The sequence below is a fragment of the Massilia sp. Dwa41.01b genome (assembly GCF_014171775.1).
GTDB lineage: Bacteria > Pseudomonadota > Gammaproteobacteria > Burkholderiales > Burkholderiaceae_D > Telluria.
The window spans coordinates 4,499,684-4,955,310 of the sequence record NZ_CP050454.1; the positions used below are offsets into that span (position 1 = coordinate 4,499,684).

At 65.2% G+C, this 455,627-nt stretch carries 400 protein-coding genes, 4 tRNA genes and 52 pseudogenes (2 of these 456 running past the window's edge); 209 read left to right on the plus strand and 247 right to left on the minus strand.

From position 1 onward, the window contains the following. Together G4G28_RS20700 and G4G28_RS20705 are read left to right on the plus strand one after the other, a co-directional pair. Window positions 1–352: the 3' end of a hypothetical protein gene (locus G4G28_RS20700; protein ID WP_183107780.1), read on the plus strand. 899 nt of this gene lie to the left of the window's left edge; only the last 352 of its 1,251 coding nucleotides appear in the window; the start codon falls outside the window, past its left edge; it ends in the stop codon at window positions 350–352. A 10-nt stretch (window positions 353–362) separates the two neighbouring features. Next, window positions 363–1,343, plus strand: coding sequence for a hypothetical protein (locus tag G4G28_RS20705; protein ID WP_183107781.1), 981 nt, complete (start codon window positions 363–365; stop codon window positions 1,341–1,343). Here G4G28_RS20705 and dnaE read toward each other — a convergent pair. Next, window positions 1,306–4,803, minus strand: coding sequence for a DNA polymerase III subunit alpha (gene dnaE, locus G4G28_RS20710; protein WP_182989744.1), 3,498 nt, complete (start codon window positions 4,801–4,803; stop codon window positions 1,306–1,308). The two genes, G4G28_RS20705 and dnaE, sit on opposite strands and share 38 nt — an antisense overlap. Window positions 4,804–4,994: 191 nt before the next feature. Between dnaE and G4G28_RS20715 the strand changes: the two genes are divergently transcribed. The 6 genes from G4G28_RS20715 (at window position 4,995) to G4G28_RS20740 (ending at window position 12,878) form a co-directional block, all read left to right on the plus strand. Beyond that, complete coding sequence (locus G4G28_RS20715) at window positions 4,995–5,873, plus strand: sulfurtransferase (protein WP_182989745.1); 879 nt, start codon at window positions 4,995–4,997, stop codon at window positions 5,871–5,873. Window positions 5,874–6,121: 248 nt separating this feature from the next. After that, window positions 6,122–6,922, plus strand: coding sequence for an ABC transporter permease (locus G4G28_RS20720; protein WP_182989746.1), 801 nt, complete (start codon window positions 6,122–6,124; stop codon window positions 6,920–6,922). A gap of 11 nt (window positions 6,923–6,933) precedes the next feature. Next, window positions 6,934–8,154 (plus strand): ABC transporter ATP-binding protein, encoded by a 1,221-nt coding sequence (locus tag G4G28_RS20725; RefSeq protein ID WP_182991912.1) that lies wholly within the window; start codon window positions 6,934–6,936, stop codon window positions 8,152–8,154. Continuing rightward, window positions 8,151–9,668 (plus strand): bifunctional 2-polyprenyl-6-hydroxyphenol methylase/3-demethylubiquinol 3-O-methyltransferase UbiG, encoded by a 1,518-nt coding sequence (locus G4G28_RS20730; RefSeq protein ID WP_183107782.1) that lies wholly within the window; start codon window positions 8,151–8,153, stop codon window positions 9,666–9,668. Before G4G28_RS20725 ends, G4G28_RS20730 begins: the two co-directional genes overlap by 4 nt. A gap of 149 nt (window positions 9,669–9,817) precedes the next feature. Further along, a complete protein-coding gene (locus G4G28_RS20735) occupies window positions 9,818–12,316 on the plus strand; it encodes a glycosyltransferase (RefSeq protein ID WP_183107783.1) in 2,499 nt (832 codons plus the stop codon). Further along, on the plus strand, window positions 12,198–12,878 hold the full coding sequence (locus G4G28_RS20740; RefSeq protein WP_374039747.1) for a glycosyltransferase: 681 nt from the start codon (window positions 12,198–12,200) through the stop codon (window positions 12,876–12,878). The genes G4G28_RS20735 and G4G28_RS20740 overlap by 119 nt, the downstream gene beginning before the upstream one ends. A 184-nt stretch (window positions 12,879–13,062) precedes the next feature. Here the strand turns inward: G4G28_RS20740 and G4G28_RS20745 are convergent, their stop codons facing one another. Genes G4G28_RS20745 through G4G28_RS26895 form a run of 3 tightly spaced genes read right to left on the minus strand, consistent with a single transcriptional unit; the run spans window position 13,063 to window position 16,316 of the window. Continuing rightward, window positions 13,063–15,357: a sugar translocase gene (locus G4G28_RS20745; protein ID WP_202033861.1), complete on the minus strand. Its 2,295-nt coding sequence runs from the start codon at window positions 15,355–15,357 to the stop codon at window positions 13,063–13,065. After that, a complete protein-coding gene (locus G4G28_RS20750; RefSeq protein ID WP_182991913.1) occupies window positions 15,344–15,775 on the minus strand; it encodes a GtrA family protein in 432 nt (143 codons plus the stop codon). Before G4G28_RS20750 ends, G4G28_RS20745 begins: the two co-directional genes overlap by 14 nt. Before the next feature lie 19 nt (window positions 15,776–15,794). Further along, window positions 15,795–16,316 (minus strand): FdtA/QdtA family cupin domain-containing protein, encoded by a 522-nt coding sequence (locus G4G28_RS26895; protein ID WP_229507754.1) that lies wholly within the window; start codon window positions 16,314–16,316, stop codon window positions 15,795–15,797. Between the two features lie 31 nt (window positions 16,317–16,347). Here G4G28_RS26895 and G4G28_RS28605 point away from each other — a divergent pair, with 31 nt between their 5' ends. Continuing rightward, window positions 16,348–16,698, plus strand: a complete 351-nt coding sequence (locus tag G4G28_RS28605; RefSeq protein ID WP_308601186.1) for a hypothetical protein — start codon at window positions 16,348–16,350, stop codon at window positions 16,696–16,698. Between the two features lie 117 nt (window positions 16,699–16,815). Here G4G28_RS28605 and G4G28_RS20760 read toward each other — a convergent pair whose 3' ends face one another. From G4G28_RS20760 to rfbB, 4 genes are all read right to left on the minus strand, one after another. After that, complete coding sequence (locus tag G4G28_RS20760) at window positions 16,816–17,751, minus strand: glycosyltransferase family 2 protein (protein WP_183107785.1); 936 nt, start codon at window positions 17,749–17,751, stop codon at window positions 16,816–16,818. Then, window positions 17,748–18,845, minus strand: coding sequence for a DegT/DnrJ/EryC1/StrS aminotransferase family protein (locus G4G28_RS20765; RefSeq protein ID WP_183107786.1), 1,098 nt, complete (start codon window positions 18,843–18,845; stop codon window positions 17,748–17,750). The genes G4G28_RS20760 and G4G28_RS20765 overlap by 4 nt, the downstream gene beginning before the upstream one ends. A gap of 256 nt (window positions 18,846–19,101) precedes the next feature. Further along, the gene (gene rfbA / locus G4G28_RS20770; RefSeq protein WP_182989751.1) at window positions 19,102–19,995 is read right to left on the minus strand and encodes a glucose-1-phosphate thymidylyltransferase RfbA; all 894 of its coding nucleotides are present in this window, start codon (window positions 19,993–19,995) and stop codon (window positions 19,102–19,104) included. Beyond that, complete coding sequence (rfbB, locus tag G4G28_RS20775; protein ID WP_182989752.1) at window positions 19,992–21,074, minus strand: dTDP-glucose 4,6-dehydratase; 1,083 nt, start codon at window positions 21,072–21,074, stop codon at window positions 19,992–19,994. Before rfbB ends, rfbA begins: the two co-directional genes overlap by 4 nt. 433 nt (window positions 21,075–21,507) lie before the next feature. Here rfbB and G4G28_RS20780 point away from each other — a divergent pair, with 433 nt between their 5' ends. Next, complete coding sequence (locus tag G4G28_RS20780; protein ID WP_182989753.1) at window positions 21,508–23,205, plus strand: histidine kinase famiy protein; 1,698 nt, start codon at window positions 21,508–21,510, stop codon at window positions 23,203–23,205. A 42-nt stretch (window positions 23,206–23,247) separates the two neighbouring features. Here the strand turns inward: G4G28_RS20780 and G4G28_RS20785 are convergent, their stop codons facing one another. Beyond that, window positions 23,248–24,795: a DEAD/DEAH box helicase gene (locus tag G4G28_RS20785; RefSeq protein ID WP_183107787.1), complete on the minus strand. Its 1,548-nt coding sequence runs from the start codon at window positions 24,793–24,795 to the stop codon at window positions 23,248–23,250. 353 nt (window positions 24,796–25,148) lie between these two features. Then, entirely contained in the window at window positions 25,149–25,496 is a 348-nt protein-coding gene (locus tag G4G28_RS26905) for a hypothetical protein (protein WP_229507755.1), read from the minus strand. Here G4G28_RS26905 and G4G28_RS26910 point away from each other — a divergent pair. Next, a complete protein-coding gene (locus tag G4G28_RS26910; protein WP_229507756.1) occupies window positions 25,481–25,753 on the plus strand; it encodes a hypothetical protein in 273 nt (90 codons plus the stop codon). The genes G4G28_RS26905 and G4G28_RS26910 overlap by 16 nt on opposite strands. 150 nt (window positions 25,754–25,903) lie before the next feature. Here G4G28_RS26910 and G4G28_RS20795 read toward each other — a convergent pair whose 3' ends face one another. The 3 genes from G4G28_RS20795 to G4G28_RS20805 form a co-directional block, all read right to left on the minus strand. Next, window positions 25,904–26,524: an LON peptidase substrate-binding domain-containing protein gene (locus tag G4G28_RS20795; protein WP_182989754.1), complete on the minus strand. Its 621-nt coding sequence runs from the start codon at window positions 26,522–26,524 to the stop codon at window positions 25,904–25,906. A gap of 362 nt (window positions 26,525–26,886) precedes the next feature. Further along, window positions 26,887–27,771 carry an acyltransferase gene (locus tag G4G28_RS20800; protein ID WP_229425231.1) on the minus strand — a complete coding sequence of 295 codons (885 nt, stop codon included), beginning with the start codon at window positions 27,769–27,771 and terminating at the stop codon, window positions 26,887–26,889. Between the two features lie 224 nt (window positions 27,772–27,995). After that, window positions 27,996–28,367: a hypothetical protein gene (locus G4G28_RS20805; protein WP_229507757.1), complete on the minus strand. Its 372-nt coding sequence runs from the start codon at window positions 28,365–28,367 to the stop codon at window positions 27,996–27,998. 676 nt (window positions 28,368–29,043) lie between these two features. Here G4G28_RS20805 and G4G28_RS26915 point away from each other — a divergent pair. Both G4G28_RS26915 and G4G28_RS26920 read left to right on the plus strand, forming a co-directional pair. After that, window positions 29,044–29,559: pseudogene (locus G4G28_RS26915) on the plus strand (CHASE domain-containing protein); the annotation flags it as partial. Window positions 29,560–29,993: 434 nt separating this feature from the next. Continuing rightward, window positions 29,994–31,073: a nitrogen regulation protein NR(II) gene (locus G4G28_RS26920; RefSeq protein WP_229507758.1), complete on the plus strand. Its 1,080-nt coding sequence runs from the start codon at window positions 29,994–29,996 to the stop codon at window positions 31,071–31,073. A gap of 78 nt (window positions 31,074–31,151) precedes the next feature. Here the strand turns inward: G4G28_RS26920 and G4G28_RS26925 are convergent, their stop codons facing one another. Beyond that, window positions 31,152–31,649, minus strand: a complete 498-nt coding sequence (locus tag G4G28_RS26925) for a homocysteine S-methyltransferase family protein (RefSeq protein WP_229508109.1) — start codon at window positions 31,647–31,649, stop codon at window positions 31,152–31,154. Then, a pseudogene (locus G4G28_RS26930) lies at window positions 31,600–32,205 on the minus strand (homocysteine S-methyltransferase family protein); the annotation flags it as partial. The pseudogene G4G28_RS26930 and the gene G4G28_RS26925, both read right to left, overlap by 50 nt. 513 nt (window positions 32,206–32,718) lie before the next feature. Between G4G28_RS26930 and G4G28_RS20820 the strand changes: the two are divergent. Beyond that, window positions 32,719–33,705 carry a cytochrome P450 gene (locus G4G28_RS20820; protein ID WP_229507759.1) on the plus strand — a complete coding sequence of 329 codons (987 nt, stop codon included), beginning with the start codon at window positions 32,719–32,721 and terminating at the stop codon, window positions 33,703–33,705. On the opposite strand, the gene G4G28_RS20825 is transcribed toward G4G28_RS20820, so the two are convergent. Further along, window positions 33,600–34,319, minus strand: a complete 720-nt coding sequence (locus G4G28_RS20825; protein WP_183107788.1) for a GGDEF domain-containing protein — start codon at window positions 34,317–34,319, stop codon at window positions 33,600–33,602. The genes G4G28_RS20820 and G4G28_RS20825 overlap by 106 nt on opposite strands. Continuing rightward, window positions 34,250–35,671, minus strand: a complete 1,422-nt coding sequence (locus G4G28_RS20830; protein WP_183107789.1) for a cache domain-containing protein — start codon at window positions 35,669–35,671, stop codon at window positions 34,250–34,252. The genes G4G28_RS20825 and G4G28_RS20830 overlap by 70 nt, the downstream gene beginning before the upstream one ends. 285 nt (window positions 35,672–35,956) lie before the next feature. Between G4G28_RS20830 and G4G28_RS20835 the strand changes: the two genes are divergently transcribed. Both G4G28_RS20835 and G4G28_RS20840 read left to right on the plus strand, forming a co-directional pair. Continuing rightward, window positions 35,957–36,925 carry a ribonuclease Z gene (locus tag G4G28_RS20835; RefSeq protein ID WP_183107790.1) on the plus strand — a complete coding sequence of 323 codons (969 nt, stop codon included), beginning with the start codon at window positions 35,957–35,959 and terminating at the stop codon, window positions 36,923–36,925. Window positions 36,926–37,128: 203 nt separating this feature from the next. Beyond that, window positions 37,129–37,629 carry a hypothetical protein gene (locus G4G28_RS20840; protein ID WP_182989760.1) on the plus strand — a complete coding sequence of 167 codons (501 nt, stop codon included), beginning with the start codon at window positions 37,129–37,131 and terminating at the stop codon, window positions 37,627–37,629. 77 nt (window positions 37,630–37,706) lie between these two features. Here the strand turns inward: G4G28_RS20840 and G4G28_RS20845 are convergent, their stop codons facing one another. From G4G28_RS20845 to G4G28_RS20860, 4 genes are all read right to left on the minus strand, one after another. Beyond that, complete coding sequence (locus tag G4G28_RS20845; RefSeq protein WP_183107791.1) at window positions 37,707–38,690, minus strand: hypothetical protein; 984 nt, start codon at window positions 38,688–38,690, stop codon at window positions 37,707–37,709. Window positions 38,691–38,763: 73 nt separating this feature from the next. Continuing rightward, on the minus strand, window positions 38,764–39,471 hold the full coding sequence (locus G4G28_RS20850; protein ID WP_182989762.1) for an alpha/beta fold hydrolase: 708 nt from the start codon (window positions 39,469–39,471) through the stop codon (window positions 38,764–38,766). A gap of 179 nt (window positions 39,472–39,650) precedes the next feature. Further along, window positions 39,651–40,412, minus strand: a complete 762-nt coding sequence (locus tag G4G28_RS20855; RefSeq protein WP_182989763.1) for a helix-turn-helix transcriptional regulator — start codon at window positions 40,410–40,412, stop codon at window positions 39,651–39,653. A gap of 259 nt (window positions 40,413–40,671) precedes the next feature. After that, window positions 40,672–41,838, minus strand: a complete 1,167-nt coding sequence (locus tag G4G28_RS20860; RefSeq protein ID WP_183107792.1) for a diguanylate cyclase — start codon at window positions 41,836–41,838, stop codon at window positions 40,672–40,674. A gap of 404 nt (window positions 41,839–42,242) precedes the next feature. Here G4G28_RS20860 and G4G28_RS20865 point away from each other — a divergent pair, with 404 nt between their 5' ends. From G4G28_RS20865 to G4G28_RS20890, 7 genes are all read left to right on the plus strand, one after another. After that, window positions 42,243–43,391 carry an HAF repeat-containing protein gene (locus G4G28_RS20865; RefSeq protein WP_182989765.1) on the plus strand — a complete coding sequence of 383 codons (1,149 nt, stop codon included), beginning with the start codon at window positions 42,243–42,245 and terminating at the stop codon, window positions 43,389–43,391. Window positions 43,392–43,662: 271 nt separating this feature from the next. After that, on the plus strand, window positions 43,663–44,763 hold the full coding sequence (locus G4G28_RS20870) for a DUF3466 family protein (RefSeq protein WP_229507760.1): 1,101 nt from the start codon (window positions 43,663–43,665) through the stop codon (window positions 44,761–44,763). Between the two features lie 693 nt (window positions 44,764–45,456). Beyond that, window positions 45,457–46,272, plus strand: a complete 816-nt coding sequence (locus G4G28_RS20875) for an HAF repeat-containing protein (protein WP_183107793.1) — start codon at window positions 45,457–45,459, stop codon at window positions 46,270–46,272. A 268-nt stretch (window positions 46,273–46,540) separates the two neighbouring features. Further along, on the plus strand, window positions 46,541–47,011 hold the full coding sequence (locus G4G28_RS20880) for a PAAR domain-containing protein (protein ID WP_229425233.1): 471 nt from the start codon (window positions 46,541–46,543) through the stop codon (window positions 47,009–47,011). A gap of 8 nt (window positions 47,012–47,019) precedes the next feature. Then, window positions 47,020–47,391 (plus strand): hypothetical protein, encoded by a 372-nt coding sequence (locus G4G28_RS26935; RefSeq protein ID WP_229425234.1) that lies wholly within the window; start codon window positions 47,020–47,022, stop codon window positions 47,389–47,391. Then, window positions 47,382–47,624, plus strand: coding sequence for a hypothetical protein (locus G4G28_RS26940; protein WP_229425235.1), 243 nt, complete (start codon window positions 47,382–47,384; stop codon window positions 47,622–47,624). Before G4G28_RS26935 ends, G4G28_RS26940 begins: the two co-directional genes overlap by 10 nt. Then, on the plus strand, window positions 47,621–48,037 hold the full coding sequence (locus G4G28_RS20890; RefSeq protein ID WP_182989769.1) for a hypothetical protein: 417 nt from the start codon (window positions 47,621–47,623) through the stop codon (window positions 48,035–48,037). The genes G4G28_RS26940 and G4G28_RS20890 overlap by 4 nt, the downstream gene beginning before the upstream one ends. 206 nt (window positions 48,038–48,243) lie before the next feature. Here G4G28_RS20890 and G4G28_RS20895 read toward each other — a convergent pair. The 12 genes and pseudogenes from G4G28_RS20895 to ybiB all read right to left on the minus strand — a co-directional run bounded on the left by G4G28_RS20895 (window position 48,244) and on the right by ybiB (window position 61,488). Next, a tRNA-Ile gene (locus G4G28_RS20895) sits at window positions 48,244–48,322 on the minus strand. 180 nt (window positions 48,323–48,502) lie between these two features. Next, a complete protein-coding gene (gene rpoD, locus G4G28_RS20900; RefSeq protein WP_182989770.1) occupies window positions 48,503–50,758 on the minus strand; it encodes an RNA polymerase sigma factor RpoD in 2,256 nt (751 codons plus the stop codon). Window positions 50,759–50,987: 229 nt separating this feature from the next. After that, window positions 50,988–52,784, minus strand: coding sequence for a DNA primase (gene dnaG / locus G4G28_RS20905; protein WP_182989771.1), 1,797 nt, complete (start codon window positions 52,782–52,784; stop codon window positions 50,988–50,990). Window positions 52,785–53,096: 312 nt separating this feature from the next. After that, window positions 53,097–53,546 carry a GatB/YqeY domain-containing protein gene (locus G4G28_RS20910; protein ID WP_182989772.1) on the minus strand — a complete coding sequence of 150 codons (450 nt, stop codon included), beginning with the start codon at window positions 53,544–53,546 and terminating at the stop codon, window positions 53,097–53,099. Window positions 53,547–53,707: 161 nt separating this feature from the next. Further along, window positions 53,708–53,920: a 30S ribosomal protein S21 gene (gene rpsU, locus G4G28_RS20915; protein WP_005665410.1), complete on the minus strand. Its 213-nt coding sequence runs from the start codon at window positions 53,918–53,920 to the stop codon at window positions 53,708–53,710. Window positions 53,921–54,131: 211 nt separating this feature from the next. Further along, window positions 54,132–55,340 (minus strand): NAD(P)/FAD-dependent oxidoreductase, encoded by a 1,209-nt coding sequence (locus G4G28_RS20920; RefSeq protein ID WP_229507761.1) that lies wholly within the window; start codon window positions 55,338–55,340, stop codon window positions 54,132–54,134. 121 nt (window positions 55,341–55,461) lie between these two features. Beyond that, complete coding sequence (locus G4G28_RS20925) at window positions 55,462–57,201, minus strand: collagen binding domain-containing protein (RefSeq protein ID WP_183107795.1); 1,740 nt, start codon at window positions 57,199–57,201, stop codon at window positions 55,462–55,464. A 998-nt stretch (window positions 57,202–58,199) separates the two neighbouring features. Then, entirely contained in the window at window positions 58,200–59,048 is an 849-nt protein-coding gene (locus G4G28_RS20930; RefSeq protein WP_182989777.1) for a molecular chaperone, read from the minus strand. Between the two features lie 41 nt (window positions 59,049–59,089). After that, a complete protein-coding gene (locus G4G28_RS27655; protein ID WP_267875288.1) occupies window positions 59,090–59,296 on the minus strand; it encodes a DUF4402 domain-containing protein in 207 nt (68 codons plus the stop codon). Between the two features lie 38 nt (window positions 59,297–59,334). Next, the gene (locus tag G4G28_RS27660; RefSeq protein WP_183107796.1) at window positions 59,335–59,577 is read right to left on the minus strand and encodes a DUF4402 domain-containing protein; all 243 of its coding nucleotides are present in this window, start codon (window positions 59,575–59,577) and stop codon (window positions 59,335–59,337) included. Between the two features lie 25 nt (window positions 59,578–59,602). Next, a complete protein-coding gene (locus tag G4G28_RS20945; RefSeq protein ID WP_183107797.1) occupies window positions 59,603–60,133 on the minus strand; it encodes a DUF4402 domain-containing protein in 531 nt (176 codons plus the stop codon). Between the two features lie 424 nt (window positions 60,134–60,557). Then, a pseudogene (gene ybiB, locus G4G28_RS20950) lies at window positions 60,558–61,488 on the minus strand (DNA-binding protein YbiB). Between the two features lie 110 nt (window positions 61,489–61,598). Here ybiB and G4G28_RS20955 point away from each other — a divergent pair. From G4G28_RS20955 to G4G28_RS20965, 3 genes are all read left to right on the plus strand, one after another. Continuing rightward, entirely contained in the window at window positions 61,599–62,660 is a 1,062-nt protein-coding gene (locus G4G28_RS20955; RefSeq protein WP_182989780.1) for a 3-deoxy-7-phosphoheptulonate synthase, read from the plus strand. A gap of 332 nt (window positions 62,661–62,992) precedes the next feature. Beyond that, window positions 62,993–64,033, plus strand: a complete 1,041-nt coding sequence (tsaD, locus tag G4G28_RS20960) for a tRNA (adenosine(37)-N6)-threonylcarbamoyltransferase complex transferase subunit TsaD (protein ID WP_182989781.1) — start codon at window positions 62,993–62,995, stop codon at window positions 64,031–64,033. 119 nt (window positions 64,034–64,152) lie between these two features. After that, window positions 64,153–65,013 (plus strand): endonuclease/exonuclease/phosphatase family protein, encoded by an 861-nt coding sequence (locus tag G4G28_RS20965; protein ID WP_182989782.1) that lies wholly within the window; start codon window positions 64,153–64,155, stop codon window positions 65,011–65,013. Window positions 65,014–65,239: 226 nt separating this feature from the next. Here the strand turns inward: G4G28_RS20965 and G4G28_RS20970 are convergent, their stop codons facing one another. The 3 genes from G4G28_RS20970 to G4G28_RS20980 form a co-directional block, all read right to left on the minus strand. Then, entirely contained in the window at window positions 65,240–65,923 is a 684-nt protein-coding gene (locus tag G4G28_RS20970) for a DsbA family oxidoreductase (RefSeq protein WP_182989783.1), read from the minus strand. Window positions 65,924–66,140: 217 nt separating this feature from the next. Continuing rightward, window positions 66,141–66,761: a glycerol-3-phosphate 1-O-acyltransferase PlsY gene (gene plsY / locus G4G28_RS20975; RefSeq protein WP_182989784.1), complete on the minus strand. Its 621-nt coding sequence runs from the start codon at window positions 66,759–66,761 to the stop codon at window positions 66,141–66,143. Window positions 66,762–66,838: 77 nt separating this feature from the next. Next, window positions 66,839–67,330, minus strand: a complete 492-nt coding sequence (locus G4G28_RS20980) for an aminoacyl-tRNA deacylase (RefSeq protein ID WP_182989785.1) — start codon at window positions 67,328–67,330, stop codon at window positions 66,839–66,841. 38 nt (window positions 67,331–67,368) lie between these two features. On the opposite strand from G4G28_RS20980, the pseudogene G4G28_RS20985 reads away from it, so the two are divergent. The 3 genes and pseudogenes from G4G28_RS20985 (at window position 67,369) to G4G28_RS20995 (ending at window position 73,007) form a co-directional block, all read left to right on the plus strand. Further along, window positions 67,369–68,344: pseudogene (locus G4G28_RS20985) on the plus strand (endonuclease/exonuclease/phosphatase family protein). Window positions 68,345–68,640: 296 nt separating this feature from the next. Then, a pseudogene (locus G4G28_RS20990) lies at window positions 68,641–69,881 on the plus strand (efflux RND transporter periplasmic adaptor subunit). A gap of 3 nt (window positions 69,882–69,884) precedes the next feature. Continuing rightward, window positions 69,885–73,007: an efflux RND transporter permease subunit gene (locus G4G28_RS20995; protein WP_182989786.1), complete on the plus strand. Its 3,123-nt coding sequence runs from the start codon at window positions 69,885–69,887 to the stop codon at window positions 73,005–73,007. A 189-nt stretch (window positions 73,008–73,196) separates the two neighbouring features. On the opposite strand, the gene G4G28_RS21000 is transcribed toward G4G28_RS20995, so the two are convergent. The 3 genes from G4G28_RS21000 to G4G28_RS21010 all read right to left on the minus strand — a co-directional run bounded on the left by G4G28_RS21000 (window position 73,197) and on the right by G4G28_RS21010 (window position 74,861). After that, entirely contained in the window at window positions 73,197–73,391 is a 195-nt protein-coding gene (locus tag G4G28_RS21000; protein WP_182989787.1) for a hypothetical protein, read from the minus strand. 70 nt (window positions 73,392–73,461) lie between these two features. After that, on the minus strand, window positions 73,462–74,364 hold the full coding sequence (gene xerD, locus G4G28_RS21005; RefSeq protein ID WP_183107798.1) for a site-specific tyrosine recombinase XerD: 903 nt from the start codon (window positions 74,362–74,364) through the stop codon (window positions 73,462–73,464). After that, window positions 74,337–74,861: a methylated-DNA--[protein]-cysteine S-methyltransferase gene (locus G4G28_RS21010; RefSeq protein WP_183107799.1), complete on the minus strand. Its 525-nt coding sequence runs from the start codon at window positions 74,859–74,861 to the stop codon at window positions 74,337–74,339. The genes xerD and G4G28_RS21010 overlap by 28 nt, the downstream gene beginning before the upstream one ends. A gap of 348 nt (window positions 74,862–75,209) precedes the next feature. On the opposite strand from G4G28_RS21010, the pseudogene G4G28_RS26950 reads away from it, so the two are divergent. The 4 pseudogenes from G4G28_RS26950 to G4G28_RS29465 form a co-directional block, all read left to right on the plus strand. After that, a pseudogene (locus G4G28_RS26950) lies at window positions 75,210–76,034 on the plus strand (substrate-binding periplasmic protein); the annotation flags it as partial. A 15-nt stretch (window positions 76,035–76,049) separates the two neighbouring features. Continuing rightward, window positions 76,050–76,241, plus strand: a pseudogene (locus tag G4G28_RS29460) (hypothetical protein); the annotation flags it as partial. Window positions 76,242–76,501: 260 nt separating this feature from the next. Next, a pseudogene (locus tag G4G28_RS26955) lies at window positions 76,502–76,597 on the plus strand (hypothetical protein); the annotation flags it as partial. A gap of 161 nt (window positions 76,598–76,758) precedes the next feature. Then, window positions 76,759–77,980: pseudogene (locus G4G28_RS29465) on the plus strand (putative bifunctional diguanylate cyclase/phosphodiesterase). A 422-nt stretch (window positions 77,981–78,402) separates the two neighbouring features. On the opposite strand, the gene G4G28_RS21020 reads toward G4G28_RS29465, so the two are convergent. The 3 genes from G4G28_RS21020 to G4G28_RS21030 all read right to left on the minus strand — a co-directional run bounded on the left by G4G28_RS21020 (window position 78,403) and on the right by G4G28_RS21030 (window position 81,366). Then, complete coding sequence (locus G4G28_RS21020) at window positions 78,403–79,683, minus strand: TRAP transporter large permease (protein WP_182989788.1); 1,281 nt, start codon at window positions 79,681–79,683, stop codon at window positions 78,403–78,405. Further along, window positions 79,680–80,258 (minus strand): TRAP transporter small permease, encoded by a 579-nt coding sequence (locus G4G28_RS21025; RefSeq protein ID WP_182989789.1) that lies wholly within the window; start codon window positions 80,256–80,258, stop codon window positions 79,680–79,682. The genes G4G28_RS21020 and G4G28_RS21025 overlap by 4 nt, the downstream gene beginning before the upstream one ends. A 115-nt stretch (window positions 80,259–80,373) precedes the next feature. After that, a complete protein-coding gene (locus tag G4G28_RS21030; protein ID WP_182989790.1) occupies window positions 80,374–81,366 on the minus strand; it encodes a TRAP transporter substrate-binding protein in 993 nt (330 codons plus the stop codon). Between the two features lie 156 nt (window positions 81,367–81,522). Here G4G28_RS21030 and G4G28_RS21035 point away from each other — a divergent pair, with 156 nt between their 5' ends. From G4G28_RS21035 to G4G28_RS21045, 3 genes are all read left to right on the plus strand, one after another. After that, window positions 81,523–83,514, plus strand: a complete 1,992-nt coding sequence (locus G4G28_RS21035) for a sensor histidine kinase (protein WP_183107800.1) — start codon at window positions 81,523–81,525, stop codon at window positions 83,512–83,514. Window positions 83,515–83,532: 18 nt separating this feature from the next. Further along, window positions 83,533–84,114 (plus strand): response regulator transcription factor, encoded by a 582-nt coding sequence (locus tag G4G28_RS21040; RefSeq protein ID WP_182989791.1) that lies wholly within the window; start codon window positions 83,533–83,535, stop codon window positions 84,112–84,114. A 453-nt stretch (window positions 84,115–84,567) separates the two neighbouring features. After that, window positions 84,568–84,948, plus strand: coding sequence for a DUF3052 family protein (locus tag G4G28_RS21045; protein WP_182989792.1), 381 nt, complete (start codon window positions 84,568–84,570; stop codon window positions 84,946–84,948). A gap of 44 nt (window positions 84,949–84,992) precedes the next feature. Here the strand turns inward: G4G28_RS21045 and queG are convergent. Then, a pseudogene (gene queG, locus G4G28_RS21050) lies at window positions 84,993–85,928 on the minus strand (tRNA epoxyqueuosine(34) reductase QueG). 6 nt (window positions 85,929–85,934) lie between these two features. Here queG and G4G28_RS26970 point away from each other — a divergent pair. The 3 genes from G4G28_RS26970 to G4G28_RS21060 are packed head-to-tail and all read left to right on the plus strand — an operon-like array spanning window position 85,935 to window position 88,012. Further along, window positions 85,935–86,150, plus strand: coding sequence for a hypothetical protein (locus tag G4G28_RS26970; RefSeq protein ID WP_229425706.1), 216 nt, complete (start codon window positions 85,935–85,937; stop codon window positions 86,148–86,150). A gap of 3 nt (window positions 86,151–86,153) precedes the next feature. Continuing rightward, entirely contained in the window at window positions 86,154–86,639 is a 486-nt protein-coding gene (gene tsaE / locus G4G28_RS21055; protein WP_182989793.1) for a tRNA (adenosine(37)-N6)-threonylcarbamoyltransferase complex ATPase subunit type 1 TsaE, read from the plus strand. Beyond that, a complete protein-coding gene (locus G4G28_RS21060) occupies window positions 86,603–88,012 on the plus strand; it encodes an N-acetylmuramoyl-L-alanine amidase (protein WP_182989794.1) in 1,410 nt (469 codons plus the stop codon). Before tsaE ends, G4G28_RS21060 begins: the two co-directional genes overlap by 37 nt. Before the next feature lie 46 nt (window positions 88,013–88,058). Here the strand turns inward: G4G28_RS21060 and G4G28_RS21065 are convergent, their stop codons facing one another. Then, window positions 88,059–88,826: a DUF4184 family protein gene (locus tag G4G28_RS21065; RefSeq protein ID WP_183107801.1), complete on the minus strand. Its 768-nt coding sequence runs from the start codon at window positions 88,824–88,826 to the stop codon at window positions 88,059–88,061. A gap of 151 nt (window positions 88,827–88,977) precedes the next feature. Between G4G28_RS21065 and G4G28_RS21070 the strand changes: the two genes are divergently transcribed. Then, window positions 88,978–89,820: a D-hexose-6-phosphate mutarotase gene (locus tag G4G28_RS21070; RefSeq protein ID WP_229507762.1), complete on the plus strand. Its 843-nt coding sequence runs from the start codon at window positions 88,978–88,980 to the stop codon at window positions 89,818–89,820. A 93-nt stretch (window positions 89,821–89,913) separates the two neighbouring features. On the opposite strand, the gene G4G28_RS24850 is transcribed toward G4G28_RS21070, so the two are convergent. Next, window positions 89,914–90,525, minus strand: coding sequence for a PEP-CTERM sorting domain-containing protein (locus G4G28_RS24850; RefSeq protein ID WP_202033692.1), 612 nt, complete (start codon window positions 90,523–90,525; stop codon window positions 89,914–89,916). Window positions 90,526–90,604: 79 nt separating this feature from the next. On the opposite strand from G4G28_RS24850, the gene G4G28_RS21080 reads away from it, so the two are divergent. Next, window positions 90,605–90,799 carry a hypothetical protein gene (locus G4G28_RS21080; protein ID WP_182989796.1) on the plus strand — a complete coding sequence of 65 codons (195 nt, stop codon included), beginning with the start codon at window positions 90,605–90,607 and terminating at the stop codon, window positions 90,797–90,799. A gap of 3 nt (window positions 90,800–90,802) precedes the next feature. On the opposite strand, the gene G4G28_RS21085 is transcribed toward G4G28_RS21080, so the two are convergent. Then, window positions 90,803–91,960, minus strand: a complete 1,158-nt coding sequence (locus G4G28_RS21085; protein ID WP_308601222.1) for a carbonic anhydrase family protein — start codon at window positions 91,958–91,960, stop codon at window positions 90,803–90,805. A gap of 160 nt (window positions 91,961–92,120) precedes the next feature. Continuing rightward, the gene (locus tag G4G28_RS21090) at window positions 92,121–92,765 is read right to left on the minus strand and encodes a VTT domain-containing protein (protein ID WP_182989797.1); all 645 of its coding nucleotides are present in this window, start codon (window positions 92,763–92,765) and stop codon (window positions 92,121–92,123) included. 160 nt (window positions 92,766–92,925) lie between these two features. On the opposite strand from G4G28_RS21090, the gene G4G28_RS21095 reads away from it, so the two are divergent. The 5 genes and pseudogenes from G4G28_RS21095 to G4G28_RS21115 all read left to right on the plus strand — a co-directional run bounded on the left by G4G28_RS21095 (window position 92,926) and on the right by G4G28_RS21115 (window position 97,249). Then, window positions 92,926–93,840 (plus strand): peptidylprolyl isomerase, encoded by a 915-nt coding sequence (locus G4G28_RS21095; RefSeq protein WP_182989798.1) that lies wholly within the window; start codon window positions 92,926–92,928, stop codon window positions 93,838–93,840. 256 nt (window positions 93,841–94,096) lie between these two features. Beyond that, window positions 94,097–95,992 (plus strand): annotated as a pseudogene (gene mutL / locus G4G28_RS21100) (DNA mismatch repair endonuclease MutL). 1 nt (window position 95,993) lies between these two features. Beyond that, window positions 95,994–96,954: pseudogene (gene miaA / locus G4G28_RS21105) on the plus strand (tRNA (adenosine(37)-N6)-dimethylallyltransferase MiaA). An 81-nt stretch (window positions 96,955–97,035) separates the two neighbouring features. After that, window positions 97,036–97,112 (plus strand) — tRNA-Met (locus G4G28_RS21110). Between the two features lie 60 nt (window positions 97,113–97,172). Continuing rightward, window positions 97,173–97,249: transfer RNA gene (locus G4G28_RS21115), tRNA-Met, on the plus strand. A 62-nt stretch (window positions 97,250–97,311) separates the two neighbouring features. Here G4G28_RS21115 and G4G28_RS21120 read toward each other — a convergent pair. The 5 genes and pseudogenes from G4G28_RS21120 to G4G28_RS21140 form a co-directional block, all read right to left on the minus strand. Beyond that, window positions 97,312–97,635, minus strand: a complete 324-nt coding sequence (locus G4G28_RS21120; RefSeq protein WP_182989800.1) for a putative signal transducing protein — start codon at window positions 97,633–97,635, stop codon at window positions 97,312–97,314. Window positions 97,636–97,703: 68 nt separating this feature from the next. Then, window positions 97,704–98,972, minus strand: coding sequence for a DUF445 domain-containing protein (locus tag G4G28_RS21125; RefSeq protein ID WP_182989801.1), 1,269 nt, complete (start codon window positions 98,970–98,972; stop codon window positions 97,704–97,706). Between the two features lie 34 nt (window positions 98,973–99,006). Next, complete coding sequence (locus G4G28_RS21130) at window positions 99,007–100,158, minus strand: CaiB/BaiF CoA-transferase family protein (RefSeq protein WP_183107802.1); 1,152 nt, start codon at window positions 100,156–100,158, stop codon at window positions 99,007–99,009. Window positions 100,159–100,291: 133 nt separating this feature from the next. After that, window positions 100,292–101,458 (minus strand): acyl-CoA dehydrogenase family protein, encoded by a 1,167-nt coding sequence (locus G4G28_RS21135; protein ID WP_229507763.1) that lies wholly within the window; start codon window positions 101,456–101,458, stop codon window positions 100,292–100,294. A gap of 9 nt (window positions 101,459–101,467) precedes the next feature. Then, window positions 101,468–102,653 (minus strand): annotated as a pseudogene (locus G4G28_RS21140) (lipid-transfer protein). A 165-nt stretch (window positions 102,654–102,818) separates the two neighbouring features. On the opposite strand from G4G28_RS21140, the pseudogene ybaL reads away from it, so the two are divergent. Beyond that, window positions 102,819–104,519, plus strand: a pseudogene (gene ybaL, locus G4G28_RS21145) (YbaL family putative K(+) efflux transporter). Window positions 104,520–104,746: 227 nt separating this feature from the next. Here ybaL and G4G28_RS21150 read toward each other — a convergent pair. Next, the gene (locus G4G28_RS21150) at window positions 104,747–106,705 is read right to left on the minus strand and encodes an AAA family ATPase (protein ID WP_182989805.1); all 1,959 of its coding nucleotides are present in this window, start codon (window positions 106,703–106,705) and stop codon (window positions 104,747–104,749) included. Window positions 106,706–107,276: 571 nt separating this feature from the next. On the opposite strand from G4G28_RS21150, the gene G4G28_RS21155 reads away from it, so the two are divergent. Beyond that, window positions 107,277–107,564 carry a PEP-CTERM sorting domain-containing protein gene (locus tag G4G28_RS21155; protein WP_182989806.1) on the plus strand — a complete coding sequence of 96 codons (288 nt, stop codon included), beginning with the start codon at window positions 107,277–107,279 and terminating at the stop codon, window positions 107,562–107,564. Between the two features lie 26 nt (window positions 107,565–107,590). On the opposite strand, the gene G4G28_RS21160 is transcribed toward G4G28_RS21155, so the two are convergent. The 3 genes from G4G28_RS21160 to G4G28_RS21170 form a co-directional block, all read right to left on the minus strand. Continuing rightward, the gene (locus G4G28_RS21160; protein ID WP_182989807.1) at window positions 107,591–108,157 is read right to left on the minus strand and encodes a DUF1697 domain-containing protein; all 567 of its coding nucleotides are present in this window, start codon (window positions 108,155–108,157) and stop codon (window positions 107,591–107,593) included. A 40-nt stretch (window positions 108,158–108,197) separates the two neighbouring features. Beyond that, window positions 108,198–108,803, minus strand: a complete 606-nt coding sequence (gene gstA / locus G4G28_RS21165; RefSeq protein WP_182989808.1) for a glutathione transferase GstA — start codon at window positions 108,801–108,803, stop codon at window positions 108,198–108,200. A gap of 321 nt (window positions 108,804–109,124) precedes the next feature. Beyond that, window positions 109,125–109,514: a hypothetical protein gene (locus tag G4G28_RS21170; RefSeq protein WP_182989809.1), complete on the minus strand. Its 390-nt coding sequence runs from the start codon at window positions 109,512–109,514 to the stop codon at window positions 109,125–109,127. 614 nt (window positions 109,515–110,128) lie between these two features. Between G4G28_RS21170 and miaB the strand changes: the two genes are divergently transcribed. The 4 genes and pseudogenes from miaB to G4G28_RS21190 all read left to right on the plus strand — a co-directional run bounded on the left by miaB (window position 110,129) and on the right by G4G28_RS21190 (window position 113,437). After that, a complete protein-coding gene (gene miaB, locus G4G28_RS21175) occupies window positions 110,129–111,490 on the plus strand; it encodes a tRNA (N6-isopentenyl adenosine(37)-C2)-methylthiotransferase MiaB (RefSeq protein ID WP_182989810.1) in 1,362 nt (453 codons plus the stop codon). Beyond that, window positions 111,487–112,589: pseudogene (locus G4G28_RS21180) on the plus strand (PhoH family protein). Before miaB ends, G4G28_RS21180 begins: the two are co-directional and overlap by 4 nt. Next, on the plus strand, window positions 112,570–113,043 hold the full coding sequence (gene ybeY, locus G4G28_RS21185) for an rRNA maturation RNase YbeY (RefSeq protein WP_182989812.1): 474 nt from the start codon (window positions 112,570–112,572) through the stop codon (window positions 113,041–113,043). Before G4G28_RS21180 ends, ybeY begins: the two are co-directional and overlap by 20 nt. 67 nt (window positions 113,044–113,110) lie before the next feature. Beyond that, the gene (locus G4G28_RS21190; RefSeq protein ID WP_182989813.1) at window positions 113,111–113,437 is read left to right on the plus strand and encodes a hypothetical protein; all 327 of its coding nucleotides are present in this window, start codon (window positions 113,111–113,113) and stop codon (window positions 113,435–113,437) included. Between the two features lie 180 nt (window positions 113,438–113,617). On the opposite strand, the gene G4G28_RS21195 is transcribed toward G4G28_RS21190, so the two are convergent. Next, entirely contained in the window at window positions 113,618–115,849 is a 2,232-nt protein-coding gene (locus G4G28_RS21195) for a xanthine dehydrogenase family protein molybdopterin-binding subunit (protein ID WP_183107803.1), read from the minus strand. A 9-nt stretch (window positions 115,850–115,858) separates the two neighbouring features. After that, the gene (locus G4G28_RS21200; protein ID WP_182989815.1) at window positions 115,859–116,311 is read right to left on the minus strand and encodes a (2Fe-2S)-binding protein; all 453 of its coding nucleotides are present in this window, start codon (window positions 116,309–116,311) and stop codon (window positions 115,859–115,861) included. A gap of 150 nt (window positions 116,312–116,461) precedes the next feature. On the opposite strand from G4G28_RS21200, the gene G4G28_RS21205 reads away from it, so the two are divergent. The 8 genes from G4G28_RS21205 to G4G28_RS28615 all read left to right on the plus strand — a co-directional run bounded on the left by G4G28_RS21205 (window position 116,462) and on the right by G4G28_RS28615 (window position 124,360). After that, complete coding sequence (locus G4G28_RS21205; RefSeq protein WP_182989816.1) at window positions 116,462–117,349, plus strand: HlyC/CorC family transporter; 888 nt, start codon at window positions 116,462–116,464, stop codon at window positions 117,347–117,349. A 153-nt stretch (window positions 117,350–117,502) separates the two neighbouring features. Continuing rightward, entirely contained in the window at window positions 117,503–118,942 is a 1,440-nt protein-coding gene (gene lnt / locus G4G28_RS21210; RefSeq protein WP_229508111.1) for an apolipoprotein N-acyltransferase, read from the plus strand. Window positions 118,943–119,041: 99 nt separating this feature from the next. Continuing rightward, the gene (gene glyQ / locus G4G28_RS21215; protein ID WP_182989817.1) at window positions 119,042–119,965 is read left to right on the plus strand and encodes a glycine--tRNA ligase subunit alpha; all 924 of its coding nucleotides are present in this window, start codon (window positions 119,042–119,044) and stop codon (window positions 119,963–119,965) included. 29 nt (window positions 119,966–119,994) lie between these two features. Then, complete coding sequence (gene glyS, locus G4G28_RS21220) at window positions 119,995–122,082, plus strand: glycine--tRNA ligase subunit beta (RefSeq protein WP_183107804.1); 2,088 nt, start codon at window positions 119,995–119,997, stop codon at window positions 122,080–122,082. A gap of 9 nt (window positions 122,083–122,091) precedes the next feature. Next, window positions 122,092–122,649: a D-glycero-beta-D-manno-heptose 1,7-bisphosphate 7-phosphatase gene (gene gmhB / locus G4G28_RS21225; RefSeq protein WP_182989819.1), complete on the plus strand. Its 558-nt coding sequence runs from the start codon at window positions 122,092–122,094 to the stop codon at window positions 122,647–122,649. Window positions 122,650–122,718: 69 nt separating this feature from the next. After that, entirely contained in the window at window positions 122,719–123,411 is a 693-nt protein-coding gene (locus G4G28_RS21230) for a 1-acyl-sn-glycerol-3-phosphate acyltransferase (RefSeq protein WP_182991623.1), read from the plus strand. Window positions 123,412–123,455: 44 nt separating this feature from the next. Continuing rightward, window positions 123,456–123,980, plus strand: a complete 525-nt coding sequence (locus G4G28_RS28610; protein ID WP_308601232.1) for a hypothetical protein — start codon at window positions 123,456–123,458, stop codon at window positions 123,978–123,980. Further along, entirely contained in the window at window positions 123,905–124,360 is a 456-nt protein-coding gene (locus G4G28_RS28615) for a M48 family metallopeptidase (protein ID WP_308601234.1), read from the plus strand. The genes G4G28_RS28610 and G4G28_RS28615 overlap by 76 nt, the downstream gene beginning before the upstream one ends. A gap of 620 nt (window positions 124,361–124,980) precedes the next feature. Here the strand turns inward: G4G28_RS28615 and G4G28_RS21240 are convergent. From G4G28_RS21240 to G4G28_RS21270, 7 genes and pseudogenes are all read right to left on the minus strand, one after another. Continuing rightward, a complete protein-coding gene (locus G4G28_RS21240) occupies window positions 124,981–125,526 on the minus strand; it encodes a YcxB family protein (RefSeq protein WP_229425243.1) in 546 nt (181 codons plus the stop codon). A gap of 47 nt (window positions 125,527–125,573) precedes the next feature. Next, window positions 125,574–126,857: pseudogene (gene waaA, locus G4G28_RS21245) on the minus strand (lipid IV(A) 3-deoxy-D-manno-octulosonic acid transferase). Next, window positions 126,854–127,775 (minus strand): annotated as a pseudogene (gene waaC / locus G4G28_RS21250) (lipopolysaccharide heptosyltransferase I). The pseudogenes waaA and waaC overlap by 4 nt, the downstream one beginning before the upstream one ends. Before the next feature lie 82 nt (window positions 127,776–127,857). Then, window positions 127,858–129,243, minus strand: a complete 1,386-nt coding sequence (locus G4G28_RS21255) for a phosphomannomutase/phosphoglucomutase (RefSeq protein ID WP_182989823.1) — start codon at window positions 129,241–129,243, stop codon at window positions 127,858–127,860. After that, the gene (locus G4G28_RS21260) at window positions 129,206–129,556 is read right to left on the minus strand and encodes a hypothetical protein (protein ID WP_182989824.1); all 351 of its coding nucleotides are present in this window, start codon (window positions 129,554–129,556) and stop codon (window positions 129,206–129,208) included. The genes G4G28_RS21255 and G4G28_RS21260 overlap by 38 nt, the downstream gene beginning before the upstream one ends. A gap of 49 nt (window positions 129,557–129,605) precedes the next feature. After that, complete coding sequence (locus tag G4G28_RS21265; protein WP_182989825.1) at window positions 129,606–129,917, minus strand: H-NS family nucleoid-associated regulatory protein; 312 nt, start codon at window positions 129,915–129,917, stop codon at window positions 129,606–129,608. Between the two features lie 205 nt (window positions 129,918–130,122). Next, window positions 130,123–131,223, minus strand: coding sequence for a glycosyltransferase (locus G4G28_RS21270; RefSeq protein ID WP_182989826.1), 1,101 nt, complete (start codon window positions 131,221–131,223; stop codon window positions 130,123–130,125). A 975-nt stretch (window positions 131,224–132,198) separates the two neighbouring features. Here G4G28_RS21270 and G4G28_RS21275 point away from each other — a divergent pair. Continuing rightward, a complete protein-coding gene (locus tag G4G28_RS21275; protein WP_182989827.1) occupies window positions 132,199–133,047 on the plus strand; it encodes a symmetrical bis(5'-nucleosyl)-tetraphosphatase in 849 nt (282 codons plus the stop codon). Window positions 133,048–133,065: 18 nt separating this feature from the next. On the opposite strand, the gene G4G28_RS28620 is transcribed toward G4G28_RS21275, so the two are convergent. From G4G28_RS28620 to G4G28_RS21305, 7 genes are read right to left on the minus strand one after another with little or no spacing between them, the layout of a single operon-like run. Continuing rightward, entirely contained in the window at window positions 133,066–133,386 is a 321-nt protein-coding gene (locus G4G28_RS28620; protein WP_308601238.1) for a hypothetical protein, read from the minus strand. Then, on the minus strand, window positions 133,335–133,853 hold the full coding sequence (locus tag G4G28_RS28625; RefSeq protein ID WP_308601239.1) for a lysophospholipid acyltransferase family protein: 519 nt from the start codon (window positions 133,851–133,853) through the stop codon (window positions 133,335–133,337). The genes G4G28_RS28620 and G4G28_RS28625 overlap by 52 nt, the downstream gene beginning before the upstream one ends. A 52-nt stretch (window positions 133,854–133,905) precedes the next feature. Then, window positions 133,906–135,207: a dihydroorotase gene (locus G4G28_RS21285; protein ID WP_183107805.1), complete on the minus strand. Its 1,302-nt coding sequence runs from the start codon at window positions 135,205–135,207 to the stop codon at window positions 133,906–133,908. Window positions 135,208–135,218: 11 nt separating this feature from the next. Next, window positions 135,219–136,196 carry an aspartate carbamoyltransferase catalytic subunit gene (locus G4G28_RS21290; RefSeq protein WP_182989828.1) on the minus strand — a complete coding sequence of 326 codons (978 nt, stop codon included), beginning with the start codon at window positions 136,194–136,196 and terminating at the stop codon, window positions 135,219–135,221. Next, window positions 136,177–136,707, minus strand: a complete 531-nt coding sequence (gene pyrR / locus G4G28_RS21295; protein ID WP_182989829.1) for a bifunctional pyr operon transcriptional regulator/uracil phosphoribosyltransferase PyrR — start codon at window positions 136,705–136,707, stop codon at window positions 136,177–136,179. Before pyrR ends, G4G28_RS21290 begins: the two co-directional genes overlap by 20 nt. Then, window positions 136,694–137,086, minus strand: a complete 393-nt coding sequence (gene ruvX, locus G4G28_RS21300; RefSeq protein WP_182989830.1) for a Holliday junction resolvase RuvX — start codon at window positions 137,084–137,086, stop codon at window positions 136,694–136,696. Before ruvX ends, pyrR begins: the two co-directional genes overlap by 14 nt. Window positions 137,087–137,088: 2 nt before the next feature. Beyond that, entirely contained in the window at window positions 137,089–137,619 is a 531-nt protein-coding gene (locus G4G28_RS21305) for a YqgE/AlgH family protein (protein ID WP_308601243.1), read from the minus strand. A gap of 365 nt (window positions 137,620–137,984) precedes the next feature. Between G4G28_RS21305 and G4G28_RS21310 the strand changes: the two are divergent. Continuing rightward, window positions 137,985–139,440: pseudogene (locus G4G28_RS21310) on the plus strand (deoxyribodipyrimidine photo-lyase). A gap of 28 nt (window positions 139,441–139,468) precedes the next feature. Here G4G28_RS21310 and G4G28_RS26980 read toward each other — a convergent pair. The 10 genes and pseudogenes from G4G28_RS26980 to G4G28_RS21345 form a co-directional block, all read right to left on the minus strand. Continuing rightward, a complete protein-coding gene (locus G4G28_RS26980) occupies window positions 139,469–141,265 on the minus strand; it encodes a response regulator (protein WP_229507764.1) in 1,797 nt (598 codons plus the stop codon). A 241-nt stretch (window positions 141,266–141,506) separates the two neighbouring features. Beyond that, window positions 141,507–142,787: pseudogene (locus G4G28_RS28630) on the minus strand (Hpt domain-containing protein); the annotation flags it as partial. Beyond that, window positions 142,751–144,829 carry an Hpt domain-containing protein gene (locus G4G28_RS28635; protein WP_308602551.1) on the minus strand — a complete coding sequence of 693 codons (2,079 nt, stop codon included), beginning with the start codon at window positions 144,827–144,829 and terminating at the stop codon, window positions 142,751–142,753. The pseudogene G4G28_RS28630 and the gene G4G28_RS28635, both read right to left, overlap by 37 nt. 221 nt (window positions 144,830–145,050) lie before the next feature. Beyond that, entirely contained in the window at window positions 145,051–145,983 is a 933-nt protein-coding gene (locus tag G4G28_RS26995; RefSeq protein ID WP_229507765.1) for an Hpt domain-containing protein, read from the minus strand. Window positions 145,984–146,009: 26 nt separating this feature from the next. Next, window positions 146,010–148,364, minus strand: a complete 2,355-nt coding sequence (locus tag G4G28_RS21330) for a methyl-accepting chemotaxis protein (RefSeq protein WP_183107806.1) — start codon at window positions 148,362–148,364, stop codon at window positions 146,010–146,012. A gap of 36 nt (window positions 148,365–148,400) precedes the next feature. Further along, the gene (locus G4G28_RS27665; protein ID WP_267875256.1) at window positions 148,401–148,529 is read right to left on the minus strand and encodes a hypothetical protein; all 129 of its coding nucleotides are present in this window, start codon (window positions 148,527–148,529) and stop codon (window positions 148,401–148,403) included. Then, window positions 148,526–148,687, minus strand: coding sequence for a hypothetical protein (locus G4G28_RS27000; protein WP_229507767.1), 162 nt, complete (start codon window positions 148,685–148,687; stop codon window positions 148,526–148,528). Before G4G28_RS27000 ends, G4G28_RS27665 begins: the two co-directional genes overlap by 4 nt. Further along, window positions 148,663–148,803 carry a hypothetical protein gene (locus G4G28_RS27005; protein ID WP_229507768.1) on the minus strand — a complete coding sequence of 47 codons (141 nt, stop codon included), beginning with the start codon at window positions 148,801–148,803 and terminating at the stop codon, window positions 148,663–148,665. Before G4G28_RS27005 ends, G4G28_RS27000 begins: the two co-directional genes overlap by 25 nt. A gap of 137 nt (window positions 148,804–148,940) precedes the next feature. Continuing rightward, window positions 148,941–149,309 (minus strand): PleD family two-component system response regulator, encoded by a 369-nt coding sequence (locus tag G4G28_RS21340; protein ID WP_275944328.1) that lies wholly within the window; start codon window positions 149,307–149,309, stop codon window positions 148,941–148,943. Window positions 149,310–149,331: 22 nt separating this feature from the next. Next, on the minus strand, window positions 149,332–149,727 hold the full coding sequence (locus G4G28_RS21345; RefSeq protein WP_182989832.1) for a PleD family two-component system response regulator: 396 nt from the start codon (window positions 149,725–149,727) through the stop codon (window positions 149,332–149,334). Window positions 149,728–149,744: 17 nt separating this feature from the next. On the opposite strand from G4G28_RS21345, the gene G4G28_RS21350 reads away from it, so the two are divergent. Next, window positions 149,745–149,903, plus strand: coding sequence for a hypothetical protein (locus tag G4G28_RS21350; RefSeq protein WP_182989833.1), 159 nt, complete (start codon window positions 149,745–149,747; stop codon window positions 149,901–149,903). Window positions 149,904–150,057: 154 nt separating this feature from the next. On the opposite strand, the gene G4G28_RS21355 is transcribed toward G4G28_RS21350, so the two are convergent. Continuing rightward, window positions 150,058–150,237: a rubredoxin gene (locus G4G28_RS21355; RefSeq protein WP_182991627.1), complete on the minus strand. Its 180-nt coding sequence runs from the start codon at window positions 150,235–150,237 to the stop codon at window positions 150,058–150,060. 68 nt (window positions 150,238–150,305) lie between these two features. Between G4G28_RS21355 and G4G28_RS21360 the strand changes: the two genes are divergently transcribed. The 4 genes from G4G28_RS21360 to G4G28_RS21375 all read left to right on the plus strand — a co-directional run bounded on the left by G4G28_RS21360 (window position 150,306) and on the right by G4G28_RS21375 (window position 153,787). Further along, the gene (locus G4G28_RS21360; protein WP_183107807.1) at window positions 150,306–151,145 is read left to right on the plus strand and encodes a hydroxymethylpyrimidine/phosphomethylpyrimidine kinase; all 840 of its coding nucleotides are present in this window, start codon (window positions 150,306–150,308) and stop codon (window positions 151,143–151,145) included. Then, entirely contained in the window at window positions 151,142–152,440 is a 1,299-nt protein-coding gene (hemL, locus tag G4G28_RS21365) for a glutamate-1-semialdehyde 2,1-aminomutase (protein WP_183107808.1), read from the plus strand. Before G4G28_RS21360 ends, hemL begins: the two co-directional genes overlap by 4 nt. A gap of 173 nt (window positions 152,441–152,613) precedes the next feature. Further along, entirely contained in the window at window positions 152,614–153,324 is a 711-nt protein-coding gene (locus G4G28_RS21370; RefSeq protein ID WP_202033862.1) for a glycoside hydrolase family 19 protein, read from the plus strand. 19 nt (window positions 153,325–153,343) lie between these two features. After that, entirely contained in the window at window positions 153,344–153,787 is a 444-nt protein-coding gene (locus tag G4G28_RS21375; protein WP_182989835.1) for a hypothetical protein, read from the plus strand. Between the two features lie 91 nt (window positions 153,788–153,878). Here the strand turns inward: G4G28_RS21375 and corA are convergent, their stop codons facing one another. The 8 genes from corA to mpl form a co-directional block, all read right to left on the minus strand. Next, the gene (gene corA / locus G4G28_RS21380) at window positions 153,879–154,850 is read right to left on the minus strand and encodes a magnesium/cobalt transporter CorA (RefSeq protein WP_182989836.1); all 972 of its coding nucleotides are present in this window, start codon (window positions 154,848–154,850) and stop codon (window positions 153,879–153,881) included. A 140-nt stretch (window positions 154,851–154,990) separates the two neighbouring features. After that, on the minus strand, window positions 154,991–155,713 hold the full coding sequence (gene mtgA / locus G4G28_RS21385; protein WP_182989837.1) for a monofunctional biosynthetic peptidoglycan transglycosylase: 723 nt from the start codon (window positions 155,711–155,713) through the stop codon (window positions 154,991–154,993). A gap of 31 nt (window positions 155,714–155,744) precedes the next feature. Beyond that, window positions 155,745–156,566 carry a shikimate dehydrogenase gene (gene aroE, locus G4G28_RS21390; protein ID WP_182989838.1) on the minus strand — a complete coding sequence of 274 codons (822 nt, stop codon included), beginning with the start codon at window positions 156,564–156,566 and terminating at the stop codon, window positions 155,745–155,747. Further along, a complete protein-coding gene (locus G4G28_RS21395; RefSeq protein ID WP_182991628.1) occupies window positions 156,563–157,414 on the minus strand; it encodes an energy transducer TonB in 852 nt (283 codons plus the stop codon). The genes aroE and G4G28_RS21395 overlap by 4 nt, the downstream gene beginning before the upstream one ends. 373 nt (window positions 157,415–157,787) lie before the next feature. Then, window positions 157,788–159,839 carry a ribonuclease catalytic domain-containing protein gene (locus G4G28_RS21400; RefSeq protein ID WP_183107809.1) on the minus strand — a complete coding sequence of 684 codons (2,052 nt, stop codon included), beginning with the start codon at window positions 159,837–159,839 and terminating at the stop codon, window positions 157,788–157,790. Between the two features lie 69 nt (window positions 159,840–159,908). Further along, on the minus strand, window positions 159,909–160,445 hold the full coding sequence (locus tag G4G28_RS21405) for a chorismate lyase (RefSeq protein WP_308601249.1): 537 nt from the start codon (window positions 160,443–160,445) through the stop codon (window positions 159,909–159,911). Continuing rightward, a complete protein-coding gene (locus G4G28_RS21410; RefSeq protein WP_182989841.1) occupies window positions 160,442–161,050 on the minus strand; it encodes a YqiA/YcfP family alpha/beta fold hydrolase in 609 nt (202 codons plus the stop codon). The genes G4G28_RS21405 and G4G28_RS21410 overlap by 4 nt, the downstream gene beginning before the upstream one ends. Next, window positions 161,050–162,405 carry a UDP-N-acetylmuramate:L-alanyl-gamma-D-glutamyl-meso-diaminopimelate ligase gene (mpl, locus tag G4G28_RS21415; RefSeq protein ID WP_229508113.1) on the minus strand — a complete coding sequence of 452 codons (1,356 nt, stop codon included), beginning with the start codon at window positions 162,403–162,405 and terminating at the stop codon, window positions 161,050–161,052. The genes G4G28_RS21410 and mpl overlap by 1 nt, the downstream gene beginning before the upstream one ends. 112 nt (window positions 162,406–162,517) lie before the next feature. Between mpl and G4G28_RS21420 the strand changes: the two genes are divergently transcribed. The 10 genes and pseudogenes from G4G28_RS21420 to G4G28_RS21465 all read left to right on the plus strand — a co-directional run bounded on the left by G4G28_RS21420 (window position 162,518) and on the right by G4G28_RS21465 (window position 170,229). Beyond that, complete coding sequence (locus G4G28_RS21420; protein ID WP_182989843.1) at window positions 162,518–163,150, plus strand: hypothetical protein; 633 nt, start codon at window positions 162,518–162,520, stop codon at window positions 163,148–163,150. After that, complete coding sequence (locus G4G28_RS21425) at window positions 163,147–163,713, plus strand: TlpA disulfide reductase family protein (RefSeq protein WP_182989844.1); 567 nt, start codon at window positions 163,147–163,149, stop codon at window positions 163,711–163,713. Before G4G28_RS21420 ends, G4G28_RS21425 begins: the two co-directional genes overlap by 4 nt. Before the next feature lie 128 nt (window positions 163,714–163,841). Further along, window positions 163,842–164,273 carry a type II 3-dehydroquinate dehydratase gene (gene aroQ, locus G4G28_RS21430; protein WP_182989845.1) on the plus strand — a complete coding sequence of 144 codons (432 nt, stop codon included), beginning with the start codon at window positions 163,842–163,844 and terminating at the stop codon, window positions 164,271–164,273. Between the two features lie 99 nt (window positions 164,274–164,372). Then, window positions 164,373–164,845 (plus strand): annotated as a pseudogene (accB, locus tag G4G28_RS21435) (acetyl-CoA carboxylase biotin carboxyl carrier protein). A 111-nt stretch (window positions 164,846–164,956) separates the two neighbouring features. Next, on the plus strand, window positions 164,957–166,345 hold the full coding sequence (gene accC / locus G4G28_RS21440) for an acetyl-CoA carboxylase biotin carboxylase subunit (RefSeq protein WP_182989847.1): 1,389 nt from the start codon (window positions 164,957–164,959) through the stop codon (window positions 166,343–166,345). Continuing rightward, window positions 166,342–167,298 (plus strand): 50S ribosomal protein L11 methyltransferase, encoded by a 957-nt coding sequence (gene prmA, locus G4G28_RS21445; protein ID WP_182989848.1) that lies wholly within the window; start codon window positions 166,342–166,344, stop codon window positions 167,296–167,298. The genes accC and prmA overlap by 4 nt, the downstream gene beginning before the upstream one ends. Before the next feature lie 40 nt (window positions 167,299–167,338). Then, window positions 167,339–167,854: a zinc-ribbon domain-containing protein gene (locus tag G4G28_RS28640; protein ID WP_308602554.1), complete on the plus strand. Its 516-nt coding sequence runs from the start codon at window positions 167,339–167,341 to the stop codon at window positions 167,852–167,854. 90 nt (window positions 167,855–167,944) lie between these two features. Next, window positions 167,945–168,367: a hypothetical protein gene (locus G4G28_RS21455; RefSeq protein WP_210283271.1), complete on the plus strand. Its 423-nt coding sequence runs from the start codon at window positions 167,945–167,947 to the stop codon at window positions 168,365–168,367. 458 nt (window positions 168,368–168,825) lie between these two features. After that, a pseudogene (locus G4G28_RS27015) lies at window positions 168,826–169,280 on the plus strand (DUF3426 domain-containing protein). A gap of 7 nt (window positions 169,281–169,287) precedes the next feature. Continuing rightward, window positions 169,288–170,229, plus strand: a complete 942-nt coding sequence (locus G4G28_RS21465) for a carbohydrate kinase family protein (protein WP_183107813.1) — start codon at window positions 169,288–169,290, stop codon at window positions 170,227–170,229. A 169-nt stretch (window positions 170,230–170,398) separates the two neighbouring features. On the opposite strand, the gene G4G28_RS21470 is transcribed toward G4G28_RS21465, so the two are convergent. The 13 genes and pseudogenes from G4G28_RS21470 to G4G28_RS21530 form a co-directional block, all read right to left on the minus strand. Continuing rightward, window positions 170,399–170,926 carry a YggT family protein gene (locus G4G28_RS21470; RefSeq protein ID WP_229425248.1) on the minus strand — a complete coding sequence of 176 codons (528 nt, stop codon included), beginning with the start codon at window positions 170,924–170,926 and terminating at the stop codon, window positions 170,399–170,401. An 81-nt stretch (window positions 170,927–171,007) separates the two neighbouring features. Next, window positions 171,008–172,648, minus strand: a complete 1,641-nt coding sequence (locus G4G28_RS21475) for a hypothetical protein (protein ID WP_183107814.1) — start codon at window positions 172,646–172,648, stop codon at window positions 171,008–171,010. Between the two features lie 719 nt (window positions 172,649–173,367). Further along, on the minus strand, window positions 173,368–174,339 hold the full coding sequence (locus G4G28_RS21480) for a hypothetical protein (RefSeq protein ID WP_183107815.1): 972 nt from the start codon (window positions 174,337–174,339) through the stop codon (window positions 173,368–173,370). 138 nt (window positions 174,340–174,477) lie between these two features. Further along, the gene (locus G4G28_RS21485; RefSeq protein ID WP_182989851.1) at window positions 174,478–175,584 is read right to left on the minus strand and encodes a ribonucleotide-diphosphate reductase subunit beta; all 1,107 of its coding nucleotides are present in this window, start codon (window positions 175,582–175,584) and stop codon (window positions 174,478–174,480) included. A 71-nt stretch (window positions 175,585–175,655) separates the two neighbouring features. Then, window positions 175,656–178,418 (minus strand): ribonucleoside-diphosphate reductase subunit alpha, encoded by a 2,763-nt coding sequence (locus G4G28_RS21490; RefSeq protein WP_374039749.1) that lies wholly within the window; start codon window positions 178,416–178,418, stop codon window positions 175,656–175,658. Window positions 178,419–179,117: 699 nt separating this feature from the next. Then, entirely contained in the window at window positions 179,118–179,288 is a 171-nt protein-coding gene (locus G4G28_RS29470; protein WP_182989853.1) for a hypothetical protein, read from the minus strand. Next, window positions 179,289–180,750 (minus strand): annotated as a pseudogene (locus tag G4G28_RS21500) (sigma-54-dependent transcriptional regulator). It abuts the gene before it with no gap. Next, window positions 180,747–182,546: a PAS domain-containing sensor histidine kinase gene (locus tag G4G28_RS21505; protein WP_229507769.1), complete on the minus strand. Its 1,800-nt coding sequence runs from the start codon at window positions 182,544–182,546 to the stop codon at window positions 180,747–180,749. The pseudogene G4G28_RS21500 and the gene G4G28_RS21505 overlap by 4 nt, the downstream one beginning before the upstream one ends. Before the next feature lie 3 nt (window positions 182,547–182,549). Next, entirely contained in the window at window positions 182,550–182,801 is a 252-nt protein-coding gene (locus G4G28_RS21510) for a PP0621 family protein (protein ID WP_182989854.1), read from the minus strand. Further along, complete coding sequence (locus G4G28_RS21515; protein ID WP_183107816.1) at window positions 182,798–183,607, minus strand: inner membrane protein YpjD; 810 nt, start codon at window positions 183,605–183,607, stop codon at window positions 182,798–182,800. Before G4G28_RS21515 ends, G4G28_RS21510 begins: the two co-directional genes overlap by 4 nt. A 66-nt stretch (window positions 183,608–183,673) precedes the next feature. Further along, window positions 183,674–184,477 (minus strand): ABC transporter ATP-binding protein, encoded by an 804-nt coding sequence (locus G4G28_RS21520; protein ID WP_182989855.1) that lies wholly within the window; start codon window positions 184,475–184,477, stop codon window positions 183,674–183,676. A gap of 1 nt (window position 184,478) precedes the next feature. Continuing rightward, complete coding sequence (locus tag G4G28_RS21525) at window positions 184,479–185,303, minus strand: ABC transporter permease (RefSeq protein ID WP_182989856.1); 825 nt, start codon at window positions 185,301–185,303, stop codon at window positions 184,479–184,481. A gap of 15 nt (window positions 185,304–185,318) precedes the next feature. Next, window positions 185,319–186,290, minus strand: coding sequence for an ABC transporter substrate-binding protein (locus tag G4G28_RS21530; RefSeq protein WP_182989857.1), 972 nt, complete (start codon window positions 186,288–186,290; stop codon window positions 185,319–185,321). Between the two features lie 283 nt (window positions 186,291–186,573). Between G4G28_RS21530 and ffh the strand changes: the two genes are divergently transcribed. Together ffh and G4G28_RS21540 are read left to right on the plus strand one after the other, a co-directional pair. Beyond that, the gene (gene ffh, locus G4G28_RS21535; protein WP_182989858.1) at window positions 186,574–187,941 is read left to right on the plus strand and encodes a signal recognition particle protein; all 1,368 of its coding nucleotides are present in this window, start codon (window positions 186,574–186,576) and stop codon (window positions 187,939–187,941) included. 267 nt (window positions 187,942–188,208) lie between these two features. Further along, entirely contained in the window at window positions 188,209–188,613 is a 405-nt protein-coding gene (locus G4G28_RS21540; protein ID WP_182989859.1) for an SWIB/MDM2 domain-containing protein, read from the plus strand. 260 nt (window positions 188,614–188,873) lie between these two features. On the opposite strand, the gene G4G28_RS21545 is transcribed toward G4G28_RS21540, so the two are convergent. From G4G28_RS21545 to G4G28_RS21560, 4 genes are all read right to left on the minus strand, one after another. Beyond that, on the minus strand, window positions 188,874–190,256 hold the full coding sequence (locus G4G28_RS21545) for an alkaline phosphatase (RefSeq protein ID WP_182989860.1): 1,383 nt from the start codon (window positions 190,254–190,256) through the stop codon (window positions 188,874–188,876). 20 nt (window positions 190,257–190,276) lie between these two features. Beyond that, a complete protein-coding gene (locus G4G28_RS21550; RefSeq protein WP_182989861.1) occupies window positions 190,277–191,722 on the minus strand; it encodes an alkaline phosphatase in 1,446 nt (481 codons plus the stop codon). A 239-nt stretch (window positions 191,723–191,961) separates the two neighbouring features. Continuing rightward, entirely contained in the window at window positions 191,962–192,498 is a 537-nt protein-coding gene (locus tag G4G28_RS21555; protein WP_229425672.1) for a lytic transglycosylase domain-containing protein, read from the minus strand. Between the two features lie 110 nt (window positions 192,499–192,608). After that, entirely contained in the window at window positions 192,609–194,351 is a 1,743-nt protein-coding gene (locus G4G28_RS21560) for a proline--tRNA ligase (protein WP_182989863.1), read from the minus strand. Between the two features lie 204 nt (window positions 194,352–194,555). On the opposite strand from G4G28_RS21560, the gene G4G28_RS21565 reads away from it, so the two are divergent. The 4 genes from G4G28_RS21565 to G4G28_RS21580 all read left to right on the plus strand — a co-directional run bounded on the left by G4G28_RS21565 (window position 194,556) and on the right by G4G28_RS21580 (window position 199,083). After that, on the plus strand, window positions 194,556–195,194 hold the full coding sequence (locus tag G4G28_RS21565; protein WP_229425252.1) for an RNA pyrophosphohydrolase: 639 nt from the start codon (window positions 194,556–194,558) through the stop codon (window positions 195,192–195,194). A gap of 169 nt (window positions 195,195–195,363) precedes the next feature. Then, window positions 195,364–196,941 (plus strand): retroviral-like aspartic protease family protein, encoded by a 1,578-nt coding sequence (locus G4G28_RS21570; RefSeq protein ID WP_183107817.1) that lies wholly within the window; start codon window positions 195,364–195,366, stop codon window positions 196,939–196,941. 126 nt (window positions 196,942–197,067) lie between these two features. Then, on the plus strand, window positions 197,068–198,588 hold the full coding sequence (locus G4G28_RS21575) for an aspartyl protease family protein (protein WP_183107818.1): 1,521 nt from the start codon (window positions 197,068–197,070) through the stop codon (window positions 198,586–198,588). A 66-nt stretch (window positions 198,589–198,654) separates the two neighbouring features. Further along, the gene (locus G4G28_RS21580) at window positions 198,655–199,083 is read left to right on the plus strand and encodes a DUF1841 family protein (protein WP_182989867.1); all 429 of its coding nucleotides are present in this window, start codon (window positions 198,655–198,657) and stop codon (window positions 199,081–199,083) included. 57 nt (window positions 199,084–199,140) lie between these two features. On the opposite strand, the gene G4G28_RS21585 is transcribed toward G4G28_RS21580, so the two are convergent. The 3 genes from G4G28_RS21585 to G4G28_RS21595 all read right to left on the minus strand — a co-directional run bounded on the left by G4G28_RS21585 (window position 199,141) and on the right by G4G28_RS21595 (window position 201,431). After that, the gene (locus tag G4G28_RS21585; RefSeq protein ID WP_182989868.1) at window positions 199,141–200,646 is read right to left on the minus strand and encodes a SulP family inorganic anion transporter; all 1,506 of its coding nucleotides are present in this window, start codon (window positions 200,644–200,646) and stop codon (window positions 199,141–199,143) included. 93 nt (window positions 200,647–200,739) lie between these two features. After that, window positions 200,740–201,081, minus strand: coding sequence for a cytochrome c (locus G4G28_RS21590; RefSeq protein WP_182989869.1), 342 nt, complete (start codon window positions 201,079–201,081; stop codon window positions 200,740–200,742). A gap of 14 nt (window positions 201,082–201,095) precedes the next feature. Then, entirely contained in the window at window positions 201,096–201,431 is a 336-nt protein-coding gene (locus G4G28_RS21595) for a cytochrome c (RefSeq protein WP_182989870.1), read from the minus strand. Between the two features lie 199 nt (window positions 201,432–201,630). On the opposite strand from G4G28_RS21595, the gene G4G28_RS21600 reads away from it, so the two are divergent. Genes G4G28_RS21600 through G4G28_RS21610 form a run of 3 tightly spaced genes read left to right on the plus strand, consistent with a single transcriptional unit; the run spans window position 201,631 to window position 204,264 of the window. Next, window positions 201,631–202,485, plus strand: a complete 855-nt coding sequence (locus tag G4G28_RS21600) for a MoxR family ATPase (protein WP_182989871.1) — start codon at window positions 201,631–201,633, stop codon at window positions 202,483–202,485. Further along, a complete protein-coding gene (locus tag G4G28_RS21605; RefSeq protein ID WP_182989872.1) occupies window positions 202,482–203,090 on the plus strand; it encodes a GNAT family N-acetyltransferase in 609 nt (202 codons plus the stop codon). The genes G4G28_RS21600 and G4G28_RS21605 overlap by 4 nt, the downstream gene beginning before the upstream one ends. A 1-nt stretch (window position 203,091) precedes the next feature. Further along, window positions 203,092–204,264 (plus strand): VWA domain-containing protein, encoded by a 1,173-nt coding sequence (locus G4G28_RS21610; RefSeq protein ID WP_182989873.1) that lies wholly within the window; start codon window positions 203,092–203,094, stop codon window positions 204,262–204,264. 328 nt (window positions 204,265–204,592) lie between these two features. Here G4G28_RS21610 and G4G28_RS21615 read toward each other — a convergent pair whose 3' ends face one another. From G4G28_RS21615 to G4G28_RS21630, 4 genes are all read right to left on the minus strand, one after another. Next, window positions 204,593–205,117 carry a hypothetical protein gene (locus tag G4G28_RS21615; protein ID WP_182989874.1) on the minus strand — a complete coding sequence of 175 codons (525 nt, stop codon included), beginning with the start codon at window positions 205,115–205,117 and terminating at the stop codon, window positions 204,593–204,595. A 295-nt stretch (window positions 205,118–205,412) separates the two neighbouring features. Continuing rightward, a complete protein-coding gene (locus G4G28_RS21620) occupies window positions 205,413–206,147 on the minus strand; it encodes an NYN domain-containing protein (protein ID WP_182989875.1) in 735 nt (244 codons plus the stop codon). A 191-nt stretch (window positions 206,148–206,338) separates the two neighbouring features. After that, window positions 206,339–207,043 carry a hypothetical protein gene (locus G4G28_RS21625; protein WP_182989876.1) on the minus strand — a complete coding sequence of 235 codons (705 nt, stop codon included), beginning with the start codon at window positions 207,041–207,043 and terminating at the stop codon, window positions 206,339–206,341. A 229-nt stretch (window positions 207,044–207,272) separates the two neighbouring features. After that, window positions 207,273–207,845 (minus strand): hypothetical protein, encoded by a 573-nt coding sequence (locus tag G4G28_RS21630; RefSeq protein WP_182989877.1) that lies wholly within the window; start codon window positions 207,843–207,845, stop codon window positions 207,273–207,275. A 167-nt stretch (window positions 207,846–208,012) separates the two neighbouring features. On the opposite strand from G4G28_RS21630, the gene G4G28_RS21635 reads away from it, so the two are divergent. Further along, entirely contained in the window at window positions 208,013–208,342 is a 330-nt protein-coding gene (locus G4G28_RS21635) for a hypothetical protein (RefSeq protein WP_182989878.1), read from the plus strand. Here G4G28_RS21635 and G4G28_RS21640 read toward each other — a convergent pair. Continuing rightward, window positions 208,334–208,972 (minus strand): NUDIX hydrolase, encoded by a 639-nt coding sequence (locus G4G28_RS21640; protein ID WP_183107819.1) that lies wholly within the window; start codon window positions 208,970–208,972, stop codon window positions 208,334–208,336. The two genes, G4G28_RS21635 and G4G28_RS21640, sit on opposite strands and share 9 nt — an antisense overlap. Window positions 208,973–209,116: 144 nt before the next feature. Then, window positions 209,117–209,743 carry a CPBP family intramembrane glutamic endopeptidase gene (locus G4G28_RS21645; protein WP_183107820.1) on the minus strand — a complete coding sequence of 209 codons (627 nt, stop codon included), beginning with the start codon at window positions 209,741–209,743 and terminating at the stop codon, window positions 209,117–209,119. A 254-nt stretch (window positions 209,744–209,997) separates the two neighbouring features. On the opposite strand from G4G28_RS21645, the gene G4G28_RS21650 reads away from it, so the two are divergent. Then, window positions 209,998–211,188, plus strand: a complete 1,191-nt coding sequence (locus G4G28_RS21650; RefSeq protein WP_182989881.1) for a cation:proton antiporter — start codon at window positions 209,998–210,000, stop codon at window positions 211,186–211,188. Next, a complete protein-coding gene (locus G4G28_RS21655; protein ID WP_183107821.1) occupies window positions 211,178–212,329 on the plus strand; it encodes a YbdK family carboxylate-amine ligase in 1,152 nt (383 codons plus the stop codon). The genes G4G28_RS21650 and G4G28_RS21655 overlap by 11 nt, the downstream gene beginning before the upstream one ends. A gap of 478 nt (window positions 212,330–212,807) precedes the next feature. On the opposite strand, the gene G4G28_RS21660 is transcribed toward G4G28_RS21655, so the two are convergent. From G4G28_RS21660 to G4G28_RS21675, 4 genes are all read right to left on the minus strand, one after another. Next, window positions 212,808–213,131 (minus strand): hypothetical protein, encoded by a 324-nt coding sequence (locus G4G28_RS21660; RefSeq protein ID WP_182989883.1) that lies wholly within the window; start codon window positions 213,129–213,131, stop codon window positions 212,808–212,810. Window positions 213,132–213,225: 94 nt separating this feature from the next. Further along, window positions 213,226–214,194 (minus strand): gamma-glutamyl-gamma-aminobutyrate hydrolase family protein, encoded by a 969-nt coding sequence (locus tag G4G28_RS21665; RefSeq protein WP_183107822.1) that lies wholly within the window; start codon window positions 214,192–214,194, stop codon window positions 213,226–213,228. Window positions 214,195–214,312: 118 nt separating this feature from the next. Next, on the minus strand, window positions 214,313–214,573 hold the full coding sequence (locus G4G28_RS21670) for a hypothetical protein (RefSeq protein ID WP_182989885.1): 261 nt from the start codon (window positions 214,571–214,573) through the stop codon (window positions 214,313–214,315). Then, complete coding sequence (locus G4G28_RS21675; protein ID WP_183107823.1) at window positions 214,504–214,836, minus strand: hypothetical protein; 333 nt, start codon at window positions 214,834–214,836, stop codon at window positions 214,504–214,506. The genes G4G28_RS21670 and G4G28_RS21675 overlap by 70 nt, the downstream gene beginning before the upstream one ends. A 560-nt stretch (window positions 214,837–215,396) precedes the next feature. Between G4G28_RS21675 and G4G28_RS21680 the strand changes: the two genes are divergently transcribed. From G4G28_RS21680 to G4G28_RS21705, 6 genes are all read left to right on the plus strand, one after another. Continuing rightward, entirely contained in the window at window positions 215,397–217,391 is a 1,995-nt protein-coding gene (locus G4G28_RS21680) for a DNA topoisomerase IV subunit B (protein WP_182989887.1), read from the plus strand. Window positions 217,392–217,564: 173 nt separating this feature from the next. Next, the gene (gene parC, locus G4G28_RS21685; protein ID WP_182989888.1) at window positions 217,565–219,892 is read left to right on the plus strand and encodes a DNA topoisomerase IV subunit A; all 2,328 of its coding nucleotides are present in this window, start codon (window positions 217,565–217,567) and stop codon (window positions 219,890–219,892) included. 270 nt (window positions 219,893–220,162) lie between these two features. Continuing rightward, the gene (locus G4G28_RS21690; protein ID WP_182989889.1) at window positions 220,163–220,495 is read left to right on the plus strand and encodes a winged helix-turn-helix domain-containing protein; all 333 of its coding nucleotides are present in this window, start codon (window positions 220,163–220,165) and stop codon (window positions 220,493–220,495) included. A gap of 20 nt (window positions 220,496–220,515) precedes the next feature. After that, window positions 220,516–220,761: a hypothetical protein gene (locus G4G28_RS21695; protein ID WP_202033696.1), complete on the plus strand. Its 246-nt coding sequence runs from the start codon at window positions 220,516–220,518 to the stop codon at window positions 220,759–220,761. 46 nt (window positions 220,762–220,807) lie between these two features. Beyond that, on the plus strand, window positions 220,808–221,230 hold the full coding sequence (locus G4G28_RS21700; protein WP_182989891.1) for a hypothetical protein: 423 nt from the start codon (window positions 220,808–220,810) through the stop codon (window positions 221,228–221,230). A 26-nt stretch (window positions 221,231–221,256) separates the two neighbouring features. Further along, window positions 221,257–221,991 carry a DUF4386 domain-containing protein gene (locus G4G28_RS21705; RefSeq protein ID WP_229425253.1) on the plus strand — a complete coding sequence of 245 codons (735 nt, stop codon included), beginning with the start codon at window positions 221,257–221,259 and terminating at the stop codon, window positions 221,989–221,991. A gap of 61 nt (window positions 221,992–222,052) precedes the next feature. Here the strand turns inward: G4G28_RS21705 and G4G28_RS21710 are convergent, their stop codons facing one another. Next, window positions 222,053–222,562 carry a hypothetical protein gene (locus tag G4G28_RS21710; RefSeq protein WP_182989892.1) on the minus strand — a complete coding sequence of 170 codons (510 nt, stop codon included), beginning with the start codon at window positions 222,560–222,562 and terminating at the stop codon, window positions 222,053–222,055. Window positions 222,563–222,736: 174 nt separating this feature from the next. Then, window positions 222,737–224,152 carry an IgA Peptidase M64 gene (locus tag G4G28_RS21715; RefSeq protein ID WP_182989893.1) on the minus strand — a complete coding sequence of 472 codons (1,416 nt, stop codon included), beginning with the start codon at window positions 224,150–224,152 and terminating at the stop codon, window positions 222,737–222,739. Between the two features lie 149 nt (window positions 224,153–224,301). Between G4G28_RS21715 and G4G28_RS21720 the strand changes: the two genes are divergently transcribed. Beyond that, on the plus strand, window positions 224,302–225,348 hold the full coding sequence (locus G4G28_RS21720) for an alpha/beta fold hydrolase (RefSeq protein WP_182989894.1): 1,047 nt from the start codon (window positions 224,302–224,304) through the stop codon (window positions 225,346–225,348). A 10-nt stretch (window positions 225,349–225,358) separates the two neighbouring features. On the opposite strand, the gene G4G28_RS21725 is transcribed toward G4G28_RS21720, so the two are convergent. Continuing rightward, the gene (locus G4G28_RS21725; RefSeq protein WP_229507770.1) at window positions 225,359–225,763 is read right to left on the minus strand and encodes a rhodanese-like domain-containing protein; all 405 of its coding nucleotides are present in this window, start codon (window positions 225,761–225,763) and stop codon (window positions 225,359–225,361) included. Between the two features lie 90 nt (window positions 225,764–225,853). On the opposite strand from G4G28_RS21725, the pseudogene ftrA reads away from it, so the two are divergent. The 3 genes and pseudogenes from ftrA (at window position 225,854) to G4G28_RS21740 (ending at window position 228,547) form a co-directional block, all read left to right on the plus strand. After that, window positions 225,854–226,815: pseudogene (gene ftrA / locus G4G28_RS21730) on the plus strand (transcriptional regulator FtrA). A 197-nt stretch (window positions 226,816–227,012) separates the two neighbouring features. After that, on the plus strand, window positions 227,013–227,339 hold the full coding sequence (locus G4G28_RS21735; protein WP_183108503.1) for an excalibur calcium-binding domain-containing protein: 327 nt from the start codon (window positions 227,013–227,015) through the stop codon (window positions 227,337–227,339). 284 nt (window positions 227,340–227,623) lie between these two features. Beyond that, complete coding sequence (locus tag G4G28_RS21740; protein ID WP_182989897.1) at window positions 227,624–228,547, plus strand: ABC transporter ATP-binding protein; 924 nt, start codon at window positions 227,624–227,626, stop codon at window positions 228,545–228,547. Here G4G28_RS21740 and G4G28_RS28645 read toward each other — a convergent pair. From G4G28_RS28645 to G4G28_RS28655, 3 genes are all read right to left on the minus strand, one after another. After that, on the minus strand, window positions 228,544–228,825 hold the full coding sequence (locus G4G28_RS28645) for a hypothetical protein (protein ID WP_229425255.1): 282 nt from the start codon (window positions 228,823–228,825) through the stop codon (window positions 228,544–228,546). The two genes, G4G28_RS21740 and G4G28_RS28645, sit on opposite strands and share 4 nt — an antisense overlap. Before the next feature lie 165 nt (window positions 228,826–228,990). After that, complete coding sequence (locus tag G4G28_RS28650) at window positions 228,991–229,143, minus strand: hypothetical protein (protein WP_229425256.1); 153 nt, start codon at window positions 229,141–229,143, stop codon at window positions 228,991–228,993. Window positions 229,144–229,266: 123 nt separating this feature from the next. Continuing rightward, complete coding sequence (locus G4G28_RS28655; protein ID WP_308601276.1) at window positions 229,267–229,599, minus strand: hypothetical protein; 333 nt, start codon at window positions 229,597–229,599, stop codon at window positions 229,267–229,269. Here G4G28_RS28655 and G4G28_RS29475 point away from each other — a divergent pair. The 3 genes and pseudogenes from G4G28_RS29475 to G4G28_RS21750 form a co-directional block, all read left to right on the plus strand. Continuing rightward, window positions 229,580–229,927: pseudogene (locus G4G28_RS29475) on the plus strand (ABC transporter permease); the annotation flags it as partial. The gene G4G28_RS28655 and the pseudogene G4G28_RS29475 overlap by 20 nt on opposite strands. Window positions 229,928–230,216: 289 nt before the next feature. After that, a complete protein-coding gene (locus G4G28_RS28665; protein WP_308601279.1) occupies window positions 230,217–232,136 on the plus strand; it encodes a M1 family aminopeptidase in 1,920 nt (639 codons plus the stop codon). 83 nt (window positions 232,137–232,219) lie between these two features. Further along, a complete protein-coding gene (locus tag G4G28_RS21750) occupies window positions 232,220–232,690 on the plus strand; it encodes a hypothetical protein (RefSeq protein ID WP_182989898.1) in 471 nt (156 codons plus the stop codon). Window positions 232,691–232,715: 25 nt separating this feature from the next. Here G4G28_RS21750 and G4G28_RS21755 read toward each other — a convergent pair whose 3' ends face one another. The 3 genes from G4G28_RS21755 to G4G28_RS21765 form a co-directional block, all read right to left on the minus strand. Then, window positions 232,716–233,939 (minus strand): cyanophycinase, encoded by a 1,224-nt coding sequence (locus G4G28_RS21755; RefSeq protein ID WP_183107825.1) that lies wholly within the window; start codon window positions 233,937–233,939, stop codon window positions 232,716–232,718. Between the two features lie 69 nt (window positions 233,940–234,008). Continuing rightward, window positions 234,009–234,446, minus strand: coding sequence for a GNAT family N-acetyltransferase (locus tag G4G28_RS21760; RefSeq protein WP_182989900.1), 438 nt, complete (start codon window positions 234,444–234,446; stop codon window positions 234,009–234,011). Between the two features lie 77 nt (window positions 234,447–234,523). Continuing rightward, the gene (locus G4G28_RS21765; protein ID WP_229425258.1) at window positions 234,524–235,126 is read right to left on the minus strand and encodes a hypothetical protein; all 603 of its coding nucleotides are present in this window, start codon (window positions 235,124–235,126) and stop codon (window positions 234,524–234,526) included. 134 nt (window positions 235,127–235,260) lie between these two features. Here G4G28_RS21765 and argH point away from each other — a divergent pair, with 134 nt between their 5' ends. Next, entirely contained in the window at window positions 235,261–236,658 is a 1,398-nt protein-coding gene (gene argH / locus G4G28_RS21770; RefSeq protein WP_183107826.1) for an argininosuccinate lyase, read from the plus strand. A 63-nt stretch (window positions 236,659–236,721) separates the two neighbouring features. Here the strand turns inward: argH and rsgA are convergent, their stop codons facing one another. After that, entirely contained in the window at window positions 236,722–237,756 is a 1,035-nt protein-coding gene (gene rsgA, locus G4G28_RS21775; RefSeq protein ID WP_182989901.1) for a ribosome small subunit-dependent GTPase A, read from the minus strand. 300 nt (window positions 237,757–238,056) lie between these two features. Beyond that, on the minus strand, window positions 238,057–238,620 hold the full coding sequence (locus G4G28_RS21780; RefSeq protein ID WP_182989902.1) for a hypothetical protein: 564 nt from the start codon (window positions 238,618–238,620) through the stop codon (window positions 238,057–238,059). A gap of 210 nt (window positions 238,621–238,830) precedes the next feature. Here G4G28_RS21780 and G4G28_RS21785 point away from each other — a divergent pair. The 4 genes and pseudogenes from G4G28_RS21785 to G4G28_RS21800 all read left to right on the plus strand — a co-directional run bounded on the left by G4G28_RS21785 (window position 238,831) and on the right by G4G28_RS21800 (window position 241,506). Beyond that, window positions 238,831–239,632 (plus strand): annotated as a pseudogene (locus tag G4G28_RS21785) (lipid II flippase Amj family protein). A gap of 182 nt (window positions 239,633–239,814) precedes the next feature. Continuing rightward, the gene (locus G4G28_RS21790; RefSeq protein ID WP_182989903.1) at window positions 239,815–240,453 is read left to right on the plus strand and encodes a PEP-CTERM sorting domain-containing protein; all 639 of its coding nucleotides are present in this window, start codon (window positions 239,815–239,817) and stop codon (window positions 240,451–240,453) included. 151 nt (window positions 240,454–240,604) lie between these two features. After that, a complete protein-coding gene (locus tag G4G28_RS21795) occupies window positions 240,605–240,832 on the plus strand; it encodes a hypothetical protein (RefSeq protein ID WP_182989904.1) in 228 nt (75 codons plus the stop codon). Between the two features lie 8 nt (window positions 240,833–240,840). After that, the gene (locus G4G28_RS21800; RefSeq protein WP_182989905.1) at window positions 240,841–241,506 is read left to right on the plus strand and encodes an HAD-IA family hydrolase; all 666 of its coding nucleotides are present in this window, start codon (window positions 240,841–240,843) and stop codon (window positions 241,504–241,506) included. A gap of 8 nt (window positions 241,507–241,514) precedes the next feature. Here G4G28_RS21800 and G4G28_RS21805 read toward each other — a convergent pair whose 3' ends face one another. The 14 genes and pseudogenes from G4G28_RS21805 to paaA form a co-directional block, all read right to left on the minus strand. Beyond that, on the minus strand, window positions 241,515–242,060 hold the full coding sequence (locus tag G4G28_RS21805) for a cupin domain-containing protein (RefSeq protein WP_183107827.1): 546 nt from the start codon (window positions 242,058–242,060) through the stop codon (window positions 241,515–241,517). A 134-nt stretch (window positions 242,061–242,194) separates the two neighbouring features. Then, the gene (locus tag G4G28_RS21810) at window positions 242,195–242,920 is read right to left on the minus strand and encodes an NF038122 family metalloprotease (protein WP_229508115.1); all 726 of its coding nucleotides are present in this window, start codon (window positions 242,918–242,920) and stop codon (window positions 242,195–242,197) included. Beyond that, entirely contained in the window at window positions 242,887–243,243 is a 357-nt protein-coding gene (locus tag G4G28_RS27025; protein WP_183107829.1) for a hypothetical protein, read from the minus strand. The genes G4G28_RS21810 and G4G28_RS27025 overlap by 34 nt, the downstream gene beginning before the upstream one ends. 357 nt (window positions 243,244–243,600) lie before the next feature. Then, window positions 243,601–245,654, minus strand: a pseudogene (gene paaZ, locus G4G28_RS21820) (phenylacetic acid degradation bifunctional protein PaaZ). Window positions 245,655–245,764: 110 nt separating this feature from the next. Further along, window positions 245,765–246,367, minus strand: a complete 603-nt coding sequence (locus tag G4G28_RS21825; RefSeq protein ID WP_183107830.1) for a phenylacetic acid degradation protein PaaY — start codon at window positions 246,365–246,367, stop codon at window positions 245,765–245,767. Between the two features lie 2 nt (window positions 246,368–246,369). Then, a pseudogene (gene pcaF, locus G4G28_RS21830) lies at window positions 246,370–247,572 on the minus strand (3-oxoadipyl-CoA thiolase). A gap of 15 nt (window positions 247,573–247,587) precedes the next feature. Further along, window positions 247,588–248,900 (minus strand): annotated as a pseudogene (gene paaK / locus G4G28_RS21835) (phenylacetate--CoA ligase PaaK). Between the two features lie 44 nt (window positions 248,901–248,944). Then, entirely contained in the window at window positions 248,945–250,951 is a 2,007-nt protein-coding gene (gene paaI, locus G4G28_RS21845) for a hydroxyphenylacetyl-CoA thioesterase PaaI (RefSeq protein WP_374039750.1), read from the minus strand. Continuing rightward, a complete protein-coding gene (gene paaG / locus G4G28_RS21850; protein WP_183107831.1) occupies window positions 250,951–251,742 on the minus strand; it encodes a 2-(1,2-epoxy-1,2-dihydrophenyl)acetyl-CoA isomerase PaaG in 792 nt (263 codons plus the stop codon). The genes paaI and paaG overlap by 1 nt, the downstream gene beginning before the upstream one ends. A 21-nt stretch (window positions 251,743–251,763) precedes the next feature. After that, the gene (gene paaE, locus G4G28_RS21855) at window positions 251,764–252,840 is read right to left on the minus strand and encodes a 1,2-phenylacetyl-CoA epoxidase subunit PaaE (RefSeq protein ID WP_182989914.1); all 1,077 of its coding nucleotides are present in this window, start codon (window positions 252,838–252,840) and stop codon (window positions 251,764–251,766) included. Window positions 252,841–252,859: 19 nt separating this feature from the next. Beyond that, window positions 252,860–253,378 (minus strand): 1,2-phenylacetyl-CoA epoxidase subunit PaaD, encoded by a 519-nt coding sequence (paaD, locus tag G4G28_RS21860; protein WP_182989915.1) that lies wholly within the window; start codon window positions 253,376–253,378, stop codon window positions 252,860–252,862. Window positions 253,379–253,387: 9 nt separating this feature from the next. Continuing rightward, complete coding sequence (gene paaC, locus G4G28_RS21865; protein WP_182989916.1) at window positions 253,388–254,140, minus strand: 1,2-phenylacetyl-CoA epoxidase subunit PaaC; 753 nt, start codon at window positions 254,138–254,140, stop codon at window positions 253,388–253,390. Between the two features lie 23 nt (window positions 254,141–254,163). Beyond that, window positions 254,164–254,448 carry a 1,2-phenylacetyl-CoA epoxidase subunit PaaB gene (gene paaB, locus G4G28_RS21870; protein WP_159701094.1) on the minus strand — a complete coding sequence of 95 codons (285 nt, stop codon included), beginning with the start codon at window positions 254,446–254,448 and terminating at the stop codon, window positions 254,164–254,166. A gap of 128 nt (window positions 254,449–254,576) precedes the next feature. Further along, on the minus strand, window positions 254,577–255,566 hold the full coding sequence (paaA, locus tag G4G28_RS21875) for a 1,2-phenylacetyl-CoA epoxidase subunit PaaA (RefSeq protein WP_182989917.1): 990 nt from the start codon (window positions 255,564–255,566) through the stop codon (window positions 254,577–254,579). A 106-nt stretch (window positions 255,567–255,672) separates the two neighbouring features. On the opposite strand from paaA, the gene G4G28_RS27035 reads away from it, so the two are divergent. The 7 genes from G4G28_RS27035 (at window position 255,673) to G4G28_RS21900 (ending at window position 261,625) form a co-directional block, all read left to right on the plus strand. After that, entirely contained in the window at window positions 255,673–256,146 is a 474-nt protein-coding gene (locus tag G4G28_RS27035; RefSeq protein ID WP_229507771.1) for a hypothetical protein, read from the plus strand. Continuing rightward, window positions 256,046–256,258, plus strand: coding sequence for a hypothetical protein (locus G4G28_RS29480; RefSeq protein WP_374039808.1), 213 nt, complete (start codon window positions 256,046–256,048; stop codon window positions 256,256–256,258). The genes G4G28_RS27035 and G4G28_RS29480 overlap by 101 nt, the downstream gene beginning before the upstream one ends. Beyond that, window positions 256,177–256,596, plus strand: coding sequence for a PaaX family transcriptional regulator C-terminal domain-containing protein (locus G4G28_RS27040; protein WP_229507772.1), 420 nt, complete (start codon window positions 256,177–256,179; stop codon window positions 256,594–256,596). The genes G4G28_RS29480 and G4G28_RS27040 overlap by 82 nt, the downstream gene beginning before the upstream one ends. Before the next feature lie 232 nt (window positions 256,597–256,828). After that, window positions 256,829–257,962 carry a carboxypeptidase family protein gene (locus G4G28_RS21885; RefSeq protein ID WP_182989918.1) on the plus strand — a complete coding sequence of 378 codons (1,134 nt, stop codon included), beginning with the start codon at window positions 256,829–256,831 and terminating at the stop codon, window positions 257,960–257,962. A 49-nt stretch (window positions 257,963–258,011) separates the two neighbouring features. Then, the gene (locus G4G28_RS21890; protein ID WP_182989919.1) at window positions 258,012–258,245 is read left to right on the plus strand and encodes a hypothetical protein; all 234 of its coding nucleotides are present in this window, start codon (window positions 258,012–258,014) and stop codon (window positions 258,243–258,245) included. A gap of 172 nt (window positions 258,246–258,417) precedes the next feature. Continuing rightward, entirely contained in the window at window positions 258,418–259,932 is a 1,515-nt protein-coding gene (locus tag G4G28_RS21895; protein WP_182989920.1) for an ATPase domain-containing protein, read from the plus strand. Further along, window positions 259,919–261,625, plus strand: a complete 1,707-nt coding sequence (locus G4G28_RS21900; RefSeq protein WP_229507773.1) for a response regulator — start codon at window positions 259,919–259,921, stop codon at window positions 261,623–261,625. Before G4G28_RS21895 ends, G4G28_RS21900 begins: the two co-directional genes overlap by 14 nt. Before the next feature lie 247 nt (window positions 261,626–261,872). Here the strand turns inward: G4G28_RS21900 and G4G28_RS21905 are convergent, their stop codons facing one another. After that, window positions 261,873–262,112 carry a hypothetical protein gene (locus tag G4G28_RS21905; RefSeq protein WP_182989921.1) on the minus strand — a complete coding sequence of 80 codons (240 nt, stop codon included), beginning with the start codon at window positions 262,110–262,112 and terminating at the stop codon, window positions 261,873–261,875. Window positions 262,113–262,142: 30 nt separating this feature from the next. Further along, the gene (gene pmbA / locus G4G28_RS21910; RefSeq protein WP_182989922.1) at window positions 262,143–263,495 is read right to left on the minus strand and encodes a metalloprotease PmbA; all 1,353 of its coding nucleotides are present in this window, start codon (window positions 263,493–263,495) and stop codon (window positions 262,143–262,145) included. A 93-nt stretch (window positions 263,496–263,588) separates the two neighbouring features. On the opposite strand from pmbA, the gene yjgA reads away from it, so the two are divergent. From yjgA to G4G28_RS21935, 5 genes are read left to right on the plus strand one after another with little or no spacing between them, the layout of a single operon-like run. After that, complete coding sequence (gene yjgA / locus G4G28_RS21915) at window positions 263,589–264,197, plus strand: ribosome biogenesis factor YjgA (protein ID WP_182989923.1); 609 nt, start codon at window positions 263,589–263,591, stop codon at window positions 264,195–264,197. Further along, entirely contained in the window at window positions 264,160–264,816 is a 657-nt protein-coding gene (mog, locus tag G4G28_RS21920) for a molybdopterin adenylyltransferase (protein WP_182989924.1), read from the plus strand. The genes yjgA and mog overlap by 38 nt, the downstream gene beginning before the upstream one ends. Beyond that, window positions 264,813–265,481 carry an alpha/beta hydrolase gene (locus G4G28_RS21925; protein ID WP_182989925.1) on the plus strand — a complete coding sequence of 223 codons (669 nt, stop codon included), beginning with the start codon at window positions 264,813–264,815 and terminating at the stop codon, window positions 265,479–265,481. The genes mog and G4G28_RS21925 overlap by 4 nt, the downstream gene beginning before the upstream one ends. A gap of 49 nt (window positions 265,482–265,530) precedes the next feature. Then, window positions 265,531–265,728, plus strand: a complete 198-nt coding sequence (locus G4G28_RS21930) for a hypothetical protein (RefSeq protein WP_182989926.1) — start codon at window positions 265,531–265,533, stop codon at window positions 265,726–265,728. Then, window positions 265,728–266,159, plus strand: coding sequence for a hypothetical protein (locus tag G4G28_RS21935; protein WP_182989927.1), 432 nt, complete (start codon window positions 265,728–265,730; stop codon window positions 266,157–266,159). Before G4G28_RS21930 ends, G4G28_RS21935 begins: the two co-directional genes overlap by 1 nt. A 67-nt stretch (window positions 266,160–266,226) precedes the next feature. Here the strand turns inward: G4G28_RS21935 and pepA are convergent, their stop codons facing one another. Together pepA and G4G28_RS21945 are read right to left on the minus strand one after the other, a co-directional pair. Next, complete coding sequence (gene pepA, locus G4G28_RS21940) at window positions 266,227–267,084, minus strand: flocculation-associated PEP-CTERM protein PepA (RefSeq protein WP_182989928.1); 858 nt, start codon at window positions 267,082–267,084, stop codon at window positions 266,227–266,229. Window positions 267,085–267,398: 314 nt separating this feature from the next. Next, on the minus strand, window positions 267,399–267,953 hold the full coding sequence (locus G4G28_RS21945) for a carboxymuconolactone decarboxylase family protein (protein ID WP_182989929.1): 555 nt from the start codon (window positions 267,951–267,953) through the stop codon (window positions 267,399–267,401). A gap of 144 nt (window positions 267,954–268,097) precedes the next feature. Here G4G28_RS21945 and G4G28_RS21950 point away from each other — a divergent pair. After that, a pseudogene (locus G4G28_RS21950) lies at window positions 268,098–269,422 on the plus strand (aspartate aminotransferase family protein). A gap of 229 nt (window positions 269,423–269,651) precedes the next feature. On the opposite strand, the gene G4G28_RS21955 reads toward G4G28_RS21950, so the two are convergent. The 4 genes and pseudogenes from G4G28_RS21955 to G4G28_RS21970 form a co-directional block, all read right to left on the minus strand. Continuing rightward, complete coding sequence (locus G4G28_RS21955) at window positions 269,652–270,500, minus strand: fumarylacetoacetate hydrolase family protein (protein WP_182989930.1); 849 nt, start codon at window positions 270,498–270,500, stop codon at window positions 269,652–269,654. A gap of 49 nt (window positions 270,501–270,549) precedes the next feature. After that, window positions 270,550–271,876: pseudogene (locus G4G28_RS21960) on the minus strand (sorbosone dehydrogenase family protein). A gap of 103 nt (window positions 271,877–271,979) precedes the next feature. Next, entirely contained in the window at window positions 271,980–273,290 is a 1,311-nt protein-coding gene (locus tag G4G28_RS21965) for an MFS transporter (RefSeq protein WP_182989932.1), read from the minus strand. A gap of 9 nt (window positions 273,291–273,299) precedes the next feature. After that, window positions 273,300–274,709, minus strand: a complete 1,410-nt coding sequence (locus tag G4G28_RS21970) for a KamA family radical SAM protein (RefSeq protein ID WP_182989933.1) — start codon at window positions 274,707–274,709, stop codon at window positions 273,300–273,302. A gap of 300 nt (window positions 274,710–275,009) precedes the next feature. On the opposite strand from G4G28_RS21970, the gene G4G28_RS21975 reads away from it, so the two are divergent. Next, on the plus strand, window positions 275,010–275,465 hold the full coding sequence (locus tag G4G28_RS21975; protein ID WP_182989934.1) for a cache domain-containing protein: 456 nt from the start codon (window positions 275,010–275,012) through the stop codon (window positions 275,463–275,465). 60 nt (window positions 275,466–275,525) lie between these two features. Next, complete coding sequence (locus G4G28_RS21980; RefSeq protein WP_183107832.1) at window positions 275,526–277,253, plus strand: methyl-accepting chemotaxis protein; 1,728 nt, start codon at window positions 275,526–275,528, stop codon at window positions 277,251–277,253. On the opposite strand, the pseudogene G4G28_RS21985 reads toward G4G28_RS21980, so the two are convergent. Continuing rightward, a pseudogene (locus G4G28_RS21985) lies at window positions 277,234–277,805 on the minus strand (DNA-3-methyladenine glycosylase). The gene G4G28_RS21980 and the pseudogene G4G28_RS21985 overlap by 20 nt on opposite strands. 205 nt (window positions 277,806–278,010) lie before the next feature. On the opposite strand from G4G28_RS21985, the gene G4G28_RS21990 reads away from it, so the two are divergent. From G4G28_RS21990 to G4G28_RS22005, 5 genes are all read left to right on the plus strand, one after another. After that, window positions 278,011–278,670, plus strand: coding sequence for an HDOD domain-containing protein (locus G4G28_RS21990; RefSeq protein ID WP_308601304.1), 660 nt, complete (start codon window positions 278,011–278,013; stop codon window positions 278,668–278,670). After that, on the plus strand, window positions 278,667–278,879 hold the full coding sequence (locus tag G4G28_RS28670) for a hypothetical protein (protein WP_308601306.1): 213 nt from the start codon (window positions 278,667–278,669) through the stop codon (window positions 278,877–278,879). Before G4G28_RS21990 ends, G4G28_RS28670 begins: the two co-directional genes overlap by 4 nt. 95 nt (window positions 278,880–278,974) lie before the next feature. Continuing rightward, window positions 278,975–280,153, plus strand: coding sequence for a tetratricopeptide repeat protein (locus G4G28_RS21995; protein WP_229507774.1), 1,179 nt, complete (start codon window positions 278,975–278,977; stop codon window positions 280,151–280,153). 99 nt (window positions 280,154–280,252) lie between these two features. Next, the gene (locus G4G28_RS22000) at window positions 280,253–280,573 is read left to right on the plus strand and encodes a helix-turn-helix transcriptional regulator (protein WP_182989937.1); all 321 of its coding nucleotides are present in this window, start codon (window positions 280,253–280,255) and stop codon (window positions 280,571–280,573) included. An 11-nt stretch (window positions 280,574–280,584) separates the two neighbouring features. Beyond that, a complete protein-coding gene (locus G4G28_RS22005; RefSeq protein ID WP_183107834.1) occupies window positions 280,585–281,757 on the plus strand; it encodes an acyl-CoA desaturase in 1,173 nt (390 codons plus the stop codon). Window positions 281,758–281,865: 108 nt separating this feature from the next. On the opposite strand, the gene infA is transcribed toward G4G28_RS22005, so the two are convergent. From infA to G4G28_RS22040, 7 genes and pseudogenes are all read right to left on the minus strand, one after another. Beyond that, entirely contained in the window at window positions 281,866–282,135 is a 270-nt protein-coding gene (gene infA / locus G4G28_RS22010) for a translation initiation factor IF-1 (protein WP_182989939.1), read from the minus strand. Window positions 282,136–282,654: 519 nt separating this feature from the next. After that, complete coding sequence (locus tag G4G28_RS22015; protein WP_182989940.1) at window positions 282,655–283,206, minus strand: DNA-deoxyinosine glycosylase; 552 nt, start codon at window positions 283,204–283,206, stop codon at window positions 282,655–282,657. Window positions 283,207–283,324: 118 nt separating this feature from the next. After that, window positions 283,325–284,813, minus strand: a pseudogene (locus G4G28_RS22020) (efflux transporter outer membrane subunit). Then, window positions 284,810–287,992 (minus strand): efflux RND transporter permease subunit, encoded by a 3,183-nt coding sequence (locus tag G4G28_RS22025; RefSeq protein WP_182989941.1) that lies wholly within the window; start codon window positions 287,990–287,992, stop codon window positions 284,810–284,812. Before G4G28_RS22025 ends, G4G28_RS22020 begins: the two are co-directional and overlap by 4 nt. Before the next feature lie 3 nt (window positions 287,993–287,995). Further along, the gene (locus tag G4G28_RS22030) at window positions 287,996–289,186 is read right to left on the minus strand and encodes an efflux RND transporter periplasmic adaptor subunit (RefSeq protein ID WP_182989942.1); all 1,191 of its coding nucleotides are present in this window, start codon (window positions 289,184–289,186) and stop codon (window positions 287,996–287,998) included. Window positions 289,187–289,331: 145 nt separating this feature from the next. After that, a complete protein-coding gene (locus G4G28_RS22035) occupies window positions 289,332–290,189 on the minus strand; it encodes an alpha/beta hydrolase (protein ID WP_182989943.1) in 858 nt (285 codons plus the stop codon). After that, entirely contained in the window at window positions 290,186–290,383 is a 198-nt protein-coding gene (locus tag G4G28_RS22040) for a hypothetical protein (RefSeq protein ID WP_182989944.1), read from the minus strand. The genes G4G28_RS22035 and G4G28_RS22040 overlap by 4 nt, the downstream gene beginning before the upstream one ends. Window positions 290,384–290,564: 181 nt before the next feature. Here G4G28_RS22040 and G4G28_RS22045 point away from each other — a divergent pair, with 181 nt between their 5' ends. From G4G28_RS22045 to G4G28_RS22070, 6 genes are all read left to right on the plus strand, one after another. Further along, complete coding sequence (locus G4G28_RS22045; RefSeq protein WP_182989945.1) at window positions 290,565–291,515, plus strand: LysR family transcriptional regulator; 951 nt, start codon at window positions 290,565–290,567, stop codon at window positions 291,513–291,515. Window positions 291,516–291,575: 60 nt separating this feature from the next. Beyond that, a complete protein-coding gene (locus G4G28_RS22050) occupies window positions 291,576–292,022 on the plus strand; it encodes a DUF962 domain-containing protein (RefSeq protein ID WP_182989946.1) in 447 nt (148 codons plus the stop codon). 102 nt (window positions 292,023–292,124) lie between these two features. Next, a complete protein-coding gene (locus G4G28_RS22055; protein WP_182989947.1) occupies window positions 292,125–292,532 on the plus strand; it encodes a glycine zipper 2TM domain-containing protein in 408 nt (135 codons plus the stop codon). A gap of 195 nt (window positions 292,533–292,727) precedes the next feature. Further along, entirely contained in the window at window positions 292,728–293,666 is a 939-nt protein-coding gene (locus G4G28_RS22060) for a DMT family transporter (RefSeq protein ID WP_182989948.1), read from the plus strand. Continuing rightward, window positions 293,663–294,160, plus strand: a complete 498-nt coding sequence (locus tag G4G28_RS22065; RefSeq protein WP_182989949.1) for a GNAT family N-acetyltransferase — start codon at window positions 293,663–293,665, stop codon at window positions 294,158–294,160. The genes G4G28_RS22060 and G4G28_RS22065 overlap by 4 nt, the downstream gene beginning before the upstream one ends. Before the next feature lie 410 nt (window positions 294,161–294,570). Beyond that, on the plus strand, window positions 294,571–294,750 hold the full coding sequence (locus G4G28_RS22070; RefSeq protein WP_182989950.1) for a hypothetical protein: 180 nt from the start codon (window positions 294,571–294,573) through the stop codon (window positions 294,748–294,750). A gap of 259 nt (window positions 294,751–295,009) precedes the next feature. Here the strand turns inward: G4G28_RS22070 and hutI are convergent. The 7 genes and pseudogenes from hutI to G4G28_RS22105 all read right to left on the minus strand — a co-directional run bounded on the left by hutI (window position 295,010) and on the right by G4G28_RS22105 (window position 304,218). Continuing rightward, window positions 295,010–296,249: pseudogene (gene hutI / locus G4G28_RS22075) on the minus strand (imidazolonepropionase). Continuing rightward, window positions 296,242–296,847, minus strand: coding sequence for a HutD family protein (locus G4G28_RS22080; RefSeq protein ID WP_182989951.1), 606 nt, complete (start codon window positions 296,845–296,847; stop codon window positions 296,242–296,244). Before G4G28_RS22080 ends, hutI begins: the two are co-directional and overlap by 8 nt. Beyond that, window positions 296,844–298,212, minus strand: a pseudogene (locus G4G28_RS22085) (formimidoylglutamate deiminase). The gene G4G28_RS22080 and the pseudogene G4G28_RS22085 overlap by 4 nt, the downstream one beginning before the upstream one ends. Beyond that, window positions 298,209–298,997: an N-formylglutamate deformylase gene (gene hutG, locus G4G28_RS22090; protein WP_182989953.1), complete on the minus strand. Its 789-nt coding sequence runs from the start codon at window positions 298,995–298,997 to the stop codon at window positions 298,209–298,211. Before hutG ends, G4G28_RS22085 begins: the two are co-directional and overlap by 4 nt. A 24-nt stretch (window positions 298,998–299,021) precedes the next feature. Next, window positions 299,022–300,571, minus strand: a pseudogene (hutH, locus tag G4G28_RS22095) (histidine ammonia-lyase). A 36-nt stretch (window positions 300,572–300,607) separates the two neighbouring features. After that, the gene (gene hutU, locus G4G28_RS22100; protein WP_182989954.1) at window positions 300,608–302,320 is read right to left on the minus strand and encodes a urocanate hydratase; all 1,713 of its coding nucleotides are present in this window, start codon (window positions 302,318–302,320) and stop codon (window positions 300,608–300,610) included. 233 nt (window positions 302,321–302,553) lie between these two features. Beyond that, the gene (locus G4G28_RS22105) at window positions 302,554–304,218 is read right to left on the minus strand and encodes an amidohydrolase (protein ID WP_182989955.1); all 1,665 of its coding nucleotides are present in this window, start codon (window positions 304,216–304,218) and stop codon (window positions 302,554–302,556) included. Between the two features lie 144 nt (window positions 304,219–304,362). Here G4G28_RS22105 and bla point away from each other — a divergent pair, with 144 nt between their 5' ends. Next, window positions 304,363–305,265: a subclass B3 metallo-beta-lactamase gene (gene bla, locus G4G28_RS22110; RefSeq protein ID WP_182989956.1), complete on the plus strand. Its 903-nt coding sequence runs from the start codon at window positions 304,363–304,365 to the stop codon at window positions 305,263–305,265. A gap of 104 nt (window positions 305,266–305,369) precedes the next feature. On the opposite strand, the pseudogene ada reads toward bla, so the two are convergent. Continuing rightward, window positions 305,370–306,438, minus strand: a pseudogene (gene ada / locus G4G28_RS22115) (bifunctional DNA-binding transcriptional regulator/O6-methylguanine-DNA methyltransferase Ada). Window positions 306,439–306,575: 137 nt separating this feature from the next. Between ada and hutC the strand changes: the two are divergent. The 7 genes from hutC (at window position 306,576) to G4G28_RS22150 (ending at window position 312,745) form a co-directional block, all read left to right on the plus strand. Beyond that, a complete protein-coding gene (gene hutC, locus G4G28_RS22120) occupies window positions 306,576–307,307 on the plus strand; it encodes a histidine utilization repressor (RefSeq protein ID WP_182989957.1) in 732 nt (243 codons plus the stop codon). Between the two features lie 118 nt (window positions 307,308–307,425). Next, entirely contained in the window at window positions 307,426–307,824 is a 399-nt protein-coding gene (locus G4G28_RS22125; protein WP_182989958.1) for a response regulator, read from the plus strand. Window positions 307,825–308,067: 243 nt separating this feature from the next. Next, entirely contained in the window at window positions 308,068–308,394 is a 327-nt protein-coding gene (trxA, locus tag G4G28_RS22130) for a thioredoxin TrxA (protein ID WP_182989959.1), read from the plus strand. 147 nt (window positions 308,395–308,541) lie between these two features. Then, window positions 308,542–309,804 carry a transcription termination factor Rho gene (gene rho, locus G4G28_RS22135; RefSeq protein WP_182989960.1) on the plus strand — a complete coding sequence of 421 codons (1,263 nt, stop codon included), beginning with the start codon at window positions 308,542–308,544 and terminating at the stop codon, window positions 309,802–309,804. Window positions 309,805–309,912: 108 nt separating this feature from the next. Next, a complete protein-coding gene (locus tag G4G28_RS22140) occupies window positions 309,913–310,434 on the plus strand; it encodes a MepB family protein (protein ID WP_182989961.1) in 522 nt (173 codons plus the stop codon). 162 nt (window positions 310,435–310,596) lie between these two features. Continuing rightward, complete coding sequence (locus tag G4G28_RS22145; RefSeq protein WP_182989962.1) at window positions 310,597–310,866, plus strand: type B 50S ribosomal protein L31; 270 nt, start codon at window positions 310,597–310,599, stop codon at window positions 310,864–310,866. Between the two features lie 157 nt (window positions 310,867–311,023). Continuing rightward, window positions 311,024–312,745 carry a glycosyltransferase family 39 protein gene (locus G4G28_RS22150; RefSeq protein WP_183107835.1) on the plus strand — a complete coding sequence of 574 codons (1,722 nt, stop codon included), beginning with the start codon at window positions 311,024–311,026 and terminating at the stop codon, window positions 312,743–312,745. 112 nt (window positions 312,746–312,857) lie between these two features. Here the strand turns inward: G4G28_RS22150 and G4G28_RS27045 are convergent. Beyond that, window positions 312,858–313,487: pseudogene (locus G4G28_RS27045) on the minus strand (FxDxF family PEP-CTERM protein); the annotation flags it as partial. A 237-nt stretch (window positions 313,488–313,724) separates the two neighbouring features. Between G4G28_RS27045 and G4G28_RS22155 the strand changes: the two are divergent. The 3 genes from G4G28_RS22155 (at window position 313,725) to G4G28_RS22165 (ending at window position 314,372) form a co-directional block, all read left to right on the plus strand. Further along, window positions 313,725–313,955 carry a hypothetical protein gene (locus tag G4G28_RS22155; RefSeq protein WP_183107836.1) on the plus strand — a complete coding sequence of 77 codons (231 nt, stop codon included), beginning with the start codon at window positions 313,725–313,727 and terminating at the stop codon, window positions 313,953–313,955. A gap of 23 nt (window positions 313,956–313,978) precedes the next feature. Further along, on the plus strand, window positions 313,979–314,305 hold the full coding sequence (locus G4G28_RS22160) for a hypothetical protein (protein ID WP_183107837.1): 327 nt from the start codon (window positions 313,979–313,981) through the stop codon (window positions 314,303–314,305). Further along, window positions 314,288–314,372: transfer RNA gene (locus G4G28_RS22165), tRNA-Leu, on the plus strand. Before G4G28_RS22160 ends, G4G28_RS22165 begins: the two co-directional genes overlap by 18 nt. Before the next feature lie 94 nt (window positions 314,373–314,466). Here G4G28_RS22165 and G4G28_RS22170 read toward each other — a convergent pair. Beyond that, complete coding sequence (locus tag G4G28_RS22170; protein WP_182989965.1) at window positions 314,467–314,676, minus strand: type II toxin-antitoxin system MqsA family antitoxin; 210 nt, start codon at window positions 314,674–314,676, stop codon at window positions 314,467–314,469. A 175-nt stretch (window positions 314,677–314,851) separates the two neighbouring features. Here G4G28_RS22170 and G4G28_RS22175 point away from each other — a divergent pair. The 3 genes and pseudogenes from G4G28_RS22175 to G4G28_RS22185 all read left to right on the plus strand — a co-directional run bounded on the left by G4G28_RS22175 (window position 314,852) and on the right by G4G28_RS22185 (window position 316,458). Further along, window positions 314,852–315,280 (plus strand): annotated as a pseudogene (locus tag G4G28_RS22175) (YeeE/YedE family protein). A gap of 10 nt (window positions 315,281–315,290) precedes the next feature. Continuing rightward, window positions 315,291–315,734, plus strand: a complete 444-nt coding sequence (locus G4G28_RS22180; RefSeq protein WP_183107838.1) for a YeeE/YedE family protein — start codon at window positions 315,291–315,293, stop codon at window positions 315,732–315,734. A gap of 25 nt (window positions 315,735–315,759) precedes the next feature. Beyond that, entirely contained in the window at window positions 315,760–316,458 is a 699-nt protein-coding gene (locus G4G28_RS22185) for an MBL fold metallo-hydrolase (protein WP_275944329.1), read from the plus strand. A gap of 158 nt (window positions 316,459–316,616) precedes the next feature. Here G4G28_RS22185 and G4G28_RS22190 read toward each other — a convergent pair whose 3' ends face one another. Further along, window positions 316,617–317,420, minus strand: coding sequence for an ABC transporter substrate-binding protein (locus tag G4G28_RS22190; protein ID WP_182989968.1), 804 nt, complete (start codon window positions 317,418–317,420; stop codon window positions 316,617–316,619). A gap of 253 nt (window positions 317,421–317,673) precedes the next feature. On the opposite strand from G4G28_RS22190, the gene G4G28_RS22195 reads away from it, so the two are divergent. From G4G28_RS22195 to G4G28_RS22200, 3 genes are read left to right on the plus strand one after another with little or no spacing between them, the layout of a single operon-like run. Further along, entirely contained in the window at window positions 317,674–320,064 is a 2,391-nt protein-coding gene (locus G4G28_RS22195; protein WP_229507775.1) for an MHYT domain-containing protein, read from the plus strand. Next, a complete protein-coding gene (locus G4G28_RS27050; RefSeq protein WP_229507776.1) occupies window positions 320,013–321,080 on the plus strand; it encodes a response regulator in 1,068 nt (355 codons plus the stop codon). Before G4G28_RS22195 ends, G4G28_RS27050 begins: the two co-directional genes overlap by 52 nt. Beyond that, entirely contained in the window at window positions 321,073–322,086 is a 1,014-nt protein-coding gene (locus tag G4G28_RS22200) for a two-component system response regulator (RefSeq protein ID WP_182989969.1), read from the plus strand. Before G4G28_RS27050 ends, G4G28_RS22200 begins: the two co-directional genes overlap by 8 nt. A gap of 176 nt (window positions 322,087–322,262) precedes the next feature. Here G4G28_RS22200 and G4G28_RS22205 read toward each other — a convergent pair whose 3' ends face one another. The 5 genes from G4G28_RS22205 to G4G28_RS22225 all read right to left on the minus strand — a co-directional run bounded on the left by G4G28_RS22205 (window position 322,263) and on the right by G4G28_RS22225 (window position 329,151). Beyond that, window positions 322,263–323,432 (minus strand): glycosyltransferase family 4 protein, encoded by a 1,170-nt coding sequence (locus G4G28_RS22205; RefSeq protein ID WP_183107839.1) that lies wholly within the window; start codon window positions 323,430–323,432, stop codon window positions 322,263–322,265. 80 nt (window positions 323,433–323,512) lie between these two features. Continuing rightward, window positions 323,513–324,538: a glycosyltransferase family 1 protein gene (locus G4G28_RS22210; protein ID WP_229508117.1), complete on the minus strand. Its 1,026-nt coding sequence runs from the start codon at window positions 324,536–324,538 to the stop codon at window positions 323,513–323,515. Next, window positions 324,426–325,514, minus strand: a complete 1,089-nt coding sequence (locus G4G28_RS22215) for a GDP-mannose 4,6-dehydratase (RefSeq protein ID WP_229507777.1) — start codon at window positions 325,512–325,514, stop codon at window positions 324,426–324,428. Before G4G28_RS22215 ends, G4G28_RS22210 begins: the two co-directional genes overlap by 113 nt. A gap of 1 nt (window position 325,515) precedes the next feature. Beyond that, entirely contained in the window at window positions 325,516–326,562 is a 1,047-nt protein-coding gene (gene gmd / locus G4G28_RS22220) for a GDP-mannose 4,6-dehydratase (RefSeq protein ID WP_182989972.1), read from the minus strand. Window positions 326,563–326,838: 276 nt separating this feature from the next. After that, complete coding sequence (locus tag G4G28_RS22225; RefSeq protein ID WP_182989973.1) at window positions 326,839–329,151, minus strand: NADP-dependent malic enzyme; 2,313 nt, start codon at window positions 329,149–329,151, stop codon at window positions 326,839–326,841. A 181-nt stretch (window positions 329,152–329,332) separates the two neighbouring features. Between G4G28_RS22225 and thiL the strand changes: the two are divergent. Continuing rightward, window positions 329,333–330,300 (plus strand): annotated as a pseudogene (thiL, locus tag G4G28_RS22230) (thiamine-phosphate kinase). A gap of 187 nt (window positions 330,301–330,487) precedes the next feature. Here thiL and G4G28_RS29485 read toward each other — a convergent pair. The 4 genes and pseudogenes from G4G28_RS29485 to G4G28_RS22245 all read right to left on the minus strand — a co-directional run bounded on the left by G4G28_RS29485 (window position 330,488) and on the right by G4G28_RS22245 (window position 335,667). Continuing rightward, a pseudogene (locus G4G28_RS29485) lies at window positions 330,488–333,051 on the minus strand (EAL domain-containing protein). Next, window positions 333,048–333,725 carry a response regulator gene (locus G4G28_RS29490; RefSeq protein ID WP_374039752.1) on the minus strand — a complete coding sequence of 226 codons (678 nt, stop codon included), beginning with the start codon at window positions 333,723–333,725 and terminating at the stop codon, window positions 333,048–333,050. The pseudogene G4G28_RS29485 and the gene G4G28_RS29490 overlap by 4 nt, the downstream one beginning before the upstream one ends. Further along, window positions 333,608–335,089: a histidine kinase dimerization/phospho-acceptor domain-containing protein gene (locus G4G28_RS29495; protein ID WP_374039753.1), complete on the minus strand. Its 1,482-nt coding sequence runs from the start codon at window positions 335,087–335,089 to the stop codon at window positions 333,608–333,610. Before G4G28_RS29495 ends, G4G28_RS29490 begins: the two co-directional genes overlap by 118 nt. Next, complete coding sequence (locus G4G28_RS22245) at window positions 335,086–335,667, minus strand: YfiR family protein (RefSeq protein ID WP_182989974.1); 582 nt, start codon at window positions 335,665–335,667, stop codon at window positions 335,086–335,088. Before G4G28_RS22245 ends, G4G28_RS29495 begins: the two co-directional genes overlap by 4 nt. Before the next feature lie 296 nt (window positions 335,668–335,963). Here G4G28_RS22245 and G4G28_RS22250 point away from each other — a divergent pair, with 296 nt between their 5' ends. From G4G28_RS22250 to G4G28_RS22270, 5 genes are all read left to right on the plus strand, one after another. After that, window positions 335,964–336,446: a CinA family protein gene (locus tag G4G28_RS22250; RefSeq protein ID WP_182989975.1), complete on the plus strand. Its 483-nt coding sequence runs from the start codon at window positions 335,964–335,966 to the stop codon at window positions 336,444–336,446. Then, complete coding sequence (locus G4G28_RS22255) at window positions 336,446–336,904, plus strand: hypothetical protein (RefSeq protein WP_183107840.1); 459 nt, start codon at window positions 336,446–336,448, stop codon at window positions 336,902–336,904. The genes G4G28_RS22250 and G4G28_RS22255 overlap by 1 nt, the downstream gene beginning before the upstream one ends. A 159-nt stretch (window positions 336,905–337,063) precedes the next feature. Further along, the gene (locus G4G28_RS29500; protein ID WP_183107841.1) at window positions 337,064–337,402 is read left to right on the plus strand and encodes a hypothetical protein; all 339 of its coding nucleotides are present in this window, start codon (window positions 337,064–337,066) and stop codon (window positions 337,400–337,402) included. A 60-nt stretch (window positions 337,403–337,462) separates the two neighbouring features. Then, window positions 337,463–340,426: a pitrilysin family protein gene (locus G4G28_RS22265; protein WP_229507778.1), complete on the plus strand. Its 2,964-nt coding sequence runs from the start codon at window positions 337,463–337,465 to the stop codon at window positions 340,424–340,426. Then, the gene (locus G4G28_RS22270; RefSeq protein WP_229507779.1) at window positions 340,366–341,007 is read left to right on the plus strand and encodes a bifunctional 2-polyprenyl-6-hydroxyphenol methylase/3-demethylubiquinol 3-O-methyltransferase UbiG; all 642 of its coding nucleotides are present in this window, start codon (window positions 340,366–340,368) and stop codon (window positions 341,005–341,007) included. The genes G4G28_RS22265 and G4G28_RS22270 overlap by 61 nt, the downstream gene beginning before the upstream one ends. Window positions 341,008–341,258: 251 nt before the next feature. On the opposite strand, the gene G4G28_RS22275 is transcribed toward G4G28_RS22270, so the two are convergent. From G4G28_RS22275 to glf, 5 genes are all read right to left on the minus strand, one after another. After that, window positions 341,259–341,900 (minus strand): DVUA0089 family protein, encoded by a 642-nt coding sequence (locus tag G4G28_RS22275; RefSeq protein WP_182989976.1) that lies wholly within the window; start codon window positions 341,898–341,900, stop codon window positions 341,259–341,261. A gap of 237 nt (window positions 341,901–342,137) precedes the next feature. Then, window positions 342,138–343,583 (minus strand): TIGR01777 family oxidoreductase, encoded by a 1,446-nt coding sequence (locus G4G28_RS22280; RefSeq protein ID WP_183107842.1) that lies wholly within the window; start codon window positions 343,581–343,583, stop codon window positions 342,138–342,140. Further along, entirely contained in the window at window positions 343,580–343,708 is a 129-nt protein-coding gene (locus tag G4G28_RS27670) for a hypothetical protein (RefSeq protein WP_267875261.1), read from the minus strand. The genes G4G28_RS22280 and G4G28_RS27670 overlap by 4 nt, the downstream gene beginning before the upstream one ends. 381 nt (window positions 343,709–344,089) lie before the next feature. After that, window positions 344,090–344,632, minus strand: coding sequence for a GbsR/MarR family transcriptional regulator (locus G4G28_RS22290; RefSeq protein WP_182989977.1), 543 nt, complete (start codon window positions 344,630–344,632; stop codon window positions 344,090–344,092). Between the two features lie 181 nt (window positions 344,633–344,813). After that, window positions 344,814–345,968 carry a UDP-galactopyranose mutase gene (glf, locus tag G4G28_RS22295; RefSeq protein ID WP_182989978.1) on the minus strand — a complete coding sequence of 385 codons (1,155 nt, stop codon included), beginning with the start codon at window positions 345,966–345,968 and terminating at the stop codon, window positions 344,814–344,816. Window positions 345,969–346,302: 334 nt separating this feature from the next. Here glf and G4G28_RS22300 point away from each other — a divergent pair, with 334 nt between their 5' ends. From G4G28_RS22300 to G4G28_RS22315, 5 genes and pseudogenes are all read left to right on the plus strand, one after another. Continuing rightward, window positions 346,303–346,620: an ArsR/SmtB family transcription factor gene (locus tag G4G28_RS22300; protein ID WP_374011272.1), complete on the plus strand. Its 318-nt coding sequence runs from the start codon at window positions 346,303–346,305 to the stop codon at window positions 346,618–346,620. Further along, on the plus strand, window positions 346,617–347,558 hold the full coding sequence (locus G4G28_RS22305) for a cation diffusion facilitator family transporter (protein WP_182989980.1): 942 nt from the start codon (window positions 346,617–346,619) through the stop codon (window positions 347,556–347,558). Before G4G28_RS22300 ends, G4G28_RS22305 begins: the two co-directional genes overlap by 4 nt. Before the next feature lie 515 nt (window positions 347,559–348,073). Further along, window positions 348,074–348,726, plus strand: a pseudogene (locus G4G28_RS27070) (pullulanase-associated domain-containing protein); the annotation flags it as partial. Window positions 348,727–348,744: 18 nt separating this feature from the next. After that, window positions 348,745–351,063, plus strand: a complete 2,319-nt coding sequence (pulA, locus tag G4G28_RS22310; RefSeq protein WP_229507781.1) for a pullulanase-type alpha-1,6-glucosidase — start codon at window positions 348,745–348,747, stop codon at window positions 351,061–351,063. Window positions 351,064–351,211: 148 nt separating this feature from the next. Beyond that, window positions 351,212–351,790 (plus strand): DUF6624 domain-containing protein, encoded by a 579-nt coding sequence (locus tag G4G28_RS22315; RefSeq protein WP_182989982.1) that lies wholly within the window; start codon window positions 351,212–351,214, stop codon window positions 351,788–351,790. Window positions 351,791–351,855: 65 nt separating this feature from the next. Here G4G28_RS22315 and G4G28_RS22320 read toward each other — a convergent pair whose 3' ends face one another. From G4G28_RS22320 to tcdA, 6 genes are all read right to left on the minus strand, one after another. Beyond that, window positions 351,856–353,058 carry a DUF4272 domain-containing protein gene (locus G4G28_RS22320; protein ID WP_182989983.1) on the minus strand — a complete coding sequence of 401 codons (1,203 nt, stop codon included), beginning with the start codon at window positions 353,056–353,058 and terminating at the stop codon, window positions 351,856–351,858. 11 nt (window positions 353,059–353,069) lie between these two features. Then, complete coding sequence (cysK, locus tag G4G28_RS22325) at window positions 353,070–353,999, minus strand: cysteine synthase A (RefSeq protein ID WP_182989984.1); 930 nt, start codon at window positions 353,997–353,999, stop codon at window positions 353,070–353,072. Window positions 354,000–354,109: 110 nt separating this feature from the next. Continuing rightward, window positions 354,110–354,556, minus strand: coding sequence for a DUF4265 domain-containing protein (locus G4G28_RS22330; protein ID WP_182989985.1), 447 nt, complete (start codon window positions 354,554–354,556; stop codon window positions 354,110–354,112). Between the two features lie 22 nt (window positions 354,557–354,578). After that, the gene (locus tag G4G28_RS22335; protein WP_182989986.1) at window positions 354,579–354,749 is read right to left on the minus strand and encodes a hypothetical protein; all 171 of its coding nucleotides are present in this window, start codon (window positions 354,747–354,749) and stop codon (window positions 354,579–354,581) included. Window positions 354,750–354,823: 74 nt separating this feature from the next. Then, window positions 354,824–355,246, minus strand: a complete 423-nt coding sequence (locus G4G28_RS22340; RefSeq protein ID WP_183107843.1) for an FKBP-type peptidyl-prolyl cis-trans isomerase — start codon at window positions 355,244–355,246, stop codon at window positions 354,824–354,826. Window positions 355,247–355,559: 313 nt separating this feature from the next. Further along, window positions 355,560–356,441, minus strand: a complete 882-nt coding sequence (gene tcdA / locus G4G28_RS22345) for a tRNA cyclic N6-threonylcarbamoyladenosine(37) synthase TcdA (RefSeq protein WP_182989987.1) — start codon at window positions 356,439–356,441, stop codon at window positions 355,560–355,562. 99 nt (window positions 356,442–356,540) lie between these two features. Between tcdA and pdxH the strand changes: the two genes are divergently transcribed. Next, window positions 356,541–357,746: a pyridoxamine 5'-phosphate oxidase gene (gene pdxH / locus G4G28_RS22350; RefSeq protein WP_182989988.1), complete on the plus strand. Its 1,206-nt coding sequence runs from the start codon at window positions 356,541–356,543 to the stop codon at window positions 357,744–357,746. Window positions 357,747–358,008: 262 nt separating this feature from the next. Next, on the plus strand, window positions 358,009–359,211 hold the full coding sequence (locus G4G28_RS22355; protein ID WP_183107844.1) for a cyclopropane-fatty-acyl-phospholipid synthase family protein: 1,203 nt from the start codon (window positions 358,009–358,011) through the stop codon (window positions 359,209–359,211). Between the two features lie 247 nt (window positions 359,212–359,458). Here G4G28_RS22355 and msrA read toward each other — a convergent pair whose 3' ends face one another. Continuing rightward, window positions 359,459–359,998 (minus strand): peptide-methionine (S)-S-oxide reductase MsrA, encoded by a 540-nt coding sequence (gene msrA / locus G4G28_RS22360; protein ID WP_182989990.1) that lies wholly within the window; start codon window positions 359,996–359,998, stop codon window positions 359,459–359,461. 409 nt (window positions 359,999–360,407) lie between these two features. On the opposite strand from msrA, the gene G4G28_RS22365 reads away from it, so the two are divergent. From G4G28_RS22365 to G4G28_RS22375, 3 genes are all read left to right on the plus strand, one after another. Further along, window positions 360,408–360,917: a flavin reductase family protein gene (locus tag G4G28_RS22365; RefSeq protein WP_182989991.1), complete on the plus strand. Its 510-nt coding sequence runs from the start codon at window positions 360,408–360,410 to the stop codon at window positions 360,915–360,917. A 249-nt stretch (window positions 360,918–361,166) separates the two neighbouring features. After that, window positions 361,167–362,369, plus strand: a complete 1,203-nt coding sequence (locus tag G4G28_RS22370; RefSeq protein ID WP_182989992.1) for an acyl-CoA dehydrogenase — start codon at window positions 361,167–361,169, stop codon at window positions 362,367–362,369. 312 nt (window positions 362,370–362,681) lie between these two features. After that, a complete protein-coding gene (locus tag G4G28_RS22375; protein WP_229507782.1) occupies window positions 362,682–364,715 on the plus strand; it encodes a bifunctional diguanylate cyclase/phosphodiesterase in 2,034 nt (677 codons plus the stop codon). A 208-nt stretch (window positions 364,716–364,923) separates the two neighbouring features. Here G4G28_RS22375 and G4G28_RS22380 read toward each other — a convergent pair whose 3' ends face one another. The 11 genes and pseudogenes from G4G28_RS22380 to G4G28_RS22430 form a co-directional block, all read right to left on the minus strand. Next, on the minus strand, window positions 364,924–365,607 hold the full coding sequence (locus G4G28_RS22380; RefSeq protein WP_182989993.1) for an OmpW family protein: 684 nt from the start codon (window positions 365,605–365,607) through the stop codon (window positions 364,924–364,926). 88 nt (window positions 365,608–365,695) lie between these two features. Then, window positions 365,696–367,009, minus strand: coding sequence for an SGNH/GDSL hydrolase family protein (locus G4G28_RS22385; RefSeq protein WP_182989994.1), 1,314 nt, complete (start codon window positions 367,007–367,009; stop codon window positions 365,696–365,698). Window positions 367,010–367,471: 462 nt separating this feature from the next. Beyond that, a pseudogene (locus G4G28_RS22390) lies at window positions 367,472–368,515 on the minus strand (L-threonylcarbamoyladenylate synthase). Then, window positions 368,512–369,717 (minus strand): 5-(carboxyamino)imidazole ribonucleotide synthase, encoded by a 1,206-nt coding sequence (locus G4G28_RS22395; RefSeq protein ID WP_183107845.1) that lies wholly within the window; start codon window positions 369,715–369,717, stop codon window positions 368,512–368,514. Before G4G28_RS22395 ends, G4G28_RS22390 begins: the two are co-directional and overlap by 4 nt. A 7-nt stretch (window positions 369,718–369,724) precedes the next feature. After that, a pseudogene (gene purE / locus G4G28_RS22400) lies at window positions 369,725–370,220 on the minus strand (5-(carboxyamino)imidazole ribonucleotide mutase). 2 nt (window positions 370,221–370,222) lie between these two features. Then, window positions 370,223–371,119, minus strand: a complete 897-nt coding sequence (locus tag G4G28_RS22405; RefSeq protein WP_182991636.1) for a phosphoribosylaminoimidazolesuccinocarboxamide synthase — start codon at window positions 371,117–371,119, stop codon at window positions 370,223–370,225. Window positions 371,120–371,346: 227 nt separating this feature from the next. Beyond that, window positions 371,347–372,411 (minus strand): class II fructose-bisphosphate aldolase, encoded by a 1,065-nt coding sequence (gene fba, locus G4G28_RS22410; RefSeq protein WP_182989998.1) that lies wholly within the window; start codon window positions 372,409–372,411, stop codon window positions 371,347–371,349. A 178-nt stretch (window positions 372,412–372,589) separates the two neighbouring features. Next, window positions 372,590–374,044 carry a pyruvate kinase gene (pyk, locus tag G4G28_RS22415; RefSeq protein WP_182991637.1) on the minus strand — a complete coding sequence of 485 codons (1,455 nt, stop codon included), beginning with the start codon at window positions 374,042–374,044 and terminating at the stop codon, window positions 372,590–372,592. 66 nt (window positions 374,045–374,110) lie between these two features. Beyond that, entirely contained in the window at window positions 374,111–375,316 is a 1,206-nt protein-coding gene (locus G4G28_RS22420) for a phosphoglycerate kinase (RefSeq protein WP_229425271.1), read from the minus strand. A 41-nt stretch (window positions 375,317–375,357) separates the two neighbouring features. Further along, window positions 375,358–375,702, minus strand: coding sequence for an AzlD domain-containing protein (locus G4G28_RS22425; RefSeq protein ID WP_182989999.1), 345 nt, complete (start codon window positions 375,700–375,702; stop codon window positions 375,358–375,360). After that, entirely contained in the window at window positions 375,695–376,408 is a 714-nt protein-coding gene (locus G4G28_RS22430) for an AzlC family ABC transporter permease (protein ID WP_229425272.1), read from the minus strand. The genes G4G28_RS22425 and G4G28_RS22430 overlap by 8 nt, the downstream gene beginning before the upstream one ends. Window positions 376,409–376,751: 343 nt before the next feature. Here G4G28_RS22430 and G4G28_RS22435 point away from each other — a divergent pair, with 343 nt between their 5' ends. The 3 genes from G4G28_RS22435 to G4G28_RS22445 are packed head-to-tail and all read left to right on the plus strand — an operon-like array spanning window position 376,752 to window position 378,595. After that, window positions 376,752–376,946, plus strand: a complete 195-nt coding sequence (locus G4G28_RS22435) for a zinc-finger domain-containing protein (protein ID WP_182990001.1) — start codon at window positions 376,752–376,754, stop codon at window positions 376,944–376,946. A 40-nt stretch (window positions 376,947–376,986) separates the two neighbouring features. Continuing rightward, window positions 376,987–377,997: a YheT family hydrolase gene (locus G4G28_RS22440; protein WP_182990002.1), complete on the plus strand. Its 1,011-nt coding sequence runs from the start codon at window positions 376,987–376,989 to the stop codon at window positions 377,995–377,997. After that, on the plus strand, window positions 377,990–378,595 hold the full coding sequence (locus G4G28_RS22445) for a DUF2946 family protein (protein WP_182990003.1): 606 nt from the start codon (window positions 377,990–377,992) through the stop codon (window positions 378,593–378,595). Before G4G28_RS22440 ends, G4G28_RS22445 begins: the two co-directional genes overlap by 8 nt. Here the strand turns inward: G4G28_RS22445 and G4G28_RS22450 are convergent, their stop codons facing one another. From G4G28_RS22450 to G4G28_RS29510, 3 genes and pseudogenes are all read right to left on the minus strand, one after another. Continuing rightward, window positions 378,596–378,820, minus strand: a complete 225-nt coding sequence (locus tag G4G28_RS22450; RefSeq protein WP_183107846.1) for a hypothetical protein — start codon at window positions 378,818–378,820, stop codon at window positions 378,596–378,598. It lies immediately after the preceding gene. A 94-nt stretch (window positions 378,821–378,914) separates the two neighbouring features. Beyond that, window positions 378,915–379,292 (minus strand): annotated as a pseudogene (locus G4G28_RS29505) (alpha/beta fold hydrolase); the annotation flags it as partial. 83 nt (window positions 379,293–379,375) lie between these two features. Then, window positions 379,376–380,960 (minus strand): annotated as a pseudogene (locus tag G4G28_RS29510) (M48 family metalloprotease). 86 nt (window positions 380,961–381,046) lie between these two features. On the opposite strand from G4G28_RS29510, the gene moaC reads away from it, so the two are divergent. The 6 genes from moaC to G4G28_RS22490 all read left to right on the plus strand — a co-directional run bounded on the left by moaC (window position 381,047) and on the right by G4G28_RS22490 (window position 385,314). Further along, window positions 381,047–381,541, plus strand: coding sequence for a cyclic pyranopterin monophosphate synthase MoaC (moaC, locus tag G4G28_RS22465; protein WP_182990005.1), 495 nt, complete (start codon window positions 381,047–381,049; stop codon window positions 381,539–381,541). A 209-nt stretch (window positions 381,542–381,750) separates the two neighbouring features. Then, entirely contained in the window at window positions 381,751–382,014 is a 264-nt protein-coding gene (locus G4G28_RS22470; protein ID WP_210283272.1) for a hypothetical protein, read from the plus strand. Window positions 382,015–382,156: 142 nt separating this feature from the next. Then, a complete protein-coding gene (locus tag G4G28_RS22475; RefSeq protein ID WP_182990007.1) occupies window positions 382,157–382,426 on the plus strand; it encodes a hypothetical protein in 270 nt (89 codons plus the stop codon). A gap of 46 nt (window positions 382,427–382,472) precedes the next feature. After that, entirely contained in the window at window positions 382,473–382,712 is a 240-nt protein-coding gene (locus G4G28_RS22480) for a hypothetical protein (protein ID WP_182990008.1), read from the plus strand. Between the two features lie 188 nt (window positions 382,713–382,900). Next, window positions 382,901–383,128: a hypothetical protein gene (locus tag G4G28_RS22485; protein ID WP_182990009.1), complete on the plus strand. Its 228-nt coding sequence runs from the start codon at window positions 382,901–382,903 to the stop codon at window positions 383,126–383,128. A 134-nt stretch (window positions 383,129–383,262) separates the two neighbouring features. After that, complete coding sequence (locus tag G4G28_RS22490) at window positions 383,263–385,314, plus strand: S9 family peptidase (protein WP_183107847.1); 2,052 nt, start codon at window positions 383,263–383,265, stop codon at window positions 385,312–385,314. 92 nt (window positions 385,315–385,406) lie between these two features. On the opposite strand, the gene G4G28_RS22495 is transcribed toward G4G28_RS22490, so the two are convergent. The 7 genes from G4G28_RS22495 to G4G28_RS22525 form a co-directional block, all read right to left on the minus strand. Beyond that, window positions 385,407–385,847 carry a pilin gene (locus G4G28_RS22495; protein ID WP_202033699.1) on the minus strand — a complete coding sequence of 147 codons (441 nt, stop codon included), beginning with the start codon at window positions 385,845–385,847 and terminating at the stop codon, window positions 385,407–385,409. A gap of 482 nt (window positions 385,848–386,329) precedes the next feature. Next, window positions 386,330–386,827 carry a prepilin-type N-terminal cleavage/methylation domain-containing protein gene (locus G4G28_RS22500; RefSeq protein WP_202033701.1) on the minus strand — a complete coding sequence of 166 codons (498 nt, stop codon included), beginning with the start codon at window positions 386,825–386,827 and terminating at the stop codon, window positions 386,330–386,332. A gap of 140 nt (window positions 386,828–386,967) precedes the next feature. After that, window positions 386,968–387,729 carry a hypothetical protein gene (locus tag G4G28_RS22505; RefSeq protein WP_182990011.1) on the minus strand — a complete coding sequence of 254 codons (762 nt, stop codon included), beginning with the start codon at window positions 387,727–387,729 and terminating at the stop codon, window positions 386,968–386,970. A gap of 87 nt (window positions 387,730–387,816) precedes the next feature. Beyond that, window positions 387,817–388,287, minus strand: coding sequence for a prepilin-type N-terminal cleavage/methylation domain-containing protein (locus tag G4G28_RS27795; RefSeq protein ID WP_182990012.1), 471 nt, complete (start codon window positions 388,285–388,287; stop codon window positions 387,817–387,819). Window positions 388,288–388,574: 287 nt separating this feature from the next. Next, on the minus strand, window positions 388,575–389,456 hold the full coding sequence (gene sucD, locus G4G28_RS22515; protein WP_182990013.1) for a succinate--CoA ligase subunit alpha: 882 nt from the start codon (window positions 389,454–389,456) through the stop codon (window positions 388,575–388,577). Between the two features lie 17 nt (window positions 389,457–389,473). Continuing rightward, on the minus strand, window positions 389,474–390,643 hold the full coding sequence (sucC, locus tag G4G28_RS22520) for an ADP-forming succinate--CoA ligase subunit beta (RefSeq protein ID WP_182990014.1): 1,170 nt from the start codon (window positions 390,641–390,643) through the stop codon (window positions 389,474–389,476). A 63-nt stretch (window positions 390,644–390,706) separates the two neighbouring features. Next, window positions 390,707–391,270 (minus strand): DUF2889 domain-containing protein, encoded by a 564-nt coding sequence (locus G4G28_RS22525; RefSeq protein WP_182990015.1) that lies wholly within the window; start codon window positions 391,268–391,270, stop codon window positions 390,707–390,709. A gap of 315 nt (window positions 391,271–391,585) precedes the next feature. On the opposite strand from G4G28_RS22525, the gene G4G28_RS22530 reads away from it, so the two are divergent. Beyond that, window positions 391,586–392,635: a YgcG family protein gene (locus tag G4G28_RS22530; protein WP_182990016.1), complete on the plus strand. Its 1,050-nt coding sequence runs from the start codon at window positions 391,586–391,588 to the stop codon at window positions 392,633–392,635. A 15-nt stretch (window positions 392,636–392,650) separates the two neighbouring features. On the opposite strand, the gene G4G28_RS22535 is transcribed toward G4G28_RS22530, so the two are convergent. The 3 genes from G4G28_RS22535 to recA all read right to left on the minus strand — a co-directional run bounded on the left by G4G28_RS22535 (window position 392,651) and on the right by recA (window position 394,784). Continuing rightward, a complete protein-coding gene (locus tag G4G28_RS22535; protein WP_182990017.1) occupies window positions 392,651–393,055 on the minus strand; it encodes a hypothetical protein in 405 nt (134 codons plus the stop codon). A 133-nt stretch (window positions 393,056–393,188) separates the two neighbouring features. Further along, window positions 393,189–393,647, minus strand: a complete 459-nt coding sequence (gene recX, locus G4G28_RS22540) for a recombination regulator RecX (protein ID WP_182990018.1) — start codon at window positions 393,645–393,647, stop codon at window positions 393,189–393,191. Window positions 393,648–393,692: 45 nt separating this feature from the next. Next, on the minus strand, window positions 393,693–394,784 hold the full coding sequence (gene recA / locus G4G28_RS22545) for a recombinase RecA (protein WP_182990019.1): 1,092 nt from the start codon (window positions 394,782–394,784) through the stop codon (window positions 393,693–393,695). 191 nt (window positions 394,785–394,975) lie between these two features. Between recA and G4G28_RS22550 the strand changes: the two genes are divergently transcribed. The 7 genes and pseudogenes from G4G28_RS22550 to G4G28_RS22580 all read left to right on the plus strand — a co-directional run bounded on the left by G4G28_RS22550 (window position 394,976) and on the right by G4G28_RS22580 (window position 405,062). Continuing rightward, the gene (locus tag G4G28_RS22550; RefSeq protein ID WP_182990020.1) at window positions 394,976–395,680 is read left to right on the plus strand and encodes a response regulator transcription factor; all 705 of its coding nucleotides are present in this window, start codon (window positions 394,976–394,978) and stop codon (window positions 395,678–395,680) included. Continuing rightward, window positions 395,677–397,167 carry a sensor histidine kinase gene (locus G4G28_RS22555; RefSeq protein WP_229507783.1) on the plus strand — a complete coding sequence of 497 codons (1,491 nt, stop codon included), beginning with the start codon at window positions 395,677–395,679 and terminating at the stop codon, window positions 397,165–397,167. The genes G4G28_RS22550 and G4G28_RS22555 overlap by 4 nt, the downstream gene beginning before the upstream one ends. A gap of 166 nt (window positions 397,168–397,333) precedes the next feature. Then, window positions 397,334–397,765 carry a type IV pilin protein gene (locus G4G28_RS22560; protein ID WP_182988815.1) on the plus strand — a complete coding sequence of 144 codons (432 nt, stop codon included), beginning with the start codon at window positions 397,334–397,336 and terminating at the stop codon, window positions 397,763–397,765. Window positions 397,766–398,125: 360 nt separating this feature from the next. Beyond that, a pseudogene (locus tag G4G28_RS22565) lies at window positions 398,126–399,666 on the plus strand (VC_2705 family sodium/solute symporter); the annotation flags it as partial. A gap of 115 nt (window positions 399,667–399,781) precedes the next feature. Further along, entirely contained in the window at window positions 399,782–401,002 is a 1,221-nt protein-coding gene (locus tag G4G28_RS22570) for a 6-phosphofructokinase (RefSeq protein ID WP_182990022.1), read from the plus strand. A gap of 109 nt (window positions 401,003–401,111) precedes the next feature. Beyond that, window positions 401,112–403,151, plus strand: coding sequence for a S9 family peptidase (locus tag G4G28_RS22575; RefSeq protein ID WP_229425273.1), 2,040 nt, complete (start codon window positions 401,112–401,114; stop codon window positions 403,149–403,151). A 261-nt stretch (window positions 403,152–403,412) separates the two neighbouring features. Further along, entirely contained in the window at window positions 403,413–405,062 is a 1,650-nt protein-coding gene (locus tag G4G28_RS22580) for a hypothetical protein (protein WP_182990023.1), read from the plus strand. Window positions 405,063–405,150: 88 nt separating this feature from the next. Here G4G28_RS22580 and purM read toward each other — a convergent pair whose 3' ends face one another. Then, on the minus strand, window positions 405,151–406,194 hold the full coding sequence (gene purM / locus G4G28_RS22585; protein WP_182990024.1) for a phosphoribosylformylglycinamidine cyclo-ligase: 1,044 nt from the start codon (window positions 406,192–406,194) through the stop codon (window positions 405,151–405,153). A 305-nt stretch (window positions 406,195–406,499) separates the two neighbouring features. Here purM and hda point away from each other — a divergent pair, with 305 nt between their 5' ends. The 7 genes from hda to thpR all read left to right on the plus strand — a co-directional run bounded on the left by hda (window position 406,500) and on the right by thpR (window position 411,564). Then, window positions 406,500–407,198: a DnaA regulatory inactivator Hda gene (gene hda, locus G4G28_RS22590; RefSeq protein WP_182990025.1), complete on the plus strand. Its 699-nt coding sequence runs from the start codon at window positions 406,500–406,502 to the stop codon at window positions 407,196–407,198. Continuing rightward, complete coding sequence (locus tag G4G28_RS22595) at window positions 407,195–407,884, plus strand: HAD family phosphatase (RefSeq protein WP_182990026.1); 690 nt, start codon at window positions 407,195–407,197, stop codon at window positions 407,882–407,884. Before hda ends, G4G28_RS22595 begins: the two co-directional genes overlap by 4 nt. Continuing rightward, entirely contained in the window at window positions 407,862–409,262 is a 1,401-nt protein-coding gene (gene pcnB, locus G4G28_RS22600) for a polynucleotide adenylyltransferase PcnB (protein WP_183107848.1), read from the plus strand. The genes G4G28_RS22595 and pcnB overlap by 23 nt, the downstream gene beginning before the upstream one ends. Continuing rightward, window positions 409,259–409,732 carry a 2-amino-4-hydroxy-6-hydroxymethyldihydropteridine diphosphokinase gene (gene folK, locus G4G28_RS22605; protein WP_182990028.1) on the plus strand — a complete coding sequence of 158 codons (474 nt, stop codon included), beginning with the start codon at window positions 409,259–409,261 and terminating at the stop codon, window positions 409,730–409,732. The genes pcnB and folK overlap by 4 nt, the downstream gene beginning before the upstream one ends. 1 nt (window position 409,733) lies before the next feature. Further along, window positions 409,734–410,081 carry a DMT family protein gene (locus G4G28_RS22610; protein ID WP_182990029.1) on the plus strand — a complete coding sequence of 116 codons (348 nt, stop codon included), beginning with the start codon at window positions 409,734–409,736 and terminating at the stop codon, window positions 410,079–410,081. Window positions 410,082–410,155: 74 nt separating this feature from the next. After that, a complete protein-coding gene (gene panB / locus G4G28_RS22615; RefSeq protein ID WP_182990030.1) occupies window positions 410,156–411,016 on the plus strand; it encodes a 3-methyl-2-oxobutanoate hydroxymethyltransferase in 861 nt (286 codons plus the stop codon). A gap of 11 nt (window positions 411,017–411,027) precedes the next feature. Continuing rightward, a complete protein-coding gene (thpR, locus tag G4G28_RS22620) occupies window positions 411,028–411,564 on the plus strand; it encodes an RNA 2',3'-cyclic phosphodiesterase (RefSeq protein WP_182990031.1) in 537 nt (178 codons plus the stop codon). Between the two features lie 167 nt (window positions 411,565–411,731). Here thpR and G4G28_RS22625 read toward each other — a convergent pair whose 3' ends face one another. Continuing rightward, window positions 411,732–413,069 (minus strand): glutamine synthetase family protein, encoded by a 1,338-nt coding sequence (locus G4G28_RS22625; protein ID WP_182990032.1) that lies wholly within the window; start codon window positions 413,067–413,069, stop codon window positions 411,732–411,734. Window positions 413,070–413,268: 199 nt separating this feature from the next. Here G4G28_RS22625 and G4G28_RS22630 point away from each other — a divergent pair, with 199 nt between their 5' ends. Next, window positions 413,269–413,661 (plus strand): hypothetical protein, encoded by a 393-nt coding sequence (locus G4G28_RS22630; protein ID WP_182990033.1) that lies wholly within the window; start codon window positions 413,269–413,271, stop codon window positions 413,659–413,661. Window positions 413,662–414,007: 346 nt separating this feature from the next. On the opposite strand, the pseudogene G4G28_RS22635 reads toward G4G28_RS22630, so the two are convergent. Further along, window positions 414,008–414,222, minus strand: a pseudogene (locus G4G28_RS22635) (aldehyde dehydrogenase family protein); the annotation flags it as partial. A 215-nt stretch (window positions 414,223–414,437) separates the two neighbouring features. Here G4G28_RS22635 and G4G28_RS22640 point away from each other — a divergent pair. Both G4G28_RS22640 and G4G28_RS22645 read left to right on the plus strand, forming a co-directional pair. Continuing rightward, window positions 414,438–415,898, plus strand: coding sequence for a sodium:solute symporter family protein (locus tag G4G28_RS22640; protein WP_182990034.1), 1,461 nt, complete (start codon window positions 414,438–414,440; stop codon window positions 415,896–415,898). Window positions 415,899–415,913: 15 nt separating this feature from the next. Next, complete coding sequence (locus G4G28_RS22645; protein WP_182990035.1) at window positions 415,914–416,228, plus strand: hypothetical protein; 315 nt, start codon at window positions 415,914–415,916, stop codon at window positions 416,226–416,228. A gap of 28 nt (window positions 416,229–416,256) precedes the next feature. Here G4G28_RS22645 and G4G28_RS22650 read toward each other — a convergent pair whose 3' ends face one another. The 3 genes from G4G28_RS22650 to G4G28_RS22660 form a co-directional block, all read right to left on the minus strand. After that, window positions 416,257–417,705 (minus strand): aspartate aminotransferase family protein, encoded by a 1,449-nt coding sequence (locus G4G28_RS22650; protein ID WP_182990036.1) that lies wholly within the window; start codon window positions 417,703–417,705, stop codon window positions 416,257–416,259. Window positions 417,706–417,794: 89 nt separating this feature from the next. Beyond that, entirely contained in the window at window positions 417,795–419,165 is a 1,371-nt protein-coding gene (locus G4G28_RS22655; protein ID WP_182990037.1) for a glutamine synthetase family protein, read from the minus strand. 123 nt (window positions 419,166–419,288) lie between these two features. Next, complete coding sequence (locus tag G4G28_RS22660) at window positions 419,289–420,047, minus strand: gamma-glutamyl-gamma-aminobutyrate hydrolase family protein (RefSeq protein WP_182990038.1); 759 nt, start codon at window positions 420,045–420,047, stop codon at window positions 419,289–419,291. Between the two features lie 399 nt (window positions 420,048–420,446). Here G4G28_RS22660 and G4G28_RS22665 point away from each other — a divergent pair, with 399 nt between their 5' ends. From G4G28_RS22665 to G4G28_RS22675, 3 genes are all read left to right on the plus strand, one after another. Next, window positions 420,447–421,301, plus strand: coding sequence for a PEP-CTERM sorting domain-containing protein (locus tag G4G28_RS22665; protein ID WP_182990039.1), 855 nt, complete (start codon window positions 420,447–420,449; stop codon window positions 421,299–421,301). 260 nt (window positions 421,302–421,561) lie between these two features. Then, a complete protein-coding gene (locus tag G4G28_RS22670; protein ID WP_182990040.1) occupies window positions 421,562–421,711 on the plus strand; it encodes a hypothetical protein in 150 nt (49 codons plus the stop codon). Window positions 421,712–421,767: 56 nt separating this feature from the next. Then, window positions 421,768–423,432, plus strand: a complete 1,665-nt coding sequence (locus G4G28_RS22675) for a carboxylesterase/lipase family protein (RefSeq protein ID WP_183107849.1) — start codon at window positions 421,768–421,770, stop codon at window positions 423,430–423,432. Window positions 423,433–423,520: 88 nt separating this feature from the next. Here G4G28_RS22675 and G4G28_RS22680 read toward each other — a convergent pair whose 3' ends face one another. The 7 genes from G4G28_RS22680 to G4G28_RS22710 all read right to left on the minus strand — a co-directional run bounded on the left by G4G28_RS22680 (window position 423,521) and on the right by G4G28_RS22710 (window position 430,812). Further along, on the minus strand, window positions 423,521–423,895 hold the full coding sequence (locus G4G28_RS22680) for a nucleotide pyrophosphohydrolase (RefSeq protein ID WP_182990042.1): 375 nt from the start codon (window positions 423,893–423,895) through the stop codon (window positions 423,521–423,523). Next, a complete protein-coding gene (gene can / locus G4G28_RS22685) occupies window positions 423,892–424,569 on the minus strand; it encodes a carbonate dehydratase (RefSeq protein ID WP_182990043.1) in 678 nt (225 codons plus the stop codon). Before can ends, G4G28_RS22680 begins: the two co-directional genes overlap by 4 nt. Window positions 424,570–424,705: 136 nt before the next feature. Then, window positions 424,706–425,833: a molecular chaperone DnaJ gene (dnaJ, locus tag G4G28_RS22690; RefSeq protein WP_183107850.1), complete on the minus strand. Its 1,128-nt coding sequence runs from the start codon at window positions 425,831–425,833 to the stop codon at window positions 424,706–424,708. 102 nt (window positions 425,834–425,935) lie between these two features. Then, complete coding sequence (gene dnaK, locus G4G28_RS22695; protein ID WP_182990044.1) at window positions 425,936–427,879, minus strand: molecular chaperone DnaK; 1,944 nt, start codon at window positions 427,877–427,879, stop codon at window positions 425,936–425,938. 113 nt (window positions 427,880–427,992) lie between these two features. Continuing rightward, on the minus strand, window positions 427,993–428,541 hold the full coding sequence (grpE, locus tag G4G28_RS22700; RefSeq protein WP_182990045.1) for a nucleotide exchange factor GrpE: 549 nt from the start codon (window positions 428,539–428,541) through the stop codon (window positions 427,993–427,995). Between the two features lie 550 nt (window positions 428,542–429,091). Beyond that, a complete protein-coding gene (gene hemH / locus G4G28_RS22705; protein ID WP_182990046.1) occupies window positions 429,092–430,195 on the minus strand; it encodes a ferrochelatase in 1,104 nt (367 codons plus the stop codon). A gap of 188 nt (window positions 430,196–430,383) precedes the next feature. Next, window positions 430,384–430,812: an organic hydroperoxide resistance protein gene (locus G4G28_RS22710; RefSeq protein ID WP_182990047.1), complete on the minus strand. Its 429-nt coding sequence runs from the start codon at window positions 430,810–430,812 to the stop codon at window positions 430,384–430,386. A 343-nt stretch (window positions 430,813–431,155) separates the two neighbouring features. On the opposite strand from G4G28_RS22710, the gene G4G28_RS22715 reads away from it, so the two are divergent. Then, the gene (locus G4G28_RS22715; protein ID WP_374011337.1) at window positions 431,156–432,850 is read left to right on the plus strand and encodes an ABC transporter ATP-binding protein/permease; all 1,695 of its coding nucleotides are present in this window, start codon (window positions 431,156–431,158) and stop codon (window positions 432,848–432,850) included. A 136-nt stretch (window positions 432,851–432,986) separates the two neighbouring features. Here G4G28_RS22715 and G4G28_RS29515 read toward each other — a convergent pair. From G4G28_RS29515 to G4G28_RS22740, 6 genes and pseudogenes are all read right to left on the minus strand, one after another. Continuing rightward, window positions 432,987–433,226, minus strand: a pseudogene (locus G4G28_RS29515) (hypothetical protein); the annotation flags it as partial. A 305-nt stretch (window positions 433,227–433,531) separates the two neighbouring features. After that, entirely contained in the window at window positions 433,532–433,993 is a 462-nt protein-coding gene (locus G4G28_RS22720; RefSeq protein WP_182990049.1) for a PASTA domain-containing protein, read from the minus strand. Between the two features lie 33 nt (window positions 433,994–434,026). Next, entirely contained in the window at window positions 434,027–435,691 is a 1,665-nt protein-coding gene (gene recN / locus G4G28_RS22725; protein ID WP_183107851.1) for a DNA repair protein RecN, read from the minus strand. Between the two features lie 143 nt (window positions 435,692–435,834). Further along, window positions 435,835–436,617, minus strand: a complete 783-nt coding sequence (locus G4G28_RS22730) for an NAD kinase (protein WP_182990050.1) — start codon at window positions 436,615–436,617, stop codon at window positions 435,835–435,837. Beyond that, window positions 436,592–436,706 (minus strand): annotated as a pseudogene (locus G4G28_RS22735). Before G4G28_RS22735 ends, G4G28_RS22730 begins: the two are co-directional and overlap by 26 nt. A gap of 172 nt (window positions 436,707–436,878) precedes the next feature. Continuing rightward, window positions 436,879–437,796 carry a DUF3667 domain-containing protein gene (locus tag G4G28_RS22740; RefSeq protein ID WP_183107852.1) on the minus strand — a complete coding sequence of 306 codons (918 nt, stop codon included), beginning with the start codon at window positions 437,794–437,796 and terminating at the stop codon, window positions 436,879–436,881. A gap of 128 nt (window positions 437,797–437,924) precedes the next feature. On the opposite strand from G4G28_RS22740, the gene G4G28_RS22745 reads away from it, so the two are divergent. The 6 genes and pseudogenes from G4G28_RS22745 (at window position 437,925) to G4G28_RS27100 (ending at window position 440,884) form a co-directional block, all read left to right on the plus strand. Beyond that, the gene (locus G4G28_RS22745; protein WP_182990052.1) at window positions 437,925–438,236 is read left to right on the plus strand and encodes a hypothetical protein; all 312 of its coding nucleotides are present in this window, start codon (window positions 437,925–437,927) and stop codon (window positions 438,234–438,236) included. Window positions 438,237–438,245: 9 nt separating this feature from the next. After that, window positions 438,246–438,677, plus strand: coding sequence for an OsmC family protein (locus G4G28_RS22750; RefSeq protein ID WP_182990053.1), 432 nt, complete (start codon window positions 438,246–438,248; stop codon window positions 438,675–438,677). A 271-nt stretch (window positions 438,678–438,948) separates the two neighbouring features. After that, complete coding sequence (gloA, locus tag G4G28_RS22755) at window positions 438,949–439,362, plus strand: lactoylglutathione lyase (RefSeq protein WP_182990054.1); 414 nt, start codon at window positions 438,949–438,951, stop codon at window positions 439,360–439,362. A 347-nt stretch (window positions 439,363–439,709) separates the two neighbouring features. After that, window positions 439,710–440,189 (plus strand): annotated as a pseudogene (locus G4G28_RS29520) (hypothetical protein); the annotation flags it as partial. After that, window positions 440,183–440,446, plus strand: a pseudogene (locus tag G4G28_RS29525) (hypothetical protein); the annotation flags it as partial. The pseudogenes G4G28_RS29520 and G4G28_RS29525, both read left to right, overlap by 7 nt. Next, complete coding sequence (locus G4G28_RS27100; RefSeq protein ID WP_229507785.1) at window positions 440,447–440,884, plus strand: hypothetical protein; 438 nt, start codon at window positions 440,447–440,449, stop codon at window positions 440,882–440,884. Between the two features lie 99 nt (window positions 440,885–440,983). On the opposite strand, the pseudogene G4G28_RS22775 reads toward G4G28_RS27100, so the two are convergent. The 5 genes and pseudogenes from G4G28_RS22775 to G4G28_RS22795 all read right to left on the minus strand — a co-directional run bounded on the left by G4G28_RS22775 (window position 440,984) and on the right by G4G28_RS22795 (window position 445,166). Then, window positions 440,984–442,290 (minus strand): annotated as a pseudogene (locus G4G28_RS22775) (TolC family outer membrane protein). 44 nt (window positions 442,291–442,334) lie between these two features. After that, window positions 442,335–442,658: a rhodanese-like domain-containing protein gene (locus G4G28_RS22780; RefSeq protein WP_182990057.1), complete on the minus strand. Its 324-nt coding sequence runs from the start codon at window positions 442,656–442,658 to the stop codon at window positions 442,335–442,337. Window positions 442,659–442,669: 11 nt separating this feature from the next. After that, window positions 442,670–443,323, minus strand: a complete 654-nt coding sequence (locus tag G4G28_RS22785) for a protein-L-isoaspartate O-methyltransferase (RefSeq protein ID WP_182990058.1) — start codon at window positions 443,321–443,323, stop codon at window positions 442,670–442,672. 204 nt (window positions 443,324–443,527) lie between these two features. Continuing rightward, entirely contained in the window at window positions 443,528–444,184 is a 657-nt protein-coding gene (locus tag G4G28_RS22790) for a TetR/AcrR family transcriptional regulator (RefSeq protein WP_183107854.1), read from the minus strand. A gap of 82 nt (window positions 444,185–444,266) precedes the next feature. Further along, window positions 444,267–445,166, minus strand: a complete 900-nt coding sequence (locus tag G4G28_RS22795) for an SDR family oxidoreductase (RefSeq protein WP_182990060.1) — start codon at window positions 445,164–445,166, stop codon at window positions 444,267–444,269. A gap of 148 nt (window positions 445,167–445,314) precedes the next feature. On the opposite strand from G4G28_RS22795, the gene G4G28_RS22800 reads away from it, so the two are divergent. Continuing rightward, on the plus strand, window positions 445,315–445,569 hold the full coding sequence (locus G4G28_RS22800; RefSeq protein WP_182990061.1) for a YkgJ family cysteine cluster protein: 255 nt from the start codon (window positions 445,315–445,317) through the stop codon (window positions 445,567–445,569). A gap of 10 nt (window positions 445,570–445,579) precedes the next feature. Here G4G28_RS22800 and G4G28_RS22805 read toward each other — a convergent pair whose 3' ends face one another. The 3 genes from G4G28_RS22805 to G4G28_RS22815 are packed head-to-tail and all read right to left on the minus strand — an operon-like array spanning window position 445,580 to window position 448,012. Beyond that, complete coding sequence (locus G4G28_RS22805) at window positions 445,580–446,755, minus strand: hypothetical protein (RefSeq protein WP_182990062.1); 1,176 nt, start codon at window positions 446,753–446,755, stop codon at window positions 445,580–445,582. Between the two features lie 31 nt (window positions 446,756–446,786). Beyond that, window positions 446,787–447,032 (minus strand): hypothetical protein, encoded by a 246-nt coding sequence (locus tag G4G28_RS22810; protein ID WP_182990063.1) that lies wholly within the window; start codon window positions 447,030–447,032, stop codon window positions 446,787–446,789. Beyond that, on the minus strand, window positions 447,011–448,012 hold the full coding sequence (locus G4G28_RS22815; protein ID WP_182990064.1) for a hypothetical protein: 1,002 nt from the start codon (window positions 448,010–448,012) through the stop codon (window positions 447,011–447,013). Before G4G28_RS22815 ends, G4G28_RS22810 begins: the two co-directional genes overlap by 22 nt. Window positions 448,013–448,201: 189 nt before the next feature. On the opposite strand from G4G28_RS22815, the gene G4G28_RS22820 reads away from it, so the two are divergent. From G4G28_RS22820 to G4G28_RS22830, 3 genes are all read left to right on the plus strand, one after another. Continuing rightward, complete coding sequence (locus tag G4G28_RS22820; RefSeq protein WP_183107855.1) at window positions 448,202–449,554, plus strand: DUF3857 domain-containing transglutaminase family protein; 1,353 nt, start codon at window positions 448,202–448,204, stop codon at window positions 449,552–449,554. Then, window positions 449,467–450,768 (plus strand): tetratricopeptide repeat protein, encoded by a 1,302-nt coding sequence (locus tag G4G28_RS22825; protein WP_183107856.1) that lies wholly within the window; start codon window positions 449,467–449,469, stop codon window positions 450,766–450,768. The genes G4G28_RS22820 and G4G28_RS22825 overlap by 88 nt, the downstream gene beginning before the upstream one ends. Window positions 450,769–450,926: 158 nt before the next feature. After that, window positions 450,927–452,072, plus strand: a complete 1,146-nt coding sequence (locus G4G28_RS22830) for a hypothetical protein (protein ID WP_182990067.1) — start codon at window positions 450,927–450,929, stop codon at window positions 452,070–452,072. A 45-nt stretch (window positions 452,073–452,117) separates the two neighbouring features. Here the strand turns inward: G4G28_RS22830 and G4G28_RS22835 are convergent, their stop codons facing one another. Both G4G28_RS22835 and G4G28_RS22840 read right to left on the minus strand, forming a co-directional pair. Beyond that, complete coding sequence (locus G4G28_RS22835; RefSeq protein WP_182991923.1) at window positions 452,118–452,342, minus strand: hypothetical protein; 225 nt, start codon at window positions 452,340–452,342, stop codon at window positions 452,118–452,120. A 73-nt stretch (window positions 452,343–452,415) separates the two neighbouring features. Beyond that, the gene (locus G4G28_RS22840) at window positions 452,416–452,820 is read right to left on the minus strand and encodes a hypothetical protein (RefSeq protein ID WP_182990068.1); all 405 of its coding nucleotides are present in this window, start codon (window positions 452,818–452,820) and stop codon (window positions 452,416–452,418) included. Window positions 452,821–453,091: 271 nt separating this feature from the next. Between G4G28_RS22840 and G4G28_RS22845 the strand changes: the two genes are divergently transcribed. Further along, window positions 453,092–453,925, plus strand: a complete 834-nt coding sequence (locus G4G28_RS22845; protein WP_182990069.1) for an undecaprenyl-diphosphate phosphatase — start codon at window positions 453,092–453,094, stop codon at window positions 453,923–453,925. Window positions 453,926–453,941: 16 nt separating this feature from the next. After that, window positions 453,942–455,627, plus strand: partial view of a DNA helicase RecQ gene (recQ, locus tag G4G28_RS22850; protein ID WP_182990070.1) — the 5' portion only. It continues 150 nt past the right edge of the window; 1,686 of the gene's 1,836 nt are visible here — the first part of the coding sequence; it begins with the start codon at window positions 453,942–453,944; its stop codon lies off the right edge, out of view.

Sequence of the window (455,627 nt, forward strand, 5' to 3'; positions counted from 1 at the left end):
CGCCATCCCGCCGACGCCCGCGGCGCTGCCGCTGCGCCCCGACCCGGATCCTCCGGCAAACTTCTACCGTTATCCGCCGGCCGTGACCGAACACCCCGCCTCCGGCTGGGGCCCGTACCTGGCCGACGCGCGGCCGGACGCCTTTATCGGACCGGTCGGGCCGAACGGGGTGCTGCCGACTGCATGCGACAGCGCCCTCCAGTCGTGGCTGCAGATCGCGCGCGGCGACTTCGATGCCGACAACCTCGACCTCGATGCGGACCGGGGCGTCCGGCATCCCTGCTGGGCGGTCGACGGTTCGATCGCCAGCGATCCGGTGAGCGTGCGCCCCCTGCCCTATCCCGAGACCTGAGGAGACCGCCATGCCCAACAACGACTTCAACGACCGGCCGGTCCTGTTCGTTCCCTGCTATCCGCCGCCCTCCGGTTTTGGTGACGATACCGGGATCGACCGCCCGGTGCCCGGCGGGATTCCCTACTACCTGTGCCCGGGGATCCAGGTCGATACGCCTTACCGTCCCGGTGCCCCTTTGAGTGCCAGGGTGACCGTCGCCAACTGGCAAGGCGGCAACAGCGCGTCGATTGCCATGGTCGCCCTCTGGTGGTCGCCGCCCCTCTCCGGGACAACCGTGCCCGATCCGTCCAGGTTCATCGGCTTCGCCACGGTGCCCCTGCCTTCGCATGGCGCCCGCAACACGACGGCGCCGATGACCGCTACCATCCCGGCCAGCGCGCCATCCCACATCTGCCTGCTGGCCAAGGTGTGGCATGCGCTGGACATGCCGCCGACGACCCAGATTGCCGGAAAAGCCGTGGAGATTGCCGACCCCGTCCGGGACCGGCATTGGGCCCAGCACAACCTGGTGGCCGTTGCGGCGTCGGCAATGCAACTGCTGCCTTTCCTGGCGACCAATCCGCTGGCGGAGGAAACGGTGTGCGAACTCCTCATCCAGCCTGTCGACTTCCGGAAAAGCATGGCGTTCGCCGACCGCGAACACACCGAGCCGGTGCAGACGAATGCGCTGTTTCGGCTGGAGGGCTTGCCTGACGGCGCCCGGCCGGCCGGAGAAAACGGCTTGCGCCACCGCTTTTACCTGCGGCCGGGCGAAGCGCGCGAGCTGGTGCTCTCGGTCGAGCCGGGTCATGAGCTTCAGCCCGGCGCGTTTTCCGCTTTGAGGTCTTGCAGTTCAACGGGGAGAGCCTGCCGGCGGCTTCGGTATCGCCATTCGTGCCTCGCCTGCATGACAGCAGCCGTTGCAGCCGCCTGCGGAGGCCGCACTCGCGAGCGCGGCCTCCGCCGGGATCTCAATACTCGACGGCCACGTCCTTCGCCCCCAGGTTGAGCTCGAGCGCCAGCTTGAGCGCATCCGACGGCGCCACGCGCCACTCGTCGCCCAGCTGCATGATGCACTCGACGCCTTGCGGCTTCACGCGCAGGCTGACCGGCAGGCCGTCCGGGTTGCGGTAGGGGCTGAGCACCTCGGCCATCTTCGCCGGGCTCACCGTGCAGGCGATGTCCATTTCCAGCTTGTGGCCGTAGTGGATGCGCGCGGCAGCCAGGTCGAACACTTTTTCGGCCGTGATGCGCAGGCCGCCGTTGAAGCGGTCTTCGGACACTTTACCGACCACCAGCAGGAACTCGTCCTCCTTGAACATGTTCTTGTTGGCCTCGAACACCTCGTTGTAGACGGTGACTTCGACCACGCCGGTCTTGTCGTCCAGCGCCACGATCAGGATTTTCCCGCGCTGGGTCATCTGGGTGCGCACCCCGCTGATCACGCCGCACAGCATGCGCGGCTCGCGCGAGGGTTCCAGGTCTTTCAATTTCGTCTTGGCAAAGCGCCGCACTTCCTGGGCAAACGAGTCGAACATGTGGCCCGACAGGTAGTAGCCGAGCGCGATCTTCTCTTCCGACAGCTTCTGGCGGTCGGTCCACGGAGTCGCCTTGACGTATTCCGGTGGCGCGACCATGTCGCTGTCGTCGCCGCCGAACAGGCTGACCTGGTTGGCCGAGGCCGCGGCCTGGTCGGCCACTTCGACCGCGAAGGCGACGGAGGCCAGCAGGATCGCGCGGTCGACGCCGAAGCAATCCATGGCACCGGCGCGGATCAGGGACTCGATGGTGCGGCGGTTGATCTGCTTGCGGTCGACGCGCTTGCAGAAGTCGAACAGGCTGGTGAACTTGCCGCCGGCAGTCCGAGCCGCGATGATCGCCTCGATCGCGCCCTGCCCCGCACCCTTCACGCCACCGAGGCCGTAACGGATGTTGGTGACGCGCTTGCCGGTGACGGACGGTGCCTCGCCCTCGGGCGTGAAGCGGAACTGCGATTCGTTCACGTCCGGCGGCAGCAAGGTGAGCTTGCAGACATCGATCGCGTCCTCGACCAGGATCTTGATCTTGTCCGTGTCTTCCATCGCCAGCGACATGTTGGCTGCCATGAACGCGGCGGTGTGGTGCACCTTCAGGTAAGCCGTGTGATAGGACAGCAGCGCGTAGGCGGCGGCGTGCGATTTATTGAAACCGTAGCCCGCGAACTTCTCCATCAAGTCGAAGATCTCGTCCGCTTTTTCGGTCGACAGCCCATCCTTGGCGGCACCGGCGCGGAAGATCTCGCGGTGCTCGGCCATCTCCTCGGCCTTCTTTTTACCCATCGCGCGGCGCAGCATGTCGGCGCCGCCCAGCGAATAGCCGCCGACGATCTGCGCCATCTGCATGACCTGCTCCTGGTAGACCATGATGCCGTAGGTCTCGGACAGGATGGACTCGGTGCGCGGATCGGGATAGTCGAACTTCTCGCCGTGCTTGCGCTTGCAGAAGTCGGGAATCAGGTCCATCGGGCCCGGACGGTACAAGGCGACCAGCGCGATGATGTCCTCGAAGCGGTCGGGACGCGCGTCCTTCAGCATGCCCTGCATGCCGCGCGACTCCAGCTGGAAGATGGCGACGGTCTTCGCATCCGACAGCAGTTTGTACGAAGGCCGGTCGTTCAGCGGCAAGGATTCCAGGTTGAATTCGGCGTCGGCCGGATCGAGCGCCCGGATGTAGTTCACCGCGCGGTCCAGGATCGTCAGCGTGGTCAAGCCCAGAAAGTCGAACTTCACCAGGCCCACGGCTTCCACGTCGTCCTTGTCGTATTGCGAGACGACGCCGGTATCGCCGCCCTGGGTGTACAGCGGGCAGAAGTCTGTCAATTTGCCCGGCGCGATCAGCACGCCGCCGGCGTGCATGCCGATGTTGCGGGTGATGCCTTCGACCTGCTGCGCCAGCTCGAGCAGCTGCCTGACCTCTTCCTCGTTTTCCTGCCGTTCCTTGAGCATCGGCTCTTCTTCGATCGCTTCCGCAATCGAGACCTGCTTGCCCGGCTTGAACGGAATCAGTTTCGAGATGCCGTCGCAGAAGTTGTAGCCGAAGTCGAGCACGCGGCCGACGTCGCGGATCGCGCCCTTGGCCGCCATGGTACCGAAGGTGGCGATCTGCGAGACCGCGTCGCGGCCATACAGGTCCTTCACGTGCTGGATGACCAGTTCGCGCTTTTCCTGGCAAAAGTCGATGTCGAAGTCGGGCATCGAGACGCGTTCCGGGTTCAGGAAGCGCTCGAAGAGCAGGTTGTACTTCAATGGATCGAGGTCGGTGATTTTCAGCGCGTAGGCGACGAGCGAGCCCGCACCCGAGCCGCGGCCCGGGCCGATCGGCACGCCATTGTTCTTGCCCCACTGGATAAACTCGGCAACGATCAGGAAGTAGCCCGGGAACTTCATCTTGATGATGGTCTGGTTCTCGAACTCCAGGCGCGCTTCGTAGCGCGGGCGCTCGGCCTCGCGCTTGGCCGGGTCCGGGAACAGCTGCTCGAGGCGCTCCTCCAGGCCCTTCTTGGTCTCGGCGACGAGGAAATCGTCGATGGTCATGCCGGCCGGCGTCGGGAAGTCCGGCAGCTGCGGTTTGCCGAGCGTGAGGACGACATTGCAGCGCTTGGCGATTTCGACCGAATTGGCGAGCGCGCCCGGCAGGTCGTGGAACAATTCCGCCATTTCCGCCTGCGATTTGAAGCACATCTCTTCGTTGAAGCGGCGCACGCGCTTGGCATTGGCCAGCATCTCGCCCTCGGCGATACAGGTACGCGCTTCGTGGGCGATGAATTCGTCCTTGCGGATGAACTGCACCGGGTGGGTCGCCACCACGGGCAGCCCCATGCGCCCGGCCAGCGCCACCGAATGGCGCACGGCCGCTTCCTGGTTGGCGCCGCCGGCGCGCTGGATCTCGATATAGAAGTGGCCGGGGAAGATGCGCGCCCAGCGTTCGGCCGCCTTTTCGGCGCGCACAACATCGCCCTGCTCGAGGGCCTGGCCGACGTCGCCGAAGCAGGCGCCCGAGAGCACGATCAGGGCATTCGCCTGATTGACTTCCGGCTCCAGCGTCGAGACGGTGGTGGCCAACGCCTCCAGCCATTCGACGCGGATCTCGGCGCGGCCCTTGTACTGGTTGGTGAGCCAGGCTTTCGACAGCAGGTCGCACAGCTGCAGATAACCGGTGCGGTTTTTTGCGAGGATGAGCAGGCGGAAGGGCTTCTCGCGGTTGTCGTCGTTGGTGATCCAGGCATCGACCCCGACGATGGGTTTGATCCCCTTGCCGCGCGCCGCCTTGTAGAACCGCACCATGCAGAACATGTTGGCCAGGTCGGTGACGGCCAGGGCCGGTTGCTGGTCCTTGGCGGCGGCGCCGACCAGGTCGTCGATGCGCACCAGGCCGTCCACGATGGAGTATTCGGAGTGGACGCGCAGGTGGGTGAAAGTCGGGGAAGTCATCCTGTCATTTTACCCTGCCCGACCGCGCCGGGGTATGGCCGGCTGACCCGGCTGGCCGCAGTTGCAAAGCTGCAACAAGGTCCGCAACGCATGGCGCCGGCAGCGGCAATGGCGGCGGAAAAGGATGGCGGGATGGATGCGACGGCACGGCCTGCTCTATAATGTCGGCCTGACTTTTGCACCCTGCCGCCATGTCCTCCGCTACCACCCACGTCAATATCGCCGCCTACAAATTCATCACCCTCGACAACCTGGAAGACCTGCGCGCCCAGTACCAGGCGCAGTGCACGGATCTGGGCCTGAAAGGCACCGTGTTGCTGACGCCCGAGGGCATCAACATGTTCGTGTCCGGCCCGCGCGAGCAGATCGACGCGTATCTGGCCTGGGTGCGCAGCGATGAACGCCTGGCCGACCTGGAAGTCAAGGAAAGCCTGTCGACCGAGCAGTCGCACAAACGCATGCTGGTGAAGATCAAGAAGGAAATCATCACGATGCGCATGCCGCTGATCAAGCCGGAACTCGGCCGTGCGCCGGCGGTCGAAGCAAAGACCCTCAAGCGCTGGCTCGACCAGGGCCACGACGACGCCGGCAAGCCGGTCGTGATGGTCGACACCCGTAACGACTTCGAAGTCGATGTCGGCACCTTCACGAATACAGTCGACTATCGCATCAAGAAGTTCACCGAGTTCCCGGAAGTGATCGCCGCGCACAAGGAAGATTTCGATGGCAAGACGGTGGTGACCTTCTGCACCGGCGGCATCCGCTGCGAAAAGGCGGCGATCCACATGCAGAACATCGGCTACGACAACGTCTATCAGTTAGAGGGCGGCATCCTGAAGTATTTCGAGGAAGTCGGCGGCGACCACTATACCGGCGACTGCTTCGTGTTCGACTACCGCACCGCGCTCAATCCGAAACTCGAGCCGACCGAGACGGTGCAGTGTTTCGCCTGCCGGGCCGTCGTCACGCCGCGCCAGCAGCTCGCCCCCGAGTACGTCTATGGGGTGTCCTGCCCGCACTGCGCCACAGGCGCAGCAGACGCAACAGGCGCAGCGGGCGCGGCAGCCTGACCGTAGCCTGGAACACCGGCCACCCGGCCCGCGCACACGCCCCTGCGTGGCGCGGGAATGCCGATATTGTCGTGTTATAATTGTTGTTTAAATTTTCAGGCTTTCGGATTCTGCCGCAGCCAGCACGCCAGGGCATTTGAGCAGCATTGCCGGCAACGCAGACGCGGCGGTATGTGATTCTTTCTGCTCTTTATGATCCTGTCTTCGGTCGGTGCCGCGCTCCCGCGCGCATACAGGGGCGCGCCAGCATGATCTCCCCTTCCCTGCTCAGCAGCGTCTGGCGCTACCGTGGCTTCATCAGCGGCAGCGTGAAGCGCGAATTCCAGGCCAAGTACCGCAATTCCATGCTGGGCGCCGTCTGGACCGTGCTCAATCCGCTGGCGATGATCCTGGTTTATACGCTGGTGTTCTCGCAAGTCATGGGCAACCGCCTGGCCGGTTCGATTTCGCCCTATGCCTACAGCATCTACCTGTGCGCCGGCACCCTCACCTGGGCCCTGTTTGCCGAGATTACCGGGCGCAGCCAGACCGTCTTCCTCGAGAACGCGAACCTGCTGAAAAAACTGCAGTTCCCGCGCCTGTGCCTGCCGATCATCGTCGTGCTCAATGCCCTCGTCAATTTCGGCATCGTGTTCGGCCTGTTCACGCTGTTCCTGGTGCTGTCCGGCTCCTTCCCGGGCTGGGTGTTCCTGGCGCTGCTGCCGGTGCTGCTGATCCAGATCGTGTTCGCCATTTCGCTCGGCATCATCGTCGGCGTACTGAACGTCTTCTTCCGCGACGTCGGCCAGTTCTTCGCCATCCTGCTGCAGTTCTGGTTCTGGTTCACCCCGATCGTCTACCCGGTGACGGCGCTGCCGCCGGAAGTGCGCGCCTGGCTGGTGTGGAACCCGATGGCGACCCTCGTCATGGCCTACCAGACCGTGCTGGTGCACGGCGCCCTGCCCGACTGGGCCAGCCTGTGGCCGGTGGCGCTGCTGTCGCTGCTGCTGTGCGTGTTCGGCCTGCTGCTGTTCCGCAAGCGCGCCGGCGAAATGGTGGACGAACTATGAGGGGCAGCGTGATGGGCAGTGTTATCGTCTCGCACCTGGGCAAGGCGTACAAGCAGTACCACACGCGCTCGGCGCGCCTGCGGGAATGGCTGCTGCCCTTCCGCGGCCCCCGGCACACGCTCAAATGGGTGCTGCGCGACATCAGCTTCCAGCTGGCCCCGGGCGAAGCGGTGGGCATCATCGGGATCAACGGCGCCGGCAAGAGCACCCTGCTCAAACTCATTACCGGCACCACCCAGCCGACCACCGGCGGCGTCACCATGCACGGCCGCGTGGCCGCCCTGCTCGAACTGGGCATGGGCTTCCACCCCGAATTCACCGGACGCCAGAACGCCTACATGGCCGGCCAGCTGATCGGCCTGACGGCCCTGGACATGGACGAGCTGATGCCGGAGATCGAGGAATTCGCCGGCATCGGCGACTACATCGACCAGCCGGTACGGGTCTACTCCTCGGGCATGCAGGTGCGCCTGGCCTTCAGCGTGGCCACGGCGCGCCGCCCCGACATCCTGATCATCGACGAGGCGCTGTCGGTGGGCGACACCTATTTCCAGCACCGCAGCTTCGAGCGCATCCGGGGCTTTCGTGAACTCGGCACCACCTTGCTCATCGTCAGCCACGACCGGGTCGCGATGCAGGCCATCTGCGACCGCGCCCTGCTGCTCGACGGCGGCAGCCTGGTCAAGCAGGGTGCGCCCGAGGAGGTGATGGATTACTACAATGCGCTCATCGCCGAGCGCGAAAATTCCAGCGTCAAGCAGGTCGTGACCGGTGAAGGCCGCGTGCAGACGACATCGGGCAGCGGCGAAGCGACGGTCACCTCGATCACGCTCGAAAACGCCGCCGGCGCTCCGCTCGAGATGGTCAATGTCGGCGAAGCCGTTACCCTGCGCATCCGCGCGCGCGTGCATGCCGCGCTGCCGCGCCTGGTGCTGGGCTACATGATCAAGGACCGTCTCGGCCAGCCCATCTACGGCACCAACACCCACCACCTCGAACAGGCGCTGACCGACCTGCGGCCCGGCGAAGAAGTCGAGTTCCGTTTCCGCTTCCCCCTCAACCTGGGCGACGGCAGCTATTCGATCACCACGGCGCTGACCAGCACCGAGACGCACCTTGCAGACAATTATGAATGGCGCGACCTCGCCTACCTCTTTATCGTGACGAACATGAACCGTAAGCCATTCGTGGGCAATACCTGGCTCGAACCCGACCTCGAGATCGCGCGATGAGCGGCGGGTTCTATCGTGCATTCGAGGACCGCTACCGCGGCAGCCGCGACGTCATCAGCGCGCGCCTGGCTGTGTACCTGCCCTTCGTGCGCCCCCTGGTGCACGAGGGCGCAGCCGCGCTCGACCTCGGCTGCGGCCGCGGCGAGTGGCTGGAACTGCTGACCCAGGCCGGCTTCGCAGCCGAAGGCGTCGACCTCGACGAGGGCATGCTGGCCGCCTGCCGCGAACGCGGCCTGCGGGTCGTCAACGGCGATGCGCTGGAGGCGCTGCGCGCCCGTCCCGACGGCAGCCTGGCGGTGGTGTCGGCCTTCCACCTGGTCGAGCACATCCCGTTCGAACAGGTCCAGGCCCTCATCGCCGAAGCCTTGCGGGTGCTGCAGCCCGGCGGTCTCCTGATCATGGAGACGCCGAACCCCGAGAACCTGGTGGTCGGCACCTCGTCGTTCTACGACGATCCCTCCCACCTGCGGCCACTGACGCCGAAGCTGCTGGGATTCGCGGTCGAATTCGGCGGCTTCGGGCGCCACACGATCCTGCGCCTGCAGGAGGCGGAGCACCTGCGCGACGCGGCCGGCGTCGGGCTGTTCGATGTCCTGGCCGGCGTCAGTCCCGACTACAGCGTGGTGGCCCAGAAAGCGGGCGCGCCCGCGCACCTGGCCTCCATCGACAACGCGTTCGCCGCCACCCATGGTCTCGACCTGCACGACCTGGCCCAGCGCTACCAGCAAGGGCAGGATGCCCTGCGCGGCGAGCTTATTGGCGTACGCGAGCAGCAGACTGCCACCGGCCTGGCGGTACAGCAGCAACTGGCCACGGTCGACGCCCAGATCGCGCATGTGCATGCGAGCACGGTGGGGCTGGGCGAGGAGCAGGCGCTGCTGACCGCGGCACAAGCCGGCTTTGGCGAGCGGTTGCTCGAATGCGAGCGGAGCCAGGAGCAGGCAGACCTGCGGCTCGACGGTCTCGAGGAGAACGTACAGCGGCTCGCGCGGGCAACCGACGAACCCGTCGTCAAGCGCCTGCGCACACGGGTCCTCGAGCTGGAAGCCTCGCACCAGCATGCGGTCGACGAAAGCGCCAGGCTGGCCCAGCACGTGGCCTGGATCGAAGGCCGCCTGACCCATGCCGAGTCGGAAGCGGCGGCGCTGCGCCACCAACTCGGCGAGCTGCTGCTGCGGCGTGGCGGCATCAAGGTGCGCCTCGTGCGCATGCTCGGCAGTGGCCGGCGCCGGCTGCTCGATGCCGCCAGGACGAGCCGCCTGCGCCAGCCCGCCTACGCCCCGGTGCGCCGCGTCGTCCAGGGCGTGCTGCGGCGCCCGGCGCTGAAACGCGTCGCGCGCCGCCTGGTCACGCATTTCCCGCGCCTGCATACCCGCTTGATGCAACTGATGTATGCACCGGCGGCCGCCGCCAGCGCCGCCCCGGCCGACATCGACCCGCTGGCGCTGCAGATGTCGCCGCGCAGCCTGTCAATCTACCGCGCCCTGCGCGCGGCATCGAAACCGAAGGACTGATTGATGCGTATCGTCATCGATTTGCAGACGGCCCAGCTGCATGGCCACGAACACGGCCAGGGCCAGCGCGCGCTCGCGCTTGCCATGGCGCTGCTGCACGCGCCCGGTGCGCACAGCTTCCGCATCCTGCTCAACGGCGCCCTGCCCCGGTGGCCGAGCTGCGTGCACGCTTGGCCGGCCTGCTGGCGCCGCAGCACATCCGCGTATTCGATCCCCTGCTCCCGCTGCAGCTGCGCCAGGCAGCCAGTGCCGAGCGCCGCCGTGCCAGCGAGCTGGTGCGCGAATTCACGATCGCGCAGCTGGTTGCCGACGCCGTGCTCGCCTGCGGGCCGTTCGACGGCTGCGACGACGCCAGCGTGCTGTCGATCGGCGAATTCGGGCACGGTCCGCTGGTTGCGCTGCTGCTCGACCCGGCCGCGGCTGCCGCCGCGCCGTCCGACGCGGCCGAGCAGGTCTTCCGCGACAGCCGCTTGGCCCTGCTCGGCCGCGCCGACCTGGTGCTGGCGCTGTCCGACGCCGCGCGCGAGCAGGCTGCCGCCCGGCTTGACGAACGCCGCGTGCTGCAGCGCGATGCGGCCGATCCGGCCGGCGCGGCGCGCGCCCTGCTGGCCGCCCCGGAACAGCGCCATGCTGGCGGCGACACGGCGCCTGTTCCTCCCCGCACCCGGCGCCGGCTCGCCTTCGTCACGCCGCTGCCGCCGGAGCGTACCGGGATTGCCGACTACGCGGCCCAGCTGCTGCCGGCCATGCTCGACGATTTCGAGATCACCCTGATCGTCCAGCAGGAAGAGGTCGTGCTGTCGCCGGCGCTGGCCGCCCTGCCGCGCCACGATACCGCCTGGCTGGCCGAGCACGCGCACGAATTCGACCAGCTGCTCTACCAGTTCGGCAACAGCCCCTTCCACAGCGACATGTTCGGCCTGCTGAGCCAGCACCCGGGCGTGGTGGTCCTGCACGACTTTTTCCTGAGCAGCGTGCTGGCCTACGAGCAGATGACCGGCGGGATCCCGAACGCCTGGAGCGATTCGCTGTTCCACTCGCACGGTTTCGGCGCCCTGCAGGCCAGCCAGCTGCCCGACAACCACGCGGCGGCGATGAACGACTTTCCGTGCAACCTCGAGGTGCTCGAGGGAGCGACGCGCATCATCGTGCATTCCGAGCACGCGCTCCAGCTGGCCCAGCAATGGTATGGCCCCGAGGCTGCCCGCAACTGGACCGTGGTGCCGCTGCCGCGCGCGGCCCCGGCGCTGCAGGACCGCCAGGCCGCCCGTGCCGCGCTCGGGATCGCCGACGATACCTTCCTCGTGTGTACATTCGGCTATATCGGCCCGAGCAAGCTCAGCGACGTACTGGTGGATGCGTGGCTGGCCTCGAGCCTGCACCAGGATCCGAACTGCATGCTGGTACTGGTCGGCGCCAACCACGCCGGCGAGTTCGGCGCGCGCCTGACCGACACCATCGACGATGCCGGCGCCGGTCGCACCGTCCGCATCGCCGGCTGGACCGACGACGCCGCCTATCACCAGTACCTGCAGGCGGCCGACCTGGGCGTCCAGCTGCGCAGCATTTCGCGCGGCGAGACCTCGGCCGCCGTGCTCGATGTCATGAACTACGGCCTGCCGGCCATCGTCAACGCCAACGGTTCGATGGCGGCCCTGCCGCACGACGCCGTGTGGATGCTGCCCGACCATTTCGAGAAGGCCGAGCTCGTCGCTGCGCTGGAAACCCTGCACCGCGACCGCGAACGCCGCGACGAGCTGGGCGGCCGCGCGCGCGACCTGCTGCGCAGCCAGCATCGCCCGGACCACTGCGCCGCGCGCTACCGCGATGCGCTCGACCTGGCGATGGTCGAGGCCGAGTCGAGCTCCCACGCGCTGCTGCCGGCGCTGGCATCGCTCCCGTCGGTCGGCGCCGACGACACGGCCTTGCGCACCCTCGCCGCGGCGCTGGCGCGCGCACCGTCCCCGCTGGCGCCACGCCAGTTGCTGGTCGACGTCTCGACAATCGTCCAGCACGACCTGAAGACCGGCATCGAGCGCGTCGTGCGTACCCAGCTGCTCGAGCTGCTGCGCCTGCGCCAGCATGGCGTGCGCATCGAGCCGGTCTACCTGAGCGCCGAGGGCGGCAGCTGGCACTACCGCTACGCGCGCCGCTACGCGGTGCAGCTGCTGGGCATCCACGCGCCTGCCCTGCACGACGCGCCAATCGACTTCCAGCCCGGCGACCTCCTCTACAGCGCCGATTACTCCCCGGTGGCGGTCTGCGAAGCGGCCCGCGCCGGCGTCTATGCGCAGCTGCGGGCCCACGGCGTATCGATCAATTTCCTGATCCATGATTTGCTGCCGGTCCTGCGCCCCGAATTTTTCCCGAGCAAATCCGAGCGCATCCACGCCAACTGGCTGCGCTGCATCGCCGCCAATGCCGACCGCCTGCTGTGCATTTCGGCGGCAGTCGCGCGCGAGGCCGAGGACTGGCTGGGACGGCAGGACAACCCGCCGCCACGCCCGCTGAAGCTGGCGGTACTGCACCATGGCGCCGACATCGACCACGCCCCTGCAAGCGGCACCAGCCCCGCGGCGGCGGTCGAGATGGCGGCCACCCCGGGCGCGCCCGAGCTTCCTGATGGTGGGCACGATCGAGCCCCGTAAAGGCCATTTGCAGACCCTGGCCGCGTTCGAACAATTGTGGGCGGAGGGCGAACAGGTCAACCTCGTCATCGTCGGCAACGAAGGCTGGAAAGGATTGCCGGAAGCCGAGCGGCGCACCATCCCGACCATCGTCGAGCGCCTGGGCAAGCACCCGGAAGCGGGCAAACGCCTGTTGTGGCTGCAGGGCGTGGACGACCAGCTCCTCGAAACCATCTACCGCAACAGCACCTGCCTGCTGCAACCGAGCGAAGGCGAAGGCTTCGGCCTGCCGCTGATCGAGGCGGCACGCTACGGCCTGCCGATCCTGGCGCGTGGCCTGCCGGTGTTTCGCGAGGTCGCACAGGAGCATGCACTCTACTTCGACGGCATGGAACCGGCGGCACTGGTCGCCGCGGTGCGCGACTGGCTGGAACGCCGCGCCGCCGGCACCGTCCCGGGCTCGGGCGCGATGCCGTCGCGGACCTGGCGCCAGAACGCCGAGCAATTGTTGCGCGTGCTGGACGGCGAGCCGTCCGGATTCGACCTGTCGCTGCCCGCGACAGCATTCGCGGCGGCAGCCTGAACGCCCGGCCGGCCTGGCGCGCCGCCGCGCCCAGGCTGGCACCTTTTCCCACATGACATGGCCGCCTGCGCGGCGCGCCGCGCTCAGCGTGTTCCGGCTGCGGCGCGCATGCCGCAAGGACCCATCCTGCCCATGAAACGACAACGGCCGGGAGACCCCGGCCGTCGATACCGCCTGCTGCCGCCTACTCGATCGCCAGGCGGGCGATGCCGATGCCCAGCTTGCGCTGGTCGCCGTTCTGGCCGAGTTCCTGCGGCGACGTCGGCTGCGGCGGTACCAGTTCGATACGGCTGACCGACTCGTCCGCCAGGTCCACCACCTGCCGGTATTCGGCCGGCCCATCCTGCAGCTTGATGCGCAGGGTATGGCTTCCCATGCGCACGATCAGCTCGCGTCCCGCATTCGGGCCGAATGGCCGCGCGTCGAGCACCAGCGTGAAACGGCGCGGCAAGGGAGCGGCGAAATCGATGCGCAGGGCCGGCGCGAGGCTCGCGTCGGTCCAGCGTCCCCATGCCTCGGGAACGGAGAGACCGGCGATGTCCCGGACGAATATGGGGTAGTCGGGCCGTTTGAAATCGATCCCCTGCGCCAGGCTCGCCTCGTAGCGCAGCCCGTGCCGGTCGGCGATGAAGCCGGCCCTGGCCGCCAGCTCGACGTCGCTCAGTCCCGCCAGTTCGGCCTGGGGCGTGCTGCCGGGCCCGAGCGGGAAGAACACGATTTCCTTGTCCGCGCGCTCGATGGCGGGACCGTGCCCGAGTGCCTCGGTGAAGCGCTGGACGATCGCCTGGCCATTGTCGGCATAGCCGCGGCGGTCGATATACACGCCCGCGAAGCCGAGGCGGCGGATGACCTTGATTTGCTTCTCGACCGGTTCCTGCGCCAGTGCGCGGAAGAAGCCGTCGCCGTTGCGGCCCTTCATCCCTGCATAGCTCCACTTCAGGGAGCGCGAATTGAGCACGCCCGACGCCAGGTCGTAGCTTGCCAGGCGTACCTGGTTGGGCACCTCGGGAAACGGCATGTAGGGCAGCTGGTAGACGGCGCTGCCCGGGGCCAGCGAACGCTCGATGGCGGCAACGAAGTCGCTGTCGCGCTCGAAACGGGTCTGCGTCGCCGCAATGCAGCTGCGGCAAGCGGTCGTGGTCTGGTCGTACAGGCCGACCAGCGTGACGGCCGCGGCGACGGCGGCCAGCGCCAGCCGGCGCTCGCCCGGGAAGCGCCGGCACAGCGCCTGCAGTACCATGAAGAAGAACAGCAGGGCCCCGAACGCGATGAAGATGCTGATCCGGCTCCAGCCACGCAGGGCCGACGTGACCAGCTGCGCGAACAGGGAACCGAAGCCGCCGATGGTACCGAACATGAAGAGCACGAAGCTCAGCAAGGCGACCAGCTGGAGCTTGCGATCGACCTTGCGTCCCGCCAGCACGGCGCACAGCAGCAGGAACATGCCGAGGAAGCCGGCTGCGCCAACGGCGCCCAGGCTGGACGTAAAGTTCTCGTTCACGAGCGGGAAGGTCTCGTTGTAGCGCTTCGTCATGTTGCCGGCGCGCGAACTGCGGTGGTCCGGCCTCGGGTACACCAGCTGGACCAGCTTGAACGCATACAGTTCGGCGTCGACCGCGCTGCGCTGGGCCACCTCGGGGTTCGGTCCGTTGCGGTACTTGTGCACCACGTTCGGTGCGACATTGGCGAGCACCCCGAGCACGACCAGGCAGATGGCCAGCGCCGCCAGGCGCACGGCTTTCAGGTCGAGCGGCCCCAGCAGCCCCGCCAGGAACACGACCCCCAGCAGGATCAGGCCGAAGGCGGCGTAGTACACGCCGAAGCAGCCCAGCGCAAGCAGGCACGCCGCGGCGAGCCATCCGGACAGCCGCCCTTGCGGCCCATCCGGAGGCGCCGCGCGCGAGGCGTTCGCGATGCGCAAGGCGATATGGAAAAACAGGGGGGCCACGAAATACCAGGTGTAGAACAGGTGGTCGAAGCGCAGGAAGTGGAAGGGCACGAAATTGAACAGCATCGCACCGGCCAGTGCGAACGGCCGATGCAGCCCGAAAGCGCGCATGGCGCCGTAGGCACAGACAAAGGTCACGGCGAAACCGGCCAGGAAATACAGGCTGACGGCCGCATACGGGCTATCCGTCACCAGCCCCAGCAGTTTGAGCACCAGCAGGTTGCCGCTATCGGAGCCGGGGTAGTCGAGGAAATTCGAACCGAAGGGATAGCCGCTGCGGGGATTGTCGAAGATCCAGCCTTCGATCACGCGTTGTGCCATCCACGCATGGCTCATGCCATCGCCCGAATAGCTGTATGGCACGCGCAGATCCGGCAGCAAGCCGTTCGGCCAGCCGGACATCAGCACGCTCGCCAGCACGACGCTCACGATGGCGCCGGCCAGCCACCACGGCCATTCGCGGCGCAGGATCGAACGCATCGATACGGGTGCGAACAGCACGGAGCCGACGTTTTGCTTATTGGTTTTCATGTTTCGAAGCTGGTACCGGGACGGCCGGGCGCGCACTGCGCCTCAACACGACTTTGTTCATCAGATAGGTAAGCGGCAACAGCACCGCGGTGACCACCAGCGGGGCGTAGGCCGGCGGCACCCCGCCGAGCTTCACCAGCACCTCCAGCAAGCCGGCCGCCACCACGTACTGCACCAGGTAGACCACGGGGTACGCGAACAGCCCGCGCCAGGACAGGGGCACCTTGAAGACGAAGCGGGCATTGAGCCAGTAGGCGAGCACGATGCCGACGACGTAGGCGGCAAGATAGGCCGCCTGGTAGGGCAACAGCTGGATCAGCCCCAGGTACAGCAGGTAGGTGAACAGCGTATTGGCCGCGCCTCCGCACAGGAAACGCAGCCAGCGTTGCCAGTCCGGGCCCCTGGCGGCAGGCGTCATCGTCAAGGCTTGTCCTTCATTATTGCGCTTGCTTGCCGCGCACGATGTCGACGAATTCGGCATAGTCGCGGATGTAGTCCTCGGCCTCGTAGTAGTGCGAGGTGAACACCAGCAGCACCGCATCGCTCGAATACTTGTACTGGATGCCCCAGGTCAGCGGCGGCAGGTGGATGCCCATGTCGGGCGACTCGAGCAGCACTTCGCAGCGGTCGTGGCCATCGTCGACGACGACGGCGCAGCTGCCTTTCACGCACAGCAGGAACTGGTGGCACTTGTGGTGGGCGTGCTCGCCGCGCGTCTTTTCGCTGGGCACGTTGAACACGAGGAAGTAGCGCTTGACGTCGAACGGGATGTCGCGCGGGAATTCGCCGACCGAGAGATCGCCGCGCGGATCGCGCACCAGCTTCGTGCGATGCAGGGTCACGTCCCCGACGCCGAGAGGCACCACAGCCTGGCGCTCGGGGAACTCGGCCTGGTTGTGCCACAGGCGGGCACCCGAGCCCGGCGACTTCTCGACGTAACCGGTAATGCGCGCCGGCACGCCCGAGACGATCGCATACGGGGGGAACCGATTGTGCCACCAGCGTGCCGGCCTCGACGACCGCACCGCCGCCGATGGTCACGCCGCAGCGCACCGTCGCGCCGGCGCCGATGCGGGCACCCGCGCCGACGACGATGTCGGCCGGCGCACCGTCGGCGCCGCGCTCGAAGGTCACGCCGGGGCCCAGGGACGCCCCCTGCTCGAGACGCACGCCAGGCCAGAGCTGGGTGAAACCCTCGACCCGGCTGCCGCCGGCCAGGCGGGCGCCGGCATAGACGACGACGAAATCGCCCAGATGGCAATCGCCGGCAACCTCGGCACCGTCGTGCACGAATGGGGAAACAGCTTGCGTCATAACATTACCGCTTTCGTTCATAAATAGGAAAGATGTGAGTGCGGCGACCGCGCCGCCCTCCCCGCTGCATCGCCCCTCCGGGTACCGCGGCCGGCAGCGATCATCGGCGCGCCAGCACGGTCCCGCTGCCGAACCCGGCCGGCATCACCCGACCCGGTTGGCAACCCGCATCGCCACCACGGCCAGCGGCCGCTGCTTGCTGTTTTCGTAGGCACGCCAGGCGTAGGTACCGACCAGGTCGAGGCCGAGCAGGTTGAGTGCGCCCAGCACCAGCACCGCGAGCATCGTCGCCGCGTAGCCCGGTACCGAGATGGCACCGACGAGCCGGGCGACGGCCACCATGAGGGCGACGCCCAGCGACGCGGCCGAGCCGAGCGCGCCAATGCGCATCAAGAGGCGGATCGGATAGTCCGTGAATGCGAAGATACTGTCCATCATGTAGTCGATCTTCTTGCTCAGGGTCCAGGCCGACTTGCCCTCCTGGCGCACCAGGCGCTCGTAGCCGACCAGCTTGCGCCGGAAACCGAGCCAGAAGATGAGCGCGATCAAGGAAGAGCGCGACTCGTCGAGCGCCAGCAGTTGGTCGCGGAAGACGGTGTTGCAACCGAATACGTCGACGCCACCCGGCGGCATGTCGGGCACGACCAGCTTGCGGTACATGCCCCAGAACAGGGACGACGCCAGGCGCGAGGACGCCGGATCGTTGCGGGCGTTGCGGGTACCGATGGCGACATCGCATTCGTCGGCGGCAAGCGCCCTGAAGAACGCGACGAGCAGCTCGGGCGGCTCCTGCAAATCCGCCGCCATCACGCCGAAAAAGCTGCCGCGGGCGGCCTGCAGGCCGGTCCGGATGGCCGGGAACGAGCCGAAATTGCGCGAGTGCGCCAGCAGCTGGGCCGGGAAGTCGAGGCGTTCGATGTGCTCGCGCAGCAGCGCGAACGACTGGTCGGGACTGCCATCGACGACGAACACCGCTTCCATCTCGCCATCGAGCGCGCGGTTCATGCCGATCAGCGCCTCGACCAGGCGCGGAATCGATTCGGCGTTCCGGTAGACCGGGATAACGACGGAATACTTCATTTGCCCCAGCCGTTGACAGCCTCCACGACGCGGTCGACGTCGGCGTCGCGCATCTCGGGGTAGCACGGCAATGTCAGGATTTCGGCGGCGAGACGCTCGGTATTGTCGAGGCGCACCTCGGCATAGCGCCCACCGAACACCGGCTGGCGGTGGTCCGGAATCGGGTAATGGACATCGGAAGCGATACCGGCCTCGCGCAGGTGCGCGCGCAGCGCGTCGCGCCGTGGGCTGCGGATCACGTACAGGTGCCCGACGTAGGCCGAACCGCCGGCTTGCGGCACCTGGACTTCCGGATGGGACAAGCCGGCACGGTAGCGTTCCGCGATGGCGAGGCGGCGCGCATTGGCGTCGTCCAGGCCCGGCAGGAAGGCGCTGAGGATGGCCGCCTGCATCTCGTCGAGGCGGCTGTTGCGGGCGCCCGCGACATCGACCTTGTACTTGTCCGACCAGCCGTACTGGCGCAAGGCGCGCATGCGGCGCGCCACATCCGGGTCGCTGGTGACGACGGCGCCGCCGTCGCCCGTGGCGCCGAGGTTCTTGGTCGGGTAGAAGCTGAAGCTGGAAGCGAGGCCGAAGGTGCCGGTGCGCTTGCCGCCGATAGCCGCGCCGTGCGCCTGGGCGCAATCCTCGAACAGCGGCACCCCGCGCTGCGCGCAGAAAGCGGCGATCCCGGCGATCTCGGGCGCCGCCAGGCCGTACAGGTGGGTGACGACGACGGCCTTGACCCCGGCATCGACCGCGCGGGTGACTTCGGCCAGGCTGGCGCAGCGGCTGTCGAGGTCGACGTCCATGAACACCGGCTCGGCGCCGATGGCCAGCAGTGCCGTGGTGGTGTACATGCTGGCATTGGCGACGGTCGCGACACGGTCGCCCGCGGCCACGCCGATCGCCTTCAGGCCGAGTTCGATCGCATCGGTGCCGTTGGCAACGCTGATGCAGTCGCTGGCGCCGATGTAGGCGGCGAAGGCCTGCTCGAACTGCTTCACTTCCGGTCCGAGCACTACCCAGCCGCTGGCGATCACGCGCGCCACCGCTGCCTGGATCTGCTCCTGGTACTGGCCGATCCGCGCGGACAAGTCATTAATTTGCTGCATTCGTATTACCCTCACTGGAACCTGCGCGGCGAGGCGCATATTGAAATTGTAAGATAGAAAATTTTACTATTGTAATCTGCACATTGCGCCGGCGCCTTTTTTGTTCGTGGCAACAGCCGACATGGCAGGCAAGGGCGCACGCAAGCGCTTGCCGGCCAGATTCCATCCTCGATATCGCTGAACGACCCGCAAGGCGGCAAGGCACCGCCCTGCCGGGCAGGCGCACCGCCTTCGACGCTGCGCCGAGCAGATGCGCTCAGACGCCCCGGTCGTTCAGCACGCGCTGCAGGTACTGGCCGTAGCCGTTCTTTTCCAGTGGCGCGGCCAGCCTGGCGAGCTGCTCGCCATCGATGTAATTCTTGCGGTAGGCGATTTCTTCAGGGCAGCAGATTTTGAGGCCCTGGCGCTTTTCGATGGTCGCGATGAACTGTGCCGCCTCGAGCAGCGAATCGTGGGTGCCGGTGTCCAGCCAGGCCGTGCCGCGACCCATGATTTCGACATCGAGGCGGCCGCGTTCGAGGTAGACCCGGTTGACGTCGGTGATTTCGTATTCGCCACGCGCCGATGGCGTGATGCCGGCGGCGATATCGCAGACATCGTTGTCGTAGAAATACAGGCCCGTGACGGCGTAGTTCGATTTCGGCACGGCCGGCTTCTCTTCGATGCTGATCGCGCGGCGCTCCTGGTCGAACGCGACGACGCCATAGCGTTCGGGATCGTGCACGTGGTAGGCGAACACCGTGCTGCCTTCAGGCTGCTCGCCGGCCGAGCGCAGCTTCGCCTCGAGGTCGGTACCGTAGAAGATGTTGTCGCCGAGAATCAAAGCCGAGGGCGATTGCCCGACGAAGCTGCGGCCGATCACGAAGGCGCGTGCCAGGCCGTCGGGCGTGGGCTGGACGGCATAGCTCAGGTTCAGGCCCCACTGGCTGCCATCGCCCAGCAATTCGGCAAAGCGGCCGGTGTCTTCCGGCGTCGAGATGACCAGGATGTCGCGGATCCCGGCCAGCATCAGGGTCGACAGCGGATAGTAGATCATCGGCTTGTCGTACACAGGCAGCAATTGCTTCGAGACGCTGCGGGTGACCGGGTACAGGCGGGTACCGGACCCGCCCGCAAGAATGATCCCCTTGCGCTGGATGTTTGTCGTCATGGCGATACTCCGGGTGTAGCGTCCCTGGCCGTGTAGTTCCGGTCGATCCATGTCAGGTACTCGCCCGACTGGATGTCGCGCACCCAGGCATCGTTGGCGAGGTACCACTCGACCGTCTTGCGGATGCCGGTCTCGAAGGTTTCGACCGGCTTCCAGCCCAGTTCGCGTTCAATCTTGCGGGCGTCGATGGCATAGCGGCGGTCGTGCCCTGGCCGGTCCGTGACATAGGTGATCTGGTCGCGGTAGCTGCCCTGGGCTTTCGGCTCGAGTTCGTCGAGCAGCGCGCACAGGCGCGTTACCACCTCGAGGTTGGTCATTTCGTTCCAGCCGCCGATGTTGTAGGTCTCGCCCGTCCGCCCGCCAGCCAGCACGGTCCGGATCGCGGCGCAGTGGTCGCCCACGTACAGCCAGTCGCGCACCTGCAGGCCGTCGCCGTAGATCGGCAGCGGTTTGCCGGCGCGCGCATTGGCGATCACGAGCGGGATCAGTTTCTCGGGAAAGTGGTACGGCCCGTAATTGTTCGAGCAGTTGGTCGTCAGCGTCGGCAGGCCATAGGTGTGATGGTAGGAACGCACCAGGTGGTCGGACGCTGCCTTGCTTGCCGAGTAGGGGCTGTTCGGCGCGTAAGGTGTCGTTTCGGAGAATGGCGGCGCAGCGGCGTCGAGGGTGCCGTAGACTTCGTCCGTCGAGACGTGCAGGAAACGGAAAGCAGCTTTCGCGTCGCCGTCGAGGCCGCTCCAGTACGCGCGTGCGGCTTCCAGCAGGGTGAAGGTGCCGTTGATGTTCGTGCGGATGAATTCGGCCGGCCCGTGGATCGAACGGTCGACATGGCTTTCGGCGGCGAAGTGCACGATGGCGCGCGGCTTGTAGGTCCTGAAGAGTTCGGCAACGAGCGCGGGGTCGCAGATGTCGCCCTTGACGAAGACATGCCGCGGGTCGCCCTCGATGCTGTGCAAATTCTTGATGTTGCCGGCGTAGGTGAGGCGGTCGAGGTTGATGACAGGCTCGTCGGAATGCGCCAGCCAGCCAAGGACAAAATTCGAGCCGATGAATCCGGCCCCGCCGGTAACTATAATCATTCCATTTTCCATGCATGAGGTTGGACATTGCCAACAGGACGCGTGGTGTATCCACCTGAGCTGCCAGCGGCGTGCCGCTGGTACTCGGACTGGCGTTCGCATGCACGCGTCTGGCACGGGCAGTTCATGTTGATACGGGGGCCTGTCGGCAGGCGTCGAGGTATTGGCACAAGATCGCCCACGATGCGGCTGTGCGAGTTACGGCCTGTCGCCCTAAGTCATCAGCACGCAATAGCGAATGTTAGCATGATGTGCGCGTTGTTACTCAATTACTAAGGTGCGCGCTGTTGATCCGCCTCCCGCCCGTCGGCTTTTTCGTTTCGGACATTCGGTGAAGACGCGCACAGTTGGCGAACCCGCCTCCGCGTTAGCATCGAGCCGGTACTACCTCGCAACGACATACGGCCGCCTGCGGAAGGCGCGAAAGGAACCCATGGCTACCGGATCGACCCCTGAAGAGAGTGCGGGCAAGGCCCTTGACCTGCAGGGTAAGGGCCAGAGCGTCGGCGTGCCTGCCGACGGCGAGGTCGAGGGCAGCGCTTTCAATCCGCTTGGCAATCCGGGCATGAAGCACTGGCAGGCCGGCTATATCGAAAACCCGAGCCTCCAGGACCGCGGCAACATCTTCTTCGCCGCCGTCGAAATGACGCGCATGCCGATGGTGGTGACCGATCCGCGCCAGCCGGACAATCCGATTGCCTTCGCCAACCGCGCCTTCCTCGACCTCACGCTCTACGAAGAGAAGGACGTCATCGGCCGCAATTGCCGCTTCCTGCAGGGACCGCAAACCGACCCGAACACGGTGGACGAGATCCGCGCCGCCCTGGCCGAGCGGCGCGCCGTGGCCGTCGACGTCCTGAACTACAAGGCCGACGGTAGCGCCTTCTGGAACGCCCTGTACATCGGACCGATCTTCGACCAGGACGGCGAGCTGCTGTATTTTTTCGCCTCGCAGATGGACATCACCCAGCGCCGCGCGATCGAACAATCCTCGGTACAGGCGCAGAAGATGGAAGCCATCGGCCAGCTGACCGCCGGCATGGCGCACGACTTCAACAATTTGCTACAGGTGATCAACGGAAACCTGGAGCTCGCGATGCTGGCACTCGGCCCCCATACCCGGGCGGCCGAGCCGATCCAGCGCGCCCAGCGCGCGGCGATGAAGGCCGGCAAGCTGACCCAGCAGTTGCTGACCTTCGCGCGCAAGCAACGCCTGGAGCCGCGCCGGGTCAACCTGAACGCCCTGCTGGCCGAATTTTCCGACCTGCTGGTACGCACCCTGGGCGACCGCGTGCGGCTGCAACTCGACCTGCATCCCGGCCTGCCCTCCTGCTGGCTCGATCCGACCCATCTCGAAATGGCCCTGCTCAACGTCATCATCAATGCGCGCGATGCCATGCCAGAAGGCGGCGCGGTGTGGGTGCGCACACAGTGGCAGCCGGACAGGCCGGAAAGCCAGGACGGGCCGGCCGCCAGCGGCCAGGTGATCGTGTCGATCATCGACGAAGGCGAAGGCATGGCCCCGGAAGTGATGCGGCGCGCGACCGAACCCTTCTTCACCACCAAGGGACCAGGCACGGGCCTCGGTCTGGCAATGGTGCATGGTTTCGTGCAGCAGTCGCGTGGACGCCTTGAACTCGACAGCACGCCCGGCCGCGGCACCACGGTGCGCATGATCTTCCCGGCCGACAGCAAGGAAGAGGCAGCGACCCGCGCCGATGCCACGCAACCGGCCTCGGCAGAAGAGCAAGCGAGCAAGCCGCGCATCCTGGTCGTTGAAGACAACGAGGACGTGCGCGAATTGGCCGAAAGCGTGCTGGGCGGAGCTGGCTACGCGGTGATGGCGGTGCCGAGCGGCGAGCAGGCGCTGGCGCTGCTCACGGAAGGCAAGGAAGTCGACCTGATATTTACCGATGTGATGATGCCGGGCGGGATGAATGGCCTGCAGCTGGCCGACCAGGTACGCGCGCGCCGGCCGGATACGCCCATCCTGATCACCACCGGCTACATGGACGAACTGCCGGCAGTGTCGCGCACCCAGCCGTTCGATATCCTCACCAAGCCCTACCACCAGGAAGAGCTGTTGTCGCGGGTGCTCGCGATCCTGCCACGGGCCGCCGCGACCGAGTGAATCGATGCCGGCGTTGATCCGGCCAGATCTTGCGCCGGCGGCTTACTGCGGCTGCGGCTTCGGCAGGCCACCCAGCAGCGCGGCCAGTTTCTGCTTCGGCTTGCCACGGGCGTTGCCTGAAGCCGCCGGTGCGGCTTCCTGGCGCGGTGCGCTGGCAGGCTCGTAGGGCTTGAGGAACCACGGATCGACCTTCTCGCGGCGCGGCGACGGACCGGCGCCGTAGCTGCGTGCCGGACGCACATCGGCGTCGGCGCGGCGCGGTGCACTGCGTTCGCCGCCACGCTCGCCACCGCGTTCGACGCGTTCGCCCCGTGGCGCACGTTCGCCGCGTTCGGCATCGCGGCCGCGGCCACGTGGTGCGAAACCGGCCAGCTCGCCGCGCGTGATGGTCTGCTTGATCAGCTTCTCGATGTCGGCCAGCAAGCGCTCGTCCTTGTCCGAGTACACCGACAGGGCGTCGCCCGAGGCGCCGGCGCGGCCGGTACGGCCGATGCGGTGCACGTAGTCCTCCGCGTTGTAGGGCAAATCGAAGTTGATCACGCACGGCAGGTCGGAAATGTCGAGGCCGCGCGCGGCGACGTCGGTTGCCACCAGCACTTCGATCTCGCCCTTCTTGAAGGACTCGAGGGCGGCCATCCGTTCCTGCTGGGTCTTGTCGCCGTGGATCGCCGAGGCCTTGATGCCGGTTTGTTCCAGGTGGCGCGACAGGCGCGAGGCACCGATCTTGGTGTTGGAAAACACGATCACCTGCTTCAGCTCGCGCTGGCGGATCAGGAATTCGACGACGTCGCGCTTTTGTTCTTCGTCGACCTTGTAGACGACCTGCGTGACCTTCTCGGCGGTGGCATTGCTGCGCGCCACTTCAATCAATACCGGTTTGTCGAGGAAGCTGTTGGCCAGCTTCTTGATTTCTGGCGAGAAAGTAGCCGAGAACATCAAATTCTGGCGCTTCTTCGGCAGCAGGTTGATGATGCGCTGCAGGTCGGGCAGGAAGCCCATGTCGAGCATGCGGTCGGCTTCGTCCATGACCAGCATCTGCACCTGCGCCAGGCTGACGTTCTTCTGCTCGATGTGGTCGAGCAGGCGGCCCGGCGTGGCGATCACGATCTCGACGCCGCTTTTCAGGATGGCGGTCTGCCCCTTCATGTCCATGCCGCCGAAGACGACGGTCGAACGCAGCGGCGTGTGGCGCGAATACGCCTTGACGTTGTCGGCCACCTGCACCGCCAGCTCGCGCGTGGGCGTCAGGATCAGCGCGCGCACCGGGTGGCGCGCAGGCGACATGCTGGGGTTGGCGTGGGCCAGCAGCAACTGGATGATGGGCAGCGAGAAACCGGCGGTCTTGCCGGTACCGGTCTGGGCGGCGCCCATGACGTCGCGGCCCTGGAGGACGATCGGAATGGCCTGGGCCTGGATCGGGGTCGGATGGACGTAGCCCTGGTCGTTCAGGGCGCGCTGGATCTCGGGTGCCAGACCGAAGTCGGCAAAGCGGACATCCGCTACGGCGTCCGGTACGGCGTCCGGCACGGTGTCGGGTACGGCGGCGCCCGTTACTTCTCCAGCTTCGTTGTTCATCGGTGTTTCAGACATTATTCTTTCCGGGCATTAAATCAATGGCTCTACGCGCGAGGCGGCTGCGGCAACGCGCCCACGCTGGGGCCGGCGCTGACAAGTCCCGGAGGGGCGGGCGAGCCGCCGGCTGGGGCACGGCGCGCGGCCGGCTCGGTGGCAGGTTGCGCCGGCAAAAACCGTGGCGCGGACGTAGAGATTACTCTATAGCGCCCTCAAGGTTACCGCAAAATCAAGACAGTGTATATGGAATCGTGCTGGCTTGCCTCGGGAGGCTCTCCTCTGCCTGGCCGGAAATTGCTCCGGCGGGCGACTGCGAGGTCCGGGCGCAGGCTGGCAAGCGCCGCCAATGGCGGGCGCAAGGTGGCGGGCGTCTACCCTTCCCGCTTCCAGCCGCGCGCCTGGGCAGCGCGTTCGGCGGTGCTGTCGAGCGGCGTGCCGGCGATGCGCTGGCCGATGGCGTCGAGGACGGCGGGCGGCAGGCCATTGCCATCCATCCGTGCGGCGCCAAGCGCACCCCGGGCCAGCACCGGTATCTTCCAGTGCATGCCGTCGCGGCAGGCCAGGCCCGCCGTGGTGTCCATCACGAAGCTGCGGCAGTACTTGCCGTCCTTGCCGAGGAAGCTGATGCCGATGCGTACCCGCCCCGAGGGACCGGGACTGGCCAGCTGACCACCCGGGCCCGGGCAAGGTGCCCCTGGCGACGATGGCGCCGTCGGCACCGCTGAGCGAGGCCAGTTCCCCCTCGCCCTGCCAGGCGCGCCAGCCGAAGGCACCCGCGAGCGCACCGGCAGCCAGCGCGGCCACGACGGCGGCGACGTGGCGGCGCGCCCAGGTCGGCGCAGGAGGTGCCGGCGGCGGCAGCACACCGGTGCGCGCGGCGCGCACGGTGTCGAGCTGGACCACCTTGGCGCCACTGTGGGCGCCGTGGGAAGGGCCGTGGGAGCCGGTGTCGCGTCCGCCGGCGACGACGCCGTAGACGCGGCTGCGGCGGGCGCGGTGCTGCGCCACCCGCGCGGCAATGACGGGGTCGGCGCGGATTGCACGCTCGACGGCCGCACGGGCCGGTTCGGCGAGTTCGCCGTTGACGAAAGCAATCAGGAGTTCGTCCGAAAATTTCATGGCAGCGCTAGGAAGTGATCAAGCCATGTTCGTCCAGCACGTCGTGCAACAGCTCGAGCCGGATCACCGGATTGTCGAGCATGAGCATGTTCTGTTTCTGCGTGTTCGGCAGCGGCAGCAGCTCGCACCAGCGGTTCGCCACCCAGCCGCAATCTTCCAGGCGGAAAGGCGGCTGTACCGGCCAGCGCTCCTGAGGCACATCGTGCAGCGAAGCGAGCACACGGTCAAGCGCGTCGGCCGCGCCTTGCAGTTCGGCAGGGATGCGCACCGCCTGGTCGCCCTCGATGAGTTCGACATCGGCCATCCACAGTCCGTTCAATCGTTGTTGCGAAGACTTCACTTCGAAGCGGGCGCCGCCGCGGCAGACGACTTGCAGCAGGCCCGGCGTGGTGGCGGTGGTATCGCAGACGGTGGCAAGGGTGCCGCCCTCGACGAAACGCTCGGGCGCATTGCCGCGCGCACGCACTTCATGTCCCTGGGTCAGCAGGACGATGCCGAAGGGCGTGTCCTCGGTCAGGCAACGGCTGACCATGTCGAGGTAGCGCGCCTCGAACACCTGCAGCGGCAGCACCCCGTCCGGGAACAGCACCGTGCTCAGTGGGAACAATGGTAGGGAAATCGTCGCCATGCCCCATCATGACAGAATCGCCGACCTGAGGGCAGCACGATTGCGGGGCATCGGTGCCCGCCTCGGAGCGACTTGCCAGCCCCCCCAATCCGAGACGATGTGCAGCGTCGAGAGGGACATCTCCCCGCCTGGCGTGAATTCCTCAGGTGGCAATTATTCAGGCAGGAAGGTCACGGTCGCGGGAGCCGCGTTCGCCTGGAAAGCGGGCCCCGGCAGCGTCGACTGGCTGGGACCGGCAGCATTGGGATCGGAAAGGCGGCTGGGGCATGTGGCCGCCCATGCACAAGGAATCCGCAGGCGAAGCGGGGAAGTACCAGGCCTGCCGAGCCTGCCAGGCAGCAGGCGCTACGGGCCGGCGCCCTTCAAGAGGCGCTCGGATCCTTCGACGAACGCGCCGACCCGGTATCGGCGGAGGCAAACTCGGCCACCCAGGCTGCTACCGCCGCCTCCGGATAGCCGCGATGGAAATGCCTTCTCCACGGATAGGCACTTTCGCCCGACCCATCCTTGAGCTTGATGGCGCTGGTATGGCAAATGAACTTGGCAGGGCTGCCGGCAACGACGCTGTCCGGCTCGACGGTCCTGTTGACCGAACTGTGAGCGCCAACCAGCGCCCCTGACTTCACCGTCACGCCCGGCAGGATTGTCGTCATCGTGGCAATCGCGACGTAGTCTTCGATCGTCACCCCCATCATGACATTGCTCGGCGGATGCGGATCATTGGTCAATACGACGTAAGGGAAAATCCAGACATAATTTCCGATGGTCGAGTGCTGGCCAATATGCACATTGCTGTGGAACTTGACATAGTCGCCAATCTCGCAATGTCCCTGGATATCGCCCAATGTGCCGATTTGGAAAGCTTCGCCGGCTTTCGTCTTTTCGCGAACGGTGACGCTGTGGCCCGTCGACAGCTTGTCGCCGAACTCGGAACCTTCGTAAAAGACGCTGTGCGAACGAATCAACGAAGCCTTTCCGATCACCAACGGCGTACCGCCAGACAATGCGGAAGGGACACCGATTTCGCAGTGAGAACCGATCACCGTGTCGTCACCAATGATGACGTTTCCATGAATGATAGTGTACGGGCCAACGCTCACATTGGAACCCAGTTTTGCCTTGCTGTCGATTAGCGCGGTGGGATGTATCATGGATAAGCCTTTATTCAGCAAATTGATTTTTCTAATTCCGGGGCAGGAAAGCAGTTTCAATCGGAACGCAAGCAGTTGATCGCTCGCCTCGTTCAATCGATTTACCCGTTTCGTTCACGACAGGGGTGCGGCTTTGCCGCCTCAAGCATTCGACATGGCCGTCGTTCATCCATCCATGACATAAATTTGACATCGCGCAGTGTACGAGCATTATTGCAATCAAGGCAAGCAGGGTCCAGGTCCTGCCCTGGTCGAAGGTGCGTGACAGATGCCGCTGGTGCCCAGGATCAAGGACGCGGGGAACAAGGTGTCGCCAGGCCCTAGCCTTCCGGCGCCACCAGCGGCAGCGTGCGCAAGCCGTTGACGAGCGCGGCCAGGCGCCAGCGCAGGCGCTCCCAGCCGGGGTCGGGCAGGGGCACGACGTGCACCGTCAGCTCGCCGCCAGGCACCGCCGGGCAGGCGAAAGCATAATTGCCGGCCTGCTCGAACGGCAGGCGGAACTCCTGGCCGGGCGGCAACTGGACCGGCCCGAACACGTGGGCGACGCGATCGCGGTTACGCAGCAGCAAAACGTCCTGGACACCCCGGGTCAGCCGCACTTCGGTCGGCAAGGCCAGCGTGCGCAGGGGCGCGCCCTTCGCGCTCGTGCGCGCAGGGAAGGTCAGCAGGCGTTCGTGGCTGGGGTCGCGCAAGGGGCCAGCGCCCCCACAGGATGGCCAGCAACAGTGCGCCGGCCAGCGCGCCCGGCAGCGGATGACGGCGCAGCAGGGAAGACATGGGATTCATGGAAAGGATTCGGTCAGCCGCCGGCGGGCGGCCCGGGATTGTAGCATTCAGGATAGATTTTTTGCGGGCACCGGCCCTGGCGGCACGCTTGCTGGCGGCGACGGCACGATGCCGCCAGGGGACAAGCCACGGCGCCCGCATCGGAATGCCACCGCACCGGCAGGGTCCCGTCCGACGCCGGCGCGGACGCGCGCTGAACCCTGCGATAATCCAGCTTCGGCCTTCCTAAAAGCGTGCGCCCCGCAGCGGCGCCGACGCGTATGCTCGCTGGGCGAGCCCGCATCGTGGTGTTGCGTCGCAAGCGTGCCGCTCACTCATCCAGACTACATGCCCCATCCGGAATCCAAGCAGACCAGCCCCCTCCCCGGCGTCCCCACCCAGCGCGGTTGGGCGCCCCTGGCGCTGGCTGGACTGGTTTTCCTTGCCTCATTGTTGCTCACCTATTGGGCCTGGAACAGTGCGCGCCGCGATGTCGTGGCCGACCTCGGCGCCCAGTTCGACTACCGCGCACGCGACCTGGCCAACAGCACAGGGCGGCGCATGGCCGTCTACGAACAGGTGTTGCGCGGCACCCGTGGCTTCATGCGCGGCAATGTCGCCATCAGCCGCGCCGAGTTCGCCGAGTATTTTCGTATCCAGAATCTGCAGGAACATTTTCCCGGCATCGAGGCGCTCGGCATTGCCAGCATCATTCCGCCCCGGCAGGTGGCCGAGCACCAGGCGGCGGTGCGGGCCCAGGGCTTTCCCGACTACACGACTCATCCGGACACGAGCCTTGGCCTGATCACCTCGATCACCCATATCGAACCGTTTGCCGGGCGCAACCTGCGCGCCTTCGGCTTCGACATGTACGGCGAACCGACCCGCCGCGCCGCGATGATCGCCGCGCGCGACAGCGGCGCCGCCGCCGTCACGGGCAAGGTGGTGCTGGTGCAGGAAGGCCGCAATGCCCAGCCGGGCTTCCTGATGTACCTGCCGGTGTACCGCGCCGGCATGCCGGCCGCGACCATCGAACAGCGCCGCGCCGCCATCGCCGGCTGGGTGTATGCCCCGTTCCGGATGGCCGACCTGATGCGCGGCATCGGCGGTACCCACGCGGCCGATTTGCAGGTGGCGGTCTACGACGGCCCGCGTGCCGATCCGGCGGCGCTGCTGTACCGCTCCGAAGACACGGCGGGCTGGCGCCGGCCGCTATTCCAGCAGACGCTGCCGGCCACGGTCGCCGGCCGTCCGTGGACGCTCGAGATCGCCTCCTCCGCCAGTTTCGAAGCGCGCCTCGACAGCCGCCGTCCGCGCGCAATCGCGGTGGCCGGCGTCGGCCTGGGCTTCCTGCTGTCCCTGATCGTCTGGCTGCTGGCCAGCGCCCGCCGCCGCGCGATGGGGCTGGCGCGGGCCATGACGCTGGAGCTGCGCGAAGCCTACGAACATATCGAGGCCGAGCGCGCGCGCATGTACGTGATCCTGCAGAACGCCTACGACGCCTTCGTTGCCGTCGATGCCCAGGCCGCGTCACCGACTGGAATGCCCGGGCGGTGCAGCTGTTCGGCTGGCAGGAGCTGGAAGCAGTCGGGCGCGACGTCGGCGAACTGCTGCTGCCGCCCCAGCAGCGTGCAGCCGGCCGCGGCTTTGCCCAGTTCGCGCCCGACGGCCAGGGCCTGGCCGTGGGCGTGCCGCTCGAGATCGTCGCGCAGCGCCGCGACGGCAGCCCGGTGCCGGTCGAGATCGTCGTCGCCGCCCTGCCCGCCGAAGTGGGCGCCGGCGCCAGCGCCTTCCTGCGCGACCTGCGCCCGCGGCGCGAACTCGAGGCGCGCGAGCGGCTGCGCCAGCAACGCCTGGACGAGGCGCGCACGGCGCTGGCCCGATCGCAGAAACTGGAAGCGGTGGGCAAGCTGACCGGCGGCGTTGCCCACGACTTCAACAATATCCTGCACATCATCAGTGCCAACGTGCAGCTGCTGCTGAAGTCGAACAACAATGCCGAGAAGCGCCTGCGCAGCATCCTCGACGCGGTCGAGCGTGGCTCGAAACTGTCGGCGCAGCTGCTGGCGTTTGCCCGGCGCCAGCCGCTGCACCCGAGCGTGGTGAACGTGCGCAGCCTGCTCGAACGCATGGACAGCCTGCTGCAGCGCGCGGCCGGCGAATCGGTGGCGATCGACCTGGCCGGCGGCGCCACGCTGTGGAATGCCCTGGTCGACCCGAACCAGCTCGAGAACGTGATCCTGAACCTCGTCATCAACGCGCGCGATGCCATGGGCGGCAAGGGCAAGGTGACGATCGCGCTCGACAATCTGTCCATCGACAGCGCCGCCGCCACGGCCGACCCGGAGATCGAACCGGGCGAGTACGTGCGCATCGCCGTGACCGATACCGGCGAAGGCATGCCGCCGGAAGTCATGGAGCGCGCCTTCGAACCCTTCTTCACCACCAAGCCCGAAGGCAAGGGCACGGGCCTGGGACTGTCGATGGCCCATGGCTTCGTCAAGCAGAGCGGCGGCCACATCCGCATTGCCAGCGTGCCCGGCGAAGGCACGACGGTCAGCATCTACCTGCCGCGCACGATGGCCGAGGCGGACGACCTGGCGACGGCACTGGCGGGCAAGCCGGCGCAGTAGCAACGCAGGGCACGGGCGACATGCTCTTCGTTCGCACCTGCCAGCGGCTTGCCGAGCCACAGCGATTGCCGGCCCGTATCACACGTCTTCCCTCCTTTCGCGCTGCACGGCCAGCAGGCGGCGCGCGATCGCCTCGACGTGGCGTTCATCCGTGCCGCAGCAACCGCCGACGATGTTCAGCCGCGGCAGCAGCCCATGGAGGGCCAGGTAGTCCTCGCCCAGCTGCTGCGGGTCTCCATCGCCCTGCTCGGTTGATTCGTCGAGCTCGGCGTGGCTGCGGCGCGAGGCGTTGGCGCGCAGGCCGCGCAGGCGCCGGCGCCAGGCCCCCTCGGTTTGCAGCGCCGGCTCGACATGGCTCGGATGCGCGCAATTGATCATGTAATAGGCGGGATAGGCCCCGGTCTCGGCATCGGTGCGCGCAATCGCTTCGTCCAGCGGGTCGCCCGAAGGCAGCCGGCCTCCGTGTTCGAGGGTAAAACGAAATGGCCACCGGCATGTCGCAGGCCGCGGCGGCGTCGACGATGCCGATCGCCTCGTCCGGGTAGGTGATGGTGAAGGCGGCGACCATGTCGGCATCGGTGGCGGCGAAGGTGGCGATCTGCGCCAGGTGGTAGTCGTGCGCCTGGGCCGCCCCCATGCGCTCGCCAGTATGGTAGCCATCGCCGCGCGGGCCGACCTTGCCGCTGATGACGATGGGGATGGCCGCGCCTGCCTGGGGCGTGGCGCCCGGCGCCGGGGCGGCTTCGCAGGCATCGCGCACCGCCGCCACCAGCGCCACGGCGTCGCGGTTGGCCTCGGCCAGGGCGAGCTCGTTGTAGCCGAGCTTGCGGCCCCAGTCGGGGTTGGCGCGCCAGGTCGGCGTTTCCAGCACCAGACCGGTGCGGTGCAGCTGGGCGAGGCGCACGAAGCGTTCGAAATAGGCACGCAGGGCGGCGCGCCCCTCCTCCTCGCGCAGCAGTACGAAGGAGGCGAACGAGGGCAGGTGAAGCCCCTGCTGGAAGCTGAGCATCGTTTCCAGCCCGGCGTCGGCCAGGAACAGCCGGCCACCCTGCTGGGGCAAGCGCTTGCGGTAGCGGTTCATAGTGCCTCCAGGAAAAACTCGCCGTGCCGGCATCGCTAGCTTGGAACACATCGCCCTGCCGCTGGTTCCCGCAAGTGCGTGGCGCGCGCCTGAGCTGCCACAACACGCCCGCCTCCAGCGCCTTCACTGCGGCGGCAACCGGCTGCTGTTGCATAAAGTGCGACATTGGCGCGACATGAGGCGGGACAAGCTGCCGAGCGCGCGCCAGCGCACATTGCGCGCGGGCGCGCTCTGGCACACTCGGCATCAAAAGGAGAGCGACCATGACCGAGCACCATCGATCCGCCCAGCCCGTACATCGCGCCGTGCCGCAAGCGCCCGGCTTCGACAACACCACCGCGCTGCTCAGCGAAGGCTACCGTTTCATCGGCAACCGCTGCGACGCCCTCGGCACCGACATGTTTTCCACCCGCCTGATGCTCAAGCGCGTGGTCTGCATGCGCGGCGAAGCGGCAGCGCGCATGTTCTACCAGCCGAATCGCTTCACGCGCCGCGGCGCGATCCCGCCCACGGCGCTGGTTCCTGCTGCAGGACCACGGCAGCGCCCACACCCTCGACGGCGAGATGCACCGGGTGCGCAAGGCGATGATGATGGCGATCCAGTCGCCGGAAAGCCGTGCGCGCCTGGTGGCGCTGGCCGAAGCCGAATGGCGCCGCCACTTCGCGCGCTGGACGCGGCTGCGCAAGGTGGTGCTGATCCGGGAAGCGCAGGCCGTGCTCTGCCGCGCCGCCTGCGCCTGGGCCGGGGTGCCTTTGGTGAACGAGGAAGAGGCCGTGCTGCGCACCGCCGAATTCTCGGCCATGATCGACGGCGCCGGCGCGGTCGGTCCGCGCAACTGGCTGGGGCAATCGCTGCGGCGCCATACCGAGGAGTGGGCGCGCGGCCACATCGAGGCGGTACGGATGGGGCGCCCGGTCGATCCAGCCAGCCCGCTGGCGACGATCGCCTTCCACCGCGACGCCGACGGCGAGGTGCTGTCGATGGAGCATGCCGGCGTGGAGCTGATCAATATCCTGCGGCCGGTGGTGGCGGTGGCACGCTACATCGTCTTCGGCGCGCTGGCGCTGCACGAGTTCCCGCAATGGCGCGCACGCGTGGGCAGCGACGATGCCGCGCTGCAGATGTTCGTACAGGAGGTGCGCCGCTACTACCCCTTCTTCCCGGCCATTGGCGGACGCGCCAGCACCGCCTTCGAGTGGAACGGGCTGCAGTTCGCCAAGGGCGACTGGGTGCTGCTCGACATGTTCGGCACGAATCGCCATCCGGGTACCTGGGGCGACGGCGACAGCTTCCGCCCCGAGCGTTTCGATGGCTGGCAGGGTAGCGGCTTCGACCTGATTCCCCAGGGCGGCGGCGAATATGCCACCAGCCACCGCTGTCCGGGCGAGATGGCGACCGTGGAGCTGACGAAGTCGGCCCTGCGGCTACTGGCCACCGAAGTCGACTACGACGTGCCGCAGCAGAACCTCGACATCAGCCTGGCGCGCATGCCGACCCTGCCGACCAGCGGTGTCGAGATCGGCCACGTGCGCCTGGCGCGCGCCAGCTGAGGGCGGACGCTGCCGGGACGCGGCTCAGGCGGCGCGCGGGCGGCCTGCGGTGGCGCGACGCAGGCCTGGGAAGGATCGTGCACGGCCACGCGCCCGCGTCCGTGCAGCTTGGCATCGTACATCGCCGCATCGGCGCAGCGCAGCAAGCCGTCGGCATCGTCGCCGCAATCGGGCGCGACCGCCACGCCCAGGCTGGCGGAAATCGACAGCGTGAACCCTTCGGTGACGAAGGGCCGGTTCAGCTCGCGCAGGATGTCCTCGGCCACCTTGCGCGCGTCGCCGCTGTCGGACACGCGCGGCAGCAGCACGACGAATTCGTCTCCGCCCAGGCGTGCCAGCGTGTCGCTCGCGCGCAGGGTGGCGCGCAGGCGCGTGGCCACCTGCTGCAGCAGGATGTCGCCGACCGCGTGGCCATAGGTGTCGTTGACGGGCTTGAACTTGTCGAGGTCGAAGAAGATGAGGCCAAGCTTGTGCCCTTCGCGCTGCGCCGCCAGCAGTGCCTGGCGCAGGCGGTCGGCCAGCAGCAGGCGGTTCGGCAGGCCGGTCAGCATATCGTGATGGGCCTGGTGGCGCATCGCGTCTTCCTGCAGCTTGCGCGCATCGATATCGGCCACGGTGCCGACGATGCGCAGGGTTCGCCGGTGACGGCACGGCCGGCGACCTGGCCGCGCGCCAGTACCCAGCGCCAGTTGCCATTGCCCAGGCGGGTGCGGTACTGGACGACATAGTCGGGCGTGGCGCCGGCCAGGTGGGCGTCGAGCGCGCGCAGCACTGGCGCGGCGTCGTCCGGATGGGCCATCAGGCGGAAGGCGTTGCGGTCGAAGGGCATCAGGGTGGCGGGCGCATCGACGATGCCCCGGGCGCTCGGCGACAAGGTCACCAGGCCGCTGGAAAAACTGTAGTCCCAGACGCCCTCGCCGGCCGCGTTCAGCGCCAGTTGCCAGCGCGCCTCGGCTGCGGCCAGCGAGGCGATGCCGCGCTGGCGGTTGTCCGAGGCCGCCACGGCTGCCCAGCCCGCCAGTGCCAGCACCGGGGAGACCCCGATCCCCGTGTAGAGCAGGCTGTCCTGCTGGCGGGCGTACTGGGCGTCGGCCTCGCGCACCGACTGGCCGACCGTCACCACCAGGCCATAGTCGGACAGCCTGCGCCAGCCGTAGTGGCGGTCGACGCCGTCGAGCCGGCTTACCCGCTGGAACGTGCCGTAGGAGCCGCTGCCCGGCATGTAGGGAAAGCCCGTCAGCACCTTGCCGCTGTCGCGCATGGTGAGGTCGTGCGTGGTGCGGGCGATGACGACGCCGCCCACGCGTACCAGTGCGATCGAGGCATCCGCGCCAATCTTGATGTTGCTGTAAAAGCGGGAAAAATAGTCCGGCGCGACGCCGGCGATGATGACGCCGGCCAGCTTGCCGTCGCGGTCGAGGATGGGACGCGAGAACTGCACCGTCCAGCGTCCGGACAGGCGGCCCTTGACCGGTGTGCCGATGTAGAGGCGGTCGGGCGGCGCATCGCCAGGGTAGCCCAGGTGCGCGCGCACATGGTCACGGTCGCCCAGGTCGACCTGGGCAGGCGCGCCGGCGATATTCGAGAACACCACCCGCCCGCGCGCATCCGTCACCGCCAGGTTGATCGCCAGGGTGCCGTGCAGGTGCGAGTTGAGTTCGCCTGCGATGTCGGCGAAGTGCTCGGGATTGCGCAGCCAGCTCAGGCGCAACTGGCTGAGCGACAGGTCGATCGTCACCATGCTCGAGCGCACTTCCTCGGCAAAGGCGTGCGCCAGGTTCTGGACATTGCGCTGGCTGTCCTCGCGCGCCGTGTCGGTCAGTTGCAGGCGCTGGTAAACGACGAAGCCCCAGACCAGCGGCAAGCCGATGGCGAGAAACACCGCCAGGCGGCGCAGCACGCCGGGACGGAAATAGGCCCCGGAAGCGCCGCTGGCACGCAACGATTGGATGGTTTGGAGGGGCATGGCCGGGATGACCCGGCATGATGCTGCCGGCCTGTCGATTGACGAAAGATTATTTGAGGAAATTCTACCGGTGCGATATATGCAGGACAAGTAAAACTGATGAATTGTTGTTTGTAGGCATCATCCTACAAGCTGTGACCTGAAAGAAATATACTTTCATCCCCAGACCACCATGAAATAATATTTCACCGCGTGGCCGCTGCCTGTCCAGCCGTGCCTGATCGGCAATCCCGTGCCGCTCCCCCGGCCTTGCATCCATAATCGCCCCAGACACTGGAGGATGATATGGATGTGCAGTTCCTGGGCACCTCGTCGGGCACGCCGAGCCGAAGCCGCAATGTCGCCGGCCTGGCGCTGCGCGCGAGCGGTTCGAAACATTGGTACCTGGTCGATTGCGGCGAAGGCACGCAGCACCGCCTGCTGCGCACCAGCCTGTCCGTGATCGGCCTGCGCGCGATTTTTATTACCCATATCCACGGCGACCATTGCTACGGCTTGCCGGGCCTGCTGGCCAGCGCCGGCCTGATGAACCGCAGCGAGCCGCTGCTGATTGCCGGTCCGCCAGCGGTGGAGCGCTTCGTGCGCGCGGTGATCGACACCACCGAGCTGCGCCTGCCCTACCCGCTCGACTTCGCCACCGTCGAGCCGGGCTGGACGAACGACACCCTGCCCGACCTGCGCATCGACGCCGCGCCGCTGTCGCACCGGGTGCCCTCCTATGCCTACGGCTTCACGGAGAAGGCGGTCGAGCGCCGCCTCGACATCGGCCGCCTCGAGCGCGACGGCATCTCCTCCGGTCCCGGCTGGGGTCAGTTGCAGCGCGGACAGGACATCGAATTGCCTGACTGCCGCGTGGCGCGCAGTGCCGACTACCTGCTGCCTGGACGGCAGCCGCGCCGCATCGTCGTCGCCGGCGACAACGACACACCCATGCTGCTCGCCGAGCAGGTGCGCGATACGCACGTGCTGGTGCATGAAGCCACCTACACCGAGGAAGTCCTGCAAAAGGTAGGACCCGGCCCCCAGCACAGCTCGGCCCAGGCGGTGGCCGCCTTTGCCGAAACGGCCGGCGTGCCGAACCTGGTGCTCACCCATTTCAGCCCGCGCTACCAGCAAGGCGAGGGCAAGCTGTCGATGAACGCGCTCGAAGACGAGGCGCGCGCCGCCTACCATGGCGCCCTGTTCCTGGCCAGCGACCTGCAACGCTATGCGCTCGACCGCCACGGGGTGCTGGCGGCGCTGGCGGACGCCTGACTGTCCACATGCCTGAGCTTGCCCAGCCTGTGGCATGGACAGGCCCTTTGATGGTGTCATTTGACAACAATGTGAATATTCGTGAGGTTAACAGACGAATTGGCCGTTAGAATCGCGGCTAGTTTCCGAGCGGCAATAGACGCCACCGGAATGGCACTGGCAATCCTGCCGGTGTTTCGCCCCGATTTTCACGGATTACTCTCATGTTCTGCTCAGTATGTGGCACCCAGCAAGCGGACGCGGCGCAAGCCTGCGCCGTCTGCGCCGGTGTACCCGTTACTTCCGCCAACACGTCGACCGTCACCCCGGCTTCGGGTTACGAACCGCTGCCGCCCGGCATTGCCGGCTGGAGCTGGGGCGCCTTCCTCATGAATTGGATCTGGGCAATCGGCAACCGCACCTGGATCGGGCTGCTTGCGATCGTTCCCTTCATCGGCTTCTTCGTTTCCATCTGGCTCGGCGTCAAGGGCCGTGAAATGGCGTGGAAAAACAAACACTGGGACAGTGTCGAGCACTTCAAGCGCGTCCAGCGCACGTGGACGATCTGGGGCGTGGTCCTGTGCCTGGCGCCTGCCGTGCTCATCACGATATCGATGGTGGCAGTGGCCATCCCGGCCTACCAGGGTTATGTCGAGAAATCCCGCCAGGCCCAGCTGCGTTTCGATGCGCAGAAGGCGGCGGACGCCGCCCCAGCTGTGCAATAACCGGCACAGCCCATCCGACTGCGCCATGTCAGGCGCGCCAAGCGCAAGCCCACACCGATGCCTCGGGTGGGCTTTTTTCATTGCGCCTGCAGCTGCGCCCGCAGGCGGGCAAAGTGGGCATAGTCTTCCTTGCTGAGCGGAAAGCGCTCCAGCACCTGCAAGGCGCTGCCGCGCACGTCGCGGCTTTCCTGGCCATTCGCCGCCAGCGCCAGCAGGCTGTCCTGACGCCCGGGTCGCGCGCCCCTGTCTGGGCAATCGCGAAAATCGCCGCCTGACGCACCTCTGGCGCGCTGTCGCCCGGGGGCCTGGGCCAGGCGCGGGCCGCTCTCCCCGCTCTTGTCCCACTGCCCCAATTGCTGCAGGCTGCGGCTGCGCACGACGGGATCGGCGTGCTGCGACAGCGTGGTCAGTTGCGCGACCACCTGCGCCGCTTCGTCGGGATCGGCCGCACCGGCCTGCAAGGCGGACAGGGCGCCGATCAGCACCGCGGGCGACTGTTCGCTCGCCAGTACGCGCCGCGCCAGGCTGCGCGTCTCGGGCGCGTTCGGCGCCACGCTGCGCAGCATGTCGAAACCGAATGTGCGGTCGACCAGGTTGCCGCTGTTGGCCAGGCGATTGGCAAGGAACACGACGTCCGGCGCCTGCACGGTGGACAGGATGGTTTTCAGGAGGTCGCGCGCCTGGGTGGTCTGCGCCGTGTCGTAAAAGCCGATCAGCTTGCGCCGCGCCGCCGGGTCGGTCTGCGCCAGCTTGCGTAGCCGGTCTTCCGCCTGGTAAGCCGCTTCGCCGCGCTCGCCCGGCTGCAGGGCGCTCGCCCACAAGGCGTCGACACCGGCGGCGGGTGGCAGGGTTGCCGCGGCGAGGTGTGCGCTCGCCTGCGCGGCCGCCGGCGGCGCGCTCCAGGCATCGCCAAAGCCCGGGCCGGCAGCCGGCTGGACGGTGGACGCCACCGGTCCGGGGGGCGCGGCGTCGGGAGCACGGATCAGCCAGGCCAGGCCGAAGCCGACGGCAAAGCTGAGCAGCACAGGGACGAGGCGCGATGGCAGGGATGGTACGTTCACGGTGCTGCTTTCCTTCTGCGACATGTTTTGACCCATGATCAGGCTGGACGAGCACGCCCGCCCAGCCCCGGCTTTAGTTCATCAACAGATCGGCCTGGCGGCTCGTGGTCTGCGTCTGCAAACCGAAGTGCCCGAGCGCATAGTCGGTGGTCGAGTTCTGCAGGTCGACATTGCTGGTATGCGCACCGTAGACATAGCAGCTGCCATAGCAGACCACCTCGTCGATCCAGCTCTTGATCGAATACATCTTCGCACCATAGCGTTTGCCGCGCACGGATCTGGTCAGCGGGCTGTCGATCGACAGGCCGTTCGCGCCACAGGTGGGCGTGATGACATTGTAGGGATACACGCCGCAGGAATTCAGGCCCCACTGCGCGCCGGCGACGCTGACGAAGGAATTGACGCGGCTGGCGTAGCCGAGTTCGTTGATCGCTTTCATCGCCAGGGTCACGCCCATCGAATGGCCGATGACGTCGATCTTGCCGGTGCAGGAGCTGGCATGGGCCGAGGTCATGGCGCTCTTGACCGGACTCGTGTTCGCGGTGCCGTGATCGTTGCTGGCGGGATTCGTCTTCGAGCCCCAGTTCGGCAGGAACAGCTGCGAAGCCAGGTAGCCGCGGCCCTTCAGGGTGGCGACGGTGTTGTTCCAGTCGGCCGGCGAGCCGGTATTGCCGTGCACGAGCACGACGTTGTCGAGGCAGGCGGCCTGGGCGCCCGCCCCGGCCAGGGACAGCAATGCGGCGGCAACGAGCCGCGTAAAACCCAACGGTTTTCCAGACATGGTTTCTCCTCCGTGTTGTCGTGGTATGGCGGACGCTTGTCGTTGTTATGGCGTCCGTCCCTTGCCGGCGGCATGGGCCCGCAAGACGATCCACTCTAGGAGGAAGGCCAGCCGTATGCCACTCCCCGTTCAGGGAGTCATGTTGCATGAAAGGGACCGGCGCGTCGGGTGCGCGCGTGCTAGCAGGCGCGCCCGCCGATCCAGTCGCGCGCCTTGGCCACCGCATGGGCGCGGCTGCGCACTTCGAGTTTCAGGAAGATCTGGTCGATGTGGTATTTCACGTTCAGCTCCGACAAATCGAGGATCTTCGCGATTTCCCAATTCGTCTTCCCCTCCTGCAGCCAGTGCAGGATCTCGCGCTGGCGCTCGCTCAGCGCCTTCCTGTTCTTGACGGGACGAGCCTGGTAATCGTCGACCGCGGCGAGCACCCGCGCCAGCGCGAAATGCAGGTGCGGCGTCAGCAGCTTCATCAGGTAGGCATGCTCCTGGCCGATCTCGCCGGGCAGGCGCGAAAAAATGAAAAAGCTGGAAAACACCCCGCCCAGGTCGAGCACGCCGTGCGCGATCGTATTGCGCAGATCGTACTTATTGAAAAGGCGCACCCAGTCGCCCGGCAGCTGGTCGTCGTCGCGCCCGCTCTGGAACCATTGCGGCTCGAGCGTTTCGCGCCAGCGCTTCATCAGGGGACTGTCGAGCCGCCCGTCCTCGTCGCGCAGGGGCTCGAAATACTCCATCGGATAATTCACATGCAGGACCTTGCGCACGTGATTGCCCTGACGGCTGACGCCGCCGATTCCGCACAGCATCGCCTCATGCGGCAGCACGGCGCGGCACGGCCCCTCGATCACGCGCGTGAACTCGTCCACCGTACGCACCTGCGTACAGCCGACCAGCACGTCCATGATGCGCTTGTCCAGATCGCCCTGTGCGGCGTGGTTCATCTCGGTCTCCCCCAAGATTCTGATGCTTTTTTTGTGTGGACAGTGCCCCGGTTCCGCCTGCCGCCAGCCTGTCGAGGGCCTTGCATGCTGCGCCAGGGAACGAGAAGGACTCGGAAGAGAATAGTTGAGCCGCGTGGATTGTCAAATGAAAAAACGTGCTAGTGCCATAGCCTGGCAGCGCAGGGCGAAGGGCTGGACGATGCGTGTCATCCACGCCGTGCATGTGACGGCGATAGGCCGGGATAGTGCGGGCGCCGGGTCAGGCGCTGCAGCGCAGGTTTTGCGGGATGGCGGCCAGCTGCAGGTGCTCGACGCGGTCGCGGCCATTGCGCTTGGCCTCGTACATGAGCTCGTCGGCAGCGGCAATCAGCTGGCGCAGCGGGTCCTCGCCGGTCGCCGCCCCCAGGTCGACGGTGGCCACGCCAAAGCTGGCCGTGGCGCGCAGGCGTACGCTGCCGTCCTGGGCGGCCAGTTCGGTCGCGCCAAAGCACGTGCGCAGGCGCTCGGCCAGGGCGATGCCGCCGGCCAGGCTGGTACCCGGCAGGACAATCAGGAATTCCTCGCCGCCGTAACGCACGACACTGTCGACCTCGCTTCGGACGGCGCCCTGCAGGATCTGCGCAAAGGCGCGCAGCACGACGTCCCCGTAATCATGGCCATGGGTATCGTTGATGTTCTTGAAGTGGTCGATATCGCACAGCAGCACCGTCAGGCTGTCCGGCCGGGCGCTACTGCCGACCCAGCGCCCTCCCATCAACTGCTCGTGCAGGTAGCGCCGGTTGAAGCAGCCGGTCAGGTGATCGCGCTCGGCCGCATGTTTCAGTACCGACCAGGAGCGGAACTCCTCGCGCGACACATGGTTGAAGCGGCGCGCGGCCAGGAAGCCGAAGGTATTGACCAGCACCAGCAGCATCCCCATCGTCAGGGTATCGGCAAAGGACATCTGGCTGTGCAGGTCGGCCAGCGCAACGAAAACCACCGTGGCGACGCTGGCCAGCGCCAGGGCGTAACGCAGGCGGTTCGGGATATACAAGTAAATGACCACGAGCATGATCGCCAGCGACATCGCGTGCCAGTGGAATTCAGCCGGGCGCGTCACGGCAATGAACATGAAGCAGACCATTGCCACGCTTTCGGCCATCGTCGCCGCCACCCGCGTGAAATGCACCGACAGCAGGCGGCGGTAGGCCAGCCAGGCGAAGACGCCGGCGGTGGCGGCCACCAGCAGGCGCGCCGCCAGGATGGCCCGCGTCTCCACGCCCCAGCCGAGCGCGGCGAGATCGGTGACGAAAAAGCCGAGGTAGAACAGCGCGCAGAAGGTCAGCGTGAACGAGAGCAGGGATTGGGTCTGGTCCTGCTTGTGCTTCAGGTAGGCGGCCTCCACCGGCGCACGCACGAACTCGGCGGTCAGTGAACTGATTTCCATGGTGTCTACTCCAACGCGGCCACGCCTACTGAACAGGACGACATTGTGCCAGTAATATGACCGGGAGGAAATCACAGATTCTCACCAAAGGTTAATTGCCGGAATGTCCAGGCGCCCTCCACGACCACTGCTTCCCTCCATCGGCCAAGCCAGCCGCATTTAACGCCTGCCGCATTGCGCCATCCCAAACCCCTCCGCCAGTGCAGGCGTACCTTGATGAGCGAAGGCGTGAATCCGATTGCAAGTCATTGTTTCTTAAAGATATTTCATTCCTTTTTGAAATAGCGATGAGGATATTGCAGCTTGAGCGCAACCGGGTGCCGTAGCTTGCGAGCCCGCGACGGTGGGCGTTCCGGCCGGACGCCCATGCCTTGTCCGGCCGTTATCAGACTCTGGAGATCGTCATGCTAGTACGCAACCGCATTTCCTTGTTCCTGCTGTCGCTTGCAATGGGCCTGGCCCAGGCCCACCCGTCCTATCCCGAATACCGGGTTACCATCGTCGGCCCACCCGACAGCACGCCCACCGACATCAACCAGGCCGGCGTAGTGGTCAGCAACGTACCGACCGGCATCACCACTTCGCGCGCCTACATCAGCCGCGGCACGGGTTACCGCGAAATCGTCATGCCGGACAGCACGTCCAATCGCGCCGTCGCCATCAACGACAAGGGCGTGGTGCTCGGCAACTGGACCGCCGCCAGCGGCGAGAACCGCGGCTTCACCTTCTATCGCGGTACGCGGCGCGACATCCCTCCCGTTCCCGCGCGCGCCGGCGTGTTCGTCGACATCAACAATGCGGGCTACATCCTGACCCTGGCCGGCCCGCCCCCTGGCGCCCCCACCGACATTTCCCCGTTCGCCTTCCTGCGCGCGCCGAACGGCAGCTTCCGGCCGATCGGCATCCTGCCCTATGAAAACGCCATCAATCAGGCCGAGGCACTCAACAACCGTAACCAGGTCACGGGCGAGTCCGGCACCTTCTTCCGTCCCGAGCTGCCGTTCAACGCTTACGTCTGGACCAACGGCGTCATCCGCGAGCTGCCGGACCTGGGCTATACGCCGAACTATGGCCTGGACATCAACGACCGCGGCCAGGTGTCGGGCTATGTCGCGATCGCCGAGTTCCGCCAGCAGCGGGCCGCGCTATGGAGCCATGGCCGCCTCACCCTGGTCGACACCCGCCCGGATAGCGCCATGCCTTTCAGCACCGGGGAGGCCCTCAACAATTATGGTCAGGTCGTCGGCAGCGCCAATGGCGGCATCGGCGCCTTCATCTACCGTGGCAGGCGCATGGAAAGCCTGCAGGCAAAGATCGATCCCACATCGGGCTGGGGCATTTCCTTCCCGCGCGCCATCAACGATGCGGGGCAGATCGCAGCCACCGGTTATCGCGCCGGGGTGGCGTATGCGGTGCGGCTCGACCCCATCCGTCCGCACCTGATGGCGCCGCCACCGCTGGACGAGGGTAGCGAGGCCGGTCCGCTGCTCGAGACGACGCCGGCGGCCGATGCGGCGCAGGCACAGGCGTCGGCGCAACCCGTGACGCAGTAACGCACGGGCGGCCGGGGCAAGCACGCGGCGCCGTGGCGACCTTGCTACGACCTTGTTGCAGCCTTGCGTTCTCCGGCTGCCCGCCGTGGCCCGCCGCTTCGTCGGCACCACGTCCGCCTGATGAACGTGTTGCATCCGCAAATGCGTGCCGTGGCCAGCCGGGAGCCGCGGCGCCCCGTCGCGACGTACCCGGCTTCACTCATGGAGATTGTGATGAAACTAGCGTATCGCCTGTCCCTGTTCCTGCTGTCCCTCGCCGGCGCCGGCGCCCATGCCGGCCCGGCTATCCCGAATACCGGGTCACCATCGTCGGCCCTGTCAACAGCGTGCCCTACGACATCAACAAGAGCGGCGTGGTCGTCGGCAGCTTTCCGGTCTCCGGCACCACCACGCCTTCCTCAACCGCGGGCCGGGCTTCGTCGACCTGGGCACGTTCGGCGGCACGGACAGCCGCGCCGTCGCCATCAACGACAGGGGCCAGGTGCTCGGCAACTTCACCAGCGGCGGCGAGGGTCGCGGCTTCATCTATTATCGTGGCGGCGCACGCGACATCGGCACCCTTCCGGGCCGCTACAGCATCTACAGCGACATCAACAACGCCGGCTACATCACGGTGTACGGCGCCATCCGCGATTCGCTGGAGGGACCACGCGCCTTCCTGCGCTCGCCAGGCGGCACCCTCACCGATATCGGCACGCTGCCGTTCGAGAACCCCTACACCGAAGCCCTGGCACTGAACAACCGCAACCAGGTCACCGGCCACTCCTCGCCGCTCGTTTTCCCCGACCAGCCGCTGCGCGCGATCATCTGGAGCCGGGGCGTGCTGCGCGACCTGGGCGACCTCGGTTTCTCGCCCAACAGCGGCCAGGACATCAACGACCGCGGCCAGATCACCGGCTATATGTCGGTGCCGACCGGTTTTCGCGACCGCGTCGCCTTCATCTACAGCCACGGCCGCCTGATCGATATCGACGGCCGTCCGCCCACCGTCGAGCGCTACAGCATCGGCGAAGCCATCAACAATTACGGCCACGTCGTCGGCTCCAGCAACCACCTGTCCGGCTTCGTCTATCGCGGCAGGAAGATGCAGAGCCTGAACGCCCTGATCGACCCCAGGCTTGGCTGGGATATCGCCTTTCCCCGCGCCATCAACGACGCCGGCCAGATCGCAGCCCTTGCCTACCGCCGCGGGGTGCAATACGCCGTGCGCCTGGACCTGATCCGTCCACACCACCTGGCGGCACCGGACGTCGAGTCGGGTGACGAGGCCGATCCAGCCGCCAAGGCCGTCTCGCCTGATGCGGCCGCGGACGACACCAGGGCGGACGCCGCGGCACAAGCGCGCGAGCTGGTGCGTCCGCTGGCACAGTGAAGTCCTCCAGCAAGGGGCTGGCGCGGCGACGGAGCGGCGCCAGCCCCTTGCGATGCTAACGCCGGCACTAAGTACTCGACCAAAAATAAATGGGAATTTTGGCAAACAGAACCGGATGCGGTGCAAGACGGCGAGAGCGCCGCAGTGCGAGCACTGCAAGCGCGAGCCGACGCAGCAACGCGCCGGTTCTGGAAGCCAAAAACACATTTATTTTTGGGTGAGTACTTAGCGTCGCAGGCAGGCACCAGGCCTGAACTGCGCGCGATTGCCCGCGCGCGGGCTGGAACGTGCGCGGGCTTCGTGCCCGCGTTTCATGCCCGCACCAGCGAGTCGGCCCGCCACTGCAACACATCGCGACCGACTCATCCGGCGGTGGGAAGGCAGAGTCCTGCCCGACCGTCCGTCATCTACTTCAGGAGTCCGTATGCAAGCACCTTTACGCATTTCCCTGTTCCTGCTGTCGTTCAGCATGGCCGTGGCGCAGGCCGCCCCGGCCTATCCCGAATACCGGGTCACGGTGGTCGGCCCCGCCAACAGCAGGGCCGCCGACATCAACAGTGCCGGCGCCGTCGTCGGCACCTACCCGTACAGCGCCACCTCCTCGCACGCTTTCCTCAACCGTGGCAGCGGCCTGGTCGACCTGGCGCGCCCGGCGGCAGGTCCAGCACGGCCGCCGCCATCAACGACAAGGGCGTGGTGCTCGGCAACTGGACAACGGCCGGCGGCGAGCAGCGCGGCTTCATCTACTACCGCGGCACACGGCGCGACATCGGCGTCATCCCGGGCAGGCGCACCACCTACACCGACATCAACAATGCCGGCTACATCACCGCCACTGGCGCCTCGCCCGACTTTCCGGACGGCGTGCGCAGCTACCTGCGCGCACCCGGCGGAGCATTGCGCGACATCGGCAACCTGCCCTTCCCGGAACCGACGCTCAACAACGCCCTGGCGCTCAACAACCGCAACCAGATCGCCGGCGAATCGGGCGAACTCACCTTCCCCGACCAGCCCCTGCGCGCCTTTAGCTGGACCCGCGGCACGATGCGTGACCTCGGCGACTTCGGCTCCGGCCCCAACGGCGGCCAGGCCATCAACGACCGCGGGCAGATCACCGGCTACATGTCGGTGCTGACGGGTTTCCGCAGCCGGGTCGCCTTCCTCTACAGCCATGGCCGCCTGATCAACATCGACGGCCGTCCCTCCACGGTCGAGGAAAGGTCGAGCACCGGTAACGGCATCAACAACTACGGCCACGTCGTCGGCGCCAGCGACCACCTGTCCGGATTCATCTACCGCGGCAGGACGATGCAGAGCCTGAATGCGCTGATCAATCCGAAACTGGGCTGGGATATCGCATCGCCGGAAGCGATCAATGACGCCGGGCAGATCGCGGCGACGGCCTACCGGGGTGGCGTGTCGTATGCGGTGCGGCTCGACCTGATTCGTCCGCATGGAATGGCGGCACCGGAGATTGACCTGAGCGAGGAGGCTGCCGCGCTCGAGTAAGGCGCTACTAGCCGCCGCTGATTCCACATCGAAGCGGCGGCGCGAGCCTTCGAAGCGTTCTGCCCTCCAAGCAAACAACACAATTCCTCAGGTCGCTTGAGCCCGCTCAACTGCATAACCGCACTTCGCCCTGCACTCTCCCACGCCTTGTATCGTTATCCGAGATCAAAGCCTGGTGGCGAACGCACATGACCGGCGAAATCATTCGGCCGGGAGATCCCACCAGTCACGTGGCAAAGTGTTAGAAGGCTCGCTCTTCGACATCTGCATGGGAAAACCGATCGCTTTCGTCGGTCACAAAGTCTTGTGTCCGAAGTGCAAAGGGGTTTTCCCGATTGTCGAAGGCGCGCCGACCACAACGTTCTACGGGAAAGGCGTCGCACTCGCGGGAATGAAAACGGCGTGCGGTGCCTCTCTCATTGCGACGCAGTTCACCGATATCGTGGAGTGTGGCGGAGGCGATGCCTCTGCAGCCAGCCAGTCGACGACCTCCAGTTTCTCCACTGCGCCGTCCTTCCAGCCCATGAAGAATGCGATAGCGCCTGCGGAAGCCAGCGCCGCGCACTTCGACGACAAGTTCGTTCTGCTCGATGACGATACTGGCGATCCTCTTTCGAATACCGAATATGCCATCCGCCGAGCGTCGGGTGAGATCGAGCATGGCACCACCGATGCACATGGCTGTACCCATCTGCTGGCCGCAACAGTCAACGCGGAACTTGTCGAGATATACGTCTAGGGCAGACTATGACCACTCAAACAATCACTTCGCCCTCGGGGCGTACCTTGGTTCGGCGTACGGAAAGGACAACCACGCCCAGGGAAAGCGCGGAAGGGAAGATTGTCCGAATCAAGCTGAAGCAATCGACGCGATTGGCAGAGAATGAAGCGTTCCTTGCTGATCGCAATGTCGCTGCCTTTATCAAGGCAATTGCTGTGGCGGAAGGGGGCGGCTACGACTTCAAATACGGCGCATTCAAAGGCAAACGAAACGATCCATGGCGTTTTTCCGATTATTCGACCCACCCTGGTCCCGGAATGGGTGGACGGACGACCGCTGCTGGCATGTATCAATTACGGTGGCGACTTGGCGTGAACACGGCGGAAAAATGGGACTGACAGATTTCTCACCTAAAACCCAAGACCTTATTGCCATCGAGTTGCTGCGCTCCGTCGGTGTCATCGAGAAGATCAAGGCAGGCGACATTGCAGGTTCCATGGGTGGTGCTGCCGCGAAATGGGCTGCGCTACCGATGGGGCCAGGACTAGCCAATCACAACCCGCCTCAACCGTTCGTATCTTACGAAGAGTTTTATCGAAACTATCAAGCTGCTGGAGGAACAGGACAATGACACCAAACTACCTGAAATTTTTGAACATCGCCGGCATAGTATTCCTTTTGTCGTCTCCGTTAATCGAAGCCAAAGCTGTCGGTAATTCTGGAACAGACAACGCAGCTGCCACACGTTCAGTCCCTTTGAAGGTTGGCGTGCCGCTCCTTCAAGCACGCGCACGCATTCTGAAATCAGGACGGAAACCTGTTCCAATGCATCAAACGGATGGTTATGAGTATGACGGCACGGAGAAACAACTAGTTCAACGACACATAGTTGAAGTCGAGTTCTGTACCCTGGATGCAGGAGTCCTCTGCACGTTTTACTACATCAAAAATGCAACGGGCCTTCGCGTCGAAACAATAGGAGAAAAAGTTTCTTACATGACAGTAGTGCAGTGGACAAACGAATGTCCGAAATCGTTTCAATAGAGTAAAAGGATGCGGATTCTGGACAGTACGGCTACAGACAATGGACAGGAAAGCCGTCGAAGGATACATGCCTCAGGCCGACGTCAATATTGTAGCAAGACAGAATTTGCAACAAGGAAACAAGCGACAGAGTGATGCGTCTGTGGACGCGGCCACGCAGGCCAACTCGACGTCGCCGTCGACCTTGTTGGTACTGATGGAAATTTTGGTAGGCCTCCCCGGAGTCGAACCGGGCACCAACGGATTATGAGTCCGCTGCTCTAACCAGGCATGAGCTAGAGGCCCAGAAATCGGGACAGTGGCAAGAAGTGATCTCGCCACCCGCTCGCACGGCGCGGTACCGTGAAGCAGAGTGGCGAGAGGATATTGCTTTTACAGTAGCGCCGTCAAGCACTTGCTAAACTCAGCCGCCGACCTCAGCCACTGAGGCAAGCACCTGAGCCGACGACCGGCAGCAGCCAACAATCAGCTGCTCCCCTCCAGGAAGCTCTTCAGCTTGTCCGAACGCGACGGATGACGCAATTTACGCAGTGCCTTCGCTTCGATCTGGCGAATCCGCTCGCGGGTGACGTCGAACTGCTTGCCCACCTCTTCCAGCGTGTGGTCGGTCGACATCTCGATGCCGAAGCGCATGCGCAGCACCTTCGCTTCGCGCGGGGTCAGCGAGTCCAGCACGTCCTTCACAACGCCACGCATCGAGGCATGCAGGGCCGCGTCCGACGGTGCCAGCGTGTTGTTGTCCTCGATGAAGTCGCCCAAGTGCGAATCGTCGTCATCGCCGATCGGCGTTTCCATCGAAATCGGCTCTTTCGCGATCTTCATGATCTTCCGGATTTTGTCTTCCGGCATTTCCATCTTGATCGCGAGCGTGGCTGGATCGGGCTCGGCACCGGTTTCCTGCAAGATTTGGCGCGAGATGCGGTTCATCTTGTTGATGGTCTCGATCATGTGCACCGGAATACGGATGGTGCGCGCCTGGTCGGCGATCGAGCGGGTGATGGCCTGGCGGATCCACCACGTCGCATAGGTCGAAAATTTATAGCCGCGGCGGTATTCGAACTTGTCCACGGCCTTCATCAGGCCAATGTTGCCTTCCTGGATCAGGTCAAGGAACTGTAGGCCGCGATTCGTGTACTTTTTCGCGATCGAGATCACCAGGCGCAGGTTGGCCTCGGTCATTTCGCGCTTGGCCTTGCGGGCCTTCATTTCACCGGCCGCCATCTGGCGGTTGATGTTGCGCAGGTCCGGCAGCGGCAGCACGACGCGCGACTGCAGGTCGATCAGACGTTGCTGCAGTTCCTTGATCGTCGGGATGTTGCGTCCCAGGATGGCGCTGTAGGCATGGCCGGCGTTGACTTCGCCGTCGACCCATTCCAGGTTCGTTTCGTTGCCCGGGAAGACCTTGATGAAGTGGGCGCGCGGCATGCCGCAGCGGTTCACGGCCACATCCAGGATCTGCTTCTCGATGTGGCGCACCTCGTCGACCTGGCCGCGCAGCGTGTCGCACAGCTTTTCGACGACTTTTGCCGTGAAGCGAATGCCCAGCAGCTCGTTCGAGATGGCTTCCTGCGCCTTGACATAGGCTTTCGAGTTGTAACCGTCCTTCTCGTAGGCCTTGCGCATCTTGTCGAACTGCTGTTCGATGGTGCCGAATTTTTCCAGGGCCGAGGCTTTCAGGGCCTCGAGCTGCTCGGCCGAGTAGCCGGCGGCGCCGGTGCTGGCGGCGGCTTCTTCTTCCTCGCCCTCTTCCTCGTCCCCGGCCTCCTCTTCCTCGTCCTCATCGCTGTCGGCATTCGATGGGCCGATGGCCGAGGGCGAGGTTTCTTCCGAGGCTTCGGCGTCGACCATGCCGTCGACGATCTCGTCGATCTTGATTTCGTCGGCTTCGATGCGCTGGGCAGCCGAGATGATTTCGGCGATCGTGACTGGGCAGGCGGAAATTGCCTGGATCATGTCGCGCAGGCCGTCTTCGATGCGTTTCGCGATTTCGATTTCGCCTTCGCGTGTCAGCAGCTCGACCGAGCCCATTTCGCGCATGTACATGCGGACCGGGTCGGTGGTGCGGCCGAAGTCGGAATCGACGGTGGAGAGCGCGGCCTCGGCGGCGGCCTCGGCTTCGTCGTCGCTGGTGACGGTGGCAACGTTATCGGACAGCAGCAGCGTTTCGGCATCGGGCGCGTGTTCGTACACGGCAATGCCCATGTCGTTGAAGGTGCCGATGATGCCTTCGATCGCTTCCGGGTCGACGATGTTGTCGGGCAGGTGGTCGTTGATTTCCGCGTAGGTCAGGAAACCGCGTTCCTTGCCGTTCTTGATCAGCGTCTTGAGCTTCTGGCGGCGCAGCTCGATTTCTTCTTCGCTCGCTTCGGTGTCGGACGCGAAGGCGTCTTTCAGCAGGGCTTTTTCTTTCGCCTTGCGGTCCTTCGCCTTGGCCTTGTCGACGGCTTTCAGTTCAGCACGTTCGACGGCATTCAGCGCGGCGACTTCGTCGTTCTCGGGCGTGAATTCCTTTGGCTTGCGCCCGCGCCGCCCCGGCACTTTCACGGATGGCAGCACGTAGCCCGACGTATCGATGGCGGCCAGTGCGGCGGCATCGGTGGTCTGGCTGACGACAGGCGCGGCGCCGGTACGAACGTCCGCCTTGTCTTGCGCATTGTCCGCCTTGGCGGACGTTCTGGTGGGTTTGGCAGCCACTTGGGGTTCGGGTTTCTTGGTTGGCACAGGCGCTTTCGATGTCACAACGGCTAACTTTACGGTGGTTAAAGATAAAGTTTTGTTAACTTACATCACCCTGCTAACAGCGTACAACACTGCTCCGCTAACTGAAACTCCACGCCGCTTTTGACACGAAAATCGTTTCAAAGGTTGCAATAGTTAGCGTTTTATTATAGCACGCACCCCTCTTTTTCCAAGTTGCACAAATCCTAACTGCTGCCTTCGCAACACGTGCTCAGCGGGGGCTCCGGGCAGCGGCTTGCTCGCTCTCCAAGAGCTGCTGCTGGGCTACGATTTCACGATAGCGAGTACTCACCTGATCTGGGGTCAGTCCCTTGGAAAACAACTGGTTCAACTCCTGTTTCAAGGCGTCGATCTTGATCTCCCTCACAGCGCATGCCAGGAAGACCCGGTTCGCGTCCGGATCCGATTCCGGCTCGGAGGCGATCTCGGCGATGATACGGTCGTAGTGGTTGCTGCCCTCTTTCAGCTGTTCCGACAGCGCCGCGAAGTTGCCGTATTCCCCCAGGGCTTGGGCAACGGCTACCAGGTAACGCAGGGAGTCGCTCGACTCCTGGCCGAAATGGTCGAAGGCCTGCAAGTCGGACTCGTCGAGCGTCAGCGACAGGGCCGGATGCGCCACCAGGATGCGCACGATCTGCAATTCCAATCCGACCGGCTGCGGCCTGCCCTGGCGCGGCGGCGCCTTTTTCGCGACCGACACCGGTTTCGACAGTTCGAACAGGCCCTCGATCTCGGCCGGCGTCGATTCCGTCAGGCTGGCCAGGCCGCGCACGATCTGCAGGCGCAGCGCCGAGGGCGTCATGGCCTGCAGCAGGGGTTTGGCGTCGTACTGGGTGGCGGCGCGCCCTTCCGGCGTCGACAAATCGTGTTCGCCCGTCACTTCACGCAGCAGGAACTGCGACAGCGGCATGGCGTCGTTGATTTCCTGGGCGAAGGCATCTGCGCCGAATTCACGCACGAAGCTGTCCGGGTCGTGCTTTTCGGGCAGGAACAGGAACTGGATGGTCTTGTTGTCGCTTACCTGCGGCAAACACGCTTCCAGCGCACGGCGCGCGGCGCGGCGGCCGGCTTTATCTCCGTCGAAACTGAAGATGACGTTGTCGGTCTGGCGCAGCAACTTTTGCACGTGCGTACTGGTGCAGGCGGTGCCGAGCGTCGCTACCGCTTGCGGGAAGCCGAGCTGGGCCAGTGCGACGACGTCCATGTAGCCTTCCGTCACCAGCACATAGCCGGCGTCGCGGATGGCTTGCCTCGCCTCGAACAGGCCGTACAGTTCCAGGCCTTTCTGGAACAGCGGGGTTTCCGGCGAATTCAGGTATTTCGGTTCGCCACTATCGAGCACGCGGCCGCCGAAGCCGATCACCTGCCCTTTGGTGTTGCGAATCGGGAACATGACGCGCTCGCGGAAGCGGTCGTAGCGTTTCTTGTTGCCGCCATCTTCATCGACCTTGTCGATCACCAGGCCCGATTCGACCAGCGCCAGGGCATCGTAGTCGGGGAAGACCGAGCGCAGGTTGTCCCATCCGGAAGGCGCGTAGCCCATGCCGAAACGGGCAGCGACTTCGCCGGTCAAGCCGCGGTTCTTCAGATAGGCGATGGCATTCGGCGCGGTTTTCAGTTGCGCACGGTAATAGTCGCAGGCTTGCGTCAGCGCATCGGACAGGGCCAGCGTTTGCGCCTGCTGGGCGGCGCGCTGCATCGGGGGAATCTTGTCGTCGTTGTCGGGCACGACCATGCCGACGCCCTGGGCCAGGTCTTTCACCGCATCGATGAAACCCATGCCCGAGTATTCGATCAGGAAGCCGATCGAGGTGCCATGGGCACCGCAACCGAAGCAGTGATAGAACTGTTTGGTGGGGCTGACGGTAAAGCTGGGGGATTTTTCGCTGTGAAAAGGACACAGCCCCATGTAATTGGCGCCGCCCTTTTTCAGCTGCACATAACGCCCGACCACGTCGACGATGTCGACGCGGTTGAGCAGGTCGGTAATGAAGGATTGCGGGATCACGTGGGTTTATACCGTTTCGAATCAAACCCCATGGCAGCATTGCATCGCCGTAGAGCGCCTAACAAAACCGCCATAGCCGCGTTGCGGCTCCTGGCCGTACAAATGTACTGTCGTCGTCGCCGCGGCGCTTGGCTTCGCCTCGCCCTGAAGGCCCCACCTTCAGGGTCTCTGACAGTTTTGTTAGACGCTCTTGGGGGCGATGCGCCATTCCCTGAAGTTTGCCGGACGCCAAAGAAAGTCAGACTATACCGCAGGGCTTGCTACAAGTTGATTTGCAACAAGCACGGGCCTCAAGAGCCCGTTTGTGTTGCATCAGGCGCCAGAGAGCGCCTTCTTGACCAGCGTCGACACGACCGTCATGTCGGCACGGCCAGCCAGTTTCGGCTTGACGATGCCCATGACCTTGCCCATGTCCTGCGGACCGGCCGCGCCCGATGCTGCGACGGCGGCAGCGACTTCCGCGGCGATTTCTTCTTCCGACAGGCCGGCGGGCATGTAGGTCACCAGCACTTCGAGCTCGGCCTTTTCGATGTCGGCCAGGTCCTGGCGATTGCCCGCTTCGAACTGGGTGATCGAGTCCTTGCGCTGCTTGATCATCTTTTCGACGATGGCGACGGTTTGCTGGTCGTTGACTTCGATCTGCTCGTCGACTTCCTTGCGCTTGATTTCAGCGAGGATCAGGCGGATGGTGGCCAGCTTGCCGGCTTCCTTGGCGCGCATCGCCGCCTTCATGTCGTTGGTGATTTGTTCTTTCAGGCTCATGGCATCCTCGAAATGGATCGTGCAAACAGGGGTACAAACAACAAAACCCGCCGGGGTAGCAACCAGGGCGGGTTCCAGAGACTACAGCAGTGGCCAGGACAGGTCCGGGACAAGGCGCCTCAAACAGGGGGCGTCACCGGATCGTGGCCGGCTGAACAGTCTTAGTACAGTTTCTTCGGCAGTTGCTGGCTGCGGATGCGCTTGTAGTGACGCTTCACGGCAGCTGCCAGCTTGCGCTTGCGCTCTGCGGTTGGCTTTTCGTAGAACTCGCGAGCGCGCAGTTCGGTCAGCAGACCGGTTTTTTCGATGGTGCGCTTGAAGCGACGCATTGCGACTTCGAACGGCTCGTTTTCTTTAAGGCGGATAGTGGTCATGTAAAAATGAAACCGTTGGATTTGGGAAGAACGAAATTCTAGCAGCTTTTGGCAAGCAGTGGAAGAGTTTACCGAAATGTGCCGGAATTGCTACATGGGTATTGGAGGGGTTTTTATTGCCGAGTGGCACGATGGCGACCGCATGTGCCGCGGCGTGGGCTCGGGGCGCCCACCCTACGAAAACCGCTGCGGACTTTGGCCTGAAAAATGGTTACACGCTCTGCCCCGCCACGAAGCCGGAGGCCCAGGCCCACTGGAAGTTGTAGCCGCCCAGCCAGCCGGTGACGTCCACCGTCTCGCCGATGAAGTACAGGCCCGGAACATCCTTGGCCATCATGGTCTGTTGCGACAGCGCGCGCGTGTCGACGCCGCCGAGCGTCACTTCGGCCTTGCGGTAGCCTTCGGAGCCGGTCGGGACGATGGCCCAGCGGTTGATGGCGTCGCCCAGCTTGCGCAGCTTGGCGTCGGGCATGTCGGCCAGGCGCGCGTCCGGCGCGAAGCCGTTGGCCAGCAGCAGGCCGTCGACCAGGCGCGCCGGCAGCCAGCCGGCCAGCACGTTGCCGAGCTGCTTCTTGATCGTCGTCTTGCCGGCGATGAGTTCTTCTGCGACATCCATTTCCGGCAGCAAATTCAGCACGATCGGCGTGCCCGGCTGCCAGTAGCTGGAAATCTGCAGGATGGCCGGGCCCGACAGGCCGCGGTGGGTGAACAGCAGGTCTTCGCGGAAATGACCTTTCTTCGCGTTCTTGCCCTTGCCGGAACCCGTGCTCACTTCCACTTCGAGCGCGATGCCGGCCAGCGGCACGAAGGGCGCCCAGCTGGGGCCGTCGAAGGTGAGCGGCACCAGGCCCGGACGCGGCTCGACCAGTGGCAGGCCGAACTGGGTTGCGATGCGATAGCCGAGGTCGGTAGCGCCAATCTTCGGGATCGACAGGCCGCCGGTGGCGATGACGACACTGCTCGCCTCGATCTCGCCGTGGTCGGTGGCGACAACGAAGCCTTCCTCCACTTTTGATACCGACTCGACCTTGCAAGGCATGCGCCAGTTGACGCCGCCCTTCTCGCATTCGCTTTTCAGCATGGCGATGATCTGCTCGCTCGACTCGTCGCAGAAGAGTTGTCCGCGGTGCTTCTCATGATGGGCGATACGGTATTTTTTCACCAGCGCGAGAAAGTCCTGGGCCGTATAGCGCGACAGCGCGCTCTTGCAGAAGTGCGGATTCTCGGACAGGAAGTGCTGCGGCGCTGCATTGATGTTTGTGAAATTGCAGCGGCCGCCGCCGGAAATACGGATCTTCTCGGCCAGTTTTTCGGCGTGGTCGATCAGCATCACGCGTTTGCCGCGCTGGGCTGCCACCGCCGCGCACATCATCCCGGCGGCACCTGCGCCGATTACCGCTACATCGTATTGCTTTGCCATGCTCATCCCGCCCTGCGTTGCGCCAAACCTGCCATTGTAAACGCTGGGGGTGCGGCTGGGCTAGCGGGTTGGAAATTGAGGGGCGCAGCACAACGGCGTCAGGTACACGAACGGGCGGGCGCTAGCTGTCGTCGGCGCGGCGCACGTCGAGATCGCGTCCATTCAACACGGTGCCATCGCGTTCGATCTTGATGACATGCATGCCGGTATCGACCATGTTCAGGCGCTTGAGCTGGGCCGGGTCGATGCGCAGGAAATACTCGCCGGGCAGGATGCCGGTCATGACGTAATAGCCATCGGCGGCGCTGGTCATGCTGGCCACCACCTTGCGCGACCCGTCCACCAGTTCCAGCTTCAGGTCGCCGATCGGACGGCGCGCGCCGTTCGCGAACAAATAGGTGGTACCGTCGACCTCGCCCGTCACGGCCACGGCGAATTCCACCTGGCTGACCTTGCCCGGCCGCGGCACGATGCGCACGCCTTTGATTTGCGATTGCCACTGCGGGTCTTCCAGGGTATCCGGGTCGATGCCGATATCGGTGTGCTGGTTGGCCGGCAGCCGCCCCAGGTAGGCCAGGCCGGCGGCGTCGGTGCGCACGCCATAGTTGGCGCCGTTGACGGTAAAGCCGGCGCCCTTGATGGCTTCGTCCGTTCCGTCCATCGTGCCGTTCAAGTTCTTGTCGAGGAAGACGCGGACCGAGGCGGCGCCCGTGTTCGCCATCGGCTGGGCCTCGGTCATCAGGCGCCCCGCGCGTGGCTCCAGCCCCATCGCCATGAAGAACTGCAGTCCCAGGCCATAGTCGTGGCGATTGGTCACAAAACCGTTCACCCCGAGGCCATAGCTGCCCAGGCTTTTATTCAGTGCAGCGTTCACGCGCACTTCGCGCTCCTGGAACATGCGCGCCAGGCCCAGGTTCAGCAGGTAGCCGTCTGCCATATAGTAATCGGCCGACACGGCGGCGCTGCCGAGGCGGGCCTCCGGCGCCAGCGTGTACTGCAGCTGGCCGGCCAGGCCGATGCCGGCCACCCTGCGGCTGAGCTGCAACAGGCCGTCGGCGCGGCGGGTACCGGCGAGCGATTGCCAGCGCAGCGCGTTGGTGAGCGCGGTGCCCTCGCGGAAGGCCGACAGCCGCCCCTGCACTTCGCGGTTCTCGACGCCGGAGGCGAGCACGTCGCGCCGCAGTTGCAGCGACAGCGGAAAGAAATTGGCCGCGCCCACCGTCAGCACGCCTTCGGCGCGCAGCTCGTCGCGGGTGCGGACCGGGTCGCTGCTCGGCAGGAAGAATTCGCTAGTGAAATCATCCAGCCGGGCGCGGCTGGCTGAGAGCGCGACGTTGCCGACCCGTGTCTTCAGCCCCAGCTGGGCCAGCTTGCCGCCGTCCTTGGCCTTTACCGCGTCGGCGGTCGCGATGATGCTTTTGTAGTAGCCGCGCAAGCCGGCGTTGGCATAGCTGCGCGTAGTACCGGACAGCGGCAGGCGCTGCCAGCCGCCGACCGCGTTCAGGTGCGCGTTCACGCCCCACTCGAACTGGGCCAGCGCGCGCTCGCGTCCCTGCAGGTCACGGTGGGCACCGACGTCGTAATAGAGTGCGCCGCGCGGCAGCGCCGACTGCTCCAGCAGGAAGGATTGGCGCTCGACCCGGGTCTGGCCCAGCGGCCCATGGAACACCAGCCGGAATTCATTCGGCCCATAGGCCAGCGGCTGGTCCTCGAAGCTGTACTTGCCGGTCGGCCCGGATTGCTGGAAACCGACCAGCGCTTCGTTGTAATAGAGCTCGACGTCCCAGCCGGGCGGCAATGCGCCCTGCAGGGTGTGGCGGTCGAAACTGGTCGGCTGGTCGAGCGGGCGGTTGCTGAGCATGGCACCGTTGCCGGTCGGGCTGCTGATCGAAATGTTCGCCACGCTGGGCAGGGGCACGCTGCCGAACAGCACGCTGCGCGCCCCCCCAGGGCCCCAGCAGGCCGCCGTCGGGGTCGTTGCGCCCCAGCGTCAGGCGCAGCCCGGACGAGGGATCGTGGCGGTTGTGGCTGGCGTACAGCGCCGCCTCCATCCCGAGCAGGTCAGTGGTGAGATAAGCGGTATAGCTTGCCTCGTTCTGGCGCCGGCCATCCCGCCTGTCGGTTGCCACGCCGAACGTCTGGTCCACGAAAGGCATATCGGCCAGGCGGTAGGGCGTGGCCAGGCGCGGGTAGCCGGGGTCGATATAGCCGCCGGGAGTGCCCGGCAGGCTGCCGCGCTCGCGCCGGGCCAGGCGCGCCTGCAAGGGCAGCTGTTCGCGCGGGCGTACCTTCAAGGCCAGGTTCGACATGTCGAGATCGAAGTCGACCGGCAGCCAGCGCGCCAGCAACTGGCTGGCCACGTAGATCTCGTCGGGCTGGAGCTTGATGTGGGCGCGGTCGAGGGTTTCGTGGCGGCCGGCAATGTTGAGCGCGCCATTCGGCACGTCGAGGCTGAAATTGCGCTCTTCAGTAAGGATATAACCGCTGGCACGTCCTTCCCCGGGCGTGACGCGGATGGCCAGGGTCAACAGGCGCGCCATTTCGCCCAGCGGCAGGTAGATGTTGCGGCCGAGCTCGTAAGCGGTGACGGCATCGGACAGCACCTGGTTGCCGAGACGTACTTCGAGCAGGACCAGATTGGCTTCGCTTTGCTGGGCCGGCGCGGCCGCGGCCAGCTGGACGAACGCCGGCGCCACCGGCAGCAGCACCAGCACCGCACGCATCACACCTGTTCGGCATGTCCCCATGGAACGCGAATACAGTTGACTTGCCAAAATATTGCCGGAAGAAACAGGTGCCGGATAGCTGGTGGATTTGTCAGGCACGCCGGCCAAGCTTCAGGCGTGCCTTGGAGCCGCGTCAAGGCAGGTTCAGGCTGGCCTCGGCCAGCAGCTTGCCGCCGGCCTCGGGCCGGTCGCGGTAACTCACCTGCAGGGTGCCACCGGCCAGCGCCAGGCCGGCCGGCACCTGCAGCGGCAGGCTGGCCTTGCGCACCCGGTTCGGCGTGTAGACGGCGATGCCGCCGACCTGGGCCAGGTTCACCGGTGTACCGTTCTTCGGCATGAAGCTGACGTGGATGTCGCCGTACACCGAGCTGTTGCCCTCGCGCTCGAACTGCAGCGCGAGTACGAATTGGCGCGCGTCTTCCTTGCGCAGGGCCAGGCCGGTCAGCTTGACGTCGACGCCGGTGTTGCCGTGACGAACGATCACGGGGACCGAGGCGCCCACCAGCGCGTTCATCACGACGCCGATCTGGGTGCCGCCGGCAGCCTGGTTCTCGATACTGGTATTGCCCTCGGCCTCGGGCAGCTTGTCGAATTGCAGGTGCGAGCGGTATTCGCCTTCGGCCAGGTCCGCGGGTTTGCGCAGCATCACGCGCACGGTCTGGGCGGTACCCGGCTGCAGGGTGACCTGGCGCGGCGAATAGCGCAGCATCGGGTCAGCGAAGCGCTCGCCCTCGATGGGCGCGTCGGCCGCCTCGAACTGGCCCGCTTCGGTCATGCGCCGGTTCACGAGCGAGATGCGGTAGCTGGCCGCCTTGCTGCCGTTGTTGATCAGTTCGATCTGGGCTGCGCGTGCATTCTTGTCGAACACGATGCGGGTCGGATGCAGCATCAGTTCGGCGCGGACCGGCAGCAGGACCGCCAGCAGCAGGCAGCCCAGCAAGGCGCGCAGCGGTGCGGCGGGAGCGAACGAAAGCGAAAACATCATGGGGTCCTTTCACTGCGCCGCATGGCGATGGCACAGGATTACTGGTAATTGACGATCAGCGAAAAACTGCCGGAATAATTGCCGGGCGCCTGGTTCGGCGCCACGGTCAGGGTAGCACCGACGCCCATCGTGAGGCCGCTGCTGGGGATGGTCTGGATCGACGCCGGCGAACTGACGAAGCTGCCCACCGCCATGCTGTTGGCGCCGCTGGCAAGGCGGGTGCTGCCGTTCGCCGGCAGGGTAATGACGACGGATTTGTTGCCGCTGCCATTGCTGAACTTACTTACGGCAAACGACGCCTGGCCGGCGCTCGGGAGTTCAGCAGAACGACGCCACCGGTGCGCGAGCGCAGGCCGCCTGGGCCAAGTGTCACGCTGCCGCCGCTGCTGGCGGCGAAGCGGCCAAAGTCCAGGCCGCGGGTATTCGAGAGGTTGACCTGCTGGGCGAACGCCCCGCCGCCGGCTGCGACCAGCAGCACGGGGGCGAGGCAGGTGGAGGCAATGATGCGGGCGCGGGGCATGGTCATCGATGAGAACCCCGGGCCCTGGCCGTCAGTTGTACTCGACGGTTGCCGTGACGCTGCCGGTATAGGTGCCGGCCGGCTGGTTGGCGGCAACGGTCAGCACGCCGCCCACGAAGATCGACTGGGCGCCACCGGCCAACGTGCCGGACGACACCGTGCCGGAAGTGATGGCGCTGGCGGTGAGGTCGCTCACCGGGGCATACGCCATCGTGTCCGTACCCGAACTCAGCTGGGTGCCGCTGACCGAGATCGAATAGGTATTGCCGGACTGGCCGGTCACGTTGAACTGGGCAGCGGTGGTGGCGCCGGTCATGCCGGTCACGCCGCCCGAAACGCCACGGGTGCCGTTCGGGCTGAGCGTGACCGAACCGGCGGTGGTGCCGACAGCGAAGCTGCCGAAGGACATCTCGGCAGTCTTGGCAATGGCGATGGGGGCGACGACGACGCCGGTCGAGGTGGCAACGGCGCTGACCGCGATGGCGCTGCCGGTGGCGGCGACAGCCAGCGCCAGGACGGCGAGGCGGATACCGTGGGAGGTAATGCGTGAGTGCTTGGTCATTCTAGTCATCCTTCACATTTTGGGGGGACCGGCTCGTGGCGGGCCGGACTTGGCATAACGAGACCGAACGCGATGATGTGGATTTGCAGCCTCACCGAATTGCCTTACGGTATCGTTTTGCCATTTTGCAAGAAGCCCCTCGCCTCTTTCTTGCCACAGATCATCATCTGCACAGTCAAGCTGCTTCGATGCGAAAACGAGACAGTGAGGGAAGTTGACCGCGGGAACGCACCTCCACTCTTGAGAAATCGCAAGTGGATGAAGTCCGAACGGAAAGAATCGCTGTCGCGCCGCGCGTGGCGGGGACAGTTCGTTGTAGAAAAGCAGCAGTGAAGGAGCGTGGAGGAAGCGGCGGGCGCGCGGCGGCGCCGCTTTTTCAGGCAGTCGAGGTGCGCAGCGCGCGAGCAGCCCTGGGCGCAGGCCGCTACCGGGCCGTGATCGATGGCGGCACCGGCACGTCTCCACGCAGGGCCTGCGCGATCCAGGCCGCGGTGGTGGCGGCGTCGCGCCCGTCCGGCACCTCGGCCAGGTTGTCGACCGGCGCGTCGCGCTCGACGAGCAGGGTACGGGTGCCGCCGTGGAACCAGTCGATCTGCTGGGCGCGGTGCGGGTGGGCGACGGTTTCGCCTTCGGTGCCGCGCATCAGGAAGGCCTCGCCGCGCGCCGCCGGGGCGCTGCTGGTGAAGTATTCGCCCGGGGTCTGCAGGTATTCCGGATGGGTGTAGGACACCAGTCGTAGCGCCGGCCCCTCGAAGGGCTGCAGGATCTTCACCGGGGTGTGCGTGGAATTGCGCACGCCGAGGATGCGGCGCAGCGACAGCATGTGCGCCAGCAGCGGCGCCAGCGTTTCGATGGCCATGAAGGCCGGCCGTGCGCGCGCGAACGCGTCCTGGAGGTCGGCACTGGTGCGCGCTTCGGCCAGGCCCATCTCGGCCAGGATTTCCGCGGTGGTGACGCGGTCCAGGGTCATTGCGCACGCCATGCACCAGGACCGGGACGCCTTCGCGCGCCAGCAGCAGCGCCAGCAGCGGCGTCAGGTTGGCGAGCTTGCGCGCGCCGTTGTAGCTGGGGATAAGGACCGGTGCGAAGGCGCCGGGCGGACTGGGGAGCGGCGCGAACGAGCGCTCGGCGGCGTCCATGAAGCCGGCCAGTTCCTCCACGGACTCGCCCTTGATGCGCATGGCGAGCAGGATGGCGCCGAGTTCGAGGTCGGACACGCGGCCCTCGAGCATGGCGCCGTACAGGCTGGCCGCGTCCTCGCGCGACATGCTGCGCGCGCCCTTCTGGCCGCGGCCGATCTCCTTGATGAAACGGGCGGCCGGGAAGTGGTCGGTATCGGTGTGGTCGGTATGCATGGGCGCCAGCTTACACCCTCGGGCGGGATGCGGTGTTTTTGCACAGGGGGCTGCATGGATGCATTTTTGGCGCTACACTCGTCGATCCGAGCCGCCTACCGCACCGCACCATGCTGATCACCCCAGATATCGAAAATACCAACGTCACCTCCTTCGGCCGCATGCCGACGCCGAGCGAGCTGCACGCGCGCCTGCCCCTCTCCGAGCGCGCCTTCACCACCGTCATGGAGGGCCGCGACGCGCTGCGCGATATCCTCGACCGCAAGGACAAGCGCCTGTTCGTCGTCGTCGGTCCCTGCTCGATCCACGATCCGGAAGCGGGCCTGGACTACGCGCGCCGCCTCAAGGCACTGCAGGAAGAAGTGTCCGAGACGATGCTGCTGGTGATGCGCGTGTATTTCGAGAAGCCGCGCACGACCACCGGCTGGAAGGGCTACATCAACGACCCGTTCATGGACGACTCGTTCCAGGTCGACGTCGGCATGGAGCGCGCACGCCAGTTCCTGATCGATGTCTGCGAACTCGGCCTGCCGACCGCCACCGAAGCGCTCGACCCGATCTCGCCGCAATACCTGGGCGACCTGATCGCCTGGACCGCGATTGGCGCGCGTACGACCGAATCGCAGACCCACCGCGAGATGTCCTCGGGCCTGTCGACGCCCGTCGGCTTCAAGAACGGCACCGACGGCGACGTCAGCATCGCCATCAACGCGGTCCTGTCTTCGGCCAATCCGCACGCGTTTTTGGGTATTAACGACAAGGGCACGGTGTCGATCGTGCGCACGCGCGGCAACGCCTATGGCCACGTGGTGCTGCGCGGCGGCGGCGACCGCCCGAACTACGACTCGGTCTCGGTGACGATCGCCGAGCAGGCCCTGGTCAAGGCGAAACTGCCGGCCAACCTGGTGGTGGACTGCTCGCATGCGAACAGCTACAAGAAGCCGGAGCTGCAGCCTCTGGTCATGTCGGATGTGATCCAGCAGATCAGGCATGGCAACAAGTCGCTGGTGGGCGTGATGATCGAATCGAACATCGTGGCCGGCAACCAGCCGATTCCGAGCGACCTGACGCAGCTGAAGTACGGCTGCTCGGTGACGGACGGCTGCATCGGCTGGGACGATACGGTGGCGATGCTGCGCGGCGCACACAAGGAGCTGCTGCAGCGTCCATAAGGTGTTGTAGCCGTAGGGTGGGCTCTCGAGCCCACGCGGTTGTACCGTTGCGTTCCACCGATGTGTCTTCTGCCCTGATGACCAGGCGAACGTAGGGTGGAGTCCTGACTCCACGCGGTTGTACGGTCGCGCTCCACCACGATGACGCCTGGCCGCGGTATGCGGAGGGATCGGTCTTGACGGCCATGTCGACACGGATTAGGCGATGATCCCGCGTGGGCGGAGCCCACCCTACGGTTCCGGTCGAACCACGGTCTCGGCCTCGCGCTCCGGCGCCACCCGTCCACCTGCTTTACAATGCTGTATTCCGCTTCCCCCTTCCGGCTTTCCCCATGATTGTTCTCGGCGTCGAATCCTCCTGCGATGAAACCGGCCTGGCTCTGTACGATACCGAGCGCGGGCTGCTGTCCCATGCCCTGCATTCGCAGGTCGCCATGCACGAGGAGTATGGCGGCGTGGTGCCGGAACTGGCTTCGCGCGACCATATCCGGCGCGCCCTGCCCCTGCTCCAGCAGACCCTCGACAAGGCCGGCATCGCCAAGGCCGACATCGACGCCGTCGCCTATACCCAGGGTCCGGGCCTGGCCGGTGCGCTGCTGGTCGGCTCCTCGGTCGCCTGCAGCCTGGCGCTGGCGCTGGATAAACCCGTGCTCGGCGTGCACCACCTGGAAGGCCACCTGCTCTCGCCGCTGCTGGCGTCCGAACGTCCGGACTTTCCCTTCATCGCCCTCCTGGTCTCGGGCGGCCACACCCAGCTGATGCGCGTCGATGGCGTCGGCCGCTACACGCTGCTGGGCGAGACACTGGACGACGCCGCCGGCGAAGCCTTCGACAAATCGGCCAAGCTGCTCGGCCTGGGCTATCCGGGCGGGCCGGCAATTTCGCGCCTGGCCGAATTCGGCGACCCCAGCGCCTACACCCTGCCGCGTCCGATGCTGCACACGAAGGACTTCAACTTCAGCTTCTCGGGCCTCAAAACGGCCGTGCTCACCGTGGTGAAGAACCATGAGGAAAAGGTGGTGGCGAACATCTGCGAACAGGACAAGGCGAACATCGCACGCGGCTTCGTCGACGCCATCGTCGAGGTCTTGACCGCCAAGTGCGTCAACGCGCTGCGCCACACGGGCCTGAAGCGCCTGGTGATCGCCGGCGGCGTCGGCGCCAACGCCCAGCTGCGCGCTTCCTTGAATGCGGCAGCGGCCAAGCGCAAGTTCCGCGTGTTCTATCCGGAACTCGAGTTCTGCACCGATAACGGCGCCATGATCGCCTTCGCAGGCGCCCTGCGCCTGGAGAAAAATCCTGCCCTGGCAACGCGCGATTATGCCTTCAATGTGCGGCCGCGCTGGCCGCTGGACGAGCTCGAAGCAGCCTGAAACACGGCCGGAACAGGCTCCTGATTTTGTGAACTTGCAACGCTGACATCGATCCTACCGTGTGACCGCCGGCTGCCAAAGATGGCAATATCGGGCGGTTCAGTTTTCGGAGGTCCTACATGCGCGTTGTAAGCTGGAACATTCATTGGGGCTGTGGGAAGGACGGGCGCATCCGCATCCACGCAATCATCGATGTCCTACGCAAGCTCAATCCGGACGTCATCTGCCTGCAGGAAGTGGCAGCGAATCACCCGGAACTCGAAGGCAGTGCCACCGCCAACCAGTTCAAGCAACTGGCCGGCGCCTTTGGCGGCTTCCACGCGATCGAGCACGCCCCCAGCGAAATCTACCGCAACAATGTTCCCCGCCTGTTCGGCAACCTGATCCTCTCGAAATACCGCATCACGCAAGTCCAGCGCCACATGCTGCCCTGGCCGGCCGACCCGGGCCGACCCGGCATGCCGCGCGGCGCCCTCGACGTCGTGCTCGACGCACCGGGCGCCAAGCTGCGCCTGGTCACCACCCACCTGGAGTACTACTCGCCGCTGCAGCGCATGGCGCAGGTGCAGCGCCTGCGCGAATTGCACGCCGAAGCGAGCGCACGCGCACGCAGCTTCACCGTCCATCCCGAGTTGGACGCCCCCTACCAGCTCGGCGAACGGCCTGCCGCGGCCATCTATTGCGGCGACTTCAACATGGCGCCGGGCGATGCCGATTACCAGGCGCTGGTGGCGCCACTTCCGGACGGCGCGCCGGCACTGGTGGATGCCTGGACCGCCCGCCATCCCGACCACGCGCGCGCGCCAACCGCCGGGCTGCACGGCTACCCGTGGCCCGAAAAGCCTGACTGCTACGATTATTTTTTCGTGACGGAAGACCTGGCACGGCGCGTGGCCTCGGTCGAGGTGCAGCTGGAGACGGCGGCATCGGATCACCAGCCGGTCATCATGGAGCTCATTCCGGGAAGCAGCGCGGCGTAGGGTAGGCGGCTCGACCCTGACTGGTGCGCCACGTCGTCTTGTGCGCCGCCTACGCGTTCAACCCATGTCCGCCACCACGCCGCCCTGCAAGAAGCCTGACGTAAAGTCGCAACATGGATGAGGCACAGGCAGGCGCCCGGTATTTCGCACGATGTTTGAACGCGTAGGCGGCGCCCCCGCCCTCACCGATCACGCGTTCCTAGCCTAGCCGCCTACCCTACGCCAATCACACCAGCGGCGTTTCGCCTTGCGCCGCAATCTCGCGCAGCGCACGTTCGAACACCTCCGGCGGCTGCCCGCCCGAAATCAGGTGGCGCTGGTTGATGATCACCGCCGGGACCGAGCGGATGCCGGCGCGCTGGAAGAACAATTCCGTCTCGCGCACTTCGTCGGCGTATTCGCCGCTGTCGAGGATGCGTTGCGCTTCGGTGGTGTCCAGGCCCACCTGGCCGGCCACGCGCACCAGCAGCTCGCGCGAGCTCGGGTCTTCGCAGTGGGTGAAATAGGCTTCGAACAGGGCCAGTTTCAGCGCATGCTGGCGGCCCTGCCCTTCGGCCCAATGCAGCAGGCGGTGGGCGTCGAAGGTGTTGTAGATGCGGCCGCGGCGCGCCATGTCGAAGGAAAAACCAACCGCTTCGCCGCGCTGGCGAATCTGTTCGCGCGAGGCGATCTGCTGCTCGAGCGTGGCACCGTATTTTTCGCCGATGTGTTCGACGATGTCCTGGCCTTCGGGGCCCATGTCCGGGTTCAGCTCGAAGGGCTGGAAATGCAGCTCGGCGCTGACCTCGGGCGCCACGCGCTCGAGCGCCTGCTCCAGCGACTTGAGGCCGATCGCGCACCATGGGCACGACACGTCCGACACGAAATCAATCCTCAGTTGCTTGCTCACGGGGGCACCACCTTCTCTCATCAATGCCGGCGCACGGCGCGCTGGTTTTACGGGATATGGGGATGCTTGCGCAAGAATCAACAGCGAGGCGTAGGGTGGACGGCTGCACTGCTTACGAAGCGTCGAGGCGACTGGTGCGCCGTCCACGCGTTCAACCGTCCCATGAAACCTCGCGACAGATCAGCCGATGGCTGAACGCGTGGACGGGGGACCCGCCCACCCTACGTTCACGCCAACGTCATTTCTTCTTCGCCCCGCCCGCCTTGCTGCCGATCCGCGACTCCTTGCCGGCGATCAGGTTGCCGATATTCGTGCTGTGCCGATACAGCAGCAGCGAGCTCATGGCGACGACGGCGAACAGGATCTCGTCCACGCCGAACAGCAGGCCGTAGTAGAACGGCGCAAAGATGGCAGCGATCAGGGCGGCCAGCGAGGAATAGCGGAAGGCGTAGGCGACCACCAGCCAGGTCACCAGGGTCGCCAGGCCCAGCCAGACGTTCAGGCCGAGCAGCACGCCGAGGGCCGTCGCCACGCCCTTGCCGCCGACGAAGCGGAAGAACACGGGCCACAGGTGACCGAGGAAGACGGCGATCGACACCAGGGCAATACCGCCGTCGTCAAGGCCGAAACGGGGGCCGAATGTCACCGCCAGCCAGACCGCCAGCCAGCCCTTGGCGCCGTCGCCGATCAGGGTGGCAATCGCCGCCTTCTTGCTGCCGCTGCGCAGCACATTGGTGGCGCCCGGGTTTTTCGAGCCGTAGGTGCGCGGGTCGGACAGGCCGAACAGGCGGCTCATCACGACGGCAAAGGAAATCGAGCCGATCAGGTAGGCGGCAACGACGGCGATCAGTGTGTTCATGGTGTCTCTCGTTATGTGTAGCTGGGTCCCGTTTGGCGGGCTCGTGAATATACACTAGCCTGTTGCCCTACGGCTAGTCAGTCAGCCAGCGCACATTGCACGGCTTTGGCACCCAGAACGTCCGTCAACACGGCGGGCGCGATGCCGACCAGGTAGCCGCGGCGGCCGCCATTGATATAGATTTTTTCGAGCGCGAGGATGCTCGCCTCGACGTAGACCGGCATCGCCTTGCGCGTGCCGAAAGGAGAGGTACCTCCGACCAGGTAGCCCGAATGGCGCTGCGCCACCTCCGGCTTGCAGGGCTTTACCTTCTTGCAGGGAATCTGGCGCGCCAGCTCCTTGGTCGACACCTTGCAGTCGCCGTGCATCAGCACGATCAGGGGCCGCGCCGCCTCGTCCTGCATGACCAGGGTCTTGACCACGTCGTGTTCGGCCACGCCCAGCGCGCGCGACGACACCGCCGTGCCGCCATGTTCTTCATAGTCATAAGGGTGCTCCGAGAAACCCACCCCATGCTTGCGCAGGAACCCGGTAGCGGGTGTCTCTGACACGTGCTCTTTCTTGGCCATGCGTGATACGCTAAACACTGGAATAAAGGGTTTCTATTATGCAGCAAGAAATACGCTTTGCCACCTTTAACGTGTGTAACCTGGCGCCGCCGGGCGTGAAGCTGTACGACAACCTGCTACCGACGACGCCCGCCGAATACGAGGCCAAGCTGAACTGGACGGCGCACCAGCTCGACCTGCTCGATGCCGACGTGATCGGCTTCCAGGAGATCTTTTCGCAAGCGACCCTGAAGGAAGTCCTGGCACGCACCAGGCGTTACCGCGAAGCATTCCACATCGGCTTCGATCCCGATCCGGCGGCCATGCGCCTGACGCCCAGCGTGGCGCTGGTGTCGCGCCTGCCGCTGGCCGCCCCGGCGATGCAGATGTTCGAATTCCCGCGTGGCATCGAGCTTCCCGTGGGCAGCCGCGACGCCGCCCGTTTCACCCGCGCCGCCGCTGCATGCCGTGATCGAACTCACGCCCGACGTGCGCGTCGACGTCGTCGTCGTGCACCTGAAGTCGCGCCGCCCCGACTACCGCACCGGCGACACCGGCGAAGACCCGGTTCTGTACGCGCTCGCCTGCCTGCGCTCGCTGATCCGGCGCGGCACCGAGGCGGCCGCGCTGCGCGTGCTGCTGACCGAAATGGGCCGCGCCAACCGCCGCCCGCGCGTGGTGCTGGGCGACTTCAACGACGTCGCCGACTCCGTCACCACCAGCATCGTGCTGGGGGCCGGTACCCCGCTGGCCGACCGCCTGTACGACGCCACCGGCGTGCAGCGCCGGCTCGACCATGCGCGCAACCCGGGCTTTTCCAGCGTGCACGAAGGCCATTACTCGACCATCGACCACATCCTCGTTTCCGAGGAATTCAATGCCGCCCTGCCCAGCGCCATCGGCGAGGTGCTGGAAGTGCTCTACCTGAACGACCACCTCGACCTGGCCTTGCCGGAAGCCTCCGACCACGGCCAGGTGCTGGCGCGCATCCGCCTGTTCGACGAGGCACGCGGCCAGATGGACGCCGGCTTGTAGCCCGTTTTTGGCGCCGCGCCGGCGCGCCTTCAACCCTTGAGGCGCGGCGCCTTCGCGCGCCCGCCACCCTCGCGCACACGTCCTGATGAGCTGGCGCGGGCGGGCTGCGCGCCCGCGCTCCGTCCGCCTTTTCTGCACTTCAGCGTCCCGATTCCACTCTTTGTCGCATTCCGATGGCGGCAAGCCTTGTCAATTCATATAGTCCCACCATGCGCACGGAGCTCCGCCTTGCTGGCAAGGTGGAGCACGCGCGCCCTCTCTTCCATCCTGCTCAAACAATACGAACAAGGGCTGCCATGAAAATCGAAACCTTGCCGCTGGCTGCGGGTTCCTCCGCAAGCACCCCTCTTTCCACACGGCGCCGCTGGCGCAAGCCGGCCATTGCCCTGGTCGTGGTGGCCCTTGCCGGCGGCGGCTGGTTTGCGTTTGCCGGCGGCAAGCCGGCGCCCGCTGCTGTCAAGAAGGACGACAAGCCGACCGTTTTCGAACTGGCGCAGAACGACGTGGTGACGGTGGAAGCGCGCGAACTGGCGCAGCGCCTGCCACTGTCGGGTTCGCTCGCACCGCTGGCCCAGGCCACCGTCAAGTCGAAGGTGTCGGGCGTGGTGCTGGAAACAGGCGTGCGCGAAGGCATGAGCGTGACGGCGGGCCAGGTCATCGCGCGCCTGATTGATGCCGATGCGCGCGCCAGGGTCGCCCAGCAGCAGGCCATGCTCAAGGAAGCGAACGCGCGGCTGGCATTGGCAACGAAGAACGAAGCCAACAGCCGCGCCCTGCTCGACCAGAAATACATTTCGCAAAACTCCTTCGACACGACCCGCAACAGCGTCGAGCTGGCCCAGGCCGCGGTGGACGCCGCGCGTGCCCAGCTCGACCTGGCACGCATCGCGCTGAACGACACCGCGATCCGCGCGCCGCTGTCCGGCGTGGTCAGCAAGCGTTTCGTGCAAGCCGGCGAAAAACTGTCCCCGGACAGCCCGGTCATGAGCATCGTCGACCTCGAGCACCTGACGCTCGACGCCCGGTGCCGGCCTCCGACATCCCGCGCGTGCAGGTCGGCCAGGAAGTGCGCTTCCGCGTCGACGGCTTCGACAAGCGCGACTTCACCGGCAAGGTGGCGCGCATCAATCCTGCCACCGAGGCCGGCTCGCGCTCGATGCTGGTGTATATCAGCGTGGCCAATCCCGGCAACCTGCTGCGCGCCGGCATGTTCGCCAAGGGCGAGATCACCACCGAGAAAACCGCCACGCGGCCGATCGTGCCGCTGGCCGCGCTGCGCAAGGATGGCGAGCGTGACGTGGTCTACCGCGTCGATGGCGGCAAGGTGGCGGTGCAACCGGTCCAGCTGGGCATGCGCAACGAGGACGATGGCCTGGCCGAGGTGACCGCCGGCCTGGACGCAGGCGCCGTGCTGCTGGCGGTGCCGCTCGATGGCATCAAGCCGGGCAGTGCCGTGAAGCTGCCGGGAGCGTCAACCGGTGCCCCGGCGCCGGTGGAAGCGAATCGCGCCCCTTCTTCCCTTGCGAAGAAGGACTGAGCCATGTGGATCACCAAAGTCAGCATCCGCCACCCCGTCTTCGCCACCATGGTCATGGTCGGCCTGATGGTGCTCGGCCTGTTCTCGTACCGCACGCTGGGCGTGGAGAGCATGCCGAACGTCGATATCCCCCATGCCTGGGTCGAGACCCGCTATCCCGGCGCCTCACCCGAGCAGGTCGAGAACGACGTCACCCGGCCGATCGAGGAAGTCATCAACACGGTCAGCGGCATCAAGAACATCCGCAGCAACTCCTGGGAAGGCCGCAGCGGCGTGTCGGTCGAATTCCACATCGCCACCAACATGGACAAGGCGATGCAGGACCTGCGCGACAAGGTGGCGCGCGTGCGTCCGACCTTCCCGAAGGAGGTCAAGGAACCCTTCCTGATCCGCGCCGACGGCGAGAACCAGCAGCCGGTGGTGCGCCTGTCGGTCACCTCGAACGGGCGTGATTTGCGCGCGTTGTCGACGCTGGCCGAGCAGGTGATCGTGAAACGCCTGCAGAGCGTGGCCGGCGTGGGCGAAGTGCGTACCGGGGGCATGGCCACGCGCCAGGTGCTGGTGAACGTCAAACCGGAGCAGCTGCGCAGCCAGAACATCGGCATCGACGAGGTACTGCGCGCGATCCAGGCCACGAATGCCAATCTGCCGGCCGGCAACCTGCAGTACGGCGCCGCCGAGCGCCTCGTGCGGGTGGAAGGCATGATGCGCGAGGCGCGCGAATTCAACAACATCATCGTGGCACGCCGCGCCAGCGGCCCGGTCTACCTGTCGCAGGTGGCCGACGTGGTCGACGGCGAACGCGAAGAGACCTCGATCTCGCGCGTGAACGGCGTGCGCGCCGTCTCGCTCGACATCACCAAGGTGCAGGACGCCAATACCGTGCAGGTCGGCACCGGCATCATCAAGATGGTCGAGGAGCTGCGCAAGACCATGCCGGCCGACGTGAAATTCCGCGTGATGGACGACCAGTCGACCACGGTCCAGCAGCAGCTCGACAACGTCAAGCGCACCATCATCGAAGGCGCACTGCTAACGATGGTGATCGTCTTCCTGTTCCTGCACTCCTGGCGCAGCACGGTGATTACCGGCCTGACGCTGCCGATCTCGGTGCTCGCTTCCTTCATCGCGATGCGCTACTTCGGCTTCACGCTGAATTTCCTGACCCTGATGGCCCTTTCCTTGTGCATTGGCCTCCTGATCGATGACGCCATCGTCGTGCGCGAGAACATCGTGCGCCACCTGGGCATGGGCAAGAGCCACCTGCGCGCCGCCGAGGAAGGCACGAGCGAGATCGGCCTGGCCGTGATGGCCACGACCTTCGCGATCGTCGCCGTGTTCGTGCCGATCGCCTTCATGGATGGCCTCATCGGCCGCTTCTTCCTGCAGTTCGGCGTGACCGTGGCCGTGGCGGTGCTGGTGTCGCTGTTCGTGAGCTTCACGCTCGACCCGATGCTGTCCTCGGTGTGGCCGGATCCGGTAAAGGACCGCTTCAAGTACGCCCCCTGGCTGGGACGCATCATGGCGAAGATCGAGGTCGGTATCGAGCACGTGCACGGCTGGTATGGCCAGGTGCTGGCGCTGGCCCTGCGCTGGCGCAAGACCACCCTGGCGCTGGCCTTCGGCATCTTCGCCGGCAGCCTGATGCTGGTGCCGATGATCGGCGGCGAGTTCGCCCCGAAAACCGACAACGGCTTCATCGAGATGCAGTTCAAGACCCCGGTCGGATCGAGCCTGGCCTACACCGACGGCAAGGTGAAGCAGGTGGAGGACGTGCTGCGCAGCTATCCGGAAATCGAGGCGATCAGCAGCAACATCGGCCAGGACGAAGGCCACAACAATGCCCATGTCATCCTGAAACTCACCGATGTGAAAAAGACGCACCGCCGTTCGCAGGAAGAGATGGAATCGGTGATTCGCGCACGCTTGTCCTCGATTGCGGGCATCACGATGTCGGTCGGTAACAAGCCGATCTTCATCGCGATTCTCGGCCGCGACGAGGCCAAGCTCGATGCGGTCGCTCACAAGCTGATGGACAAGATGCGGGCGATCAAGGGCGTGGCCGACCTTGAATACAGCCAGGAAGGCGCGAATCCGGCGACCGTCATCAAGATCAACAATGAACTGGCAAGCGATCTCGGTTTGTCGGTGCAGCAGATCGGCGCGGCGCTGCGTCCTTTCGTCGGCGGCGACCAGATCAGCCACTGGCTGGCACCGGACGGCCAGAACTATGAAGTCAACGTGCAGTTGCCGAGGAGTGGCCGCCAGAAGGTGGCGGATTTGGCCGACCTGTCGCTGGCCTCGAACAAGGTCGACGCCGCCGGCAACCCGATCATGGTGCCGCTGCGCCAGGTGGTCGAGTTCGTGCCTTCGTTCAGCCCGCAGGTGCTCAAGCGCCAGGCCCTGGAGCGCCGCGTGGCGATCTACGCCGGTGTGGAAGGCCGCCCGTCGGGCGACGTCAACAGCGACATCGACAAGGCGATGAAATCGATCGAACTGCCCGAAGGCGTGCGCTTCGACGTCGGCGGCGACGCCCAGCAGATGGCGGAAACGATGGCCAACTTCGGCTCGGCCATCGTCATTGCCATCATCTTCATCTACCTGGTGCTGGCCTCCCAGTTCGGCTCCTTCCTGCAGCCGATCGCCATCATGATGTCGCTGCCGATGTCGCTCATCGGCGTGCTGATTGCGCTCCTGGCGACGGGCACCACGCTGAACGTGTTCTCGGTGATCGGCGTGGTGATGCTGATGGGCCTGGTGACGAAGAACGCGATCCTGCTGGTGGACTTCGCCAACCACGGCCAGCGCGAGGGCAAAGCCCAGTTCGCGGCCATCCTGGAAGCGGGGCAAGTACGCCTGCGGCCGATCCTGATGACGACGCTGGCGATGATCTTCGGCATGCTGCCGATGGCGATCGGCGCCGGCGACGGCGGCGAAACCCAGGCACCGATGGGCCGCGCGGTGATCGGCGGCGTGATCACGTCAACCCTCTTGACGCTGGTAGTGGTGCCGGTGGCCTACAGCTACCTCGACAGCTTCGGCAAGCGCGCACGGCGCTGGTTTGCCAAGGGGCATGAGGAGGTGGGAAGCGACATCGCGCCGATCATGGCGAAAGAGTCGGCTTGACGTAGGGTGGGCGCCCCGTGCCCACGCCGAACGCGCCGCAGTGTTGGCTTCCTTCGAAGCGAACACTGCGGCGCGTTATCGTCATTCAGAACGTAGGGTGGGCACTGTCGCCGCAGTGCATGCTTGAGCTGAACGCGTAGGCGGCGCGGAGGCCGCAGGACCGCACCGCGCCCGGTGTAGCCGCCTACCCTACGGCGTTTGCGTCTCCTGCGCATCCGCACTCACCTCGGCCTCGTCCTCGTCCCCTCCCTCTTCACCCTGCTCTACGCCAGCCCCCTGCGGATTGTTTTTTGCTTCCGCCTTGCGCCTGGCTTTTTCTTCCGCCTTGCGTTTCTTTTCCAGTTCCCGTTGCCGCTTCTCGTACGAAAAGTTGGTTTTGGCCATGATTACCTCTTGTGACTTGAAAGGAGTAGTGCGCGACTATTATGCGCCAGTTAAGCTTGCGGCATTTGAATTAACCCCGTGGATGGTGGCGCGCATGCAGGTGCTTCAGGCGCTCGCGCGCAACATGGGTGTAGATCTGTGTGGTCGAAATGTCCGAATGGCCCAGCAGTAATTGCACCACGCGCAGGTCGGCGCCATGGTTCAGCAGGTGGGTGGCGAATGCATGGCGCAGCGTGTGCGGCGACAGCGGCGCCTTGATGCCCGCCTTCAATGCATGCTTCTTGATCAGGATCCAGAACATCTGGCGCGTCATCGGCCCGCCCCTGCCGGTCACGAACAGGGCGTCGTCGACCTGGCCGTTCAGGATGATGCCGCGCGCATCCTTCAGGTAGCGCTCGATCCAGGTGCGCGCCTCTTCGCCGAAGGGTACCAGGCGCGTCTTCGCCCCCTTGCCGGTAATGCGCAGCACGCCATCGTTCAGGCTGAGTTCGACCACTTTCAAGGCCACCAGTTCCGATACGCGCAAGCCGCTCGCGTACATCAGTTCGAGCATGGTGCGCTCGCGCAGGCCGAGCGGGGTCGACACGTCGGGCGCCGCCAGCAGCGCCTCGACCTGGGACTCGCTGAGCGTGTGCACGAAGCGGGTCGGCTGGCGCGCGCTGGCCATGTTCAGGCAGGGGTCTTCGGCCACCTGGCCGCGCCGCAGCGCCAGCTGGTAGAAGCGCTTTAGCACCGACAGCCGCCGGTTCGCCGTGCTCGGCTTGGTGTCAGGGTGGCGTTCGGCGAAATAGGCGGCCAGGTCCGGTGCGGCGGCCGCCAGCAGGCCGCGTCCGGGACGCTTGCTTTCCAGCCAGCCGGCGAACAGGCGCAGGTCGCGGCGGTAGGCGTCGAGCGAGTTCTTCGCCAGGCCCTGCTCGAGCCATAGCGTGTCGCAGAACTCGTCGATCAATCCCAGATCGACTGCTGCTGCCATGGGGATGCGGTGGCGCCTTCGTGACGCAGCAGCCAGCGCTTGACCGACAGGTGAAAACCGTTCTCGTCGTCGTTGCTGGCAAAGCCGCCCAGTCCCGCGGCCGCCGTCACGCGGTGGCAGGGGATGACGAGCGGGAACCAGTTGGCGCCGCAGGCCTGGCCGACCGCGCGTGGGGCCGAGCCAATTTCCTTGGCGATGTTGCCGTAGGTGCGAACGGTACCGCGCGGGATCGCGCTGATCGCGTCCCACACGCGTTTCTGGAAGGCGCTGCCGGCCTCGAACAGCGGCAGCTCGAAACGGAAGTCCGGGTCGCGCAGGTAGGCTTCGACCTGGCGCGCGGCCGCTTCCGCCGTCGCGTTCTCGGCTGACTTTTCCTCGAAGCGCGGCTGCAGGTAGACCAGCTCGCGCAGCCGCTCGCCTTCGGTGCGGACGCCGATCGCGCCGAACGGGGCCGCCACGATGGCGGAAAACAGCTCGCTGCCTTGTTGTGTGCTCATCCCCGCAGTTTACTCCTCGCGCGCGGCCTCCACCACCACTTTTTCGCCTGAGCAATTACTCTTCCGTGGCGGCTGTGTCGCGCAAAAACGTCTATGCTGTGGGCGAGTACGCCTGAAAACGGTATCGGGACAAGGCGCATGCGTGCGCACGCTTGCACAGGGTCTGCAAGCGCAGCGCCGCATGCCGCCGCCGCGATCGGTCAGGCGCTCCATACCGGAGCCGACCCTATGCCGCGTGTCACCCGCATTCTGGCTTTCCTGTTCCTGCTGGGCTGCCTGGCCCAGGCCGGCGCGCAGCCGCGCACGGCGCTGCGGGTCGGCATCCATTCGAACGCCCCCAAGGTATTCATGGGCGAAGATGGCCAGGCTTCCGGCATCCTGGTCGACCTGCTGCGCGACCTCGCCAGCGCCGAACACTGGACGCTCGAGTTCGTGCCCTGCGAATGGACGGCCTGCCTCGACGCCCTCGCTGCGGGGCGCATCGACCTGTTGCCCGACGTCGCCTGGTCCGAAGAGCGGGCGCAGCGCTTCGCCTTCCACCGCGTGCCGGCGCTGCACAGCTGGTCGCAGGTGTATGCGCGCCGGGGCAGCGGCATCCGTTCCCTGCCCGACCTGAAGGGGCGCCGCATCGCCGTGCTGGCCGGCTCGGTCCAGGCCCACAACCTGCCCGCGCTGCTGGCCAGCTACGGCGCCGGCGCGGTCCTGCTGCCCGCCGCCTCGCTGGAAGGCGCGTTCGACATGGTCGAAGCGGGCGATGCCGACGCGGTCGCCGCCAACCACTTCTTCGGCGAGATCGAGGCCAAGGCGCACCGCTTCGAGGCCACGCCGGTCGTGTTCCAGCCGGCGCGGCTGTTCTATGCCGCTACCCCGGGACGCCATGCGGCCGTACTCGAGGCCATCGACCGCCACCTCGAGACCTGGACCCAGGACCCGCATTCCGCCTACTTCGCCACCCTGCGGCGCTGGCAGGCCGCCGGCGAACCGGGCGCCATGCCGCCGCTCTTGTGGTGGGTGCTGGCGGCCACGGTGGGCCTGCTGTTGTCGGCCCTGGCCGTGGCCAGCTGGCTGCGCACCGAGGTTGCCGTGCGCACGCGCGAACTGCGCGAGAACGAGCAGAAGCTCACCACCATCCTCGACAGCGTCGATAGCCTCATCTACATCAAGGACCGGGATTCGCGTTACCAGTACGTGAACGGCGCCGTATGCCGCCTGCTGAACCGCCCGGCGCGCTGCATCATCGGCCAGGGTGACGACACCCTGTTCGGGCCGGAAATGGCACGCATGACGCGCGCCGGCGACCTGGCCGTGTTCGAGGAGCACCAGCGCTTCGTCTCGGAAGAACGCATCGGCGACGGGATCTACCACACCACCAAGCTTCCGCTGGTACGCGGCGAAGAGGTGTATGGCCTGTGCGGCATCACCACCAACATCACCCCCAGCAAGCAGGCCGAGGAATCGCTGCGCATCGCCGCCATCGTGTTCCAGTCGGGCGAAGGCATGTGCGTGCTGGGGCCGGACGCGCTGATCGTCGAGGCCAACGAGGCCTTTGGCCGCCTGCACGGCTGCCCGCCGCAGGAGCTTGCCGGCACGCCCCTCCCCGCCTTTCGCTGGCCCAGGAGGGCGAGGACTACCGCGAACGCATGTGGGATGCCGTGCGCGCCGACCGCAGCTGGCAGGGTGAGGTCTGGACGCGGCGCCGCAACGGCGAGGCCTATCCGGCCTGGCTGACGGTGAGTGCGGTGCGCGACGCCGCCGGGGTGCTGACCAACTTCGTCTGCACCCAGTCCGACATCAGCGCGCAGAAGCAGGCCGACGAGCAGATCGTCCAGCTGGCCTACTTCGATCCGCTCACCAGCCTGCCGAACCGCGCCTGCTCTACGAGCGCCTGGGCCACTGCCTGCGCCAGCACGGGCGCAACGGGCGCGTCGGCGCCCTGCTCTTCCTCGACATGGACAATTTCAAGGACCTCAACGACAGCCGCGGCCATGTCGTTGGCGACCATTTGCTGCAGCAGGTGGCCGCGCGCCTGCAGACCTGCGCGCGCGAGCGATACCGTGGCGCGCCTGGGCGGAGACGAATTCGTGATCCTGCTCGAAGCGGTGGGCGCCGATGACGCGGAAGCGCAGCGCCACGCCGAAACGGTCGGCGAAAAAATCCTGGCCGCGCTGCGCGAGCCTTTCGAGGTAGCCGGCGCCATCTACCATGCCACCTGCAGCATCGGCATCACCCTGTGCAGCGGCCAGGAGCAGCAGCTGGACGACCTGATGCGCCGCGGCGACCTGGCGATGTACGAAGCCAAGCGCCATGGCCGCAATACGCTGCGCCTGTTCGAGCCGTCGATGGAGCTGGAAGTCACCTACCGCACCGTGGTCGAATCCGAGCTGCGTGCCGCCCTGCTCGGTTCCCAGTTCGTGCTGCACTACCGGGGCCAGGTCGACGGCCGCGGCACGCTCACGGGGGCCGAGGCGCTGGTGCGCTGGCAGCATCCGCAGCGTGGGCTGGTCGGCCCGGCCGGCTTCATTGCGATTGCCGAAACTTCCGGCCTGATCCTGCCGCTGGGCCGCTGGGTGCTGCGCACCGCCTGCCAGCAACTGGCGCTGTGGGCCGCCGCGCCCGCCACCGCCCACCTCACCCCGGCCGTGAACGTCAGCGTGCGCCAGTTCCTGCAGCCCGATTTCGTGGCCGAGACCCTGGCCATCCTGCACGAGAGCGGCGCCGACCCGGCGCGCCTGAAGCTCGAGCTGACGGAGACCCTGATGATCGAAGGCGTCGAGGAAACCATCGGCAAAATGCGCGCCCTGCGCGAGCACGGCATCCGCTTCTCGCTCGACGACTTCGGCACCGGCTACTCCTCGCTCAGCTACCTCAAGCGCCTGCCGCTCGACCAGCTGAAAATCGACCAGAGCTTCGTACGCGACGTGCTGGACGACCCGAACGACGCCTCGATCGCGCGCAGCGTGGTGGCGCTGGGCAAATCGCTGGGGTTGGGGATCATTGCGGAAGGGGTGGAAACCGAGGCCCAGCGCTCCTTCCTGGCAGGGATCGGCTGCGACAACTGGCAGGGGTATCTGTTCAGCCGGCCGGTGGATGCCAGGACGCTGGAGGAATTGGCGGCGTGAGAATTTCGTAGGGTGGGCACTCGTGCCCACGCGGTCTCACCGCATGCACGGACGCGGCATCACACCCAGCGATGGGTACATATACCGCCGCGGGCGAGAGTGCGGCAATCATCCGCACGACCGCGTGGGCACAAGTGCCCACCCTACGTTGAGCCAGCGTCAATACAAATCGCACACGCAAAAAAAAGCGCACCGTAAGTGCGCTCTTGAATCATGGTCACGTCCCGGCCGCTAGGCGTACCCGCAGGCTCTGTCGAACGTGTGTCTCCTCACATGATCTCCGGTATGGACTACCGTTTTTTTCTCTGCCCTCCCCAAGACGCGATGTCCGGGCGCCGTGCACCGTATGGGTGCCGACAGCGCTCCATCATAACGCAACTGTGACTTCAAAAGAATAGATTTTTATATACGTTTTTCGAAAATCAATTGTAGATGAGGTTAGGCAGCCACAGCGAAATCGCCGGTACATAGGTCACCAGCAGCAGGAAACCGAGCATCGTCAGCAGCCACGGCATCACCGCCACCGTCAGCTCGGAAATGCCCATCTTCGTGATGCCGGACGCCACGTACAGGTTCAGTCCCACCGGCGGATGGCACATGCCCACTTCCATGTTCACCACGATCAGGATGCCGAAGTGGATCGGGTCGATCCCCAGCTTCATTGCCACCGGGAACAGGATCGGCGCCATGATCAGCACGATCGACGAAGGCTCCATCACGTTACCCGCCAGCAAGAGCAAGATGTTCACCACCAGCAGGAAGCCGATCACGCCCAGGCCCTGGTCGGTCAGCCAGCCGGCCATCTGCTGCGGGATGTTTTCGCTCGTCATCAGGAACGAGAACAGCACGGCGTTCGTGATGATGTACAGCAGCATGGCCGACAGCGCGGCCGAGTCCAGCAGCACCTTGCCGACCTGGGCCAGGCGCAAGTCCTTGTAGACGAAGACGGCGATGATGAAGGCGTACACGGCGGCGATCGCTGCCGCTTCCGTCGGCGTGAAGATGCCGGAATAGATCCCGCCCATCACGATCACGATCAGGAACAGGCCCCAGGCGCTGCGGCGAAAGGCGGTCCAGCGCTCGCCCCAGGTGGCGCGGTTCATGCGCGGGTAGCCGCGCTTTTTCGCGATGACCCAGGTCGTCAGGCCCAGCAGGAAAGCCAGCATCAGGCCCGGCACCACGCCGGCCATGAACAGCTGGCCGACCGAGGTGTTGGTCGTCACCGAATACATCACCATCACGATCGAAGGCGGAATCAGGATGCCGAGCGCGCCCGAAGTGGTAATCACCCCGGCGCCGAAGCGTTTCGGGTAGCCCTGCTTGACCATCGCCGGCAGGATGATGGAACCGATCGCGACCACCGTGGCCGGGCTCGAACCCGACACCGCCGCAAACAGCGCGCAGGCGACGACGCCGGCCAGCGCCAGGCCGCCATGCCAGTGGCCGACCATCGAGGTGGCGAAGCGGATCATGCGCCGCGCCACCCCGCCGTGGGTCAGGAAGTTACCGGCCAGGATGAAGAACGGGATCGCCATGATCTCGAACTTCTCGATGCCGGTGAAGAGCTTCAGGGCCACCGATTCGATCGGCACCGTCGTCATGGTGAACAGGAAGGCGAGCACCGTGAGGCCGAGCGAGATCGAGATCGGCATCCCGGTCAGCATCAACAGCAGCAGCAGGATGAAAATGATGGCCGCGTTCATACGACACCTTTCGAAATCGGCAGGTCGTCGTCATCGAGGCCGCCCAGGCCTTCGACGTGACCATGGTCATGGTGCGGCACTTCGCCGGTGCGCAGGAAGCCCACCGTTACCTGCAGGAAGCGGAAGCACATCAGGTAGGAGCCGAGCGGGACGGCCAGGTAGATGATCCACATCGGCCATTCGAGGTCGGCCGAGGTCTGGTCGGTCTCGGACATGTGCCAGACGAAGTTGGCGCCGAGGGTGCCGACGATGCCGGTAAACAGCGCGCCAGCGAGCAGGCCGAGCACGATGAACTTGGCGCGCCAGCGCTCGTTCAGGCGGTTGACCAGCACGTCGACGCCGACGTGGATGCCGGTGCGCACGCCATAGGCTGCGCCGAATTTCGCCATCCACACGAACATGTAGATGCACAGTTCCTGGGCCCAGCTGGTATTGATCTGGATGAGAAAGTCCTGCATCGCCGGGATCGGCACGCCGGACAGGTAGCGGTGCACCACCGCGATGAAGATGACGATCGTTGCCGCCGCCATCAGGGTCGCGATGATCCACTCTTCGAGTCGATCGAGGTATTTCATGGTGTCTTTCGGATGGGATGGGCAGGCCGCGCGGGCGCGGGCCGCCTGCGCTGCGAGCATGGCGGCGCCGCGATCCCGCCGGGAGCCGCGGCGCCTGCCTGCTTGATGGTACCGCTTACTTCTTCGCCGTCTCGCGGCTGATCGCCTGCACCAGGTCCTTGCCGATGCGGCTTTCCATCTGCTTGTGCACCGGCAGCAGGGCATTGCGCCACTGTGCCTGTTCGGCCGGGGTCGGGTTGTAGATCGTGGTCTTGCCGGCCTTGCGGATGGCTTCCATGGCCAGGTCGTTGTCGCGCTGGGCGATCGCTTTCTCGAAGGTGGTGGCATCGCGCATGGCCTGCTCGAGCTGGCCGCGGATGTCGGCCGGCAGGCCGTCCCAGAACTTCTTGTTGACGATGACGGCGTAGCCCAGGTAACCGTGGTTCGATACCGTCAGGTGCTTCTGCACCTCGTGCATCTTCTGGGTGTACATGTTCGACGGCGGGTTCTCGGTGCCGTCCACCACGCCGGTCTGCAGCGCCTGGTAGACCTCGGAGAAGGCCAGCACCTGCGGGTTGGCGCCGAGCGCACGCATCTGGGCGTCGAGCACCTTCGAGGACTGGATGCGCATTTTCAGGCCGCGGAAATCGGCCGGGGTATGCAGCGGCTTGTTGGCCGACATGATCTTGAAGCCGTTATCCCAGTAAGCCAGCCCCGTGATGCCCTTCGGCTCCAGCTTTTTCAAGAGGCCCTTGCCGATCGGGCCTTCGGTAACCGAGTACAGCGCCGTCTTCGACGGGAAGATGTACGGCAGGTCGAAGGCTTCGAATTCCTTCACGCCGAGCGGGCCGAATTTCGCCAGCGACGGCGCCAGCATCTGCACCGCGCCCAGCTGCAGCGCTTCGAGTTCTTCCTTGTCCTTGTAGAGCTGGCTGTTCGGATACACTTCGACCTTGACGCGGCCGTTCGTCAGCTTCTCGGCTTGCGCCTTGAAGCGCTCGGCGGCCTGGCCTTTCGGCGTATCGGTGGCCACCACGTGGCTGAACTTGATGACGATGGGTGCCTGGGCCCAGGCGGCGTTCATCGACATGGCCACGGCGAAAGCCGCGACGAGCGCTTTGATCTGCATGTTTTGTCTCCTTGACGTTATCGATCACGTTGAATCGCGTATTGTATTCGGCAGTGATGTATTTACCAACGCTGGCGAGTCTGCTTGCCCGCATTTCGCGTTGCAATTGTGGAATTCCACAATAGCATCAGCTTGAGAAACCATCCACGGTAGCGCATGAAAAATCCGTTCAAGTTGCCGCGCCGTGCCCACCTGTCGCGCCCCTGGCGCTGGCTGGTGCCGGTGCTGCTGGTGCTGCTGTTCCTGGCCGTGCTGCTCTGGCTGCCCTGGCAGGCGCGCCAGATGGAGAGCAACGAGCGCCAGGAGCAGCTGATCGCCGACACCCTGTGGGTCGAACAGACGCTGCGCTTCGAACTCGCGCGCAGCGAAGAGGCACTGGCCACGCTCGGCGCCGACCTGGTGGGCACCCCGCCCCCACCCGACGTATTGCGCGCGCGCCTGGCGCAGATGTTCAAGAACGGCCACGAGCTGCGCCGCGTGCTGTGGCTGGACGCGAACGGCCGCGTGCTGGCGCACCATGGCGCCGAGCCGGCAGGGGGCAGCCTGGACGCGATCGGCCGCGAGACCGACGAGATGGCGCGCCTGACCCGTACCGGCCGCTACACCGAGCCCTATGGCGCAAGCAGCCACGCGCCCGGCCTGGTCGACTACTACCTGCCCCTGTATCGCGAAGCTACCTACGCAGGCAGCATCGTCGCCACCTACAGCCTCAAGATCCTGCTGGACGAGACCGTGCCCTGGTGGTTCGCGCAGGACAACGCCCTCTCCCTGCTCGATCGTAACGACGCGATCGTGGCATCGCGGGCCGACGGCGGCCCCGGGCGCGGCGTCTACACGCACCGGCGCGCCCTCGACCTGCCGGGCGCCTCGATCGTGCTGGCCACCGACAGCGTCAAGGGCGCGCCGCGCCTGCTGCCGAACCTGCTGGTCGGCTCTGTCATCGTGCTCGCCCTCGGCCTGCTGCTGAGCCTGCTTACCTTGTGGCGCCACATCTCGCGTCGCCTCGCCGCCGAGGGCGCGCTGCGCCAGCAGATGGCCTTCCGCACGGCGATGGAGAATTCCCTGATGACGGGCTTGCGCGCACGCGACCTGGAAGGACGCGTCACCTATGTCAATAAAGCCTTTTGCCAGATGGTCGGATTGCCGCCGGAAGAACTGCTGGGCAAGAAGCCGCCGATGCCCTACTGGGCGCCGGAAGCGATGGCCGAGTACGAGGAGCGTTTCGCCGCCGTGCTGGCCGGTACCGCCACGCCCCAGTTCGAGACCGTGTTCCAGCGCTCGGACGGCGTGCGCGTGCCGGTGCTCGTGTTCGAGGCGCCCCTGCGCGACAGCCGCGGCGAGCAGACCGGGTGGATGAGTTCCATCCTCGACATCACCGACCGCAAGAAGGCCGAGGAACTCAATCGCCAGCAGCAGGAAAAACTGGAAGCAAGCGCCCGCCTGGCCACCATGGGCGAGATCTCGTCGATGCTGGCGCACGAATTGAACCAGCCGCTGGCGGCGATTTCCAGCTATACCGCAGGCGCCCTGAACGTGCTGGAACGCGCCGACAGTGGCGTGCCGGTCGAACCAAACCTGCTGCGCCGCGCGCTGGAACAGGCGCGCCAGCAGGCCCAGCGCGCCGGCCAGATCATCAAGAGCGTGCACGAGTTCGTGAAAAAGAGCGAACCGCAGCGCGAACAGGTGGAAATCAAGAGCGTGATCGACGGCGTACGCGCCCTCGTCGAGCTGCAGGCGCGCAAATCCTACGTGGCGCTGCAGGTGCACCTGCCGCCGCAGCTGCCGCCGGTGCTGGCCGACCGCCTGATGCTGGAACAGGTGCTGCTGAACCTGACGAGGAACGGCATCGAGGCGATGGCCGAGGTGGCGCCGGAGCGGCGCATCCTGCGCATCGCGGCTGCCGCCGACCCGAGCCAGGTGTCGGTCTCGGTGATCGACCACGGCCATGGCATTGCACCGGATGTGGCCGAGCGCCTGTTTTCCCCCTTCTTCTCGACCAAGGCCGAAGGCATGGGCATGGGCCTGTCGATCTGCCGCACCGCAATCGAGTTCCATGGCGGTACCCTGACGCATGCGCCGAACCCGGGCGGCGGCACCGTGTTCACATTCAGCCTGCCGCGCCAGGGCGCATCCGCCGAGCTACAATAAATCCAACAGGAGACCCGCATGCTGCATATCGTCGACGACGAAGACGTAATCCGCGACGCCCTCGCCTGGCTGGCGCAATCGCGCGGGCTGGCGGTGCGCGAACACGCGGGCGGCCAGGCCTTCCTCGACAGCCTGGGCGAGCCCGACACCGGCGGCGACTGCGTGCTGCTGGACGTGCGCATGCCCGACATGAATGGCGTCGCCGTGTTCGACCAGATCATCAGCCGCGGCCTGCTGCCGCGCCTGCCCGTGATCTTCCTCACCGGCCATGGCGACGTGCCGATGGCGGTCGATTCGCTCAAGCGCGGCGCCTTCGACTTCTTCGAAAAACCCTTCAACGACAACCAGCTGATGGACCGCGTCGACCAGGCCCTGGCCGCCTCGCGCGCGGCTGCCAGCGCGGCCCAGGTACAGGCGCGGCTGGCAACCTTGTCGGCACGCGAACGCGAAGTGCTCGACCTGATTTTAGCGGGCAAGATGAACAAGGTGGTGGCGGACGAGCTGGGCATCAGCATGCGGACCGTCGAGGTGCACCGGGCGCATATCTTCGACAAGATGCAGGTGAAGACGGCGGTGGAGCTGGCGGGCTTGTTGAAGTAGCGCCTGTTGGTGCCGCGCTGGTGGGGCTGTTGCCTGTGCTGTTCGTGGCGCATTCCATCCGCGTGGGCATGAATGCCCACCCTACGGGACACGTTAGCTGGTTCGGGGTTCGCATGAGCTCGCCACTACAATTTCCCGTAGGGTGGGCACCTGTGCCCACGCGGATTGAAGGCCCCACGAACAGAACAGGCAACAGCCCCACAAGCCCAAGCAAACCGCTCCAACCAGCCTCTTGCGATCCCCGAATCCGCCCCTACCTGTTTGTCATCCCTCCCGCACCCATTCCCCGCACTTTTAGGCAGCGCAAGACGCGCTACCGAACCTGGCCACGTGGTTTGTCCACGGTGCGCACAGGACGTGCCAGGACGTCCTGTTTGGAGGATCGCTTGTAAAATCAACTTGAACGCGTCGCCGCCTGCGCTCGTGCGATGCCAACTTCTTTAGGGAAAGCAGATGAACGAAAAGACAGTTGCAGACAGGATGTTTTTGCGCAATGCGAAGTCGATGCAGGTCATCAACGGCGGGGTGCACCCCACCGTCGTATCGCAGCTTCCGCAGGAATTGATACAGGAAGGCGACGGCCCCTTCGACGTGATCATGCTGTGGTGCCTGAACCGCAAGGACCTCGAGCAATACCTGCCGCAGGCGAAGGAGCGCCTGGGCGACAAGGGCTCCCTGTGGATCGCCTACCTGAAGCAGACGGCCTCGAAAGCCACTGATATCAATCGCGACTCGATCAACGCCTATCTGAAGGAAAACGGTATCACCGCCGTGGCGATGATCTCGATCGATGGCGACTGGTCGGCCCTGCGTGCGAAACGCATCGAAGTATGAGCCTCGGGCTTGTGCCGCCTGCGCCGCGCATCATGCAAGGCGCGTCATGAATCGGCATGGCAGCTCAAGGCCCACGCCACGTGTTCGCGCACCAGCGCGGACGGGTGCTGCGCGCGTGCATGCAGTGCCGCCACGATGAGCGGGTCGCCGCGGCGCGCGCCCGCCGCATTGCCGAGGCCGACGGCCAGGTTGCGTAGCCAGCGCTCGTGACCGATGCGCCGGATCGGGCTGCCCTCCAGCCGGCGATTGAATTCCTCCTCTTCCCACCCGAACAATTCCACGAGGCTCGCTTCGCCCAGGCCGTTGCGCTCGTCGAAATCGGGCACGACGGCGCGGGTAGCGAACTTGTTCCGTGGGGGCAGACCAGCTGGCAATCGTCGCAGCCGTAGATGCGGTTGCCGATCAGCGGCCGCAAGGCCAATGGAATCGGCCCCTTGAGTTCGATCGTCAGGTAGGAAATGCAACGGCGCGCATCCAGCCGCCCGGGGCCGAGGATGGCGCCGGTCGGGCAGGCGTCGATGCAGTTGCTGCAATGGCCGCAGTGGCCGCTGGCCGGCGCGTCGACCGGCAGCGGCAGGTCGACCAGGATCTCGCCGATGAAGAAGGTCGAGCCCGCTTCGCGCGAAAGCAGCAGCGTGTGCTTGCCGCGCCAGCCCAGGCCCGCTTTTTCCGCGAGCGGCAATTCCATCACCGGCGCCGAATCGGTGAACACCCGGTAGCCATACTCGCCGATTTCCGTTTTGACGCGCTCGACCAGCTGGGCCAGGCGATTGCGTAACACACCTGTGGTAGTCGCGGCCGCGCGCATACATCGACACCACCGCCGCGCCCGGCTCCAGTTGGCGGGCGCTTTCCCGCGCGCGCCAGTCGCCGTCCTTCAGGGGCAAATAGTCCATGCGCGCCACGATCGCGCGCACGGTGCCGGGCACCAGCTCGGCGGGGCGGGCACGCTTCATCCCGTGGCTTGCCATATAATCCATCTCGCCATGGTGACCCGCCGCCAGCCAGGCCTGCAGGCCCGCTTCCGCGTGCGCCAGGTCGACATCGGCGATGCGCAGGTCGGCAAAGCCGAGTTCACGGCCCCATGCCTTGATGGCGCGCGTCAGTTCGTGCAGGTCGGGAGTGGGTGTGGACATACTGGCAAACTGGACAATCGCAGCGCGGGCGCGCCACGTAACTTGACGTCAAACACGGTATTCTAATTGATGCAGCACTTCTCAGCCCACCTGCCGGATGAAGCGGCGACCATCGCCCTCGGCGCCGCCCTGGCGCATGCCATCGTGCCTGGCCTCGTCATCTACCTGCACGGCGACCTCGGCGCCGGCAAGACGGCGCTCACGCGCGCCCTGATCCAGGCCGCCGGCCACAAAGGGACCGTGAAAAGCCCGACCTACACGCTGTCGGAACCCTACCGGGTGCAGGTCGGCGGCGAGCCTGTGAACATCATCCACTACGACCTCTACCGGATGGCCAGTCCCGAGGAATTCCTCGACGCCGGCTTCCGGGAAGATTTCAATGGTCACAACATTTGCATCGTCGAATGGCCGGAAAAGGGCGATCCAGTGTTGCCGCCACCCGACGTCCGAATATTGCTTACAGTCAGCGGCCACGGCCGTGAGGTAGAATTGCAGGCGTTGTCCCAACTGGGTCTGCTATGCCTCGACCGCCTCTCCTTCCCTCCGCCCCGCTGAATTCGACTGCCCGCCGCCGCCGCACCCTGCTCAAAGCCGGCGGTACGCTGCTGCTGTCGGTGCTCGCGCCGCTGCCGGCCCGCGCCGCGCAGATCCTGGCCGTGCGCGTCTGGCCGGCCGACGACTACACCCGCGTCACGCTGGAAAACGACAGCGAGCTGAAAACCGAGCATTTCCTCGTGCCCGATCCGCCGCGCCTGGTGGTCGACATCGACGGCCTGGAGCTGAACAGCACCCTGAAAAGCCTGGTCGCCAAGATCGAGTCGAACGACCCGTACATCAAGCAGGTACGCGTGGGCCAGAACCGCCCGAACGTGGTGCGCCTGGTGTTCGACCTGAAGGAAGAGATCAAGCCGCAGGTGTTCACGCTCGCGCCCATCGCCGAATACAAGCACCGCCTGATTTTCGACCTGTACCCGGTCAAGGCGCCGGATCCGATCGCCTCGCTGATCGAAAAAGGCGAATGGTCGCCCGGCGATGGCACCCCGACCGCGGTGCCGGCCGTGCCGGCGACGTCGAACCAGCCCGTTGCCCCCGATCCGGTGGCGCGCCTGGAAGCGGAGATCGCCGCGATGAGCGGCAACCCGCCGGCGCGCCCGGTGCAGCCGACGCCCACGCCCGGCAAGCCGGAGCCGAAAGCGGCGGCACCCGCCAACAACGTGGTGCGCATGGTGACCATTGCGCTCGACCCCGGCCATGGCGGCGAAGACCCGGGCGCGATCGGCGCCACCGGCACCCGCGAAAAGGACATCGTGCTGGAAGTGGCCAAGCGCCTGAAGACCAAGCTCGAAGCGCTGCCGAATACCCGCGTGATGCTCACCCGCGACGGCGACTATTTCGTCCCGCTCGGCACCCGGGTGGAAAAGGCGAGGAAGGTACAGGCCGACCTGTTCGTCTCGATCCACGCCGATGCCTTCACGACGCCCAGCGCGCGCGGCTCCTCGGTATTCGTGCTGTCCGAACGGGGCGCAACCTCGACCGCGGCGCGCTGGCTGGCGAACGACCAGAACAAGGCCGACATGATCGGCGGCGTCAATCTCGCGCGGCACGACAAGCAGCTGGCAAGCGTGCTGTTCGACCTCTCGACCACGGCCCAGATCAACGACAGCCTCAAATTGGGCAAGGCGGTGCTGGGCGAAATCGGCGGCATCAACCGCCTGCACAAGGCGGCGGTCGAACAGGCCGGCTTCGCGGTGCTGAAGGCGCCGGACATCCCCTCGATCCTGGTCGAGACGGCCTTCATTTCGAATCCGGAAGAGGAAGCGAAGCTGAAGAACGACAGCTACCAAGACCAGCTGGCCAGCGCCATCACCAAGGGCATCAAGCAGTATTTCGCGGCCAATCCGCCAATGGCCAAGAGCCGCACGACCTGATTCCCGCCGCGCGGCGCGCCATGCGACGCGCTATGCGATGCTTCTGTCAGCGCCGCGCGCGCAGCTTGCCCACTCTCCACCCTGCGCACAGGGCGACGAGCATCAGCGCCGCCATCGCCATGCTGGTCACCACGACGTTGAACAGCACATGCCCGGGCGTCCTCGCTTCGCGCCACAGCAGCCCCACCAGTCCTCCCACGACCGCGGCCGCGACGATGGCCAGCGCGATACCCAGGCGCCGGGCATTGCTCGCCTGGTATGGCCGCAGCTGCACTGGCGCGGTCGAGGAAAACCAGGACCGCGCAAAGCCGGCGATGACGAGGAAGCCCACCAGGCTGCTCAGGTGCTGCAGCAGGTTATACAGCGGCAGGACGTGGGCACCGATCGCGACCGGCGTACGCAGGACGGCGACATGGTCGACGACGACCGTATGCGCGTGCGTGAACGCATCCCAGGCGATGTGGCTGCCCGCGCCGATGGCCAGCGAAGCGCAGAGGATCGCAATGGAACGCGCATCGCGCACCTGCCAGGGCACCGCGACAGGCATGCGCGCGGCCAGTGCCGGCGGCGCCCAGTCCAGCAGGGCATCGCGCAGCAGCGCGTGATACAGCAGGTAGACGAGCGCGCCGACCGGCACGCAGTACAGCACGATGCCGGCGGGGCTGTGGCTGAAGTTCCCGCTGGCCCCCGTGATGAAAAAATAGGGCAGGTCCGGCATCATGCTGCCGATCACGAGCGCCGCCAGTACGGTACTGCGCGGCGCGCAGCGATGCAGGGGCAGGATCACGGCGGGATGGCACAGGGTGAAGGGCACGGGGCGGTTCCTTGTTCTGGTTCTGCTGGGGGTTCCCGCAGCGCGGTTTGTCCGGGCGGCGGACGGCGTCAAGGCATGCAGTGTACGAGAAGCGCCCTTCCTCTGCAGCACGCGCCACCCGTGCCTGGCGGGCATCCCTCGGCAGGCGGGCATGGCATACTACGCCCCCGACTTCATGCCAGAGAATCAACATGAACCACATGGACGCCACCATCGCCACCACCTGGGGCCAGCTGCCGGCCCTGTTACTGAGCGCGCCCGACGGCGCCCAGGCTACCGTCACCCTGTATGGCGCGCACCTGGTTTCTGGCGTGGCGCGGACGGGCGCGAGCGCCTGTTCTGCAGCGCCAGGTCGAGCCAGGACGGCGCGAAGGCGATCCGCGGCGGCGTGCCGGTGATCTTCCCCCAGTTCGCCGAACGGGGCAGCGGCATGCGCCATGGTTTTGCGCGCGTGAACAACTGGCGCGTGGTGGACAGCGGTATCGACGACGGCGCCGCCTTTGCCGTGTTCGCGCTGGCGCCCGCCGACCTGGCGGCCTCGCAACGCGCGGCCTGGCCGCACGGCTTCGAACTGGCGCTGCGCATCGCGATACGTGCCAATGAATTGAGCATGCGCTTCGAGGTGAGGAACAGCGGCGCGACCGCCTTCCCGTTCGCCGCAGCCCTGCACACTTACCACCTGGTCGACGACATCGCGACGGTGCGGATCAACGGCGTGGAAACCGAAGAACTGGCGATTACCGGCAAGTTCGATCGCGTGTATGAAGGCGTCAAGCCGCCGCTGGCGCTGGTCGACGGTGGTGTCGTGTTGACGGTGCGGCAGGAAGGTTTCACGGATGCGGTGGTCTGGAATCCGGGTGCCGAGGATGCTGCGGCACTGGCCGACATGGCCGACGAGGAATACCGCCGTTTCGTCTGCGTCGAGCCCGCGCTGCTGGCGGGACCGACGCTGGCACCGGGTGCGTGCTGGACGGGCGAATACCACGTCAGCTGAAGCCGCGGGCCGGTGCGTGAACCGGCCTGTGACTGGACAGGCCATCGTGCGGCCTGTCGGCGATCCCGGGCAGGTGCCCGGGGGACGGTGAACTCAAACGCGCGTTTGCTTGCGGCGACGTGCGATGGCCAGTGCGGCCATGCTGGCGCCGAACAGCGCCAGCGAGGCTGGCTCGGGTACGTCGACAGCGCCGTCGATCTGCCCATTCACGACGTTCACGGAGTCGAGGAACATGTTCACGCCGAGTGCTGGATCCGTGCCCGGGAAGACATTGCCCCAGTACAGGGCGATGGTGCCGGTACCGAGGGTATTGAGGAGATCGCGGCCCCAGCGCACGGTGACCGCGCTGCCGCTGCCCTGCAGGCCGTTCAGGTTGTTGTCGAATTGCAGCCAGGTGTAACTCGTCGACGAGCCGAAGTTGCCCGTATTGCCACCCGGGTTGGAGGCGCCGCTGAACGGGCTAGCGCTGACGACATTGCCACCGAAGCTGTTGACGCCACCGCTGAAGAGGGTGCCGGTGTACAGGATGTTGAACTGTCGCTCGTTCAGCGACGGATACGCGCTGGCGTCGGTCGGCATCTCGCCGTCGAGGGTAAAGGTGATCGAATCGGTGGTGTAGTCGTTGACCGTGAATTGCACGGCCGCTGCTGGCTGGGCGGCGAGGCCGGCAAAGGCGATCGCTGCCAGAAGTTTAGTAAAAGACATTGTTATTTTCCCTAGTTATTGTGTGTAAGCAAAGCAGCCATGTTGCTGTATTGACTGCATCGCTAGCTCAGCAATAACCATGCCTGTCACGGCACCTTGTTGTTTCCATTGGGATATTTTTGTTCGGAAAGATATCGGTGTAAATATTCCCGACAGCCCGCGCTGGGTAACACCGTTTGCCCTGCACTGCCCTATTGCCGCAGCATGCCAGGCCGACCTGACCGACGATCGAAAAAAAGAAAGCCGGCAATGCCGGCTTTCCTGGACCCAATGAGGATCAGTTCGATTCCTTGACCATCCGCCCTTCGCTGCCCTGCAGGGGCCGCGCATTGAGCGGATACAGGCGCGAGAACAGGGCCATTTGCGCCGGCGACGCCGTCATCGGCTGCTTCATGACCAGCCACAGCACGTTCTCGGTACAGGGCGGCGTCGTCATCGATCCCATGTAGGTGTAGTATTCGCGGCGCTCGGGCAACATCTCGAGCGGATCGATCTCGACGCCCGGCGAGGCGAGCTGGCCTTTTTCCAGCGGGATGTGGCTCCAGACGGCCTGGATCACTTCGTTGCCCTTGCCGCGCTCGAGCAGCACGGCTACCACCGCCAGCTTGCCCCCAAGCCCGCGGTGCACCAGGTGGATCACCATCTCGGTGCCCTTGCCATTGATGCGTTCTTCCGATGGACGGTGGAAGTGGAACTGCACCAGCTCGTAGCGCTCGTTGCCGATGAGGATGGCATTGCCGCCAGCGACGTTCACCTGCACCGTATGTCCGTTGTCGATCTCGCTGAAGGTCGACGGGCGGTAGTCGAAATCGATCTCCTCGAGGTCGACCTTCATGCCGTCGCGGATGTCGATCGGCGACTGGCGGTTGCCCTTGCCGCACTGGGCCCAGGCCGGGTTGATCTTGCCCCAGTTCTCGGGACCGAACTCGCCATCGTAGTCCCAGTGGTTGCTGACCTTCGGTGCGGCCGCGATGGCCGTCTCCTGCTTGCGCTTGGCATCGCGCACGCGCTTGGCCTTGGCCGCGGAGGCTGCGCGTGCCGCCTGCCTGGCACGCATCTCGGCCAGGCGCTCGGCGATTTTTACCGACAAGTCGATTTGCGCTTCATCTTCGCTTTGGGCGGACACGGTCGAGGCGACCGCGTCGGCCGAGGCGGCGCTCGCCTTACCCGGCTTTTCCAGCGCGCTCTTGTCAATGAGCGGCTTCTGGATGAGGGACTTGGCGCCGTGCTTGTCCGCAGCCTTCTCGCCCGGCTTCTCGGGCGTCTTCGACGGCTGGGCGATGGCGGCGGGCTTGCCGCCCTCCTTCTCGCCGGCCGGCCTGGCAGCCTCTTTCCTGGCGGTTTCAGGCGCCGGCTTGGCGTGGGCAGGCGCTTCATTGGCGCTGGCATGAAGCATCACGAAACTGCTGGCGAACAGGGCGATCAGGTTGCGCATGGAAATGGGGAAATGGAATTCACCCACTCTTAACGACGCTGCCGTACGGAAACTTGAGCAGAAATCGGCAGTAAATCGGCCGTAAATCGCCCGTACAACGCAAACGCGCCGGAATCATCCGGCGCGTCTGGTCAAGCGGGCAAGAGGACTTGCAAGAAGCTTATCGGCTCCACATGCGGCGCCCGAACTTGTACAGGCCGCCGATGGCGAGCGGCACGATGGCGGCACTGACGCCAACCAGCACGATCTCGGTCAGGTGGTCGCGCACGACTGGAATGTTGCCGAAGAAGTAGCCGGCGGTAACCAGGCTGGCCACCCACAGCACCGCGCCGGTGACGTTATACAGCTGGAAGCGCCAATGGGTCATGTCCGACACGCCGGCAACAAAGGGGGCGAAAGTACGCACCACCGGCACGAAACGCGCCAGGATGATGGTCTTGCCGCCATGCTTTTCGAAAAAGTCGTGGGTGCGGCGCAGCGCGTCCTTGTTGATCCACCGGTAATTGTGAGTGAACATGCGCTGGCCGATGGCCTCGCCGATGTAATAGTTCAGGGTGTTGCCTGTCACGGCGGCGATGATGAGCAGCGCCATCAGCAGCGGGTAACTCATCTGGCCGGTGGCGCAGAAGGCGCCGGCAATGAAGAGCAAGGTATCGCCCGGGAAGAAAAACAGGACCACCAGACCGGTTTCGCAAAACACGATTGCGAACAGGACGATGTAGACATAAACCCCGTATTGACGCAGCAACTCGCCCAAGGTCTTATCGACATGGAGAATCATGTCGAAAAATTGCATCAGATCCATAATTTTCCTAAACGGTAACGCCGAATCATACCATCAGTCCGCTCGCGCTCCGCTCATTCCCGAGCGAGGTCTGCGCCGTGTTAAGTGACCGTTAAGTTTCATAAACTTTCACAGTTCGCGTTTACAATCATCCAACACAAACGACGAGGGGAGACGGGAGATGAGGGGGATCGACAAGGCAGTCGCAGCGGGCGCGGTGCTGGCACTGGCGGCAATGGCCAATACCCAGGCTGCGCAGGAATTGCCACCCAAGCCGAGCGTCGGCGAGATCGTCAAGGAGTCGAAAGCGGGCGACTGGCGTCCGCTCGACCTGGACAATACGCTGTACATGGACTTGCCTGCAGGACGTGTCGTGATCGAACTCGCTCCCACCTTCGCCCCCAGCCACGCGCGCAACATCAAGGCGCTGGCACGCGAAGGCTATTTCGATGGCCTCGTCATCCTGCGCTCGCAAGACAATTTCGTGGTGCAGTGGGGCGACCCGGACGAAAAGAACCCGCGTCCCATGAAGAACGCCAGGGACAAGCTGAAGGCCGAATTCACCGCGCCGATGAAAAGCGACACCCGTTTCACGCGCCTGAAGGACGTCGACGGCTACGCGCCGCAGGTCGGCCACTCGAACGGCTTCCCGGTCGGGCGCGACCCGAAGAAGAAGGAAACCTGGCTGGCGCACTGCTACGCGATGGTCGGCGTGGGACGCGACAACGAGGCCGACAGCGGCAGCGGCAACGCCCTCTACGTGGTCATCGGCCAGGCGCCGCGCCAGCTCGACCGCAACATCACCGTGGTCGGCCGCGTGGTCTCGGGCATGCCGCTGCTCTCGGCCGTGCCGCGCGGACCGGCGCCGATGGGCTTTTTCGACAAGCCCGAGATGCAGATCCCGATCAAGTCCTTCCGCGTCGCCGCCGACCTGCCGCCTGAGCAGCGCAGCAACTTCGAGGTGATGCGCACCGACAGCCCGACTTACCAGAAGGTCGTGGAAGCCCAGCGCAACCGCGGCGGCCCCTGGACCAAGGTCGCGGCCGGCCATGTGGACCTGTGCAATGCGCCGATTCCGGTGCGCGAGCAGAAGTAAAACGAAGTATTGGGGCCGTAGTCCGTAGCGCTTCTCGTAGGGCGGGCACTTGTGCCCACGCGGATGATGCATAGCGATGGCCGCGACGGCAACAGCCTCAATAGCGCATGCAAACGCTTGTGGGGCTGCTGCCTGTTCAGCTAATGGTCCGCACGATCCGCGTGGGCTCAAGAGCCCACCCTACGGATTAGGCCGCGGACTGACGGTAGCAAAACCTTAAATTTCTTCCATTCCGCCGCGCGCTATAATCGGTGGGATGAACGCGCCCGTCCCCACCCACCGTCCCATCCAGCAACTCCCCGACCAGCTGATTTCGCAGATCGCCGCCGGCGAAGTCGTCGAGCGGCCCTCGGCCGTCGTCAAGGAGCTGCTCGAGAACGCCCTCGATGCCGGCGCGACCCAGATCACGGTCCGCCTCGAGGAAGGCGGCGTCAAGCGGATCGCCATTACCGACAATGGCCGCGGCATCGAGCCCGAGCAGATGCCCCTCGCCCTGGCCCGCCACGCCACCTCGAAGATCGCCTCGCTCACCGACCTCGAGAACGTCGCCACGCTGGGTTTTCGCGGCGAAGCGCTGGCCTCGATCGCCTCGGTGGCGGCGGTGTCGATCACCTCGCGTACCAAGGATGCCCCGCATGCCTGGGAAATCGTCGGCTCGCACCTGGGCACGGTCGCGCCCTCTTCCGGTCCGGTCGGTACCACGATCGACGTCCAGGACCTGTATTTCAATACGCCGGCGCGGCGCAAGTTCCTGAAAAGCGAGCAAACCGAATACGGCCACTGCGCCGAAGTCGTGCGCCGCATCGCGCTGGCGCGGCCGGACGTGGCCTTCAGCCTGACCCACAACGGCCGCACCATCGACCATTGGAACACCTGCGAGATGGCCAAGCGCAGCGCCCAGATCCTCGGCAGCGATTTCGCCGAGGCGCGCCTGCCGCTCGACCACGCCGCCGGGCCACTGCGCCTGCACGGCTATGTCGGCCTGCCGACGGCCTCGAAGGCGCGCGCCGATGGCCAGTTCTTCTACGTGAACGGGCGTTTCGTGCGCGACAAGCTCTTGGTGCACGCGGTGCGCGCCGCCTACCAGGACGTACTGCACGGCGACCGTTTTCCGTCCTACGTGCTGGCGCTCGAGCTCGACCCGGCGCTGGTGGACGTGAACGTGCACCCGTCGAAAATCGAAGTGCGCTTCCGCGACAGCCGCGCCGTGCACCAGTTCGTGTTCCATGCGGTGCAGCGCACGCTGGCGCAGACCTCGGCCACCGCGCATGGCAGCGTGCCGGCACCGATCAGCGCGGCCGAGATTGCGCCGTCCAGCATGTCGCCCGGTGGGTCCGACTGGCGCCGCCCGCACGAGCAGGCCTCGTTCGGCAGCCAGCTGTCCTCGACCTTTCGCCCTCTCCCTTCGCGCCCGGCAGCCGCTGGGATGCCCCGGCCGCGGCCGGCGTGGCGCAGAGCACGGCCAGTTACGGCGCCCTGTTCTCTCCCGGCGAACGACCCGCTGCAGGCAGCACGGTGGCTTCCATGCCGCAGCCCTCGAACGCCCCCTCGAACGACGACTTCCCGCTCGGCTTCGCGCTGGCCCAGCTGCACGGCATCTACATCCTGGCACAGAACACGAAGGGCCTGGTGCTGGTCGACATGCACGCGGCGCACGAGCGCATCTTGTATGAGCAGCTGAAGAACGCGCTCGACGCCCAGGTCGAAGGCCAGGACCTGCAGGTGCAGTCGCTGCTGATCCCGGTGACCTTCTTTGCCGATGCGGTCGAGGTGGCCACCGTCAACGACCAGCAGGACACCCTGAAGGCGCTCGGGTTCGACATCGCCGCGATTTCACCGACCACGCTGGCGGTGCGCGCGGTGCCGACCTTGCTGAGGAATGCCGACGCCCAGACCCTGGCGCGCGACGTGCTGCGCGACGTGCGCGAATTCGGCGGCTCGCGCGTGCTGATCGAACGGCGCAACGAACTGCTCGGCACCCTCGCCTGCCACACGGTCGTGCGCCAACCGCATCCTCACCATCCCGGAAATGAACGCACTGCTGCGCCAGATGGAAAGCACCGAACGCGCCGACCAGTGCAACCACGGCCGCCCGACCTGGGTGCAGCTCGAGATCGCCGCGCTCGACAAACTGTTCCTGCGTGGTCAATAGGATGGCGCAGCACCTGAACGACGTCAGGCCGCTGGCGGTGGCGATCATGGGCCCGACCGCGTCAGGCAAGACCGCGGCCGCCCTGCGCATCGCGCGCGAACGCCCCTGCGAAATCATCTCGGTGGACTCGGCCCCGGTCTACCGCGAGATGGACATCGGTACCGCCAAGCCCTCGCTGGATGAACTGGCCGCGGTGCCGCACCACCTGATCGACATCATCGACCCGCTTGACGCCTATTCGGTCATGCAGTTCCGGACCGACACACTGCGCCTGGTGGCCGAGATCAGCGCGCGGGCAGGCTGCCGCTGCTGGTCGGCGGCACGATGATGTATTTCAAGGGCCTGGTGGCCGGCCTGGACGACCTGCCGACCGCGGACGCCGCCGTGCGGGCGCGCCTTGACGCGGAAGCGGCGCGCATCGGCTGGCCCGGCATGCACGACAAATTGCGCGCGCTCGACCCGGTCACGGCGGCGCGCTTGGCCCCGAACGACGCCCAGCGCATCAACCGCGCGCTGGAAATCATCGAACTCTCCGGCCAGCCGATGTCGGCGCTGCTGGCGCGGCGCGAACAGCCCGAACTTCCCTTCGAGCTGGTCTCGTTCGCACTGGAGCCTTCAGACCGCGCCGTGCTGCACGAGCGGATCGCGCTGCGGTTCGACCAGATGCTGGGCGACTCCGACGACGAGGGCATCGTGGCCGAAGTGGCGCGCCTGCGTGCGCGTGGCGACTTGTCGCCGAACCTGCCTCGATGCGCTGCGTCGGCTATCGCCAGAGCTGGGACTACCTCGATGGCAGGATCGACCGCGCGGTTCTGCGAGAGACCGGCATCATCGCCACGCGCCAGCTGGCCAAGCGCCAGCTGACCTGGCTGCGGGCGATGCCGGAGCGGATCGTCGTCGACTGCCTGGGGCGCGACCCGAGCGGCGAGATTCTGGCACAGTTGCAGGGCTTGCAGAAATAGCAGCGCTGTGAAAAACACGCCGCGTTCGGCGCTCACAGCCTTGACAGAGCGCTTCCCGCCTCCGATAATGTCGTTCGCTTTGGTGATATAGCTCAGTTGGTTAGAGCACAGCACTCATAATGCTGGGGTCGGTGGTTCAAGTCCACCTATCACCACCAAGAATTTCATACGAATGGCTTGGCTCCTGCGAGTCGAGCCATTTTGTTTTACCTGTTTTCGGTGATATAGCTCAGTTGGTTAGAGCACAGCACTCATAATGCTGGGGTCGGTGGTTCAAGTCCACCTATCACCACCAGACGCAGTAGCGATCAGCCGCCCGCTCGCAAGAGCCGGCGGCTTTTTGTTTTTCCAGCATCCCTACTCGTAGACCTGATTCTCGTCCAAAGTGAATTCGCCGCGGCGGAAGGCTTCGATCGTCGCCTGCGCCTGCTGCACATACATGGCGGGCACCAGGATGCGCACCCCGCCCAGCGCGGGCGCGAGTAGCAGGTCGGTCTGCATCAGGTGGGCGTCGGCCAATACCGCCGGAATGCCGGCTGCTTGCAGGCAGCCCTGCACCAGCGTGGCTTGCATCGGAATCAGGTAGCGCGCGACGATGAACAGGTCGCGCCCGGGCAGCGCTTCGATCTCGGGATGCGCCGCCAGCCATTCGGCGGGTTGCGGATTCCATGCCTGTTCCATGTCTGCTCCTTTTGGGGACGGATGAGCCAATTCTACGCGCCTGCGCCCGCGACGGCGCCGCCCAGCGCTCAGGACAGCATCGACGGCAGGGTCGACAGCAGATACAGGATCACCCCGATCAGGCCGCCCACGACGGTACCATTAATGCGGATGAACTGTAAATCTTTGCCAATATTGAGTTCGATTTGCTCCGACATCTCGCCGCTGTCCCAGTTTTTCACGGTGTCGGCGATATGGCGCGTGAGGAAGCCGGCAAATTCCGGCGCGACCGCGCGGGCGGCCAGTTCCAGGTTGTCGTTGAGCGACTGGCGCAGTTGCGGATCCTCGGCCAGGGTCTTGCCCAGCCAGGAGCCAAGCCCTTCCATGCGCAGGCGCAGGGTTGAATCCGGGCTGGCCAGGTCCCTTTTCAGCCATTCCTTCAAATCGCCCCAGAGCGACTTCAGGTAATTGTTCAGGGTCTCGTCGTTCAGCAGGTAATGCTTGATTTCTTCGCTCTTGCTGGAGAATTGCGGGTCGGCTTTCAGGCGTTCGATGAATTCGGCCGTGAACGCATCGAAACGCTGGCGCAGCGGATGCTCGGGGTCGCGCGCTACCTTGTCAAGAATGCCGAAGGCGAGTTTCACCGCGATGTCGGCACCCTTGCGACCGATGAGTTCGGACGGCAGCATTCTTTCGACGAGGGCATATTCGTCTTTCAGCCAGTCGACGATGCCCTGCGCAATCGTCTCCTGCGTTTCCTCGTTGTCGAGCAGTTTGGCGAGCTGGTAAATGCCTTCATTCAGCAATTCCTGGTGGCGGCCGCCCCTGGTCAGGCTTTCCAGGATAGTACCGGCCGATTTCGACAGGTCGACGCTGCCGACCATCGTGTGCACGGCTTTTTTCATGAAATTCTGGATCGCCGCGTCTTCGGTAAAGTCGAGCACCCAGCCTGCGGTTTTCACCAGGTAGCCGCCCATGTGCCGGGTGTTCGCGGGTTTTACCAGCCAGTCGGCCACCTTCTGTGCCGGGTCGTGTTTCTGGATCAGCTTGACGATCGATTCGGTGTCGAGGAATTTCTCGTGCACGAAGCGCGCCAGGTTATCGGCGATCTTGGCCTTGTTGTTCGGGATGATGTTCGTGTGCCGCGACACGACGGGAATCGGCACGCGCCGGAACAGCGCGACGACGGCGAACCAGTCGGCCAGCGCGCCGACCATCGCCGCTTCGGCAAACGCCTTCAGCAGTCCCGTCCACCAGTTCTGCGGCAGGAAAAAGCTGAGGACGAACAGCAGCGCGGCGCCGATGAAAAAACCCAGCGCCAGCCGTTTCGATTGGTCGAGTTCGCGTTCTTTGGTCATGTCCCTACGGTAGCTGATCTCTGCCGTAGCAATCCTATATGACCCCGGCGTTTTTCAGCGTTTCGATTGCGTCGGCAGGGAAGCCCCAGTCCGCGAGCACGGCGGCGCTGTGCTCGCCCGGCGCGGCCGCGGCCTGCCCTGCTTCGGGCTGGGTGCGGCTGAACCGCGGTGCGGGTGCTGGCTGGGGCACGCCGTCGATCTCGATGAAACTGGCGCGCGCGGCATTGTGCGGGTGCAGCGGCGCCTCCTGCATATCCAGCACAGGAGCGACGCAGGCGTCCGTTCCCTCCAGCAGGGCGCACCATTCGTCGCGCGTGCGGGTCGCGAACAAAGCCGCGAACTTGGCCTTCAGTTCCGGCCAGCGCTTCTGGCTCCATTGCTTCCTGAAGTCAGGGTCGCTGGCACCGGTCAGTTCCAGCAGCTGGGCGTAGAACTGCGGTTCGATTGCGCCCACCGAGAGGAACTTGCCGTCGTGGCAGGCATAGGTGTCGTAGAAGGGCGCGCCGCCATCGAGCATGTTGGCTTCACGCCGATCGTTCCAGGAGCCGAAGGCGCGCAGGCCGTACATCATGGCGCCGAGCAGGCTTGAACCGTCGGTCATGGCGGCGTCGACCACCTGGCCCTTGCCGGAGGTTTTCGCTTCGAGTGCGGCGCAGACGACGCCGAAGGCGAGCATCATGGCGCCGCCGCCGAAGTCGCCGACCAGGTTCAGGGGCGGCGCTGGCGGTGTATCGGCACGGCCCATCGCGTGCAGCATGCCGGACAGGGCGATGTAGTTCAGGTCATGGCCGGCGCTTTGGGCCAGCGGGCCGGTCTGGCCCCAGCCGGTGATGCGGCCGAAAACGAGTCGCGCGTTGCGTGCCTGGCAGGCGTCGGGGCCGAGGCCGAGGCGCTCCATCACGCCGGGGCGGAAGCCCTCGATCAGGATGTCGGCCTGTTCGACCAGTCTGAGGACCGTTTCGCGTGCTTCGGGGTGCTTCAGGTCGAGGGCGAGCGAACGGCGGCCGCGGGCCATGACGTCGAATTTCGTGCCCAGCATGGGGAAGGGATTGTCGGCGCCGGGTTTCGCTTTGCGGTCGATGCGGATGACCTCGGCGCCCATGTCCGATAACATCATCGCGGCGAAGGGACAGGGGCCGATGCCGACCATTTCGATGACTTTGATGCCTGCCAGGGGTCCGGGCATGATGACGCTTTCGTGGTGGTCGAGCGTTGTAACCGCGTGGGGTCATTGAAGCCGGGGGCTTCAATGACGTGCCCACCCTACGGTTCTGCCATCGTTCACGTATGTGGTTTCGTTGGGTCCGTAAGCCCAGCGCTCACAGCGAGCGGGCGATGATCTCTTTCATGATCTCGTTGGCGCCGCCGTAGATGCGCTGGACGCGTGCGTCGACGTACATCTGGGCGATCGGGTATTCGAGCATGTAGCCGTAGCCCCCGAAAAGCTGCACGCACTGGTCGACGACCTTGCACTGCAAGTCGGAGATCCAGTACTTGGCCATCGAGGCGCGCACCGTGTCCATGCGGCCTGCCAGCATGTCTTCCACGCAGCGGTCGATGAAGATGCGCGCGACCGTCGCTTCGGTCTTGATCTCGGCGAGGACGAAACGCGTGTTCTGCATCTCGATCAGGGCCTGGCCGAAGGCCTTGCGTTCCTTCGCATGTTCGACCGTCAGGTGCAATGCCCGTTCGATCGCGGCCACGCCGGCCACGCCGATGATCGTACGTTCATACGGCAGCTCCGTCATCAGCTGGGCAAAACCCCTGCCCTCTTCACCACCGAGCACGCCGTCCAGGCCGACATGGGCGTCGTCGAAGAACAGCTCGCAGGTGTCCTGCCCCTTCTGCCCGACCTTTTCCAGGATGCGGCCGACCCGGAAACCCGCTTTGTGGCGGCTTTCCCCCGGGTTGTCGCGCGTTTCGAGCAGCATCAGCGAGATGCCCCTGGCGCCGGCAGCCGGGTCGGTCTTGGCCACCACCAGGATCAGGTCCGCCAGGTAGCCGTTCGAGATGAAGGTCTTCGAACCATTCATCCGGTAGCCATCGCCGCTCTTCACGGCGACCGTGCGGATGCCTTTCAGGTCGGAGCCCGCGCCCGGTTCCGACATGGCGATGGCCGCGATCATCTCGCCGCTGGCCAGTTTCGGCAGGTAGCGCCGCTTCTGCTCCTCGGTGCCCTGGTTCAGCAGGTAGTGGGCGACGATGGCATGCACGTGCAAGCCAAACGCCATGTCGCCGGCGTAGCCGAGTTCCTCGAAGACGATGGCCATGTGGGCGAAATTGCCGCCCGAGCCGCCGTATTCCTCGGGGATGTCGGCGGCAAGCAGGCCCATTTCGCCAGCCTTGTGCCAGAGCTCGCGGTCGACGTGCTGCTGCGCGCGCCAGCGCTCGCCGTGCGGCGCGACTTCGCTGGCGACAAAGCGGCGCACGGCGTCGCGGAAGCCTTCGAGTTCCGGGTTCATCCAGGATGGGGTCATCAGTTCCATGCCTGTCCCTTATGCCGACTGGTACAGGGTGACGACGCAAGCACCGCCCAGGCCCAGGTTGTGCTGCAGGGCCGTGCGCGCATTCGCCACTTGGCGAGCGCCGGCGCTGCCGCGCAGCTGGTGAGTCAATTCAAAGCACTGGGCAAGACCCGTGGCGCCGAGCGGATGCCCTTTCGAGAGCAGCCCGCCGGACGGGTTGGTGACGACCTTGCCGCCATAGGTGTTGTCGCCATCATTGATGAACTTGTCGGCGCCGCCTTCCGGGCACAGGCCGAGCGCTTCATAGGTAATCAACTCGTTGTGGGCGAAGCAGTCGTGCAGCTCGACGACGTCGAGGTCTTCCGGGCCGATGCCGGCCTGGCGGTAGACTTTATCGGCCGCTTCACGGCTCATCTCGTAGCCGACCAGGCGCATCATGTCGTCGGCATCAAACGTGCTGGGGCGGTCGGTCGTCATGGCCTGGGCGGCGATGAACACATCGGCCTTGAGGCCGCGCTTTTTCGCGAATTCTTCCGACACCAGCACCGCAGCGGCGGCGCCGCAGGTCGGCGGGCAGGCCATCAGGCGCGTCATCACGCCGGGCCAGATCATCGGTGCGTCGAGCACGTCCTGGGCGGTGACTTCCTTCTTGAACAGCGCCAGCGGGTTGTTGACGGCATGGCGGCTGGCCTTGGCGCGGATGCGCGCAAACGCTTCCGGGGCGTGCCGTATTTCTGCATGTGCGCCAGGCCCGCGCCGCCGAAGTAGCGCAGCGCCAGGGGGATTTCCGGTTTGCCGACCAGGCGGTCGGTGACGGCGTCGAAATCGTCGAAGGGCGCCGGGCGATCGGTGAACACCGAGCCGAGCGCGCCTGGGCTCATCTGCTCGAAGCCGAGCACCAGCACGCATTCGGCGGCGCCGCTGGCGATTGCCTGGCGCGCCGCCAGAACAGGGCCGTGGAGCCGGTCGAGCAGTTGTTGTTGACGTTGACGATGGGGATGCCGGTCATGCCGACGCCGTACAGGGCTTTCTGGCCGCAGGTGGAGTCGCCATACACGTAGCCGGCATAGGCCTGCTCGATGTCGGCGTAGTCGACGCCGGCGTCCTGCAGGGCGGCGCGGGCGGCAATGCCGCCCATCTGGTGGTAAGGCGCGCTCGCGCCGGGCTTGGCGAAGGGGATCATCCCGACGCCGGTCACGAATACCTTGCGGCTCATGTTGTCTCCTGTGGTGGTTGGCTTGGCGGCCTTTATCCGATCGATTATAGCCAGAGGGCGCGGCGGCGAACGGCCGAGTCGTTGGAAGCCTTCCTCTATTTTCCTGATCATGTCGCTAACTCGCTTATACTGACCGCATTCCACCTTGATAAGGAGCCGTCCTGCATGCATCATGAACTCAGCCTGATCACCACCATCGCCGCCGCACTGGGCGCCGGGCTCCTGTTCGGCATGCTGGCCGTGCGCCTGAAGCTGCCGGCGCTGGTCGGCTACCTGGCCGCCGGCATCGTCATCGGACCGGCCACGCCGGGTTTTGTCGCCGACGTGTCGCTGGCGTCGCAATTGGCCGAGATCGGGGTGATGTTGTTGATGTTCGGGGTGGGCCTGCACTTCTCGCTGCGCGACCTGCTCGATGTACGGAAAATCGCCCTGCCCGGCGCGGTGCTGCAGATCGCGGTGGCGACCGCCATGGGCATCGGCATGGCGCACCTGTGGGGCTGGTCGCTGGGAGCCGGCCTGGTGTTCGGCCTGGCGCTGTCGGTAGCGAGCACCGTGGTGCTGCTGCGGGCGCTGGAAGCGCGCGGTATCCTCGACTCGATGAACGGACGCATCGCGGTGGGCTGGCTGGTGGTGGAAGACCCGGGTGACGGTGCTGGTGCTGGTGCTGCTGCCGGCCTTGGCCGGCCCGCTGGGCGGCAAGAGCGCCGGCGGCGATACTTCGCTCTGGCTCGCGCTTGGCAAGACGCTGCTGCAGGTCGGGGCTTTTGTTGCCTTCATGCTGGTAGTCGGCCGCAAGCTCTTTCCCTGGTTCCTGTGGAAGGTCGCCAAGACGGCGTCGCGCGAGCTGTTCACGCTGGCCGTGATCGCGGCCGCGGTCGGCATCGCCTACGGCTCCTCCGAATTGTTCGGCGTGTCGTTCGCGCTGGGCGCCTTCTTTGCCGGCATGGTGCTGCGCGAATCGGACCTCTCGCACCGCGCGGCCGAAGAATCCTTGCCGTTGCGCGACGCGTTCTCGGTGCTGTTCTTTGTCTCGGTCGGCATGCTGTTCGACCCGATGGTGCTGGTCGAGAGCCCCTTGCGGGTGCTGGCGGTGGTCGCGGTGATCATCTTTGGCAAGTCGATCGCGGCGATGGTGCTGGTGCTGGCGCTGCGCTATCCCTTGAATACCGCGATCACGGTCTCGGCCAGCCTGGCGCAGATCGGCGAGTTCTCGTTCATCCTGGCCGCGCTCGGCATTTCGCTGGAACTGATGCCGCAGGAAGGGCAAAGCCTGATCCTGGCCGGCGCCATCATCTCGATCGCGGTGAACCCGCTGCTGTTCAAGGCGATCGAGCCGCTGCAGCGCTGGCTGCGCGACAAGTCCGGCATCGCCGGCAAGCTGGAACGCTCGAACGATCCGCTGGCCGAACTGCCGATGACGGTGCCCCACGAGCGCCTCACCGGCCAGGTGGTGCTGGTCGGCTACGGCCGCGTGGGGCGGATGATCGCGGCAGAACTGACGGCCCGGGCGTCCACTTCGTCGTCGCCGAGCAGAACCGCGAGCTGGTCGAGATGCTGCGCCGCCAGGACCAGCCGGCCGTGGTCGGCAACGCGGCCGAGCCGGCGGTGCTGATCCAGGCGCACATCGCGCAGGCGGCAGTACTGGTGATCGCCACGCCCGACACCTTCCACGTGCGCGCCATGATCGAAACGGCGAAGATGCTCAACCCGGGCATCCGCTGCGTGGTGCGTACCCATAACGCGGAAGAAGCCAAGCTGCTGCGCACCGACACGGGCGGCAAGGTGTTTCTGGGCGAACAGGAGCTGGCGGGGAGCATGACGCGTTATGTCATCGATTCGCTGAAGGATGTGCAGCACGGGCATTGAGCTGGCACGTACGGCGCCCGCCGGGAAAACACGTAGGGTAGGCGGCTCCGCCGCCTACGCGTTCCATCATCCCTTGCAAAGGGGCGCGGTCAGACGCATCCGTGCATTGAACGCGCAGGCGGGGAACCCGCCTACCCTACCGGCATATACATAGCCCGTTTGCCCGCAAAAAAGCCCGCTGGCGGCAACGCACAGCGGGCTTTTTTATTGAGCGGTAACGCTTTGGCTTACGCCGCCACCATCTCCCCGGTCTCGGCGCACAGCTTCAGGTTCGCATGTTTCGGCGCGAAGTTCAGCAGGTCCTTGCGCTCTTCCAGCAGCGTGAAGACGGCGTCTTTCGACAGCACGTACTGGTCGAGCAGCGTGTCCTTCAGCGATTCGATCAGCGCGCGGTAGTCGCGCATCGCGCCCAGGGTGTAGCTATACAGTTCGTCGGCCTTCTCTTCCATCTGGCGCAGCGTGTGCTCGCCGCTGGCGTCGTTTTTCAACTGGCTGTAGTCGATCTTCGAACGCGAATACATCGACAGGCGGTTCACCATCAGGTTGAGCATCTTGGTGACCTTCTCGATGTCGTTCTGGGCGCCGACCGAGATGCCGCGGGCGCCGTAGAACAGCTCTTCGGCCGCCATGCCGCCGTACAGGCCGATCACGTCGCGCTCGAGTTCTTCCAGCGTGCGCAGCGACATGTCGTCACCGGACTGCAGCACATAACCCAGGGCGCCGATTTTAGAGACGGCTTCCGTCGAAATCTTCAACAAGTGCGACTTTTCCTTCACTTCGGACAGGCTGAGGCCGGCGCGCAGGTGCGGGTCGATCTGCATGAAGAAGTGGCCCAGTTCGTGCAGGGCGATGCGCTCGCGCTGCTTGTGTTTTTCAGCCGTCGTGGCGCGGTCGGTCAGGCCGATGGTGGCACGCTCGTAGGCACGGAACAGCAAATCGGTATTGATGATCGTCTTTTCCTGGATCGACAGCATCGATGCGCGCTCGACCACGGTTTCCAGCAGCGCCGGGCTCAGGTTCTGGGTAATTTCGGCCACCTGGTCCAGGTCGAGGTCGTTATAGTCGACCAGCCCTTCCTTCTTACGGGACAGGAAGCTACGCAGCAATTCGCGGCGCTCGCCCTTGTTTGGCAGGCGGAAGTTGATCTTCACCGAGAAGCGGCGCAGCATCGCTTCGTCCATCTCGGTCGAGGCATCGTCGAAGTTCGAGGCGATGATCCAGATCACGTTCTGGCCCTTGTCGCTCTTCACGCCGTCCAGCAGGCCCAGCAGGGTGTTGGCGGTATCGTCTTCCCATTTCTTTTCGCTGCGGCCGCGCGGCATGAACAGGCTCTGGCCTTCGTCGAGGAAGATGATGCACTTGCCCTTGGCGCAGGCCTTGCGGTACAGGGCGTTCAGCGCTTTCGAGCCGCCGCCGACGTAGCCCGATTCCAGCGCCGAACCGGAAGCGGAAATCAGCGGCATGTTCAGGCGCTTGGCCAGGTAACCGACCAGCTTGGTTTTACCGGTACCGGCAGGCCCGGTCAGCATCACGTTGAAGGGCTTGTCGATGTTGTGCGACGCGTATTCCTCACGGTTACGGATCATGTCTTCCAGGTGCAGCACTTCCTGCTTGATGTCTTCCATGCCGATCAGGTCATCCATGCTGCCCTTGAGCTTGTCAGGGGTGATCATGGTCGAGCTCGCACCCATGCCCGGGATGCCGAACTTCAGGCTGTAGACGATCAACAGCAGCAGGACGATCTCGAAAGCGTGGCGCTTGAGGAAGTCGCCGGTGCCGGCGGCAAAGCCCGTGCCCTCGTCGAGCACGGCTTCGTGCGACGCGAGGAAGTCTTCCTTGGCGATCGAATACGGAATCGCGTTCTTCAGCAGCACTTCGCGCTCGAGCGACAGGTGCGAGGTGCTCGGCACCTTGACCACGTGCAGCTGCGGGGCACCCTTGAACTTGTAGACATAGCGCGGCGACTCGGACAGCGGCTTGGCCACCATCAGGTACTCGAGCTTGTCCTTCTGGGCTGCCAGGCGCGTGATTTCAGAAATGTCCTGGGAGTGAACGACCGGGCTTGGATCCTGCGGCACGTTGGCCGAATAGATCGCCACGCCGGTGGCAATGCCCAGCAGCATGGCTGCGGCGATGCGTACGTAGACGTTCTTGAAGGCAATCTGAAGTCGAGCAAAGTTGGGCATATCGGTACTCTACAAATGTATGGGTGCGCGTGATGCGACAGTGCAAACAGCGAAGGCTTTTCCGATTGGCGCTTGTCGGAGCAGCGGCGGCGCAGGGGCCGTGGGGGATGCGAACATGTGTGTTCGACATCGTTTTGATGCCCTAAGGCAACAGGGATAGGGAGACTATACCTGTAAAAAAACCGGGGATGTATACGTGGAGCTTAAAATTTTTTGATCGATCTCATAGCTGGAAAAGCTGGCAACGGTTTTCATTGCCGACTTGGCAAAGAAAGCAGCATTCCGCCTGCTCAGCAGGAAAAGTCGTTGCCCGTTCTTTAACGAACTTGTCGATATGGCTTGTTCGTTTGATACCGCTGACATGAACGCTTGTCGCATTTCTTTAACATGGCCAGGCAAGCTTCCGGCCGTGCCTTGCCCCTGTGTTTTCCGAACGAATCGAACAAGGTCGCGACACGCTGTTTTGCTATGCTGTCCATGACGATGCCCATGTCGTCAACGCCGTTGCTCCGCCGTGCCGTTTGTTTGTGTATCGGGTGCTTGTATCAGCACCTGCAAGGAAGGAACGACCGTGAACAGAATCGCCCTCGCAGCAGCACTTGCCCTCCTCGTCGGCGGCGTCGCGCAGGCCAGGGTCATCGAACTGACGCCCGAGCCTGCTGCAGCTAGCGCCCCGCCGCGCATCCTGCAGGGAAGTGTTCCTTCTCGGCATGGCGCGCAGCATGGCCTGCAGTATGCTGCCCTGCTTCCCAGCCGTTTGCCGGAACTGCCCGAACCGGAAGTGTTTGCCATGATGCTGGTCGGCCTGGTGCTGATCGGTTACCGGGCGCGGCGGGAAAGCAGCGAGAAATTCGAGTGAGTCGCAAGCCGGGCCGCGGATGAGGTTCAGGCGCCCGGCGGCACCGGCGCGGCCTCCGTACACAGCGCGTACAGCTTGCACAGCGTGTTCCAGTTACGCGAAGTCGTATTGTCACCCAATAGCTTGCCCAGTGCGGCCGCGGCAGCACTGTCGAGTACGCCCGTAGGACACCAGACGTAGGCCGCGCGCCGTCCGACCGCCAGCGCCTCTTGACCCCAGTCGCGCTCGCACAAGGGCAGGATGACTTCGCGCATCGTCCCATCGGGCAGCAGGAACACCAGCAGGCGCGAATGGTCCGAGGCTTGCTCCAGCAGCGTGTTTTCGGCAAGGACCGCCGCCAGTTCCTCGCGGCCCAGCACCAGAACACGTGCCGCGACGCCGAGCTTGAGCACCAGCTGTTCCTCGATGGCCGCAGCGGCCAGGCCCGGTTCGACCGCAGCGGCGCTGAACACGATGTTGCCGCTGTTGAGAACACTGCGCACATCGTCAAAACCGAGGTCTTCGGCCAGCTTGCGCAGGTCGGCCATCGCCACGCGTTTGGCGCGGCCGACGTTAATGCCTCGTATCAGGGCGATATAGCGGTCACTGGTCATGGCGCCATGTTACCGCCAATACACATACGACGACGTACGATTATTGAAGCAGGCCTTCCGCGCGCAGTGCCTGCTGCACTGCCGGACGCGCGCCGATACGGGCACGGTAGGCTCCCAATGCCGGCAAGCCGCTCAGGTCGAACTTGATGACGTCGGTCCAGCTTAGTACGGTAAACAGATAGGCATCGGCGACGCTGAAGGCCTTACCGAGGTACTCGCGGTCTTCCAGTTGCGCGGCCACGTACTCGAGACGCAGGCCGAGCATCCTGCGCGCATGCGCCTTCATGTCGTCGGTCGCGGCCGGATTGAACATCGGGCTGAAGTTCTTGTGCAGCTCGCTGGAAATGAAGCCCAGCCAGCCGACGATCTGGTAGCGTGCGACCTCGCCCACTGGCGGCAGCAGGCCCGCGCCCGGCACCAGGTCGGCCAGGTACTGGACAATGGCGGGCCCTTCGGTCAGGACGGTACCGTCGTCCAGCGCCAGCGCCGGCACATAGCCTTTCGGATTGACGGCACGGAAATCCGCGCCGCTCGCCGTCAGCTTGTTACGCAGGTCGACGCGCTCGGCCGTGAAGGGCAGCCCGGTTTCGAGCAAGACGATGTGCGGAGAGAGCGAGCAGGCGCCGGGGCTGAAATACAGTTTCATGGATGTCCTTTATGGGTATCGACAAGCCTGCGCCAGGCGGCGTGGCCGGCGCGGCAGGGCGAGAATACAGCAATCGTGCCTTCATTGCCGTGACTGCGCGGGACGGGAAGCTTCAGATGGCCAGGGACGCCACGGCCGGGAAGCCGACGCGGCAAAGAGGAAACAGGAGGAAAAACGGAGGAAAAAAAGGCGACAACGCATCTGCGCTTCGCCAACGGTACGCGCAAAAAGAAAAGGCAGCGTGCGTGACGTCCTCAGGACGCCAAGCCGCTGCCTGGCATAACCGAAGGCATGGCAGTCAATCCTGCCACGCCCACGGTATTAGTGCGCATAGTTGCCGGACGACGAAGGCGTTGCGTCGTTGGTCTGCGACTGTTGCTGTTGCTGCTGTTGCTGGGCGGCTGCCGCTGCGGCTGCCTTCTCTTCTGGCTTCGGACGGCCTTGCGCGTCGGACAGGCGATATTTCGTGCGGCGGTCGCCCATCAGGTCGCGCAGGTCGCGAATGCTCATGCCGGTGACTTCGTGCATGCGGATCAGCAGCGAGGCGCCGACCGGCAGGCGGTGGTGGCGGATCTTGCTGATGACCGGCGGGGCCACTTCGAGCATGCGCGACAGCGCAGCGTCATTTTTCAGTTGCATCTTGCCCAGCAAAATGTCGAGCAGATGGTTCGGGTTGTAGCTTTCCTGTGAAGACAAAGCATGATGTGCCATGATTTTTTACCTCGTGAGTGTGGTTTAAAATAGTTCCGTTACGAACTTTGTTAAAGACTGTACTTTCATCAACATAGTTCCCGGCACGCTCTTGAACAATTAAACAGAACCAGTCTGAATCTTTGCTTAAGAACTATGCCGACGTGCATGCGCTCTGCTTAACACTCCCCCGAACGCACTTGTCTTTCCAACAAATTATCAGACTCCTACGCCTGCCTTACCTACGTCCGGAGCACATGACTCATTGTTGGAAATCAAGCTATCGTGTGGAAAGCTTGTCACATAGGCATTTCAACACATGGGGATAATTTGTGGCGCACGCAAGAGATTTCTTCCGCTAATTTGTGTAAAAGAATTTGGAAGGAACCCGTTGATTTACATCAGGAAATAATTTGCGCAAACGCGCACTCAGCCTTGGTTGCCGCGTTTTGATTCCTTCGCGCAATTTAACAATCTGAGCATGTTGATAATCGTTTCAGGCGAGGCAACAATTAGTTCCATTCGGTATGCAACCATCCGGTCGCGCACGCCAATTTTGGTCGCGGTAGGCGATTTACGTTAAACTGGCCTGCCGCCTTGTCAAAGCATCAGCACACCTTTCAACGAAGCACCTCATGCAGAAAAAAGTATTCATCAAAACCTTCGGCTGCCAAATGAACGAGTACGACTCGGACAAGATGGCGGACGTGCTGGGCGCGTCCGACGGACTCGTGCGCACCGATAAACCCGACGATGCCGACGTCATCCTCTTTAATACTTGTTCTGTGCGCGAAAAAGCGCAGGAAAAAGTGTTTTCGGATTTGGGCCGCCTGAAAGAACTCAAGCGCGCGCGCCCCGACCTCATCATCGGTGTCGGTGGTTGCGTTGCATCCCAGGAAGGCGAGGCCATCGTCAAGCGCGCACCGCATGTGGATATGGTGTTCGGGCCACAAACCCTGCATCGCCTGCCCCAGATGATCCGCGAACGGCGCAGCAGCGGCACGGCCCAGGTCGACATCAGCTTTCCTGAAATCGAGAAGTTCGATCACCTGCCGCCGGCCAAAATCGAAGGTCCGGTGGCCTACGTGTCGATCATGGAAGGCTGCAGCAAGTATTGCAGTTACTGCGTGGTGCCTTATACCCGCGGCGAGGAAGTGTCGCGCCGCTTCGAAGACGTGCTGACCGAAGTGGCCGGCCTGGCGGCCCAGGGCGTCAAGGAAATCATGCTGCTGGGGCAGAACGTGAATGCCTTCCGCGGCGCCATGGAAAATGGGGACACCGCCGACTTCGCCCTGCTGCTGGAATACATTGCCGCCATTCCCGGCATCGAACGCCTGCGCTTCGTTACCAGCCATCCGAAGGAATTCACCCAGCGCCTGATCGACGCCTACGCGAAGATCCCGCAGCTGGTGAACCACCTCTACCTGCCCGTGCAGCACGGGTCGGACCGCATCCTGCAAGCCATGAAGCGCGGCTATACCGGCCTGGAATATAAATCGATCATTCGCCGCATTCGCGCGGTGCGTCCGAATATCGCCATCTCCTCCGACTTCATCGTCGGCTTCCCCGGCGAGTCCGATGCCGACTTCGAGGCCATGATGAAACTGGTCGACGATGTGGGCTTCGACAACAGTTTCAGTTTTATCTTCAGCAAGCGTCCGGGCACCCCGGCCGCCAACCTGGAAGACGACACTCCGCACGAGGTCAAGCTCGTGCGCCTGCAACGCCTGCAAGCCCTCATCGACGCCAACACGCGCAAGTTCAGCGCGGCCATGGTCGGCACCGTCCAGCGCGTGCTGGTCGAGGGACCGTCAAAGAAAGATCCGAACGAACTGCAAGGCCGCACCGAGAACAACCGGGTGGTCATTTTCGCGCCGGGCGAACTTGGCGCCACGCTGATCGGCCAACTGGTCGACGTGCGCGTGGTCGAGAGCCTGGATTACTCATTGCGCGGCGAACTCGTCGCCAACTCAGATACGATTGCCCAAGCCAGTTGAAAACACAAAACCCAACCCAGCCTTCGTACTTCATTCCCGAGCCGATGGATAACACCCGGCTCGCCCACCTGTGCGGTCCGCTCGACGAAAACCTGCGCCAGATTTCCGCGGCGCTCGACGTGACCATCTTCCGCCGCGGCGAGAAGTTCATCGTCAACGGCGCCAACGCCGAGCGCGCGGTCGAACTGCTCGAGCGCTTCTATGCCGTGGCGAACAAGGTCGTGCCGATCGAGGAAGTCCAGCTGGCCCTGGTCGAGCAACGCGCCGGCCTGCGCCCGACCATCGAAGGCGCGGCCCAGACACTGCGCAACCCGAGGCCAAGCGCCCCGGCAGCGGCGATGAGGATGGCGCCGAAGGGAGCGAAGCCGACCCGGAACTCGTCAGCCCGATGCTCAAGACGCGCCGCAGCGACCTGCGCGGCCGCACCCCGCACCAGATCCAGTACCTGAAAGCCGTGCTCGAGCACGACATCAGCTTCGGCGTCGGCCCGGCCGGTACCGGCAAGACCTATCTTGCCGTCGCCTGCGCCGTCGACGCCCTCGAGCGCGACGCCGTGAAGCGCATCATCCTGACCCGTCCGGCCGTCGAGGCGGGCGAGCGCCTCGGTTTCCTGCCTGGCGACCTCAGCCAGAAGGTCGATCCTTACCTGCGCCCGCTGTACGACGCGCTCTACGATCTGCTCGGCTTTGACCGCACGCAAAAACTCTTCGAAAAGCAGGTCATCGAGATCGCCCCGCTGGCCTACATGCGCGGCCGCACGCTGAACCACGCCTTCGTCATCCTCGACGAGGCGCAGAACACGACGGTCGAGCAGATGAAGATGTTCCTGACGCGTATCGGTTTCGGCAGCAAGGCCGTCATCACCGGCGACGTCACCCAGGTCGACCTGCACAAGACCCAGCGCTCCGGCCTGGTCGATGCCATCCACGTGCTGAAGGATGTGCGCGGCATCGCCTTTACCCACTTCTCGAGCGCCGACGTGGTGCGCCATCCGCTGGTGGCGCGCATCGTCGACGCTTATGACAAGGCCAGCGCCGTCCAGGAAATGGGCGCGCTGCCAAAACCCGCCACGGCCCGAAATGCAAGAAAAAAACCATGAGCTTGACCTGGACGTCCAGTACCCGGACGCCCGCCTCGAATCGACCATCACGCCCGAGCTCGTCGAGCGCTGGGTGCGCGCTACCCTGCTTGGCCCGGCCGAACTGACGATCCGCTTCGTCGACAGCGCGGAGGGGCAGACGCTGAACCGCACCTATCGCGGCAAGGACTACGCCACCAACGTCCTGACCTTTGCCTACAACGAGGGCGAGGAGCTGGGCGAGGACGAGCCGACCCAGGCCGACATCATCCTGTGCACGGACGTGCTGCAGCGCGAAGCCGAGGAACAGAAGAAGACGGTCGAGGAGCACGCGGCGCACCTGGTCGTGCACGGCGTGCTGCATGCCCAGGGATACGATCACGAAGTCGACGAGGAAGCCGAGGAGATGGAACAGTTCGAGCGCGACATCATGGAAGTGCTCGGGTATCCGGATCCCTACGCCGACAACGCCTGAGGTGCCGGCCTTGGGCGCTGGCGCCATGTTGATGAAGCCAATGCGACATGGGGCGGCGGCATTGCTGATGCTGCTGCCGCTCGGCGCATCAGCCCAGGAGCTCTCCGAGGCGCGCTATATCGGTGCGATGGAAGGCGCGGCGCAAGCCTGCGCTGCGGCGTATCCTGCCCAGGCCCGTGTCTACCAGGACGCGGTGCGGCGCCTCGTGGCTTGCCACCTGAACGATGAGCAATTTAAAAGCTGGCAGGCGCGGCTGCGTGCCAGCGCCGAATACAGCGCCAGCGTCGAGCAGGGGCAACGCAGCCTCGACAAGCATCCGGCCAACCGCGAACGGCAGTGCCGCAGCTTGCAGGAGCTTGTTTGCGGGCCAGGGACAAAGCCGAGCCAGCCATAGCCTGGCGCGGCACCGGCGTGCATTGCCACCTGCTTGCTATGAGACCGCATGGGCACGGAGTGCCCACCCTACGAAAAGCCGCAACCTGTAGGGTGGGCACTTGTGCCCACGCGGTCTCATCGCTTGGTACCAGACACCATCAAGCGATGAGCCACAAATGCCCAAGGCGGAGCTCTCCCTTCACGCCCGTCCCAACTGCTCCCCGATCGGCAACTTGCGAATCCGCTTGCCCGTGGCCGCGAATACGGCGTTCGTCAGCGCCGGTGCAATTCCCGCCGTGCCCGGCTCACCGATACCGCCCGGTTCATCCCGGCTGTTGACGATGTGGACTTCCACCTTCGGCGCCTCGTTAATGCGCATCATGCGGTAGTCGCCGAAATTGGTTTGCTGCACGCGGCCACGATCCAGCGTGATCTCGTTCCACAGCGCTGCCGTCGCCCCGAACACGATGCCGCCCTCCATCTGCGCGACGATGGTGTCGGGATTGACCGCCTGCCCGCAGTCGACCGCACAGACCACACGGTGCACGCGTACGTCGCCATCCGGCCCCACCGACACCTCGGCCACCTGCGCCATATAGCTGCCGAAAGCAAACTGGGTCGACACGCCGCGTCCGACCTTGCGGCCGGCAATCGGCGCCAGCGGCTTGCCCCAGCCCGCCTTTTGCGCCGCCAAATTGAGCACGGCCAGGGTGCGCGGCGATTTATCGAGTAGTCCGCGGCGAAACGCCACCGGATCCTGCTTGGCCGCATGCGCCAGCTCGTCGATGAAACTCTCGACCACGAACACGTTATGGGTCGGGCCCACGCCGCGCCAGAACGCCGTTGGCACACCCGGCGGTTCGTGACGCACGTATTCCACACGCATGTCGGGAATCGTGTACTGCAGGTCGGCAGCACCCTCCACCGCATCCGGATCGACCCCGTTCTTCATGGCCGGCGGCGCAAAGCGCGACATGATCGACGAACCGGTGACACGGTGGAACCAGGCGGCCGGTTTACCCTTGTCGTCCAGGCGCGCGGCCAGCCGGTCCACGTAATACGGGCGGAACATGTCGTGCTGGATATCTTCTTCGCGGGTCCAGATGAATTTCACGGGCCCTTTCATCAGCTTGGCGAAGGCGACGGCCTGGATGACGTAATCGACTTCCAGGCGCCGGCCGAAGCCGCCACCAATATAGTGGTTGTGTACAGCCACTTTCTCGACAGGCAGCCCTGCCACCTTGGCGGCGGCGCCCTGGGCCAGCGCCGGCACCTGGGTGCCGACCCACAGGTCGCAACCGTCTGCGCGCAAGTCCACCGTGCAATTCATCGGTTCCATGGTCGCGTGGGCCAGGAAGGGCATCTCATAGACGGCCTCGATCTTGCGGCCGCCGTCGCGCGCCAGGGCGTCGATGGCATTGCCCTTGTCCGCGGCAACGGCGCCGCCGCCCTGCGACACCTTCATCATGTCGGCGACGATGCCCTTCAGGTTCACCTTGCCGTTGGCACCATCGTCCCAGCGCGGCGGCGGCGGCAGCAGGCCCTGCTTCGCGGCCCAGAAGTGATCGGCGACGACGGCCACCGCCCCCTCCAGGCGCAGCACCTGGCGCACGCCCTTCACCGCCATGGCTTTCTGCTCGTCCACGCCGACGAGCTTGCCACCCATCACGGGCGAGGCCGCCACCGCGGCGATGCCCATATTGGGCAGGCGCGCATCGATACCGAACTGGGCCGTGCCATTCACCTTGGCCGGGGAATCAAGGCGGCGCATGTTCTTGCCGATCAGCACAAACTGCTCGGGATCCTTCAACTTGACGTTTTTCGGCAGGTCCATTTTCGAGGCAGCATCGACCAGCTCGCCGAAATGGGCCGAACGGCCGGACGCCTGGTGCCTGACATTTCCCGCCACCACCTGCAACTCGTCCGTACCGACGTTCCATTGCTTGGAGGCAGCGGCAATCAGCACGCTGCGCACCATGGCACCTGCTTCGCGCAGCGGCTTCCAGGCACCGCGCACCGAGGTCGAACCGCCCGTTACCTGGCCGCCCAGCAGCGGATCGGCATAGAGCTCGTTGTTCGCCGGTGCCTGTTCGAGTTTGACCTTCGACAGATCGGCACCCAGCTCTTCCGCGAGCAGCATCGGCATCGCCGTGAAGGTGCCCTGCCCCATCTCGACCTTGTGGACGATCAGGGTGACGATGCCCATGCGGTCGATGCGGATGAAGGCGTCGCGCGCCAGCCCGGGCTGCGTTTCCGAATGGGCCGTGCTAGCCTGGCCGACCGCCTTCTCCGGCGGCGCCTCCTTCCGATCATTCTCCTTCTGGCAACCGAACAGCGAGAAACCGAACAGCAATCCCCCGCCGGCGGTGGCGCCGAGCTGCATGAAACGGCGGCGCGCGTTCGACACCTGCAGGTCTTTGTCCTGGCTCATGTGCGCTCCTTATTTGGCGGCGGCGATCTTGATCGCCTGGCGGATCCGTCCATAGGTACCGCAGCGGCAGATGTTGCCCGACATGGCATTGTCGATATCGGCGTCGCTCGGCTTCGGCGTCGTCTGCAGCAGGGCCGTGGCCGACATGATCTGGCCCGACTGGCAATAACCGCACTGCACCACGTCGATCTGGCGCCAGGCATCTTGCACCTTGGCACCGACAGGATCATTGCCGATCGCCTCGATCGTCACGATCTTCTTGCCCGCCGCCGCCGACACCGGGGTGACGCAGGAGCGGATAGCCTGGCCGTCGAGGTGCACGGTGCAGGCGCCGCACAGGGCCTGGCCGCAGCCGAACTTGGTACCGGTCAAGCCCGCGACGTCACGCAGCACCCACAACAAGGGCATGTCGTCGGGCACGTCGAGGGTGGTGGCAGTGCCGTTAATGGTAAGGGCGGGCATGGGGCGTTTCCTTTGCATTTGACCAATTGTCATATCATATGCGAAGGCGCTGCGGCACGCTGAGGCCGAGCGCGCACGCCTGCCTGCCACTCAGGCCGGGGCGCTTTTGGTGTATCCTATGCCAATCGCAACAACGGCTTCACGCCAACTATGCCCGAGTATCCCAGTGACGTCCGATCGGACGCCAAACCCCACCGGTCGCTTTTCGAAAGACTGACCGCACTCATTTCCCCTGAGCCAGAAAACCGCACCGAGTTGCTTGAAGTGCTGCATGAAGCACACGAGCGCAACCTGATCGACGCCGACGCCCTGTCGATGATCGAAGGTGTGTTCCAGGTCTCCGACCTGTCCGCGCGCGACATCATGGTGCCCCGGTCCCAGATGGACGTGGTCGACATTACCGATCCGATCGAGGAATGGCTGCCGATCGTGCTGCAAACCCAGCACTCGCGCTTCCCCGCCATCGAAGGCGAGCGCGACAAGGTCGTCGGCATTCTGCTGGCCAAGGATTTGCTGCGCTATTACACGGAAAAAACCTTCGACGTGCGCGCCATGCTGCGCCCGGCGATCTTCATTCCCGAATCGAAACGCCTGAACGTACTGCTGCGCGATTTCCGCGCCAACCACAACCACATGGCCATCGTCGTCGACGAATACAGCGGCGTCGCCGGCCTGATCACCATCGAAGACGTGCTGGAACAGATCGTCGGCGACATCGAGGACGAGTACGACTTCGACGAGGAAGAAGATAACGTGTTGTCGGTCAAGGAAGGCCAGCTGGGGCCCCGCTGGCGCGTGAAAGCCCTGACCGAGATCGACCAGTTCAACGAGGAAATCGGCGTCGACCTGCCGGCCGACGACGCCGACACCATCGGCGGCTTCGTCGCCGGCCACCTCGGCCGCATGCCCCACAAGGGCGAGGAATTTACGCTGGGCAATCTGCGCTTCGAGGTGCTGCGCGCCGATGCGCGCCAGATCCACGTGCTGCTGGTAGAAAAGCTGCCACATTCCGCGACCAATCGCGACGACGACGAGTGATGTTGCGTCGCCGTTCGACTCCCGCCGCGCCGGCTGACCTGGCTGCGGCTGCGGCCGCGCGCGGCACCCGCCCTTCCGCCGCCGCGCTGGTGACTGTCGCCCTCCGCCGGCGGCGCCTCCCTGTTTTCCTTCGAGCCTTTCGGCTGGTGGCCGCTGCAGTTCCTCCTGCTCGCTTACCTGTTCTACCAGGTCGGCCTTGGCAGCTCGGTCAAGCGCGCCACCCTGCTTGGCTGGGCCTTCGGCTTCGGCTGGTCGGTCGGCGCGATGTGGTGGCTGTTCATCTTCATGACCCGCTTCGCCCACCTGCCGGCCATCCTTGGCGTGATCGGGGTCGTCATCCTGGGCCTGTACATGGGCCTGTTCGGCGCCTTTGCCACCGGCGTGGCGAGCTGGCTGCGGCGGCGCTGGTCGCTGCCGCTCGGCGCTTTCGTGTTGCTGGTCTTGCCCGTCACCTGGGGCGTCTCCGAATGGATGCGCGGCTGGGTGTTTACCGGTTTCCCCTGGGCCGCTTCCGGCTACGCGCACGATCGTTCTCCGCTGGCCGGCTACGCGCCGCTCGTCGGCGTCTATGGCATCGGTGTCATTGTCGCGCTTTGCGCAGGCTGCCTGGTCAAGCTCACCCAGCGCAAGCGCCTGCTGACGCTCGACCTGTTCGCCGTGTTGCTGCTGGTCGGCATGAGCCTGCGTAGCGTCGAGTGGACCCATGTGACGGGTGCGCCGCTGACGGTACGCCTGTTGCAGGGCGCTATCCCGCAAGACCGCAAATTCGACTACGCCTTCCTCGAGAGCATCCTGGACCAGTATCGCGGCATGATCACGGCGGCCCCGGCCGACCTGATCGCCACGCCGGAAACGGCCATTCCCGTGTTCGCCCACATGCTGCCGCCGGGTTATCTCGAGAGCCTGCAGCGCTTTGCCAGTGTAAACGGCAGCACGCTGGCACTCGGCATGCCCTTGCTCGACGGCCCCACACAGTACGCCAACAGCGTGGTCGCGGTGTCGCCGCAGCCCCAGCCTTACCGTTACGACAAGGCGCACCTGGTGCCCTTCGGCGAATTCATTCCGCCGGGATTCCGCTGGTTCACCGACATGCTGAACATTCCGCTGAGCGACGCCACCCGCGGCAAGCCGCTGCAGGCGCCGTTCAAGGTGAAGGATCAGTGGGTGTTGCCGAACATTTGCTATGAAGACGTGTTTGGCGAAGAGATCGCCTACCAGCTGCGCACCGCCCCGCAACCGGCGACGATGCTGCTGAACGTGTCGAACCTGTCCTGGTACGGGCAGTCGAGCGCGGTACCGCAGCACCTGCAAATTTCGCGCATGCGCACCCTGGAAACGGGCCGGCCGATGCTGCGCGCGACCAACGACGGCGCCACCGCGGTGATCGACCATCGCGGCAAGGTCACCCACCTGCTGCCCTTCTACACGAAAGGCACGCTGAGTGCGACCGTGCGCGGCACCGCGGGCATGACGCCCTACATCCGCTTCGGCAACGCCCTGTTCCTTTTGCTGGGCGCGCTGGCGCTGGCGGCTGCCTGGTTTTCGGGCCGCAAATACCGCCTGAAAAAGGCCAATGTCGGCAAGATGGGTTGAATCCGGTCCCAGATGCCGGGTAAAACCCGCTAGAATTGTCCTTATTGACAAACCTGCAAACCTACAATGTTCGCGCCGCCATGCGTGCGCCCATAGCCGATGCTCACATTCCAACAAATCATTCTCACCTTGCAGTCCTATTGGGATAAACAAGGTTGCGCCCTGCTCCAGCCGTATGACATGGAAGTTGGCGCCGGCACTTTCCACACCGGCACCTTCCTGCGCGCGATCGGACCGGAACCCTGGCGCGCCGCCTATGTGCAGCCTTCGCGCCGTCCGAAGGATGGCCGCTACGGCGAAAACCCGAACCGCCTGCAGCACTATTACCAGTACCAGGTCGTGCTGAAGCCGGCGCCGGAAAACATTCTCGACCTCTACCTCGGTTCGCTCGAAGCGCTGGGCCTGGACCTCAAAAAGAACGACGTGCGCTTCGTCGAGGACGACTGGGAAAGCCCGACCCTGGGCGCCTGGGGCCTCGGTTGGGAAGTCTGGCTGAACGGCATGGAAGTGACCCAGTTCACCTATTTCCAGCAAGTCGGCGGCCTCGACTGCAAGCCGGTGCTGGGCGAGATCACCTACGGCATCGAGCGCCTGGCGATGTACCTGCAGGGCGTGGAAAACGTCTACGACCTGGTCTGGACCGAGTGGGAAGAAAACGGTACCACCAAGAAGCTGTCCTACGGAGACGTCTTCCACCAGAACGAAGTCGAGCAGTCGACCTACAACTTCGAACACGCCAATACCGACCTGCTGTTCCAGGCCTTTGCGAATCACGAATCGGAAGCGAAACGCCTGATCGAGCTGGAACTGACCCTGCCGGCCTACGAGCAGATCATGAAGGCCTCGCACAGCTTCAACATGCTCGATGCGCGTGGCGCCATCTCGGTAACCGAACGCGCCGCCTACATCGGCCGCGTGCGCACGCTGTCGCGCCTGGTGGCCCAGGCCTATTACGACTCGCGCGAGAAGCTCGGCTTCCCCATGGCTCCGCAGGCAGCCGAAGTTGCCCTGTCCGCCGCCTAAGCGCCTTTCCGGATCAGACAAGAACACACATGAATCAAACACTCCTCGTCGAACTGCAGACCGAAGAACTGCCGCCCAAAGCACTCGTCAAGCTGGGCGCGGCTTTCGCCAACGGCATCGCCAACGGCTTGAAAGCGCGCGGCTTCCTGGACGACGGCAGCGTCGTCACCCCGTATGCCACCCCGCGCCGCCTGGCCGTGTCGATCACCAGCGTGCGCGCCACTTCGCCCGACAAACGTATCCGCGAAAAGGTGCTGCCGGTGTCGGTGGCCCTGGACAAGGACGGCAACCCGAGTGCGCCGCTGGCCAAGAAGCTGGCCGCACTGGGCTTCCCCGACCTGAAGATCTCCGATCTCGAGCGCGCCCAGGACGGCAAGGCCGAGAGCTTCTTCTACAGCCACACGGCGCCGGGCAGCGCCCTGTCCGGCGGCCTGCAGGAAGTCCTGCTTGATACGGTCGCCAAGCTGCCGATCCCGAAGGTGATGAGCTACCAGAGGCCAAGCGGCGCGACCGTGCAGTTCGTGCGCCCGGTGCACCTGTTGCTCGCCCTGTTCGGCGAACAGGTGCTGCCGCTGTCGCTGCTCGGCCTGGAAGCCGGCCGCCACACGATGGGCCACCGTTTCCTGTCGCACGGCCAGCCGGTGGCGATCACCCATGCGGACAACTACGCAGCGATCCTCGAGAACGAAGGCAAGGTCCTCGCCGGTGCCGAGGCGCGCAAGGAAAGCATCCGCCGCCAGCTGCTGGAAAAGGCGGGCGGCGACCAGGTGCTGATGCCGGAATCGCTGCTGGAAGAAGTGGCGGCGCTGGTCGAGTGGCCGGTCGTGTACGAATGCCGTTTCGAGGAGACTTTCCTCGATGTGCCGCAGGAATGCCTGATTTTGACCATGCAGACGAACCAGAAGTACTTCGCGCTGACGGATGCGCATGGCCGCCTGCGCTCGCGCTTCCTGATCGTCTCGAACATCGCAACCGAGGACCCGCAGCATATCGTCGGCGGCAACGAGCGCGTCGTGCGCCCGCGCCTGTCGGATGCAAAGTTCTTCTTCGAGCAGGACAAGAAGAAGACGCTGGAGTCGCGCCTGCCGCAGCTCGCCAACGTGGTCTACCACAACAAGCTGGGCACCCAGGCCGAACGCACCGAACGCGTCACGGCGCTCAGCGGCGCGATCGCCAGGCGCCTCGGCTACGACGTGCAACTGGCCGAACGCGGCGCGCGCCTGGCCAAGGCCGACCTGCTGACCGACATGGTCGGGGAGTTCCCCGAGCTGCAAGGCATCATGGGCACCTATTACGCCCGCAACGACGGCGAGAACGAGGAAGTGGCGCTGGCCGCCTCCGAGCACTACCAGCCGCGCTTTGCCGGCGACAAGCTGCCCTCGACGAATACCGGCCTCGTGGTCGCGCTGGCCGACAAGCTGGAAACCCTGGTCGGCATCTGGGCCATCGGCCTGCAGCCGACCGGCGAGAAGGATCCGTTCGCCCTGCGCCGCCACGCCCCGGGCGTGATGCGCATGCTGGTCGAGAAGCGCCTGCCGCTGGCGATCTCCGAACTGCTGGCCGATGCGGCGGGCGTGTTCGCCGGCCAGGCGGCCTTCAAGGATCCGCGCGAGGAAGTGCAGGCCTTCATGCTCGATCGCTTGCGCGGCATGCTGCGCGAGCGCGGCTTCACGCCGAACGAAGTGGAAGCGGTGCTGGCCCAGAACCCGGACCGCGTCGACGACGTTGTCGCCCGCCTGGAAGCCGTGCAGGCCTTTGCCGCGCTGCCGGAAAGCGTGTCGCTGGCCGCGGCCAACAAGCGCATCACCAACATTCTCAAGAAGACCGACGCGGCCATCGGCCAGGTATCGAACGCCCTGCTGCAGGAAGAAGCCGAGCGCAAGCTGGCCGCCAGCATCGAGCGCGTGCGTCCGGAAGTCGATGCGGCCTTCGGCGGCGGCGATTTCGCCGGCACCCTGAAAACGCTGGCGCAGCTGCGCGACGACGTCGACGCCTTCTTCAACGACGTGATGGTGATGGCCGAGGACGAGGCGCTGCGCAACAACCGCCTGGCCCTGCTCTCTTCGCTGCACGGCATGATGAACCGCGTCGCCGACATCTCGAAGCTGGCGGCGTAAAGGCAGTCAATGAAGCTGATCATCCTCGACCGCGACGGGGTCATCAACCAAGATTCGCCGGACTTCATCAAGAGTCCGGCCGAATGGATTCCGATCCCCGGCTCGCTGGAGGCGATCGCGCGCCTGAACCAGGCCGGCTACCGCGTCATCATCGCCTCGAACCAGTCGGGCATCGCGCGCGAACTGTTCGACATGACGACGCTGAACGCGATCCACCAGAAGATGCACAACCTGGCGCAGCAGGTGGGCGCGGACATCGACGCGGTGTTCTTCTGCCCGCATGCGGCCGCCGACAACTGCGACTGCAGGAAGCCCAAGCCCGGCATGTTCGAGGAGATCAGCAAGCGCTTCAAGGTCAGCCTGAAAGGCGTGCCGACCGTGGGCGACTCGCTGCGCGACCTGCAGGCCGGCTTCGTCAAAGGCTGCCTGCCCTACCTGGTCCTGACCGGCAAGGGCGAAAAGACCCACCAGACCGGCGGCCTGCCGCCCGGCACCCAGGTATTTCCCGACCTGGCCGCCATGGTCACCGCGCTGCTCAAGGCAGCGCCCCGTTCCCAGTCCAACTGAAGTCGAAAGAGAGAATCGTTCTTGCGTACCGTCGTCCCCTTCCTGCGTTCCCTGCTGTTTTCCATCGTGATGGTGCTCGCCACCGTGGTGTGGGCCTGCGTCTGCTTCCTGGTCGCGCCCCTGCCCTACAACAAGCGTTTCTGGGTGACCTCGCGCTGGAACGTGTTCATCATCTGGTGTGCCAGGGTCATTTGCGGCATCCGCTACCAGTTCAAGGGCTACGAGAACCTGCCGGACGCGCCGGCGATCGTGCTCTCGAAACACCAGTCGGCCTTCGAGACGATCTTCCTCTTGCCGAACCTGACCCGTCCCCTGGTCTTCGTATTCAAGAAGGAAATCCTGTATATCCCCTTCTTCGGCTGGGCGATGGCGCTCCTGCGCATGATCCCGATCGACCGCAAGGAAGGCAAGAACGCGTTCGGCCACGTGGTCCGCCACGGCAAGCGGCGCCTGGCCGATGGCCAGTGGATCATCATGTTCCCCGAGGGGACGCGCATCCCTGTTGGAAAAAAGGGAAAGTACAAGAGTGGTGGGGCACGCCTGGCTGTCGAAACCCAAGCCGTGGTCGTCCCGATCGCGCATAATTCAGGTGAATGCTGGCCGAAGAATTCCTTCATCAAGCGGCCAGGCCTGGTGACGATTTCGATTGGCAAACCGATATCGCCGCACAACCACACTCCCGACAGTCTGATGCAAGAGGTCGAAAATTGGATAGAATCAGAAATGCGCGTCATTTCGCCCCACGTCTACACCGGTGGCTGAACGAAGTTGGCGCCCTGATCAAAGCACCTCCACCGCAGCAAGACATGACTTCCCCAAAGATCGACGGGCCCCAGCTGGATTTCTTTTCGCAGGATGATTCGGCGCCGCGGGCGCCGGCCGCAAGGCCGGCTCCGCCGCCACCGCAACCCCTGTTCAAGGCGCCGCCCGCGCCTCCCCGCATCACCCTGCCCTCCCCGCCACGCACGCCCGACGATCCGCCCCTGCGCCGCATCGTGCTCGGCCACTACGCGGTCGACTACGAACTGAAACGCTCGGCGCGCCGCTCGATCGGCTTCATGATCGACGACGACGGCCTGCACGTGACGGCGCCGCGCCGCGCCACCCTGCCCGACATCGACAATGCGATCCGCGCCAAGCAGCGCTGGATCCTGACCAAGCTGCACGAACGCGGCGAGCGCCGCGCGAAACGCGACGAGCGCGCACCGGTGACCCGGGAAGACGGCGCGCGCCTGCCCTACCGGGCGGCGAGATCGTGCTGCGCCTGCAACCGGCCGCGCGCAGCCACTGCGTATTCGATCCCGAGACACGCGAACTGCGGGTGGGCGTGACGGCCGGTCTGTCGGAAGCGCAGCTGAAGGAACGCGTCAAGCTGTGGTTCCAGGCCGAGGCCAAGCGCCTGTTCACCGAGCGCCTGGCACTGTTCGCACCGCAGTTGGGCGTGCATTACCGCTCGCTGACGCTGTCCTCGGCCGGCACGCGCTGGGGTTCCTGCACGGTGGCGGGCAACATCCGCCTGAACTGGCGCCTGATCCACTACGCGCCGGCGCTGATCGACTACGTCGTGGTGCACGAACTGGCGCACCTGCGCGAGATGAACCACAGCCCGGCCTTCTGGGCGGTGGTGGGCGAGGTGTTCACGGACTACGATGGCGCGCGGCTGGAGCTGAGAAGGCGCTCGCACGAGATGCCGGTGCTGTTTGGGGATTGAGGGAGTTGTCGGCGCGACTGGTGCCTTGGCAGCCAGTCCATGGACAAGATGCATGACGCCGCTGTACGACCGCGTGGGCTCAAGAGCCCACCCTACCCAATCGCGACTCGTAGGGTGGGCTCTCGAGCCCACGCGGTACGGCGCGTGATCTGACGGTCAGCGCGCGACTGGAGCTGAGAAGGCGCTCGCACGAGATGCCGGTGCTGTTCGGGGATTGAGGGAGTTGTCGGCGTGACTGGTGCCTTGGCAGCCAGTCCATGGACAAGATGCATGACGCCGCTGTACGACCGCGTGGGCTCAAGAGCCCACCCTACCCAATCGCGACTCGTAGGGTGGGCTCTCGAGCCCACGCGGTACGGCGCGTGATCTGACGGTCAGCGCGCGGCTGGAGCTGAGAAGGCGCTCGCACGAGATGCCGGTGCTGTTTGGGGATTGAGGGAGGTGTCGGCGTGACTGGTGCCTTGGCAGCCAGTCCATGGACAAGATGCATGACGCCGCTGTACGACCGCGTGGGCTCAAGAGCCCACCCTACCCAATCGCGACTCGTAGGGTGGGCTCTCGAGCCCACGCGGTACGGCGCGTGATCTGACGGTCAGCGCGCAGTACCACCGGAGATTGACTTACCCCAGCGCGTGATCGCGCCGGGCGTCGGCCAGCACGCGCATCACGCCACGCTGGGCGTCGTCGAGGCAGCGGAACGGGATCGGCAGCGTACCGCGTTTGAGCACCATCATGAAGCCGCGCGAATAGGTGCGCACGGCCATCACGTCTTCCCAGTTGATCAGGGTGACGCCGCCGCTGGTGCGCACGATGCCGTGCTCGTCGATCGTGAATTCATAGGTGCGGCGCCCGCGCCCGAGCATCACGAAATGGAAGGCGGCGCTCAGCGTGGTCTTGATGCGCAGGTAGAGGCTGGCGGGCCAGCGGATGCGGCGGCGGCGGATCAGGAAACCGCCGTGCTGCCACATGAAACCGATGTACTCGCGCAGCGAGTAGCGAACGAAAAAATGTAGTGCACCAAGGCCGGCGCTGGCCAGGCTGGATGGCAATACCGGTGTCTCTCCAACAGCACCGAAGAAACCTTCGTCCGCTCCCTCGGCGGACTTCTGCATCGTGACTGGCATCACGGGCGTGCTGTTGGCCGGTCCTGGGTGATTTGATGACATGCTCATCCCCTTCTTGTACCGAGCTCAAAAAGCAATGGTAACAAAACTTATACGATTTCCTGTTGCAAGAGTTCAACAGTGCGCAGGGTCGCACCACGATGGCGGGCAGCGAACGCGGCCGCCTGGGCACCCATCGCCGCGCGCTCGTCGGTATTGCCCAACAGGGCGACGGCCCGGTCCAGCAAGTCCCCGGCATCGGCCACGCGCACGGCGCCGCCGGATGCCACCGCTTCCTCGGTTGCGTCGAGGAAGTTGAACGTGTGTTCGCCCACCAGCACCGGCTTGCCGAGGGCGCAGGCCTCGATCAGGTTCTGGCCACCCAGGGGCAGCAGGCTGCCGCCGATGAAGGCGCAGTCGCAAGCGGCGTAATAGGCGAACATCTCGCCCATCGAGTCGCCCAGCAGGACATCGGCCTCCACAAGGACACCCGGCATCGCCTCGCTCAGCTGCGAACGGCGCTGCAGGCGCAAGCCGCGTGCACGCACCAGCTCCGCGACTTCGTCGAAACGCTGCGGGTGGCGCGGCACCAGCACCAGCAGCATGCCCTTCGGGCGCTCGTGCATGCGCGCATAGGCGTCGAGAATCAGCGCCTCCTCGCCATCGCGCGTGCTGGCGCACAGCAGGACCGGGCGCTGCGGGAGCGCGCGCGCAGCCAGGCGCCCTTCTCCAGGGCCGCCTCAGGCGGCACCACGTCGAACTTGATGCTGCCCGTGACCGCCACGCGCGGCGCGCCCAGTGAGCGGATGCGCGCGGCGTCCTGTCCGGTCTGGGCGGCCACCGTCGTGATCGCACGCGCGGCTTCGCCCATGAGGGTGCCGAAGCGCTGGCCGCGGCGCAGCGAACGCTCCGACAGGCGTGCATTGACCCGGGGCTACCGGTACGCGCGCCTTTGCGCAGCTGTCGATCAGGTTTGGCCAGACTTCCGTCTCCATCAGGATGCAGATGCGCGGCGCGAAATGGCGCAGGAAGCGGCGCACCATGAAGCCGGTGTCGTAGGGCAGGTAGGACTGGATCACGCGCTCGCCGTGGCGGGCGAACAGCGCGCGGCCGGTGGCGCGGCCGGTCGGCGTCATGTGGGTGAGCAGCACGCGGCAGTCCGGCCAGCGCGCCAGAAGCGCCTCGACCAGCGGTTCGGCGGCGCGGGTCTCGCCCACCGAGACGGCATGCACCATGAAGGTCATGCGCGGTGCCGGGCGCGCACCGTAGTAGAAGCCGAGGCGTTCGCCGACCTGCGCGCGGTAGCCCGGCTCCTCCCGTCCGCGCCACCACAGGCGGCCCAGCACCAGTGGCAGCGCCAGCCACCACAGGAAGGAGTACAGCGTGCGGTTCATGGCGCGCCCAGCAGGCGATGCGCGGCGGCGATCACCTCGCCCGTGGCGGGTGGCGTGCCCTTGTCGCCCAGGTTGACGATGCGCGGTGACCAGTTGCCCTCGGTCTTCCACTTGGGCGAATCGGCATAGATCTCGACCGTCGGCCGATAGAAGGCCGCGGCGATATGGGTCAGGCCCGTGTCGACGCCGACCGCGAGACCGGCGTAGCGCGCCAGCTGCACCGCGTCCATCATCGACAGCTTCGGCAACACGCGCGCGTTCGGCAGCGAAGCGGCCAGCAGCTCGGCCTCGCGCTTTTCGCCTTCCGAGCCCCGGGCAGCAGCACCGTCATCGGCGCCGGGCCTGGCCGAGGGCGATCCAGTTGGCCGCAGCCCACTTCTTGGCGTCGCGCGCGGTACCGTGGAAGAAGACGGCGTAGTCGGCAGCCGGCAGCCAGTCGGGGCGCTCGGCTGCGTTCGGCGGCGGCAGGCCGAAGTCGGGCTGCGTATCGACCGCATAACCGAGGGCGGCGCCCGCTACCAGGCGCCCGCGCGCCACCGCATGGGTGCGCGGGTCGAGCGGAATGCTCTGTGTATGGAAGAAGCGCGAGACGCCTTCGTAGCCCGAGCCTTCGCTGCCGTTGGCCAGGCCCACCTTGCGCCCGCCGCGCTTGACGCGGGCGGCGCCCATGATGATGCCGGTCTTGAGCAGGCCCTGGGTGTCGAACACGACGTCATATTCTTCTTCGCGCAGGGTGCGGAAGAAGGCACGGATCTCGGCGCGGTTGACCGGCTTGCCCAGGCCCTTGCGCCAGCGCCGAAGCGCGAACGGAATGATCTTGCGGACGTGCGGGTTCAGGCGCACCAGGCTGACGTAGCCCTCTTCCACCACCCAGTCGATGGTGGCGTTCGGATGGTGGCGCAGGAGATCGGCCACCATCGGCAGGTTGTGCAGGACATCGCCCAGGGACGACACCCGCACCAGCAGGATTTTCACATCAGGCTCGCTTCACGGGCTTGCATCAAAACGGCAGTTTCGCATCCGCCTTTGCCGCCAGGATGACGCTGCGGAATTCGTCCTGGATGCGGGCCAGCGCTTCCGGCGTCTCGCCTTCGAAACGCAGTACCACCACCGGCGTCGTGTTCGACGAGCGCGCGAGGCCGAAGCCGTCCGGGTACTCGACGCGCAGGCCGTCGATGTCGTTGATTTTTTCCGAGCTCGGGAAGGTAGCGTCGGTGCGCAGCTTGTCGATCAGGGCAAAGTTCTCGCCCTCGTTCAGGTGCAGGTGCAGTTCCGGCGTGCTGATCGCCATCGGCAGCGCCTTCAGCACGGCGGATGGATCGTCGTGGCGGGTCAGCAGCTCGAGCATGCGCGCGCCCGCGTACAGGCCGTCGTCGAAGCCGTACCAGCGGTCCTTGAAGAAGATGTGGCCGCTCATTTCGCCGCCCAGCGGGGCACCGGTTTCACGCAGCTTGGCTTTCACCAGCGAGTGGCCGGTCTTGTACATCAGGGCGCGTCCCCCGTGCTGTTCGATCCACGGGCCGAGGTGGCGCGTGCACTTGACGTCGTAGAGGATCTCGGCGCCCGGGTTGCGCTCGAGGACATCGGCCGCGAACAACATCATCTGGCGGTCCGGATAGATAATGTGGCCATCCTTGGTGACAATGCCGAGGCGGTCGCCGTCGCCATCGAAGGCCAGGCCGATCTCGGCATCGGTGCTCTGCAGCGCGCGGATCAGGTCCTGCAGGTTTTCCGGGTGGGCCGGGTCCGGGTGGTGGTTCGGGAAGTGGCCGTCGACTTCACAGAACAGCTCGACGACTTCGCAACCCATGCCGCGGTACAGGTCGCCCGCGAAGGCACCGGCTACGCCGTTGCCGCAATCGACCGCGATCTTGATCGGACGCGCCACCTTGACGTCGCCGATGATGCGTTCGAGGTAGGCCGCGCGGATGTCGTGGGTGCTGTAGCCGCCCTGCTGGGCCGCGCTGCTGCCGTCGTGGGCCACGATGCTGTCGTACAGGCCGGTGATGGCATCGCCGTAGATCGCCTCGCCCGCCAGTACCATCTTGAAGCCGTTGTAGTCGGGAGGATTGTGGCTGCCGGTGACCATGATGCCCGAGCGCGTGCCATCGAGTACGTTGGTGGCGAAGTAGACCATCGGGGTGGCGACCATGCCGAGGTCGACGACGTCGACGCCGGCGGCCTGCAGGCCTTCGGCCAGGGCGGCGCTCAACGCCGGCCCCGACAAGCGGCCATCGCGGCCGATGACGACCTTGCGCTCTCCCTTGGCCAGCGCGGCCATGCCGAAGGCCTGGCCGATCTGGCGCGCCACGCCCGCGTCGAGCGTGCTGTCGATCACACCGCGAATGTCATAAGCTTTGAAAATCGTTTTGGAGAGAGCAACCATGTTCCACCTTGAAGAGTCGGACACCACCATGCCCAGCCGCCTGCGAAACAGGAGCGTGGCAGGCACCACAATATGAGAAGAATGACAAAACGGGGATATTGTAACGGCAAGCGCCGCCAAGCGCGAAACGGCTGAGCTGCCAGAGCCACCGGCGAACGCCGGTGAGGTGATCGATTACTTTATTACGCCTGGCTTCAGGGCTTTCAGGGGTTCTGAAGCGGAAAGCCGTCAGCGCAAGGATCTCGGGAAACCGTAGCGAGCGGAAGAAGTTTCGGCCGAGAAGCGCAGCTGTACGGCTGTACAGCCGGTCCACAGCGTCTCAGGCCGAAAATTCGACGCGCAGTCGGTTTATCGAGATCCGATCAAACGCGGAGCTTGTCCAGGGACTTGCCGCCCTCGACCCACTCCTTGACCCACTTCGGCTGACGACCACGGCCAGTCCACTGCTGCGACGAATTGTCCGGATGACGATAACGCACCGCCACCGTGCCGGTCTTCGAACCGCGCGCTGGCGTGCTGAGCAGGTCTTTCAGCGGCATACCCACTTTTTGGGCGATCGCCAGGATCTGTTCGCGAGCCTGCTGCACTTCCTGCTGCTCACGATTTTTCATTTCCTGCTTGATTTGCTCTTGCAAGTTGCGCAAATCGCCAACCGACATATTTGACAGATCCATCATCGTTCCTTGAATGTTGGGTTAGAGCGCCTAACAAAATCCCATGGCTGATTGCATCGTCTCGCCTTGGGCCAACCTGTCTTGACGGGACATTTTTCCCGGCCCTGCTGCGGGAGCGACGCCCCGCAGCACCATGACATTTTGCTAGGCGCTCATATTAAATCAGTGATTATCACCAAATGTCGCAATATACTACATTGACAATTTATTGCCAGTCTTTCTTGCGCCAAATCAGCCATCGTGGCGACTTGAATCGGACGATGCGTGCATACAGCCACAGATAGCTGATCACGAACAATAAACAAAATACCATCAACACGCCTGTATTTTGCCAGAACATTGTAGCGGGCACGACTGCCATGAGTGAAAAGAGCCACAAATACGGCGAGGTACGCGCATTTCGCTTCAGCAGTGCACGGGCTTCTTTTGTACCGACAGTCCATCGGACGATACGCCGAAAAATAAGGCTGTGCAAGTGAATGCCGTCGGGTACCGCAGGGGATTTGCCGCGTACAAACATACGGCGATATGCGGAAAAGATCGTCTCGAAGGCGGGATAAATCAGCAGCAGTAGCGCATACCAGGTGGAGACTTCCGGATTACGCATTACCAGCAGCAAGGCAAGCTCACCCAGCATGAATCCGATAAAGTAGGCACCGCCGTCGCCGAGGAATATCAGGCCCACCGGGTAATTCCAGATCAGGAAGCCGGCCGTGGCGCCCGCCACCATCAGGGCGGTAATCAGGACGAACATGTCATCGACCTGCAAGGCCACATAGGCCAGCGACAGCAGCATGCAGATCGTGACCATGCTGGCCAGTCCATTGAAGCCGTCGATGATATTCACGGCGTTCGCAATGCCCGCCACCGCCAATACCGTCAGCGGCAGGGCGATCCAGCTTGACGCCACCACGGCAATCCCGAGCGGCAGGTCGATACGGGCGATCTTCGCGTCGAGCAGCAGGTATCCCAGCAGCGCTCCCGCCATGGTCAGCAGCAGGCGCCGCGAAGGGCGGACCGTGCCCGTATAGTCTTCGGCGATGCCGCCAATGAAGGCGACGAAGGCGCATACCAGCAGCACGGCCAGCAGTTGCATCAGGGCGGGCTCGCGCCAGATCGAGATCGCCGCCGTCAGCACCACCGCAAGGTAGATCGGCAGGCCGCCGATACGCGCTACCAGGTGCGAATGGGCGCGCTGCACAGCGTCGAAATCGGAGTCGAGCGCAGGCCCATGCAGTTTCGCCTGCTTGATGACGAGCAGGGTCAGCATGGCCGAACAAATGAAACTCACGAGAAATGAGAACATGCAAACCCTGCGGTTCGGGACTCAACAGGCGAACGCCGGACATAGGTGCGGCCCGGCGAACGTATCGCGATCATCGCGCTTGCAAAAAGAATAATCCATTCTAACCGGATAAGCGTTCTCAGCCCGGCACGCCAGTTTATCGTGTGTACCGTCGCGGCAGTTGCGCAAGATCGCGTGCGACTGGAATGGTTGCGAAAAACTTCCCGGGCGGGGCGAAGCGCTCCCGGCAGAAGCCGAATCGACCGCCGGCAATGCAACCAATGGCGCGCGGGCTCACTTTCTCGTGCCGGCATGCGTTAATTGATGGCGCGATTTGCGCCGCCCTTCGAAACGGTGCTGGTCAATATAAAGAACACTGTTGCCAAGGAAATAAAATAGGAGGACCGCATAATCCGATGTTGTTTGCGCAAGCCGGCATCGAGCCCACCCCGAATCGCTCGCATCGTGCTGCCCGCTGCGATTACCCGGGGTAGCACGAAGCGAAAACCTCCACGGCTGGGTTACCGCCTCTTGCCGTGCGAGGGCATTGCATTGAACGCCGCGCCCGGCATTGCCTTATGGGCTAGCCAGCGTCCATGGTGTTTATGTCGGCGGCGCGTGGGCAAGGCCTGGTGAATTCGCGCGGCGCTTGTCCGGGACCGGCAGGATTAAATGGCGGGTGTTCCGAATCAGGCCAGGATAAGCGCCCGGGACAGGAAGGAGCAGGACTGGCCGCCGCCGACGCGATGTCTCCAGTGGATAACCGGACAATTGCGCGCCTCCGCCGGTGGTCGCCAATTACGCCAATACGCTGCAATCGGCTACGGCCGGGATAATCGAGCGACCATGGATTGCCGCCGCGGTGGTGGCGCAGCGGCGCTGGGGGCCCCCTCCCCGGGTCACCACCCCGGGAGAAAATCATTTAGTATGCCCCCAAAGGTAAAAGCCGCGCCTGCGCCTCCCGCGACCGCGGCACTCTGGAATCACGGACTCACCATGAAAACCTATGTCATAGGCGACCTGCAGGGTTGCGCCCACGAGGCCCAGGCCCTGCTCGACAAGATCGGCGAAGACGCCGGCGGCGACGCCCGCATCCTGTTCGTCGGCGATTTGATCAATCGCGGTCCGGAATCGCTGATGGCGCTGCGCCGCATGAAGGCGCTGTCGGAATCGAGCTGCGGGCGCGTCGAGGCGCTGCTGGGCAATCACGATCTGCACCTGCTGGCGGTGGCCGTCGGTGCCCAGCGTGCCAGCAAGTCCGATACGCTCGACGAGATCCTGGCCGCCCCTGACCGCGACGAACTGATCGCCTGGCTGCGCCAGCGCCCGCTGGCGATGTTCGTCGATGCCCACCTGTGCGTGCATGCCGGGGTGCCGCCGCAGTGGAACGCGGCGCAGACGATGGCACTGGCCGGCGAGGTCGAGGACATGCTCAGGAGCGAGGACTGGATCGACTTCCTCGCGCAGATGTACGGCAACCTGCCCGACCGCTGGGACGACGCGCTGCAGGGCATCGAACGCCTGCGCTGTATCGTCAACGCCCTGACGCGCATGCGCCTGTGCCTGCCCGACGGTACGATGGATTTTGCACACAAGGAAAGCGAGAGCGGCCCGATCGGATCAGGCCTGCTGCCCTGGTTCGACCTGCCGGGCCGGCGCACGACCGACGTCACGGTGGTGTTTGGCCACTGGTCGGCCCTGGGCCTGATCCTGCGCCCAAACCTGGTCGGCCTGGACAGTGGTTGCGTCTGGGGCGGCAAGCTGACCGCGGTCTGCCTGGACGACCGCAAGCTGCTCCAGGTCGACTGCCCGGAATATCGCCCTCATGCCGGCAAGGCTCCCTGACCAGGCGCCCCGGGGCCGTTACAGCGGCGCTGTGGGCGATGCGGCGTGAAGGAGGCGTGGTGGCTCCACCAGCGCCCGCGCAATCGCCTCATGGGCCGCCTGGGCCAGTTCGCGCCGGTGGGCCCCCGCACCCGCGATTGGCACCAGGCAGGACAGGCGCGCGTGCACGGGCGGCCCGCCGAGGATGGACATGATGCTCTGCACGAAGGTTACCTCGCCGGCATAGTCGACGCCGCGATGCCAGCTGCCGTGCGCGTCGAGGTAGGCCAGCGCGCAGGGCTGCACCGCTACTTGCGCGTCGACCGCCGCCTCGAACAGGTTGGCGTGGAAAGGCAGCACTTCGCCCTGGTGCCCACCGTCCCTTCCGGGAAGAAGGCCACGCGCTCGCCCTGCTCCAGCACCGCCACCAGCCCCTTGAAGATGTGGCGCAGTTCGCGCCGGTTGCCGCGCGCGAGGAACACCGTGCCGGCGGCGTCGGCTAGCCAGCCCAGCACCGGCCAGGCACGGATCTCGGCCTTGGCGACGAAGCGGCAGGGATAGACCGAATTGATGACGAAGATGTCGAGCCAGGAGATGTGGTTGGCGACGAACAGCGCGTGCTCGAGCGCCGCCGCGCCGAAAGCCTCGACGCGCACGCCGCAGATGCCGAGCAGGCGGCGCGACCAGCGCCGCGTGGCCGCTTCGCGCAGGCGCCGCCGCGCCCGTGGAAAGACCGGGGCGCAGGTCAGCAGGCCCACGAGCAGGTGAACGATCACGCGCACGAGGCGCCAGGCAAGACGAAGACGGATCATAAAGAAGACAATCATGGCACACCCAGCCGCGCGTCGGCGCAGCCGGGTGAGCCAGGCTCGTTGGACGCTAGGCCGCGCGCTGCCAGGCGAGGCGCCCGCCGACGACGGTGGCCATCACCTGGCCGGTGAGCTCGTAACCCGGGAAAGGCGTGTGTTTGCCCTGGCTGGCCAGCGCCGCGCCGTTCACGACCCAGCGCCTGGCCGGGTCGAACAGCACGAGGTCGGCGGCCGCGCCCACGGCCAGCTGGCCGGCGGCCAGGCCGGCGATGCGGGCGGCGTCGCTCGTCACCTTCGCCAGCGCGCGCGGCAGCGCATCGGCACCGCGCTGTTCATGCCCCCACTCGTCGGCCCACTTCAGCATCAGCGCCAGCAGCAGCTCGAGGCCAGTGGCGCCGGGCGAGGCTTCGCCAAAGGGCAGCAGCTTCTCGTCGTCGTCGACCGGGGTGTGGTCGGAGCAGACCGCGTCAACGGTGCCGTCGGCGATGCCGGCGCGGAGGGCGTCGCGGTCGCGCTGGGCGCGCAGCGGCGGGCTCAAACGCGCATTGGAGTCGAAGAAGCCGATGTCGGCGTCGGTCATGTGCAGGTGGTGCACGCCGACGTCGCAGGTGACGGGCAAGCCTTCCTTCTTCTTGGCCGCGCGCACCAGGTCCAGCCCGGCGGCGGACGACAGGCGGCACAGGTGGACGCGCGCGCCGGTCGAACGCACCAGCTCGAAGATCGTGTGCAGGGCGATGGTCTCGGCCATGACCGGCACGCCGGACAGGCCCATGCGCGAGGCCAGCGGCCCACTGTGGGCCACACCGCCGCGGCCGATGTGCGGGTCCTGCGGGCGCAGCCAGACGGTGTAGCCGAAGGTCTTCGCATACTGCAGCGCGCGCAGCAGCACGTTGGTATCGAAAATCGGCACTTCGGCCTGGGCAAAGCCGATGCAGCCGGCCTCCGTCAGTTCCGCCATCTCGGTCAGCGCTTCGCCCTTCAGGCCCATCGTCAGGGCGCCCAGCGGGTGCACGTTGACCAGGTTCAGGGTACGCGCGCGGTGCTTGAGCATCTCGACCAGGCCGGGTTCGTCCAGCACCGGGTCGGTGTCGGGCGGGCAGACCAGCGTGGTCACGCCGCCCTGGATCGCCGCCTGCATTTCGGACTCCAGCGTGGCCTTGTATTCGTAGCCGGGCTCGCGCAGGCGGGCCGACAGGTCGACCAGGCCCGGTGCGACCACCAGGCCGGTGGCATCGAGAATGTGTTCGGCCATGAAGCCGGCGGGCGCATTGCCGACGCCCGCGACCTTGCCGTCCGCGATGAACAGGTCCGTGACCGTGTCGACGTTATTGGCCGGGTCGACCAGTCGCCCGTTCTTGATATGTAGATTCATGCGTGCGAAGTTCAAACCCTGCCTCCCGCCAAAATACTCATCACTGCCATGCGCACCGCGATACCGAAGGTCACCTGCGGCAGGATCACCGCCTGCTTGCCGTCGGCGACGGCCGAGTCGATCTCGACGCCGCGGTTCATCGGTCCCGGGTGCATGACGATCGCGTCCGGCTTGGCCAGCGCCAGGCGCTCTGGCGTCAGGCCGTAGCTCTTGAAGTACTCCTGCGCCGACGGCAGCAGCGCGCCCGACATGCGTTCGTTCTGCAGGCGCAGCATGATGATGACGTCGACGTCCTTCAGGCCTTCGTCCATGTTGTTGAAGACGCGTACGCCCATGTGTTCCAGGCCGCCCGGCAGCAGGGTCTGCGGGCCGATGGCGCGCACTTCCGGCACGCCGAGGGTGGTCAACGCATGGATATCCGAGCGCGCCACGCGGCTGTGCAGGATGTCGCCGACGATGGCCACGCGCAGCTTGGTGAAGTCCTGCTTGTAGTGGCGGATCGTGTACATGTCGAGCAGGCCCTGGGTCGGGTGCGCGTGGCGGCCGTCGCCGGCATTGACCACGTGGATATCCTTCTGTCCGGTGCGGTCCAGGTGCTGGGCGATCAGGTAAGGGGCGCCCGACTGCGCGTGGCGTACCACGAACATGTCGGCGTGCATGGCCGCCAGGTTGTCGATGGTATCGAGCAGCGACTCGCCCTTGGTGGTCGAGGAGGCCTGGATGTTCAGGTTGATGACGTCGGCCGACAGGCGCTTGGAGGCGATCTCGAAGGTGGTGCGGGTACGCGTGCTGTTTTCAAAAAACAGGTTGAACACGCTTTTACCGCGCATCAGCGGCACCTTCTTCACTTCGCGGTCGGAGATGCCCACGAAACTCTGCGCCGTGTCGAGGATGTGGTTGATGATCGCCTTCGGCAGGCCTTCGATCGTCAACAGGTGCTGCAGTTCGCCGTTCTTGTTCAGTTGCGGATTATTGTGCAGGATCGGCATTGTCGTCTTCGATGGTGAGCGAGAGTTGACCAGCGCCGTCGCGGCTCAGCGACAGCAGCTGGTGACGTTCGAGCGTGGTGCGCACGCCGACGAAATCCGGTGCCACCGGCAATTCACGGCCGCCACGGTCGGCCAGCGCCGCCAGCTTGATGCAGGCCGGGCGGCCATAGTCGAACAGCACGTTGATCGCCGCGCGCACCGTGCGTCCGGTGGCAAGTACGTCGTCGACCAGCACGATGGTCGCGCCATCGACATTGAAGCCGATGTGGGTCGGCTTCACGTCCGGGTGCAGGCCCTTCTTCGCATAGTCGTCACGGTAGAACGAGACATCGATGAAGCCGAGGCGGCCCTTCAGGTCGAGGTCGAGGGCCAGCCGCTCGGCCAGCCAGGCGCCGCCGGAATGGATACCGACGATGGCGGCATCGGGCACGGCTGCAAGGCCTGCGCGCACCTGTTCGAGCAGGGCGCGGTACAGCGCTTCCGCATCGAAGTCGTGTTTAGTTGTTGGCATGATCGTCAAAGTACTGTTGCAAAATGATGGCGGCCGCCTTGGCATCGATGTGTTCGCCGCGCCTGGCGGGAATCACGGCGGACGAATAGCGTTCGTCGACCAGCTCGACGGGCAGGTTGAAGCGGCCGTGCAGCTGGTTGGCGAAGCGGCGCGCGCGCAGGGTCATGTCGTGCTCGGCGCCGTCGGGATGGAGCGGTTCGCCGACGACCAGGCGCGTGGGGCGCCATTGGTCGATCAGCGCGCCGATGGTCTTGAAGCGGGTGGCGTTGTCGATCGCATCGACAACGCTGAGGGGCTGCGCCTGCCCGGTGAGCGTATTGCCCATCGCGACGCCGATACGCTTGATACCGAAGTCGAATCCAAAAACGATCTCAACCATTGTCACGCATGGCCGGCCTCGGTGGCGAGCATCATCGGGTCGATGCCCAGCAGTTTGATGGCGGCGTTGTAGCGCTCCTCGATCGGCAGGTCGAACAGCACGTGCGCGTCGGCCCCCACGGTGAGCCAGCCGTTGCGGGAGAGTTCTTCTTCCAGCTGGCCCGGGCTCCAGCCGGCGTAGCCGATCGACACCAGCATGCGCGCCGGTCCGCTGCCGCTGGCGACGGCTTCGAGCACGTCGATCGAGGTCGTGAAGGCGACTTCGTCGGTGACGTTCAGCGATGACGAATAGCGCCCGCCAGGGCTGTGCAGCACGAAGCCGCGGTCGTCCTGCACCGGGCCGCCGAACATGATCGGCTCGTCCTCGACGACCGAGCGCAGGCCTTCGTCGACTTTCAGGTCGATGCGATCGAACAGGACTTCCATCGTCATGTCCGTCGGCTTGTTGATGACCACGCCAAGCACACCTTTTTCGTTGTGCTCGCAGATGTAGACCACGGCGCCACCGAAGATCGGATCTTCCATGGAGGGCATGGCTATAAGGAAATGATTGGCCAGATTCAACCCAGAAGGAGCCGGACCGATATTGCCCAGAAGTTCGCTCCCCTGGGGCAGGCCGGCCATGGGCATGGTGCTGCCGATTTTGCTCTTCTTCATACGCTGACTCTCTGTTGGCTCGCTCTTCAGGACTCCCGACGGGCTGCTGCGCCGCAGGCGGGACCGCTGTTGTGGCACGCGTGAAGCGCTAATATCCAGACTACAACATTTTGGGCTTTTCGCTAGTTTACACTGAAACGCGCACCTGGCCACCGGTACTGCCGTTGCGCGCGCGATTTGCATTCACCCGAAGCGGCCATCCTGGCCCTTAAAATGGCCCGCCGTGTTGACTGAACACACTTATGATTCCTACAAGAAATTCTCTGGTCTGGTTCCGGCGTGACCTGCGCGCTTTTGACCATGCCGCCCTGCACCACGCGCTGCGACACGCTGCATATGCCGCAGGCTCGGTGTATTGCGCCTTCGTGTTCGATACCGACATCCTCGCCGGCCTGCCCCGAGGCGACCGCCGCGTGCGCTTCATCCACGCCAGCCTGCTCGAGCTCGACGCCGAGCTGCGCCGTCTCGGCGGCGGCCTGCTGGTGCGCCATGGCCGCGCCTGCGACGAGATTGCGCGCCTGGCCGCTGAACTGCAGGCGGGCACTGTCCACGTCAACTGCGACTACGAGCCCGCTGCCATCGAACGCGACGCACAGGTCGCATTTGCCCTGGAGGCGGACGGTCGCCAATTGCTGAGCTACAAGGATCAGGTCATCTTTGAAAAAGCGAAGTGCTGACGCTGGCCGGGCAGCCGTATGGCGTATTCACGCCCTACAAGAACGCCTGGCTCAAGCGCCTGGCGGCGGCGCCGGACGTGCTGGCGCCCTGGCCGGTCGAACCCCATGCGGCCGCGCTGGCGCCCGTCCCGGCGGATCCGTTGCCGAGTCTCGCGCAACTCGGTTTCGAGGAAGGCTTGCCGCCGGCGCCGCCGGGGATGAGCGGGGCGACGGCCTTGTTCGAAGCATTTGTCGCGCGCCTGCCCGACTACGGCACGGCACGCGACTTCCCCGCCCTGCCCGGCACCTCGCGCCTGTCGATCCACCTGCGCTTCGGCACCACCTCGGTGCGCCACCGGTGCGCACGCTGCAGCAGTTGATGGCCAACGGCGCCGGTGGCGCGGGCGCGCCGGTCTGGCTGTCGGAACTGGTCTGGCGCGATTTCTACGCGATGATCCTGTTCCATCACCCGCATCTGGCCGAGCGTTCGTTCAAACCGGCTTTTGACGCCGTCGCCTGGGAATCCGGGGAAGAGGCGCAAGCCCTGTTCGCGGCCTGGTGCGAAGGCCGCACCGGCTACCCGCTGGTCGACGCGGCCATGCTGCAGTTGAACGGCACCGGCTTCATGCACAACCGGCTGCGCATGGTGACGGCCAGCTTCCTGGTGAAGGACCTCGGCATCGACTGGCGCTGGGGCGAACGCTATTTCGCGCGCCAGCTCAACGATTACGAGCTGGCCTCGAACGTCGGCGGCTGGCAGTGGGCCGCCTCCACCGGCTGCGACGCCCAGCCCTGGTTCCGCATCTTCAATCCAGTGACGCAATCGCAGAAGTTCGACAAGGAGGGCGCCTTCATCCGCGCCTGGCTGCCGCAACTGGGCAAGCTCGACGCGCGCGATATCCACGCGCCTTGGCTGGTGCCGGCGGATGAATTGAAGGAATGCGGGATCGTGCTGGGAGAGGATTATCCACGGCCGGTCGTCGACCATGGACAGGCGCGCCAGCGCACGCTTGAACGTTTTGCGGTGGTGAAGGCGGCGTAGGGTGGACGGCTCGGCCGTCCACCCTACATTACGCTGCCGGCATCTCGCGGCCGAGCAGGCCCGCGATCGCCCCCAGCAGCACCGGTTCCTGGAATGGTTTGCCGAAGTAGGCATTCACACCCAGGCCCAGCGCATAGTTGCGGTGCTTGTCGGCGGTACGCGAGGTGATCATGATGATCGGCGTCGCACTGGTGGCCTTGTCGTCGCGCACATGGCGTACCAGGTCGAAGCCGTCCATGCGCGGCATCTCGATATCGACCAGCATCAGGTCGGGACGCACCTCGGGCAGCTGCTCGAGCGCGTCGAGCCCGTCCTTGGCCAGCACGACCCGGTAACCTTCGCGCTCGAGCAGGCGCTGGGTCACGCGGCGCACGGTCAGCGAATCGTCCACCACCATGACGGTCGGCTGGTGCACCGGCACTTGCTGCACCACCGGTGCCGACGGTACGAGCGCCTGCACCACGCTGCCGGCATGACGGCTCAGCGCCAGCGGGTTGAGGATCAGGACGATCTCGCCCGAACCGAGCACCGTGGCACCGGCAATGCCGGGCACGCGCGCCAGTTGCGGACCGAGGTTCTTGATGACGACCTCGCGGTTGCCCAGCACCTCGTCCACCAGCAGCGCACCGCGTTCGCCGCCGCTGGCCATGACCAGCACCGGACGCGAACGCAGGCCGGGCTCGAAGGTCTCGCCTTCTCCCAGCAGGGCAGGCAGGTAGTGGAAGGGCACGACGTCGTCCCCCACTTCGATCAGGTTGGCGGCGTTGGCGTTGATCAGCTCACGCTCGCGTACCTGGATCACCTGCTCGACCAGGGTCGAGGGCAAGGCGTAGGTCTTGCCGGCGCTGGAGACCAGCACGACCTGGGTGACGGCCAGCGTCAGCGGCAGGCGGATGGTGAAGCGCGCACCCTTGCCACGCTCGGTGACGATGGTGACGCGTCCGCCCAGGGCCTGCGCCTCGGCACGGACAACGTCCATGCCAACGCCGCGGCCGGCCAGTTCGGTCAGCACGTCGGCCGTCGAGAAGCCCGGCTGGAAGACCAGTTCGGCCGCCTCGGCGTCGCTCAGCTGCACGCCAGGCGCGACCAGGCCGAGCGTCGCCGCCTTGGCACGGATGCGATCGAGGTCGAGACCGGCGCCGTCGTCGCTGAACTGCAGCACGACTTCGTTGCCCTGCTGGCTGACCTGCACCAGCAGTTCACCGGTTTCCTGCTTGCCTGCTGCCGCACGCACGGCACGCGGCTCGACGCCGTGCACGATGGCGTTACGCAGCAGGTGCTCGAACGGCGCGGCCATCTGTTCCAGCACGCTGCGGTCGATCTCGACCGCGCCACCGCGGATGTCGAGGTTGACGCGCTTGTCGGTCTCCTTGGCGGTCTGGCGCGCCACGCGGAACAGGCGCTCGGACAGGCTGGCAAACGGCACCATGCGCACCCGCATCAGGTCGCGCTGCAGGTCGCGGGTCATGCGCGATTGCGCATTCAGTTCGTCCCCTGCCCCGTCGATGCTGCGCGAGAGCGACTCGTGGAAGGACGCGACGTCGTTCACGCTCTCGGCCATCATGCGCGTCAGTTCCTGCAGGCGCGTGAAGCGGTCGAACTCGAGCGGATCGAATTCGCGCTCGCCGGCGATCGACATGCGCGAGGCGATCTGCGATTCGGCCTGCATCTCCACTTCGCGCAGCTGGCGGCGCAGACGACCCAGGTTGTCCGAGAAGTCGGCCAGCGCGCCCTTGAGCACTTCCATCTGGTTTTCCAGGCGCGAACGGGTGATCGACACTTCGCCGGCCTGGGTCACCAGGCGGTCGAGGATGTCGGCGCGCACCCGCACCAGCGGCGTAACGGGCTTCCGTCGGCGACTGGGTCTCGACGACGCTTGCCGGCATGAGCGGCAGCGCCGTTGCCGGCGTGCCTTCCTGCCCTGCCTCGGCGCCTTCAGCCTCGCCGACCTGGGCTGGCTGCACCAGCTGCTCGAACAGCGCCGGGGCCTGGTCGTAGTTGGCCATCAGTTCGTCGAACGCGGCCGGTGCCGTGGTGCCGGCGTGGACCATGTTCTCGACCTGGGTTTCCAGTTCGTGGGTGTGCTGGCCGATGCGCATCGCACCAGCCATGCGGGCGCTGCCCTTGACCGTGTGCAGCGTCCGCAGCAGGCCTTGCGCCGGTGCCGGATCCTGCGGATTGTGCTGCCACTGGCGCAGGCCGTTGCCGATCTGCGGCAGCAGGTCGGCGGCTTCTTCCGGGAAGATCGGCAGCAGGTCCGCGTCGAGGTCGTCGCGCAGCATCGGCTCGACCGGCAGCAGGCCGGCCGTCGTGTCGAGTGCCAGCGGACGGGCAACCGTTTCCGGTTCGGCCAGCGGCTGCACATACAGCGGGGCTTGCGGAGCCGGTTCCGCACCCTGCGGCGCCTGCTCGGGCTGCGCTGCGGCTTCCGGCACCGGTTCCGGCTGTGCTTCCTCTTCGGCTGCGAGCACTGGCTCGGCGACAGCGTCGAGTTCGGACTCGGACTGCGCTGCGGGTTCCTCCGCCTGGGGTTGCTCTGCGGTTTCCTGCTCGCGTTCCGCGTCAGGTTCCTGTGCGATGACCAGCTCAGGTTCCTGTTCGGCTGCGAGCTCGGGTTCCTCTACGGCTTCCGGCTCGGCGACCTGTGCTTCCAGCTCAGGTTCCTGCTCAGCCTGGAGCGCAGGCTCCTCCGCGGCCTCCAGCCCGACGGCCTCCAGCTCAGCTTCCTGCTCTCGTTCCGCTTCCGCTTCCGCTTCCGCTTCCGGCTGCAATTCCGGCTCGGCTTCTTCTTCGAACGCCGGCTCGGCCTGCGCTTCGACGATTGATTCAGCGTCGGATTGCGCTTCGGCCCCCAACACCGGCTCGGCTTCGGCTTCGGCTTCGGCTTCGGCTTCGGCTGCTACTTCAGTATCCAGCTCCGGCTCAGCTTCGACTTCGGCTGCTACGCCAGTCTCCAGCTCCGGCTCCAGCGCGGCTTGTGCCTCGAGTTCGGGCTCCGGATCGGCCGCCGGCGCGATGGCTTCATCGGCAGCAAGCGCTTCCGGTGCAACGTCGGCTTCTTCGGCTGCCTGCGCTTCGGCTTCGGCCTGCGCAGGCGCCGGCGTATCGAACAGGTCGTCGAAGTCCAGGCCGAACAGGTCGTCGACCTGGCTGTCGGCCGGCGCGGCGTCCAGCTGCGCCGCCGGCGCCGCCTCTTCGAACACCGGCGGGTCGCTCAGCAGGCTGTCATAGGTCTGCTCGAACAGGGAATCGAGATGCCCGGCCAGTTCCGGCTCGGCTTCGCCATAGGCGGCCGCGGCGTGATACGAGGTCAGCTCGTCGCGCAGGACGGCGAGCTGCTCCAGCATCGCGTCCCGGCCGGTACCAGTTCGTCGCGCGAGAATGCCTGCAGCATGCCGCGTACGCTCTCCAGCGCGGCCTCGAGCACGTCGTGCTGCGTGGCGCTCAGCGTTGGCGCAGGAGCGCCCAGCTGTTCGAGCGTCGTTTCGATGGCCTCGGCCAGGTCGCGCAGGTCGACGAAGCCGACCGTGCTGGATGTACCGGCCAGCGTGTGCGCGGCTTTCAGCGCGTCTTCGGTGACGGCGCGGCCCGGCTCATGGCGCCATTCGCTGAAATCGCGCTCGAGCACGCGCAGCAGCTCGTCGGTCTCGGCAACATAGATGTTGTACAGGCCCAGCGGAATCTCGAGCGTGCCGACACGGCGGATGCCGTCCTCGGGCGCCGGTACCGGGCGGGTGGCCGTCGGCAGTGCGATGACATTGCTGGCCTCGTGCTCGCCCACCGGTTCCGCGTCCTGCGCAATGTGTTCCGGCGCAGCGGCAGCGTCCACGGCGTCGCTCGCGTCGACAGCCGCTTCCGCGTCGACGCCGGCTTCGGCTTCGGACTGGACGCCGGTAGTGCCGGCTTCGACAACGGCAAGGTCCGACTCGGTGAAGTCGGTGTCGGCCTCGGTGTCGGCCTCGATTACGGCCTCGGCATCCGCCTCGGCTTCGACGGCAAGGTGCTCGCCGGCTGCCGTCATGTCTTCCGCGTCAGCCTGTACTGCAAGCTCGCCCGCTTCGTCCGTGGACACATCCGACTCGATGGCCAACGGGGCTTGCGCGTCGCCTTCCTCGTCGGCTTGCGCGACAACCGGCGCTTCCGCTTCCGCTTCGGCCAGCACCGGCGCCTCGACCGCTGTCTCCTCGCCGGCGACAAAAGCTTCGCCTGCCTGCACGCGTTCGGCGCAGGCGATCAGCGCGAGGCCGTCGCGGCGCGAATAGCCGGCTTGTGCCAGCTCCGCCACCCACGGTGCCAGCTGCGCGTGCGCATGGGCCACCAGCAGCAAGAGGTCGGGCGTGGCGCTGCGGCTGTCGGCCAGCCAGACGTTCAGTACACGTTCGATCGCGGCGGCGGCGCCACCGAAGGTATCGAGGTTCACCATCCGCGCGCTGCCCTTGAGCGTGTGGAAGGCGCGGCGCACGATCGTCATCGAGTCCTGGGCGCTCGGCTCGCGCTCCGGGACAGGCAGCGTCGCCGCCACCACGCCCAGCACCTCGTCGGCCTCTTCGATGAAGATCTCGAGCAGCTCGGCGTCGACGCCGGCCATGTCGGCATCAAGCGCGGGCGCGGGCGCGGCCGGCGCAAGCTGGGTCGCTCCCACTTCCGCGGGGGCGTGCACCGCCGGCGTGTCCGCTTCGGCAACCGGTGTGGCCTCCGGCGCGGTATCCGACGCGGTATCCGGCGCGGTATCCGACGCGGTATCCGGCGCGGTATCCGGCGCGGTTGCCAGTTCAGCAACCGACAAGGTGTCGGTCGTTTCAGCCGGCGCATCCTTCGCTGCCAGCTGTTCGTAGCTCAGTTCAAGCAGCAGCCCGGCTTCGGCGTCGAAGACGAAGCGGCTGCGGGCGCTGTCGCCGTTCTGCGCCAGCATGTCGGTGAAGAAGCCGAGCGCGCCGATGTTGCGCGCGATGTTGTGCAGTGCGCCGGACTGGGCCTGGACGTCGCCGTCCCCTTCGGCCAGCCGCGCCACGGCTTCGCGCACGTGCTGCGCGGTACGGGCGGCGGCATCCTGGTCGAGGATGGAGAGCGCGCCTTCGACCTGGTGCAGCTGGGTGCCGGCATGGTGCAGCGCGGCGCGCTTGCCTTGCGGCTCGTCGTAATACTCGTCGAGCAGCTTTTCGACCTGGCGCAGGCCATTCTTGATTTCACCCGCCAGCACGGCCACGGTCTGGCCCTGCTGGGTCTGGCGGGTCAGTTCGTTCTGCCATTGCGGTGCGGCCGGCAGCGTGTCGCCGGCGGCAAGGGCCAGCAAGCGCTGGCCCACCACTTCTGCGTGCTGGTCGAAATCGGCCGGCAGCTGGCGCACCTGGTCCAGGCCCTGCTCGACGAACAGCATGGCGGTGGCCATCTCGAGGCCGAACTGGTCGCTGCGGCCGGAGGCGATCGATGCATTGGCCGCCTCGCCGAGTTCGCGCAGCAGCTGCGCCAGGGCCGGCGCGCCCAGCTTGTCGCTGGCGCCGGCGAGCGTGGCCAGCGCTTCGTTGAAATCGGCTTCGCAGCCGGCGTCGGCACGCACGGCCAGCTGGTCCCAGTCGGACTTCGAGCGGGCCAGCGCTTCCTTGGCTTCCTTCAGCGCGTTCGGGTCGACCTTGCCGTAGCGGCGCTCGTTGTAGTCGGCCGGCACGGCACCATCGAGACGGAAGGCGCGGCGCAGCTGGGCCGCGTCGGTGTTCTCGTCGAGTTGAGGCGCGGCGGCGATGAAGAACAGGGCGTCGCGCAGCAGCGCGTCGGCCAGCTGCATTTGCCCCTGGGCTCGGGCAGCTGCGAGTTGACCTGGCTGAACAGCTGCTTGATGTACAGGTCGCCCGCGAGCTGCTGCGATCCAACCAGCGCGGCAACGCTGTGCAGCGCGCTCCAGAAGGTGCGTGCACGCGCATCGATGCTGGCGTCGGCCAGGGGCGCGAGCGCTTCGCTCAGCGCCTGGGCGTGACGGGCGCGCGGCGCGTCGTCGCTGCTCTTCAGGTAAGGCAGCAGCGCTTTTTCGAAACTTGCGCGGCAGCGTGCGTAATCGGGCGCGCCACCCGAGGGTGGCGGCAAATCGAGCGTGACCAGGCCGTCGACGGACAGCAGCTCGGACGGGTGGATGCGCTCCACGCGCAGCAATTCCTGCAGCGCGCGGTAATACGGGAACAGGCGCAGCGGCTGCGGCTGGGTGCCGGCCACCAGCTCCTCGAGGTATTCGCCGATCGCGCCGTAGGCATCGCGCACGGCCTGTGCCGTGTCAGGCGTACAGGCCAGCTTGCCGTCCTTGAACGCGTCGAGCGCACGCTCGGCCGCGCCAGTGAGCAGGCCTACGCCTTCCACGTCCACCATCTGCAGCGCACCGTGCGCCTGGTGCAGGTGCGTCTTCGCGTGCAGCAGCAGCGTCGGCTGCGCGTCGCTCGATCCCGTGGCCGCGTCCAGCAAGGCGCTGCCCGAACGCTCGAGCGCGTCGCGGATCTCGCCGATCACCCAGGATAGGGGACCGGTATCGAAGGCGACCATGTGCAAAGGTGAAGTCATGGCGATGAATCGTTCGTGGAGCAACATCAATGGGCGACGCGGAAGCGCGATACCGAGTTTTTCAGTTCCTGTGCCAGTGCAGCCAGCTGATGAATCGACTGCGCCGTCTGGCGGGTACCGGCCTGCGTATGCTCCGTGACCGACAGGATATGCTGCATGTTACGCGCAACGCCGTTGGCCGAGGTGGCCTGCAGGCTGGTAGCGAACGAAATGCCCTGAATCAGTTCGGCGAGGCGGTTCGACACGCGCGAAATGTCGGCCAGTGCGGCGCCGGCGGCGTCCGACAGGCGGGCACCCTCGACCACGCCCTGGGTCGATTTTTCCATTGCCGCGACGGCGTCGTGGGTGTCGGTCTGAATGGTACGCACCAGCGCGCCGATCTGCTTGGCCGCTTCGCCCGAGCGTTCCGCCAGGCGCTGCACCTCTTCCGCAACGACCGAGAAGCCGCGGCCGGCTTCGCCAGCGGACGCCGCCTGGATCGCCGCGTTCAGCGCCAGCACGTTGGTCTGTTCGGTAATGTCGGAAATCAGCTCGGTGATCTCGCCGATCTCCTGCGAGGATTCGCCCAGGCGCTTGATGCGCTTCGAGGTTTCCTGGATCTGTTCGCGGATCTCGTGCATGCCCGAGATGGCATCCTGCACGGCGTTGGCGCCCTGCTCCGCCGCGGCAACCGACTGGCGCGCCACGTCGGCCGATTCGTTCGCCGATTTCGACACGTCGGTAATTTCCCCGGCCATGCGCAGGACGGTGGAAGACGCGTCCTCGATCTCGCGCGACTGCTCTTCGGTTGCACCCAGCAGTTCGGCCGACACCTGCTGCGCGTCGTTCGATGCCAGCGTCACCTTCTCGGCGGTGGTGGTCACGCGCTGCACCAGGCCGCGCAGTTCCTCGACCGTGTAGTTGACCGAGTCGGCGATCGCGCCGGTGATGTCTTCCGACACGGTGGCGTGCACGGTCAAGTCACCGTCCGCCACTTCCTGCAGTTCGTTCATCAGGCGCAGAATCGCGGCCTGGTTCTGGTCGTTGGTGGCCTTGGCTTGTTCTTCCTGGGCCTGTGCCAGCTGGCGCTGCACCTCGGCTTCGCGGGTACGGACGTCGGCGCTGCGGGCACGGATGCGCGAGTCCTGCACCATGACGCTGGCGATCGAGAGTGCGGAGATCACGGCGAGCACGGTCGCCACGATACGCATCCAGAACCAGCCGCTCTGGGTAGCCTGCTGTTCGAAGTAACCCGACTGCAGGGCGGCCACTTCCTTCTTCACCAGTTCGTTGTCGCGGTGGATGGTACGGGCGGCGGCGCGGGCTTTCGAGTACGCGGCCGGGTTGTCGAGGAAGGGAGCGAAGTCCTTGCGGAAGGACTGGAAGCGGGTCTGCACCTGGATCAGCTTTTCGCGCAGGTCGGGGTTGCGCTGGGCGGCGGCGCCGTTGAGCACCGTACCGAGGGCGAATTCGAAAGCGGCGGCGTCGGCGCCGATACGCACCGCGGCGTCGTCGCCCGGCGCGCCGATGGCGAAGAACTGGTTGGCGCCGCGCGCCAGGCGCTGCGTCAGCATCATCATGCGGCCGATCGCGGCGAGTTCTTTCGCGCTGGCGCCGCGTTCCACGTTCTGGGTCATCAGGTCTTCGGTCAGCTTGAGCATCTCGGTCGCCATGCCGTCGAGCTGGCGCACGCTGCGGTCGAAGGCGATCAGTGCCGGCTTCATCTTGATGATATTGACCGCGCCCTGCTCGGACGCTTTCCAGGTGGCGCGCACGCGCTGCAGCTGGGTACCCTGGCGGCCGCTGGCGGCCGGCACGTTGACGGTGCCGACGTCGCCGCCGCGGGTCAGGAGGCCCAGCTTGCGCTCGACCTCGGTGTGGCTTTCGTTGAGCTGGTCGAAGGAATCCGGGCTGCCCGACAGCGCGTTCGGGGCTGCCTTGCCGACGCGCTGGCTGTGCATCATGATGTCGCCGACCACCTGGATCTGCGCCGCCACCTTGGCATTGACGCGGGCGCCCTGCCACATACCGAGCACCATCACCGAGATACCGAGCGCGAACAGCACCATCAGCAGGCGCAGCTGGCGCGGCAGCGACATGTGGCCGATGAAGGGCAGCGTGAACTGGCTGCCTTCGTCGTCATCGTCGTTGAAGCCGCCCGCCGAGCGGACCATGCCGGTCAGGCGCTGCAGGGCCGTGGTGGCCGTGCCGGCGGCTGCCACGGCGGCAAGCTCCTCGGGAGGCAGCACCTCGGCGTCGCCTTTGACGGCGTCCGGTGCGGGTTCGGAGTCAGCCTCCTCCGCAGCATGCAGGCCGAACTGGGTGTCCGGCGAGGCCAACACGGTGTCGTCCTCGCTGTTCCCGTTTGGAAGAATATCGATAGTCTTTGACGCGGTTCCCATTGCGGCTCCTGGTGCTACGGCTTTTTGTAATTGAAGTTAGAGAGACTTGAGTGCGACATGCAGGAAACGTTCTTCCTGCACCAGCGACGCCAGCGACAGCGGCGTCCATACTTGGTCATCGGCGTCGCGCAAGCGCGGCGCTTCCGGTGTTCCTTCGCGGGTCATGGCGGCGGCGCGGCGCAGGCCATACACACGCGATACCAGCAGCGCGCAGTTGAAGCCCGGCGCGGCGCCAGCGATACCAGGCGCGCGTCGGGACCGGCGCCGGCGTCCATGCCGAAGTAGCGTGCCATGTCGATCACGCCGAGCAGGCTGCCGCGCACGTTGGCCAGGCCCAGTACCGGGGCTCGGTCAGCGGCACGCGCGCCAGCGGCAGCGGCGAGACGATCTCGCCCGCTTCGGCCAGCTCGACGAGGAAACGCTCGCTGCCAATGGCCACGCCCGGTGGTGCTGGGCGGTGCCGGTACCTTCGTGGGCCGCCTGCATGCGTGCCAGCAGCTGCGTCTGGTAGTCGCGCAGGCGCGAGCGGCGGGCCGCCTGCGGCGCGAGCGTGCTGCTGCCGACAGCGGCGTTCACTCAAGCACCCAGTTCTGCAATGCGAGCCAGCAGCTGCTCTGGATCGACCGGCTTGACGAAATAATCCTTGGCGCCCTGGCGGATGCCCCAGATACGGTCGGTTTCCTGGTTCTTGCTGCTGCAGATAATGACGGGCACATTGGCGAACTCGGGATCCTTCACGATCGAGCGGGTGACCTGGAAGCCGTTCGAACCGGGCATCACCACATCCATCAGGATCAGGTGCGGGCGGTCGGCGCGGATCTTCGACAGGGCATCTTCGCCACTTTCGGCGGTGGAGACGGAGAATCCGTTCTTCACCAGGATATCGGTCAGGTAATAGCGTTCGGTCGGCGAATCGTCGACGATGAGGACTTTGGTAATGGCCACGGGAGGTTCCGGAATCGGTTAATCAGGCTTTGGGGGCCGTATGCTCGCGGACGGCCGCGAGCAGGGTGTCTTTGGAAAATGGCTTGGTCAGGTACGCGCTCGACCCGACCATGGCACCGCGTGCGCGGTCGAACAGGCCATCCTTGGAGGACAGCATGATCACCGGCGTGGTATGGAACCGTGCGCTCTTCTTGATCAGGGCGCAGGTCTGGTAACCATCGAGTCGCGGCATCAGGATGTCGCAAAACACCAATGCCGGATGATGGTCGTTGATCTTGGCCAGCGCGTCGAAACCATCCTCGGCCAGTACCACGTGGTAACCGGCCTGGGTGAGGAAGATTTCGGCCGAGCGGCGGATCGTGTTGCTGTCATCGACCACCATGACGGTCAGGCCGGTTGCTTGCTGCGATGTCGTCATTTTAGTTTCAATTCAGCATGAACCGTCAAGATAGCATAGGGATTTTGGCTTGTGCGCAAGGTGTTGCGCAATATCAACCCAAAGAAAACGAAAGAAAGAGTTTATTGTCGGAAATGCTAGAAGTTTCGATATCATTAATAAATGTTTTGATAACGAAATTATTTAAAAGACAATGAAATGAGCGAAAACGGATGTCGTCTCGTTTTGCGGGCGGAGCGCGGGAAAAGGCGTTTAGCTGCGGCGTGCAGCGAGGCGGGAGGGTGGGTACAAGGCGTACCTGAAAGGCAGGCCTTGCGGGAGTCGCGGCGCAGGCGGCGCCGCGACAGGCCATCAGATGGCGGTCATCTCGAAATCGTCCTTGCGCGCGCCGCACTCGGGACAGGTCCAGTTCATCGGCACGTCGGCCCAGCGCGTGCCTGGCGCGATGCCGTCTTCCGGCGCGCCCGCTTCTTCGTCGTAGACCCAGCCGCAGATCAGGCACATCCAGGTCTGGTAAGCGGTCGCGGTCATCTCGTTACTCACGTTTTCGTTCCTTCGATCTAGTAAAATGGGGAATCAGGTATCTTAATCTACCCGTCGTGCAAATCCAACCGTCTCCGCTGATTCTCACTTTTGGCGTGGCCGACCCTGTCGGCGCCCTTGGCGTTCAGGCAGACCTGGCCACCTTCGCCGCCCACGGCTGCCATGCGCTCTCGATCCCCACCGCCCTGCTGGTGGCCGACAGCGCACGCGTGGAGGAATGGCATGAAGTCGACACCGGCGTCATGGCCGACCAGGCGCGCCAGGTGCTCGAGGACATGCCGGTCGCCGCCGTCAAGATCGGCGCCATCGCCAGCATCGAGCAGGCCGCGGCGATTGCCGAGATCGTCTCGGACTACGCCGACGTGCCCCTGATCGTCGACCCTTTCCTGTCCGCCCTGCCCGACTCCGGCATGTCCGACGAAGACATCGTCGCCTCGATCCGCCAGATCCTCGCGCCCCAGGCAACCATCCTGCAGCTGTCGCAATCCGAACTCGGACGCATGGCCGAACTCTGGCGCGAAGCCGGGGCCGATGGCGGGCTCGAGATCGACGTCGCCGAACTGACCTCGCGCGGCTGCCAGTACGTGCTCGTCACCTGCACCTCCGGTAGCGGCAACAACCGCGCCAATACCCTGTTCGACCGCGACGGCGTCGTCACCACCATCGACTGGCAACACCTGCCCGGCCCCTTCGTCGGTGCCGGCACCACCCTGTCCGGCGCGCTGGCGGCGCTGATGGCGCGCGGCCTCGATGCCGCCGAGGCGCTGGCCGCCGCCCAGGAATTCACTTATGGCGCCCTGCGCCATGCCCAACGCTTCGGCATGGGCAAGCTCGTTCCCAACCGTTTTTCCGCGCGCATCTGGCGCACGGCCAATAACAAGAAAGCATCGCCATGACGAATCCAGCATCAGAATCGCGCAACGACATCCTGTTCGCCCGCGCCCAGCAGAGCACACCCGGCGGCGTCAACTCGCCGGTGCGCGCCTTCCGTTCGGTCGGCGGCACGCCGCGCTTCATCACCCGCGCCGAAGGCCCGTATTTCTGGGACGCCGACGGCAAGCGCTACATCGACTACATCGGTTCCTGGGGCCCTGCCATCGTCGGCCACGCCCACCCGCAAGTGATCAAGGCGGTGCAGGATGCGGCCGCCAACGGACTTTCCTTCGGCGCGCCGACCGAGGGCGAGATCGAGATCGCCGAGGAAATCTGCCGCCTGGTACCCTCCATCGAACAGGTGCGCCTGGTGTCCTCGGGCACGGAAGCGACGATGAGCGCGCTGCGCCTGGCGCGCGGTGCGACCGGACGCGACAAGATCGTGAAATTCGAAGGCTGCTACCACGGCCACGCCGATTCGCTGCTGGTCAAGGCGGGCTCGGGCTTGCTGACCTTCGGCAACCCCACCTCGGCCGGCGTGCCGGAAGACTTCGTGAAGCACACGCTCGTACTCGACTACAACAACGTCGCCCAGCTGGAAGACGCTTTCGCATCGATGGGCGACACGATTGCCTGCGTGATCGTCGAGCCGGTGGCCGGCAACATGAACCTGATCCGCGCCTCCCAGGAATTCTTGCAACGCATGCGCGAGCTGTGCACGGAACACGGCGCCGTGCTGATTTTCGATGAAGTGATGTGTGGCTTCCGCGTCGGCCTCGGTGGCGCCCAGGAAATGTACGGCATCACACCCGACCTGACGGCCCTGGGCAAGGTCATCGGCGGCGGGCTGCCGGTGGCGGCCTTTGGCGGCAAGGCGGAACTGATGCAGAAGATGGCGCCGATCGGGCCGGTCTACCAGGCCGGCACCCTGTCGGGCAATCCGGTGGCGGTCGCCGCCGGCATGACTACCCTGAAACTGGTGCAGCAGCCGGGCTTCTACGAGCGCCTCGGCGCTGCCAGCGCCAGGCTGGTGGAAGGCTTGACGGCAGCGGCGAAGGAAGCAGGCATCGTCTTCTGCGGCGACGCCGTCGGCGGCATGTTCGGCTTCTATTTCAGCGAGAAGGTACCGTCGACCTATGGCCAGATGATGGCGGGCGACAAGACGCGCTTCAACGCCTTCTTCCACGGCATGCTGGACGAAGGCGTGTATTTCGCGCCGGCCATGTTCGAGGCCGGTTTCGTGTCGGCTGCGCACGACGATGCCGTCATCGACGCGACGATTGCAGCCGCCCGGAAAGTCTTCGCCCGCATCGCTTAAGCGAGCACAAACGGCCCGCGCGCGCGGCCGCGGCGGCAAGCACCGCCTGTGCCATGATAGATCCAACTCCGGCTGGGTTTGACCATGGCGCGACTTCGACGTTCCCCTCCGGCGCGCCCCGTTCGCGGGTGCCGCGCTCGCAACAACCGCTGCCCCATGCGGGCGGCGCGTTGGTGACAAGCGCGCTGCTGCGCGCGGCCGAGGGTGCCAATCCAGACAGCTATTACGCGGGCATCGTCGACGCCTTCAATGACGCGGCGCGGCGCTACGGGGTCGACACGCCCTTGCGCCTGGCGCATTTTCTCGCCCAGATCGGACATGAAAGCAGCTTTCGCGCGAGCGAGGAAAATGGCCATTATTCGGCCGCGCGCATGCACGAGGTATTCGGCTGCCGCGGGGGCGCCGCCGGCTACGACCGTGCGCGCGACGATTGCCGCCTGGGCCTCGACGGCCAGCCGGCCCGGCTGCGTCCGAAACTCTGGCTGGAACAGGACAGCTATGCCGGCAATCCGGCGCGCCTGCTGTCCTATGTGTACGCCAACCGGCTCGGCAATGGCGACGAGGAATCCGGCGATGGCTACCGCTACCGCGGACGCGGCCTGATCCAGCTGACCGGCAAGGCGAACTACCAAGCCTTCACGCAGGCGCACAACGCCCGTGACAGCGGGGATCCGCGCGATTTCGTGGCCGATCCCGACCTGTTGCTGAGCGAGCTCAAATACGCCATCGAATCGGCTTTCCATTACTGGGAGACGCGTAAAGTAAATGCGCTTGCCGATCTTGACGATCTCGAGGGCGTGACCCGCGCCGTCAACGGCGGGCTGAACGGACTGGACGATCGGGGAGCGCGCCTTGCACGCATCAAGAAAGCATTGGGAATCTAGGCTCATCCTCAGGCTCATCGTGGCTGCGGCCACCTGCAGCCTGCTGCCGGCCGGCGCCGAATCGCTGTGCGCGCCGCACGAGCCGGTCGTGTTTGCTTGCCACGTGGGCACGAAGATCGTCTCGCTGTGCCGCCCGGCCGAAGGCGAAGGCGTGCTCAGCTACCGCTTCGGCCGCCCTGCCGCCCTCGAGATGCGCTATCCGGAGCCAGGCCGCCCCGTGCGCTCGGCCTTTACGGTCAGCACGCTGCCCCTCGTCGGCGGCGGCGAAACCACGGTCGCGTTCGAACGGGGCGGCTATACCTATACGGTCTACAGCCGGGTGGCACGCGGCGCCGACGGGGCGACGCCCGAGTTCGAAGATGGTTTGCTCGTCAAGCGGCGCGGCAAGGTGGTCAGCAAACTGCGCTGCGAAGATGGCGGCGAAGGATTCCGGGAACCGGTGGCGGAGTGGAAAATGAAATAAAATTTCACTTCCATTGCGAGGTGAAAGGATATTTCATCGCGCCCTGCCCGCGCCATGCGAAAAAGGGGCTGCTACGGCGGCCCCATCGTCCTCAATTCAGGTTCAGCCAGCCGCGCTTCTTGAAATACCACAGCGGGGCAATCGCGGTGGCAGCCATCAGCGCCAACGCGAACGGATAGCCATAGCTCCAGTTCAGCTCTGGAAACTTGGTGAAGTTCATGCCGTACACGCTGGCGATCATCGTCGGCGGCAGGAAGGCAACCGAGGCCACCGAGAAGATCTTGATGATCTTGTTCTGGTTGATGTTGATGAAGCCGACGGTGGCGTCCATCAGGAAGTTCACCTTGTCGAACAGGAAGGACGTGTGGCCGTCGAGGGATTCGATGTCGCGCAGGATCTGGCGCGCCTCGTCGAACTGTTCCGAATTCAGTAATCGGCCACGCATCAGGAAGCTGACGGCGCGGCGCGTGTCCATCATGTTGCGGCGGATGCGGCCGTTCAAGTCTTCCTCGTGGGCAATCGCGTTCAGCGCGGCAGCAGCGTCCTGGTCGGTAAATTCCTTTTGCAGCACGCGCTGGCTGACTTCCTCCAGGCTCTCGTAGATGCCCTCGAGCGCGTCGGCCGAGTACTCGGCGTCGGTGGCGTACAGGTCGAGCAGCACGTCCATGTAGTCGGCAATCGAGCCGGGCCGCGAACGCGCGCGCATGCGCACCAGGCGAAACACCGGTAAATCGTCCGAGTGCACCGAGAACAGCATCTTGCCCGACAAAATGAAGGCGACGGTGACGACACGCGAGGGGCCGGCTTCCTCTTCGAGCAGGAAATCGGTACGCAGGTGCAGGTCGCCGTTTTCCGCTTCATAGTAGCGGGCCGAGGCCTCGATGTCCGAGACCTCGTCTTCGCCCGGCAGCGAGACACCGTAGATTGTCTTGACCCAGGCGCGTTCGTCGTCATCCGGATCGGTCAGATCGACCCAGACAGGCGCGGCATTCTCCAGGTCGGCGCGCGACGCGATCGGGACCTGGTTCAGGCGGCCATTCTGTAGGACAAATACGTTGATCATGCGCTTTCTCGGCCGGAATCAAAACTGACGCAAGTGTACCCGCTTAGCCCCCTGCCCGGCCACCCCGAAACAACAGTTTCGCCCGGCATTAAGCTGTTTTTCAGCGAAACACAATCAACCGGCGCAGTGGCTGCTCGCTCTCAAGGCAACTCGGCGGCGCGCATGCGGCGCTGTATCAGGTTCGTGCGCTTGACGAGGTAATTCGTGCTGCGGTGGGTATCGTAGTAGCGCGGGTTGGGCAGCATCACGGCCAGGCGCGCAGCCTGGGCCGGCGCCAGGTTGGCAGCCGAGGTGCGGAAGTAATAGCGCGCGGCCGCTTCGGCGCCGAACACGCCGCGGCCGAATTCGACCACGTTGAGATAGACCTCGAGGATGCGCCGCTTGTCCATCATCGTCTCCAGCATGAAGGCGATGATCATTTCCTGCCCCTTGCGCAGGTAGCTCTTGCTCCCGGACAGGAACAGGTTCTTGGCCAGCTGCTGGGTGATGGTGGAGCCGCCGCCAACCACCTTGTGCTTGCGGTTGTTGCGCTCGTAGGCACGTTCGAGCGCGTCGAAATCGACACCCGGATGGTCGGCGAAATTCGCATCCTCGGACGCCACCACCGCACGTTTCAGGTTGGTCGAGATGCGCTCGTAGGGCACCCATTGGTGCTTCAGTTCGGCCTTCGGATTCTTTTCGCGCAGTTCGGAGAGCTGCTGGCGCATGAAACTGGTCGACCCAGGATTGAAATGGACGAACCAGCATACCTGCACGAAGAAATACAGCTGGATCAGGATGAAGGCGAGTATCGGGCCCAGGAAGATCCATTTGATCCAGCGGCGCTTGCCTGACCCGCTCTTGGTGTTGCCTTGTTTTGCCATGGTGGTTGCCAGGTGAATCCTGTTTGCCTGCTTAGTGTCGTAATTTCCTGAAGACGTCGCCCGTCTCCGGCCGCACGCCGCGCCAGATGGCGAACGCCTCGGCGGCCTGCTCGACCAGCATGCCCAGGCCGTCACGGGTGCACGCACCCTGGGCCGCGGAGAAGGCCATGAAGGGCGTCGGCTTGTCGCCGTACATGATATCGACCGCCAGTGTCTTTTCGGTAAAGGCAGTGCCTGGCACGGGCGGCAGGTCCGCGTTCAGGCTGGCCGACGTCGCATTCACGACGATGTCGAAAGAGCCCGTGATGTCCCCGAAGCCGCAGGCCGCCAGCTGCGTGCCGAAGCCGGGAAAATTCGCCACCAGCGCCTCGGCCGTGGCGACGGTGCGGTTGGCCAGCAGGATCGATTCCGGACCCTGCTCGAGGAAAGGCAGCAGGATGCCGCGCGCGGCGCCGCCGGCGCCCAGCAGCAGGATGCGCTTGCCTGCCAGCGCCACGCCGGCGTTGCGCACGATGTCGGCCACCAGCCCGGGGCCGTCGGTGTTGTCGCCATGGATGGCGCCATCGATGAAGCTGAGGGTGTTGACGGCGCCGGCAGCACGTGCACGCGCCGACAAATGCGTCGCCAGGGCGGCCGCTTCCAGCTTGAACGGCACGGTGACGTTGGCGCCCTTGTAGCCTTGCGCCACGAGTCCGCGCACGGTAGCGGCGAAGCCGTCGAGCGGCGCCAGGCAGCGTTCATAGACGAGCCGCTGGCCGGTCTGGGCGGCAAACACCGGGTGGATCTCGGGCGACTTGCTGTGGGCGATCGGGTTGCCGATCACGCAATAGCGATCGAGCTCGGCGCCACTCATGCCTTGTCCTGCAATTGCGCCTTCACCTTTTCCTCGCGGGTAAACGTAAAGCGCGTGATCACGATCCAGAGGTCATCCTTGCCGGAAGTGCGCATGTTTTGCGGGAAGGCGCCAAAGGGCGCGGCGCGGCGTACGATGTCCAGCGCCGCGCGGTCGAGCGCCGGATTGCCCGAACTGCGCTCGATGCGGGGTCCGCCCTCTTTCTGGTAGATGGTGCCATCCTGGAAGACGGGAATCGACACCACCAGTTCGCCATACAGCTTCTTGCCGTTTTTCTGGGGGAAGTTCAGTGTGCCGACCTCTTCCACCTGCTTTTGCATCGCCTTGTAGTACAGCGCATAGCCGACCTGGCGCGTGCTCGGGGAGATGTGAGTACGCTTCGGGCGCTTGTTCTGGTCTTCGATGGTTTGTGTGATCTCGGCCGTCTGGCGCGCGATTTGTTTCATCGTTTCCAGATCGTCGTGGCCGGTACGGGTGGGCTCCGGCTTGTCCTTGTCGGTGACCGGCGCCGCCTTGAAGGCCGTGTTGCGCACCTGGGTCAGCTTGTTCTGCTGCTCTTCCTCGAGCTCGGCAATCCGCTGTTGCAAGGCCTTGATGCTGTCGCCGTTCTCGTTCCTGCGCAGGTCCGGCAGTGGCGACTTGGAGCGGCCCGCATCGGCCGTGCCGCCGCCCTCCAGGTTTGCCTGGGCCAGGGCCTCGGCCTTGCTTGGCGCGTTGGCGTGCTTGGCATTGACCAGGATGACTTCCAGGCCGGGGTCGGCTGGCTCCAGGCGGAAGGCATCGGGCGCAGCGAAGCGGATGGCGAGCAGGACCGCATGCGCCACCACGGAGGCGGCCAGGCCGATCATCAAGGGACGGTTTTCTCGGGAAAGCTTCACGCGAAGGCGCCGGGCGGCAGTTGAATCTGGGAATCCAAGCATTCTACCGTGGGAAACGGCCGTGTGGGGAGTTGGTGGTGGTGAGGCAACGAATGCTGAACAAGTGCATCACGAGGAAGACCGTAGGGTGGGGTCATTGAAGCCGGGGCTTCAATGACGTGCCCACGCTGTAACGGACGTCTCCCTGGTCCGCAACGGCGCCGTCATCTAACACGCGGCTTGAAGATTACCTGGAGCGGCCGCTAGCTACCTATTTGGCAGCGTTTTGGCATGCAAGCGCGTCAAAATATAGCGGCGGCGCATTATTTCAAGCGCCAGACCGCGTGGGCACGGACTGCCCACCCTACGGGTTTACCGGCGCCGCGTCGTCCGTGCTCACCGCCGCGACCGCACCTTCGGCTTCGACCACTTCCTCGACTGCCGCCTCGCCGCTGTCGCCCGCGGCGGCCTCGCCCTCTTCCTCCTCGGCCGCCAGCGCCTCGTCGGTCGGCGCCGCGCACACTTCCAGCAGGCGCGCTTCCAGCGTCAGGTCGACTTCGTCCCAGCGCACGATGTCCAGGCGCACTTGCGCACCGCGCGCCACCGGCGGCATGCCGGCCAGGCGGATGACCAGCGGGATGTCGACGAGGCGCAGCACGTCTTCCTTCAGCACGACGGCGTCGACCTGCTTGGCCTGCTCCTGGCCCAGCCAGCGCAGGCACCAGTAGCGTTCCATGGTCTGCTGGAAATCGTTATAGGCCGAATACGCAGCGTCGAAGGCCGAGACAATCGAAAACAGGGTCGCGTCGCGCGGCTTGAATGGCGCGACCAGGGGCGCGGTCACGCCGTGCTCGGCGCAGGCGAGGATTTGCCACTGGTTGACCAGGTCGGTGTAGCGGCGCAGCGGCGAGGTGCTCCAGGCATATTGATCGACACCGAGGCCCTGGTGCGGCGCCGCGTGCGTGACCATGCGTACCTGCATTTTTGCTGCCCAACCGGCGCCGCTGCCAGCGCCCTGCGAACGGTAGATGCCCGGCACGCCGGAGTCGTGCAGCAGCTTGCCCCAGGTGCTGTTGGCGAAAATCATCAGCTCAGCGACGATCTTGTCGAGCGGCGCGCCGCGCTTGCGGCGCACGATCGAGACGACGTCGTCCTCGACATAGAAATTGAAGTCGACGCGATTGGCCTGCTCGGGTTTCAAGCCGAACGCCTCGCGCTTTTTCATGCGTCCCGCTTCCAGCTGCAGCGCCCATTTCCACAGCAGCGACAGTTCCGCCTTGTGCGGATACTCACCGGCGCCGCTTTCCAGCGTTTCCTCGTTGACCAGCGCATCGAGGTCGTTATGGCGCAGGTTGTTCGCGATCGGCACCAGTTCGGCGCGGGTCGTGGTCGAAATGACGGACCAGTCCTGCGGGTTCAGGGTCGCGTACAGCGACAGTGCCGGACAGGTCGTGCCTTCGGCCAGGGTAAAGGCGTTGACGACTTCGTCCGGCAGCATCGTGATCTTGTCGCCCGGCATGTAGACGGTGGACATGCGGCTGCGCGCGATCTTGTCGATGGCGTCGTCCGGCTTGATCGCCAGGCCCGGCGCGGCAATGTGGATGCCCACGCGCACGGTGCCGTCAAGCAGGTGTTCGACCGAGAAGGCGTCGTCGATCTCGGTGGTGGTGACGTCGTCGATCGAGAAGGCGGCAACATTAGCCGTTGGCAGCGAGGTCGGAGCGCTCGGCACCGGCAGCGCCGGGAAACCGGCACCGCGCGGAAACTGCTCGAACAGGAAACGGCCCATGTGCAGGTCCTTGGGCGAAGCGATGCCCTTCGTTGCCAGCATCAGGCGCGGCGCCGTGGTCTGCAGTTCGTTGGCCGCCGCTTCCAGCGCCTTGTATTCGATGGTGTTCTTGTCCGGCTTGAACAGCAATTGCGCCACGATCGGCTGCATCGCTTCCGGCAATTTTCCGGCCTTCAGTTCTTCGACATAGGCCGCCTGCACCAGGGCTTGCTGCTTTTTCTTTTCGATACCGGCCTGGGCCGCGCGCAGGGATTGCTCGGGCGCCGCCTTGTAACGGCCGCGGCCCTTCTTGTAGAAATAGATGGGCGCATTGTGCAGGGCCAGCACCAGGCCGGCGGCCTCGGCAGGCAGCGGCGCGTGGCCGAAGTATTCGGCGCCGAGTTCCGCGAAACCGAATTCTTCCTGGCCGGCTACTTCCCAAAGAAAATCGAGATCGACTTCGGCGGCAATGCCCTTGGCTTCCTCGAGCAGCACGTCGGGTGCCGGTTTCTCGAATTGCAAGAGTACGTCCTTCGTTTTGACCTTGGTCCGCTTCCCGCTCGACAGTTCGACCTGATGGGCTTCACCGGCCGTGGACAGCACCGAGCCGACCTTGAAGTCGCCCGATTCTTCAAAAAATAGATTCATCTTATTTCGCGTTCTTTATTGTTGCGCCAGCCAGATCGAGCACGGCCGGCAAGAATACCTCGGTGACCATCAGCAGGCCCTGACGGCGGCGGTAGACACAGCGCCGCGCGTGGAAAAGCCCTCCGTCCAGTGCACGCTCGGCCGCGGCATAGGCGGCCTCGCCCAGCGCCGCACGCAGGCGCGCCAGCAGGGGGTGGCCCGGCCGCAGCCGGGCATACCCAGCGGCCCGCGCGTCACCAGCGGGTCGTAAAACAGGGTCGTGCCGAGCGAGCGTTCGCCCAGCGCGGAAAACAGCGGCCAGTCGCTCGCGGTCGCCGACATCGGCACCACGGTGTGGCCGAACACCACCGGCTGGCCGTCGCAGCACAGCAGGACTTCGCGCTCCCAGACCCGTTCGCGCCGCGGCAGGCCGATCGCCCTCGCCTCTTCCAGCGAGCACAGCACCGTTTTCTGGTGCAGGCGCCGCACGCGGAAAGCCTTGCTGCTGGCGACCAGGCGCGCCGTCAGCGAGCCCCTGGTCGTCAGCCAGTCGCGCGTGGCGATAGCGGCACCGACGGCATCGGCATGGCGATGCCACTTCGCCAGCCGCAGCGAAGCGCCCCTCACCAGGCCGTGCCCGCCTGCGCCACGGCCGGCTGGCAAAACGCCAGCACCTCGTCAACATACTGCGGGAATTCCGGGATCGCGTGGTCGCTGCCTTCGATCACATGCTGGCGCGCGCCGGCATAGTGGGCGAGCATGTCGCGGTAATCCAATACCTCGTCTCCGGTCGCGGCAATCAGGAAATAGCGCTCGGGACGGGTGATGCGTTCCACCTTCAGTGCGGCCAGCTCGGCTATGTATTCGCGGCGAAACTCGAACGGTTCATCCGAATGCCAGGCGGTGGTCACGCCGACGTGCTTTTCCAGGTCATTCAAAGGATCGACCGCCGGATTGAGCAGCACGGCGCGTACGCCGAGGCGCTCGGCCAGCCAGGTCGCGTAGAAGCCGCCCAGCGAGGAACCGACGATGGCAAGATTGCCTGGTGCATGGCGCTCGGCCAGCAGCAAGGCCAGTTCCATCGCCGCTTTCGGCGAGGCTGGCAGTTGCGGGCAGATCAGGTCGCCCGCGCGTCCCGCGGCTGTCATCCGTTCCTGCAACACGCGCGCCTTGAACGAGCGCGGCGAGGAACGAAAGCCGTGGAGGTACAGGACGTGCGGGCGCGCATTCATCAGGCCAGCGCCTCGAGCAGTTTCTGGTGCACGCCGCCGAAGCCGCCATTGCTCATCACGAGGATGTGGTCGCCCGGCTGGGCCGCCTGCACGACGGCTTGCACCAGGTAATCGATCTGGTCGAAGCTGTGGGCAATGGCGCCCAGCGGTTTCAGGGCATCGGCCAGCGACCAGCCCAGCGCCTGCTGGCTGCCGAAGCCGAACACCAGGTCGGCGTCCTTCAGGCTGCCCGGCAGCGCGTCCTTCATCGCACCCAGTTTCATCGTGTTCGAGCGCGGCTCGAGCACGGCGAGGATGCGTCCCGATTTTTCCCCGCCATTGCCCAGCTTCTGGCGCAAGCCGCCCACGGTGGTGGCGATCGCCGTCGGGTGGTGGGCGAAATCGTCGTAGACGGTAACGTTGTTGACCACGCCGCGCACTTCCATGCGCCGTTTCACGCTCTGGAAACGCGACAGCGAATCGACCGCCTGCGCCACCGGCACGCCGACGTGGCGCGCGGCGGCGATCGCGGCCAGCGCGTTCGAGCGATTGTGCTTGCCGGTCAGGTCCCAGTGGACCGTGCCCTGCACTTCATTGTTGAAGACGACGTCGAAGCTGGAACCGCCCGGATGCTCGACCAGCGTCCAGTTGACGCCGCCGGACAGCCCAAAAGTTTCCTTCTCGCTCCAGCAGCCGCGCTTGATCACCCGCGCCAGCGAGGCTTCGTCGCCGTTGACCACCAGGCGGCCAATGCCCGGCACGGTGCGTACCAGGTGGTGGAACTGGGTCTCGATGGCGCCGATGTCCGGGAAGATGTCGGCATGGTCGAATTCGAGGTTGTTCAGCACGGCCGTTTTCGCGTGGTAGTGCACGAACTTGCTGCGCTTGTCGAAAAAGGCGGTGTCGTATTCGTCGGCTTCGATGACGAAGAAGTCGGACTTCGCCTTGGCGTCGGTTGCCCCTTGCAGGCGCGCCGAAATGCCGAAGTTCATCGGCACACCGCCGATCAGGAAGCCGGGCGCATAACCCGCGTCTTCCAGGATCCAGGCCAGCATCGAGGAGGTCGTGGTCTTGCCATGCGTGCCGGCGACTGCCAGCACCCATTTCTCGCGCAGGATATGTTCGCCAATCCACTGCGGACCGGACACATAAGGCAGGCCGCGGTTCAGGATTTCCTCGATCAGCGGATTACCGCGCGTCATCACATTACCGACGACATACAGATCGGGATTCAGGGAGACCTGCTCCGGGCCATAGCCCTGGATTAACTCGATGCCCTGGGCTTCGAGCTGGGTGCTCATCGGAGGATAGACGTTGGCGTCGCAACCGGTAACGCGGTGTCCTGCCTCTTTCGCCAGAACCGCCAGGCCGCCCATGAAGGTGCCGCAAATGCCGAGGATATGGATGTGCATGATCGTGTGGAGTAAAGCGAATACGCGATTCTACCCGACGCGATGCCATTTTTCGTTCAAGAGTATGATCAAGCTCATGATGCCAACACAGAATTATGACCTTCAGCAGCTGCGCGCCCAGATCGCCGCAACGGCCGCGCGCATGGTCGCGCAAGACGGCGCCGACTACGCCACGGCGCGCAGGAAAGCGGCGCGCCAGGTACTCGGCGTCGACCAGCCGGCACCGAACCTGATGCCCGACAATACTCAGATCGAGGACGAGGTACGGCGCTACCAGGAACTGTTTGGCGGGGCCGCCCACGCCGAGCGCGTGCACGCGATGCGCGCCGTGGCCCTGGAAGTCATGGACGCGCTGGCCGAGTTCCGGCCCTATGTCACGGGCGCCGTCCTGAACGGCACCGCCGGCGAACACGACGACATCCACCTGCAGCTATTCGCCGACAGTGCCAAGGAAGTCGAGATGTTTCTCCTGAACCGCAACGTCACTATAGATATCTCGGAAACGCCCCACTTCAAGGGCGCGCGCCACGATCCCGTTGAAACGGTGAGCTTCCTGTGGCATAACGAGGCCGTGCACGCCGAGTTGTATGATTTTCATGACTTGCGTGGTGCACTCAAGCCCCGCGGCGATGGCCGCCTGCAGCGCGTCGACGCTGCCGGCCTGCGCGCGCTGATGACGACCGACGTATCGCTGGAACAGGACGAATGAACAAGAAGAAGCTGGCCGCTTTCGTGGCTGTGGCAATTGCCTTTGGCGCGCTGGGCGCCGTGTTTGGCAGCAGGACGAAGGAAGCGACGCCGGTGACGACCAGCATCGCGCCAACTGGGGCGGCTGGCTCCGGCCCGGCACACACCGCATCTACTCACTTATATGCGCAGACCCTGAACGATTTATCGGGCAAGCCGCAAGCGCTGTCTCAGTGGAAAGGCAAACCCCTGCTGGTGAACTTCTGGGCGACCTGGTGCGGACCCTGCGTACAGGAAATGCCGGAACTGTCCAGCCTGGCAAACGCGGAAGGCGGCAAGCGGTTTAACGTGATCGGCATCGGCATCGATTCGCCGGACACCATGCGTGAATTTGCCACCAAGCACAATATCAAATACCCGCTGTATGTCGGCGGCATGGACGGTACCGAGCTGTCGCGCGCCTTCGGCAATACGAACGGCGGCCTGCCCTTCACGGTACTCATTGGTGCCGACGGGCAAGTTCGGAAGACCTATCTCGGCAAGCTCGAGTTCGATGCGCTGCGGGCCGACCTGGCGGGCTTGTAGCGCTCGCGAACGGTCGTTCTTTTCCGATCATCGCGCAAGTAACTGTTATCCACGGAGAATTTTATCGCTTGCCAATACCCGATGTTGGCGGCAAAATGCCTGACTTTCGAGCGTAGACTCTACAACAAATGGCGAAAAAGCTACTGCTGCTTAACGGTCCCAACCTGAATCTGCTGGGAACCCGAGAGCCTGCGGTGTACGGCGCGGCGACGCTGGCCGACATCGAAAGCGCTGCAACGGCCCAGGCTGTGGCAGCGGGCGGGTCGCTTTCCTGCTTTCAGAGCAACCACGAAGGTGCGCTGATCGACCGCATCCATGCCGCCCGCGAGGAAGGCATCGAGGCGATCGTCATCAATCCTGGCGGACTGACCCACACAAGCGTGGCCCTGCGCGATGCGCTGGCAGCGGTGGCGATTCCGTTTATTGAGGTCCATATCTCAAATATTTATCAGCGTGAAGCATTCCGCCATCACTCGTATTTGTCGGCACTTGCCCGCGGCACCATTTGCGGGCTGGGAATCGACGGATATCGGTTTGCCATCGACTTCGCGCTTAAATAGCATTAATCTACGTCAACTTCATGCATCATGCTCGGCTGCGCTGTCTTTTTGCGCGCTGCTTTACTCTCTTAATACCAAAATAATTCCAAGGGGTTTCACATGGATCTACGTAAACTCAAGACTTTGATTGACCTCGTCGCCGAATCGGATATCGCTGAACTCGAAGTGACCGAAGGCGAAAGCAAGGTCCGCATCGTCAAGTCGTCCGCAATGCCCCAAGGCCAGATGGTCATGATGCCGTCGAACGGCGTCCAGCAGTTCTCGGCCCCCGCGCGCAGGCGCCAGCGGCATCGGCCGCGCCGGCCGCCGCGCCCGCCCCGGCTGTTGCCGTGGAAACCGGCCACGTCGTCAAGTCGCCGATGGTTGGCACCTTCTACCGTTCCTCCGCTCCGGGCGCTGCCGCCTTCGTCGAAGTCGGGACGAACGTCAAGGAAGGCGATACCCTGTGCATCATCGAAGCGATGAAGCTGCTAAACGAAATCGATGCCGATGTGTCTGGCGTCGTGACCAAGATCCTCGTGGAAAATGGCCAGCCAGTCGAATTCGGCCAGCCGCTGTTCGTGATCGGCTAAGCCTCGGCTTTTGCCGCCCTGCCGCGGCCGTGTTGTTCTCCGCGGCCCGTGATTTCCGAATACCAGTCCGGCGCACCGCGCCGGCACTCATCGAAACACCGAACCTAAACCATGTTTGAAAAAATCCTCATCGCCAATCGTGGTGAAATCGCGTTGCGTATCCAGCGCGCCTGCCGCGAAATGGGCATCAAGACGGTGGTCGTTCACTCGGAGGCGGACAAGGACGCCAAGTACGTGAAGCTCGCCGACGAGTCCGTCTGCATCGGCCCGGCCCAGTCCGCGCTGAGCTACCTGAACATGCCGGCCATCATCAGCGCCGCGGAAGTCACGGACGCCGAAGCGATCCACCCCGGCTACGGCTTCCTGTCGGAAAACGCCGACTTCGCCGAACGCGTGGAAAAATCGGGCTTCGTCTTCATCGGCCCGCGCTCCGATTCGATCCGCCTGATGGGCGACAAGGTCTCGGCCAAGCAGGCCATGATCCGCGCCGGCGTGCCCTGCGTGCCGGGTTCGGACGGCGCCCTCTCGGACGACCCGAAGGAAATCATCCAGACCGCCCGCAAGGTCGGCTATCCGGTCATCATCAAGGCGGCCGGCGGCGGCGGCGGACGCGGCATGCGCGTCGTGCATACCGAAGCGGCCCTGCTCAACGCCGTGCAGATGACCAAGACGGAAGCCGGTACGGCGTTTGGCAATCCGGAAGTGTATATGGAGAAGTTCCTGGAAAATCCGCGCCACGTGGAAATCCAGATCCTCGCCGACGAACATAAAAATGCCGTCTGGCTGGGCGAGCGCGACTGCTCGATGCAGCGCCGCCACCAGAAGGTGATCGAGGAAGCACCGGCGCCGGGCATCCCGCGCAAGCTGATCGAGAAGATCGGCGACCGCTGCGCCGAAGCCTGCCGCAAGATCGGCTACCGTGGCGCCGGCACCTTCGAATTCCTGTACGAAAACGGCGAGTTCTATTTCATCGAAATGAACACCCGCGTGCAGGTCGAACACCCGGTCACCGAAATGATCACCGGCATCGACATCGTGCAGGAACAGATCCGCATCGCCTGCGGCGAGAAGCTGCGCTTCAAGCAGCGCGACATCATGCTGGCCGGCCACGCGATCGAATGCCGCATCAATGCCGAGGATCCATTCAAATTCACGCCGTCGCCGGGCCGCATCACTGGCTGGCACCCGCCGGGCGGTCCTGGCATCCGTGTCGATTCGCACTCGTATGCGGGATATTATGTTCCACCTCATTACGACTCGATGATCGGCAAGGTAATTTCCTACGGTGCTACGCGCGAGCAAGCCATTCGCCGCATGCAGATTGCACTCTCGGAAATGGTGGTCGAAGGCATCCTCACCAACATCCAGCTGCACCGGGAACTGATGGTCGATGCGCGCTTCATCGAAGGCGGCACCAACATCCATTACCTGGAACAGAAACTGGCCAACCGCCCGGACACGAAAGTCGCCCTGGCCCTCGACAACAAGGCTGATGCATGAGCTGGACTGAAGTCGTCATCGAAATCGCACGCGAGCATGCCGAGGCACTCTCCGACGCCTTGATGGAAGCGGGCGCGCTGTCGGTGTCGGTGGAAGACGCCGACGAAGGCACCGAGCAGGAACGCCCGCTGTTCGGCGAGCCCGGCATGGAGCCGAAGGAAGCGGCCTGGGACCACAGCCGTGTCGTGGCGCTGACCGATGTCGATGCCGACCAGGCGGCGATCGTCGCCGAAGCCGCTGCCGCCATCAAGCTGGCCACTGTGCCGGCGTTTTCCACCCGCGCGGTGGCGGACGCCGACTGGGTGCGCCTGACGCAGTCGCAGTTCGAGCCGATCCATATCGGCACCAACATCTGGGTCGTGCCGAGCTGGCACGAGGCTCCTGATCCTGACGGGTTGATTCTCGAACTCGATCCGGGCCTGGCTTTCGGCACCGGCAGCCATCCGACCACGCGCCTGTGCATGGAATGGCTGGAAGCCCATCCGAAGCCGGGCAAATCGGTGCTCGACTACGGCTGCGGTTCCGGCATCCTGGCGATGGTCGCCAAGAAAATGGGCGCGGGCGACGTGGCCGGGGTCGACATCGACCCGCAGGCCATCGAATCGGCGCGTTTGAATGCCGAGCGCAATGGGTGCGAGATCACCTTCTACGTGCCGGACGAACTGGCTGTCTCGTCGAATGCGCTGCATGCAAGCGGCAAGTTCGACATCGTGGTGGCCAACATCCTGTCGAGCCCCTTGAAGCTGATGGCGCCGATGCTGTCCGGCCGCGTGGCGCCGGGCGGTTCGCTGGTGCTGTCGGGTGTGCTGGCGCGCCAGGCCGAGGAAGTGGCCGCCGCCTACGCGCCCTTCATCAAGCTGGGCGTCTGGGCCGAGCAGGACGGCTGGGTTGCCCTTCACGGGACGCTGGGCCAGGACACGGTACCGGCCGCGCGCTCCACCCCGCAAGGCTAAGCGGATGGCGCTCGCCACCCAATGCCCCCACTGCGGCACGATGTTCCGGGTCGCCTCGGACCAGCTCAAGCTGCGCGGGGGCATCGTCCGCTGCGGCGCCTGCCAGGAAATCTTCGACGGCAGCGCCAGCCTGGTCGACCTCGACAAGCTGGCCGCGCGCGCGCCGGCAGCGCCGACGCCAGCAGCGCCGACGCCAGCCGCGCCGGAGCCGGCTCCCGCTGCCGCTCCCCCCCCCTTCCCCACGCTCCTGTCGCACAGGCGCCTGCCGAAGCGGACCCGCTGCCCTTCACCGTCGTCGAACACGAGGTTGACAGTACGCCTGCACCGGAGGCCGAGACCAGGCCGTTTGACGACGACGTGCCGGTCTACACGCTCGACTTCGATCACACCTTCGATCCGCTCGGCATCCTGCCGAACGTCGCGGGACAGGATGCGCCGGAGTTCGTTGCGCCAGTCGCGGACGAGGAATCGGCCGGGCTTGATCCTGTCGCCGCGCTGGCGGAATCGGCGCCACACGACACACAGGACGGCGAGGCATCCGATGCGAGCGCCGTAGCGGAACCGGTTCCCGAGGCGGTGGAGGCGCAAGCGACCAGCGCGAACGATGCAGGGAGCGACCTCGAACCCGAGGGCCGGCACGGATGCGGTGACGCACGATGCAATCGATGCCGCGGCCGAAGCACAGCCCGAGGCCGCACCGGATGCGGCAGCAGCGTCGGTAGCGGAGGCGGAGGAAGAACCGGAAACGGTAGCGCAAGCCGACACCGCGCTCGAGGCCACCACCGAGCCTCTGCTGGAAACGTCCGCGGAGAACGCCGGGCCGGTAGGGGCCGCATCTGCCCATGCGCCAGCGGCTGCCGAAACGGACAGCACCGAAGCGGCTACCGCACCGGCCGCGGTCCAGGACGCCCCGCCCGCCATCGAAGCGCACCCGGTGCCGGCGCAGCACCATCCCGCCACCGACAGCCAGGGTCGCATCGAACCCGCCTTCGGCCTGCCGGAAAACGCTGCGCTGCCCACCCCGGCCCTGCCCGCGCGGGATGACGCATCCCCATCGTGGTCGACCTGACGCCGGATACGACCTTCAACGTGGCCGCGATCGAGGCGTTGAGCGCGCCCGCGGCCGAGCCGCTGACCCTGCGCCGCGTCACGCACAACACCTTCCCGGAAATCGCGCTGACGGCCGACTCGGATACCGCGTCGGATACCGCGCCGGATACCGCATCGGCCAGTACCGCGGCCCCCGGCCTGGCCAGCGAAGCCGCCCCCTTGCTTCCGCTGCGCGAGTCCGCCGATGGCGCGGGCGGCGCGTCGCATGCGCACGACGCGTCGGCCATGCCGGCCGAGGCCAGTGTGCGCACCCCGGCCGCGCGCCGCGCCGAGCGCGCGGCGGCGGCGCGGCGCTCCAAGCTCACCCCGACCAAAATCGAGGCGCAGCCGAAACTGCGCGCCGCCGAGATCGACGAGCCGGAGTTCGTCAAGCGCGGCCGCCAGCAGGAACAAAGCGGACGCACGCGCAAGATCGCGATGCTGGTCGGCTCGCTCGTCCTGCTGCTGCTGCTGCTCGCGCAAGGCGCCTTCACCTTCCGCAACGCGGTCGCCGCACGCTTCCCGGCCCTGAAGCCGGCGCTGGTGTCGGGCTGCGCGCTGCTGGGCTGCCGCGTCGAGCTGCCAGCCCGGTCGAGAACCTCGTCATCGAAACCGGCGAACTGACCACGCTCGGCGGAGGCGCCTATTCGTTCACGACCGAGCTGCGCAACACCGGCAGCACGAACCAGGCCTGGCCGAGCCTGGAGCTGGCGCTGACGGACGCCAACGACAAGCCGCTGCTGCGCCGCGTGTTCGCGCCCGGGGACTACCTGGCCGCCGGTACGCCGCTGGCCGCCGGCATCGCGCCGCGTACCGAACAAGCGATCAAGCTCCACTTCCGCGTGGACAACCTGAAACCATCCGGCTACCACATCGCCGTCTTCTATCCCTGACACCTCCATGACCCACACTACCCTGATCTGCGGATCGCTGGCATTCGACAAGATCATGCAGTACCACGGCCGTTTCGCCGAGACGCTGCTGGCGGACCAGCTGCACCGCGTGAACGTGTCCTTCCTGGTGCCGACGCTGCGCACCGAATACGGCGGCTGCTCGGCCAACATCGCCTACAACCTGAACCTGCTCGGCGGCGATCCTTTGATCATGGCGACCATCGGCCAGGACGGCGGCGACTACCTCGAGCGCCTGCGCAACTTCGGCATCAAGACGCGCGCCATCAAGACCATCGGCGACGCCTACACGGCGCAGTGCTTCGTCACCGCCGACCAGGACAACAACCAGATCAACGCCTTCCACCCGGGCGCGATGCAGTTCTCGCACGAGAACAACGTGGCCGACTGCGGCCCGCTGCGCGTGGCGATCATCGCCCCGGACGGCCGCGACGGCATGCTCAAGCACGCGCGCGACTGCGCCGCGCAAGGCGTGCCCTTCATGTTCGACCCCGGCCAGCAGCTGCCGATGTTCAGCGGCGAGGAACTGCTGACTTTCATCGAGCAGGCGACCTACCTGGCTGCCAACGACTACGAGATCGAGATGGTCATGGACCGCACCAGGCTGTCGCTGGACGAGATCGCGGCACGCCTGGAAGCGCTGATCGTCACGCGCGGCGAAAAGGGCTCCGAGATCTACGCGGGCGGCCAGCGCCACGATATCCCGGCGGTGCCGGCAGCCGCCATCGTCGACCCGACCGGTTGCGGCGACGCCTACCGCGCCGGCCTCCTGTACGGTATCGCCCAGGGCTACGACTGGCCGACCACGGGCCGCCTGGCCAGCCTGCTCGGTTCGATCAAGATCGCCCACCAGGGCGGCCAGAACCACAAGTTCACCCCAAGCGAGATCGCGGAAAAATTCGAAGCCGCCTTCGGCTACCGCTTCAAGTAAGCTTTACATCGGGGACGGTAGCGTCTTCTATTCGTAGGGTGGGGTCCCGACCCCACGCGGTACGTCCGCAGCGTGGCCACGATCGGTATTCGACCCACGACCGCAAACGGATCGGAAAATAAAATGGGCAGCCCAGGCTGCCCATTTTTACATCCGCCGCCGATCAAACTTAAATCGGCACGAAGTTCCGCAACACGAACAGCACGATCTGCAGAAGCAGCACGGCCACCAGCACCGACAGATCCAGCCCGCCGATCGGCGGCACGACGCGCCGGATCGGCCGCAGCAGCGGATCGTTGAGGTCGTGCACGAACGGCGCCAGTGGCGCATGCGGGTTGACCCAGCTGAAAATCGCTTCGATGATGAGCAAGGCGATGAAGCCGTAGATGATCCACTTCAGGAAGCGCGCCAGCGCGAAGATGAATACCTGCTCGCCGGTGGCACCGACCATCAACAGCAGCGAGGTCGCCAGCAACACCACCAGGAAGGCGCCGATCAGGCTGGCCCAGTCGTAGCCGCCGGCACCGGGGATGATGCGGCGCAAGGGCTTGACGAGCCAGTCGCTCAGCGTGAAGGTGAATTGCGCCACCGAGGCCGGCGGACGCACGCGGATGGCCTGCATCCAGAAACGCAATAACAGCACCCCGCCCAGCACACTGGCAATGGTATCGACGATCAGCTGAAGAATCGGCAGCACGACAACTCCTTGAGATAAAAAAAACCGCTGTGTGACAATATCACACAGCGGTATTCTGCCCTAAGCGGGCACGCAGCGCGTTTACGGACGGCTGCTGGTCGGGAAAGGCCAGGCGGCGGCAGGCGACAGCGCGGTTTTCGCGGCCGGTGGAGGAGCGGCCGGCTTGGCGTCGGCAGCCGCGGCTGGCTGTGCGGCCGGCCTGGTGTCGGCGGCCTTCGCAGCTGGCTTCTTCGCCGCAGGCTTCTTCGCTGCCGGCTTGGCAGCGGCTTCCGGCTTGGCTTCGGCCTTGACAGCCGTGTCGGCCTTGGTGTCGGCCCTGGTGTCGGCCCTGGTGTCGGCCTTGGTGTCGGCCTTGGTGTCGGCCTTGGTGTCGGCCTTCGCCTCGGGCTTCGCTTCCGCCTTCATCGCTTCAGGCTTGGCTTCGGCTTTCATGGCTTCCGGTTTGGCTTCGGCCTTCATCGCTTCCGGCTTCTTGGCGGCTGGCTTTGCCGCTGGCTTGGCGGCTGCGGCAGGCTTGGCGGCGGCAGCAGGCGTGCTAGTGGAAGGTTTTGTAGCCGCCTCCTTGGCAGCTGGCTTGGCAGCCGGCTTGGTGGCTGCACTCTTGGCAGGGGCCTTGACTGGTGCCTTGCTGGCCGTGGCCTTGGTGGCAGTCTTCGCCGGCGCCTTGGCGGCGGTCTTGCTTGCCGGGCCCTTGGCTGGTGCCTTGCTTGCAGCCGCTTTCGCGACCGGCTTGGCTGCCGCGCCCTTTTTCGCAGCCGGCTTGGCGGCCGGCTTGGCGGCCGCGGTCTTTTTGGCTGCCGGCTTGGTAGCGGTCGACTTCGCAGCCGCGCCCTTGGTGGCGGTCTTGGCGGCGGTCTTGGCAGGTGCTTTCGCGGCGGCGCCCTTGGCGGCGGTCTTGCTCGCCGCGCCTTTGGCCGGCGCCTTGGTGGCGGCGGCTTTCGCTACCGGCTTGGCTGCCGCGGCCTTCTTTGCGGCAGGCTTGGCAACGGCGGTTTTCTTGGCCGCTGGTTTGGCTGCAGGCTTGGCCGCTGCGGTCTTCTTGGCCGCTGGCTTGGCTGCAGGCTTGGCGGCTGCCGTCTTCTTCGCAGCGGGCTTGGCTGCAGGCTTGGCAGCGGCCGTCTTCCTGGCGGCTGGCTTGGCTGCAGGCTTGGCGTCCGCGGTCTTCTTGGCGGCTGGCTTGGCGGCAGGCTTGGCAGCCGCGGTCTTCTTGGCAGCTGGCTTGGCGGCGGCTTTCTTCGCTGCCGGTGCGGCGGCCTTCCTGGCGGCCGGCTTGGCTGCGGACTTGGTGGCGGCGGCCTTCGCTACCGGCTTGGCTGCGGCTTTCTTGGCGGCCGGTTTGGCGGCGCTCTTGGCTGCAGGTTTGGCTGCAGGTTTGGCTGCGGCTTTGGCGGCTGGTTTCGCTGCCGGCTTGGCTGCGGCTTTCGCGGCTGGCTTTGCTGCCGGCTTGGCTGCGGCTTTTGCTGCCGGTTTCGCCGCGGCTTTCGCAGCTGGTTTGGCAGCTGGTTTGGCAGCTGGTTTCGCTGCCGGTTTTGCCGCAGCTTTCGCTGCCGGCTTCGCGGCGGCCTTGGTGGCTGCCTTGGCCGGGGCCTGTTTTACAGCGGCCGACTTCTTGGCGGCTGGTTTCTCTGCTGCGGCAGTCTTGGCAGCTGGTTTGGCGGCGGTCTTTGCGGACGTGCCCTTGGCTGCGGGTTTTGCTGCTGGTTTCTTAGCGGCTGTTGCCATTTCGTTCTCCTTCTCTGCGATGAGAAAATACGCTACAAGGTTAAAAACCCGCCGACGAAGTCGGGCGAATTATTCATGGGCATAAACCAGGGGTTATTGCCAATGAATCCGGCACCAGCTGAACTGCTGCAACTCCTCATCATTGCAGCGCTTCAGCCAACGACGTCGGGACACCCACCCACCATTCCAGCTGCGCTTTCACATCGCTGCCCTTGCGGGCGCGAAAAGAAAAAGCCGCCTTGCCTGATAACGATCAGGCAGTGCGGCTTGTTCTTTTCGCTACGCTTAAGTGCATACTGATTGAATCAGCGTCCCATTATTCGATCGGTTTTGTTTGCCCGCGAGCATGCGAAAAAATCCATGTTCACGTTTTGACAAATTCAATCACGTAAAGTACACGAAAACCTTGTCAGTGCGCAACCCGCACACACATAATTCGCACTACCGGACGAAGATGCGTCAAATGTCGCATCATGACAGCAGGCCGCCGGGGGCCAGTCCATTTCAAAGCGCACCTGACTGCAGCAGGCTTGCTTCGCTTTACGCCATATTCGCTTCGTCGACAAATACCTGATGCGCCAAACGTGCATTCAAGTGCGATGAACCTTGCGCGCATGGGACCTCGCCGCGTCAATCGTGCGCGCCACCCGCCATGTCGCGATGCGCCCATCGCCTTCGTCGGCTCGCTATCCCTTTGACCACGCAACGCGCGACTTGTCTCACACAAGCGGTTCCCGCGTGCGCCTTGCGCGCAGACCTGCACCATTCAATTGCGTGCGCTTGTCGGCACGCGCGAACAACAGCATTGCAGCGGCGAGTGCGACACAGAGCCAGCCGCCCCCCTCGCCGATCGTCTGGAACGTGGTGCGGGTGGTGCCCGGCGGCGGCAGGTACGCGAGCACACCAGTTCCCGGCAAGGGGCTCGAGCGCGCCTCGGCCAGCACGCGTCCGTGTGCATCGGTCACGCTCAGCAAACCTTCGCGGGCGACGCGCACCATGCCGAAGCCCGACTCGATCCCGCGCAGCGCCGACAGGCGCGCGGCGTACACCGCATCGGCGCCGAAGTCCCGTGACGGCACCAGCACGAGGTCGGCGCCGGCGTGTGCATAGCGCAGTCCCAGCTCGGCGAAGTGCATGTCCTTGCAGATGGCCAGTCCCGCCTGGTAGCCCTTGACGTCGACCAGCGCGAGACGGGTGCCGGCATCGACACCGCGTTCGCCCGGCGCCGGTGCTGCTTCTGGTAAGTCGCGCGCAGGGTGCCATCGGGGCCGATCAACCAGGCCAGGTTGCGCGAGCGGGCGCCCTCGTCGATGCCGACGCCCAGCACCAGCCACACGCGCGCTTGCAGCCGCTGCGGCGAAACGGCCTTGCACCGCCATCGCGGCGGCTGGCGTGAGCACGGCAATCTTCTCGGGCAGGACGATCAGCTGCGCGCCCTGGCCGGCAAGTTGCGCGACATGGTGCTCGTACCCGGTCCAGACCCGCTCGACCTGCGCCTGCGGCACCGACGGGCCAAGAAAATCGTCGATGGCGGCCAGGCCGACCGCCATCCCCCGCTCCGCCGGCGCGAGCGGTGCCACCCAAGCCAGCCACCAGACGGGTTCGAGCCCGAAAGCGACGCGCAAGCCGAGGTCGCCCAGCACGGCCAATGCCGCACTACTATATAGAGAAGCCGATGGCATCCTGGGCATGCGCCTTCCTCAGAACTTGATTCGCGGAATTATCTCGCGCTTGCAGTCCCTGCGCTGACAAATCGGCAAGTCGGTACAGTGGGGGCAAAAAAAAGCCCGCTCGAAAGCGGGCCATTCCCAATCAGTGCACCACCGGGATCAATCCCAGTTCAGCGCGCCACCGGTCTGGTATTCCGTCACGCGCGTCTCGAAGAAGTTACGCTCCTTTTTGAGGTCGATCATCTCGCTCATCCACGGGAACGGATTCTCTTCGTTCGGGAACAGCGGATCGAGACCGATCTGCACGGCGCGGCGGTTGGCGATGAAGCGCAGGTAGCCCTTGAACATCGGGGCGTTCAGGCCCAGCACGCCGCGTGGCATGGTGTCTTCGGCGTAGCGGTATTCGAGTTCGACGGCCTGCAGGAACAGGACTTTCAGCTCTTCGCGGAAGGCCGGGGTCCACAGCATCGGGTTTTCCATCTTGATCGTGTTGATCAGGTCGATGCCGAAGTTCACGTGCATCGACTCGTCGCGCAGGATGTACTGGTACTGCTCGGCGGCGCCCGTCATCTTGTTCTGGCGTCCCAGCGCCAGGATCTGGGTGAAGCCGACGTAGAAGAACAGGCCTTCCATCAGGCAGGCGAAGACGATGATCGACTTCAGCAGCTTCTGGTCGTTCTCCAGCGTGCCGGTCTTGAATTCCGGATCGGTCAGGACGTTGATGAACGGGATCAGGAACTGGTCCTTGTCGTGGATCGACTCGATCTCGTTATAGGCGTTGAAAATCTCGCGCTCGTCCAGGCCGAGCGACTCGACGATGTACTGGTAGGCGTGGGTGTGGATCGCTTCTTCAAAAGCCTGGCGCAGCAGGTACTGGCGGCATTCCGGCGCCGTGATGTGGCGGTAGGTGCCCAGCACGATGTTGTTGGCGGCGAGCGAGTCGGCCGTGACAAAAAAGCCCAGGTTGCGTTTGACCAGGCGGCGTTCGTCTTCCGACAGGCCGTTTGGGCTCTTCCACAGCTCGATGTCGCGCTGCATGTTCACTTCCTGGGGCATCCAGTGGTTGGCGCAGCCGGCCAGGTACTTGTCCCAGGCCCACTTGTACTTGAACGGCACCAGCTGGTTGACGTCGGTCTGGCCGTTGATGATGCGCTTGTCGTCCGCGTTGACGCGCTTGGCGACCAGGGTGGCGTCCACGCCTTCCGGCAGGATTGCCCCTTGTGGTGCGGCCGGCGCACTCGTTTGTTCATCGTCCCATGACAGCATGATCGTTTCCTTCTATTTCGTGTTCTGTGACAGCGACGCCCGGCGCGAAGGCCGGGCGTGCATTTCAATTGTTAAGCGTTCGCTACGATTACTGGCAGGCTTCGCATTCGTCGAAACCGGCGTCGCCCGGACGCAGGTAGCAGGCCGCGCAGCCAGGCCAGTTTATACGTTTCGTCCAGCTTCTTGCCCGAGGCGCCGGCCATGTAGATGTTCAGCGACTGGGCCTGGTCGATCCACTTCTGGCGGCGCGATGCCTGCTCGACCAGCCACTTCGGCTCGACTTCGAAGGCCGTCGCGTAGATCTCGCGCAGGTCTTGCGGCACGCGGTCGATTTTCGACAGCGATCCGTCGAAGTACTTCAGGTCGGCGATCATGACTTCGTCCCACAGGTCGCGTGCCTTCAGGTCGCGCACCAGGTAGCCGTTGATCTCGGTAAATTCGCCCGACAGGTTCGACTTCACGTACAGGTTCTGGAAGGTCGGTTCGATGCAGGCCGACACGCCGATGATGTTCGAGATCGTCGCGGTCGGGGCGATCGCCACGCAGTTCGAGTTACGCATCCCGAACTGCTTGATGCGGTTGCGCACCAGGCTCCAGTCCATCGATTCGCTGGTGTCCTGCTCGAGGTAGCCGCCGCGCTCTTCCGCCAGCAGCTTGATCGAGTCCTGCGGCAGGATGCCGCGGTCCCACAGCGAACCGGCATACGACTCGTAGCGGCCGCGCTCTTCGGCCAGTTCCGTCGACGCCAGGTAGGCGTAGTAGCAGACGGCTTCCATCGACTTGTCGGCAAATTCCACCGCTTTATCGGAGGCGAACGGCACGCGCATCATGTGCAGGCAATCCTGGTGACCCATGATGCCCATGCCGACCGGACGGTGGCGCAGGTTCGAGTTGCGCGCCTTTTCCACGGCGTAGTAGTTGATGTCGATGACGTTGTCCAGCATGCGCATCGCGGTGCGGATGGTCTTTTGCAGCTTGACGTGGTCCAGGCCATCGCCCTTCATGTGCTGCGGCAGGTTCACCGAGCCCAGGTTGCAGACAGCGATTTCGTCGGCGCTGGTGTTCAGGGTGATCTCGGTGCACAGGTTCGACGAGTGCACGACGCCGATGTGCTGCTGCGGCGAACGGATGTTGCACGGATCCTTGAAGGTGATCCATGGGTGGCCGGTTTCGAACAGCATCGACAGCATCTTGCGCCACAGGTCGAGCGCTTCGATCTTCTTGAACACGCGCATTTCGCCGCGCTCGGCCTTGGCTTCGTACGCCAGGTAGGCTTGCTCGAAGGCTTTGCCGACCAGGTCGTGCAGGTCAGGCGTTTCACTTGGGGTAAACAGGGTCCAGTGGCCCTTTTCCATCACGCGCTTCATGAACAGGTCGGGAATCCAGTTCGCCGTGTTCATGTCGTGGGTACGGCGGCGGTCGTCGCCGGTGTTCTTGCGCAGGTCGAGGAATTCCTCGATGTCCATGTGCCAGGTTTCCAGGTAGGCGCAGACCGCGCCCTTGCGCTTGCCGCCCTGGTTCACGGCCACGGCCGTGTCGTTGACCACTTTCAGGAAGGGCACGACGCCCTGCGACTTGCCGTTGGTGCCCTTGATGCGCGAACCGAGCGCGCGCACCGGGGTCCAGTCGTTACCGAGGCCGCCGGCGAATTTCGACAGCAGCGCGTTTTCCTTGATCGCGTCGTAGATGCCTTCCAGGTCGTCGCCGACGGTGGTCAGGTAGCACGACGACAGCTGCGAGCGGCGGGTGCCCGAGTTGAACAGGGTCGGGGTCGAGCTCATGAAGTCGAAGGACGACAGCAGGTTGTAGAACTCGATGGCGCGCTCTTCGCGGTCCGCTTCGCGCAGGGCCAGGCCCATGGCGACGCGCATGTAGAAGGCCTGCGGCATCTCGATGCGGGTTTCGCGCACGTGCAGGAAGTAGCGGTCGTACAGGGTCTGCAGGCCGATGTAGCCGAATTGCAGGTCGCGGTCGGCGACGATGGCTTTCGCCAGGCGCTCGAGGTCGAACTTGCCGAGTTCCTCGTCCAGCAGTTCGTTCTCGATGCCTTTTGCCACGTATTGCGGGAAATAGGTGATGTATTCGGCGGCTGCCCTGGCTTGCGGCACTTCCTTGCCGAAGACTTCCTTGCGGATCGTGTGCAGCAGGATGCGGGCCGTGACCTGGCTGTAGGCCGGATCGGTTTCCATCAGCGCGCGTGCGGCCAGGATGGCGGACTTGTGCAGCTCTTCGACCGGCACGCCGTCGTACAGGTTGCGCAGGGTCTCGGCGACGATGGCGTCGGCGTCGACATGCTTTTCCAGGCCGGCGCATGCGGCGTTCACCAGCGCGTGGACGTCACCCACGTCGAGCGGACGGCGCTCGCCGCCGTCGACCACGTGGATCTGCGGCGCGGCCACTTGCGTGGCGCCGGCGGCTTCCTTGGCGGCGCGGCGCTCTTCCATCTGCTTGGCGCGGTACAGCACGTAGGCACGCGCAACGTCATGCTCGCCCGAGCGCATCAGCGACAGTTCAACCTGGTCCTGCACATCTTCGATGTGGAAGGTGCCGCCGTTCGGCTGGCGGCGCATCAGGGCGGCGACGACATTGTTGGTCAGCTGCTCCACCAGCTCGCGGATACGGGCCGACGCCGCGCCCTGGCCACCGGCCACGGCCAGGAAGGCCTTGGTCATGGCGACCGAGATCTTGTTCGGCTCGAAAGGCACGACAGCGCCGTTGCGGCGCAGGATGCGGTAGTCGGCGCGGGCGGCGATGTCGGCGGCGCTATTGGTGCCACTGAGGCCGGCAGCCGTTCCTGGTTGTGGGTGGATTGAAATGTCTTGGGATGTCTGCATGGGGCCTCCAGGAAGGGCAGTCGTGCTGCCACCGATTTGTCAGACCGCCTGCCGCGCGCGCGGGTGGGCGAATGAACGATTTAAAAAGCAAAAACCACCCCTGCCAGCCTGGCTGAGCCAAGCCGGACGATGTGCTTGCCGGTGAATGTTGCCACGCTTCCAAGGCGCCTAACAAAACCCCCATAGCGGCGTTGCGGCTCCTTGCCGTACAGGCATACTGTCTTCGTCGCCGCGCCTTGCTCTGACGGTTTTGTTAGGCGCCTCAAGCCAGGGCCGCCGTAGGCTGCATTATTTCCTAGCAGCTACACTCTCGGTCCTACGCTTGGGCTCGCTACCACTATATCTAGTGGGGTGGTTTGATATGGGACTAATTGTAGTACTTGGCCGCGCGGCCGTGCAAGTGAATAAATTCTCAATTTCTTGCGTTTTTCGTGTGCGCTGGCCTTGACAATTCAGTCGGCGGATCATTATGCGCGGTGGCCGGTAAGTGAGCACTAACATGCTGCTCAAGTCTTGATCAGCTCGGGCACACCTTGCCCGATTGCGGTGCGTCCCGCACCGTTTTGCACTGGCGAAAAGCCAACGATTTGTGACAGGAAGGGACGGGGCGCTCTGTGACAATTCATGCAATATGCATCCTGTGGCAACACTGTCGTCGCCATGGAAATATTGCCCGCCTCGTGTGCGAGCGCCCTTTTATCAGACGGGTGTGCGTCCGGGCGTCGCCGGCGGGCGTACGCAGGTATTCGCTTCGCTGTCCCAGTTACCGCCCGCCTCGCGGCAGGCCTTGGCATCGTTCTCGTGCTTCATCCACATCAGCGCGGCGATCAGGGCAATGGCTAGGGCGGCATAACGTAGCAGTTTGGGCATTCAATTCTCCGGTGCTTGGATATCGAGTTTCTGCATCTGGTAGCGCAGCTGGCGTACGCTGATGCCGAGCAGGCTGGCGGTCCTGGTGCGGTTGAACTGGGTCTGCTGCAGGGCGCGCTGGATGATGTCGCGTTCGACCTGCTCGAGATAGGCCGGCAGGTTGGACGGCAAGACCTCCGGTCCCACGGCCGGTGCCGGGGATGCCACGGCGGGCACGGAAGCCGGCGCCGGCTCGGCCCGCGCCATCGTCCCCACTGCGCTCGCCGTCACGCCCCGCCGCCTCCGCCAAGGCGGCGCTCTCGCGCCCCGCCTCGCCCGCACGCGCCTTCAGGGACAGGTCTTCCACCTGGATCACGCCGTCGTTGGCAAAGGCGAGCGCCCGCTCGAGCACGTTTTCCAGTTCGCGCACATTGCCCGGGAAGGAATACGCGCGCAAGGCATCGAGCACGCCCGGGCCGAGCGAGGCGCCGCCCGGGCCAGCCAGCCGCGCCAGGATGGCCTCGGTCAGCACCGGCAGGTCGTCGAGCCGCTCGCGCAGCGGCGGCAGCGCCAGTTCGATCACGTTCAGGCGGTAGAACAAGTCCTGGCGGAACAGGCCATTCTCGACGCACCTGGCCAGGTCCTTGTGGGTGGCGCTGATGATGCGCACGTCCACCGGTTCTTCCGTGGTGGCGCCGATCTTGCGCACGCGCCGCTCCCGGATCGCGCGCAGCAGTTTGACCTGCATCGCCAGCGGCAGGTCGGCCACCTCGTCGAGCATCAGGGTGCCGCCGTCGGCCGCCTGGAAAAAGCCCTCGCGCTCTTCGCCGGCGCCGGTGAAGGCGCCCTTGCGGTGGCCGAAGAACTCGGCCTCCATCAGGTTTTCGGGAATCGCGCCGCAGTTCACCGCGACAAACGGCTTGGCGGCGCGCGAACTCTGGGCATGGATTTCGCGCGCGGCCAGTTCCTTGCCGGCGCCGGATTCGCCGGTGATCGCGATCGGTGCCATCGACCGCGCCAGGCGGCCGATCTGGGCCCGCAGCGACTGCATCGCCACCGAGTTGCCGATCAGGCGCGAGGGCGCGGCGCCCTCCCGGCCGGAGGCCACCGCCGGCGCTTCCGACAGCTTCAGGGCCGAGCGCACCATCACGCGCAGCTCGTCGAGCACCACCGGTTTCGAGACATAATCGAATGCGCCAGCTTTTAACGCCACCACCGCGTTGTCGGCACTGCCAAAGGCGGTGATGACGGCGATCGGCGTCTTCGAGCTGCCTGACACCTCGCGCACCAGTTCCAGGCCCAGGCCATCGGGCAGGCGCATGTCGGTCAGCACCAGCGCATAGGCATTGTCGGCCACCAGCCGGCGCGCTTCGCGCAGCGTCGCCGCGCAATCGACATCGAGGCCCATTTTCACGAGGGTGATCTCGAGCAGGTCGCGCAGGTCGGCTTCGTCGTCGACGACGAGGATGCGGGGTGAACTCATGCTGGCCTTTCCTGTTGCTGGCCCGCCGCGGCGGCCGCCAGCGGCTGGGCGAAGGTGATGACAAAACGGCCGCTGCTGCGGTGCGGCTCGGCGCCGGTGGCGTCGAGGCACGTATCGAGCCGAAATTCGTAATCGAGCTTGGCGCCGTTGTTCAGGCACAGCTCGCGCGCCAGGTACAGTCCCAGGCCCGTGCCCTTGCTCGAGGTCGTATAGAACGGCTCGAACAGGTGGGCGCGCACCTCGGACGTGATGCCGGGGCCGTCGTCCTGCACGTGCAGCTCGAGGGTACCGAAGGCATCGAGCTCGGGCCAGATGCGGATGCTGCCGGGCGCGCGGCTGGCGTAGCGGATCGCATTGCCGAGCAAATTGACCAGCACTTCGCGCAGGTGCAGCGCATCGAAACGCACTTCGATCGCACCGAAGCCGCCGAGCCACACTATATCACCGGCCAGGCCCTGGGTTTCGCAGAACTCGGCCTTCAGCTCGGCCAGGAAGGCGGCCAGCAGCAGCGGTTCCGCATACGGCTGCGCCTTGCGCGAGAGCTTCAGGATGTCCTCGACCATGCGGTTCACGCGGGCGACGTTGTCGCCGATGATCTTCAACAGGCGCAGCTCGGCCTTGCCATGCTGGTCTTCGGCCAGCAAGGCCGTGGCGTGGCCGATCGCCGACAGGGGGTTGCGCACCTCGTGGGCGATGCTGGCCGTCAGGCGGCCCATCGACGCCAGTTTCAGCTGCTGCGCCTGGTTTTCGATGGCGCTCACGTCCTGCAGGAAAATCACGCTGCGCGCGGGCCCGCGGGCGGCGCACACGACCTGGGCGAAGCGCAGCTTGAGGTGGGCCGGATGGTCGCGCCGTACGCGCAGGCCGGTATCGCCCGCCACGCTGTCCTGATAGGGCTTGAGAATCACGAAGGCCTCGTCGGGGCCGGTCGCGCCAGTAACCGGTTCGACCGCGGCCACGGCAGGCGGCGCGGCACGTTGCCCATCCGCCCCGCGCCAGGTGGCGAAGGCGCTGGCGACCGGTTCCAGCGCCGCCAGGTCGTTGAGGCGGTAGCCGGCCGCCGCTTCGATGCCGAGCATGCGCTGCGCGGCCGGGTTGGCGGTGTGGACGCAGCCTTCCGGGTCGACCACGAGCACGCCGTCGCCGACGTCGGCGATGACGATCTCGTTGATCGACTGCTGCACCTGCAGGTCGGCACCGCGCTGTGCGGCCAGCTCTTCCTGGCCGATCAGGCGCGCCGCCAGACGGTTGAGCAGCCAGACCACGGCAAAGAAGGCGATGCCATACATCCCGCTCTGCATCAGCGGCGGCTCGCTGTTACCCGTGAGCAGCTGCCAGAACACCTCGAGCAGGATGAAGATCGTGGCCAGCGCCGCCGTGAACAGCGCCAGCAGCAGCGGCGCCAGGATCGCCACGCCGGACAGCGGGAACAGGTAGAGGATGCCCAGCCCGCTGCGCACGCCGCCGGCGGCCAGGTAGAGCAGCGAGATCACCGCCAGGTCGACGGCGATCTGGCTGCTCAGCTGGAGCAGGAAGCGCCGCTTCCACAAGGCGGTGATGCCGCCGAAGCAGAGCGCCGTGGCCAGGTAGAAGAAGCAGGTGCCGGCATAGGCCGACGCCCCGCGCGCACCGCCGCCACGCACCTCCAGGGCAAGGTAGAGCAGCAGCACCAGCGCAATGACGACACGGGTGACGGTGAACGCCTGCAGCGAGCGCCAGAAGGTGGTGCGCGACTGCGTGGACAGCGAGGGCCAGCGCGTGGTGAGCGCGGCGGCGCGCAAGGCTCGGGTAAACAAGGCTCAGTGCGGCGGCAGGCGCACGTGCGACGGACTGCAATAATCGAGGCCGTCGGCGCGCACGGCTTCCGATGCCGGGAAATGCAGGCCGCAATGGGCGCAGCGGGTCATGTCCTCGATGGCCGCCCTTGGGGCGGGCGCAGGCGGACGGCGCGGCGCCGCGTCATCGGCGCGGCGGGCGGCGGCGCGCAGTTTCGAGCGCAGCGCGAACACGATGAGGATGGCCAGGCCGATCCAGAACACGAGGCGGCTCATGCGACGCTCCGGTGCAGCACGACTTCCAGCACGAAGCGGCTGCCGACATAGGCCAGCGCCAGCGTGGCGAAACCGGCCAGGGTGAAGCGCAGCGCCGTCTTGCCGCGCCAGCCACGCCAGCGCCGTCCGGCCAGCAGGGCCGCGAACAGGATCCAGGACAAGAGCGCGAAAATGTTCTTGTGGTCCCAGCGCAGCGCGCGTCCGAACAGCTGCTCGGAGAACACCACGCCCGACAGTACCGTCAGGCTGAGCAGCACGAAACCGATGCCGATCAGCCGGAACAGCAGTTTTTCCATCGTCAGCAGCGCGGGCAGCTGGTCGAGCGCCCCGCCGAACCAGCCCGGGCCGGCCGTGACGGTGCGCGCATGCAGGCGCGTTTCCTGCAGCGCCATCAGCACCGCGTGGAAAGCGGCGATCGTCAGCGTGCTGTAGGCCAGCACGGCGACCGCGACATGCCAGCCGAAAGCGCTCGACTGGGTCGACAGCGGCATGACGGACCCCGGGAACAGCATCGGCAAGAGCGCGGCGGCGCAGGCGCAGGGCATCACCAAGCGGCGCAGGCCGTCGAGGGCGAAGTTGCGGTTCTCGAACCAGTAGGCCGCAACCGACACCCACAGCGCGGCCGAGAGCATGATCGCAAAGCCGATGCGCAGGCTGCCCGGCGCAAAGGCGTCGCCGCCCAAGGCCACCCCGTGCAGGGCCCAGGCCAGCGCGGTGACGCCGGAGATGACGCCGCCCCGGCGCGACGGCAGCAGGGCGCAGGCCGCGTAGAGCAGCGCCGCGGCAAGGAAAAGGGTGTTGTGCATAATCGGCAGTCTACACCAAGGAGAAACGGCCGTGGCGGCCCCTGCCGCCCCGGCAAAGCCGCAGCCTCAGTCGATTGCGGCCATCCTGAGCTCATCGTGGTGATGGCGCTGCTGCTCTTCCATCACCAGGTGGCCCAGTTCGCGCTTGAGGGCGTTGAATTCGGGCGCGGCCGGGTCGCGCATGCGCGGCAGCTCGACCAGGATGTCGCGCTTGACGGTGCCGGGGCGGTAGGTCATCACGACGATGCGGTCGGCCAGGTAAATCGCTTCCTCGATGCTGTGGGTGACGAAGAGGATGGTCTTTTTCGTCTCCAGCCAGATGCGCTGCAGTTCGTCCTGCAGGTTGCGCCGGGTCAGCGCGTCGAGGGCGCCGAAAGGCTCGTCCATCAGCAGGATGGGCGAATCGAGCGCCAGCACGCGCGCGATCGCCACGCGCTGGCGCATGCCGCCGGACAGGTCTTTCGGATAGCGGGCGCGGAAGTCCGACAGCGACAGCATGCCCAGCAGCGCGCCGACACGCTCGCGGATCCGCGCCTTCGGCATGCCCTTGATTTCCAGGCCGAAGCCGACGTTCTGCTCGACCGTCATCCAGGGAAACAGCGCGTATTCCTGGAACACCATGCCGCGTTCCGGTCCGGGCCCCGCGACTTGCGCCCCATCGACGAGGATGCTGCCCGAACTCGGCGGCGAAAAACCGGCCACCGCGTTGAGCAGGGTCGACTTGCCGCAGCCCGAGGGTCCGAGCAGGCAGGTGAATTGCCCGCGCGGGATGTCGAGGTCGATGTCCTGCAGCGCCACCACCTGGCGCTCGTCGCTGGCGAAGACCTTGCCGACTCCCTGGATGCGGATATGGGTGTCCAATGCGTCCATCTCAGTGCTCCAGTCCCCGGTGCCAGCGCAGCAGGTAATTGTTGAGGCGGTTCATGGCGATGTCGATCGCCAGGCCGAGCAGGCCAATGGTGATCATGCCGGCGATGATCTTGTCAGACCAGAAATACTCGCGCGCTTCCAGGATGCGGTAGCCCAGGCCATTGTTCACGGCGATCATCTCGGAGACGATGACGACGATGAAGGCGGTGCCGATGCCGATGCGCACGCCCGACAGGATATAGGGCACGGCCGCCGGCAGGATCACGCGCAGGAACATCGTCGTGCCGCCCGCTCCCAGGTTGCGCGCCGCACGCAGATAGATGCCGTCGACCTGGCGCACCCCGGCAATCGTGTTCATCAGGACGGGGAAAAAGGCGCCCAGCGCGATCAGGAACACGGCCGGCGGATTGCCGAGCCCGAACCAGAGGATGGCCAGCGGAATGTAGGCGATCGGCGGAATCGGCCGCAGGATCTGCACCAGCGGATTCATCCAGGCATACACCGTATTGCTCGCTCCCATCGCCAGCCCGAGCGGCAGCGCCAGCCCGGCGCCGATGACGAAACCCACCACCACCCGGTACAGGCTGGTGAGGGTATCGACGATGAGTTCGCCCGAGAAGGCCCAGGACCACCAGCCGCCCTCGGTGTACGCTTCGTACGGCATCAAAGGCAGCAGGTAGGCCACCCAACGCTCCCAGACCGCGAGCGGCGACGGCAGGATCTGCGGATTGACCCAGCCATTGCTGGCCACCCACTGCCAGATGGCGATGGCCAGCACCGGCACCACCATGCCGACGGCGATGTCACGCCAGTTACGCTTTTTCATGCGGGGCCCGGGTGCTTACTTGATGTTCAGGCTTTTCTTGGCCGCATCCAGCAGGTCGGTCTTGACCCATTCCTTGGCCACCGGCGGCTTGGCCATGCGCCCCACCCCGGTCTTGACCATGGTGTCGGTGGTGACCTGGATGTGCTCGGGCGTGATGTCGTAGGAATACGGCGAATTGCTGATCGCGTCGTTGAAATCGTCGCTGGTGATCTGGCCCTTGAACACGACCTCGCGCACGTATTTTTCTGCCAGCGCCTTGTCGTCGATGAAGGTCTTGGTGGCCTGCACGAAGCAGCGCATGAATTTCTCGGCCACGGGGCGGCGTTCGCGATAGAACTTCTCGGTCATGACCATGGTGCGGATCGGTTCGCCGATCGGGGTGTCATAGGGTTTCAGCACCTCGGCCCCGAAGCCCTTGTTGATCGCCTGCGAAGACTGCGGCTCCGACTGCATCATGGCGTCGATCTGCTTGCCCAGCAGCGCCTGGTTCAGGTCGGCATAGGGCAGGAACACCAGCTGCACGTCCTTGCCCGGGGTGACGTCGGCTTTCAGATTGTGCTTGGCCAGCTCCGCCATCAGGAGCACTTCCTGGATGCCGCCGCGGGTCACGCCCACGCGCTTGCCCTTGAGCTGGGCCGCGCTGGTAATCTTCAGCTCGGGCCGCGCCACCAGGCGCGCGCCGCCCTTGGCAAAACCGGCCACGACATAGATGGGCGCGCCGCCGGCACGGCCGGAAATGGCGGCTTCGGAGGCGGTGGTGCCGACATCGAGCTCGCCGGCGATGATGGCCTGCATCACGTCCAGCCCTTTCGGGAAGATCTTTTCCTCGACCTTGATGCCGCACTTCGGTGCGATTTCCTTGATATACGAAACGGCGCCATAGTGCGCGAACTTCAGGTTCCCGAGCCGCACCACGTCCTGTGCCTGGGCGCCGGCAGCTGCCAGCAGGGTCATTGCGATCAGGGTCTTGCCGAACACTGTAGTCATGCCATCTCTCCGTTATGCTCTCGTCATTCAAAGGGGCTGTCGTGCTGGTGGTGCTGCCGGATCTGCGCTGCCGGATCTGTATTGATTCCGCCGAGAAAAGGCTATATTGGAATGCAAGATGTGTCAAACACGACAAGACGCGTATCCGACAGATCACCCGAGCGCCGTGCAAAAAACCCCTTGTCGCCCCCGCCGCGGCGGGCGGCAAGCCCTTGCACAGGGTAAAATGGCAGATTATCGAAGACCGTCCCACGTCTCCTATTCATATACAGTCAGGTAGAACATGCTAGATAACCTTACCCAACGCCTAGCCAAAGTCGTCAAGACAATGCGCGGCGAGGCACGTCTGACCGAAGCGAACACCGCCGAGATGCTGCGCGAGGTGCGCCTGGCCCTGCTTGAGGCCGACGTGGCGCTGCCGGCGGTGCGCGAATTCATCGCCAAAGTGAAGGAAAAAGCGCTGGGCGAAGAAGTCATCGCTTCGCTCAGCCCAGGCCAGGCCCTGGTCGGCGTGGTGCAGCGCGAGCTGGCGGCCCTGATGGGCGCCGACCTCGGTCCGGACGCCACCCAGCTGTCGTTCGCCCAGCAGCCGCCCGCGATCATCCTGATGGCCGGCCTGCAGGGTGTGGGCAAGACCACCACCGTCGGCAAACTCGCCAAGTACCTGAAAGAACAGAAGAAGAAAAAGGTGCTGACGGTATCGGCCGACGTCTACCGTCCGGCCGCGATCGCCCAGCTCGAATCGGTGACGAAACAGGTCGGCGCCGACTTCTTCCCCTCCACGTCCACCGACAAGCCGGTCGACATCGCCCTCAACGCCCTCGACTGGGCGAAGAAGCACTACCACGACGTCCTGATCATCGACACCGCCGGCCGCCTCGGTATCGACGAAGCGATGATGCAGGAAATCGCCGCGGTGCACGGCGCCGTCAAGCCGATCGAAACCCTGTTCGTGGTCGATGCCATGCTCGGCCAGGATGCGATCAACACGGCCAAGGCTTTCAATGATGCCCTGCCCCTGACCGGCATCGTGCTGACCAAGCTCGATGGCGATTCGCGCGGCGGTGCGGCACTCTCCGTGCGTCACGTCACCGGTAAACCAATCAAGTTCGCCGGCGTGTCGGAAAAGCTTGATGGCCTGGAAGCCTTCGACCCGACCCGCATGGCCAGCCGCGTGCTGGGCATGGGCGACATCCTGGCGCTGGTGGAAGAAGCGCGCAAGGGCGTCGACGAAAAGGCCGCGCAGGACATGGCCAACAAGATCAAGTCGGGCGGCCGTTTCGACATGAACGACTTCAAGGCGCAGCTGACCCAGATGAAGAAGATGGGCGGCATGTCCGGCCTCCTCGACAAGCTGCCGGCGCAGTTCCAGCAGGCCGCGGCCGGCGCCAATATGGACCAGGCCGAGAAGCAGGTGCGGCGCATGTGCGGCATCATCGACTCGATGACGCCGCTTGAGCGCGCGAAACCGGAGCTGATCAAGGCCAACCGCAAGCGCCGCATCGCCGCCGGTGCCGGCGTGCAGGTGCAGGAAGTCAATCGCATGCTGACCCAGTACGACCAGATGCAGACGATGATGAAGAAGCTCAAAGGCGGTGGCCTGATGAAGATGATGCGCGGTATGAAGGGCATGATGCCGGGGATGAGGTAAACCCCATTCCGGCAGGCCTTGATGCCCGCCGGACGTTTTTGCCCTCTTCGCAAGCCGCGCCCGGCTCATGCCCGGTGCGGCTTTTTTACGCCGGTTTTTGCATGGTTTTTCACTCTATGGCCGCAACTGGCACGCAAACCCGGATTTTTGGGCTTATCAGAGTGAAAAAATGGTGAAAAAGACTTGCAGGAACGCTAAAACGCCACCAATATAAGCCGTGCGATAAATTGCGCAACTTTTACTTATGCTCGTTTAGGAGGCTCGAAGATGGCAACAGCCAAGAAATCCCCAGCAGCGCCTGCAAAGAAGGCAGCCGCCGCGAAGCCGGCCGCCGCGGCCAAGCCTGCAGCGAAGAAAGCAGCAGCTCCTGCAAAAGCAGCTGCGCCGAAAGCCGCAGCAGCGAAGAAACCGGCAGCAGCGCGCAAGCCTAACGCCGCGTTCATGAAGGAACTGACGCCGTCGGCCGAGCTGGCTGCAGTGGTCGGCAACAAGCCGCTGCCACGCACCGAAGTGACGAAGAAAGTCTGGGAATACATCAAGAAAGCGGACCTGCAAGCTGCGGACAACCGCCAGATGATCAACGCCGACGACAAGCTGAAAGCCGTCTTCGGTGGCAAGGCACAGGTCTCGATGTTCGAAATGACCAAGCTGATTTCGAATCACCTGAAATAAGAAAACGCCGGCTGTCCATTAGCCTGAACGTTGAAAAGCCCCGGTTGCAAGACCGGGGCTTTTTGTATTTGGGTGTCGATCATACCGTGTCGATCGTTATCGGCTCCGTGATCGTGCCGGATGATCTCGCCGCCAACGATCACCGCGTGGGCAGCGCGCATTCGACCTGTGCTCACCTGTTGCGGGTGGAGCTGCCCACCCTACGTTGGCGTCGCCGCACATTCAACCGTGGGGTGGGCGCCCCGTGGTCACGCCGCGATCTACAAGCCGAACGCCGCCTTCATCAAATCGAACACCCGGGTGTTTTCCATCGTGCCCTTGAACGGCGCCGATCCCGCCCCTTCCGCATACAGCTTCACATCGCCACCGCCGTGCGATTCGCTCGACCAGCGCACGCCCGCCTCCTGGTGATAACCCTCGGCCAGTGCCGCGGCGCTGTCGACGTCAAGACGGGTCTCCGGCCGGTTCGGGCCGTTACCGAAGACGAGCGTGGTAAACGTCTTGCCGTCGGCGTCGCGGGTCGGTTCGCCATTGGCATAACCGCGCACGATGTCGAGCACCGGATTGCCGCGCTTCGGATAGCCGTTCAGCACCATCGTGTGGTCGTGGTCGGCGGTGACGACGATCAGGGTGTTTTCCAGGCCCGGGTCGAGCGCGCGCATGCGCTCCACCGCCGTCCTGATCGCCTCGTCGAAGGCGACCGTCTCGACCAGCGCGTTGCGCGCATTGGTCTCGTGCAGCGCGTGGTCGATCTTGCCGCCTTCGACCATCAGGAAGAAGCCCTTGGGATTGGGCGACAGCAGCTCGATCGATTTCGCCGTCATCTCGGCCAGCGTCGGCTGCTCGGGACGGCGCTTCGACGCATAATCGAGATGGCTCTCGGCGCTGTAGACGCCGACGAACTTGCGGCCCGGCCGGCTCGATGCCATGTCGGCACGGGTACTGGCCACGAAATAGCCCTGCGCCGCGAATTCGGCCATCAGGTCGCGGCCGTCGGCGCGGCCCTTGCGGTTGGTCTTCGCATCGAAAGGCGTGAAGTGGTTGCGCCCTCCTCCCATCAGCACGTCGACGCCGTCGCCCAGGCGCGTGTTGTAGCCCGCGCCACCAGGGACAATCTGCTGCGCGATCTGGTAGCCCATGTCGCGATTGCAGACATGCGAGAAGGTCGATGCCGGCGTGGCGTGGGTCAGCTCGGTGGTGGTGATGGCGCCGACCGCCTTGCCGCGCGCCTTGGCCAGTTCGAGGATCGTCATCGGCGCGCTGCCGTTATTGGCGCCGCAGCGGTCCACGCTGGCGTTGCCGTTGGCGTCCTTGGCGGGATCCCTTGGTGTCGCGTCCTGCATCGAGATCACGTCGTTGTTGATCTTCACGCCGGTCATGTAGGCGCCCATCGAGGGGGCGCTGTCGGTCACCTGGGCATCGGCCGAATAGGTCTTGATGCGCGCGGTGCGCTCGAAGCGTTCGAAGTCGAGCAGGCCGTCTTCGCCCGCCTTGAAGATGCGCGCGGCGGTGATCGTGGTCGGGCCCATGCCGTCGCCGAGGAAGAAGATGATGTTCTTTGCGGAGGGCCTGGCTGCCGGCGCGGCCTGCGCGCCAAGGCTGAAGGCTGCCGCCAGCAGCAGGGAGAGTCGGATCGTGGTCATTGAATGGTCTCCTACGGTGCTCACAGGCCCGCCGCGGTCTTGATCAGGCTGAATACGCGGGTATTGTCGATGGTCCCGCGAAACAGCTCGGCATTCGCGCCGATGGCGCCCAGGTAGACGTCGGCGCCGCCATGGGTTTCGCTGCCCGCGCGCGTGCGCACCACCGCTTCCTGGTGGTAGTCGTCGCCGGCCGCGATCTCGTCGGTCAGTTTCACGTCCTTGCGGCTGCCCGCCACACGGTGTTCGCCCGTGCCGAAGCCCAGGATCGTGAAGGGCGCGCCATCTTTATCAAGCCGCACCTTGCCGTCCGGGAGGCTGCGCACCAGGCCCAGCACGCCCGGATTGCCTGGGGTGGTCTTGCCGGTGCGCGGCGAGTAGCCGTTGATCAGCAGCGTGTGGTCGTGGTCGGCGGTGGCGACGATCAGGGTGTTCTTCAGGCCCGGATCGATGGCCTGCATCCTGTCGATGGCGACTTTGAGCGCGGCGTTGTAGCTGGCCGTTTCCTGCAGCGCGCGCTTGGCCAGCGTGGCATGCAGCGCGTGGTCGATCAGGCCGCCCTCCACCATCAGGAAGAAGCCGTTCGGGTTCTTCGACAGAATGTCGATCGCCTTGGACGTCATCTCGGCCAGGGCTGGCTGCCTGGCCGGGTCGCGCGCGGCCTCGTAGGCGAAGTGGTTCTGGGCGAACAGGCCGATCGCTGGCTGGGCGGCGGGCGCCAGCGCGTTCAATTGCGCGCTGCTTGTCGCGACGCGCCAGCCCTTGCCCTGCAGTTCGGCCAGCAGGTTGCGGCCATCGGCGCGTTTGCCGCCGGCATCCGTGGGCAGGAATTGCTGGGCGCCGCCGCCGAAGACCAGATCGAGGCCATTCGCGCCCGGGGCCGCGTTGTAGCCCGCTCCGCCCGGCACCAGCGCGGCGGCGATGTCCTGTTCCAGCTTGCGGTGGCAGGCATGGGCATAAGTGGCCGCCGGCGTGGCGTCGGTCACGCTGGTGGTGGTAACGACGCCGGCCGCCATGCCCCGCGCCTTGGCCAGTTCGGCCAGGGTCGGCACCGCACGGCCGTTGTCGCAGCGGTTCACGAGGCGGCCGTTCTCGGTCGTCGGCGAGAGCGAACGCGTGTCGGTCGACATCGAGATCACGCCGTTGTTCTGCTTCACGCCCGTCATGTAGGCCGACATCGAGGCGGCGCTGTCCGTGACCTGGGCATCGTTCGAGAAGGTTTTCACGAAAGCCGATTCGGGCAGCGTGTCGATGGTCAGTTCGCCGTCTTCGCCGGCGGCGTAGATGCGCGCGGCGGTGAGCGTGTTGATGCCCATGCCGTCGCCGAGGAAGAAGAGGATGTTCTTGGCCTGGCCGTCGACGGCAACGCGTGTGCCGGCAGTGGCGGTGGATGTCGCGGCCGGCCCGTTGGACGCACAGCCGGCCAGCGCCGCCAGCGTGCACGCGGCGGCGAGAAGTGTCATTCGCATGATGGCATTCGTAGCGGGGAAAGCGGAGAGTCTACACCGCAAACGAAAGGTGTGACCGGTTCACTACGTGTCGATCACAGGGTAGGCGGCTCCACCCTTGCGATAGGCATGGACGCAGCGTTTGCGCCACCTACGCGTTCAACAGGCTCTGGATTTGTCGCGAAGTCTCAAGCGCCGGTTGAACGCGTAGGCGGCGGCCCTGCCCCGTCAATACGAGTACCCAGGTGTAGCCGCCTACCCTACCTGGCTGCCACCGCCACCGGATTGAACTCCCACTTCTTCCACGCCGACAGCACCGCGTTCGGATACTGCGGCTTGCCGCGGCTGCCGTTGTAGCGGCCCAGCGCCAGGTAGAGGTTGCCGCGCTCCATGTCGATGTACATGCGCAGGATGGAGCAGCCGTAGCGCAGGTTGGTCTGCATGTGGAAGAGTTTGCGGCGGTCGTTGTCGCCAATGACCTTGGTCCAGAACGGCATCACCTGCATGTAGCCGCGCGCGCCGGCGATCGAGACGGCGTACTTGCGATAGGCCGACTCGACCTGGATCAAACCCAGCACCAGGCCCGGGTCGAGGCCGGCGCGGGTGGATTCGTACCAGGCCGCTTCCAGGAACTCGTTGCGCACCTGGTCGTCCGGCAGGCGCCGTTTCAGGCGCCCCGACATCTCGGTAAACCACATCTGGTAGCGCACCCGCGCCGCCTCGTCGCGAAAGCTCGGCTTCGGCGGGCGGCTGTCGGCAATCGCCGCCGCCAGCGCCAGCCGTACGGAGTCGGCCATCGCCTCTTCCTGCTGGTTGCCGGCCTGCGCCGACGCACTCGCAACGAACAGCGTGGCCAGCGTGGCTTTCCTCAGCCAGGCGAGCACCCGGCCGTATCCTTCCATCGCCTTCACTGGGCCAGCTTGCCCTTGATGAAGCCGACCATCTCCGCAACCGGGACGGCGGTGGCTTCAGCATCGCGGCGGCCCTGGTATTCCAGCTTGCCTTCCTTCAGGCCGCGCTCGCCGATGACGACGCGGTGCGGCACACCGATCAGTTCCCAGTCGGCGAACATCGCGCCCGGGCGCAGGCCGCGGTCGTCGACGATGACGTCGATGCCCGCCGCCAGCAGCTCGGCGTACAGCGACTCGGTCTGCTCCTTGACCATCTCGCTGCGGTCCATGCCCATCGGGCACAGCACCAGCTGGAAGGGTGCGATCGCGTCCGGCCAGATGATGCCCTTGTCGTCGAAATTCTGCTCGATGGCCGCACCCAGGATGCGGGTCACGCCGATGCCGTAGCAGCCCATCTGCAGCGGTGCCGGCTTGCCGGCTTCGTCCAGGTAGGTCGCTTCCATTTTTTCGGAGTAGGCGGTACCGAGCTGGAACACGTGGCCGACTTCGATGCCGCGCTCGATGGCGAGCACGCCCTTGCCGTCGGGCGAGGCGTCGCCTTCGACCACATTGCGCAGGTCGGCGACGATCGGTTCCGGCAGGTCGCGGCCCCAGTTCACGCCCGTCAAGTGGGCGTCGACTTCGTTCGCGCCGCAAACGAAGTCGCTCATGTTGGCAACCGTGCGGTCGGCGACGATAGTGACCGCTTGCTTCGGTGCCACAGGGCCGAGGTAGCCCGGCACAGTGCCATACACTTCCTGGATTTCGGCTTCGGTCGAAAAGCGGTGGTTCGCCAGGCCGGCAACCTTGCCGACTTTCACTTCGTTGAGCTCGTGGTCGCCGCGCAGCAGCAGCATGAAGTACTGCTTGGTTACCTTGCCTTCCACCTTCCCCTCTTCTTCCTGCTCGACCGTCAGCGCGATGGTTTTCACCGTCTTCGACAGCTGCAGGCCCAGCAATTCAGCCACGCTTTCGCACTTGGTTTTACCTGGCGTCGGCACCTTCGTCATTGGCTGCGTCGCCGCGCCGCGCTCGCCGATGGCCAGCGCCTCGGCCGCTTCCATGTTGGCCGCGAAATCCGACGTCGGGCAATACACCAGCGCGTCTTCGCCGGTGGAGGCGATGACGTGGAATTCGTGCGAACCGGTGCCGCCGATGGCGCCATTGTCAGCCGCCACCGCGCGGAATTTCAGGCCGAAGCGGTTGAAAATGCGCACATAGGCATCGAACATGATCTGGTAGGACTTCTGCATGCCCTCGAGGTCGCGATCGAAGGAATAGGCATCCTTCATCGTGAACTCGCGGCCGCGCATCAGGCCGAAGCGCGGACGGCGCTCGTCGCGGAACTTGGTCTGGATATGATAAAAATTCAGCGGCAGCTGGCGGTAGGACTTGATCTCGCTGCGCACGACGTCGGTGACCACTTCTTCCGAGGTCGGCTGGATGGCGTAGTCGCGTCCGTGGCGGTCCTTGACGCGCATGAGTTCAGGACCCATCTTGTCCCAGCGGCCGGTTTCCTGCCACAGCTCGGCCGGCTGCACGACCGGCATCAAGAGTTCGAGCGCGCCCGACTTGTTCATCTCTTCGCGGATGATGGCCTCGACCTTGCGGATCACGCGCAGGCCGGTCGGCATGTACGTATAGATACCGGAGCCCAGGCGCTTGATCATCCCTGCGCGCATCATGAGCTTGTGGCTGACGATCTCGGCGTCGGACGGCGCTTCTTTAAGCGTAGAAATAAAAAATCGTGAGGCACGCATATCGATGAATTCTTTTTAAAAAGAGAGAGTTATAATCGACCTAATTTTAAAGGATTAGCTGGCTGATGCGTCCAACTTTGTACAAATGGGTCCGGAACACACAGCGTCCGCCGTTTTCGTCGTGCACGGGCATGGCTGATGCATTGGATTTGTAGGTAAAAATGTAAGGGACTCGGAAGCCGGCAGAAAGTTTCGAGGTGCACTATGCTCGATCGGGAAGGGTTTCGCCCCAACGTCGGCATCATCCTGCTTAACGCCAACAACGAGGTGTGGTGGGGCAAGCGGGTGCGCGAGCACTCATGGCAATTTCCGCAAGGGGGTATCAAATACGGCGAGACGCCGGAACAGGCGATGTACCGCGAGCTCGAAGAGGAAATCGGTTTGCGCCAGGAGCACGTCAAGATCGTGGGCCGCACCCGCGACTGGCTGCGCTACGAGGTGCCGGATCATTTCATCAAGCGCGAAATCCGCGGCCATTACCGTGGCCAGAAGCAGATCTGGTTCCTGCTGCGCATGGTAGCGCGCGACAATGACGTCAACCTGCGCCTGACCGACCATCCGGAATTCGACGCCTGGCGCTGGCACGACTACTGGGTACCGCTGGATGTGGTCATCGAGTTCAAGCGCGATGTCTACCAGCGCGCCCTGCAGGAATTGTCGCGCTTCATTACCTGGCCGGCAAATGGCGGACAGGGCGAGCGCCGCCACAGCGCACGCTACCTGCGCCAGCCGCGCGGACAGGGCAATGCGTCGACGGCGGCCGCCAAGGCCGTCGCCAAGGCGCGCGAGACCGTGACTGAACCACAACTCGCACCGCAGTTGCTGCTCACGCCGGGAAAATAAGCGCCCTGCCGGGCGCCAGGAGAGGCAAGCGCGCCGCGCAAGCGGTGTTGCTTGCCTTTTTTACGCCTGTGCCTTTGACGCAACGCTCATCACGCGTGCCGGGTCCACTTCCCGTTGTGATCAATTTCTTAATTGCAGTTGTTGAAACTTTCCGCATAGAATCATCGGCATGAAGCCGATCTCCTCCCGCACGCTCCTCGCTCTCCTGCTGGCCTTCTCCGCAAGCACCGTCGCCGCCGCCGATGCCGAACCGGCCCGCTGCCAGTACACCAGGGTCGCCAGGCTGCCCCTGCAGTACACCGGACCCGCGCTGCAGATCACGACCGAGGGCAGCATCGACGGTACACCGGCGCGCATGCTGGTCGATACCGGTGCCCATGAAACCTTCCTCACCCGCACCGGCACCGAGCGCCGCGGCATGTCGCTGCACAACACCGGAAAAGTCGCCCATGGCGCCGGCGGCAGCACCTGGATCTACGAGACCCGTGTCTCCGAGTTCAGCGCCGGCCCCGCGCGCACCCACGGCAGGGGCTACATGCAGGTGTTGAACGAATTCGGCTTCACGCCCTCCTTCGACGCCCTGCTCGGCTCGCCCTTCCTGCTGCAGACGGACCTCGAGATTTCGCTGGCCACCAAGGAAATCACTTTCTTCCGCCCGAAAAACTGCAAGGACAGCTACCTCGGCTACTGGAACGAGAATGTCCTGTCGATTCCCTTCGAGCGGCCTGCCAACAGCGGGTTCACCGACCAGGGCCTCAATCCGCATTTCACGGTGCAGGTGAACGGCCAGAAGATGCGGGCCATGATCGATACCGGTGCCCAGGTAAGCCTGGTGTCGCTCGCGGCCGCCCGGCGTGCCGGATTCACGCCGGACGCGCCCGGCGTCACGGCAGCCGGGAACTTCACCGGCGTCGGCGAGCGCAAGCAGCGGCGCTGGCTATGGGTCTTCAAGAACTTCCAGATCGGCGAGGAATCGATCGGGAACGCCGACCTCAGCGTGACCGGGGACGACAGGATGAGCGTCGACGTCATCCTTGGTGCCGATTTCCTGCGCGCGCACCGGGTCCTGTTCGCCATGAGCCAGGACAAGCTCTACTTTTCCTACATCGGCGGCGAACCTTTCGGCCAGCACCGCAAGCTCGAGCCCTGGATCCAGGCGGAAGCCGACGGCGGCAATGCCGATGCCCAGATGGCGCTTGCCGCCGCGTACCAGAACGGCGAAGGCGTGACGCGCGACGAAGCCGCGGCCGACCGCTGGCTGGACAAGGCGGCCGCGGGCGGCAGTCCCCAGGCGATCCTGCTGAGCGCCCGCAAGACGATGCTGGCCGGCGACTTCGCCGCTGCCGCGCCGCGCCTGCGCGCCGGCCTCGACAAGCTGCCATCGGACCGCCAGGCCGCGCTCTGGCTCTACCTGGCGCGCGTGCGCAGCGGCGAGCCCGAACTGGCGAAAGCGGAGTTGAACGCAGCCTTTGCGCGTGGCTCACGCGACGAATGGCCGACGCCGCTTGCCGACTTCTATCTCGGCAAACTGACGGCCGACAAGCTGCTGCGCGCTGCGGCCGACGACCGCGCGCAAGGAACGCTGCGCAGCTGCCACGCGCTGGCAGCCATGCGCGAGTGGCAGCTGGCGCACGGCCAGCAGGAGGCAAGCGCAGCGCTGGCAACGCGCGCCGCGGCCCTGTGCGCCACCGGTAGCGCAGCGGGCATCTGGCGCAGCGGCCAGTTCATCCCCGCAGACGGGGGCTGAGCCCCGCCACCGTCGTTTCGCGGGCTTGCCCCCGCCGGCTTGCCCCCGCCGGCTTGCCCGCGCCGGCTTGCCCGCGCCGGCTTGCCGTGCGGCCAGGATCACCACCATTTCACACGAAAGCGTCACATGCATCAACCGCCCTTCCATTTCCTTCTTGGCCTGCTGCTGGCAGGCGCCGTCGGCACGGCGCTTGCCGCGCCCGAGAAAGCGGCCTGCAATTACCAACGCGTCGCCAGGATGCCGCTGTCCTATACCGGCGGCAACCTGCAGATCACCACGCCGGGAGGCATCAACGGCAAGCCGGCCGTCGTGCTGTTCGATACGGGGGCCTACAACACCTCGCTGACCAATGCCGGCGCGCGCAGGCACGGTTTGACGCTGCGTCATACGGGTACGGAAAGCGTTGGCATCGGCGGCTCTTCCTGGGACTACCAGGCCAGGGTCGAGCAGTTCTCGCTTGGCCAGCTGAAAAGCGGCAAGCGCACTATGGACGTCATCGGCGACGACAGCGCGGGCCCGGTCGATGCCATCGTCGGTGCCGACTTCCTGCTGCAGGCCGACCTGGAAATCTCGCTCGCGGCCAAGGAAGCGAATTTCTTCCGCCCACAGGGTTGCGACGACAAATTCCTCGGCTACTGGGATCCCGATGCCGTCGTCATTTCCTTCATCCCCAACCGCCAGCAGACCGAGAATCCGCGCTTCCGCGTCCGCGTCAACGGCGTCGAACTCGATGCCATCATCGACAGCGGCTCGGACATCACCACGCTCTCCCTGCCCGCCGCGCGCCGCGTGGGCCTGCAGGTCGACGATTCCCGGCGCCTGGGCGTCGTCGCCGGCATCGGCCGCCAGCACCGCGCGCTCTGGAGCGCGACCCTCGACAAGATCGAGATCGGATCGGAGGCGATCGAACATCCCGAGATCAACGTGGTCGACCACGACATCGTCGACCTCATCCTCGGCGCCGACTTCCTGCGTTCGCACCGCGTGCTGTTTGCGATGAGCCAGAACAGGATCTATCTGTCCTATGTCGGCGGCGCGCCTTTCGGCGAGCGCCGCAAGCTCGAACCCTGGATCTTCGCCGAAGCGGAAGCCGGCAACGGCGATGCCCAGTATGCGCTGGCCAAGGCCTACCTGTCCGGCAATCGCGTTCCGCGCAACAAGACGCAGGGCGAGCTCTGGCTCGAGCGCGCGGCCGTGAGCGGCAACGCCCTTGCGAATATCTACAGCGGGCGCGCCATGATGGAGCGTGGCCAGATGAGCGAGGCGGCGCCCCGCCTGCGGGCCGGCCTGGACAAGCGTCCGACGCACCGCTACGCCGCCCTCTGGCTGTATCTCGCCCGCCTGCACGGCGGCCAGGAGGCGCTGGGGCGCAGCGAGCTGGCCGCGACCGTTGCCGCTGCGCCGGCGGACTGGTCGACGCCGATTGCCCAGTTCTACCTCGGCAAGATCACGGCCGAGGACCTGCTGCGCCAGGCTGCGCGCGACAAGGACGATGCCGCGGCCAATACCTGCGCCGCTTACGAAGCAGTCGACGAGTGGCAGAAGGCAGGCGGCAAGGGCGCCGTCCCGCTGCCGGCGGCCGGCAGAGCCAGTTGCGGGCCAGCCAGGGAAGCGGCGGCCCCGCAGCCGTCGGGCGCGACGCCCTAGCCGGAAAGCAGGGAGGGCGGCATCGCGCTACAATGGCGCCCTCTTCCTGCTTTCCCTCCCCCGACCATGTTTACCCCGTCCTCGCACGACGTGCGCCGTTTTTTCTGCGAAGCCCTGCGCAAGCAGCGCGCCGGTGAAGTCCTCACGCCGATGGACGCCATCGCCGCCGACTGGATCGTCCAGCATCCCGAATACCACGACGAATTGATGGACGCCGACGAAGCCGTCGCACGCGATTATTCGGTCGAAGGCGGCAAGCCGAATCCCTTCCTGCACCTGTCGATGCACCTGTCGATCGCCGAGCAGGTATCGATCGACCAGCCGCGCGGCATCAAGGCCGCGCACGACCTGCTGGTTTCCCGCATCGGCGAGCACGATGCCCACCACGAGATCATGGAGTGCCTGGGCGAGATGATCTGGAAGTCGCAGCGCGCCGGCCTGCCGCCGGATACGGATGCCTACATCGAGTGCGTGCGGCGCCGGGCGACGCGCTAGGGCTCGAAAAACGATACAAAAAAGCGGCCATGGCCGCTTTTTTTGTATCAGGACCGCTTAGCCCAGCTGATCGTCCGCCACCCGGTAGGTCGGGTCTTCGAGCAGGTTCACCTCGATCATGTCCTGCGCCTTGCCCAGCAGTTCGCGGCAGTCCGCACTCAGGTGGCGCAGGTGCAGCCGCTTGCCCGCGGCGCGGTAGCGTTCGGCCAGGGCATCGATCGCCTGGATCGCCGAGTGGTCCACCACGCGCGCGCGGCGGAACTCGACCACGACGTCCTGCGGATCGTCCTTGACCGCGAACAGCTCGTTGAAATTGGCGATCGAGGCGAAGAACAGTGTGCCTTCGAGGTCATACACCTTCCAGCCCTGGGCGTCGACGCTGGTCGTCACGCGTATCTGCTTCGCGTGCTGCCAGGCGAACACCAGCGCCGAGACGATCACGCCGACCAGCACCGCCACCGCAAGGTCGAACACCAGGGTGATCGCCGCCACCAGCACGACGACGACGGTGTCGGCGCGCGGCACCTTGCCGATCGTGCGGAAGGTGCCCCATTCGAAGGTCTTTTCGCAGACCACGAACATCACGCCGATCAGCGCGGCCAGCGGAATCTGCTCGATCCAGTACGACCCCACCAGGATGAACGAGAGCAGGAACAGCGAGGCGGAAATGCCCGACAGGCGGCCATAGGCGCCGTTGTTCACGTTGATCATCGACTGGCCGATCATCGCGCAGCCGCCCATGCCGCCAAAGAGCGCCGTGACGACGTTGGCGGCGCCCTGCGCCATGCATTCGCGGTTCGGCTGGCCACGGGTGCCGGTGATCTCGTCGACCAGGGTGAGCGTCAGCAGCGACTCGATCAGGCCGACACCGGCCAGCACCAGCGAATACGGGAACACGATGCGCAGGGTCTCGAGATTGAAGGGCACGTCGGGAATGGCAAAGGCCGGCAAGCCGCCGCCGATGGAGCCCAGGTCGCCGACGGTCTTCGATTCGATGCCCAGCAGCGCCGCGCCTGCCGTCACCACCAGGATGCCGACCAGGGTCGCCGGCACGGCTTTCGTGATGCGCGGCGTGAGGTAGATGACGGCCATGGTCGCCGCGACCAGGCCAAGCATCGTGAACAGGGCCGTGCCGCTCATCCACTGCCCGTTAATCTTGAAATGCCCGAACTGGGCGATGAAAATCACCAGCGCCAGGCCGTTCACGAAACCCAGCATCACCGGATACGGCACCATGCGGATGAATTTACCCAGGCGCGCGGCGGCGAACAGCATCTGCAGCAGTCCCATCAACACGATGGCCGCGAACAGGTATTGCACGCCGTGTTCAACGACCAGTGCCACCATGACGACAGCCAGCGCGCCGGCCGCGCCCGAGATCATGCCGGGGCGGCCACCAAAGGCCGAGGTGATGAAGGAAACCAGCACGGCGGCGTACAGGCCGGTCAGCGGCGACACATGGGCCACCAGGGCAAAGGCGATCGCTTCAGGGACCAGCGCCAGCGCGACGGTCAGGCCGCTCAGCAAATTGGTTTTCAGGTAAGCAGGCGAAACTGGCGACAAGACGGACTCCGTATGAATGCAAAAATCCCTCCGGCCCGGCCATGCCGGAGCGGAGGGATCGACATTCTACAGCGATCGGGCCTGCGGACTGCCCTACTTGCGCACCACCAGCTGCGACGGCAGGCTGGCCAGATAGGCGCCGATGTCGATCATGTCCTGGTCCGACAAAGGCTGGGCCATGCCGGCCATGATCGGGTTGCTGCGCCCGTTGGCCTTGTCGCCGCCGCGTTTATAGGCGGTGAGCGCGTGCGCGATGTAGTCGGCATGCTGGCCGGCCAGCTTCGGATAGCTCGGGTCGATGGGTTTGCTGTAATCGGCGCCGTGGCAGGACGCGCAATTGTATTTCTTCGCCAGTTCGGCGCCGCGCTTGACGTCGGCGGCTGCGGCCTGGAACGAAATGGCGCCGAGGGCCAGCGCGATGATCAGTTTTTTCATGGCGTGTCCTTGGCTTACTTGCGGGTCTGGGCGTTTTGCTGCGAATAATAGGCGGCGACGTCGGCGATGTCCTGGTCGGACAGGCTGATGGCGATCCCGCGCATCGATGGATGCTTGCGGTCGCCTTTCTTGTAGGCGTGCAGCGCGGCTTCGATATATTTGGCCGACTGGCCACCGATCATCGGCACCTGATAGACCTCGGGAAAGGCTGTTTTATAGCCGGGAATGCCATGGCAACCGATGCACATTTCGACCTTGTTCGGTGCCGCCTTCGGATTGCCGACGACGTCCGCCGCCGAGGCGCCACCGGCGCAGGCCGCCAGAACGAGTACTGCCAGAATTTTTTTCATGGTGGGAATCGCAAGATTTTTAATCGAATACCGCTACCGCACAAAAACTTAGCCAAATACTGCCAATCTATTAACCGTCCGATTCTAGCCCAACAAAAGATTGCAGTCTACCAAGGTCGTGCGGGCGCCATCCCCGCAACCGAAGCACCTCCGTGTTATGGCATATACTCGGGATTTCTTTCACACACACCCTATTCGTATGCAAGCCACTCCCCGCTTCGAAGGCACCGAGAGCTATGTCGCCACTAGCGACCTGAAACTGGCGGTGAACGCCGCCCTCACCCTGGGACGCCCGCTCCTGATCAAGGGCGAGCCCGGTACCGGCAAGACCATGCTGGCCGAGGAAGTGGCCGCCGCACTGGGCATGCCGCTGTTGCAGTGGCACGTGAAGTCGACCACCAAGGCCCAGCAGGGCCTGTACGAATACGACGCCGTCTCGCGCCTGCGCGATTCTCAATTGGGCGACGAGCGCGTGCGCGACATCCACAACTACATCGTCAAGGGCGTGCTGTGGCAAGCCTTCACGGCGCCGGAACCGGTCGTGCTGCTGATCGACGAGATCGACAAGGCCGATATCGAATTTCCGAACGACCTGCTGCGCGAAATCGACCGCATGGAGTTCTATGTCTACGAGACGCGCGAGATGGTGGTGGCCAAGCACCGCCCGCTGGTGATCATCACCTCCAACAACGAAAAGGAATTGCCGGACGCTTTCCTGCGCCGCTGCTTCTTCCACTACATTAAATTCCCCGACCGCGAGACGATGGCCGACATCGTCAAGGTCCACTTCCCGCGCCTGAAGCAGGACCTGCTGGCCGCCGCGCTGCAGAGTTTCTACCAGGTGCGCGACGTCCCCGGCATCAAGAAGAAGCCCTCCACCTCGGAACTGATCGACTGGCTCAAACTCCTGCTGGCCGAGGACATTCCGCTCGAAGCCCTGCAAAGCCAGGATACGAAAGCCGTGGTGCCGCCGCTGCATGGCGCGCTGCTGAAAAACGAGCAGGACGTGCACCTGTTCGAACGCCTGGTCTATATGTCGAGGACGAACCGATGATCCAGGCGGTGCCGCTCAGGGTCGAGCCCGTTACGCTCGAATTCAACGGCGTGCGCCTGGAGCCGCTGTCGCTGGAACACGTCGAAGGCCTGCGCGAAGCCGCCGCCGACGGTGAGCTGTGGAATATCCGCGTGACCTCGGTGCCGGAACCGCACCGCACCCAGGCCTACGTGCACACCGCCCTGGAAACGCCGAACCGCGTCGCCTTCGCCGTGGTCGACGCCTCCACCAACGCCGTGCTCGGCACCACCAGCTACCACGACATCCTCCCCGAGATCGGCCGCGTCGAAATCGGCTACACCTGGTACGCGAAAAGCGTGCAGCGGACGCTTGTGAACACCAGCTGCAAGTTGCTGCTGCTGTCGCATGCCTTCGACACGCTCGGCTGCGCCGTGGTGGCTTTTCGGACCGACAATTTCAACCATGCCTCGCAAAAGGCCATCGAACGGCTGGGCGCGAAAAAAGACGGCGTCATCCGCCACCACGGCCTGCGCCGCGACGGCACCGTGCGCGATACCGTCATGTACAGCATCGTCCGTGGCGAGTGGCATGAGATCAAGAGCCACCTGCACTACCTGCTGGGCCGCCACGCCGGAACCGTTTGAGATGCTGATCGATTTCTTCTTCGCCCTGCGGGCCGCCAAGGTGCCGGTCTCGATCAAGGAACTGTTGACCCTGCTCGAAGCGCTGGAAAAGAGCGTCATCGCCCCCTCGCTCGACGAGTTCTATTACCTGGCGCGCCTGACCATGGTGAAGGACGAGGCCCACTTCGACAAGTTCGACCGCGCTTTCGGTGCCTACTTCAAGGGCATCGACGCCGTGTTCGACACGACCAAGGGCGAGATCCCGCTCGACTGGCTGATCAAGCGCATGGAGCGCGAACTGACGCCCGAACAGAAGGCGGCACTGGAAAAATTCGGCTACGACAAGCTGATGGACCGCCTGAACGAGCTGCTGAAGGAACAGAAAGAACGCCACGAAGGCGGCAGCAAGTGGATCGGCACCGGCGGTACCTCGCCCTTCGGCCACGGCGGCACCAATCCGGAAGGCATCCGCATCGGCGGCCAGGGCCGCAACCGCACGGCGGTGAAGGTGTGGGACCAGCGCTCGTACAAGGACTATGACGACGAGCGCGAACTGGGCACGCGCAACATCAAGGTGGCGCTGCGCCGCCTGCGCCGCTTTGCCCGTACCGGCGCGGCCGACGAGCTGGCGCTGGACGACACCATCCGCGCCACGGCCAACAATGCCGGCTACCTCGACATCCGCATGCAGCCCGAGCGCCGCAACCGCATCAAGGTGGTGATGCTGCTCGACGTGGGCGGCAGCATGGACGACCACATCGAGCGCGTCGAGGAACTGTTCTCGGCCGCGAAGAGCGAATTCAAGAACATGGAGTTCTACTACTTCCACAACTGCGTCTATGACTACCTGTGGAAGAACAACCGGCGCCGCCACGCGGAGCGCTTCCCGACCTGGGACGTGCTGCGCACCTACCCGGCGGACACCCGCATCATTTTCGTGGGCGACGCCACCATGAGTCCCTACGAGGTCGTCGCGCCCGGCGGCTCGGTCGAATACAACAACGAGGAAGCCGGCGCCGAATGGCTGGCACGCTTCTGCAACGCCTTCCCGAAATTCGCCTGGCTCAATCCGGAGCCGGAACACCTGTGGCAATACCGCCAGTCGATCGCCCTCATCCGCCAGATCATGAACAACAGGATGTTCCCGGTGACGATGGAAGGGCTGGAGCGGGCGATGCGGCTGTTGAGCAAGTAGGAAGCGCGGCGTGTATTTTGCATGGGTCCGGTTAGAACACTTGAAAGACGAAGATTTCCTCCGTCACACCGGCAAACTTGTGAAATGGATCGGTAACGCGGGTGGCGCGTACGTCGACCGTTCCGTGGCACTGGTCGGGATGTGTAGCGTCAGGGAATTCAACGCCGACCGGCATGTCGGGCGGAATGCTTTTCAGCAGCTTGCGCAGCTCGCTCGCCTTCCCGATCCGCTTTCGTTCGCTAGACCGAAACCGCGCCGACCTTCTTAATGCCGTTGCCGGCTCAAGGCGGGCTTGGGGTACTGCCGGGCTTTCCAGACCGCGGTGCGCTCAGTCTAAAGCGGAACTAGATGCGTCAGAGCCATTACGCTCCTTAAGGAACTTCTGCAGGTAGCCGGCCGCAGCCACAGTTTGATCCGCGTCCTGGAAATGTCCCGATGGACGTGTAAATGCAAACGAATCGAACGAGAAATCCTTGTGCCGAACAACAACGCGCCGCCCTAAACCCATGGAATCCACGTTTACGCTCATGATATCGTCCACGGGAATACGCTTGACGATATCGTAGCTCTTCGCCTTGTCATCCCACTGTTCGAACAATATCGCTTTGTCCGCGACCACCAGCGCACCTGCGATTTGCGTGGGAGTGCCGCTGAGCATTCCATTGCGCACATCGGTGAAGCCGCGCTGGTTCGGATACCAGAAGGCCGCGCCGAAGAAGCGGACCGCTCCGTCGCCCTTCGGAACTGGGGCCTGGACGAGCGTCGCGAACTCGGGAGAATCGGTCGGGCCAATGGTCGAGCAGCCGGAAAGAATAGCCAGGGCTGCCAAAATGGAAATGCCATATTTTTTCATCGCGTAGATCTTCTTTTCGGAGCCCCTGTTACGCGAGGCGTCGCTCGCTGATGACCATGTCTTTTGAGACGAACGTTCGGGCCGCGTTGTTAGTAGTTTTCCGGCTGTCGTTAGTTGGTCTCTGAACTAGCTTTAAACCACTCATCATAACCTGTCTTTTGCATATATCGGGTGGACCATTTATCGCACCTCTATCAGAGCCGGCGACCCTCTACGTTTCGCATTACCAGTGCCAGAGCATTTGAAACAATTTGCATTTGCACCGCCGCACGAGCAGATCATTGTCTTTTCCGGCCTATTTCAAGCGCACGTATAGGTGTACGTGGGGCGAGTTCTCAGCTGAAACCTCTTTGACGTCTACGAACGGTAGCCGACGGATCAGTTCGCTGAGCTTGTCGCATCCATAGTTTCTAGAGTCGAACGCGGGCATGTTCTTAAGAATAAGGTTGCCTACCTGGCCAAGCGGAGCAAACCCGTCATCACGGGTAGCCGCGACAATGGCTTTACGCAGCGTTTCCTCAGTTTCACCCATTGAAATGGGCGGGCGTTGTTGATTCACATGTGGCCTTACTGCGCCTCCCGGCTCGGCAGTCGCGGGGCGTAGGATTTCGGTGTAGATGAATTTGTCGCACGCCGCGACGAACGCTGCTGGCGTCTTCCTCTCACCAAAACCATAGACTGCCAGCCCACTTTCCCTGATGCGCGTCGCTAAGCGAGTAAAGTCACTGTCTGATGAGACCAAGCAAAATCCATCCAGTTTTCCGCCATGGAGCAGATCCATAGCATCAATGATGAGCGACGAGTCAGTCGAATTTTTCCCAACCGTATATCCAAACTGCTGGATAGGCTGAATGGCCATCATATGTAGCGTTTCTTTCCAGCCTTTTAGGTTGGTGGTGGTCCAGTCGCCATAAGCGCGCTTGACAGTGGCTGTCCCATACGTCGAAACCTCTGCTAGCAGCTCTTTGACAATAGAAGCTTGAGCGTTGTCTGCATCGATAAGAACCGCAAGATTCGAATTTTTGGTCACCGCTTTCCCTTAGACTTTTCTAGCCGATCGTTCGTCACTGGTTTCAACACGCTCTTTTTCTGTCTGCATCACGGTCTTCCCAGTTAGAAACGCTCAACTTTGTTTCCGGTGACGATGGAGGGCTGCAGCGGGCGATGCTGCTGCTGAGCAAGTATCGGCTGCCGTCATGCCGCTGACGGTGTCCCCTACCCTCAAGATTTGTTCTGGTAGCGGTCGACGCTGAAACCGCTGACATCGAACTCGAATACAGGCGAGCCCTGCTGGTAGATGTTGAGCGACAGGCGAACGCGCTGCGCTTTCTTCAGCTTGTTCAGGAAACCCGCATAGTTCTGGATGAATACCGTTTCCGAACTATGATCCGCCGGTCCCGTGGCATGGTAGGTGACCGGTTTTTCGTCATCGAAGCGAACCTGTACCGAGCATCCCTCATAGGAAGGGCAGAGAATCTGGCCACGGCTGATCTGGAACAGGACGTCCTTGCCATGACGCGGATCGGTACGCAGGGTCAGGCTGCCGTGCTGGGCGCCGGAATAGGGAAATCCGAAGTTGACGGTATTCGAACTGCTCACCGATGCGAACTTCGTCATCCCGCCAGTCATCTTGTCTTCGGACACCGAGTAATCCCATTGCTTGCCGACCTCCGGGGCCGGTACCGCCTCCTGTTCAGGGGCGGCCGCCGCGCTGGCGCTGGCGCTGGACAGCGACGCGGATGCGTTCGCGGTGGATGGAGTGGCCGCGGCTTTCTTCAGCTGGCTCAGTTCCAGCTCGAGCTCGGCAATACGCTGCTTGTCGGCACTGGATGACGCGTCTCTTCCCGAGCATCCGGTAAGCTGGACGGCGAGGGCGAGAACGCAGGCGAGACAGGCCGAAGAAGAACGATGGAAGCGCTTGTACATGGCTGAACTTTGGAAGAGATTGCGGGAAGGCATGCGCGGCAACAAGGTGTAGCCGAATGAACCACATTAACACATGTTGCCACTGGAAAATCTCTCGGAATTCCACCATGGCGCCTCCGCCATCAGCCTGCTGCCCCGCCATCTCCAGGCCAGCGCACGCTTGCGGTGACGATGCAGGACGCAGCGGGCGCTGCGGCTGCCGAGCAAGCAAGCGCCGCCGGCGCAAGGTTCAGGGGCGGTAGGTATCGGTGCAATACACGCACCTGACCGGCTGCGAGGCCAGGTTCGGGTAGGCAGCGGCGAAGTCTTCCTTCATCTCGGGCTCGGACAGCAGGTCTGGCAAGATGCGCATGTCGAATTGCACGCCCCCAAACGTCGCGGACTTGTTGGAGATGACGCGGAAATTGCCGAGATGGGTCACCGCGCCGGCCGCCACCGTGAACGGTTTCGCCAGGGGCGAGCTCTGGATGGGCTGGCGCGATATCACTTCCTTGGTGAGGGTGGCGTAGGTCAGCCATTGCGTGATCGTATAGGTGCCGGGACGGACCTTGATCGCGATCGGGCTGCGGACGACTTCCGTCGGCAGGCTGCTGTCCGCGCCCATCGGCATCACGTATTCTTCCTGGCTATCTGCGGCGCGCAGTACCAGCGCGAAATTCATGCCCTTGTTGCGGCTGAACTGGCCAGCCACATAACCGGCATTCGCCTCTGGCTGGGCGGTCGGCGCGAGCGTGGGCGTGAGGCTGACGCAGCCGGTCAGCAACAGCAGCGGGAACAACAGGACGGCAAGACGTGTGATCATGGATGTGCTCGAGTAGCAAAACGAATTGTTGAAAGGAAATTCAGGCGACTGATGTTGTCATAAGTACACTATCAGCGCAACCAGAACCTGTTCCATTTCCCTGCCGGGCGCGGCGCACGGCGGCAGACCTGCTACCTTTATGCCCAGCCACATCTCTGGAGCGTGCCATGTACTTCTCTGTCTATGAAGTCGCCAAAGCCAATCGGCTCGATCCCCGCGAATTGATCGAGTTTGCGATGGCAAACATGCAGGAATACCATGTCGAGCCGCATGCCTGGGGCGAGCTCGTCGTCGAGATCGAGGGGATGAATGAGCTCGTGAGGGATTTTTCTGCGCAGTTCCCACAACATTGCAACTTGCCGCCCGACGGCGAGGACGATCCGCATTGCGAATGGAACCCACTCGACAGGTTCATGGTCGACCGCGAAGGCAAGCGCGTCTGGAGCGAAGGCAACCCCAAATGGGTCAAGCCGCCACCCAAACGGCGCCTACCTTAACGGCAAGCTGCGGATCGCCTGCAACAGTGGCAGGTCATTGGGATGGGTCAGGAAGCGCTCCAGGGCGGCGCGCGGTACCAGGTGGACTGCCTGCGACTCCCAGCCCATGGCGGCCGGGTTGCCGCCGACCCGCTCGGCGCGGTAGTAGCGGGTATAGCTGCGTGAACGGTTCGAGTCCGCCAGCCAGCCGGTAATCCTCACCTGCAGCCCCGCTTCCTCGAAGGCTTCGCGGATGGCGCAGGCCTGCAGGTTGACGCCGCCATCGATCCGCCCTTTCGGGAAGGTCGTCCGGTAGCCGCCAAAGGCATTCGAAGGCGACACCAGCCAGATCCTGCCATCTGGCTCCTCGATGACGACGCCGGCCGCCGGCTGCTTGCCTTCCGGGACCCGGAACGGCGGCTCGTCATGGGCGAACTGGCCGGCAACTTCGTTCCAGCCCGCTTCGCTGGCGGGCACGTCGCGCCACGGCGCGAACGCAATGCCGTTGAGCGTGTCCGGCATGGCGCCGCCAGGAATCACGGTCGCGGCCTGACGGGGGTCGGCCCAGGCGGCCAGCGGCGTCGGGGTATCGGGATGCTGCAGCAGGACTGGCCTGCCCTTGTCGTCGGGATGAGGATGGTGGTGGGGCATAGGGGTTCTGCGGTCCTGGTTGTCCGTAATGACGGGCCCATCATAGCGGAATAGCGGGCATCCTATCGCCGAGGCGCCGAGCGTAGGTGGCGCGCCTGGCAATCGGCAAGGGAGCGGAAACGCCGCCACCACCGCGTCACCGGATCACTTGCGCTGCGCCGCCGGGGCGGCCGCCTTGCTCCACAAGACGGTACGCACCACGTACAGCCCGACCACGTCGAGCGCCGTGTGCACCATCATCGCCGCCAGCAGGCCGACGTACTGGTAGAGGAAGCCGAGGGCCACGCTGGCGCCGAACACGCCCAGCGCCTGCACCAGCGTTGCCCGGTTGAGTTTGCGGAACCGGTAGACCGGCGTGTGCGTCAGCAGGAAAACGATCGAGGTGATCCATACCCCCAGCAGCGGCTGCAGCGCCGCGCGGAACAGCAGCTCTTCGCCGATCGCCGCCGCCAGGCTGATCCACAAGGGATTCAGGCCCGACAGGTCGAGCCGGCTGTAGGCATTGATCGTGCCCTGCGTGGCGTCGGAACGCGTCGTCAGGCGGAAGCTGATGTAGGACCCGGCCGCCGCCAGCGCCGACAGGACCAGGCCGTACACCAGCTGCGTGGTCCAGGCCATCGGCCCGCGCAGCACGGCCGCGCGATCGTCCTGGGCCACGAAGATGATGGCGAGGGCGATCAGCGAAAAAGCGACGCAGGTCAGGACCTGGGCGGTCAAGCGGATCGGCGGGCGCGCTTGCGGCTGGACTGGGAGTGGGGATTGCTCGGTCATGAAGAAGGCCGGGCGTGCGCCGGCAAAACGGAAATCGGGCGGCGGGCCGCAGGTGCCGTCGATTCGCAACGGCGCCCCGCATTCTATCCAGCGGCGCCAGCGGTGACAACCGCCATGGCCGCGCACCAGGCCAGTCGGCTCTGTTAGGCCGGGCACCGACCCGCGCCCCGATCGGCGCGATACTGGCGCCAAGCGCAGGCCGGGCCATTCCATCCGCCGCCGCCTGCACCAGACCACTGTTTTTCGAGGAACCCATGCTTGAATTGCTGCCGATCCTGACCAGCCTGGCATGGCCGTTCGCCATTGCGATCGCCTGGATCGCCGGGGAATTCGGCCAGCGCTTCACAGGCTTGCCGCGCATCAGTTTCTACGGCCTTGTCGGCTTCCTGCTCGCCGGCCCCCAGCTGGGCATACTGCCGCCACCGGATGCCGGCAGCGTGCCCTTCCTTGCCGACGTCGCCTTCGGCCTGATCCTGTTCGAGCTCGGCTACCGCATCAACCTGCTCTGGCTGCGCAACAATCCCTGGATCGGCATCAGCGGCCTGGTCGAGTCGCTGCTGACCTTTATCGTCGTCTACCTGCTGGCCCTTGCCTTCGGCACGCCGCAGCTCACCAGCCTGATGCTGGCGGCCCTGGCGATGGCCACCTCGCCTGCCACCGTGGTGCGCGTGATCAACGAGGGGCGCAGCTCGGGCCAGGTGACCGAGCGCGTGCTGCACCTGACGGCGCAGAACTGCGTGCTGGCCGTGTTCGCCTTCAACGTCGTGGTCGCCTTCTGGATCTTCCGCACCTACGAAGACCTGGGCGACGCCATCTGGAACAGCTTCGTGCTGCTGGCGGTGTCGCTGCTGACCGGCGCCGTGTTCGGCCTGACCGTACCGGCGCTGCTGCGCGCGCTCAGGAATCCAAACCAGGATGCCACCGTCGCCTTTGCCCTGGCCGTGTTCCTGCTGGTGGCGATCACCCACGCGGCCGGTCTGTCGCCGGTGGTCGCCACCCTTGCCTTCGGCCTGGTGGCACGGCACCGGCGCGTCGCCTTCAGCCAGGCCCAACGGGGCTTCGGCGCACTCGGCGACCTGCTCACGGTGCTGCTGTTCGTGTTTGCCGCCTCCACCCTCGACTGGCGCCAGGTCGCGGCCGGCAGCCTGCTGGCGCTGGTGCTGGTGCTGGCGCGGCTGGTCACCAAGACACTGGGCGTGACCGCATTTGCCCACCTGTCAGGTATCTCGTGGCGCAAGGGAGCGCTGGCCGGGGTCGCGCTGGCGCCCCTGTCCGTGTTCGTCATCCTGCTGCTGGAACACGCGCGCCAGGCCGGCGTGCACGTGGTCGAGGAATTGCGCTCGATCGCGGCGGTGACGATGCTGCTCGAGGTGTTCGGTCCGATCATCATCCAGCGCGCCCTGGTGTGGGCGCACGAAGCACCGGAGGGCCAGCATGCCGCTTGAAGCCTTTGCCCCGTCCACCCCGCTGACCTTCGGCGTCGAGCTCGAGCTGCAGCTGGTCAGCCTGTCCGACTTCAACCTGACGGCCGCCAGCCCGGACCTGCTGCACCTGCTGGCGCGCAAGCCCTTCCCTGGCAATGTCACGCCCGAGATCACCGAGAGCATGATCGAGATTAATTCGAGCGTGCACTCAAGCTATGCGCCGCTCCTGGCCGAGCTGCAGCAGATCCGCGACACCCTGGTGACGGCGGGCGACACCCTGAACATCGGCATCGCCGGCGGCGGGACGCACCCCTTCCAGCACTGGTCGGAACAGAAGATCTTCGCCAAGCCGCGCTTCGAGCACCTGTCTTCGCTCTACGGCTACCTGGCCAAGCAGTTCACCGTGTTCGGCCAGCACGTACACATCGGCTGCGGCAATGGCGACAACGCCATGTACCTGCTGCACGCGCTGAACCGCTACATTCCGCATTTCATCGCCCTGTCGAGCTCCTCGCCCTTCGTGCAGGGCCACGACAGCCTGTTCGATTCGGCGCGCCTGAATTCCGTGTTCGCCTTCCCGATGAGCGGCCGCGCGCCCTTCACGCTCAGCTGGAGCGAATTCGAGAGCGCGTATTACGCGAAGATGGAGCGCACCGGCATCGTCAAGAGCATGAAGGATTTTTACTGGGATCTGCGGCCCAAGCCCGAATACGGCACGATCGAACTGCGCGTGTGCGATACGCCGCTGACGGTCGAGCGCGCCGCGGCGCTGGCGGCCTACCTGCAGGCGCTGTGCCGCGATTTGCTGGAGCGGCGCGAGGCAGCGCCCGGCGAGGACGCGCCTGTGGAAGACGATTACCTGGTCTACAACTACAACCGCTTCCAGGCCTGCCGTTTCGGGCTGGACGGATTGATCACGCACCCGAAAAGCTACGAGAACGTCTCGATCCGCGAAGACATCCTGGCGACGCTGGAGCGCATGGAGCCGCACGCTGAAGCGCTCGGCAGCCTGGACGCGCTGCGGCACCTGGTCATGGCGGCGAGCGACGGCAGCGACGCCACCCTGCTGCGCCGGCAGTACGAGCTGCAGGGGAGCGTGGAGGGGATGGTGCATGCGGCGATCAACTGGTTCCGTGGGGAGCGGAGGTTCAGGCGGCGGTAGCCACGTGCGCGAGGGAATCGTAGGGGCGTAGGGTGGGCTCGTCCTTGAGCCCCCCAGGCTCCAGGACCCCACGCGGTATAGGACCGTTGCGCATTCGCGGCGTTTTTACAGACCAAATACCTAGCGTATACGAGCGGTTGTTTCGAGTGCTCATCCGTGCTGTACCGCGTGGGCTCAAGAGCCCACCCTACGAAAATGCAGGGGAGCGTGGAGGGGATGGTGCATGCGGCGATTAACTGGTTCCGTGGGGAGCGGAGGTTCAGGCGGCGGTAGCCAGCTGCGCGAGGGAATCGTAGGGGCGTAGGGTGGGCTCGTCCTTGAGCCCACCAGGCTCAAGGACCCCACGCGGTATAGGACCGATGCGCATTCGCGGCGTTCTCACAGACCGGATACGTAGAGGATAAGGACTTCTGTTTCGATTGCTCCCGCGTGGACACGAGTGTCCACCCTACGAAACCGGGCCACCTGAACGCCTCGTTCACACCGTGCCGGCCCGGCTTCCCATGATCCGTTCCAGAAAATTGCGCTTCGGTGCCGGCCGCGGCATGCCTTCGTCCACCAGGCTTGCCCACTTTTCGCACAACTGCTCGCAGGTGGCACGCAGCACCGGGTCGAGCTCGGGCAAGCGCGCCAGGGCGCACAGGTGACGTTCGATACTCGATGCCAGCCGCACGCAGGGACGGTCGCGCTCGTCGCGCGCGGTGTAGTGCGACATCAGGTGCAGCACGGAAGCGAGCATGACCGCGTCCTGATGGCGCGTGCCCTTTCCGGGCGTGGGGGCGTCTGCAAACAGCTCCTTCATGGCGATCCCTTCATTTCGTTAATGAGAATGATTCTCATTCATTATGAGGAAGGAAGGGATGGGATGCAAGCGCTTTTACACCCGTGCGGCTTTTCTAGAGCCGCGTCTCGCGCGCCGCGCGCAGGAACTCGTCGAGCACGGGCGTGCAGTCGAGCAGGTCGGTGCCGCCGGCGCGGTGGAATTCCGGGTGCCACTGCAGCCCCATCACGAACTTGGCCCGCTGGTAGCGGATCGCCTCGACGATGCCGTCCGGATGCGACACCGCCTCGACCCGTATATCGCGCCCGAGTTCTTTCACGGCCTGGTGGTGGATCGAGTTGACGATCGGCCGCCCGGCGCGGGGGAACATGCGCGCCAGCGAGGAGCCGGGCGGGAATTCGATGGCATGGCGGTGGGCGTCGTAGTCGGTGTGCACGTGGGCCATGGCTTCCGGTACATTGGTCGCCACATCCTGGTAGAGCGAACCGCCGAAGGCAACATTGATCAGCTGGCAGCCGCGGCAGACGCCCAGCACGGGTTTGCCGGCCTCGACGAATTCGTGCAGGAGTTCGAGTTCGTACACGTCGCGCGCGCGGTCGCCATTCCACTCGGGGCGCGTGGGCGTTTCGGAATAGGTGTGCGGCGACACGTCGGCACCGCCCTGCAGCACCAGGCCGTCCAGGTGGCGCGCATAGTGGCGCAGCGTGATGTTGCTGGGGTGGAGCAGGCCATTGGCGTTCACCGTCGGAATCATGAACACCAGCACGTCGCGCGACATCACCCACTGGGCGATCGATTCTTCGAGATACTGCAGGTTCTTGCTGCGCAGCCCGGTGGCGCCCGGTTCGGGATGGTAGATGCGTGCCGACACGCCGATGCGCAAGGTGCTGCGCAGGAAATCGCGGCTGAAGCGGTCGCGCAGGGCGCGCCAGCGCGAAGACAGGATGTGGCCGGCCGAGCCGGAGGGTCCGTCCGGCATGCGGTTCGGGCCGCGGCGGTCGGGAACCCGCTCCGGTGCGTCGGGACGGGTCTCCAGCGGCGGGCCAGGGGATTCTCCACGTTGCTGTTGGTGATCGTCTGCCATGTCTTCAATATAGCGGCGTCACGGTCGCGCACGATTCGAAGTTGTAACTAAATCACACTGATCGGTTGGAGCGTAGCCACTCCCTCCGCGGCACCGCGAAAGACCGCCTTGAAACGCTTCAGGCGCCGGGCGCCGGCAAGGCGGCCAGGCGCTGCAGCACTGCCACCAGGTTGCGGTCGGCCACCGGCTTGTCGAGCAGGCCGCGGACCCCGGCGCCGCGGGCCAGCGCGCTGTCGTAGGAAAAGGTATGGCCGACCAGCAGCACCACGGCCGTGCGCCCTGCCCCGGCCTGCGACTTGATGGCACGGCTCAGCGCATAGGGGTCGATGCCCGGGCCGAGGTATTGATCAGCGCCAGCACCACCGGCGTTTCGTCGCACAGGCGCACAGCGGTGGCGGCACTGTCGGTCCAGGTCACCGGCAACGCACGCTGGTCGACCAGGTGGGCAAGATGGTCGCGGAAGGCGCCGCCCTTGTCGACGACGAGCAGCTTGCCGGGACGCGGCGGCTGGCGCCGGGCCGCGTCGGGGCCGCTGCTGGCGATGCGCGGGCAGCGGCGGCGTTCGGCCAGCAGGGGCTCGCCACGCGCGCAGCAGTGCCAGTGTGCGCCGCCGCTCTTCCTGCAGGCGGCCCAGTACAGCATACAGGGCCGCCGGTTCGCACGGCAGCGCCAGCTGGTCGTACCCGGGGCAGGGATTGCCGCCGACCACCAGCACTGTCGGCGCGCAACGCATGGCTTCCAGGGAAGCGAGAGCAGCCGGGTTGCCGCCGTCGACGATGACGAGATCCGGTTCTTGCAGGCTGTCCTCATGCAGGCAACAATAGACGGGGCCGGTGTGGGGCGCCGCAGCCAGCAGCGTGCGCATGCGCGCACGGTCGCAGTCCCCAAGTCCGAGCAGACGTATCGCGATCGCTATTTTCCGTGCGTGCATGATGTCGACCCAATGCCGGCAGCCAGGACCGGAGTTGTTGTACTCCCGTCTGCGAAGGCCGGCGATTCTTGCCTTATCTACTGTATGGATGTACAGTATATGTTTTGGCCAAGGTCCCTCGCGCGAAGGTTTCCGAGTCCCTTGACTTAGCAAGCTGCGTATCAATCTACGCACGTTTGTATGCGCTGACAAGGACAATCGCCCGCAACACTCCTGCTTTTTCCTTCCGACAAGATAGAATGCGCAGGCTTTCGAACAAAACCTGACCAGCATGGCAACCAAGAAACCCGCACCCGACTACAGCGAATCATCCATCCGCGTCCTCAAGGGACTCGAGCCCGTGAAGCAGCGCCCGGGCATGTACACCCGGACCGAGAACCCGCTGCACATCATCCAGGAAGTGATCGACAACGCCTCCGACGAGGCGCTCGGCGGCTACTGCAAGAACATCGGCGTGACCCTCAATGTCGACGGTTCCATCACCGTCGAGGACGATGGCCGCGGCATTCCGGTCGGCCTGCACCCCGAAGAAGGCGTCTCCACGGTCGAGATCGTCTTCACGCGCCTGCACGCCGGCGGCAAGTTCGACAAGGGCTCGGGCGGCGCCTATGCCTTCTCGGGCGGCCTGCACGGCGTCGGCGTCTCGGTCACCAATGCGCTGTCGAAGCGCCTGGAAATCACCGTCTGGCGCAAGCACGAAGACAACGGCGTGCACCGCCTGGTCTTCGCCGATGGCGACGTGATCGAACCATTGACCTCCGCACCGTTCGAACGCGGCGGCAAGAAGAACGGCACCCGCGTCACCGCCTGGCCCGACGGCAAATATTTCGATTCGCCGAACATCCCGATGGGCGACCTGCAGCGCCTGCTGCGCTCGAAAGCCGTGCTGCTGCCGGGCGTCACCGTCACGCTGACGAACGCGAAAACCGGCGACGTCCAGACCTGGCGCTACGACGAAGGCCTGCGCGGCTACCTCACCGAAGCGATGGCGCAATCCTCGAGCGGCCAGACCGTGATCCCGCTGTTCGAGGGCGAAGGTTATGCGGCGGCTGGCGACGAAAGCTTTGCCGAAGGCGAAGGCGCGGCCTGGGTCGTGGCCTGGAACGAGGAAGGCGGCGTCGTGCGCGAGTCCTACGTCAACCTGATCCCGACGCCCAGCGGCGGCTCGCACGAGTCCGGCCTGCGCGACGGCTTGTTTGGCGCCGTGAAGGGCTTTGTCGAACTGCATGGCCTGCTGCCGAAAGGCGTCAAGCTGCTGCCGGAAGACGTGTTCGCACGCGTCTCCTTCGTGCTGTCGGCGAAGGTGCTGGATCCGCAGTTCCAGGGCCAGACCAAGGAACGCCTGAATTCGCGCGACGCCGTGAAACTGGTCTCGACGTTCACGAAACCGCCGCTCGAACTGTGGCTGAACCAGCACGTCGAATACGGCAAGAAACTGGCCGACCTCGTCATCAAGCAGGCGCAGTCGCGCATGCGTTCGCTGCAAAAGGTCGAGAAGAAGAAGTCCTCGGGCGTGGCGGTGTTGCCGGGTAAACTCACCGATTGCGAATCGACCGACCTCACCCGCAACGAACTGTTCCTGGTCGAGGGCGACTCGGCGGGCGGTTCCGCAAAGATGGGCCGCGACAAGGAATACCAGGCGATCCTGCCGCTGCGCGGCAAGGTCCTGAACACCTGGGAAACCGACCGCGACCGCCTGTTCGCCAACAACGAAATCCACGACATTTCGGTGGCGATCGGTGTCGACCCGCACTCGCACGGCGATTCGCCGGATTTGTCCGGTCTGCGCTACGGCAAGATCTGCATCCTGTCGGACGCCGACGTCGACGGCTCCCATATTCAGGTGCTGCTGCTCACTTTGTTCTTTAAACATTTCCCTGCCCTGTTCCGCCACGGCCACATCTGCGTGGCGCGTCCGCCGCTGTACCGCGTCGACGTGCCGGCACGCGGCAAGAAGCCGCTGCAGAAGCTGTATGCCCTGGACGACGGCGAATTGCTGGCGATCGAGGACAAGCTCAAAAAGGATGGCCTGAAGGAAGGCAGCTGGAGCATTTCCCGTTTCAAGGGCCTGGGCGAGATGAATGCCGAACAGCTCTGGGAAACGACCATGAACCCGGACACGCGCCGCCTGCTGCCGGTGGCCCTGAACGGTTTCGACCACGGCGAATCGAGCGCGCGCTTCAACATGTTGATGGGCAAAGGCGAAGCCGCCGCCCGCCGCGCGTGGATCGAGGAACACGGGAACGAGACGGAAGCGGATATTTGATGCGGTGTGCGGGTTCCACCGTACGAAAAAACCGCGTGGGGTCATTGAAGCCGGGGGCTTCAATGACGGTGCCCACCCTACGGTTTGGTAGGGTGGGCATTCATGCCCACGCGGTACAACATCAAAAAATCGAAACGCCTCCGCGAGCCGCGAACGAACGAACAAACTGAACTATGACTACCCAAGCAAACCTCTTCGAACAAGCCGCCGAGCCGGCCGACGACATCGAAACGCTGACCCTGTCGACCTTCGCCGAGCGCGCCTATCTCGACTACGCGGTCTCGGTGGTGAAAGGACGCGCCCTGCCGGACGTCGCCGACGGCCAGAAGCCGGTACAGCGCCGCATCCTGTACGCGATGAACGAACTCGGCCTGGGGCCCACTGCGAAACCGCGCAAATCGGCGGCCGTGGTCGGCGATGTGCTCGGCAAACTGCACCCGCACGGCGACCAGTCGGTCTATGACGCCCTCGTGCGCATGGCCCAAGACTTTTCGCTGCGCTACCCGCTGATCGACGGCCAGGGCAACTTCGGCTCGCGCGACGGCGACGGCGCTGCGGCAATGCGCTACACGGAAGCGCGCCTGACGCCGATTTCGCGCCTGCTGCTCGATGAAATCGACATGGGCACGGTCGACTTCCAGCCCAACTACGACGGTTCCACCAACGAGCCGCGCACGCTGCCGGCACGCCTGCCGATGGTGCTGCTCAACGGCGCCTCCGGTATCGCGGTGGGCATGGCGACCGAGATCCCTTCGCACAACCTGCGCGAAGTGGCCGAGGCGGCCGTCGCCATGATCCGCAACCCGAAGATCGCGAACGCCGAACTGATCACCCTGATGCCGGGCCCGGACTTCCCCGGCGGCGGCCAGATCATCACGCCGGCGTCAACGATCGCCGACATGTACGCCAGCGGCCGCGGTTCGCTGAAGGTGCGCGCGCGCTGGAAGATCGAAGAGCTCGCACGTGGCCAATGGCAGGCGGTCGTCACCGAACTGCCGCCGGGCACCTCGGCTGCGCGCGTGCAGCAGGAAATCGAAGAGCTGACGAACCCGAAGGTCAAGCTCGGCAAGAAGACGCTCACGCCGGAACAGATCGCGCTCAAGCAGACCATCCTGAACGCGCTCGACACGATGCGCGACGAGTCCGGCCGCGAAGCCGCCGTGCGCCTGGTGTTCGAGCCGAAGTCGAAGAACCTCGACCAGAACGAATTCATGCTGCTGCTATTGGCACATACCTCGCTCGAGACCTCGACGCCGATCAACCTGGTGATGATCGGCGGCGACGGTCGTCCGCGCCAGAAGGGCCTGGCCGAGATCATCCAGGAATGGATCGACTACCGCTTCACCACCGTCCGCCGCCGCACCGAATTCAGGCTGGACAAGGTCAACGACCGCATCCACATCCTGGAAGGCCGCGAGATCGTCCTTCTGAACATCGACAAGGTGATCGCCATCATCCGCAATGCGGACGAGCCGAAGGCGGCGCTGATGGAGGAGTTCCGCCTGTCCGCGATCCAGGCCGAGGACATCCTGGAAATCCGCCTGCGCCAGCTGGCACGCCTGGAAGCGATCAAGATCGAGCAAGAGCTGTCGCAGCTGCGCGGCGAGAAGGAAAAGCTGGAAGACATCCTGGCCAATCCGTCGACCATGAAGCGCACCATCATCCGCGAGATCGAGGCGGACGCGAAACAGTTCGGCGACGCCCGCCGCACGCTGATCGAAGAAGCGCAAAAGGCCGTGGCCGAGCAGAAGATCATCGACGAACCGGTGACGGTCATCGTGTCGGAAAAAGGCTGGGTACGCGCCCGTACCGGCATTGGCCACGACCCGGCGCAGTTCACCTTCAAGGCCGGCGACTCGCTGCTTTCTTCCTTCGAATGCCGCACGGTCGATTCGCTGGTCGGTATCGGCGACAACGGCAAGACCTATTCGGTGCCGGTGGCCGCCCTGCCGGGTGCGCGCGGCGACGGCGTGCCGATCACGACCCTGGTCGACTTGTCGGGCGGCGTCCGGATCCTGCATTATTTTGCCGGTTCCGCCGACACGCGCCTGCTGCTGGCGACGTCCAATGGCTTCGGTTTCATCTCGAAGGCGGGCGACATGGCCAGCCGCCTGAAGGGCGGTAAATCCTTCATCACGCTCGACGACGGCGCCCTGCCGCTGCCGCCGCGCGTGGTGCTCGACAGTGCTGGCGCGATCGCCTGCCTCTCCGGCAATGGCCGCGTGCTCGTGTTCGGCATCGACGAGATGAAGGTACTGACCAATGGCGGCCGCGGCGTGACGCTGATGGAACTCGATCCGAAGGAGCAGCTGATTGCTGCCCAGCCGATCAGCCAGAAAGGCGTGAACGTCATCGGCACCTGGGCCGGCTCCAAGCCGCGCACGGTGGAGCTGTACGCATCCGGGCTGGAACCGCACTTCGGCAAGCGCGCGCGCAAGGGCAAGCCGCTGTCGCAGAAGCTGAAGGCAACCGACCTGGCGATGCGCTCGACGGGGGAGTGATTGGTGGCGTAACGCGCAGTGAATGAATGCCGGCCTTGTGCCGGCATTTTTTTGCACTGCCAATCCATGGTTATTGCCGACTGCGCGGCACGCACCGGATCGATACCGCGTGGGCTCGGGGCGCCCACCCTACGAACTGCGCGGCACGCACCGGTTCCATTCCGCGTGGAGTCGGGACTCCACGCGGTTGTACCTACGCACAGCCGGACACGAAGCACTCATCCATAAAATAGACTCGACACGCTTTCACATGTCAGATATTGTTTACACATGAAACAACAACTGGACAAACTGGATGGCGATGCCTTGCTGGCCGTGCTGGCGGCCCTGTCCAATCCGCACCGGCTGCGCATCATCGCGGCGCTGCAGGCGGGCGGGCGCAACTACGTGAGCCAGCTGGCGCGCGAACTCGGCATGAGCCGCCCGCTCCTGCACCTGCACCTGCAAAAACTGCAGGAGGCCGGCCTGGTCGTGAGCCAGCTGGAACTCTCGCCCGAGGGCAAAGCCTTGAATTTTTTTGAAGTAAATCCCTTCGACCTCGCATTGACGCCCGCCCGGATCGCCGCGGCTGCCCAATCCCTGACCAACAACATCAACGACTAGAGACCGCCATGAAAGAACATGTGTACCTGCTCACGCTCGCCATCGCCTTCGGCACCGTCATCCTCGTGTTTGGCATGCGCGCCTACGCTTCGGTGCAGCAAGCCAAAGCCCGCATCGCCAGCGAAAACAGTTATCGCCTCGCCGCCGAAAGCGCGGCCGCCGCCCAGGCAGAAACGGCCGCGGCGCTGGGTGCCATCCAGGCATCGCTGCTGGACATGCAGACGCGCATGGCGTCGGTCGAAAAACTGCTGAAAGACGTCGGATAAGCCCCTCGAGCACGCCCCCCTGCAAGTCCTTTCAAAGGAGTCCGCCATGCCCGCCGTTTCATCCTTGCGCCTGAACCTGCTCCGCGCCCTGTATCTCCTGATCGCCGTCGGCCTCGGCATCGTCGTCTGGCCCGGCGTCATCCGCCACGAGCAACCCTGGGAGCTGATGCAGGGCTTCGTGAACTGCATGCTGGCCGCCTTTGGCGTGCTGTGCGCGCTGGGCGTGCGTTATCCGCTGCGGATGCTGCCGGTGCTGTTGTGGGAACTGCTGTGGAAAGCGCTCTGGCTGCTTGTCGTCGGGGTGCCGGCACTGCGCGCGGGACCGCTGTCGCCGGCGATGGCGGAAAATTTGTTCGCTGTCGGCCTGGTTGTCCTGATCCCGCTCGCCCTCCCGTGGCGCTACGTGATCGCGACCTACTTCAGGGGCCCCGGCGAGCAGTCCCTGCGTGCTGGCGCTGCGCCCAATTGACGCGGCATCCCGAACCGGATCACTCCATGCCGAACTCCCGCCCCCTGCCGCACCAGATGCCGATCCAGGCCTGGGCCCGCTTCGCCGGAATCTTGTACCTGCTCATCATCGTCATCGGCCTGTTCGGTGAAACAGTGATCCGCGGGACGCTTGTCGTGACGGGCGATCCGGCCGCGACGGCGCAGCATATCCTGGCGACGCCGTCGCTCTGGCGCCTGGGCATCGCGGCCCAGGATCTGCTGCTGATCTGCGCCGTCGGGCTCACTTTCACCTGCTACCTGCTGCTGCGCCCGGTCGACAGGAACCTGGCGCGCCTGCTGGTCTGCTTCGCCTTGGTGTCCCTCGCCGTCGAGAGCATCAGCGCGCTGCACCTGCACGCGGTGCTCACGCCCCTGTCCGATGCCGCTTACCTGAAAGCCGTCGACCCGCAACTGCTGTACCTGACGGCCTACCAGTCCATCGTCGCGCACGCCCATGCCTTCGGCCTGGCCCTGATCTTCTTCGGCATCGAATGCCTGATCGCCGGGCACCTGATCCGCAAGTCAGGGTTCTTTCCGAAGTGGATCGGCGTGCTGATGCAGCTCGCGGGGGCAGGCTATCTCATCAACAGCTTCAGCATGATCCTCTCGCCAGCCCTGCAAGCGCTGCTGTTCCCTTTCATCCTGTTGCCCGCACTCGTCGGCGAGAGCGCGTTCTGCCTGTGGCTCCTGCTCAAGGGCGTCGACGGGGCGGCCTGGGAGCGCAGGGCCGCAGCCGCCTGAGCGATCCACCTCCCCAAAAAAATGCCGGCTCGCGCCGGCACATTTTTGTGGCAGGACCCGATTACTTCCTGGCCGCAGCCTTGTGCACGTCGGCGGTGGCTTCGGCGCGGACCTGCTCGGTCCTGGCGGCGGCCTGCGCCTTGTCGGCGGCGGCATCGACCTGGGTCTTCAGCGATTTCTCGTCAGCCTTGATCATTTCCTTCTCGGCCTTCAGGTTCGCTTCCGACACTTTTTCCTCGGCCTTGGCCATTGCCTTGGCGCGGTCTTCCGGATCGGCCCTGGTCACCTTCTCGGCGGCGTTGGCGTGGGCCTTGACGGCTTTCGCATGGGCCCTGGCTTTCTTTTCCTGGGCGTCGGCGACGGCCTTGGCGGCCTTCTCATCGGCCTTGGAGGCGGTCTTCATTTCCTTCGCTTCGGCCTTGGCGACATCCTTTTCCGCACGGGCTTCGGCTTTCACGACGGCTTCGCTGGCGGCCGGGGTGGTGGTGGCCTGGGTGACGGTGGTCTGGGTTTGCGCGCAGGCGCCGGTGGCGAGGAAGGCGGCGATCAGGGTGGCGAGCAGTTTGTTCATGATGTCTGTCCTTTCGGTCTATGGTGGGCTGCGGAACCGTGTCCGCATGCTGTGTTTAACTTTTTGTTAAGTACAGGTCCAGAATAGGCCGCGGGGTGAGGTGGGTCTGTTCGTCACCACACAAACACTCGTTGCGTTACATCAAGTTACAAAGATTGCATCAATTGCCTACGGTCAGCGTTTGGCTGGACCGGCGTACAGGTCGATGATGTCGAGGATCCCGTCCGCGCAGACCGGGCAGAATGCCTCGCTGCGATCGAACATGATGCATTGCATCGCCGGGCGGTAGTAGCCGCTGGCTTCGTAGTTCGCGCCTTCGAAGGCGCCGATGGCATGGCGATGGGGCTGCCGGTCGAACAGGGCGCGGGTGGCGGCCAGGTCTTCGCGGAACAGCGCATCCATCTCGCTTTCGGGCCGGTTCTGTTCGCGCAGCGCGGCGCGCCGTTTCTGGTAGGCCCGCGAGCGCTCCTCGTACTGGGCTTTCGGCCACGGCGTCGGCAGGGGCGTCCCGGCCTGCACGTGGCGCTTCCACTTCAGCTGGGCCGGGTCGCGCAGCGCCGTCACGTTCGGCTCCCAGGGTTCCATGCGCGTGCTGCTGGCGGCATAGGCCACGGGCGAGGTGTAGTACTCGTCGGCCAGGCCGGCAAAGTGGTGGCCGAACTCGTGCACGAACAAATAGTTGGCCCAGGCATTGCCGGCGGCGGCCGTGCTGAACTGGCCGAAGATGCCGCCGCCGCCATAGGTTTCGTTGTTGACCAGGATTTCGATGAATTCGTAGGGCGCGTGCTGGGCGATGTTGCGTAGCGCCCGGTTGTCCAGCGCCAGCACATAGCGTTCGCTGCCAAAAATGTCGTAGCGGGTGCCCAGGTTTGAGGCATGGTGCACGCCCGTCGAGGGGCGCGACACGCCCGACGCTTCGGTCGGCACGGCCAGCGCCCAGACGTTGAAGTCGTTGGCGCGCTCCTTGAAGGGCGAGACCGAGAACAGGTGCTTCGCCAGGCGGCGCGCATCCGCCTCGAACTTCGCCATTTCCCTGGCGGTGTAGCCGTCGCCGAGGATCAGCAGGTCGACTTTCTGCGGCGACGGTCCGCTGACGTGCACGGGAATCGGCTTCGCCACTACCGCCGGCTGCTTCCTCACCACATCCGGCGCATCGGTATCGATCTCGATACTCCAGGCCACCGAAAACGCATTGCGCTCGTCGCGCTTGAGAATGCGCACGCGCACCGGGCGGTCGGGCTTGGGAAAGCGCACCGATTCCTGGAAGCTGCGGCTGATTTTATTGGCCTCGTCGGTCGTGCGCCACTCGCCGAAGATGGTGGAAAAATCGCGCGAATAGAGCAGGTCGCCCGTCTTCGCATCGGCCACTTCGACCCGGTTCTGGCCGCGGTTCGTGTTGTCCAGGCTGCGCGTGGTGTCGCCTGGCCAGGGCAGCGGCTCGATCGCGACCTGTTCCAGCGCATAGCTGTCGCCGAGGGCATTGCCGCTGTGGGCGTAATCGACGCGCACGGTGGCCGGTTGCGCGGCGTGGGCAAGGCCGCCCATGAAAAGGCAGACAGCAAGAAGCAGGCGCGGAAAGAAGCGGGGCATGGCAAGTCCTCGATGGAGTCGATCCCGGCATTGTAATCCTGGCACAACAGCAATGCCTGCCCTGCCGATGCATATCCGATCCTTGTTGACGGCCCATGGCAGCCGATAGATGATTGTCAGTCAACAATAACGACAATGACCGGAGACCGATGAAAACCCTGTCGAGCTTGTTTGCAGGCGCCCTGCTGGCGCTCCCCTTCGCCTGCGCCGCGGCCGAGACCGCCCCGGCCTGCGCCAGCGCCCGACAGCGCGTGGATGAACAGGGCTTCGTCCGCATCAACGGCATCGAGCAGTGGATCACGATGCAGGGCGACAGCTGTGCCAATCCGGTCATCCTGGTGGCGCACGGCGGCCCCGGCAATCCGCTCAGCATCTACGACAAGGGGCCCTACCGCGCCTGGGAAAAGGATTTCACGGTCGTGCACTGGGACCAGCGCGGCGCCGGCATGACCTATGGCCGCAACAAGCCGGCCGACGACGAAACACTCACCGTGGAAGGCTTGCGTGACGACGGGCTGGCGGTGGCGCGCCACGTCGCTGCGCGCCTGGGCAAGCGCAAATTGATCCTGATGGGCAGTTCCTGGGGCTCGGTGCTGGCCGTGCACATGGCCAAGGCCAGCCCCGGGCAGTTCTGCGCCTACCTCGGCACGGCGCAGGTGGTGGCGCAGCGCGAAAACGTCGATGGCCATGCCAGGCTGATCGCACTGGCACGCGCCGCCGGCGATACCGAGACGGCGGCCAGGATCGAAGCGCTGGGCCCGCCGCCCTGGACCAATCCCCGTTCCTTCGGCATCGAACGCAAGGCCATGCGCAAGTACGAGGCGATGCGCACCGACCCGATGCCGCGTAGCTGGAGCGAACCGGGCGCGATCCATGCGACAGCCCAGGCCCAGGCCGACTACGAAGCCGGCGAAGATTACTCCTTCCTGCAGTTCGTCGGCATGCGCAATGACGGCATGGCGGCAACGATCGACCTGTACCGCCTGGGCCCGGACTTCAGCCTGCCGGTCTACCTGGTGCAGGGCAGCGAGGACCTGTTGACCACGGCCGCCGTCACGCAGCGCTATTTCGATGCCCTCCAGGCGCCAGTCAAAAAGCTGGTGGTGGTGCCGCGCGCGGGCCACGACCCGAACCTGCCGATGGTCGAAGCGCAGGCACGCCTGCTGCGCGACGAGATCCGGCCGCGTTGCCTGTAGGGACAGCGCCTCACGCGGTATCCGCGCGGGCAAGCGCGAAACCCTCGTCGACCCAGCCGGTGACGCCGCCCACCATCAGCTTGACCGGCCGCCCCAGCTTCGCCAGCCGGTAGGCGCCGCGGTGGGCGCCGTTGCAGTGCGGTCCCGCGCAGTAGACGACGAACAGCGTCGCGTCCGGATAATCGCGCAGTTTGACGTCGACGATTTTTCGCTGCGGCAGGTTGATCGCACCGGGCACGTGACCTTGCGCGAACAGTTCGGGGCTGCGGACATCGAGCAGGACGAAATCCTGCTGGGCGCTCGACATCGCGCCGAACACGTCGGCGCAATCGGTCTCGAATTCGAGCGCCGTGCCGAAGTGGCAGGCGGCGCGGTCGGCGGATGCGGCGGGAACGGCGCTGACGGAAGAGCTCATCGGTTTCTCCTGTGAAGTGAGCAGCCAGTGTGCCCTGCCCGCGGCCAGGCCGGCAGATCGATCCATGACAGAAATTGGTAACATTGCGCCATGCCCCACCACGTCGCCATCCTGGCCTACGACGGCCTGTGCACCTTCGAATTCGGGTGCGCCATCGAACTGTTCGCACTGCCGCGCCCCGAGCTCGGCGTCGCCTGGTACAGCCACGCCGTCTGCGCCGCCGAGGCGGGCCCGCTGCGCGCCATGGGCGGCCTGACGGTGCAGGCGCCGCATGGCCTGGAAGCGCTTGCCGACGCCGACACGATCGTCGTGCCGGGCTGGCGCGATGCCGCCGAAGCGCCGCCGGCGCCGCTGGTCGCGGCCCTGCAGGCGGCGCACGCACGCGGCGCGCGCATCTGCGCGATCTGCTCCGGCGCTTTCGTCCTGGCCCACGCCGGCCTGCTCGATGGGCGCAGGGCGACCACGCACTGGCGCTACCTGGAACGTCTCGGCAGGGAGTTCCCGCAAGTGCGCATCGATCCCGGTGCCCTGTACGTCGAGGACGGCCGCGTGGTGACCTCGGTCGGCTCGGCGGCGGGCCTCGACATGCTGCTACACGTGGTGCGCAGCGACTTCGGCGCCGCCATCGCCAACGGGGTGGCGCAGCGGCTGGTGATTCCGGCGCACCGCGACGGCGACCAGCGGCAACTGGTAAAGCGCCCCCTGCCCGCCGAAGACGCCAACGCGATCGCACCGCTGATGGACTGGGTACGCGAAAACATCCGCGCCGGCCACACGGTGGCCTCGATGGCCGGGCAGGCACGCATGGGAACGCGCACCTTCCAGCGCCGCTTCAAGAGTCGACCGGCCTGGCGCCGCTGGCCTGGCTGGTGCGGGAACGCATCGGCCTGGCCGCGCGCCTGCTGGAGACGCGGCCGGCACTGGCCATCGACGCGGTGGCCGACCTCGCCGGCCTGGGGTCCGCGGAATCGCTGCGGCGCCACTTCCGCACCCATGGCCTGCCTCCGCCCGGACGCCTGCGCAGGCGCGACCAGCCGGCACAGCGCGCCTGACACGCGCAAGCGACGCTGCATGCTCTTTGATGCACAAAAGAAATAACTATTGCACAACAGGCGTTATACTCCCTGCATGCCTGCATATCGTCAGGCCTGCTCATGGGGATTCAATGCCGGACAAACACGGATATGCTGGCGGCTTGCCGGGAGCGCCGGCTGCTGCGACACCGCGCCTGCACCTGCTTGTTGTATGCATGGGCTTGAGCCTGCCCGGCGCGGCTTTCGCGCATGGCGGGGGCCTGAACGCCCACGGTTGCCACACCAACCACAAGACCGGCGACTACCATTGTCACCGCGGCACCTCCCGGCCGCCGCCCATCCCCCGTTTATACACCGATGCTTCCCGGGCCGCGCCGCAAACGCCCGCCCCACCGGCCGAGCCGCGCGCAGGACGCCCATTTGCGAACTGTGCGCAAGCGCGCGCGGCCGGCGCCGCCCCTGTCCGGTTTGGCGAGCCCGGGTACGCACGCCACCTGGACCGCGACCACGACGGAATCGGCTGCGAGTCCTACCGGCGCTAACGCCGCACGCCCTGCCGCCCCAGTGCACGGGACCCCACTTCGGCCAGGCCGTCCGAGCGTGGCCTCGCAGGCAGCGCCAGGCCGCCCCTACCGATTGGCATCGCCTCCTGCGATGCCGCATGCATATTCCCGGGAATCCGCCTTCCACTCCCGATTTCGCGCAGTCTGTCACAAAATGCTGACATTGCTTTTCATTAACTGTAGATTGTCAGGGAGGAAATAATTCCCGCCGCCCGCTTCCATAAAACAAAAGGGCAAGCCGTCCACACTCCTGGAGAACACCGATGCTATCGATCAAGCAGCTCAACAAGACCTATGCCAATGGCGTCAAGGCCATCAACAATGTCAGCCTGGAGATCCCGAACGGGATGTTCGGTCTCCTCGGGCCCAACGGCGCCGGCAAGTCCTCGCTGATGCGCACCATTGCGACGCTGCAGGAACCCGACAGCGGCAGCATCCATTTCAACGGGCTCGACGTCCTGCAGAACAAGGAAGCGCTGCTGCGCCAGCTCGGCTACCTGCCCCAGGACTTCGGCGTCTACCCGAAGGTCAGCGCCGAAAAGCTGCTGAACCACTTCGCCGTCCTCAAGGGCTTGACTGCCAAGGGCGAGCGCAAGGAAGCCGTGGAAGCGCTGCTGCACCAGACCAACCTGTGGGATGCGCGCAAGCGCGCCCTCGGCACCTATTCCGGCGGCATGCGCCAGCGCTTCGGCATCGCCCAGGCATTGCTGGGCGCGCCGCGCCTGGTGATCGTCGACGAGCCGACCGCCGGCCTCGACCCGGACGAGCGCAACCGCTTCCTCAACCTGCTGGCCAAGATCGGCGAGCAGGTCGTCGTCATCCTCTCGACCCACATCGTCGAGGACGTTACCGACCTGTGCCCGCGCATGGCGATGATCGCCAAGGGCACCGTGCTGCTGCAGGGCGAACCGCAGGCTGCCATCGACACGCTGAAGAACCGCGTCTGGCGCCGCACCGTCAGCCAGGAAGCCCTGGCCGAATACCAGCAGCGCTTCAACGTGCTGTCGACCCGCCTGGTGGCGGGGCGGCCGCAGATCAACGTGTATGCCGAGTCGCAGCCGGACGACGGTTTCACCAGTGTCGAGCCGGACCTGGAAGACGTCTACTTCCTGCAGATCCGCAATGCCAGCGGCGGGGGCGCGAAGGTCGCCGCCGCGGCAAGCGATGCGCAAGCGGCCGTCGTCTAAGGAGCCGGCATGTTGAAAGAATTCTTCAGCTTCGAACTGGGCACCCAGCTGCGCCAGCCCCTGCTCTGGGTATGCGCGCTGATCTTCGGCGCGCTCGCCTTTGCCGCCACGACCACCGATGCCGTCACCGTTGGCGGCGCCATCGGCAACGTCAACCGCAACGCGCCGCTCGTCGTCGCCCAGCTGCTCGGCGTCTTCAGCCTGATGTCGATGTTCGTCGTCACCATCTTCATGGCCGGCACCGTGCTGCGCGACAGCGAAGTCGGCATTTCCGACATGCTGTTCGCCACCCCGATGAAGAAGCACGATTACCTGGCCGGCCGTTTCGCCGCCGGGCTGGTCGCCTGCCTGGTCATCTTCGCCGTCATCGTCCTGGGCATGATGCTGGGACCGCAGATGCCCTGGGTCGACACCCAGCGCGTCGGGCCCTTCCCGGGCGGCGCCTACCTGTGGTCCCTGGCCGTGATCGTCGTGCCCAACCTGTTCTTCATCGGCGCCCTGCTGATGCTGCTGGCCTCGACCACGCGTTCGATCATGCTGGTGTACGTCGGCGTGCTGGCCCTGTTCGTGCTGTGGGTGGTGGCCGGCAAGTTCACCTCGAACCTCGACAACGAATGGATCGCCGTCCTGACCGACCCCTTCGGTATCCGCGCACTGGGCCGCGCCACGCGCTACTATTCCACCGCCGAGGCCAACGCCGGCCTGCCCGCCTTTGGCGGCTATATCCTCGCCAATCGCGCGGTGTGGGCCGCCGTCGCGCTGGGCTTGTTCGGCCTGACCCTGGTCCTGTTCAAGCCGCAGCGCGCCGGTACCGGCAAGCGCCTGTTCGGCAAGGCCAGGCTGGCCGCTGCCGCCGCGCCGGTGACGCAACCCGTCGCGCTGCCGCGCATCGAACCCCGTTTCACGCGTGCGACGCGCTGGAGCCAGTGCTGGCACATCTTCGCTTTCGATGCCACAGCCGTGTTCAAGAGCGTGCCTTTCCTCGTCATGCTGCTGATCGGCGTGCTGAACATGTTCGGCGCCTCGACCCAGATGGGGCAGATGTTCGGCACCGACGTCTATCCGATGACCCACCTGATGGTGGAACTGCTGAGCTCCAGTTTCACCTTCATGCTGCTTATCATCGTGACCTTCTATGCCGGCGAGCTGATCTTCAAGGAACGCCAGGTCAAGATCGCCGACGTCGTCGATGCCATGCCAGTGCCGAACTGGGCACCGCTGCTGGCCAAGAGCCTGGCGCTGGTTGGCGTGGTGCTGGCCTTCATGCTGGCGGGCGTGCTGGCCGCGATGGCGATCCAGCTGGTGCGCGGCGGTGCGCCGGTCGAGCTGCAGCTGTATCTGAAGGGCGCGCTGATCGCCGGCCTGCCGTTCATTTTCATGGCCCTGATCGGCGTGGTCGCGCAGGTCGTCACGAACAACAAGTTCATCGGCTACCTGTTGATGATCCTGCTGATGGTGTGGCAGATCGTCGCCGGCATCCTGCATTTCGACCACAACCTGTACAGCTTCGCCGGCCTGCCGGGCGCCCCCTACTCGGACATGAACGGCTATGGCCACTTCCTCACGGGCTGGGCCTGGTTCGCGCTGTACTGGACCCTGTTCACCGTGGCGGCCCTGATCGTGGCCCAGGCTTTCTGGGTGCGCGGCCTGTCGACCGACTGGCGCACCCGTGTGCGCCGCCGGCCGCCACCTGACGGGACCGCTGGGCGTGGCGCTGGCCGCCTGCCTGCTTGCCTTCGGCGGCGTCGGCGGCTGGATCTTCCACAACACGAATACCCTGGCACGCTACGAAGCCAAGGATGTGACGATGGACAAGCAGGCCCTGTACGAAAAAACCTATCGCAAGTACAAGGACCTGCCGCATCCGAAGATCACGGATATCCGCGCCGCGGTCGACATCTATCCGGAAGAGCGCCGCGTACGCATCAAGGGCAGCTACGTCCTGCAGAACAAGACGAACCAGCCGCTCGACACGCTGCGCCTGCAGTTCAACCCCGATGTCGAAAGCACCCTGTCGGGGCTGCCCGAGCACAAGGTCGAGCTGGACGACAAGACATCCGGCTTCCGCATCATCAAGCTGGCGCAAGCCCTGGCGCCGGGCGCCCGCATGCCGCTGGACTTCGTCATCGACGTGCGCCACCCGGGCTTCTCGAACGGCGGTACGCCCGACACGGTCAACCTGAACGGTACTTTCTTCAACAACCGCGAGTTCTTCCCGTCGATCGGCTACCAGAACGGCTTCGAGCTCACCGACCGCAACGAGCGCCGCAAGCGCGGCCTGGGCGAACCCGAACGCATGGCCAAGCTGGAAGACCAGGCCGCCCGTGCCAACACGGCCTTCGGTGCCGATGGCGACTGGATCAGTTTCGACACCGTCGTCTCCACCAGCGGCAAGCAGATCGCGCTGGCGCCCGGCTACCTGCAAAAGTCGTGGCAGGAAAACGGCCGCAACTACTACCACTACAAGATGGACCAGAAGATGCTGCCCTTCTTCGCCTACCTGTCGGCCGACTGGCAAGTGAAGAAGGCCGACTGGCACGGCATCCCGATCGAGATCTACCACGACCGCAAGCACGCCTACAACGTCGACCGGATGATTACGGGAACGCAGAAGTCGCTGGACTATTTCACGACCCAGTTCACGCCCTACCAGCACAAGCAGGTACGCATCCTCGAGTTCCCGAACTACAACAGCTTCGCGCAGTCGTTCGCCAACACGATCCCGTTCTCGGAGTCGATCGGCTTCATCGCCGACCTGCGCGACAAGGAAGACATCGACTACGTGTTCTACGTGACGGCCCACGAAATGGCGCACCAGTGGTGGGGCCACCAGATCGCTCCCGCGAACGTCCAGGGCGAAACCATGCTGGTCGAATCGCTGGCGCAGTACTCGGCGCTGATGGTGATGGAGAAGGAATATGGCCGCGACAAGATGCGCCGCTTCCTGCGCTACGAGCTCGATCGCTACCTGAGCTCGCGCGGCGGCGAAAAGATCGAGGAACTGCCCCTGTACCGCGTGGAAAACCAGGACTACATCCACTACCGCAAGGGCAGCCTGATCTTCTATCGCCTGCGTGACGAGATCGGCGAAGAGGCACTCAACCGCGCACTGAAGCGCTTCGTGCAGGACAAGGGTTTCCAGGAGGCGCCGTTCACGACCTCGACCGAACTGCTCGACTACATCCGCGCCGAGGCGCCGGTTGCCAAGCATGCGCTGATCGCCGACATGTTCGAGAAGATCGTCTTCTACGATAACCGCGTCCTCGAGGCCAGGGCGAAGAAGCGCGCCGATGGCCAGTGGGACGTGACGATGAAGCTGCACCTGGCGAAAATGGAAGCCGACGGCAAGGGCAGGGAAACGCCACGCACCTACGACGAGCCGGTGGAGATCGGTGTCTTCGCGCGCGCCAAGGGTGCCAAGGAACAGGACGAGCGCGCGCTGCTGCTGGAAAAACGCGTCCTCACGGGCGAGAACCCGGTCGTGACCATCACCGTCAAGGAGCAGCCTTTCGATGTCGGCGTCGATCCCTACAACAAGATGATCGACCGCGTGTCGCGCGACAACCGCAAGGAAGTCACGGTCGACTAAGCGCTGTCGTGGGATGACGGTGGGCTGCCGCGCTGCGCTCGCGCGGCAGCCTTTTTCTTGATGCACCTTTCGAAAGCCGCTCCATGACATCCACGACGTTTTCCACCGGCCGGCCCCTGACCGTCCGGCTACGCAGCCACACGATTGCCGCCTGGGCCTGCATCGCCATCTTCCTGGGCTGCAGTGTCGCCGCCTTCCTCGCAGGCCAGTACGGCCCGTCCGCCTTCTTCTGGGTCTTCATCGCCCTGGGCGCCTACATCCTCGTGTCCTCGGGCAGCTTCGAGCTGGACGAAGATGGCATCGGCCACCGCAACACGATGGGGCGCTACCGCATGCTCTGGCGCGACGTCGAGCGCGTCGACATCGGCGTCCAGGGCACGCTGGTCCTGTACGGCGACGACATGCGCTTCGTCGTGGCGCCGGTGTCGGCGTGGTCGGGGCAGGACAGGGACGCGGCCTTCGCGCTCCTGCGGCGCAAGATGGAGGAACGTGGGCTGGAGCCCCGGACGAGCCATTTTGGCGACTACAAGGCGCACAGGAACGTGAAGCGTTGATTACGCTGGAACCGTCCGTCGGGTGCTACTTGTAGTGATACAGCGGCATCTTCACCACGATCGGCCGGATATCGAGCCGCACGTTGTAGACCGAATACGCCTCGGTCGCGGCCGACATGTAGCCGACGCTTTCCCCGGTGCGGGTGAATTTGAATTCGAAACCGAGATCAGGCTGGACGTTGTGCGGGCTGTCGAGCGTCAGGCCGATGGCTTCGACCTGGTCGCTGTCGATGAGTTTGCCCATCAGGTCCACCACCGTGCTGTTGCCGAGGATATCGGCCGAGAACAGCGGCTCGCGGTAGTAGGGACGCGCCGGGTCGAGGCGGCCTTCGGCCTTGTCGGGCGCGGGCGTGAAGCTGCGGCTGGCGATGTTGAAGCGGTCGCCGTTGTCGAGGTAGCTCAGGCGCACGTTGCTGATGTTGAAGGCGCCCTGCTGCGCATGGGCCCTGGATAAATCGACCACCAGCGCGCCCCTGTAGCCCACGACCTCGACCTCACGGTCGGGCTTGATGATCATCGCCGTGTTCTCGTCGATGCCCAGCCCCAGCTTGTAGCCCTTTTGCAGCATCGCCGGCAGCATCCGGGCGAAGCGGCCGCGCACCAGCAGGTGCTGGTCGACGAACACGTCGTCGCCGATGAAGCCCAGGCCGGGCGTGATTTCCTGGCCGTCCTCGAGGCCGAGTTTCAGCGTGGCGAGCACGGGCTTCGGGTTACCGAACATGCTGCTGCTCATGATGGCGGCGCCGGCGCTGCTGCCGGCGATCACGCCGCCGCGGCGGTACATGTCCCACAGGGCATCGAGCACGCGGGTGTTGCTGCCGTCGGGGCGGCGCAGGGCGCGCGTGATGCGGGACTGGTCGCCGCCGGCGAAGTACGCGCCGCCTGCGGATCGTATCGCCTCCACCAATTCGGGATTGTCGGCCGCGGCCTGGTAATCGGTGCCGGTCAGGGTCACGGCGATGGGGACGAAAAAGGCCTTGGCGCCATATTTGCTCAGGCGTTCGACGAGGGCGGCACCGGACTTTTCCGGGTTGGCCGAAGCCGAGGCGAACACGGCGATACGCGCGCCCCTGCCGCCGGCGAGCGCGACCACGCGTTCCCAGACGGCGGCGTTGTCGGTGCGCAGCGCGCCGCCGATGATGACGAGCGAGCCCTTGGTGGCGGGGAGACGGACCGGTACCTCGGCCTCGGCCGGGATTGCGGTCAGCAGGGATGCGGCAAGCGCAACGGAACCAGCAATTGGCCACATACGACGCTCCTTCTCGAACAGGGAAATCCTAAGCCTGATTCGGGAAAGATGTCGCCGTGTTGAGACCGCTCAGGAGAGATAAATGTTCGGGAAGTAACGTTCCATTAATGTCTCAGGCTGGCGCGGCGCGGTGAAGCCGAAACGCTCGTACAGGCCCTGGGCATCGCTGGTGGCCAGCGTGAAACGGCGCAGGCGCTGCAGGCTGGGATGGCGCAGCACCGCTGCCACCAGCTGCTTGCCGTAGCCGTGACCACGGTATTCCGGCAGGACAAAGACGTCGACCAGGTTGGCGAAGGTGGCGAAGTCGGTGATCACGCGGGCAAAGGCGATCTGGCGGCCGTCGAGGTAGCCGCCGAAGCAAAGCGAATTCTCGATGGCGCGCTCGACAAGCGGACGCGAGATCCCGACCGCCCAGCTCGACTGCTCGCTGAGGAAACGGTAGATCATCGGGATGTCGAGCCGCGACTGGTCGGTACTGGCCTCGAAGCTGGAATCGTTGGTCGTCATCTGCCTGGCCGATCTGGCGAAAAAACCAATTTTAGCCCCATTTGCAGGATCGACAAGATTCGATTGCCGAATTGCTATCAGGGCCGCGTTGCGCCTTCCGGGCGGGCCGGCAGGTAGCGCTCGGGCAGCGCCAGGCCTGCGTCTTCGGCGCGCCAGACCAGGTTGGCGATCCACCAGCGCTTGCCGTCGTGCGCCAGCTGGATGCTGTTAATGCCGCGCATGAAGGGCTTCGGGTCGTGCGGCGAGCGCAGCAATTCATAGGTGCTGAACACGTGCACCAGCTGGCCGAAGCTGTCGGTGCTGCGGGCGATCTCGCGCTCGTGGAACCCGGAGGTATTGAAGGTGCTCATGTTGCGGCTGATGTAGTCCTCGACCGTCAGCGCGCGCAAGCCGAAGCCGCCCTCGGGCTTGGGCAGGATCACCATCAGCTTCGCGTCCGGCGCGAACAGCGCGCGCATGCGGTTCCAGTTGCGCGGCGCTCCCGCGGGGCCGGAAATGACATCGTAGAGGGCGGCGACGACGCTGTCGACCGAGGCACCGTCAGCCTCCTTGACGGTCGTCGGCTGGGCCGGCGCCAGTTGCGCCGGCTGGGCCGGCTGGGCAGCAGCGGCGGCACCGGGGCCGGCCGCGATGACGCAAGCCAGCGCCAGGCCCAGGCTGCGTTGACGAATCTTCTCCATCTTGTACTCCTTCGCTGCATATGTTGACAGGCGAATAATCCGCGATTTCCGCCTCCTTGTCATCCCGGCCCGCTGCGGGCGGGGCCGCGAGATGGCGGTTTATAATCGAACGGATACTTCAACCGGACATCCCCATGACTGCACAATTCTCCAAAAAAGGCGAAGCCTGGTCGGCACGCTTCTCCGAACCGGTCTCGGACCTCGTCAAGCGCTACACGGCCTCGGTGTTCTTCGACAAGCGCCTGGCGCCCTTCGACATCGAAGGCTCGCTCGCCCATGCCGAGATGCTGGCCGCGCAGGGCATCATCTCGCAGGAGGACCTGCTGGACATCGAACGCGGCATGGCGCAGATCCGCGGCGAGATCGAGGCGGGCAGCTTCGAGTGGCTGCTCGACCTGGAAGACGTGCACCTGAACATCGAGAAGCGCCTGACCGAGCTGGTGGGCGATGCGGGAAAACGCCTGCACACGGGCCGCTCGCGCAACGACCAGGTGGCGACCGACATCCGCCTGTACGTGCGCGCCGCCATCGACGACGTGCTGGCCCTGCTGCAGCAGCTGCGCGCGGCCCTTACGGACCTGGCCGAGCGCCACCATGACACCATCATGCCGGGCTTTACCCACCTGCAGGTGGCGCAGCCGATCACCTTCGGACACCACATGCTGGCCTATGTGGAAATGTTCGGGCGCGATGCCGAGCGCATGATCGATGCGCGCCGCCGCGTGAACCGCCTGCCGCTGGGCGCCGCTGCCCTGGCCGGCACCACCTTCCCGATCGACCGCCTGCGCGTGGCCAGGACCCTCGGCTTCGAAGACGTCTGCCACAACTCGCTCGACGCTGTCTCCGACCGCGACTTCGCGATCGAATTCACAGCCGCAGCCTCGCTCATCATGATGCACGTCTCGCGCATGTCGGAAGAGCTGGTCATGTGGATGAGCCCGCGCATCGGCTTCATCGACATCGCCGACCGCTTCTGCACGGGCTCCTCGATCATGCCGCAGAAGAAAAACCCGGACGTGCCGGAGCTGGCCAGAGGCAAGACCGGCCGCGTCTACGGACATTTGACGGCGCTGCTGACCCTGATGAAAGGCCAGCCGCTGGCCTATAACAAGGACAACCAGGAAGACAAGGAACCGCTGTTCGACACGATCGACACCGTGCTCGACACGCTGCGCATTTTCACCGACATGGCCGGCGGCATCACCGTGAAAGCCGGGAACATGCGCGCCGCCGCCCTGCAGGGCTATGCGACGGCCACCGACCTTGCCGACTACCTCGTGAAAAAAGGCCTGCCCTTCCGCGACGCGCACGAAGCCGTGGCCCATGCGGTGCGCGCCTGCGACGGTGCCGGCGTCGACCTGTCGGAGATGTCGCTCGAGACCCTGCGCGGTTTCTCGCCGCTGATCGAGGACGACGTGTTTGCCGTGCTGACGCTGGAAGGCTCCGTCGCCGCGCGCGACCACGTCGGCGGCACCGCACCGAACCAGGTAAAACTGGCCATCGCACGCGTGCGCAAGCAGCTGGTCGAATAAGCGACGCCAGTAGTGACAAGCAGCCCTGGCAGGCGGCCGCGCCGCGGCCAGGGGCTGTTCTTTCTAGCCGCCGCGCTTGTTGCGGCCGCGTTCCTGCGCCGCCCTCACCAATACCTTCCACTTGCCGCGTTCGGCGATTTTATCCAGCGGCGTCTGCGCGGCCCGCTGCACTTCGCGCAGCAGCTTACGGTAGTTGCGCAGCCGGTCCTCGTCGACGCTGCCCCGCACCGCGCAGCCCGGCTCGCTCTCGTGGCGGCAGTCCCGGAACTGGCAAGCCTCGGCCAGTGCCGCGATATCGTTGAAGGCACCGTCGAGCTCATCCTCGTCGGCGTCGGGCTGCCAGGCGCGCAAGCCCGGCGTGTCGATGATGCAGGCGCCGCCCGGACAGCGGTGCAGCGAGCGACCGGTGGTGGTGTGGCGGCCGTGGTCGTCGCCCTGGCGGGTACCGCCCGTCACCTGCGCACTGCCGGTGAGGGCATTGGTCAGCGTCGATTTGCCGACGCCCGATGAACCCAGCAGCACCAGCGTTTGCCCTGCTCCCAACCAGGGCGCCAGCAGGCCGCTATCGGACTGCTCGGCAGGCACCAGGGTCACGGCCGGCACGTCGCCAGGAATGCGCCCACGCAGCTGCGCAATCTTGCTCTCGGCATCGCTGCCGATATCCGGCTTCGTCAGCACCATCACCGGCGCCACGCCGCAGGCGCGCACCAGCGCGATGTAGCGCTCCATGCGGCGGGGATTAAAGTCCTTGTCCAGGCCCATCAGCAGCAGCGCCGTATCGACGTTGCTCGCCAGGACTTGCCGCCCCGAGGGTGTGCGCCGCGTCAGCTGGGTAAGCGGCTCCAGGACGCGCTCGATCCAGCAGTCGCCGAGGCTGGGCGTGACGAGCACCCAGTCGCCGACCACGGGTTGATTCGACGCGTCGAAACGGGCGCTACGGCCCTGGAAGGTGGCGTGCCCGTCGTCGAGCGTGTACGCATCGCGCGCGGCGGCGGTGACGCGGGCCAGGCGCTGTGGTGGCGAAACTGCCGCGAGTTGTGAAACGAACTGCGGGTGAAAACCGATCCTTTGCAGGGCCGGGAAATCGAAGTCGATCATGACGATGTGTTTTCCAATTCAGTGGCGCACAGGCGTGCGCAAGCCGCCGCAGGGGCGCGGCGGAATCGAAGAATGGAAGGTCGGGCGCTTGCGCGCTCAGGACATCGTCGTGATGGACAGAAGCGTCAGGCGGCCGACCGGGAGACGGTATCAGGCTGGTTCATGGGTGTCTCCTCGAGTCGGTGAATGGGGTTTCAATTTTGGCATCGTGCGGCACCTGCGTCAACCGCCAGCCTGCGTGCGCGGTGCACCGGCGTTTTTCGCGGGCGCGAAAGTCGCCGTCATGGCTTGCTCAGGCAATCAGCCCTTGCAAGCACCCGAGATCACGGGTGCGATCTGCTCAGCGTAATCCTTCTCCCACATGGCACGGCTATCCGGTTTGGTGCCGAGTGCGATGCGTTTTGCCGTCATCGCCTTACTGGCCTGGACAACGCATTTGTCGGAGGCGGGGTCATCCTTGTTGACCATAGTCAGTTCATGCGGGGTAACCGTGCGACCGATCTTTGCGAGCAGGGCGATAACCTCTTTTTCGGCCGCTTCTTCGGCTTCGTCGATCGCCACCAGTTCTTTCAAAGGAGATTCGTAGCACACGTCCTCATTGATCTTGTCGAGGTACCAGCTGTCACCGCCAAAGCTGTGCAGCCATGCCGCCTGCTTACCGGTATATCCGCCGTAGGAGTTTTTCGAATTCACTTCCAGACAGGCGCGATTCTTGTAGACATACACCTCGCCCCACTTCGCCGAGTCCGGATCCTTGAGTTTTTCGCGCACGGCCTTGCGCATCGGGTTGTCGAGCATGCCTTTGTCACAGCCGGCTACAGCAAGGACGAGACAGAGGATGAGTAATTTTGAAATGCGCTTCATGAGTAAGACCTGGATGTATGTTCAGTTATGAAATTGTACATTCCATACAAACAACGGTGTAGCATTTAGGAAATTTATTTCTGTCGAGCAGACCTCACCGCGTTGAGTCAAGCACTGTCCCGGCGACACGAAGTGGGCTAGCACCATTTCTTCTTGCCGCGCCACCCGTTCGATGTCAGCATGCGTGTCTGACAACACCGGCACCGACGCATGGATACCCAGCTCTGGCTGATCTGCTTCCTCACCTTCGTCATCCACCTGATCGGCACCCTGGCGTATTCCGTGCGTATCGCCGGTGTGCGCACGCGCCGCATTGCGGTGTCGTTTGCGCTGTTTTCCATCCTGGTGCTGGTCTCGCGCACCTCGAATTCCTTTCTCGGTCCGTTTCTCGCCAAGCGGGTCGAATCGAACCTGGCCGGCGCGGTGAGTACGAACCTGCTGGCGGACTTCCGCTGGCTGCTGGTGGCAAGCTCGCTGGCGACGCTGGCCGGCGCCCTGCTCATCCCGACCTTCCAGCGCGTCTTCTGCCGCACCGTGGACCACTTCCAGGTGCACCGTTCGGTGCCCAAGCTGATCCTGCACGGCTTCTTGAAGGGCGGCCTGTCGCATGCGCGATGCGGCCACCCTGCCGGCGGCGTCCAACGTGAGCGGCCTGCGCGGCAGGAACACGGTGTCGCTGTCGATCACCCTGCTCAACGTCGGCGCCGTCGCGCTGTGGACGGTGGGCGTGTTCGCGGCCCTGTATGCCGGGGCGCTGGCGCCGGAAGTGCGGGTGACCTCGAGCACGCTGTCCTCGATCATCAATGGCGGCGCGACCATCATGATGGCCGTGTTCATCGATCCGCACATGTCGGGCATGACCGACGATGTGGTGGAGGGGCGCGTCAGCGAAGGGGATTTCCGCCACGCCATCGTCTGGCTGGTGGGCAGCCGCCTGGCCGGGACCTTGCTGGCGCAGGTGCTGCTGGTGCCGTCGGCGTCATTGATCGTGTTCGTGGCGCAGGTGCTGTAGGTTTCCCGCGCGAGCGCTGCAGCCGGTCGCGGACGCCTGCATACAGGCCCCCTCTTGTCGACAGACCTTACACATTGCGCCGCCAGCGAATACTGTTAGTTCCCAAGTCATTGATACCGCGCATGATTCCTTCGTGGCATGGAGCTTGCTGTAAGACGCATTCCACAACCAGGGGAAACCTCATGATAAAAAAACTCGTCGCCCTCGCGGCCACCGCCTTGTTTTCGCTGAACGCGTCGGCCGGCTATGTCCAGTATGACTTCCATTACGGTGAGCCGAGCCGCGGCCTGGACGGCTTCATCGTCCAGCACGATACCGATGGATCGATTGCGCTGTTCTCGTTCCAGCTGGCCGACCCGGTGTTCGATAACGGCCGTTTCGGCTGGTATTTCTATCCGATGACGGGCGAAGGCGATGTGCTCCTCGACAGCGCGTCCACCCGTTTCCGCAAGAACGGCCCGACCAATTTCTCGATCCTGGACACCTACGGCGCCGACCATGTCACGAACCTGAACGTCGAGTTCGAGCGCGCCAAGGGCGGCGGCTTCACCTACACCGTCAACTACTTCGCCAACCTGTTTACGGACGAGCCGCCGGTGATGTATTTCGACACGCTGAAGGGTTCGGCCACCCGCGGCAGCGTCGATCCCGAACTGGTCGCCTATCTCGACGCGATGGGCGGCTACGAGTACGGCGTACCGAAGATCGTGCCGGTCTATGTCGGCCCGGGCGAGGTGCCCGAGCCGGCCAGCATTGCCCTGCTGGCACTGGGCGCGGCAGGCCTGGCTGGCGCGGCGCGCCGCCGCAAGCCGGCCCGCTGAGGCGTTTTCCGGCTGCGCCAGCGACCGGCGCAGCCATCCTGCCGATGGCGCCTTTCTGGCGCCCTCTCGAAGCCCACACTGTTCGACGCAGCACAGAGCGCCCGCCTGCCACCGCCTAGAATTGCCGCACTACCCCAGTGTGGAGGACAGGATGCAACGCTACAAAAACCTGAGCGGCGAATCCGGCGTGCTCGCCTATGAGATCGGCGCGCGCTCGATCACGGTGCGCTTCGCGGGCGGCGACCGCTATCTCTACACCGACCAGAGCGCCGGCGCCGAGAACATCGCGGAAATGCAGCGCCTGGCAACGCTCGGCAGCGGCCTGTCGACCTTCATCAGCCAGGTAGTCAAGGACCGTTACGAGCGCAAGCTCGATTGATGCGCCCGATGGCCACTTCCCTGCCCGACCGCAGCTTCGCCGCCTTTCTGTTCGATATGGACGGCACCCTTCTCACCTCGATCCGCTCGGCCGAACGGGTCTGGAGTGCCTGGGCATCACGCCATGGCCTCGACGTCGAGACCTTCCTGCCGACCCTGCACGGCAAGCGCACCCATGACACCATCGGCCAACTCGGCCTGCCTGGTGTCGATCCGATTGCGGAAGCGGCCTGGATCACGGCGGCCGAGATCGAAGACGTCGCCGACATCGAAGCCATCGGTGGCGCAGCCGATTTCCTCGCCAGCCTGCCGCCCGCGCGCTGGGGCATCGTGACCTCGGCACCGCGCGCGCTGGCAAAGGCGCGTCTTGCGGCAGCGGGCTTGCCTGCGGCCAACCTGCTGGTGGCGGCCGAGGACGTAAAGCACGGCAAGCCGGCGCCCGATCCCTTCCTGCTCGGTGCGCGCCTGCTGGGGGTGGATGCGGCCGATTGCCTGGTATTCGAGGATACCCAGACGGGCCTGCGGTCGGCGGCGGCGGCCGGGATGGAGAGTATTGTCGTGACCTTGACGCATGCGCACCCGATGGAGACGGACGTCTTCGGCGTGCGCGATTATGCCGAGCTGCGGGCCGTCCTCACGCCCGATGGACGGCTGAGGGTCACCCGGGCTGGCTAGGCCGCGAACTACTCGTGCCGGTACACCCGCGGCTTCAGGTCGTGCTCTTCCAGCGCCGGCGAATCGGCTGGCGCCACCCCCGCCGTGCCGGTATCGCGCTTCGGATACGGCGTGCCGTCCCGGTGCGTGTAGCTGTCGGTGCTGCCGTCGTAGAGCAGGTCGATGTCGGGATAAACGGCGCGGTCAAGCGGGCTTTCGGGGCCGATCGCCAGCAGCAGCGCGTTGCCCCAGCTGCGGTTGACCAGGTGGTGGCCATTCGGCTGGCCGGCCGGGAAGGCCGCGTAGTCGCCCGCGCGCATCAGGGTTTCTCCCTCGTCGGTGACGAGCGTCAGCTCGCCCGAGACCACCATCACGAACTCGTCGACATCGGAATGCCAGTGGCGTTGCGACGATGCCGCGCCGGGTTTGAGCTCGACGAGGTTGACGCCGAACTGGGTCAGTCCGCCGGCCGCGCCCAGCGCCTGGCGGCTGCGCCCGCTGACGATATCGTCGAAGGGCGGCGGATAGCCGGTGCCGCTCACTACCGGAATACTGTTCAGGTCCAGCCTAGGCATAGGTGCTCCGCGTCAGGTTGATGAAAGCCCATGATAAAGGATCGCCAGGACATGCGCCGCGCCGGCCGTATCTGACGGCCCCATGAAAAACGGCGCCCGCAGGCGCCGTTCCTTCCAGCCGGACGGAGCCGGTGTTATTTGCGGCGGCGGCGCAGACCGACGACACCGGCCAGGCCCAGGCCGAACAGGGCGATCGAGGCTGGTTCCGGCACGGCGTTCCAGCCGATCGCGTCGTACAGCTGGATGTCGAGCTTCGAGATCGCCAGCACTTCGCCACGGCCCGCGGTCGGGTCGAGGATACCGATGTGCATGTTGTCCTTCCAGTGGCTGGCCTGCTGGCCATCGCCCCAGGTACGACCTTCCGAGAACGGCGCCAGCTTGCTGTCGCAGTTATCCAGCGAGAAGAACTTGTCGCGGCTGTCGGCGGCGAAGTCGAGGTCGGCACCGGCGAACTTGCTCTCGTCCGAGCAGCGGAACAGGTCGGCAGGCGCGATATAGGTGAAGGCCGCGTCCGAGAAGTTGCCGCTGCGGTTCAGGTCGAGGGTGTCGACGCCGCTGACGAAGCCGAGCGCGTGGCCGATTTCGTGGGTGGCTACGCCGACGAAGTCGAAGGCATTTGAATCGACGCCATTGGCCGCATCGAAGTCCCAGGTGAACAGGTTGCTGAACGAGACCGAACCGTCGACCAGCGGATTGTTAGCGTCGAGCAGGCCGGCTGCGCGCGCGTTGGCCGTCGTCAGGCGGATGGTGGTGTTGTTGGCGTTGCAGTTGTTGTCCAGGAAGGGCGTGCCGCTGCCGGCGCCGTTCGGATTCACGCCGGTGCCGTTCATGTAGACGCCCAGGCAGCTGCTGCCCGACAGGCCGGCAACCGCAGCCCGGTCGGTCTTGCCCCAGGCATCGGCTGCCGGGCATCGCGGAAAGCGTCGTAGCTGACGGTGCCGCGCGTCGAACCGGTCGAACCGAGCACGCCCGGGCCGAGTGCCGAGAAACCGATGTTCAGGTTGACGGTGACGTTGTCGTGCAGCACGCGGCTCCAGTTGTCGGCGGCGGCCTGGAAGCCGGCCAGCGCACGCGCGTCCATGTCGGCCGCGTGGTTGAACTTGATCGTCAGGGCCTGGGCCGAACCTGCATAAGCGCACACCAGCAGTGGCAGGACCTTGGCAATTTTCTTGATCGTTTTCATCTCTTCTCCGCTCTCGCTCGTTATCGAACGAATGTTTTCTACATTTTCTTTGGCAATCCGGGTGGTTGCTTATTTTCCTATTAGCAAATTTCGGGCCAGAAAACTAAGTCATTGTTTCCGAATAACAAAATTATTGAGTGGGATCAGCGCTTGAAGCGAATGTAAGATTTTCCGACAGGAAATTTGAAAAGCGGCGACCCATGCCGGGTTGGCCGGGCCTTACCGTGGTGGAGAAAAAAGGCGCGGGCCGCACGAAGCGGCCCGGCGGTAGCGTCGATCGACGACCGCGCATGTGGCCCGCGGGATGCCTGCCCAATCGCAGGACCGCCGCGGTCCGGGGACGAGCCGATGGAAGGCTCAGCTGCGCTTTTGCACCAGCGTCAGGATGTCGTAGCTGGCCACCAGTTCGTCGTTCTGGTTGGTGACTTGCACGTCCCACGCGACCACGCCCTGGCCGCGCCCCTGTTCGTCCGTGCGGTTACGGTCGACCTTGCGCTTGCAGGTGAGCCGGGCGCGGATGGTGTCGCCAATCGCCACCGGCGCGACGAAACGCAGGTTGTCGAGGCCATAGTTGGCCAGCACCGGGCCCGGTGCCGGCGAGACAAACAGGCCGGCGGCCGCCGACAGCACGAAGTAGCCGTGGGCGATGCGCTTGCCGAACTGGGTGTCTTTCGCGGCGATCTCGTCGAAGTGCATGTAGAAATAGTCGCCCGAGACGCCGCCGAAATTCACGATATCCGCCTCGCTCACGGTACGGCGGTGCGTCAGCAGGGAATGGCCGATCTCCAGGTCCTCGAACCAGCGGCGGAATGGGTGGATCTCGCTTTCCTTGACGGCGCCGCCGCGCACGTATTCGCCCGTGACGGCGGTCAGCATCGTCGGCGAGCCCTGCACCGCCGCGCGCTGCAGGAAGTGCTTCACGGCGCGGATGCCGCCCAGCTCCTCGCCGCCGCCGGCGCGGCCCGGACCGCCGTGCTTCAGCTGCGGCAGGGGGGCGAACCGTGGCCGGTGTTGTCGACCGAGGCTTCGCGGTCCGGGATCAGCACGCGGCCATGCGAGGCCGCGGCAATCGGCACCGCATGCGCGGCAATCATCGGGTCTTTCGTCGCCAGCGTCGTCACCAGCGAACCGCGGCCCAGCGCGGCCAGGTGCAGGGCCTCGTCGATGTCGCGGTAGGTCATCATCGTGCTCACCGGCCCAAACGCTTCGATGTCGTGCACGGCGGCGTTGATGGCGGCGTTGCGGCACAGGAGCAGGGTCGGCGAGAAGAAGGCGCCATTCGCGCAGCCTTCGCCCACCGGTGCGAAGCCTTCGTGGGCGCCGAACAGTACCTCGTTGCCGCGGGCGAGCATTTCGACGCGTTCCGACACGTCGCGGTGCTGGTCCATCGATGCCAGCGCGCCCATGCGCACGCCTTCCATCTTCGGATTGCCGACGACGATCTTCGACAGGCGCTCGCGCAGGCGTTCGCCCAGCGCATCCACGTGCTGCTCGGGCACGATGATGCGGCGGATCGCCGTGCACTTCTGGCCGGCTTTGCCGGTCATCTCGCGCGCGACTTCCTTGACGAACAGATCGAATTCGGCGTCGTCGGGGGTTACGTCCGGCGCCAGGATCGCGCAGTTGAGCGAGTCGGCTTCGGCCGTGAAGGGGACGGATTCGCGGATCAGGTTCGGGTTGGCGCGCAGCTTGGCGGCGGTGTCGGCCGAGCCGGTGAAGGTGACGGCATCGAAACCGGTCAGGCGGTCGAGCAGGTCGCCGGTCGAGCCGATGACGAGCTGCAGCGCGCCTTCGGGCAGCAGGCCGGACTCGATCATCATCTTGACGACGGCATGGGTCAGGTAGCTGGTGGCTGTCGCCGGTTTGCCGATGCAGGGCATGGCGGCCAGGAAGCTTGGCGCGAATTTCTCGAGCAGGCCCCAGATCGGGAAGTTGAAGGCGTTGATGTGCACGGCCAGGCCGCCTTTCGGCACCGGGATGTGGGTGCCGGCGAAACCGCCGCGCTTGCCCAGCGCGAGTGCCGGGCCTTCGTGCAGCACGTTCGACGAGGGCAGCTCGCGCGAACCCATGCTGGCGTAGGCGAACAGGGTGCCGATGCCGCCTTCGACGTCGACCCAGCTGTCCTGGCGGGTGGCGCCGGTCAGGTGCGAAATCTCGTACAGCTCTTCCTTGCGCTCCATCAGGTACAGGGCCAGGGCTTTCAGGCGCTGGGCGCGGGTCTGGAAGTCGAGCTTCATCAGGCCGGGGACCCCTAGCTTGCGGGCGTAGGTGACGGCTTCGTCGAAGTCGAGTTTTTCAGCGTGGGTGTGGTAGACCAGCTGGCCATCTAACGCGCTGTGCAGGGGGGTGTGGGCTTCCTGGCCGATCCAGCGGCCGCCGATCCAGCTTTGCAGGGTGCTTGGGGGTAGCATGTTGTTGTCTCCTCGGGATTTGTTGGGGCAGGTGGTGTGCAAGTGCTGTACCGCGTGGGCTCAAGAGCCCACCCTACGTATAGATTGATGTTTGCGTACGTGACCGTTGGCTATTTTTTGGGCGCGTGGCCGCCTTGGTTGCTGAAGTCGAACTGTGGACGGTTCGGTTCTACCTCGGTAAACGCCTCGACTTCGCGCATCGTGTTCAGCGAGCGCACCGCCAGCTGGTGGTATTGAAAGGTGCCGAAGCTCTTCCACTTGATTTCGTCCTCTTTCAGTTCGCGCATCACGCGGGCCGGGGTGCCCATTACCATGCTGCGCGGCGGGATCACCATGCCGGCTTTCACGAAGCTCATGGCGGCGACGATCGATTCTTCGCCGACGACGGCGCCGTCCATCACGACGGCGTTCATGCCGACCATGGCGTTGCGGCCCACGCGGCAGCCGTGCAGCACGGCGCCGTGGCCGATGTGGCCGTCGACCTCGATCACGGTTTCGCCATTCTCGAAGCCGTGCATCACGCAGCAGTCCCGGACGTTGGCGCCCTCTTCCAGCACGAGGCGGCCGAAGTCGCCGCGCAGGGACGCCAGCGGGCCGATGTAGCAGCGCGGACCGACGATGACGTCGCCGATCAGCACCGCCGTCGGGTGCACATAGCTCGACGGGTGGACCACGGGGCGCACGCCGTCGATTTCATAGACTTTTACCGCCACGCTTAGACCCGCTCGATGATCAGGGCGATGCCCTGGCCGACGCCGATGCACATCGTGCACAGCGCGTAGCGTCCGCCGGTGCGCTGCAGCTGGTAGACCGCGTGCGTGACCAGGCGCGCACCGGATGCACCCAGCGGGTGGCCCAGCGCGATCGCGCCGCCATTCGTGTTCACGTGCTCGGCGTCGTCGGCCAGGCCAGGTCGCGCATCACGGCCAGGCCTTGCGCGGCAAAGGCTTCGTTCAGTTCGATCACGTCCATCTGGCCGATGGTGAGACCCGTCTGCGCCAGCACCTTTTTCGTCGCCGGCGAGGGGCCGAAGCCCATAATGCGCGGCGCCAGGCCGGCGGTGGCCATGCCGACGATGCGCGCGCGGCGTGAGGCCGAAACGTTCGGCAGCGGCGCCGGAGGCGATCAGCAAGGCGCAGGCACCGTCGTTCACGCCCGAGGCGTTACCGGCGGTGACGGTGCCGTCGGGCGTGACGACGCCCTTCAGTTTCGCCAGCGCTTCGATGGTCGTGTCCGGACGCGGATGCTCGTCGGTGTCGAACACCTTCGAATCCCCCTTCTTCGAATGCAGCGTCACGTGCACGATCTCGTCCTTGAACACGCCGGCAGCGTTGGCGCGGGCCCAGCGCTGCTGGCTGCGGATGGCAAAGGCGTCCTGGTCGGCGCGGTTGACGTTGAAGTCACGCGCCACGTTCTCCGCCGTTTCCGGCATCGAGTCGATGCCGTACTTCGCCTTCATCAGCGGGTTGACGAAACGCCAGCCAATCGTGGTGTCCTCGATCTTGGCCGCGCGCGAGAAAGCGGAATCGGCCTTGCCCATCACGAAAGGCGCGCGCGTCATGCTCTCGGAGCCGCCGGCGATGATCAGGTTCGCTTCGCCCGAGCGGATCGCACGGCCGGCCAGGCCGACCGCGTCCAGGCTGGAGCCGCACAGGCGATTAATCGTATTGCCCGGCACCTCGGGCGGCAGGCCGGCCAGCAGGCCCGCCATGTGGCCGACGTTGCGGTTGTCCTCGCCCGCCTGGTTGGCGCAGCCCCAGTACAAATCGTCGACCATGGCCCAGTCGACGCCCTTGTTGCGTTCGATGAGGGCGGCAATCGGCAGCGCGGCCAGGTCGTCTGCACGCACGCTGGCGAGTGCGCCGCCGTAGCGGCCGAAGGGGGTGCGGATGGCGTCGCAGATGAATGCGTCGATCATGGTTGAATCTCCTCGTTAGTTATTCTTGGGTCGCTTGTCGACCACGCGCCGGGCCTTGCCGGTCAGGGTGCGCTCGATGCCCATCGGCGGCATCAGCTTCACCTTGGTGCTCACGCCGACATAGGTCTTGATTGCATGCTGGAGTTCGGCGCTCAAAGCATTGATGGTATCGGCAGACGCGCTTTCGACCAGTTCGCCCAGCACCTCGAGACAATCGAGGTGGCCGTCGCGCGTCACCACCAGCTGGTATTGCGGCGCCAGCGCCGGCATTTTCAGGATCAGTTCCTCGATCTGGCTGGGGAAGACGTTCACGCCGCGGATGATCAGCATGTCGTCCGAGCGGCCGGTAATCCTGCCCATGCGCCGCATCGAACGCGAGGTCGGCGGCAGCAGGCGCGTCAGGTCACGCGTGCGGTAGCGGATGATGGGCAGCGCTTCTTTCGTCAGCGAGGTGAAGACCAGCTCCCCCTCTTCGCCGTCGGGCAGCACCTCGCCGGTGTCGGGGTCGATGATCTCGGGGTAGAAATGGTCTTCCCAGACGACAGGGCCGTCCTTGCTCTCGATGCACTCGCTGGCCACGCCCGGGCCCATCACTTCGGACAGGCCGTAGATGTCGACGGCGTCGATGCCGGCCGCCGCTTCGATATTGGCGCGCATGGCATCGGTCCAGGGTTCGGCGCCAAAGATGCCCACCTTCAGCGAAGACTCGCGCGGATCCATCCCCTGGCGCTTGAACTCCTCGACGATATTGAGCATGTACGAGGGCGTGACCATGATGATCGCCGGCTGGAAGTCGGTGATCAGCTGCACCTGCTTTTCAGTTTGCCCGCCCGACATCGGCACCACGGTGCAGCCCAGGCGCTCGGCGCCGTAGTGGGCACCGAGGCCGCCGGTGAAGAGTCCATAGCCGTAGGCCACATGCACCATGTCGCCAGGGCGGCCGCCGGCGGCGGGATCGAGCGCGCGACCACGTCGGCCCAGGTGTCGATGTCCTTCTTCGTGTAGCCGACCACGGTCGGGCGCCCGGTGGTGCCGGACGAGGCGTGCACCCGCACGACCTGCTCGCGCGGTACCGCAAAGAGACCGAACGGATAATTGTCGCGCAGGGTCTTCTTTTCGGTGAAAGGGAATTTCGCCAGGTCGGCCAGCGTTTTCAGGTCGTCGGGATGCACGCCGGCCCCGTCGAACGCGCGCCGGTAGTGCGGCACGTTCTCGTAGGCGTGGCGCAGCGACCAGCGCAGGCGTTCGAGCTGCAGCGCCTGCAGCTCGTCGCGGCTGGCGCGCTCGATCGGCTCCAGGTCGCCAGGCGATGGATGACGTTGGACCATTCCGGACCTCCTTCTCAGCGTTGGGTGGGGTCGCCAGCCGGCGACTAAGTCGTCACTTCGGCCACCATCCCGCTCACGCGGTGCGACTTGCCGCGGAAAAGCGCGAGGACGCGCCCTTCCCCGTTCGTCACGGTGACGTCGTAGACGCCGGTCTTGCCGGAGAGCGCCTGCTCGACCGCCTCGGCCACCAGGACGTCGCCCTCGCGTCCAGGGGCCAGGTAGTCGATCGTGCAGCCGGCGCCGACCGTGTTGAAATTGTGCGAGTTGCAGGCGAAGGCAAAGGCGGAATCGGCCAGCATGAAGATGAAGCCGCCGTGGCAGGTCGCATGCCCGTTGAGCATGTCGGCACGCACCCGCATGCGCATGCGCGCGTAACCCGGACGGATGGCGTCGAGCGTCATGCCCAGCGCCTGGCTGGCGGGGTCGCGCTCGTACATGGTCTTGCCGGCCAGTTCGGCCAGCGCCTGCGGGTTGTGCTGGATATCGTCAGGCATGGAAGCGCGCTCCTGCCCCGCCAGCGGCCAGCTTGCGGCGCAGCAGTGGCGCGACACGCGGTAGCGGTCTTCGCCGTAGGTGGCCGCAAGATTGCCCAGCACCGACACGATGTGATCGATGCCGACGCTGTCCGCCCAGGCCAGCGGGCCGCGCGGATAGTTCACGCCCTTCTGCATGGCGATGTCGACCGCGCGCGCGCTGCACACGCCCTGGTTGACGGCATCGGCCGCCTCGTTGGCCAGCATGGCGACGGTACGCATCACGGCCATGCCGGGGACGTCGTCCAGGCGCACGACCTCGAAGCCGGCCGCCTGGAACAGGCCGACGACGGCATCGTAGGCCTCGTCACTGCACTGGTCCGCGCGTGCCAGCGCGATGCGCGTGGCCCTGGCGTGATCCAGCAGCAGGTCGTAGACGACCGTGTTCGGATGGCTGTTGGCGGCGGCGCGCTCGGTGGCGCTGCGACCGTCGGTCAGGAAAATCGCGGCACCGTGGCAATGGAAGGCCGGGGCTTCGTGCTTCTCGGCCCCGGCAAGCGGCTCGCGGTGCGCGACCGTGAAGCCGGCACCAAGCAGGCGCGCTTCCATCGGCGAGAGCACGCTCTGCGTGATTTCGCGCGCGACGCTGATGCCGACCGCGTTCGGGCGTGGACGTGCGGCTTCCACCTGCGCCACCGGCTTGGCGGCATCGTCGCCGTAGCGATAGAAACCGCGTCCCGTCTTGCGGCCGAGGAAGCCGGCGTTCACCAGTTCCTGCTGCAGCGTCGAGGGCGTGAAGCGCGGGTCGCCGAAATAGGCGGCGTGCACCGACTGCGTCACCGAGAAATTGACGTCGTGGCCGATCAGGTCCATCAACTCGAAAGGCCCCATGCGGAAACCGCCGCAGTCGCGCATCACGGCGTCGAGCGTGGGCGCATCGGCTGCCCCTTCCTGCAGCAGGCGCAGCGCTTCCGCGTAATACGGACGGGCCACGCGGTTGACGATGAAGCCGGGCGTGGAGGTGGCGTGCACCGGCTCCTTGCCCCAGGCTTGCGCCGTGGCGTAGACCGTATCGGCCACGCGTTTCCCGGTCGCGAGACCGCTGACCACTTCCACCAGCGCCATCAAGGGCACCGGGTTAAAGAAGTGCATGCCGACCAGGCGCTCGGGCTTGCTCAAAGGCGCGGCAATGGCGGTGACCGAGATCGAGGAGGTATTCGTCGCCAGGATGCAGTCGTCGCCGACGATGCCTTCCAGGTCAGTAAACAGCTTGCGCTTGGCGTCGAGGTTTTCGACGATGGCTTCCACGACGAGGGCGGCATCCTTCACGCCGTCCAGCGAATCGACCGCCTGCAGGCGTTCACGCGCGAGGTCGGCCTCAGGCGCGCCCATGCGGCCCTTGTCGACCAGCTTGGCGTAGACCTTGCCGATCTCCTGAATCGCCTTCGCCGCTGCCTCCGGGCGCGTATCGAACAGGCGCACCGGATGGCCGCTTGCGGCCGCGATCTGGGCAATACCGGAGCCCATGGCGCCGCTGCCGATCACGGCGACGATGGCGTCTTTTTCGAGTGCCGTCATCATTCCCCCTTGAACTGCGCCGGGCGTTTGCCGATGAAAGCGGCGACGCCCTCGCGGTAGTCGTGACTGTAACCCAGTTCGCGCATCATCTCGCCTTCCAGCTTCAGCTGGTCCGGCAGCGTGTTCGCGTAGCTCGCTTGCAGCGCTTTCTTGGTGAAGGCCAGGCCTTTCGTCGGCGCGCTGGCGAAGTGCTCGGCCATGGCCAGCGCTTCGTCCATCAGCGCCTCGTCCGGCACGCAGCGCCAGATCAGGCCCCATTCTTCCGCCTTTTCGGCGCTGAGTTTCTCGCCCAGCATGGCCAGGCCCGTGGCGCGCGCGTGGCCGATCAGGCGCGGCAGGTGCCAGGTACCGCCCGTGTCGGGAATCAGACCGAGCTTGCAGAAGGCTTCGATGAAACTGGCCGATTTGGCGGCCAGCACGATGTCGCAGGCCAGCGCCAGGTTGGCGCCGGCGCCGGCGGCCACGCCGTTCACGGCGCAGATCACCGGCATGGGCAGACTACGCAGCGTCATCACCAGCGGCGCATAGAATTTTTCGACCGAGTCGCCCAGGTCCACGGCCGCGCCGCCCGGTGCGACGGCGCGGTCGGCCAGGTCCTGGCCGGCGCAGAAACCGCGGCCGGCGCCGGTCAGTACCAGCACGCGCACCGATTTATCGGCCTGCAGCGTGTTCAAGGCGTCGCGCACTTCCAGGTGCATGGCCTGGGTGAAGCTGTTGAGGCGGTCGGGGCGGTTCAGGGTGAGGACGGCAACGCCGTTCTCGATCTTGAAGAGGATCGATTCGTAGCTCATTCGTGTCTCCCTTGTTCTTGTTTATTCGTGCTGGTCGAAGTCGACCACAACCTTGTCCGTGATCGGGAAGGCCTGGCAGGACAGCACGAAACCGCGCGCGACCTCGTAGTCTTCCAGCGCGTAGTTCACGTCCATCTCGACCTTGCCCTCGGCAACCTTGCAGCGGCAGGTGGAGCAGACGCCGCCCTTGCAGGAGTAGCGCATGTCGATACCGGCGCGCAGGCCGGCGTCGAGGATCGATTCCTTGTCCTTGTCCATCGTGAAGCTGGCGGCGCTGCCGTCCATGATGACGGTGACTTCGGTCTGGTGGGCGGCGCCGGCCTCGATCTTGCGTGGCTTGTGCTCGTGCTTCGGGATGCTGGCGGCGAACAGCTCGATGCGGATCTTTTCCTTGGCCATGCCGGCGTCCTGCAAGGATTTGGACACGCCATGCATCATGTCTTCCGGGCCGCAGATGAAGGCGATGTCGATATCTTCGACGGCAATCCAGTGCTTCAGGAAGGCGCTGCACTTCTCTCCGGTGATGCGGCCGTTGAAGAGTTCGATGTCCTGCTGCTCGCGGCTCATCACGTACACGAGCTTCAGGCGCCCCATGTACTGGTCCTTCAGGTCGGTCAATTCATCGCGGAAGATGACGCTTGATGAGGCACGGTTGCCGTAGACGAGGGTAAAACGGCTCTTCGGCTCGGCCAGCAGGGTGGTCTTGATGATCGACAGGATGGGCGTGATGCCGCTGCCGGCGGCAAAGGCGAGGTAGTGGCGCTCGCTGTTCGCATCGAGCGGCACGTTGAAGTGGCCCATTGGCGGCATGACTTCCAGCGTGGTGCCGGGTGCCAGCTGCTCGTTGGCCCAGTTCGAAAACAGCCCGCCGGGCGTCTTCTTGATCGCCACGCGCAGCTGCTCGTCCTGCACGGCCGAGCAGATGGAGTAGGAGCGGCGCACGTCTTCGCCGTCGATCATCGCGCGCAGGGTCAGGTGCTGGCCCTGCTGGTAGGCGAAGGTGGGTTTCAGTTCGGGCGGGACGGCGAAGGTAACGGACACGGCGTCGCGCGTCTCGTGTTTTACTTTCGCGACCGTCAGTGGATAGAATTTGCTCATACTGTTGGGCTCATTTGCACTAGTGGCACTTGAAATAGTCGAAAGGCTCGCGGCAGTCCAGGCATTTATAGAGCGCCTTGCACGGGGTCGAGCCGAACTGGCTGGTGAGCTGGGTGTGGAGCGAACCACAGTGCGGGCAGGCGACTTCGGGTTCCTTGAAGGCTGCACGTTTCACTCCACCGCGCAGGCCGGAGATGTCGATCGCCTGCTGCACGGGTGGCGCGATGCCGTAGCCTTTCAGTGCAGCCTTGCCGGACTCGCTCATCCAGTCGGTGGTCCAGGCAGGAGAGAGCCGGGTCACGATGCGCAGCTTGTCCAGGCCGTGCGCGCGCAAGGCTTCGCCGACCGCGTCGCTGATGACCTGCATCGCCGGACAGCCCGAATAGGTGGGCGTGATCGTGACGACGCACGCGTCATCGATGAACGCGACATCGCGCACGATGCCGAGGTCCACCACCGAGATCACGGGGATCTCGGGGTCGGGCACCTCCCCTAACCAGGTCCAGACCTGGTCGACCGTGACGGGCTGCGCGCTCATGGTCATCTCTTACCACTCCGCTCCGGGATAGGCGCGCTGCAGGAACTGCATCTCGGCCAGGATGTAGCCGAGGCGTTCGCTGTGGCGGCCCTGTTTGCCGCCGCGCTGCATGTACGCGTCCAGCGACGGCATCGTGAGGGTCGCTTCCGCGAAGATGTCGCCCACGTGCTCGAAGAAGGCGGCGCGCAGGCCTTCCACGGCCGGGGCGATTCCCTGCTCCACCATCGCGTTGTCGACGGCGTCATAAATGAACACTTCGCCGGTGTACATCCACAACTCGGCGGCGGCCGCTTGCATCTTCGCGTGACTGAGGTCGGTGCCGTCGCCGAGGCGCACGACCAGGTCGCCGCTGCGGCGCAGGTGGTAAGTGATTTCCTTGATCGATTTTTCCGCGATCTCGGCGATGCGTGGGTCAGTCGACCTGGTCAGGCCCTGCATCAGGAAGTAGTGCCAGGTATCGAAGAAGAACTGGCGCATCAAGGTCTCGGCGTAGCTGCCGTTGGGCTGCTCGACCAGCAGGACGTTGCGGTACTGATGCGCGTCGCGGTGGAAGGCAAGCTTGTCCTCGTCGCGTCCCTGCCCTTCGAGTTCGCCGGCATAGGTCAGCCACATGCGGGTCTGGCCGAGCAGGTCGAGCGCGACATTGGTCAGCGCCATGTCTTCTTCCAGCGCCGGGCCCTTGCCGCACAACTGGGAGAGCTGCTGCGAGAGGATCAGGGCGTTGTCGCCCTGGCGCAGGAGGTAGTCGATCTTGGCATCCATAAGGTTCACCTTTAACTGCGCACTCACAGGTTTTTCACTTCTTCCGGCATCGGGAAGAAGGTCGGGTGGCGGTAGACCTTGCTGTTGGCCGGCTCGAACAGGGCTTCCTTGTCCGAGGGGCTGGAAGCGACGATGTCCTGCGCGCGCACGACCCAGATCGAGACGCCTTCGTTGCGGCGCGTGTAGACGTCGCGGGCGTTGTTGATCGCCATTTCGGCGTCAGGGGCGTGCAGGCTGCCGACGTGCTTGTGGGCGAGGCCGTGCTGGCTGCGGATGAATACTTCCCACAGGGGCCATTCTTTGCTCATGCTTGTCTCCGGTGTTCTACTTTGTTGACGTTCGCGGGCGATGCTGCTTCGTGCTCGACGAAGCAGGCGCTGCACCGCGTGGGCACGGAGTGCCCACCCTACGATGCATCTCTGCCGCGGATTGATTCTTACGCGGCGGCTTTTTTGGCGGCTTGCTTGTCGGCGTGGGCTACCAGCGCGTCGCGGAACCATTCGCCGTCGTCCCAGGCTTTTACGCGCGTGCGCAGGCGCTCGCGGTTGCAGGGGCCGTTGCCCTTGAGGACGTTGTGGAATTCGCTCCAGTCGATCTCGCCGAATTCGTAGTGGCCGGTTTCGGCGTTCCACTTGAGGTCCGGGTCCGGAATCGTGAGGCCGAGGTATTCGGCTTGCGGCACGGTCTGGTCGACCATGCGCTGGCGCAGCTCGTCGTTCGAGAACAGCTTGATGCGCCACTGGGTCGACTGCGCGCTGTTGACCGATTCGGCGTCCGACGGGCCGAACATCATGAGCGATGGCCACCACCAGCGGTTCAGCGCATCCTGCGCCATCGCCCTCTGCTCGGGCGTGCCCTTGGCCAGGCTCATCATGATGTCGTAGCCCTGGCGCGCGTGGAAGGACTCTTCCTTGCAGACGCGGATCATGGCACGCGAGTACGGGCCATAGGAGCAGCGGCAGAGCGGGATCTGGTTGATGATGGCCGAACCGTCGACCAGCCAGCCGATCGCGCCCATGTCGGCCCAGCTCAGGGTGGGATAGTTGAAGATGCTCGAGTACTTGGCTTTGCCCGAATGCAGGGCGGCGAGCAGCTCGTCGCGCGAGACGCCCAGGGTTTCGGCGGCGCTGTACAGGTAGAGGCCGTGGCCGGCTTCGTCCTGGATCTTCGCCAGCAGCACCGACTTGCGCTTCAGGGTCGGCGCGCGCGTCACCCAGTTACCTTCCGGCAGCTGGCCGACGATCTCGGAGTGCGCGTGCTGGGAGATCTGGCGGATCAGCGTCTTGCGGTAAGCCTCGGGCATCCAGTCCTTCGGCTCGATCTTCACGCCCGCGTCGATACGGGCCTGGAATGCCTGTTCCTCGGCACTCATGTCTTCCTGCGTCTGGACCTTTTTCAGCCCGGTTTCCACCATCTGCGCGTACATATCAGTCTCCCGTTGCAAACATCACCCGGAGATAATACGATACAGAATTCGAGATGTACACCGAAATTTTGAATCATATTGAGCAAGGCGGAGTGACGGGATCTGCATGAAACAACTGACCAGCCATGAGTGGATCGGCCACTTCCTCTCGCTTGAGCCACCACGCTCGAAGTCGCTCGTGATGACGGTGATGGGCGACGCGATCGCGCCGCACGGCGGTGCCGCCTGGCTGGGCAGCCTGATCGAATTGCTGGCCCCGCTCGGCGTCACCGACCGGCTGGTGCGCACCAGCGTGTTTCGCCTGGTGCAGGAAGGCTGGCTGACGGCCAGCCGCGAGGGTTTCGCAGCCGCAGCCGCTCGACGCCGCCTCGCTGCCGCGCTTCCAGCGCGCCGACCGCCGCATCTACGCCCCGCCCGGCCTGCACTGGAATGGACGCTGGACGCTGGTATTGGCGCCCAACGGCAGCATCGATGGCGACCTGCGCACGGCGGTGAGGAAAGAACTCGAGTGGGAAGGCTTTGCGATGCTGGGGCCGGGCATGCTGGCCCACCCGGCGGCCGCTCCCGAGGCGCTGCATGATGCCCGGAGCGCACCGGGGCGCAGGGCAAGGTGTTCGTGCTCGACGCCGGCGAACTCCCCAAGGCTGGCTCGCGTCCGCTGGGCGAGCTTGTCGGCGAAGGCTGGAACCTGACCGCGGTGGCGCAGAGCTATCGCGATTTCGTCGACGGGTTCACGCCGCTCCTGGCCCAGCTGGCCGAGGAGCCGGCCGTGGCACCGGAGGCGGCCTTCGCGATTCGTTCGCTCTTGATTCACGCGTACCGGCGCCTGCAGCTGCACGATCCGCTGCTGCCGATCGAGTTGCTGCCCCAGCCGTGGCCGGGGTCCGATGCGTACGAGGTGGCGCGGGCGATTTATCTGCTCGTGTACGCGCAGGCGGAGCTGCATATCGATGCGGTGCTGCGGCGCGAGGATGCGACGGCACCGGCGGCGGACGATGCGTTCTATCAGCGGTTTGGGGGATTGCGGTGAGTGCGCCAACGATCAGCGGGTGAGACGGCGTGGGCTCAAGAGCCCACCCTACGTATCGCTGGTTTCGTAGGGTGGAGTCGCATTGAAGCCCCCGGCTTCAATGCCCCACGCGGTATCATCGGCTGGTCATCGGCAACGCGAATACGACGACGATCAGGCTGCATACCCCTTTTCCAACATTCGAAACCGGTTATCATCTCTTCTTTACTTCTTGCCATCCACAGGACACCCCATGTCTATCAAGATCAGCAGCCAGTTCGACGCCGGCGCCATCGAGATCGTGAACGCCACGAGCGCGAACGCCATCGACCTGAACATCCGCTCCGACTCGCACGCCGACATCACCCAGTGGTTCTACTTCCGCCTGCAGGGCGCCGCAGGTGAGCCCTGCACGATCCGCCTGCTCAACGCCGGCCAGGCAGCGTACCCAAAAGGCTGGGAAGACTACAACGCGATGGCCAGCTACGACCGCATCAACTGGTTTCGCGTGCCGACCTCGTTCGACGGCCAGGTCTTGACGATCGAGCACACCCCGGGCATGGACAGCGTCTACTACGCCTACTTCGAGCCCTACTCGTGGGAGCGCCATCTCGAGCTGCTCGACCGCGCGCAGATGAGCGAGCACGTGCGCATGCTCGACCTCGGCTCCACCGTCGACGGCCGCGACCTGAACATGCTGGTGATCGGCGAACCCGGCGCAGGCAAGAAAAAAGTCTGGGTCATCGCGCGCCAGCACCCGGGCGAGACGATGGCGGAATGGTTCGTCGAAGGGATGCTCGACGCCCTGCTCGATCCGGCCCACCCGTTTGGCCGCCAGCTGCTGAACGAAACGGTGTTCTACGTGGTCCCGAACATGAACCCGGACGGCTCGGTGCGCGGCAACCTGCGCACGAATGCGGCCGGCGCCAACCTGAACCGCGAGTGGCTCAACCCCACCATGGAGCGCAGCCCGGAAGTCTTCCTGGTCAAGCAGAAGATGCATGAAACCGGCGTCGACCTGTGCCTGGACGTGCATGGCGACGAAGGCCTGCCGTATGTGTTCGTGGCCGGCAGCGAATCCCTGCCGAACTTCACGCCCGAGCAGGCCGCCGCGCAGAAGCGTTTCAGTGACGACTTCAAGATCGCCAGCCCCGACTTCCAGGACGTGCACGGCTACGGCGAATCGCCCTACACCGAAGAGACGCTGACCATGGGTTCGCCCCACATCACCCACGCCTTCGGCTGCCTGTCGCTGACCCTCGAGCTGCCGTTCAAGGACAACGCCAACGACCCGGACCCGCAGGTGGGCTGGGATGGCGCCCGCAGCGCACGCCTGGGTGCCGCCGTGCTGCAGCCGGTGCTGCAGTCGATCCGGGCCCTTCAATAAGGTCCCTGCCCCGCTCCGGCGGGGCTTTTTTCTTTCAGGGAGTCACAACATGAGTATCTTCGCCGCACCCGTCTTCGACGCCACCGTTGTCTACCAGGGCCAGGAAATGTTCAAGGGCCAGGGCGCCGCCCGCATGTGGGCGGAAAAAGTCGCCAAGGAACTCAAGACCGAGATCACGGTCGAGAAGATCGGCACCGGCTGGGTCCTGCGCGGCCAGGTCGACGGCCAGGACGTCACCTGGGGCATCTACGGCCAGCGCCTGAGCCGGATCGAAGCGGCCTGAGCATTTTCCTGCAGCGCGATCTTGCACAATGGCACGCGCCTACTCCGTTCGAACCGCACTATAATCGGTATTTATTGCGCCTTGCATAGGGCGCCACACAACCGGTCGGCTCGACGGCGCCCGCATCAGGAGCGTGGTCGCGGCTGCCCCGCATATACCGATAGGCCGCTTCATGACTTCCGATTCCTCCACCCGCCCCGTCGCCCTGACCGGCCCACGCATATCCAGCGGCATTGCCGGCCTCGACGATATCCTGGGCGGTGGCCTGACGCCGCAGCGCGTCTACCTGGTCGAAGGCACGCCGGGCACCGGCAAGACCACACTCGGGCTGCAATTCCTGCTCGACGGCGCGGCCCGGGGCGAAAGCGGCCTGTACATCACCTTGTCGGAAACCGCGGCCGAATTGCGGGCGGTGGCGGCCAGCCACGGCTGGTCGCTCGATGCGCTTGAAATCTATGAACTGGCCAGCGACGACATGCTCGACATGGATTCCCAGCAGTCGGTATTCCACCCCTCGGAAGTCGAGCTCGGCGAAACGACGCGCAACGTGATGGACCAGGTCGACCGCATCAAGCCGGCGCGCGTGGTGTTCGACAGCATGTCGGAAATGCGCCTGCTCGCGCAAAACGCCTTGCGTTACCGGCGCCAGATCCTGGCCCTGAAGCAGTTTTTCGCTTCCCGCGCCTGCACCGTGCTGCTGCTCGACGACAAGACCGCGCAGAACGACCAGCACCTGCACAGCATCGCCCACGGCGTCATCAGCCTCGAACAGATCGCCAAGGAATTCGGCAAGGAGCGCCGCCGCGTCAACATCGTCAAGATGCGCGGCATCCGCTTCCGCGGCGGCTACCACGACTACAGCCTCGACACCGGCGGCATCACCATGTTCCCGCGCCTGGTGGCGTCCGAGCACATGGGCGACTTCGCGCCGCTCGTCAGCCCCAGCGGATCGCGCAGTTTCGACGCCCTGCTCGGCGGCGGCCTGGTGCGCGGCACGAATACCCTGATGGTCGGGCCGTCCGGCATCGGCAAGACCACCTTGTCGGTGCGCTGCCTGCTGGCAGCGCTGGAACGCGGCGAGAAGGCCTCGCTCTACCTGTTCGACGAGGGACTGGGCACGCTGTTCGCGCGCAGCGCCGCGCTCGGCATGGATTTGCGTCCCTACGCCGAGTCCGGCCAGCTGCGCATCCACCATATCGATCCGGCCGAGCTGTCGCCGGGCGAGTTCGCCCAGATGCTGCGCGACGCCGTCGAGCAGGGCGCGGTGCGCTTCATCGTCATCGACAGCCTGAATGCCTACCAGCAGGCGATGCCGGGCGAGCAGTACCTGACGCTGCAGATGCACGAACTGCTGTCCTACCTGAACCAGCAGGGCGTGACGACGGTGCTCGTGCTGGGCCAGCATGGCCTGATCGGCGAGGTGCGTACCGATGTCGACCTGAGCTACCTGTCCGACACCACGGTCCTGATGCGCTTTTTCGAATCGAACGGCCGCCTGCGCCGCGCCATTACCGTCATCAAGAGCCGCACCGCGACGCACGCGCTGACCATCCACGAACTGCAGCTCGGCGAGGACGGCGTGCGCATCGGCGAAGCGCTGGTGGGCTTCGAGGGCGTGCTCACCGGCCTGCCGAGCTACCGCGGCGCGACGCCGATGATGTCCACCGCTGCCGATGACCTCCAGTAATACCTTGGAAGAACGCGTGCTGGTATTTGCGCCGCGCGGGCGCGACGCCGAGGTCATATGTTCGGTCCTGGGGCCCGACGGTTTCGCCTGCGAAACGGCAAGCGGCTTCGACGCGTTCGTGGCCCACATCGAAGCTGGCGCCGGCGCTGCCATCGTGGCCGAGGAAGCGCTCGATGGCGCCGACCTGGGACGCCTGCGCGCCTGGCTCGACGGCCAGCCGCCCTGGTCCGATTTCCCCTTCATCGTTCTGCTGGGCAAAGCGATCGGCCTGGCTGCGAACGGCGCCCGCGAGCGCATCGGCGAGCTCGGCAACGTGATCCTGCTGGAACGCCCGCTCAACGCCCAGACCCTGCGCAGCGCGGCAGCCTCGGCCCTGCGCGCACGGCGCCGCCAGTACCAGGCGCGCGACGTGCTGGCCGACCGCGAACGCACCGCCGCCAGCCTGCGCCAGAGCCAGGAAGCGCTGGTGCAGCTGAACGAAACGCTGGAACTGCGCATCGAGGAACGCACCCGCGCGCTGGCCGGCGCCAACGACCGCCTGATGAACGAAGTCATCGAACGCGAGCGGGTGCAGCAGGCGATGGTGCAGCTGCAGAAGATGGAAGCGATCGGGCGCCTGACCGGCGGCATCGCCCACGACTTCAACAACCTGCTCAACGTCGTGCAAGGCAGCATGGACCTGATCCTCATGATGTCGAAGGACGAGATCGCCAGGCAGCGCGCCGAGGTGGCACGCCGTGCCTGCCAGCGCGGCGCCAAGCTCACCAGCCAGCTGCTGGCCTTCTCGCGCAACCAGACCCTGGACCTGCGCCCGATCGACGTCGGCACGCTGTTCGAGGGCGTGCGCGAGCTGGTGACGGCGTCGCTGGGCTCGAGCATCGCCCTGCATTTCGACGCCGAGACCGACTGCGGCGTGATGGCCGACGCGAACCAGATGGAAATGGCCCTGCTGAACCTGGCCATCAACGCGCGCGATGCCATGCCCGGCGGCGGCAGCCTGGCCTTCCACGCGGGAGCGGCGAAAGCGCCGGCCGGCCTGCTGCCCGACGGCAACTACGTGCGCATCGCCGTGGTCGACAGCGGCGAAGGCATGCCGCCGGAACTGGTGGCACGCGTGTTCGAGCCCTTCTTCACGACCAAGGGCGTGGGCAAGGGAACGGGCCTGGGCTTGTCCCAGGTGTATGGCATGGCCCAGCAATCGGGCGGCGCCGCGCGCATCCTGAGCGAACCGGGACGCGGCACCACGGTGGAAATCTGGCTGCCCGCCGCCGGCTGCAGGGAAGAAACCGCTTTAGCGCCGGTGCCGGCCGTGGATGCGGCGCCGCCACCGCAGGTACGCATCCTGGTGGTCGAGGACGACGATTCCGTCCGTCAGTCGGTGGTGGAATCGCTCGAGGCACTCGGCCACACGGTGGCACAGGCGCCGGACGGCGAAGCCGGACTGCGCATGCTGACCCAGCTGCGGCCCGACCTGATCATCACGGATTACCTGATGCCGGGCATGACGGGGGCGGAACTGGTGAAGCGCGCACGCGAGCACTTGCCGGACGTGCCGATGATCATCGCCACGGGCTACGCCGACATGAAGGCGATCGAACAGGTCATTACCGAGGACATGCTGCTGCGCAAACCGTTTGCGCTGGCGGAGCTGGCGACGACGGTGGAGCGGGCGCTACAGAAACTGCCGGCCTGAGGTTTTCGAAAAGCGGGAGGCCGCTCGTAGGGTGGGCGGGGCCGCCGAGGCGCGCCGTGGTGAAGCCGTGATTGCGGCCATTGGCCTCAATTACCCCGCGCGGAACCATGATCAAGGTGAGCGCTTAACGGACATGACGATCTTCGCACAAACTTTCAGCTAACAATTAGCATCATTCCGAGTGGGCACCCTGTGCCTCGGCGGCCCCGCCCACCCTAGGGACCGCTGTCAGGTTGGCCGCGAACAATTACAGCTGCACGCCCAAATGTTGCTTGACCCAGGCGTGCGCATCCTCGACGGTATCGAAGTGGACGGTGGCAATGACCGTCTTGTCGCTCGCCAGGCAGCTGGCGTAGACGCGCTTCTCGTCAGCCGAGCTGAGCAGGTCGGACTGCGGCGACAGCTCGACCGAGGCCACCAGGTCCAGGTTCAGCAGCTGGGCCTTCTTCGGGTTGTTTTCCTTATCGATGCGAACGAATTTGCTCATGCTTTCCTTGGCTGAAACACTGTAGATAGTTCAGTTACCTGCGACGACCATTTTCTCGATCAGGATCGATCCGACCGTCTTGTTGCCACGGTTGAGCACGTCGTTGCCGACGGCAACGATTTGCTGGAACATCTCGCGCATGTTGCCGGCGATCGTGACTTCCTCGACCGGATACTGGATGACGCCATTCTCGACCCAGTAGCCCGAGGCGCCGCGCGAATAGTCGCCCGTGACATAGTTTACGCCCTGCCCCATCAGCTCCGTTACCAGGAGGCCGGTGCCCATCTTGCGCAGCATGCCCTCGAAGTCGTCGGCCAGCTTCGTTTCATCGGAGGTGATGGTGAGATTATGCGAGCCGCCGGCATTGCCCGTAGTTTGCATGCCGAGCTTGCGCGCCGAATACGAGGACAGGAAATAACCCTGCAGCACGCCATCGGCTACCACCTTGCGCCGCACCGTGCGCACGCCTTCCTCGTCGAAGGGCGAGGAGCCGACTTCGCCGATCACGTGCGGGTCTTCGAGGATCTGGATATGGCTCGGGAAGACTGGTTTACCGAGCGTATCGAGCAGGAAGCTCGACTTGCGGTAGAGCGAGCCGCCCGAGGTGGCCTGGACAAACGCGCCCAGCAGGCCGGCCGCCAGCGGCGCTTCGAACAGCACCGGGCAGGTGCGGGTATCGAGTTTACGCGCGTTCAGGCGTGCCAGGGCACGTTCGGCGGCATAGCGCCCCACGGCTTCCGGTTTGGCCAGCTTTTTCGGGTCGCGCGCCGAGGTGTACCAGTCGTCGCGCTGCATCTTGTTGCCCTTGCCGGCGATCGGCGCCACGGACAAGGTGTGGCGCGAGAACGGGTAGCCGCCGATGAAGCCGCGCGTATTGGCCGCGACGAAATGCGACTGCTGCACGTAGACGTTGGCGCCTTCGCTGTTGGTGATGCGCGGGTCGACTTCGAAAGCGGCGTTCTCGCAGCGCTGCGCCAGCTCCACCGCTTCCTCGGTCGTGATCTGCCAGGGGTAGCACAGGCGCAGGTCGCGCGGGTTCATCTCCAGCATGTCGGCGTCGGGCAGGCCCGCCGCTTCGTCCTCGGCGGTGAAGCGGGCGATGTTCCAGGCCGCTTCGACGGTGGCGCGCAGCGAGGCTTCGGAAAAATCGGAGGTGCTGGCGTTGCCGCGGCGCTGGCCGGCATAGACGGTGACGCCGATGCCCTTGTCCTTGTTCTGTTCGATGGTCTCGATCTTGCCACGACGTACTCCGACCGACAGCCCGCTGCCCTCGCTGACTTCCACCGAAGCATCGGTGGCGCCCTCTTCGCGGGCAAAGGCCAGCACCTTACGCGCAAGCTCTTTCAGCTGGTCCTGGGTGTGGGTAAAAACGGAGTCGTTCATGTGTGTTTTTCGTAGCGAGCCCTAAAACAGTTATCATAGCAGCCGTTTACTGTTTTTACTGATCGGCCCCGTGCCAATCGGATCATCCATACCATGCCTAATCCAAACCGCGGCTCAGTGGGCTTCCAGTCCAGCGAATTCGAGCAAGAATACGAGCGTCCTTCCAAGTCCGAGCTGAAGCGCCAGTCGGACGAGCTGCAAAAGCTCGGCGCCCAGCTCATCGCCGAGCCCCGCGACCGCGTCAAGCGCGTGCCGATGCCCGACGAGGTCAAGGACGCGATCCTGATGTGCCAGACCATCACCAACCACGAGGGCCGGCGCCGCCAGTTGCAGTATGTCGGCAAGATGATGCGTACCCTCTCGGAAGAGGAAGTGGCCGTCATCAAGCGCACCATCGACAGCTGGAAAGGCGCCTCGAAGGCCGAGACGGCCGCGCTGCACGCGCTGGAACGCCGCCGCGAAAAGCTGCTCACCGACGACAAGGCCCTGACCGCGCTGCTGGAAGAGCACCCGGAACTGGACGTGCAGCAGCTGCGCACGCTGATCCGCAATGCGCGCAAGGAACAGGCCGAATCGAAGCCGCCGAAGGCCTATCGCGAACTGTTCCAGATCCTGAAGGACCTGGGCAAGCAGGCCAAGCCGGCGGCTGGCGAAGACGACGCGGATGACGAGTCCGTTGACGATGAGCCTGCGGACGAGTAAGGAGGTGCCCCTTGTCATCGGCCTGGTCTCGGTCTCGGACCGCGCCAGCGGCGGCGTATACGAGGACAAGGGCATTCCTGCGCTGCAGGACTGGCTGGCCTCGGCCATCACCACGCCGTATCGCATCGAGGCGCGCCTGATTCCCGACGAGCGCGCGCAGATCGAGCAGACCCTGGTCGAATTGGTCGACGTGGCCGGCTGCCACCTGGTGCTCACCACCGGCGGCACCGGCCCGGCGCGGCGCGACGTCACGCCCGAGGCCACGCTCGCTGTCGGCACCAAGGAGATGCCCGGCTTCGGTGAGCAGATGCGCCAGATCAGCTTGAAATTCGTGCCGACGGCGATCCTGTCGCGCCAGGTCGCGGTGATCCGCGAGACGCCCCAGCACGCGGCGCTGATCATGAACCTGCCGGGCCAGCCAAAGGCGATCAAGGAAACACTGGAAGGCTTGAAAGACGCCGATGGCAAGGTGGTCGCCGGCGGCATCTTCGCTGCCGTCCCCTACTGCATCGACCTGATCGGCGGACCGTACATGGAAACCAATCCGGCCGTGAGCCAGGCCTGGCGCCCGAAGAACGCGCAGCGCCCGGCCACGCCCACACCACAGGACAACGCATGAGCGAACTGCTGCAAAACATCGAAATCGACACCGCGCCGAATCCAACGGCCGCGATCATCTGGCTGCACGGCCTGGGCGCCGACGGCAACGACTTCGTGCCGCTGGTGCGCGAGCTCGCTTTGCAAGGCATGCCCGGCATCCGTTTCGTGTTCCCGCACGCGAAGACGATTCCCGTGACCGTCAACGGCGGCTACGTCATGCGCGCCTGGTACGACATCACAGGTGCCGAACTGACCCGCCGCGAAGACGAAGCCGGCCTGCGCAATTCGCAGCGCGACGTCGAGGCGCTGATCGCACGCGAAAAGGCGCGCGGCATCCCGGCCTCGAAGATCATCCTGGCGGGCTTTTCGCAAGGCTGCGCGATGACGCTGCAGACGGGCTTGCGCCACCCGGAAAAGCTGGCCGGCATGCTCTGCCTGTCGGGCTACCTGCCGCTGCACACCCACGTGCCGCACGAGCGCACCGAAGAAAGCATCGACACCCCGATCTTCATGGCGCACGGCCGCCAGGACCACGTGGTGCCTTTCCTGCGCGCCGAGCAGTCGCGCGACGTGCTCAAGGGACTCGGCTACCATATCGAATGGCACGAATACGCGATGCAGCATTCGCTGTGTTTCGAGGAAGTCCAGGACATTTCAGCCTGGCTGCGTAAAGTACTGGCCTGAGCTACAACCACCGGGAGCCGCGGCTCCCGTTTTCATTTGGAGGTCCGACATGGCCAAGAAAGAAGAACTCGACGAAGAAACCCTGGCACTGATCAACTGGTGCATCGAGGTTGAAAAGCATCTGGTCGCCGGCGGCGCGACGCAGGAACAGGCGCAGGAGCATATCGAGGAGCAGGTCGAGTGGTTCACCGACCTGTTCTACGATGGCTTGACGCCGGAAGAGGCTGCCAAGGAAGCGCTGGCCTGATGGCGGCGGACTCGGGATCGCTGAGCCGCGGGCAAAGCTTCGCGGTGGTGGCGCTGTGCGCCATGGTCGTGCTGGCGGTGCCCCTGTACGTGCTCGTCGGCTTCCTGACCGCACCGCTCGGGCTGGGCGTGATCATGCTGGTCAACGACAGCCCCTGGGTATTGAACCTGTACCCCTTCATCTTCGCGGGGAAGATGCATAGCGCGAACAGCGCCAGTTTTTTCCTGGGCAATACGATCGGCTACCTGCTGACCCTGGTGCAGTGGGTGGTGCTTGCCGGGCTGTTCGCACGGCGCGTGGACGACACCTGGCCTCGCGGCAAGATCCTGGGCCAGGCCGCTATCCTGGTCGCGGCAGTGGCCATCGCCAGCTGGATCGTCCTGCATCTGCTGGGCATGCAGGCCGTGTGGACCCAAGGCGCACATACCTGAACGCAGGGCCGCATTTGCCTGGACAATCAAAAAGAGCGGCAATGCCGCTCTTTTTTGCTGCTGCCCCTTACGCCTTCTCGCGGCGCTTGCGCGACGCCATCCCCGCACCGAGCAGGGCTGCGCCGAACAGCGCCAGCGAAGCCGGTTCCGGCACCTCGGCCTCGCGGCCCAGCTTCAGCTGGCCATTGCTACCCAGGAAAAAATACTCTTGCGGCTTGTTGCGGTAGGTGCCGCCCTTGCAGCCCGGCCCCGTGAAACCGCCGAACTGGCAAGCCACTTCGTTCACCAGGCGCGTGCCTGGCTTGCTGACCGTATTGGCATTGGTAAAGGCGAACGACAGGATGGAATCGGCCGACAGGTCGTGGCCGTTGCGGTCGAAGAAATAACCGCTGTCGAGCATGCCTGGCGCTGCCTGCGCGAAGACACTCACCTGGCCATTGTTGGTCGGGCTGCCGCTGGCATCGACCAGGCCGCCACCGCCGAAGACGGTGAACTCGGCGATCACATTGCCGAGGTTGGCACCAAAGTAACCCTGGGTACTGCCGTACTGGCCAGCGGTCGGGTTCTGGTACAGGCGGATGGTGCCGCCCGTGAAGCTGAAGGCGCCGTTGAAGTCGCCGCTGCCGACGGCCTCGAAGGTGGCCGTGATATTGCCTCCAAGGTAGTTAATCGGGAACAGTTTTCCATTGCTGTCGGCCTGGGTGATATTGAATACGGCCGTTTCCTTGAACGAGAAGGAGGTACCGCCCGTCGCTTTGAGCTCGATGAATGCGTTGCCGTTGACATCCAGGTATTCATTGATGGCTTGACCGCCAGTAAAACCGGTGCCGGACGGATTGAAGACCCAGCCGTTCAGGAGCGGGGCGGCCATGGCCGCGGTGGTGGAACAGCATGCAAGGACCGCGCTACAGATAAGTTTCTTCATGAATTTCATCGTTAATCTTTCGCAAGTTGATCGTGGTCTGACTGACAGCCAGCCCTGCTACTTACGCAAGTGCTGTGGCGGCAAAATGTTCGCTTTGCAGTCAAGAACTTGTTTTCGCAACGAGAGACGAGGACAAACGGTGTCAGGAAGACCGATAACTTCTGGTATCCACCATCCGCACACTCATGGTTTCATTAGAATACCTATTTCGCCTTTGTGCTATGCAAGGTGGGAGGTTTCCAAGTTTTGGCGAAAAAGCGAACGAGAGTGTGGCAAGGGAACGACACGCCGCCTTGCCTTCCTGCAACTGAGGCCTACTCGGGCAAGGGCATCGCGCTCGACACCGGGATTTCGGTCTGGGCCGTGTTCATGACCATGGCCAGGAAGGTGTAGTAGCCGTTCAGGCCCATCAGGTCGACCACGCCCTGCTCGCCGAACAGGGCGACCGCCTGCGTGTAGGTGCGGTCCGAGACCTGCTTGTTCTGGTGCAGTTCGATGCAGAAGTCGTGCACGACCGATTCGTCGACCAGCATGCCGTCCGGGCGCTGGCGCTGCCCGATCGCACTGATCACGTCCGGGGGTATTCCGACCTGGGCCGCGATCGGCGCGTGGATCGCCCATTCGACACCCTGGTTCCATTGGCGTGCCGTGATCAGGATCACGAGCTCGGACAGGCGTACCCCGATGGCGCTGCGGTAGCGCAGGTATTCGCCCATGCGCTGGGCATTTTCCAGCAGTTCGGGACTGCGCAGCAAGGGCACGAAGGGGCCATAGAGGGCACCCCGCGGCCCTTCGATCACGGCCTGGGCGGCGCGGCGCTGGGCTTCGGTCAACTGGTCCGGCGGAATCGGGCGGAGGCGATCGGTCATGTCAGCGTCGCGGAAATGTCGAGACGGAAAAATATTCGCACAGCTTCCGTGAAAGATCAAAGGAATCCCGTCCCCCCACCATTATTGTCGAACGTCAACTTCCGCGATCACTCCTCTCCCCTATTTCCACCGGAGGCCCATGCCATGAGCTACATCATCCACCGCAGCCTGCGCCAGACGCCGCCTGTCGCCGTGCGCGCCAGCGGCGTGACAGTCTTCGACAGCACCGGCAAGGCCTATCTTGACGCCAGCGGCGGTGCGGCCGTGTCCTCGCTCGGGCACGGGCATCCCGACGTCATCGCAGCCATGCACCGCCAGATCGACCGCTGCGCGTATGCGCATACGGCCTTCTTCACCACGGAAGTGGCCGAAGAACTGGCGGAACGGCTGGTGGCGAATGCCCCTGCCGGGATGGAGGCCGTGTACCTGGTCTCGGGCGGTTCGGAGGCGATGGAGACGGCGCTGAAGCTGGCGCGCCAGTACTTCGTCGAGGGCGGAGAACACCGGCGCTCGGTCTTCATCGCGCGCCGCCAGAGCTATCACGGCAACACGCTCGGCGCCCTCGCCGTCGGTGGGAACGAGTGGCGCCGCAAGCCGTTCGCCCCGCTGCTGATGGACGTGCCGCGGGTGGCGCCCTGCTACGAGTACCGCGACCGCCTCGCCCACCAGTCGCAGGATGCCTACACGGCGGCCCTGCTCGACGAACTCGAGACGGCGATCATCGCCGCCGGGCCGGAGAACGTCATCGGCTTCGTCGCCGAGCCGGTGGTGGGCGCGACCGGCGGCGCCATCCCGCCCACGCCGGGCTACTTCCGGGCGTGCGCACCATCTGCGACCGCCACGGCATCCTGTTCATCGCCGACGAAGTCATGTGCGGCATGGGCCGCACCGGCAGCATGTATGCGATCGAGCAGGACGGCGTGGCGCCCGACATCATCACAGTTGCCAAGGGACTGGGGGCGGGCTACCAGCCGGTGGGCGCGGTGCTGGCGCAGGGGGCGATCGTCGAGCGCCTGCGCCACGGCAGCGGCGCTTTCCTGCACGGGCACACGTATATCGGCCACCCGGTGGCGGCAGCGGCGGCGCTGGCGGTGCAGCAGGTGATCGCGCGCGACGGCCTGCTCGCGCAGGTGCGGCAGCGCGGCGCGACCTTGCGGCGCATGCTGGGCGATGTCTTCGGCAAGCATCCGCACGTGGGCGACATCCGCGGACGCGGGCTGTTCGTCGGGATCGAGCTGGTGCAGGACCGGGCCAGCAAGGAGCCGTTCGCGCCGGCACGCAAGCTGCACGCGGCGATCAAGGCGGAAGCGATGGCGCGCGGGCTGATGGTGTATCCGATGGGCGGGACGATCGACGGCCAGCGCGGCGATCATGTGCTGCTGGCGCCGCCGTTCATCGTGACGGCGGGCGAGTTGTCGGAGATGGTGGCGCGGCTGGCGGAGGCGGTAGATGCGGCGGTGAAGGCGTAGGGTGTGCGGCTCGACCCATACATTTGAACACACGCTGCGTGTGCGCCGCCCACGCGTTCAACGGTCCTGCGAACAGTTGCGGCACTCATCCGTTCGTTGAACGCGTGTGCGGCGCATGCGTCGCGTAAATTCAACAGGTACAGGTGGAGCCGCACACCCTACGGCATACGCAGGCACGATGCGGTCTTTCAGCGTGGGCACGGGGCGCCCACCCTACGCCTGATCGCGCCTATTTCGGAAACGCCACCACTTCCGCCTGCTGTTCGCCCAGCCCCGCAATCCCCAGCCGCAGCTTGTCGCCCTTTTTCAGGAAACGCTGCGGGCTGCGGCCCATGCCGACGCCCGGCGGGGTGCCGGTGGTGATGATGTCGCCCGGCTCCAGGGTCATGAAGCGCGAGACGTAGCTGACGATCTGCGCCACCGTGAAGATCATCTTCGACGTGTTCCCGGTCTGCATGCGCTTGCCGTTCAGTTCCAGGTAGAGGTCGAGGTCCTGCACGTCGTAGATCTCGTCGCGCGTGACGAGGAAGGGGCCGACTGGACCGAAGGTGTCGCAGCCTTTGCCCTTGTCCCACTGCGAACCCATCTCGAACTGGAAGGCGCGTTCCGATACGTCGTTCACCACGCAGTAGCCCGCCACGAACTTCAGGGCCTCTTCTTCGCTGACGTATTGCGCGCGGGTGCCGATCACGACCCCGAGTTCGACTTCCCAGTCGGTCTTTTTCGAGCCTTGCGGCAGGCGGATCGGATCGTCCGGGCCGTTCAGGCAGCTGGTCGCCTTGGTAAAGAAAACCGGTTCAGGCGGCACGGCGGCGCCGGTTTCGGCGGCGTGGTCGGCATAGTTCATGCCGATGCCGATGAACTTGCCGACGCGCGCCACCGGCACGCCCAGGCGCGGCGTACCGCGCACCAGCGGCAGCGTCTTCGCGTCGATCTTGGCGAGTTTACGCAGCGCGCGCTCATTCAGGGCCGCGGCATCGATATCGTCGATGACGCCGGACAGGTCGCGCAGGCGCCCTTCTTCATCGAACAGGCCCGGTTTTTCCTTGCCCGGGCGGCCATAGCGTACCAATCTCATGCGTTTTTCCTGTCATCGTGAAAGGCCGTCATGATACCAAGGCTGCGCCTTATTGGGCCGCAGCGGCGCGCACGCGCCAGACCACGTTGCCGACATCGTCGGCCACCAGCAGCGCGCCGCGCTTGTCGATGGCCACGCCGACCGGGCGGCCGAGCGCGTTGCCGCCGGCGTCGACGAAACCGGTCAGCACCTCGACCGGCTTGTCGCTTGGATTACCGTTCGCGAAGGGCACGTAGACGACGTTATAGCCCGACAGCGGCTTGCGGTTCCGTGGAGCCGTGCTGGCCGATGAAGGCGCCGTTCGCGAATCGCGGCCCGAGCTGGGCGCCGCTGGCAAACGAGAGTCCGAGCGCAGCCACGTGGGCGCCGAGGGCATAATCCGGTGCGGTGGCTTTGGCCACCAGGTCCGGGCGCGGCGGTTTCACCCGTTCGTCGACGTGCTGGCCATAATAGCTGTAGGGCCAGCCGTAGAAGGCGCCCTCCTTCACCGAGCTCAGGTAGTCGGGTACGAGGTCGCTGCCGATCTCGTCGCGCTCGTTCGCCACCGTCCACAGCACGCCGGTCTGCGGTTCCCAAGCCAGGCCGTTCGGGTTGCGCAGGCCGGACGCGAACAGGCGCGTCGCGCCGCTGTTGACATCCACTTCGAGGATGGCGGCGCGATTGACCTCGTTCTCCATGCCGTTTTCGCCGACATTGCTGTTCGAGCCGACGGTGGCATACAGCTTGCTGCCATCGCGGCTGGCGAGGATGTTCTTGGTCCAGTGGTGGTTGATCCCGGACGGCAGTGCCGCCACCTGCTGCGGCGTGTCCGTGATTTCGGTGGCGCCTTCCTTGTAGGGCACGCGCACGATGGCGTCGGCGTTCGCCACGTACAGCGTGTCGCCGACCAGGGCCATGCCGAAAGGCGAATGCAGGCCTTTCATGAAGACGCCGCGGGTTTCGGCCACGCCGTCGCCATCGCTGTCGCGCAGCAGGGTGATGCGGTCGGCGCTGGGCACGCCGGCCCCGGCCTTGGCCATGACTTTCCCCATGATCCAGCCGCGGATGCCTTCGTTGCGCTTTCCTTCCTCGGGCGGCTTCGGCTTGTTCGATTCGGCCACCAGCACATCGCCGTTGGGCAGCACGTACAGCCAGCGCGGGTGATCGAGCCCGGTCGCCAGCGCGTTCACCGCCAGCCCGGCCGCGGCTTGTGGCTTGGCGCCGGCCGGCCAGCCCTTGGCGGGTGCGATGTGCACCGTCGGGATCAGGGTTTTATGGGGTTGCGGCAGCTGGGGATTCGGACCGATGCCGGCGCCGGCTGGCAGGGTGGATTTGTCGCCGCAGCCGGCAAGGACGAACAGCATGGCGGCGAGGATCGACGACGAATGAGGGCGCATGGGAGTCTCCTGGATCGGACGAGGCGATGCGACCGATTGTAGCAATAAAGTCAATACCGCCTCATCCGATACAAGCCGCTTCCCGTGCATGCACGCTGGCGCCCTAGGCCGGCGTATGCGCCTCCCCGCCCAGCTCTTCGCGCACGCTTTCAGGAGCCCCTGCGCCGCGCCGCGCCAGCAGGCATCGCCGCAGCCAGGCCAGCAGGCCGGGCAACTGCAGCAGCACCAGTGCCGCGAACGCAACCTGGTAAGCCAGCGCGGGATAATGCCCGCCGCCGTCCGGCTGCCAGCAGCCGACCACCAGCCCGAAACCCGCCTGCACCAGGAAGGCACCGACGAAAATCAGCAGGTTCAGGCAGGTAGCGGCGCGCCCGGTCAGTTCGCGCGGCATGCTCTGGGCGACGATCGCGTATTCGATGCCGGTGATCGTGCCCACCAGCGTGAAGAGCACCGAGAGCAGCTGGAAGCTCGGCTTGTAGCCGACCACGAAGGCAATCTGCACCAGCAGGAACAGGGCGACACCGATGCCGGCGACGTCGACCGGCTGCACGCCGCGCCGCCCTGCCCACTCGGTAATCATGCCGACCGCAATCGCGCCGAAGATGACGGCCGCCATGCCCAGATACAGCAGGTAGGCCACCGCATCGTTGGGAAAGCGTGCCACGTCGGACAGCCAGCGCCCGATCCACAGGCCCTGGATGCCGAAGAAAACGGCATGGGGAAGGAGCACCAGCGAGATCGTCGAGCGGAAAGCCGGCATCCGGTAGACGCTCAGGATCGAGGCGGCCAGGGGCTGCTTGCTGCTTGCCGGCGCGGTTGCGGGCGGGTGCGTCTTCGGCGTGATGAGCCAGATCAGCACCCCGCTGGCCGCGATCAGCAGGGCCAGCGCCACGAACAGGTCGCGCCAGTCGGTGTGCTGCAGCGCCATGCGCACCGGCATGGTGCTGGTGGCCGCGCCCAGTCCGCCGACGGCGATCAGGTAGCCATGCACCGAGGGCAGCTTGCGCGGCGCGATCCAGGTCGAGATGGCCTTCACCGCCGACATGAAGCAGCCGCCCAGGCCGCAGCCAAGCACGGCCCGCGCCAGCACCAGCTGCAGGAAGCTGCCGCCGCGCGCGAACAGCAGCGCGCCCGCCGCCGCCAGCAGCATCAGCACCAGCTGCACGCGGCGCGGCCCGTAGCGGTCGAGCGCGATCCCCACCGGCAGCTGCACCAGCGCAAACGCAAAGAAGAAAGCGCTGGTGAGCAGGCCCAGCTGCCCGGGCGTGAGCGCGAGAGAAGCGACCAGGTCGGGCGCCAGCACCGCGTTCACGTTGCGCAGCAGCGAGGACAGGTAGTGTCCGAGCGCGAACGGCAGGAACACGCAGGAGAAAACCGCCACGCCGGATAAGCGTGGCGAGTCGTGGTCGCCCATGACGCGCTATCAGGCGGCGCTGGGCTGGCTGTCGCTGGCGCGGCCGTCGTGCGTGCGCGCGGAGGCGATCGGAATCACCCGCCCGTGCGCTGCATGCTGGCCGGCGTCGCCGCCCTCTTCCTCGAAGAAGAACTTCTTGCGGCCGAACGCGGGTTTCAGGTGGTCGAGCCAGGTGGCGTCGGGATCGTATTTGGCGAAGAAGGGTTTGCGCACCCATTGCGGATTGCGGGCCTGCAGGAACTGCAGCGCGAACAGCTTTTCGCCGTTGATCGTCACCACGCCGTCGATCACGACCTTGCCGGGGAAGGCACTCATCGATGGCCCGCGCACGGTGCGCGACAGGCCCGACACCATCGAATAGGCCGACTGGAAGATCTCGTGGGCGCGGGCCAGCGGCAGCGCGAAATAATCGCTCGGGCCGGTGTCGCGCTCGACGAACATGTAGTACGGGATGGCGCCCAGGCGCACGCCAGTGGTCCACAGTTCGGCCCAGCTTTTCGGGTCTTCGTTGATGTGGCGGATCAGCGGGCCCTGCATGCGCAGCGTGGCGCCGGTACCGACGATGCGCTTCACGGCCTGCTGGGCGATCGGGTGGCGCAGTTCCACAGCGTGGTTGTAGTGGCCCATGATGGCGAGATTCTTGCCGGCCTTGACGACGCGTTCGAACAGGCGCAGCAGGTCATCGGAATCCTTGTCGGAGACGAAGCGCTGCGGCCAGTAGGCCACCGACTTGGTGCCGATGCGGATGTTCTGGATGTGCGCCAGCTCGGGCGCCAGCAGGGGTTCCAGGAATTCCGTCAGCGAGCGCGTATTCATGATCATCGGGTCGCCGCCGGTGATCAGCACGTCCGTCACCTCCGGCTGGCTGATGAGATACGACACCAGTTCGCCGCTTTCGCGCGCATCGAACTTCATGTCGTCCATGCCGACGAACTGCGGCCAGCGGAAGCAGAAGGTGCAATAGGCGTGGCAGGTCTGGCCCGAACTGGGGAAGAACAGCACGGTTTCCTTGTACTTGTGCTGCAGGCCGCGCAGGGGCGCGTCGTTCACGCGCGGCACGTTGTGGGTCATCTGGCCGGCCGGGTGCGGATTCATGCGCATGCGGATCTGGTGCACCAGTTTCGCAATGGCGGCATCGTCCTTCTTGTGCAGCACCAGGTCGCGCAGCTGCTCGTACTCGCGCGGGGGCAGCATGTCGCGGTGCGGGAAGGTCAGGCGGAAGATCGGGTCGTCGGGAATCCTGTCCCAGTCGATCAGCTGGTCGAGCACATATTCATTGACCCGAAACGGCAGTACGTGCGAGACGACCTGGGTTGCTTCCTGCAACTCGGGACTCATCCACTGCCACTGGCGTGCCAGGGCAATGGTCTGGCGCGTATACGGCTTGAACTTGGCGGGTGTCGATTCGATGGCGGTCACGGCATGCTCCTGGAAAGGAAAGATGGTGTGGTGAGGACGGCCAGCGAATTCTCGAAAAAGAAGTTCGCGGGCGGGAATCCATCTTAGGAAGCAGCCATCCCGCAAGAGTTGCACGCAATCAACAAAAGGAGTAAAGCTTTCCCAAAGGAACATATTCTTTGTGGAAAGACATGTGGCATGTTGTCGCCACCTTGCCCTGCGCCTTGCGCGCGATCAAATTGCCTGCTGGAAGTGGGCGTACATTCCTTAATGCACTTAAGCAAGTTTTACCCCATGCAGGTCTTACCGAAAGGATTTTCCATGAAGCTACTCGCCACTGCCACCGCCCTGTGCCTCGGACTCGCTTGCTCCGGTGCGTTGGCTAATGAACCGACCGAAAAAGACGCGATCGCCATGGCCGAACGCGGCGCCGCCCTGGTCAAGGCCAAGGGCAAGGATGAAATGATGAAGCGCATCAATGCCAAGGACCCGGACTTCGTCCAGGGCGAACTGTACGTCGACCTGCGCGACGTCAAGACCGGCATCGTGCTGGCGCATCCCTACAACCCGTCGATCGTCGGCAAGGACCTGGTCGACGTGCCCGATGCGAACGGCAAGAAATACCGCCGCGAGATCATCGAACTGGCCGCCGCCAAGGGCAAGGGCTGGGTCGACTACCAGTACAAGAACCCCACCACCGGCAAGATCGAGCCGAAGACCACCTACATCCTGCTGGTCGATGGCGTGGTGCTGGAAGCGGGCATCTACAAGAAGTAATCGACGCGGGTACCGGGCGGCTGCGGCCGCCCTTTTCTTTTGTATAGCTGGAGGTGGAGCATGCTGAAAAAACTACGGATCGGGCCGAAGCTGCTGCTGGCGCCGGGATTGGTGCTGGTGCTGCTGACGCTGCTCTCCGGCGCTGCCTACTACGGCATGGTGCGCCAGCATGCCTCGCTCGAGAACATGGTGCAGGTGCGCGCGGCGCGCTTGCAGGACACCGCGGACGTCGCCGGCGAAGCGAAATATGCGCACGCGAACATCTATCAGCTGCTGGCCTGGATCAGCGGCAGCTTTGCCAAGAACCGCCTCGACGCCCTGATCGCCGACATTGGCAAGAAGCACGGCGCGATCGCCACCCGGCTGGGAGACCTGGCCAAGGTGGCCGACCCGGCCGAGCGCAAGCTGATCGATGCGTCCAGCGCATCGCTGGCGGCCTACCGCAAGGCGGTACTGGAAACCATCGAGATGGCCCAGGTCGACCAGTCGATTGCCACCAACTCGATGCAGAAGGCCGAGAAGGACTTCGGCGTACTGAACACCCAGCTGGCGCAACTGGCCGCGCTGGAAACGCGCCTGAGCGAGGAAGCCTATGCCGCCGCCGGCGCCGAGTTCCGCACCTTCGGGGTGTCGATGGCGATACTGGTGCTGCTGTCGATCACGCTGTCGCTGGCCGTGACGATGCTGGTGCGGCGTGCCATGCTGGGCGATATCCGCGCCATCTCCGACGTGGTCGCCGAACTGGCCGAAGGCCGCCTGGCCACTGCCACCGCCAGCACGGGCGGCGACGAGATCGCCGACACCTCGCGCGCCCTCGACCACACGATCGCGACCCTGAACACGACCCTGCACGCCATCCTGACGTCGGTTCGATCGATCGACACGGCCTCGCGCGAAATCGCCACCGGCAACCTCGACCTGTCGACCCGTACCGAAATGCAGGCCGGCTCGCTCGAGCAGACCGCCAGCGCGATGGAAACCCTGACGGTGGCGGTGAAGGACAACGCGAACAACGCGCGCCTGGCCACCGACCTGGCGGCCGAAGCGGCGCGCCTGGCCAGCCACGGCGGCCAGGCGGTCGACCGCGCAGTGACGACGATGGAATCGATCAAGTCCAGTTCGCGCAAGATCGTCGAGATCATCGGCGTCATCGACGGCATCTCCTTCCAGACGAATATCCCCGCCCTGAACGCGGCGGTGGAAGCGGCGCGCGCAGGCGAACAGGGACGGGGCTTTGCCGTGGTGGCTTCCGAGGTACGCACGCTGGCACAGCGCTCGGCGGCGGCGGCCAAGGAGATCAAGGCCCTGATCGCCGATTCGGTGGCCATCATCGACGGCGGCGCGGCCTCGGTCAACGAAGCGGGCAGCAGCATGGGCCACATCGTCGCCTCGGTGCAGCAGGTGAACGACATCATCGAACGCATCAGCGTGGCCAGCACCGAGCAGGCCGACGGCATCGCTGAAGTCAACCGCGCGGTGGGCCAGATGGACGACATGACCCAGCAGAATGCGGCGCTGGTGGAAGAAGCGGCGGCGGCGGCCGAAAGCCTGCACGAGCAGACCGTGAACCTGGCGCGCGCCGTCTCGGTCTTCAAGGTCGACGGGATCGAACCGCTGGCGCAAGCCGAGGCCGACACCGATGCGATCGACGGCGCCGCCGACTTTCACGATCCGCGCGAACGGCGCGCACCGGGCAGCCCGATGCGCACGCAGGCACCCCGTGCACTGGCGCACGCCGCAAACCCTGCGCCGCGCCAACGCAGCCGCGTCAGCGGAAAGGGCGGCTGACGAAAGGCGAGCCGGCCAGGTCGAAGCGCCGGGTACGTCCATCGCCTTCGAAATGCCGATGCGCGGCCCGCTCACCACCTCCAGGCCGGGCGCGGCCGGCTGCAGCAGGAAGGGTGGCTCGCGCAGCGACTTGCCGTTGAAGTCGCGCGTCACATTCAGGGCCTGGCACAACTTGCCAGGCCCTGAGCACAACTGGCGCGGGTCCTCCGCGTCGCGCCGGACGCGCATCTGGTCCAGTCCCGCCAGGGGCTCGATCGCCCGGATCAGCACCCCGGCGCCATGCCCCTCCTCGCGGCAGACGAAATTCAGGCACCAGTGGATGCCGTAGGAGCGGTACACATAGGCGTGCGCGGGCGGGCCGAACATGGCGAAGTTGCGCTCGGTCGGTCCCGAATAGGCATGCGAAGCCGGATCTTCGCGGTCATAGGCTTCGGTCTCGACGATGCGTCCGCCGACGCCATCGATCAGCACGACGACCCCGATCAGCTGGCGCGCCACGACCTCGGCAGGCGCAAGAAAGTCGATGCCGGCAAGGGTGGCCGCCGGGGACATGGCTGCATTCATGGTATCCATGCCATCGATTCTAGACAGCTCCGCAACAGCGCTCTGTCCGTTTTGCCACATAATTCGGGCTATTGCTGCATGGAAACGGCACTTGGTTTATAGTGATGCTCTCCGCTTTATTTCCTGAAAGCATCACCCCTCCATGAGCACAGTTGCAGCGAAAGCAATACCCGCTCGCGCCGCGATGGCTCGCGTGTCGGCCGCGAAATCTCCCGCAGCCGCACTTGCGCCCAGCGATCCTGTCGACGAGCTGATCAAGTCGATCCGCATTCCGCCGCGTCCGAGCCTGCTGGCCGACCTGCAGGCCGAGCTGGCATCAATCGATCCGTCGCCCGAGACCATCGGCCGCATCGTCGCGCGCGACGTCGGCATGTCCGGGGCGCTGCTGAAACTGGCCAATTCCTCGCTGTACGGCGGCCGCCGCGCGAAGTCGATCGAACAGGCCATCCTCTTCCTCGGCATCAACCAGGTGGCGGCCCTGATGACCGGCCTGCTGGCGCGCCAGGCGATTCCGGCCGAGAGCCCGGCCCTGGCCAGCTTCTGGGACGTGTCGACGCGGCGCTCGCATGCGATGGTGTTCCTGTCGCGCCGCCTGCGCATCGGCGCGCCCGACATCGCCCACACCTTCGGCCTGTTCTGCGACACCGGCGTGCCGCTCTTGATGGGACGTTTCCCGGATTACGCCACCACCTTCCAGGACGCCGGCGCCGACACCCTGCGCCCATTCACGGCGATCGAGGACGAACGCCACAGCACCAGCCACGCCGCCATCGGCGCCCTGGCTGGCGCGCAACTGGGGCCTGTCGAGCGAGGTGGTTCTGGGCCATCCTGCACCACCACGACTACGCCGTGATCGAGGACGAGCACACCGACGACCTGGTGCGCTCGCTGGTGGCGCTGTCGCTGCTGGCCGAGCGGGCGATCCGCCGCTACCGGGGCCATGCCGGTTCGCCCGAGTGGGACAAGGGCGGCGAACGCGCCCGCGCCTACCTCTCGCTGGACGAAGACGAAACGGCCGAGCTGCTCGACGAACTCGAAGAAGCCCTGCACGACGACCAGTAATTCGCGCACTGCGGCAGCACGCCGCTTTTGACAGCGCCGCGCGCGCAGCCGATACTGCCTGTATTGACAGTCGCGGAGGCGCCATGCGAACCCCGGTGCGAATCCTTTCCCTGATCCTGTGCGCCTGCCTGGCTGGCTGCGCCGGCACGATGACACGCCCTGCCGAGCCCTCGGCCCTGGCCGCGCTGCTCGACGACAGCGCCTTCCCGGCACCAGGCCGTCCTGCCGATGCCAGCGACCTGTTCACCCTGAGCCCGGCCATGAAAGCGCACCTGCGCAGCCATGCCTTCCAGGCGAAACTGCGCGAAAAAGGCGCGGCGCGCGGGCTGGTCAACGCCCTCTACACGAAAAGCGACCTGCAGCTCGACTACGATGCAACCGTCACCCAGACCGCGGCCCAGACCTATGCCGCGCGCTCGGGCAACTGCCTGTCGCTGGTGATCATGACGGCTGCCTTCGCACGCGAACTGGGCATGAAGGTGCGCTTCCAGAGCGTGGAGGCCGAGGACACCTGGAGCCGCACGACTTCCCTGTATCTGGTCAGCGAGCACGTGAACATCAGCCTGGCGCCGGCGCAGCCGCTGTTCAACACCTATGCGCCCGACAGCGAACTGACGATCGACTTCCTGGCCTCGCGCGACGCTTCCCGCCTGCGCACGCGCGAACTCGAGGAAGCCGACATCGTCGCGCTGTACATGAACAACCGCGCCGCCGAGGAAATGCTGCAGGGCCGCCATGCCCAGGCCTACTGGTGGGCCAGAGCCGCGCTGCTGGCGCGGCCGGGGCTGCTGCCGGCGTATAACACCCTGGCCGTGATCTACCAGCGCAGCAGCCGCCCGCTGCAGGCCGAACGCGTCTACCGCGCCGCCCTCGAACGCGATCCCGACAGCCTGGTCGTAATGCAGAACCTGGCGCCGCTGCTCGCGGCGAACGGCAAGCCGGCCGAAGCGCAGCAGCTGAACGAACGCATCGCGCGCCTTTATCCGGCGCCGCCCTTCCACTACTTCAACCAGGGCATGGACGCCTACCGCGCCGGCGACTTCGCCCGCGCCCGTGCGCTGTTTGCGCGCGAGGTGGCACGCGCGCCCTACAACGACGAATTCCATTTCTGGCTCGGACTGGCTCATATGCAGCTGGGCGAGATGGCGCCGGCGCGCAAGCAGCTGGCACTGGCGCGCGATACCAGCGTGCGTGCCGACTCGCGTACCCGCTACACGGCCAAGCTCGAGAAACTGCGCGGCCTCAGCGCCGCCAGCGGCCCAAGCGTGCACTGAGCCCATGCTGCGGCAAGACTGATTCCGGAAGTTGACAGCATCGCCAGTTGCGCGCACAATAAATTAACGAATTAGTTAATTACGCAACTCACACCCATCATGAGCATAGATAAAGTTTTCGATGCGCTGGCCTCGACCCCGCGCCGCAAGATCCTCGCCCTGCTGGGCAGCACCGAACTGACGACCAGCGAACTGGCCGAGCAGCTCGGCATCAGCACGCCCGCGGTCTCGCGCCATCTGTCGGTGCTGGAGAACGCTGAACTGGTGTCGAGCGAGCGGCGCGGGCAATACGTGTATTACCGCCTGAATGCCGACCACCTGGCCAACCATCTGTCCGGGTTTCTCTTCAACCTGTGCCCGACCGCCGCGCCGCTCAAGCGCAAGTCGGCCGACCTCGCAAAAAAACGCCAATCCAACTGAGAGGACACAGCATGCCGCAGCCAGGAAGCCGCCATCGCACGATCGCACCCCACGACGCTCACCAGGGCGACGTCATGACAGGCCGGGTAACCTGGTCGCCCCTGAAATCGATCTGGCTGGGATCGATGGCGACCGTCGCGCTTGTCGGCGGCACCCTCACCTTCAGCTGGAGCGCGCTGCTGCTGTTCGTCCTCGCTACAGGGACCGTCCTGCTGTTCGGCCATTCCCTCGGCAGCCACCGCAAACTGATCCACGACAGCTTCGATTGTCCGAAGTGGCTGGAATACCTGCTGGTCTACCTCGGCGTGCAGGTCGGGCTGTCCGGCCCACTTGGGCTGCTGCGCCAGCACGACCTGCGCGACTACGCCCAGCGCCAACCCGACTGCCATCCCTACCTGCGCCACGGCCGATCCCTGCTGGCCGACGGCTGGTGGCAGCTGTTCTGCGAGCTGCAGCTCGAACGCCCGCCCCGGATCGCCGTGCCGGGAGCGGTTGCGGGAGACCGCTTCTACCGCTTCCTCGAGCGCACCTGGATGCTGCAACAGCTGCCGCCGGCCCTGCTGCTGTATCTGGCGGGCGGCTGGGCCTTCGTGGTGTGGGGTGTCTGTGCGCGGATAACGGCGGGCGTCACCGGGCATTGGCTGATCGGCTACTTTGCGCACAATGCCGGCGGCATGCACCACGTGGTCGACGGCGCCGCGGTCCAGGGCCGCAATATCGGCTGGACTTCGCTGTTGACGATGGGAGAATCCTGGCACAACAACCACCACGCTTTCCCCGGTTCGGCGAAGCTGGGGCTGTTTGCGGGCGAATGGGATCCGGGCTGGTGGATGCTGCTCTGCCTGCGCAAGGCGGGCATCGTGACGCGGCTGACGCTGCCGAACGACCTGGGAACGCGGCCGGAGCTGCGTGCGCTCGATGGGAATGTGGGGGTTGAATCGATGCGGCAGGCGACGGGCTGGGCCGGGACCTGGTCCGCCGCCCGGGCGATCATTGCGTCGCAGCCTGCGCTGCGCCTGCAGGCGCCGGGGGCGCATATCGCACCGGGGCGTCTTGCACGCTGGTGCGGGCCGCGGGTAGCGTGCCGCCCTGGCGCTGCGGCCAGGCTGGAACTGCTTGTCGACACGACCGTCGTACGCGGCCTGCCGGCATTCTTGTTGGGACTTGCTGCGCGCGGCCGCTAGATGTCGGCAGCTGCACTGGTGTTGCTGGCGCCGGCGATCGCGCTGGAAAACCTGCGCGCATCGCTCGGGGCCGCGGAGCCGCTTTAAGGGCGTCCGCTCATCGCCGTATTAACGGCGACGCTGGAAGCCGCCGGTACGTGCCGGTGGCGCGCCACGCGTCTCGATATGACGGAACACGATACGGCCCTTGTTCAGGTCATACGGCGACAGTTCGAGCGTGACCTTGTCGCCGGCCAGGATGCGAATATGGTTCTTCTTCATCCGGCCCGAGGTGTAGGCGATCAGCTTGTGGCCGTTGTCGAGGTCGACGCGGAAACGCAGTTCCGGCAGCACTTCGGTGACTTGGCCATTCATTTCGATCAGTTCTTCTTTTGCCATGTTCTTCTTCCTTTGGTGTGATGCCGCGAGCCGGCAAATAGCAATGCCGCCATGACGAATGCTGTCGGTAGCCAGTGTTCGCGGGGACTGGACCGGAGTGAGAGTGAATGGGCCGCTGTGGAAGCGGACAGTGACGGCGGCGGCTTCGATCCGGGACTGCAGCCGGACGCCGACCTGCGCGGGGAGAAAAAAAAGCCCGCTTGCTGCGGGCTTCGTTTCAATGGTTGCCAATACTTTGTATCGCTGTTCCAGCCGATGCTATCTGCAAGGTGCGGAACTCAGGATGCCCATGCTATCTGCGTGGTGCGGCCAATCGTGTAAGTCGATCAAGGTATCTTGAATCAATCCCGCCTGGCTGGTCGCTTGCGACCTTACACATGTCGCGCTGCGGGCTCCTGCGGGATGTCGTCGAGGCCTTCAAGACCTCTTCGACTGAACACAGTGTAACACGGCTGGCGAAAGCGCGTACGGACGAGCGCAGATTTGCCTGTCACCAACAACACTCGGCATCGCGCACGTTCAATCCTCGCGCTGGCGGAACAGGTCGTCGAAGCCGAGCTGGCGCGGTGGGCTGCTCTCTTCCTGCGGCATCAGTTGGCGCCACATGCCGAGTTTCTCCTCGAAGCTCATCGCCATGTGCGCCGGAGAACTGGATGGCAGCACTACGGTCCTGTAACCCTGCGCGGCAAACTGCGGCGCGAACTTGCCCGAAGCCTGGCCGTTAAAGCCAACCGTTTCCAGCGCCGGGCACAGATGGCGCAGGCGCTCGAAATCGTTGGCGGCGGGATTGCGGATGGCGGAATCGAGACTGCCCTCGCGCTCGCAGGCGCCGAGCACGTCCCACAGGCCGATGCGGTGCGCCAGCAGGCGCGGCAGGCGCTCGGCATACGGCAGGCCGTACAAGTCTTCGTCGACGAGCGCGCCGACCAGCTTCCAGAACTGATTGCGCGGGTGGGCGTAATACTGGGCTTGCGCCAGCGAGGTGGCGCCGGGGAAGCTGCCGAGGATGAGGATGCGGGTGTCGGGCGCCAGGATCGGGGCCAGGCCAGTCAGCGTGGAGTCGTTCGTCATGCGGCCATTCTAGCGGGCGCGGAGAAAGCGCGGCTGCACGAAAAAAGCGCGGTCCGCCGGCGAGCGGGCCGCGCAAGGAGATTGATGAGAACAATACAGGTCGATTCTTAACGCCAGCTTATCTGCGTGCCTGCGCATCTTCCCGCGCCGGCGCATCCCAGCCGCCGCCCAGCGCGCGGATCAGCGCCACCGTAGTCACGGCGCGGTTGCCGCGCAACTGCACTGCGCTGCGCTCGGCGGCCGCCAGGTTGCGCTGGGCGTCGAGCAGGTCGAGGTAGCTGGAACGGCCGGCGTCGTAGAGCTTGCGCGCCAGCTCGGCCGAGCGGCGGGCCGACGCCACCGCCTCGTCCAGCTGCGCGCCCTGTTCGGCCAGGATGCGCAGGCCGGCCAGGTTGTCCTCGACTTCGGCAAAGGCGCCGAGCACGCGTTCGCGATACGACCCCACCGCTTCTTCCAGCCCCGCTTCGCTGCGCGCGACGTTCGCCGCATTGCGTCCGCCGTCAATCACGGGCAGCGACAGCAGCGCGCCCAGTACCCGGAGCGGCTGCTCCACTTGAATACTTCGGCCACCGTGCCGCCCACGCCGCCGCCGGACGCAGTGATGTCCAGCGCCGGGAACATGGCCGAGCGCGCGACGCCGACGCGGGCGTTCGCCGCCGCCATGCCGCGCTGGGCAGCCGCGATGTCGGGGCGGCGTTCGAGCAGGGTCGATGGCAGACCCGCGGGAACGACGGGCAACTGCAGGGCGTCCGGCAGCGGGCTGGCCGCGGCCGTGAAGTGCGCCGCTGGGCGGCCCAGCAGCGTTGCCAGCGCGTGTTCCGCCGTGCTGCGCTGGCGCTGCAGACCGATCGCTTCGGCGCGCGTCGTCGCCAGTTCGGTCCTGGCGCGCGTCAGGTCGAATTCGCCGATGTCGCCGAGGTCGAAGCGGCGCTGGTTCACTCCCACGCTTTCTGCGCGCAGGCGCACCGCCCGGTTCACGGTCTCGAGTTCGGCGTCCAGCGCCCGCAGCCGCAGCCAGGTTTGCGCCACGTCCGCCTGCAGCGACAGCAGCACCGAACGGTAGCTGGCTTCGACCGCGCCCGCATCCTGGCGCGCGGCCTCGACATTCGCCGCCACGCGGCCGAACAAATCGACCTCGTAGCTGGCGCTCAGGCTGGCCGTGTAGGTGTTCTGCGGCGGCACCGGCGTGCCCTGCGCCAGGCCAGCCTCGAGCGGCGACGGCCGTCCGCGCTGGGCAGCGACGCCGAGCCCCACCTGCGGCATGCGGTCGGCCTGGGCGATACCGGCGATCGCCCTCGCCTGCTTCACCCGCGCCGCCGCCACCGCCAGGCTGGCGTTGTTGCGGGTCGCTTCCCCATCAACTCGTTCAAGGCCGGGTCCTGGAAAGCGAGCCACCATTCGCCGCGCGCTTGCGCTTCGCTTGGCTGCGCCAGCTTCCAGCGGCTGCCGTCCGCCAGCGTCTGCACGCTGCCTGGCGCTTCCTTGAACGCGACCGGCACGTCCATCTGTGGCTGCTTGAAATCAGGCGCCGCGCAGGCCGACAGCACGGCGGCGACCAGCGGCGCCAGCAGGAACGGCGCCATGCCGCGTAAGCTCAATCTATTCATGGTGCGACTCCTTCAGGTGCGACGACCATTGGATGGCGTACGACCGGTTTTTCGAAACGCTTCGCGAACGTGCGCAGCAGGACATAGAACAGCGGCGTCAGGAAGAGGCCAAAGAAGGTCACGCCCAGCATCCCGGCAAACACGGCGACACCCATCGCATGGCGCATCTCGGCACCGGCGCCACTGGAGAACACCAGCGGCAGCACACCCATGATGAAAGCGATCGAGGTCATCAGGATCGGACGCAGGCGCAACCTGGCCGCTTCCAGTGCCGCGTCGACGACGCTGCGGCCATGGTGCTCCAGTTCGCGGGCAAATTCGACGATCAGGATCGCGTTCTTCGAGGCCAGTCCCACCAGTACGAACAGCGCGATCTGGGTGAACACGTTGTTGTCGCCGCCGGTGAGTTTCACACCCAGAAGCGCGCACAGGATCGACATCGGCACGATCAGGATCACGGCCAGCGGCAGGGTCCAGCTTTCGTACTGGGCGGCCAGCACCAGGAAGACCAGCAGCACGCACAGCGGGAAGACATAGACCATCGTGTTCCCCGACAGGATGTCCTGGTAAGTCAGGTCGGTCCATTCATGGGTGATCCCTTTCGGCAGCGTCTCCTTGGCGATCTGCTCCATGATGGCCTGCGCCTGGCCCGACGACACGCCCGCTGCCGGGCCGCCGTTCATGTCGGCCGACACATAGGCGTTATAGCGCTGCACGCGGTCCGGGCCATAGCTGTCCTTCACCTGCATCAGGGACGACAGCGGGATCATCTCGCCTTTGATGCTGCGCACCTTCAGCTGGGCGATCTGCTCCGGCTGCGAGCGGAAGGGGGCGTCCGCCTGCACGCGCACCTGGTAAGTCCTGCCGAACTGATTGAAGTCGTTCACGTACAGCGAACCGAGGTTCACCTGCAAGGTCTGGTAGATGGTCTGCAGCGGCACGCCGAGCTGCTTGGCTTTGACCCGGTCGACGTCCGCGAACAGCTGCGGCACGTTGATCTGGTAGCTGGAGAACACGCCCTGCAGGCGCGGGTCTGCCCAGGCTTTCATCTGCATCGCCTGCGCCGCCTTGTACAGCGCGTCGTAGCCGAGATTACCCCGGTCTTCCAGCATCATCTTGAAGCCGCCGGTGGTGCCCAGGCCATTCACGGGCGGTGGCGGCAGCACCATGACGAAGGCGTCTTCGACCGCGCCCATGCGCTTGTTGATCTCCGCGGCGATGGCCTCGGCCGAGTGCTCCTTGCCTTTGCGTTCGTGGAAGGGCTTCAGGGTGGTGAACACGATGCCGGCGTTCGGCGCATTCGTAAAACCGTTGATCGACAGGCCAGGGAAAGCCACCGACGATTCCACACCCGGGATTTCGGCGGCAATCGCCGACATCTTGCGGATCACGGCATCGGTGCGGTCGAGCGAGGCGGCGTCCGGCAGCTGGGCAAAGCCGATCAGATAGGCTTTATCTTGCTGCGGCACGAAGCCAGGCGGCACCACCTTGAACATGAAGGCGGCGCCCACGCCCAGCAGCGCATACACGGCCAGGGCCACGGTCTTGCGGCGCAGGACGGTTTTGACGCCGCCTTCGTAGCGGTGCGAGGCGCGTCCGAAGAAGCGGTTGAAACCGGCGAAGAAGCGGCCGAACAGGCGGTCGATGACACGGGTCAGCCGGTCTTTCGGTGCATCATGCGCCTGCAGCAGCGCGCTTGATAAGGCCGGGGCGAGCGTGAGCGAAGCGAAGGCCGAGATCACGGTGGAGATCGCAATCGTCAGCGCGAACTGGCGGTAGAACTGGCCGGTCAGGCCCGATACGAAAGCGATCGGCACGAACACGGCGCACAGCACCAGGGCAATCGCGATGATCGGACCGCTGACTTCCTTCATGGCCTGGATGGTCGCGTCGTGCGGGGTCAAGCCATTCGTGATGTTGCGCTCGACGTTCTCGACCACGACGATGGCGTCGTCGACCACGATACCGATCGCCAGCACCAGCCCGAACAGCGACAGCGTATTGATCGAGAAGCCGAACATCAGCATCACGGCGAAGGTGCCCACCACCGACACCGGCACGGCCAGCAGCGGAATGAGCGAGGCGCGCCAGCTTTGCAGGAACACGATCACGACGAGGGCGACCAGGATGATGGCCTCGAACAGGGTGTGGATGACGGAGTCGATCGACTCGCGCACGAATTGGGTCGGGTCGTACACAATGCTGTATTCGACACCTTCCGGAAACTCCCTGGACAATTCCTCCATGGTGGCACGCACGTCCGTCGAGAGCTGCAGCGCGTTCGCGTTCGGCGCCTCGAAGATGGGAATGGCGACGGCCGATTTGTTGTTCAGGAGCGAGCGCAGCGAATAGGAATTCGATCCCATCTCGAGGCGCGCTACGTCCTTGAGAAAAGTAGTGGCGCCATCCTCGCCCGTTTTCACGATGATGTTGCCGAACTCCTCGACACTGGATAATCGCCCTTGCGTGTTGACGGTCAGCTGGAACTCGGCGCCCTTGCTCGGCCCCTGGCCGACGACGCCGGCCGCCACCTGCACGTTCTGCTCGCGAATCGCATCGACGACGTCGCCTGCCGTCAGGCCGCGCGCCGCCACCTTCTGCGGATCGAGCCAGACGCGCATCGCATAGTCGCCCGAGCCGAACAGCTGCACTTCGCCCATGCCGTGGATGCGCGCCAGGCGGTCCTTGACGTTCAGGGTCGCGTAGTTGCGCAGGTAGAGGTCGTCGTAGCGGCCGTCCGGGGAATTCAGGTGCACCACCATCGTCAGGTTGGGCGAGCTTTTCACGGTGGTGACGCCGATCTGGCGCACTTCCTCGGGCAGGCGCGGCAGCGCGCGCTGGACGCGGTTCTGCACCTGCGTCTCGGCCTGCTCGATATCGGTGCCGATGGCGAAGGTCAGCGTCAGCATCAGGGCGCCGTCGGAGGTGTTTTGCGAGGACATGTAGAGCATGTTCTCGACGCCGTTGATCTGTTCCTCCAACGGCGCGGCCACGGTTTCGGCAATCACCTTCGGATTGGCGCCCGGGTACTGGGCGCGCACCACCACCGAAGGCGGCACCACGTCCGGATATTCCGACACCGGCAGCTGGAAGATCGCGATCAGGCCGCCGACGAAGATCAGCACCGACAGCACAGCCGCGAAGATGGGTTTATCGACAAAGAAGCGGGAGAAGTTCATGGCTTACTCCTTGGCGTTGGTGGCGGCCAGGGCCAGCGACTGGGCAGGCGCGCCATCCATCGCGACCATGGTCGGTGCCAGCGGCGCACCGGGACGCACGCGCTGCAGGCCGTTGACGACGATCTTCTCGCCCGCCTTCAAACCCGAACGCACCACGCGCAGGCCGTCGATGTTCGGCCCCAGCGTGACGGGACGGTACTCGGCCTTGTTATCCGCGCCGACGACGACCACGTACTTGCGGCTCTGGTCGGTGCCGACGGCGCGGTCGCTGATCAGGACCGCCTTGCGGCTATCGGCTGCGCCCAGCTGGATACGCGCGAACAGGCCCGGCGCGAGCGTGCGTTCGGCGTTGTCGAACACGGCGCGCATGCGTACGCTGCCGGAACGGGCGTCGAGCTGGTTGTCGACGAATTCGAGTTTTCCTTCGTGCGGGAAGCCCTCTTCGTTGGCCAGGCCCACGCGCACCGCCACCGGCGCGCCCTGCTGGGCACGGGCACCGACGCGCAAGTACGTGTCTTCGTCGCCATCGAAGCTGGCATAGATGCGGTTCAGGGACACGACCGAGGTCAGCACGGCCGTCGGGTCGACCAGGTTGCCGAGGGTGATCTCGGCTTTCGAGACGCGGCCGTCGATGGGCGAGACGACGCGGGTGTCGGCCAGGTTCAGGCGCGCCGATTCGACCTGGGCCTGGGCGGCGTTCGCATTCGCTTCCAGTTCGTTAACGGCCGCCTGGGCTTCATCGAACTCGCGCCTGGCGATGGCCTTGTCGGCGAGCAGGCTCTCGGCTCTCGCCAGTTCGCGCCGCGCCAGTTCCAGCTTGGCGCGTGCCGAGGCGGCAGCTGCCGTGGCGCGGGCGGCTTCGGCCTGGTAGGGGCGCGGATCGACCACGAACAACACGTCGCCCTTTTTCACTTCGCTGCCCGGCTTGAAGTTGACAGTCGTGATGAAGCCGGACACGCGCGAGCGGATCTCGACGCGCTCCACCGCTTCCAGCCGGCCCGAGAATTCCTGGGTTTCAGCGACCGGCTTTTCCAGCACCAGCGCGGCCGATACCGGAGGTGCCGCGGGTGCTGTTGGTGCGGCTTTGCTGTTGGCGTCGCCACAGCCCGACAGCGCGGTGGCGAACAGGCCGGCGGCCAATAACGCCGCTGCCAGGGGCCGCACGGCGGCGGCGAATGATGGATGATTTCTCATGTTGACTCCTTTTTCTTGCGAGAATGTTAATCAGTAGGCGACACCGGTCCCTTCCACGACGAATCGCGGAAAAACAGGGGTTCGCCGCGCCTGCTCAGGCGCGTGTCCGGTCAATCAGGGATGGGAAAAACGGAAAGGTGCTGACTTAGCCGGGCGGGGCCTCCTGCCCGCCGAGGCTTGCGATGAAGCGTGCGATTTCCACCTGCGCATGGGCTTCGCAGGCGCATTCGTTGCGGTCTTCGGCCTGCACGGGTGCCGGCAGCAGGCGCAGCACGGTGGCCGCGACGCCGAAGCTGGCCAGCTTGGCGCCGTAGGCTTCGGCTTCGTCGCGCAGGGGGTCGTCCTCGGCCGACAGGATCAGGGCCGGCGGCAGGTTTTTCAGGCGGCTCGACTGCAGGGGCGAGGCATACGGGTGCGTGCGGTCGGCGGCGTTGGGCAGGTAGTCGCGGTAGGCGGCGGCGCAGCCGTCGGCCAGCTTTTCCTTGTCCGGGCACTGCGTCATGGCGCGCATCGAGCAGCTCGACAGACCGGGGTCGAGCATCGGCATGAGCAGGATCTGGCCGTCGAGTTTCGGGGCGCCGCGGTCGCGCGACATCAGGGCGCACACGGCCGCCAGGTTGGCGCCCGCCTCGATGCCGGCGACGATCATGCGCTTGCCGTTCCAGCCAAGTTTTGTCTTGTTCTTCTTTGCCCACAGCAGCACCGCATGGGCATCTTCGACCGCCGACGGGAAAGGGCGCGCGGTCGCCAGCGTGTAGTTCGATGCCAGCACCAGCTGCGCCGTGCTGGCGCTGACCATGCGGCGCAGGAAGCTGTCGGATTCATCGAGCTCGTCCCGGACGAAAGCGCCGCCGGGGAAGAACACGACCAGGGTGTCGCGCTTGGAAGGCGCGCCGGCGGCATACAGGCGGGCGCGCAGGACGCCTTGCTCGCCGCTCACTTCGAGGTCGCGCACGCGCACCGGGTCGGGCTGCAGGGACTGGCTGTCGAGTGGCGCGTTCATCCGTTGGCCTCGCGATTCAGTGCCATGTTCAGCCCGGGGTTAAGCGTCACCGGTGCCGGCGCCACCGTGCCCGCCACGATCGCCGCCAGCGCATGCACGCCACGCGCCTCGGCACCCGCTGCCTGGACATAGGCCTTGCTGCCGACCACAAAGGCCATCGCCAGCGTACCCAGCGCCAGCGAGATCGTTGTCACGACGGTTTCCCGGTTGTTCATGTTGCTACCCCTGCTACGGATGGATGGAATTTCATGTGTCAGTACGAGCACTATAGACATGGTCTACAATCTGATAAAGATGCCAATTTCGAATTGATTGTTCGGATATTCTGAACAATAGGCATAAAGTTAGGGCTTTTCTGCGCGAGTGGGGAGAGAAATGAACAAGTTGCAGGCGATGGAAGTCTTCGTTCAGGTGGTCGATACCGGCAGTTTTACGCGCACGGCCGAGATGCTGAACCTGCCGAAGGCGAGCGTGTCGACCATGGTGCAGGCCCTGGAAGCTTCGCTCTCGGCCAAGCTCCTGCACCGCACCACCCGCCAGGTGACGGTGACGACCGACGGCGCCGCCTACTATGAACGCTGCGTGCGCATCCTGTCGGACGTGCGCGATGCCGAGGAATCGCTGTCGCGCATGCGCGTCAACCCGAGCGGACGGCTGCGCGTGGACACGCCCACCGGCCTGTCGAGCGAGATCCTGGTACCGGCCCTGCCCGATTTCTTCGAGCGCTATCCCGACATCACGCTGGAACTGGGCAGTACCGACCGTCCGGTGGACCTGATCGAGGAAGGCGTCGACTGCGCGGTGCGCGGCGGACCGCTGTTCGACACCAGCCTGATCGCGCGCCGCGTCGGCGTCATCAATTTTGTTACGGCGGCATCGCCCTCCTACCTGGCGCGCCATGGCCTGCCCCAGCACCCCGGTGACCTGGTGCGCCACCGCTGCGTCAATTATTTCTCCGCCAAGACCGGCAAGGTCTACGACTGGGATTTCAACCGCGACGGCGAACGTATCGAGATCCCGATGCCGGGCGTGATCGCCCTGAACGACTCGAACGCCTATGTGCAGGCAGGACTGGCCGGCCTGGGCATCATCCAGATGACCGATTACCTGCTGGTGCGCCACGTACAGGAAGGCCGGATGGTGCAGGTATTGCCGGACTGGGCGAGCGACCCGCTGCCGGTGCACATCGTCTACCCGCAGAACCGACACCTGTCGGCCAAGGTGCGCGTGTTCGTCGAATGGATTTCCGAGCTGTTCGCGAACCATCCGCATATGCGCCTGGGCCCGCGTCCGGCCTTTGCGACCCAGGTGGCCGAGCATGCCTGAGCGCGGCGGCGCGGGTGTAGAATTCCCGGCACAAGACCAATTGTTTTTGCCGGAGACACCATGGACCAGACTGCCCAAGCACGTAACATCCACATGCTGCTGGATCAATACAGCGACAGCCACCGCAATCCGACCAACGAGCGCTTCCACATGGTCTGCGTGCCGCTGATCGTGTTTTCGCTGCTCGGCATCCTGTGGGCGATCCATCCGGTGGTGGCGCTGGCGGCCGTGCTGGGTGCGATGTGGTATTACTTCCAGCTGTCGAAGCCCTTCGCCTGGGGCATGCTCGCGATGTCGGCCGTGATGCTGGCGGTGCTGGCGCTGATGCCGCCGATGACGGTGCTGCCGCTGTCGATCGCCATCTTCGTGGTTGCCTGGATCGGCCAGTTCATCGGCCACAAGATCGAGGGCAAGAAGCCGTCCTTCCTCGACGACCTGCGCTTCCTGCTGATCGGGCCGCTGTTCGTGCTGGGCTTCCTGTACCGGCGCCTGCATTGGGCCTACTGAGCTGGCGTACTGAAGCCGCCTGTTGCTCGCACGCGTCGCGCGTGCTGCGCTGCCTGTTTTGCGGGAGTAAGCTGGAAGGACGCATGCTGCCGGAGAATCGCCATGAAAGCTCCTTTCGCCTTTGCCCCGCTTTTCCTTGCTGCCCTGCTTGCCGGCTGCGCCACGCCGCCACAGTCGGGTAGCGTCTACCACGCTTCCCAGACCCAGAACGAACAGGTCGTGCGCATGGGCACGGTCGAATCGGTCAGGAACGTTACCATCGCCAATCCGGAATCCGGGGTCGGTACCATGGGCGGCGCCGCGCTTGGTGGCCTGGCCGGCTCCCAAATTGGCCATGGCGACGGTTCGGCGGCCATGGGCATCGTTGGCGCCATCGCAGGCGGCCTGATCGGCAACCGGGTGGAAGCGAACGCCAACAACCGCCCCGGCTTCGAGATCACGGTCAAGCTCGACAGCGGCGAACTGCGCGCCGTCACGCAGGTGGCGGACGAACTGTTCCGGCCGGGCTAGCGGGTGCGGCTGCTGAGCAACGGCTACAACACGCGCGTAACGCACTGAAGGCGTAGAACCACACGCGGCGGCTGGCCCCCTGCCATGCCCGGCCGCTGCGTCGGCGCGCTTCTTGCCGCCTCTGGCGCCCTGCCTCCTGAATTACCGCGCAATTTATGGACAACGGGCAATCCGGAAAGCACGTATACTTCCGCGATGCCTTCTTCCGTCCTCTTCGTCATCGCCTCGCTGATCTGGGGCTCCACTTTCTTTGCCATCACCCTGCAGCTGGGCGAAGTCCCGCCGGCCGTCTCGGTGGTGTATCGCTTCGCGCTGGCGTCCTTCGTGCTGTTCGCCATCTGCATCGGCCGCGGCCATAAAATCCAGCTGCCCTGGCGCACCCAGAAATGGCTGATGGTGCAGGGCATGGCGACCTTCGGTCTCTCGTATATCTGCACCTACCAGGCCGAGGAAGTGGTCGTGTCCGGCCTGGTGGCGGTGCTGTTTGCGCTGATGGTATTCTGGACGCCCCTGCTTGGATGCCTGTTCCATGGCACCCCTCTGGCCGCGCGCACCTGGAGCGCCGGCGCAGCCGCCACTTGTGGCGTCGCCCTGCTGTTCTACCATTCCATCGCCACCGCCTGGCACGACCTGCAGGTCGGTGGCAGCGGCCACTTCCTGCTCGGCGTGGTACTGGCGCTGGTGGCGACGATCGCCAGTTCGGCCGGCAGCGTTGTCGTCGGCAAGGTGCGCGCCCAGTCGAGCAACGTGATGCTGACCACGGCCTGGTCGATGCTGTGGGGTACGCTGCTGGTGGCCGCCTATGTCGTCGTGACCGGCCAGCGTTTCGTGCCGCCGCCGACGCTGACCTATACGCTCGGCCTTTTGTACCTGGCCATCTTCGGTTCGGTGATCGCCTTCCTGGCCTATTTCACGCTGATCAACCGCATCGGGCCACAGAAGGCCGTGTACATCGGCGTCATCACGCCGGTCCTGTCGGTGCTGCTGTCGATCAAACTGGAAGGCTACCGTCCCGGCCCCGTCGAATTCCTCGGCATGATCCTGTGCCTGGCCAGCGTGGCCTGGGCCCTGCGCGCACCCGCACCCAAACCTGTGCAAGAAGACCTTTTGACCAACGTAAGCGAAACCCCATGACCGCTGTCACCCATTTCTCCATCCGCCCTGCCGAACCGGCCGACGTCAGCCACATCCATTCGATGATCGTCGAGCTGGCCGTGTTCGAAAAACTCGAGCACATGGTCGTTGCCACCGAAGAGCTGCTGCACGAGGGACTGTTCGGCACCCGTCCCGCCTGCGAAGCGATCGTCGGCGAGGAGAACGGCGAAGTCGTCGCCTTCGCCCTGTTCTTCCATAATTTCTCGACCTTCCTGACCAAGAAGGGCCTGTACCTGGAAGACCTTTACGTGCGTCAATCGCACCGCGGCAAGGGATACGGCACCGAACTGCTGTCGCGCCTGGCCCAGTTGGCCGTCGAGCGCGGCTGCGGCCGCTTCGAATGGTCGGTGCTGGACTGGAACGAGCCGGCCATCGGCTTCTACCGCAACATGGGTGCCGAGATCTTGCCGGAATGGCGCATCTGCCGCGTGACGGGCGAAGCGCTCGACCAGCTGGCGCGCCGCGCGGACTGAACATGCAGTATTAAGAGCGTCGAACAAAAGGCTCAGGGCAAGGCGCCTCGTCGAAGACAGTACGCTAGTACGGCGAGACGAGGCAACGCAGCCATGAGGCTTTTGTTCGGCGCTCTCACAAAGAAAAACCCACGGGACCGTAAGGCGCCGTGGGCGAACCCATTGTTTAGAATGGGGAGGGGAGACTGGAAATCAACGACTTCACTATAGCCCGGTGAAATCGCGAAAAGTGGTTGCTCTTACAATTGCTTACCTCTCTTACCGATTCTCTGATACCTATAATTACCGAGCTGGAGACGGGCGAATTGAGGCTTCTCAAGGCTTCGCCAGGGCTGTCGCACGATTGAGTGATCACAAATGCAAGGAATGGGTGGCGCCGAGAATAGGCTCTTCGCACAAGGGGAGACACCATGGCACTCATCCTGCAACCGATTACCAGGCGGATCTACAAGGCATGGCTGCGTTCGCGCTTGGATAACTACACGCGCAGCCTGCACGCCATCGCGGCCCAGCGCGAGAACGATTTCCAGGCCGAGCGCCTGCTGCACCGGGCAGTGTCGAATACGCGGTCGAAGTTGCAGTCGTTGTGAAAGTTCAGCCGGCTGGCGCCTCTGTATGCATCAGCGCCGTTCCGGAAATGCGGTCCAGTAATCGCTAATCGCTTCTTGCAGGGCCGAACCGATGTCGTCGCAATCCTTGCGAAAGAAGTAATCAGGCGAAGCAACGCGCGTTATCACGATCGTCTGGCGCAGCTGCGTACGTCCCCCGTCCCATTTGATGAGCAGTACGCCACCATCGTCCCGGATGCGCTCTATGTCGGCAAGATATTGTCAAACACACCGGCCTGTTTCAAAACCCCGCCGGCAAACCGATATCCCGCTCGCGCATCACGCCGCCATTCACCACCGCCTGGCAGGGATTGAAGCCGATCGCGTAGGCCAGCTCGGCCGGACGGGCAATGTCCCATAAAGCGAAATCGGCGCGCTTGCCCACTTCCAGGGTGCCGACCTCCGCCTGCAGCCCGAGCGCGCGCGCCGCGTGCACAGTGGTACCAAGCAGCGCCTCGCGCGGCGTCAGGCGCCACAGGGTACAAGCCAGGTTCATCGCCAGCAGGAGCGAAGTCATCGGCGAGGTACCCGGGTTGCAGTCGGTCGACACGGCCAGCGGTACGCCCGCCTCGCGCAGCGCGCCGATCGGCGGCACTTTGCTCTCGCGGAGAAAATAATAGGCGCCGGGCAGCAGCACGGCGACCGTGCCGGCGGCCGCCATGGCCTGGACGCCGGCCGCCGTCAGGTGTTCCGTGGTCGGCCGAGAGCCCGCGGTAGCGCGCCACCAATTCGGCCCCGCGCTGTTCTGACAGTTGTTCGGCATGCAGTTTCACGGGCAGCCCGAGGCGTTTCGCCGCGGCGAACACACGCTCGGTCTGGTCATAACTGAAGCCGATGCGCTCGCAGAAGGCGTCGACCGCGTCGACCAGGCCCTCCTTGACCAGCAGCGGCAGCATGCGCTCGGCGACCTCGGCGATGTAGTCATCGGCACGCTCGGCAAACTCCGGCGGCAACGCGTGTGCGCCGAGGAAGGTGGTACGCACGCGCACCGGCAGCAGTTCGCCGATGCGGCGGGCGGCGCGCAGCATGTTCGCTTCACCCAGCATGTTCAGGCCGTAGCCGGACTTGATTTCGAGCGTGGTGACGCCCTCGGCCAGCAATTGCGAGACACGCGGCGCGCTCTGGCGCAGCAGGTCTTCCACGGTGGCGGCACGGGTGGCACGCACGGTCGACATGATGCCGCCGCCCTTTGCGGCGATGTCCTCGTAGCTGGCGCCTTCGAGGCGCGCTTCCCACTCGCTGCGGTTGCCCGCGTGGACGATATGGGTGTGGCAGTCGATCAGGCCGGGTGTCAGCCAGGCGCCGTCGCAGTCGTGGATGACGGCGGCGCGCGGGGCATCGCGGCGTGCGCCCAGCCAGGCGATGCGCCCGTGGTGCACGGCAATGGCGCCGTCCTTGATCTCGCCGTAGCCCTCGACCATCGTGGCCAGGTTCACGTTCGCAAACAGGGCGTCGAAACGCGGGCCATGGCGCTCACTCATAGTCTTCTTCCTCGTCCTCGTTGTAGTAGAAAATGTCGACAATGAAAATGGTCGCCTGGCTCGTTTCCAGCGACCAGACGGTGCCCGGGTCGAACATCACGGCGTCGTAGCGCACCATGTTGATGCGTTCGGTGTCGCTGGCGATCTCCAGGGTCTCGCCCTCGGCCAGGAACAGGACGGTCAGGTCGGCGCGCGCGACGAAGCGCGATGTGCCGGCCAGGCGGCGCCGTCCGAACTGATGGTAGCAGCGGTCGCTGCGCGTCATGACGTTGAAGTCGGTGGTGGGGCCGCGATTGAGCTTGGCCACGACATCGGAGTCGCCATCGAAGGCCAGCACCGGGCCGCTCTCGCACAGGATGACGCGCTCGCTGCCGTCGATGTCGAGCGTCATGCCGTTGCCGTCCACCAGCGCCAGCGTGCGGTCCACGCCCGGAAAGCGCGAGAACGGGCCATCCTCGGCGATGGTGGCGAGGCTGACGCGCCAGTCGAAGTCGTCGAAGCCGGCCTCGGGCGGACCGATGGCAATGGTGGTGGTGCTGCCGCCGCCATTCTTCCACGGCACCGCCGACAGCCCGGCAAACGGAATCAGGATGTTCATGCTCTCACCTCGCGCAGCTGGTTGATGGCTTCCCGGTAGCGGCGTGCAATGGCCTCCTGCGCCATGTGGCGCCCGCCCTGCACCACCCAGCGCCCGCCGGCCAGCACGTCGCGCACCAGGTTGTCGTTGCCACAGAAGACCAGGCGGCCGAGCACGTCGGTCTCGAGCGCACCCTCCAGGTTCGGATGCGTGCTGTCGAGCACGAGCAGATCGGCACGCCGGCCCGGCGCCAGGGCGCCCACTGGCCGCCCGGATGCCTGGGCACCGCCGGATAGCGCATCCTGCCACAGGTTTTCGCCCACGTGGCGCCGCGCCGGGCTGGCGACGATATTCCGGCGCGCTGCCCCACCAGGCGCTGGCCATATTCGAGCCAGCGCAATTCCTCGACCGGGCTCTGCGACACGTGGCTGTCGCTGCCGATGCCCCAGCGCCCGCCGGCGGCCAGGTAGTCGGACAGGGGGAACAGGCCGTCGCCCAGGTTCGCCTCGGTGGTCGGACAGAGTCCGGCAACGGCGCCGCTGGCGGCCAGCTGCGCCACTTCCGCTTCGTTCAAATGCGTCGCATGCACCAGGCACCAGCGCGCATCGACCGCGATCGCGTCGAACAGGTATTCCACCGGGCGCCGGCTTGAGAATTCCAGGCTCTGGCGCACTTCGCCCTGCTGTTCCGCGATATGGATGTGCAGCGGGCGTCCGGCGGGCAGGCTGGCGGCCAGTTCGCGGATCTGCTCGATGCCGGCCGCGCGCAAGGAATGCGGCGCCGCGCCCACTTCGAGCTGGCCGCCCCGCAGCGGCGCCAACGCCTCGACGATACCGAGCACGGAGTCGACATCGCTGCGGAAGCGCCCCTGCTCCGGTTTCAGGGGCTGGGCGCCGAAGCCGCTGTGACTGTAGAGCACCGGCAACATCGTCAGCCCGATGCCGGACTGCTGGCCGGCCGCCACCACGCGTTCGGCCATTTCGGCGGGACGGGCATAGGCCTTGCCCGCCGGGTCGCGGTGGATATAGTGGAATTCGCACAGCGCCGTGTAGCCATGGCGCAGGCATTCGGAGAACAGCTGGGTCGCGATCGCTTCCAGCTGCTCGGGCGTGATGCTGGCGCCGAAGCGGTACATCAAATCGCGCCAGGTCCAGAAACTGTCCGGGCCATCGCCCGCCTGTTCGGTCAGCCCGCCCAGGGCGCGCTGGAAAGCGTGCGAATGCAGGTTGACCATGCCCGGCACGACGTAGTCGGCGCGCGCCACGCCGATCGGTGGACGCGCATGGGCTTCGACCTTGGTGAGGTTGCCGCGCCCGTCCCATTCGATCAGCACGTCGCCGTGCCAGCCTTCCGGCAGGGCGCATGGCGCGCGAACAGGGCGTTCATGCGCGCACCCAGGCCAGCGCGGCGCCCATCATGTCGGCCAGCAGCGGCTGCACCTCGGCGGCGATCTCGGGGCGGTAGGCAAACGGCGGCGCCTCGTCCATGTACAGGCACTGGCACATCTCGAGCTGGATCGCATGCACGCCTTCCTGCGGCTGGCCGTAGAAACGGGTGATGTGGCCGCCCTTGAAACGGCCGTTCACCGCCATGCTGAAGCGGTCCTGGGCGCGCGCCACGCCAACGACCGCCCGTTCCAGGCCAGGGTCGCAGGACTTGCCTTCGGCGGTGCCGAAGTTCAGGTCGGGCAGGCGGCCTTCGAAGAAGCGCGGTACCTGGGAGGCGATGGAGTGCGCGTCCCACAGCACCACGCGCCCATGCAGCGCCAGCAGGCGCGCCAGTTCCGCGCGCAGTTGATTGTGATACGGGCGCCAGTAGCGTTCGAGCCGGCGTTTGACTTCCGCCTCGTCCGGCAGGCGCCCTTCCTGGTACAGGCTGTCGCGCCCAAAGGTGTCCACTGGACACAGGCCCGTGGTGTCCATGCCCGGATACAGGTTCGTATTCTCGGGCGGGCGGTTCAGGTCGATGACATAGCGCGACCAGCGCGCCGCCAGCGTCGAGATGCCGAGGCGCTCGGCCGATTCGTAGAGCTCGGCCAGGTGCCAGTCGGTATCGGCCTTTGCCAGCGCGCAGGGCGCCATCGTTGCGGCGATGTCGTCGGGAATATCGGTGCCCACATGGGGCATCGACAACAGCATCGGGGCGCTACCCGCCTTGAACCGGAAATCCATCGCGACTCCTGTGCCTGGGTTGAATTAAGGGTGTAAAACCGTGAACAGTTCCTTGCACGAGGCCGACAACTCGCCTTTGATCACCATCTGGCGTGCCGCTTCGATATCCGGAGCGAAGAAGCGGTCGGCGTCGAACGGCGGCACGCGCGTACGCAACTGGGCGTGCACGTGCTCGAGGTGCCCGGAACTGCGCAAGGGGCGGTGGAACTCGATGCCCTGGCCGGCCGCCAGCAGTTCGATCCCGACAATGACGGCCGTATTGTGCGCCATCTGGTCGAGCCGGCGCGCGGCGAAGGTGGCCATGCTGACGTGGTCTTCCTGGTTGGCCGAGGTCGGCAAGCTGTCGACGCTGGCCGGATGCGCCAGCGACTTGTTTTCCGATGCCAGCGCCGCCGCCGTCACGTGGGCGATCATGAAGCCGGAGTTCAGGCCCGGTTCGCGCACCAGGAAGGCCGGCAGGCCGGACAGGTTCGCATCGATCAAGAGAGCGATGCGGCGTTCGGACAGCGCGCCGATTTCGGCAATCGCCAGCGCCAGCGTGTCGGCGGCGAAGGCGACCGGCTCGGCGTGGAAGTTACCGCCCGAGACGATCGCGCCATCGTCGGGGAAGAGCAATGGATTGTCGGTGACGGCATTCGCCTCGATCAGCAGGGTGCGGCTGGCGTTCGCCACCAGGTCCATCACGGCGCCCATCACCTGCGGCTGGCAGCGCAGGCTGTAGGGGTCCTGCACGCGCTCGTCGCCGACCAGGTGCGAAGCGCGGATCGCGCTGCCCGCCACCAGTTCGCGGTAGATGGCGGCAGCGGCGATCTGGCCCGGCTGGCCGCGCACGGCGTGGATGCGCGCGTCGAAGGGCGCATCGCTGCCGCGTGCAGCGTCGACCGACAAGGCGCCGGTGACCATTGCCGCTTCCACCAGGCGTTCGGCCATGAACAGGCCGTGCAGGGCCAGCGCGGTCGATACCGGGTGCCGTTGATCAGGGCCAGGCCCTCTTTCGCCGCCAGCGACACGGGTTGGATGCCAGCGGCGTCCAGCGCCGCGGCGGCATCCATGATACGGCCGTCGACGCGGACCGGGCCCACGCCCAGCATGGCCAGCGTCATGTGCGCCAGCGGCGCCAGGTCGCCCGAGGCGCCGACCGATCCCTGGCAAGGAATGGCAGGCATGATGCCGGCGTTGTACATCGCGATCAGGGTATCGATGATCAAGGGACGCACGCCCGAGTAGCCGCGCGCCAGGCTGCCGATTTTCGTCAGCAGGATCAGGCGCACCACCGGGTCGGCGATCAGCTCGCCGGTGCCGACCGCGTGCGACAGGATCAGGTTGCGCTGCAGCTGCTCCAATTGATCGTTCGGGATATGGGCCTTGGCCAGGATGCCGAAGCCGGTGTTGATACCGTAGGCCGGGTCACCCTTGGCGACGATGGTTTTCACCAGTTCGTTCGAGGCCGCGATCGGGGCGGCGGCTTCCGGCGCCAGCGCGATCGGGAAGTGGCCGGCCCAGGCCGCGCGCAGGTCGGCCAGCGTCAGGGCGCCGGGTTGCAGGGTCCAGCTGTGCTGCGATGCGTTCTTCATTGGTGCAATGCCTTTGTACTGTGTACTTTTATACGATTACTTGATCATCGGGAGATTCAGGCCGGTGCGCTTGGCACAGGCGATGGCGGATTCGTAGCCGGCGTCGGCATGGCGCATCACACCCGAGCCGCTGTCGTTCACCAGCACGCGCGCCAGGCGCTGCGCCGCCGCTTCCGTGCCGTCGGCAACGATGACGACGCCGGAGTGCTGCGAGTAGCCCATGCCGACGCCGCCGCCATGGTGCAGCGAGACCCAGGTGGCGCCGCCGGCGGTATTGAGCAGTGCGTTGAGCAGCGGCCAGTCCGACACCGCGTCGGTACCGTCACGCATGCTCTCGGTTTCGCGGTTCGGGCTGGCGACCGAGCCGGTATCGAGGTGGTCGCGCCCGATGACGACCGGCGCCTTCAGTTCGCCCGTGCGCACCATCTCGTTGAAGGCCAGGCCGGCCAGGTGGCGTTCGCCCAGCCCCAGCCAGCAGATGCGTGCCGGCAGGCCCTGGAAGGCGATGCGCTCGCGCGCCATGTCGAGCCAGCGGTGCACCTGTTTGTGCTGCGGGAACAGCTCCTTGATCTTGGCATCGGTTTTATAGATGTCTTCCGGGTCGCCCGACAGCGCCACCCAGCGGAAGGGCCCGCGCCCTTCGCAAAACTGCGGGCGGATGTACGCTGGCACGAAGCCGGGGAAGTCGAAGGCGTTCTGCACGCCCTCGTCGAACGCGACCTGGCGGATGTTGTTGCCGTAGTCGACCGCGTGGCTGCCCAGCGCCTTGAAGTCGAGGATGGCCTGCACGTGGACCGCGCAGGATTTGGCGGCCGCCGCTTTCAGGCGCGCGTGCTGCGACGGGTCGGCTTGCGCGGCCTTCCACTCCTGCACGCTCCAGCCGCTCGGCAGGTAGCCGTGGATCAGGTCGTGCGCCGAGGTCTGGTCGGTGACGAGGTCCGGCACCAGGCCGCCGGCACGGGCGCGGCGCACCAGTTCCGGCAGCAGGTCGGCGGCATTGCCGAGCAGGCCGATGGAGACGGCTTCGCGCTTGCCCGTATGTTCCTTGATGAGGGCCAGGGCCTCGTCGATATCCTTCGCCTGCTTGTCGAGATAGCGGGTGCGCAGGCGGAAATCGATACTGCTCTGCTGGCACTCGATATTGAGCGACACGGCGCCGGCGAAGGTGGCTGCCAGCGGCTGCGCGCCGCCCATGCCGCCCAGGCCGGCGGTGAGGATCCAGCGTCCGGCCATGTCGCCGCCGAAATGCTGGCGACCGGCTTCGGCAAAGGTTTCGTAGGTGCCCTGCACGATGCCCTGGGTGCCGATATAGATCCAGCTGCCGGCCGTCATCTGGCCGTACATGAACAGGCCTTTGCGGTCGAGCTCGTTGAAATGCTCCCAGTTCGCCCATTTCGGCACCAGGTTCGAGTTCGCCAGCAGCACGCGCGGGGCGTCTTCGTGGGTCTGGAACACGCCGACGGGTTTGCCGGACTGGATCAGGAGGGTCTGGTCGTTTTCCAGTTCGCGCAGCGAAGCGAGGATCTGGTCATAGCACTCCCAGTTGCGCGCGGCGCGGCCGATGCCGCCATAGACCACCAGGCGCTGCGGATCCTCGGCCACCTCGGCATCGAGGTTGTTCTGCAACATGCGGTAAGCGGCTTCGGTCAGCCAGCTCTTGCAGGACAACTCGGTGCCGCGCGGGGCACGGATGGTGCGCGAAGGGTCGAAGCGCGGGTCGACGTCGACGCGGGGCGATTCTTGGGTCATGGCAGCTCCTGGATTTGGGATTCCGTAGAGTCTAGGTTGTCTATACAACAGCGTCAATCCATATTGTCGCCACGCTTTCGTAGGGTGGGCTCTCGAGCCCACGCTGTCGTACTGTCGCGAGACGATAAAGCGGTGCATAACAAATAGGCGTGCGCACCAGGTTTTGCATGCATTTCGACTGGCATATGCCCTACCGCGTGGGCTCAAGAGCCCACCCTACGTTCTCCGTGCTCTTACTTCTGATACACCGCCTTGCCGCCCACCCAGGTCTGCAGCACCTGCGTCTTGTAGATATCGTAGGTCGACACCTTGAACAAGTCCTGGTCGACGACGATGAAGTCGGCCCACTTGCCCGCCTCGAGCGAGCCTAAGCTGTCTTCGGCGTGTCCCGCATAGGCTGCGTCAAGCGTGAAGCAGCGGAAGGCTTCCTTCAGCGACATCGCCTGGTTCGGGTACCAGCCGGCAATCGGCTGGCCCGAGGCGTCCTGGCGCGTCACCGCGGCGTGGATGCCGAAGAAGGGGTTCGGCGACTCCACCGGGAAGTCCGATCCGCAGGCGATGCGCGAACCCTGGTGCAGGAAGCTGCGCCAGGCGTAGGCGCCCTTGATGCGCTCGGGGCCGACGCGGGTTTCGGCCATGTTTTTGTCCGACGTCGCGTGGGTCGGCTGCATCGACGGGATGATGCCAAGCGCCCTGAAGCGCTTGATGTCGTCCTGGGTCACCACCTGGGCATGCTCGATGCGGTGGCGCTGCGCCGCGCTTTTCGTGGCGGCCAGTTCCTTCTGGTAGATGTCGAGGATCTGGTGGTTGCCGGCGTCGCCGATGGCGTGCACGTTGACCTGGTAGCCGCGCGCCATCGCCTTCTTCATCATCGCGTCCATCTCGGCCGTCTTGTAGAACAGCAGGCCGTGCGAATGCGGCTCGTCGGAATACGGCTTGATCAGGGCAGCACCGCGGCTGCCCAGGGCACCGTCCGAGTACAGCTTGACGGCGCGCAGCGCGTACATGTCCTTGCCGTAGGTTTTGAGCGGGCCGTTCTTCGCCAGTTCATCGAAATCCTTCTGGGTGCCACCGATCATGCCGTAGATGCGCGCGGTCAGCTTGCCCTGGTCGGCGTAGGCCCGGTACAGGCGGTCTTCGAACACGCCCAGGCCGGCATCGTGGGTGCTGGTAACGCCGACTTTCGCCAGCGCGCCGAGCGCGGTATCGAGCGCCAGGCGGCCCTCTTCCTCGGTCTGGGGCGGCAGCACTTTCGTCACCAGTTCCTGCGCGGCGTCGACCAGCACGCCGGTGGCTTTGCCATTCGCATCGCGCATGATCTTGCCGCCGGCCGGGTCGGGCGTTTTGTCGGTGATGCCGGCCGCCGCCAGTGCGCGGCTGTTGGCCCATCCGGCATGGCCGTCGACGCGTTCGAACCAGACCGGCTTGTCGGCCACGACCGGGTCGAGGTCGGCGGCGGTCGGGAAGCGGCCCAGCTTCCAGTTTTCCTGGTTCCAGCCGCGTCCGCGCAGCCAGGCGTGGTTCGGATGGGCGCGGGCGTATTCGCCGATCGACGTCAAGGCAGCTTGCAGCGAGGTGGTCTGCGACAGGTCGAGCTGGGTCAGCATCTGACCGAGGCCGAACACGTGGCCGTGGGCATCGATCAGGCCCGGCAGCACCGTCTTGCCCTGCAGGTCCACCTGGCGTGCATTCGGCGCCCTGGCACGCACCTCGGCGGCACTGCCGACGGCCGTGATCTTGCCCTGGTCGTCGAAGGCCAGTGCCGCGAACTGCACCAGGTCACCCTTGGCATTGAGCGTGTATCCGTTGGCGTTGACGACTACCGTATCGGCGTGGCTGCTGGACGCGGCAAGTGCGGCAAGGACGAACATCGAACACTGCTTCAGGGTGGGGCGCATGGACTCTCCATTTTCTTAAATAAATGCAAAACATGAGTGTAGCGAAGTCCTTGCCGATTTTGCAGCGGCCGCCGGCTCGCGGGCCGCTTTTTTCGTTATCATTTCGGGTCAGCAATAAGCAATCACCTCATAAAGGACTCCTCCGTGAAACGCATCGCCGCCCTGCTCGTCTGCCTGTCCGGTTTGTCGTCCCTGCCGGCCCACGCCTATCCGGCCAACTGGGAAGGCGCGCAGAAGCCCTTCGTTCTCTACGGCAGCACGTATTACGTCGGCACCCAGGGCCTGAGCTCGGTGCTGATCACCTCACCCGCTGGGCATATCCTGATCGACGGCGCCACGCCCAAGGCCGCGCCGCAGATTGCCGCGCACATCCGCGAACTTGGCTTCAAGCTGGAAGACATCCGCTACATCCTGACTTCGCACGAACACTTCGACCATGTGGGCGGCGTCGCCGAACTGCAGCGATTGACTGGCGCGACCGTGCTCACCAGCCCGGCGGCGAAAAGCGTGCTGGAATCGGGCAAGGTCGACAAGGGCGATCCGCAGCACAGCGACCTGGCCGACATGGACATGCCGCCGGTGGCGAACGTGAAAACGGTGCGCGATGGCGAGACCGTCGAACTGGGGCCGCTGTCGGTCAAGGCGAATTACACGCCGGGCCACACCCAGGGTGGAATCAGCTGGACCTGGAGCGCTTTTGAGAAGGGCCGCGCGATGAACATGGTGTATGCCGACAGCCTGAACGCCATGGCCGCGCCGCCCTTCCGCTACAGCGGCAACACGGTGTATCCGAACGCGAAGGCCGATGTGGAACGCTCGATCGCGCGCGTGGCGGCGCTGCCCTGCGACATCCTGGTGACGGCGCACCCCGACGCCAGCGATTTGCTGGAGCGCCAGGCGAAACAGAAGCAGCTGGGTAACGCGGCCTTCGTCAGTCCGGATGCCTGCCACGCGTATGCCGCGGCGGGACGGCAGCGGCTGGCGCGGACGCTGGCGGACGAAGCGAAACGCGGCGAGCAAGGTAGACGGCCAGGGCCGGAAACGTGATTTTCGCCAGCCGAACCGCCGCCTACGCGTCCAAGCGACGGGTGCATGGTGCTCAAGCCGTTCGCAGGCTGCGTTTGAACGCGCAGGCGGGAAACCCGCCTGCCCTACATTTTTTCCCGTTCGATCAGGGCGGCCTTGCGCTCGATGCCCCAGCGGTAACCGGATAAGCCGCCATCGTTGCGCACCACCCGGTGGCAGGGAATCGCCACCGCCGCCGGATTGGCCGCGCAGGCGCCGGCCACCGCGCGCACGGCCTTCGGCGCGCCGATACGCTGCGCCAGTTCCGTGTAGCTGACCGTTTCGCCTGCGGGGATCGCCCGCAAGGCTTCCCACACGCGCTGCTGGAAGGCGGTGCCGCGTACATCCAGCGGCAGGTCCAGGCCGATGCGCGGGGCCTCCACCAATCCCACCACGACGGCGACAGTGCGTTCGAAGTCGCTGTCGGCGCCGATCAAGCGCGCTTTCGGAAAACGGTCCTGCAGGTCGCGCACCAGTGGTTCGGGCTCGTCGCCGATCAGGATCGCGCAGATGCCACGCTCGGTCGCCGCCACCAGGATCGCGCCCAGCGAGCAGGCGCCGACAGCAAAACGAATCGCCTCGCCCACGCCGCCGGCCTTGAAGCTGCCCGGCCGCATGCCGAGCATTGCTTCGGCGCCGGCGTAGAAACGCGAACTCGAATTGAAGCCGGCGGCATACAGTGCATCGGTGACGCTGGCGCCCCGTGCCAGGCCCCTCGCGCACGCGCGCCGCGCGGCAGGCGGCGGCATAGGCTTTCGGCGTCACGCCCGCATGCAGCTTGAATACGCGCTGGAAGTGGAAGCGGCTCATGCCGACCGTGCGCGCCACGGCATCGAGGTCGAGCGTCTCGCCCGCCGCTTCGATCAGGCGGCAGGCCTCGGCGACGGCGCCCGCCTGGCGCGCGCTGACATCCGGCTGCCCGGGCCGGCAGCGCAGGCAGGCGCGAAAACCCGCCGCCTCGGCGGCATCGCAGCTGGCGTGGAAGGCGACGTTCGCGCGCAGTGCCGGGCGTGCGGCGCACGAAGGCCGGCAATACACGCCGGTGCTGCGTACGGAGTAATAGAAGACGCCGTCGGCGCCGCGGTCGCGGCCCTGCACGGCGGCCCAGCGCGCCTCGTCGCTGGCATAGGGTTCGGCGGTGGTGTCGATGTTCATGGCGTCGGTTCTCGCGGGGATGACAGGCCGTATCGTCGCAGCGGCGTGGTGTTACCGCACTCCGCTCCTTGCTTTCGAATTCGCGGTGCTAGAATCCCCACTGTCAACAGCACCATTATCGCCCCACGGAGAGCAGTTTGGACGAACACAGCGCGCAAGCGAGCACCCCCACGCCTACCCCCATCTTTCAGCGCATCAAGGATTACCTGGTCGGCGAGATCGCCTCCGGGCGCTGGAAGGAAGGCGACCTGGTGCCCTCCGAGCAGGCCCTGGTGCGCCAGTTCGGCGTCTCGCGCATGACCGTCAACCGCGCCGTACGCGAACTGACGGCCGAGCAGGTGCTGACCCGGCGCCGGGGATCGGGCACCTATGTCGCGCCGCGCAAATACCAGGCGACGCTGGTCGAAATCCGCAACATCGCCGACGAAGTGCGCGCACGCGGCCACCGCCACGGCAGCCGCCTCTGCCTGCTCGAGGAGGCACCCGCCGCCGAGGCGCTGGCGCTGCAGTTCGAACTGGCGCCGGGCGCGCCGCTGTTTCATTCGACCATCGTCCACTTCGAGAACGAGGTACCGATCCAGCTCGAAGACCGCTGGGTCAATCCGGCCTGCGCGCCCGATTACCTGCAGCAGGACTTCGCCAGCATCACCCCCAACGAACACCTGATGGCGGTGGCGCCATTGCAGGGCGCCACCTACAGCATCGAGGCCCTGGGCGCCCCACGCGAGGTGGCCGAGCAGCTGGGCATCGACGGCCGCGCCGCCTGCCTGGTCCTCAAGCGCAAGACCACCTCGCAGGGCCGCGTCGCCTCGGTGGTGACGATGTGGCACCCGGGACATTTGATTCAGTTGACCGGCAGCGTCGGCTGAAGGGTTGTTGATTTCCAGGAGAGGCAACAGTTTCGGACGATATTGAACACGGTGCGCCACGCATGCCCGGTTTCGCCCATAATGCCCTTCCAGTCAACAATTAGCCGGAACCAAGTGTATGAACAAGCTCGCCGTTGCGGACGCGGCGCTGCCGCCGCGCGTGCTGGTGCTCGACGACGACCGCTTCATGTTGGAGATGCTCAAGGACATGCTGGAACAGCTCGGCGTGCGCGAGGTCTATACGGAGGCGACGACCCGTCATGCGCTCGCCACCCTCGCCGAACAAAACCCCGACCTGCTCATCTGCGACCTCGCCCTGCCCGACATGGACGGCATCGAGTTCCTGCAGGCGGCCGCGGCACGCGGTTTTGGAGGCGCCGTCATCCTGTTGTCGGGCATGGATTCGGGGGTGCGCGACGCCGCCAGCGAACTGGCGCGGGTGCTCGGATTACGCGTGGCGGGTACCTTCCGCAAGCCGATCGCGCTGGACCAATTGCGCACGGCCGTGACATGTTAAGTTTTCTACAAACGTCTGAACACTTTTCGGGAAAATAAGGTATTATTCGGCCTAAATCCCCCGCCTGACGTCCTCCAGACGCCCTTCCAAATATTGAGTTTGCGCACATTGTCTCCACCATTGTGTTGCAACCAGTTTTACCAAAGGGACATCGTCCCGACAAACGGAAGCCGGACATGTGCTGAGCAGGACAAGCATGGTCTCCAGGCGTACATTGATCCTTACCTCTTCTTTGAGGAAAACATGAGCGAAAACATTAAACACATCAGCGATGCTTCTTTCGAAACCGACGTGCTCAAGTCCGAGCGCCCGGTCCTGGTCGATTTCTGGGCCGAGTGGTGCGGTCCGTGCAAGATGATCGCTCCGATCCTCGAAGAAGTGGCCAAGGAATACGATGGCAAGATCACGATCGCCAAGATGGACGTCGACGCCAACCAGGCCGTACCGGCCCAGTTCGGCATCCGTGGCATCCCGACCCTGATCCTGTTCAAGGACGGCCAGCCAGCGGCGCAGAAAGTCGGCGCCATGGCCAAGGGTCAGCTGACTTCGTTCATCGACAGCAATATCTGAGAACGCGGTGGCGGTGCGCCCGCACTGCCGCCATTTTTGCGGACGGGAAGCAAACCGGCTCCGGTTGTTTTCCACTGACGCAGTTTAATTAATCCACGTCGTTCCCTCCCCTACCTTTACCTTCCCGTCACGGGACACCCACACAACATGCACTTATCTGAACTGAAGGCAATGCACGTCTCCGCGCTGCTGGAGATGGCCATCGGCCTCGACATCGACAACGCAGCCCGCCTGCGCAAGCAGGAACTGATGTTCGCGATCCTGAAGAAACGCGCCAAGCAAGGCGAACAGATCTTCGGCGATGGCGCACTCGAAGTGCTGCCCGACGGCTTCGGCTTCCTGCGCTCGCCCGACGCCAGCTACATGGCCTCGACCGACGACATCTATATATCGCCGTCGCAGATCCGCCGCTTCAACCTGCATACGGGTGATTCGATCGAAGGCGAAGTGCGCACCCCGAAAGACGGCGAGCGCTATTTCGCCCTGGTAAAGGTGGACAAGGTCAACGGCGAATCGCCGGAAGCCTCGAAGCACCGCATCCTGTTCGAGAACCTGACGCCGCTGCACCCGCAGGAGCCGCTGCGCCTCGAGCGCGACATGAACGGCGCCGAGAACATCACCGGCCGCATCGTCGACCTGATTTCGCCGATCGGCAAGGGCCAGCGCGGCCTGCTGGTGGCCTCCCCTAAATCCGGCAAATCGGTCATGCTGCAGCACATCGCGCACGCGATCACCGCCAACCACCCGGACTGCACCCTGATCGTCCTGCTGATCGACGAGCGTCCGGAAGAAGTGACGGAAATGCAGCGTTCGGTGCGCGGCGAAGTCGTCGCCTCGACCTTCGACGAACCGGCCACCCGCCACGTGCAGGTTGCCGAGATGGTGCTGGAAAAGGCCAAGCGCCTGGTCGAAATGAAGAAGGACGTCGTGATCCTGCTCGACTCGATCACCCGCCTCGCCCGCGCCTACAACACCGTGATCCCGGCCTCGGGCAAGGTGCTGACCGGTGGTGTCGACGCCAACGCGCTGCAGCGTCCGAAGCGCTTCTTCGGCGCCGCCCGTAACATCGAAGAAGGCGGCTCGCTGACCATCATCGCCACCGCGCTGATCGAAACCGGCTCGCGCATGGACGACGTGATCTACGAAGAATTCAAGGGCACCGGCAACATGGAAGTGCACCTCGAGCGCCGCCTGGCCGAGAAGCGCGTCTACCCGGCGATCAACCTGAACAAGTCGGGTACCCGCCGCGAGGAACTGCTGATCAAGCCGGACCAGCTGCAAAAGATCTGGATCCTGCGCAAACTGCTGTACTCGATGGACGAGATCGAGGCGATGGAGTTCATCCTCGACAAGATGCGGGCGACGAAGAACAACATCGAGTTCTTCGACATGATGCGCCGCGGCGGTTAACTAGCCACTTGCCGGGCGTCTCATGAAAGGCAGCCAGGCCGCGAATGCCGTTCAGTGTACTGAGCGGCATTTTTTTATGCGCGCCGCATTTTTCATTGAAAACCGAACATGACTGCAACCGGCGACCTGCCGCCCGACCTGCCGTTCGCCCTCGACGGGCTTTACCGTGAAGCCGGCGTGAGCACCACCGCAGCGCCTCGGTGCGAGCCGGAAGGCGGCGAGTATGGCGCCTGCCGCCTCGGCCTCGATGGACGGCTTGTCGCTTTTCGCGTGGCCAAGACCACGCCCACGAAGATCGGCCAGTTCGTGACCGTCTGGAAGCGCCCTGCGCCAGGCGCGGACATCGCGCCTTTCGACAGCCTTGACGAGGTCGACCTGGTGATTGTCAGCGTGGCCGGCGCCGGCCAGCACGGTCATTTCGTCTTCGATCGGCAGGCCTTGATCCGCCATGGCGTGATGTCGCAGGACGGCGTCGGCGGCAAGCGTGCGATCCGCGTCTATCCACCCTGGAGTCTGCCGGTGGCGAAGGCGGCGATCCGCGCGCAAGGCTGGCAATTGGCCTACTTCGTTTCCCCGGCGCCAATGGATGCCGGCGCGCCGGCACGGCTGCGCCGCCTGTTGCACGCGTGACGCCCCGCCACCCGGGCCGGCCGGCAGGCTTGCCTTGGCCTGGCAAGCCGCTTATAATCTCCGGTTCAGTACCTCAACCTGGCAAGTGAGCGGCAATCGGGTCACGAAGCAAGCCGACCGACGAAGTGCTGTTTGGCTACCAAACTCATCGAAAGTAGAATCATGAAGACCGATACCCACCCGAATTACCGCGAAGTCCTGTTCCACGACGTGTCGTGCGATTTCAAATTCATCACCCGTTCGACCATCTCGACCCGCGAAACCGCTACCCACGAGGGTAAAGAGTATCCGCTGATCAAGATCGAAGTCTCGGCTGAATCGCACCCGTTCTACACCGGCAAGCACAAGATCGTCGACACGGCTGGCCGCGTCGAGAAATTCCGCCAGAAGTTCGGCGCCGTCGGTTCGAAGACCTCGGTCGCGAACGGCTAAGCCACACTGCAACACAGCCTCCGCGGGCCTCATACGATCCCCGCAGGAGCACCAAGAAAGAAGCCGGATTCCCGGCTTCTTTTTTTTCGCCTTGATTGGGCGATTTCCATTCGCCGCTATACTAGCGCGACATTATTGCCACGCATCAGACTTATCGATGAAACCAGTCCGTCTCCCCGCCGCCGCCACGCTCGCCCTGCCGCGCTGGGCCCTGTTCGCACTCGGCCTGCTGTATATCCTGCCGGGCCTGATCGGCCGCGACCCGTGGAAGGACGACGCCGGCAGCTTCGGCCTGATGTGGACGATGGCGCGCGGCGGCCTGCACGACTGGCTGTACCCGAACATCGCCGGCCTGCCCGCACTCGACGAAGGCCCGCTGGCCTTCTGGCTGGGCGCCCTCTGCATCAAGCTGTTCGGCTGGCTGCTGGGCGACGTACTGGCCGCGCGCGTGTCGAACATCGGCATCTTCGTCGTCGGCGGCATGTCGCTCTGGTACACCGCCTTCCACCTCGGCCGGCGCCCCGAAGCGCAGCCGCTGCGCCTTGCTTTCGGCGGCCAGCCCGAGCCGGACGACTACGGCCGCACCCTGGCCGACACCACCGTGCTGGTCTACCTCGGCTCGCTCGGACTGCTGCTGTACAGCCACGAGACTCTCGCCGTCACGCTGCAGGGCTCGCTGGTCGCCTACTTCCTCTACCGCGCGGTGCGCTACATCGAAACGGCCTGCCTGCGCAATGCCGCCCTGGTCGGCCTCTCGCTCGGCGCCCTGACGCTGACGCGCGGACCGCTGGCACCAACGGCCCTGCTGCTGGCGCTGCTGCTGTGCACCCGATTCTTCCGCATTCCCGTGGCGACCGCCCTGCGCCACATGCTGGTGGCCGGCCTTGCCGCCGTGCTGTTGACATTGATCTGGATCCTGCCGGCTACGCTGGTGCAGCCGTATGGGGGCTCGCCCGTGTCGGCCTGGCTGGGCTGGAACCTGGACCAGCTCGCCCTGCCGAGCTGGGCCTCGATCAAGGCCTTCTTCCGCATCGGCGTCTGGTTCGCCTGGCCTGCCTGGCCTTTTGCCGGCTGGGCGATCTGGGCCTGGCGCCGCCAGCAGAACATGCTGCACATCGTGTTGCCGCTCACTTTCTTCTGTGCCCTGACCGCGCTGACCCTGTGCGGTCCGACGCCGGGGAACGGCGACCTGCTGAAACTGCTGCCGCTATTGGCGCTGATGGCCGCTTTCGGCCTGCCTACCATGAAGCGGGGCGCCATCAACGCCATCGACTGGTTCTCGGTGATGGCCCTGACGACGCTGGCGGCCCTGGTCTGGCTGTTCTGGATCGCCAAGCTCACCGGCTGGCCGGCCAAGCTCTCGCATAACGCCCTGAAACTGGTGCCAGGGTTCACGCCCGAATTCGGCATCGTCTCGTTCACGGTCGCGGCCGCCGTCTCGATCGGCTGGTTCTGGCTGGTGCGCTGGCGCGTCTCGCGCAAGCCCTCGGTGCTGTGGCGCGCCGTGGTGCTCTCGTCGAGCGGCCTGATCCTGGTGTGGGTGCTCCTGATGACGCTGTTCCTGCCTGACCTGAACTACAGCAAGAGCTACGCCGGCGTCGCCCAGGCACTGGCCGCCAAGCTGCCGCCGAACGCGAACTGCATCGACACGAATGTAGGCGCCCCGCAGCGCGCCTCGTTCGCCTACTACGGCCGCCTGCCCTTCGCTGGCGTACAGGGTGGCCAGTGCGATTACGTGCTGTTGCACGACAGCGTCAGGACGCGCGACGACCGCGAGCTGTCGCGCGTCTGGCGCACGGGTGGCGCCACGCTGCTGTGGGAAGGCCGGCGCGCCTCCGACCGCGACGAGCGCTTCCGCCTGTACCGCCGCGCGCGCTGAGCGCCCCCCTAGGCCGCCCGGCGCCGCGCCGCGGCGGGCTCCCCACCTGCGCGCGGCGCCACAGCAGGGCGCCCGCGCCCATCCCCGCCAGCAGCATCGCCCCCATCGGCGCTTCCGGCACCGGCGAGACTGCCAGGTCCGCCCCGAAGCTGCCCCCTGCCGCCCCCAGTACCTGGCCGTCGACGCGCACGGCATAGGCGCCGCTGACCAGGTTATAGGCCGAGACCGCCCAGGAGTCGGGCGCGTTGTCCTCGAACCCGGTCTGGTCGATGCCGGCGATCGCCGTGCCGACCACGGCCAGCGTGGCGGGGTCGTAGCGGTACAGGGACAGGCCGGTGATCAGGAGGTCCTTGGTGCCCGGCGAATTCAGGAACGAGGACGTGACCGAGGCTGCCGCGTCGAACGGGGTACCGGCGACGGCGAAGGTGAACAGGTCGGTGAAAGCGCTGCCGCTTTGCGCGGCCGTGAAGCCGTCGCCGAAATGGGCGGTGAAGCCGCCGACGCCATCGGGACTGAGGCTGATCGCCTCGGTGCGTTCGATTGTCTGGGCGTGCGCGGGCGCCAGCCCGACCAGGGCGGCGGACAGCGCGGTCGACAGGGCGGCGATCAGCGTCTTGGTGCGCATGGCGAGACGGGCGGACTGGAATCGTTTCATGGTGTCTCCATTGGACGAAGTGACGGCACATGTCGGCGTGACGGCGACCGGCGCCCCGTCTTGGGGCAGGAAAATGTCCCCGGTCATGTTCCTTGAGTCACGTCAACTCCAGGGCGCAAGCGGCATCGACAATGACCAATAGCGCATCGTCGGTGCCGCTGAAGAGCGCCCAAGAGCGCCTAACAAAATCGTCAGAGGCCTTGAAGGCGGGGCCTTCAGGGCAAGGCGGAGCCAAGGCGTGGCGACGAAGACAGTACACCTGTACGACTAGGAGCCGCAACGCGGCTATGGCGGTTTTGTTAGGCGCTCTAAGAAGGAGACAACATGAAAAGCGTAATGTTCTCGGAAATCGTGCACGCACGGCGGCGCGTCAAGCTGCTGGGCACGCTGTCGCCATTGACGGTATACGGCCTGGCGGTGGCGATCGGGATGCCGCTCCTGGTCCTGGCGCTGCGCAGCTTCAACCCGGACGCACCGCTGGCCGCGATCGTCCTGCCGCTGCTGGCGGGACTGGTCCTGCCCTCTGCGCCGGCTCGCCCGGACGGCTCGAGGTGAGCACCCGCTTCGACGCCTGCCACATGCGCCACACGCTCGACGCCGCGCTGGTCGCGCTCGGCTACGTCCGCACCGATGCCGGCGCCGAGCGGATGCGCTACGTGCGCATCGCCCCGGCGAGCTGGCGCGCCCGGGCCCAAAGCGTGAACGTACGCATCAAGCCCCATACGCTGGAAGTAGTCGGCCCGATCCCGACCCTGCGCGCGCTGCAGGCGGCGCTGGCGGGCGGCGAAACCGCGCAACCGGAGCGGGTAATCGCCACCGCGCCGGCATTGCCGGGCCGCGAAACTGTTGCCGGTGCAATGCAAATCAGCGATAATGCAGGGCGCGTTGCCGGGATGGCGGAATAGGTAGACGCACGGGACTCAAAATCCCGCGCCGCGAGGCGTACCGGTTCGATTCCGGTTCCCGGCACCACAGGATTGCATCACATAGTCGTACAAATCAAAAACCCGCATGTCGCACCGGCATCGCGGGTTTTTTGTTGACCAGCGCAGCCGGACGCCTCTTCCTACCCCACCCCGGCATCCACCTTGCGCCGGAATTCCATCGCCAGCTGGCCGAACTGCCCGAGCGCGCGTGGCGTGAGGATGCCTTCCCTGCAGCCACGGCAGAAATGGCCTTCAATTCCTTCGAAGGTCGTCGCGCTTCCCTTGTAGGCATAGGGCAGATCCCGCAGGTCATGGACCAGGTCGGTGCTCTCGCAGAATGGACATTTCATTTCATCGCTCCCGAGGAATCGACACCCCTCGATTATGCGCCAGGCCTGCCCTTGCCGGTCACACGGCGCTATCGCCTGGCCGCTCCTGACATTACAATACAGGCAACGAGACCCCGGCGATGGACGCACAGCCGCGCCATGACGGCCTCAGCCACCCGCTGGAAGGAGCAGCACAATGACGATCGCCTGGAGCCAGTTCACGCCGTGGACCTCGCTGATCGGCGGCCTGCTGATCGGCCTGGCTGCCGCTGCCTTCGTCCTGCTCAACGGCCGCATCGCCGGCATCAGCGGCATCCTTGCCGGACTGCTGCGTCCGGTAAAGGGCGACCTTGCCTGGCGCCTCGCCTTCCGGGCGGCCTCGTCTGCGCACCGCTCCTGTACGGCCTGCTGGCAAGGCTGCCGCAGGCGACGATCGACGCCGATGGCGCCACCCTGGTCGCAGCGGGTTTATTGGTCGGCATCGGCACCCGCTATGGCGCCGGCTGCACCAGCGGCCATGGCGTCTGCGGCGTCGCGCCTGTCGCCGCGCTCGCTGGTGGCCACCGCGGCCTTCATGCTGGCGGGTTTTCTTACCGTTTACCTGCTGCGTCACGTCCTGGGCTGAAAGGACCGCCATGCACCTGCTTGTCGCCCTGCTTGCCGGCCTGGTATTCGGCGTCGGGCTGGTCGTCTCCGGCATGACCGACCCGGCCAAGGTGCTGGGCTTTCTCGACCTGGCCGGCAACTGGGACCCGTCGCTCGCCTTCGTGATGGGCGGCGCCGTGCTGGTTGCCGCCCTCGGTTACCGCTACGCGCGAGCCCGCACGCAATCCCTGCTGGGTGCAGCCATGCAGGTGCCGACGGCACGCCGCGTCGACCGCCGCCTGGTGCTGGGCTCGCTCACCTTTGGCGTCGGCTGGGGACTTTCCGGATTCTGCCCGGGCCCGGCGCTCGCCTCGCTTGCATCGGGCGGCATGAAACCACTGCTCTTCGTGCTGGCGATGGTGGCGGGCATGATCCTTTTCGACCTGATCGAGCGGGCCAGGCGCGGCGCTCCCCCGACCAGCGCCCGTACCTGATGCCGCATCCCTTACCGGAGACCCCATGCACCTGAACCCCATCCAGCTGTTCGATCCCGAATCGTCGACCTTCACCTACATCCTGGCCGGGCCCGGTTCAAAGCAGGCCGTCATCGTCGACCCGGTCGACCGCCACCGCGAACGCGACCTGGGCCACCTCGCGCGGCTCGGGCTGCAGCTGGTCTACGTGCTGGAAACCCATGCGCACGCCGACCACGTGACCTCGGCCGGAGAACTGCGCGCCCTCACCGGGGCTGTCGCCGCCGCGCCCGCCGGCTGCGGCATCACCGCGGCCGAGGTGCAATTGCAGGACGGCGACGTGCTGCGCTTCGGCCAGGAAGAGGAAATCCGCGTGCTCCATACGCCCGGGCACACGGCGGGCAGCATGAGCTACCTCTGGCGCGGCAATGTCTTTACCGGAGACACGCTCCTGATCGGCGGCTGCGGGCGCACGGACTTCCAGAGCGGCAGTGCCGATGCGCTGTACGACAGCGTGACCGGCAAGCTGTTCACGCTGCCTGACGACACCCGCATCTGGCCGGGACATGACTACCACGGCCAGGCGGTGTCGACGATCGGATGGGAAAAGCGCCACAACGCGCGCCTGGCTTCGCGCAGCCGCGAAGATTTCGTGCGCCTGATGGCCGAACTGAACCTGCCGCGGCCAAGGCTGATCGACATCGCCGTGCCGGCCAACCGCAACCTCGGCCTGCCCCACGGCTGAGTACGCGCGGCGCTCGCCTGCAACCGGCGTTCATCGCGATTTCGCATGTAACAATTGGGCCGCATGCGCTTACGCCGCTCTGCGATTTCCGCAGATTTTTCGAGTTTTCGGCAAATTAAGGGAACAACTCCCGGTCGCATCCCGCCTGGCGTGCAGGCCTACGGTGCCGGCCGCGCCGTCCAGCCGTCGTAGGAGCGCTCGATGCGGCGCAGCGTGCCATCGCGCTCGAGTGAGGCAAACGCGCCATTCAGGCGCTCGATGACGGCATCGGGCATGGCGCGGTTACAGGCGAGGAAGACGTCGATCCGGTTGAACACGAGGACCGGGACGATCCGTCCGGCCCAGCCATTCTGCTCGAGGACCGGGCTGCCGCGCCGCAGCGCCGCGGCCCACAGGTCGATGCGCCCGATCAGCAGCTTGCGCGGATTGGTCATGTCGCTCGAGGCCGCGTCGACCCGGAAGCCGCGGCTGCGCAGGTAGTGGTCGCGCGCGTCGCCGTGGTAGGTGCCGATGCGGTAAGGCCGGGCATCTTCCAGCGTGCGCAGGGCGATGCGGCGTTCGGCCTGGGCCATGAGCACCCATTCGGCGCTGTCGGTCGGCCCGACCCACTTGAACAGGGGATCGCGCTCGGGCGTGCGGGTAGTGGAATAGACGCAGGCGTCCGGACGCGCGTAGGCGGCCGCGTAGGCGCGTTTCCGGGGCAGCATGTCGATCGTGTAGGCAATCCCGGCGCGCTCGAACGCGGCGCGCACCTTGTCGGTGGCGATGCCGACGACCCTGCCCCCGGCATCGAGCATGCTCGACGGCGGCGCCGCCTCGGTGGCGATATGGATGGGAGACGCCTGCGCCGGGCCCGCCTGGGCGCTCGGGGCCTGGACCGCGCGGGCCGGAATGCCCGCCCGAACGGCAGCCGCGGCCAGGACACTCGTTCCCGCCAGCAGCGCAACCAGCAATCGTCGCATCAGCATCGCCCACCTGTCCCGCGCATGGATGTCCTCCTCATGCTACCAGCATACTCCAACGGACGCGGCGTTGGAACGGCCGCGTTCGTATCGTTGCGCCATCGTCCCGGGAGCACCCCGGCGGTGGCAAGTACGCGACAGTCTGCTTACGATTTCGTTAATTTCAGCAAATCGACAGCAGACTTTCCAGGCGGAAAATGTCATACTTGCGAACCCCGCCGCGCCTGCGGACGCCCCCTCCTGGAATCCATTCATGTCGCTTTTCATGTTGCCCGGCGATCCTTCGCTGCTCAGCTACGGCTTTTACGAGCCGAAACTGGTGTTGCTGTCGCTGCTCATGGCGATCTTCTCTTCCTGGATGGGCTTGCAGATCGCCGGACAGGCGCGCCAGCGCAGCAGCAAGCGCGGCAGCCAGCGCGCGATCCTGCTGTTCACGGGCAGCCTGGCGCTCGGCGCCGGCGTCTGGGCCATGCACTTCATCGGCATGCTGGCCTTTAACCTGTGTACAAGGGTCGACTACGACCCGATGATCACCATCCTCTCGTCCCTGCCCAGCATCGGCGCCTCCTTCGTCGCCCTGAGCCTGATCGCGCGCGAGCGCATCGGCAGCGGCGGCCTGCTGCTCGGGGGCGTGCTGGTCGGCGCGGGCATCGGCGCCATGCACTATGCCGGCATGGCCGGCATGCGCATGAGCCTGGACCTGCGCTACGACCCGTTCACCTTCGCGCTGTCGATCGTGGTGGCCGTGGTACTGGCCACGCTGGCCTTGTGGGTGCGCTTCGGCTTGAGCCGCCTGCGCAGCATGAGCGAAGCGCAGCGCCTGCTGCTGGCCGCCGTCGTCATGGGCTGCGCGATCGCCGGCATGCACTACACCGGCATGGCCGCCGCCCGCTTCGTCGGGGTCGTCAATTCGACGGTGCCAGCCGCCTCGGACAGCGCCTCCCTGGCGCTGGCGATTTCCCTCATCACCGTGCTGTTCACCGTGGTGGTGCTGGCCGCCAACGGCCTGCTGCGCTACCGCCAGCTCTACACCGAACTGTCGCGCAGCGAAGCCTGGATGCGCGCCCTGCTCACCACCACCGTCGACGGCGTCATCACCATCGACCGCACCGGCACCATCCAGGAATTCAACGCCTCGGCCGAACGCATCTTCGGCTGGAAGCGCGCCGAGATCGTCGGGCGCAACGTGCGCCTCCTGATGACGGACGACGACCGTGCCAACGACCGCAGCGGCCTGCTCGGCTACCCGGGCAGCGACGCGCGCGACGAGGGGCGCGAAGCCCCGAACGCCGAAGTCGAGGCCCTGCGCCGCGACGGCAGCCCCGTGCCGATCCGGGTCGCAGTCGGCAATGCCCGCCTCGGCGCCCATGAGCTGTTCGTCTGCTTCGTCACCGACATCAGCGAACGGCGCGAAATGGAGGGCGCGCTGCGCGCCAGCGAGCGCCAGTTCCGCTCCCTGATCGGCACCATTCCCGGCATTTCCTATCGCAGCCGCATCGACGGCAGCTTCCCGCTGGTGTTCATCAGCGACGCGGTCGAGCGCGTGGCCGGCTACCCGGCAAGCGACTTCCTCGGCAATCCGGCGCGGCGCAGCTTCGACGCGCTGATCCATGTCGCCGACCGCGCGCGCGTCGCCGCGGCCATCGACACCGCCCTGCGCGAGGATCGACCCTACCTGGTCGAATACCGCCTGCTGCATGCCGATGGCAGCACCCGCTGGCTGTGGGAAAACGGCACCGGCGTGCGCGACGAGGCCGGCAATGTGGCCTGGCTCGACGGCGTGATCCTCGACATCAGCGAGCGCCGCACGATGGAGGAAGCGCTGCGCGAGGCGAAGGACGCGGCCGAGCAGGTCGCGGCGGCGCGTGCCACCTTCGTCGCCAACATGAGCCATGAGATCCGTACGCCGATGAACGCCATTCTCGGCTTCACCGACGTGCTGCTCGACGGCGAGCTGGCACCGGACCAGCGCCGCCACCTCGACACCGTGCGCAGCGCCGGCCGCTCGCTGCTGCGCCTCCTGAACGAAATCCTCGATACCGCCAAGCTGGAAAAGGGCGCGGTCGAACTCGAGATCAACGACTTCAACCTGCTCTCGCTGATCGACGAACTGTCCTCGACGCTGGCGGCGAATGCCCGCGCCAAGGGCCTGCACGTGGACATCCACTACGACCCGGCGCTGCCGACCAACCTGCGCGGCGACGAACTGCGCATCCGCCAGGTGCTGACCAACCTGCTCGACAACGCGATCAAGTTCACGGCGACCGGCAGCGTCACCCTGCGCGCCGAGCCGCAGGGCGACCAGCTCCACTTCACGGTGACCGATACCGGCATCGGCATCGCGCCCGAGCGCCTGCACGCGATCTTCGATCCCTTCACCCAGGCCGATGCCTCGATGACGCGGCGCTTCGGCGGCACGGGCCTGGGCACCACGATCAGCAAGCAGCTGGTCGAGCTCATGAAAGGCAGGATCTGGGCCGAGAGCGTGCTGGGCGAAGGCACCACCTTCCACGTGCTGCTGCCGCTGGTGCTGGCGCGCTTCGCCCCGCAGCAGGCACGGGTGCGCACCGCTTGCCCCTGCCGCCGCTGCGCGTGCTGGTCGCCGACGACGTACCGCAGAACCTGGAACTGCTGCAACTCCTGATGGCGCGCCGCGGCCACACCATGACCGGCGTGGCCGATGGCGGCGCCGTGGTCGAGATGGCCGCGCGCCAGGACTTCGACCTGATCCTGATGGACTTCCAGATGCCGGTGCTCGACGGCCTGCGGGCCACGCGTTTGATCCGCGAAGAGGCGCAGGCCGCAGGCCGCAAGCGTGTGCCGGTCATCGCGATGACGGCCAGCGTCCTGCCCGAACACCGCCGCGCCAGCGTGGAGGCCGGCATGGACGGCTTCGCCTCCAAGCCGGTCGACTGGTTCGCCCTGTCGCACGAGATCGCGCGCGTGCTCGGCCTGGCATCAAGCCCGTCCGCAGACGACGCGCCGCCGCTGCAGCGCCAGGTATGGAACCGCCACGGCGGCCTGCACCGCTGGGGCGGAAAGCAGGACGCCTACCTGGAAGCGCTCGCGCATTTCCACGGCCAGCATGCGCTGCTGCCGCAGTGCCTGGAAGGCTACGCCGATGCCGCCGACTATCCGTCCCTGCGCATGCTGGCGCACCGGGCGCGCGGCGTGGCCGGCAATCTGGCGCTGGAACAGCTGGCCGACGCGCTGGCCGAACTGGAAGCCCTGTCCGAGGGCGAGAAAGGCCAGCAGCTGGCGGCGCTGGCACTGCTGCCGGAAGCGCTCGCGCGCGTCGAGGCCGTGCACCTGGCCTCGATGGCGGCAATCGCCGCCGCGCAGCCGGCCGCGGCGCCGCAGCCTGCCGCCGATGCCCTCCCGGCAGCGGACCTGCAGCGCGCCTGCCGCGCCGCTGGCGTGCTGCGCGAAGCCCTCGGCCATGGTGCGCTCGACGACGCCGCCCTGGTCGGGCTGGCGGCGGCGCTGGCCGGTCATCCGGCGGCGATACGCGTCACGCAGGTGCAGAGCGCGCTTGCCGATTTCGATTTCGACCAGGCCCAGGCCCATCTCGACGCCCTGCTCGCCCACGTCTGCCCGATGCCGCAGGCGGCCGGTGAGCCGTCGACCGAACCAACGCAACAGGAAACAATGAATGAGTAACGCAAGCAATCGTCCGCTGATCCTGGCGGTCGACGACGAAGCCAGCAACCTGCAACTGCTGCGCCAGATCCTGCAAGACCACTACCGCCTGCTGTTCGCCAAGGACGGCGCCCGCGCGCTCGAGCTGGCGCAGAAGGAAAACCCGGACCTGATCCTGCTCGACGTGATGATGCCGGGGATGAGCGGCTACGAAGTGTGCGCCGCGCTGAAGGCGCATCCCGCCACGGCGCCGATCCCGGTGATCTTCGTCACCGCCCTGACCGACACCGCCGACGAGATCGAAGGCTTCGAGGCCGGCGCCGTCGACTACATCACGAAACCGGTCAGCCCGCCGGTGGTGCGCGCGCGCGTACGCACCCACCTGTCGCTGGTGCGCACCGAGGAACTCAAGGCGACGCGCCTGGCAATCGTCCAGCGCCTGGGCCTGGCGGCCGAGTACAAGGACAACGAGACCGGCCTGCACGTGATCCGCATGAGCCATTTCGCACGCATCCTGGGCCTGGCCGCCGGCATGACGGAACAGGAAGCCGAAGACCTGCTGCACGCGGCGCCGATGCACGATGTCGGCAAGATCGGCATCCCCGACCGCATCCTGCAAAAGGCCGGACCGCTCGATGCCGACGAGTGGAAGATCATGCAGAGCCACGCGGCGATCGGTGCCGAGATCATCGGCCAGCACGGGGGCGGCATGCTCAAGCTCGCCCACGACATCGCCATGACCCACCACGAGAAGTACGACGGCAGCGGCTACCCGAAGGGCCTGGCCGGCGACGCCATCCCGCTGACCGGGCGCATCGTCGCGATTGCCGACGTGTTCGACGCCCTGACCTCGATCCGCCCGTATAAACGCGCCTGGAGCGAGGAAGAAGCGCTCGCGCACCTGGTCGCGCAGAAGGGCAAGCATTTCGACCCGGTGCTGGTCGATCTCTTCATCGCCCAGCTGCCGGCGATCCGCACGGTGCGCCAGCGCTGGGCCGAGGAGCCTGGTAGCGTCCTGCAGGCCTGAATAGCTAAGTACTCACCCAAAAATAAATGTGTTTTTGGCTGCCAGACCCGGCGCGTTGCTGTGTTGGCTCGTACTTGCAGTGCTCGCACTGCGGCGCACTCGCCGCCTTGCACCGCATCCGAACCGGCACGTCCGGTTCTGTTTGCCAAAATTCACTTTTATTTCCGGTCGAGTACTTAGTCCGGCGCGCGCGAGCCCAGCGGCGGCGCAGCGGCGGGATCGGTCGCGGCGACGCGGCTGGCGGCGAGCTCGCGATACAGCGCCGTGTAGCTGGCCGCCATCTGCTGCGCCGTGAACACCTCGTCGAAGCGGGCGGTGGCGCCGCGGTCCATGTCGCGCGCCAGCTGCGGGTTCTCCCACAGCGTGCGCATGGCAGTGCGCAGCGCGGCCGCATCGGCCGGCGGCACCACCAGCCCGGTCTCGCCGCCGATGTTGATGTAGGTGGTGCCGCTGCCGATCTCGCACGAGATCATCGGCTTGCCGAACATCGCCCCTTCCAGCAGCGAAATCCCGAAGGCCTCCGAGCGCAGGTGCGAGGGGAAGGCCAGGGCGTAGCAGAGCGTTAGCAGCGCCACCTTGTCCGGCTCGTCGACGGCGCCCACGAACAGCACGTTGGCCAGGCCCAGGCGCGCCGCCTGGGCTTTCAATGCCGCCTCTTCCGGCCCGGCGCCGACGATCACCACCGGATAGTTCGTCCCCGCCACTGCGTCCAACAGCACGTGCAGGCCCTTGTAGTAGCGCAGCACGCCCACGAACAGGAAGAACTTCGGCCCGACCCGCTCGCGCCAGTACGCCAGGCGCGCCGGTTCCGGTTGCGGATAGGTGGCGCGGTCCAGGCCGAACGGAATCACCCGGGTCTTGTCGCGATAGCGCTCCAGCACGGTGGACGATTCGAGGTAGTTGGGCGAGGTGGCGACGATCGCGTCGACGCTGCGCAGGAAGCGGTGTTTCAGCGGCTGGTACAGGCGCAGCAAATGCTTCTGGCGCACGATGTCGGAGTGGTAGGTCACCACGCTTGGTTTGCGCACGCGGGCGGCAAAATGCGCCAGGTCCATGAACGGCCACGGGAAGTGGTAATGGACGACGTCGGCCTCGCGCGCCAGCCGTGCCAGCGCGCCGAGCGAGGCCACCGAGCAGGCGTTCGAGGCCAGCTCGAAGTCGAGCGGCACCCGGTGCACGGTATGGCCCTCGAAGGCGATCGGTACCAGGTTCTTTTCGCGCGACAGCGACAGGACCGTGTTGGTGACGCCCAGGCGGCCGGTGCCGACGCACATCTGGCGGATCACCTGCTCGATGCCGCCCACGGTGTCCGGGTAATAGGTCTTGTAGAAGTGAAGGACGCGCATGTCAATGTTGGGAAAACGGGGCTAGCGCGCCAGTACCTTGCGGTACACGGCGGCGGTGGCATGGGCGGTGGCGCGCCAGGTCAGCGCGCTGGCGCGGGCGCGGTCGGCACGGATGCAGCGCTCGCGCAAGGCGTCGTCGCGCACCGGGCCAGCATGGCTGCGCCGATCGCGCCCTCGTCGAGCGGGTCGACTTCGAGCGCGGCGCCGGCGCTGACCTCGGGCAGCGAGGTGGTGGACGAGGTCACCACCGGCACGTTCGAGGCGAAGGCCTCGAGCACGGGAATGCCGAAGCCCTCGTACAGCGACGGGAACACGAACACGCCGGCGCCGGCGTACACGTGGCGCAGCGCGGCGGCCTCGCCCAGCTTGTCGAGCCAGATGACCCGGGCACCGTCGGCCTGGGCCGCGGCAATGCGCCGCAGCAGGGTCTCGCAGCGCCAGCCGGCGGCGCCGACGATGACGAGGGCGCGCTCGGCACGCACCGCCGCCGGCAGGGCGAGGTAGGCGCCCAGCACGCGCTCGACGTTCTTGCGCGGCTGCAGGGTGCCGACGAACAGGAAGTAGCCGGGCTGCAGCCGGTGGCGCGCCAGCGTGGCGGCAACGGCTGCCCGGTCGGGGGTGTCGAGCCAGCTGTCGTCGACGCCGTTGTGGACCACCGAGATCCGCGCCGGATCGACCCCGAAGCATTCGACCAGTTCGGCGACGGCGTAGTGCGACACGGCGATGACGTGATCGGCCTTGCGCGCCGCTTTACGCTGCAGCCAGTTTTTCAGGCGGCGCATGCGCGGATTGCACAACTCGGGATACTTGATCGGCAAGGCGTCGTGCAGCGTGGCCACGACCGGGCAGTCCATGCGCACGATGCGGTAGTCGGTGGCGTGGAACAGGTCGGCCGGCATGTGCACGCGGTGCGCGCGCGGCGTCGCCAGGTCGACCAGCGTGGCGCGTGCAAAACTCTGCGGCAGCGGCTGGCCGATGGTGGCGGTGCCGGCGTCAGGCCAGGAGTAAGGCTGGACCGCGCAGCCGGCGGCGGGCAGGTGCGCCAGCAGCGCGCGGGTGTAGACACCGATGCCGTCGACAGGGCCGCCCGCCGGCCTCGGCTCGATCGTGGTCGTGCCCAGGCCGACGTTCAGGCCATGCATGGTCACCCCGGTACATCCAGCGCAAGGTGGTCAACAGCGGCGGCGGATCGAGCGGCCCGATCGCGGCGGCGAGTTTTCCATGGTCGCCCGACAGCGTCAGCACGTCGTTGGCGCGCACGAAAGCCGGATTGACCTCGACCTCGATGCGGTAGCCGGCGATTTCCGAGGCCAGGTCGATCACCTCGCCCAGCGAATGGCTGCGGCCGGAACAGACGTTGAAGGCTTCTCCCGCCGGCGCGGCCGCCAGCAGGCGGCGATAGCTGCGCGCCACCATGCGCACGTCGGAAAAGTCGCGCGCGATGGCCAGGTTGCCCAGCTCGATGCGGCGCTCGCGGCGGCGGAAGTGGGAGACGATCTTCGGCAGCAGGAACTGCTCGCTTTGGCCGACGCCCGTGTAGTTGAACGGACGCGCGATGACGATCGGCAGCTTGTCCATCCACAGGCGCGCCATGTATTCCATGGCCAGCTTGCTCACCGCGTAATCGTTGGCCGGCGCGGGAGCGACGCTTTCGTCGATGATGGGCACGCTGGCATTGCCGTAGATGTTCGCCGACGATGCCAGCAGGACGGCCGAGGCGCGGTGGGCGACGCCCGCCAGCGCCTCGAGCAGGTTGCGGGTGCCGACCACGTTGACCTGGTAGATCTGTTCGGCATTGCCGTGGGCGACGAAGGCGATGCCGGCCAGGTGCACGACGACGTCGGGCTGCACCTGCTCGACCATCGCGCCGACCGCCGCGCGGTCGCACAGGTCGACCGCGAGCGCGTGCGTGCCGGTCGCTTCGCCGGGCATGACGGTACCGAATACCTCGTACCCGGCCGCGGCCAGCTCGCGCTCGACATACACGCCGGTGAAGCCACGCAGGCCGGTGACGAGGGCGCGCTTGCCCTCGCCTTCGCGCGAAGCGGTATCGGGCTGGAGGTCTGGCGTGGCGGTGCTCATGTCAGAACGAGAAGCCCTGCTCGTTGCGGCGCAGGTCGGCCTCGACCATCATCTGGCACAGCTCTTCCAGCGTGGTCTTCGGCTCCCAGCCGAGCTCGCGCTTCGCCTTTTCCGGGTTGCCGATCAGGAGGTCGACCTCGGCCGGACGGTAGAACTTCGGCGAGACGCGCACCAGGGTCTTGCCGCTCTTCGTGCAGCGGCCGGTTTCGTTGTCGGCGCTGCCGCTCCACTCGAGGGCGACGCCGGTGCCCTTGAAGGCCATGTCGACGAAGTCGCGCACGGTTTCGGTGCGGTTGGTGGCCAGCACGAAGGTATCGGGCTGGTCGGCCTGCAGCATGCGCCACATGCCTTCGACGTATTCCTTGGCAAAGCCCCAGTCGCGCTTGGCGTCGAGGTTGCCCAGCTCCAGCACGCCGAGCTTGTTCAGGGCGATCTTGGCCACCGAATCGGTGATCTTGCGGGTCACGAACTCACGGCCGCGCAGCGGCGACTCGTGGTTGAACAGGATGCCGGACGAACCGAAGATGCCATAGCTCTCGCGGTAGTTGATCGTCATCCAGTGGGCGTACAGCTTGGCCACGCCGTAGGGGCTGCGCGGGTAGAACGGGGTGTCCTCGACCTGCGGGATGGCCTGCACCTTGCCGAACATTTCCGAGGTCGAGGCCTGGTAGAAGCGCACCTTCGGATTGACCAGGCGAATCGCCTCGAGCAGGTTGACGGCGCCCAGGCCGGTGATCGATGCGGTCGTCAAAGGCTGGTCGAAGGATACGCCCACGAAGCTTTGCGCGGCCAGGTTGTAGACTTCATCCGGTTCGGCGCTCTGGATCAGGCGCAGGCTCGATGCCAGGTCGGTCAAATCGTATTCCACCAGCGACAGGTTCGGATGCCCGCTGATGCCGAGCTCGTCGATGCGCCAGAAATTGGTCGAGCTGGAGCGGCGGAAGGTACCGGTGACGTGGTAACCCTTCTCGAGCAGCAGTTGCGCCAGGTAAGCGCCATCCTGACCGGTGATGCCAGTGATGACGGCTTTTTTTGTTGTTTTCTGCATGGTGTGGGAATTCCGGATGAGTATCAGTGCGCGACAAATATTTTTCTGACAACCCCATATTGTAACAGACGAGCTTTGCGCGCACGGCTGGCGCACGGCACGAAAACGGCCGCGACAGGCCAGGCATTATTGACCGAAATGCCAGGTCGACCGGACGGCGCTTACGGATTGTTACGTGTCCCGGCCAAAAAAAACAGGCGAGCACGCTCGCCTGTGAGGACCGCCAAGGGTCCATCGATGCGGCTGAACTTCCGGCAGTTCAGCCTGTCAATCGCGTCAGCGGTTCGACACGGCGTCGACCACGCACAGCGCCGTCATGTTGACGATGCGGCGCACCGTGGCCGACGGCGTCAGGATGTGCACCGGACGCGCGCAGCCGAGCAGGATCGGGCCGACCGCGATGCCGTTGCCGGCCGCCGTCTTGAGCAGGTTGTAGGCGATGTTGGCCGATTCGATATTCGGCATCACGACCATGTTGGCGTCGCCCTTCAGGGTCGAGTGCGGCATGATCTTGGCGCGCAGCTTGGCGTCGAGCGCGGCGTCGCCGTGCATCTCGCCGTCGATCTCCAGGTGCGGCGCCTTCTGCTGCACCATGGCCAGCGCGTCGCGCATCTTCTGCGCCGATTCGCTGTTGGAGGTACCGAAGTTCGAATGCGACAGCAGCGCCACGCGCGGGGTGATGCCGAAACGTTCGAGTTCCTCGGCCGCCATGATCGTCATCTCGGCCACTTCGGCGGCGTTCGGGTTCTCGTTCACATGGGTGTCGAGCATCGCCAGCTGGCGCTCGGGCGTGATGATGATGTTCATCGCCGCGTACACATTCGTACCCGCGCGCTTGCCCAGCACCTTGTCGATGAACTCGAGGTGGGTCCAGGTGGTGCCGTAGGTACCGCAGATCATGCCGTCGGCGTCGCCTTTGTGGATCATCATGGCGCCGATCAGGGTATGGCGGCGGCGCATCGCCAGCTTGGCCATGTCGGCGGTCACGCCCTTGCGCATCACCATCTGGTGGTAGGTCTGCCAGTAGTCGCGGTAGCGCTCGTCGAAGTCGGGGTTGATGACGTCGAAATGCACGCCCTGCTTCAGGCGCAGGCCGAACTTCTCGATGCGCTGCTCCAGCACCGCCGGACGGCCGACCAGGATCGGGCGCGCCAGGCCCTCGTCGACCACGACCTGCACCGCGCGCAGCACGCGCTCGTCCTCGCCCTCGGCGTAGACGATGCGCTTGACTTCGGCCTGGGCGGCTTTCGCCACCGAGAACAGCGGTTTCATGAAGGTGCCGCTGCGGTAGACGAACTGCTGCAGGCTCTCGGCGTACGCGGCCAGGTCCTCGATCGGCCGGGTGGCGACACCGCCGGCCTGCGCGGCCTTGGCCACCGCCGGCGCAATGTGGGTCAGCAGGCGCGGGTCGAAGGGCATCGGGATCAGGTATTCCGGGCCGAAGGACAGGTTATTGATGCCATAGGCCGAGGCCACGATGTCGGACTGCTCGGCGTGGGCCAGGTCGGCAATGGCGTGCACCACGGCGATTTCCATCTCGCGCGTGATGGTGGTGGCGCCGCAATCGAGGGCGCCGCGGAACATGTAGGGGAAACACAGGACGTTATTGACCTGGTTCGGGTAGTCCGAACGGCCGGTGGCGATGATGGCGTCGCTGCGCACGGCCTTCGCGTCTTCCGGCAGGATTTCCGGATTCGGGTTGGCCAGCGCCAGGATCAGCGGATTCGGCGCCATCTTGACGACCATCTCCGGTTTCAGGACGCCGCCGGCGGACAGGCCGAGGAAGATGTCGGCGTCGGGAATGACTTCCGAGAGGCTGCGGTGCGGCGTATCCTGGGCGAAGCGCTCCTTGTCCGGGTCCATCAGTTCAAGGCGGCCCTTGTAGACTACGCCGGCCAGGTCGGTGACATAGATGTTCTCGATCGGGAAGCCGAGGTCGACGATCAGGTCGAGGCAGGCCAGCGCCGCGGCGCCCGCGCCCGACACGACCAGCTTGCAGCTCCTGATGTCCTTGTTGACGACTTTCAGGCCATTCAGGATGGCGGCGCCGACGATGATCGCGGTGCCGTGCTGGTCGTCGTGGAAGACCGGGATCTTCATCCGCTCCCGCAGTTTGCGCTCGATGTAGAAGCACTCGGGCGCCTTGATGTCTTCCAGGTTGACGCCGCCAAAGGTCGGCTCGAGCGAGGCGATGATGTCGACCAGTTTATCGGGGTCGTTCTCGGCGATCTCGATGTCGAAGACGTCGATCGCGGCGAACTTCTTGAACAGCACGCCCTTGCCTTCCATAACTGGTTTTGAAGCAAGTGGGCCGATATTGCCCAGGCCGAGCACGGCGGTGCCATTCGAAATGACGGCCACCAGGTTGCCGCGCGACGTGTATTTATACGATGCCGCGGGGTCCTTGACGATTTCCTCGCAGGGCGCGGCCACGCCCGGCGAATAGGCCAGGGCCAGGTCGCGCTGGTTCAGCAAGCCCTTGATCGGGGTGACGGCAATCTTGCCCGGACGGGGAAACTGGTGGTATTCGAGCGCTGCAGCACGCAGTTGTTGGCGCAGTTCTTCTTTTTTGTCCGATGACGAGTCCATGCTAGTGCAGCCTTCCTGAAACTTAGAGGGGAGCCTCCAATTTTATCAGACCCACTCTTGCTACCGGCTACGTATTTTCCACGGTGGTTGGACCAGAAGCAAAGCTGATGGGAGCTGCCCGCATATAAGCAAAGCCTATGGGAGATGAGCGCAGGCCACGAGCGGACGGTAGAATGCACCCATGCTTTCCGAATTCGACCTCATCAAACACTATTTTCGACGCGCGCGTGCCGGTAACGCCGTGCTCGGCATCGGCGACGATTGCGCGCTGCTGGCGCCCACGCCGGGCATGCAGACGGCGATCTCGACCGACCTCCTGATCGAGGGCCGCCATTTCTTTGCCGGCGCCGATCCGCGCATGCTGGGCCACAAGTGCCTGGCCGTGAACCTGTCGGACCTGGCCGCGATGGGTGCACGTCCGGTCGGCTTCACGCTCGCGCTGTCCCTGCCGGGTGTCGACCAGGACTGGCTGGAAGAATTTTCGAACGGCCTGTTTGCACTCAGCGACCTGCACGATTGCGAACTGGTCGGCGGCGACACGACGCGCGGGCCGCTGGCCGTCTGCATCACCGTGTTCGGCGAGATCGCGCCCGGCCATGCGCTGCGCGCGCGACGCCGCCCGCGCCGGGCACGACATCTGGATCTCCGGCACGCTGGGCGACGCGCGGCTGGCGCTGGCCGGCTACTGGAAGGAACTGGCGCTGGCGCCGGACCAGTTGCTCGAAGCCGCGCCGCGCATGCACCTGCCAACGCCGCGCGTCGCGCTCGGACGGGCCCTGGCCGCTGCCGGTGGCCCACGCGGCACTCGACATCTCGGACGGCTTGATCGGCGACCTGCAGCACATCCTCGACGCCTCGCGCGTGGGCGCCACCCTGGAACTCGACCTGCTGCCCGCCGGCCCCGTGCTGGCGCGCCAGCCGCAGGCGCTGCGCCGCCGTTTCACCCCTGGCCGGCGGCGACGACTACGAGTTGTGCTTCACGGCGCCGCCGGCCCAGCGCGACGCGGTAATCGCCGCGGCGGTGTCGGCGAATACGCCGGTCACGCGCGTCGGCACCATCGACGCCGAGCCGGGATTGCGCCTGGTGGACGCGGCGGGCCAGCCGGTGGAGATGGACGTGAAGGGTGGGACCACTTCGGCGGGGAGTGAGCGTTTGTCGTACCGCGTGGGCACGGGGCGCCCACCCTACGGATCCCGGCTGTTCGTAGGGTGGGCGCTCCGTGCCCACGCGCAAACCAGCGGTCAGGTAGGGTGGACTCCCGAGTCCACGCGGTCGAGCGCCGGCATGGCGCACCGTTGGACAAGGTCACGATTGCCCGCACGACGCAGACAAGCCCTACCCCGCCCGCGGCACCTTGCGGTCGTCATACGGCCCATGCTCCATCCAGTAATGGCGGAACGCCAGCCGCACGTTGTCGCGCAGCTCGCTGTCGACCCAGGGCTTCGTATAAAACTTGTAGATCGAGCCGCGGTTGATCGAGTCGAGCACGGTCGTGATGCCGGTATAGCCCGACAGGATGATGCGCATCGTGTCCGGGTACATCTCCTTGACCTTGCTGAGGAATTCGGTGCCGCTCATGACCGGCATGCGCTGGTCGCACATCACCACCTGCACCCGGTACAGCGCCAGCAGCTCGAAGGCTTCGGCCGGCGTGGACGCGGTCAGCACGCGGTAGTTGTCGCGCCTGAACAGGCGGTGCAGTGCGCTGAGCGTATCGGGGTCGTCGTCCACCACCAGCAGGGTCTGGACATTGCTGTCGTCGGCGGCGGGTTTGCTCGGCGTGTCGCGGTTGTGGCGCACCAGCTGGGCCAGCTGCGAGGCCGGCAGCGCGCGCGAAAAGTGAAAGCCCTGGATCTCGTCGCAGCGGTGGCGGCGCAGGTAGGCCATTTGCGCGCGCGTCTCCACCCCTTCGGCCACCACCTGCATGTGCAGGCTGTGCGCCATGCTGATGATCGCCAGCGCGATGGCGGCGTCGTCGGGGTTGGTGACGATGTCGCGCACGAAGGCGATGTCGATCTTCAGTTTGTCGATCGGGAAGCGTTTCAAATAAGCCAGGCTCGAATACCCGGTCCCGAAGTCGTCGATCGCGATGCGGATGCCCAGGCCCTTCAAGCGCTCGAGCACTTCGATGGTGCGCTCGGCACTCGTCATCAGCGCGCTTTCGGTCAGTTCCAGTTCCAGCATGCCGGGATCGATGTCGTGGCGGCCGATCGCCGCGCGCACCACGCCTTCGAGGTCGCCCTCGACGAACTGGCGGCTCGAGACGTTCACCGCCACGCGCACCTCGCGCACGCCCGGGCGTTCCACTCGGCGATCTGGCGGCAGGCCTCGTCGATGATCCAGTCGCCGATGCGCACCACCATGCCCGTTTCTTCCAGCACCGGCACGAATTCGGCCGGATAGACGAGGCCGTGGCCCGGACGGTGCCAGCGCAGCAGCGCCTCGACGCCGCACACGCGGCCCGTGGACAACTCCAGCTTGGGCTGGTAGTGCAGCACGAACTGCCGGCCTTCGAGCGCGCCACGCAGTGCCAGCTCGAGGTCGAGCCGCGCCAGTACCTGCACGTTCATGCCGGCGGTAAAGAAGCGGTAACCGTCGCGTCCCGCTTCCTTCGCGCGCACCATGGCCGTGTCGGCGTATTTCACCAGGGTGCCCGGGTCGGTCGTGTCGTCGGGGTAGACGGCGATGCCGATGCTGGCGGTGAGCACCGCCTTCTGCCCGTTCAGGTCGAAGGGCGCGCGCAGCGCCTCGCGGATCTCGTTGGCGACATGCGCCGGTTCGTCCTGCCGCTCGCGCGTCATGTTGAGGATGACCGCGAACTCGTCGCCGCCCAGGCGGCCGACCGCGTCGCGCAGGTCCATCACGCGCACCAGCCGGTTCGAAAATTCGCGCAGCAGCTCGTCGCCCAGCGCGGGGCCCAGCGAATCGTTGATGATCTTGAAGCGGTCGAGCGTGATGAACAGCACCGCCACGCGCCAGGATTTGTCCCGGGCCAGCTCGATCGTCTCGCGCAGGTTCTGGAAGAACAGGGTGCGGTTCGGCAGGCCGGTGAGCGCGTCGAAACTGGCCAGGTGCTTCAGGCGGCGCTGCGCCTGCAGGCGCTCGCTGATGTCGCGTGCGACCGCGATCAGCAATTTGCTGGAGCCGGCTTCCTGCCACTGCCAGCTGATCTCGACCGGCACCGCGCCCTCTCCGCCCACGCGCAGCAGCTCGGTCTCGGCGATGTCGGTCTCGTGGGCGGCGGCGTTGGTGGCCATGTGGCGCTGCAGCTGCTCGGCCGTGGTCAGGCCCAGCGCCACCGGGTCGATGCGCAAGAGCGCCTCGCGCGAAAAGCCCAGCATGCGGCAGGCGCCGTCGCTGACGTCGACCAGGGTCAGGCTGGCGGCATCGATCAGGAAGATGCCGTCGGGCGTGGCATCCATCGCGGTGCGGAAGCGTTCCAGGGCCGCGGTGCGCTCGCGCACGGTGCGTTCCAGGCGCGCGCCGTGCTCGCGCGACTCGCGGTGCATCAGGCGCACTTCCAGCAGGTTGCGGATACGCGTGAGCACCTCGACGGTGTCGAGGGGTTTGCCGATGAAGTCGCGCGCGCCCGCTTCCAGGGCGGCCAGCTTCTTGTCCGGCTCGGCCGTCACCACCAGCACCGGCAGCCAGGATTCGCTTTCCAGGGGTTTGAGCGCTTCCATTACCTCGAAGCCATCCATGCCCGGCATGTGCAGGTCGAGGATGATCAGGTCGAAGCGGTACTTCAGGTGCAGCGACACCACCTGGCGCGGGTCGGTGGTGCTGTGCACGTGTTCGTAGCCACTGGTTTTCAGCAGGTATTCGAGCAGCTGCACGTTCACCGGCTGGTCGTCGACCACCAGCACCCGTGCGCGCCGCACGTCGGCAGGCGTGATCATGTAGCGACTCCTTTCGCCGTGCGCAGGTGCGCCAGCGTGCCGTCGATCGCCTCGTTGAACTTGTCGATGTCGATCGGCTTGGTCAGGTAGCGGAAGAAGCCCGCCGCCAGGCCGCGCTCGATATCGCTGGCCATCGCGCTGGCGGTCAGGGCAATCACCGGAATGTCGTGGGTGGCGGGATCGCGACGCAGTTCGGCCAGCACCTCGGCGCCGCTCATCCCCGGCAAATTCAGGTCCATCAGGATGATCTCGGGGTGCTGGGTGCGCGCCAGCGCCAGGCCGCGCGGACCATCAGCGGCGGCCAGCAGGCGCAGGTCGGAGCGGAAGCGCACAATCTCTTCGACCAGCCGCAGGTTGGCGGGATTGTCCTCGACATACAGCAGCAGGTGCGGCGCCGCGTCCGCGTGCGCCGGCGCGGCCGGCGGCGCCGGCAGGTGCGGGCCGGCCGCGCTGCCCTGCGGCGCGGCGATGCCCAGCTCGATCGAGAACACGCTGCCCACGCCCGGGCTGCTGCTGACGTCGATGCTGCCCTTCATCAGTTCGACCAGGCGGCGCGTCACCACCAGGCCGATGCCGGTGCCTTCCTGGGCGCCGGCTTCCTGGCCGAGCCGGTTGAAGGGCTGGAACAGGCTGGCCAGCTGCTCCGGACGCAGGCCCATGCCGGTATCCTGCACCGCGATGCGCAGCCGGTCGGGCGCGACTTGCACGCAGTCGAGCACCACGGCGCCGGCGTCGCGGTTGTACTGATCGCGTTCGACAGCAGGTTGAGCAAGACCTGCTTCAGGCGCGTGCGGTCGGCCTGCAGCACCGCGCCCACGCGCTCTGGGAAGAGCACGCGGATGCCGCGCGCCGCCGCCAGCGGTTCGATCATGGAGCGGCATTCGTCGAGGATTTCCTTCAGTTCCACCGGCTCCATCGACAGCGAGATCGTGCCCGACTCCACCTTGGCCAGGTCGAGGATTTCGTTGATCAGCGTGAGCAGGTGGCGGCCCGACTTCAGGATGTGGTTGGCGAACTCCTTCTTCTGCACGTCGCTGGTCGGCAGCGCTTCCGAGGTCAGGATCTGGGCGAAGCCGAGGATGGCGTTGAGCGGCGTGCGCAGTTCGTGGCTCATCGAGGACAGGAAGGCCGATTTCGCCTGGTTGGCGCGGCGCGCCTCGTCGATCGCGTTGGCCAGTTCGGCATTGGCCAGCGCCAGCTGCATCGTGCGTTCGTCGACCCGGTGCTCGAGCTGTTCGTTCAGGCGCATCACTTCCTGCTGGGCGCGCGAACGCTCCTTGGCCTCGCGCACGATTTCGCGGTTCGAGTCCTCGAGCTCGCGCGTGCGTTCTTCGATTTCGCCCAGCATGGCATTGAAGGAATCGGCCAGCTCGGCCGCCTCGTCGTCGCTGATGCGCGGGGCGCGGCGCGAATAGTCGCGGGTGGCGACGACGTCGCGCGCGATCTCGGTGATGGCGACGATGGGCGCGGTGATGACGCGGCCCATGCGCCGCATCAGCAGATAGGCGATCAGGAGCGCCACCAGCATCACGCCGAGCGCGATACCGAGGTAGTCGAGCGTGCGCGCCAGCAGCCGGTTCTCCGCGCGCAGGTAGACGGTGCCGACGGTCTCGCCGTTCTCGACGATGGGCCGGAACACCACGACGTGCTCGCCCTCGATGCGGGCCGCGGCCGGCTCGGGTCGCGCCGGTACGCTGGCGGCCGCGCCGCGCGCGGCATACGAGGCGAACAGGCGTCCGTGTTCGTCGTAGATGGCGGCCGTGTCCACCATCGGCCGGGTGCGCAGCAGCGCCAGGTTCTCGCCGGTCAGGCGGGCGTCGTCGAACGCCAGCGCGGCCGAACTCATGTGGCCGACCAGTTCGGCCTGGGTCGAGAGGTCGTTCACCAGCGCGCGGTGGTAGCTGCGCAGGTCGTAGCCGATCACCAGGCCCACCGACACGACAAGCGCGGCCAGGGTGGTGGCCATCACCACCCGCACCAGCTTGCGACGGATCGAGGTCGCGCCGCGCATGTGGCTATCCTCGCGCGGGACGTTCATGTGGTCCCCGTGATGCGCCAGGCGGCGGCCAGCATGCGTGCGCTGATCTTCAGGCCGCTCGGTGCGACTTCGCGCAGCGCGACCTCGAAGCGCAGCCGGTCGCCCATCAACACGAAGTGGATCATGCCGGCCGGCGCCTCGGGGGCGTCGCTGACGGTCAGCAGCGGCAGGCCGCGCGCGGCATCGAGGAGTTCGGCGCTGGCGGCGCGTTCCAGGTTGCCGACGTACAGGACCTGCAGGCCGGCAGGCGAGTCGCCGCGGCGCAGGCGGCGCACCGTCAACGGATGGCTGCCGACCTTGCGTCCCGCCACCATCTGCTCCAGTTGCTGCGCCAGTTCCTCATTACCGGCCACGCCGATGACAAGCGGGCTGTCCGCACGCGCGAATGCCGTGCCCGGCCAGTCGACGAAGCCGGCGAACTTGACGAGGTAGGCCGCCTTCAGCGCGCTCTCGACGCGCGCCGGCTGGGCAGCGGCGCACCCGGCGAGCAGCCACAGGACGAGCAGCAGCCAGCGCGCCGGATGCGCAGCACGGACGGCGAACGCCATCACGACCGCGCCGGCCTTTCGCGGCAGCACGTGAAATGTTCAGACAGCATGAGTTCAATTGAAAAAAAGAAACGCGGCGGAAGCCGCCGCGGTGAGGATAGCAGTCCGGCTTGCGGCCATGTCGCACGTAAAGTGCATACAAGACATTTCATGAACCGGAACGCCTGCAACTCTACCCGCTCGCGTGGTCTTTGGATAGCGCAGGATGGCAATCCATGCAAGTTTGCCACACCGGTCGCGGCCTCGTCGCGCTAGAATGAATCGTGGCGGCCGCCCGCTGCCGCCAGCGCCGGCGCTACCGGTGCGCTCAACCTGGAGGAGCTCCCGTGTCCAACGAATTGATCGAACTTGCTACGAAAGTGGGTGCGGCGCTGCAGGCCAAGCGCCTGATCCTTGCCACGGCCGAGTCGTGCACCGGCGGCGGCGTGTCGCAGGCCGTGACCGAGATTCCCGGCTCGACCGGCTGGTTCGAATGCGGCTTCGTCACCTATTCGAATGCCTCGAAGTCCGAGATGCTCGACGTGCCGGCCGCGCTGATTGCCCAATGCGGCTCGGTCAGCGAGGAAGTCGCCGGCGCGATGGCTGCCGGCGCGCTGTCGAACAGCGTGGCCGACGTGGCCGTCTCCACCACCGGCATCGCCGGACCGACCGGCGCCGTGCCCGGCAAACCGGTCGGCACGGTCTGCTTCGGCTGGGCCCGCGGCGAGACGGTCTATACGGAACGCCCGGTGTTCGCGGGCGACCGCCAGTCCGTGCGCGAACAGACCGTGATGCACGCGCTGCGCGGCCTGCTCCGCTTCATCGAATAGTGGCCAGCCGGCCGCCGGCACCCGGCCGCGCCGCCCGGGCGCTGGCCGCGTGCGCGCTCCTTGCGGGCACGCCGCTGGTGGCCCCTGGCGCCACGGCCGCGCCTGCCCCCGGCCAGGCGGCCATGCAAACCGTCTACGCCGTAGGGGACATTGCCCGCTGCCGCCATCCAGACCCGCGCTGGTCGGGCGCGGCCGACACCGCCGCCGTGGTCGCGGCCGGGCTTGCCGCGGACCCGGCGGCCGTGGTCCTGACCCTGGGCGACCATACCTACCCGCGCGGCACCGCGGCCGAGTTCACCTGGTGCTATGGCCCCACCTGGGCCGCTTCAAGGACCGCACCTGGCCGGCGCCGGGCAACCACGAGTACTACACGAAGGATGCAGCGCCCTACTTCGCCTATTTCGGCGCGCGCGCCGGACGCGGCTACTACAGCCTGCAGTTGGGCGCCTGGCGCGTGATCTCGCTCGACAGCAACCTGGCACCCGGCGCGCATGCGGCCATGCTGGCCTGGCTGAAGGAAGAACTGGCAGGCGCGCCCGCCGCCGCGGGCGCCCGAACCGCCCTGCACGCTGGCATTCTGGCACCATCCCCTGTACAGTTCGGGCGGGCACGGCAGCGTGCCGAAGATGCGCGAGGCCTGGGCCCTGCTGCACGCGGCCGGCGCCGAGCTGGTGCTGTCCGGCCACGACCACGATTACGAACGCTTCGCGCCCCAGGATGCGGACGGCCGGCGCGACCCGGGCGGTATCCGCCAGTTCGTGGTCGGCACCGGCGGCGGCCTATCCGACGCCCTTCCTGCGCCTGGCCGCGCACAGCGAAACGCGCGACGCCAGCCGCAACGGCGTCCTGCGCCTGCGCCTCTACCCGGGCGGCTACGACTGGGAGTTCCGGAAGCGACCGCGCCCCAGTTGCCGAACCCCTCGCCGCCCGACCACGGTAGCGGTCGCTGCCACTAAGGCCGCGACCGGCTGCCATTGAACCTTCATCACCTTGACCCGATTTCACCAGGAGCATCCATGAAAACCCGTCCGCTGTTCGCCGCATCGCTGCTGATGGCCGCCTTGAACGGTGCCGGCGCGCAGGCAGGCGGCGCCGGGGCGTCTGGCGTTGCCGCCGGCAGCGCTGCCAGCACGCCTGCGGGCACCAGCCTGCCCGGCATCCCGACCATCGCCTTCGACAAGTACACCCTGCCCAACGGCCTGCAGGTGATCCTGGTCGAAGACAAGCGCCTGCCGCTGGTGGCGGTAAACGTCTGGTACCACGTCGGCCCGGCCAACGAAGTGCCCGGCCTGACGGGCTTTGCCCACCTGTTCGAGCACATGATGTTCGCCGGCAGCAAGCACCTGCCGCGCGGCCTGGCCGACCGCCTGCTCGAAGGGGCCGGCGCCAGCGACAGCAACGGCAGCACCGACTACGACCGCACCAATTACTACGACACGGTGCCCTCGAACCAGCTGGAACTGGCGCTGTGGGTGCACGCCGACCGCATGGGCTACCTGCTCGACGTGCTCGACCAGAAGTCGCTGACCAACCAGCAGGACGTGGTGCGCAACGAACGGCGCGAAACCGTCGAGAACGAACCCTACGGCATCGTCGAAGAAGCGCTGAACCACGCGCTGTTCCCCGAGGGCCACCCCTACCGCGCCTCGGTGATCGGTTCCCACACCGACATCCAGAATGCGAAACTGGCCGACGTGCGCGATTTCTTCACGCGCTACTACGGCCCCAACAACGCCAGCATCGTCATCGCCGGCGACATCGACAAGGTGAAAACGCGCGCCCTGGTGGCGAAGTATTTCGGCGGCCTGCGCCGCGGCCCGGCCGTCGTGCGCCCGACGGTTGCCACGCCGCCGATCACGGCCGAGAAACGCCTGGTGGTGCCGGACCGGGTCGAACTGTCGCGCCTCTACATGGGCTGGCTGACGCCGCCCGCTTATAAGCCCGGCGATGCGGAACTCGCCGTGCTGGCGCAGATCCTGGCCGGCGGCAAGTCCAGCCGCCTGTATAAATCGCTGGTGTACGACCGCCAGATCGCCCAGGATGTCGACGCCAACCAGGATTCGCGCGCGCTGACCTCGACCTTCCTGATCGAAGTCACCGCCCGCACCGGCCACACGCCGCGCGAACTGGAGGAAGCGATCGACGAGGAGCTGAAAGCCCTGCGCGACAAGGGCCCGTCCGAGCGCGAAGTCGAACGCGCGCGCAACCAGATCGAGACAGCGATGATCAGCTCGCTGGAAAAGCTGGGCGGCGACGGTCTTGCCGATCAACTGAACCATTACAACCAGTACACGGGCGACCCCGGCTACCTGACCGAGGACGTGGCGCGCCTGCGCCGCATCACGGCGGCCGACGTACGGCGTGCCGCCCACACCTGGCTGCAGCAGCATGCGCGCGTGCTGGTGTCGGCCGTGCCCGGCACGCCGGAACTGCCGCCCGATCCGCCGGCGCCGCCGCCGCCCAAGGCACGTCCTCGCGCCGGGGCCGCGGGCATCAACGAAGCCGAGGCCTGGCGCGCGCGCATGCCGAAGGCGGGCCCGGCGCCGCGCATGGAGCTGCCGCGCGGCGAGTCGTTCAAGCTGGCCAATGGCCTGACCGTGATCCACCACTACAACCCGGCGCTGCCGCTGGTGGCGGCGGAACTGGTCATCAAAAGCGGTTCGGACGCCAATCCGATTGGCCTCCCCGGCCTGGCCGGCTTCACGGCGCAGATGCTGACGGAAGGGACGGCCACGCGCAGCGCCCCGGGCATCGCCGATGAAATCGCCCAGCTCGGCGCTTTCCTCGATACCGACAGCGGCACCAGTGCCTCGACGGTGTCGCTGCTGGCGCTGCGCGCCAACTTCGGCGCGGCGCTCGACGTGCTGGCCGACGTGGTGCAGCACCCCGCTTTTCCGAACGCGGAAGTGGAACGCCAGCGCGCCAGCCGCCTGGGCGACCTGATGCAGCAGCGCGACGAGCCGGAAATGGTGGCGGCGGTCGCCGCGGCCGGCGCCCTGTACGGTCCGCGCCACCCCTACGGCTACGGCCAGCTCGGCACCGAACCGGCGATCCGCGCCGTCACGCGCAACGATGTATTGTCGTTCTGGCGCCGCCACTACGTGCCCGGCAATGCCGCGCTGGTGGTCTCGGGCGACATCTCGCGCAAGGAATTGACAGCCCTGGCCGAGGCGCGCTTCCTCGGCTGGAAGAGCGCCGAAACGCCGTTGCCGGCGCCGGGTACGCCGGAAACGACAGGAGCGCGCGTCGTGCTGGTGGACCATCCCGGCGCCGGCCAGACCGCGCTGCGCCTGACCCGCATCGGCGCCGCACGCAGGACACGCGACTTTCCGGCGCTGGAAGTCATGAACGCGGCCTTCGGCGGCCTGTTCACCAGCCGCATCAACCAGAACCTGCGCGAGGACAAGGGCTATACCTATGGCGTCTACTCGGGCTTCCGCTACGACCGCAGCGCCGGGCCCTTCATCGTGGCCGGCAGCGTGCGCGCGAACGCCACCGGCGCCGCGATTTCGGAACTGCTGCGCGAAGCCCAGGGCCATGTTCGACAAGCCGCTCGGCGCGGCCGAACTGGCGGGCGCGCGCAACGCCCAGCTGCTGTCGCTGCCCAACCATTTCGAGACCAACAGCGACATCGGCGCCAGCCTGGCCGAGACCTTCCTCTTCGACCTGCCGCTGGACTACTACAATGCCCTGCCGGCGCGCCTGGCCGCCGTCACCGCGGCCGACGTCCAGGCCGCCGCGCGCCGCTACCTCGACCCGCAGCGCCTGGTCGTGGTGGCGGTGGGCGACCGCAAGCGCATCCTGCCGCAATTGCGCAAGCTCGATCTCGGGCCGGTCGAAGTGCGCGACAGCGAAGGGCAATTGCGGCCCGACAGTGCGGTGGTGAAGGCGCCGGCGGCCGCGCGCAGGCGGAACTAGCATGCACGAGCGCAGCGGCAGCGGCAGCGACAGCGGAGGCGGCGATTCCGGCGGCGAACTGAGCGACGCGCGCATCCTCGCGTCGTGGTCGCACAACGTGGCGCCCTGGGTGGACGCCGTGCGCAGGCAGGAAATCGCTTCGCGTGCACTGGTGACGGACGCCGCCATCGTCGCGGCCGTGCGCGCACGCTCACCCCGCACCGGCGTCGATCTCGGCTGTGGGGAAGGCTGGCTGGTCAGGGCACTGCCAGAGGTGGAGATGGTCGGGGTCGACGCGATTGCCGCCCTGGTCGAGTCGGCACGGGCCGCGGGCGGCGGCGACTTCCGCCAACTTGCCTACGAAGACATCGCAGCGGGTGCATTACAACTGGCGGCCGATGTTGCCATCTGTAATTTTTCGCTCATCGGCAAGGAAGCCACCGAGGGCCTGTTGCGGGCGGCACCGGGCTACCTGCGCCCGGGCGGCACCCTGATCGTGCAGACCGTGCATCCGCTGATGGCATGCGGCGACGCGCCCTACCTCGACGGCTGGCGTCCTGGCAGCTGGGCCGGTTTCAGCGACGCCTTCCGCGATGCGCCGCCATGGTACTTCCGCACGCTCGGCAGCTGGGTCGCCCTGTTCGCCGGAGCGGCTTGCGCCTGACCGAACTGCACGAGCCGCTGCACCCGGACACCGGCAAGCCGGTCTCGCTGCTGCTGGTGGGCGAACTGCCCCTCTGAGCGCTGGCTGCCGCCATGGCGTTCGCCTGGCGCGCGGCCGCTGCCTGGTTCACGCTTGCCCGGTTCCATGAAAAACGGCCCGGTCCTTGTGGCGACCGGGCCGTTCAGTGCGAGCAGGGCAAGTAATCCGTCACCAGACGGGATGGCGCGCCCGGCGCAGGGGCACCTCGGCAATCAAGCCTGGGCTGCCTTTTTCGATTTGCGGCGTACGGCCATGCCGGCCAGGCCCAGGCCCAGCAGCGCGAGGCTGGCTGGCTCCGGCACTTCGCTGACGCCGACTTCACGCACGTTCGACAGCTTGCCGTTGGCCGCGGTCATGGTCAGGCGCCAGGCGCCGAACTGTTCGATGCTCGGGGAGTATGGGCTGAAGATGGTGTTCTTCGAATAGCCCTGCAGAGCCGAAGCGAAGTCGTAACGGAGTTGGCCGATCGAGATCATGTAGGTACCGGCACGGTCGAACGTGTACTGGATCGTCGAGTCGTAGCGATGCACGGAGCCGTCGCCAAAGGTTGCGCCCGAATCGTCGTTCTCGACCAGACGGGTGGTGCCGTCAAACAGGACCATGTAGTTGTCGAAACCGGTGATCTTGCCGTCGCCGTTGAGGTCGACGCCGGTCGCTTCCCACACCAGCGAATCGAAAAAGACGTTGGTACCGGCCGTCACGTCGAACACGACGCGCGACACCTTCAGGTCGTCCACGATACCGTCGGCGTCGCCGTCGATGGTGCGGATGGTGCCGTTGATGACGGCAGCGCTCGCGCCTGCCGAGAGGGTCATGCCAGCTGCGAGCAGCAAGGCGGTCATATATTTATTCATTGTTCAGGACTTCACGATTAGGATTGGAGATTCCCTTTTAGCAATTATTGTGCCAAGGAAAAATATTGATAAAAATCAATCCTCTAGAAAACGCCGCGCTGTCCTCTAAATAACAGGTGTAAATATTCTCGACAACCAAGTGTTACATCGTGCGCGTGGCACCGCAAATAACGAGCCCGTCCTGAAACCGGCGTCAAGGCTGCGGGCGCTTGGCGAACGTTCAGCCGAATGGGAGTTTCAGCCTGCCAGGCTGCGCAGGGCGCCTTCCAGATGCGGATAGCGGAACGAAAAGCCGCCCGCCAGCAGGCGCTCGGGCAGCACGCGTTGTCCTTCCAGCAGCAGGTCCGCCTGCTCGCCAAGCACCGCACGCATCGGCAGGCCGGGCGTCGGGAAGCCGAATGGACGCCGATGCACCCTGGCCGCCGTGCGGCCGAACTGCGCCTGGGATACCGATTCGGGCGCGACAAGGTTGAAGGCACCCCCTTCACCCCTGCGTGCCAGGTGGCCCATGGCCGCAATCACGTCGTTCACATGAATCCATGACAGCCACTGGCGGCCATCGCCCAGCGGGCCACCGATCCCCAGCTTTACCGGCAACAGCATCATCGGCAACGCACCGCTGCGGCCCAGCACCACGCCGATGCGCATACGGGCGACCTGGACACCGAAGGCCTGCGCCCCTCGGGCTGCCTCTTCCCATTCGCGGCACAAGTCCGACATGAAGATCGGCTGCGGCGGTGCGTCCTCGGTCAGCGCCCGGTCGTCGCCGCGCGCCTGCACGCCGTAGTAGCCGATCGCCGATGCCGACAGCAGCAAGGCCGGCTTGTGCTCGGCCGTGGCGATCCAGTCGACCAGTTTTTGCGTCAGGCTCACCCGGCTGCGCCGCAGCACTGCGCGCCGCCCGGCGCTCCAGCGCCAGCCGAGGACAGGCGCCCCGGCCAGGTTGACGACCAGGTCGAACCGGCGCGAGCGGGGCAGCGCATCCATCGACGCTATGCATTCGATGCGGCCATTGAACATCCATGCCGCCGCCCTGGCCTGACGGGTGAGCACGGTCACGCGATGGCCATCGGCCAGCAGGGCGGCGACCAGTTTCTGGCCGATGAAGCCGGTGGCGCCGGTCACGAGTACCTCCCGCGGCGTATCGGCAAAGCGCACAGGCTCGGCCGGCTGCTCCGCCTGTTTGCCGAGCGCCCGCGCTGCCAGGCCATCGCGGACACCGGACACGCCCACCCCGATGCCGCACAGTCCCGTGAACACGGAGAGCAGGCCATGCGGGTGCCAGGCCAGCGCCGTGGGTTGCGCCAGCCAGCCCGGCGCATTCAAGGCCAGCAGCGCGATGAAAGCGCCGCCATTCATGGCCAGCACCGTGTGCGTGACGCGCTCCGTCGCGGGGAGCAGGCGCGTACGGTCTTCCACCACGAAGTCCCACAGCGTCAGCGCGATCTCCACCGCGAATACGGCCAGCAGCACGAGGGCCCACAGGCCGTGGAACTCCCAGGCCGCCAGGCCGATGAACAGGGCGCTGTAGATGAGTGCGCGCACCGCGTGGATGCCCAGCTCCAGGCGCGCGCTCGCCCGCTTGGGCAGCGCCTCGGTGAGTTCATGGTGAAACAGGGTGTCGAAGGCGCCGAGGCAGCCCTGGGCCGCCAGCAACCCCAACGCCAGTGTGTGGGTATTCATGCTGTCACCTCGTGCTTGTTGTCGCGGCGGTCATGCACGAACAGGTAGACCAGGGGCGGGAGCATGGCAACGAGGGCCAGCGTGTCGAGCCATACATGGGACCAGCAGCCGGCCTGCAGCGACACCGCGATGTCCTGCGGCGCCCACAGTACGAGGCCAGCGCCCAGCGCGACCCAACGAACGGCAGGCGCCCGCGCGCACCCAGCCACACCGGGCGCCCATCCAGACCGCTGCAGCCTGCACGGTGGCGCCGAACAGGGCCATCCACCACAGCTGGTGCGAACGTGCGGCTGGCGGCGCCGCGGGGCCGTAGAAGGCGGCTTCGATTCCTGCGTGATAGCCGTCCAGCAGGGGGTGGGCGGCAACCCAGGGCAGCAGCAGGCCGACGAGCAGGTGCAGCGCGACGGCCGCATATAGCCAGCGGATCGACCAGGTCCGCAAGCCGGCACCGGATCGGGTGCGCGCGGCAGGGAAAGGCGCGGCATGCATGGCGGAGGGTGCGGGCATCATGTGGCGCTCCTGTCGTCCGGGCCGAGAAAGCGCGCGACCTTGCCGCCCATTTTCAGGAAGCGCTGCAGCGTGGCCGGCGGCAGGTGCTTGTAGTCCTCGTAGGTGGTGGTGAGCATGTCGAGGAAGCCGAGCACTTCGTGAATGCGCGCGAGTGAGCCCTCCTCCATGCCCGGATCGCCCTCGCCTTCGATGGCGCACTCGCGCAAGACCGTCAGGGTGGGATCGATTTCGCGACGCTTGCGCTCCTCGACGATGACACGGAAGATTTCCCATACGTCCTGCAGGGCGACGAAATGGTCGCGCCGGTCGCCCATCAGGTGGGTCACCCTGATCAGTTTCCAGCTTTGCAGCTCGCGGATGCTGTTGCTGACGTTGGAACGTGCCACACCCAGCGCGTCGACGATGTCGTCGGCCGAGAGGGGGCGGTTGGCCAGGAATAGCAAGGCGTGGATTTGCCCCACGGTGCGATTCACGCCCCAGCGGGCGCCCATCTCGCCCCAGTGCAGGACAAACTTCTGTTCGGTTGGGCTGAGTGCCATGATTTCTCTTTCTTCGCTAATTTCTGTTCATACAGAAATTTACGAAGGAATGCTGCCTTTGTCAAGGTATCAAGCTTCGCTCGACCGCAGAAATGACAATGCCCGCTGCACGGGTGGTGCGGCGGGCATTGCGGCTGTCGGGGGTCCCGGCAGCGACGGCGGCTTGTCGGTTGTCCCGGAATCAGCCCAGCGGATTGATCGTGAACGCCGGCATGGCCGACTTGTCGCCGGCGCAGGCCAGGAACTTGTCCGAGGTGATCAGCGCCTCATTGATCGTCACGTCCATGTCGAGGTAACGATAGGTGCCCAGGCGGCCCACGAAGGTGACGTTGGTTTCCTGCTGCGCGAGATTGATGTAGCGCTCGAGCTGCTCCTTGTCGCGTGCCATGCGGATCGGATAGTAAGGGATATCCTTCTCTTCGCACTGGCGGCTGTATTCCGCGTACATGATCGACTTCTCGTGCTTTTCCCACGGCGAGAAGTGTTTGTGTTCGGTGATGCGGGTATAGGGCTTTTCGTTGTCGCAGTAGTTGATGACCGCATTGCCCTGGTAGTCGCCGGTGTCGCGGAAGGTTTCGAAGTCGAGCGTGCGGTAAGGCAGGCGGCCTTCGGCATGCTTGAACCAGGCGTCGATCGGGCCGCTGTAGAAGACGTGGTCGTAGTCGGCTTTCAGGTCCGGGTCGAAACGGGTGTTCAGGTGCACGGTGATGCCCGGCACGTCGAGGATGTTTTGCACCAGTGCGGTGTAGCCCTCTTCCGGCATGCCCTGGTATTTGTGGCTGAAATAATTGTCGTCGTAATTGAAGCGCACCGGCAGGCGCTTCAGGATGCTGGCCGGCAGTTCGCTCGGCTGCAGGCCCCACTGCTTGACGGTATAGGTCTTGAAGAAGGCTTCGTAGAGCTCGCGGCCGACGAAGCGCAGCGCCTGCTCCTCGAAGGTTTGCGGGTTCTCGATCGACTTGTCGCCCAGCGACTGCAGGAAGACTTCCGCCTCGGCCGGACGCAGGGTCTTATTGAAGAACTGGTTGATGGTCAAGAGGTTGATCGGCAGGGTGAAGACCTTGCCGTTGGTGATCGCCTTGACGCGGTTCACGTAGGGCATGAAACGGCTGTAGCGGTTCACGAACTCCCAGGCGCGCTCGTTATCGGTGTGGAAGATGTGGGGGCCGTACACGTGCAGCATGACGCCGGTTTCGGCGTCGCGTTCCGAGTGGCAGTTGCCGGCAACGTGAGGGCGGGATTCGAACACCTCGACCTTGTAGCCTGCATGGGCGAGCTGGTTGGCGATCACAGCTCCGGAAAAGCCCGCGCCAACAATGGCGATATTCTTTGTCATGTATCTATCCTAACGAATGAGTTATCTCAGGGCGTAACCGGCCCAACGGTTGACCAGTCCTCAACGGTATTCGCTCTTTTTATCGTGTAACAATCGCGAACCACGGAATACTTTTTGTGAGCAACAAATGCTGAGCATGGGAAAGTTTTTGATATTTTCATGCGTCATGCGGGCACTAAAATGTTTGCTAGCTCACAAAATTAATACACCGACAATTATAAAGCGCTCTCCAATTTGGCCCCCGTTCGATAGACACGGGAAATGCCCCTTAAGCAACAGCTTGCTCAGCCCCTTCTTTTGGTCTAACATGTGAACAACTCTTCACATGTTAATGATGAACTTGCCCGACAATCCCGACCATGCCGTCGCCCAGGTGGCGGACCTGTTTCACCTGCTCGGCGACTCGACCCGGCTGCGCATCGTGCTGGCCTGCCTGGCCCAGCCGACCGCGGTAGGCGACATCGCCGCGGCCCTGTCGCTTTCCAGTTCGCTGGTCAGCCACCACCTGCGCCTGCTGCGGGCAGCGCGTATCGTCAAGGCCGAGCGCCAGGGCAAGCAGGTATTTTATTCGGCTGCCGACGCCCACATCAGCACCCTGCTTGCGAACATGTTCGAACACATCGCAGAACCTGCCAACGGAACCGACCCATGAGCCACGACCATCACCACCACGATCACGGCCATGGCCACGGTCATCACCATCACCACCACCCGGTGCCGGGCCACGGCCGCGCCTTTGCGCTGGCGATCGGCGTCAACTCGGCCTTTGTCGCGATCGAATTCGTCTACGGCTTCCTCGCCAACTCGACGGCGCTGATGGCCGATGCCGGCCATAACCTGTCGGACGTACTCGGCCTGATCCTGGCCTGGGGTGCGGCGGTACTGGCCAAGCGCGCACCGAGCGCGCGCTATACCTATGGCCTGCGCAGTTCGTCGATCCTGGCGGCGCTGGCCAATGCGATCCTGCTGCTGCTCGCCTGCGGTGCGATCGCCTGGGAAGCCATCCACCGCTTCACGGCACCACCGGCCGTGGAAGGCATCACGGTGTCGGTGGTGGCGGCGATCGGCGTGGCCATCAATGGCTTCTCCGCCTGGCTGTTCATGGCCGGCAGCAAGGGCGACCTGAACGTGCGCGGCGCCTACCTGCACATGGCGGCCGATGCGGCCATTTCGCTGGGCGTGGTGGTTTCGGGCCTGGTGATCATGGGCACCGGCTGGACCTGGCTCGACCCGGCGGTCAGCCTCGTCATCGTGCTGGTGATCGTGGCCGGCACCTGGTCGCTGCTGCGCGAGTCGACCGGGCTGATCATGGCCGCGGTGCCGGACAGCGTCGACGCCGGCGCCGTCCACGGTTTCCTGGCCGGGCGCCGGGGCGTGGCGGAAGTGCACGACGTGCACATCTGGGCGATGAGCACGACCGAGACCGCGCTGACGGCCCACCTGGTGATGCCAGGCGGCTATCCCGGCGACGCCGTGCTCGACGACATCGTCGCCCACCTGCGCGAGGATTTCGCCATCCACCACTGCACCTTGCAGGTGGAAGAAGGCACGACGCGCCACGGCTGCGCGCTGGCGGAACAGCACGCATGAACAGCCACGGCTGGGGTCAGGTCTGACATTCGGACACGGCCTCTGCTGTTATCACGGTCATGACAGCTGCTGCGTGCGGATCTTCTGGTTTCCTGCGCGGATGAAGAATTCGATCGGCGGGCCGAGGACATCCGTCGCGGTCGCCATATCGGCTATGGCAGAGCTTGCGTCCGAATGTCAGACCTGACCCCAGGTTGCCTGACCCCGGATTGCCATACGACGCGCATGCGGTATGTCCTCGATGGCCCCCCGACGAGAGCGATACTGTTTCTTTTGCGTTCTTTACTTTTTAGTTAACGATGGTAGTAATATTACATCGCAGCGTTTGCCATGCTTTTTCCGAGCAAGCGACTGCCCTCGGTAACTACCAGGTATAAAACAACGAAGAAGGAGACAGTATGCTTACCAGACGTAGTTTAACTTCACGGCTGTGGCTTGGCTTGGCCGTGTGTGGCGGGCTGCTGCTGGCCTGGCTCACGAGCTGGCCGGTGGCGAGCGCCCACGCCCAGCAGACAATGGCCGCGAGCGCCGTCCCCGTCGCGGCCAATACCATCCGCGTCCACTTCCGCCGCGTCCAGAACGACACCGACCAGTGGGGCGTGTACTCCTGGGAAGGCCCGGCCAAGCCGAGTTCGGCCTGGATCCTGGATCGCTTCATGTTCAGCCAGACCGACGCCTTCGGCGGCTATGCCGACATCGCACTGGCCAGCGGCAAGACTGCGATGTGGTTCCTGGTTACCGACGGCAGCGGCAACAAGAACTGCGGCGCCGACCAGGGTGCACCGCTGCCGGCCGATGTCGCCACGAAAGGCCACGAGATCTGGCTGCTCGAAGGCGACTGCACCGTCTACACGACGCCTCCTTCGATCAGCTACGGCAACCTGGCCAATGCGAACGCGCACTGGCTGTCGACGAACACGATCGCCTGGCCGGGCGTGCCGGCTGGCGCAAGCTACAAGCTGGTCTACGCGGCCAATGGTGGACTCGGTTCCGGCCCGGAAGGCGTGCTGGGTGCCGACAGCAGCATGGCGCTGACGCCGCAGCCGCTGCCGCAAGCGCTGCGCGACAAATTCCCACCTGCGCGACGCAACCGGCCTGGCGCTGGGCGCCGCGGACGCCGCAAGAATCCCCCGCGCTGGCTAGCGGCCAGTTCGCCGTCGCGCAGTTCGATGGCGCGGGCCGGCTGGTGCAAGTGACTTCGCTGCAAACGGCGGGCATGCTCGACGACGCCTTTGCCGTGCGCGCAGCCGATAGCAAACTGGGCCTGAGCTTCAACGCGGCCGGCGTGCCGACTTTCCGCCTGTGGGCGCCGACCGCCAAATCCGTCGCACTCGACATCTACCCGCACGGCACGGGCGGCCCGAAAGCAGCACAGCTGCCAATGCGCCTCGATCCCGCCACCGGCATCTGGAGCCTGACGGCAGCCAATGCCGACTGGACCAACCGCGCCTATTACACCTACACGGTCAAGGTGCTGTCGCGCTGGGCGAACAACACCGTGGTGACGAATACCGTTACCGATCCGTATTCGCTGAGTCTCAGCGCCAACAGCGCCCGCTCTTTTGTTGCCAACCTCGACAGCCCGCGCCTGAAGCCGGCCGGCTGGGACGAGCACCGGTTGCCGAAACTGGCGCATCCGGCCGACATCTCGCTGTACGAACTGCATGTGCGCGACTTCAGCGCGAGCGACGACTCGGTACCCGCCCATCACCGCGGCAAATACCTCGCCTTTACCGACCGCGATGCGCGCGGCATGCGTCACCTGAAATCGCTGCAGAAGGCGGGCCTGTCGCACGTGCACCTGCTGCCGGCTTTCGACATCGCCAGCATCGACGAAACCAAATGCACGACGCCCGTCATTCCGGATGCCGGCCCGAGTTCGGAAGCGCAGCAGGCGGCGGTGGACGCGGCGCGCGACAGCGACTGTTTTAACTGGGGCTACGATCCGGTGCACTACAACGCGCCGGAAGGCAGCTATGCGACGAACGCCGACGACGGCTTCACGCGCGTGCGCGAGTTCCGCGCCATGGTGCAAAGCCTGCACGAGACCGGCCTGCGGGTGACGATGGACGTCGTCTTCAACCACACCAGCCAGTCGCAGCAGGGGCCCCTGTCCGTGCTCGACAAGATCGTGCCGACCTATTACTACCGCCTGAACGCCGCCGGCGCCAATACCAACGACAGCTGCTGCGCCGACACGGCCGCCGAGCACACGATGATGGGCAAGCTGATGATCGATTCGGTGTCGCTGTGGGCCTCCGCATACAAGGTCGACAGCTTCCGTTTCGACCTGATGGCCTTTGCGCCGCTCGACCTGATGCGCCGCCTTCAGGCAGGCGTGAACCGCGCCGCCGGCCGCGAGATCTACCTGTACGGCGAAGGCTGGAACTTCGGCACGGTCGGCAACGACGCCCGCTTCGTGCAGGCACGCCAGTCGAACCTGTACGGCTCCGGCATCGGTTCCTTCAACGACCGCCTGCGCGACGCGATGCGCGGAGGTGGCTGCTGCGACGGCGGCGACAACCTGGTGCGCCAGCAGGGCTTCGTCAACGGCGTCTGGTATGACCCGAATCACCTTGCCAATCAATCGCGCGACGACGCACTGCGCCTGGCCGACCTGGTGCGTGTCGGCCTGTCCGGCACCCTGCGCGACTACCGTTTCGTCGACCGTTTCGGCTCGTTGCGCACGAATGCCGACATCGATTACGCGGGCCAGCAGGCCGGCTACACCGCCAACCCGCTTGAGACCATCAACTACGTCGAGAAGCACGACAACCAAACCCTGTTCGACATCAACGCCTTCCGCCTGCCGCAAGACACACCGCTGGCGGACCGTGTGCGTGTGCAGAACCTGGGCGCGGCCGTCGTGCTGCTGGCGCAGGGCATTCCCTTCATCCACGCGGGCCAGGAGTTGCTGCGTTCGAAGTCGCTCGACCGCGACAGCTACAACGCGGGCGACTGGTTCAACCGCCTCGACTACAGCTACGCCTCGAACAACTTCGGCGTCGGCCTGCCGCTGGCCGGCCCTAACCGCGACAACTGGAGCCTGATGGCGCCGGTGCTGGAAAATGCCCTCATCAAGCCGGACACGAAGGCCATCCTGTCGGCCAAATCCGCCTTCGAAGACCTGCTGGCGATCCGCAACGACACCACCCTGTTCCGCCTGCGCAGCGGCCAGGACGTCAAGGAGCGCCTGGTCTTCCACAACACGGGACCGGACCAGTTGCCTGGCCTGGTGGTAATGCGCATCGATGGCGACAAGCCGACCCGCTATCCCGGCGCGCGCTACAAGAGCGTGGTGGTGCTGTTCAACGTCGACAAGGAAGCGAAGACGATCGCGATTCCCGAACTGAAGGGAGCAAAGCTGGCGCTGCACAGGATCCAGCGCACCTCGAATGACGCGATCGTGAAGACGGCGCGCTTCGACGCGGCCAGCGGCGGGTTCACGGTTCCCGCGCGGACGACGGCGGTCTTCGTCGAAACGGGCGGCGGCAATGCCGACTGAGCGGACGGGCTGAAAGGAAGAGGCGCCTCGGCCATTGTCTGCATTGCAGGCGATGGCCGGGGCGCCTGGCCGCTGCGAAGACATCGGCTTGCCAGCAATGCAAGATGCGCCCTACAATCGGCTCATCCGCCACCGTCCCCGCACCCCAATGCACATCCTTCTCGTCGCTGCGGTCGCGCTATCCGCCGCCCTCCTCCCAGGCCGTGTTCACTCAGGCGAATGCGATCACACGCGGCTTGCGAAACAATATGCCGGCATGCTGGAGGAAGACCAGGCATTGCGCGGCCGTTATATCGAGATCCTGGAGCGCGAGCACAAGAAACGTCCGGTCGACGCGGCCGAAAAAGAACGCATTGAAAACACGATCCTTGCGACCGACGAGAAAAACCAGCGCGAGCTGGACCGGCTGATCGAACGCTGTGGCTGGCCTGGAAAACTGGACAAGAAACGCGCGGCGCGTTCGGCATTTTTCATCATCCAGCATGCCGAACTGCCGTATCAACTGAGATACCTTCCCGTGATCAAGGCAGCCAACCGCCGGGGCGAGATATCGAACGAATACATGGCCTGGATGGTGGACCGGATCCTGGTGCGGCAGGGTAAACCACAAAAATACGGTACCGACTCCGACTTTGGCAGCGGCAAGATCTCACCCGTCGAAGACAGCAAGAACCTGAATAGACGGCGCCGGGAAATCGGCTTGCCGCGGCTGCCCGGCTTCGATTGACCGCGCGCGGAGGATCCAGGCGCGCTTGCCCGCTCAGGTGCTCAGGTGCTCAGGTGCTCAGGTGCTCAGGTGCTCAGGTCAGTCTCGTCCCAGCTGTCTTCCCCGGCCAGTGCCCAGGTGAGGGCATGGCGGCGCTCGTGAACGGCGCCGCCATGAGCAATGGGATCGAATCCAGAAGGCACGGTCGCGCCACCCATCTGCGCGCTCCTGACGGCGTTATGGGCACAATAAAACCTGTACTCCATGGGAATCACCTCGCTCGCCGGGCGCATCGATGCGTTTGCCGCGAAGTCGGCGGCGCTGCCCTCCCAGGGCGGCAGGAAGTCGAACAGTAATTCGTTGATGACCTCGTCAGGGACCTGGCCCGCGTCCAGGGTCGGTACCCGCGGGAAGCCGGCGACCCATGCCAGCGCCCACAGGTTCTCCAGCTTCCAGCCGACTGTCGCGCCATGCCTGGACTGCGCCTCGGTGCGCGGCAGGTCGATCAGCGCCAGTTCGCTCTCCGTCATCGCCGCGCGCAGACCGTTGCGCGCGATGTAGCCGCGCAGAACCTCCGAACCGACCGCATGTTCCGGCGCCGCGGCCCAGGCAAACACGGCCTGCAAGGCCATCAGCCGCATGACGATCGCCTGTGCGTCGCGCACGCGCAGGTCGAGGTCCGGCAGGGGCAAGGCATTGGCCGGCTTGAAGCCGAGCGACGCCAATTCACCGAACACGCGCTGTTTCAGTGCCAGCGCCCGCTCGTCGACCGGGCCCGCCGCCGGTACCGGGGTGCCGGGGGTATAGGCCGGCCACCTGGCACCGGGATCGAACTCGTTCACGTTGGCGCCATACAGTACCCTGCCGCGCGCGTCGCGCAATGCCGAGGGCGTGAACCAGACCGCATCGAGCGCTTCGGCGATGGCCGACAGGATGGCAAGGCGTTCGTCGCCCGCCTCCATGTCGGGGTCGCAGATTGTGCCGAGCACGAAACCGAATTGCCCGATCAAGCCAAGCGCTTTCGCCTGTTCCGGGGCCGCCGGGAAGCGCGCAAAATAGCCGCGCATGCCGTTCAGTTGTACCTGCCAGCCTTCACCCGTGTAGTAGGCAGGGTCGTGCGTGATGCGCAGCTGCTTTTTCCTGAGCCATCCGCTCGTGGTGACGGTGAGTTCGGCCCATGCCTCGGCGGGGCCGGCGACCTTGAACCTGGCATCCATCTGCCGCAGCACGTCGATCACCGCGTCAGGATGTCCAGCCTGGGCAAACAGGGTGACAGGTTCGGTCGCCATCGTGAAGCGCGTCAGCCGGCCAGGTTGGCGAACAGCGCCGTGCTCAGGTAACGCTCGCCGAACGACGGAATGATCGTCACGATCATTTTGCCCGCGTTCTCGGGGCGCTGGGCCACTTGCATCGCAGCCCACAGCGCCGCGCCCGACGAGATCCCGACCAGGAGCCCCTCCTCGCGCGCGGCGGCGCGGGCGGTCTCGAAGGCGTTGTCGTTGCTGACGGTGACGATCTCGTCGTAGATGCCGGTATTGAGCACCTGCGGCACGAAGCCGGCGCCGATGCCCTGGATCGGGTGCGGGCCCTTGGTGCCCTTCGAGAGGATGGGCGAGGCTTCCGGCTCGACCGCGATGACCCGGAAGCCGGGTTTGCGCTCCTTGATCACTTCACCGACGCCGGTGATGGTGCCGCCGGTGCCGATGCCGGCCACCAGGATATCCACCTTGCCATCGGTGTCGCGCCAGATTTCCTCGGCGGTGGTGCGGCGGTGCACCGCCGGGTTGGCCGGGTTGTTGAACTGCTGCGGCATGAAGGCGTTCGGGGTATTGGCGACGATTTCCTCGGCGCGGCGGATGGCGCCCAGCATGCCTTCCGGCCCGGGCGTGAGCACCAGTTCGGCGCCATAGGCGCGCAGCAGCATGCGCCGCTCGTTGCTCATCGTTTCCGGCATGACGAGCTTGCAGCGGTAGCCGCGCGCGGCGCAGACCATCGCCAGCGCGATGCCGGTATTGCCGCTGGTCGGCTCGACGATGACGGTGTCGGGACCGATCCTGCCGGCCTGCTCGGCCGCCTCGATCATCGCCAGGCCGATGCGGTCCTTGACGCTGTGCGCGGGATTGTGGAACTCGAGCTTGGCGAGGATCTCCGCGCCGCCTTGCGCCAGTTTGCGGATCCTGACCAATGGAGTATTGCCGATCAATTCAGTGACATCGTTCGCGATACGCATTCCCATCCCCTTGTTTGTGTAGTGAGCCTGCTGTGGTGCCGCCGCCGGAGCCCGTGACCCTTGTCAGCTGGCCTGGCGATGGCGAAAAAAATCGATTGCCGCTTCCGCGATCAATCCTGCCCCTCCTGCAGGCAGGGATGCCGGTCCTCCCCCTCCTGCACCTGCCACGTCCCTTCGTCCAGGCCTGTCTCGAGGATGGCCCAGGCGGCATCGGCGCTGACCGTGTCCGGAATATGAAGCGCAACGAGCTCATGCTTCTCCATGGGACTGCGCTCGAACGCGCAACCGATGGCACGCAGGCTGGCGAGAAGCGCCTCGGCGCGGGCAAGCTGCATGCGCTCGTAGAACACCCGGTAGCAGGAGTGCGGCGACTTGGCCAAGGTGCGTTCGTACGCGTAGCACCCCGGCGCCAGCGAACGGGCGGCGACCAGGTCGCCGAAGTTGACGCCTTTCAGATAGAACGGATAGTTGTCGAGAACAAAGCCGTCCGCCACCGGGGTGGCCCACAGGTTTTCCACCCCTTCCTCGGATTCGAAGACGATTTTCACCTGTTCCATGATTTCAGGGGGACGCGGCAGCTCAGCGCGCAGCGGCGAGCCCGCCGCCGTAGACACAATCGGGAAAGGCGTCGACGAGTCGCTTCCTCAGGCGGGCCATCGGCAAGCCTGCCGCCGACGGCGGCTGCGTATGCGCTACCGCAATCGACCTGACATGGCGCCCCAGGTTCGATTCGCCGAGTTCGCCGAGCAAGATGACCCTGCTTGCTGAGCAATTCATCCATGGGCGTACGGCCTGTCGGCAATGGTGAACTTGATGGGAAAGACTTATTTCACGCCCAGCAGTTCGACGTCGAAGATGAGATCGGCGTCCGGCGGGATCATGCCGCCCGGGGCGCCGCGCTTGCCGTAGGCGAGCTCGCTGGGAATGATCAGGGTGCGCTTGCCGCCCACCTTCATGCCGGCGACGCCCTGCTCCCAGCCCTTGATGACCTGGCCGGCGCCGAGACGGAATTCGAGCGGCGTGCGGCCGGCTTCGAGCGAGGAATCGAATTTGCGGCCGCGGCCATTGCGCGCGACCGGCTTGTGGAGCCAGCCGGTGTAATTCACGCGCACCTCGTTGCCGACGACGGCTTCCTTGCCCTTGCCGACGACGCTGTCGATGATCTCGATCTTCGGACCGGTCCACCACCGGTGGCACCGGCTGTGCGGCCTGGGCGGTAGCGGCGGCCTGGGCGGCGGCGGCCGCATTCTCGGTGCCGCCTGCCGCAGCCTGGCCGGCGGCCTGCTGCGAGCTCGCCGCGGCCTGGTCGGCGGCGCTTTGCACGCCCTGCTGGCGCACGGTGGTGGCGGCCTGGCCGGCGCCCGTTGCCGCTTGCGGCGCGTTCGCCGGGGTGACGGTCGTGGAGGCAGGTTGCTGGGCGTGGGCGGCGGTTGCGAGCAACAGGGCCGCGAAAGTAGTGCAGGTGGTGCGACGCATCATGGGAGACTCTTTCGATGACAGGATTTCAATGAATCCTATGATAGCAAGGCCTCCGCCAGATGCACAGGTGGCAAGCGCCGATTATGCGGCGCTCATGCTCTCCGCCGCAACCGCTGCCGTCTCGGTGACAGCCTGCGTTTCAGCCCGGGTTTCAGTCGCCTCTGCCATCTTGCGCAGGATATGGCCGGCCGCGATCATGCCGAAGCTGGCCGTTACCACCATGCTGGAACCGAAACCGGCGCAATTGAGGCCCGTGACGGAGGTGCCAATCTCGCAGGCGTCCTCGGCCTCGGGGTAACGCAGCGGCTCCATCGAGAACACGGCATCGATGTGGTACTTCTGCTTTTCGCCGCGCGAAAAACCGTATTCGGCGCGCAGCAGCTTGCGCACCTTTTTCAGCAGGGGTTCCTGCTCGGTGCGGGCCAGGTCGCGCACCTCGATCCTGGTCGGATCGATCTGGCCGCCGGCGCCGCCGATGGTCACCAGCGGCAGTGCCTGGTCGCGGCACCAGGCGATCAGGGCCGCCTTGGCCTTGACGCTGTCGATGGCGTCGACGACGTAGTCGAAACCTTTACCGCCGATCATGTTCTCGATATTGTCCGGCTCGATGAAATCCTCGACCAGGGTGACCTGACAGTACGGGTTGATCTGGGCGATGCGTTCGCGCAGGGCCTCGATCTTCGGCATGCCGATGGTGGAGCTCAGGGCCTGGATCTGGCGGTTGATGTTCGATTCGGCCACGTTGTCGAGGTCGATCAGGGTCAGGCGGCCGACCGCGCTGCGCGCGAGCGCCTCGACGATCCAGGAGCCGACGCCGCCCACGCCGATGACGCAAACGTGCGCCGTACGGAAGCGTTCCAGTGCACGCTCGCCATAGAGGCGGGCGATGCCGCCGAAGCGGCGTTCGAAGTCGACTGCGTCGTCGGTTGCTGCTGAAAAGAGTGCGGGAGTGATCGTGTCCATGCCGCCATTTTACCGGAGGGCTCTTTCGCAACTGCACTAAAATAGCGCTTAGTCAATCAAAAACCCGTCAAAAAGCTTTCTTCTGTCAAAAATACGCCAATGAACGATTTCCTTCCTGACAGCGCTCCCGGTTTCGACCAGCCGATCGCCGTGCTCAAGCATTGCCACGGGCGCATCCGCAAGCAGTTGACGACGCTCGAACGCCTGCTGTCGCACCTGCCCGAGCACGGTGCCGACGAACAGGCACGCCAGGCGGCAGCTGCCGTGCTGAAGTATTTCGAGAAGGCCGCGCACCTGCACCACGACGACGAGGAGCAAGACCTGATCCCGATGCTGCGCGCCGTCGCCCAGGGCGAGGACGCCGCCACCCTGCAGGCGCTGGCGCCGGTCATCCTGCAGGACCACAAGGACATGGACGCCTTGTGGCAAGACCTGCACGAGCAATTGACGGGCGTGGCCGACGGCAGCGCCAGCACCTTGTCGGCCTCGAGCGTGCAGCGCTTCGCGCAACGCTATACGGCACACATGGAACGCGAGGAAAGCACGATGGCGCCCATGGCGATGCGCCTGTTCTCGCGCGAGCAGATGCGCCAGCTTGGGGACGCGATGCAGCGCCGCCGCGGCATCGAGGCCGGCAAGGGCGAGCCGGCCGCCGCCCCGGCAATTGGCGATGCGGTGGCCGGCCTGCGCAAGGATTACGGCCAGGCCAGCCTGAACGAGGAGGACGTGCTGGACGACCCGATGCTGCAGTTCACGCGCTGGTTCGAACAGGCTTTGCGTGCCCAGGTGAACGAGCCGAACGCCATGAACGTGGCGACGGTCGACGCCGACGGTCGTCCGAGTTCGCGCATCGTACTCGTCAAACAGTTCGATGAACGGGGCTTTACGTGGTACACAAACTACGACAGCCGCAAAGCGCAGGAACTCCGCACCAATCCGTATGCAGCCCTGCTATTCTTTTGGAGCGAACTTGAACGCCAGGTGCGCATCGAAGGCCGGGTCGAAACGACCTCGGCCGAGGAAAGCGACAAGTATTTCCACAGCAGGCCGTTGAAGAGCCGCCTGTCGGCGATCGCCTCCCAGCAGAGCGCGCCCATCGCGAACCGCGCGGCCCTGGAGCAGAACTACGAAGCGGTCGCCGCCACGGCAGGCGACGCACCGCCGCGGCCGGCCAACTGGGGCGGCTTCCGGCTGGTGCCCGAGCGCATCGAATTCTGGCAGGGGCGGCGCTCGCGTTTCCACGACCGCATCGTCTATCTGCGGCAGGAAGACGGCAGCTGGGCACGGCAGCGTTTGCAACCGTAGAGCGTGTGAAAAAATGCTTAGGGCAAGGCGCATCGTCGAAGACAGTACGACGGTACGACGGTACGACGGTACGACGGTACGGCGAGACGATGCAACGCAGCCATGACCATTTTTCACACGCTCGCAGGGTGGGCGGCTCCACCGCGTCGTTCGAACCGGCGCGACGGTAGCGCCTGCTTCGCGTAGCCCGGGCATGTAGCCCGGGTTACGCCACGCGTTCACCGCAGGGTGCGCCGAGCGCTCCCAGCCAGAGGAGGCCATCATGTTCACCGAAATGAAGCTCGGTGCCTGGAGCACCGACCTGCGCAGCAAGCTGTCCCTGCCCCTGCGCGTGGAACTATGGAACGGAGAACGTTTCGACTTCTCTGCCGAGCCGCCGCGCGTCACCATCCGCGTGCCCGGGCCAGCAAGCCTGCGCTACCTGCTCGCCCCCTCTCTCTACAACCTCGGACGCGCCTATGTCGAAGGCGCGCTCGAGATCCGCGGCCGCGCGGCCGACATGATCCGCATCGGCAGCGAACTGGCGGCCAACAACGGCAAGCCGGCGCGCCGCGCCAATCCGCTCTGGCGCCTGTCGCCGCACACGCGCCAGAGGGATGCCGAGGCAATCCGCTACCACTACGATGTCTCGAACGACTTCTATGCCGCCTGGCTCGACCCGAACATGGTGTATTCCTGCGCCTATTTCGAGACCGGCGAGGAAGACCTGGCCACGGCGCAGGTCAGGAAGATCGACCACATCCTGCGCAAGATCGACCTGCGTCCCGGCCAGACCCTGCTCGACATCGGCTGCGGCTGGGGCGCGCTGGCGATCCGCGCGGCGCAGGCTTTCGGCGCACGCTGCGTCGGCATCACCCTGTCGGAAAACCAGGCGCAGCTGGCGCGCGAGCGCGTCGCCCGGGCCGGCCTGGAGGGACGCGTCGAGATCCGCCTGCAGGACTACCGCGACATCGACGGCCAGTTCGACCGCATCACCAGCGTCGGCATGTTCGAGCACGTGGGCGTGCAGCACCTGGGGGCGTACTTCGGCAAGGTCTGCGCGCTGCTGGCGCCGAACGGCGTGGCGATGAACCACGGGATCACCTCGACCGACGTGGTTTGCCGCGCCTCGCCCTACGGCGGCGGCGACTTCATCGGCCAGTACGTGTTCCCGCACGGCGAGCTGGCGCACCTGTCGACGGTGGTCGAGGCCATGCAGCAGGGCGGCCTGGAAGTGCGCGACGTGGAAAACCTGCGCCGCCATTACGCGCGTACCTGCGCCGCCTGGACCGAAAACTTCGAGAGCCACGCCGACGAAATCGCGCGGCTGACGGACGCGAAACGCTTTCGCATCTGGCACGTCTACCTCGCCGGCTGCGCCCACGCCTTCAGCCACGACTGGATCAGCCTGTACCAGATCGTGTGCGGCAAGGCGGGGCAGGAACCGGGGCTGATGCCGTGGTCGCGCAGGTATATGTATCCGTGATGGGGGATGCTCGTTCGCTGTAAGTGCGTCCGTGGGCACACCGTAGGGTGGACGGCTCCACCCGGCAGCCGGAATCGACGCGGCGATTGCGCCTGCTGCGCGTGATGCGCGTGATGCGGGCATTTGGCCCGCATCACGCCACGCGTTCAAGCGCGCGCCGAACGGTCACGACGTATCAAGCGACCGTTGAACGCGTGGACGGCAGCACCGCTACGACCCATTGGCTTCGCGGGCTTGGCCGTCCACCCTACTGCTTCATCCAGTGCTGGAAGGTCTTCCTGAACTTCGCCACCTTCGGCGCAACGACGAAAGCGCAATAGCCCTGCATCGGATGCTGGGCATAGTAGTTCTGGTGATATTCCTCGGCCTTGTACCAGGTTTCACTGGGCATCAATTGGGTAACGATCGGCGCGTCCCAGACGCCCGCCATCTCCGCCATCACCTGGCGCGCGGTCGTTTCCTGCTCCGCGTTCTCGAAGAAAATGACCGAGCGGTATTGCGGGCCGACGTCGTTGCCCTGGCGGTCGGGCGTGGTCGGGTCGTGGATCGTGAAGAAGATCTGCAGGATGTCGCGGTAGCTGATGACGGCGGGATCGAATTCCAGCCGCACCACTTCCGCGTGGCCCGTGGCCGCGCCGCACACCTGCTCGTAGGTCGGGTTGACGACATGGCCGCCCATATAGCCCGACTCGACCTTCGTGACGCCGCGCACTTCGAGGTACACGGCTTCGACGCACCAGAAGCATCCGCCTCCGAGAATCGCTACTTCGGTCGTTTGCTCGTTCATTGCCTACCCCGGTACTGTTTATTGGATGAAAGCGCCTAACAAAACCTTCATAGCTGCGTTGCAGCTCCTTGTCGTACAAAAGGTACTGCCTTCGTCGCCGCGTCGGGCGGCCGCATCCCTTGCTCTGAAGCTTTTGTTAGACGCTCTTATGCTAACGCAAAGCGCACCTTTGTGCAGACGCAACACGGCCTCCCAAACGCGGCCAAGAGCCTATCCCGGTAGTCCGGGGAAAGCTGGTGGCGATGCATGGCAAGCGCGGGCAAGGCGCGAGGAGGCCGCATGGCTGGCCATGCAACGACGAGCAACGCAGCACGCGTTTGTCAGGCGCGCCAGCAGCGACTCCGGACTACCGGGATAGGCTCTCAACGCCTGCGGTGGCATAATGGACGCGCAACTTCCGAAGGATTCGATGAACACACGCTCTCCCCGTGCCACCGCGCGCGGTTTCGATTCGGCGCATTTCCGCCAGGCGCTGTCGCAGTTCGCGACCGGCGTCACCGTCATCACGACGCGGCTACCCGACGGCAGCTTCCGCGGGCTGACCGCCAGTTCCTTCAATTCCGTCTCGCTCGATCCACCCCTGGTGCTGTGGAGCCTCGGCGCCGGCGCCAACAGCCTGCCCATTTTCAGCGGCAATTCGCATTACGTCATCAACGTGCTCGCAGCAAGCCAGCAGGACCTGGCCATGCGCTTTTCGCGCCGCACCGACAATCCCTTCGACGGCGTCGAGTATGCGCTCTCGCGCACTGGCCTGCCGATCCTGAAAGGCGCCGCCGCCTGGTTCGAATGCCATAACCGCAGCCGCTACCCCGAAGGCGACCACGTGATCTTCGTCGGCGAAGTCGAGGAATGCGAAGTGCATCCCCAGCCTGGCCTGCTGTTCCATGGCGGGCGTTTCGGCAGCACCGGCCCGGCCTGACTGATTTCTTTCACGGTTCCCGTCTCCGGCTCGTCCTCCCGCGTCACCCGGGCCTCCGCGTCACCCGGCCTCCGCGTCGCCCGGCCTCTGCGTCGCCCGGCCTCCGCGTCGCCCGGACAAAAATGAAAATGGCTGTCGCAGATTGAAAAGATGGGCCGGCATGTCCTTCCTATAATGATCCGGCTCGGCGCGGCCGCAAGGTGCGCGCTTTCCAGACGACAGAACAACCGACAGAGACAGGACCGCTCCATGAACGCTTCCGATTCGCCACGCAAGACCTCGGCCGTGCCCTTCCACTGGGACGATCCGTTGCTGCTCAACAGCCAGCTGACTGACGAAGAGCGCATGGTGCGCGATGCCGCCGCTGCCTACTGCCAGGACAAGCTGCAGCCGCGCATCCTCGAGGCCTTCCGCCACGAGCGCATGGACACCTCGATCTTCCGCGAGATGGGCGAACTGGGCCTGCTCGGCCCGACCATTCCCGAGCAATACGGCGGCCCTGGCCTGAACTATGTCGCCTACGGTCTGATCGCGCGCGAAGTCGAACGCGTCGACTCCGGCTACCGCTCGATGATGAGCGTGCAGTCCTCGCTGGTGATGGTGCCGATTTACGAGTTCGGCAACGAAGCAACCAGGCAAAAATACCTGCCGAAGCTGGCGACCGGCGAATGGATCGGCTGCTTCGGCCTGACCGAGCCGAACCACGGCTCCGACCCGGGCTCGATGGTCACCCGTGCACGCAAGGTCGACGGCGGCTATGCGCTGACCGGTTCGAAGATGTGGATCACCAATTCGCCGGTGGCCGACGTGTTCGTGGTCTGGGCCAAGGACGACGAAGGCGCGATCCGCGGCTTCGTGCTGGACAAAGGGATGGAAGGCCTGTCGGCACCGGCGATCCACGGCAAGTTCGGCCTGCGCGCCTCCGTCACCGGCGAAATCGTGATGGACAACGTGTTCTGCCCGGAAGAAAACGCCTTCCCGGACGTGCGCGGCCTGAAGGGTCCGTTCACCTGCCTGAACTCGGCACGCTACGGCATCGCCTGGGGTGCGCTGGGCGCGGCCGAAGCCTGCTGGCAGACCGCTCGCCAGTACACGATGGACCGCAAGCAGTTCGGCAAGCCGCTCGCCGCCAACCAGCTGGTGCAGAAGAAGCTGGCCGACATGCAGACCGAAATCACGCTCGGCCTGCAGGGCTGCCTGCGCCTGGGCCGCATGAAGGACGAAGGCACCGCAGCCGTCGAGATCACCTCGATGATGAAGCGTAACTCCTGCGGCAAGGCGCTGGACGTCGCCCGCACGGCGCGCGACATGCTCGGCGGTAATGGTATTTCGGACGAGTTCGGCATCATCCGCCACATGGTCAACCTCGAGGTGGTCAACACCTACGAAGGCACGCACGACATCCACGCCCTGATCCTCGGCCGCGCCCAGACCGGCATCGCCGCGTTCTGATTTTCCAGGGCAAGTCCCCACGGCAAGCCTGGCCTCCAGGCTGAATCTGCCCGTCTGCAACACTCCCCGTCCTGCCAGCCCATCCAGCTGGCAGGCGTCATGCCTGTCCCGTACCACTCCGCCAACAACGTAAAAAATTGACGCACGGTTAACGAACTGTCGTAACTTTCGCGTTACCATGTGTGCGAGATCAATCGTTTCGCTGCAGATGTCCCACCTACGTCAAGCGTGCGGAAGATGCCAACTTCGGTACAGTCAGTGTCGACAAACTCGCGCTCCCATGACGCCTCGGCGTTGTCGCTCGATCTATTGTTGCGCAATCTGCCAGGGGCCGTGTACCGCTGCCTGAACGACAGCCACTGGACCATGGAATTCCTCAGTGCCGGGGTCGAGAAGCTGACCGGGTATCCGGCCGCGGCCTTCTTCGGCGAGCATCCCATCGCGTATGCCAGCCTGATCCATCCCGACGACCGTGCCCAGGTCCTCACCGACACCAACCAGGCGGTCCGCGAAGGCCGTCCCTTCCAGCTGAGCTACCGCATCATCACCGCTTCCGGCAAGCTGCGCTGGGCCTGGGAACAGGGTTCCGCCGTGGTCGACCAGGATGGCAATGTTTCGCTCGAGGGGTTCATCGCCGACATCAGCGCGCTGCGCCGCGCCGACTTGCTGGCCAGGGAGCAGGCTTCGCTGCTGGACAAGGCACACGATGCCATCTTCGTGATGGACATGCATGCGCGCATCACCTACTGGAACAAGGGGGCCGAGCGCCTCTATGGCTGGGAAGAGCGGCAGGTCCTGGGCCAGCGCATGTCGGACCTGCTGTGCGACAACCATGCCGCCTTCAGCGAGGCCTTGCGCACGGCCATCGAGGAAGGCGAGTGGGCTGGCGAACTGCAGCAGCACCGGCGCGACGGCACGACCATCCATGCCGACTCGCGCTGGACCGTGGTGGCGGGCGATCCGGACACCGGCGTACAGCAGAAGATCCTGGTCATCAGCACCGACATCAGCGAGCGCAAGATCAACGAGGAGCGCATCCATAAACTGGCCTACTTCGACGCGCTGACCGAACTGCCGAACCGCGCCAGCCTGCTCGATCACCTGCGCCGCGCCCTGCTCGGCAGCGCGCGCTCGCGCAAGTTCGGGGCGCTGATGTTCCTCGACCTCGACAACTTCAAGATCCTCAACGACACCCACGGCCACGCTGCCGGCGACATGCTGCTGCAGGCGGTGGCGCGCCGGCTCGAGCACAGCGTGCGCGAAGCGGACATGGTGGCGCGCCTGGGCGGCGACGAATTCGTGATCCTGGTCCAGCCCGAGGAAGAGATGCTCGAAGCGGCGGCGCACCAGGCCGAGACCGTGGCGGCGAAAGTGGTGGCGGCCATGAACGCGCCCTTCCAGCTGGCCGACTTCATGTATGCGGTCTCGACGAGCGTCGGCGTGACGATGATCAGCGGCGCCACCGACACGGTCGAATCGGCCCTGAAACAGGCCGATACCGCGATGTACCAGGCCAAGGCGGCCGGGCGCAATACCTTCCGCTTCTTCGACCCGGACATGCAGGCCAAGTGGACCGCCCGCTCCGAGCTCGAAACGGGGCTGCGTCGGGCACTGCGCAACCACGAGTTCATCCTCTACTACCAGCCCCAGCTCGACGGCGACAGCCGCGTCATCGGCGCCGAGGCCCTGCTGCGCTGGCGCCAGCCGAACGGCGAACTCCTGTATCCGACCGACTTCATCAAGGCGGCCGAAGAGACCAGCCTGATCGTCGACATCGGGCGCTGGGTGCTCGGCACGGCCTGCGCCGAGCTGGCTTCCTGGCAGGGCAATCCGGTCACGCGCCACCTGTCGCTGTCGGTCAATGTCAGCGCGCGTCAGTTCGTCGAGCCCGATTTCGTCCCCATGACCCAGGAAATCCTGGCCGCCACCGGGGTCGACCCGCATTACCTGAAGTTCGAGCTGACCGAGACGCTGGTGGTCACCGATTTCGCCCATACGGTCGAAACCATGGAAACCCTGCGCCGCCTCGGCATCACCTTCTCGCTCGACGACTTCGGCACCGGCTATTCGTCGCTGGCCTACCTGCGCAAGCTGCCGCTGGACCAGCTGAAAATCGATTACTCCTTCATGCGCGACGTCCTCACCGACCGCAACGACGCCTCGATCGTGCGCTCGATCATCGCCTTGGGGGACAGCCTCGGCCTGCAGGTCATCGCCGAGGGCGTGGAGACGGCGGGCCAGCGCGACTTCCTGTCCGAGGCGGGCTGCTTCGTCTACCAGGGCTACCTGTACGAGCCGGCCCTGAGCGGCGAGCGTTTTACCGAGTACGCGGCGAGCCTGCATTAGACAGCTTCATTACCCGCAATCTGTCGTGTCTCTCGCAGGGCGGGCTCCCCACGCGTGCTTGCCGGTAGTGGGGCTGTTGCCTGTACCGTTCGCGGTATCTTGCGTCCGCGTGGGCGGAGCCCATCCTGCGGGAGAAGCCGCGGACTGCGGACGAAAAAAAGCCGGCAGGGCTTGCACCGTGCCGGCTCCATCGACGCTGAACGTCGTCTTAGAACTTGTAGCCCACCGCCAGCACGACCGCCACCGGATCGAGCTTCATGTGCTGGTTCTGGCCGGTCGAGAAGTGCACGTCGGTGCGCAGGCGGCTCTTGTTGACCGTCACGTCGGCGAACCATTTATCGGTCAGGTTCATCGCCACGCCCACTTGCGCGGTGTAGGTGAACTTGTTGTCGATCTCGAAGGTCGTCGGCGTGCTGCTGCCCGGGTTGGTGAGCGCAGTCAGCTTGCCCGAACCGCGTTCCTTCATGAAGTAGGCATAGGTCGCGCCCAGGCCGACATAGGGACGGAAGGTGGCGCTCGGTGCGAAGAAGCGGTACTGCGCGAACAGCGTCGGCGGCAGCGCCTCGACGGTGCCCAGTTCGCCGGTGCCGGCGATCGCGCCTGCGCCCATGATCTTGTGCTTGTACGGCGTACCCAGCGCGCCTTCGAGCGAGATATTGTCGGTCAGGCCGTAGGCGATGATCAGCACCGGCTGGATGTCGCTCTCGACGTCGGCCTTGGTACCCGGCAGGGCCGGTGCCGAGATGTCGCCGCTGTCGACTTTCGGGCTCAGCTGGTTGAAACCGAACTTGGCGGTCCACTGGCCGGCGGACTGGGCCGAGGCGGTCGAGGCGCATGCCAGCGCGGCAGCCACCACCAGCGCTTTCATGGCGCTATTGAAACGTACTTTCATCATTTCTCCTGATTCTTATTGGCGCAAGGACCCGGCGGGCGCGCACGGCAAGTGCGTCATCGGCCCGCGCGGGCAAGCTTTATCGTTTTTACAGCCAGCCCTTCTTGGCCATGTCGGCCAGCACGTAGCGGGCAACCAGCCAGTACTCGTATGGCGTCGGGTGGATGTCGTCGGCGAACATGTAGTGGCTCACGTCAGGACCGGTTGCGTCCTTGATGGTGCAGGTCAGCGACGACTCGGTGGCGCAAGCCTTGGTGGTCGTGTTGGTCAGGCCATACGGGGCCGGGTTGGTCACCTGGTCCTTGCTCACCGCGTACAGGTCGACATACATCACGCGCGCGTCGGTACCCAGGCCGGCTTTCAGCTGGGCATTGAAGGTGTTGACCATGGTGTCGATCAGCGGCTGCAGCGCCGGCTGTGCGCGTCCCGACGGGGTGTTGGCGACGTCCGGCAGGTTGTTGACGATGACGTAGTTGGCACCCTTGGCCAGCAGCTGGGTCTTGACGATGCCGGCCAGTTCGGCGCCGGCCTTGCCCAGTTCGCCCACCAGGGTCGCAGCGTTGGCAGCGGCGTATTCGCCCGCGGCCTTGGTGCCGGCAGCGGTTGCATCCGTGCCGGCCTTGGTGGCCGCGGCAACGGCGGCAGCCTGGGTCGCGCCTTGCGACATCGCCACACCCACGGCCGCGTTGACGATCGCGCTCTGGCCGTTGGCGGCGTTGGCGGCGACCGCTTGCTGGATGAGCGGCGCGGCGGTGGCCGGGTTCAAGGTGGTTGCTGCCAGGCCGCTGATGAGCAGGCCAGGGAAGGCCTGCTCGCCTGCACGCTTGCCGGCGGCGCTGACGGCGCCCAGTTGCATCAGCACGTCGTTACCGCCAGCCATGATGGTGACGATTTCGGTGCCGCTGAACTTGCCGCCGGTCTTGGCCAGGTGGTTCGCGACCTGGGTCACGACCGGCACGGTCATTTCGCCCAGTTCCGGCTTGACGGCCGGGTTGCCCGGACCGATCGGATTGGTGACGCGGGCACCGCCCTGTGCATAGTTGAAGCAGCTCGGGTTGTTGGTCACCGGGACGTTGGTGCCGGCCGTATTGCCCAGCAGGCCAGTCTGGGCGGCGCAAGGCGCCGGCAGCTTCAATTCGGCCGCCAGCACTTCGGTCCAGTTCAGGCCGGTCAGCACGGAATTCGTCGCGGTGCTGTTGCCGTTGATGGTGAATTTACCGCCGCCGGCGGCCTTGATCGCGCCGACGTTATAGGTACCGACGTCCGACAGGCTGTCGCCGAACGTGACTTGCTGGCTGAACGCAACCTTGTGCGTTTGGTCGCCACCACTGCTACCGGTACCGCCGCAAGCGGCGAGCGCCGCTGCGGTCAGCAGCGCGAGCGCAAAATTCTTTTGACGCATTGTGTCTCCTAGGGGATTGGATATTTTTCTGTGAAACGAACGCCCGTGCTATTCGTGTCCCAAACTAATATGCCAGTGTTCTTGCTGCTTGTATAGAAATTTATATTGTCATGGTGTCAACCAAAGACAACACCCAGGCAGCAAGGCCGACAATCTTGCCGATTATAACAAGCATTGTTATGGGCAATATCTCGAAGCGTGGCGGGGGACGCGGAGACGAGGCGCAGGGTGAACGGCTCCACCATGACGCTCGCATCGCCGCGGCCCGGATGCCGTCCACGCGTTCGCGTGGCTCGTGCATGTGGTAACGGTATTCGGAGAGGAGTTGAACGCGTGGTCGGCGCAGACGTTCCGTGGACGCTCGCGCCAGGGTTGGAGCCGACCACCCTGCAGGCCGGGCGGGTTCCCCGCCCGGTGGTGATCGAAACGGATGACCGGCGCACCCCGCGTGGTGCGCCCGCCCTACACCGCCGCGTCGCGGTTCAGCAAGCCGTGCACGATCCCGGTCGATCCATGCGCGGCGCGGCGCAGGCGGTCGTTGACGCCCAGCCAGGCACCATCCTGCGGCGGCGCCTCGACCAGGATCACATCGGCTCCCTTGCCATCCATCGCGCGCAGGGCCGCGTACAGGGCGTGGGCGAAGCCTTCCGGCGTGGCCGGCAGGCGCAGGCTGGCATGTGCCGCGGGCAAATCCGAATAATGGATGAGGGCGACCTTGCGGCCCGCGTCAATCAGGCGCGCCAGCGTCTGCGTCAGCGTTGCCGTGTCCTGCATCGCCACCGGCGTATGCGGCGCGTAATGCGATTCCAGCGTGCCGGAAGCGCGCGGCGCCTCCGCATCTGGTGCGCTCGGCAATTGATCGATGACGGCGGCAATCGCCTCGGCGCTCACGTGGCCAGGACGCAGCAGTACCGGGCCGTGGCTGGCCAGGCGCGACAGGTCGACGATGGTCGATTCGATGCCGACATCGGCCGCGCCGCCGTCGAGCACCAGCGCGACGCTGCCGTCGCTGCCGAATTCGTCGCGCACGTGCTGGGCCGTCGTCGGGCTGACGTGGCCGAATTTATTCGCCGACGGCGCGGCGATGCCGCCCTGCCCGCCCTTGAAGGCGCGCAGCAGCGCGATCGCCACCGGGTGAGACGGGCAGCGCAATCCCACCGTGTCCTGGCCGCCGCTGACGGCATCCGGAATGTTCGGCGCGCGCTTGACGATCATCGTCAGCGGCCCCGGTCAGAAAGCCTCGGCCAGCGCATGCGCCTGCGGCGGAATGTCGCAGGCCCAGTGGGCGATGTCGGCCCCGGGTGCCAGGTGCACGATCACCGGGTGATCCTGCGGCCGGCCCTTGGCGGCATAGATGGCGGCCACCGCCGCCGGGTTCTCGGCATCGGCGCCCAGGCCATAGACGGTCTCGGTCGGGAAAGCGACCAGGTGGCCCGCTTCCAGCGCACGCGCCGCGGCCTCTACCGCTGCCTGGTCGATGGCGCCGTTGGACGATTCGCTGCTCATGGCGCGATCCCGAGGATGGCGCAGGCGGCGCGCGTTTGCTCTTGCGCCTCCGCCAGGGTCGGCGCCACGAAAGTCACGTGGCCCATCTTGCGTCCACGGCGCGGATCGTCCTTGCCGTACAGGTGCAGGAAGGCGCCGGGCAGCGCCAGCACGCGCTCCCAGGCCGGTTCGCGCACGGTGTCGCTCGTGCCCTCGAACCAGACGTCGCCCAGGATATTGAGCATGACGGCCGGAGAGTGCTGGCGGCAATCGCCCAGCGGCAAGCGCGCCATCGCCCGGACCTGCTGGGCGAACTGGCTGGTGACGCAGGCATCCATCGTGTAGTGGCCGCTGTTGTGCGGGCGCGGCGCCATTTCGTTGACGACCAGCGAACCGTCCTCCAGCACGAAAAACTCGATGCAGAGCACGCCCACGTAGCCGAGCTGGGCCACGATGGCGCGGGCGGCGTCCTGGGCGCGTTGCGCGCACTCCGGCGACACGTTCGGCCCCGGCACGGTGGTCGTGAACAGGATGCCGTCGCGGTGCACATTCTCGGCGATCGGATAGACTACCGACGCGCCGTCATGGCCGCGCGCAGTGAGCACCGACACCTCGTAGGCCAGCGGCAGCATTTTTTCCAGCAGGCAGGTCACGCCGTCCATCGCTTCGAAGGCGGCGCGCACCTCGTCGCGCGTTTTGACACGGACCTGGCCCTTGCCGTCGTAACCCATGCGCACGGTTTTCAGGATACCCGGCAGCAGATCGTCATCGATGGCATCGATGTCGGCTTGCGTGGCGATCACCTTGTGCGGCGCCGGCATCACGCCGGACCGCGGCGCGCACGCGACGAAAAAGCGTTTCTCGGCAATTCGGTCCTGGGCGATGGCGACGCAGGCGCCGGCGGGTGCGACGAAACTGCCCTGCGCCAGCAGCTTCATGCTGTCGGCCGGCACGTTCTCGAACTCGGTGGTGACGGCGCTGCAGAGCGCGGCCAGCTGGCCCAGCGCGATGCTGTCGTCGTAGCCGGCCTGAACCTGCCGCTCGGCGACCTGCCCTGCCGGACTGTCGGCGGCCGGCTCCAGCACGGCAACCTTGTAGCCCATCGCCTGGGCGGCGTGGGCGAACATGCGCCCGAGCTGGCCGCCTCCCATGACGCCGAGCCAGGTCGGCGGATGGGCGCTGGGGAGGATGGGGGCGGACTGCGGAGTACTCTTGTTGCTCATAACACCTTCAGACAGGCAAGGTCATCGCTTTGGCGGCGGCGGTCTGCTCAATGCGGAATTGTTCCGTGGCGGGCGGCCAGCGCGTCGTCGGTGGCGGTCAGCATGGCCACCGCCGTCAGCGCGGCATTCGCGGCGCCCGCTTCGCCGATGGCGAAGGTGGATACCGGCACGCCTTTCGGCATCTGCACGATCGACAGCAGCGAATCCTCGCCGCGCAGGTATTTCGACGGCACCGGCACGCCCAGCACCGGGACGATGGTTTCGCGGCGATCATGCCCGGCAGGTGAGCGGCGCCGCCGGCACCGGCGATGATGGCGCGGAGGCCCCGCGCGCGCGCTGCCTGCATAGGCGAACATCTCGTCGGGCATGCGGTGCGCCGAAATCACCTGCGCCTCGAAGGCCACGCCGAACTGTTTCAGCATCTCGCAAGCATGCTGCATCACATCCCAGTCCGACGAGGAACCCATCACCACGCCGACCAGCGGTTTCACTCCATCGCTCATCGTCAGGCCTTCAGCTTTTCGCCGGTCAGGCGTTCGATGGCTTCGAAGTACTTGGCCTGGGTTTTACTGATGACCTCTTCCGGCAGGTGCGGCGCCGGCGCGGTCTTGTTCCAGTCGGACAGGGTCTCCAGGTAGTCGCGCACGAACTGCTTGTCGAAAGACGGCGGCGACATGCCCGGCGCGTACGAGTCGGCCGGCCAGAAGCGCGAGGAATCGGCGGTCAGCACTTCGTCCATCAGGTGCAGCACATTGTTCTCGTCCAGGCCGAATTCGAACTTGGTGTCGGCGATGATGATCCCGCGGGTCGCCGCGTATTCCGCAGCGGCGGTGTAGAGCTGGATCGAGACCTCGCGCATCTTCGCGGCCAGTTCCGGGCCGATGCGGCTTTCCATGTCGGCGAACGAGATGTTCTCGTCGTGCTCGCCGATGTCGGCTTTCGCGGCCGGCGTGAAGATCGGCTGCGGCAGTTTATCCGCCTGGCGCAGGCCCGGCGGCAGTTCGATACCGCAGATGGCGCCGTTTGCCTGATAGTCCTTCCAGCCGGAACCGATGATGTAACCGCGCACCACCGCTTCCACCATGATGGGTTTCAGGCGCTTGGCCACGACGGCGCGGCCGCGCACCTGCTCCACCTCACTTGGTGCCACGACGCTGTCGGGTGTCACGCCGGTCAGGTGGTTCGGCACGATGTGGCCGAGCTTCTCGAACCAGAAGTCGCTCATCTGGTTCAGTACCATGCCCTTGCCCGGGATCGGTTCGTTCATGACGACGTCGAAGGCCGACAGGCGGTCGGTGGTGACGATCAGGATCTTGTCGTCGCCGACAGCGTAGTTGTCGCGCACTTTGCCGCGGCCGAGCAGTGGCAGGGACTGGATCGAGGATTGGTAGAGGCTGTTCATAGACATGAGGATCAGGGAAACCAACTAAGCGGAATCGGCGGAGCAGGTTGCCCTGTCCGCCAGTAAGGACCTCGAAAAACCGTAGCGAGCGGCGGCAATGTTGGTCGAGAAGCGCAGCTGTACGAACAGTACAGCGAGCATCACAGGCCGACAGTGCAACGCGCAGTAGGTTTGTCGCGGTCCGAGAAGCCGGACTACCGTGCGGCAGCCCGTTCGACAACGCTATTTTACTTGACGACTTGCGCCAGCTCGCCGGCCTTGTAACGCTCGGCCATTTTCTCCAGCGGAATCGGCTTGATCTTCGATGCCTGGCCTTCGCAGCCGAAGGACAGGTAACGCGCCTTGCAGACTTCCATTGCCGCTTCGCGCGCAGGCTTGTTGTAGTCGCGCGGATCGAACTTCGACGGGTTCTGGAACATGAACTTGCGGATCGCCGCGGTCATGGCCAGGCGGATGTCGGTGTCGATGTTGATCTTGCGAACGCCGTGCTTGATGCCTTCCTGGATCTCTTCGACCGGAACACCGTAGGTTTCCTTCATGTCGCCGCCGAATTCGCGGATGATCGCCAGCAGTTCCTGCGGCACCGACGACGAGCCGTGCATCACCAGGTGGGTGTTCGGGATGCGCGCGTGGATTTCCTTGATGCGGTCGATCGCCAGGATGTCGCCGGTCGGCTTGCGGGTGAACTTGTAGGCGCCGTGCGAGGTGCCGATGGCGATTGCCAGCGCGTCGCACTGGGTGCGTGCGACGAAGTCGGCAGCCTGGTCGACGTCGGTCAGCAGCTGTTCGCGGGTCATGGTGCCGTCGGCGCCGTGGCCGTCTTCCTTGTCGCCCTTCATCGTTTCCAGCGAACCGAGCACGCCCAGTTCCGCTTCGACGGTCACGCCGATCGAGTGCGCGAACTTGACGACTTCTTTCGACACTTCGACGTTGTATTCATACGAGGCGACCGACTTGCCGTCCGCTTCCAGCGAACCGTCCATCATCACCGAGGAAAAGCCCGAACGGATCGCGGCCATGCAGACCGCCGGCGACTGGCCGTGGTCCTGGTGCATCACGACCGGGATATGCGGATAGGCTTCGACGGCGGCGTCGATCAGGTGGCGCAGGAAGGCTTCGCCGGCGTACTTGCGCGCGCCAGCCGAGGCCTGCATGATCACCGGGCTGTTGGTGGCGTCGGCCGCGGCCATGATGGCCTGCACCTGTTCCAGGTTGTTGACGTTGAACGCCGGCAGGCCGTAGCCGTTCTCGGCGGCGTGGTCCAGCAGTTGACGCAGTGATACGAGTGCCATGGTAGTACTCCAAACAATTAAGAAACTGTTCCAGGAGAGCATAAACCTACTGCGCGTTGCACTTCGCGTTTGCGATGCTCGCTGTACATGCGCACAGCTGTGCTTCTCACCGCGAATTGCCGCCGCTCGCTACGGTTTCTGTCTCTCCTGCCCGGACTTCGACAACGCGAAGCCGCTTTTAATCCTTGTAGGTCTCGCCGACGCGCACGATTTTCAGTGCATTGGTGCCGCCGGCCTCGCCCATTGGCGAGCCCCAGGTGACGACGATGGTGTCGCCCGGGCTGACCATGCCTTCCTTGATCAATAGTTCTTCCGCCTTGCGCAGCACGGCGTGGCTGCCGCCTTCCTGCAGCAGGTGGAATGCTCGCACGTTGCGGTACAGGGAGGCCTTGCGCTGCGTCGTTTGTGACGGGGTCAGGGCGAAAATCGGGGTGTCGATGTTATGTCGGCTCATCCACAGTGCCGTCGAGCCCGACTCGGTCAGCGCGACGATGGCTTTTACGGCCAGGTGGTGCGCCGTGAACAGGGTGCCGTAGGCAATCGACTGGTCGATGCGGGTGAATTCCACGTTCAGGAAGTCCGCGTCGAGCTTGTTGTATTCGGATTGTTCCGCCTCCAGGCAGATCGCGGCCATCATTTCGACGGTCTCGATCGGATACTTGCCCGATGCGGTCTCGGCCGAGGTCATGACGGCGTCGGTGCCGTCCAGCACGGCATTGGCCACGTCCGACACTTCGGCGCGGGTCGGGACGGCGTTGACGATCATCGACTCCATCATCTGCGTCGCGGTAATGGCCAGCTTGTTCGACGCGCGTGCCATGCGGATCATGCGCTTTTGCAGGGCCGGCACGGCGGCGTTACCCACTTCCACCGCCAGGTCGCCACGCGCGACCATGATGCCGTCGGACGCATCGAGAATTTCCTGCAGCACGGGGATGGCTTCGGCACGCTCGATCTTGGCGATCATCATCGGCTTGTGGCCGTAGGGCTCGCCGGCGATGTTCGCCAGCTGGCGCGCCATTTCCATGTCGGTCGCGCTTTTCGGGAACGAGATCGCCAGATAGTCGGCCTGGAAGCTCATCGCGGTCTTGATGTCTTCCATGTCCTTGGCGGTCAGCGCCGGCGCGGTGAGTCCCCCGCCTTGGCGGTTGATGCCCTTGTTGTTCGACAGTTCGCCGCCCACTTTCACCGTGGTGCAGATCTCGTGGCCGACGACCTTGTCGACGACCAGCACGATCAGGCCGTCGTTGAGCAGCAGCCGGTCGCCGGGACGCACGTCGCGCGGCAGGGCTTTATAGTCGAGACCGACGCGTTCCTGGTTGCCCAGCTCGCCGTTTTCGCCCCATTTGGCGTCGAGGATGAACTTGTCGCCATTGTTCAGGAAGATCTTGCCGTCTTCGAATTTACCAACGCGGATCTTCGGTCCCTGCATGTCGGCCATGATCGCGACCTCGGTCCCGCATTCGGCGGCGGCGCGGCGTACCAGCGCGGCGCGGTCGATGTGGTCCTGGGCCCGGCCGTGCGAGAAATTCAGGCGCACGACGTCGACGCCGGCACGGATCATCCGCACGAGGATATCGAAATCGGTCGATGCCGGGCCGATGGTGGCAACGATCTTGGTGGCGTTGTACAGAGGGCGCATGTTGGAATCCTTGATTCTGAAATGAGAAGCGCAGCCTTGGGGCTGCGCTGGCACTGCTTACTGGGCCTTACGCTGAAGCAGGATGTCGACTGCCGGCAGGGTCTTTCCTTCGAGGAACTCGAGGAAGGCGCCACCGCCGGTGGAGATATAGCCGATCTGGTCGCCGATGTTGTATTTCGCAATCGCGGCCAGGGTGTCGCCGCCGCCGGCGATCGAGAAACCGTTCGACTTGGCGATCGCCATGGCCAGGGTCCTGGTGCCTTCTGCGAACTGGTCGAATTCGAACACGCCGACCGGGCCGTTCCAGACGATGGTGCCGGCTTGACTCACCTGCTCGGCCAGCATGGCGGCCGTCTTCGGACCAATGTCCAGGATCATGTCGTCGTCGCCCACATCGGCGACATCCTTCACGGTGGCGGCGGCCGTTGGCGAAAATTCCCTGGCGCAGACGACGTCGACGGGGATCGGCACCGAGGCGCCGCGCGCGCTCATCATGTCGATGATCTGCCTGGCCTCATTCACCAGGTCGTTTTCGACCAGCGACTTGCCGATGTTCAGGCCGACGGCCTTCATGAAGGTGTTGGCAATGCCGCCGCCGACGATCAAATTATCGACCTTGCCGGCCAGGCTTTGCAGGATGGACAGCTTGCTCGAGACTTTCGAGCCGGCGACAATCGCCAGCAGCGGACGCGCCGGCTGGCCCAGGGCCTTGCCCAGTGCGTCGAGTTCGGCAGCCAGCAGCGGACCTGCCGCGACGACCGGTGCAAATTTTGCGATGCCATGGGTGGTCGCTTCGGCGCGGTGGGCGGTGCCGAAGGCGTCGTTGACATAGACGTCGCAGAGCTTGGCCATCTTCTGGGCCAGCTCGTCGGCATTCTTCTTTTCGCCCTTGTTGACGCGGCAGTTTTCCAGCAGCACGACCTGGCCTGGGGCCACATCGACGCCGTCAATCCAGTTCTGCTTCAGTTCGACCGGTTGGCCGAGCAGCTCGGACAGGCGCGCGGCGACTGGCGCCAGCGTGTCTTCCGGCTTGAACTCGCCTTCGGTCGGACGTCCCAGGTGCGAGGTCACCATCACGGCGGCGCCGGCCTTGAGGGCAGCCTGGATCGCGGGAACCGAGGCGCGGATACGGGTGTCTTCGGTAATGTTGCCGGCATCATCCTGCGGCACATTCAGGTCGGCGCGAATGAAAACGCGCTTGTTTTTCAATGCATCACGATCGATCAGGTCCTGCAGGCGGGTGAAACTGAGAACGGCGTCCATGTCGGCTCAACAGTGAAATAGTGAAAAAACGCTATTCTACCTTAGGCAGCGGCGCCAAAAACGTGATAAATGCGCAACAGTGTGAAGGCAAGCATCCCGAATACGATGGTTTGCAGCATGTTCCGTCGCCACAAGTAGAACACCAGCGCTGCGATGCCAGCCAGCAGCTTCGGGTTCCCCAGCTCCAGGTGCACATTCCCGCCCGCGTCCAGCAGCAGGTCCGGTCCGATGATCGCCGCGAGTGCGCAGGCCGGTGCGTAGCGCAGCATGCCCTGGATGCGCGGCGGAATCGTGACGCGGTGGCCGATCATCCAGAAACTGCTGCGCGTCAGTACGGTCGACAGCGCCAGCACGACGATGACGGCCCAGATTTCCCATTCAGCCATGACGCGCCTTTCGTTTTTCGATGAGGGCCTCGGCTGCCATCGCGGCCAGCATGCCGACCACGACAGCCAGCAGCAGGCCAAGTTTATAAGGGAAGCCATAGGCGGCCACCGCCACCGTGCCGGCCACCAGCACGCCACACAGTGCCGCCCGGTTGATCGTCAGCGGCACCGTGATGCAGAGAATCGCCAGCGTGCCGGCAAAACCCAGGCCCCAGGAAGTCGGAATCGCGCTGCCGAGAAAGACGCCGATGATCGAGCCGCCCTGCCAGGCCAGCCAGTTCGGGAACATCAAGCCCTGCAGATAGGACAGCTTGCCCGGCTGCCGCGCGGCAGTCGGAAAACGCTGCAGGAACAGCGCCACCGTCAAGTCGCCGGAGATATAGCCATAGAACAGGCGCTGGCGCCAGTTCAGGTGCGCGAAGTGCGGCCCCATCAGGGCGGAAAAGATCACGAAGCGCAGGTTCACCACCAGGCCGGTGGCAAAGATGACCCAGATCGGCGCATGCGCCAGGATCAAAGGCAGCGCTGCCAGCTGGGCCGAACCTGCATACACCAGCAAGGTCATGCCGCAGGCCTGCAGCGCGGTCAGCCCGGTTTTGACCATGGCGATGCCGACCACCATGCCCCAGGCGCCGATGCCGAACAGGGTCGGCAAGCCGGTTGTCAGCCCTTCGCGCCACAGCACGGGGTCATGGCGTTCAGTCATATCGGTGGAGGTTTGCTTAGTGTCCGGCGCGTTCATGTCGCGCTCCTGCAACAGACGGGAACGACAAAAACGACGGGGCAAGAACAGCGGAAGAGCATGGAGAAGTAGCGAAGAAGAGTAGCAAATGTAGGGTGGGCGCCCTGTGCCCACGCGGTGTTCGCAGCCGGATCATCGTGCATGCCATCGTTGACGATCACCATCACCGCGTGGGCACGGGGCGCCCTCCCTACGTTGCCGCAAGCCAACACGGCGGTGAACTCGCCATTCTACCGATCATTCCGAACCGCCGCGCGAATCCGTTAAAATCCTGTCTTTGCCACCTTTCGCTCGACGGAGAATTTCAATGAACAACAAGACCATGCCTGTGGTGGAACTCGAGGCCAAGGATTTGCCGGCGCACTGCCCGAACCCGTCCATGCCACTGTGGTCGTCGCACCCGCGCGTCTTCCTGGATTTCGACCATGAAGGCACCGCCAAGTGCCCCTACTGCGGCACCCACTACCGCCTGGCGCCTGGCGTCGCGTTCAAGCACCACTAAGCGTCGCCCATTGACCGCGGCGACAACGCCGCTCCAGACCATGACCTACCGCGCGCCAGCGTGGCTGCCCGGCGGCCACCTGCAAACCATCGTTCCCGCCACCCTGCTGGCCAAGCCGCCAGTCAGCTACCGGCGCGAGCGCTGGAGCGTGCACGATCCGGTGCTGGGCGAGGACTTCGTCGACGTCGATTTCGTCGACGGCCAGCCCGGCAAACCCCTGGTGGTCCTGTTCCACGGGCTGGAAGGTTCGTCGAACAGCCATTACGCCCGTGGCCTGATGGCGGCGCTGGCGGCACGCGGCTGGTCGGGCGCCGTGCCGCATTTCCGCGGCTGCTCGGGCGAACCGAACCGCACGGCGCGCTTCTACCATTCGGGCGACGCGCTCGAAATCGACTGGATCATGGCGCGCCTGCGCGCACGCGCTCCCGGCCCCTTGTACGCGGCCGGCGTCTCGCTCGGGGGTAATGCGCTGCTGCGCTGGCTGGGCGAGTCGGGCACGGCCGCCGGTTTCGTGACGGCCGCCGCCGCGATCTCCGCCCCGCTCGACCTGACGCGCGGCGGCGAAGCCCTGTCCTCGGGCTTCAACATGCTTTATACCCGCATGTTCCTGCAAACGCTGAAGCCGAAATGCCTGGCCAAGCTGGAGCAGTTTCCCGGCCTGTTCGACCGCCAGGCGCTGCTCGCCGCGCGCGACCTCTACGCGTTCGATAATGTCGTCACCGCCCCGCTGCACGGCTACCGCGACACCGACGATTACTGGCACCGCGCCAGCGCCCGCCACGTGCTGCACGACATCCGCGTGCCGACCCCGGTACTGAATGCCCGCAACGATCCCTTCCTGCCGGGCGCCCACCTGCCCGCCAGCGCGTCGAAGGCCGTGACGCTCGAGTACCCGGAAGAAGGCGGCCACGTCGGCTTCCCGGCCGGGGCCTTCCCGGGCAACAATGCCTGGCTGCCGGCACGCATCCTGTCCTTCTTCGATGGCGTTCCAGGCGCGCGAACCGGTGCGCCAACGACATCCGAACTATGCGAAGCTGGCACCCATGGATGACATCGTAAAACAGGCAATGGCCAAGTGGCCGAACGTGCCCAACTGTTATGGTTGGCTGGCACTCGATGCGCGTGGTAACTGGCGCATGCGCGACGAAGCGGCGCAAGCCGCGAACGCGCCCGGCGACCGGCTGAACAACCCCACGCTGGTCGGCTTCATCAACCGCAACTACGGCCATGACGAGGCCGGCCGCTGGTATTTCCAGAACGGCCCGCAACGCGTCTACGTCAACCTGGAAAGCACGCCCTATATCGCCCGCACCGATCCGGCCCAGGGTCTGGTGCTGCAGACCGGCGCCGCGCTGGAAACCATCGAGCGCCTGTATCTCCTGGAGAACGGCGAAGCGATCGTGCAGGCGGGAGACATCGTCGCCCAGCTCGACGACCGCGACGTGGCGCAATTGTTCGAGGACCTGGAACTGGATGGCCAGCCGGCTGGCGACGAGGCCTTGCTGGCCTGGCTGGGCGGCGGCGCAGGCACGCTGGTGCTGCGCTGGCGTGGTGCCCGGGTGCCGGTCGAACGCATCGCCCGCGCCTCGCTGGCGCAGCATTTCGGCTTCGATCCGCTGCCAAGGCCGCCCGCCTCGCCTGCGGGCTGATCAGCCTGCGCCAAAGCTGGCCGCGTCGCGGGCGGCCGCCTCGATCGTGCGCCGCACCAGCTCGGGTTCGGTAAATTGCGGGAAGTGCCCGCTGCGCTCGGCCACCACCTGTTTGCCCAGCGGCGACAACTTCACCAGTTCGCGTTGATGGGCTTGCCGTGCGCGCAGCTGCGCCCCCGGCGTGGCCCAGGCCAGCGCGGGACGCGCGCCGCTGATGACATACAAAGGTAGCGGCGGAAAAGGCGGCGCGGCATCGAGCTCGGTCAGGCTGGCGTCGAGCTGCTCGGTCTCGGCCCGGATGATGAGGCGGCGAAAGGCGCGTGACCAGGCGTTTCAGCCAGCGCTGCAATGCATGGTCGTGGCGGGGGAGAATGCGCACGTCCTCGGGCGCGGTGGCCTCGACCAGCACGACAGCGCCGACCTCGTCCGGATGGGAGCGTGCGAACAGGTTGACGACCAGGCCACCGAGCGAGTGGCCGACCAGCACCCGGGTCGGGGCACCCCGGCGGCCAGCAAAAAGCGCGCAGGGTGCGCACCATGGCGGCGGCCGTTTGCGGCGCGTCCGGCTTACTGGACTCGCCGATGCCCGCGCGGTTGTAGGCGAAAACGGTATGCGCCTCCGCCAGTTCTCCAAACACCTTGTACCAGCTTTCGACCGGGCCGCCCGCTCCTGCCACCAGCACGATGCCAGGAGCACCCTTGCCGGCCACGATGTATTCCACCGTCACGCCGGCAAACTGCAGCCGCTGTTTCACTGGCACCATCAAGGGACGCATGCGCTTACTTCTCCTTGTCGGCTTCCTTTTCCTCTTTCTGGCGCGCCTTGATGGCACGCTCGCGCGCGTCGATCACGGACTGGTCGTAGAACGACACATCCTTCGCCTTGCGCGCGAAATTGAGCTGGTCGACGGCGGCCGGCAGAGCCCCGGCCAGCACATACGATTCTGCCAGCGCCATGTGCTGCAGGGCGATCCTGCCCTGCCCCGAATACGCCTTGGCCAGCAGCTCGTACAGCTTTGGCTCCTCGCGGTACAGCTGCACCTGGTCGCGCAGGTAGCGCGTGGCCTCGTCGAGCTTGCCGGCATTGATCATCGCGTCGGCATACTGGCGTGCCAGCGCGCGCGACAGCGGGTAGGCGTGCGTGGCGTTTTCCGCATCCTTCAGGGCCTGCTGCGCGACCTCCTTCGGCTGGCCCGGCGCCAGCTTGATGTCGAGGTCGAGCATGGCGAACATGGCGCCGCCATTGCTCGCAGGCGTATTCGAGAACACCCCCGGCTTGGGCTGCATGGCGGCACGTGCCTTGTCAAACCAGCTGCGGGCGCCGGCCAGGTCGCCCTCCTTCAGCGCCGGGAAGGACAGGCCGTACTGCGCCGCCACCTGCTGCTGGCGATGCTGCTGCACCAGTTGCGCCTCGAAGGCGGCGCGCGTTTCGCGGCGGGCGACGGTGCCGAGATCCTGCAGCACGCGCGCACGTGCCTTGGCCAGGTGGAATTCAATGGTGTCGATACGCTGGCGATACGGCGTTTCGCGAATGCGCGACTGGATGTCGACGATGCGCTCGCTCGTCAGCGGGTGGCTGCTCAGGAAAGCCGGGATTTCGCCATACACTTTATTCGCGCTTTGCAGGCGCTTGAAGAAGGCGACCATGCCCGAGGTGTCGTAGCCGCCGGCGCCCATGATCTGGAAGCCGACCCGGTCGGCCTCGCGCTCCGCATCCCGGCTGAAGTTCAGCTGGCGCTGCACGGCCAGGCCCTGCCCGCCCATCAGCACGCCCATCGCCGCGTCGGGACTGGCCTTCGGAGGCCAGCGCCGCCAGGATCAGCGTGGCCAGCGGCAGCAGCACGTCCTGGCGCTGCTGGCCGAGCATCCGTGCGATATGGCGCTGCGAGACGTGGCCGATCTCGTGCGAGATCACCGAGGCCAGTTCCGACTCGCTCTGCGCCGCCAGCAACAGCCCGGAGTGCACGCCGATGAAACCGCCGGGCAGCGCAAACGCGTTGATGGCGCCGTCGCGCACGGTGAAGAACTCGAAATCGGCGTTGGTCTCGCCGCGCGTGCCGGGCACCGCGTCGACCAGGGCGCCGCCGAAATTGTTCAGGTATTCGGCAATGCCGTCGTCGTCGAGGTAGTCGCGGTCGCGCCGGATCTCGCGCATGATCTCTTCGCCGAGTTTACGCTCGACGATCGGGGACAGGTCTTCGCGCGCGGTATCGCCCAGCGTGGGCAGCCTGGCGGAATTCGGCACGTTATTCAGCGCCTGGGCACGTGCCGACGCAGGATTGAGCCCGACCGCGGCCGACACGAGCAGGACGGCCAGCGGGACGCGCCAACGGGACGATACGGATGGCAATGCGGGGGAGGTCATCGGTTTCACGATGCTATGATAACCCCATCCGCCGGCGCCTTCACGCGCCCCGAAACACTTTCTTACCCAGGCATACCGACAAGACCATGAGCGACTCTCCCTCTTCCCCGCTGACCCACTTCGACACCAGTGGCCAGGCCCACATGGTCGACGTCGGCGCCAAGAACGAGACCCACCGCATCGCGGTTGCCGCCGGCACCATCCGCATGCAGCCGGAAACGCTCGGGTTGATCCAGTCGGGTAATGCCAAAAAGGGCGACGTGCTCGGCATCGCCCGCATCGCCGCCATCATGGGCGCGAAACGCACCAGCGACCTGGTGCCCCTGTGCCACCCGCTGGCAATCACCCGTGTCGCCGTCGATTTCGAAGTCGACGAAAGCGCCAGCAGCGTGCACTGCCGCGCCCAGGTCGAGACGGTCGGCAAGACCGGGGTCGAGATGGAGGCCCTGACCGCCGTGCAGGTGGGGCTGCTGACGATTTACGACATGTGCAAGGCGGCGGACCGGGGGATGGTGATGACGAATGTGCGGGTGCTGGAAAAGCACGGGGGCAAGAGCGGGGACTGGACGGCGGTGGTGTAGCCCCCCTTCCACGCTTGCCGACAAACCGCTACACACGGTGACAATTTTCGAATTGATAATTAATTGCCTCTAACCCATACTTTTGGCCGCGACGTCAATACCGCCGTCGCATCCATCATGGGACCCGTATGTGTAGATTTGTTCTGACATTGGCTGTGCTGGCATCGCTGACCGCTTGCGGCGGCGGAGACGACGATTCCACTATCCAGGTGTTTAAATCGATGGGTTCGCTGCAATGCAGCGGTGGTGGCATGACGCTGGCCGCACTGCAGGCGCAGCTTACGTCGGCCAATGTCCAGCCGCGCGCTGCCGCGTGTGGCACGGATGGCGTCGCCACCTCGGCGGTATGCGGCAGCCCTGACGGCAAGATCGGCATTTTCGAGATCGAGGCAAACGAGGAAAAGACGGCCGCCGCCGCAGGCTTCAAGCCCTTGAGTACGGTGCCGACGGCGAAAGTCATTCCCTGCACCTGAACGGCTGCGTGACGATGCTTTTGCGCCCGGTCGCCCGGATCCTCGCCTTGCGCCGGCAAGCAATCAATTGTCGACGACGTCCCGATGAACATGCTATTTTGCAAGTAATTGCAAGTCTATACATGTTGATGAAGGAGTCGCGGTGAAACTGCTGCATTACGTCCCGGTTGTCTTTTCCTGTCTGCTAACGCTGCTGGTCGGCATCGATGGTTGCCATACACTGGTGCTTGCCTTCGAACGCCTGCAGGCCGGTACCACTGTCTGGGCGGGCGCGAGCGCCCTGATGTCCGGGTTGCTGAGCCTGGCAGTCGCCTGGTTCCTGCTGCGCTGGGCGAGCAGCGTGCGCAAGAATGCCCGCATCAGTGTCGAGCTCGCGGAGCAGCGCGCAGCGCAAGCAGGACGCGTTTTCTGAATCACGAGGTGGCGCCGGTTCCACGGCCGCTGCCGGCGCAAGGCACATGAACGCCCGAACGCTGGTCGGCAGCCTGTTCATCGGCGCTGCGCTTGTCGTCGCACTCTTCGACTATCGCCTGTTCGGCCTGCCGTGGTATTGGGGCAGCCTGCTGCTGGGGCTTGCTGGCTATGTCCTCATCCGTGCAGGGCGTACGCGAAACCATGCCGGTTCACCAGGCGAATTGATGGAGGACCTGATCGACATCGGTTCCGACCTCGGCGACCTCGACTTCGACGGCGATTGAACTGCGCGCATACCGCGCCACGCCGCTTTCCCACTTTTATCCGCTACTAAATGAACTGTTTCAAGCATCCACACAGCAGCGCGCACGGTATCTGCCGCGTATGCTGCAGGGGCGTCTGCCCCGACTGCTCGGCTGACCTCGGCCATAGCCTGACCTGCCGAGGAGAACATGAAGCTTTGGCAGCGGACATGCATGCGCTGAGCCTGCGCGGCAGCAAAGTCATGAAGACCTCGCGCAAAGCGATGCTTCTCGGCCCCATGTTCTTTGCCGTCATGGGCGGCATGTTGCTGTTCGACGGCATGGGCCGGGACGATACCCTGAATTTCGGCACCTATGGCGGCGTGGCCTTCATCCTCTTCGCGCTGGCCGTGCTGGTCACCAACCTGCGCGCCCTCGGCGGCAAGGACGCGGGCTAACCCGGGACAGGCCAGGCGCCTCCCCGCGGTAGCGCCGGCAATGCCTGCCGCGTCTTGCCACGTGTTAAATTGCTGGCTTCCCTGCCCGGCTGTACGGCGGGAGACCAATACCGGACACGTTTCGAGAGGATGGAATGAAATTACGTTTGCTAATGCTGGGTGCCGCCGTGGCCGCGTCCAGCGCCGTAGCCGCGCCGCGCGGCTTGACGGTGGAAGATCTGGTCACGCTGGAACGCGTCGGCAGCCCGGCGGTGTCGCCCGACGCCAGCCGCGTCGTCTATACCGTACGCCGGACCGACATGGACAAGAACCGCGGCCACACCAGCCTGTGGATTGCCGGCCTGGACGGCAAGGCGGCGCCAGGCGCCCTCGTCAATCACGACAGCAGCAGCACGGATCCGGAATGGTCGCCCAAGGGTGACGCCGTGTATTTCCTGTCGACCCGCTCGGGCAGCGCCCAGGTGTGGCGCCAGAGCGTCGCTGGCGGCGAGCCGGTCCAGGTGACGAATCTGCCGCTCGACGTCGACAACTTCCGCGTCTCGCCGCAGGGCGACCGGATCGCCTTCTCGCTGGCCGTGTTCCGCGACTGCGCCGACCTGTCCTGCACGAAGAACCGTCTCGACGAGCAGGCGAAGAACAAGGCGAGCGGCCGCGTCTATGACCGCCTGTTCGTGCGTCACTGGGACACCTGGGCCGATGGCCGCAATGCCGTGCTGTTCTCGGCGCCGCTGGACGCGAATGGCCGCGTGAGCGGCACCCCGGTCAGCCTCTCCGGCGCGCTCGACGCCGACGTGCCTTCGAAACCGTTTGGCGACCGCGAGGAATACCGGTTCAGCCCGGACGGCAAGACCCTGGTGTTCTCGGCGCGCATCGCCGGCAAGACCGAGGCCTGGTCGACCAACTTCGACCTGTTCAGCGTGCCGGCCGCTGGCGGTGGCGCGCCGCGCAACTTAACGAGTGACAATAACGCCTGGGATACCAAAGGCGTGTTTTCGCCGGATGGGCGCACCCTCGCCTACCTGGCGATGTCGCGCCCCGGCTTCGAAGCCGACCGTTTCCACATCGTGCTGATGGATGTCGCGACTGGCAAGAAGCGCCACCTGGCTGAAAACTGGGACCGCTCCGCCGGCAGCCTGCTCTGGAGCGCGGACGGCAAGACTGTCGTGGTCGATGCCGAAGACGTCGGCCAGCACCGCCTGTTCGCGATCGACCTTGCCAGCGGCAAGGTCAGTGCCCTGACCGACAAGGGTTCGATCGGCGGTTTCGACATGCGCCGCGATACGATCGCCTACACCCACGCGACGCTCGATTCCCCGGCCCAGCTCTACAGCACCCGCCTGAAGGGGGGCAAGCCTGCTCGCCTGACCAGCAACAACCAGCAGGCGCTGGCGGACGTGCGCTTCGGCGAATTCGAGCAGTTCAGCTTTGCCGGCGCCAACGGCGACACGGTCCACGGCTACGTGATGAAACCCTGGAATGCGCAGCCGGGCGCGAAGTACCCGATTGCCTTCCTGGTGCACGGCGGCCCGCAGGGCAGCTTTGGCAATGCCTGGAGCTACCGCTGGAACCCGCAGGTGTACGCCGGCGCCGGCTATGCCACCGTCTTCATCGACTTCCACGGTTCCACGGGCTACGGCCAGAAGTTCACGGACGCGATCAGCGGCGATTGGGGCGGCAAGCCGCTCGAAGACCTGCAAAAAGGCCTGGCCGCCGCGGTGCAGAAGTTCCCGTGGCTGGACCGCGAGCGCAGCTGCGCCCTGGGCGCCTCGTACGGCGGCTACATGATGAACTGGATCGAGGGTAACTGGCCGGACGGCTTCAAGTGCATCGTCAACCACGATGGCGTGTTCGACGCACGCGGGATGGCCTATTCGACCGAAGAGCAGTGGTTCACCGACTGGGAAAACGGCGGTCCGTATTTCGCGGTGCCGGACCAGCACGAACGCTTCAACCCGGTCCACCACGTGAACAAGTGGAAAACGCCGATGCTCGTCGTCCAGGGCGACCTCGACTTCCGCATCCCGACCGCGCAGGCCCTGTCGACCTTCACCGCGCTGCAGCGGCGTGGCATCGACAGCAAGCTGCTGGTGTTCCCGGATGAGAACCACTGGGTGTTGAAGCCGGCGAATTCGGTGCTGTGGCACCATACCGTGATCGACTGGCTCGACGGCTATCTGAAACGCTGATCCGGCGCTTGCCTGTATCGCACAGCCCGCTCCTGCAGCGGGCTTTTTTCATGCGCGCTGCCTCCCGGCGCAGGTGGCGCGCTCGAAGGTGGTCAGGCCCTGCCTTCGCAAATGCCTTTCGGGCCGATCAGCTTCTGCGGCACGGTATCGGCCTTGCAGCTCCAGGCGCCCGTGTCGGCGTCACGGGTCAGGGTAATGACCTGGTTCTTGACGGTGGTGGGCCCGGCGACAATGGTGCAGGTGAGCGTGGTGGCGCTGGCGCCGAAGGTGCAGTTCGCGGTCGATTTATCGGGCGCCGGGAGACCCGCATCCTGCGGTCCGGTCACTTCTTCGCCATCGTTGATGCGGGTATTGAACCCGACCTTGCCAGCCGAGAGCTCGGCCAGGGCGGCACCGAACTTCGAGCGTGCCATGTAGTCCTGGTAGGCGGGCATGGCGATGGTGGCCAGGATGCCGATGATCGCGACAACGATCATCAGTTCGAGCAGGGTGAAGCCGGCTTCTGCATGTTTACCAATCTTCATCGATTTCATGGATTCTCCAGATCAGGTTGAATGGTCGCGAACCGGAAGCAGGCCGCGCCTTGCGTGAACGGCTCCGCCATGGAAAATCTGCCTCAAGGCCGAAGTTGCATAGGGAAAATTGACCGATACATCGTCATTGCCGCAGATCGTCAGGCGAGAAGCGTGCACGCGCTGAGTATGGAGGCGCGTACCGCGAAGACTTTGCGTTAGTCGAAGCGTGCGCGCAGGAGCGGCATTGACGAGGACGCAACCCCGTACTACGCCCGTGGAAACCGGGCGCAAGGAAGCTGTCGGGCGCAGGCTGCGATGCAGCTGCACCGGGGGTTGCGCATGAGGCTCTGGGGAAGAGCTAGCGCATCGTTGGAGAGGAGGAGGAAGTGTCGCCGGCCGCGTTGCGCGCGCCTGGGGCGGAGGGGCCCACCGGCATCGGCGGGAATGCGCTTTTTTTTAAAACCGGCGGGATAGCTCGCCGGCCCGTGGATGCCTGCCGATCAGGGGCAGCCGCCCTGGCCCGGTTTCAGGCCGCGGATGGCGTTGCAGATCGTCCCTGCGGCCGTCCAGCGCATGTCGGCCCTGCCGTCCCCGATGGCCGGGGAAATCGTCGCGAACACCAGGTTGACGCCTTCGACCGTTGTCGCAGAGGTAGTCGCGCCGGTAATCACGCCGTTGACGACCGTCGGTACTTCGGTAATGAAACTGCTTGCAGCGATGCCTGGAATGCCTGCGGCGCCGATCCTGCAGTCGGTGAAGCTACCGCTCGCCTGATAGCACTCGGCAATTGCCGTCTTGAGGGAATCGAGTTCGGCCGCTGCGCCGGCAGCTTTGCTGCGCGAAATATAGTGCGAGTACTGCGGAATTGCGACAGCGGAGAGAATACCGATGATCGCGACGACGATCATGAGTTCGATGAGTGTGAATCCTGTTGCATGGTTCAGCCTGGACTTCATCGCCGGCACCTTAAAAAATGAAACGTTTGTGGATGAGCGCATGCGCGCTTTCTGGACCTGTCCGGCGCAGCACGCTGGTCATACGCTTGCCATTCACCAGCAATTGGCGCTTTGTAGAAACGGCATCCGGTAAATGACGGCTGGGTATCCGTACTGGACGCCCAGCCGTGGGAGCTGCCGGACTACGAGAACACGACCGGGGCGATGCCGATGAATTTCGCCGACTGGGCATCGATCACGGCCGTGTACTTCAAGGAGCCGATCTTGACCGGCTGGCATTTGGCGTGCTCGGCCTGTAAGTCGTGCGAGGCCAACCAGCTTGTCAGTTCGTTTGCGATCGCCGGATTTTTCCGGATGAGATCGACGGCGGGCGTGGCGTTTTTCAGGAGGAGCGCAGCGCTGTCACGGTAGGGTATGTGAAGCTGGGGCAAATGCCCGGCTCCGCCACCGAACGAGGCCATTGCTTTGGCCTGGTTGATTTCGTATTTGTCGCGCGGGGCGCGCACGCCAACCAGTTCAGGGCCCCACACCGGCAGCGTGGCGTGCGCCTTGTCGAGGTTACCGTCCGTGACTTCCGATGCCTGGACTACCTGGAACTCGCTGCCGAGCGCTGCAATATAGGCAGGCCTGGCTTCGTACAAGGTACTCACGCCGTAGCCCAGGGCAGAAATCTGGCACAGCGAAATGACGAGCAGGTCGAATTTCAGGGATTTTTTGGCGGGATTGAAGACAATGAAGGTGCACAGGGGGCCCAGCACCACATCGATCCCTATCATCAGGAAGAAGATTTCCTGGCCGCCGAAGGCATCCAGCAGGCCTTCTGGATACCAGATCGTATTCAGGAAGAAAATCAGAGCGATTGCGATCAGCAGGGAGATCGCCAAATGGATACCGCAAGCGTAGGCGCGCAGTTTCAAGATGGGTTTGAGGGCGTTGATCTTCATAAAAGAAAACGGCGCAGTCCTGTCATGGGCTGCGCCGGATGATGATGGTTCAGGTAATCGCGATGTACATCGCGACCGGCTCAGCGATTATTCCAGCACGTTACCGCAGCCGCCTTGACCGTCCTTCAGGCCACGCACGGAGTCGCAGATGGAGCCTTCTGCCCTCCAGATCATGTTGGCTTGACCAGCTGCGGTCGACGGGCGGATGGAGGTGAACACCAGAGGATCGCCGTCGTTGGTCGTTGCAGCGGTTTCGACATTGCTGATCACGCCGCCATCGATTGCTGGGACACTGGTAATGAACTTGCTAATCTTGACTTGTGGGATGCCGTTCGTGCCTGGTTCGTTGCAACCAGTGAACGAACCGCTCGTCTGGTAGCATTCAGCAAGCGCGGTCTTCAGCGAGTCGAGTTCGGCGGCGGCGCCCGAAGCCTTGCTGCGCGACACGTAGTTCGAGTACTGCGGAATGGCGACAGCGGCCAGGATACCGATGATCGCGACAACGATCATCAATTCAATCAGGGTGAAGCCGGCTTGGGCTTTCTTAACGAGTTTCATGGTGCATCTCCTGGTAAGGTTGGGTAGTGCTGCGTTTGTTTGGTGCCACGACTCATCTATTGCAAGCGCCGTGCCAGCCCGTTATTGCGCATTTTCAATATATTTTCGGCAATAAAGCTGACAAAACTTGTCCATACGTTGTGTCCTGCTGACAATTTTTGTCGTTACATGAACAGTTTTTGCCAAAAGTCTGACGCTGATCAACGCCTCAGGTGACAAAATGCGCCAGCAAATAAAAAGGGAAGCCCACAGGCTTCCCTTTTCGCTACGAACAGAACTGTCCGGTATTACAGCATGGCCTTCAGCAGGCGTGCCATTTCCGACGGGTTCTTGGTGGCTTTGATGCCGCACTCTTCCATGATGTCCAGCTTGGCCTGCGCCGTATCGGCACCGCCCGAGATCAGCGCGCCGGCGTGGCCCATGCGCTTGCCCGGAGGCGCGGTGACACCGGCGATGAAGCCGACGACCGGCTTCTTCATGTTGTCCTTGACCCAGTGCGCGGCATTGGCTTCGTCCGGACCGCCGATTTCGCCGATCATGATGACCGCGTCGGTATCAGGATCGTCGTTGAACATCTTCATGATGTCGATGTGCTTCAGGCCGTTGATCGGGTCGCCGCCGATGCCGACTGCCGACGATTGGCCCAGGCCCAGTGCGGTCAGCTGGCCGACTGCTTCATAGGTCAGGGTGCCCGAGCGCGAGACGACGCCGATACGGCCCTTGCGGTGGATGTGACCCGGCATGATGCCGATCTTGATTTCGTCCGGGGTGATCAGGCCTGGGCAGTTCGGGCCCAGCAGCAGGGTCTTCGAGCCGGCCTTGGCCATGCGGTCCTTCAGGGCCATCATGTCACGGACCGGGATGCCTTCGGTGATGCAGATCGCCAGGTCCAGGTCGGCTTCGACAGCTTCCCAGATGGCGGCGGCGGCACCTGCCGGCGGCACGTAGATGACCGAGACGGTCGCGCCGGTGGCGGCTTTGGCTTCCGACACATTGGCGTAGATCGGGATGCCTTCGAAGTCTTCGCCGGCTTTCTTCGGGTTCACGCCAGCAACGAAAGCGGCCTTGCCGTTCGCGTAGTCGCGGCACATACGGGTATGGAACTGACCGGTCTTGCCGGTGATACCCTGGGTGATGACTTTTGTGTCTTTGTTGATCAGGATCGACATTTCTTTATTCCTTCGAATTAGGCGTTACCAGCTGCAGCGGCGACCACGGCCTTGGCTGCATCTTCCATCGTATCGGCAGCGATGATCGGCAGACCGGAGTCGGCCAGCATCTTCTTGCCCAGGTCTTCGTTGGTGCCCTTCATGCGCACGACCAGCGGCACTTTCAGCGACACGGCCTTCGATGCGGTAATCACGCCTTCGGCGATGACGTCGCAACGCATGATGCCGCCGAAAATGTTGACCAGGATGGCTTTCAGACCAGGGTTCTTCAGCATGATCTTGAATGCTTCGGTGACTTTCTCAGCCGTCGCACCGCCGCCCACGTCCAGGAAGTTGGCCGGCTCGCCGCCGAACAGCTTGATGGTGTCCATGGTGGCCATCGCCAGGCCGGCGCCGTTCACCAGGCAGCCGATGTTACCGTCGAGCGAGATGTAGGCCAGGTCGAATTTCGATGCTTCGACTTCGGCTGGATCTTCTTCGTCCAGGTCGCGGTAGGCCATGATGTCCGGCTGGCGGAACAGGGCGTTGGCGTCGAAGTTGAACTTCGCGTCGAGGGCGATGACCTTGCCGTTGCCGGTCAGGATCAGCGGGTTGATTTCGGCCAGCGACGAATCGGTTTCCCAGTAAGCCTGGTACAGGCCCTTCAGGTTCTGGCGTGCTTCGGCCAGCGATTCGGCAGGAATGCCGATCTTGGTCGAGATGTCGTCCGCTTCGGCATCGGTCAGGCCGACGGCCGGATCGATCGCGATCGAGTGGATTTTTTCCGGGTTGCTGTGCGCGACTTCTTCGATGTCCATGCCGCCTTCCGACGAGGCCATCAGGACGACCTTCTGCGTGACGCGGTCGGTGACCATCGACACGTACAGTTCCTTCTTGATGTCGGCGCCTTCTTCGATCAGCAGGCGGCGCACCTTCTGTCCTTCAGGACCGGTCTGGTGCGTAATGAGCTGCATGCCCATGATCTGTTCCGCGTATTCCTTGACCTGCTCCAGCGACTTGGCAACTTTCACGCCGCCGCCTTTACCACGGCCGCCAGCATGGATCTGGGCCTTGACCACCCAGACCGGACCGCCCAGCTCTTGGGCTGCCTTGACGGCCTCGTCGACCGACATGCACGGAATGCCGCGCGGAACCGTCACCCCGAACTTTCGGAGGATTTCTTTGCCCTGATACTCATGGATTTTCATGCTGGCTTCCCTTCTTCTGTTACTGATTTGGATAGGTTAATTGAACAACTTCGACATCTAATGTTAACCCTGTACGGCCTTGATTACCCAGCGCGGATAATACTTTGCCACAGCGGGGCCGTCGGCACGCAGCGCGTGGCAGCGGTCGATCTCGTACGGACGCGCAGCTTCGCTCTCGTTGGCGGCGCTGCGTGTCTCGAACTCGTCATCGGCGAAGGCCTGGATTGCCGCGGTGGGCAAAACCTGCGCCAGTTCGGTGAGGTGGGTGCAGCCGAGCACGCCCGACAGGCGGTCTTTCAGGTGCAGCCGGAAGTGCTTGACCAGCGACAGCCCGATCAGCTTCTTGTAGGCAGGGCCGATCACGTTGCAGTAACCAGGATACGGTACCGCGTCGGACGCGGCTTCGGCGTCGACGATCTCGAGATCGCGGTTGATGGTCACGCGCAGGCTGAGGTCGTGCACGGCCGTGCCCGCCGGACGCATGCCGGAGGCCAGTTCGATGTCGCGTGCCTTGATGTCGCGGATGCGCGCATCGAGATCCCACAAGCCATCGTCGCGCGCGTACGCTTCGACGGTAATGGCGCGCGTGTGCCGGAGCGAGCGCGGGGAGGGAGGAGACAAAGGCATAAAAACGTGCCGACGAAGCGGCAATCAGTGGGGCAGCCGGTGTGCCTGGATAGCACGTTACCGCAGCTTCTGCGGCAACAACCGCTCATGCGGCGCTGCTTGAACCGTGGAAGTTTAGCACAGGCGGGGGCAGGTTGCACCGCAACATGGCGGCTGGCCGAATCATGGCGCCGATCTATTCGCTGGTCTTTTCGCCACAAATGTCGTGGCTGCATGCCGAACATCTCGCACCAATCGCTCTGACTTGCCGTTCGTCAACAGTGGGCTTTTCTCCGCCACGCATGCTGGTCGCTGGCTATGGACGGGAGCCCGGTCATGGGGATGCTGCTACCAGCCTGCGCGTATGCCGCAGGTATTTCTTGTTTGTTGACGTTTGCAATATGGATGGGAGCCAAACGATTTCTGCTGGGCGCGTTCCTTGCTGGCGTCTCGCTCCTTTGCACTGCATCCGAGCAATACGCTGCTCCACCAGCGCGTGTGACAGATACGGCAAAGGTGTTAGGGCCGAGTGCAGCCAGCCTGGATCACACGCTGAGGGAGTTCGAGCGCGCGACGGGGCATCAGGTGTTCGTACTAACGGTGCAGACAAGCGGGACGCTGCCAATTGACCAGTATGCCGTCGAGGTGTTCCAGAAATGGAAGCTTGGGCAGGCGGGCGTGGACGACGGCGTGTTGTTTGTCGTCGCCGTGGCCGATCGTGCGGTGCGTATCGAAGTAGGGTACGGTCTCGAGGGCACACTGACTGATGCTCAATGTTCGCGCATCATTCATGACATTGTCGCGCCAGCGTTCGAAAAAGGTAGATACGACACGGGTGTCGTATCTGGAGTCGAGGCGATTCTGCGCACCTTGTCGCCGATGCCACCCCCTACTGCGGTCGTCCAGGAATTACCCGCCGAGCCGAGCCGGCCATCCCCTGCGACCTCGCCCAGAGCCTTGCTGGCGTTCGCTGGCGTCGTGTTGACTGGCCTTGCCATGCTTACCGTGGGCCTGGGCATCGGTGGGCTATGTCTTTTTTCCGTTGTGGCCCTGCTGTTCTCGGCGGCTCCTGTGCTCGGTGTGTATGGAAAACTCGTTTTCACGGCTGCCATCGCCGCCTGGCTATGCGCACGGTGGTTTCATATTGCGGAGAACGTCAGGAAGTATCATTTGCCGAGCTCAAAAAACCCTTTCCTGACCTGGCTTTGGATCTATTTCTGTACGCGAGGATCGGGCGATCCAGCCGATACCGGGCAGCACAGCGCAATGACGTTCACGGTGACCTTCGATAGCGCGGATGCGCGCGATGATAGGTCCTCCGATGGGGCGGACTGCCCCGGGAATGGCGGAAGGTCGGGAGGTGGCGGCGCGTCGGGACAGTGGTAATCAGCCCGACGTTCGTCAGACGCCATCGTCTTTCGCAAAGCAGCTTACGCCTTCGGCATCGAGGCAGATGTCGGCATTGCGCGCCACCCTCGCAGCCCAGATCCCCTGTCCAGCCTCTGGTTCCGTGCCGTGCCAAACCAGCCCGTAAAAAGCGATATGGGAGCCTGAGCCGCGGGCGGCGTCCCAGCGGCCACGAATCTCGTCCGTGTTTCTACCGACACCGTCAATTTGGAGCACGTACTCGCCACTTGCGCGCAGGTCGAGAATCATGGTTCTTTCGGGCGTGTCGAACCGGTAGACGCCTCGCGCATTGATGGGCTGCTCGGTACAGGCTGAACAGGACAGGATCAAAACAAGCGCGAATAATGTTTTCATATTGGCAATTATTTCAACACAAAAAGCGCCAGCGTGCAGCGTCATCCGGGTTGAGGAATATGCGGGGGCATATCACCGGATGGCGCTCCACGCTGGCGCCTGGGCATAGATGGGTATTGGTAACTGCGGGTACTGCGTTGACACGGTGGCGGAACCGCCGTCGTGGAAGCGGCGGCCGCTAGAACTCGTCCTCTTCCGGCGCACCCTTCAGTGCCGCACGTACGGCATTGCTGGAAAAACCGCGCGCCATCAGGAAACGCATTTGTTTACTACGCTCGGCCGCGTCCTTGGGGACGGTACCGAACTTGCGACGCCAGACCTCGACCGCGCGTGCGGTTTCGCTCTCGGCCAGACCGGACTTGAGCTCGGCCAATGCCTCGCCGTTGACGCCATGGCTTTGCAATTCGGCCACGACCCGGGCGTTGCCGAAGCGGGCGGCCTTGCGGTGAATCAGCGATTCGGCAAAGCGCTCCTGCGACAGCCAGTTGTTCTTTTCAAGGAAATCGAGGAGGGCTTCGACATCGTCGCCCTCCTCGGCATGGCGCGCCAGCTTGCGCTTGAGCTCGAGCCGGCTGTGCTCCCGCATGGAGAGGAAGCGCAGGGCTCGGGCCTTAAGACTCAATACTGGTTGGCGCATGGCGATACAGCGGATCGGATGGAGCCATGACAGGCTCCAAGCGATTTACTCCGACACGGCCTTCAGCTTCGGTGCCTTCTCTTCAGCAGGGGCACCCGCTTCGGCAGCAACCGGCGGCAGTTCACGCACGCCCAGGGCGCTGCGAACCTTGTTCTCGATCTCGCGGGCCAGTGCCGGACGGTCCTTCAGGAACTGACGGGCATTGTCCTTGCCTTGACCGATACGCTCGCCGTTGTAGCTGTACCAGGAACCCGACTTCTCGACGACCTTGTTATCGGCGCCCAGATCCAGGATTTCGCCTTCGCGCGAGGTGCCTTCTCCGTACAGGATGTCGAAGTGGGCTTCCTTGAACGGTGGCGCGATCTTGTTCTTGACGACCTTGACCTTGGTTTCGTTACCGATGACCTCGTCGCCAGACTTGATCGAGCCGGTACGGCGGATGTCCAGACGCACGGAGGCGTAGAACTTCAGCGCATTACCGCCGGTCGTGGTTTCCGGGCTGCCGAACATCACGCCGATTTTCATACGGATCTGGTTAATGAAGATCACCAGGGTGTTCGTACGGTTGATCGAGGCGGTCAGCTTGCGTAGTGCCTGCGACATCAGACGGGCTTGCAGGCCAGGCAGCGAATCGCCCATGTCGCCTTCGATTTCGGCGCGCGGGGTCAGTGCCGCCACCGAGTCGATGACCACGAGGTCGACCGAACCCGAACGCACGAGTGCGTCGGTGATCTCGAGTGCCTGCTCGCCGGTGTCCGGCTGCGAGATCAGCAGCTCGTCGAGCTTGATGCCCAGCTTCTGTGCGTAGCCCACGTCGAGCGCGTGCTCGGCGTCGATGAACGCGCAGGTGCCACCCAGCTTTTGCATTTGCGCGATGGTCTGCAGGGTCAGCGTGGTTTTACCCGACGATTCCGGACCGTAGATTTCCACGATACGGCCGCGCGGCAAGCCGCCGACGCCGAGTGCGATGTCCAGCCCCAGCGAACCGGTCGAGACGGTTTGCACCTCCTCGACAGGCGCGTTGGTATCCATGCGCATGACCGAACCCTTGCCGAACTGCTTTTCGATTTGCGCGAGGGCGGCGGCCAGTGCCTTGCCTTTTTCCGAGGCGTTGTGTACTACTTTTTTGTCGTCCATAATTTTCTTTCAGTCTTGGAGGTACCAAGGTGTGGGCACCCGCACGCTTTTCAATAGCCACTACTGTATAAAAATCCAGTGGTTTTGGCAAGCGCGAATTTGCCCGACTGTTGGAGAACGCTCGCATTGTTGCGCTAAATCAAACACAATGAGGGCAGCCGGAAGGTCTAATCGATTTACAAGGTAATGCTATGCGAATTCTACTTGCGGAAGATGACAGTGTACTCGCGGATGGCCTGACGCGGTCGCTCCGCCAGTCAGGCTACGCGATCGACTGCGTGCGCAACGGCGCCGAAGCCGACACCGCCCTGTCGACCCAGGAATTCGACCTGTTGATCCTCGACCTGGGCTTGCCGAAAATGCCAGGCTTGGAAGTACTGCGGCGCCTGCGTGCGCGCGCCTCCCTGCTGCCGGTACTGATCCTCACCGCCGCCGACTCGGTCGAGCAGCGCGTCGAGGGCCTCGACCTCGGCGCCGACGACTACATGGCCAAGCCCTTTGCCCTGTCCGAACTGGAAGCACGGGTGCGTGCCCTCACCCGCCGCGGCGCCGGCGGCGGCCCCACCGTGATCCGCCATGGCCCCCTCGTCTACGACCAGGTCGGCCGCAGCGCCTACATCAACGACCAGATGCTCGACCTGTCGGCGCGCGAACTGGGGCTGCTGGAAATTTTGCTGGCGCGCACGGGGCGCCTGGTGTCGAAGGAGCAGCTGGTCGACCACCTGTGCGAATGGGGCGAGGAAGTGTCGAACAATGCCATCGAGGTATATGTGCATCGGCTGCGCAAGAAGATCGAAGTCGGCGGCGTGCGCATCGCCACCGTGCGCGGACTCGGCTATTGCCTCGAGAAATACGCCGACGCCGTCCGCGCCGAGCAGGTGGCCGACCACAAGTGAACGACCGCGACGCCGGCCTGCTCGCGCCCGATCCCGATCGCTCCCCCGGCGCGGCGCCCGAGCCGCTCTACGTCCCGCCGAGCCCCGAATCGGAAGAGAACATCCAGCATTCGCTGTTTGGCGAGATCCTCGACTGGATGCTGGCGCCGCTGCTGCTCTTGTGGCCGATGAGCATCGCGATTACCTACCTGGTAGCAAAATCCATCGCCAACGGCCCCTTCGACCACGCGCTGGAAGACCGGGTGACGGTGCTGGCCCAGCAGGTCCGCGAGGAAAGCGGACGCATCGTTACGCAGTTGCCGGGCAGCGCGCGCGACATCCTGCGCGCCGACGACGTCGACAGCGTGTATTACCAGGTCGCCGATGCGAACGGTCAATTTGTCGATGGCGACCGCGAACTGCCCCGTCCGCGCGAGGATGATGCCGACAAGGACGGCGCCGTCCACTTCCGCCAGGCGGCGCTGCACGGCAATCCGCTGCGCGTGGCCTACCTGTACGTCAATCTCGATCCCCTGTTACCGCCTGCGGCCAGCCCGCGCAAGGCGCTGGTGCAGGTGGCGGAAACGCTCGACAAGCGCGCCCTGCTGGCCAACGAGATCATCAAGGGCGTGATTTTGCCGCAGTTCATCATCTTGCCGATCATCCTGGCCCTGGTCTGGTTTGCCCTGTCGCGTGGCCTGTCGCCGCTGGCCGAGCTGCAGGAGCGCATCCGCGCGCGCAGCTCGGACGATTTGTCTCCCATCGACTCGCGCCAGGTACCGGAGGAAATTTCTCCCCTTGTCGGCTCGCTCAACGACATGCTGGGACGGCTTGCCCAGACCATCGACATGCAAAAGCGTTTCATTGCCGACGCCGCGCACCAGATGAAGACGCCACTGGCCGGCATGCGCATGCAGTCCGAGCTGGCCCTGCGCCAGGTCGACCCGGACGAGATCCACCGCTCGCTGGAGCAGCTGGCCAAGAGTTCCGAGTCGGCCACGCGCCTGGTGAACCAGTTGCTGGCACTGGCGCGCGCGGAAAACCAGCCGCATGCGGGCCTGGCCTTCGAGGAAATCGAGCTGGGCCCGCTGGCGCGCGCGACCGTGCAGGACTGGGTGCAGGCCTCGTTCACGCACGGCATCGACCTCGGCTTCGAGGAGCAGGACGAGAAAGTCAGCATTGCCGGCCACGCCCTGATGCTGCGCGAGCTGCTGTCGAACCTGATCGACAATGCGCTGCGCTACACCCCGCACGGCGGCAGCGTCACGGTGCGGGTAAGGCGCGACGGCCCCCACGCGCTGCTCGAAGTCGAGGACACCGGCCCCGGCATCGCCCCAAGCGAACGGGCCCACGTGTTCGAACGCTTCTACCGCATCCTCGGCTCGAGCGCGACCGGCAGCGGCCTGGGCCTGGCCATCGTGCGCGACATCGCCAGGCTGCACGGAGGCGATGTCCGGATCGAGGATGCGGCCCAGGGCGGCGCGGTCTTCACGGTCAGTTTTCCCTGAGCGCATCGCCCGATTCGGGCGTATTTAGCTCCGGAAAGACCAGTTTGTCAGCTCCCTGTCAGCATTTCCTCAGGGTAATGCAAGCTTGCTGAGGTATGATTCTCCAGAGGAAACTTTTTTTGCGGCAAGCCGCGTAGACGGCCAAGCCGTCCTTCTGGGGATAACAATGAAACGGCAGACCGGCTTTACGCTCATCGAACTCTTGATCACCGTTGCGATCATCGGCATCCTGACGGCGATCGCCATCCCGAACTACGGCAGCTACGTGTTGCGCACCCGGCTCACGGATGCGTATTCGGGCCTTGCGGGCACGCAGCCGATCGCCGAGCAGTACTGGTCGACCAACCGCACTTACGAAGGCTTCGGCACGACCCCTGGCCAGTTGCCGGCGGGCACTGCCGACTTCGTCTTCAGCGTCAGCAACGACACCGCGACCACCTTCACCGTCACCGCCACGGGCAGCGGCACTGGCCCGACCGCCGGCTTCGTGTTCTCGATCGACCAGGGCGGCAACCGCAGGACCGTGTCCGCGCCGGCCGGCTGGGCCAGGCCGAACAATTGCTGGGTACGCACCAAAGAAGGAGGGTGCAGCCAATGACGTGGCCGACGAGGCGCTCGCCTGGCGCCCTGGCCCGGCGCGGTTTCACCCTGATCGAAGCGATGGTCGCGCTGGCCATCCTCGCCATCATCCTGTCGATCGGCGTGCCGATGATGAGCGAATGGACCTACAAGAACCAGGTCGCCAGCGCCACCCAGTTCTACTCCGAAGGCCTGGTCATGGCCCGCAACCAGGCCCTGAGCAACAACAGTTTCGGCCGCATGGTGCTGACTCCGAACGGCAATGGCCAGAAGGACTGGCAGGTCGACATCTGCTTCCCGACCCCGGAAACACCCTGCACGCGCGAGAGCGACAACTGGTCGACCCTCGAGGCCGCGGCGGCGCTGCCTCCACCATCCTGTGTCCTTCGTCTACGTGGTGGCGCAGATCTACGCGGTCGGGCTGATCGCCTCGCGCTTTACCGGCGTCGATTTTTCGGTCGGTATCTTCCTGGGACTGGCCAGCATCCTGGTCTGTTCTTTCCTTGGCGGCATGCGCGGCATCACCTGGACGCAGGTGGCGCAGTACATCATCATCCTGGTCGCCTTCCTGATCCCGACGATGTGGCTGTCGGCCAAGCATGCCGGCAATCCCTTGCCGCAGGTGGCCTACGGTTCCGTGCTGCCGAAACTGGCCGCGCGCGAAGCCGAGCTGGTGCGCGACCCGCGCGAGCAGCAGGTGCGCGCGGCTTCGCCGGAGGCCGATGACTACGGCGCGCGCCTGGCCTCGCTACCCGGTTCCGGGAAAGCGGGCGCCTTGCCGCCCAGCGCCGGCTCGACGCGGCGCGCCTGCGCAACTCCTCGCTGGCCGACGTGCGCAGCGCCGAGCGGGCGCTGGCCGCCTACCCCAAGACGGTCGAGGATGCCGAGCGCCTGTGGCGCGCCCAGCAGGCACGCCTGCTGGCACGGGTCCAGCCGCCGCAGCCGCACGCGGCGCCTTTTCCCGGCGCCACTGAAGCCGAATCGAATGCCCGGCGCAATAACTTCCTGGCCCTCGTGTTCTGCCTGATGTTCGGCACCGCCGCCCTGCCCCACATCCTGATGCGCTCCTACACCACGCCCTCGGTGCACGAAACGCGCGTGTCGGTGTTCTGGACCCTGTTCTTCATCCTCCTGATCTACCTCAGCATCCCGGCGCTGGCCGTCCTGGCGAAGTACGACATCTACACGAGCCTGGTCGGCAGCGATTTTTCATCACTCCCCACCTGGATTTCCTACTGGGCGAATGTGGACAAGGTCAATCCCCTGATCCGCGTGACCGACATCAACCACGATGGCCTGGTGCAGCTGGCGGAAATCGCCATCGATGGCGATGTGCTGGTGCTGGCGACGCCGGAAATCGGCGGTTTGCCCTATGTAATATCGGGCCTGGTGGCGGCCGGCGGACTGGCCGCGGCCCTGTCCACCGCCGACGGCCTGCTGCTGGCCATCTCGAATGCGCTCTCGCACGACGTCTATTACAAGATCGTCGACCCGGGCGCCTCGACCCAGAAGCGGGTGACGATTTCGAAGCTGCTGCTGCTGGCGGTGGCCTTCATTGCAGCGTACGCCGCCTCGCAAAAGCCGGCGGACATCCTGTCGCTGGTGGGCGCGGCCTTTTCGCTGGCGGCCTCGACCCTGTTCCCGGCCCTGGTGCTGGGGGTGTTCTGGAAACGCGCCAACCACGTCGGCGCCATTGCCGGCATGGTGGCGGGTTTTCTTGCCTGCCTGTACTACATGATCCGGGTTAACCCCAGCCTGGGCGGGCGCCTGGAGGCGGCCTGGTTCGACATCGCGCCGATGTCGGCCGGCGTATTCGGTGTGCCGGCCGGCATGGCGGCCATCGTCGTGTTCAGCCTGTTGAGCGCGGCGCCGGCGCGTACCAGCAACGCACTGGTCGACCATATCCGGGCCCCCGAGTAGCGGTGAGGGAGTAACGCAACAGCAAGCAGCGGTGAGCAGCAGTAAACAAGCCAGGGCAAACAATCGGTAGTAAGCTGACGGTCGGGTTACCCGTCGCCCTGTCGAAGGAGATCACATGTCATCTGGCAAGATCCTCGTTGCACAAGGAGGCGGTCCGACCGCCGTCATCAACCAGTCGCTGGTCGGCGTTACGCTCGAGGCGCGGCGTTTCCGCAACGTCAACCGCATCTACGGCGCGCTGCATGGCGTGCGCGGCATCGTCGACGAGGGCTTCCTCGACCTCACCCAGGAAACCAGCCACAACCTGGAACTGGTGGCCGCCACGCCTTCCTCGGCGCTGGGATCCACCCGCGACAAGCCCGACATGGCTTATTGCGGGCGCATTTTCGACGTGTTGCGCGCACACGAGATCGAACACTTCTTCTACATCGGCGGCAATGACTCGGCCGATACCGTGCGCATTGTCAGCGAGGAGGCGCGCAAGGCCGGCTACCCGCTGCGCTGCATCCACATTCCGAAAACCATCGACAACGACCTGGTCGGCAACGACCACACGCCCGGTTTTCCGTCGGCAGCGCGCTTCGTCGCCCAGGCCTTTGCCGGCGCTAATCTCGACAATGCGGCCTTGCCCGGTGTGTATGTCGGCGTGGTGATGGGGCGCCATGCCGGTTTTCTCACCGCAGCGTCCGCGCTCGGCAAGAAATTCCCGGACGACGGCCCGCACCTGATCTACCTGCCCGAACGGGTGTTCGAGCTGGAGCGCTTCCTGGCCGACGTCAAGGCCATGGTCGAGCGCCACGGCCGCTGCGTGATCGCGGTCTCCGAAGGCATCCACGACGCAGCGGGCGAACCCATCGTCACCATGCTCGCCAAGGACATCGAGAAAGATGCGCACGGCAACGTGCAGCTGTCCGGCACCGGCGCGCTGGCCGACCTGCTGTGCGAGGAAATCAAGGGCCGGCTCGGCATCAAGCGCGTGCGCGGCGATACCTTCGGCTACCTGCAGCGCTCCTTCATCGGCTGCGTCTCCGACGTCGACCAGCGCGAGGCGCGCGAAGTCGGCGAGAAGGCGGTGCAGTTCGCCATGTGGGGCGATCGCGACGGCTCGGTCGTGATCCGCCGCACCGGCTTTTATTCGGTCGACTACGAGCTGCTCCCTCTCGACCAGGTGGCCGGCAAGACGCGCACCATGGAAGACGAATTCATCAGCGAAAGCGGCACCGATGTGACCGATGCCTTCCGCCTCTACCTGCGCCCGCTGCTGGGCTCGAAAATGCCGGATGCATTCCGCCTGCGCGGGGCACGCGTGCCAAAGGTGCTGCATCCGGGGCGCTGAAGGCCGGCAGTGACATTTGGATAGCTTCGGCGCCGCTGACGCCTGCTATCCTCCCCAGGCTGCGGGAAAAATTGCGGCTTCTATTATAAAAATACCTGATCGGGAATTCATGTCCAAACATCCCTTCGCGCGCCGCCTGATGCGTCACGCGGCGGCCCTGTTCGCGCTTGCCCTGTGCGCTGCCGCCCCGCTATATGCCGCCACCGAAGCTGCGCTGCCGCCCATCGAGCGCTTCTTCATCAACCCGACCCTGCGTGAAGCCAGCCTTTCGCCGAGCGGACGCTACCTGGCGGCGATTTCCGGCGCGCCCGGGCGCCGCGATTACCTGGCCGTCATCGACCTGCAGGCCAACTCGGCCAAGCTGGTGGCCGGCTACAAGGATGTCGATATCCGGCAGTTCAGCTGGGTCAACGACAACCGCCTGGCCTTCAACGTGAACGAGAACGAAATCGGACCGGGCGGCAAGTTCCTCGCCGCCGGCCTGTACGCGGTCGACCGCGACGGCAGCAACCTGCGCCAGCTCGCGCAACGACGCGGCACCGCGTTCGTGGCCGAAGCCGAAGGCCACCTCAAGAGCAAGATCCTGCCCTGGCATACCTTCCTGATGGACCAGCGGGGCGCCCAGGATTCCGACGCGATCTACGTCGAAAGCTATGTCTGGGAAGAGCAGAGCTACCAGGTTCGCCACATCAACCTGCTCAAGCTCAATACCGTCACGGGTACCAGCCAGGTCGTGCAACGCCCTGCCGCCGCCAAGGAGTGGACGCTCGACGCGAAAGGCGAGCCGCGCCTCGTGCGCTCGACCGAAAAAGACACCACCACCCTCCACTACCGCGACCCCGCCACGGGGGCATGGCGGGTACTGACCACTTACCCGACCTATGCCTCCAGCAAGGACAGCTATGAGCCACTGGGCTTCGGCGGCGACGGTACCCTGTATGCGGTCAGCAATGGCGACCAGGACACGCGCTCGCTGTACACGGTCAACCTGGCAACGGGCAAGCTCAATCCCGAACCAGTCGTGGTTACGCCAGGCTACGATTTCGATGGCGAACTGGTGCTGAGCGGCAGCCGCCTGCTGGGCATCAAACTGCATACCGATGCAGAGGCCATCGTCTGGTTCGACACGGCGATGCAGGAGACACAGAAAAAGCTCGATGCGGCCCTGCCAGGCACCGTCAACCAGATGTCCTTTGGCGCGGCAGGCCAGTCGGACTGGGCGCTGGTGAAATCGTATTCGGACAGGCAGCCCGAGAAGTACAACCTGTTCAACCTGAAAACCGGCGCCTTGAACCCGGTTGGCGAATCCTACCCCGGCATCGATCCGAAGCGCATGGGCCGCCAGGAACCGGTGCGCTACAAGGCGCGCGATGGCCTGGAGATCCCTGCGCTCCTGACCCTGCCCGCGAATGGCGCCAGGAACGCGCCCCTGGTGGTGCTGGTGCATGGCGGCCCCTACCTTCGGGGAACGAGCTGGGGCTGGCACCCGGAAACCCAGTTCCTGGCCTCGCGCGGCTATGCCGTGCTGGAACCGGAGTTCCGCGGCAGCATGGGTTACGGTAACCGCCATTTCCGCGCCGGCTGGAAGCAATGGGGCCTGGCCATGCAGGACGACATCGCCGACGGCGCACGCTGGGCCATCGCCCAGGGCCATGCCGACCCGAAGCGCATCTGCATCGCCGGTGCCAGTTACGGCGGCTATGCCACCCTGATGGGCCTGGTCAAGGACCCGGACCTGTACAAGTGCGGCGTCGACTGGGTGGGCGTCACCGACATCAACCTGCTGTACGACGGCCACTGGAGCTTCACGTCCGACCTGTCCGAGCAGTGGAAACAGTACGGCATGCCGGAGCTGGTGGGCGACCAGGTCAAGGACGCGGCCCAGCTGAAGGCGACCTCGCCGATCACGCAGGCGGCGCGCATCAAGGCACCGCTGCTGCTGGCCTACGGCGGCGTCGACCGGCGCGTGCCGATGTACCACGGCCGCAAATTCCTCGAAGCGGTCAAGCCCCATAACAAGCAGGTCGAGTGGATTTCCTATGACGAGGAAGGCCACGGCTGGCAGGTGCCGGCGAACCGCGTCGATTACTGGAGCCGCGTCGAGAAATTCCTCGACAAGCATATCGGCAGCGGCGCCAAGCCGAACTGAGAGGCGGACTGGGGAGCAAGCGCTCGCCGGGGACAAAAGCGGCCAACACACCTTCCAGTCCTGCGTGCATCGTCTTGCCCTACGCCTGTCCTGTCGTTGACGACGCGCCCTGTCCTGGAGGGCGGGCGCATCGCGCATGCGGCTCTACCTGTGTCGGCGCTCAAAGTGTGGCATTTCAGCAAACAGTGTTGGGTAAATATACCGGTGATGTGATTCCTGTGATTACATGTCACTTTGCAATAATTCTTTCCCCTTGACTCCATGCGTCCACTCCTCCTTTCCCTCCTTCTGCTATCGACCTTCGCCACCGCCGAGGAAGCCGCGTTCAAGGATACGCCTGCCGGCCGCGCCATGACGGAATTGCTGCAAGCCCGCACGCGCTGCACCCTGACGCAGATGGAAGGCTGCGCACAGATGGAACAGGCCATCTCCAAAGTGAAGAACGCGGCGAACATGAACCCGTCGCTGGCGCACCAGTTCGTGCCCTACGAGGTCGACGCCTACCGGGTGTACGGGCTCGAACTGCTAAATGCGGGCAAGAAGGAAGAAGCACGCGTCAAGCTGAACAAGGCTTTCGAGGTGATGATGGCCCACTTCGAAAACGGCAAGCACGCCCACGCGCTGCTCGACAGCTACGACCTGCTGGTCGAGCGCGCCCTCGACCATTACCGTTTCGGCGAATACGCGAAGGGCGATGGCCTGTTCGGGGAAATGCGCACCTGGTCCGACCGGAGCCTCGAGCGTACGAAGCAGCAGAAAGGCGAGCACGAGGCGTATGCGAAGCTCTACCGCACTCTCGTGATGGAAAGCGAGCGTGCCGGTCTCGAGTGGGGCAAGTCGCTGTCGACGCGTGCAGCCGAGGCGCGGTTCGCTGGCCGCGCCGATGAAGCCGGCAAGCTCGGCGCCGCGGCGGCGCAAGCCTTCGGCGATGCCGCGAAGTGGGCGGGGCTGGCGGAGGAAGAAGGCTATACCGCGTTTGCCGGCGCCGAGCCGGTACTGCGCCTGGCCTACTACCGCCTGCTGCGCGGCGACGAACTGCTGGAATTGAAGAAGTATGCCGAGGCAGACGCGGAATACGCCGCCGTGGCCGAAGGCGCCGCGCGCTGGATCGAGACGGCGCCACGCGAGCGCTCCGGCTGGAAGGAAGATGCCTATGGCTACCTGTTCCAGGCTGGCGCAGGCAAGGCACTGGTGCAGTTCCACACCGGGAAAAAGGCGGCCGCCGCCGAGTCGATCGCGCGCACCGTCAACGAGGCGCGGGCCAAGGCGAAATCGGAGGACATCGACGATTACACCCACGCGCGCCTGGCACATGCGGCAGCCCAGGTGGACAAGGGAAGCTGGGACAACGCCGTCCTTGCCTGGAGCCGTTCGGACAAGAGCATCAAGCGGCTGCCGGCGGATGTCTACCGGATCAAGCTGGCAAAACAGGGCAAGGCCGCCTGCGACAACGCCAAGGGCAAGACGGCCAGGTCCGGCTGTGTCGATGGACTGGCGCCCTCGCCCGCCATGGAGGCGCTCGAAGCGCTGGAAACGATCGCGGCGTTCGACGCGCAAGGCAACTACAAACGCTACGAGTTCGCAGCGCTGCGGCAGCTCGGCCTCGTCGAGCGCCTCCTGCCGAAGATTCCGGAAGGGGAACAGAAGCGGAGCATCGTCAAGGCGAAGCAGGCTTTTCTCGACCTGAGCACGCTGTGGGAAGGCGCGCTGACCGATTACGGCGTCAAGACCTTCCTTGTTTATCGTACCCCGCTGCTCGAGAAATACAGCATCGACCGCGCGTACATTGCACAGCTCAAGGCCATGGACGAGGATGCGCCGGTCGCCGATGTCGATCTCGGCAAAGTGCTGGTTCCGGTCTTCAAGTACGCCGTCGAACAGACTGAACGCGCCCGCAAGCTGTCGAAATAACAGTACCTGCCTGACTTGGCTACAGGCGCAAACAGGTAGTAAAAAAGGCGCCCGCGGGCGCCTTCGTTCTTGCTGCGGAAGGTTTTGCTTACAGCACCACGGTCTGCGCCTGGCCCTCTTCACGGGCGCGGATCTCGCCGATGCGGTAGACGGTTTCGCCGGCGGCCTGCAGCTGGGCCATGGCCGCGTCGGCGTTCTCTTGCGAGACGATGACCGTCATGCCGATACCGCAATTGAACACGCGGTGCATTTCCGCGTCCGCCACGCCGCCATGCTGCTGCAGCCACCCGAACAGCGGCGGCATCGTCCACGATGTGCTGTCGAGCACGGCCGTCAGATTCTCCTGCAGCACGCGCGGGATGTTCTCGACCAGGCCGCCGCCGGTGATGTGGACCAGGCCCTTCACTTCCATCGACGCCATCAGCGCCAGCAGCGGCTTGACGTAGAGGCGGGTTGGCGCCATCAGCACGTCCGCCAGCTTGCGGCCGTGGAAATCCGCTTCCAGGTCGGGCTTGGCCACCGAGATGATCTTGCGCACCAGCGAATAACCGTTCGAATGGATGCCCGACGAGGCCAGTCCCAGCACGACGTCGCCAGGGACGATCTTGCTGCCGTCGATGATCTGCGATTTCTCGACCGCGCCCACCGCGAAGCCCGCCAGGTCGTACTCGCCGTCCGGGTACATGCCCGGCATTTCGGCCGTTTCTCCGCCGAGCAGTGCGCAGCCGGACTGTTCGCAGCCTTCGGCGATGCCCTTCACCACGGCGGTCGCGGTCGCCACGTCGAGCTTGCCGCAAGCGAAATAGTCGAGGAAGAACAGCGGTTCCGCGCCCTGCACCAGGATATCGTTGACGCTCATCGCGACCAGGTCGATGCCGACCGTGTCATGGCGATTGAGCTCGAATGCCAGCTTCAGCTTGGTACCGACGCCGTCGGTACCGGAAACCAGGACCGGCTCCTTGAACTTCTTGCTGATCTCGAACAGCCCGCCGAAACCGCCAATCCCCCCCAGCACGCCTTCGCGCATGGTGCGCTTGGCAAGGGGTTTGATCGCTTCGACCAGGGCATCGCCGGCGTCGATGTCGACACCTGCGTCCCGGTAGGACAGAGAAACATTAGATGGTTGGCTCATGGTATTTAGCAGCGGAGGCGGTAAAATAGAAGGCGTAGACCTGTTTCTGGTCAATTCGCTATTCTAACAAAACGGCCCGGCCTTCAACGCTAAACCGCCGCCAAACTGCTGCCACATCGAGATAACAATAAAAACATGCCCTCTTTTCCGCCATCCAGAGCTCATACCAGCGACCCGCGCGCCGGGGCTCATGGCGGCATCCATCGCGTCCCGCTCCGCAAGGCCAGGTCTCCCGTTTTCATTGCCGGCGCGTCAGCTTTTATAATGCTGTATGCGTATGAATTTTCCACAGTGAACCGAACGCCATGAAACAGCTGGTGCTCGATCTCGGCGCCGACCCGGCGCACAGCCTCGATACCTTCCAGGTCGGGGAAAATGCCGAACTGGCGCACCTGATGCACCAGTTCGCGCAGCGTGCATCGCGCGAGCATTTCGCCTACCTGTGGGGCGACACCGGTGCCGGCAAGACCCACCTGCTGCAGGCCCTCGCAGCCACGCCGAATTCGCGCTATATCGCGTTCGATGCGCCCGCCGCCGATTTTGTCTTTACGCCAGGCATTAGCCTTTACCTGCTGGACGACTGCGACCGCCTGAGCCCGAACGCCCAGATCGACGCCTTCGCCCTGTTCAACCAGGTGCGCGAGCACGATGCCTACATGGTCTCGACCGGCCCGGTGCCGCCGGCCGTGCTGCCGGTGCGCGAAGACCTGCGTACGCGCATGGGCTGGGGGCTGGTCTACCTGATCCATGGCCTGTCGGACGACCAGAAGATTGCCGCGCTCACCCAGGCGGCGGAAGCGCGCGGCCTGACCCTGTCGGCCAGCGTGCTACCCTACCTGCTGTCGCACTTCAAGCGCGACATGCGCTCGCTGGCCACGATGCTCGACGCCCTCGACCAGTATTCGCTGGAGACCCAGCGCCCCGTCACGCTGCCCCTGCTGCGCGACCTGCTGCTCCAGGCCAGCCCGCAGTCGGAGTCCACGCTGTCGGAACAAAAAAAATGACCACGCTTGCCCTGTTTGACCTCGACCATACCCTGCTGCCGATCGACTCGGACTACGAGTGGGGCCAGTTCCTGGTGCGCATTGGCGCGGTCGACGCCGCCGCCTACGCGCGCCGCAACGACGCATTCTTTGCCCAGTACCAGGCCGGCACGCTCGACCCGGTCGAATACCTGGAATTTGCGCTCGGCACGCTGGCACGCTTTCCGCGCGGCGAACTCGACGCCATGCACGCGCAGTACATGCGCGAAGTGATCGAACCGAACGTCCGCCCGCAGGCGCTTGCGCTGGTGCAGCGGCACCTGGACGCCGGCGACCTGGTGGCGATCATCACCGCCACCAACGATTACGTGACCGCGCCGATCGCGCGCCTGTTCGGCGTCGCGCACCATCTCGCCGCCATGCCGGAAGCCGATGCCGCTGGCCGCCTGACGGGCAGGCTGGCGGGGACGCCGACCTCGGGCCCCGGGAAGGTGGTGCACATGCACGCCTGGCTCGAGCGCCTCGGCCGGCCGTTCGCGTCCTTCGAGCGCAGCTATTTCTACAGCGATTCGCACAACGACATTCCGCTGCTCTCGACCGTGTCGCACCCGGTTGCCACCAATCCCAGCAGCACCCTTGCCTCTTTTGCACACGCCCAAGGCTGGCCTTTACTCCATCTCTTCAATGATCAAAAAATTCATTCGTAAAATCCTTGGCGTGAAAGACGAGCGCGACCCGACCGAGCCAAGGATCCTCGGGCCGGAAGAACATGGCATCGACCTGAAACTGGTGTCGCCCAACGCGATCCGCCTGACGCAAACCCTGCAGGAAGCCGGCTTCAAGGCCTTCGTTGTCGGCGGCGCCGTGCGCGACCTGCTGCTGGGCGTGAAACCGAAGGACTTCGACATCGCCACCGATGCCACGCCCGAGCAGGTGAAAAAACTGTTCCGCCGCGCCTTCATCATCGGCCGCCGCTTCCAGATCGTGCACGTGATGTTCGGCCAGGAGCTGCTGGAAGTGACGACCTTCCGCGGCAAGGGCAGCAACAACGCGCCGAAGGACGAACACGGCCGCGTCCTGCGCGACAACAACTTCGGTCCCCAGCACGAGGATGCCGAGCGCCGCGACTTCACCATCAACGCGATGTACTACGATCCGGCCAATCAAACCGTGCTGGACTACCACGGCGGCATCGAGGACATCCGCGCCAAGACCCTGCGCATCATCGGCGTGCCGGAAGCGCGCTACCGCGAAGACCCGGTGCGCATGCTGCGCGTGGTGCGCTTCGCGGCAAAACTCGGCTTCACCATCGAGCCGGCTACCCGTGCGCCGATTCCCGTGATGGCGCCCCTGATCGACAACGTGCCTGCCGCGCGCGTGTTCGACGAGATGCTCAAACTGCTGCTGTCGGGCCATGCGCTGGCCTGCCTGCAGGAACTGCGTTCGGCCGGCCTGCACCACGGTTTGCTGCCGCTGCTCGACGTCGTGCTGGAGCAGCCGATCGGCATGAAGTTCGTGACGCTGGCGCTGGAATCGACCGACGGCCGCGTGAAAGCCGGCAAGGGCGTCTCGCCCGGCTTCCTGTTCGCCTCGCTGCTGTGGCACCAGGTGCTGGAAAAATGGACGGCCTACCGCGCCGCCGGCGAAGCGCCGATCCCAGCCCTGCACCTGGCGGCCGACGCCGTGCTGGACACGCAAACCGAGAACCTGGCCCTGCAGCGCCGCATCGCCACCGACATGCGCGACATCTGGGCGATGCAGCCGCGCTTCGAGCGCCGCACCGGCCGCGCGCCTTATAAATTGCTGGAAAACCCGCGCTTCCGCGCCGGCTACGACTTCCTGCTGCTGCGCTGCGCTTCGGGCGAACTGGAGAGCGAGATCGGCGAATGGTGGACGGCCTTCTACGACGCCGAATCCGGTGAGCGCGAGCGCCTCGTGACCCAGCAAACGCGCGTCCGGCCAGCGGCGAGAAGCAAGCGTGCGCCGCGCCGCGGCCCGCGTCATCGCAACGGCGAAGGCGGTGCCGAAACCGGTGAACGCAGCGCCAGCGCGGGCGAGGCAAGCGCGGGCGGCAACGACGAATGATCGCGGCGATCGGCATCGGCGCCAACCTGGGCGATGCGCGTGCGAACGTGCGCGACGCCCTGGCGCGCCTGGCCGACCTGCCTGGTGCGCGGCTCCTGGCCGCGTCCAGCCTCTGGCGCACCGCGCCAATCGATTCCTCGGGCGACGACTACATCAATGCCGCTGCCCTGCTCGACACGGACCTCGACGCCCATGCCCTCCTGGCGGCGCTGCAGGCGATCGAACTGGCCCATGGCCGCGAGCGCCCTTACCGCAACGCCCCGCGTACGCTCGACCTCGACCTGCTGCTCTACGGCGATGAAGTCATCGCCACGCCCGACTTGACGGTACCGCACCCGCGCATGCATGAACGCGCCTTCGTGCTGGCGCCGCTGCTGGAAATCGCTCCCGGCATCACTGTCCCCGGCCACGGCCCCGCGGCAAACCTGCTGCCGCGCGTCGCCGGCCAGGCCATCGTTCGCCTCGACTGACATGCAGATTCCCGTTTTCTTCCAGACCGCCGGTTTGCTGGTCCTGTCGAACATCTTCATGACCTTTGCCTGGTATGGCCACCTGAAAAGCCTGAACACGCGCGCCTGGTACGTGGCGGCGCTGGTGAGCTGGGGCATCGCCCTGTTCGAATACCTGCTGCAGGTGCCGGCCAACCGCATCGGCGCCACCCAGTACAGCCTGGCCCAGCTGAAGATCATGCAGGAAGCAATCACGCTGGCCGTGTTCGTGCCTTTCGCTATGTTCTACATGAACCAGCCGTTCAAGCTCGACTACATCTGGGCGGCGCTGTGCCTGGTCGGCGCGGTGTACTTCATCTTCCGCAGCTGACAAGGCGGTTCCGGCAGGATTTCCGGCGCCGCATTACACTATTCCCTCGCATTTTCTGATTTCAAAGGATCACCATGAGCGCTTATTTGCAGGGCAAGGACATGACGGGCACCAACGCGCCGGCGGTGCCTGCCAAGCCGGTCGCCAAGGCCGTCACCATCCCCGCATTGCAGGCGATGCGCGCGGCCGGCCTGAAAATCTCCATGCTGACCTGCTACGACGCCAGCTTCGCGTCCCTGATGGACCGCTGCGGCGTCGAGATGCTGCTGGTGGGCGACTCGCTCGGCATGGTCTGCGCCGGCCATTCGTCGACGCTGCCGGTGACGCTCGACGAGATGGTCTACCACACGGCCTCGGTGGCACGCGGCAACAAGAACGCGGTGCTGGTGGCCGACCTGCCCTTCGGCAGCTACCCGACCAGGGAAACGGCGTTCGCAAGCTCGGCGGCCCTGATGCGCGCCGGTGCCCACATGGTCAAGATCGAGGGCGGCGCCTGGCTGGCCGAGATCGTCGCCTTCCTGGTCGAGCGCGGCATCCCGGTGTGCGCCCACATCGGCCTGACCCCGCAGTTCGTGCACCAGCTGGGTGGCTTCAAGGTGCAAGGTAAAACCGATGCCGGCGCCGAGCGCCTGAAAAACGACGCGCTCGCCCTGCAAGCGGCGGGCGCGGCGGTCGTGCTGCTCGAAGCGGTGCCGGCAGCGCTGGGCAAGGAAACGACGGAACTGTTGCAGGTGCCGACGATCGGCATCGGCGCAGGTCCCGACTGCTCGGGCCAGGTGCTGGTGATGCACGACATGCTGGGCGTCTTCCCCGGCCACAAGGCGAAGTTCGTGAAGAATTTCATGGAAGGGCAAACCAGCATCGAGGGCGCCGTCAGCGCCTACGTCGGCGCCGTCAGGGACGGCAGCTTCCCCGGCATCGAACACTGCTTCTGAAGGAGACCGCGATGGACAGCGCCCCCACGAGTGTTCCCACTACGCGCCTGTTCGTCGCCCTCTGGCCCGAGCCCGGCATCCGCCACGCCTTGCGCGAGCGCCGCGATGCCTGGGACTGGCCACGCGGTGCTACGCCCGTCCACCCGGAAAAACTACACGTAACGCTGCACTTCCTGGGCGGCGTGCCAACCGGACGCGTGCCGGAGCTGCGCGCCGGGCTCGCCGTTCCGTTTTCGCCGTTCACGCTGTCCCTGGGTGTGCCGAAGTTGTGGTCGCACGGCATTGCCGTGCTCGAACCGCACAGCGAACCGCCCGAATTGCTGCGGCTGCACGCCGACCTGTCGCTCGCCCTGGTCGCACTCGGCTTGCAGCCAGAGACACGCAAGTTCCGCCCCCACGTCACGTTTGCCCGTCGCGCGAATGGCGCTGTCGTGCCGTCCGAATCCGAGCCGCTCACCTGGCAGATCGACCGCTATGCGCTGGTCGAATCGAAGCCGGGCAATGGTGGCGGCTACACGGTGCTGCAGGAGTATGGCTGCATTTCGTAGCGTGGGCTCCTGAGCCCACGCGGTCGAACACGTGCACCTCGAAACATGGCAAACAACTTCCACCTGCATGCGTGGATCAATATTCTCCAGCCTTGCGAGACGCGACAGTACGTCCGCGTGGGCTCGAGAGCCCACCCTACGTATGGCGACTCATTTCCGGCCAGGCATCACACCAGCAGCATCAGATGCTCGCGCTCCCACGAGCTGATCACGCGGCTGAAGGTGGCAAATTCCAGTTCCTTCACTTCGCAGAAGGCCTGCACGAACAGCTCGCCAAGCAAGTTCGACAGCGCCGGACAGCCGCGCATGCGCAGGATCGCGTCTTCCAGGTTGCGCGGCAGGTCGTCGTGGATGTGTTCGGCGCTGTCCTGGGTCGGTTCGCCGGGCGCAAGGCCCTCGACCATGCCCAGGTAGCCGCAGCTGAGCGTAGCGGCCATGGCGAGATAGGGGTTCACGTCCACGCCCGGCACCCGGTTCTCGACGCGGCGGTTCTCGGGCGTCGAATTCGGCACGCGGATGCCGCAGGTACGGTTGTCATAGCCCCAGTGCACATTCGTCGGTGCCGACTGGAAGCGCGACAGGCGCCGGTAGGAATTCACGTGCGGAGCAAACATCAGCAAGGCCGAGGGCACGTATTTTTCCAGGCCGCCAATGAAATGGAAGAACAGGGTACTGGGCCCGCCATCCTCGTTCGTAAAAATGTTGCGGCCGCTGCGGGGGTCGACCACGCTCTGGTGCACGTGCATGGCGCTGCCGGGTTCGGTTTCCATGGGCTTGGCCATGAAGGTGGCGAAGATTCCATGGCGCATTGCCGTCTCGCGCACGGCGCGCTTGAACAGGAAGACGCGGTCGGCCAGCTCGAGCGCATCGCCATGGGCGAAATTGATTTCCATCTGGCCGGCGCCCGCTTCGTGGATCAGGGTCTCGACACCCAGCTCGTGCAGCTTGGAAAAGCTGGACAGCTCGAGAAAGAAAGGGTCGAAGTCGTTGACGGCGTCGATGGAGTACGACTGGCGCCCCAGTTCGGCCATGCCGGTGCGTCCCATCGGTGGGGTCAAGGGGACGTGCGGGTCGGTATTGCGGGCGACCAGATAGAACTCCATCTCGGGCGCCACCACCGGCCTCCAGCCGCGCTCGGCGTACAGGCGCAGCACCCGGCGCAACACCGCGCGTGGGGCGAGCTCGACCGGGCTACCGTCGAAGTTCTCGCAGTCGTGGATGACCAGCGCCACCGCCTCGGAGGCCCAGGGCACGACGCGCATCGTGGCCGCGTCCGGCACGCAGACCATGTCGGGATCGGTGGCGCCCACATACGGTAAATTGTTCGGCTGCTCGCCGTTGACGGTGTTGAGCAGCACGCTTTTCGGCAGCCGCATGTGCTCGCCGCCGAGGAACAAATCCTTGGGCAGGATCTTGCCGCGGGCGATACCGGTCATGTCGGTGATCACGCACTCGACTTCGTGGATGTGATGCTCACGCAAGAATTCGCGCATTGCCTCGTGCATGCCGTTCTCCTGCCAGGTCGGAATGGTCAATCTACCATGGCTTGAGGGAGGGGCCGCGCGCCGGCGGCCGTGGGCAGGGGCAGGCGTATCGACGGCGATCGATCTACTTGCCACGATATCAACCTCTTCTTACACTGGGCTTTTCCCGTTCGCCCCAAGCACACACCATCCAAAAAAGCTCGTTGATCGGACCAGGACCATGACCAAGGACACTGTTTATCTGTACGCCGACGGATGCGATCTTCAGGATTCGGAAGCGGCGCTGACGGCTGCGTTCGCTAAGCTGGCCAGCCAATGCGCTCAGCCTTCCCTATTGCTGGTCAACGATAGAAAAACTGACAACGACACCGGTCATCCTGACGATTTGTCCGAATGGTCGTTGGGACTACATGTCGATGCCAATGCTTTGTCCAAAGACGACATCGACCTGCTGTTCCACTTTGCCAAAGATCTGGCAGCGCAAACAGGCCATGAATTCGTGTTTGGATTGGCTGACCGGCAGAAGAAGCTTACCGAAGACCTGTGCTTCATCAATGCAGACGCGGGCGAGAGGGAACGATTGCTGATGCTGACGGCGATTGCATGGCAATGACAGTCCTCGCTCTCAAAAATGCCCCGGTCTCACCGGCGCCATGGGCTGTGTTCGCAAGCTGGGGTCACGCAAGCTGGGGTCAGGTCTGACATTTGGACACGAGCTCAGCTAAAAACGGTGGCAGTCCTTGTTCATTCGCAAACTGGGGTCAGGTCTGACATTTGGACACGAGCTCAGCTAAAAACGGTGGCAGTCCTTGTTCAAGAGTGAGCCATGGATAATGCGTTTCCCCCACAGCAGGGTGTAGCGTGGAATAACTGCTGAGGCCGTGTCCGAATGTCAGACCTGACCCCAGCAGTACGCCTCAGCAGTACGCCTGCCCGAGCCGGTTTTGCGCCAGGGCGGCTCAGCCACCCTGAATCCAGGTCGTCTTCAGCTCGGTATATTTATCGAAGGCATGCAGCGGCTTGTCGCGCCCGTTGCCTGACTGTTCATAGCCGTCGAAGGGTACGGTGAGATCGTCGTTGTCTACTGGTTGACGTGGACTGTGCCAGCACGCAGACCCCGTGCCGTGCGGATGGCGCGGCTCAGGTTGGCCGTCCGGATGCCTGCCGCCAAGCCGTTAGCCCGGCGGCCGTCGATGAAAGCGCGGCCGTCGATGCACAGTGTGGCGGCAGCGTCGTGCCATTGTGTTGTTGGCATGCCAGTGTTCCTCCCATATTGAGTAAAAAACACGACAAAAAGCAGGAGCGATGCGATCCAGAAGCGAACTTATGCCGCTATAATCGCCGATTTTCCGCCCGATAATATCTGCCCCTTCCGGAGCCTTCCACACCATGAACTACACCTTGATCACTTGCGTCGTGCTCTACCTGCTGGGCACGCTGGCGCTGGGCGTTTGGGCGGGCTCGCGCATCAAGAACACCAGCGACTTCGCCGTCGCAGGACGCAGCCTGCCCCTGGTCATGGTCATCACCACGACTTTCGCCACCTGGTTCGGCGCGGAGACCGTGATGGGCGTGCCCGCCCGCTTCGTGCAGGGCGGCCTGAACGCCGTCATCGAGGATCCGTTCGGCGCCGGCACCTGCCTGATCCTGGTCGGCCTGTTCTTCGCCACCAAACTGTATAAACTCAACCTGCTGACGATCGGCGACTATTACCGCGAGCGCTACGGCAAGGGCATCGAGATCTTCTGCTCGGTGGCGATCATCCTCAGCTACCTCGGCTGGGTCGCGGCCCAGATCACGGCGCTCGGCCTGGTGTTTTCGGTGCTGACGAATGGTGCGATGGAGCCCTGGGTGGGCATGGTGATTGGCACCCTTGCCGTGCTGATCTACGTGGTGGTCGGCGGCTTCCTGGCCGTCGCCCTGACCGACTTCATCCAGATGATCGTGCTCGTCATCGGCATGTCGATCATCGCCTTTTTTGCTGCCGACCTGGCCGGCGGCGCCGACAAGGTGCTCGGCATGGCCCAGCAGGCGAATTTGTGGCGCCTGCTGCCGGAGCCAAGTTTTAACAGCATCATCTTCTTCATCGGCGCGGCCATCACGATGATGTTCGGCAGCATTCCGCAGCAGGACGTGTTCCAGCGGGTGATGTCGGCCAAGGATGCACCGACGGCGCGTACCGGTGCCGTGATCGGCGGCGCCAGCTACATCCTGTTCGGCTTCGTGCCGATGTTCATCGTCGCCGCGGCCGTCGTCGTCATGGGCGACCATGCCCTCGACATCGCCAAGAACGATTACCAGCGCCTGCTGCCGACCTTCGTGATGACGAAAATGCCGCTGGTAATGCAGATCCTGTTCTTCGGCGCCCTGCTGTCGGCGATCAAGAGCACTTCGTCGGCCACCCTGCTCGCGCCGTCGACCAGTTTTACCGAAAACATCCTCAAAAACCTCCGTCCGGGCATGAGCGACAAGCAGCAGCTGCTGGCGATGCGCATTACCATCGTCGTCTTCGCCACGCTGGTGCTGATTTACGCGATTGCGATGGAAGGCACATCGATCTATGAGCTGGTGTCCTCGGCCTATCAGGTGACCCTGGTTGCGGCCTTCGTGCCGCTGGTCATGGGCCTGTACTGGAAGCGCGCCACCACCCAGGGTGCGATCGTCTCGATCGCCGCCGGCATGGTCGTCTGGATCCTGTTCTTCCCGCAGCTGTCGTCACTGGGCGAACACTTCCCGGGCCAGCTGGCCGGTTTGCTGGCGGCGTTTGCCGGCATGTTTATTGGTTCGCTGGCACCGCAGGTGTTCAAGAACCGGACCGAGCCGACGAAACATATCGCGGCGAATGTGTGAGCGGCAGGATCGGCCATGATGACTGGTCCGGGCGATCAACACTCTTTCGGTAGCCGCGTCATACAGATTAGCCTGAACGACGTAAGGAATGTGTTTCAGGACGTCCTGCATCACCGCATGACGAGGGAAGCCGCCGACCGCTGGGCGTACTCGATCATGCAGGCGTCAGAAGGAAAGTCGCTGGAATATGTACCGCCCAGTGAGCAGGACCGGATATGGGCTGGCGTCATGTTTCTCTTGGGTGCTGACTTGCAAGAATCACCTGGCCAGTACTTGTTCAGTGACGAAGCTATCCACGACTGTATGCTGAAGGCGTGCGGCGACGCCTGAAGCCTCACCGCGTTCGCCTAAACATCCGCTACATCCATCCTCGTGCACGCACATCGGCCTGCGTCAAATCCAGGCACGCCCAAATCCGCGCCGCCATCGCATCGATCTCCGATTTCGTCATCACCAGCGGCGGCGCCACGATCATCCTGTCGCCCACGGCGCGCATGATCACCCCCTGCTCGAACATGTGACCTCGGCACAGCATGCCGACATGCAGCGCGCGCTCGAAGGGCATGCAGTCGTGCAGCGTCGGCCCCTTTTCCCTGACCAGGTTCAGGCCCGCCACCATGCCGCAGCTGTCGGCGTAACCCACCAGCGGGTGCTGCGCGAGCTTGCTGAAGGCCGCCGCCAGGTGCGGCCCGGTTTCCAGCGCCACCTTTTCTATCAACCGCTCCTCGCGCAGGATGCGCAGGTTCGCCAGCGCCGCCGCGCAGGCCACCGGATGGCCGGAATACGTAAAACCGTGATTGAAGTCGCCGCCCTTTTCGATCAGCGCATGGGCCACACGCTCGCCGACCAGCACGCCGCCCAGTGGCACGTAGCCGGAGGTGACGCCCTTGGCAAAGCTGATCAGGTCGGGTTGAAAACCCATCAGTTCGCAGCCGAACCAGGTTCCCAGTCGCCCGAAGCCGCAGATCACTTCGTCGGCGACGAGCAGGATGCCGTACTTGTCGCAGATGCGCTGCACTTCCGGCCAGTAGGTCGCGGGCGGAATGATGACGCCGCCCGCGCCCTGCACCGGTTCGCCGATGAAGGCGGCGACGTTCTCCGGGCCGACGGCGAGGATTTCTTCTTCCAGCCAGCCCGCCGCCAGCAAACCGAAGGCGTTCTCGCTCATGCCCTGGCCGTGTTCGCCGTAATGGGGCTGGCCGATGTGGCGGATGCCCGGGACCGGCAACCCGCCCTGGGCATGCATGCCAGCCATGCCGCCCAATGAGGCCCCGGCCAGCGTGCTGCCGTGGTAGGCGTTGTGGCGACTGATGATGACCTGGCGATCCGGCTGGCCGAGGATGTCCCAGTAGCGCCGCACCATGCGCACGACGGTGTCGTTTGCCTCGGAGCCGGAGCCGGTGAAGAACACGTGGGAAAACCGCGGCGGGGCGAGCGCCACCAGTTCGGCCGCCAGCTGCACGGCCGGAACATTGGTCGTGTTGAAGAAGCTGTTATAGAAAGGCAGGGTTTCCATCTGCCGGTAGACGGCTTCGGAAATGGCCGTGCGCCCGTAGCCGGCGTTCACGCACCAGAGGCCCGACATGCCGTCGATGATCTGGCGGCCGTCGGAGTCCCATAGATACACGCCTTGCCCGCGCACGATCACGCGCGCACCCTTGTCACGCAAGGCCGCGTGGTCGGTGAAGGGATGCAGGAAGTGGGCCGCATCGAGTTGTTGAAGGGCACGCGTGTCGAAGGTTTCTGCTTCGGGCACGCGCAAGGAGGCCAAGCTGGCGGCAATCACCGCCGTGTCATCGGTTGCCATGATGGCACCTCGTTTTTAGTGTGGAGATCCCTGGTTCTGCTGCGGTGCTGCGGTGCTGCGGTGCTTCCGTGCTTCGGTAAAAAACCTGTTCAGACGTGCAGCAGCAGGTGTTCGCGTTCCCACGGGCTGATGACGGTCATGAATTCCTGGTGTTCGAGCTCCTTGATCGCGGAATACACGTCGATGAAGCGCTGGCCCAGCACCTCGCGCACGCGTTCCTCGGCGCGCAGCAGGGTCAATGCCTCGGGCAGGCCCTGGGGCAGTTCGACCGGCATGTTGTAGGCGCTGCCTTCGACAATGGGCGACGGTTCGATCGCATGCACCATGCCGAGGTAGCCGCAGGCCAGCGTGACGGCCAGCGCCAGATACGGATTGGCGTCGGCGCCGATGATGCGGTTCTCGACGCGGCGGTCTTGCGCGCCGGAGACGGGGACGCGGAAGCCCACGGTGCGGTTGTCGATTCCCCACTGCAGGTTGATCGGGGCGGCCGTGTGGCGCACGATGCGGCGGTAGGAATTCACATAGGGGGCGACGATCGCCATCGCCGACGGCATGTAGCGCTGCAGGCCGCCGACGTAATGGTGGAACAGCGCCGACGCGGTCCCGTCGGCGTTACTGAAGATGTTCTGGCCGGTTTCGGCATCGACCACGCTCTGGTGCACGTGCATGGCCGAGCCCGGTTCGCCCGCCATCGGCTTGGCCATGAAGGTGGCGTACATGTCGTGCTTCAGGGCCGCTTCGCGCAGCGTGCGCTTGAAATAGAAGACTTTATCGGCCAGGCCCAGCGGGTCGCCGTGCTGGAAATTGATTTCCATCTGGCCGGCGCCGATCTCGTGGATCAGGGTGTCGACGTCGAGGTTCATCAGGTCGCAATAATCGTAGATGTCCTCGAACAGCGGGTCGAACTCGTTAACCGCGTCGATGCTGTAGACCTGGCGGCTGGTTTCGGCGCGGCCGCTGCGGCCGATCGGCGAGGCCAGCGGCAAGTCGGGGTCGATGTTCTTGGCCGTCAGGTAGAACTCCAGTTCCGGCGCCACCAGCGGCTTCCAGCCCTTTTGCTGGTAGAGCTTGAGCACACGGCGCAGCACCGTGCGCGGGGCGAAATCGACCAGCTCGCCATTGGCGAAATAGCAGTCGTGAATCACCTGCGCGGTAGGATCGACCGCCCACGGCACCATCGTGATGGTGGTGGGGTCGGCCTTCAGGATCATGTCGCGGTCGGTGCTGGAAATGGCGCGGTCGTAGGCATCGTCGCGGGTGGGCGAGTTGCCGGTGACGGTCATGCCGAGCACGGCTTCCGGCAGGCGCATGCCGCGCTCTTCGGTGAATTTCACGCGCGGCAGGATCTTGCCTCTGGCAACGCCGGTCAGGTCGGGGACCAGGCATTCGATTTCAGTGACGCGCTTGGCATTGAGCCAGTCGTCCATGTCGTTGTAAGAAAAATTCTCGCGGATTGCCATGTTTGCCTCTCGTTCTGTTCAGTCTTCGCAGGCGCGCATTGATGCGCCCTGCACGGGTGCGGAGAGAACGAGGCAGCTAGGGGACGGCGCCAACCGCCCACATGCGGGATGTGTCCCGGGCAGTCATGTGTTTCCCGATTTCTTGGCTCGGTAATCGCGGCAAGCCTGGCCGAAGGCACCGAACATCTTCATGGAATACGGATTGTGCGTGATGCGCCATTCGGGATGCCATTGCACTGCCAGCGTGAAGCCGGGTGCGGCGGCGACCGAAAAGGCTTCCACCAGGCCATCCTCGGCGGTGGCTTCGACCACCAGGCCGGGCGCCAGTTCGGCAACCCCCTGCCCGTGCAGCGAATTGACGGGAATTTCGTCGGCGCCGACGATCTCGCGCAGCTTGCCGCCCGGGGTCAGCATCACCTTGTGGGCGTCGCCGTATTGCTCGTCCATGCCAAGCTCGGGTTTTTCGCGGTGGTCGAACTTGCCTTCGACCAGTTGCACCGCCTGGTGCAGGGTGCCACCGAGGGCCACGTTCATCTCCTGGAAACCGCGGCAGATCGCAATGATCGGAATGCCGCGCCCGACCGCCGCCCGGATCAGTGGCAGGGTCGTTTCGTCGCGCGCCCGGTCCTGGGGCAGCGAGGGGTCGAGCACTTCTTCGGAGTAATAGCTGGGGTGAACATTCGACGCCGAACCGGTCAGCATGATCCCATGGCACAGCTGCAGCATCGTCTCCAGGTCGAGCGCCGGCCCGAGCGAGGGCAGGATCATGGGAGCGCAGTCGGCGCCGAGGACAACGGCGTCGACATATTTGTGCTGGGCAGCGTGATACGGATGTTCGCCGAAATCACGCGTGCAGGCTGGAACGATGACGATGGGGCGCATGGAAACTCTACCTTGTCGTGGGCGCACTGAGACCATCATACGAGCTATCTGGTCCGAGCGCGAGTGGCCATTAATCCAGATCAAACACTCAGCGTTTATGTCACACGCATGGCGCCGATCTGCTACTCAATCCGCGGTTTCATGGCAAAAGCTTATCGGTAACGCGCCGACCATGCCAACACGAATAGGCTGGGCAATACGGCTGCCGCGCATCGCCGCAGCGGGTGGCCGCCTGCCGCTGAAGCTGGAGGCTTCCTGTCGAAAAATTTTACATGTGCAGTAGCTGTTGATCCGGCACAAACTATAAGTACTTGAAGGAAATGACTATTTCTTTTATGGCATGATAATTGCTTATACTAAATCAGAGCGTATGTCCGCGACAATAATCAATGTAAGCCCATGAACGTCCTGAAAAAAATCATCACTTCCGCAGTCCTCACCCTTGGCATCACGGGCGCCGCCCACGCAACCTTCCTGTCGGGCGCCTACATCACGACCGGCGATCCCTACAACTTCACGCTGCAATTTGCGCAACAGGCCAATACCCGGATCGAGTCGGCCAAACTGTCCCTGTATTTTTCCGATCCGATCGATTACTGGTTCAAGACGAGCGAAACGCTGACGGTCAAGCTCGACAACACGGTGGCCGGCATCATCCGCAACGTCGACGCCGACGGCGACAAATACGTGTTCAACGTCCTGCCTTCGCTGCTGAGCGACGGCAAGCTGAAGGTGTCCCTGAGCCTGGGCTGCACGACCGACTACGCCTGCGTCTGCATCGGCCAGGATGTCTGGCTGAACGACGTGCTGCTGGCAATCAGCCGGGTCTCGACGGTACCGACCGTGCCTGTCAAGCCGGTCACTCCGGCGACCCCGGCGACCCCGGCAAACCCTGGCAGCACGACGCCGGTCACGCCGCCTGCACCGACCACGCCACCGATCGTGACGCTGCCGCTGCCGCCGACGGCGATCGATCCAGCCGTACCGAAGGTGCCAACCGAGCCGGCGCCTGCCGACACCACCCCGCCGCTCGTCACCCTGCCGCTGCCGGTCACGCCGTTCGAGCCGTCCCTGCCGAACGTGCCGACCATGCCTGACCAGCCGGCCGTGCCAAGCCAGCCAGGCATTCCGGCCGACCTGCCGACCGAGCACGCCGGCAACCCGGCCGCACCGGTCGACGTGCCGGAGCCAGGCACCCTGCTGAGCCTGGGCCTCGGCCTGCTGGGCCTGGCCGCCGTGCGCCGTCGCACCTGATTCGGTACTCCAGTCGCCATACCGGGCGCCTCGTGCGCCCGGCACAGTCTCTTTCGCCCTTCCCCACCCTCGCGCTACGCTTCCTTTCGGCCTGCGCACGGGCGGCCGCTACGCGCCGCCATGCCCGCTCCCGCCAACATGCGCGGATTGCCCGGGTTGTCAAGACCGCCCGTACGCCAACCATCTCCTGCCTCGACGCCAGCGCAGTACCCAGTCCGACCTGGCACTTGTGTCTGTTCCTCGCCGTTCAATTACCCGCTATGATCGATCCGGCAAGATCGATCGGCCTGCCGTTCGCCCGCGACAGCACCACGCTGACCGGAATTCCCTCCGGCAGCCGGCGCACATGCACGCACGGCCCGGCCGCCGTTCTCGACCATCACATGAACAATCCAGGAGACACGCAGTGAAAATGGAAGCGTCAACACACGCGCAGCGGATCAGGCTATCGCTGGCATCGGGCATCATGCTGCTGCTCGCCGGTTGCGGCGGTTCGGACTCGGGGCCGCAGCGCGCCCTGGACGTCGTCCAGACTGCCGGCGGCGAGGTCAAGGCCGTCGACCGCCTCGGCATGCGCAGCTACTTTGCCATTCCCTTCGCCGCGCCACCGGTGGGCGAATTGCGCTGGAAAGCGCCGGCGCCGGCGCAGAAATGGACCACGGCGCTGGCGAACACCAGGTCGGCGGCACCCTGCCTGCAGACCAGTGCCAGCCCGTTCCGCCTGGGCGGCGACAGCGAGGATTGCCTGTATCTCGACGTGCACGCGCCGACCGGAGCGGGCCCCTTCCCGGTCATGGTCAACCTGCATGGCGGCGCCTTCAATACGGGCGGCACGATGGTGTATGCCGACCCGTCGCCGCTCGTCAGCAAGGGCGTGATCGTGGTCAATGTGGCCTACCGGCTCGGCGCGATGGGCTTTCTCGCGCACCCGGCGCTGGCCAGTGAGGGCGCCGCGGGCAATTACGGCATCATGGACCAGCAGGCGGCATTGAAGTGGGTGCAGGAGAACATCACGGCTTTTGCCGGCGACAAGAACAACGTGACGATCTTCGGCGAGTCGGCCGGCGGTTTCAGCGTGATGACCCATCTCGCTTCGCCCGGTTCGCGCGGCCTGTTCAGCAAGGCGATGGTGCAGAGCGGGAACTACGGCAACGACCGCCAGCTGAGCGCCGCGCAGATGGGCGCTACCAGCAGCACCATCGTCGACAGCGCGATCAATGCAGCAAGGACGGCCGGCATCACCGGCATCGGCTGCGATCCCGGCGCGGTGAGTGCGGCCTGCCTGCGCAGCCTGCCCGATCCGGTCATCCGCATCTACCTGGCCAATGCCATCAGCACTGCCCTGCCGATCATGGTGCCCTCGGTGGACGGCAAGGTCTTGCCGAAATCGGTCAAGGCGACCTTCCTCGCCGGCGAAAACACCAAGGTACCGCTGGTGAACGGCACCAACCAGGACGAATACGCGCTCTACATCGCCATCAACGAGGCCGGCCGCCGGGCAGCCGCCACGCCGCCCAACTTCGATCCAGCCAACACCAGCTTCGCCCTCCCGGCCGCCGGCTATGCGCCGACCGTGGCGGCCCTGACGGCGGGCAGCGGCGCCAACGTCAACGACATCGTCACGAAGTTCTATCCGTTGGCCAACTTCGGCACGAATCCGGCCATCCAGCCGAGCCTGGCGGCGTCCAGCATGGCAACGGACCTGGGCTTCTCCTGCCCGGCCCTGCGTACCTCTCAGCGCGCCGCCGCCCAGGGGAGTCCGGTCTGGATGTACGAATTCCGCGACCAGACGGCGCTACCCACGGTCGGCATGGCCAACGGCAGCTATTACCTCAGCTTCCCGCAGGGCGCCGCCCACTCCTACGACCTGCAATACCTGTACAACATGGGCGACCTGGGCAACGAGGAACGGCGCCAGCTGCAAACAGCGATGACGCGCTACTGGACCAACTTCGCCAGGACCGGCAACCCGAACAGCGGCGGCGAGGCACCGGCGGCCTGGCCGGCATTTACGGGACCGGACAAGGTATTGGGGCTGGACGTGGCTTCAGGCGGGGGAATCGCGCAGGTGAGCAACTTCGACGCGGCCCACCAGTGTTCGGCGGCGTGGGGCAGCATCGTCGCTTTTTAACGGCAGGAGCACGCGGGTGATCGAGGCCGGAAGCCTCGATCGCCCCGCGGGGCTGGGACTGGAAGGTGTGGCTGCGCAAGGACGCGCTTCAGGCGTCCTTGTACTCGTGGTACTTGCGCGCGTCGCCGCGCACCTTGTCGGCCGGGTATTTGGCGCGATTCAAGACCATTTTCTCTTCGACCGCCGCCATCAGGTCGACATCGAGTTTATCGGCCAGGCGAACCAGGTAGACCAGCACGTCGGCCATCTCGTGCCGTACTTCGATCAATTTGTTGGCACCGAGCTCCTCGGCGCGGCCGTTCTGCAGCCACTGGAAGTGTTCCAGCAGCTCGGCCGCTTCCACCGACAGGGCCGAGGCCAGGTTCTTCGGCGTGTGGAACTGGTCCCAGTCGCGCTCGTCGACGAACTCGCGCACGAGCGCGCGCAGGCGGGCCAGTTCGCCCTGCCCCGCGTCAGTGTTCACCCTGCTTCCCCGTTGCCGCGGTAGCCGCTCAACACCACCTCGAGCTTCGGCGCGATTTCCTCGAAGCTGCTGACCGTGATGCCGAGGTCGCGCAGGCGGCCGTCGTGCACGCCGTAGACCCAGCTGTGGATGGTCAGCGGCTGGCCGCGTTCCCAGGCGTCGCGCACGATGGTCGTGTGGGCGACATTGATGACCTGCTCGGCTACGTTGAGTTCCACCAGGCGGTTGGTGGCGGCCTGGCCCGCCACGTTGCCGAGATAACGGCCGTGCTTGTCGCGCACGTCGCGCACGTGACCGAGCCAGTTGTCGGCCAGTCCCACGCGGGTATCCGTCAGCGCCGCATGCACGCCGCCGCAGCCATAGTGACCGCAGATGATGATGTGCTTGACCTTCAGCACGTCGACGGCGAACTGCATCACGGACAGGCAGTTCAGGTCCGAATGCACGACCACGTTGGCGATATTCCGGTGGACGAACAGCTCACCCGGCGCCATGCCGACCAGTTCGTTGGCCGGCACGCGGCTGTCCGAGCAACCGATCCACAGGTATTCCGGGGCTTGCTGCGAAGCGAGGTCTTTGAAGAAATTCGGATCCTCTTCGACCATCGACGCCGCCCAGGCGCGGTTGCGTTCGAACAGGTCGGCGGCGGTCAGGCCGGTCGGGGTCTTTGCCATCTGGTTCTCCCTGCTGTGGACGACACTCGCAGCATCGTCCGTGGTTTTCTTGAGTGTCCGGCATTGTAAACCGAACAATTTAACGGCGAAAAAAAACCGCCGAGGGCGCGTGCCGCTCGGCGGTGAGTAGTCAGCTTTACTCGAAGAAGTCTTTTACTTTATCCATCCAGCCCTTGCTCTGCGGGCTGTGCTTGGCGCCACCTTCCACCGTCAGGCGGTCGAATTCGCGCAGCAGGTCTTTCTGCTTGTCGGTCAGCTTGACCGGGGTTTCGACGATCACGTGGCAGAACAGGTCGCCCGAGTAGCCCGAACGCACGCCCTTGATGCCCTTGCCCTTCAGGCGGAAGGTTTTACCGGTCTGCGTGCCTTCGGGCACCGTGAACGAGACCTTGCCGATCAGGGTCGGCACCTCGATTTCGCCACCCAGGGCCGCCTTCGAGAACGAGATCGGCATTTCGCAATGCAGGTCGTCGCCTTCGCGCTGGAACACGGCGTGCGGCTTGATGTGGATTTCCACGTACAGGTCGCCCGACGGGCCGCCATTCGTGCCCGGCTCGCCGTTGCCGGTCGAGCGGATGCGCATGCCGTTGTCGATACCGGCCGGGATCTTCACTTCCAGCGTCTTGTTGCGCTTGATGCGGCCGGCGCCGCTGCACGATGGGCACGGTTCCGGGATCATCTTGCCGCTGCCGTGGCACTTCGGGCAGGTCTGCTGGATGCTGAAGAAGCCCTGCTGCATGCGCACCTGGCCGTGACCGTGGCAGGTGGTGCAGGTGACGGGTTGCGTACCCGGCTTGGCACCGCTGCCGTGGCAGGTGTCGCACTTGTCCCAGCTCGGCACGCGGATGGTGGTATCGAAGCCGTTGGCAGCCTGTTCGAGCGTGATCTCGAGGTTGTAGCGCAGGTCGGCACCGCGGTAGACCTGGGGTCCGCCGCCGCCGCGGTCGCCACGGCCGCCGCCGAAGATGTCGCCGAAGATGTCGCCCAGGTCGCCGAATCCACCGGCGCCGAAACCGCCGCCACCGCCGCCCATGTTCGGATCGACGCCGGCGTGACCATAGCGGTCATAGGCCTCGCGCTTTTCCGGATTGGTCAGCATCTCGTAGGCTTCCTTGACCTCCTTGAACTTCTCTTCCGCTTCCTTGTTGTCCGGGTTGCGGTCAGGGTGGTACTTCATCGCCAGCTTGCGATAAGACTTCTTGATCTCGTCTTCCGACGCACCCTTTGCGACCCCAAGGATCTCGTAAAAATCACGCTTTGCCATTTGGCACCTTGCTGTTATCTACTGAACGTACTGTCTGAGCAAAAAAACCGAGCCGCGAACCCTGGTGGTCACATCGGCTCGGCCATTTTTACGCGTTACGAATTACTTCGCGTCTTTCACTTCCTTGAAGTCGGCGTCGACGACATCGTCGGCTTTCGCCGAGTCGCCGCCACCGGCCTGCTGGCCCGCGCCGGCGGCGGCATCAGCACCCCCCTGCTGCGCCTGCATGTCGGCGTACATCTTCTCGCCCAGCTTCTGCGCAGCGGTCGACAGTGCCGCGACCTTGGCGTCGATGTCGGCCTTGTCGCCCGACTTGATCGAGCCTTCCAGGTCGGTGATCGCCGCTTCGATCTTTTCCTTCTCGCCGGCGTCGAGCTTGTCGCCGTATTCGGTCAGCGACTTGCGGGTCGAGTGCACCAGCGCGTCGGCCTGGTTGCGCGACTCGGCCAGTTCCTTGACCTTCTTGTCTTCCTCGGCATTGAGCTCGGCGTCCTTCACCATCTTCTGGATTTCCTCTTCGGTCAGACCCGAATTGGCCTTGATGGTGATCTTGTTTTCCTTGCCGGTGGCCTTGTCTTTCGCGCCCACGTGCAGGATGCCGTTGGCGTCGATGTCGAAGGTCACTTCGATCTGCGGGGTGCCGCGTGGTGCCGGCGGGATGCCTTCGAGGTTGAATTCGCCCAGGCCCTTGTTACCCGCCGCGATTTCACGCTCGCCCTGGTAGACCTTGATGGTGACGGCCGGCTGGTTGTCGTCGGCGGTCGAGAACACCTGCGAGAACTTGGTCGGGATCGTGGTGTTCTTGTGGATCATCTTGGTCATCACGCCGCCCAGGGTTTCGATACCCAGCGACAGCGGCGTCACGTCCAGCAGCAGCAGGTCCTTGCGGTCGCCCGACAGCACCGAGCCCTGGATCGCCGCGCCCACTGCCACGGCTTCGTCCGGGTTCACGTCGCGGCGTGGCTCCTTGCCGAAGAATTCCTTGACCTTTTCCAGCACCTTCGGCATGCGGGTCATGCCGCCGACCAGGATGATGTCGTCGATGTCCGAGACCTTCACGCCGGCATCCTTGATGGCGGTGCGGCATGGCTCGATCGTCTTGTTGATCAGTTCCTCGACCAGCGACTCCAGCTTGGCGCGGGTGATCTTGAGGTTCAGGTGGACCGGCGCGCCGTTCGCCATGGCGATGTACGGCTCGTTGATTTCGGTCTGCTGCGACGACGACAGTTCGATCTTCGCGCGCTCGGCCGAGGCCTTGATGCGCTGCAGGGCGATCGCGTCCTTCGACAGGTCCAGGCCGTTGATCTTGCGGAACTCGTCGATGATGTAGTCGATGATGCGCTGGTCGAAGTCTTCGCCGCCGAGGAAGGTGTCGCCGTTGGTCGACAGCACTTCGAACTGCTTTTCGCCGTCCACATCCGCGATCTCGATGATGGACACGTCGAAGGTGCCGCCGCCGAGGTCATACACGGCGATCTTGCGGTCGCCCTTGTCGGTCTTGTCCAGGCCGAAAGCCAGCGCGGCCGCGGTCGGTTCGTTGATGATGCGCTTGACGTCCAGGCCCGCGATGCGGCCGGCGTCCTTGGTTGCCTGGCGCTGCGAGTCGTTGAAGTAGGCCGGCACGGTGATGACGGCTTCGGTGACTTCTTCGCCGAGGTAGTCTTCGGCGGTCTTCTTCATCTTGCGCAGGACTTCAGCCGAGATTTGCGGCGGAGCCAGTTTCTTGTCGCGCACACCGACCCACGCATCGCCGTTGTCGGCTTTGGCGATCTGGTACGGCATCAAGGAGATGTCTTTCTGGACTTCCTTTTCGTCGTACTTGCGGCCGATCAGGCGCTTGACGGCGAACAGGGTGTTTTTCGGGTTGGTGACGGCCTGGCGCTTGGCAGGCGCGCCAACGAGGATCTCGCCATCTTCCTGGTACGCGATGATCGACGGCGTGGTGCGCGCGCCTTCGGCGTTCTCGATCACCTTAGGCTGGCCGTTTTCCATGATCGCGACGCAGGAGTTGGTGGTTCCCAGGTCGATACCGATAATTTTGCCCATGATTTATTTTCCTTTTAATACTGAAATATTTGAATGATTCGGATATTGGGAAAAAATGCGTGCTTTCAAGGGGCCGGCCATCCTAGTTTTGCCGGGCAGCACATTCATTTTTCTTATTTCGGCTGTGCCGCCGTCACGATGGCCGGACGCAGCAGGCGGTCGGCGATCATGTAGCCCTTCTGCAGCACGGTGACCACGGTATTGGCTTCCTGGTCGGCCGGGACCACCGCTACGGCCTGGTGCTTCATCGGATCGAGCTTGTCGCCTGGCTGCGGCATCACTTCGACCAGGCGATTCTTCTCGAACGCGGTGGTGAGCTGCTTGAGCGTCATCTCGACGCCTTCCTTGATCGACTCGACGGTCGGCGCTTCGACCTTCAGCGCCATTTCCAGGCTGTCGCGTACCGGCACCATGGCCTCGGCGAAGCTTTCGATGGCGAATTTATGGGCCTTGCTGACGTCGTCCTGGGCGCGGCGGCGGATGTTTTCGCCTTCGGCCTTGGCACGCATGAAAGCGTCGTGCATCTCAGCCAGCTTCGCTTCGGTCGCGCTCAGCTGTTCTTCCAGGCTCGGTTCGCCATTTGCTGGAGCGGCCTGTTCGGCTGCGGGTGCGGCGTCGCCTTCCGGCTGCTTCATCACCTCTGGATTTTCTTGGTCTTGCATCGAAAAAACTCCTGAAATCAAAGACTTGGCTGAATAATTGGACAAATGATGCTTGTCGTACAGCGCCGCATATGGGGCGATCTCCTACATTTTCAAGGGGAATTGTGCATCTGTTAGCAGAAAGACTGACAACATTTGTTACAACAGTTACCGATGAGCTGATTCTTTCCCGAGGCGGAAGTCCTACCATATGTTCCAGACGCACGTTGACGTCGGAACAAGAAAAGCCAGGGCCAGGGAGAGCATCATGAAATTGCAGTTGATCAGCAGCGCCGTCGTGGTCTACACCGCGCTTGCAGTGGCATGCATCTGCTACGCCGGTGTTTGAACACAGCGGCGAAAACGTAGCATTTTAACAGGTCACGGTGCCGCTCCGCGACCCCTGACCGGCAGACCGGGCAGCGACCGCTGCCTGGTGGTGATGGTTAGGGCTGGGTGATACGCGCTCGCCACGTCTGGCGTAGGCCGGGCGGCTGCGCCGCCCGGTGGTGATAGGTAGTATTGGATCAAATGCGATCCATGTGCTCGCCGTGGAGCATGGCCGTCTGCATCAGGCTCCCAGCCGCGCCGCGTGCTCGCGCCCCAGTTCGGCATCGCGCCGCTGCGCTTCCCGCTGCGACGGACTCATCATGGTAGGCCAGCCGATCAGGTGTTCCTCGGCAATCTCGGCCATCCCGACGATCCAGCTCGGCGACGTGTTCAGGCAAGGGATGTAGTGAAACTCCTTGCCGCCCGCCGCTTCGAAGTCGTGTTTGACTTCCATCGAGATTTCTTCCAGCGTCTCCAGGCAATCGCTGGTAAAGCCCGGGCAGATCACGTCGACCCGACCCACGCCCTCGCGCGCCAGCGCCTGCACGGTCGGCGCGGTATAGGGCTGCAGCCATTCGGCGCGGCCAAAGCGCGACTGGAAGGTGACGAGGTACTCGTCCGGACTCAGGCGCAGGCGCTCGGCCAGCAGGCGCGCGGTCTTCTGGCATTCGCAGTAATACGGGTCGCCGCGCAGCAAGGTGCGCTTGGGCACGCCATGGAAACTCATCACCAGCTTCTGGCCACGGCCGTTGGCTTCCCAGTAGTTGTCCACGCTGTCGGCCAGCGCGGCGATATAGCCGTCGTGGTCGTGGTAGTGCTTCACCAGGCGCAGTTCGGGCACGTTGCGCACATGGCGGTAGTGTTCAAACACGGCATCCCAGATCGACGCCGTCGTGGTACCGGAATACTGCGGATACGCCGGCAGGATCGCGATACGGTCGCAATTTTCCTGCTTCAATTGATCCAGCACTTCGGGCAGCGAAGGCGAGCCATAGCGCATCGCCATGCGCACCTGCACGCCCTCGTGGCCGCGCTCTTCCAGCATCTCGCCGAGGAGCTTGGCCTGCTTCTGCGTATGCACCTTCAGGGGCGATCCCTCGCGCGTCCAGATGGTCTGGTACTTTTTGGCCGAGGCCCCCGAGCGGAACGGCAGGATGATGAAGGTCAGGATGAACCACCACACCTTGCGCGGAATCTCGACCACGCGCGGGTCGGAGAGGAATTGCTTCAGGTAGCGCTTGACCGCCTTGCGCGTGGGCGCATCCGGCGTGCCGAGGTTGACGAGGACAATGGCGCTCCCGGCAATGCTGCCGTGGGTATGGGGTGGTTCTTTGCGAAAGGGCATGGGCAAACGATAGGGGCGGAGGGCCTCCATTATATGTGTGCCGCGTAGCCCCTTCGCTTCAATATTGACGTTTCGAGGCGCTGGCGCGGCCGTTCGGCAATGTTCACGCGCGCAGATGTGTCGCGCACGCCACGGCCAGTCGCGTGCGCGTGTGGTGGCAGGCAAGCTTGCCGCCACCCGGATCTGCCTCAGGTCGTGACTTTCAGGCGCACGTCGATGTTGTTGCGGGTTGCGTTCGAGTAGGGGCAGACGATGTGGGCCTTGTCGACCAGCGTCTGCAGCTGCTGCTGCTCCATGCCCGGACCGTGGACCGTGAGGTCGACTTCGATGCCGAAACCGGTCGGGATCTGGCCGATGCCGACTTCGCCGGTGATGGTCAGGTCCTCCGGCAGCTGGACCTTCTGCTGGCCGGCGACGAATTTCAGCGCGCCCAGGAAGCAGGCCGAATAGCCGGCCGCGAACAGTTGCTCGGGATTGGTGCCGGTCGCGCCATTGCCGCCCAGTTCCTTCGGCGTCGTCAATTTGACGTCGAGCACGCCATTGTCGCTGCGGGACGTGCCTTCACGGCCGCCCTGCGAGGTGGCTTTCGCGCGGTACAGGACTTTTTCGATGCTCATGCGAACCTCCTTTGTTTTGGTTGGAGAGTAATTGTGACAGATGGGTATCTTGTTCAGCGCCCGCCAGAGTGGCCCCGTGCAGCGAGGTGTCGGCTGTTATGTCTGTTTCCGCACTGAACGGTTTTTTGCCCCGTCCTATGCTGGAGGTGTGACGAGCCCTTTGTCCTAGCCTGGAAGCGATACGACCATGACCACGCCTGCCTCTGCCCCTCCCGCCGCGTTTGACGAGGCGTCCGCGCCCAGGAAACGGCGCCGTCCCGGCTTGTCCCTCGCAGCCTGGAAGCAATTCGTGCATGTCGCCAAACCGTACTGGCTGGGCGACGAAAAGAAGCGGGCCTGGCTGATGCTGATGCTCCTGATCGCGCTGATGCTGGTCGAAACCAAGCTCGCCGTCATGCTCAACGACCAGGCCGGCGAGATGACCTCGGCGCTGGCGGCCAAGGAGCGCGGCCGCTTCTGGACTTCGGTGCGCGCCTGCCTGGCCGTGCTGGCCTTCGCCGTACCCGTCTACGCCTTCTATTACTACATGCGCGACCTGTTCGCCAACCACTGGCGGCGCTGGCTGACGGGGCGCTTCCTCGACGGCTACCTGAAAGGCCGGAAATACTACGCGCTGGGCGCCGACAGCGAGCTCGATAACCCCGACCAGCGTATCAGCGAAGACATCAATACGTTTACTGGCAGGTCGATCCATTTTCTCCTGATCTTCCTTGGGTCGATCATGCAGCTGGTGGCCTTCAGTGCCGTGCTGTGGTCGATCTCGCACCTGCTGGTGGGCGTGCTGACGGTATATGCGCTGGTCGGCACGGTGATTGCCCTCTGGGTCTTCGGCAACCCGCTGATCCGGCTGAATTTCTGGCAGCTGCGGCGCGAAGCCGATTTCCGTTTCAGCCTGATGCGCCTGCGTGAAAATGCCGAGTCGATTGCCTTCTACCGCGGCGAAGCGCAGGAGCGCGCCCATATCGATAGCCGCTTCGACAAGGTGTTCAAGAATTTCGCCGAACTGATCAAGAAGCAGCGCAACCTCAACTTTTTCCAGCGTACCTTCAGCCAATTGACCCTGGTGCTGCCGGGCGTGATCCTGGCCGACGGCGTATTGTCGGGCCAGCTGGAAGTGGGCCGCGCGATCCAGGCGGCCGGCGCCTTCACCGCCGTGCTCACCGCCGTCGGCGTGATCGTCGACAATTTCGAAAGCCTGAGCCGTTTTGTCGCCGGTATCGACCGCCTGCAGGCCCTGTCGCGCCTGGTGCTGCAGGAAACCGCGCCCGAAAGCGCCGCGCTTGACACGCCGCCGCGCATCGAGAAGCGCGAGGCCGAGCACCTGGCGCTGGAAGCGCTGACCCTGCATCCGCCGCAGTCCACCCGGGTGCTGATCAAGGGACTGAGCCTGGTGCTGAAACCGGGAGATGCCCTGCTCATCACCGGCGACAGCGGCTGCGGCAAAAGCTCGCTGCTGCGCGCGATCGCGGGGCTGTGGGACACCGGCAGCGGCACCATCCACCATCCGCCGCTGGAACAATTCTTCTTCCTGCCGCAGCAACCCTACCTGCAGCACGGCACCCTGCGCAGCCAGCTGATCTACCCGAGCGCCAGCACGACCCTGAGCGACGAGGAGCTGCTGGAGATCCTGCAACAGGTGCACCTGCCGCAGCTGGCCGAACGGGTGGGCGGACTGGACGCGGAGCAGGACTGGGAAAAACTGCTCTCGGTCGGCGAGCAGCAGCGCCTGGCCTTTGGCCGCGTTCTGGTGCATACGCCTGGTATCGTCATCCTCGACGAAGCGACCAGTGCGCTCGACAGCAAGAACGAAGCCTCGCTCTACGGACGGTTGCGCGAGAACGGGACGACCCTGATCAGCATCGCGCACCGGCCGGCGGTGCTGCGCCACCATACTCACGTGCTGCATTTACTGGGGGATGGGGCGTGGGAGGTGCATGAGGCACAGGGGTATCAGTTCGATGGGGCGATGGCCGACGCACCGGCCGACGCGACCGCTGCGCAGCCGGTGGGGGCGGCGCTTGTGGTGGCAGCTGCGTAGATTGCCAGGGGTGCCAACGTCCTTGTTGCACCAGTGTTGAAACCTGCTGCTTGTACGTTGCCGCGTCAGGGGCTATGCCCTGCCGACCTTCATGGCGCATTCGGTTACACCATAAACATGCGGCAACGATGTTATCGGCAGTGTCGCGTCCGTTATCCTGTCGGGCAATAAGGTGCTCTGCTGTGCATTGCAACTGCAGAGCGAGTCGGGGTGGTATCTCGTGGACGCGACAAAACTCTTGAGGGTTCGCGGTCCAGATGGGAAATTGGCAGTAGTAGCAGAGATGGTTCTGCTGTTCGCAGGCCTGTTGGCGCAGCGTGCGTAATCGGCGTAATGCTTTTGATCTCATCGAGATGACTTGTTTTGGCAAGTGCATCCCTGCTGAGCCTAAAGCTTCACGCAGGCGCCGCCCGTAACCGGATCGGCGGTGCTCGGCTAACGCCAGAGCGGTCAGGGGTTGCTGGTCCTGAGCATTCTTACTGTAATGGGATCGGCACTTGCGCGCAAGACCCGTATGCGGCAGCGGTTAGCCACGGCACCATCGAATTTGTTCCTGCGTTACAGAGGACTCGTTCTGGAACTTAACGATGCTACCCCGCTGGCAAGCGACGTGTATCGGCTAACAATACGAGAAGCACACGTAACCGCGTGGGCACGGAGTGCCCACCCTACTTGTGTACGCTATCTATTTTCGAGCGATTTACCGATGACGTAGCCAAGGACGCCCAGCACGATGAAGAAGCCGACGAACACATTGCGGATGCGCTGCTGTTCGCGCCGGGATTGCGCCAGTAGCGCGCCGGATGCCTGCTCGGCTTCCTGCTTGAGCAGCACGTCGTCGGGATGCTGGCACACTTCGCCATTGGCGCCATAGCTTTCGAATTCCTCGCCCCGCACCCGGGCCTGCAAAGCGTTGGCGAATTCGACCAGAGGTGTCATCCCCCACTCTTCCGGATTCTTCGTCCAGAGCGCGTGGTCGTCGTGCCAGAGCTGCACGGTGCCCTCGGGTACAGTCAGGCTGAAGGTTGGCGGCGTGTCGGTGTATTCCCAGCCGAGCTCGAGTGCGGCGGCACGGGCCTCGTCGAGCGAGATCGGCAGTTGCTTGCCGTGGCTGGAGCGCAGTATCGTCAGGTGGTAACCCATGTCTCTCCCTTGCCCCAGTAAGCGCCAACTACCTCAGGACGCCAGCAATTCGCGCGCGTGCTTGCGCGTCGTTTCCGTGATCTCGATCCCGCCCAGCATGCGCGCCACTTCTTCCACGCGCGACTTGTTGTCGAGCACATCGATGCGCGAGACCGTACGGCCCTCGCCGGTCGTTCCCTTGGCCACCTGGAAGTGTTGATTCGCCTGGCTGGCCACCTGCGGCAGGTGGGTCACGCACAGCACTTGCCGTTCCTGGCCCAGGCGTTTCAAGAGACGTCCAACCACTTCGGCGACGCCGCCGCCGATGCCGCTGTCGACCTCGTCGAAGATCAGCGTCGGCGTGGTGGTCGCGTTCGAGGTAATGACGGAAATGGCCAGCGAGATACGCGCCAGTTCGCCGCCGGAAGCCACCTTCGCCAGCGGCCGTGGTGCCACGCCGGCGTGGCCGGCCACCAGGAACTCGACCTGCTCGAGGCCATGCGCGCTCGGCTCGGCCGGGTTGAGGGCGATGGCGAAACGGCCGCCGCTCATGCTCAGTTCCTGCATGGCGCTGGTGACCTGTTCGCCCAGCGTTTTGGCCGCCTTCTCGCGCCGGCTGGACAGGCGCTCGGCCACCTTGCGGTAGGCCGCTTCCGCCTTCGCTTCCTGGCGTTTCAATCCTTCGATGTCGGTGGCGTCGGCCAGCTGGCGCAGTTTTTCGGCCAGCGCGGCGTGTTCTTCCGGCAGGTCTTCGGGCGTGACGCGGTACTTGCGCGCGGCGCTGTGCAGCGCGTCCATGCGGGCGTCGACTTCGCGCAGGCGGCTCGGGTCGAGCTCGACCTTGTCGATGTAGTTGTTCAGCGCGTACACCGCTTCCTGCAGCTGGATGCGTGCCGGCTCCATGCAGTCGAGCACAGTCTGGAGTTCGGCGTCGACATCGACCAGCTTGCCCAGCTTGGTGTTGAGCGACGACAGCTGCGACAGGATCGGGTGGTCGGATTCGGAAATCGCGGCCAGCGCTTCCTGCGCGCCTTCGATCAGGCTGGCGGCATGCGACAGGCGGCTGTGCTCGTTGCTGATCTCGGTCCACTCGCCCGGTTTCGGTGCGAGCTTGTCGAGTTCGCTCACCTGCCATTCCAGCCGTTCGCGCTCGATCAGCACGTTCTTGGCATTCGTTTCGTATTCCTCGCGCTGGCGCGACAGCGCACGCCAAGCGCGGAAGGTGATGGCGACCTCTTGCGCTTCGGCAGCGGCGGCCGGGTCGCGCACGGCGATCTGGTTGTCCAGCAGGGCGCGCTGGGCATCGGCCTTCAACAGGCTCTGGTGGGCATGCTGGCCGTGGATGTCGACCAGCAGCTCGCCCAGCTCGCGCAGCTGGCCGGCGGTGGCGGCGATGCCGTTGATATAGGCCTTCGAGCGGCCGGCGTTGTCGATCACGCGGCGCAGCAGCGCCCCGCCCTCCTCGCTGGCCAGCTCGTTTTGCTCCAGCCAGATTATCGCCGCCTCGGTGAGGGCGAAATCGGCGGTGATGTCGGCCTTGGCCGCGCCTTCGCGCACCATGCTCGCTTCGCCGCGGCCGCCCAGGGCCAGTTGCAGCGCGTCGATCAGGATCGATTTGCCTGCGCCCGTCTCGCCGGTGAAAACCGAGAAGCCACGGGCGAATTCGAGTTCGATGGCGTCGACGATGACGAAGTCGCGGATGGTCAGTGTGCGCAGCATGTAGAAAGGGGTCTCCGGGATCAGGATGTTTTAGAGCTTTTTGGAGCGTTCGACAAAGCATTCATGACAAGGCGCATCGTCGAAGACAGTATGGTAATACGGCGAGACGATGCAACGCAGCCATGGATGTTTTGTCGGACGCTCTACTTCAGCTTGCCGTCGTTCGATGGATACTCGTGCCAATGCAGCTTCTCGCGCAGCGTGTGGTAGTAGCTCCAGCCTTCCGGATGCAGGAAGGTAATCGTGTTCGGGGAACGCGAGATGACGATTTCGTCGCCGTGCTGCAGGCTGGCGAAAGTCTGCATGTCGAAGTTCACGGAAATGTCGCGCCCGCTGACGATTTCCACCACGATTTCGCTGGTGTCGGGCACCGCGATCGGCCGGTTCGACAGCGCGTGCGGCGCGATCGGCACCAGCACGATGCCCTGCAAACTGGGATGCAGCAGCGGCCCGCCGGCCGACAAGGCATAGGCCGTGGAACCGGTCGGCGTCGAGACGATCAGGCCGTCCGAGCGCTGGTTGTACATGAAGTGGCCATCGACCGTGACGCGCAGTTCCGCCATGCCGGCGCCGCTGCCGCGCGCCACGACCACGTCGTTCACGGCCACGCCGCAGAAAATCATGTCGTTTGCGCGCATCACACGCCCTTCGAGCAGTGTGCGCTTTTCCGCGGTGGCCTTGCCTTGCAGGATTTCGCCGAGCGCCGGCAGCATGCGGTCGACCGGGATGTCGGTAATGAATCCGAGCCGGCCGAGGTTGATGCCGATAAGGGGAATGTCGTACTTGGCCAGCTGGCGGGCGATGCCGAGCATGGTGCCGTCGCCGCCCATGACGATGGCCAGCGCCGCGCGCTCGCCGATCTCGGCCACGCTGAGCGCCTCGATGCCGGGCATGCCGAGGTGGGCCGCGGTGTCGGATTCGAACACGACGCGGTAGCCGGCCCCCTGCAGGAAACCGACGACGCGCGCCACCGGTTCTTCGATGCCGGCCGTGTTCTGCCGCACCACCAGCGCGATGATCGATTGCAGTGCGGGCGTAGCGACGGGGAGTGCGGGCATAAGGGCTCTCGGCGATGGATGGGCGAACACGCTGGAGATTAACCGATAATCCCCCCGCCTGCCACCCGGCGCCTCAACAAATACTGTACAAAATCACAGTATAGATGGCCTGGTCCGCATCCTGCAAGATCAGGCGAGGGCGCCCAGGGCAGTGACGGCCACGACGGCGAGCACCATGCTGAAGAAATGCAAGGTCATCAGGGCAATCCAGCGTAGTCCCGTCATCAGGCGCCCGCCTCCGTACACGCGGCGCATGGCCGTGGGCGTATAGAACATTAGCCACAGGGTGAGCGCGGTGCCGACGAGGGGAATGCCGGACGGCAGGATCAGGAGCAGGCTCAGCGCCAGGAAGGCAAACGCATTCGTGTGCAGCGCGAACAACAGGTGTTCGCCATAGCGCCTGCCCGAACCCAGGTACAGCAGCTTCAGGTAGGCCGCGAACAGCGGCATCAGGGCAAAGATCGCATACGGTGTGTAGCTGAAGAAGGCTTTCCTGACGGCCGCGTCCTTGTCCGTGCGCGGCAATGCCATGAATTGGCGCAGCTTGCTGCCCAGAGTGGGGTTGAGCTTGTCGACTTCGTCGAGGACTTCATTGCGACCGTCGGCGGTCGTCACCGCGGGATCGGCCGGGGCCGCCGCCGCCCGGCGCTTCCACCGGCGGCTTGCCCTGCGCTGCCGCTTCCGCCTGCGTCGGCGCGCGCGTGGCGCTGTCGAACTGCGCCACCGGTAGTCGCCGAACTTGTAGATCGCAAAGAAGATGATGCTGAAGCTCAGGTACAGGCGCAGCGGCTCGACATAGGGCACGCGGCGTCCCTCGATGTATTCGCGCGTCAGCCGGCCCGGCTTGAACAGCAGCATTCCGAGCGACTTCCACAGCTTGCCCTCGAGCGCCACGTAATGGGCGATGAATTCGTGCAGGAACTCGCGCGCGCTCGGCACGTGCAGGCGTGCCGGCTGGCCGCAGGTCTGGCAGAAGTTGCCGCCCAGCGGGCTGTCGCAATTCGGGCAAAAGCCGGGGGCGCGGTGCGGGTCGGTGTCGGTGTTCACGGTGGCATCAGAAAGGGAAGGGAAACCACATGTTAGCCAGTTAATTGCAAAAAAGCATCATCCAATTGCGCGACCGGGTGCGAACGGGAGGGTTAGGATTCATGCAAGGTATGCAAAAGGAGAATGCAATGGTTACCGAAACCAAAGACCGCTTCGTGAACACGAAGGCGAAAATCGAAAACGACGGCGTCAAGCGCCAGCCGCACGAGCGCGACGAGTCGCCCGACGGCCAGGATACCGAACCGCGCGGCATCATCAAGCAGGCGGCGGAAGACCTGGCGCAAGGCCTGGTCGACACCGACCTGCGCAACACCCCAGGCATCAGCGAAGCGGTCGAACCGCAGGCCGGCGCCACCGGCCAGGCCAACCCGCAACCGGACCGCCACCGCTCGATGCGCGACCACGATTCCGTCGAGCCCGTGCCGGGCAAGAATCGCTGAGGAGACGCCATGACCATCAAACGCAATGGCAGCGCCGTCTGGAGCGGCGGCCTGAAGGACGGCAAGGGCGCCGTTTCCACCGGCAGCGGCGTACTCAAGGATTCGCAATACGGCTTCAATACCCGCTTCGAGGACGGCCCCGGCACCAATCCCGAGGAACTCATCGGCGCGGCCCATGCGGGCTGCTTCACGATGGCGCTGTCGGGCCAGCTGGGCCAGGCCGGCATGACGGCGCAGGAACTGCGTACCACGGCGACGGTGTCGATGGAGAAGGTGGAGGGCGGCTTCTCGATCACCGCCGTGCACCTCGACCTGGTGGCGAAGATTCCCGGCGCCAGCCAGGAAGCCTTCGACAAGGCGGCGCAAACGGCGAAGGAAAATTGCCCGGTGTCGAAGCTGCTCAATGCCGAGATCAGCTTGACGTCGCGGCTGGAGAGCTGATCGGCCGTTTCCGATCGCCACTGCCTGGCCGACGCGTTCGGCATGCCTAGGGTGGGCGCCCCTGTGCCCACGCGGAACGAGGAACCGTGGCAGCGCCAACTCTGTGCGCTGACGCCTGCCAACAAAATGCGCGCTTCCGCGTGGGCACGGGGCGCCCACCCTACGCCCCTCCCATCCCCACGCACACAGACTCCCCCACCAGTGCGTCCGGCAGGAATCCCGGCAAGCGCATAAAATTCCGGCTTTCACGCCCATCAAGAAAGACATACCCATGCGCATCCTTCACACCATGCTCCGCGTCGGCGACCTGCAGCGCTCGATCGATTTCTACACGAAGGTGCTCGGCATGAAACTGCTGCGTACCAGCGACAATCCCGAGTACAAGTACAAGCTGGCCTTCCTCGGCTACGGCAGCAATCCGGACCACGCCGAACTCGAGCTGACCTACAACTACGGTACCGACAGCTACGACATGGGCACCGCCTACGGCCACATCGCCATCTCGGCCGACGACATCTACGCCACCTGCGACGCCGTGCGCGCCGCCGGCGGCAACATCACGCGCGAGCCGGGCCCGGTCAAGGGCGGCAGCACCGTGATTGCTTTCGTGACCGATCCGGATGGCTACAAGATCGAGTTCATCCAGCGCAAGGACCACGAAGGCGGTGCCGGCCTGAGCAACTAAGGCCGGGAAACTGATGCCCTCCGCAGCCGCAACCCCGGCTGCGCCCCCTCCTCGCTTGCATTCCGGGCAACAAAATGCAGGTTCGTCGAGCCCGCGCGCCTGCCCGTTCCAAGGCAGGGTCAGCAAACCCGGTGCGATATCGGCGCCCTTCCCTACCCGTCCGCATTTTTCTTCCAGGAACGTAAACCGCGTTCTTGCCACCACTCAACTCATCCGTTTGACAGGGATTAAGCAAACTCATCTTTGACTGAACCCGACCGCGCCTGCGTCCTAGACTGGATCGTGAACCCGTCAATGGAGGCAAGCATGTTCACATCTCATTCGGTAAAGATTTCCCGGCGCGGCCTGTGCACGGCGGCGGCGGCGCTGACCTGCTGGGCGGCTGCGGCGGTGGCGGTGGCGGCGATGGCTATCCAGCACCGCCGCCTCCTGCTCCCGTCAGCCATGGACCGCTCTATGATTTCACGCCGCTCGGCCTGCCCGGCATCGTCTATGGCGACGTCGGCCGCCGTGGCATCGCCAACGGCGGCCGGGTCGCCGGCACGTCGTGGGATGCCGCCGGCAACACGCGCGCCTTCCTCTACGACGGCAAGAAAAACATCGACCTGGGCACCTTCGGGGGCAGCGGCGCGCGTGCGTTCTCGGTGAACCGTTGCGGCCAGGTGGCCGGCTGGGCGCAGGCGGCGGGCGAGGTGCCGCGCGCCTTCTTCTACAACGGCAGCTTGCACGACCTGGGCACGCTGGGCGGCGCCGATTCCTACGGCAACGTCATCAGCACCTGCGGCAAGGTGGCGGGCTGGGCCGCAACAAGCGCCGGCCAGTGGCATGCCTTCTACCACGACGGCAGCGCCATGCGCGACCTCGGCACCTTCGGCGGCGGCAGTTCCTTCGCGCTGGCGATCAATTCCTCGGGCCAGGTGGCCGGTTATGCCTACGGACCGGGCGACGCCTGGTACCACGCCTTCCTCTACGATGCCCGCAGCGGCGCGCCGATCCAGACATCGGTTCGCTCAGCGTCAGTTCGCTGGCGCAGGATATCAACGAGGCCGGGCAGGTCGCCGGCTACTCGCGCGATGCCGACGGCGTGCTGCGCGCCTTCCGTTATTCAGGCGGCATGCTGCAGGACCTGGGCCTGCCGCCGGGCGCCCGAGGCTCGGAAGGACGGGCGCTCAATGCCGCCGGCCATGTGGTGGGCTACGTCTACTACCCCGACAACCGCATCGTCGCCTTCATCCACGACGGCAGCAGCATCCGCGAACTCGGCACGCTGGGCGGCAGCCGGTTTTCGGACGCGGTGGCGATCAATGCTTCGGGACTGGTGGTGGGCTCGTCGGTGCAGCAGAAAGCCGGTGTCGAGCACGCCTTCGCCTGGACGGCGAGTTACGGCATGGTCGACCTCAATGCGCGCGTCAAAGACTTGCCGAAGGACGTGGTGCTGGTGGCGGGGCTGGCGGTGGCCGACGATGGTGCCATCGTGGTGCGCACCAATGGCGGCCTCGGCCTGCTGCGGCCGCGCAAATAGATCCTCGTATCGACGATGAAAAACGGCGCCGCTGGATTCCTCCGCGGCGCCGTCATTTATTTGCACTTATTGCAATTTATGCAAATATTCTTTGCATGCTCATTTCTGCAGCAGGTTATTTACCGGCACCAGGTCCGCTTCGCGCAGCGAGCCCGAGGCCGCCTTCAGGCGCAGGCCGTTCAGGATGGTGTTGTAGCGTGCGCGCGCCAGGTCGGTGCGGGTGGAGTACAGCTGGCGCTGGGCATTCAGGACGTCGATGTTGATGCGCACGCCGACCTGGTAGCCGAGCTTGTTCGATTCCAGCGCCGACTGGCTCGACACTTCCGCCGCCTGCAGCGCCTTGACCTGGGCCAGGCCGCTGTTCACGCCGAGGAAGGCCTGGCGCGCCTGTAGCGCGGCATTGCGCCTGGTCGCTTCCAGGTCGTTGCGGGCGCGGTCTTCCGGGCGATCGCTTCACGCACGCGGCTGGTGACGGCAAAGCCGCTGAAGATCGGCACGGACCAGCTCACGCCGACCGAATTGCCGCGGTTTTCGATCGCGCCGACATTGGTACGCGTTTTATCACGCGAGCTGCCGGCGACCAGGTCGAGCGTGGGCAGGTGGGCGGCGCGGTTGCGCGAAATCTCGCGCTTGGCCGACTCCAGCGCAAACTGCTGCGCCGTGACGCCGTAGTTCTGGGTTTCCGCCGACGACACCCACTGGTCAACAGTCGCCGGTTGCGGCGGCGCCAGCGTGACACCGGCCTGCAGCGGTGCCAGCACGCCCGGCTCGGCGCCGATGATCGCCTGCAGCGCGCTGCGCTTGTTGTCCAGGTCGTTCACGGCGGCGAATTCCTGCGCCACCACCAGGTCGTACGCGGCCTGCGCCTCGTGGGTATCGGTGATGGTCTGGGTACCGACTTCGAAGTTGCGTTTGGCCGAGGCCAGCTGCTCGGTCACGGCGCTCTTTTGCGCGCGGGTCGATTCCAGCGTGTCCTGGGCCGACAGCACGTCGAAATAGGCTTGCGCCACGCGCGTGATCAGGTCCTGCTGGGCCTGCGCGAACTGGGCTTCGGCAATCGCCTGCGCCAGCTTGCTCTGTTCGTAGCTCTGCCAGCGGTCCCAGCGGAACAGCGGCTGGATGAGGCTCAGCGAATACTTGTTGATGCGCACGTCCGAGGCGCCCGGCACGCCCGGCTCGTCCTCGCCATCGGCGCGCGTGTAGGAACCCGACAGGCCCACGATCGGCAGCAGCCCCGCCCGCCCCCGGGGTACGCGTTCCCGCCCGGCTGCGAGCGAAGCGCGCGCGCTGGCAAAGGTGGCGTCGTTGGCCAGGGCCTGCTGGTACACCTGGAGCAGGTCGATCGCGTGCGCATCGAGCGACACGAAAGCGCTGGCCAGCAGCATGGCGATGAGGGGTTTCTGCATTATGGTCTCCGTCGGAGTCTTCTAAGTGAGAGAAAAAACGCAGGTCAGTACTTCGGCATCGCCGGATCGACCTGCATGGCCCAGGCGTGTATTCCGCCTGTCAAATTCGTTACGTTCTCGAATCCGTTACGCTCGAGGAAAGCGGCCACCTGCATGCTGCGCGCACCGTGGTGGCAGATGCAGACGATCTCGCGGTCGTCCGCGAGTTCGCCGGCACGGATCGGAATCAGGTGCATCGGGATCTGGGTCGAGCCTTCGATGTGGCAGGTCTCGAATTCCCAGTTCTCGCGCACGTCCAGCAGCAGCGGGCGCTCGCCCGCCGGATCGGCCAGGCGGGCGGCCAGCTCTGGCGCGGTGATGTGCTGCATGGCCTTGTCCTTCAGAAGGTGAAGCGCGAGACCGCCGGAGCGCCCGTCAGCGGCTTGACGTTGGTCTCGAACAGCTTGACCGTGTCGTAGCCGGTGTCGGAGACGCGGGTGACGATTTCGCAGCTCAGCGCCGGCGCCTGGCCAACGAAAGCGGCGATGCGGCCGCCCACTTTGACCTGCTGCAGCAAGGCTTGCGGGATGCTTTCGACGCCGCCCGAGAGCACGATCACGTCAAACGGGCCGCCCTGCTGCCAGCCGGTTGCCGCATTGCCTTCGGCGACCGTTACGTTCGCGATGCCGGCGCGGGCAATGTTCTGTTCGGCGAGCTTCCTGATTTCCGGCGAAATTTCCACCGTCGTCACGTGCTGCGCCTTGTGCGCCATCAGCGCGGCCATGTAGCCGGAACCGGCACCGATTTCCAGCACTTTCTCGTTCTTTTGCAGGCGCAGTTCCTGCAGCAGGCGCGCTTCGATCTTCGGGTTGAACATGGCTTCGCCGCCCGGCAGCGGAATCTCGACGTCGGCAAAGGCCAGGTTCTGGTAAGCCTGCGGCACGAAGGCTTCGCGCTTGACCACGTGCAGCAGGTCGAGCACGTCCTGGTCCAGCACGTTCCACGGGCGGATCTGCTGTTCGATCATGTTGAAACGGGCTTGTTCGATATTCATCTTAATACTCGGTGGAAAAAGAAATAATCCCGTATTTTATCGTTGATCGGCTACTGGACGCACATCTTATCGGGATGGCATCCCAGCCGCGCGAAATTGCGACAGTCTGCAGTTTCAGGGGGGTGAACGCCTCGATTCCGGCGCGAGTGCAGCGCAAGCGGGTTGGCGGGAGGGCGGCAGGACGGCGTGGCGGGCGCGCCGGCCTCATGCCGCAGCCGGCGCGGTCGGGGGCGGCAACAGGCCGTGCAGCGCCATGTCGAAGAAGGTGTCGAGGAAGGCCAGCGGTTCGAGGGCGCCCTGCTCGCAGGGACCGACCGAATGCTTCCAGGTGACGAGCATGAGCATGGGCGCGATCAGCACCTGCGTCATTTGCGTGACGTTGATCGGCCGGAATTCGCCACGGGCGATGCCGCGCTCGAGCATGCTGGAAATCATGCGGGTGCCGCGGTTGATGACTTCATCCTGGTAGAACTGGGCCAGCTCGGGGAAATTTCCGGCCTCGGCCGTGACCAGCTTGACGATGCCCGAGACTTTATTGGCGCCGATGCGGTTCCACCAGTCGATCATCACCTTGCGCATCAGGTCGGCACTGTGGCCGTCGAATTCGGCCACCGAGGATTCCGCTTCGCCGATCACGGGCACGATGCTGGTGCGCACCACTGCCTTGAACAATTCTTCCTTGTTCTCGAAGTACAGGTAGAGGGTGCCTTTCGAGACGCCGGCGCGGCGCGCCACATCTTCCAGCCGGGTCGAGGCAAAACCCCGTTCGACGAACAGGTCGATGGCCGCCGCCAGCAGCTCTTGCGGACGCGCATCCTTGCGGCGCTCCCAGCGCGGCTTGGTGTCAAGTGGGCATTCCATGATTCTGTCCGACAACTTACCAATGAGTCATCGAATATAGACCCGGGCTCAGGGGTAGTCAAGCACGGCGCATAGGTATGTTTTACCGCCCCTTGCCGTTGCCGCAACCGTAGATGCGCCCTTCCGCCTTCGGCTTGTAGAGCGATCCTTCGCGGTCGCGCGCGGGGGCGTCGGTCTGCTGGCGCGGCACCTGCAGCACCGACAGCACATCGACCACGCCCGGCATCAGCTTTTCCATCGCCACGTCCAGGCTGGCCATTACACCCACTTTCAGGCTGCGGGTCGGCGTCGTGGCCGCCTGCAGGATCGCGCCGGCGACCTGGTGCGGATCGATCTGCGGCGCCGGCAGCTTCGGCTCGTGCGCCAGGTAGTTGCGCGCATGCTGGGGCAGCGGCGTGTCGACCGCGGTCGGCTCGATCAGGGTGATCGATACCGGCGCCCCGTCCATGTGCGCGATCTCGATGCGCAGTGCGTCGGTGAACCCTTTGACGGCATGCTTGCTGGCCGAGTACATGCCCTGCAGCGGAATGGCCAGTTCCGACGCTTCGCTGCCGACGTTGATCAAGGCCCCGCCCGTCATGCGCAGGTGCGGCAGCGCCGCCAGCGAGCCATTGACCATGCCCCAGAAATTGATGTCGAACAGGCGCCGGCTGTCCGCTTCCAGCACCTCGTCCAGTCGCCCATAGATCGTGCAGCCGGCGCAGTTGACCCAGGTATCGATGCGGCCGAAGCGGGCGACCGCCTGCTGCGCCACGTGATCGACCTGGCTGCGTTCGGACACGTCGGCCACGACGTGGATCGCCTCGACGCCACTGCTTGCCAGGCTCTCCACGACCGCCGCCAGCACGTCGCCGCTGCGCGCCACCAGCACCAGCTTCGCGCCGCGCCGGGCGGCATCGTGGGCGGTGGCAAGGCCGATGCCGCTGGAGGCGCCGGTGATCACCATCACTTGCTGGTCGAGGGGTTTGAGGGAACTTGCCATGCCGGGCTCCTGATGCGATATGGGTGGACTTCACGATAGCAGGATCGCCAACGGCCGAGCGCCCGGCACGTTGCATGGACCGCGGCCTCCGGACGGCGCTATACTGCACGGCTCACGCTTTCGCGCGGTCTCCTGCCCGCAACCATCCATGAACTGCCGCGACCATTGCGGTGCCTGCTGCACCGCGCCTTCCATCACCAGCCCGATTCCCGGCATGCCGGACGGTAAGCCGGCCGGCATACGCTGCGTGCAGCTGGGCGACGACAACCGCTGCCGCATCTTCGGCCAGCCCGAGCGGCCGGCCGTGTGCGGCGGCCTGCAGCCTTCGCTGGAGATGTGCGGCGACAGTCGCGAGCAGGCGATGCAGTGGCTCGATGCGCTGGAACGCGCTACCGCACCTTAGAGAAAAACGCTCAGGGATTGGGCAGCAGCGCGGCCAGGGTGTCGTCGAAATCCGGACCGAGATCGAGCAGGCTGACGACGCGCGCGCTCCCGGTCAGGCCGAGCAGCCTTTCCAACTTGTCGCGGTAGGACACGAGCAGGGCCTCGCGGATTTCGTTGCCGGCGAAGTGCAGCCCGTTCTCGCCGCTTTCGAGTGTATAGATGCCGGTCCTGGTGCCCAGGATGCAGGTTGGCATGCCCGAAGCGTCGAGCGGGAACTTCAGCAGGCGCACCGATTGCTCGGGGAAGCGCCTGGCGAACATCGTGTCGAACAGCCAGGGGCGGATGCCCTCGCGGATGATCGTGCGGCGTGCGCGCATCTCCGGCGTCGGCGGCGACGCCGGATCGTCGGGGATGCCGGACAGCGTGTCCAGCGATTGCGCGAGGCCCGCCACGGGCACCAGGAAGTGCACCGGATAGCCGCAGCGCAGATACAGCAGCATCTGCAGCAATGCGTAATGCCGGCCCAGCTCGTGCACGGATCCGGGCGTGACATAGGTGCTGTCGTGGTAGGTCAAGGCCTCCCTCAGCAGGACCAGCGGCGTATAGCTGAGCACCAGGATGGCCGCCGACTTGCCGTCTTCCTCGGGGAACAGCGTAGCCTGGGCGCTCCCGGGACCCTGCTGCGCCATCCAGTGGCGCGCCAGCCGGTAGACGTCGCCGATGTATTTGGCAATGCAGCCGCCCGATGGAAACCCGCCGCGGTAGTCGGCCAGGCGCCGCACCTTTTCCCAGGGGTGGATGAAGGGCAGGCCCAGGAAATACAGGCCGAGCCAGGCGGCGGTAAGGTGTTCCATCAGCAGCTCGTCGCGCCGGGTGCGCCGGTCGACGGGGCTCAGCGCCCGCTGTTCGTGCTCGCCCAGCACGCGGTCGCAACCCTGCAGGAAACGCTCCATCTGCGCGTTGGCCGAGCCGCTGCGGCGCCCGCTGTCGGCCATGCGCGGCACGTCCAGCAGTTCGACGGCATAGGCCAGGATACGCTTGATCATGGCCGGGTAGCCGCTACCGATGGCGCCCCTTATCGCCAGCGGCAGTTCCCACAGCTTCGCCCCCGGCTTGACGAGTTCGGCGGAAACGACGCGGTTGATGTCGCGGATATCGGCCCAGAAGCGCGACGCCAGCGGCGCCGCTTCGCCCACGGTCGCCATCAGAGCACCTCGCCGAGCAGGTATTTCAGCTTCAGGCATTTCGGATCGGTCCAGGCGGCGACAAAGCCGCGTCCCTGCGCAGGCGGCGCGTCAGCAATTCCTCGAACACGGCCGTGCACAGGCGCTCCGCGGTCGTTTCGCTGAGCAGCACCGAGCGGTTCATGCGCTGGTCGACATCGTCGGCGGGGGCGAGCAGGAAATCCGGCTTCGGTTCGTTCAGGTAATCGCGCATGCCGAGCTCGACGAGGATGTTCGTCAGCGGCAGGACTTCCACCATTCGGCATCGATGTCGAAGATGCGGATCACGGCATCGACCCGGTTGCGCGCCTTGCCGTACAGGTCATAGACCTCCTTGCGCCATTCGTTCAGGCCATCGGCATCGAGCACGATGCCCATCGTCTGCTTCAGGTCGTCGGTCCGGGCCTTGAGCTCGTGCTCGGTTTCGGTCAGGCCCCCATAGTGTTCGGCCGCGACAAAAATGGCGGCCAGCGCCATGACGAAGACCGCGGGCTCGTAGGCCGCATGCATGGCCACGGCGAAGCACAGGGCCGGCAACAGGGAAACGATGACGAGCAGCGCCTTGATCAAGGAGGGCACGGGGCGAAAGGCCGGACGCTCGCGCCAGCGCTGGCGGACATGGACATTGGCCGTGCCGGGCTGGCTCCCGGCGCGCAGTTCGTCCCGCAATTCGTCCCGCAGTTCGTCCAACTGCTGCCGGTAGCGCGTGGCATCGAAGGGCGGGCGGAAGCTGCGCCACCTGGCGAAGGCCTGCTTCAATTCATTCGACAGCAGGAAGGTATGGAACCACAGCCAGGAAATGGCCACGACCACCAGCACCTTGAGCAGCGAATCTTCCAGCGTCTGCGCGGGATGCATGCGCAGCTCGACGCTGCTGCGCAATTGGGCGATGTCGGTGTCCAGCACGCGAACCCATCCCTGCAGGCTGTCGAGCGAAGCCGGGCCCTCGCCGCCTGGAGCGGCCTGTGCATGGCTTTCCGTGCCGTGCTGCCCCGGGTCGGGCTCGCGGATCGCGTCCCATGCCTGCCCCGCCTTGTCGAGGTCGATGTCCGCCAGCATCGCCTTGGCGGCGCAGTGGAGGTTATGGCCGCAGTTACCCGCATGTGCCGGCTCGGTGTTGTAGCCCTGGCAATAGTTCAGCGCCAGGAAGCTCGACACCAGCCACAGCAGGATATACAAGGCCAGCGAAAAACAGGTCTTCCAGATCCAGAAACCGGCTTGGGCAGTGGAGCCGTGCATGGCGCACCTCGTGGAGTCTCGGCCGGCCGCACTCGTCGAACGAACCTTTTTAGATCGCGGCGGCGATGGTGGGTTCCGAGTGCTCAGGTGGGGCGATGACAACTGGGGCCCAGCTGCCCGTAAAATATTCTTTGTAAGAAATCTTGCCTCCGTGATATCTTCGTTCCTCCCGCCCTTTCCGAACCCGTCATGCTCCGCCCCCGCTTCCTGCGCCTGGCCCTTTTCGCGCTGTTCCTGATGATGTGCACCTTGCGGGCGGAGGCCGATACCGCCAGCCGCCGCGCCGAGCAGGCATTCGTTCGCCATGCACCCGTACCGGCCTGGGTGCTGCCGTCGCCGGCGCTGCCGGAGGCCATCGACGCCCCCTTCAGCGTGCGCCTGAACGACGTGCAACTGCGCCTCGACGCGCAGCCGGCAAGTTACGTGCACCGCGCCCTGGTCGCGCGCGACATGGGCTCGCTGCAACAGGTGGCCAACATCGAACTGAGCTTCCAGCCCGAATACGAAGTGCTGCAGATGCACCAGCTGCTGGTGCACCGCGACGGCCGTACCGAGGACCGGCTGGGTAGCGCGGACATCCGCTTCCTCCAGCGCGAGCGCGGCCTGGAGCAAGGCATGTACTCCGGCAGCGTCACGGTCGCCATCGTGATGCCCGACCTGCGCGTCGGCGACACGCTCGAAATCGCCTATACGACGACCGGCGCCAATCCCGTGTTCGAAAACCGCTACATGGATGCCGCCCAGTGGGATGCGCCGTTTCCGGTCGCGTACCGCCGCGTCGTGCTCGACACGCCTGAGGGCCGGCCTGTCGGCCATCGCCTGATCGGCCCCGCCGGCGGCACGCTGCCGGTGGTGAGCGAGCAGCGCCGCGACGGCCGCCTGCTGCGCGTGTTCGAGGGCCGCAAGCTGCCTGCCACGCTGTTTGACGCCGGTGCGCCGCGCGATGTCCAGGCAGCGCGCTGGCTGCAGTTTTCCGAATACGCCAGCTGGAGCGATGTCAATGCCTGGGCGCTGCGCCTGTTCCAGGCCGGCGCACCTGGCAAGGCCCTCGACACCGCGCTCGCGCCGGCCCGCGCCGCGCCCACGCTTGACGCCGCAGCCATGCGCGCGCTCGAGTTCGTGCAGAACGACATCCGCTACCTGTCGCTGTCGCTGGGCGAGAACTCGCACCGCCCGGCCCCGCCCGCCGAGGTGCTGGCACGCCGCTACGGCGACTGCAAGGACAAGTCGCTGCTGCTGGTGACGATGCTGCGCGCGCTCGGCCTGGAAGCCGATCCGGTGCTGGTATCGGTGGCGCTGCACAAGAACATGGGCCAGTACCTGCCCAGCCCGATGCTGTTCGACCACGCCATCGTGCGCCTGGCGATCGGCGGCCGCACCTATTTCCTCGACCCGACGCGCCAGGCCAGCACGGGCAGCTGGCGCGGCTCGGCCAGCCGCTGGCGGGTGCCGAGGTGCTGGTGGTGCACCCGGGCAGCGCCGGGCTCGACGGCATCGCCTACCCGCCGGCGCCGGAGCGCCAGCGCCGTAGCGAACAGGTGACGGTGACGGCGATGGACGCGCCGGCCAGCCTGCTCGTACGCAGCGAGTACAGCGGCGCGGGCGCCGAAACGCTGCGTGCCAACTCGGCGATGGCGACCCAGGCGGAGATGAAGAAATCGCTGGGCGATGCGATGGCGCGGCGCTATCCGGAAGCGCAGCTGGTGGGCGACGTGGTGCTGCGCGACGACCGCGAACGCAACGTGATGGTGCTCGAGTCGCAGTTCACGGTGCCGCGCATGTTCAGCGAAAGCGCCACCGCCTGGACCGTGGACTACAACGCCGTCAACATGGCCGACCTCCTCCAGGTGCCCGGCGCCGGGCAGCGCAGCGCGCCCCTGACCGTGCCGGGCTATCCCTACGCCGTCGACTACGAAATGACGCTGCGCCTGCCGGAAAGCTTCGCCATGCGCGAGGACAGCGAGAGCAGGACGGTCGCCGACCCGGCCTTCAACGGTACCCGCAAGATCACGCTCGGCAAGCGCGGCCTGAAGCTGGAACTGCAGCTGAACCTGCTGGCCGATCGGATCGAGGCCGCGCGCACCGTCGAATTCAGCCGCAAGCTGCAGGCCTGGGACATGCAGCGCGCCGGCACGCTGCGGGTGTTCAAGGCCGACATGCAGGGAACGCCGGTTGCGCCGCCGAACGAGGAAGCGCGCCAGCGTGCCGCGCTCGTGAAGCTCGACCAGGCGGTGCAGGACGCCGAGCGCAGCGGCCGCGAACCGGGCCGCGCCCTGTGCGAGCGTGCCCGCGTGCGCGCCCATCTGGGCCAGGCGCAAGACGCCATCAAGGATGCGACCAGGGCCGTCAAATTGCAGGACCAGGCCGATGGGCTGCTGGCCTGCCGCGCCGAAGTCTATCTGCTGACCGGGCGCGTGGCCGAGGCGAAAGCCGATTTTACCCGCGTGATCGCGCGCGGCCAGGGCGAACCCGCGACCTGGTTCGGGCGCGGCCTGGCCAACCTGTACCTGAACCAGCCGACCCAGGCGCTGGCCGACTTTCGCGAAGCCGGCCGCGCCACCGACGAAGGCGAACGCCTGAGCGCCACCGTGATGCAGGCCAGTCTCGGCACGGCGCCGGCGGCGCCAGGCTCCGTCGAGGATGGCGAGAACGCCTGGCTGCCCGTCGCCCTCGACATGTTCGCCGGCAGGGCTACGCCCGAGCACATGCTCAGCATCGTGGCCCGGGGCCGCGCGCCGGCGCCGATGCACGCCTGACCGCTGCCTATTACTTTGCCGGACGCTATCTGCGCATGAAAAACCCGGTCAAGGCGCGCGCCTTTTTCCAGCGCGCCGCCGACAAGGGCGCAGTGGCCAGCCTTTATTATCACGCGGCACGCATCGAGCTCGGCCGCCCGCAACCGTAAGGATTCACCATGACCAAGTTGGTCCGTCTCGCACACATCGTCCTCGCACTCGCGCTGCCGCTGGCCGCTGGCGCCGCGCCCGCGGCACCGCAGCGTTCCGAGGGCGCGGCGCCAGGTACCGGTTCCGCTTATGCGGCCGATATCGGCGTCTTCCTCGAATCGGTGCACTGGTACGAGCGTGGGGTCAAGTCGATCCCGCTCCCGAGCGAAACCTACCAGCGCGAGTTCCTGCAGGCCTTGCTGGCGTCAATGACGCCGGCCCAGTTCTACGCGAAGGCGGCGCCGGCGATGGCACGCTACATCACGCCTGCCCAGGCCGCGACGCTGAGTGCGATGGCACGCAAGCGTCCCGTGCCGCTGGGCCAGCAACAGGCCGCCATGCAAGCCTACTGGACCATGGAAAAGAAGATAGGGCCGGAGCTGGGACCCGTGTGGCGCGAGCTGGGCACCGCCTTCACGCAGCGGATGGAAGCGCGTGCCGTCGCCGAGGTCCGGCGCGCCGTCGCCGAGCTGGCGGAAAACCGCGGTACGCCGTACATGCCCAAGCTGAACAAGGTGGGCCTGCCCTACCTGGACCGCCTGACGGGACTGACCGTCCACCAGGTCAGGGAACAAATGATCGCCTCCGACACGATGTCCCATGGGTGCAGGGACGCGGGCATGGAAACGGCGCTGCGTGCCGCCAACCTGTTGGCCAAGGACGGCATTGCCGCGGCGCGGCAGGCGCTCGACGGCTGCGAACGTGCCCTGGAGACGATGGAAAAGAGCAGCGAGCGCGCGTTCAACGGGATGCGCGCCGACCTGCTGGCCCTGAACCTCCCGCCGAATGCCCTGGCGGGCATGCTCGACAAGCAGGGACGCGAATTCTATGATTTCGGCCTCAAATACGGTGAATTGACGCGCCAACTGCTGACGGCGCACCGGCGCATGGTCGGTCTGGTCGAAAGCAGGCACGCCACGGTGCAGCTGGACGGCGACCAGTTGGCGTTCGAGTCCGAAGCCGACGTGGCCGAGTTCAACCGCAATCTCGGCGAAGTCAATGGACTGGGAAAGACAATCAACGACCTGATCTACCAGCAGCGCCAGAAAGGCGCCCTGCGCAACATGGACCTGGGCGACGACATCACCCCCGCAACGCCGACACAGGGAAGCTAACGGTCCGGCGATCCGGCGGTCCGGCGGTCCAGCGTCCGGCGGTTTTCAGCTGCGTTCGTCCTTGTCCGCAGGGCCCTCGCCGATCCGCGGCAACTCGCTTGGCAGGCGCAGCCGTTTCTTCTTCTTGACCGTGGTCGAGATCTCCTGCGCCGGCTTGGTCGCGGGCGGGGGCGCGACGGGCAAGGGGAAGCCGAGGAAGGCCATGACGAAGAGGATCGGCAGCAGCAGATAGAAAAGCGGCCGCCGCCAGTTGAGTTCGTTTTTCAGCATGCCCGATAGATAAGCACGGGCACCGTCAATACAAGATGGTTGTATTAATTATTTGCAACGGCAGCGCAAGGGCTTACTTGGCGGCCCTGGGCGGGCGGCTCTGGATATACGCGAACAGGGCGCCCAGCGTCATGCGCTCGTCCCAGGTGTCCGGCGCCACGCCATAGCGGGCGCGCAGCTCGGCGGACAGAATTTCCAGTTCCAGCGCATCGGCCATCCACTTCGACGGATGCAGGGCGCGATAAATGCCCAGCAACTGGTCGTCGGGACGGAACTTCAGCTGGTCGATGTCGCGGAATGCGAAGGCATCGGTGAACAGGGAGAGGAATTCGCGGATTTGCTTCTTGGAAGCGGCAGGGAAAGCCCTGCGCCAGAGGCGGCCCTGGCAAGTGCGGGCACGGAAGGGGTTGGGGATGCTTCCTTTCGAGAGGACGGACCAGGCGACCGCCAGCAAGAGCAGGATTGCAACAATACTCATCGTCGTATGGCAGCGTTACTCATGCGGACGAGTCTAGCACGTCGCGCGGCGGCCGGCGCACGTTTGCGCGCCGCTTTTTCCGTTTCCAACACGACGTTTCCAACACGACTATATCGGTAGTCACTTGTCCGAAAAAAGGCCGCTTGCCGACGCCAAAAAGCCGCGCCGTCGATAGCCGGCTCAACGGCAAGAGGCCGGCTCGTGGTAAGCTTCGCGGCTACGCGCAATACGCCATCCCTGCTCGCACTCCCCACTTACACACAAGCAATACATGGATATTCTTCTCGCCATCAAGGCAATCATCATGGGCCTGGTCGAGGGCTTTACCGAGTTCCTGCCGATTTCTTCCACCGGTCACCTGATCCTCGCGGGCAGCCTGCTCGACTTCACGGGCGAGAAAGTAAAAGTCTTCGAAATCGCGATCCAGGCCGGCGCCATGCTGGCCGTGATCTGGGAATACCGTGCGCGCATCGCCAGCGTGCTGACGGGCCTGTTCTCCGAGCGCAAGCAACAGAAATTCGTCCTCAACCTGGTCGTCGCCTTCCTGCCGGCCGCGCTGCTCGGCCTGGTGTTCAGCAAGATGATCAAGGCGGAGCTGTTCAAGCCGGTGCCGGTGGCCATGGCCTTCATCATCGGCGCCTTCGTGATCCTGTGGGTCGAGCGCCGCCACAAGGCCACGCCCGCCGCCGCGCGCATCGAGACGGTGGACGACATGACGATCGTCGACGCCCTGAAAGTCGGCTGCGCCCAGGCCTTCGCCCTGATTCCCGGCACCAGCCGCTCGGGTGCGACCATCATCGGCGGGATGCTGTTCGGCCTGTCGCGCAAGGCGGCCACCGAATTCTCGTTCTTCCTCGCCATCCCGACGCTGCTGGCGGCGACGGTGTACTCGGTCTACAAGGAGCGGGCGCTGTTATCAAGCGCCGACCTGCCGATGTTCGGCATCGGCGGCCTGGCCGCCTTCGTCTCCGCTTTCCTGTGCGTGCGCTGGCTGTTGCGCTACATCAGCTCGCACGACTTCACGCTCTTCGCCTGGTACCGTATCGTGTTCGGCGTGATCGTCCTCGTCACCGCGCATTATGGGCTGGTGAACTGGGCGGAATGAAGCCGAAAGCGAATCCATGACTACCCAGCAACTCGACCAGGACCTGGAGGCGCGCGCGCTGCACCTGCTGCAGACCGTCTTCGGCTATCCCGCCTTCCGCGGGCAGCAGGCCGACATCGTCCAGCACGTTGCCAGCGGTGGCGATGCCCTGGTGCTGATGCCGACCGGCGGCGGCAAGTCGCTGTGCTACCAGATCCCGGCGCTGCTGCGCGACGGCGTCGGCGTGGTGGTCTCGCCACTGATCGCGCTGATGCAGGACCAGGTCGATGCGCTGGAAGAAGTCGGCGTGCGCGCCGCCTTCCTCAATTCGACCCAGACCTTCGAGGAAACGCTGCGCATCGAGCGCCTGGTGCGCACGGGCGAGATCGACCTGGTGTACGTGGCGCCCGAGCGCCTGATGACGCAGCGCTGCCTGGACCTGTTCCTCGATTCGCGCATCTCGCTGTTCGCCATCGACGAGGCCCACTGCGTCTCGCAATGGGGACACGATTTCCGGCCGGAATACATCCGCCTGTCGATCCTGCACGAGCAGTTTCCCGACGTGCCGCGCATCGCGCTCACGGCCACGGCCGACCAGCAGACGCGCGACGAAATCGCCCACCGCCTGCAACTCGACGATGCGCGCAAGTTCGTCTCGTCCTTCGACCGTCCGAACATCCGCTATGCGATCGTCGAAAAGACCACCGGCCGCAAGCAGCTGCTCGACTTCATTACTACGGAACACCCGGGCGACTCGGGCATCGTCTACTGCCTGTCGCGCAAGAAAGTCGAGGAAACGGCCGACTTCCTGAACGAAAACGGCATCCGCTCCCTGCCCTATCACGCCGGCATGGAATACGCCAAGCGCGCCGACCACCAGGCCCGTTTCCTGCGCGAAGAAAACATCGTGATGGTGGCGACGATTGCCTTCGGCATGGGCATCGACAAGCCGGACGTGCGTTTTGTGTGCCACCTGGACCTGCCGAAAAGTATCGAAGGCTATTACCAGGAAACGGGCCGCGCCGGCCGCGACGGCATGCCGGCCTCGGCCTGGATGGCCTATGGCTTGCAGGACGTGGTGCTGCAGCGCCGGATGATCGACGAGTCCGAAGCCGACGAAACGTTCAAACGCGTGCTGTCGGTGAAGCTCGATGCCATGCTGAGCCTGTGCGAAACGCTCAGTTGCCGGCGCATGCACTTGCTCGACTATTTCGGCGAGCGTTCCGGCCCCTGCGGCAATTGCGATACCTGCCTGATCCCGCCGGTGAGTTTCGATGCCACCGTGCCGGTGCAAAAGCTGCTGTCGGCCATCTACCGGGTCGACCAGCGCTTTGCCGCCGGCCACGTGATCGATGTGCTGCGCGGCGTGCAGACCGACCGCATCAGCCAGTGGCACCACGACAGCCTGTCGGTGTACGGTGTCGGCAGCGACCGCAGCGAGCAGGAGTGGCGCGCCATCGTGCGCCAGACCATCGCCCTCGGCCTGGTGACGGTCGACCACGAATCCTACCAGTCGCTGAAACTGACGGACGCCGCGCGCCCGGTCCTGAAGGGCGGCCAGAAAGTGCAGCTGCGCCAGTACCAGAAGCCCGTCAAGCCCAAGCGCGCCTTCTCGTCCTCGAAGGGCTACGAGGAGCTGGAGCTGTCGAAATCGGAACAGGCGCTGTTCGAGCGCCTGCGTTCCTGGCGCATGGGCGCCGCGCGCACCCACGGCGTGCCGGCC

Coding starts and splice junctions, on each gene's coding strand:
- G4G28_RS20705 (WP_183107781.1), top strand. CDS start 363: ATGCCCAACAACGACTTCAACGACCGGCCGGTCCTGTTCGTTCCCTGC.
- dnaE (WP_182989744.1), bottom strand. CDS start 4,803: ATGACTTCCCCGACTTTCACCCACCTGCGCGTCCACTCCGAATACTCC.
- G4G28_RS20715 (WP_182989745.1), top strand. CDS start 4,995: ATGTCCTCCGCTACCACCCACGTCAATATCGCCGCCTACAAATTCATC.
- G4G28_RS20720 (WP_182989746.1), top strand. CDS start 6,122: ATGATCTCCCCTTCCCTGCTCAGCAGCGTCTGGCGCTACCGTGGCTTC.
- G4G28_RS20725 (WP_182991912.1), top strand. CDS start 6,934: ATGGGCAGTGTTATCGTCTCGCACCTGGGCAAGGCGTACAAGCAGTAC.
- G4G28_RS20730 (WP_183107782.1), top strand. CDS start 8,151: ATGAGCGGCGGGTTCTATCGTGCATTCGAGGACCGCTACCGCGGCAGC.
- G4G28_RS20740 (WP_374039747.1), top strand. CDS start 12,198: ATGGCGCCGACATCGACCACGCCCCTGCAAGCGGCACCAGCCCCGCGG.
- G4G28_RS20745 (WP_202033861.1), bottom strand. CDS start 15,357: ATGAAAACCAATAAGCAAAACGTCGGCTCCGTGCTGTTCGCACCCGTA.
- G4G28_RS20750 (WP_182991913.1), bottom strand. CDS start 15,775: ATGACGCCTGCCGCCAGGGGCCCGGACTGGCAACGCTGGCTGCGTTTC.
- G4G28_RS20760 (WP_183107785.1), bottom strand. CDS start 17,751: ATGAAGTATTCCGTCGTTATCCCGGTCTACCGGAACGCCGAATCGATT.
- G4G28_RS20765 (WP_183107786.1), bottom strand. CDS start 18,845: ATGCAGCAAATTAATGACTTGTCCGCGCGGATCGGCCAGTACCAGGAG.
- rfbA (WP_182989751.1), bottom strand. CDS start 19,995: ATGACGACAAACATCCAGCGCAAGGGGATCATTCTTGCGGGCGGGTCC.
- rfbB (WP_182989752.1), bottom strand. CDS start 21,074: ATGATTATAGTTACCGGCGGGGCCGGATTCATCGGCTCGAATTTTGTC.
- G4G28_RS20780 (WP_182989753.1), top strand. CDS start 21,508: ATGGCTACCGGATCGACCCCTGAAGAGAGTGCGGGCAAGGCCCTTGAC.
- G4G28_RS20785 (WP_183107787.1), bottom strand. CDS start 24,795: ATGTCTGAAACACCGATGAACAACGAAGCTGGAGAAGTAACGGGCGCC.
- G4G28_RS26910 (WP_229507756.1), top strand. CDS start 25,481: ATGGCGCCGTCGGCACCGCTGAGCGAGGCCAGTTCCCCCTCGCCCTGC.
- G4G28_RS20795 (WP_182989754.1), bottom strand. CDS start 26,524: ATGGCGACGATTTCCCTACCATTGTTCCCACTGAGCACGGTGCTGTTC.
- G4G28_RS26925 (WP_229508109.1), bottom strand. CDS start 31,649: ATGCCGACATGGTCGCCGCCTTCACCATCACCTACCCGGACGAGGCGA.
- G4G28_RS20820 (WP_229507759.1), top strand. CDS start 32,719: ATGCACCGGGTGCGCAAGGCGATGATGATGGCGATCCAGTCGCCGGAA.
- G4G28_RS20830 (WP_183107789.1), bottom strand. CDS start 35,671: ATGCCCCTCCAAACCATCCAATCGTTGCGTGCCAGCGGCGCTTCCGGG.
- G4G28_RS20835 (WP_183107790.1), top strand. CDS start 35,957: ATGGATGTGCAGTTCCTGGGCACCTCGTCGGGCACGCCGAGCCGAAGC.
- G4G28_RS20840 (WP_182989760.1), top strand. CDS start 37,129: ATGTTCTGCTCAGTATGTGGCACCCAGCAAGCGGACGCGGCGCAAGCC.
- G4G28_RS20850 (WP_182989762.1), bottom strand. CDS start 39,471: ATGTCTGGAAAACCGTTGGGTTTTACGCGGCTCGTTGCCGCCGCATTG.
- G4G28_RS20855 (WP_182989763.1), bottom strand. CDS start 40,412: ATGAACCACGCCGCACAGGGCGATCTGGACAAGCGCATCATGGACGTG.
- G4G28_RS20860 (WP_183107792.1), bottom strand. CDS start 41,838: ATGGAAATCAGTTCACTGACCGCCGAGTTCGTGCGTGCGCCGGTGGAG.
- G4G28_RS20865 (WP_182989765.1), top strand. CDS start 42,243: ATGCTAGTACGCAACCGCATTTCCTTGTTCCTGCTGTCGCTTGCAATG.
- G4G28_RS20870 (WP_229507760.1), top strand. CDS start 43,663: ATGCCGGCCCGGCTATCCCGAATACCGGGTCACCATCGTCGGCCCTGT.
- G4G28_RS20880 (WP_229425233.1), top strand. CDS start 46,541: ATGGGAAAACCGATCGCTTTCGTCGGTCACAAAGTCTTGTGTCCGAAG.
- G4G28_RS26935 (WP_229425234.1), top strand. CDS start 47,020: ATGACCACTCAAACAATCACTTCGCCCTCGGGGCGTACCTTGGTTCGG.
- G4G28_RS26940 (WP_229425235.1), top strand. CDS start 47,382: ATGGGACTGACAGATTTCTCACCTAAAACCCAAGACCTTATTGCCATC.
- G4G28_RS20890 (WP_182989769.1), top strand. CDS start 47,621: ATGACACCAAACTACCTGAAATTTTTGAACATCGCCGGCATAGTATTC.
- G4G28_RS20910 (WP_182989772.1), bottom strand. CDS start 53,546: ATGAGCCTGAAAGAACAAATCACCAACGACATGAAGGCGGCGATGCGC.
- rpsU (WP_005665410.1), bottom strand. CDS start 53,920: ATGACCACTATCCGCCTTAAAGAAAACGAGCCGTTCGAAGTCGCAATG.
- G4G28_RS20920 (WP_229507761.1), bottom strand. CDS start 55,340: ATGGCAAAGCAATACGATGTAGCGGTAATCGGCGCAGGTGCCGCCGGG.
- G4G28_RS20925 (WP_183107795.1), bottom strand. CDS start 57,201: ATGCTCAGCAACCGCCCGCTCGACCAGCCGACCAGTTTCGACCGCCAC.
- G4G28_RS20930 (WP_182989777.1), bottom strand. CDS start 59,048: ATGTTTTCGCTTTCGTTCGCTCCCGCCGCACCGCTGCGCGCCTTGCTG.
- G4G28_RS27660 (WP_183107796.1), bottom strand. CDS start 59,577: ATGACCATGCCCCGCGCCCGCATCATTGCCTCCACCTGCCTCGCCCCC.
- G4G28_RS20945 (WP_183107797.1), bottom strand. CDS start 60,133: ATGACCAAGCACTCACGCATTACCTCCCACGGTATCCGCCTCGCCGTC.
- G4G28_RS20955 (WP_182989780.1), top strand. CDS start 61,599: ATGCTGATCACCCCAGATATCGAAAATACCAACGTCACCTCCTTCGGC.
- tsaD (WP_182989781.1), top strand. CDS start 62,993: ATGATTGTTCTCGGCGTCGAATCCTCCTGCGATGAAACCGGCCTGGCT.
- G4G28_RS20965 (WP_182989782.1), top strand. CDS start 64,153: ATGCGCGTTGTAAGCTGGAACATTCATTGGGGCTGTGGGAAGGACGGG.
- G4G28_RS20970 (WP_182989783.1), bottom strand. CDS start 65,923: ATGAGAGAAGGTGGTGCCCCCGTGAGCAAGCAACTGAGGATTGATTTC.
- plsY (WP_182989784.1), bottom strand. CDS start 66,761: ATGAACACACTGATCGCCGTCGTTGCCGCCTACCTGATCGGCTCGATT.
- G4G28_RS20980 (WP_182989785.1), bottom strand. CDS start 67,330: ATGGCCAAGAAAGAGCACGTGTCAGAGACACCCGCTACCGGGTTCCTG.
- G4G28_RS20995 (WP_182989786.1), top strand. CDS start 69,885: ATGTGGATCACCAAAGTCAGCATCCGCCACCCCGTCTTCGCCACCATG.
- G4G28_RS21000 (WP_182989787.1), bottom strand. CDS start 73,391: ATGGCCAAAACCAACTTTTCGTACGAGAAGCGGCAACGGGAACTGGAA.
- xerD (WP_183107798.1), bottom strand. CDS start 74,364: ATGGCAGCAGCAGTCGATCTGGGATTGATCGACGAGTTCTGCGACACG.
- G4G28_RS21010 (WP_183107799.1), bottom strand. CDS start 74,861: ATGAGCACACAACAAGGCAGCGAGCTGTTTTCCGCCATCGTGGCGGCC.
- G4G28_RS21020 (WP_182989788.1), bottom strand. CDS start 79,683: ATGAACGCGGCCATCATTTTCATCCTGCTGCTGCTGTTGATGCTGACC.
- G4G28_RS21025 (WP_182989789.1), bottom strand. CDS start 80,258: ATGAAATACCTCGATCGACTCGAAGAGTGGATCATCGCGACCCTGATG.
- G4G28_RS21030 (WP_182989790.1), bottom strand. CDS start 81,366: ATGCAGATCAAAGCGCTCGTCGCGGCTTTCGCCGTGGCCATGTCGATG.
- G4G28_RS21035 (WP_183107800.1), top strand. CDS start 81,523: ATGAAAAATCCGTTCAAGTTGCCGCGCCGTGCCCACCTGTCGCGCCCC.
- G4G28_RS21040 (WP_182989791.1), top strand. CDS start 83,533: ATGCTGCATATCGTCGACGACGAAGACGTAATCCGCGACGCCCTCGCC.
- G4G28_RS21045 (WP_182989792.1), top strand. CDS start 84,568: ATGAACGAAAAGACAGTTGCAGACAGGATGTTTTTGCGCAATGCGAAG.
- G4G28_RS26970 (WP_229425706.1), top strand. CDS start 85,935: ATGGTGACCCGCCGCCAGCCAGGCCTGCAGGCCCGCTTCCGCGTGCGC.
- tsaE (WP_182989793.1), top strand. CDS start 86,154: ATGCAGCACTTCTCAGCCCACCTGCCGGATGAAGCGGCGACCATCGCC.
- G4G28_RS21060 (WP_182989794.1), top strand. CDS start 86,603: ATGCCTCGACCGCCTCTCCTTCCCTCCGCCCCGCTGAATTCGACTGCC.
- G4G28_RS21070 (WP_229507762.1), top strand. CDS start 88,978: ATGGCATACTACGCCCCCGACTTCATGCCAGAGAATCAACATGAACCA.
- G4G28_RS24850 (WP_202033692.1), bottom strand. CDS start 90,525: ATGTCTTTTACTAAACTTCTGGCAGCGATCGCCTTTGCCGGCCTCGCC.
- G4G28_RS21080 (WP_182989796.1), top strand. CDS start 90,605: ATGCCTGTCACGGCACCTTGTTGTTTCCATTGGGATATTTTTGTTCGG.
- G4G28_RS21085 (WP_308601222.1), bottom strand. CDS start 91,960: ATGCGCAACCTGATCGCCCTGTTCGCCAGCAGTTTCGTGATGCTTCAT.
- G4G28_RS21090 (WP_182989797.1), bottom strand. CDS start 92,765: ATGGATCTGATGCAATTTTTCGACATGATTCTCCATGTCGATAAGACC.
- G4G28_RS21095 (WP_182989798.1), top strand. CDS start 92,926: ATGAGGGGGATCGACAAGGCAGTCGCAGCGGGCGCGGTGCTGGCACTG.
- G4G28_RS21120 (WP_182989800.1), bottom strand. CDS start 97,635: ATGGAACAGGCATGGAATCCGCAACCCGCCGAATGGCTGGCGGCGCAT.
- G4G28_RS21125 (WP_182989801.1), bottom strand. CDS start 98,972: ATGACCAAAGAACGCGAACTCGACCAATCGAAACGGCTGGCGCTGGGT.
- G4G28_RS21130 (WP_183107802.1), bottom strand. CDS start 100,158: ATGCCCGGACCCCTGGCAGGCATCAAAGTCATCGAAATGGTCGGCATC.
- G4G28_RS21135 (WP_229507763.1), bottom strand. CDS start 101,458: ATGGAACTGATGACCCCATCCTGGATGAACCCGGAACTCGAAGGCTTC.
- G4G28_RS21150 (WP_182989805.1), bottom strand. CDS start 106,705: ATGCCCAACTTTGCTCGACTTCAGATTGCCTTCAAGAACGTCTACGTA.
- G4G28_RS21160 (WP_182989807.1), bottom strand. CDS start 108,157: ATGACCAGTGACCGCTATATCGCCCTGATACGAGGCATTAACGTCGGC.
- gstA (WP_182989808.1), bottom strand. CDS start 108,803: ATGAAACTGTATTTCAGCCCCGGCGCCTGCTCGCTCTCTCCGCACATC.
- G4G28_RS21170 (WP_182989809.1), bottom strand. CDS start 109,514: ATGGCACATCATGCTTTGTCTTCACAGGAAAGCTACAACCCGAACCAT.
- miaB (WP_182989810.1), top strand. CDS start 110,129: ATGCAGAAAAAAGTATTCATCAAAACCTTCGGCTGCCAAATGAACGAG.
- ybeY (WP_182989812.1), top strand. CDS start 112,570: ATGCAAGAAAAAAACCATGAGCTTGACCTGGACGTCCAGTACCCGGAC.
- G4G28_RS21190 (WP_182989813.1), top strand. CDS start 113,111: ATGCTGCTGCCGCTCGGCGCATCAGCCCAGGAGCTCTCCGAGGCGCGC.
- G4G28_RS21195 (WP_183107803.1), bottom strand. CDS start 115,849: ATGAGCCAGGACAAAGACCTGCAGGTGTCGAACGCGCGCCGCCGTTTC.
- G4G28_RS21200 (WP_182989815.1), bottom strand. CDS start 116,311: ATGCCCGCCCTTACCATTAACGGCACTGCCACCACCCTCGACGTGCCC.
- G4G28_RS21205 (WP_182989816.1), top strand. CDS start 116,462: ATGCCCGAGTATCCCAGTGACGTCCGATCGGACGCCAAACCCCACCGG.
- glyQ (WP_182989817.1), top strand. CDS start 119,042: ATGCTCACATTCCAACAAATCATTCTCACCTTGCAGTCCTATTGGGAT.
- glyS (WP_183107804.1), top strand. CDS start 119,995: ATGAATCAAACACTCCTCGTCGAACTGCAGACCGAAGAACTGCCGCCC.
- gmhB (WP_182989819.1), top strand. CDS start 122,092: ATGAAGCTGATCATCCTCGACCGCGACGGGGTCATCAACCAAGATTCG.
- G4G28_RS21230 (WP_182991623.1), top strand. CDS start 122,719: ATGGTGCTCGCCACCGTGGTGTGGGCCTGCGTCTGCTTCCTGGTCGCG.
- G4G28_RS28610 (WP_308601232.1), top strand. CDS start 123,456: ATGACTTCCCCAAAGATCGACGGGCCCCAGCTGGATTTCTTTTCGCAG.
- G4G28_RS21240 (WP_229425243.1), bottom strand. CDS start 125,526: ATGTCATCAAATCACCCAGGACCGGCCAACAGCACGCCCGTGATGCCA.
- G4G28_RS21255 (WP_182989823.1), bottom strand. CDS start 129,243: ATGGTTGCTCTCTCCAAAACGATTTTCAAAGCTTATGACATTCGCGGT.
- G4G28_RS21265 (WP_182989825.1), bottom strand. CDS start 129,917: ATGGATCTGTCAAATATGTCGGTTGGCGATTTGCGCAACTTGCAAGAG.
- G4G28_RS21270 (WP_182989826.1), bottom strand. CDS start 131,223: ATGTTCTCATTTCTCGTGAGTTTCATTTGTTCGGCCATGCTGACCCTG.
- G4G28_RS21275 (WP_182989827.1), top strand. CDS start 132,199: ATGAAAACCTATGTCATAGGCGACCTGCAGGGTTGCGCCCACGAGGCC.
- G4G28_RS28625 (WP_308601239.1), bottom strand. CDS start 133,853: ATGATTGTCTTCTTTATGATCCGTCTTCGTCTTGCCTGGCGCCTCGTG.
- G4G28_RS21285 (WP_183107805.1), bottom strand. CDS start 135,207: ATGAATCTACATATCAAGAACGGGCGACTGGTCGACCCGGCCAATAAC.
- G4G28_RS21290 (WP_182989828.1), bottom strand. CDS start 136,196: ATGCCGATCCTGCACAATAATCCGCAACTGAACAAGAACGGCGAACTG.
- pyrR (WP_182989829.1), bottom strand. CDS start 136,707: ATGCCAACAACTAAACACGACTTCGATGCGGAAGCGCTGTACCGCGCC.
- ruvX (WP_182989830.1), bottom strand. CDS start 137,086: ATGGTTGAGATCGTTTTTGGATTCGACTTCGGTATCAAGCGTATCGGC.
- G4G28_RS21305 (WP_308601243.1), bottom strand. CDS start 137,619: ATGCCCTCCATGGAAGATCCGATCTTCGGTGGCGCCGTGGTCTACATC.
- G4G28_RS28635 (WP_308602551.1), bottom strand. CDS start 144,829: ATGGCCACCGCCATGCTGTTCGTCGAGCAGGGCCTGGACCAGGTGCGC.
- G4G28_RS26995 (WP_229507765.1), bottom strand. CDS start 145,983: ATGACTTCACCTTTGCACATGGTCGCCTTCGATACCGGTCCCCTATCC.
- G4G28_RS21330 (WP_183107806.1), bottom strand. CDS start 148,364: ATGGGAACCGCGTCAAAGACTATCGATATTCTTCCAAACGGGAACAGC.
- G4G28_RS27665 (WP_267875256.1), bottom strand. CDS start 148,529: ATGACCCGCGAAGGAACACCGGAAGCGCCGCGCTTGCGCGACGCCGAT.
- G4G28_RS21345 (WP_182989832.1), bottom strand. CDS start 149,727: ATGACGACATCGCAGCAAGCAACCGGCCTGACCGTCATGGTGGTCGAT.
- G4G28_RS21350 (WP_182989833.1), top strand. CDS start 149,745: ATGAACCGTCAAGATAGCATAGGGATTTTGGCTTGTGCGCAAGGTGTT.
- G4G28_RS21355 (WP_182991627.1), bottom strand. CDS start 150,237: ATGACCGCGACCGCTTACCAGACCTGGATGTGCCTGATCTGCGGCTGG.
- hemL (WP_183107808.1), top strand. CDS start 151,142: ATGACGAATCCAGCATCAGAATCGCGCAACGACATCCTGTTCGCCCGC.
- corA (WP_182989836.1), bottom strand. CDS start 154,850: ATGATCAACGTATTTGTCCTACAGAATGGCCGCCTGAACCAGGTCCCG.
- mtgA (WP_182989837.1), bottom strand. CDS start 155,713: ATGGCAAAACAAGGCAACACCAAGAGCGGGTCAGGCAAGCGCCGCTGG.
- aroE (WP_182989838.1), bottom strand. CDS start 156,566: ATGAGTGGCGCCGAGCTCGATCGCTATTGCGTGATCGGCAACCCGATC.
- G4G28_RS21395 (WP_182991628.1), bottom strand. CDS start 157,414: ATGATCGGCCTGGCCGCCTCCGTGGTGGCGCATGCGGTCCTGCTCGCC.
- G4G28_RS21400 (WP_183107809.1), bottom strand. CDS start 159,839: ATGAATCTATTTTTTGAAGAATCGGGCGACTTCAAGGTCGGCTCGGTG.
- G4G28_RS21410 (WP_182989841.1), bottom strand. CDS start 161,050: ATGAATGCGCGCCCGCACGTCCTGTACCTCCACGGCTTTCGTTCCTCG.
- mpl (WP_229508113.1), bottom strand. CDS start 162,405: ATGGGCGGCCTGGCGGTTCTGGCGAAAGAGGCAGGACACCGCGTTACC.
- G4G28_RS21420 (WP_182989843.1), top strand. CDS start 162,518: ATGATGCCAACACAGAATTATGACCTTCAGCAGCTGCGCGCCCAGATC.
- G4G28_RS21425 (WP_182989844.1), top strand. CDS start 163,147: ATGAACAAGAAGAAGCTGGCCGCTTTCGTGGCTGTGGCAATTGCCTTT.
- aroQ (WP_182989845.1), top strand. CDS start 163,842: ATGGCGAAAAAGCTACTGCTGCTTAACGGTCCCAACCTGAATCTGCTG.
- accC (WP_182989847.1), top strand. CDS start 164,957: ATGTTTGAAAAAATCCTCATCGCCAATCGTGGTGAAATCGCGTTGCGT.
- prmA (WP_182989848.1), top strand. CDS start 166,342: ATGAGCTGGACTGAAGTCGTCATCGAAATCGCACGCGAGCATGCCGAG.
- G4G28_RS28640 (WP_308602554.1), top strand. CDS start 167,339: ATGTTCCGGGTCGCCTCGGACCAGCTCAAGCTGCGCGGGGGCATCGTC.
- G4G28_RS21465 (WP_183107813.1), top strand. CDS start 169,288: ATGACCCACACTACCCTGATCTGCGGATCGCTGGCATTCGACAAGATC.
- G4G28_RS21475 (WP_183107814.1), bottom strand. CDS start 172,648: ATGGCAACAGCCGCTAAGAAACCAGCAGCAAAACCCGCAGCCAAGGGC.
- G4G28_RS21480 (WP_183107815.1), bottom strand. CDS start 174,339: ATGCCCAGGATGCCATCGGCTTCTCTATATAGTAGTGCGGCATTGGCC.
- G4G28_RS21485 (WP_182989851.1), bottom strand. CDS start 175,584: ATGCTGTCATGGGACGATGAACAAACGAGTGCGCCGGCCGCACCACAA.
- G4G28_RS21490 (WP_374039749.1), bottom strand. CDS start 178,418: ATGCAGACATCCCAAGACATTTCAATCCACCCACAACCAGGAACGGCT.
- G4G28_RS29470 (WP_182989853.1), bottom strand. CDS start 179,288: ATGCCCAAACTGCTACGTTATGCCGCCCTAGCCATTGCCCTGATCGCC.
- G4G28_RS21510 (WP_182989854.1), bottom strand. CDS start 182,801: ATGAGCCGCCTCGTGTTCTGGATCGGCCTGGCCATCCTCATCGTGTTC.
- G4G28_RS21515 (WP_183107816.1), bottom strand. CDS start 183,607: ATGCACAACACCCTTTTCCTTGCCGCGGCGCTGCTCTACGCGGCCTGC.
- G4G28_RS21520 (WP_182989855.1), bottom strand. CDS start 184,477: ATGGACGCATTGGACACCCATATCCGCATCCAGGGAGTCGGCAAGGTC.
- G4G28_RS21525 (WP_182989856.1), bottom strand. CDS start 185,303: ATGAAAAAGCGTAACTGGCGTGACATCGCCGTCGGCATGGTGGTGCCG.
- G4G28_RS21530 (WP_182989857.1), bottom strand. CDS start 186,290: ATGACTACAGTGTTCGGCAAGACCCTGATCGCAATGACCCTGCTGGCA.
- ffh (WP_182989858.1), top strand. CDS start 186,574: ATGCTAGATAACCTTACCCAACGCCTAGCCAAAGTCGTCAAGACAATG.
- G4G28_RS21540 (WP_182989859.1), top strand. CDS start 188,209: ATGGCAACAGCCAAGAAATCCCCAGCAGCGCCTGCAAAGAAGGCAGCC.
- G4G28_RS21545 (WP_182989860.1), bottom strand. CDS start 190,256: ATGACCACGATCCGACTCTCCCTGCTGCTGGCGGCAGCCTTCAGCCTT.
- G4G28_RS21550 (WP_182989861.1), bottom strand. CDS start 191,722: ATGCGAATGACACTTCTCGCCGCCGCGTGCACGCTGGCGGCGCTGGCC.
- G4G28_RS21555 (WP_229425672.1), bottom strand. CDS start 192,498: ATGGCCGACTCCGTACGGCTGGCGCTGGCGGCGGCGATTGCCGACAGC.
- G4G28_RS21560 (WP_182989863.1), bottom strand. CDS start 194,351: ATGCGTGCCTCACGATTTTTTATTTCTACGCTTAAAGAAGCGCCGTCC.
- G4G28_RS21565 (WP_229425252.1), top strand. CDS start 194,556: ATGCTCGATCGGGAAGGGTTTCGCCCCAACGTCGGCATCATCCTGCTT.
- G4G28_RS21570 (WP_183107817.1), top strand. CDS start 195,364: ATGAAGCCGATCTCCTCCCGCACGCTCCTCGCTCTCCTGCTGGCCTTC.
- G4G28_RS21575 (WP_183107818.1), top strand. CDS start 197,068: ATGCATCAACCGCCCTTCCATTTCCTTCTTGGCCTGCTGCTGGCAGGC.
- G4G28_RS21580 (WP_182989867.1), top strand. CDS start 198,655: ATGTTTACCCCGTCCTCGCACGACGTGCGCCGTTTTTTCTGCGAAGCC.
- G4G28_RS21590 (WP_182989869.1), bottom strand. CDS start 201,081: ATGAAAAAACTGATCATCGCGCTGGCCCTCGGCGCCATTTCGTTCCAG.
- G4G28_RS21595 (WP_182989870.1), bottom strand. CDS start 201,431: ATGAAAAAAATTCTGGCAGTACTCGTTCTGGCGGCCTGCGCCGGTGGC.
- G4G28_RS21600 (WP_182989871.1), top strand. CDS start 201,631: ATGCAAGCCACTCCCCGCTTCGAAGGCACCGAGAGCTATGTCGCCACT.
- G4G28_RS21605 (WP_182989872.1), top strand. CDS start 202,482: ATGATCCAGGCGGTGCCGCTCAGGGTCGAGCCCGTTACGCTCGAATTC.
- G4G28_RS21610 (WP_182989873.1), top strand. CDS start 203,092: ATGCTGATCGATTTCTTCTTCGCCCTGCGGGCCGCCAAGGTGCCGGTC.
- G4G28_RS21615 (WP_182989874.1), bottom strand. CDS start 205,117: ATGAAAAAATATGGCATTTCCATTTTGGCAGCCCTGGCTATTCTTTCC.
- G4G28_RS21625 (WP_182989876.1), bottom strand. CDS start 207,043: ATGTACAAGCGCTTCCATCGTTCTTCTTCGGCCTGTCTCGCCTGCGTT.
- G4G28_RS21630 (WP_182989877.1), bottom strand. CDS start 207,845: ATGATCACACGTCTTGCCGTCCTGTTGTTCCCGCTGCTGTTGCTGACC.
- G4G28_RS21635 (WP_182989878.1), top strand. CDS start 208,013: ATGTACTTCTCTGTCTATGAAGTCGCCAAAGCCAATCGGCTCGATCCC.
- G4G28_RS21640 (WP_183107819.1), bottom strand. CDS start 208,972: ATGCCCCACCACCATCCTCATCCCGACGACAAGGGCAGGCCAGTCCTG.
- G4G28_RS21645 (WP_183107820.1), bottom strand. CDS start 209,743: ATGACCGAGCAATCCCCACTCCCAGTCCAGCCGCAAGCGCGCCCGCCG.
- G4G28_RS21650 (WP_182989881.1), top strand. CDS start 209,998: ATGCTTGAATTGCTGCCGATCCTGACCAGCCTGGCATGGCCGTTCGCC.
- G4G28_RS21655 (WP_183107821.1), top strand. CDS start 211,178: ATGCCGCTTGAAGCCTTTGCCCCGTCCACCCCGCTGACCTTCGGCGTC.
- G4G28_RS21660 (WP_182989883.1), bottom strand. CDS start 213,131: ATGAAGGAGCTGTTTGCAGACGCCCCCACGCCCGGAAAGGGCACGCGC.
- G4G28_RS21665 (WP_183107822.1), bottom strand. CDS start 214,194: ATGGCAGACGATCACCAACAGCAACGTGGAGAATCCCCTGGCCCGCCG.
- G4G28_RS21675 (WP_183107823.1), bottom strand. CDS start 214,836: ATGCTGTACTGGGCCGCCTGCAGGAAGAGCGGCGGCGCACACTGGCAC.
- G4G28_RS21680 (WP_182989887.1), top strand. CDS start 215,397: ATGGCAACCAAGAAACCCGCACCCGACTACAGCGAATCATCCATCCGC.
- parC (WP_182989888.1), top strand. CDS start 217,565: ATGACTACCCAAGCAAACCTCTTCGAACAAGCCGCCGAGCCGGCCGAC.
- G4G28_RS21690 (WP_182989889.1), top strand. CDS start 220,163: ATGAAACAACAACTGGACAAACTGGATGGCGATGCCTTGCTGGCCGTG.
- G4G28_RS21700 (WP_182989891.1), top strand. CDS start 220,808: ATGCCCGCCGTTTCATCCTTGCGCCTGAACCTGCTCCGCGCCCTGTAT.
- G4G28_RS21705 (WP_229425253.1), top strand. CDS start 221,257: ATGCCGAACTCCCGCCCCCTGCCGCACCAGATGCCGATCCAGGCCTGG.
- G4G28_RS21710 (WP_182989892.1), bottom strand. CDS start 222,562: ATGAACAAACTGCTCGCCACCCTGATCGCCGCCTTCCTCGCCACCGGC.
- G4G28_RS21715 (WP_182989893.1), bottom strand. CDS start 224,152: ATGCCCCGCTTCTTTCCGCGCCTGCTTCTTGCTGTCTGCCTTTTCATG.
- G4G28_RS21720 (WP_182989894.1), top strand. CDS start 224,302: ATGAAAACCCTGTCGAGCTTGTTTGCAGGCGCCCTGCTGGCGCTCCCC.
- G4G28_RS21725 (WP_229507770.1), bottom strand. CDS start 225,763: ATGAGCTCTTCCGTCAGCGCCGTTCCCGCCGCATCCGCCGACCGCGCC.
- G4G28_RS21735 (WP_183108503.1), top strand. CDS start 227,013: ATGGGCTTGAGCCTGCCCGGCGCGGCTTTCGCGCATGGCGGGGGCCTG.
- G4G28_RS21740 (WP_182989897.1), top strand. CDS start 227,624: ATGCTATCGATCAAGCAGCTCAACAAGACCTATGCCAATGGCGTCAAG.
- G4G28_RS28645 (WP_229425255.1), bottom strand. CDS start 228,825: ATGTCGGAAATGCCGACTTCGCTGTCGCGCAGCACGGTGCCGGCCATG.
- G4G28_RS21750 (WP_182989898.1), top strand. CDS start 232,220: ATGACATCCACGACGTTTTCCACCGGCCGGCCCCTGACCGTCCGGCTA.
- G4G28_RS21755 (WP_183107825.1), bottom strand. CDS start 233,939: ATGTGGCCAATTGCTGGTTCCGTTGCGCTTGCCGCATCCCTGCTGACC.
- G4G28_RS21760 (WP_182989900.1), bottom strand. CDS start 234,446: ATGACGACCAACGATTCCAGCTTCGAGGCCAGTACCGACCAGTCGCGG.
- G4G28_RS21765 (WP_229425258.1), bottom strand. CDS start 235,126: ATGGAGAAGATTCGTCAACGCAGCCTGGGCCTGGCGCTGGCTTGCGTC.
- argH (WP_183107826.1), top strand. CDS start 235,261: ATGACTGCACAATTCTCCAAAAAAGGCGAAGCCTGGTCGGCACGCTTC.
- rsgA (WP_182989901.1), bottom strand. CDS start 237,756: ATGATCGACTTCGATTTCCCGGCCCTGCAAAGGATCGGTTTTCACCCG.
- G4G28_RS21780 (WP_182989902.1), bottom strand. CDS start 238,620: ATGAAGCGCATTTCAAAATTACTCATCCTCTGTCTCGTCCTTGCTGTA.
- G4G28_RS21790 (WP_182989903.1), top strand. CDS start 239,815: ATGATAAAAAAACTCGTCGCCCTCGCGGCCACCGCCTTGTTTTCGCTG.
- G4G28_RS21795 (WP_182989904.1), top strand. CDS start 240,605: ATGCAACGCTACAAAAACCTGAGCGGCGAATCCGGCGTGCTCGCCTAT.
- G4G28_RS21800 (WP_182989905.1), top strand. CDS start 240,841: ATGGCCACTTCCCTGCCCGACCGCAGCTTCGCCGCCTTTCTGTTCGAT.
- G4G28_RS21805 (WP_183107827.1), bottom strand. CDS start 242,060: ATGCCTAGGCTGGACCTGAACAGTATTCCGGTAGTGAGCGGCACCGGC.
- G4G28_RS27025 (WP_183107829.1), bottom strand. CDS start 243,243: ATGAAAACGATCAAGAAAATTGCCAAGGTCCTGCCACTGCTGGTGTGC.
- paaI (WP_374039750.1), bottom strand. CDS start 250,951: ATGACGGCACTCGAAAAAGACGCCATCGTCGCCGTGATCGGCAGCGGC.
- paaG (WP_183107831.1), bottom strand. CDS start 251,742: ATGAGCTACGAATCGATCCTCTTCAAGATCGAGAACGGCGTTGCCGTC.
- paaE (WP_182989914.1), bottom strand. CDS start 252,840: ATGAGCAAATTCTATCCACTGACGGTCGCGAAAGTAAAACACGAGACG.
- paaD (WP_182989915.1), bottom strand. CDS start 253,378: ATGAGCGCGCAGCCCGTCACGGTCGACCAGGTCTGGACCTGGTTAGGG.
- paaC (WP_182989916.1), bottom strand. CDS start 254,140: ATGGATGCCAAGATCGACTACCTCCTGCGCCAGGGCGACAACGCCCTG.
- paaB (WP_159701094.1), bottom strand. CDS start 254,448: ATGAGCAAAGAATGGCCCCTGTGGGAAGTATTCATCCGCAGCCAGCAC.
- paaA (WP_182989917.1), bottom strand. CDS start 255,566: ATGTACGCGCAGATGGTGGAAACCGGGCTGAAAAAGGTCCAGACGCAG.
- G4G28_RS27035 (WP_229507771.1), top strand. CDS start 255,673: ATGAAACAACTGACCAGCCATGAGTGGATCGGCCACTTCCTCTCGCTT.
- G4G28_RS21885 (WP_182989918.1), top strand. CDS start 256,829: ATGTCTATCAAGATCAGCAGCCAGTTCGACGCCGGCGCCATCGAGATC.
- G4G28_RS21890 (WP_182989919.1), top strand. CDS start 258,012: ATGAGTATCTTCGCCGCACCCGTCTTCGACGCCACCGTTGTCTACCAG.
- G4G28_RS21895 (WP_182989920.1), top strand. CDS start 258,418: ATGACTTCCGATTCCTCCACCCGCCCCGTCGCCCTGACCGGCCCACGC.
- G4G28_RS21900 (WP_229507773.1), top strand. CDS start 259,919: ATGACCTCCAGTAATACCTTGGAAGAACGCGTGCTGGTATTTGCGCCG.
- G4G28_RS21905 (WP_182989921.1), bottom strand. CDS start 262,112: ATGAGCAAATTCGTTCGCATCGATAAGGAAAACAACCCGAAGAAGGCC.
- pmbA (WP_182989922.1), bottom strand. CDS start 263,495: ATGAACGACTCCGTTTTTACCCACACCCAGGACCAGCTGAAAGAGCTT.
- yjgA (WP_182989923.1), top strand. CDS start 263,589: ATGCCTAATCCAAACCGCGGCTCAGTGGGCTTCCAGTCCAGCGAATTC.
- mog (WP_182989924.1), top strand. CDS start 264,160: ATGACGAGTCCGTTGACGATGAGCCTGCGGACGAGTAAGGAGGTGCCC.
- G4G28_RS21925 (WP_182989925.1), top strand. CDS start 264,813: ATGAGCGAACTGCTGCAAAACATCGAAATCGACACCGCGCCGAATCCA.
- G4G28_RS21930 (WP_182989926.1), top strand. CDS start 265,531: ATGGCCAAGAAAGAAGAACTCGACGAAGAAACCCTGGCACTGATCAAC.
- G4G28_RS21935 (WP_182989927.1), top strand. CDS start 265,728: ATGGCGGCGGACTCGGGATCGCTGAGCCGCGGGCAAAGCTTCGCGGTG.
- pepA (WP_182989928.1), bottom strand. CDS start 267,084: ATGAAGAAACTTATCTGTAGCGCGGTCCTTGCATGCTGTTCCACCACC.
- G4G28_RS21945 (WP_182989929.1), bottom strand. CDS start 267,953: ATGACCGATCGCCTCCGCCCGATTCCGCCGGACCAGTTGACCGAAGCC.
- G4G28_RS21955 (WP_182989930.1), bottom strand. CDS start 270,500: ATGAGATTGGTACGCTATGGCCGCCCGGGCAAGGAAAAACCGGGCCTG.
- G4G28_RS21965 (WP_182989932.1), bottom strand. CDS start 273,290: ATGGGCGACCACGACTCGCCACGCTTATCCGGCGTGGCGGTTTTCTCC.
- G4G28_RS21975 (WP_182989934.1), top strand. CDS start 275,010: ATGAAGCTACTCGCCACTGCCACCGCCCTGTGCCTCGGACTCGCTTGC.
- G4G28_RS21980 (WP_183107832.1), top strand. CDS start 275,526: ATGCTGAAAAAACTACGGATCGGGCCGAAGCTGCTGCTGGCGCCGGGA.
- G4G28_RS22000 (WP_182989937.1), top strand. CDS start 280,253: ATGAGCATAGATAAAGTTTTCGATGCGCTGGCCTCGACCCCGCGCCGC.
- G4G28_RS22005 (WP_183107834.1), top strand. CDS start 280,585: ATGCCGCAGCCAGGAAGCCGCCATCGCACGATCGCACCCCACGACGCT.
- infA (WP_182989939.1), bottom strand. CDS start 282,135: ATGGCAAAAGAAGAACTGATCGAAATGAATGGCCAAGTCACCGAAGTG.
- G4G28_RS22015 (WP_182989940.1), bottom strand. CDS start 283,206: ATGACGAACGACTCCACGCTGACTGGCCTGGCCCCGATCCTGGCGCCC.
- G4G28_RS22025 (WP_182989941.1), bottom strand. CDS start 287,992: ATGAACTTCTCCCGCTTCTTTGTCGATAAACCCATCTTCGCGGCTGTG.
- G4G28_RS22030 (WP_182989942.1), bottom strand. CDS start 289,186: ATGAGAAATCATCCATCATTCGCCGCCGCCGTGCGGCCCCTGGCAGCG.
- G4G28_RS22035 (WP_182989943.1), bottom strand. CDS start 290,189: ATGAACGCGCCACTCGACAGCCAGTCCCTGCAGCCCGACCCGGTGCGC.
- G4G28_RS22045 (WP_182989945.1), top strand. CDS start 290,565: ATGAACAAGTTGCAGGCGATGGAAGTCTTCGTTCAGGTGGTCGATACC.
- G4G28_RS22050 (WP_182989946.1), top strand. CDS start 291,576: ATGGACCAGACTGCCCAAGCACGTAACATCCACATGCTGCTGGATCAA.
- G4G28_RS22055 (WP_182989947.1), top strand. CDS start 292,125: ATGAAAGCTCCTTTCGCCTTTGCCCCGCTTTTCCTTGCTGCCCTGCTT.
- G4G28_RS22060 (WP_182989948.1), top strand. CDS start 292,728: ATGCCTTCTTCCGTCCTCTTCGTCATCGCCTCGCTGATCTGGGGCTCC.
- G4G28_RS22065 (WP_182989949.1), top strand. CDS start 293,663: ATGACCGCTGTCACCCATTTCTCCATCCGCCCTGCCGAACCGGCCGAC.
- G4G28_RS22070 (WP_182989950.1), top strand. CDS start 294,571: ATGGCACTCATCCTGCAACCGATTACCAGGCGGATCTACAAGGCATGG.
- G4G28_RS22080 (WP_182989951.1), bottom strand. CDS start 296,847: ATGAACATCCTGATTCCGTTTGCCGGGCTGTCGGCGGTGCCGTGGAAG.
- hutG (WP_182989953.1), bottom strand. CDS start 298,997: ATGGATTTCCGGTTCAAGGCGGGTAGCGCCCCGATGCTGTTGTCGATG.
- hutU (WP_182989954.1), bottom strand. CDS start 302,320: ATGACCCAAGAATCGCCCCGCGTCGACGTCGACCCGCGCTTCGACCCT.
- G4G28_RS22105 (WP_182989955.1), bottom strand. CDS start 304,218: ATGCGCCCCACCCTGAAGCAGTGTTCGATGTTCGTCCTTGCCGCACTT.
- G4G28_RS22125 (WP_182989958.1), top strand. CDS start 307,426: ATGAACAAGCTCGCCGTTGCGGACGCGGCGCTGCCGCCGCGCGTGCTG.
- trxA (WP_182989959.1), top strand. CDS start 308,068: ATGAGCGAAAACATTAAACACATCAGCGATGCTTCTTTCGAAACCGAC.
- rho (WP_182989960.1), top strand. CDS start 308,542: ATGCACTTATCTGAACTGAAGGCAATGCACGTCTCCGCGCTGCTGGAG.
- G4G28_RS22140 (WP_182989961.1), top strand. CDS start 309,913: ATGACTGCAACCGGCGACCTGCCGCCCGACCTGCCGTTCGCCCTCGAC.
- G4G28_RS22145 (WP_182989962.1), top strand. CDS start 310,597: ATGAAGACCGATACCCACCCGAATTACCGCGAAGTCCTGTTCCACGAC.
- G4G28_RS22150 (WP_183107835.1), top strand. CDS start 311,024: ATGAAACCAGTCCGTCTCCCCGCCGCCGCCACGCTCGCCCTGCCGCGC.
- G4G28_RS22155 (WP_183107836.1), top strand. CDS start 313,725: ATGAAAAGCGTAATGTTCTCGGAAATCGTGCACGCACGGCGGCGCGTC.
- G4G28_RS22160 (WP_183107837.1), top strand. CDS start 313,979: ATGCGCCACACGCTCGACGCCGCGCTGGTCGCGCTCGGCTACGTCCGC.
- G4G28_RS22170 (WP_182989965.1), bottom strand. CDS start 314,676: ATGAAATGTCCATTCTGCGAGAGCACCGACCTGGTCCATGACCTGCGG.
- G4G28_RS22180 (WP_183107838.1), top strand. CDS start 315,291: ATGCACCTGCTTGTCGCCCTGCTTGCCGGCCTGGTATTCGGCGTCGGG.
- G4G28_RS22185 (WP_275944329.1), top strand. CDS start 315,760: ATGCACCTGAACCCCATCCAGCTGTTCGATCCCGAATCGTCGACCTTC.
- G4G28_RS22190 (WP_182989968.1), bottom strand. CDS start 317,420: ATGCGACGATTGCTGGTTGCGCTGCTGGCGGGAACGAGTGTCCTGGCC.
- G4G28_RS22195 (WP_229507775.1), top strand. CDS start 317,674: ATGTCGCTTTTCATGTTGCCCGGCGATCCTTCGCTGCTCAGCTACGGC.
- G4G28_RS22200 (WP_182989969.1), top strand. CDS start 321,073: ATGAGTAACGCAAGCAATCGTCCGCTGATCCTGGCGGTCGACGACGAA.
- G4G28_RS22205 (WP_183107839.1), bottom strand. CDS start 323,432: ATGCGCGTCCTTCACTTCTACAAGACCTATTACCCGGACACCGTGGGC.
- G4G28_RS22215 (WP_229507777.1), bottom strand. CDS start 325,514: ATGAGCACCGCCACGCCAGACCTCCAGCCCGATACCGCTTCGCGCGAA.
- gmd (WP_182989972.1), bottom strand. CDS start 326,562: ATGCAGAAAACAACAAAAAAAGCCGTCATCACTGGCATCACCGGTCAG.
- G4G28_RS22225 (WP_182989973.1), bottom strand. CDS start 329,151: ATGGACTCGTCATCGGACAAAAAAGAAGAACTGCGCCAACAACTGCGT.
- G4G28_RS29495 (WP_374039753.1), bottom strand. CDS start 335,089: ATGAACGTCCCGCGCGAGGATAGCCACATGCGCGGCGCGACCTCGATC.
- G4G28_RS22265 (WP_229507778.1), top strand. CDS start 337,463: ATGAAAACCCGTCCGCTGTTCGCCGCATCGCTGCTGATGGCCGCCTTG.
- G4G28_RS22270 (WP_229507779.1), top strand. CDS start 340,366: ATGCACGAGCGCAGCGGCAGCGGCAGCGACAGCGGAGGCGGCGATTCC.
- G4G28_RS22275 (WP_182989976.1), bottom strand. CDS start 341,900: ATGAATAAATATATGACCGCCTTGCTGCTCGCAGCTGGCATGACCCTC.
- G4G28_RS22280 (WP_183107842.1), bottom strand. CDS start 343,583: ATGAATACCCACACACTGGCGTTGGGGTTGCTGGCGGCCCAGGGCTGC.
- G4G28_RS22290 (WP_182989977.1), bottom strand. CDS start 344,632: ATGGCACTCAGCCCAACCGAACAGAAGTTTGTCCTGCACTGGGGCGAG.
- glf (WP_182989978.1), bottom strand. CDS start 345,968: ATGACAAAGAATATCGCCATTGTTGGCGCGGGCTTTTCCGGAGCTGTG.
- G4G28_RS22300 (WP_374011272.1), top strand. CDS start 346,303: ATGAACTTGCCCGACAATCCCGACCATGCCGTCGCCCAGGTGGCGGAC.
- G4G28_RS22305 (WP_182989980.1), top strand. CDS start 346,617: ATGAGCCACGACCATCACCACCACGATCACGGCCATGGCCACGGTCAT.
- G4G28_RS22315 (WP_182989982.1), top strand. CDS start 351,212: ATGCACATCCTTCTCGTCGCTGCGGTCGCGCTATCCGCCGCCCTCCTC.
- G4G28_RS22320 (WP_182989983.1), bottom strand. CDS start 353,058: ATGGCGACCGAACCTGTCACCCTGTTTGCCCAGGCTGGACATCCTGAC.
- cysK (WP_182989984.1), bottom strand. CDS start 353,999: ATGCGTATCGCGAACGATGTCACTGAATTGATCGGCAATACTCCATTG.
- G4G28_RS22330 (WP_182989985.1), bottom strand. CDS start 354,556: ATGGAACAGGTGAAAATCGTCTTCGAATCCGAGGAAGGGGTGGAAAAC.
- G4G28_RS22340 (WP_183107843.1), bottom strand. CDS start 355,246: ATGCGGCCGCCGCCGCCCAGGCCGCCGCTACCGCCCAGGCCGCACAGC.
- tcdA (WP_182989987.1), bottom strand. CDS start 356,441: ATGGACACGATCACTCCCGCACTCTTTTCAGCAGCAACCGACGACGCA.
- pdxH (WP_182989988.1), top strand. CDS start 356,541: ATGAACGATTTCCTTCCTGACAGCGCTCCCGGTTTCGACCAGCCGATC.
- G4G28_RS22355 (WP_183107844.1), top strand. CDS start 358,009: ATGTTCACCGAAATGAAGCTCGGTGCCTGGAGCACCGACCTGCGCAGC.
- msrA (WP_182989990.1), bottom strand. CDS start 359,998: ATGAACGAGCAAACGACCGAAGTAGCGATTCTCGGAGGCGGATGCTTC.
- G4G28_RS22365 (WP_182989991.1), top strand. CDS start 360,408: ATGAACACACGCTCTCCCCGTGCCACCGCGCGCGGTTTCGATTCGGCG.
- G4G28_RS22370 (WP_182989992.1), top strand. CDS start 361,167: ATGAACGCTTCCGATTCGCCACGCAAGACCTCGGCCGTGCCCTTCCAC.
- G4G28_RS22380 (WP_182989993.1), bottom strand. CDS start 365,607: ATGAAAGTACGTTTCAATAGCGCCATGAAAGCGCTGGTGGTGGCTGCC.
- G4G28_RS22385 (WP_182989994.1), bottom strand. CDS start 367,009: ATGCGTCAAAAGAATTTTGCGCTCGCGCTGCTGACCGCAGCGGCGCTC.
- G4G28_RS22395 (WP_183107845.1), bottom strand. CDS start 369,717: ATGAGCAACAAGAGTACTCCGCAGTCCGCCCCCATCCTCCCCAGCGCC.
- G4G28_RS22405 (WP_182991636.1), bottom strand. CDS start 371,119: ATGAACAGCCTCTACCAATCCTCGATCCAGTCCCTGCCACTGCTCGGC.
- fba (WP_182989998.1), bottom strand. CDS start 372,411: ATGGCACTCGTATCACTGCGTCAACTGCTGGACCACGCCGCCGAGAAC.
- G4G28_RS22420 (WP_229425271.1), bottom strand. CDS start 375,316: ATGGACGCCGTTCTCAGTTTCACCCGCCTGCAGGACCTGATCGATCGT.
- G4G28_RS22425 (WP_182989999.1), bottom strand. CDS start 375,702: ATGGCTGAATGGGAAATCTGGGCCGTCATCGTCGTGCTGGCGCTGTCG.
- G4G28_RS22430 (WP_229425272.1), bottom strand. CDS start 376,408: ATGACTGAACGCCATGACCCCGTGCTGTGGCGCGAAGGGCTGACAACC.
- G4G28_RS22435 (WP_182990001.1), top strand. CDS start 376,752: ATGAACAACAAGACCATGCCTGTGGTGGAACTCGAGGCCAAGGATTTG.
- G4G28_RS22440 (WP_182990002.1), top strand. CDS start 376,987: ATGACCTACCGCGCGCCAGCGTGGCTGCCCGGCGGCCACCTGCAAACC.
- G4G28_RS22445 (WP_182990003.1), top strand. CDS start 377,990: ATGGATGACATCGTAAAACAGGCAATGGCCAAGTGGCCGAACGTGCCC.
- moaC (WP_182990005.1), top strand. CDS start 381,047: ATGAGCGACTCTCCCTCTTCCCCGCTGACCCACTTCGACACCAGTGGC.
- G4G28_RS22480 (WP_182990008.1), top strand. CDS start 382,473: ATGAACGCCCGAACGCTGGTCGGCAGCCTGTTCATCGGCGCTGCGCTT.
- G4G28_RS22485 (WP_182990009.1), top strand. CDS start 382,901: ATGCATGCGCTGAGCCTGCGCGGCAGCAAAGTCATGAAGACCTCGCGC.
- G4G28_RS22490 (WP_183107847.1), top strand. CDS start 383,263: ATGAAATTACGTTTGCTAATGCTGGGTGCCGCCGTGGCCGCGTCCAGC.
- G4G28_RS22495 (WP_202033699.1), bottom strand. CDS start 385,847: ATGAAATCGATGAAGATTGGTAAACATGCAGAAGCCGGCTTCACCCTG.
- G4G28_RS22500 (WP_202033701.1), bottom strand. CDS start 386,827: ATGCGCTCATCCACAAACGTTTCATTTTTTAAGGTGCCGGCGATGAAG.
- G4G28_RS22505 (WP_182990011.1), bottom strand. CDS start 387,729: ATGAAGATCAACGCCCTCAAACCCATCTTGAAACTGCGCGCCTACGCT.
- G4G28_RS27795 (WP_182990012.1), bottom strand. CDS start 388,287: ATGAAACTCGTTAAGAAAGCCCAAGCCGGCTTCACCCTGATTGAATTG.
- sucD (WP_182990013.1), bottom strand. CDS start 389,456: ATGTCGATCCTGATCAACAAAGACACAAAAGTCATCACCCAGGGTATC.
- sucC (WP_182990014.1), bottom strand. CDS start 390,643: ATGAAAATCCATGAGTATCAGGGCAAAGAAATCCTCCGAAAGTTCGGG.
- G4G28_RS22525 (WP_182990015.1), bottom strand. CDS start 391,270: ATGCCTTTGTCTCCTCCCTCCCCGCGCTCGCTCCGGCACACGCGCGCC.
- G4G28_RS22530 (WP_182990016.1), top strand. CDS start 391,586: ATGGGGATGCTGCTACCAGCCTGCGCGTATGCCGCAGGTATTTCTTGT.
- G4G28_RS22535 (WP_182990017.1), bottom strand. CDS start 393,055: ATGACGCTGCACGCTGGCGCTTTTTGTGTTGAAATAATTGCCAATATG.
- recX (WP_182990018.1), bottom strand. CDS start 393,647: ATGCGCCAACCAGTATTGAGTCTTAAGGCCCGAGCCCTGCGCTTCCTC.
- recA (WP_182990019.1), bottom strand. CDS start 394,784: ATGGACGACAAAAAAGTAGTACACAACGCCTCGGAAAAAGGCAAGGCA.
- G4G28_RS22550 (WP_182990020.1), top strand. CDS start 394,976: ATGCGAATTCTACTTGCGGAAGATGACAGTGTACTCGCGGATGGCCTG.
- G4G28_RS22560 (WP_182988815.1), top strand. CDS start 397,334: ATGAAACGGCAGACCGGCTTTACGCTCATCGAACTCTTGATCACCGTT.
- G4G28_RS22570 (WP_182990022.1), top strand. CDS start 399,782: ATGTCATCTGGCAAGATCCTCGTTGCACAAGGAGGCGGTCCGACCGCC.
- G4G28_RS22575 (WP_229425273.1), top strand. CDS start 401,112: ATGTCCAAACATCCCTTCGCGCGCCGCCTGATGCGTCACGCGGCGGCC.
- G4G28_RS22580 (WP_182990023.1), top strand. CDS start 403,413: ATGCGTCCACTCCTCCTTTCCCTCCTTCTGCTATCGACCTTCGCCACC.
- purM (WP_182990024.1), bottom strand. CDS start 406,194: ATGAGCCAACCATCTAATGTTTCTCTGTCCTACCGGGACGCAGGTGTC.
- hda (WP_182990025.1), top strand. CDS start 406,500: ATGAAACAGCTGGTGCTCGATCTCGGCGCCGACCCGGCGCACAGCCTC.
- G4G28_RS22595 (WP_182990026.1), top strand. CDS start 407,195: ATGACCACGCTTGCCCTGTTTGACCTCGACCATACCCTGCTGCCGATC.
- pcnB (WP_183107848.1), top strand. CDS start 407,862: ATGATCAAAAAATTCATTCGTAAAATCCTTGGCGTGAAAGACGAGCGC.
- folK (WP_182990028.1), top strand. CDS start 409,259: ATGATCGCGGCGATCGGCATCGGCGCCAACCTGGGCGATGCGCGTGCG.
- G4G28_RS22610 (WP_182990029.1), top strand. CDS start 409,734: ATGCAGATTCCCGTTTTCTTCCAGACCGCCGGTTTGCTGGTCCTGTCG.
- panB (WP_182990030.1), top strand. CDS start 410,156: ATGAGCGCTTATTTGCAGGGCAAGGACATGACGGGCACCAACGCGCCG.
- thpR (WP_182990031.1), top strand. CDS start 411,028: ATGGACAGCGCCCCCACGAGTGTTCCCACTACGCGCCTGTTCGTCGCC.
- G4G28_RS22625 (WP_182990032.1), bottom strand. CDS start 413,069: ATGCACGAGGCAATGCGCGAATTCTTGCGTGAGCATCACATCCACGAA.
- G4G28_RS22630 (WP_182990033.1), top strand. CDS start 413,269: ATGACCAAGGACACTGTTTATCTGTACGCCGACGGATGCGATCTTCAG.
- G4G28_RS22640 (WP_182990034.1), top strand. CDS start 414,438: ATGAACTACACCTTGATCACTTGCGTCGTGCTCTACCTGCTGGGCACG.
- G4G28_RS22645 (WP_182990035.1), top strand. CDS start 415,914: ATGATGACTGGTCCGGGCGATCAACACTCTTTCGGTAGCCGCGTCATA.
- G4G28_RS22650 (WP_182990036.1), bottom strand. CDS start 417,705: ATGGCAACCGATGACACGGCGGTGATTGCCGCCAGCTTGGCCTCCTTG.
- G4G28_RS22655 (WP_182990037.1), bottom strand. CDS start 419,165: ATGGCAATCCGCGAGAATTTTTCTTACAACGACATGGACGACTGGCTC.
- G4G28_RS22660 (WP_182990038.1), bottom strand. CDS start 420,047: ATGCGCCCCATCGTCATCGTTCCAGCCTGCACGCGTGATTTCGGCGAA.
- G4G28_RS22665 (WP_182990039.1), top strand. CDS start 420,447: ATGAACGTCCTGAAAAAAATCATCACTTCCGCAGTCCTCACCCTTGGC.
- G4G28_RS22670 (WP_182990040.1), top strand. CDS start 421,562: ATGATCGATCCGGCAAGATCGATCGGCCTGCCGTTCGCCCGCGACAGC.
- G4G28_RS22675 (WP_183107849.1), top strand. CDS start 421,768: ATGCTGCTGCTCGCCGGTTGCGGCGGTTCGGACTCGGGGCCGCAGCGC.
- can (WP_182990043.1), bottom strand. CDS start 424,569: ATGGCAAAGACCCCGACCGGCCTGACCGCCGCCGACCTGTTCGAACGC.
- dnaJ (WP_183107850.1), bottom strand. CDS start 425,833: ATGGCAAAGCGTGATTTTTACGAGATCCTTGGGGTCGCAAAGGGTGCG.
- dnaK (WP_182990044.1), bottom strand. CDS start 427,879: ATGGGCAAAATTATCGGTATCGACCTGGGAACCACCAACTCCTGCGTC.
- grpE (WP_182990045.1), bottom strand. CDS start 428,541: ATGCAAGACCAAGAAAATCCAGAGGTGATGAAGCAGCCGGAAGGCGAC.
- hemH (WP_182990046.1), bottom strand. CDS start 430,195: ATGCCCTTTCGCAAAGAACCACCCCATACCCACGGCAGCATTGCCGGG.
- G4G28_RS22710 (WP_182990047.1), bottom strand. CDS start 430,812: ATGAGCATCGAAAAAGTCCTGTACCGCGCGAAAGCCACCTCGCAGGGC.
- G4G28_RS22715 (WP_374011337.1), top strand. CDS start 431,156: ATGCTGATGCTCCTGATCGCGCTGATGCTGGTCGAAACCAAGCTCGCC.
- G4G28_RS22720 (WP_182990049.1), bottom strand. CDS start 433,993: ATGGGTTACCACCTGACGATACTGCGCTCCAGCCACGGCAAGCAACTG.
- recN (WP_183107851.1), bottom strand. CDS start 435,691: ATGCTGCGCACACTGACCATCCGCGACTTCGTCATCGTCGACGCCATC.
- G4G28_RS22745 (WP_182990052.1), top strand. CDS start 437,925: ATGGTTACCGAAACCAAAGACCGCTTCGTGAACACGAAGGCGAAAATC.
- G4G28_RS22750 (WP_182990053.1), top strand. CDS start 438,246: ATGACCATCAAACGCAATGGCAGCGCCGTCTGGAGCGGCGGCCTGAAG.
- gloA (WP_182990054.1), top strand. CDS start 438,949: ATGCGCATCCTTCACACCATGCTCCGCGTCGGCGACCTGCAGCGCTCG.
- G4G28_RS22780 (WP_182990057.1), bottom strand. CDS start 442,658: ATGCAGCACATCACCGCGCCAGAGCTGGCCGCCCGCCTGGCCGATCCG.
- G4G28_RS22785 (WP_182990058.1), bottom strand. CDS start 443,323: ATGAATATCGAACAAGCCCGTTTCAACATGATCGAACAGCAGATCCGC.
- G4G28_RS22790 (WP_183107854.1), bottom strand. CDS start 444,184: ATGGAATGCCCACTTGACACCAAGCCGCGCTGGGAGCGCCGCAAGGAT.
- G4G28_RS22795 (WP_182990060.1), bottom strand. CDS start 445,166: ATGGCAAGTTCCCTCAAACCCCTCGACCAGCAAGTGATGGTGATCACC.
- G4G28_RS22800 (WP_182990061.1), top strand. CDS start 445,315: ATGAACTGCCGCGACCATTGCGGTGCCTGCTGCACCGCGCCTTCCATC.
- G4G28_RS22805 (WP_182990062.1), bottom strand. CDS start 446,755: ATGGCGACCGTGGGCGAAGCGGCGCCGCTGGCGTCGCGCTTCTGGGCC.
- G4G28_RS22810 (WP_182990063.1), bottom strand. CDS start 447,032: ATGGTGGAAGTCCTGCCGCTGACGAACATCCTCGTCGAGCTCGGCATG.
- G4G28_RS22815 (WP_182990064.1), bottom strand. CDS start 448,012: ATGCACGGCTCCACTGCCCAAGCCGGTTTCTGGATCTGGAAGACCTGT.
- G4G28_RS22820 (WP_183107855.1), top strand. CDS start 448,202: ATGCTCCGCCCCCGCTTCCTGCGCCTGGCCCTTTTCGCGCTGTTCCTG.
- G4G28_RS22830 (WP_182990067.1), top strand. CDS start 450,927: ATGACCAAGTTGGTCCGTCTCGCACACATCGTCCTCGCACTCGCGCTG.
- G4G28_RS22835 (WP_182991923.1), bottom strand. CDS start 452,342: ATGCTGAAAAACGAACTCAACTGGCGGCGGCCGCTTTTCTATCTGCTG.
- G4G28_RS22840 (WP_182990068.1), bottom strand. CDS start 452,820: ATGAGTATTGTTGCAATCCTGCTCTTGCTGGCGGTCGCCTGGTCCGTC.
- G4G28_RS22845 (WP_182990069.1), top strand. CDS start 453,092: ATGGATATTCTTCTCGCCATCAAGGCAATCATCATGGGCCTGGTCGAG.